The sequence below is a fragment of the Massilia sp. R2A-15 genome, from assembly GCF_030704305.1.
Lineage (GTDB): Bacteria > Pseudomonadota > Gammaproteobacteria > Burkholderiales > Burkholderiaceae_D > JAFCUW01.
Genome location: NZ_CP131935.1, coordinates 3,468,431 through 3,917,208, shown reverse-complemented (window position 1 = coordinate 3,917,208; position 448,778 = coordinate 3,468,431). Strand labels below are relative to the sequence as shown.

The following is a 448,778-nucleotide window of genomic DNA, read 5'->3' as shown; positions in this document are numbered from 1 at the left end:
GGGGCGCAAGCTGGCGAAGTATGCGGAAGAGGGCGACGACGTCAATGCGCTGCTCGACTTCCTCGAACAAAACAACTGGCTGTCGCAGGAACGCTTTTCCGAGTCGCTGATTCACCGGCGCGGAGCGCGCTACGGCAACAATCGCATCGTCGCCGAACTGCAGCAGCATGGCGTCAAGGGCGAAGCGCTGGCCGAGCTCAAGGCGGGGCTGGCCGACACCGAAGCGGCGCGCGCCGCCGAGGTCTGGCAGCGCAAGTTTGGCGAAGTGGCGACGGATGCGGCGGGGCGCGCGAAGCAGATGCGCTTTTTGCTCACGCGCGGCTTCTCGCAGTCGGCGGTGCGCAAGGCCATCAAGGGCAGCGACGACGAGTTCGAATAGCCGCCGAAGCGGGTGAGGTTGGAAGTCAGGTCCGTGGACCTGACCTCGGTTCTGTCGGTGCCGTTCGCAAGGCCGCGCGGTCGGCGAAACCGGGGTCTGGTCCCGCGGACCTGACCCCATCGTCGTCGTCGCCGCGCGCGAAAAAGCGGCGGCGGCATCTCTGCCGGGGCTGGTCTTTCGGGCTTGGACCCGTTGATTGGATAACGATTTCCCAGCAAGGCGCCTTTCGCCGTATGCGGCAACTTCGGTTGAGCGCGCATACTCCTCACCGGCGGAAGGCGCCGCGCTTTTTTTTTGCGCGCGAGCCCGGCGATTCGCCGCTCGATCCGGCGCTGCAACTACTTCCCACCTTTAAGCTGATGACGCTGTTCATCTCGAAGCCGCTGCCGCCTGGCTTGTCATCGCCGCCCACCCCCGCTTCGCAGCGGGCCGTCTCGGGATCGCCACCAACGGGGACAGGTCCGCAGGACCAGACTCCCGACTCCAGCGGCGCGCACACCGCATAACCTTAATCAAGAGGCAATAAAATCGCTCAATATCGGGCAAAATTCTATGTTGCAGTGCAACCGAGCGCAGTCTTGTGCTAAACTTTTGGGGTTTTAGCAGCGCCGCAAGAGCGGTTGTCTCCGTAGAAACTGCGGCGACGTGCATCAGCACACGGCTGCATCACTATTTACCGCCGCATCGCCGGCCCTGGTCTCTATGCCCTTGTCTCCACCTGTTCGCCGCGCTTTACGGCATACCCGCGCGATCCACGTTGACGCCTTTGCGCGCGAGGATGGCCTGTGGGATCTCGACGCGCGCATCAGCGACGTGAAGGTCAACGACATCCAGCTCGCCTCCGGCCTGCGCGAAGGCGGCGACCCGGTGCACGACCTGAACCTGCGCATCACGATCAACCGCGACCTGGTCATCGTCGATGCCGAAGCGGCCTCCGACAAGGTGCCGTATCCCGGTTATTGCGACACCATCGCGCCGGCCTACAAGAGCCTGGTCGGCCTGTCGCTGATGAACCATTTCCGGCTGCACCTGAAGGACCGCCTCGCTGGCGTGCTCGGCTGCACCCACCTGACCGAACTGGCGTTGGTGCTGCCGACCGCCGCCATCCAGGCCTATGCCAATGACGTCATCAAGACGCGCGACGGCGATGCGGTCGATGACTCCCCTGAACGTCCATTCCAGCTCGATCGCTGCCATGCGCTGCGCGTCGATGGTCCCGCCGTTGCCCGCTACTATCCGCGTTGGGCACTGAAAGTCGTCAATAGTTGATAGTAAATAGTTAGCAGTCGCAGTGCGCGTGCCAGTTGCGCGAACCAATCGTATTTCAACCGTAATTCTACAAACACAGTTTCTGAAGAAGGGAAGCCAGCATGAAGATCCATGAGTATCAAGGCAAGGAAATCCTCCGAAAGTTCGGGGTGACGGTACCGCGCGGCATTCCGTGCATGACCGTGGAAGAGGCCGTCAAAGCGGCTGAAACGCTGGGCGGACCGGTCTGGGTCGTCAAGGCGCAGATCCATGCTGGCGGCCGCGGTAAAGGCGGCGGCGTCAAGGTCGCCAAGTCGCTCGAGCAGGTCAAGGAATATGCCGACCAGATCATGGGCATGCAGCTGATCACCCACCAGACCGGCCCTGAAGGCCAGAAGGTCCGTCGCCTGCTGATCGAAGAAGGCGCCGACATCAAGCAGGAACTGTACGTGTCGATGGTCACTGACCGCGTTTCGCAGCGCGTCGTGCTGATGGCCTCGTCGGAAGGCGGCATGGACATCGAGGAAGTCGCTCACTCGCATCCTGAAAAAATCCACTCGATCGCGATCGATCCGGCCGTCGGCCTGACCGACGCCGAAGCGGACGACATCTCCGCCAAGATCGGCGTGCCGGCCGGCTCGATCGCCGATGCGCGCGTTCAGCTGCAGGGCCTGTACAAGGCTTACTGGGAAACCGATGCATCGCTGGCCGAAATCAACCCGCTGGTCATCACCGGTTCGGGCAAGGTCATCGCCCTCGACGCGAAGTTCAACTTCGACTCGAACGCGCTGTTCCGCCAGCCTGAAATCGTCGCCTTCCGCGACCTGGACGAAGAAGATCCGGCCGAAGTCGAAGCATCGAAATTCGACCTCGCCTACATTTCGCTCGACGGCAACATCGGCTGCCTGGTCAACGGCGCCGGCCTGGCCATGGCGACCATGGACACCATCAAGCTGTTCGGCGGCGAGCCTGCCAACTTCCTCGACGTGGGCGGCGGCGCGACGGCTGAAAAAGTCACCGAAGCGTTCAAGATCATGTTGAAGAACCCGGGCCTGAAAGCCATCCTGGTCAACATTTTCGGCGGCATCATGCGCTGCGACGTGATCGCAGAAGGCGTGATCACCGCATCGAAGGCCGTGCAGCTGCAAGTGCCGCTGGTTGTCCGCATGAAGGGCACCAACGAAGACATCGGCAAGAAGATGCTGGCCGACTCCGGCCTGCCGATCATCGCCGCCGATACGATGGAAGACGCAGCGAAAGCCGTTGTCGCCGCTGCCGCTGGTAAAGCCTAATTCGAAGGAAATAACATGTCGATCCTGATCAATAAAGATACAAAAGTCATCACCCAGGGGATTACCGGCAAGACCGGCCAGTTCCACACCCGTATGTGCCGCGACTACGCGAACGGCAAAGCCGCTTTCGTCGCCGGCGTGAACCCGAAGAAGGCCGGCGAAGACTTCGAAGGCATTCCTATCTACGCCAACGTGTCGGAAGCGAAAGCCGCCACCGGCGCGACCGTGTCGGTGATCTACGTGCCGCCAGCGGGCGCCGCCGCCGCGATCTGGGAAGCCGTCGAAGCCGACCTCGACCTGGCGATCTGCATCACCGAAGGCATTCCTGTGCGCGACATGATGGCGCTGAAGGACCGCATGGCCAAAGCCGGCTCGAAGACCCTGCTGCTGGGTCCTAACTGCCCAGGCCTGATCACCCCGGACGAAATCAAGATCGGCATCATGCCGGGCCACATCCACAAGAAGGGCCGCATCGGCGTCGTCTCGCGTTCGGGCACCCTGACCTATGAAGCAGTCGGCCAGCTGACCGCACTGGGCCTGGGCCAGTCGTCGGCAGTGGGCATCGGCGGCGACCCGATCAACGGTCTGAAGCACATCGACATCATGAAGATGTTCAACGAAGATCCGGATACCGACGCGGTCATCATGATCGGCGAAATCGGCGGTCCTGACGAAGCCAACGCTGCGTACTGGGTCAAGGAAAACATGAAGAAGCCGGTGGTTGGCTTCATCGCCGGCGTCACCGCGCCACCGGGCAAGCGAATGGGCCACGCCGGCGCGCTGATCTCGGGCGGCGCCGACACCGCGCAAGCGAAGCTGGATATCCTGGAAGAGTGCGGCATCAAAGCCACCAAGAATCCATCGGAAATGGCGCGTCTGCTGAAGGCCATGCTGTAAGGCTTTTGCTGCCGGGATAACTTGCCCGGCGCCAGACTAGGTAGAATATATGGGGAGCGGCGACGCTCCCCATGTGCGTTTACAGTCCAGGCGGAGGCCGGCAATGTCCAAACTGATCATATCGCGCAACAAAGAGGTGGTGCGGCAAGTCGAGCTGACCGAGCGCCGCATGACGATCGGCCGCCACCCGGACAACGACATCGTCATCGCCAACGGCGCCGTCAGTGCGCGCCATGTCGCCATCACCCGCCGCGGCGACCAGGCGGTGCTGGAAGACCTGGGCAGCAGCAACGGCACCTTCGTCAACGGCCAGCGCGTGGCGCAGGCGGTGCTGGCGCCGGGCGACCGGGCCGCCATCGCCACCTACGAGGTGCAATTCCTGGCGCAGGAGGCGCCGCCGGCGCCGGCGCCGCTCGGCTGCATCGAGATCCTCAATGGCGCCAGTGCCGGTAAAACCCTGTCGCTGCAAAAACCGCTGACGACGCTGGGCAGTCCCGGCGTGCTGGTGGTGGTGATCAGCCGCCATCCGGACGCCTACTATATAGCGCAGGTCCAGGGCGACGCGGTGGGCCGCGTCAACGCCGACGCCGTCACCGCCGTCCCGCGCGCGCTGCGTGATGGCGACGTGCTGGAACTGACCGGCACCCGGATGCGCTTCGCCGCCAAAAATTGCTGATCCGCGCCAAAACGACAATTTTCGGCGGGCAACTGACAAGAATTGTCAGTCGGATCGACAAAAAACGTCGGATCTACCCTAATTTCATATCGGAAAGATAATCAAAAGCATTGTTTTCGGGCTGGCACGGCTATTGCTTTATACCAAGTCAGTAGCACGACACACACAACAACCCACCCCGAAGGAGCTTTAAAATGAAATCGATGAAAATGGTCAAGAAGGCACAAGCTGGTTTCACCCTGATCGAATTGATGATCGTCGTGGCGATTATCGGTATCCTGGCGGCAGTGGCAATTCCTGCATACAGCGACTACACCGTCAAGGCCAAGATCGCCAACGCCCTGTCGTCGGCTGGTTCGCTGAAGACCGCAGTAGCCCTGTGCGGCCAGGAAAACGGCGATGTTGCCAACTGCAACACCGCAAACACCGCGGCTAACCTGCCAGCGTTCACCCCAACCAAGGAAGTCACCGGCGCAACCATCACCGGCGCTGGCGTAGTCACCCTGACCTTGGCTGACATCGGCAAGAACACCTCCGGCAAGACGATCATCATGACCCCGACCGTCGGCACCTCGGCAGTGACCTGGACCAACACCAGCTCGATGACCGCCACCGACAACTCGGCCGCCTACAACGCCATCATCAAGAACAACCCACCAGCAGCAGCTTCGGGTACCTAATACCGCAAGCCGTAGTATCAAAGCCGCCCTCGGGCGGCTTTTTTCCATTTCCGACCTGACAGGGTGAGACGATGCAACAGCGCGACAATGCCATTGATGGGATGCGGCCGAATTACTTGACGACGCAACAATTCCTGCCGCTGTCCGGAACGCTGCAGCTCTGCGCCGGGATTGGCGTCATCGCATTGTTCGCCGACGGGCATGACGAGCAGCGGCTCTGGCAGCTCGCCCTGTACGCCGTGCTCGCCGCCGGGGCCTTGTTGCGCGGCCTGCCTGGCCTGCTGAATGCGCCGGAGCAGCGCGGTCTGCGCTGGTCGCTCGCGGGATTCTTCGCCTGCGGCGCCGTCTCCGCGCTGTTTGCATTTTCGGCGCGCCACGCGCTGCTGGAGATGGCGATGCTGCTGATGCTGTTGCTCGCTTCGCTATTCATCGCCCAGGAAATCTCGCGCAACCGCACGGCCGGCCTGGCGCTGGTGCTGCAAACCTGCGCCATCGGCTGCGCTGCTTACGCTCTGAAAGTGGCGCTGCTGTACACCGCCGCCGTGAGCAACCACATCCAGCCGGGCGTGGAGATCTTCGCGCCGGGATTCAGCAACTACCGATTCCTCAATCACGCCCAGACGGTCGCGTTGCCGCTGCTGGTGTTGTTGTGCGTGCTGGTGAAATCGCGGATCGCCCGTTGCGGGGTCTTCGCCCTCACCGCGTTCTGGTGGGCGCTGCTGTTCCTCACCACCGGGCGCGGGACCATGATCGGGATCGCGGCCGGCTGCGTCGTGGCCCTGGTCCTGCGCCGCCGCCACGCGTACGGCTACTGCAAGGCGATGGTCGTGACCGCGTGCGGCGGACTGGCGATCTACGCGCTGCTGTTCGCCCTCCTGCCGATGGCGCTCGGGCTCGGTCCTGCCGGCCTGCTTGGCGCTGTGGCGCAGCGCACGGCCATCGACCCGACCTCGGCGCGATTGCCGCTGTGGACGCGCGCGCTGGAACTGATTGCCGCGCATCCTGTGCTCGGCGCCGGCCCGATGCATTTCGGCCATTACGCCATCGACATCCAGAACGGCGCGCATCCGCACAACTGGATCCTGCAGATCGGCGCCGAATGGGGCATACCGGGACTGCTGTTCCTGTGCGCCGCGATCGGCTACGCGCTGCGCTCGCTGCTGCGCACCGCGCCGCGCATTGCGGCCGGTGACGCCGGCAACCAACACATGCTGGCGGCCTGGATCGCCATCGGCGCGGCCATCCTGGTGGACGGCCTGGTCTCGGGCCTGCTCGTCATGCCGGTGAGCCAATTGTGGATCGCGCTGTATATCGGCTGCGCGGCCGGCTGGACGCTGTCGTTGCGGGGAAGCGGAAGTGGAGGGGAGCGGCGCCGCGCGAACCTTCTGCCGGGTGCGGTGCTGATGCTGCTGGCGGCGGCGGGAATCGCCATCGGCGTTGCGCCCGAGCTGCCGCAACGTGTGCGCAATGAGCCGCTGTCGGCCAGGGAGGCGGCGATGTACAACGGCTACGGCCACCCGCGCATCTGGCTGGCGGGATACTTCTGACGCTAGACGATTTTCTGGCGGTCGGCGATGAGCGCTTCGTAGGTCATGTTCTGCACCAGCATCTGGTGCGACGGATCGAGTTCGACGAACTGCACCCCGTAGGTGAACACCTCGAGCCGGTCGGACGAAGGCTGCAGCACATTGACGTTCCTGATGGTGGCGCGGGTGGATACGGCAACCTGCTTGTCGCCAGGGGCGGTCAGCGAAAACTGCAGCGTCACCATTTCATCGTTCGACGGCAGGCGGCGCGGCGATTCGATCAGCGCCCCGGTCACGCTCAGGTTTACCAGGAAGCAGTTGATCGGCGCCGAACCCATGCGCGACCCGGTCACCTGCGCCGGAATGTCCACCTTCACGCGCATCGCCGCGCGCAGGCTGGTGCCGTGGATCGAGGTGGGGAAGGTAATGTGCGCATACAGCAGCGGGCGGCCGAACACGCGCGCCACGGTGCAGTCGAACGAACAGACGGTCACGCCGGAAAACACCCTGATGGTCAGCTTTTCGCCCTCGGACAAGGCGATCGGCACCCCGTTGTCGGTGGGGATCTTGACGATCATGTACTCGTCCTTGACGTAGCCGATCAGCGTTGAAAAGTGCTGAACCGGCTTGATGCTGCGGTACGTCAGGAACTGAAGGCGCCCGCCGACCTGCAGGTTCATGGCCTCGAATTCAAGTTCCTGCGGCTTTTGCGTACCCTGCTCGTTGTCCATTGGTCCAAATAATCGTTATGATAGGGTCAATAGTATGCACTAAGCCGCATCCGGATGGCGCAGCGTTCGACTTTAGGATGCTAATGAAGGATTCCACATCCATTGCTGTGGCGTCATTTACCGGATCACAGTGATGGTTGGCGGTCTACCTTTTCTCGGCGGGAGTGGCGATTCGCCGGGCGGGTTGTGGTTGACGACAGTGATGACGGATTGCGTTTCTAACTGGTAAGGTACGCGGACGTTGGTTTTGAAGTCCCGCGTGTTGCGCGTGATGACGACAAGGCCTTCAACCTCGGCGGTCGCAATGATGATCGCGTCAGCCAGTGCAATCTTCGGCCCATTGCGGCGTCGGTCCGACATCAGCTGCGCTGCGATTTCCATGATTCTTTCGTTGATCGGAATGACTTTGAAGTCAAATCGCTTCATGAAAGCATCGAGTGTCGGCCGGTCTGCCGCATCGGCTCCGGCATACAGTTCCACCCAAGTGAGGCAGCTGATTGTCGGATCGTCCCAATGGGCCAACTCGTCCAGCGCCTCCTTGAAGCCTTTTGTCGCATCGATGAGGATATTGGTGTCGAAGATGACCTGAGCTGTCATTCTTCCCTCAGCTGGCGCTGATACTCGACGCCGTCCGCCGGAATGTCTGTGCGATCCTTCCAAATGCCTGCAATGAGTTTCAACGCGTCCATGCGGCGCGCGCGACGTCCCTCCACAGAGTCGGCATACACCGGCTCTTTGGTGATTGGATCAAGCTGGCGCTTTTCCTCGGTTCCGTGCAGCAGGGTTGTCATCACGCCCTCCCTTCGTCTGGTGCTCCAAGTTTAACGAAGTTTGTCTGCAGTGTCGCGGCGCATGTCAATTCCGGCGGCTAGTCGCAATGCAGCAACCGCAGCAGCTAACTATCGAGGTGCGCCGTCCAGTCGCCCGACTTGCCGCCGTGCTTCTCCAGCACCCGCACATTGGTCATCACCATCCCGCGGTCGACCGCCTTGCACATGTCGTAGATCGTCAGCAGGCCAACTTGCACCGAAGTGAGCGCTTCCATTTCCACGCCGGTCTTGCCGAAGGTTTCCACCTGCGCGCGGCAGTGGACGCTGCTGGCGCCCTGGTCCACCTCGAAGTCCACCGTCACCCGTGTCAGCGCCAGCGGATGGCACAGCGGGACCAGGTCGCTGGTGCGCTTGGCGGCCATGATGGCGGCAATCCGCGCGATGCCCAGCACGTCGCCTTTTTTCGCCGTGCCCGACACGATCAGCGCCAGCGTCTCCGGCTTCATGCGGATGGTGCCCGCCGCGACGGCCACGCGCTGGGTGTCGGCCTTGGCCCCGACGTCGACCATGTGGGCCTGGCCGGTGCTGTCGAAATGGGTCAGGCCGGAATCGTGGGTGGTTGCTTTGCTCATCGAAGGGGGAGGTGGTAACAAACTGTTTCGGTTGGCCGCGGCATGCTGCCGGCGCGGCAGTTGCGGGTATGATAGCACCGTGAAATCGAAAATCGATCCTCCATTCCAGCTTCTGCGCCCGCGCCGCCTGCTTGCGGCGGCCTGCATTTGCGCGATCGCCGCGCTGCCCGTGGCGCCGGCCGCCGCCCAGGCCTTGGGCAAACCGAACAACACCAGCCTGCCGCTGCTGGGCGACAGCGCGCGCGGCGACCTGTCGCCGGTGCTCGAGCGCAAGCTGGGCGAGGAGATCATGCACGAGATCCGGCGCGACCGCGATTTCCTCGACGACGATGTCATCCTCGAATACCTGAACAACTTCGGCAGCGGCCTGGTCGCGACCTATCCCGGCGCGCGCGGCGAAACCGGCGCCGATTTCTATTTCTTCGCCGTGCGCGATCCGATGCTCAATGCGTTCGCGCTGCCCGGCGGCTTCATCGCCGTGCACTCGGCGCTGCTGCTGGCGGCCCAGAACGAATCGGAACTGGCCTCGGTGCTGTCGCACGAGATCGGCCACGTCACCCAGCGCCACATCGCGCGCTCGATCGGCCAGCAGAAGCAGGACGCGCTGATGCCGCTGGCTTCGCTCATCCTCGCCGCGCTGGCCTCGAAAGCGGGGCCGGACGCGGCGATGGGCGTGCTGATGGGCGGACAGGGCCTGGCGATCCAGCGCCAGCTCAATTTCAGCCGCGACGCCGAGCGCGAGGCCGACCGCGTCGGCTTCCAGATCATGGGCGCATCGGGCTACGACGTGTCGGGCATGGTTGCGTTCTTCCAGCGCATGCAGGCGGCAACCAAGGTCTATTCGGACCTGACGCCGCCCTGGCTGATGAGCCATCCACTGACCTCCGAACGCATCTCGGACATCCAGGCGCGCATCCGCGAAACGCCGCGGCGCGCGCGCGTGGACGGCCTCGAATTTTTCCTGGTGCGCTCGCGCGCCCGCGTGCTGCAGGACGAATCCGCGCAGGGCCGGCGCGATGCGCAGATCGCGTTCGAGACCCAGTTGCAGCAGCAAAGCCGCCAGCAAAAGGCGGCGGCGCAGTACGGCCTGGCCTACCTTGCGCTCAAGCGCGGCGAACTGGCCAGGGCGGACGAATGGCTGGACAAGGCGCGCGCCACAATGAAGCCCCCCGCCGGCGCGGTATTGTCGGGCGGGCCGGCGCCGTCGGAGGCGCCGCAGATGTTCGCCGCGCTGGCGCTGGAAATCAAGCTGGCGCCGGGCCAGCCGGCAACGCAGGCGGCGCAGACGCTGAAGGAAGCCGAACAGGCGCACCAGCTGTTCCCGCTTTCGCGCGGCATCGCGCGCCAGTACGCGGACGCGATGATCGCCGCCGGCAAGCTCGAGCAGGCCGCCGTCTTTTTGCGCGAGCAGGTGCGGCTGTACCGCGAGGAGCCGAAACTGTACGACCTGCTCGCCAAGACCTACGCGGCGCAGGGCAAGCTGACCTTGCAGCACCTGGCGCTGGCCGAGTCGTACGTGCTGAGCGGCGCGGTGCCGGCGGCGGTCGACCAGCTGGGCATCGCGCGCAAGGCGCCCGACGCCTCGTTCTACGACCTGGCCATGATCGACGCGCGCGAACGCGAGCTGAGCGAACGTCAGCGCGAAGAGAAGAAGGAAAAGAAGGAACGCTAGCGGGAGCAGCTCGGCGCGCTCAGCCTAAGGACCGTCGTACCCGCGCAGGGGGAACGCATGCGTTTCCCCCATACTGAGCGCGCCGTCGAGGTGAAACATGCTCAGTATGGGTACCTGCCTGCGCAGGTACGACAGCTTATCTTCTTCAGCGCGGCATCAGCCGCGCCACACCGCCACCGCGCGCAGCCAGCCGCCGCCGTCGGCGCCGATGACCATCACGCGGTTCCCCATCGGAAGGATGTACGACGCGTACATCATGTCGCCAGGCACGCGCGCCAGCAGCTTGGGGACGCCCTGCGACAGCACGCCGCCGGACGAATCCGTGCGCAACACCGTGATCCAGTGCGAGTCGGCCGTGTCCGCCGCCCAGTAGCGGCCGTACTGATGGGCCGCGACGACCAGATCGCCGCCGGCGCCGCCCACCATCGTGTTGCCATCGGGCTGCTGAAGCCACGGCGCCTGGATTTTGGCGTTGGGCAGGGCGCCGCCCGCGGCCAGTTGCAGGCTGCCGTTATCGTTGAGCCGGGCTGCGCGCACACCGTCAACGTATCCCAGGCAGCTCATCGCCGCGCCCTGTTGCAACGAAACCATGCTGATGCCGGAGCACCAGTCGGCAGTGATCGGCAGCGTCGTGTCGGCCAGGAACGCGCCGCTGCTCATGTCGACGACCTGGACGCGGCGCGCGGCGCCGAAGCCGATGCTGGCGTACCAGGACACCAGCACCCGGTTATCGGTGACCGTGAGCTGTTCGATCGGCCTCATCAGGTTCGCATTCGGCGCGTCGGTGACGGTTTCGCTGGAATGGCCCTGCGGCTGGCCGGCGGCGTCGAAGCGGCGCAGCGCCAGTGCCTCGGTGGGGAAGGTCGCGGTGCCCGCCCGGCGCGACCAGCTCAGCCACAGACCGCTGGAATCGGCCGCGACGCGGTAGCTGCGCTGCCGGTCGGCCGGATCGCGCACGAGGACCGGCGCCGCCACGACCGTCCGGGCCGGCAGCGTGACGTGCTCCCCGGTGGCGTCGAGGCCGACCATCGAGATGGCGCCGTCGGTCAGCGCCAGCAGGCGCAGTTCGGCGCCGACGCGCAACAGGTGCGGCTCGGCTACTGCGCCGGCGCCGGGAAACAGCGCGGCGAGCTGGTATTTCGTCTGCACGCCCAGTACCGCGTGCGCGTCGAGGTTCGCCAGGTTGATGGCGCCGAGCGTGGCGGTTGGCGTCATGACGACCGCGTGGTCGTCGAAGCCGGCCGCATCGGTCGCCGCCAGCGGCATCGGGTAGCTCGTCGGGAAGCCGTCGACGATCTTCGTGCCGTCGTTCAGCGGCAGGTGCCCGAAGCCCTCGCTGACGCCGTCCCAGTTTTGCAGGTCTTCGGTCACGACGCGGTTCGGCTGGCTCGCATCCGCGCCGGGTTCCTCGAGGCGCGACTTGACGATGCCGATGCCGGCCACGTACCAGGTCTGCTGCACCGCCTCGTACAAGGGCCCGGGCGTGCCGGTCTTGCTGTTGGTGGCGCGCAGGCGCATGGTGGTGTCGACCCGCACCGCGCGCACCTGCGCCCGGTACGGCAGGTCGAGCACTTCCTCGCCCACGACGCGGGTGTACAGCGCCAGGTCGACGGCGTCGTTGACCTTGTCGCCGTCGAAGTCGGCGCCGCTGTCGGCGATGTGCTTGTCGATGCTGGTGTACTGGTCGTTGACCCGGACCGGCGAGCGCAGTTCGGTCACGTCGAAGTTCTGGGGCGCGCCTCCTGCTGCCAGCTGCAGCGTCTGGGTGTATTTGTAGGCGCCGCTTTCATAGCGCACCGGACCGCTGGTGTCGGGGCCGTCGTTGAACGGATTGCTGCCCTTTTCGAGCAGGCCGCCGGCAACGCTCGACTGCGTGACGCTGTTCGCGTAGGACGCGGTGTCCGCGGCAGTGGAGGCGGTACCGCGTTTCTGGTCGACGCCGTGATAGGTCCAGACGGCGCCGGCGCGCAGCACCCGCAGCGGCGCGGCATCGGCGTACAGGACGGCGCCGGCCGTGCCGGCCGCCGGCACCAGGCCGCTGGTGGCCGGTGGTGGCGGCGTGGGCGTGACCGGAGGGGCGGGAGCGGCAGTGGATCCGCCGCCGCCGCCGCAACCGCTCACCAGTGCCAAAGCCGCGAGCGCGGTGCCGGTCAGGAGTCGAGTGGTCTGCATTGCTGTCTTCCGTAAAAAATTGAATTGTCGATATCATTGCTCGACAAGCAATTTACACGGAAAGCAAATTTGCGGGAAGGAAATTTAAATTTCAGGGGGCGGGCGCGCGCGCAAAGCCGAAGCGCGCCGGTACGTCGGCGGCGCGAATGCGTTGTACCGGGACCACTTGTTTCAAAATAGGCAATCCAATTTCGCCTGGCGAACCATCGAGCCACGCCAAGAGCGCGTCGTCGCCGGCCGGTTCGCCATCGAGCAGCAGCGCGGCGAACAGCTGCGCCGCGTCGCGGTCGTCGAGCTGGGCGGTCTTGCCGTCGCCCTGCACGATCAGCGCGCCGGCCTCGGTCATGAAGGCGCGGTCCAGGCGGGCGAGCGCTTCGCCGGTGTGCAGCAGCAGGCCCTGCGCGGGATCGGTGCGGGCGATGAACGGCGCCGCTTCGAGATTGACGAACACCCGCTGCGGGCCATTCTGGAAAAACCAGCAGCCGCGCCCGTCGGCGCCGTAATTGCGGTTGATGAAGCCGATCAGCGCCTCGTGGGCCAGCTTGTCGCCCAGCTCGCCCCGCTGCTGGGCGCGCTCGTCGCGCATGCGCCAGGCGCCGCGCGCGTCGAGCGCCAGCCAGCCGTAGCAGTCCGGCACGTTGGGCCACTTGGCCATGGCCTGCCTGACGATGTCATCCATGCGCGGCTCCTTCGAGAAAAGTGATCAGGCGCCGCGGCAGCCAGTCCAGCCGCCCGGGCGGGCCGCCCGCGACGAAGCCGACGTGGCCGCCATGCTCGGGAAAATCGAGCCGGACGCTGGGCGCCGCGCTGGCCGGCAGGTAGATCCCGGGCAGGAACGGGTCGTTGCGCGCATTGAGCACCAGGGTCGGCACGGTGATGTCGTTGAGCACATGCTTGGCGCTGGCCCGGTTCCAGTAATCGTCGGTGTCGCGGTAGCCGTGCAGCGGCGCCGTCACCACGTTGTCGAAGGCGTACAGGTCGTCGGCGGCCAGCAGCGCATCGCGGTCGAACAGGCCGGGAAAATCCTTCAGCTTGGCCAGGCACTTTGGCTTCAGCGTGCGCAGGAACATACGCGTATAGACGCGGTTGAAGCCGGACGACAGCGCCTCGCCGCCGCGCGCCAGGTCGAGCGGCGCCGACACCGCGCAGGCCGCATCGACCAGTTCGGCCTGGTGCTGCGACTCGCCCAGCCAGCGCAGCAGCGCGTTGCCGCCCAGCGAGACGCCGACCGCGTACAGCCGGCCGGTAGTGCGCGCACGCAGGCGGCGCAGGATCCAGTCGATCTCGCCGGCGTCGCCGGAATGGTAGAAGCGCGGCGCGCGGTTGGCCTCGCCCGAGCAGCCGCGGAAATGCGGCACGGCGCCCGACCAGCCGCGCGATGCCACTTCGGCCATCATGGCGCGCGCGTAGTGGCTGTTCGACGAGCCTTCCAGCCCGTGGAACAGCACGACGAAGGGCTTGCCCGGCTTGCCGTCGACGAAATCGACATCGACGAAGTCGCCGTCCTGCGCGTCCCAGCGCTCGCGCCGGTAGGCCACCTTCGGCGTGGCGATCGCCAGCGCCGGATAGATGGTTTGCAGGTGGCCGCCGGGCAGCCAGGCTGGGGCAGGGTAGTTCATGCTATGCCCGCGTCAAGGTTCGCCGCTCAGTGCAGGCTGGTGGGAAGATGCGGTTCGCTCGGCACCGGGCCGGGCGCGACCGACACATGGTGCAGCACCATGCGCCAGCCCTGCGGCGTCTTCATGTAGGCGTTGGTCGCCACCAGGTGCGCCGGTTCGGCCGAGGCCGACGTCACCCCTTCGATCACGGTGTGCACCGCGCTCATCAGGTTGTGCGCCTGGTGCAGCATCGACGGCCGTATCTGCAGGCCGCCCTGTTCGAGGATCGCTTCCCACGACGCCTGGATGGCGGCGTGTCCGTGCAGGCGCGGGCCGCCCGGATGGATGCAGAAAATCTCGTCGTCGTCGGCCCACAGCGCCATCAGCGCCTCGACGTCGGCGCGGTTGAGGGCGTCGTAGAAGGCGGCTTCGACCTCCGCCGCGCTGCCGCCTTGCTGCCTTGCGCGTTTCATGGCGTTCCGATCAGTGGTGCGCCGCGACCGTGCCCGGCTTGAGGCGGTATTCAGTGCCGCAGTACGGGCACTTGGCCAGGCCGTCGTGGCCGAAATCGAGGAAGACGCGCGGATGGGACGACCACAGCGGCATTGCCGGGTTCGGGCAGTGTGCCGGCAGATCCTTGCCGTCGAGTTCTACCGCAGGCGTTTTGTTCTCGTTCATGTTCGATGTTCTCCGTGAGACGGCCCGTTGCGGCCAAAGCAAAACCACGATTTTAGCGGATTCAGCGGCTTGCCGAAATGATCGGTAAAATGACGGTCCTGGTTCCGCATGTCCTCCCACCTTTATTCTGTCGCCTCGATGCCCGCCCGTTTCCGCCTTTCCCCCCTGACCGTTCGCTGCCGCTGTAGCGCGAAAACCACATGAGCGCCCCCGCGCCCCAGGCTGCCGCGCAAGCCGTTGCGCAGTTCGACGAACACGATCCCGGGATCTGGCGCGAAGGGCTGCGCGATGGCTTGCCGACGCTGTTTGGCATCGGAGCCTGGGGCCTGGTGGTCGGCATTGCGATGATCAAGACCGGGCTGACGATTCCTCAGGCATTAGGTATGACCTTGCTGGTGTTCGCCGGTTCCGCGCAACTGGCGTCGTTGCCGCTGATCGTCGCGCACGCGCCGATCTGGGTGGTGTTCGCCACGGCGCTGACGGTGAACCTGCGCTTCGTGATTTTTTCCGCCCTGCTGGCGCCCCATTTTTCGCACCTGCCGTGGAAGCAGCGCTTCGGGCTCGGCTACATTTCCGGCGACATGACGGTGGCGCTGTTCCTGCAGCGCTTTCCCGATGAAGCGCCGGCGCCCGGCAAGCTGTCCTACCTGAAGGGCCTGATGTATCCGAACTGGCTGGCCTGGCAGGGCGGGTCGATCGCCGGCATCTTCCTGGGCAGCGTCGTCCCGCCGCAGTGGGGACTGGGCTTCGCCGGCACGCTGGCCATTCTGTGCATCACCATCCCGCTGGTGGCCAACAAGGCCGCGCTGTGCGGCGTGCTGGTGGCCGGTGCGGTCGCGGTGATCGCGTATGGCTTGCCGTACAAACTGGGCCTGCTGGCCGCCGTACTGGTTGGCATGCTGACCGCGATGGCGGTCGAGGAAACGCTGGAACGATTCAAGGGGAAGCCATGAGCGACTGGGAAATCTGGGCCGTGATCGGCGTGCTGACGGTGGCGACCGCCGCCACCCGCAGCTCGTTCTGGCTGGTCGGCCACCACATCACCATCCCGAAACGCGTGCAGGAAGTGCTGCGCTATGCGCCGGCGTGCGCGCTGGCGGCGATCATCGCGCCCGACCTGTTGCTGGGCAATGCGGGCCAGTTGCAGCTGACCGTGACCAACCCGAAGCTGCTGGCGGGCCTCGCGGCGGTGCTGTTCTACCTGGTGCGGCGGAACATGCTGCAGACGATCGTGTTCGGCATGGTGGTCTTTACCGGGCTTCGGCTGGCGCTGGCCTGAGACGCCGGGGCAGCGATTTGCCCCGCTTTGTTGTCCTGCATGCCGCGAGCGCCGCGTAGAATCGCGGCATGCCTACCCACCTGATCGATTCCACCGCAAGCGGCTTCGCTTCGTTCCGCGAGCGCCTGCAAGCCGAACTGGCCGCGCGCTGCGAACGCAATCCGCGCTACTCGCTGCGCGCCTTCGCCCGTTTCCTCGACCTCGACCACGCCAGCCTGTCGCAGCTGTTGCGCGGCAAGCGCAGCATGACCGAGTCGGCGATCCGGCGCCTGGGCGCGCGCATCGCGCTGTCCGCGCAGGAAATCGACCATTACATCGCGCTCGGCGCCGGCGACGCCAGCCGCCCCGAGATCCGCGCGCTGGCCGACGACGCGGCCCAGGTGCTCGGCCAGTGGCACGCCTTTGCCATCCTCGAACTGATCCGCCTGCGCGAATTCCGCCCCGACGTGCGCTGGATGGCGCGCGTGCTCGGCGTGCCGGCCGACGACATCGCCATCGCGCTGCAGCACCTGCTGCGCCTGGGCTTCCTGAAGATGGAATCGGCCGGCGTGTGGCGCGACATGACCGGCGGCGCGATCCATCGCCAGGAAGACTTCACCATGCTGGCGCTGGAGCGCATCGCCGCCCGCTCCAGCGAACTGCAACTGGCATCGGCCCGTAACGCGCCCGATTCGCGCCGGCTGCACGGCGCCGTGACGATTGCCGTCGCCGAGGCCCAGGTGCCGCGCCTGATGGCGCTGGTGTCGCGTTTTCTGGACGACGTGCGCGCCTGCGCCTCGGAACAGGGCGCCGACCAGCTTTACCACGTCGACGCGCACTGCATCGCGCTGTCGGCCACCGAATCACCCACCCAAGAAGAAAGGCACTAAATGTCCAATCCCGTCATGCGCTGGCAGATCATCAGCCCCGAATCCGACCAGCTGGCCGGCTTTTACACCAAGCTGTTCGGCTGGGAAGCGAGCCGCAACAACATGATGAATTATCAGATGATCGACACGGCCAGCGAGCGCGGCATCGACGGCGGCATCTGGCCGGCGCCGGCCGGCACGCCCAGCTTCGTACAGCTGTTCATCGAAGTCGACGACTGCGCCGCCTACGTCGCGTCGGCCGGCGCGCTGGGCGCCACGGTGCTGATGCCGCCGCAGGCGCTGCCGGACGGCGACGTGATGGCGATCCTGAAGGACCCGGCCGGCATGTCGTTCGGGATCATGCAGGCGGCCAAGGTCTGATGCTCGTCGTACCAGCGCAGGCTGGTACCCATGCTGAATATGCCTGAACACCGGGCACGCTCAGTATGGGTACCCGCCTTCGCGGGTACGACAACCTGCGGGATTTTCGCTTGTCGATCAGGTAAAATAGCGTTCTTTCTACTTCACCTGCGACGAAGCCATGCAAGAAGCCCTTCATTTCACCCGGCTGCAAGACTTGATCGACCAACAGGCGCTGCGCGGCAAGCGCGTGTTCATCCGCGCCGACCTGAACGTGCCGCAGGACGACGCCGGCAACATCACCGAAGACACCCGCATCCGCGCCTCCGTGCCGGCGATCCGCGCCGCGCTCGACGCCGGCGCCGCCGTCATGGTGACCTCGCACCTGGGCCGCCCGACGGAAGGCGCGTTCAAGCCGGAAGACTCGCTGGCGCCAGTCGCCGCGCGCCTGTCCGAGCTGCTGGGCCAGCCGGTGCAGCTGAAGCAGGACTGGGTCGACGGCGTCGATGTCGCGCCCGGCCAGGTCGTGCTGCTGGAGAACTGCCGCGTCAACAAGGGTGAAAAGAAGAACGACGACGCGCTAGCGCAGAAGATGGCGAAGCTGTGCGACGTCTACGTCAACGATGCCTTCGGCACCGCGCACCGCGCCGAGGCGACCACCCACGGCATCGCCAAATTCGCGCCGATCGCCTGCGCCGGCCCGCTGCTGGCGGCCGAACTCGATGCGCTGGGCAAGGCGCTGGGCGCACCAAAGCGTCCGCTGCTGGCCATCGTGGCCGGCTCGAAAGTGTCGTCCAAGCTGTCCATCCTCAAGGCCCTGGCCGACAAGGTCGATCACCTGGTCGTCGGCGGCGGCATCGCCAACACCTTCATGAAGGCGGTCGGCCTGAACATTGGCAAGTCGCTGGTCGAGGCCGAACTGGTGGGCGAGGCGAAGGCGATCATCGACATGATGGCCGCGCGCGGCGCGGTGGTGCCGATCCCGGTCGACGTGGTGTGCGCGAAGGAGTTTTCGCCGACCGCCGCCGCGACCATCAAGCTGGTCGCCGACGTGCAGGACGACGACATGATCCTCGACATCGGCCCGCAAACGGCGGCCATGCTGGCCGAACAAATCAAGGCGGCCGGCACCATCGTCTGGAACGGCCCGGTCGGCGTGTTCGAGTTCGACCAGTTCGGTGAAGGCACGAAGACGCTGGCGCTGGCCATCGCCGACTCGAAGGCCTTCTCGATCGCGGGCGGCGGCGACACCCTCGCAGCCATTGCAAAATACAACATTACCGATAGAATCGGGTATATCTCGACCGGCGGCGGCGCCTTCCTGGAATTCCTCGAAGGCAAGACCCTGCCGGCCGTGGAGATCCTGCTGCAACGCCGTTCGGCCTGACCGACCCTCCACTACACCTGAAGGCGCATCCTATGTTCCGTGGCACTAAGATCGTTGCAACCATTGGCCCCGCATCGTCCGATTTCGACATGCTGGTGAAGATGATCCGTGCCGGCGTCGACGTCGTGCGCCTGAATTTCTCGCATGGCACCGCCCAGGACCACATCGACCGCGCCGCGCTGGTGCGCCGCGCCGCCGCCGAATGCGGGCGCGAAGTGGCGATCATGGCCGACATGCAGGGTCCGAAGATCCGCGTCGGCAAGTTCGAAGACGGCAAGGTGATGCTGGAGGCGGGCGAAAAATTCATCCTCGACGCCAAGTGGGGCGACAACGGCGAGCTGGGCAACCTGGAGCGCGTCGGCCTCGACTACAAGGCGCTGCCGCGCGACGTGCGTCCCGGCGACAAGCTGCTGCTCAACGACGGCCTGATCGTGCTGATCGTCGAGCGCGTGCTGGGCCACGAGATCCACACCACGGTGCGGGTCGGCGGCGTGCTGTCGAACAACAAGGGCATCAACCGCAGCGGCGGCGGCCTGACCGCGCCGGCGCTGACCGCCAAGGACATGGAAGACATCAAGACGGCGATGGCGTTCCAGGCCGACTACCTGGCCGTGTCGTTCCCGAAAAGCGCGACCGACATGGAAATGGCGCGCCAGCTGGCCAACATCGCCGGCGAGCCGCACCACCACAAGCCGATGCTGATCGCCAAGATCGAGCGCGCCGAGGCGATTCCGGCGCTGCAGGAAATCCTCGACGCCTCCGACGGCATCATGGTCGCGCGCGGCGACCTGGCCGTCGAAGTGGGCAACGCGGCCGTGCCGGCGCTGCAAAAGCGCATGATCCGCATGGCGCGCGAATCGAACAAGCTGACCATCACCGCGACCCAGATGATGGAGTCGATGATCTTCAACGCCGTGCCGACGCGCGCCGAAGTGTCGGACGTCGCCAACGCCGTGCTCGACGGCACCGACGCCGTGATGACCTCGGCCGAAACGGCGTCGGGCAAGTATCCGATCGAGACGGTCGAGATGATGGCCGCGATCTGCGTCGAGGCCGAACAGTCCGAATATAACGTGCTGGACGGCGACTTCCTCAACGTCAAATTTACCCGCATCGACCAGTCGATCGCCTACGGCACCCTGTTTACCGCGCACCACCTGGGCGTGAAGGCGATCGCCGCGCTGACCGAGTCCGGCTCCACCGCGCTGTGGATGAGCCGGCACCGCGTCGACACGCCGATCTTCGCGCTCACGCCCTCTGTCAGCACCCAGCGCAAGGTGTCGCTGTACCGCAACGTGCACGCCTACCACCTGAGCCAGGAAGGCACCGCCAGCGAAGTGCTCAAGCAGGCCGAAGCCTTGATGGTCGCCAACCGCATCGTCGCCAAGGGTGACATGATCGTCTGCACCTGGGGCGACCCGATGGGGCAGGCTGGCGGCACCAACTCGCTCAAGATCGTGCGCGTCGGCGAATTCAGCTGATCAGACTAAACCGCTTTCTACTATTGTTTGGAGCTCTACCATGGCACTCGTATCCCTCCGTCAACTCCTCGACCACGCCGCCGAAAACGGCTACGGCCTGCCGGCGTTCAACGTCAACAACCTCGAACAGGTGCAGGCCATCATGGCCGCGGCCGACCAGACCGGCAGCCCGGTGATCATGCAGGCTTCGGCCGGCGCCCGCAAGTATGCCGGCGAAGCCTTCCTGCGCCACCTGATCGACGCGGCCGTCGAGTCCTATCCGCACATCCCGGTCGTGATGCACCAGGACCACGGCCAGTCGCCGGCGGTGTGCATGACCGCGATCCGCTCCGGCTTCACCTCGGTGATGATGGACGGCTCGCTGGAAGCGGACGGCAAGAGCGTGGCCAGCTACGAGTACAACGTCGAGACTTCGCGTGAAGTGGTCAAGTTCGCGCACTCGATCGGCGTGACCGTCGAAGCCGAACTGGGCGTGCTCGGTTCGCTCGAGACCATGAAGGGCGACAAGGAAGACGGCCACGGCGCCGAAGGCACGATGACGCGCGAGCAGCTGCTCACCGACGTCAACCAGGCCGCGGACTTCGTCGCGCGCACTCAGTGCGACGCGCTGGCGATCGCCATCGGCACCTCGCACGGCGCCTACAAGTTCACCCGCAAGCCGACCGGCGACATCCTGGCCATCGACCGCATCAAGGAAATCCACGCGCGCATCCCGAACACCCACCTGGTGATGCACGGTTCGTCGTCGGTGCCGCAGGAGCTGCTGGCGATCATCCGCGAATTCGGCGGCGACATGAAAGAGACCTACGGCGTGCCGGTCGAAGAGATCCAGGAAGGCATCCGCCACGGCGTCCGCAAGATCAACATCGACACCGACATCCGCCTGGCCATGACCGCCGCCGTGCGCAAGTACATGTTCGAGAACCCGTCGAAGTTCGACCCGCGCGACTTCCTCAAGCCGGCGCGCGAAGCGGCCATGGCGATCTGCAAGGCGCGCTTCGAGCAGTTCGGCTGCGCCGGCCAGGCAGCGAAGATCAAGCCGATCACGCTGGAGAAAATGGCGGAGCGTTACGCCAAGGGCGAGCTGGCCCAGATCGTCAAGTAAAATCGCAGTTTCGACCAGGCTGCGCCGCGGCCTGACTCTTCAGCCGGCGGCGCCGCCCGCCGGTCAAGTTTTTCCGGTAAATCCTCCTATGCACAGCCTCTACCAATCCACCATCGAGTCCCTGCCGCTGCTTGGCCGCGGAAAAGTGCGCGACAACTATGCGGTCGGCGACGACAAGATCCTGATCGTGACCACCGACCGCCTGTCGGCGTTCGACGTGGTCATGAACGAACCGATTCCCGGCAAGGGAATGGTGCTGAACCAGATGAGCGACTTCTGGTTCGACAAGCTCGCCGGCATCGTGCCGAACCACCTGACCGGCGTGGCGCCGGAGAGCGTGGTCGCGCCGTCGGAAGTGGAGCAGGTGCGCGGCCGCGCGGTCGTCGCCAAGCGCCTCGAGCCGATCATGGTCGAGGCGGTGGTGCGCGGCTACCTGATCGGCTCCGGCTGGAAGGACTACCAGGACACCGGCAGCGTGTGCGGCGTCAGCCTGCCGGCCGGCCTGCGCCAGGCCGACAAGCTGCCCGAGCCGATCTTCACGCCGGCCGCCAAGGCGGAACTTGGCGAGCATGACGAGAACATCAGCTTCGACGACATGGAGCGCCGCATCGGCACCGAGCTGGCCGCCACCATCCGCGACATCAGCATCAAGCTGTACAAGACGGCCGCCGAATACGCCGCCACCCGCGGCATCATCATCGCCGACACCAAGTTCGAATTCGGCCTCGACCAGCACGGCGTGCTGCACCTGATGGACGAAGTGCTGACCGCCGATTCGTCGCGCTTCTGGCCGGCCGACTCGTACCAGCCGGGCAGCTCGCCGCCGTCGTTCGACAAGCAGTTCGTGCGCGACTACCTGGAAACCCTCACCTGGGGCAAGACCGCGCCGGCGCCGGCGCTGCCGCAGGACGTGATCGACAAGACCCAGGCGAAGTACTTCGAGGCGATCGAACGGCTCACCGGCAAGAAACTGGAAGCCTGAGATGACGCAGCAAGCAAAAGTGCTGGTCGGCGTGGTGATGGGTTCTTCGTCCGACTGGGAAGTGATGCAGCATACGGTGGCGGTGCTCGAGCAGTTCGGCATTGCGCATGAGGCGCAAGTGATTTCGGCGCACCGCATGCCCGACGAGATGTTCGCGTATGCGGAAGCGGCGCGCGGTCGCGGCCTGCGCGCCATCATCGCCGGCGCCGGCGGCGCGGCCCACCTGCCGGGCATGATCGCCGCCAAGACCATCGTGCCGGTGCTGGGCGTGCCGGTGCCATCGAAATACCTGCGCGGCGAGGACTCGCTGCTGTCGATCGTGCAGATGCCCAAGGGCGTGCCGGTGGCCACCTTCGCCATCGGCGAGGCGGGCGCCGCCAACGCCGCGCTGACCGCGGTGGCGATGATCGCCGCCGGCGACGACGCGCTGGCTGCCAAACTGGAAGCCTTCCGTGCCGCGCAAACCGCGGCCGCGAAGGCCATGACCTTGCCGCCAGCATGAACAAGCCGACTCCTTTCCTGCCGTCGGCGACGCCATCGGCCTGGCTCGGCGTCATGGGCGGAGGCCAGCTCGGACGCATGTTCGTGCATGCCGCCCAGGCGATGGGCTACAAGGTCGCGGTGCTCGAACCTGCCGCCGATTGCCCGGCCGGCCACGCGGCCGAACGCCTGATCGAAGCCGGCTACGACGACGCCGCCGCGCTAACCGAACTGTCGGCGCTGTGCGTGGCCGTCACCACCGAATTCGAAAACGTGCCGGCCGCCAGCATGGCGCAGCTGGCCGAACACAGTTTCGTCGCGCCGTCGGCCGACTGCGTGTCGATCGCGCAGGACCGCATCGCCGAGAAGCGCTTCTTCGTCGATTGCGCCGGCGAGTCGGGCGTGATGCCTGCGCCGCACCAGGTCATCGCCTCGCATGCTGACATCGCGGCGATCCACGACAATCTGCTGCCGGGGATTCTGAAGACCGTGCGCATGGGCTACGACGGCAAGGGCCAGGTGCGCGTGTCCACCCGCGAGGACGTGCGCGCCGCGTTCGACGCGATGAACGGCGTGACCTGCCTGCTCGAGAAGATGCTGCCGCTGGCGTATGAAGTGTCGGTGCTGACCGCGCGCGGCGCCGACGGCGAATCGGTGGTCTATCCGATCGCCGAAAACGTCCACCGCGACGGCATCCTGTTTACCACCACCGTCCCCGGCCCGAACGTGCTGCCGATGCGCGCGCAGCAGGCGCAGGACGCCGCGCGCGCGATCGTCGCCAAGCTCGGCTACGTCGGCGTGCTGTGCATCGAGTTCTTCGTGCTCGACGACGGCTCGCTGGTGGTCAACGAGATGGCGCCGCGCCCGCACAACAGCGGCCATTACACGATGGACGCCTGCATCACCAGCCAGTTCGCGCAGCAGGTGAGGGCGATGGCGCGCCTGCCGCTGGGCGATGTGCGCCAGCATTCGCCGGCGGTGATGCTGAACATACTGGGTGACGCCTGGTTCGACGGCGATACCGTGCGCGAGCCGGCCTGGGACCAGGTGCTCGAGCTGCCGGGCGCCTGCCTGCACTTGTACGGCAAGGAAGAAGCGCGCCGCGGCCGCAAGATGGGCCACGTCACCTTCGTCGCGCCGACCCTCGCGCAAGCGCAGGAACAGCTGCGCGCCGCCTGCGCCATCCTCAATATCGCGCCATGAGCCTCGACCACACCGCCATCGACGCCGCCGCGCGCGCGCTCGAGCAGGGCGCGCTGGTCGCGTTCCCCACCGAGACCGTGTATGGCCTTGGCGCCGACGCCGAGAACCCGGCCGCCGTCGCCGCGATCTACGCGGCCAAGGGACGGCCGCAGGACCATCCGGTAATCGTGCACCTGGCGCCGGACGCCGATCTCGATTACTGGGCCGCCGACATTCCGTCCGAAGCGCGCCAGCTGGCTGCGGCGTTCTGGCCCGGCCCGCTGACCATGATCCTCAAGCGCGCCGCGCACATTCCCGACGCCGTCTCCGGCGGGCAGGAAACCGTGGGCCTGCGCTGCCCCTCGCATCCGGTGGCGATCGCGCTGCTGCAGGCGTTCAAGGCGGGCAAGGGCGGCGTCGCGGCGCCGTCGGCCAACAAGTTCGGCAACGTCAGCCCGACCACCGCGCAGCACGTTCGCGACGAATTCGGCGCCGACGGTTCGGTGGCGATGGTGCTCGACGGCGGCGCCAGCGAGGTCGGCATCGAGTCGACCATCGTGGACCTGTCGCGCCTGGCCACGCACGGCCCGGTGCTGCTGCGCCCCGGCCACATCAGCGCCGAGGCGATCGCCGCGGTGATCGACCGGCTGCCGGCGCCGCCCGACGTGGCCGCGCCGCGCGCGTCCGGCACGCTCGAATCGCACTACGCCCCGCACACGCCGGTGGCGATGCAGGACTCCGCCACATTGAAGGCCACGCTGGCGCGGCTGCAGCAGGCCGGCCGCAAGGTCGCGCTGATCCATTATTCCGACCTGCCCGAAGCGCACGCGCAGGTGCGCTTGCCAACCAGTCCGGACGGGTTCGCGCACGCGCTGTATGCGTCGCTGCGCGCGATGGACCATACCGGCGCCGACCTGATCCTGGTGGAAGCGCCGCCGCAGGGCGGCGCCTGGCTGGGCGTCAACGACCGCCTGCGCCGCGCCGCGCACGGCTCGGCTGGCATCGTCCACGGCCTGCTCAACCAGCAGCCGCCGGCCTGAGCTTTCCGGGGGCCGCGTTCGCCGGTCCCACCCCCTCCCAGCCTGCGCCGTCGCGCCCGCGCCGCGAATGTGTAACCTGGCAAGATTTTTTCTATACAAGTGTTTCGAAGACTGGCATATTAGTTGGGTTCCGAATAGCACGTACGTTCGATAACACCGATACGATTTTTATTCCAGGAGACACAATGCGTCAAAATAATATCGCGCTCGCCCTGCTCACGGCGGCCGTGCTGGCCGCGTGCGGCGGCAATGGCAGCACCGGGGGCGAGCAAAGCCTCAAGAACAAATTCGCGTCCCAGGTGACGTTCGGCGACAGCCTGTCCGATGTCGGCACCTACAAGGTCGGCACGGTGGCAGCGCTGGGCGGCGGCGAATTCGCCATCAACGGCAACCTGACATCGGTGAACCCCGCGCTGACGGGCAAGAACTGGACCGAACTGATGGCGGCCCAGCTCGGCCTGCCGGCGCCGTGCGCCGCCGTGACCGGCCTCGACGGCCAGGCGGCACAGGGCTTCGCGGTGCCGGTTGTCGCGCACGCTGGCTGCTTCAACTACGCCCAGGGCGGCTCCCGCGTGACCAACGCGGTCGGCCCCGGCAACAAGCTGACCGGCAGCGCGCTCGGCGCATTGACGATGCCAGTCGCCGTCCAGGTGCAGAACCACCTGAACGTCGCCGGCGGCAAGTTCAACGGCACCGAACTGGTGCTGATCATGGCTGGCGCCAATGACGTGTTCATGCAACTGGCTGGCCTGAAGGCAGGCGCCACCGCGGCCGGTAACGCGGCAGGCAACGCCAAGTTCGGCAGCACCCTGGTTGGCCTGCTGGCCGCCGGTGCGCCCAATCCGCAGACTGCGGCCCCGGCCATTGGCGCTGCGCTGCAGACCGAACTGGCCAATCCTGCGCACACCGACCAGTCTGTAGTGACGGCCGCGGTGACTGCGGCTGTCATGCAGGGAAATAACTCGGTCAAGGACCCCGCCGTGGCCGGCGCCATTGCGCAGCAGGCTAAGGACGCCGGCACTGCGGAGGGCACAAAAGTGGGCAACGACTACTTCGCCGCGCACGGGCCTGATCTGGTGGCCGCAATGACCACTGCCGCCACCGACCTCAATACGCTGGTGAAAACCAAGATCATCGGCAATGGCGCCAACTACGTCGTGGTCAACAACCTGCCGGACATCGGAACCACGCCGCTGGGCCGTAGCTTCGACGCCGGCACGCTGGCGCTGGTCAATTCGATGGTCAAGGCGTTCAACGACACCCTGGCGAGCGGCCTGGGCGCCGAGGCGAAGGTGGCGCTGGTCGACACGTTTGCCGCCAGCCACGACCAGGCGACCAATCCCGGCCCGTACGGCCTGACCAACGTGACCACGCCGGCCTGCGACCTGACGCCGGCGAAGAACCCGCTGGGTAACTCGCTCGGCTGCAACGGCTCGAACCTGATCGCGGGCGATGTCAGCCACTACGCCTTCGCCGACGACGTGCACCCGACCCCGTTCGTGCAGCTGCTGCTGGCGCGCTACGTGTCCAAGTACATGGTCCAGAAAGGCTGGATCTGACCGTATCGACGCCAACAGGCAGCCCTATCCCATTGAACCAGGAGACCTAATGAATCAACGTTTGAAAAGCGCAGTGACGCTGCTGGCAGCACTGTGCGCAATCAGCGCGGCGCCGGCCGCATCGGCCCAGAGCGCGGGACAATTCACCGCCAAGTTCGGCGCCGGCAGGATCACCCCGAAGGTCGAGAGCGGCGACGTCTCGGCGCCGGCGATGCCGGGCAGTAAAGTGGCGATCGCCAGCGACACCGAACCTGTCCTGATCTTCGCCTACGGCCTGACCGACAACATCTCGACTGAAGTAGCGCTGGGCCTGCCGTACAAGCACAAGCTGTACGGCGCAGGCTCGATCGCCGGCACCGGCCAGCTCGGCACGGTCGAGGCGCTGCCGCCGACTGTGTTCGTGCAGTATCGCTTCTTCGAGCCGGAGACGATGGTGCGTCCGTATGTCGGCCTGGGCCTGACCTACGCCTACTTCCAGAAGGCGACCGGTTCGGGCCAGCTGACCGCGATCCTCAACACCGGCGGCGCGCCGGCCACCTTCAAGATCGACGGCAAGGCCGCCGGCACCTTGCAGGCGGGCGTCGCGGTGAACCTGAACCCGAAATGGTTCGTCGACGCCACGGTGACGAAGACCTTCCTGAAGGTGAAGAACACCTATTCCACCGGTCAGACCCAGGACGTCAAGCTCGATCCGCTGGGCGTGATTCTCGCGGTCGGCTACAAGTTCTGAGCGCCGCAAGCGCACACCGCAAAACCCGCTTCGGCGGGTTTTTTTTGGGCGTAACGCAGGTTGCGCCGGCCGGTTGAATCCGCGACCCGACGCAGACAATTTACCCGGCGAAGCCGCTTGTCGCTTGAATGCGGCTCTTCAGGCGGGCCAGGTGGGCCACGTCGTCAATCCGCAGCATATAAAGACGCTCCGCGATGGCCTCCACCTCAAACTCACCGAAGCTGCGCAGTGAATCGATCTGTTTGGGGTTAAGGAAATTGATCGGGTAGATGTCCCGAATACGTCCTTCCGCCGCCAGATGGATTTTCCTGTTCCATTGACTCAGTTCGTTGGTCCCAATCTGAACGCTGCTTCCAAAAATTCCATTCTTGATGGGCGACTCGCTAAGTGGCTCGAGATTCCCAGGCAGTTCAGACACATACCCATAGTCGATGGGAATCACGTCCGCCATGGCACTGACAATTGCTTTGGCATCCGCTTGCACCTCAGTGGAAACAAACCAGAACAGGATCTCGACAAAGCTCGTGGGGTAGGGCGGCGATTCAAAGAACGACACATTGAAGCCGGCTTTGTGTTCGTCCCAACATGAATAGCCACTATAGGCGTCGTGTCCTTTGCGCTGCAGTTTGCTTTCAAACGCACGCAGCCCAATTGATTGCCCCTTCGCAATTCCGTATGGCCCATGAATATCAAAGGAGCTGGGCAAATCACCTATGGCTGCGCGCCACGCTTGCAGGAGCCCCTCGAGCAAAGCCGGACGAATAGCATGACTTCTCCCGCCCGTCCTTTCAAGCGAATTCAAACGGATCGTCGTGATTGGGGGGCGCTTCGCGAATAGTCCAAACATGGTCATGAGATTTGTATCAACGAGAGTTCGCTTGGGCCGAAAATGGACATGGGCGGAACTTTAGCTCATCTTTGGCGCAGAGGTGAGGTGCAGATTGAGGAGGTGCGCGCGCGGCCATCGATGCCGGCGCCAACTTCCTGGGGTTGCTAGTCGTATATCGGCTGATGTGCAAAGCGGCGCGCTGCACAGCGAGAGGACCTGGAACCGGTTATACTGCTGGCGCGCGCGGCTCAGCATGAGCCTCATCTGGATATCGATAGCCGCCGTTTCTGGCACGTCCATCCTCACGCCGACTCCGGCGGATCACGAAAAACCTGCCCGTGCCGATTTGCCTGGCCATGCTGGCGCTGGCGGATCGCCGCTAAGGGAGGGCGCCCGAACTGTATGTTCCGGACAACGCTTTGTCCCATTCCCGACAATAATAGTATTTTGGTCACGAAACTTATGTTACTTTGTAGCATTAATAATCATTAATCCCTCCATGCGCATACGCACGCGAGTCCGAAAGTACAAGAAGCCGCTGAAGGCGGCGCCGACTCCGCGCGTGATGCTCGGCGTCGGCGCGCTGCTGGGCGCGCTGATTGTATGGGTCGTGCACAGCGACGCGCCGGCCCAGCGCGGCGCGGTCGCAGCCGAAGACGTGGCCGTTGCGCGCCTGGCCGCCGGCGAATCCGCGGCGGCGGGGCAGCCGCAGCGGCTGGCGTATCGCTACTCTGTCATCCCCGGCGGCGTGCACAGCCGCTCCGAGCTGGCCGGCGCCGTGCTGCGCGATCCGGTGGTGGCCGCGCACTACGCCAAATTCGACGTGACGCAGGCGCGCGTGGTCAGGCTCGGCGCGCCGCAGTGGATGCATGTGTCCTACCGGGTGGGAGAGAAGATTTTTTGGACCAGCAAGAAGGTGATGCTGGCGGCGGGCGAAACGATCATCACCGACGGCAAGACCACGGCGCGTACGCGCTGCGGCAACCTGTTGTCGGCGGCGCCAGTGGCGCCAGTCATGATGGCCAACGAGCCGGCGCCCGAGGTGCTCGACACGATGTATGCGTCGGCCGATGGGCTCAGCGATGCGGCGGCGATCGTGCCGGTGGGCCAGGGGCCGGCGCCACGCCCATTGGACATGCCGCCGGTGCAGACGGCCGCGGTGTCGGGCAGGGTGGAAGCGCCGGCGCCGGCGGGCTTTACGCCGACGCTGGCGGCGCCGCCGGCGATCGACGCGGTGCGCTCGGCGCCGCCGACTGTGCTGCACGGCGAGATCGCGACGCCGCCGGCGCCGCCGCCAACGAATCCGCCTGCGCCGCAGGACCCGCAGCCGCCAACGAATCCTCCGGCGCCGCAGAACCCGCAGCCGCCATCGAATCCGCCAGCCTCACCGCCGCAGCAGGATCCACTGCCGCCATCCAATCCGCCAGCCTCACCGCCGCCGCGGGATCCGCCCGGCACGCCACCGGCGCCGCCGAAGAACGTGGTGCCGCCGCGCGTCCCGACGCCCGTGCCGGAGCCGGGAACGGCCAGCCTGATGGCCGGTGCGCTGGTCGCGATCTTCCTGCTGCGCCGAAAAAAAAGGGACCAGGCCGGTCGGACCTGATCCCAATTTTCTGGCCTGCAATAAGCAAAATGGGGTCAGGTCTGAGATGCACCGGTTTGGTGGACAGGTTAATTAGCAACACATGTGCTGCGCCTGGACCTGCGCCGGCGTTTTGTAGCCGAGCGATTGATGAAGTCGGATTGTATTGTAGTACACCTCAATATGATCTTTGACGGCGGCAACCGCGGCAGCGTGATCTTCATACACGAAGTGATGCGTCAACTCGTTCTTCAGGTTCGAGAAGAAGCTCTCCGCAACCGCGTTATCGTGACAGTTCCCTTTGCGGCTCATGCTCGCAATTGCGCCCTTCGACTCGAGGTAGTCGCGAAACTTCTTCGAGCCGTAAGGCGATCCCTGATCCGTGTGGCAAACGAGCCCTGGCGGCGGGCGATATCGCTCCATGGCCGCTTCGATCGTCTGCACGGCCAGGGCGGCGGTCTGGCTCGTTCCCATCGCCCAGCCAATGACAGCGTGCGTGGACAAATCCAGGAATATCGACAGATGGCTTATCCCCGTCCGCGTGGTGATTTGCGTCATGTCGCCCACCCACACGCGGTTTGGAACGGCGACCTTGAATTTCCGGTTCACCAGATTCGGGGCTGGCGGTTCTTTTTGTTGCGGTGGTGGTTTGCTTTGCAGTCGTTGGGTTCGAAGCGTCTGAATGCCGGCGCAACGTCGTAGACGTGCCACTCGATTTCGCCCGCATGGATTTTTTTCCGCGCGTAGCACCCGCCACATCTTGATGACGCCTGCAGCGCGCCGGTGTTCCGCGTCGATCTCGTGAAGCCTCGCAATCAAGGCGATGTCCGCGCTATCGCGCGGGCTCATAGGGCGACAGCGCGAGGCATGGTAGCCGCTTCGGCTTACGCCAAGTAAGCGGCACATCAGCCCGACCGGATACATCTCGGCATGCTCGCGAATGAAGGCGTACCTCAGCGCTATCGGCGCATGAAGTACGCCTCGGCTTTTTTTAGAATTTCGAGCTCCAGTGCCAGGCGAAGATTCTCCTTGCGAAGCCGAGTCAGCTCGTCTTCCTCGCCAGCTGGCGGGCGCCCAGGCGGTCGAAACGCCAAGTCCGGGCCGACCAAGTCGACCCGCTTCGCCCATTTATAAAGCTGATTTCGACGCACGCCGAGCTCTCGCGCCAGCGCCGCGGCGTTATCGCATTGCTTCAGACGTTCAACCGCTTGGAGCTTGAACTCCGGGCTAAAGACCTGGTTTTCAGATGATTTTACGAGTTTGGTATCCATGGAACGTATTGTCCCCTATTTGGATGTCCACCAAACTCGGTACATCTCAGGTCCGCAGGACCAGACCCCGATGCTGCAAACGTCGAGTCCCTAACCTCCGCTGTTACTGGAACGCCTGGATGCCGGTCTGGGCGCGGCCCAGGATCAGCGCGTGGATATCGTGCGTGCCTTCGTAGGTGTTGACAACCTCGAGGTTGACCATGTGGCGGATCACGCCGAACTCGTCGGAGATGCCGTTACCGCCCAGCATGTCGCGCGCGACGCGGGCGATGTCGAGCGACTTGCCGCACGAATTGCGCTTCATCATCGAGGTGATTTCCACGGCCGCGGTGCCTTCGTCCTTCATGCGGCCCAGGCGCAGGCAGCCCTGCAGGCCCAGCGTGATTTCGGTCTGCATGTCGGCCAGCTTCTTCTGCACCAGCTGGTTCGCCGCCAGCGGACGGCCGAACTGGGTGCGGTCCATCGTGTACTGGCGCGCGGTGTGCCAGCACGCTTCGGCCGCGCCCAGCGCACCCCAGGCGATGCCGTAGCGCGCCGAGTTCAGGCAGGTGAACGGGCCCTTCAGTCCGCGCACGTCCGGGAACGCGTTCTCTTCCGGGCAGAACACGTTGTCCATCACGATTTCGCCCGTCACCGAGGCGCGCAGCCCGAACTTGCCGTGGATCGCCGGCGCGGTCAAGCCGGCCATGCCTTTTTCCAGCACGAAGCCGCGGATCGCGCCTTCATCGTCCTTGGCCCACACCACGAACACGTCGGCCACCGGCGAATTGGTGATCCACATCTTCGAGCCGGTCAGCGCGTAGCCGCCGTCGACTTTGCGCGCGCGGGTGATCATCGAGCTCGGGTCGGAGCCGTGGTTCGGCTCGGTCAGGCCGAAGCAGCCGATCCATTCGCCCGAGGCCAGCTTCGGCAGGTATTTCTGGCGCTGCGCTTCGGTGCCGAACTCGTAGATCGGCACCATCACCAGCGAGGACTGCACGCTCATCATCGAGCGGTAGCCCGAATCGACGCGCTCGACTTCGCGCGCGATCAGGCCGTAGCAGACGTAGTTCATGCCCGCGCCGCCGTATTCGGCCGGGATGGTCGGTCCCAGCAGGCCCAGCTCGCCCATCTCGCGGAAGATCGAGGTGTCCATCTTCTCGTGGCGGAACGCTTCGAGGATGCGTGGCTGCAGCTTGTCCTGGCAGTACGCGGCGGCGGCGTCGCGCACCATGCGCTCGTCGTCGGTCAGCTGGCTGTTGAGCAGCAGCGGATCGTCCCAGTGGAATTGGGCCTTGCGCGGCGATTCGGGTTTGTTCATGGAGATTCCTGTCGGATTGGTCGATGAGGATGGCGCCAGCTTGTATAGCCAGCTTTGCCGCGGCGCTATTTTACCGGAACCGTGCTGCTGAAACGGCCGCCGTGGAAGATCAGCGAGGACTGCGGATGAAACGCGCATTCCTCGACTTCGCCCACGAAGATGACGTGGTCGCCTTCCGGATAGCGCGAGCGGTTGTGGCATTCGAACCAGGCCGAGACGCCTTTGAGGATCGGCTGGCCGGTGCGCGACAGCTCGTACTCGGTGTCGGCGAAGGGATTGTCGCTGCGGCGCGAAAAGCGCTCGGCCAGCGGGGCCTGGTCGGCGCCCAGCACGTTGATCACGTAATGCGAATTGCCGCTGAAGATGGGCAGGCTGTTGGCCGCGCCGCCCAGGCTCCACAGCACCAGCGGCGGATCGAGCGAGACGGAATTGAAGGAACTGGCGGTGAGGCCGCGAAAACTGCCGTCGGCCAGCCTGGTCGTGATGACCGTGACGCCGGTGGCAAATTGCGACAGCGCCTGGCGAAATTGCGCCGAGTCGAACTGGGGCGCGGCGGCGCGGGGAGAGCTAGTGTTCATTGGTGCCTTGTGGATTTGAGCCATTATGCCAAATTTGCCGCACCTGATGTTACTGGCGCATCGGCGGGACGTGCGCGCCCTGGCGCTTTGCGTTACAGTTATCGCTATGGAAAAATTATTGCCTGGGGTGTGAGATGACGAACCAAACCGAAGTGGCGATCCTCGGCGGCGGCTGTTTCTGGTGCCTCGAGGCGGTGTACCTGGAAGCGCGCGGCGTCGTCAAGGTCGAGTCCGGCTACATGGGCGGCCATGTGCCCGACCCCAGCTACGAGCAGGTGTGCGCCGGCACCACCGGCCACGCCGAAGTGGTGCGCCTCGAATTCGATCCGCAGCAGATCAGCTACCGCGACATTCTCGAGGTGTTCTTCACCATCCACGATCCGACCACCCTGAACCGCCAGGGTAACGACGTCGGCACCCAGTACCGCTCTGTGATCTTCACCACCTCGCCGGAGCAGCAGGAGACGGCGCGCCACGTGATGGCCGAGATGGCCAACGTGTGGGATGCGCCCATCGTCACCGAGCTGATGCCGCAGCAGACCTGGTACAAGGCCGAGGACTACCACCAGGATTACTTCCGCCAGCATCCGCTGCAAGGCTATTGCGCCTTCGTGGTGGCGCCCAAGGTGGCCAAGTTCCGCCATACCTTCGCCAACCGCCTGAAATGAACGAAGGCCGGGGTCTGGTCCCGCGGACCTGACCCCATGTGGGAATTCGTGTCGGCCCCGAAGAGTTGACGTGGCGCCGGCAACCCCGGGGTCGGGTCCGGCGGACCTGAGATGTACCGAGTTTGGTGGACATCCAAATAGGGGACAATACGTTCCATGGATACCAAACTCGTAAAATCATCTGAAAACCAGGTCTTTAGCCCGGAGTTCAAGCTCCAAGCGGTTGAACGTCTGAAGCAATGCGATAACGCCGCGGCGCTGGCGCGAGAGCTCGGCGTGCGTCGAAATCAGCTTTATAAATGGGCGAAGCGGGTCGACTTGGTCGGCCCGGACTTGGCGTTTCGACCGCCTGGGCGCCCGCCAGCTGGCGAGGAAGACGAGCTGACTCGGCTTCGCAAGGAGAATCTTCGCCTGGCACTGGAGCTCGAAATTCTAAAAAAAGCCGAGGCGTACTTCATGCGCCGATAGCGCTGAGGTACGCCTTCATTCGCGAGCATGCCGAGATGTATCCGGTCGGGCTGATGTGCCGCTTACTTGGCGTAAGCCGAAGCGGCTACCATGCCTCGCGCTGTCGCCCTATGAGCCCGCGCGATAGCGCGGACATCGCCTTGATTGCGAGGCTTCACGAGATCGACGCGGAACACCGGCGCGCTGCAGGCGTCATCAAGATGTGGCGGGTGCTACGCGCGGAAAAAAATCCATGCGGGCGAAATCGAGTGGCACGTCTACGACGTTGCGCCGGCATTCAGACGCTTCGAACCCAACGACTGCAAAGCAAACCAGCACCGCAACAAAAAGAACCGCCAGCCCCGAATCTGGTGAACCGGAAATTCAAGGTCGCCGTTCCAAACCGCGTGTGGGTGGGCGACATGACGCAAATCACCACGCGGACGGGGATAAGCCATCTGTCGATATTCCTGGATTTGTCCACGCACGCTGTCATTGGCTGGGCGATGGGAACGAGCCAGACCGCCGCCCTGGCCGTGCAGACGATCGAAGCGGCCATGGAGCGATATCGCCCGCCGCCAGGGCTCGTTTGCCACACGGATCAGGGATCGCCTTACGGCTCGAAGAAGTTTCGCGACTACCTCGAGTCGAAGGGCGCAATTGCGAGCATGAGCCGCAAAGGGAACTGTCACGATAACGCGGTTGCGGAGAGCTTCTTCTCGAACCTGAAGAACGAGTTGACGCATCACTTCGTGTATGAAGATCACGCTGCCGCGGTTGCCGCCGTCAAAGATCATATTGAGGTGTACTACAATACAATCCGACTTCATCAATCGCTCGGCTACAAAACGCCGGCGCAGGTCCAGGCGCAGCACATGTGTTGCTAATTAACCTGTCCACCAAACCGGTGCATCTCAGACCTGACCCCAGCCCTTGGGCTGCGGCGCGTGCCCGCTAAAAATGGGGGCGGGTCCGCAGGACCAGACCCCGAAATCACTGTTCTTTCCTTCGCCCAACATTTACAATCCTGTAACTTTCACAGGAGAAATAAATGTCTTTGAATAAATTCGCAGTCGCTGTCGCCCTGGCTTCCACTGTCGCCGGCGCCGCGCAGGCGCAGTCCTCCACCGCGTTCTCGCTCGACCTGGGCACCACGGGCATCGGCGGCTATCTGAGCCACCGCGTCGCCAGCAACGTCAGCGGCCGCGTCGGCCTGCATTACCTCAAGACCAGCTTCAGCGATACGGTCAATGCGATCGACTACGATATCGACCTGAAACTGCTGAACGTCGACCTGCTGGCCGACTGGTATCCGATCGCAGACAGCAGCTTCCATTTGACCGGCGGCGCCATCTACGACGGCAACGAGTTCCACTACCGTAACAGGCCGGTCAACAACGGCGTCATCACCATCAATGGTTCGCAGTACGCGGCGGCCCAGTTCGGCGTCCTGAACGGTGGCGTCGAGTTCCGCAAGCTGGCGCCCTACATCGGCATTGGCTGGGGCGACGCCCTGGCAGGCGCGCCGGGCTGGCACTTCACCAGCGACATCGGTGCGTTTTACCAGGGCCGCGGTTCTGTCACCCTGAGCAGCACCGGCTGCACCGGGTCGCCGCTGATGTGCCAGGCGCTGGCGCGCGACGTGGCGGCCGAACGCAGCCGCCTCGAAGACGATAACACCGCGCCGCGCTTCTTCCCGGTGCTGCGCGCCGGCGTGTCCTACCGCTTCTAACCGAGGCAGGGGGCTGGTCCTGCGGACCTGACCCCTTTTAAGTTGTGGCGATATCTAAGATGGGGTCAGGTCCGCAGGACCAGACCCCGATGCCGGATACATGTAGCGGCGCGACCACGGCATGGCCGACGGCTGCTGGCCGGCCTTGCCGCACACGATCTGGTACAGGCTGATCCAGTCGTTGTTGAAGGCGTAGCTGCAGCCGGCCAGGTACACATGCCAGATCCGGAACCGCTTCGGATCGGTCAGCTGCGCCACGCGTTCGGCGTTCGCCTCGAAATTGTCGGTCCACATCGCGCAGGTGCGGGCGTAATGGCGGCGCAGGTTTTCCACGTCGCGCACTTCCAGCCCGCCTTGCTGCATGCTGCGGATTACCGTGCCCAGGTGCGCCAGTTCGCCGTGCGGGAACACGTAGCGGTCGATGAATTCGCCGCCGCCGTATGGCGTGCCGCGGCTGTGGACGTCGGTGGTGGTGATCCCGTGGTTCATCACCACGCCGTCGGGCGCCAGCAGCGCGTTGACGCGCTCGAAGTACTCCTTCAGGTGGCCGATGCCGACATGCTCGAACATGCCGACGCTGGTGATGCGGTCGAACTGGCCGTCCACGTCGCGATAGTCCTGCAGGCGGATGTCGACCAGGTGCTGCAGGCCGGCCTGTTCGACCCGCTCGCGCGCGAGCCGCGCCTGGTTTTCCGACAGCGTGATGCCGACGCAGCGCGCGCCGAAACGCTCGGCCGCGCGGATCGCCAGCGCGCCCCAGCCGCAGCCGATGTCGAGCAGGCTCTGTCCCGGCTTCAGGTCGATCTTGGCCAGGATGTGGTCGATTTTTTTCAGCTGCGCGGTTGCCAGGTCCTCGTCGCCGTTTTCGAAATAGGCGCAGGAATACACCATCGCCGGGTCGAGCCAGGCGCCGTAGAATTCGTTGGACACGTCGTAGTGGTAGCGGATCGCTTCGGCGTCCTTCTCGCGCGTGTGGGTGCGGGTGAGGGCGCTGGCGGCGCGCGACAGGATGCCGTGCGGCTTGAGGCTGGCGCGCGCCAGGTCGTTGACGATGGCGATCATGTCGGCGGCGCGGCCGGTCACTTCGATCGCGCCCTCGACGTAGGCCGTGCCAAGGTTCAGCAGCGACGGCGAGATCAGGTAGCGCACCGCGGACGGGCGCGGCACCTTGATCGTCACGCGCGGCGGCTCCGACGAAAAATCGAGCTGCTGGCCGTTCCACAAGATGACGCGCAGTGGCAGCGCGAGCTGGCTGCGGATGTCCGCGCTCCAGTGGCTCAATCGAATCTGGTCAAACACGCTGCACCCCCATGGCTCGTTGGCGCAACACCGGTTGCGCGACCTACGGTTGCAACCGCTGATGTTTCCAGCTGCCGTCCGGCTGCAGCGTGTAGACAATGCGGTCGTGAAAACGTGAACGTCTGCCCTGCCAAAACTCGATCCGCTGCGGCGTCAGACGGAAGCCGCCCCAGTTGTCGGGACGGGGCGGGGCGTCGCCGGCCAGCTTGGCCACCGCATCGTAATGCTGCTCGAGCGCTTCGCGGTTCGCGATGGGCGCGCTTTGCGCCGACGCGATTGCGGCAAGCCGGCTTTTCAACGGCCTGCTGTTGAAGTACTTGTCGCTCTCCTCCGCCGACGTGCGCTCTACTATTCCTTCGATCCGAATCTGACGCTCGAGTTCGCTCCAGAAGAATAATAAAGCCGCGTGCGGATTTGCCGCGAGCTGGCGGCCCTTCTGGCTGTCGTAGTTGGTATACCACGTGAACCCGCGGCGGTCGAACTGTTTGATCAACACGATGCGCGAAGTCGGCTTGCCGTCGGCATCCACGGTCGCCACGCTCATCGCGTTCGGCTCGTTGACCTCGGCCGCCAGCGCCTGTTCGAACCAGCTGTTGAACTGGTCGAACGGGTCGGCCGCGACGTCCGCTTCGTTCAGCGTGTCCTGGCCGTAATCCTTGCGCAGGGCCGCGACGGCTTCGCCGGCCGCCGGCGCCGGCAGGATGCCGCGGCGCACCTGCATCGCCTCGCCCAGCTGCGCCATCTGCGCCGCGCTGAACAGGCGCTTGGCCATCGGCGCGATCTGCGTTTCCTCGCGTTCCATGTGATCGGCGTAGCGCTGCGCAAATTGCTCCACGGCGCTGGCGCTCAGGGCCTGGCCGCTGCCGTCTGCGATCGCGCTCAGCTCCTCGTGCAGCTGCTGCCACATCGCGTCCATCTCGTCGTGATCGCGCAGGATGCCCGGCACCAGTTCGGCCAAGGTGGCAGCGTCCTCGCCCTGCGCCACCGACTGCAGCATCGGCACCAGGTTCTCTTCTTCGTCGGCGTGGTGCAGGTGGGCGGCCTTGTCGAAGTACTTGATGACGGCCTGCGCGGCCTGCTGCGCCTGCTCGTCGGCGCCGTGGCGCGCCAAGTGGGGCAGCAGCTTCTGCATGGTGGCGAGCTGTTTGCGGATGCGGTCGTGGCAATGTTTCAACACGGCGATCGGCTGGTCGAATCCGGGCGCGGTGTCGGGCAGGGCGTTCATGTTCATTCGCTCTTTCGGGAAAATTTCTTCGTTGTCGAAGGGATATTTTAGAGCAGTCCGCACGGCAACGTCCGTTAAAATAGCCGGATGAAATCCATCAACAATTCCCTTCCTCTTCATCATAGCGAAGAAGTCGATTTCGCGCGCCGTTTCGGCGGGATTGCGCGGCTGTACGGACAGCCGGCGCTCGATCGCTTTACTGCCGCGCACGTGTGCGTGATCGGCGTGGGCGGCGTCGGCTCATGGATCGTCGAAGCGCTGGCGCGCAGCGCGATCGGCGCGCTGACCCTGATCGATCTCGACAACGTGGGCGAATCGAACATCAACCGCCAGATCCAGGCAATGTCGGACACCATCGGGCAGGCCAAGATCGACGCGCTGGCCGAGCGGATCGCGCAGATTAATCCGTATTGCAAGGTCACCCTGATCGAAGACTTCATCACGCCCGACAACCTCGACGCGATGCTGGGCGGGCGCGGCATCGACTATGTGGTGGACGCGATCGACAGCGCCAAGGCCAAGGCCGCGCTGATCGCGTATTGCCGCGACCACCAGCTGCCCCTGCTGACCAGCGGCGGCGCGGGCGGGCAGACCGATCCGACCAAAATTACCGTGCGCGATTTGGCGAAGACCGAGCAGGAGCCGCTGCTCAAGCGCGTGCGCAAGCTGTTGCGCAACCACTACGGCTTTCCGCGCGGCGAGAAAAACAAATTCAATGTGGACGCCGTGTTCTCGATGGAGCCGCTGCGCTATCCAGAGGGCGACGACAGCTGCTCGCTGGACGCCGACCAGCGCGGCATCACCGGTATCAACTGCGCCGGCTTCGGCTCGGGCGTGGTGGTGACGGCAAGCTTCGGCATGGTTGCGGCGGCCCATTTGTTACGCAAACTTGCCGACAGCGCAGTTCCCGTCGCACCGGGGTCAGACCAGCTGGTCTGACCCACAGTCGCAAAAGGCTGAAATCACGCCGGGGTCAGACCAGCTGGTCTGACCACTTGGTCTGACCCCGGTGCGGAAGTTTGTTGATATGATAGCGTTGCAGAATTATCCAGTTTCACCTTCTTTCGAAAGAGCACTCCCTATGATTCGTTCCGTACTGTTTGCCATGCTGTGCGCCGCCGCGTCGATCGCCAATGCCGCCGGCCAGGATACGTCGGCCCAGGCGTCGGCCAGCGCGTCCGCTGCTGCCGTCGCGCCGGCCGAGCCGGCCAACCCGCTGGTGAAGATCGACAACGTCGTCGGCACCGGCAAGGAAGCCACCGTCGGCAGCAACGTCGTCGTCCATTACACCGGCTGGTTCTACAAGCCGATGGCAGCCAAGCAGCGCGGCAAGAAATTCGATTCCTCGCTCGACGCCGGCCGCGAACCGCTGGTGTTCCAGCTCGGCGCCGGCCGCGTGATCAAGGGCTGGGACCAGGGCGTCGCCGGCATGAAGGTGGGCGGCAAGCGCACCCTGATCATTCCAAGCGAACTGGCCTACGGCAAGCGCGGCGTCGGCGGCGGCGCGATTCCGCCGGATTCCGACCTGATCTTCGACGTGGAACTGCTCGACGTTAAATAAACCTTCAACCACACCAGCGGGAGCCACAGCATGAGAATCGCAAACGATGTCACTGAACTGATCGGCAATACCCCGCTGGTGCGCATCCGCCGCCTGGCCCAGGGCGCGTCGGCCGAAATCCTGGCCAAGCTCGAGTTCCACAATCCCGCCCACAGCGTCAAGGACCGCATCGGCCTGGCGATGATCGAGGCGGCCGAGAAGGCCGGCCAGGTCGGCCCCGGCACCGTCATCGTCGAGCCGACCAGCGGCAACACCGGCATCGCGCTGGCGATGGTGTGCGCCGCGCGCGGCTACCGCTGCACCCTGGTCATGCCCGACACCATGAGCACCGAACGCCGTACCCTGCTGCGCGCGTACGGCGCCGAACTGGTGCTCACGCCCGGCGCCGAAGGCATGCTGGGCGCCATCCGCAAGGCCGAGGAACTGGTCGCGGCCAATCCCGGCTGGTTCATGCCGCAGCAATTCAACAACCCGGCCAATCCCGAGGTGCATCGCCGCACGACGGCCGAGGAGATCTGGCGCGATACCGCCGGCAAGGTCGATATCCTGGTGGCCGGCGTGGGCACCGGCGGCACCATCACCGGCGTCGGCGAAGTGATCAAGGCGCGCAAGCCAGGCTTCCAGGTCGTCGCGGTCGAGCCGGAAGCCTCGCCCGTGCTGTCGAAGGGCACCAAGGGCCCGCACCCGATCCAGGGCATCGGCGCCGGCTTTGTGCCGCAAGTGCTCAATACCCAGGTCTACGATGAAGTCATCACCGTGAAGAACGAGGATGCGTTCGCGACCGCGCGCGCGGCCGCGCGCGAGGAAGGCCTGCTGGTGGGGATCTCGTCGGGCGCGGCCTTGTGGGCGGCGATTCAGGTCGCGCGCCGTCCCGAGAACGCGGGCAAGATGATCGTCACGATCATTCCGTCGTTCGGCGAGCGCTATCTCAGTACCGCGCTGTACGCCAACCTGGCGTAGCAAAAATGGGGTCAGGTCCGCGGGACCAGACCCCGCTGTTCAACCGCCGCGGACCGAAGTCCGGGGTCTGGTCCTGCGGACCTGACCCCATCTTAGTGGTTCGATTCGGCGTGCAATGAGCAGCCGTGCGCGGTCGTCCCTTGCTCGATCTGCAGCGTGCTGTGGTGGATCGAAAACTTCTTCTCCAGCTGATCGGTGATGGCGTCGAGCTGCTCGTCACCCGGATAACCCGCCGGCATCACCAGGTGCGCCGTCAGCGCCGTCTCCGTCGTGCTCATTGCCCAGATATGCAAATCGTGGATCTCCGACACGCCCGGCAGCGCATCGAGGAATTCGCGCACCTTGTGCGGATCCACGTTGGCCGGCACCGCGGCGAGCACCATGCGTAGCGATTCGCGCAGCAGCGACCAGGTCGACAGCACGATCAGCACCACGATCACCAGGCTCACCGCCGGGTCGATCCAGGCCCATCCCGTGTAGGCGATCGCCACGCCCGATATCACCACGCCGAGCGAGATCGCGGCGTCGGCCGCCATGTGCTGGTAGGCCGCGCGCACATTGATGTCGTCCTTGCTGCCGGCCATGAACAGCCACGCCGAGACGCCGTTCACCGCGACCCCGACTAGCGCCACGATCGACACCGTCCATCCGGCCACCGGGGCCGGCGCGCTGAAGCGCTGCACCGCTTCCCAGCCGATCGCGCCGCACGCCACCATCAGCAGCAGCGCATTGCCCAGCGCCGCCAGGATCGACGAGCTGCGCAGGCCGTAGGTGAAGTGGCGGTCCGGCGCGCGCTGCGCCAGGACCGCCGCGCCCCACGCCAGCGCCAGTCCCAGCACGTCGGACAGGTTGTGGCCTGCGTCGGCCATCAGCGCGGTGGAATTGGCGATGAAGCCGTAGGTGAATTCGATCGCCACGAAGATCGTGTTGAGCGTGATCGCCAGCGCGAAGGCGCGGCGGTTGCCGTTCGGGTCCACGTGATGATGGTGGTGGCCGTGTCCATGGCCGTGGCCATGGTCGTGAGCGTGATCGTGCTTGTGGTCGTGCTTGTGATCGTGATCGTGATGCGCGTGGTGGTCGTGGTGATCTGTCATGGCTTCTGCATTTCGGCGCGGATGGCGTTGCGGGTTTTCGGATCGAGTTTCTGGACGATGCGCTCGAGCTTTTCGCCGTTGCGGATCGCGCTGGCCTGTTCTTCGGTCAGCTCCCGCGCCTGGATGATGGGCGCCGGCGGCGGCGCCGGCTTGAGGAAGAGCGCCTGGCCGAACAGCACCAGCAAGGCGCCCAGCAGCGCGGCGCCCGCGGCGATCGCAATTATGCGCTTTTCCGCATAATTTGGCCCCGGCGCCGATGCGGCGGCGCCGGCGGGACGCAGCAGCGCCGCCGTCTGGCGTGGCGCGAGGCCCCCTTCGTTCAGCTGCGCGGCGAGTTCGCGCGTGGCCTCGTCGAGCAGTGCGACGTGGCGCTCGACCGCTTCGGCCAGCACCGCTTCGTTGAGCGCGACGAGCGCAAACACCGGGTCGTCGACATCGATCTTGACGCCGGTCTTTTCGAATACCAGGGCGCGCAGTTTTTGCTGGTCCATCGCGCTTACCAGTTGACCATGTCGAGCTGCTCGAACAGGTCGCGGAACACGACCTTGATGCGCTGCTTTTCCATCACGTTGAACTTGTCGCTGGCGCGCACTTCCTCGACCGTCATGCGGGCGATGTTCATCTTCTTGATGTCGGCGCCGAAGGTGTCGGCGTTGCGCTGCGAGAGCACCACGCGCCCGACAACGCGCGCGGCGTTGTCGGCGTAGGTGTGCGAGTCGGTGAAGACCTTGCCGGTGGCCGACTGCAGCAGCCCGAAGTGCTCGTTCTCCCACAGCACCAGCGGCACGTTGGTGGACTTGGCGGTCGAGACGAATCCCATCGCGGTGTCGTGCAGCGTGTCGCCGCCGCCGACGATGGTGTGGATGTACACCTTGCGGCCCGATTCCTGCAGCAGGTCGAAGCAGTCGTTCTCCAGCAGGTAGCCCATTAGCGGCGAAAAGGTGTTGGCGCCGTTGTCGACCACGCAGTTGCCTTCTTCTTCCAGCAGGTCGATCATCAGGGCGTCGAAGCGCTTCGGGTCGATGTTGCGCGTGTCCGTCATGACCGGCACGTGCTTGACGTCCAGCGCCTTGTAGCGCGAGAAGGTGGCGTTCTCCTGGTCGGTGTCGTAGCAGCGCAGCGGCTTCGTATCCTTGGTCGCCAGCCATTGGGCCAGGATGGTCGACACCAGCGTCTTGCCGATGCCGCCTTTGCCCTGCAGGATGAAGTGAACCGTGTTGTGCATCGAATGCTCCAAATATGTGATCTCAGTGGCAGCGCGCGCTGCCGCGGTCGGGCCGCCATCCGGTCTCGCCGTTCGGCGCGGCGAGGAATTCCCAGTCGTAGCCGTCCGCGTTCAGCACCAGCTTGAGCACGCCCATGTGGTTGCTGTCCCGCGCCTCGCTGTTGGACCGCGTCCACAGGAACGGCGTCGGGAAGGCCCCGCCGGTGCCGGCGACGAACTGGCGGATGCCGCGCGCGTCGTCGCGCCTGCCGTCGGCGTCCTGCGGCGCGAAGCGTTCGTACAGGTGGTCGTGCCCGGATAGCACAATCTCCGCGCCGGCCTCGTACAGCGCCTGCCACGCGTCCTTCATGCGCGCGTCGTTGCCTTTCATTCCGGAACTATACAGCGGGTGGTGCCAGTATGCGAGCGTGCAGCGTGCGGGGTGCTTTGCCAGTTCCTCGCGCAGCCACGCCGTTTGCGCGCGATGAGCGGCCGGCGCCAGGTTGCTGTCGAGCGAATACAGCTGCCAGCCGCCCAGCTGCACGCGGTAGTAGCCGGGTCCGGCGATGGCGCCGAAATAGGCGAAATAGCCAGCCGCCCTCGGCGTCGCATATTCGTGGTTGCCGGGCGCGGGCAGGGTGCGGTCCTTGAATCTGCCCCAGGTCGGGCCGTAGCAGCTGGTGAATTCGGCGAGCGTCCCGTGCGGATAGGCCAGGTCGCCCAGCGCCAGCGCCCTGGCCTGCGGGTCGGTCTTCAAGCCCGCGCTGATGATGGCGGCGGTGGCCGCGGCGCCCGACCATCGGGGATCGGGATCGGCGCAGCGCGCTATGTCGCCGGCGGCATACACGGTGACCGCGGAGGCGGCCGGCGAGACCAGGCAGGCCGCGAGGACGGTCAGGAGGGCGCGCAAAGGACTTATTCGATGAAGCGCAGCAGCCCTTGCAGCGAATGGATCACCGTCTGCTCGCGTACCTTCTGGCGGTCGCCCTGGAACACCAGCCTTTCGGTATGGGTGTGATCGCCGCGCGACCAGGCGAAGCAGACCGTGCCGACCGGCTTGCCCGGCACCGCGCCGGTGGGGCCGGCGATGCCGGTGGTCGCCAGCGCGACGTGGGCGCTGCTGTTGCGCAGCGCGCCTTCGGCCATCGCCGCGGCGACCTCCTCGCTGACCGTGCCCAGTTGGGCGATCAGGGCCGGCGACACGTCCAGCAGTTCGGCCTTCGAGGTGTTCGAATAGGTGACGAAACCGCAGTCGAACCAGTCGCTCGAACCGGCGATTTCGGTGATCGCCTGCGACACGCCGCCGCCGGTGCAGGACTCGGCGGTACACAGCAGCAGTTTCTTCTCGTGAAGTGCGCGGCCGACTTTTGTGGCCAGATCAATAATTTCGTTCGTCACGTGAAGTTCCTTTCAACTCAAATCGGTACCCGTTTGTACTTTACCATGAGCGCGGCGCACACAGGCGGCCGGGAACCGCCAAAAATTGGGAGGGCCGGTCCGGTGAAATTAGGCGCTGCTTGCAAAATCGGGGGTCTGGTCCGGCGGACCTGACCCCATCTTTGATTTGGCCACAAGAGTCGGGTGCGATCGATATTCTCAAAATGGGGTCAGGTCCGCGGGAGCGACGGGGACGCCTACCCCCGACGCGTTACGCGGTGGTGAAGTGGTCGAAGCCACCGTCCGACAGCGTGTACGGCGCGCCGGCGCGATCGACCAGCCGCAGTCCGGGCGCCGCCTCAATGCTGCCCACCCGCGTGACGGCAACGCCGCAGCGCGCGCCCGCCGCTTCGATAGCGGCGCGCTGCTCCGGCGCCGCGGTGAAGCACAACTCGTAGTCGTCGCCGCCTGCCGCGCAAAAGCGCCGCCGCAGCGCGGGCTCCCGGGTCGCCAGCGCGGGGCCGGCGGGCAGGGCGTCGACGTCGAGGGTGGCGCCCACGTTCGAAGCTTTCAGGATGTGTCCGAGGTCGCCCGCCAGCCCGTCCGAAATGTCGAGCGCGGCGTGCGCCACGCCGGCCAGTGCGCGTCCCAGCGCGATGCGCGGCGTCGGCGCGTGCATGCGCGGTGCGGCCAGGGCCAGGGTCGCGGCGTCGAGCGGAAGCTCGTCGCGCAGGCCGGCCAGCGCCAGGCGCGCGTCGCCCAGCGTGCCGGAGACCCAGATATCGTCGCCGGCAAGCGCGGCATCGCGGCGCAGCGCCTGGCCGGGCGTTACCTCGCCGAAGATGGTGATGCACACCGTCAGCGGGCCCTTGGTGGTGTCGCCGCCAATCAGTTCGCAGTCGTATTCGTCGGCCAGTTCGAACAGGCCGCGCGAGAAGCCTTCGAGCCAGGCCGGATCGGCCTTCGGCAGCGCCAGCGCCAGCGTGAAGGCGACCGGCTTCGCGCCCATCGCGGCCAGGTCGGACAGGTTCACGGCCAGGCATTTGTGGCCCAGCGCGCGCGCGTCGGCGCCGGCGAAGAAGTGGCGGTTCTCGACCAGCATGTCGGACGAGATGGCGATTTGCGTGCCGGGCGTGGGAGTGAGCAGGGCGCAGTCGTCGCCGATGCCGAGGGTGGCGCGGGCGGGGCGCGAGCGGGTGAAGTACTGCTTGATCAGGTCGAATTCGGAGAGCATGCCCAATTCTACATGCGAAGATGTCGTACCTGCGAAGGCAGGTACCTATACTGACTAAGCAAACTATCGGCGCGTTCAGCATGGGTACCTGCCTTCGCAGGTACGACACGCTGTTACTTGTCCAGCTCCGCCAGCAAGGCCTGGCGCAGCGCCGGCGTATGCAGCGACAGCCCGAACCCGCGCATGATGCCTTCTTCGTCGACGAAGCGCGAGATGGTGCGCTCGCCGTCCTCCGCGTCGACCCAGCCGCCGCGGCTGCCCGCGGGCGGGGGCGCGAGCGCCAGTTTCAGGCTCGGCGTCTTGACGATCACCGCGTCGGCTTTGAGCGCAATCGGCGTGCGCGTGCCGGCCAGGGTGGCGCCTATCGCGCGCGCCGCCGTCAGCATCGGCGAGATATACGGCATCACCGCGCCGCCGTTGACGGTCGCGTACTCGGCGCAGTCGCCCAGCGCGTAAATGCCTTCCGCGCTGGTCTGGCCGTAGCCGTCGATGACGATGCCGCGCCGCGTCTCCAGCCCGGCCGCCTGGGCAAGCGCGATCGAGGGACGCAATCCCACCGCCGACAGCACCAGGTCCGCCTCGACGATGGAACCGTCGGCAAGTGACACGGCGAACGCGCCGTCGCGACGGTCCACGCTGGCCGCCGTGGTGCCCAGCTTGAGCGTAATGGGCAGCGCCGACCATGCCTGCGCCAGCGCGTCCGACAGCGCGGGCGCCGCCAGCGCCGCCAGCGGACGCGGATTCGGATCGATCAGCGTGACCTGGTGGCCGCCCGCGATCAGGTCGTCGGCGAATTCGCAGCCGATCAGGCCCGCGCCAAGGATGGCCACGCGCGCCGGCCGGCCAATGGCGGCGAGCCGCTCGCGCATCTGCGCGTAATCGTCGATGTGGTTCACCGACAGGATCTCGCCGGCCGCGTCGCCTTCGATCGGCAGCCGGATCGGCTGCGCGCCGAGCGCCAGCACCAGGTCGCGGTAGGCGATGCGCTGTCCGCCGGCCGTCTCGATGGTGCGCGCGGCGCTGTCGATACCCGTCACCTCGGTGCGCGTCATCACCTGCGCGTCGAGCTGCGCGGCCATCTGCTCGGCGCTTTGCGACACCAGCTGCGCCGCGCCTTTGCCCAGCGCGATGGCGTTCGACAGCATCGGCTTGGCGTACGACCCGCCGCCGTCGCCGGACACCAGCAGCAGCGGCGTGGTCTTGTCGATCTTACGGAACTCGCGCGCGACGCCGTAGGCGGCCATGCCGGCGCCGACGATCACCACCGGAAGCGGCGCCGCCATCTTAGATTTCCACCATCTCGAAGTCGGCCTTGGCCACGCCGCAGTCGGGGCAGGACCAGCCGGCCGGGATGTCGTCCCAGCGGGTCCCGGCGGCGATGCCTTCTTCCGGCAGGCCGACGCTTTCGTCATAGATGAAGCCGCACACGATGCACTGGTAAGTTTTCATTGGTCTCTTCCTTTTATGTCACGGTATGAGTTAATTGTAGCGAGTTTGTCAGGCGGTTGCCGTCAGCTGCTCGAGCGCCGCCTTGTAGTGGTTGGCGTGGCGCTCTTCCACCTTTGCCAGCGCGGCGAAGCGCTTGGCCGCGGTTTCCAGCGTGCGCCGGAACTGCTCGGCATGCACCTTCGATTCCTCGATCTGCTCGTCGTACTCGGCCACCGCGGCCAGGTTGCCTTCTTCCACGGCCAGGTGGCGGAACTTCGGATACATCTCGGTGTATTCATACGTCTCGCCCTCGATCGCGATTTCCAGCGCGCGCGCCGGGGTGATCTTGTCCTTAGGGTACAGCAGGTCGAGGTGGCCGAAGGCGTGCGCCACTTCCTGCTCGGCGGTCGCTTCGAACGCCTCGGCCACCTCGATCGCGCCGGCCGCGCGCGCCAGTTTCGCGAAGTAGCGGTACTTGATATGCGCCATCGACTCGCCGGCAAACGCGGCTTCGAGGTTTTCGATGGTGACGGATTTCATTGGGTTGCTCATGATGTTCTCCAAGGTTGGTCGGCTTGGGAACAATCTTACTTACACACCCATCATTAGTAAAATTGATCGTTTGCATCAATGCGATAGTTTTTCTTATTCATGGGCATTTTGATCACAAAAATGGGACTGGTAGAAATACGTAGCTTATTGAAAGAATCAGTCTGATAAAATCGACACTCCCCCGATTGGAAAACAGGAAGGCTGCACAGCATGGATTCGTCATCTGACAACAAAGAAGAACTGCGCCAACAACTGCGCGCAGCAGCGCTCGAATACCACCAGATTCCCCGCCCCGGCAAGATCAGCATCGCTCCTACCAAGCAGCTGACCAACCAGCGCGACCTGGCCCTGGCGTACACGCCGGGCGTGGCCGCGCCATGCGAAGAGATCGCGGCCGACCCGGCCAACTCATACAAGTACACCGCGCGCGGCAACCTGGTCGCGGTCATCACCAACGGCACCGCGGTGCTGGGACTTGGCAACATCGGCCCGCTGGCCGCCAAGCCGGTGATGGAAGGCAAAGGCGTGCTGTTCAAGAAGTTCGCCGGCATCGACGTCTTCGATATCGAAATCAACGAAAACGACCCGGACAAGCTGGTCGACATCATCGCCTCGCTCGAGCCGACTTTCGGCGGCATCAACCTGGAAGACATCAAGGCGCCGGAGTGCTTCACCATCGAGCGCAGGCTGCGCGAGAAGATGAAGATCCCCGTGTTCCACGACGACCAGCACGGCACCGCCATCATCGTCGGCGCCGCGATCATCAACGGCGTCAAGGTCTGCGGCAAGCAGCTCAAGGACTGCAAGATGGTGGTGTCGGGCGCCGGCGCCGCCGCGCTGGCCTGTCTCGAGCTGATGGTCGACCTGGGCTTCCCGATCGAGAACATCACCGTCACCGACCTGGCCGGCGTGGTCTACAAGGGCCGCACCGAGCTGATGGACCCGGACAAGGAGCGCTTCGCCCAAGACACGCCGCACCGCACCCTGGCCGACGTGATTCCCGGCGCCGACATCTTCCTCGGCCTGTCGGCCGGCGGCGTGCTGAAGCCGGCGATGGTCGCGGCGATGGCGAAGAACCCGCTGATCCTGGCGCTGGCCAATCCGCATCCGGAAATCCTGCCGGAAGAAGTCAAGCTGGTGCGCGACGACGTGGTCATGGCGACCGGCCGGTCGGACTATCCGAACCAGGTCAACAACGTGCTGTGCTTCCCGTACATCTTCCGCGGCGCCCTCGATTGCGGCGCCACCACCATCACGCGCGAGATGGAAATCGCGGTGGTGCACGCGATCGCCGACCTGGCCCACGCCGAGCAGTCCGACATCGTCGCCACCACCTACGGCATCAAGAACCTGGCCTTCGGTCCCGAGTACCTGATCCCGATGCCGTTTGACCCGCGCCTGTTGACCCACATCGCGCCGGCCGTGGCCAAGGCCGCCGCCGAATCGGGCGTGGCGACCCGTCCGATCGCCGACCTGCACGCCTACGCACTGAGCCTGCAGCAGTTCGTCTACCGCAGCGGCACCTTCATGAAGCCGCTGTTCCAGATGGCGAAGGAAGCGCAGGCCGAAGTCAAGCGCATCGTTTACGCCGAAGGCGAAGAAGAGCGCGTGCTGCGCGCCGTGCAGGTCGTGGTCGACGAGCGCCTGGCGCGCCCGATCCTGGTGGGTCGTCCGGCCGTGCTGGAAAAGCGCATCGAGAAATTCGGCCTGCGCCTGAAGCTGGGCGAGCACTTCGACGTGATCAACCCGGACCACGACGAGCGCTATCGCGATTACTGGCAGACCTACTACCAGATGGGCGAGCGCAAGGGCGTGACCCAGGAATGGGCCAAGCTGGAAATGCGCCGCCGCCACAGCCTGATCGGCGCGATGATGATCCACAAGGGCGACGCCGACGGCATGATCTGCGGCACCTTCGGCACCACCTGGCTGCACCTGCACTACATCGACCAGGTGCTGGGCAAGCGCGCCGGCGCCAACGTGTACGCGGCGATGAACATCCTGATCCTGCCGGAGCGCCAGCTGGCGATGGTCGACACCCACGTCAACGACAATCCGACCGCCGAACAGCTGGCCGAGATCACCGTGATGGCGGCCGACGAGCTGACCCGCTTCGGCATCCTGCCGCGCGCGGCGCTGCTGTCGCATTCGAACTACGGCTCGGCCAACACCGAGTCGGCGCAGAAGATGCGCGCCGCGCTGGCGCTGGTCCAGAAGATGGCTCCGAACCTGGAAGTGGACGGCGAGATGCATGGCGACGCCGCCCTGGATTCGAAGATCCGCAACGCGACGATGCCCAATTCGCCGCTCAAGGGCGACGCCAACCTGCTGGTGATGCCGGACATCGACTCGGCCAACATCGCCTACAACCTGCTCAAGACCGCCGCCGGCAGCGGCGTCGCGATCGGGCCGGTGCTGCTGGGCTGCGCCAAGCCGGTGCACATCCTGACGCCGTCGGCCACCGTGCGCCGGATCGTCAACATGACCGCGCTGTGCGTGGTCGACGCCATCTCCCAGCGCTAAGCGGCGCTACTCCGGCCGGGACAATGCAACTCGGCCGGAGTTCATTTTTTATTCCGTAACAATCGGTAAAGTCTGCGCCGCGCGCGTTCGCTTTAAGGGGATAATGTGTAAAAGGCCATTGTTCTTTTGGCATGTAGCACAGTATCCCACTCCTGCTTCTTTGGCGTCCTGTCACTTTCGATACGTAAATGACTATGCAACCAAGAAAAAAAGCGCTGATTACCGGTATCACGGGCCAGGACGGCGCCTATCTCGCCGCGCTGTTACTGGACAAGGGATATGAAGTGACGGGCACGTTCCGTCGTTCGAGTTCCGTCAATTTCTGGCGCATCGACGAGCTGGGAATTACCCGCCACCCCAACCTGAACCTGGTCGAGTACGACCTGACCGATCTGTCGTCGGGCATCCGGCTGATCGAATCGTGCGATCCGGACGAGGTCTACAACCTGGCCGCGCAAAGTTTCGTCGGCGTGTCGTTCGAGCAGCCCGTCGCGACGGCCAGCATTACCGGCCTGGGCGCCCTCAACCTGCTCGAGGCGATCCGCATCGCCAAGCGCAGCGCGCGCTTCTACCAGGCCTCGACCTCCGAAATGTTCGGCAAGGTGCAGGCCATCCCCCAGGTCGAAGACACCCCGTTCTACCCGCGCAGCCCGTACGGCGTGGCCAAGCTTTACGCCCACTGGATGACGGTCAACTACCGCGAGGCTTACGGCATCTTCGGCTGTTCGGGCATCCTGTTCAACCACGAGTCGCCGCTGCGCGGGCGCGAGTTCGTCACCCGCAAGATCACCGACTCGGTCGCGAAGATCCAGCTGGGCAAGCTCGATGTGCTGGAACTGGGCAACCTCGGCGCCAGGCGCGACTGGGGCTACGCCAGGGAATACGTCGAGGGCATGTGGCGCATCCTGCAGGCCGGCCAGCCCGACACCTTCGTGCTGGCCACCAACCGCACCGAAACCGTGCGCGACTTCGTCACGATGGCGTTCAAGGCGGCAGGCGTGGGCATCGAGTGGAGCGGCAGCGGCGAAAACGAAACCGGCCATTGCAGCCGCAGCGGCAAGCTGCTGGTGCGCGTGAGCCCGAAGTTCTATCGCCCGGCCGAAGTCGAACTGCTGATCGGCGACGCCAGCAAGGCCAAAAAAGTGCTGGGCTGGGCGCCGCAAACCACGCTCGAGCAGCTGTGCGCCATGATGGTCGAGGCCGACATGCGCCGCAATGCCCTCGGCTTCTCGTTCTGACATGCAGGGCCTGGTGACCGAACCGTACGCGGCGCCGGTGCGCGAGGGCGAGGGCAAGCGGGCGCTGGTCACCGGCCTGCGCGGCTTTACCGGCCACTACCTGGCGCGCGAACTGGCCGAAGCCGGTTACCGCGTGTTCGGCACCGTGCTGCCGGGCCAGCAAAGCGCTGCCGACATGTTCGAAGTGGACCTGTGCGACCGCGCCGCCGTGGCCGCCGTGGCCGAACAGGTGCAGCCGGACGTGGTGGTGCACCTGGCCGCCATTTCCTTCGTCGGCCACGCCGACGCGGCGCAGATGTACCAGGTGAACGTGGCAGGCACGCGCAACCTGCTCGAAGCGCTGGCCGGCCTGCGCCGGCGGCCGTCGGCGGTGCTGCTGGCGTCGTCGGCCAACATTTACGGCAACGCCCGCGTCGCGCGCATCGACGAGGGCGTCGAGCCGGCGCCGGCCAACGACTACGCGGTCTCGAAGCTGGCGATGGAATACATGGCGCGCCTGTGGATGGACCGCCTGCCGGTCATCATCGCGCGGCCCTTCAACTACAGCGGCCGCGGCCAGGCCGAGCACTTCCTGCTGCCGAAGATCGTCGCCCATTTCCGCCGCCGCGCGCCGCGCATCGAACTGGGCAACCTGGCCATCGCGCGCGATTTTTCCGACGTGCGCACGGTCGCCCAGGCCTACCGCCGCCTGCTGGCCGCCAGCCCGGCTGGCGAGGCCTTCAACATCTGCTCCGGGCGCTCGCACTCGATCGCCGACGTGATCGACACGCTTGGCGACATGGCCGGTTATCGCATCGAGGTGGACGTCAACCCGGCCTTCGTGCGCGCCAACGACGTGCTGCGGCTCGAAGGCAGCAACGACAAGCTGGCCAGCGTGATCGGCGCGCTCGAGCCGATCCCGCTGGCCGAAACGCTGCGCTGGATGTACCAGGCGTGAGCCGCTTGCGCGTCGGTCTCGGCGCCACCATGCTCGAACCGGCGCGCAACGGCGGCCGGCTCGACGGCATCGGCGTCTATACCGACGCCCTGCTGCGCTTCCTGCCCGCGGCCGGCTGCGAGGTCACTCCGTATTCGTATCCGCGTCCGGGCGCGGCCGGCAAAGGCATCCAGGTTGGCCAGGCGCTGCCGCAGTCGTTTGAGGCGGCGACCCTGCGCGACCTGCTCACGCCGCGGGCGCATCGTGTCCACATGCCGGCAGATATCTTCCACACCACCGACTACCGCATCGTGCGCATGGACTGCCCGCAGGTGGCGACCCTGCACGACGCGCTGCCGATCAGCCATCCCGAATGGTGCAACCCGCGCCTGCGCGGCATGAAGAACTGGCTGCAGCGCAAGGCGGCGTGCAAGGCCGACCATGTGATCGCGCTGTCGCATTTCGCCATCGACGAGCTGGTGTCCTGCTTCGGCATCGACCCGCGGCGCGTATCGGTGGTGCCGTGCGGCGTCGACGACGGCTGGATGGAGGAGCCCGATGCCGGCGCCGTCGCCACCACCTTGCGCGAGCACGGGCTGCGCGCCGGCTACTACCTGTCAGTCGGCACGCTGCAGCCGCGCAAGAACGTCGACCGCGTGCTCGACGCCTGGCTGGAGCTGCCGGCCGCGCTGCGCGCCGAGCGCCAGTTGGTGATCGTCGGCGCGCCCGGCTGGCGCTGCGAGACGTTGGTGCGGCGGCTGCAGGCGGCGGCGCAGAACGGCGAGAACGTCGTCTGGCTCAATGCGCTGACCGATGGCGCCGCGCTGCGCCGGGTGTACGCCGGCGCCGGCGTGTTCGTGTTCCCGTCGCTGTACGAAGGCTTCGGCATCCCGGTGGCCGAGGCGATGGCGGCCGGCGTGCCGGTGATCGCGTCCAATTCCAGCTCGCTGCCGGAAGTCAGCTGCGGCGCGGCGCTCGAGGTCGATCCGCTCGACACCGGCGCGATCCTTGATGCGATGCTGGCGCTGGCGCGCGACGATGCGCTGCGCGACCGCTGCATCGCCGCCGGGCGCGCGCGCGCCGCCAGCCTGACCTGGCGCGAAACCGCGCGCCTGACCGCCGCCGTCTACCACCAGGTGCTGTCGCGCTAGGCGGCGCCGCCAGAACCCGATTACACTGAGGTATGCGCATCCTCCACTTCTACAAAGACTACTTCCCCGATTCGATGGGCGGGGTGGAACAGGTGATCCGCCAGCTGTGCGTGGGCACCGGGCGGCTGGGCGTGCGCAACGAAGTGCTGACCCTGACCGCCGGCGACGACCTGCGCCCCTTCGAATTCGAAGGCCACACCGTGCGCCGGCTGCACCGCGACGTGAATATCGCGTCGAACGGCATGTCGTGGGCCGCGTTCGGAGAGCTCAGGCGCCGCGCCGCCGAGTGCGACGTCGTGCATTACCACTTTCCGTGGCCGTTCATGGACCTGGCGCATTTCGCCGCCCGCATCGACAAGCCGACCCTGGTGACCTACCACTCCGACATCGTGCGCCAGAAAATGCTGCTGCGGCTGTACCGGCCGCTCAAGCGCAAGTTCCTGCAAAGCGTCGACGCCATCGTCGCCACCTCGCCGAACTACCTGGCCTCGTCGGCGGTGCTGCACCGCTACCGCGACAAGACGCGCACCATCACGTATGGCCTCGACAAAAGCATCTACCCGCAGCCGGACCAGGCGCGGCTCGACAAATGGCGCGCGCTGGCAGGCCCCAGGTTCTTCCTGTTCGTCGGCGTGCTGCGCTACTACAAGGGCCTGCACATCCTGCTCGACGCGGTGGCCAGGCGCGAGTATCCAGTCGTGATCGTCGGCGCCGGGCCGATCGAGCAGGAGCTCAAGGCGCATGCCGCACGGCTCGGCCTGAAACACGTGATGTTCGTCGGCGCGGTGGACGAAGCCGACAAGGTCGCGCTGCTGGCGCTGTGCTACGCGGTGGCCTTTCCGTCGCACCTGCGCTCGGAAGCGTTCGGCATCTCGCTGCTGGAAGGGGCGATGTACGGCAAGCCGATGATCTCGAGCGAAATCGGCACCGGCACCACCTACATCAACATCCACGGCGAGACCGGCCTGGTGGTGCCGCCGAGCGACCCGCAGGCCCTGGGCGAGGCGATGCGCACCTTGTGGGACAACCCCGCTCTGGCGCAGGAGATGGGGCGGCGCGCCGAAGCGCGCTACGAGGCGCTGTTTACGGCCGAGCGCATGGCGCGCAACTACTACGCGCTGTACCAGGAGCTGGCCGCGCGCTGAATGTTGGCTGCGATGCGCGATGCTGGTATGCTGGCTGCGAAGCGCCGGGCGATCCTGCCCGGCTGCGCGTTGAGGGTAGTGGTATGGGGTTCAGAAACGCTGCGCTGGCAGTACTGTTGGCGGTGGCCGCGAGCATGGCGCATGGAGCGACGCAGCCGGTGCGGCTGCACCTGATCACCGAGGCGTCGGCGCCGATCAGCATGATGGAGGGCCGGCGCGTGATCGGCAGCGGCACCGAAAAAGTGGCCGAGATCATGGCGCGCACCGGCACCGACTACACGCTGGAACTGCTGCCGTGGAAGCGCGGCTACACCTTCGCGCTTCAGCGTCCCGATACCTGCCTGTTCTCCACCACCCGCACCGCGGAGCGCGAAAACCTGTTCAAGTGGATCGGCCCGACCGACGAAGCGGAATGGATTCTCCTCGGCCGCGCCGACCGCCACTACGACCTGCGCACCCTCGACGATGCCCGCGGGCTGCGCATCGGCACCTACAACGGCGACGCGCGTGACGAGTACCTGCGCGCGCGCGGATTCCAGGTCGATCCGGCGCCGAACGACATGATCAATCCGCGCAAGCTGCTGATGGACCGCATCGACGTGTGGGCGGCCAGCTTCAAGCGCGGCACCACGGTGCTCAAGCGGCACGGTTGGGGCGACAAGATTGTCCCGGTGCTGTCGTTCAACCGGGTTGGCGTGTATCTCGCCTGCAATCCCGCAGTACCGACGGAACTGGTCGACCGCATGAACGTCGCGGTCGAGGCGATGGTGCGCGATGGCACCATGAAACGGATCGACCGCAAGTACGAGAAATGGGTGGACGACCTGCAGGCCAAGCGATGAGCGGCATCGATGCGGCGGCGACGCGCGCGTATCCCATTTTACTTTTGGATGCAAGCCCTCCGTTCGTGCGCAGGCTCAAGGAATCATTACAGAAATGTAATTAATATAGGAAAGAGCCGGATGCTGATGCATGCGCACACGGGCCAGCTCAGTCGTCCATTCCCATCCCAGCATGCCGCAAGTGAACTCCAACAGGCGAGGCCAAACCCATGTGTGGTATCAGCGGGATCATTCACAAAAGCGGTACCCCCGTCGCCCATGTCGATATCGAGCTGATGAATGATCTGGCCGCCCACCGCGGGCCGGACGGGCACGGATTGTTCTTCGATAAGAGCCTTGCGCTCGGACACCGGCGACTGGCGATCCTCGACGTTTCCGAGGCAGGCCACCAGCCGATGTTGTATGGCGACCGGTATGTCCTCACGTTCAACGGCGAAATATACAACTACCTGGAACTGAGGGAGCAGCTGTCCCAGGACGGGTTTGAATTCGCATCGAAAACCGATACCGAAGTCATTCTCGCGGCCTACGACAAATGGGGCGCCGATTGCGTCAGCCGGTTCAACGGCATATGGGCGTTCGCCTTGTACGATAAACAGAAAGCGGAGATTTTTTGCAGCCGCGACCGCTTCGGCGTGAAGCCTTTCTATTACGCCGATACGCCGGAAAAATTCGTCTTCGGCTCGGAAATCAAGCAAGTCTTAAGCGGCGGAAACGTCCCGCCTGTGGCCAACATGATTGCCGTGCGCGATTTCCTGGTGGAGGGCTATCACGACCATACCTGCGAGACCTTCTTCCAGGGTGTGCACAGCCTGCCGGCCGGTCACAACCTGGTCTACTCCGTCACCTCGAACCGCTTTGAGCAAACGTGCTACTACTCGCTCGACGCTCGCGCCGGCTTGTCCGACCTGGGCGAGCATGCCGCCACCTCCTTGTTCTTCTCCGACCTCAAGCGCGCCGTCGATTATCAGCTGCGCTCCGACGTCAAGGTGGGCGTGAGCCTCAGCGGAGGTCTCGACAGCTCCACGCTGGCCGGCCTGTCCGCGCGAATCTACAACACCGGCCCGCTCGGCAAGATGCAAGCGATCCATGCGAAATCGTCCGAGAACCACATGGATGAAAGCGCCTACGCGCGCGAGGTGGCGGCGCGCGCCGATATCGAGCTATCGGTGATCGAGCCGACCGCGCAGGAATTCATCGAAGCAATTGATGAAGTGGTCTATCTGCAGGAGGAGCCGTTCACCTCGCCGTCGATTTTCATGCAGTATTTCCTGTTCCAGAAAGCCAAGCGGATTGGCTGCAAGGTGATGCTCGATGGGCAGGGATGCGACGAAATCCTGCTCGGCTACGAGCGCTACTATTCCGCCCACCTGCATTCGATGCCCGCGCTGCAGGCGGCGCGGGAAATTTTTTCCATCGAGAATAATTCGAGGCTGACCTTTCGCGCGATCGTGGCGAATTTCGCCTATTTTTCGGTGTCGCGCATCAGGATCTGGAGTCTGCAGCGAAAGTTCCGCTTCCTCAAGAAGCAATACACCGAAAAGTTCCCGAACATCGCCAAGGCGACCAAAGGGAGCCGCAACATCCGCGCCATGCAAAAAATGGAAATCGAGTCCTTCCAGCTGCCGCACCTGCTGCGCTACGTCGACCGCAATTCGATGCGCCATTCGATCGAGGCGCGCGTGCCCTTTCTCGATCACGACCTGGTGGAGACTTGCTACGGCATCAGCAACAAGCTGAAGATCAAGGACGGCTGGACCAAGCACATCCTGAGGGTGGCTATGCAGGGCCTGGTGGCGCCCAATATTTTGTGGAGGAAAAATAAATTTGGCTTCGAAGCGCCCGATGCCTCATGGATCAGTGAAGTGAGCGGCACGATGGAGTCGGCGGTCAGGCAGTCGCCGCTGCTGGAGAAGATGTGCCAGCGAGGGGTCGATGTCAAAAAAATCGATCCAGCAACCTTCTGGAAGCTATACAGCATCGCAAAATGGGAGACGGCGTATTCGGTGCAGTCCTGAACTCGCGCAGCCAATCATTTTCTCCACGGTCGGGTCGGCCCCATGCCTCATTGCGTGTCAGTTGGCTGCTATCAATCCTGTGTATAGAGCAGGCTGGATTGTTGAAAGACAATGGCGGTCGCGGACGCGGATTTGCGCATGCGTCCGCATGGTAAGACGATCAATCGTGCGCATTTCGAAGGAATAACTGTGAGCGCTCGCATAGTGGGAACGGTAACGGCGTCGCGCTGGGGGGCGTCAACGGTAGTGCTGGCATTCGCCCTCGCGGGAATATTCGGGAATGCGTCAGCGGCGATGGATGGCGGGCTCTATCTCGCGGACGAAACTGTGTGCAATCGTCCAACGCCCGCTGAAATGCGATGGCTCGATGCCCCGGCGTGGTCGAATTTCGTTGAATTCATCCGCGTCTGCAAAGTTACCCGCGCGAAGAACGCCGCGCCAGCCGTGCTGCTTTTCTCGGTGTGGGCCGACGAGCTCTACGCGAAAACACCGGCAGGCTCGGCAACGGTGGCGATGCCCAGGCCGATGCTCTTTTCGCCGACGGGCAGAAAATTGGGCGAGCTGCCAGCCAATTTCCCCGCTGATCCGCCATCGGAACTGCAGATCGCTTTTCGCGAGTGGCGCGGCGGGATGCCGCAGGAGATCGCGCTTTGCATCCGGACGCCGACGGCGTCCGGCGACCAAGCCCTGCCGTCCCTCAAGTACTCGGCCAATCTCCGGCAATATCGCCAACTGAGCGTTCTCCCTTCGACACCCATAGGAGACTGTCATGCCCGATAACGCGGGACAATTGCTCAAGATCGCCTGCGACAACGCATACGACCAATATACACACTCGTGCAGCCATGCGGTGTGGTCCGTCATGCGGGCGTGTGGACAGCCGAATGAGGACTACCGCACCGCCAACGCGCTTATCGACCATATGACGGCCAAATGGTCTGAAGTAACCCTGAGCGACGGTCATGCGCTCGCAATGGAAGGCAGTGTCGTCGTGGCCGGGCTGAAGGGAACGGAACATGGCCACGTCATCGTGGTCTATCCGGCGGCAACAATCGAAAGCGGCGGCTATCAGTTTCTATACAAAAAGAAGAACACGATGATGACCATGCGCTCGCACGGGAAGTATCCGCCCTGCATGTCCACGTCGATCGGTCCCTGGCCCGGGGCCATGAGCAAAGGCGACAAAACGGTATGGGATCCGTGGGGAGACGACAATATTTTCGAAAAAGTGAAGTTCTGGACATTGAAGAAATAACAGTACCAGAATGCAAAAAAGCCCCGGTGCAGTTGTATTGACAGGGGCCTGAATGCAGATTTGCGCGTGAGTTGCTGGTGCCCAGAGCCGGAATCGAATAAAAATCCGTAACGGGCGTCGTTGCTGGTTTTGGGTAGATATTGAACAAAAAAATACCGTCTCGTATACCGTCGAAAACTCATGTATACCGGGTTCGGTTCCCCATGACCTTGGCAACTATTCCTTAGTGAATTGCTTCCGACGCCCGGCGACCAGTTTTGCCACGCTTTCTGATGTGATCCGGCTCGACCTTGTGCTGATTAGAACCAACTCCAATTCTCCTCTTCCAATCATACGATAGACCGTCGCATGAGAAACTTCAAGCATGGTCATTACGCTTGAAATGCGAAACAGCACCGGCGCGGGCGCGTTCGTTACCGCCTCGTTTAATCTCACTGCAGCTCCCCGATTATTTGCGAAGTTGCTATTTTTGCATGATGAGAGCAGCTCGCTGTTGAGATAGCACACTGCGCTCTGCTTTGCCTGCGAAGGATCAATGTTCGCCGGCGTGGGCAGGCTTTCGCGAGTTTCGAAGTGGCGAGACGAGGAACGCGCCGTCTCGTGGCAGCGCAACCTAACGATGGCCCTGGACGTTTTTTGCTGGGTCGCGGGTGAGGTAGCAGGCCATGATGTCAGGTGATTGCGTGAAAAAGCCACCCGCCTTATCTTGAGGGAAGCTCGCCTCCGTGGGATAGCCCACGACCTGCCATCCGATATCTGAGTCCTTGGAATCATCGTGAGAGAGGGACAAAACTTCAAAGCGGCACGAAGACGACCCGCGTGTGAACCGGTAGGTTCGGCGCACGGATCCGCCGGCGTTTTCCTGCTCGATCAGGTTTGCCGGAAGCGCCGGGCATTGGCTGAAGGTGGTTAGCCAGGACACGGTCTTGGGTTGCACAGAAAGCGTGCCGTAGCATGCTCGCCCGGTGCCAAGGAAGCGACCGGTAAAGGGCGTGCTAGCCTGGGCTCCCACACTGAGCGCGATGCTGATGGCCGCCGCTGCGGCTCTCACGCGGCGCATTTGCGCTCCGGGAGTGCGGCCGATCGCATCACCGCGAGACAGTATTCGAGCTTTCTTGCATAGTCGGGATCGCCGATGTTGTACCGACTCGCAATGGTCGAAGGAGGCGCCATACTCCACCTCACAATAATTTTTTGGACTGCAGCTTTGCGATACTTGAGCGTCTGCCCTGCGTGAAGCGTGTGGATGCCGGCGTTGAGGCTCTTGATAGTATCAATGGTAGTTGAATTCGCCCGCGCAATGCGGTCAATGCTGTCTCCCGCTTTGACAGCCACCTCATACGTTTTCTTGTCGCGTTCATAAGGCACGGTTGCGATCGCGTAGGTTGCCAGCCGCATCAGTAGATAGCCAACTCCAGCACAGATATTCATGCGAGGCGTGCTGGCGACCGTCGCGATGGTCAGCTTGTCCTTGTATTCATCAGGAATGATGAGCGTGCCGCCTTCCTTGTCGGACAGCAGGGCGCGCAAGCCGGGATCACCGGGATTTCCGATCTGGATAGGGTTACTGCGCCATGCCCTGTTTCTCAGGCCCACCGGACTCTGTCCAGACCATAGCTTTAATGAGACGCCAATCAAGTTGGATGAAGCCGGCGGTGCCGAGCAGGTGCCGATTGTACTGGGCGACGATGAGTTGAATGTCGCAGTCGTATCCGTTCCATCTCGAATCCTCGCGAGCGCCGTCGATCGTATCCTGCCACAGTTCATATCCGGTCTTTGCCCTTGTCGTCGCGAGAGATCCTTGGTGAGCTGTCATTGTTCGCCTCTCGGGCTCATCGAGCCGTTAGTTGTGGGTTTTTAGCTGATGACGCGCTTAAAGGCGCGATGGTTTATGTTAGACATTGCGTGCTATCGCAATTTGCCCATACGCAATGACGGATCAGGCGCCGGTCCTGTTGGAGGCAAGCCGAAAAAAGTGTGATCTACCGGCGGAGGCGATTCGAGCCGAGCGAAGGCGAGGAAGCCCGTGAGGGCGCACCCCCGCGTATCACGGTGCTCCCCAAGAGCGCCGTCCACTGGCGATGCACGGACGGGTTCTGGTCTTCGTTTGGCCGTTGATTCAATTTGCGCTTGATTCTGCGTGCGGTGCGGGAGAAAGGACAGCTTGGCAAGACCAGATTGCATCTGATCTTTCCTGCCTGTTGAACCCGGCTTCGTGTTCAGGGCGTCTTCGGCTTTTCTGATCAGTGGTGCCGATGGAGCAAGTTGTCGCCTGCGGTAACTTTGCCGTTGTGGAATTGCTAACGCCGCTTGACGCAGCTCATCGGCAGCCGGTGCAGTCCGATTACAGTGGTGGTCGACGAGTCGCTGGTTAGGAGCAAGCCATGTTTTCGCTTCGCTCAAACGGCTTGCCCTGCGGGGCCGAGCTCGCTTCGCTCGTCACACCCCCAACTCCAACAACGTCCAGGTCCGCATCATGCCGCCCGATATCAGCACGCGAAAATCTGCCGGCGGCCGCCCCCGGGGCGATCCGGCAGCCGTGCGCAACGCCACGATCGGTGTGCGCGTCTCGGCCGGCGAGTACGCGACACTGCGTGCGAAGGCGGCGCAGATGCACATGACGCCGGCGCAGTGGCTGCGCGAAGCGGCCCTGGCGCGGCGTTTGCCATCGCCGCCGGTGGCTGCGATCAATCGCGAGCAGTACGCAGAACTCGCGCGCCTGGCGGCGAACCTGAACCAGCTGACGCGGCTCGCCAACGAAGGCGGGCGGGTGAAGGTCGCCGATGCGCTGCTGAGGCGGATGACAATCGAGGCGAAGCGGCTTCGCCTGGCGTTACTTGGTATCGGCGAGGCTGGCGAAGATCGCTAAGGCTATTAAGGGCAGGGGCTTTCGCGGCGCGCTCGAATACGACTTGAACAAGGAGAAGGGGAGTCTGATCGACACCAATATGGAGGGTGCCGATCCACGCGAGCTGGCTAAGGAATTTGGAGAGATCCGCAAGCTGCGGCCGAAGCTAGGCAAGGCGGTGCTGCACGTGTCGCTGTCGGCCGCACCTGGCGAACACTTGACCGATGCGCAGTGGACCGAGATAGGCCAGCGCTACCTGCATGGCATGGGGCTCGACGACAACCAATACCTGATCACGCGGCACGACGACATGGAGCACGAGCATGTGCATCTCTTGGTCAATCGCATCCGGTTCGACGGCGATGTCACCAGCGACAGTCATGACTATCGGCGCCACGAAGTCCTCATGCGCGCTATCGAACGCGATTATCAACTGGAGCCGGTGCATCCATCGATGGAATCCGTGCGCCGCGCAGCGACGAAGGGCGAGATCGAACAGGGCTTGAGGACGGGGATGCCGTCGACGCGCCAACGCCTGCAGCAGCTATGCTAGGGCGCTATTCCGGCGAGCCGCTGGCCCAGATCGACGGCGACGAAATCACCGCGCGCCGCACCGCCGCGGCGTCGGCGCTGGCGGCGCGTATTCTTGCGCCGGACGACGCCGCGACGCTGCTGGTGGTCGGCAGCGGCCGCGTGGCGCGCCTGCTGCCCGAGGCGTATCGCGCGGTGCGGCCGATCCGCGAGGTGATCGTCTGGAGCCGCAATCCCGAGGCCGCGCGGCGGATGGCGTCGGAACTGGCGGAGCAGGGCTTTGCCGCGCGCGCGTGCGCCGACCTGGAAGCGGCGGCGCGGCAGGCCGACATCGTCAGCTGCGCGACGCTGGCGACCGAGCCGGTGATGCGCGGCGAATGGCTGCGCGCGGGCAGCCACCTCGACCTGATCGGCGGTTTCACCCCGCAGATGCGCGAAGCCGACGACGCCTGCTTCGCCGGCGCGCGCCTGTTCGTCGATACCCCGGAAGCGCTGCAGAAGTCGGGCGACTTGCTCGGGCCGATGGCGCGCGGCGTGTTCGCACCAGGCGACCTCGCGGGCACGCTCGAATCGCTGTGCCGCGGCCAGGCCGTCGGACGCTGCGACGATGGTGAGCGCACCGTCTTCAAATCGGTGGGCACGGCCCTCGAAGACCTCGCCGCAGCGATGCTGGTGGCAAATCGTCTACTTTAAGCCCGCGCCGGCGCCTTTTTCGGCGCCTTCCTTGTGTTATTCACCATGCAATCAACGCAAACGTTGTTTTGCCTTGAGTTATCTTTCCTAAATTCAAGTTAAGCGCGTTACCGCACGTTGCGTGTTGCTCCGCACCACCCATACTGGCCTGGCTGGTCCGATTGCGTACGCATCGGCCACCGTTTTTCGGTCCGCAGGATGATCCCATCCGGCCCTGGCCAGGAAAAATAGCATCCACAAAAGGAAACACCCTCCATGAACGCTCTCAAGCGCTATTCCCGAACCCTGCTGTGCACGGTCGGACTCATCGTCACAACGCTCGTCGCCGGTTGCGGCGGCGGTGACCAGGGCCGCGACCCTATCCTCGGCCTGCCGGCCGCCACGCTCGTCAGCGTCGCCGTTACGCCAGCCACCGCGTCGGTCGCCATCGGCGCCACCCAGCAGTTCGTTGCCACCGCATCGTATTCGGATGGCTCGTCGCGTGACGTCAGCACCAGCTCGGCCTGGACGTCGGCTGCGCCTGCAGTCGCCACCGTCAATGCCGCCAACGGCCTTGCCACCGGCGTCAGCGCCGGCACCTCGGCGATCAGCGCTGCCTTCGCCGGCAAGAGCGCTTCAGCCACGCTGACCGTGCTGCCAGCGACGCTGCGTTCGATCGTGCTGCTGCCTGCCAACCCGTCGGTCAACATCGGCGCTTCGCAGCGCTTCACCGTCATGGGTACGTTCAGCGACAACACCACGCGCGACGTCACCGCTGCATCGACCTTCACGTCGGCCACCGCCGGCGTCGGCACGATCAACGCGACAACCGGCGTAGCGCTGGGCGTGAGCGCCGGCACTTCGCTGATCACCGCGACCTCCGGCACGCAGACTGCGAGCACCACGCTGACGGTCAATCCGGTCACGCTGTTGTCGATCTCGGTTGCTCCGCAAGCGCCGACGCTGCTGATTGGCGCGACGCGCCAGCTGGCCGTCACCGCCAACTACTCGAACTCCACCTCCGCTGACGTGACGGCGCTGTCGACCTTTGTGTCGGCGACTCCGGCCAAAGTGACCGTGAACGGCTCCGGCCTGCTGACCGGCGTCGCCGCCGGCGCCTCGGTGATCACCGCCACCTTCGGCACCCAGACCGCACAGACCACCGCCACCGTCAGCGCCGCGACCCTGTCGACCATCGCAGTCACGCCAGCCACCGCCACCGTGGCAATCGCCGGCACGCAGCAGTTCGTCGCCATCGGCACCTACTCGGATAACTCGACCGCCATCATCACCAACAGCGTGGTCTGGACCTCGTCCAACATCCTGGTCGGTACCGTCCTGAATACCGGCGTCGCTACCGGCGTCGCTCCAGGCAACACCACCATCACCGCCACGCAGGGCGCCAAGTCTGGCACCGCTGTGCTGACCGTGACCGCCGCTGCAATCCCACCTGTCGTGCTGAATCCGGTTCCACTGGGCCGCGCAACCAACTTCGGCGTGTTGGCCGGTACGTCGATCACCAACAATTCGGGTGGCTCGACCTTGGTGAAGGGCGACGTTGGTTCGCCGTCGCAGACCGTCGATCCGCGCGTGGACACTGGCTTTTTCAACTACAAGTCGGGCGCGATCCTCGACGGCGCGCTGGCTGACCTGGATGTTGCCATCACCAACGCGAACGCCCGTCCGTGCGACGTCACGTTCGCCGGCAACATCGACCTGGGCGGCACTTCGCTGGCGCCTAATGTCTACTGCTACTCCGGCACGATCAGCGTCACCGGCACCTTGACCCTGAACGGTCCTGGCGTCTACATCATCCGTACGCCGCTGACGCTCGACACCACCGCCAATTCGATCGTCAGGTTGATCAACGGTGCCACCGCGGACAACGTGTTCTGGGTGCCGGTCGGCGCCACCACGCTGGGCGCCAACAGCGCCTTCCAGGGTTCGATCCTGGCCCGTGCGGCCGCGATCACCGCGGGCGACAACGCCACGCTGCTGAACGGCCGTGCGCTGAGCGGCGCCGCGGTCACCCTGAGCAACAACCTGATCACCAAGTAATCCCACCGAAAGCGATACGACATCATGAAATCAGCTAAGAAAATCGGCGCCCTGAGCGCCATCGCATTCGCGGTGCTGGCCAGCCAGGCCGCGTGGGCGGGCGAAGACACCTTCATCAACCCGGACTGGGCCAATCACGCTTACTACATCGGCGCAGGCATCGGCCAGTCGCGCGTCAACATCGACGACCAGCGCCTGAAAGCCAGCTTGACCGCCAACGGCGCCACGCTGGGCAGCTTTACCACCGACGAGCGTTCGACCGGCGGCAAGCTGTTCGCCGGTAAGCAGCTGAACCAGTACTTCGCGGTGGAATTGGCCTACTTCGACCTGGGCAAGTTCGGTTTCAACTCGACCACCTCGGGCGGCGGCGTATTGAACGGGAACGTCGGCTTCCGCGGCGGCTCGCTGGATCTGATCGCGCAGCTGCCGCTGTCGCAGCGCATTTCGGTGTTCGCCCGCGGCGGCATGAATTACGCCGCGGCGAAAGCCCACTTCACGGGCAATCGCCTGTTCGCGGCGACCAATCCGGAGCCGCGCGAGCGCAAGCTCAATGCCAAGGCCGGCCTGGGCCTGGAATTCAAGTTCAGCGAAGCGCTGGCGATGCGCGCCGAAGTCGAGCGTTATCGCGTGAACGATGCGGTGGGCAATCGCGGCGACGTCGACCTGGCGTCGGTCAGCCTGGTCTACAAGCTGGGCCGCCCGGTCGCGAGCAAGGTAGTCTACGCCGCGCCGCCGGTGGTTGAAGCGATGCCGGCGCCGCAAGCCGCGCCGACTCCGCCGCCACCGCCGCCAGCACCGACGCCTGTGTCGGAAAAGGTCTCGTTCGCCGCCGAGTCGCTGTTCGACTTCGACAAGGCGATCGTCAAGCCGGAAGGCAAAGCCGGTCTGGACGACCTGCTGCGCAAGCTGGAAGGCATGAACACCGAAGCGATGATCACGGTCGGCCATACCGACTCGATCGGCAGCGCCGAGTACAACCAGAAGCTGTCGCTGCGCCGCGCCGAAGCGGTCAAGTCCTACTTGGTGTCGAAAGGCGTCGACGCGTCGCGCATCTTCGTTGAAGGCAAGGGCGAAGCCCAGCCAGTGGCCGACAACAAGACCGCCGCCGGCCGCGCCAAGAACCGCCGCGTGACCGTGGAAGTGGTCGGCACCCGCACCGTCAAGTAACACCGCGAGCAATCGCCGAAAGCCGTCCGGTGCAAGCCGGGCGGTTTTTTTTCGTCGAACGGAAAGGCGTAGACTCGAAAACGAGTGTACATGTCTAGTGCTCTCGCTGGCGACCGAGCCGGTGATCCGCGGCGAATGGTTGCGCGCGGCAGCCATCTGGACCTGATCGGCAACTTCACGCCGCAGACGCGCGAAGCGGATGACGACTGCTCCGCCGGCGCGCAGCTGTTCGTCGATACGCCGAAAGCGCTACAGAAGTCGGGCGACCTGCTCGGGCCGATGGCGCGCGGCGTGTTTGCAGTCGCTGATACCGGCGGCACGCTTGAGGCGCTGTGCCGCGGCCAAGCTGTGGGCCGGCGCTACGGCGGCCAACGAACGGTATTCAAGTCGGTGGGAATTGCGCTCGAAGACTTGGCGGCGACAATGCTTGTGATGGAGGGGGGCCGCACTGCCCGGGCGACCTTTTTTCGCCGGAGGAAATCGGGGAGACTTGTTTTGATGGCATGCCATTAGTTGGCCGATGAAGTCTCTGGAGAAAACCGTGTCCGATTTAAATGTATCGACATCCTCGTCCTTCCCGCTACAAATCCACGCCGCGCCAAAGGCATTGGGTTTGGGCGCCTCGCAAATTGCCACAATCGCAAAATCGATCGCCGATCAGTTAGGCTTTAAACCGGGCGATGATCTTGTCGCGCTGGTGCAAAAATTGGGGGGGGCGGATCAGCCACGTAGATATGTGGAGCACGGGCTCTTCTGATTCCGGCTCCATTGAAGTCCGGGCAATACTTTCGAAATTCGGCTTTCGATTGCCACAGGTCCGTTGAGGGATCGGTTCACTATCGCCCATGAGTTTGGCCACTTCGTCTTGCACTATTTGTATCGCAAGCAGGTGCTCCAGGAGCCCATCGGCGAACTCGTGGCTCAACGTTACGGAACAAACCAGGCAGAGAAAGAGGCCAATTGGTTTGCGGCCGCATTCTTAATGCCTGAAGCGGAATTTCGGTTCGAACACCAAAAATGTGCAGGCGACCATTCCGAACTTTCTCGAATCTTTCTGGTTTCTACTGCGGCTTCTCGCGTGCGCGCTCAGTCACTCGGACTTGAGCCACGCTGATGACTGAAGAAGAAAAGCTGGAAGCTGTAAAGAATCTTCCTCCATCCTACAAGCCGCATCTGCGGCTTTTTCTTAGCGCAGATATTGTTGGTCGACCGCCTTTAAACAGAGTGCTGGGCCGAGTTCTGGCGGACAAAAGGCACTGGCGAATATCCTCGATGGTTCTCGATCGTACTAGCGTTTGATCAGCAAGCTGAGCAGACATTTGCTGCCAAGTGGTTGGCAATGACCAAATTGCACACGGGTGCGGCCGCTGGGCACGATATCTCTGGGAGGCGCCTGAACTGTGGAAGACAATTGGCGACGAGGTGCTATTCACGAAACGCATCGACCATCCGGTGCAAGCAGGGGTTTGTCTCGGGGTATGGATTCAGACTCTGGGTGAACTGAGGGAGAAGTTGCGAGTTCACAAATTGGATGTTAAGGCTACAGCATGGCTCGCCGATTTTCCTGTTCGCAATAACGAGATTATTCTGCAGAAAAATGCGGTGCATGCGCTCGACGTCGATGAAGATCAGCATTACATATTTTCCAACCAGGCAGCGTTAGATGCCTTCTACAATAAGCATCCTGACGACCGCCGGCCGAAATTCTTCGTGATTTCATCGGACCTTCAATCGATACAGGTTTTAGACTGGGTGGATTCGCTTCTGATCGCAAATTAGTGATGTCTGTCGAATTGGCATACGTAATCGCGGCGGAGCAAGTTCGCGCCAGTGAACGTAGACAAATATATAACCTCGGAACGTTCGTGCTGCCTGATTTTATGTTCAAGTATGAGGGGCGCCATTCGTTGAAAGGCGTCTTAGGGGGAGTTCCTTATCCAATCATCTGGGTGGATCTCGCCCCAGAAGACCCGGTTTTTAGGGCAGAAGATAACGTTCTTCGCACGCCCGCGCCGACCGCAGCAGAAGTGTTGGCGTTAACTAAAGCCTTCATAGATTCCCAGTCATTCCTTTCGCCACCATATATTGAAGGGTGTGTATTCAGCGAATATTCGTCACTGTCAGCGACGGACTCAGCTCTGCTGCTTGATCGATACGAAAGCATTAACACTGTCCGGGAATCGTTGGTTATTGAGAAGGATGTGGAAGCCGCGCAAGGACCCAATGAACCTACAGGAAGCGTTTCTGTAATTCAGCTGGATTTCGGCCAAGTTGTGACTCCCGCCGAAACCGATCCCCAGTAAGTTCAAAAGGGTCAGCTCTGCCATTCAGACGCGAGTTCAGCATTCAATTCCTGGAAAAGCCTCTTTGATTTCATTAGGCCCCGTTTTTGAACGGTGAACGTGCTCAGCACTCGATGGACGCAAGCTCGCGGCGGAACCCAGAAGGGCGTCAGGTGCGCAGAGCTAGACCCCGGCTTTGCGGCACCGAAAGACGTAAAAAAGGCCATTGGCTCCCGAGGAGAATGGCCTTTTTGCTTTGATTTGCGCGCGAGTTGCTGGTGCCCAGAGCCGGAATCGAACCGGCACGCCGCGAAGCGGCAGATTTTGAGTCTGCTGTGTCTACCAGTTCCACCATCCGGGCAGCATTACAGCGCAAGCCCCGCATTATAGACGACAGATGGGCAGAAAACGAGTTTTTTGTGCGCTTCAGGCCGTTTCGACCCGTCGATCCTAGTGCCGGGAATCATCGTTCAGGCGTATCATCTGCACTCCCTGAGCACTCCCGCCGTCCAGCACGGCGGCAAGCACGATGAAGAACAAGAAGATCCGCGAAATTATCCTCGGCAAACCGCTCGACCCGATGAAGAGCGAGACCCGCCATTCGATGGTGCTGGTCGCGTTCCTGGCCTGGGTCGGCCTCGGCGCAGACGGCCTGTCCTCGTCCGCCTACGGCCCCGAAGAGACCTTTCGCGCGCTCGGCGCCCACACCCACCTCGGCCTGTACATGGCGATCGCCACGGCCGTCACCGTCTTCATCATCGCGCTGGCCTACAACCAGGTGATCGAGCTGTTCCCGACCGGCGGCGGCGGCTACCGGGTCGCCACCAAGCTGGTCGGACCCTACATGGGCCTGACCTCGGGCTGCGCGCTGGTACTCGACTACGTGCTGACGATCGCGATCTCGATCGCGTCCGGCGTCGATGCGCTGGCCTCGTTCCTGCCGCTCGGCTTCCAGCCGTACAAGCTGTGGGCCGAAGCCTTCTTCATCGGGCTGCTGATCGTGATGAACCTGCGCGGGCTGAAGGAAGCGATCCAGATCCTGCTGCCGATCTTCCTCGGCTTCGTCGCCACCCACCTGGTGCTGATCGTGTACGGCATCGTGGTGCATTCCTCGCACCTGCCAGGACTGGTGCCGGCGACGATGGCGGAAACCGGCGAGCTGGCGAAGAGCATGGGCTGGACCGGCGTGGCCGGCATGCTGCTGCTGGCCTACTCGCAAGGCGGCGGCACCTACACCGGCCTGGAAGCGGTGTCGAACAACGTCAACTTGCTGGCCGAACCGCGCGTCCGTACCGGCAAGATCACGATGATGTACATGGCGCTGTCGCTGGCGTTCACCGCGGCCGGCATCATCCTGCTCTACCTGCTGTGGGACGCGCGTCCGGTGGAAGGCGAAACGCTCAACGCGTCGACCTTCAAGGCCATCATCGCCAGCGCGGGACTGGGCGGCCAGACCTTGAACCAGGCCTTGCTGGTGATCGTGCTGGCGTTCGAGGCGGGCCTATTGTTCGTCGCGGCCAATACGGGCTTTCTCGGCGGCCCGTCGGTGCTGTCGAACATGGCGGCCGACTCGTGGCTGCCGCACAAATTCCGCTACCTGTCTACCCGCCTGGTCACCGAGAACGGCATCCTGGTACTGGGGATCGCGGCGCTGGCGATCCTGTTCTGGACCGGCGGTAAAGTGCAGCTGCTGGTGGTGCTGTACTCGATCTCGGTATTCCTCACCTTCGCCATTTCCCTGTTCGGCCTGTGCCTGTACTGGTGGCAGAGCCGCAAGCAGCACGGCTTGCGCTGGATCCGGCGCTTCCTGCTGTCGATGCTCGGCTTCGTCATCTGCGCCGGCATCCTGGTGATACTGCTGATCGAGCGGTTCGCGGAAGGCGGCTGGGCGACGGTGGCGATCATCGCGGCGATGGCGGCCCTGTGCGTCTACATCCGCAACCACTACCGCGAAACCAAGCAGGCGATCCATTCGGTCGACGAGGTGTTCGCGAACCAGCCGTTCGGTCCCGGCACCGAGGCGGTGGAGCCCGAGCCCGAGGCGCAGACCGCGGTGTTCATCGTCGGCTCGTCGCGCGGCGGCGGCTTGCACGCCTTGCTGTGGGTGTTGCGCATGTTCCCGGGCCACTTCAAGAACTTCATCTTCGTGAACGCGCGCACGGTCGATTCGCATGCCTACGGCGGCGAAGGGGCGCTCGAAAAAATGCGGGAAGAGGCGGCCGACACGCTGGAGTTTTTCGTCGATTTCTGCCACAGCCATGGCATGGCGTCGGCCTCGTATATCGGTTTCGGCACGGATGCGGTCGATGAGGTGACCAAGATGTGCGAGGAGATCAACCGCAGCTTCCCGAACTCGATTTTCTTCACCAGCAAGCTCATTTTCGCGCAGGACAACTGGTTCACGCGCGTGCTGCACAACCAGGCGGCGCTGGCGGTGCAGCGCCGCCTGCACCTCGAGGGCCTGCAGATGGTGATCCTGCCGATGAAGGTATAAGCTCAGGCGGCCAGCTTCTGCTGCAGCATTCGCAGCGTCGCGAACGGGCCGCCGATCAGAATCGCGTGCTCGTGGACGGTGATGGCGATCGCATTGCCCTGCATGTGAAACAGCGTCGGCTTGCGGCAGTAGATGCGGGTGCACTCGGCCGGCGATTCGGCCGGCGTGTAGCCCATCGCAAGGATGGTCTCGTCGAGCGTCTTGATGAAGTGATGCGCGTGGAAGCGGGTGAACACTTCGAACTTGGCCGGCAGCGCGGCGAACACCGGCACCATGCCGCCCAACAGCACCGGCACCAGGATGTAGCCGACCGGCGCGCTCGGGTCGTACGCGATGAACAGCGCGGCGATCAGGGTCAGGCCGACCGCCAGCGTGAGCGCCAGCGACAGTGTCTCGCGCCACGACTGTACCGGGCCCAGCGCACGGTAGGACTCGTTGGACCTGACGACCTGCGACAGCGATACGCTTTTCATGATGTGCTCCTGAAAGGGAACCGGTTAGCCAGCCTTCATTCTCGACGCCAAGCCCGATAATGAATTGATATTTCTCAAGCCGCAGGACGGTGCCGGCCCCAACCGGAGCCCGGCGCAGTGCGTTTATGCAATCGGGGTAAATCCAGCGCTGGCGCGGGCCGCGGCAACTGCGTATGCTGGCGATCCCATCCTTTTTCGAACCGGAACCATGAACAAGACCCGCATCTTCCTCGGCTACCTCGGCGGCGCGATCCTCGTGCTGAGCAGCGTGGCGCATACGCTGATGGGATGGCCGGGCATCCGCGCCGAATTGGCCAGGTCGGCGGCGTCGCCCGACCTAGTGCAAGGCATGCAAATGGCGTGGTACTTCGGGGGCATGGCGATGCTGGTGTTTGGCGCGATCGTGATCGCGCTGTTCCGCGCGGCGCAACTGGGGCGCCCGCTGCCGCCGCTGGTGGTGCCGGCGATCGGCGCCGGCTACCTGGCGTTCGGCCTGTTCGAGCTGGTGGCGACGGGCTACCAGCCGTTCACCGCCATCTTCATCGTGCCGGGGCTGCTGCTGCTGGCGGCGTCGGCACGCCGCTGACGCGCCGGTACAGCCGGAAGCGCTCGCGGCGGTCGATCGCGCGCCGGCCTTCCCACAGCAGCGACCATTGCTTGCCGCGGAACGCCGGCTGGATTTCGCGGTCGTCCTTCAGGTCCACGCTGTCTTGCAGCAGCAGCAGGTTGCACTGGGTGACGCCGGCGCCGGCGAACGCCAGCGGGCCGTAATAGGCGAACGAGGCGCGCTGCGCCGGGCCGACATTGGTGGCGATGCAGTCGCTGCCTTCCGGCACGTGGGCTACGATCTGCTGCGCGACGGCGCGGTAGCTCTTGCCGAAATTGAGCTGCGGCAGCAGCAGCGTCATCAACAGCACCCAGAACAGGATCAGGCCGCCCGAGGATAGCACCACCGCGCGCCACAGCACGGCCGGCTGGCGCGAGATGCGCCAGTGCACCAGCACGAACCAGCCGATGGTGGCGGCGGCGGCGACCAGGAAGGACAGCAGGCCGAACTCGGCGTGGAAGCCCGGCAGCAGGCGTGCGGCGTTCTTGGCCAGCTGGTGCGGCCAGCCGGTCAGCGTGGCGATCCACCACAGCCAGGTCACGGCGGCGATCATGGTCAGCACCATCACGGAGAACCAGTCGATCGCGTTGATGGCGCCGCGCTTCATCGCCGGCAGGCCGAAGGCGGCCATGATGGCCAGCGGCGGCAAGAGTTTCAGCAGGTCGCCGTTTTCCGGCGACGGATCGAACAGGATCAGCAGCGTGAGGGCGCCGACGAACGACAGCGGCAGCACGATGTGCAGCAGGTGGCGCTGGCGCCGCCAGGCGTAGATCGCCCACAGCGCAAACGGCCACGCCGGCCAGAAGAACCAGATGCCCACCTTGAAGAAGGCCTTGAGCGAGTCCCACGACGGCAGCCCGATCTGGCTGAAGTTCCAGGCCATCCAGGATTCGACCGGCGACAGGTTCAGCGGATGCAGCACGGCCGACGGCACGATCCAGATCAGCGTGATCAAGAGCGCCACCAGCACGGCCGTGGCCAGGTCGCGCAGCGTGCGCGCCATGGGCATGTCGAGAAAATGGGTGCACAGCGCCAGCGCCAGCGTCAGCGTGACGGGCGACAGCCAGCCGCGCGTCAGCGTCAGCGTGCCAAGCGCCACGCCGATCAGCACGGCATTGCGCGGGCCGGGCGCCTCCACGTAGCGCACGGCGCGGTAGAGGAAATAGGCCAGCAGTGAGCCTTGCAGGGTGACGGCCAGGGTTTCGTGGCTATGCAACAACAGGCCGAGGCAGCCGAGGTAGATCAGGGTGGCGGTGTCGGCCAGGGTGCGGCCGTAGTCGTTCGGTTCGGGCTGGCCGCCGAAGGCCAGGCGCAGCGGCTGGGCGTCGGCGCGCCGGCCCAGGTGGAAGGCGGTGTACCAGACCGACAGCGCGCCGGTGACGAAGATGCCGATGGTCGATACGCGAGCGGCCATCACGTCGCCCAGCAGCCAGCCGAACAGCTTGATGCACAGGGCGCCGAGCCAGAATGCCAGCGGGCCTTCTTCGGCCGCGGGCAGACCGGCGATATTGGGCATGAGCCAGTCGTTGATGCCGCCGTGCGCCATGGTCCACATGATGCCGAAGCTGGCGGCGTCGTCCTTCCATGGATCGCGCCCGATCAGGCCTGGCAGGATGTACAGCAGGCCGAGGCCGAAGATGGCCCAGCGTGGCAAGGCGAGGGTGGCGGCGGCGGGGAGGCGGACTGGCTTCATCGATAACATTGGTAGCGGGCACAGCCCTTAATTTGCTTAGTGCGTAGTATCCGCGAAAAAAAAGCAGCCGTAGCTGCTTTTTTCACGTGCTGCGGAAAACTTAGCCGTTGGCGACTGCAGTCTTCGAACCGACAGCGCCGAATTTCTGGCGGAATTTCTCGACGCGGCCAGCGGTGTCGACGATCTTGTGCTTGCCGGTGTAGAACGGGTGCGATTCAGCCGACACCTCGATCTTGACCAGTGGGTACTCCTGACCTTCGTGGGTGATTTTCTCACGGGTCTGGATGGTCGAACGGGAGATGAATTTGAAGTCGCACGAAACGTCGTGGAACACAACATCGCGGTAATCTGGGTGGATATCTTTACGCATGGTCTTGCCTCTTGAGTGTTGGTAGCCAAACTGCACTTCGTCGGTCGTCTTGCCTCTTGACCCGATTGCCGATCACTTGCCAGGGGTTAGTTACTGCAACCGGCGATTATAAGCCAGTTGGAGGATTGAGGCAATCCGAACCGTCCAGCAAGCTGCCAAATCAGATTTTGGTTAGCACCGCGGCAATAACTCCCGCGAAACCGATCAGGAGGCTGACCGCAACTCCCACCATCCAGTGGGTCATCGTAGTGAATGATTTATGCATGTCGACTTCGAGCTTCGAAATACGCGCATCAAGCTGGGAGCGCAACTCGATAAGGTCGGACTTTGTCGCGATCGTTGGCAAAATTACATCGAAACGTGTTTCGAGGATGATCAATCGCCTATCCATCTTATGATAGTAGGCAGGCGGCTCGCTGTTTGCAAGCTCAGGCTCTGGAACATCGGAAGGTGCGCTCATGGCAGCGATAGTTGGTCGGAATACTCGACTGTCGCATGAGCTATCGATTCCACCCTGACCTGCGCCTATCGTGCGCCCGGAACTAAAAAGGGACGCCGAAGCGTCCCTTTGTCGATGCTTTCGGTGGCCTTAGCCGCCGCGGCGCATCAGGTCGAAGAACTCCACATTGTTCTTCGTTGCCTTCATCTTGTCGAGGATGAACTCCATCGCTTCGATCTCGTCCATCGAGTACAGCAGCTTGCGCAGGATCCAGATCTTCTGCAGCTGGTCCGGCTTGATCAGCAGCTCTTCGCGGCGGGTGCCCGACTTGTTCAGGTTGATCGCCGGGTAGACGCGCTTCTCGGCCAGGCGGCGCTCGAGGTGCACTTCCATGTTGCCGGTGCCCTTGAATTCTTCAAAGATCACGTCGTCCATGCGCGAGCCGGTTTCGATCAGCGCGGTGGCGATGATGGTCAGCGAGCCGCCTTCTTCGATGTTACGCGCCGCGCCGAAGAACCGCTTCGGACGCTGCAGCGCGTTGGCGTCGACGCCGCCGGTCAGCACCTTGCCCGAAGCCGGGATCACGGTGTTGTAGGCGCGCGCCAGGCGGGTGATCGAGTCGAGCAGGATCACGACGTCCTTCTTCATTTCGACCAGGCGCTTGGCCTTTTCCATCACCATCTCGGCGACCTGCACGTGGCGGGTGGCCGGCTCGTCGAAGGTCGAGGCGACGACTTCGCCGCGCACCGAGCGCTGCATCTCCGTCACTTCTTCCGGACGCTCGTCGATCAGCAGCACGATCAGGGTGCAGTCAGGATGGTTCGCGGTGATCGCGTGCGCCATGTGCTGCAGGATGACCGATTTGCCCGACTTTGGCGACGCCACCAGCAGGCCGCGCTGGCCTTTGCCGATCGGCGCGATCAGGTCGATGATGCGGCCGGTGATGTTCTCCTGGCCCATCATCTCGCGCTCGAGGCGCAGCGGCTCGTTCGGGTGCAGCGGCGTCAGGTTCTCAAACAGGATGCGGTGCTTCGACGCTTCGGGCGATTCGCCATTGACCTTGTCGACCTTGACCAGCGCGAAATAGCGTTCGCCGTCCTTCGGCGTGCGCACTTCGCCTTCGATCGAGTCGCCGGTGTGCAGGTTGAAGCGGCGGATCTGCGACGGCGAGATGTAGATGTCGTCGGTCGAGGCCATGTAGGACGCGTCGGGCGAGCGCAGGAAGCCGAAGCCGTCCGGCAGCACCTCGAGGGCGCCGTCGCCGAAAATTTGTTCGCCCGACTTGGCGCGCTTCTTCAGGATCGCAAACATCAGTTCCTGTTTGCGCAAGCGGGCCGCGTTGTCGATGTCGAGGCCAATGGCCATCTCGAGAAGTGCCGAGACGTGCATTGCCTTCAGTTCAGATAAGTGCATGAGTTGAGTCCCGTGACGGGAATTAAAGGTAGGGGAGGGAGTTACGTGGGTTAATCAAGGGGGAAGGAGTCAAACGAGGGCTGGTTCTCTTCCCGGCCGGATCAGGCGGCTAGCGCGGGCGCGCTGCCGCCGGCATCATATCAGATGTTGCTGTCGATGAAGGAAGTCAGCTGGCCCTTGGCCATGGCGCCCACCTTCTGCGCGGCTGCAACGCCGTTCTTGAACAGGATCAGCGTCGGGATGCCGCGGATGCCGAACTTGGCCGGCACGGCCTGGTTGGCGTCGACGTCCATCTTGGCGACCAGGATCTTGCCGTCGTATTCCTTGGCCACTTCCTCGAGGATCGGGCCGATCGCCTTGCACGGACCGCACCACTCGGCCCAGAAATCGACCAGTACCGGGCGCTCGGACTTGAGCACGTCGGCCTCGAAAGATGCATCGCTGATGTGTTTGATATTTTCGCTCATATTCTTTCCTCAACAGAGGGTGGGGTCAAATTACGCCTTGGCTTGCCCGGTCCGATCGCGGACTTGATGACGGCATGCCAGCCAGCTTCCTGTTCTTGCAACACTTATGGTGGCGACGGAGTGCGCAAATTCAATAAGTGGGGAGTGACAAGGGGGCGTCAGGCGGGGAATTAGACGAAATAATAACCTATTTTCCCAAAAAGGGGCGTCGCTTTGCATGAAAAGTTAAGTATTGTGCAAGCGTCCTTGCGCGGCGCCGATCCTGGGCCGGGTTGCGGGAACCTTATCCGACGCTGCCGGTGTATTGATACAGCGCGCCGGGATGCCACATCGTGACCACCGAGGCGACCCGGCCCATCGAGGTGGTGCGGCGCTTGAGCACCAGGCAGCTGCCGTGCGGCGCGATCGCCAGCATCTCGGCCACCTCGCGCGGCGCGGCCAGCGCCTCGATGCTGTAGGTGGCGCCCTGCAGCGGCGCGGCCTCCATCAGGTGCTCGTTGGGCGTGATGGCGGCGAAGTCCTGCTCCAGGTAGCGCGGTGCGCAGGCCGGGTTGACCCAGCGGTCCTCGACCTGGATCGGCACGGCGTTCTCGAAATGGACGATCACCGAATGGAACAGCGCGCTGCCCGGCGCCAGCTCGAACTGGTGCGCCAGCGCCTCGCTCGCCCGGGACTGCTCCAGCAGGCGCAGGCTGCTGGCGTGGACATGGCCGCGCGCGCGGATCTCGTCGGCGATGCTCTTGATCTCGACCAGCGTGGCCTGGTATTTTTTCGGCGCGACGAAGGTGCCCGAGCCCTGGCGGCGCGTAAGCACCTGTTCGGCGGTGAGCTCGCGCACGGCGCGGTTGACGGTCATGCGCGAGACCCCGAACTGGCGCACCAGCGCCTGCTCCGACGGGACCACTTCGCCTTCCTTCCAGCGCCCGGCGGCGATCTCGCCGGTGAGGTAGTCTTTGATACGCTGGAAAATGGGCGTGCTCTCTTGCGCGATCTGGTCTTCCAAACTACTCTCCGAAGGACGGTCCCAAAATTCGATTCTAGCACTTGAATTCAAAAGCAAGACCCGGGGTGACTTGATCGGCCGCCGGGCGCAGCATGATGGTTCAGGCACGAACCAACAGAGGCAACACGATGACAGCATCACACTACACGAGCGACGCGGCGCGCTGGGACGCGGTCCAGCGGCGCGACGCGCAGGCCGACGGCCAGTTCTGGTATTCGGTCAGCAGCACCGGCGTCTACTGCCGGCCTTCCTGCGGCGCGCGGCCGGCGCTGCGCAAGAACGTCGCCTTCCACGACAGCTGCGCCAGCGCCGAGCAGGCGGGCTTCCGGCCCTGCCTGCGCTGCAAGCCGGACCAGCCGCCGCTGGCCGAGCGGCACGCGCAGGCGGTGGCCGCGGCGTGCCGCCTGATCGATGCGAGCGAAGACGCGCCGGACCTCGACAGCCTGGCGCAGGCCTGCGGCATGAGCCGCTTCCACTTCCACCGCATCTTCAAGGCGCACACAGGGATCACGCCGAAAGCCTACGCGGCGGCGCGGCGCGCGCGGCGCATGCAGCAGGAGGTGGCCGCGGCGCCGAGCGTCACCGACGCCATCTACGCGGCCGGCTTCAACTCGAGCGGGCGCTTCTACGCAGCCACCGACGCGGTGCTCGGCATGAGCCCGAAGGCGTTCCGCGCCGGCGGCAGCGGCGCCTCGATCCGGTTCGCCATCGGCGCCTGCTCGCTGGGCGCGATCCTCGTCGCCGCTACCGGCAAGGGCATCTGCGCGATCCTGATCGGCGACGACCCCGATGCGCTGGCGCGCGACCTGCAGGACCGCTTCCCGCGCGCCGAACTGCGCGGCGCCGAGGCCGATTTCGAACAGACTGTGGCCAAGGTGGTCGGCTTCGTCGAGCATCCGGCGATCGGCCTCGACCTGCCGCTCGACGTGCGCGGCACCGCGTTCCAGCAGCGCGTGTGGCAGGCGCTGCGCGCGATACCGGCCGGCGAAACGGTCAGCTACGCCGAGCTGGCCGAGCGCGTCGGCATCGCACAGGGCGCGCGCGCGATCGCCGGCGCCTGCGCGGCCAATCCGGTCGCGGTGGCGATTCCGTGCCACCGCGTGGTGCGGCAGGATGGATCGATCTCCGGCTACCGCTGGGGCGTCGAGCGCAAGGCCGCGCTGCTCAAGCGCGAGAGCGGCGCGTGAGGCTCGACTGGGAGCGCATCGCCGCGGAACTCGATGAACACGGATGCGCGGTGGCGCCGGGATTGCTGACGCCCGCGCAATGCGCTGCCTACGCGGCGAGCTATGCATCGCCGGACCTGTTTCGCAGCCGGGTGGTGATGGAGCGCCACGGTTTCGGGCGCGGCGAGTATCGATATTTTGCATATCCGCTGCCGGACGGGCTGGCGCAGCTGCGGCGCGAGCTGTATCCGCCGCTTGCCGTCATCGCCAACCGCTGGCACCAGGCGCTCGACATCGAAACGCGGTTCCCTGCGCAGCATGACGAATTCATCGTGCGCTGTCATGCGGCCGGCCAGCTGCGCCCAACGCCGCTGCTGCTGCAGTACCGCGAGGGCGACTACAACTGCCTGCACCAGGACCTGTATGGAGAGCACGTGTTCCCGCTGCAGGTGGCGGTGCTGCTGTCGCGGCCCGGCGAAGACTTCAGCGGCGGCGAATTCGTGCTGACCGAGCAGCGGCCGCGGATGCAGTCGCGCGTCGAAGCGGTGCCGCTGCAGCAGGGCGACGCCGTGATCTTCCCGGTCAACCTGCGGCCGGTGAACGGTGCGCGCGGACCGTACCGCGTCGCGATGCGGCATGGCGTGAGCCGGCTGCGCTCCGGTCTGCGCCACACCCTCGGCATCATCTTCCACGACGCGACGTAGGCTGGCAACGGGTCTGACCCCGCGGGTCAGACCCAGGTTTGCTGCCGAGCAAATTGGGGGCGGACCCGCTTTTTATAAGGCTTTTTATATTTCTGCCCGACTTTTAAACAGGTCTGACCCCATTGTTTAAAGGGTCTGACCCCGCGGCTCAGGCCCGGGTTCAGCTACACTCACGAGATAAAATTCTTCCGGAGATTTGTAGATGCGCCTGTCCACGCTGTTCGCCCTCGCTTCCCTCGGCGCCTTGTCCGCCGCCCACGCCGATACCGTCATCGACCGCGCCAACGGCTACACACTTAACAGCAAGGGAGAACTGGTGCACTTCGTCTCGCTCGCCTTCGACGACAAGGGCAAGATCATCGCCCTCGGCGGCGCGCCGGAAGTGGCGGCCAAGGCGCCCAAAGCACGCCACATCGACATGCAGGGCAAGACCGTGCTGCCGGGCCTGATCGACGCCCATGGCCACGTGTTCAGTCTGGGCGACATGCTGACCCAGCTCGACCTCTCGGGCACGACTTCGCTCGCGGACGCGCTGAAGGCGGCGGCCGCCTACGCCAGGGCCAATCCGAGCCAGGCATGGCTGCGCGGGCGCGGCTGGAACCAGGAGATCTGGAAGCTGGGACGATTCCCGACTGCGGCGGAGCTCGATGGCGCCGTGGCCGACCGCCCGATGTGGCTCGCGCGCGTCGACGGCCACGCCGGCTGGGCCAACAGCCGCGCGCTGCAACTGGCCGGCATCACCAAATCGACGCCGGACCCCGCCGGCGGCAAGATCATGCGCGACGCCAGCGGCAACGCCACCGGCGTCCTGGTCGACGCGGCCAAGGACCTGGTCGAGAAAGTGCTGCCGAAGCAGGGCGAGGCGGAAGCGCGCATTGCGCTCGACCGTTCGCTGGCGGAGATCGCGCGGGTCGGCCTGACCAGCGTGCACGACGCCGGCATCGAAGTCGGCAACGACGCGCTGTTCCGCGACTACGCCGACCACGGCAAGCTCACGGCCCGCATCTACGCCATGATCGGCGGCACCGAGCGCGATTTCGACCAGCTCTCCAAAAAAGGTCCGCTGAAAAGCTACGCCGACGACATGTACGCGCTGCGCGCGGTGAAACTGTATTCCGACGGCGCGCTGGGCAGCCGCGGCGCGGCGATGCTGGAGCCGTACAGCGACGAGAAAACCTCGCACGGCCTGCTGTTCCACACCGACGCCGACCTGCGCGCGATGATGCAGAAGGCGATGAAGAAGGGCTACCAGGTCAACGTTCACGCCATCGGCGACGCGGGCAACCATCAGGTGCTGGAGGGCTTCGAGCAGCTGGTGCCGAAGACCGCGACGTCCGGCCTGCGCCACCGCATCGAGCACGCGCAAGTGGTGGCGCTTGCCGACATCCCGCGCTTCCGCGACATCGGCATCATCCCGTCGATGCAGCCGACCCACGCGACGTCCGACATGAACATGGCCGAACAGCGCGTCGGCGCCGAGCGGATCAAGGGCGCCTACGCCTGGCGCACCTTCCTCAAGCAGGGCTCGCACATCGCCTGCGGTTCCGACTTCCCGGTCGAGGCGCCCAATCCGTTCTACGGCATCCACGCCGCCGTCACCCGCCAGGATGCGAAGAACCAGCCGGCCGCCGGCTGGCACGCCGACCAGGCGATGAACGTGCGCGAGGCGTTCCGCTGCTTCACGCTCGACGCGGCCTACGCCGCCCACCAGGAAAACGTGGTCGGCTCGCTGGAAGCGGGCAAGTGGGCCGATTTCATCGTCGTCGACCGCGACCTGTTCACCATCCCGGCGTCCGACATCCGCAAGACGGTGGTGCTGCAAACCTGGGTCGCCGGGCGCCAGGTTTACCCGAAGAAGTGATAGGTAAGCGGGGTGGAGGCGCCGAAAAAGGTTGACTGGCTTGTATAGACAACCTAGACTTTCAGCTAACTTCACCCACCCCAGGAGCTGTCATGAGCACCGACGCCGATCCCCGCTTCGATTCCACCCGCGTGATCCACGCGCCACGCGGCACTGAACTGTCCTGCAAAAGCTGGCTGACCGAGGCGGCCTACCGGATGCTGCAAAATAACCTGGACCCGGCGGTCGCGGAAAACCCGCAGCACCTGGTGGTCTACGGCGGCATCGGCCGCGCCGCGCGCAACTGGGCCTGCTTCGACCAGATCCTCGCCTCGCTGCGCACCCTGGAAGACGACCAGACCTTGCTGATCCAGTCGGGCAAGCCGGTGGGCGTATTCCAGACCCACACCGACGCGCCGCGCGTGCTGATCGCCAATTCGAACCTGGTGCCGAAGTGGGCCACCTGGGAGCATTTCAATGAACTGGACCGCAAGGGCCTGTTCATGTACGGGCAGATGACGGCCGGCAGCTGGATCTACATCGGCACCCAGGGCATCGTGCAGGGCACCTACGAGACCTTCGCCGAAGCCGGGCGCCAGCATTTCGGCGGCGACTGGGGCGGGCGCTGGATCCTTACCGCGGGCCTGGGCGGCATGGGCGGCGCGCAGCCGCTGGCGGCCAGCTTCGCCGGCGCGGTGTCGCTCAACATCGAATGCCAGCAAAGCTCCATCGACTTCCGCCTGCGCACCGGCTACCTGGACAAGCAGGCAGCGAACATCGACGAAGCGATCGCGCTGGTCAAGCAGCACACCGCAAACCGCGAGGCGGTGTCGATCGGATTGCTCGGCAATGCGGCCGAGGTGCTGCCGGAACTGGTGCGCCGCGCCAAAGCCGGCGGCATCGTGCCCGACCTGGTCACCGACCAGACCTCGGCGCATGACCTGATCAACGGCTACCTGCCGATAGGCTGGAGCGTGGCCGAATGGAAGGCGGCGCAGCAGGACGCCAGCCAGCACGCGCGCCTGCGCGACGCCGCCGCCGCGTCGTGCGCGCAGCACGTGCAAGCGATCCTCGACTTCCACGCGATGGGCGTCAAGGCAGTCGACTACGGCAACAACATCCGCCAGGTCGCGTTCGACCAGGGCGTGGCCGATGCCTTCGCGTTCCCCGGCTTCGTGCCGGCCTACATCCGGCCGCAGTTCTGCGAAGGCCGCGGTCCGTTCCGCTGGGTGGCGCTGTCGGGCGACCCGGAAGACATCTACAAGACCGACGCCAAGATCAAGGAGCTTTTCCCGGAGCAGAAACAGGTGCATCATTGGCTCGACATGGCGCGCGAACGGATCGCGTTCCAGGGCCTGCCGGCGCGCATCTGCTGGCTGGGGCTGGGCGAACGGCACATCGCCGGCCTGGCGTTCAACGAGATGGTGCGCAAGGGCGAATTGAAGGCGCCGATCGTGATCGGCCGCGACCACCTCGATACCGGCTCGGTCGCCAGTCCCAATCGCGAAACGGAAAGCATGCGCGACGGGACCGACGCGGTGTCCGACTGGCCGCTGCTGAACGCGATGCTCAACACCGCCGGCGGCGCGACCTGGGTGTCGCTGCACCACGGCGGCGGCGTGGGCATGGGCTACTCGCAGCACGCCGGCATGGTGATCGTCGCCGACGGCACCGAAGCGGCGGCGAAGCGCCTGGCGCGCGTGCTGGTCAACGACAGCGGCTCGGGCGTGATGCGCCACGCCGATGCCGGCTACGATACCGCAATCGCCTGCGCCGAGCGCAATGGCCTCGATTTACCGATGATTAAAAAATGATGACGAATTCTATGTGGACCCTGACTCCCGGCGCGATGACGCTGACCGATTTGCGCAACGTGTGGGAGCGTCCGGCGCCGATCAAGCTGGCGGACAGCGCCTGGCCGGCCATCGAAGCCTCCGCCGCATCCGTGCGCGCGATCGTCGCGAAGGGCGACGCGGCCTACGGCATCAACACCGGCTTCGGCATCCTGGCCAAGTCGCGCATTCCCGACGACCAGCTCGAACAGCTGCAGCGCAACCTGATCCTGTCGCATTCGGTGGGCACCGGCGAACTGCTGTCGGACGCCGTCGTGCGCCTGGTCATGCTGATGAAGATCGGCAGCCTGGCGCGCGGCTTCTCCGGCGTGCGCCCGGTGATCGTCGAAACGCTGGTCGCGCTGTACAACGCGGGCATCATGCCGGCGATTCCGGCCAAGGGCTCGGTCGGCGCGTCGGGTGACCTGGCGCCGCTGGCGCACATGACGCTGGCGATGCTCGGCGTCGGCCAGGTGCGCGTCAACGGCGAACTGGCCGACGCGGCCGAAGCGCTGTCCGGGGCCGGCATCGCGCCGGTCGTGCTGGCGGCGAAAGAGGGCCTGGCGCTGATCAACGGCACCCAGGTATCGACCGCGCTGGCGCTGCACGGCCTGTTCATGGCCGAGCGCCTGCTGGAGGCGGCGATCGTCGCCGGCGCCCTGTCGCTGGATGCCGCCAAGGGCAGCGACGCGCCGTTCGACGCGCGCGTGCACGAGGTGCGCGGCCAGCCCGGCCAGATCGCCACCGCCAGGATCTATCGCGAGCTGGTGGCCGGCAGCGCAATCCGCGCCTCGCACCTGGTCGGCGACGAGCGTGTGCAGGACCCGTACAGCCTGCGCTGCCAGCCGCAGGTGATGGGCGCCGTCATGGACATCATCGGCAACGCCGGCCGCACCCTGCTGATCGAAGCGAACGCCGTGACCGACAATCCGCTGATCTTCGGCGGCGAGATCATCTCGGGCGGGAACTTCCACGCCGAGCCGGTCGCCTTCGCGGCCGACACGCTGGCGCTGGCGATCGCCGAAATCGGCGGCCTGGCCGAGCGCCGCATCGCGCTGCTGATCGACGCCACCTTGTCCGGCCTGCCGCCGTTCCTGGTGCGCGAGCCGGGCGTCAATTCCGGCTTCATGATCGCCCACGTCACCGCGGCAGCGCTGGCGTCGGAGAACAAGTCGCTGGCGCATCCGGCCAGCGTCGACAGCCTGCCGACCTCGGCCAACCAGGAAGACCACGTCAGCATGGCCACCTTCGCGGCGCGCCGGCTTGACGATATGGCGCACAATACAGCTGTCATCATCGGCATTGAACTGCTGGCCGCGGCGCAGGGCATCGACTTCCACCGCCCGCTGGCCAGTTCCGGCCACCTCGAGCACGTGCATGAGCAGCTGCGCCGCCAGGTGCCGTTCTTCGAGGCCGACCGCTTCTTCGCGCCCGACATCGAAGCGGCCAAGCAGATGGTGATCAAGGGGACGCTGAGCGCGTCGTGCAAGGAGCTGTTCACGGCGCTTCACCAATAAGGAAGGAGAGGCGATGGATTTCGAGTTCAAGGCCGGCAGTCTTCCGATCCTCGTGTCGATGCCGCACGCCGGCGCCGATATCCCGGACGACATCGCAGCGCAGCTCGCGCCCTGCGCGCTGGAGCGGGCCGACACCGACTGGCACCTGCCGGAGCTGTACGGCTTCCTCGGCGAGATGGGCGCCTCGACCATTGCCGCGCGCTGGTCGCGCTACGTCATCGACCTGAACCGCCCGCCGGAAGACACCAACCTGTATCCCGGCATGGACACCACCGGCCTGTGCCCGGTCGATACCTTCGGCCGCGAGCGCCTGTACCTGCCGGGACGCGCGCCGTCCGAAACTGAAATCGCGCGCCGGCTCGAATCCTACTGGCGGCCCTACCATCGGCAGCTGCGCGCCGAACTCGATCGCCTGCTGGCGCTGCACGGCAGGGTGGTGCTGTGGGACGCCCATTCGATCGCATCGAGGGTGCCGCGCTTTTTCGAAGGCCGGCTGCCTGACCTGAACTTCGGCACGGCCAGCGGCGCCTCGTGCGCTCCCGCGCTGACCGAAGCCGTCATCGCGCAGGTACCCAAGAGGTTCAGCGTCGCCGTCAATGGCCGCTTCAAGGGCGGCTATATCACGCGCAATTACGGCCAGCCCGCATCGAACATCCATGCTATCCAGCTCGAGATGTGCCAGTGCCTGTACATGGATGAGAGCGCGCCGTTCGCGTACCGGCGCGATCTCGCCAGCGAAGTGCAGCCCGCGCTGCGCGACATGATCGCGGCCGCTGCCGATTGGGTGCGGCCATGAGCGGCTGGCTGTTCGCCCGCCGGGCGCTGCTGCCCCAGGGATGGGCGGCTGACGTCCTGATCGAATGGGACGACGCCGGCGTGCTGACCGCAGTGACGCCCGGGTCGTCGGGGTCAGGTCCGCAGGACCAGACCCCGCGGACCGTGGAGCTGGTCTTGCCCGGCATGGTGAACCTGCATTCGCACGCCTTCCAGCGCGCGTTGGGCGGGCTGACCGAAACCGCCGGCGACAATCCGGACAGCTTCTGGACCTGGCGCGAACTGATGTACCGCTTCGCGCGCAACATCACGCCGGAGCAGATCGAAGCGATCGCGGCGCAGCTGTTTTCCGAATGCCTGCGGCACGGCTACACGTCGGTGTGCGAGTTTCATTACGTGCAGCGTGCGCCGGACGGCTCGCTCTATGCGCGGCCGGCGGAAACGGCCGAACGCGTTGCGGCGGCGTCGCGGGCGGCCGGCATCGGCCTGACCATGCTGCCGGTGCTGTACAGTTACGCAGGCTTCGGCGAACTGGCGCTGGGCAGCGACCAGCAGCGCTTTCGCACCGATCCCGACCAGGTGCTGCGCATCGTCGAAGCGCTCGAACCGCTGCGCGGCGGCCAGTTCGAAGTGGGCGCGGCGCCCCATTCGCTGCGGGCGGCCTCGGTCAGCCAGATCCTCGAACTGACGCAGGCGCTGCCGGCCGGCCGCCCGCTCCATATCCACATCGCCGAACAGCAGGCCGAAGTGCTCGGCTGCCTCGAATTTTCCGGCATGCGCCCGCTTCGCTACCTGTCCGAGCACATCGCGCTCGACGCGCGCTGGTGCCTGGTGCACGCCACCCATATCGACGCCGATGAAGTCGACCGCATCGCCGACAGCGGCGCCGTCGCCGGCCTGTGTCCGACCACTGAAGCGAACCTGGGCGACGGCATCTTCCCGCTGGAGCAGTTCATCCACGCGGGCGGACGATTCGGCATCGGCAGCGACAGTCACGTGTCGCAAAGCCCGGTCGAAGAGCTGCGCTGGCTGGAGTACGGCCAGCGCCTGCAGCACCAGCGGCGCAACGTCGCGGTCTCGCACACGCAACGCCGGGTCGCCGAATTCCTCTGGCAGGGCGCCTTGCAGGGCGGCGCGCAGGCCAGCGGCCGGCCGGTAGGCGCGCTGGCGGCTGGGCTGCGCGCCGACCTGCTGGTGCTCGACAGCGAGCATCCGAATCTGGACGGCGCGGCAAGCGACGATGTGATGGGCGCCTTCATCTTCGCCGGGAACGACAACCTGGTGCGCGATGTGCTGGCGGGCGGACGCTGGGTAGTGCAGGGCGGGCGGCACGTCGACCAGGACGCCATCGCGCGGCGCTATAAACAGGCCCTTGCCGAACTGCGGGAGTTCCGCTCATGACCATGCTCATTCCGTTTGCCAGCCTTGCGCCGGTGCCGTGGAAGAACGGCGGCGGCAGCACGACCGAGATCACGGTCGAACCGCCGGAATCGCAGTTCCACGATTTCGACTGGCGCATCAGCCTTGCGACGGTGTCGCAGGACGGCCCGTTCTCGCTGTTTCCCGGCATTGATCGCACGCTTGCGCTGGTCGAAGGACCCGGCCTGCTGCTCGACATCGACGAGTGCCGCCGCTTCGTGCTGGGCGACGAGGACACGGTGATCGAGTTCGCCGGCGAGGCCGCGGTGCAGGCGACCCTGAACGGCGGACCGACCATCGACTTCAATGTGATGACACGGCGAGCAAGCTGCCATCACAAATTCGGACGCCGGCGCCTTGAGGGCCGCTCGGTGTTCGCGCCGCGGGGCGACCGCACGGTACTCTTCCTGGCTGAAGGCGAGAGCCTGTCGGTCAGCAGCGACGACGAGCGCATTGGCCTGGTGCGCTTCGACGCCATCGTATTCGACACCGAAACCGTCTGGACGCTCGAAGCGACCGAGGCCACCATCTTCATCGTCGACATCTTCCTCGGATCCGGCAAGCCATGACGGCGGGCGCCACCGTCTTCACTAACCTGCACCTGGCCACGATGGCCGACGGCTACGGCGAGCTGCGCGACGGCGCGGTGCGCGTCGAAGAGGGCCGCATCGTGTGGGTCGGCCCGCGCGCACAGGCGCCCATGGAGGGCGCGACCATCGTCGACGGCGGCGGCTGCTGGCTCACGCCCGGCCTGATCGACTGCCACACGCACATCGTCCATGCCGGCAACCGCAGCGGCGAATTCGAGGCGCGCCTGAACGGGGCCAGCTACGAGGACATCGCGCGCGCCGGCGGCGGCATCATGTCCACCGTGCGCGCCACCCGCGCCGCGTCGGAGCAGGAGCTGATCGATCAAAGCCTGCCGCGCGTGGCCAGCCTGCTGGCCGAAGGCGTCACCACAATCGAAGTCAAATCCGGCTATGGGCTCGACCTCGACACGGAAGCGAAGATGCTGCGCGCCGCGCGGCGCATCGGCGGTGTGGTGCCGGTCGATGTCGCGACGACCTTCCTCGGCGCCCACGCGCTGCCGCCGGAGTATGTCGGGCGGGCGGACGACTACATCGACGCGGTGTGCGAGCAGATGCTGCCGCAACTGGCGGCGCAGGGGCTGGTGGACGCGGTCGACGCCTTCTGCGAGCGCATCGGCTTCTCCAACGCCCAGACCGAGCGCGTGTTCGAGGCCGCGCGCAAGCTCGGCCTGCCGGTCAAGCTGCACGCCGAGCAGCTGTCGGACCAGCGCGGCGCGCAGCTGGTGGCGCGCTTCGGCGGCCTGTCGGCCGACCATCTGGAACACCTGAGCGAAGAGGGCGTGGCGGCGATGGCGGCGGCCGGCACCGTGGCGGTCCTGCTGCCCGGCGCCTACTACTTCCTGCGCGACACCACGCCGCCGCCGGTGGCGCAGCTGCGCGCGGCCGGCGTGCCGATGGCGGTGGCGACGGACTGCAATCCCGGGACCTCGCCGCTGACATCGATCCTGCTCGCGATGAACATGGCCTGCACCCTGTGGCGCCTGACACCGCAAGAAGCGCTGGCCGGCTGCACGGTCAACGCGGCGCGCGCGCTGGGCCGCCAGGCCGACATCGGCACCATTGAAGTGGGCAAGCGCGCCGACTTCGCGCTGTGGGACATCGCGCGTCCGGCCGACCTGTCGTATGCGATGGGCTTCAATCCCTGCCGCGGCGTCGTCAATGCGGGCGTGTTGCGCGCGCCGGTGGTAAGCTGGCGCGATTGACAACACCCTGGAGAGTGCGTGCGCACCAGACTTGACGCGGTCCGCCGCTGGCTAGCGGTTCTGATGATTGCGGCCTGCGCCAGCGCCTCTGCCGGCGAGGGTGCGCTTCGCGTCGGCTCGAAGCGCTTCACCGAATCGTACATTCTCGGCGAAGTGCTGACGCAGACCGCTGCCGCGCACGGCAAGGCTGAACACCGCCAGGGCCTGGGCAACACCGCCATCGTCCTCGCCGCGCTGCAGGGCGGCAGCATCGACGTCTATCCCGAATATCTCGGCACCATCGACCTCGAGATCCTCAAGAACGACAAGCCGACGTCGCTTGCGCAGATTCGCGCGGCGCTCGCGAAGATGGGGCTTGGAGTTGGCGTGCCACTCGGCTTCAACAACACCTACGCGCTGGCCGTGCGCGGGGACAGCAAGTTGGCCGCTCTGTCTTCGCTGGCGCAGCATCCCGAACTGAAGCTGGGGCTGTCGCACGAATTCATCGGGCGCGCCGATGGCTGGCCGGGGCTGGCCACGCGGTATGGCTTGCCGCAGCAGCCGCGCGGGCTCGATCACGGCATTGCGTACGAAGCGCTGGCGCAGCGCCAGGTGGACGTGATCGACATCTACTCGACCGACGCGAAAATTCGCCAGTACGGGCTGCGCGTGCTGGACGACGACCTGCACTACTTTCCGCGTTACGACGCCGTGCTGCTGTACCGGCTCGACGCGCCGAAGCGATTTCCGGAGGCGTGGCGCGCGATCGAACAGCTGGAAGGGCGCATCTCGCCCGCCAACATGATCGCCATGAACGCCGCGGTGGAACTGGAGGGCCAGAGTTTCGCGAAGGTCGCGTCGAACTGGCTGGCGGGCGGACAGGCCAAGACAGGACCGCGCAGCGCGCTGATGGCCAGGATGTTCGACGCGAACCTGTGGAAGCTCACGCGCGAGCACATCACGCTGGTGCTGTTGTCGGTGACGCTGGCCTGCCTGGGCGGCATCCCGCTCGGCGTGCTGGCCGCTTTCGTTCCGCGCCTGCGCCAGCCGGTGCTGGCGTTCACCGGCGTGCTGCAGACGGTGCCGTCGCTGGCGCTGCTGGCGATGCTGATCCCTTTGCTCGGGATGATCGGCACGGTGCCGGCGCTGGTGGCGCTGTTCGTGTATGCGCTGTTGCCGATCGTGCGCAACACCTGCACCGGTTTGCTGCAGGTGCCGCCCGGTTTGCGGATGGCCGCGCTGGCGCTGGGGATGGAGCGGCGCGATCGCCTGGTGAACGTGGACTTGCCGCTGGCGCTGCCCGTGATTTTGGCGGGCGTGAAGACGGCGGCGGTGATGAGCGTGGGCACGGCTACGATCGCCGCCTTCATCGGCGCGGGTGGTTACGGCGAGCGGATCACGATCGGCCTGGCGCTTAACGACAACGACATGCTGCTGGCCGGCGCGATTCCCGCGGCGGTGCTGGCCCTGCTGACGCAAGGCGCATTCGAGACTGTCGAATGGCTGTTGGCGCGACGCCGAACTGCCCTGCGATAACATCGTAAATTCTGTGAATTCTGGGTCAGACCAAGCAGTCAGACCAACTGGTCTGACCCCGGTGCAGAACAATTGATTCGCATCAACCCGAAATTTTCCAGCCGGATAATTATGGAAGCAACGGTTGCACAGATTCGCTGTTCCGCGTATCCGAGTCTCCCCTCCCATCCTAGACAAATGGGTTTAACCCACGGTGATCCTCCCCGTGGGTTTTTTATTTCCGGGAATTGAAGGTCAGCGTGCGTTGCTGGCCAGCTGGGTCAGCGCATCGCCGGTCACGCGGCAGATGCGCCAGTCGGGCATCACGTCGGCGCCCACGCCCTTGTAGAACTGGATCGCCGGCTCGTTCCAGTCCAGGACCGACCATTCGAAACGGCCGCAGCCGCGCTCGACGGCAATCTGGGCCAGCTTGACCAGCATCTGGCGGCCGAAGCCCTTGCCGCGGTGGACTTGTTTGACGTACAGGTCTTCCAGGTACAGGCCCTTGCGCGTGAGGAAGGTCGAGAAATTGTGGAAGAACAGCGCGAAGCACACCACTTCGTCACCCTCGACGCCGACGATCGCCTCGCACGTCGGACGCGCGCCGAACAGGCCATCGTGCAGCAACGCTTCGGTCGCCACCACCATGTGTTCGAGTTTTTCGAAGACCGCCAGTTCGACGATCATGGCGTGGATGTGGGCAACGTCGGACGGCTGGGCCGGACGCACGGAGAAAGCAGGGGATACAGTCATGGAGTCTCTAAAACAGGAGTGGAGGAAACACGGGATACAGGGCGCGGCGCCGGAGCGCGAACCGCCCAGGCGACGCTGGCCAGGCACAGTACCATGCCCAGCCATTCAAGCGGGCCGGGCCGGTATTGTTCGAGCCGGATCGACAGCAGCACCGAAATGACCGGCGTGACGACGCCGATGTACACGGCCTTTTGCGAGCCGATCCGGTTGATCAGGGTGAAGTAGGCCATGAAGGCGATCACCGAGCCGAAAATCGACAGGTAGAACAAGCCGAACCAGTAACGGGGCGCGGCCGGCGCCGTCAGCGACTGCCCCGTCAGCGCGATCCACGCCAGCACCAGCGCGGTGCCCCAGAACATCGACCAGGCCATGGTCAGCAGCAGGTTCGACGATTGCTCGCGCACCTTGCCGACGATCACGCTGCCGGCCGAACTGGAAATGGTCGCCACCAGCGCCAGCGCCAGGCCCAGCAGGAAGTGGCCGCTGCCCCCGAACTGGAGGTCGTGCCAGGCGGCGCCGATCGAACGGGAAAACAGCAGCGCGACGCCGGCGGTCGCGACGGCGCCGGCCGACCAGGTGCGCGCGCCGATCGGGGCGCCGAAAAGGAGGCGCGCGCAGATCGGCGTCCAGAACACCATCAGCGCGAACAGCACCGCCACCAGCGCGGAGACCAGGTACTGCTCTGAGCCGTAGGTGCACACATACGACAGGCCGAAGCTGAGGAAGCCTTGCAGCATCACCCAGCGCTGGGCGCGCCACGGCAGGCGCAGGCGGTCGCCGCGCATCAGGCACCAGGCGAACAGGGTGGCCGCGGCGATGCCGAATCGATACGCGACCGACGCCGCCGGCGCCACCTCGCCCAGTTGCAGCGTGATGGCCCAGAAGGTCGAGCCCCAGATCAGCGAGCAGATAGTAAACAGGAGGGGGGAGGACATCGCGGAAGTATACGGGCTTTCGAAGTTTCTTGTCAGCCATGGCGTCGAAACGACAGCCATCTGCGCCACGTTTGAGGCGCAACAAGGCGCCCCGTAAACTGCGCTGGGCGGCCATCCGGGCCGGTATCATGGATTCCAACTGCGCAGAGGCCCTCCCATGAAACCGTCGCTCCGACTTCGCATCCTTATCTTGCTGGGCTACGTCGTGTTGTGCACCGCGCTGGTCCTGGTCGAACAGGCCGACGGCCCCGCGCAGTCCGCGCAGGCGTCCGTGGAGGAGCCGGAATGAGCAGTGGCCGGATCAGTACGCCACGTGCAGCCGGCGGTACAGGAAGCTGAGTACGAACAGCGGGCCGATCAGCAGGAAGCGCAGGTCCTCCAGGAAGGACGGCTTCTTGCCTTCGATCTTGTGGCCGATGAACTGGCCCACCCAGGCCAGCACGAAGATGGCGATCGACAGCGGCAGCACGGTCGCCGGCGGCAGCGCGCGCAGCAGGCCGAGGATCAGCGCCGTCATGACCAGCATGCCGACGGCAAACGGGCGCGACAGCTTGAAGTAATACCACAGCGACGCCACGCTGACGGCCAGCGCCACCAGCGGATGGATCGCCCACAGGATGCCGAGCAGCGAAAACACGATCACCGGCACGCACACAATGTGGATCAGCTCGTTCGTGTGGTTCAGGTGGCTCTCGCCGTATTTGGCCAGCAGCGCATCGATGTCGCGCGCGTGTCCCGTCTCTGGCATGGTGCTCTCCGTTTGTTGTTGTGATGTTGGTCTTGCGGGACGATTCTACACCGGGCGATGCTGGCCGGATCTTTCCGCCAGCCGCCTTGTCGCAGCGTCCGGTAAAATCGATCGGATGACCGAGCCAATCCCGGATCCACTGTTGAGAAAGCGATGCTTCGATCCCGTCGTCGACGATCGAACCCGATTGCTCATCCTGGGCAGCCTGCCAGGCGAGAAGTCACTTGCCATTCAGCAGTACTACGGCAACCGCCAGAATCAATTCTGGATGTTGATGTCCGAAGTGATCGACGTGGAGCTGGTGCCGCTGGATTACGCTTCGCGCCTGCAGACATTGCTGCTGCACGGGGTCGGATTGTGGGACGTTGTGGCGGAAGCGCATCGTCCTGGAAGCCTCGACAGCGACATTCGGAACCGAGATGACAACGATCTGCTCGGGCTACTTGCGCGTTTTCCGGCAATTGATTCGATCGCATTCAATGGCGGGACAGCCTTCAGGCTCGGCGTTAGGGTGCTTGGTGAACACGGCTCGCGTTATCAACTGCTTGACCTTCCGTCCAGCAGCCCAGCCCACACAAAGCCGTATTTGGAAAAATTGGAGCGATGGGCAGCCTTACGCCAGATTGTAAAAGCGACTGGTCCATCCCGTTTCCTCAAATAGTCGATCAATAGGCGCCGAATCAAAGTGCGCGCCATTCCTGCAGCGCCACTCCTTCGGCTTCTACCTGACAGTTATAGACGGAAATGACACTGGCGTGCCTTACATTCCATTCGCAATCCTCTCCAGCATCCATCTCTCTGGATCTCTCAGTGCCGGTAGCATTGGCAGCGTGTCGGATGGCGTCGATCATGAATGTATCGGTGCTGATTCCCAACTTTTGAGCCGCATGAGCGACTCGCTCTTCGAGCTCATCGGGAAGTTCTAATGATGTGAAAGACATGATCTCGTTTTCTCCCTTGCCCGGTTATACACACTCTAGTGCCAACAGCAGTGCTCCGCAACCGCGATTCGTCAATCCGCCCGCGCCACGACTCGCACGACGGTCTCCAGGTAATCCTCGAACCCCATCCGCAGATACAGCTGATGCGCCGCCTCGTTCGTGCGCATCACGTGCAGGAACGGCGCTTCGCCGCGCGCCACCTGGCGGTGCACCAGCCTGGCCATCAGCTTGCGCGCCAGGCCGCGGCCCTGGTAGTCGGGATGGGTGCATACGCCGCTGATCTCGCGCAGGCCCGGCGCGTGCATCCGCTCGCCCGCCATTGCGATCAGCCGGTCGCCGTCGAAATAGCCAAAGTATTCGCCCAGCTCGATGGTGCGCGGACCGAACGGTCCCGGCTTGGTCAGCGTCGCCAGCGCCAGCGCCTGGTCCGCATGTTCCGGTCCCAGCGCGACCGCATCCGGCGCTTCGTCGGCGGTCGGCAGCGCCGCATTCCACACCATCCGGAACATCGTGGCCTCGGCGTCGATGCGCCAGCCTTCCGGCGCGGCGCCGGTCCAGCTGTCGCAGTAGAAGTGCTCGCCCTTCTCGCAGAACGGCGCCAGCGACGCGAAGTCGGGGTCCCCGGGATCGGCAAACGCCAGGATCGGCGAGAAGCCCTTGGCGTAGCGGCGCGCGCCGCCGAACCCGCTGGCAAACTGCGCATGCGGGCCGGTGAGGGTGTTCCAGAAAATATCGTCGAGAAGCCGGTTTCGTTCCATGTCGCGCCGCCAGGTGAAAACGCGATTGTAGTACGCGGCGCGAAGCTTAGTGGCTGAAGGCGTCCAGCAGCTGGTCGACCAGGTCGGTCACTTCGTCCTCGGCGAGGCCAAGGTAGGCGCAGGCGCGCGCGCCGCCCTTTTCCCACTCGAGCGACTGGACGTGGCCCTGATAGGCCTGCAGCGCGCGCTCGGCCAGCAGCGACAGCGCCACCAGCGAGCGCACCGCGTCGTCGCTGGCGCGATCGTCGATGACGCTGTAATCGTGGTGATGCAGGATTGCCCACGCGACGTTGGCCGACAGGCCCCAGTTGCGCGCCAGCAGGCAGCCGATCGCAGCGTGGTTGGTGCTGTGGCGCTCGTCCTCGATGTCGGTAAAGCGTCGCGCGTCGTCGGCGCAGGCGATGTCGAAGGTGACGCCGTAGCCGTCGAAGCGGTCCAGCAGCAGCGCCACGCCGGTGTCGCAGAACAGGCCGAAGGTATGGGCCACGTCGGGTGCGCCGATGCGCAGGCGCCGCGACAGGAACACCATCGCCTGCGCGCGCCGGGTCGACAGGTCCCAGAACGCCGCCAGCGACACGTTGCCCGAGACGATCGCCTGGCGCGCCAGCAGGCCGGCCATCAGCGCGGCGACCTGGTTGATGCCGAGGAAAGCGATGGCCTGGTCGACCGATTTGGCCTGGCGCTTGCCGCCGTAGAACGAGGAGTTGGCCAGCTTGAGCAGGGCGCCGGCCATGCCGACATCGCTGGCGATGGTGCGCCCGATCGCCGCCGGCGACGGCTCGTGCGAGGCCAGCTCGCGCTGCAGGTCGGCGAGCAGGCTGGGACGGGGCGGGATCCGGATCGACTTGATCAAGGCGTCGACCGGGTCGGCGTCCGGCTGCGCGAGTACTGCAAGGTTGTTCATGGATCAACTAACGATTTCATTGCTTTTGGGAACTAATCGACATGATAAACCAGCGCCGCGCGGGCCGCACTCGTTCCACGCAATCTGTGGCATTCCGAACTGAACAAGGTGGACGTCCGTTATAAAATTGCTATATGAATAAATCGATTGTGGCCGGCATCGACTTTCGCGCGCCCTCGCACGAGGTGGCGCGCCAGCTGATCGGCGTGCTGGTGCTGGTGGACGGCGTTGGCGGGCGCATCGTCGAAACCGAAGCCTACGACCGCGAGGATCCGGCCTCGCACAGTTATTCCGGGCCGACGGAGCGCAATCGCGCCATGTTCGGAGCGCCGGCGCACGCCTATGTGTACCGTTCTTACGGCATCCACTGGTGCCTCAATTTCGTCTGCCGCGAGGAGGGCCACGGCGCCGGGGTATTGATCCGCGCGCTCGAGCCGCTGGCGGGACTGGACGTGATGCGCGCGCGCCGCGGCCTCGATGACGCGCGCCTGCTGTGCTCCGGTCCCGGCAAGTTGTGCCAGGCGCTGGCGGTGACGCGCGAGCATAACGGCATGGCGCTGGCGCTGCCGCCGTTCGAGCTGGCGCCGGGCGCGGCGCCGGTGGAAGTGGTGGCCGGTCCGCGCATTGGCATCTCGAAGGCGAAGGAGACGCTGTGGCGCTTCGGGCTGGCCGGCTCGCGCTTCGTCAGCCGGCCGTTTTGAGTTTAGAGTGCAAATGGTGCGGCTCGCAGAAACGGGGTCTGGTCCTGCGGACCTGACCCCATTTTGATTTCGCCAGGCCCCAAAGAGCACAGTGTGTAATCGCGGTGTCGCCCGGGATTTGCAACATGGGGTCAGGTCCGCAGGACCAGACCCCGACGATGCGCGCGCTACTGATTCGGCTAGCCCTGCTTGCGGCCCGTCGGACGATGTCCGAGCGCCCTCGGCGGCGTCCCGCGCATGCCGCTGCCCGGCGCCCGCCGTTCCTGCGGATCGCGGAAGCTGTCGGGCTCCGGCTCCGGCTCCGGTTCCTGCATCGCCGTCTCGTCGCCATCGATCTTGAAGATCGACACCGCCTGCGCCAGGTTGATGGTCTGCTCGTGCAGGCTGGCCGCCGCCGCCGCGGCTTCTTCGACCAGCGCGGCGTTCTGCTGCGTCATGTCGTCCATCTGGCCCACCGCGTGATTGACCTCGGCGATGCCCTCGGCCTGCTCCGAGCTGGCCACGCTGATGCGCGCGATGATGTCGTTGACCTGCTGGACCGAGGCGACGATGTTGCCCATGCTGCTGCCGGCCTCGTTGACCGACGCGCTGCCGCCGTCGATGATCGCCACCGACGCCGCGATCAGCGCCTTGATCTCCTTGGCCGCCGCCGCCGAGCGCTGCGCCAGCGTGCGCACTTCCGACGCCACCACCGCGAAGCCGCGTCCCTGCTCGCCGGCGCGGGCCGCCTCGACCGCCGCGTTCAGCGCCAGGATATTGGTCTGGAACGAGATCCCGTCGATCACGCCGATGATCTCGACGATCTTGCGTGAACTGGCCTTGATCGACTCCATCGTCGTCACCGCGCGGTCGACCGCCTTGCCGCCGTTGGCCGCCAGCGTCGCCGCGGACGCCGCCAGTTCGGTCGCCAGCCGCGCGTTGTTGGCGTTGTCCTTGACCGCGATGGTCAAGGTCTCCATCGCGCTGGCGGTCTGTTCCAGCGAGCCGGCCTGCATCTCGGTGCGGGTCGACAGGTCCAGGTTGCCGGTGGCGATTTCCTGCGACGCCGTGTCGATCGAGCGCACCGACGACAGGATGCTGCGCAGGCTGTCGGTCAGGCGCGATATGGTGTGGTCCAGCGCGCGCGAAGTGGCGGCGATTTCGTCGCGCCCGTCGGTGCCGGCGCCGCCCACCAGGCGGCCCTCGGCCAGTTCGCCCACCACGTCGGCGATCGCCCGGATATCGCCCAGCATCGCGCGCCGCACCAGGAAGGTGGCCAGCATCGACAGGCCGATCGACAGCAGCACCAGCAGCGCCATCGTCATCACCAGCGTACGGAACTCGGACTTCGCCGCGGCGAACGCATGCTCGGAGAGCGCGCGCTCGAGCGCCGACAGTTGCCCCAGCTGGCTATTGAGCACGCCGAACTCCTTCTCGGCCTTGCTCATCGACGCGGTGGCGGTCGACTGGTCCACCTGCGCCAGCTCGATCGTCTGCTGCACGCTTTTGCGGTAGCCCACCAGCGCGGCGCCGGACGCGTCGATGATCTTGCGCTCGGCCGGATCGGCCACCGCCGCCATCGCCGCCAGCTGTGCGGCGATCGCCGTGTGCTTGCGGCCGATGTCGGCGGTCAGCGCATCGACCCGCGCCTTGGCGAAACTGCCGTTGATCCACGCCAGCAGCTGATAGATGTTGGCGTGGGCGTACTTGGCGTCGCCCGACACGTCGGCCGCCGCTTTCAAACGCGCCGCCCGCACCTGCACCAGGTTCTCCAGCGACGCGTTCTGGCGCACCATGCCGTAATAGGCGCTGCCGGCGGTGACGATCAGCAGGATCAGGACCAGTCCCGGGGCCAACAGCAACTTGGGACCAATGCGTAATTTTTTCAGCATGCCGACTCCTGCCAGTGATGATTCAAACGCCGCGGGACGCCGAGTCCCTATTTCTTGTAGATGCCCGCCTCGAGCGTCACGTCGCCGACCAGCTGGATGTAGGTGGTCTTGGCTTCGACCTTGCCGCTGGAAGGGTTCTTGAACTTGTAGTCGACCCAGCCTTTGCCCTTTTTCTTGGCCAGTTCGAGGATCTCGCGGCGGAACAGCTTGCCGTCGGCGTCGGGCACGTCCACCAGGTCCTTGCCGATCATCGCGGAGTTGACCGGATTGGCCAGGATCACGCCCTTGGCGTCGCGCATGGTCAGGTACAGCGCGCCCTGCACATAGTCCGGATCCTTGGCGTTGATGCGCTTGATCATTTCCTCCTTGCTGCTCGACTTCATGAACGCGGCGCCTTTCTCGACCATCGAGATGGCGTCCTTTTCGGAGGGCTCGGCAAAGGCGCAAGGGGCCCAGGCGAGGGCGGCGGTGAGTACGGCGCAAGTAAGCAGTTTCATATTTCCTCCGGGAAATTCGTTGACGGTATCTACTGTACCGCCCGCCCGGAAACGCCGTTTGCGCTTTCTCAAAAGCATGGCTCGCACACCGGTGATTGCGATGCCGCAACTTGCCCATTGGCATCCGAACCTATCATTCCCCTTCGGAAATGATTTATTCCGCGTGCATTCCCACCAGATGAGGACTCACATGGTCAAAATTGCGATAATCGGCCTCGGGCCGCGTGGCATTTCAGTGTTCGACCGCATCATCGCCTATGCGCGCAACGACGCCAGCGCGACGCCGCTCGAACTGTACCTGTTCGACAGCAAGGAGTTCGGCCCGGGCTGCCACACGACCGACCAGGCCGACCACTTGCTGGTCAACACGGTGGCCTGCCAGATGACCCAGTTTTCCGACGACACCGTGCGCGGCGCCGGCCCGCTGCTGTACGGCCCGTCGTTCGCCGACTGGCTCGCCAGCCGCAACAGCATGAGCGGCATCGGCCCCAAGGAGGAGATCGACCGCAACGGCTACTATTCGCGCGCGCTGTTCGGCGACTACCTGCGCTGGGGCTTCGAGTACCTGAAGAAGCTGGCGCCGCCGCACATGACGATCTTCCTGCATAACTACGCCGGCGTCGACGACCTCGAATGGAAAGGCGAGCGCTGGACCGTCTCGTACGACGGCTGCGGCTATCCCGCCGACTTCGTGTTCCTCACCACCGGTCACGCGCGCAAGGTCCTCTCCGAGCCGGAGCGCGCGCTGACCGCGAAAGTCGAGGCGGCGCGCAGCCGCAATGCGCGCCTGCAGCTGGTGCTCGAGCCTTACCCGATCCGCAATGCGGTGTCGAGCGTGACCGCCAGCGACACCATCGCCATCGAAGGCATGGGCCTGACCAGCTTCGACCTGATCTCGCAGCTGACGGCCGGCCGCGGCGGCAAGTTCGAATCCTGCGGCAAGATGGAGCCGGCGGCGCGCCTGCGCTACCGCCCGTCGGGCCAGGAACCGAAGATCCTGCTGTACTCGCGCTCCGGGCTGCCGCTGACGGCGCGCGCGGTTAATCAGAAGGGCGTGTTCGGCCAGTACAAGCCGAAGTTCCTCACCTTCGCCAAGGTAGAGCAGCTGCGCCGCGAGTCCGGCGGCGGCCAGCTCGATTTCGAAAAGCAGATCATCCCGCTGCTGTGGTGCGACATGCAGTTCGCCTACTACTTCGCCTACCTGCACCACAAGCGCGACAAGATCGCCGCACTCATGTTCAGCAACGAGTTCATGGCGTGCGAAAACGGCAAGGCGCGCCAGGCGCTGATCGACCGCCACATCGACCGCCGCGAGCAGCTGTCGTGGGAAAAGCTGGTCGACCCGATCCCGCCGCTGGCGCTCAAGAGCCGGCGCCAGTTCGACGACTGGCTGCGCGGGCACATGTGGCGCGACGTCGAGCACGCGCTGCGCGGAAACCTCGATAGCCCGGTCAAGTCGGCCTGCGACGTGCTGCGCGACGTGCGCGACGTGGTGCGCAGCGCGATCGACTTCGGCGGCCTGTACGAACACTCGCACCGCTGGGTGCTGTCCGAATTCCTGCCGATCATGAACCGCCTCGCGGTCGGCCCGCCGAAGGAACGCATCGCCCAGCTGCTGGCGCTGATGGACGCCGGCACCGTGCGCGCCGATTTCGGCCCGGGCGCGCACAGCACCCTCGACGAAGGCAATGGCTGCTTCGTGGTGCATAGTCACTGGCAGGGCGATCCCGTCACCGCCAATGTGCTGGTGCGCGGCCGCGCTTCGCTGCCCGGCCCGCTGGAGGACAAGTCGCCGCTGATGCGCAAGCTGGTGCAGCGCGGGATCGTGCGGCCCTTCACGAACGGCCAGTTCCACCCGGGCGGCATCACGGTCGACCGCAACATGAACGTGGTGGCGCAGGACGGCTCCTCGCAGACCACGCTTTGGGCGCTGGGCACCCTGGTCGAAGGCTGCAAGTTCTACACCTTCGTGCTGCCGCGCCCTGGCGCCAACTCCACCACCATGGTCGACGCCGGGCGTGCGGTCGGCCTGATGATGGACGCCATCGCCGAGCGCTGCGCCAAGCCCGTGCCCGCGCCCGTGTCCGCGCAGGAAGCGTTCGAACCGGTCGCGCTGCGCCTGGTGTCCGAACCCGAGCCCGAAATCGTCCATTGCAGCTCCGCCGCGATGGTCCAGAGCTGAGATGAAGCGCGCGATCCCGGCCGGGCTGTGCGGCATGGCGGCCACGCTGACCGGGGTCGGTATCGGCCGCTTCGCGTATGTCGCGATCTTGCCGCTGCTGGTGCAGCAGGCCTGGTTCAGCCGCACCGAGGCGGGCTGGCTGGGCGCCGCCAACCTCACCGGCTACTTTCTGGGCATCGGCATCGCCGCCTGGCTCGCCCGTTCGATGGCGGCCGGCCGCATGGTGCAGCTGGCGATGCTGCTGTGCGCCCTCAGCTTTTTCAGCTGCGCCTGGCGCGGCGGCGGCATCGCCTGGTTCCTCGGCTGGCGCACCGTCGCCGGCGCCTGCGGGGCCATCCTGATGGTGCAGGCGCCGGTGCTGATCCTGCCGCGCACGCCGGTCGAACGCCGCGGCCGCGTCAGCGGACTGATTTTCTCCGGCGTGGGCCTGGGCATCGTCGCCGCCGCCACCGTGGTGCCCGCGCTGCTGCACGAGGGACTGACCGCCACCTGGATGACGCTGGGCGCCATCTGTCTGCTGCTTACCGCCATCACTTGGGACTACTGGGGCAAGGCGCCTGAAGCGCCGCAACCGGCGTTTGCGCTGAACTGGCGCCTGCCCGCGCCGGTCACCTTGCTGCTCATCGCGTATGCGCTCAATGCGGTCGGCTACCTGCCGCACACGCTGTTCTGGGCCGACTACATCACGCGCGAGCTGCACCGCCCGCTGGCGCAGGCCGGCTTTTTCTGGGCCTGCTTCGGCGCCGGCGCGGCCTGCGGACCCTACCTGACCGGCGTCGTCGCCGACCGCATCGGCCTGTCGTCAACGCTGTTCATCGCGTTCGTCCTGAAAGCCGCCGGGGTCGCGCTGCCGTTGGTGGCCGATGGCGGGGCGGCGCTGCTGCTGTCGTCGGTGCTGGTCGGCTTTTTCTCGCCCGGCATCGTCGGCGCCGCATCGAGCTACGCGCTGGAGATCGGCGGCGCCGGCGAGCACCGGCGCAACTGGACCGCGATGAACTGCGGCTTTTCGCTGGCGCAGGCCGGCGCCGCCGCCATCATGGTGTCGGTCATGAGCACGCGCCAGTCGTACGCGCTGTTGTTTGTCGCGAGCAGCGCGGCGCTGGCCTTGTCGGCGCTTTGCATCGCCGCCATTGCGCTTCTGCGCGAACGGGTAAAATGCCAGCCTGGCATCCCTTCGAAAGCAGAATATGAAACTGGTCCGCTATGGCCGTCCCGGTAAAGAGAAACCTGGCCTGATCGATGAATTCGGCCGGCTGCGCAGCCTGGCCGGCATTGTCGACGACATCGGCCCGGCCCTCCTGTCGGACAAGGCCTTGCGCAAGCTGGCCAAGGTCGATCCCGACAGCCTGCCGCTGGTGCGCGGCGAACCGCGCTTCGGCGTGCCGCTGACCGGCGTGGGCAAGTTCATCGGCATCGGCCTCAATTACGCCGACCACGCCGCCGAAACCGGCATGGCAATCCCGAAAGAGCCGATCGTCTTCATGAAGGCCATCTCCAGCCTGTCCGGCGCCGACGACGACGTGGTGCTGCCGCCGGGCGCGAAGAAGGGCGACTGGGAAGTGGAGCTGGGCGTGGTGATCGGCACCCGCGCGCAGTACGTCAGCGAAGCCGATGCCCTGAACTACGTCGCCGGCTATTGCGTCGTCAACGACGTTTCCGAGCGCGGCTACCAGTTCGAAAGCTCGCAGTGGGACAAGGGCAAGGGCTGCGATACCTTCGGCCCCGTCGGGCCGTGGCTGGTCACGCGCGACGAAGTGTTCGACGTGCAGCGGCTCGACCTCTACCTGGAACTGAACGGCAAGCGGATGCAGACCGGCAGCACCGAGACGATGATCTTCACCGTCGCGCAGCTGGTCAGCTACCTGTCGCGCTTCATGACGCTCGAGCCGGGCGACATCATCGCCACCGGCACCCCGCCCGGCGTGGGCGTCGGCCGCAAGCCGCAGCGCTTCCTCAAGGCCGGCGACAAGCTGCGCCTCGGGATCGCCGGCCTGGGCGAACAGCAGCAGCTGGTCGTATCGAAGGCCGCGCGATGAAGGATCGCCTCGGGCCGCTCGGCGCGGACCAGATTACCGACGAGCAGCGCCGCGCGGCGCAGGTCATCATCGACGGGCCGCGCGGCGCGCTTTACGGCCCGTTCGTGCCGCTGCTGCGCAGTCCTGAGCTGATGGAGAATGCGCAGCGCATGGGAGAACACCTGCGCTACCGCAGCGCGATCGGCACCCGCCTGTCGGAGCTGGCGATCCTGGTTACCGCGCGTGAGTGGAACCAGAAGGTCGAGTGGGCGATCCACGCGCCGCTCGCGCAGCAGAATGGCATTGCGCGCGACGTCATCGACGCGATCGCCGAACGCCGCGCGCCGCCCGCGTTGCGCGACGACGAAGCGGCGGTCTACGCGTTTTGCACCGAGCTGCAGCAGCAGAAGCGCGTCACCGATGCGACTTACGCCGCGGCGCTGGCGCTGTTCGGCGAACACGGCGTGGTCGACCTGATGGGCATCAACGGCTACTACACCTTCCTGGCGATGGTGATGAACGCCGCGCAGACCGCAATGCCGCCGTCATCGGCGTGGATGCTTCCCGACTGATCGCAAGCCGGCGCCAGAAAAAATGGGGTCAGGTCCGTCGGACCTGACCCCGGTTTGGTCGCCGCCGCCTGCAAGGCTGTACGGGCGATGATTACTTAGGCCAGCGCTTCCTTGGCCGCTTCTTCCGGCGTCAGGCCGTCGGAGAACTGGTCGGTGAACCACTCGACCTGCTCCTCGATATGATCCTGCGCCTCCTTCTGCGTGGCGCCGCCGGCGACGAGGAACTTCTCCACCTCGATGCACCAGTTAATCAGTGCCATCGTCTCTTCGTCCAGCTCTTCTTTCTTTGCCATCTTGTTCCCCTTGATCGAATTTACGCCGCCAGGCCTTTGGCCAGCAGTTCGGCGACCAGCGTATTCATGTCGACCGCGCGTGCCTTCGCCTGCTCCTGCAACTGCTTGACCAGGTCGCTGTTCAGCTTGACGGCAAACGGCACCAGTCCCGCGGCCTGGTCGAGCTTGCGCTGCTCGCGGCGGTCGATCGCCACGGTGGCGCCGGCGTTGCCGAAGCCCGCGGCCGACGGGATCGTCATCTGGCCCATCAATTTTTTGGCGTCGCTCTTGGCCAGGTCGGTTTTTTTCATGTGATGCTTTCTGGGTGAGGCAGTTCGGGGATTTTACCCCGCTAGGAAATTTGCGGCGTTTGATAGATTGCTATCCCAAAAACCGTCATTCCCGCGCGGGCGGGAATCCATGCTGAGTAATTGAAGCACGCTCAGTCTGAATTCCCGCCTGCGCGGGAATGACGGTCTTGAGGATATTAGTGCTTAAGCCAGAACCTTCTTGAGCCAGGCGCCGATGTGGTCGACTTCTTCCTGGCACAGCGAGTGCTGCATCGGATAGTCGTGCCACTCGACCTGGTAGCCGATCGACTTGAGCAGGTCGCGCGACTGTTCCGCGCGCGCAATCGGGATCACGCCGTCGGCGCGGCCGTGCACCATGAAGATCGGCGTGTCGATCGACGCTTCGCTGCGCTCGGACGGCACCGTGGCCGACAGCGGCACGTAACCGGACAGGCACATCAGGCCCGCCAGTTTTTCCGGATGGCGCAAGCCGGTCTGCAGCGCCATCGCGCAGCCCTGCGAGAAGCCGGCCAGGATGATGCGGTCGGCCTTGATCCCGCGCGCCTTCTCGCGGTCGATCAGCGCCTCAACCTGCGCCTGCGAACGGCGCAAGCCGCCTTCGTCTTCGCGCCGGCCCAGGTCCGAGTGGACGATGTCGTACCAGGCACGCATCACGTAGCCGCCGTTGACCGTCACCGGCATCGTGTCCGCATGCGGAAACACGAAGCGGATGCCGGGCAGGCCGGCCAGGTCCAGCTCGCGCACCAGCGGCACGAAGTCGTTGCCGTCGGCGCCCAGGCCGTGCATCCAGATGATCGCGACGGTGGGATTCGGCGCGGTTTCGATTTCGATATTTTCGAGCAGCTTGGTCATGCGGTCTTCCATTCAGTTGGGTTGCGGACGCAGCGCCGTCTTCGGGCGCCACGCCTTGCACACGGCCGGATCGGTTTCCATGTACGGCCCGCCGATCAGGTCCACGCAATACGGCACGGCCGCGAAGATTCCGCCGACCAGCTGCTTGCCGTCGGCGTCCTTCAGGCCTTCCAGGGTTTCCTTGATGGCCTTCGGCTGGCCGGGCAGGTTCATCACCAGCGCCGCGTGGTCCGGTGTCTCGCGGATCACCGCCACCTGCCGCGACAGGATCGCGGTCGGCACGAACTGCAGGCTGATCTGGCGCATCTGTTCGCCGAAGCCCGGCATCTCCTTGGTGCCGATCGCCAGCGTCGCCTCGGGCGTGACGTCGCGCCGCGCCGGGCCGGTGCCGCCGGTGGTCAGGACCAGGTGGCAGCGCTGCGTGTCCACCAGATCGACCAGCGTGCGCTCGATCTCGGCGCGCTCGTCGGGGATCAGGCGCGTCTCGACGCGAAACGGCGTGGTCAACGCGGACTTGAGCCAGTCGGCCAGCGCCGGGATGCCCTTGTCTTCGTACACGCCGCCGCTGGCGCGGTCGGACACCGACACCAGTCCGATCACCAGTTCGGTGTTATTCGTCGTCGTGCTCATCGTCTTCCGCGTCGGTGTCGAGGTCCTCGTCGTCAGTCTTGGCCGCCTGGCCTTTCTTCGACAGGTCCTTGAGGATCTGGAAAATCTCGCGATAGGCTTTCGGCGGCTTGTTCTCGGCCTGCTCCTTGCGCGCGTTGCGGATCAGCGCGCGCAGGTGCTGCACGTCGAGTTCAGGATGCTCTTCCAGCAGCACGGTCAGCGCCTTGTCGTCGGCCAGCAGCTTGTCGCGGCGGCGCTCGAGCGCGTGCAGCGCCGCGGTGTCGGCCTTCGACATGCCTTTCCATCCTTCGATGGTGCGCTGGATGACGGCGATTTCCTCTTCGTCGAGGGTGCGCATCTTCTTGCCGACGAACTGCATCTGGCGCCGGCGGCCTTCGTGATTGGTGATGGTCTGGCACATCAGGATCGCCTCCATCACGTCCTCCGGCATCGGCACGCGCTTGACGCGGTCGCGCGGCGCGTTGACCAGTTCCTCGCCCAGCTTCTGGACTTCGAGGCTCTGGCGCTTGGCCTCGGACTTGGATGGACGCTCGTACTCTTGTTCGAATTCGGAGGATTGGAACCCGCAGGCACCGCGGTTTGGATTTGGCATGATATGGATCCAGACGGCGCACGGCCGACCGGTAAAAACAGTAAACGACTGCTATCATAACTGTTTTAGCGCCCAAACGAAGAAAACACCCCATGAGCGAATCCGTCTTTATCCATACCCAGGACCAGCTGAAACAGCTCGCCGCCGACGTTTTGGCGTTCGCGCGCGAAAAGGGCGGCACCGATGCCGCGGTTGAAATCAGCGAAGGCAGCGGGCTGGCGGTGACGGTTCGACGGGGGAAGATCGAGACGATCGAGCAAAACAAGGACAAGGGCATGGGAGTGACGGTCTATATCGGCCAGAAGCGCGGTAATGCCAGCACCTCGGACTTCTCGCCGGCGGCGCTGCGCGCCACGGTCGACGCGGCCTACAACATCGCGCGCTTCACCGCCGAAGACGACTGCGCCGGCCTGGCCGACGCCGACCTGCTTGAAATGGCTCCGCGCGACCTGCGCCTGTGCTACCCGTGGCTGATTTCGACCGAGGAAGCGGTGGCGCTGGCGCAGCGTGCCGAAGGCGCCGCGTTCGATGTCGATCCGCGCATCACCAACAGCGAAGGCGGCAGCGTGCACGTGCAGCAGTCGCACTTCGTGTCGGCCAATTCGCGCGGCTTCTCGGGCGGCTATCCGTTCTCGCGCCACACCCTGTCGGTGGCGCCGATCGCCGGCAAGGGCGCCAAGATGCAGCGCGACGACTGGTACACCTCGGTGCGCGACGCGTCCAAGATGGCATCGCCCGAAGCGGTGGGCCGCTACGCCGCCGAGCGCGCGCTGGCGCGCCTGAACGCGCGCAAGCTCGACACCCGCACCTGCCCGGTGCTGTTCGAGGCGCCGCTGGCCGCCGGCCTGCTCGGCGCCTTCGTCCAGGCCACCTCGGGCGGCGCGCTGTACCGCAAGTCCACCTTCCTGCTCGACTCGCTGGGACAGTCGGTGTTCCCGAAGCACATACAGATTCTCGAAGACCCGCACCTGATCGGCGGCGTCGGCTCGGCCCCGTTCGACGAGGAAGGCGTGCGCACGGTGCGCCGCAACGTCGTCAAGGATGGCGTGGTGCAGGGTTACTTCCTGTCGACCTACTCGGCGCGCAAGCTGGGCATGCAAACCACGGGCAACGCGGGCGGCTCGCACAACCTGTCGATGACGTCTACTGAAACGAAGCGCGCCGACGATTTCGCCGGCATGCTGCGCAAGATGGGCCGCGGCCTGCTGGTGACGGAGCTGATGGGGCAGGGCACCAACTACGTCACCGGCGACTACTCGCGCGGCGCGTCCGGCTTCTGGGTCGAGAACGGCGTAATCCAGTATCCGGTCGAGGAGATCACCATCGCCGGCAACATGAAGGACATGTTCCGCCAGATCGTCGGCATCGGCAACGACGTCCTCATCCGCGGCAACAAGTCGACCGGCTCGATCCTGATCGAAAACATGGTGGTGGCGGGCAGCTGACCCCGCCTGTCGTTCCAGCGGAGGCTGGAACCCATACTGAGCCGGAGTTCATCTTCAGCATGGATTCCTGCCTGCGCAGGAATGACTGCGAAACGGTTAGCGGTGAATAAATTTTTCCATTGCAAGGTTTCCATCGCGCTAATACACTAGCCCCGGGCATATTCCGCGATAAAAACCAACAGGAGACAATGCAATGGAACGTCGTTCCTTCCTCAAGAAAGCGGCCGTCAGCGCCGGCGTGGCCGGTGCAGCAGTTGCGCCGACCCTGGCGCAGGCGGCAGACCTGCCGACCATCAAATGGCGCCTCGCCAGCAGCTTCCCGAAAAACCTCGACACCATCTTCGGCGCCTCCGAGCTCTTCACCAAGCGCGTCTCCGAGCTGACCGGCGGTAAATTCCAGATCCGCGCCTTCGCCGCCGGCGAAATCGTCCCCGCGCTCGAAGTGATGGACGCGGTCCGCTCCGGTACCGTCGAAATGGGCCACACCGCCTCCTACTACTACGTCGGCAAGGACCCCGCGTTCGCGTTCGACTGCGCCGTGCCGTTCGGCCTGACCTCGCGCCAGCAGACCGCGTGGTTCGAATTCGGCGGCGGCAAGCAGCTGATGCGCGAGTTCTTCAAGGACTACAACATCATCAACTTCATGGGCGGGAACACCGGCACCCAGATGGGCGGTTGGTTCCGCAAGGAGATCAAGACCGTCGCCGACCTGAAGGGCCTGAAGATGCGCATTAGCGGCCTGGCCGGCAAGACGATGGCGCGCATGGGCGTGGTGACGCAGCAGCTGGGCGCCGCCGACATCTATCCGTCGCTGGAAAAGGGCACGATCGACGCGGCCGAGTGGGTCGGTCCGTACGACGACGAAAAGATCGGCATCTACAAAGTGGCTCCGTTCTACTACGCGCCGGGCTGGTGGGAAGCCGGTCCGCAGCTGTCGTTCTACATCGGCCTGAAGGAATGGGAGAAGCTGCCGAAGGAGTACCAGGCCGCGGTCGAGACGGCGACGTACGAAGCGCACGTCTACATGCAGGCCGACTACGACGCCAAGAATCCGGCCGCGCTGGCGCGCCTGATCAAGAACGGCGCCAAGGTCCGCTTCTTCTCGAAAGAGATGATGGACGCCGGCTACAAGGCGGCGACCGAAATGATGGACGAAGAGGCTGCGAAGAACGCCAAGTTCAAGAAGATCTACGAGCCGTGGAAGGTGTTCCGCCGCGAGCAGAACACCTGGGCGTCGGTCGCTGAGGCCAGCATGCAGAACTACCTGATCAACGCGACCCGCGGCAAGTAAGGTAGCGGGGTCTGGTCCTGCGGGACGATGGGGACGCCTGGTCCCCATCTTGTATTTACGACCGACAGAAAATGGGGGCAGATCCGCAGGACCAGACCCCGTATGCGCACTTCGCGACACAAATGCGGCATTCCGTCGCATTTCCCCCATTCCCCGCGCTTGTTCTGCGATGATAGCGGCCGTGGTCAATATCGGCCATTCCGCCCATTCAAAACAGATCAAGATCAATGCACAAGCAATCCCTCTGCCTGCGCCTGCTGCTCGCGGCGCCGGCCATTTTCGGCGCGTTCGCAGCACACGCCGCTGGCCAGCAAGACAGCACCATCAAGGCGCCCGCTGACAAGCCGGCCGCCCCGATCCAGAAAGTCGAAATCAAGGGCGCCGCGGCATCGTACGACGCGCGCCGCAACGACACCGCCACCAAGATCGTCGTCTCGCAGGAGGACATCCTGCGCAACGGCGACACCACCATCGGCGAAGTGCTCAAGCGCCTGCCGGGCGTGACGGTAGGCGGCGTGCAGGGCCGCGGCGGCGACATCCGCATGCGCGGCCTCGGCAGTGGCTATACCTCGATCCTCCTCAACGGCGAGCCTGCCCCGGCCGGCTTCTCGCTCGATTCGCTCTCGCCCGACATGATCGAGCGGATCGAGATCATGCGCGCCGCCACCGCCGAATACAGCACCCAGGCGATCGCCGGCGCCATCAACATCGTCCTGAAGCGCGCGATCGTCACGGCGCAGCGCGAGATCAAGGCCGGCTTCCAGGAAGAGCACGGCCACTACGGCACCAACATCAACTACCAGCTGGCTGACAAGAAGGGACCGTTGTCGTATGCGATCGGCGGCGCCGTCACCTACGCGAAGTTCGAGCGGCCTTCCGAAGTCGTCACCGAACGTTACGATCCGGCCGGCCCCCTGAACACGCTGCGCCGCGCGGACGAACGAAGCAGCGGGCACTTCGAAGCGTTCAACGTTTCGCCGCGCGTGAACTGGACGCTGGGTCCCGGCGACGTGATTACCTCGCAAAGCTTCATCAACATCAATCGCTTCACCGGTGATAATTCCGAACACGTGAACACGCTGGTCGGCTCGGCGCCGCCGTACAGCGCCACCCGCGTGCTGATCAAGTCGGATTCGGAGCTGGTGCGCAGCGATCTAAGCTGGACGCGCAAGCTGGCCGAGGGCGCGAAGCTCGACGCCAAGGCCGGCGTCAACTACAACCACCGGGATACGCGTGCGCCTTCGTTCAACTACAACGAGAAGGACGAATTGCTGATCGAGCGCCTGATCACGTCCGGCGTTGTCGACAAGGGCTTCACCGCCAGCGGCAAATATTCGACGCCGATCTTCGAGGGACACGCCCTGGCGGCCGGCTGGGACGGCGCCTACAACAAGCGCAACGAAGACCGCATCCAGCGCGAGAGCTCGACCAAAGTGAAGGCCGACAATCTCGACCAGGTATTCGAGGCGAACGTGCGCCGGCTGGCGTTGTTTGCGCAGGACGAGTGGACGGTCACGCCGCGCTGGTCGGTGTATTTCGGCTTGCGCTGGGAAGGCATCGAAACGCGCAGCGAGGGCGACGGCTACGCGGCGATCGACAACAAGTCGAGCGTGTGGAGTCCGCTGTTTCAGACCCTGTGGAAGATCCCCGGCTCCAAGAGCGACCAGTTGCGACTTGGCCTGACGCGCACCTACAAGGCGCCCGCGGTCAACAATCTGATCCCGCGCCGTTTCGCCTCCAACAACAACAGCGAGATCTCGCCTGACTTCCAGGGGAATCCGGCGCTCAGGCCCGAGCTGGCCTGGGGCCTCGACCTGGCGTACGAGCATTACCTGGAAGGCGGCGGCCTGCTGACGGCCAGCACCTATGTGCGTCGCATCGAGGACGCCATTCATAACAAGACCGATCCGGTGCCGGTCAACGGCAAGTACATATCGATGCCCGTCAACGACGGCATCGCCAACACGCATGGCATCGAACTCGAGGCCAAGCTGCCGGTGCGTTCGATGTGGAAGACGGCGCCGAACATCGACTTCCGGGCCAACGTATCGCGCAACTGGTCGCGCCTGGAATCGGTAGCGGGGCCGAACAACCGCATCGATTCGCAGACGCCGTTCAGCGGCACCGTCGGCGCCGACTGGAAGCTCGACAAGCTGCCGCTGACGCTGGGCAGCAGCTACAGCTTCCAGAACGGCGGGCCGGTGCGCATCGCGAAATACCAGTACGCCTACTCGGTGCCGAAGCGCTCGCTCGACATGTACGGGCTTTGGAAGTTCAATCCGAAGAACCAGCTGCGGGTCTCGGTGGCGAACGCGCTGCATCAGCAAAATGTGCAGCAGTCGATCTTTGACGATTCGGAGCAGGGCCGGCGCAGCGAAACGACGATCACTCCGACCTACGTCGTGGTGCGCGCGCTGATGGAAATGAAGTTCTAAGAGGGGTCGGTGTCAGGTCCGTGGGACCTGACACCGAAGTTGAAACGGTAGACGCATATAGCAGGCGTCGGCGCCAAAACCGGGGTCAGGTCCAGCGGACCTGACCCCGTTTTTATTTAAGCCGGCGAATCGCGTGCAGAATCGGCTGCAGCACCGCCGCGCCAAGCCGCGCGCTGCGCGCGCCGTCCCAGCCGGTATGCGCATCCGGATCGTTGGCGTTGTCCTTGAACGGCAGTTCCAGCGTCAGCGACAGGCAGCCGAATGCGTGGGTGATATGCGGCGAACCCATGGTCAGCACTTCGTCGGTGTACGGCGCCGGCGGATAGCCGTGCACGTCCTGGAAGTCCGGGCTGGCGATCTTGAAGTCGTCCGAGAACTGCTTCTGCGCCGCGGCCTGCTCGGCGCTGAAGTTCGGCAGCGCTTCGCTGCCCGCCACGAACACGTACGGCAGGCCCTCGTCGCCATGCACGTCGAGGAACAGGTCGCAGCCGGTTTCCTTCATCTTCTGCTTGACCAGGAATACCTCGGGGCTGCGCTCCATCGACGGCGTGTTCCACTCGCGGTTCAGGTTCGCGCCGGCCGCGTTGGTGCGCAGGTTGCCGCGCACCGAGCCGTCCGGGTTCATGTTCGGCACCACGTAGAACACGGCTTCCTTGAGCAGCTGGCGGCCGAACGCATCGGCCGGGTCGAGCAGCGCATCGAGCATGCCTTCGACCAGCCACTCGGCCATCGTCTCGCCCGGATGCTGGCGCGCGATCACCCATACCTTTTTCGCCGCCGCCGGGTCGCCGATCACCAGCAGGTTCATGTCGCGGCCTTCGACCGTGCTGCCCAGGTCGAGCATGCGAACGTGCTCGGACATCTGCGCGCGGTCCAGCAGCTCGAGATGGCGTTCCCACGAATACGGCTCGAAGTAGGCGTAGTAGACACTGTCCATGCCCGGCGTGTGCTCGATCGTCATGACCTCGCCGTCGAAGCTGGTCGGCACGCGGAACCAGTTCACGCGGTCGTAGCTGGCCATCGCCTGGTAGTCGTTCCAGCCGTCCGGATACGCGGTCTTGCCGGCGTTCAGGAAGCGCATCGTGCATGCCTCGCCCTGCGCGCCCTGCAGGCGGAAGTAGAACCACTGGGTGATATTGGCGTGCGAATCCTTGCGGATGTTCAGGTCGATGGCGCCCGCGCTCTTGGCGCTGACGACATCGATAGCGCCGGCGTCGAACTGGCAGCTGATCTTGATAGACATGGTAAGTCCCGTGGATGGAAGAAGCGTGAACCCAGCATGATACTAGATGCCGCCGGGCCGCGCCGCTTGTGCTATGTCAAATAGCCAATGCTGGCGTTTTGCTACCGTTGATTTTCGGGCGCGCGCGGGGCGGGGCCGGCAAGTTCGTGGAGATCGTAATGAGCGCCATCTGTTTTTCGTATGCCGAGGTCACCAGCATCAGCCGGCTCGGTTTCTGGCTGCAGTTCGGCGACGAGGAACTGTACCTGGCGTTCGCCGAATTCCCGCGCTTCGAGCACGCCACGGTGGCCCAGATTACCCATGTGATTTGCGCCAGCGGCAGCCGGGTGTACTGGCCCGCGCTCGACCTCGACCTGTCGCTGGAGGCGATCCGCAGCCCGATGGTGCGCGAATACGGGCGCGCCAACCACGACTGCTGAAGCTGTCGTTCCTGCGAAGGCAGGAACCCATGCTGAATCTGCTCAATCGACGGCGCATGCTCAGCATGGGTGCCTGCCTTCGCAGGCACGACAGACCAATGCTGGCAAACGGACGCTGCCGCAGGCGTGCTGCACGAAATCGCAAACTATTTCATAATCGGCGCGCCGGCCTGGCCTTCCCGGGCGGCCAGACGTGGAGTAGTGCTATGCGCCGGAGACCGCCGTCAACCGACATCGAGCTGGACATGCTCCAGCGCGAGTCGTTCCACTATTTCATGCAGGAGGCCAATCCGTCGAACGGCCTTGTGGTCGACAAGTGCGCGTCCGGCTGGCCCGCCAGTATCGCCGCCGTGGGCCTGGCGCTGGCCGCGTATCCCGTCGGCGTCGAGCGTGGCTTCATCACCCGCGCCGCCGCCATCGAGCGCGTGCTGGCGACGCTGCGCTTTTTTTGGAACAGCCCGCACGGCCCCGAGCCCGACGCCACCGGCTACCGCGGCTTCTACTACCACTTCCTTGACATGCAGACCGGCAGGCGCGCGTGGCAGTGCGAGCTGTCGACCATCGATTCGACCTTCCTGCTGGCGGGCGCGCTGGCCGCGGCCAGCTACTTCGGCGGCGCCGGCGATGAAGCGGAGATCCGCGAGCTGGCCGAAGCGCTTTACCTGCGCGCCGACTGGGCGTGGGCGCAGGTCGACGGCGGCGCCGTCGCGCTCGGATGGACGCCGGAGACCGGCTTCTTGCCGTATCGCTGGCAGGGCTACGACGAGGCGATGCTGCTCTACATCCTGGGACTGGGCTCGCCGACGCACCCGCTGTCGGCCGACAGCTACCAGGACAGGGTGGCGGCTTATTCGTGGCAGCACCGCTACGGCCACGAGTATCTCTACTGCGGCTCGCTGTTCACCCACCAGCTGTCGCACATCTGGATCGACTTTCGCGGCATCCAGGACGCCTACATGCGCGGCAAGGGCATCGACTACTTCGAAAACAGCCGGCGCGCCACGTACGTGCAGCGCGAGTACGCGATCGATAATCCGCTCGGCTTCGCCGGCTACTGCTCCTGCTGCTGGGGCATCACGGCCAGCGACGGGCCGGGCCCGGCCATCCTCGACATCGACGGCAGGAAGCGCGAATTCTACGATTACGTCGCGCGCGGCGCGCCCCACGGCCCGGATGACGGCACCGTCGCGCCGTGGGTGGCGGTGGCCTCGCTGCCGTTCGCGCCGGAGATCGTGCTGCCGGCGATCGACCACCTGGTGCACGAACTGGACCTCAAAGCCGGCCATGCGTACGGCTTCAAATCGACCTTCAACGCGACCTTCCCGCGCAATTGCGCCAACCCGCACGGCTGGCTCTCGCCCTGGCACTACGGGATCAACGAAGGACCCGTCGTGCTGATGGTCGAGAACTTCCGCAGCGAGCTGCCGTGGAAGCTGATGCGCGACTGCCCGTATCTCCTGGCCGGCCTGCGGCGCGCCGGGTTCACCGGCGGCTGGCTGGACCGCCGTTAATGGCTCGCCGTCGTGATGGCCCCGATGCCGGTTTCGGAGCGCGCTTCCTGGGCCTCGTAGCCAGCCCGGTCGATGCGCGCGCGCTCGCTGTTGTCGAGGATCGAGAACAGCCAGATCCCGACGAAGCCTGCGGTCATCGAAAACAGCGCCGGCGACTGATAGGGAAAGATGGCCGCCTTGTTGTGGAACACATCGACCCACACCGACTTCGACACGATGGTCAGCCCGACCGCGGTGAACAGCCCGAGAAAGCCGCCGATGGTCGCGCCGCGCGTGGTGCAGTTCTTCCACAGCACCGACATGAACAGCACCGGGAAGTTGGCCGACGCCGCGATCGCGAACGCCAGCGACACCATGTAGGCGATGTTCTGCTTTTCGAACACGATGCCCAGCACCACCGCCACGATGCCCAGCGCCACCGTGGTCAGGCGAGAGACGCGCAGCTCGTTGACGCTGGTGGCCTTGCCCTTCTTGAAGACGGTGGCGTACAGGTCGTGCGACACGGCCGAGGCGCCCGACAGCGTGAGGCCGGCCACCACCGCCAGGATGGTGGCGAAGGCGACCGCCGACATGAAGCCCAGGAACACATTCCCGCCCACCGCGTTGGCAAGGTGGATCGCCGCCATGTTATTACCGCCTAACAGCTTGCCGGTCGCATCCATGAACGATTTATTGGTACCCACCAGCACGATCGCGCCGAAGCCGATGATGAAGGTCAGGATGTAGAAGTAGGCGATCCAGGTGGTGGCCCAGAACACCGACTTGCGCGCTTCCTTCGCGCTTGGCACGGTGAAGAAGCGCATCAGGATGTGCGGCAGGCCGGCCGTGCCGAACATCAGCGCCATGCCGAACGAGATGGCCGATATCGGATCGGTGATGAAGTTCCCCGGCCCCATGATCGTCTGCTTCTTCGGGTGAACCTCGACCGCCTTGGCGAACAGCGCCTCCGGGCTGAAATGGAATTGCGCCATGACCGCCAGCGCCATGAAGGTGGCGCCGGAGAGCAGCAGGCCGGCCTTGATGATCTGCACCCAGGTAGTGGCCGTCATGCCGCCGAACAGCACGTACACCATCATCAGGCTGCCGACGATGACCACCGCGATCCAGTACTGCAGCCCGAACAGCAGCTTGATCAGCTGGCCGGCGCCGACCATCTGCGCGATCAGGTAGAACGCGACGACCACCAGCGTGCCGGACGCCGCGAAGGCGCGCACCGGCGTCTGCGCGAAGCGGTAGGCGGCGACGTCGGCGAAGGTGAAGCGCCCGAGGTTGCGCAGGCGTTCGGCCATCAGGAAGGTGATAACGGGCCAGCCGACCAGGAAGCCGATCGAATAAATCAGGCCGTCGTAACCGTTCAGGAAAACGGCCGACGATATGCCGAGAAAGGACGCGGCCGACATGTAGTCACCGGCGATCGCCAGGCCGTTCTGGAAGCCCGTGATGCCGCCGCCCGCGGTGTAGAAGTCGGCGGCCGACTTGGTTCGCTTGGCCGCCCACTTGGTGATGAACAGGGTGAACACGACGAAGCCGCCGAACATGGCGATGGCGGTCCAGTTCCTGGGCTGCTGCTCGGTCTGGCCGATCACGTCGGCGGCGCCGGCGAGGCCTGCCGCGGCCATCGACAGCAGGGCGGCGGCGGATCGGACGAAGCGGCGTGCGACGTGCGGTTTCATAGCACCTCCCTGCGGATGGTTTCGGTCAGGTCATCGAACTGCTTGTTGGCGCGCCACACGTAAATGCCGGTCAGGACGACGGTGAACACGATGACGAACAGGCCGACGGGAATGCCCCAGGTCAGCACGCCGTCGCCGACTCTTTTGGCCAGCAGCTCCTTGTCGAACGCGATCAGCAGGATGAAGCCGTAGTACACGATCAGCATCAGCGCGGTGAGCGTCCAGCCGAACCAGGTTCGAATCCGCACCAGCTTCTGGTAACTCGGGTTCGCAACGATTTTCTGTACGAGGTCGTCGTGCATGGCGGGACTCCGGTTGCGCGTTCCATATCATATTGACCGCGCGCCGGCCCATCAGTTCCCGCGGCAGGAAAACTAGCTTGCGCCCAATCAAGCCCGCCACCAGGGTCTGACCCGAAGTGCGGGGCAGACCCAGAACCGTCAGTCGAGTCCGCCGAAGCGCTGGAAGAAGGCGGCGTCCGCCAGCGGCGCATCCGGATCCTCGCGCCGCATCGCCGCCACCACGTGTTCTTCCGCCGCGCCGCAGATCGCCCGGTACAGCGTGCGCGCCAGCTCGTAGGCGCGCGCGCCCGGCCACGGATCGGGCAGCAGCTCCACCGGCAGCATCGGGTCGTGCAGCTGCACGCGCCGGTACGCGTGGATCAGCAGGGTGCGGATCACGAACGCCTGCTCCGGCGGCAGCCCCGAATCCTTCAACGCCAGCAGCGGCTCGAACTGGTCGATGAACTGCTGGTAGCCGGCGATCACTTCCGACAGGTCCCAGCCTTCGCCCACCAGTTCCGGCAGCGGCCGGCCCGGCACCTGCGGCAGCGCCCGCGCGCTGCACACAAACAGCTTGCCCTCGGCGCCCAGGCGCACCAGCATGTCGCGCAGCGCCTCGGCGTCGCCGGCCGGATGGCCGAACACGCCGGGCGACATCTGCGCGTAGCCTTCCCACAGCAGCTCCTTGCGCAGCGCCGCGCGCAGCGGCGCCTCGATCGCGCCGCCGGCCGACAGCAGCAGCGTCCATTGGCCGTCCCAGTGCACTTCCAGCGGCGCGTAGATGCGGCGGTTGGCGCGCTCGAAGCGCGGAAGCGCCTGCGGCAGGATTGAGTACGAACTGCGGCGGCGGTCGCGGTTGGCCACCAGCCAGCCGTCCTGCGCCAGCCGCGACACGCTGGTGCGCAGCAGCCGGTCGTTGACGCCGAACGGCGCCAGCAGCTCGATCAGGCTGCCCAGCCACACCGTGCCGCCGTGGGGCGCGACGGCGTCGCCGAAAATCGTCATCACCAGCGACTTCGAGCGCGGCGGATCGCTGGCCAGGAAGTGGGCGATCCATTCGGTGCTGGTCAGTTGTTTCATAGCGGGAGATTGTCCATTTGGCAGGCTTTGCCGCAGTTTACTTTAGTGGCGGTTCGGCGCAGGATTAATTTTCAGACATGGGTTAATGACCACAGGATACAGAAAAAAAATATGACACAAAATTTTTGTGTACTTCTGTTTTTTTGTATCGTATTATGGATTTTCAGATTCAGCAAACGGAGAGTGAGATGTACGCACAACTGGTTGAAACCGGGCTCAAGAAAGTCCAGTCGATCGCCGACATGGGCGAAGAGGAGCGCGCATTCCAGGCGCGCATCGACGCCGGCGTGAAGATCGAGGCGAAGGACTGGATGCCCGACGCCTACCGCAAGACCCTGGTGCGCCAGATTTCGCAGCACGCGCACTCGGAAATCGTCGGCCAGCTGCCCGAAGGGAACTGGGTCACGCGCGCGCCGACCCTGAAGCGCAAGTCGATCCTGCTGGCCAAGATCCAGGACGAAGCGGGCCACGGCCTGTACTTGTATAGCGCCGCCGAGACGCTGGGCGTGTCGCGCGACGAGCTGATCGCCGCCCTCCACTCGGGCAAGGCCAAGTATTCGAGCATCTTCAATTACCCGACCCTGTCGTGGGCCGACATGGGCGCCATCGGCTGGCTGGTCGACGGCTCGGCCATCATCAACCAGATCCCGCTGTGCCGCTGCTCCTACGGTCCGTACGCGCGCGCCATGATCCGCGTCTGCAAGGAAGAATCGTTCCACGCGCGCCAGGGCTACGACATCATGATGAGCCTCGCCAAGGGCACGCCGGAACAGAAGGCGATGGCGCAGGATGCGCTCAACCGCTGGTGGTGGCCGTCGCTGATGATGTTCGGCCCGTCGGACGCCGAGTCGGTCAACAGCGCGCAGTCGGCGCAGTGGCGCATCAAGCTGTTCTCGAACGACGAACTGCGCCAGCGCATGGTCGACCAGACCGTCCCGCAAGCCGAATTTCTGGGCCTGACGATCCCCGATCCCGACCTGAAATTCAACGCCGAAACCGGCCACTACGAATTCGGCGAGATCGACTGGAGCGAGTTCCACAACGTCCTCAAAGGGAACGGCCCGTGCAACAAGGGGCGCCTCAAGACCCGCGTCACCGCATGGGAAGACGGCGCCTGGTTCCGCGAGGCGCTGGTCGCCCACGCAGAGAAAAAAGCGGCGTCGCGCGCCGCGGCATAACTACATAACGGAGCAAGCAATGAGCAAAGAATGGCCCCTGTGGGAAGTATTCATCCGCAGCCAGCATGGCCTGGCGCACAAGCATGTCGGTAGCCTGCACGCGCCCGACGCCGAAATGGCGGTCAATAACGCCCGCGACGTCTACACCCGCCGCAACGAAGGCGTGTCGATCTGGGTGGTGCGCGCCACCGACATCGTCGCTTCCAGCCCGTCCGACAAGGGCGCGCTGTTCGAGCCGGCCAACAGCAAGGTGTATCGCCACCCGACCTTTTTCCCAATGCCTGAAGAAGTGAAAAACCTGTGAATACCGCCGCCGACAAGATTGCGCAGGACAAGATCGATTACTTGCTGCGCCAGGGCGATAACGCTCTGATACTGTCGCAGCAGCTCTCCAAACTGTGCGGCAAAGGCCCAGCGCTGGAAGAGGACATGGCGCTGACCAACGTCGCGCTCGACCTGCTGGGCCAGACCCGCATGTGGTACGCCTACGCCGCCGAACTCGAAGGCCGCGGCCGCAGCGAGGACGACCTCGCGTTCCTGCGCGACGCGCCGGAGCTGCGCTGCTGCCTGCTGGTCGAGCAGCCGAACGGGAACTACGCCGACACCATGATGCGCCAGTTCTTCTTCGATACCTGGCACTACTTCCTGATGCTGGCGCTGACCAAATCGACTGACGCGCGCGTGGCCGAAATCGCCGAGAAGTCGATCAAGGAAGTGACCTATCACCTGCGCCGCAGCGGCGACCTGATCGTGCGCCTCGGCGACGGCACGCCAGAAAGCCACGCCAAGACGCAAGCGGCGGCCAACCAGCTGTGGGCCTACACCGGCGAGATGTTCATCTACGACGCGGTGGACCTCGCGATGGTGGCGGAGGGTGTCGCACCCGCCGCGGAAACGCTGCGCGCCCACTTCATCGAGCACGTGTCCGAGATCTTCGCCGAAGCCACCCTGACCATGCCGCCCGCCGACGCCTGGATGCACCGCGGCGGCAAGAAGGGCGTGCACAGCGAGCACCTCGGCTACATCCTGGCCGAGATGCAGTTCCTGCAGCGCGCCTATCCCGGGGCGGAGTGGTAATGAACCCGCAGGCCGTCAGCACCGCCCAGGTCTGGGACTGGCTGGGCCAGGTCAACGATCCCGAGATCCCGGTGATCTCGGTGGTCGATCTGGGAATCGTGCGCAACGTCGAGTGGCAGGGCGACGAATGCGTCGTCACCATCACCCCGACGTACTCCGGCTGCCCGGCGATGCAGGTGATCGCCGAAGCCGTGACCGAGGCGCTGCAGCAGCATGGCGTGACGAACGTGCGGCTGGTGAACCAGCTGTCGCCGGCGTGGACCACGGACTGGATGAGCGACGCGGGCAAGGTCGCCCTGAAAGGCTACGGCATCGCGCCGCCGGCGCAGCAGGTGATCGACATCAGCGGCCTGCACACCGGCGTCAAGCGCGGCGCCCTGCAGCCGAAGCTGACCGTGACCTGCCCGAACTGCGGTTCGACGCACACGGAGCTGACCAGCCAGTTCGGATCGACGCCGTGCAAGGCCCTGTACAAGTGCCTCGACTGCCGCGAGCCCTTCGATTATTTCAAGTGCCACTAAGGCCAATCATGAGCAAATTCTATCCATTGTCGGTCGCCGCGGTTCACAACGAAACGCGCGACACCATCGCCGTCACCTTCAACGTTCCGCCCGAGCTGAAGGAAAGCTTCCACTACCAGCAGGGCCAGCACCTGACCCTGCGCGCCCTGATCAACGACGAAGACGTGCGCCGCTCGTACTCGATCTGCTCCGCGGTCCACGACAGCCTGCTGCGCGTGGCGATCAAGCGCACCCAGGGCGGCCTGTTCTCCACCTGGGCCAACGACACGCTGAAACCCGGCGCCACCATCGAAGTGATGCCGCCGATGGGCCACTTCAACGTGCCGCTCAACGCCGAGCAGTCGCGCAACTACGTCGCCTTTGCGGCCGGCAGCGGCATCACGCCTATCCTGTCGATCATCAAGACCACGCTGGCGACCGAGCCGCACAGCCGCTTCACCCTGTTCTACGGTAACCGCGCCTCGTCCACGGTGATCTTCAAGGAGGAACTGACCGACTTGAAGGACATCTACATGGACCGCCTGCAGCTGGCCTACGTGATGAGCCGCGAGCAGCAGGACATCGAACTGTTCAACGGCCGGATCACCAAGGAAAAGACGGAGCAGCTGCTCAAGCACTGGATCCGCGTCGAGGACATCGACGTCGCCTTCATCTGCGGCCCCGAGGACATGATGCTGGGCGTCTCGGCCGCGCTGCAGGAAGCCGGCATGCCCAAGCACGACATCAAGGTCGAGCTGTTCGCCGCCAGCATTCCGAAGCACCAGCACAAGCCGCGCTCGATCGCCGCCGACGTGCCGCACGAGACCCAGGTCACCGTCATCATGGACGGCAACCACACCAGCTTCACGATGGACAAGGACAAGGAATCGATCCTCGACGCGGGCCTTCGCGCCGGCATCGACATGCGCTACTCGTGCAAGGGCGGCGTCTGCTCGACCTGCCGCTGCAAGCTCCTCGAGGGCAAGGTGGATATGGACGTGAACTACGCGCTGGAAGACTACGAAATCGCACGCGGCTTCGTGCTGTCGTGCCAGAGCTTCCCGGTGACCGACAAAGTGGTGGTCGACTTCGACCAGGCAGAATAAGAATACGGAGACTGCATGAACAACTACGAGAACATCCTGTTCCAGATCGAGAACGGCATCGCCAAGCTGACGCTGAACCGTCCCGACAAACTCAATAGCTTCACCCAGGCGATGCACCTCGAAGTGCGCCACGCGTTGGCGCTGACGGCGACCGATCCGACCGTGCGCGTGCTGGTGCTGACCGGCGCCGGCCGGGGTTTTTGCGCCGGCCAGGACCTGGGCGACCGCGCCGTCGAACCGGGCCAGCAAGGCGTGGACCTCGGCGCCTCGGTCGAGCAGTACTACGCGCCGCTGGTGCTGTCGCTCAAGGCGCTGCCGATGCCGGTGATCTGCGCGGTCAACGGCGTGGCCGCCGGCGCCGGCGCCAACCTGGCGCTGGCCTGCGACATCGTGCTGGCCGCAAAATCCGCGAACTTCATCGAAGCGTTCTGCAAGCTGGGCCTGATCCCCGACACCGGCGGCACCTGGCATTTGCCGCGCCTGATCGGCCACGCGCGGGCCACCGGCCTTGCCATGCTGGGCGATAAGCTGCCCGCCGAAACCGCGGAGCAGTGGGGCCTGATCTGGAAGTGCATCCCGGACGCCGCGCTGATGGACGAGGCGATGGCGATGGCCGAGCACTTCGCGTCGGCGCCGACCAAGGGCCTGGCATTCACCAAGAAGGCGCTGCAGGCCAGCTACGCCAACACCCTGCCCGAGCAGCTGAAGCTGGAAGGCGAGATGATGCGCGAGCTGGGCTACAGCCACGATTACAAGGAAGGCGTCGCCGCGTTCATCGCGAAACGCCCGGCCCACTTCAAGGGAGAATGAGCAATGGCGCTTGACAAGGGCAGTGTGGTCGCCGTCATCGGCAGCGGTGCAATGGGATCGGGCATTGCGCAAATCGCAGCGGCCGCCGGACATCCGGTGATCCTGTTCGATACGCGTGAAAGCGCCGCCGACAAGGCGATCGCCGATATCGGCAAGGTGTTCGGCAAGCTGGTGGAAAAGGGCCGCATGACCGGCGCCGACGCGGACGCCGCCAACGGCCGGCTGCAAGTGGCGGCCAGCCTGGAAGACGTGCGCGACGCCGCCATCGTCGTCGAAGCCATCGTCGAAGACCTCGACGTCAAGCGCAAGCTGTTCGCCGAACTGGAAACCATCGTCGGCGACGACTGCATCCTCGCCACCAACACCTCGGCGATCTCGGTCACGGCGATCGCCGCGCCGTTGCGCCGTCCGCAGCGCCTGGTCGGCATGCACTTCTTCAATCCGGTTCCGCTGATGGCGCTGGTCGAAGTGGTCAGCGGCCTGGCCACCGAGCAGTCGGTCGCAGATACCGTGTTCGCCACCGCCGCTGCATGGGGCAAGAACCCGGTGCACGCCAAGTCCACGCCCGGATTCATCGTCAACCGCGTTGCCCGCCCGTTCTACGCCGAGGCGCTGCGCCTGGTGTCGGAGCAGGCCGCCGAGCCGGCCACGATCGACGCCATCATGCGCGAATCCGGCGGCTTTCGCATGGGTCCCTTCGAGCTGATGGACCTGATCGGCCACGACGTCAATTTTTCCGTCACCAAAACAGTTCACCAGGCTTATTTCGGCGACCCGCGCTTCACGCCGTCGGTGCTGCAGCAGGAGCTGGTCAACGCCGGCTTCCTGGGCCGCAAATCCGGCCGCGGCTTCTACCGCTACGGCGAGGACGCCAGCGTGCAGACGGCGCAGACCGAGCCGGCGATGGCCAGGCCCGACTCCGTCAGCGTCAGCATCGAGCCTGGCGTGCTGCATCCGGTCACCGACCCGATGGAACAGCGCCTCAAGGCGGCCGGTTTCAACGTCACGCACCGCAAGCCACTGCCGGGCGCGGGCGAGCATGAGGCGCCGGCCTTCCACTGCAACGGCGCCGCCGTGTTCCTGACCGACGGCCGCAGCGCGACCGAGCGCGCCAAAGCCAACAAGCATCCGGATACCGTGCTGTACGACCTGGTGCTCGACTTCGCCGGCGCCAAGCGCATCGCGCTGGCGCGCGCCGACCAGTGCAGCGACAACGCCTGGAACGCCGTGGTCGGCCTGTTCCAGGCGGCCGGCTTCGCGGTCACCCGCATCGACGACGTGCCCGGCATGGTGGTCATGCGCACCGTCGCGATGCTGGCCAACGAAGCGGCCGACGCCGTGAACCAAGGCGTATGCAGCGCCGCCGCGGTGGACACCGCCATGCAGAAGGGCGTGAATTATCCACGCGGCCCGCTGGCCTGGACCGACGCGATCGGCGTCGAACAGGTCGTCACCGTCCTGTCGAACCTCGCCGCCGGCTATGGCGAAGACCGCTACCGCGTCTCGCCGCTGCTGCGCCGCAAACTCGCCGGCGCGCCGGCAGGAGCACGCTTTCATGCATAAAGATCCCCAGGCACTGGCCGAACTGGCCGGCAAGACCATGTTCGAGCGCGACCCCGCCAGCCAGGCGCTGGGCATGCTGCTGGCCGAAATCCGGCCCGGCTACGCGCGCATGACGATGCCGGTGCGGCGCGACATGCTGAATGGCCACCAGACCTGCCACGGCGGCTATATCTTCCTGCTGGCCGACAGCGCGTTCGCTTTTGCCTGCAATTCGCACAACCACAACACGGTGGGTGCAGGCTGCACGATCGATTACCTGGCGCCGGGCCGCGAAGGCGACCTGTTGACCGCCGAGGCGACCGAGCAGGCCCTGTCCGGCAAGACCGGCGTCTATGACATAAGAGTGCACAACCAGGAAGGGCGCACCATCGCGCTGTTCCGCGGGAAGTCGCACCGGGTCGCGGGGATGGTCGCAGAAGTCTGATTTTCAGTTTCGAAACGAGGGAGAGACAACCATGGTTCAACGCACACCCGCTCCAGGCGACCTGGAGCCGATCGAACGCGCCAGCCGCGACGAATTGCAGGCGCTTCAGTTGGAGCGCATGAAGGCCACGCTCAAGCGCGCCTACGACAACGTGCCGCACTACCGGGCCGCGTTCGACGCCAAGGGTGTCCACCCCGACGACCTCAAGTCGCTGGCGGACCTGGCGAAATTCCCGTTCACCGACAAGAAGACGCTGCGCGACAACTACCCGTTCGGCCTGTTCGCGGTGCCACGCGAGGAAGTGGTGCGCATCCACGCCTCGAGCGGCACCACCGGCAAGGCCACCGTGGTTGGCTACACCCAGAACGACATCGACACCTGGGCCAACGTGGTGGCGCGCTCGATCCGCGCCGCCGGCGGGCGCAAGGGCGACATGGTCCATATCGCCTACGGCTACGGCCTGTTCACTGGTGGACTGGGCGCGCACTACGGCGCCGAGCGCCTGGGCTGCACGGTCATCCCGATGTCGGGCGGCCAGACCGAGAAGCAGGTGCAGCTGATCTGCGACTTCAAGCCGGACATCATCATGGTGACGCCGTCTTACATGCTCAACGTCATCGAGGAATTCTCGCGCCAGGGCATGGATGCGGCCGACTCCTCGCTCAAGGTCGGCATCTTCGGCGCCGAGCCGTGGACCGACGCGATGCGCGGCGAGATCGAAGCGCGCGCCGGCATCGACGCGGTCGATATCTACGGACTGTCCGAAGTGATGGGGCCGGGCGTTGCCAGCGAATGCATCGAATCGAAGGACGGCCCGGTGATCTGGGAAGACCATTTCTACCCCGAGATCATCGATCCCGAAACCGGCGAGGTGCTGCCGGACGGCGAAGAGGGCGAACTGGTATTCACCTCGCTGACCAAGGAAGCGCTGCCGATCATCCGCTACCGCACCCGCGACCTCACGCGCCTGCTGGCACCGACCTCGCGCTCGATGCGCCGCATGGGCAAGATCACCGGCCGCTCGGACGACATGCTGATCATCCGCGGCGTGAACGTGTTCCCGACTCAGATCGAAGAACTGATCCTCAAGATGCCGGCGCTGGCGCCGCATTACCAGCTCGTCGTCTCCCGCGACGGCCACCTCGACACGCTGGAGGTGCTCGGCGAAATGCGCGACGCGACCATGACACAGGAATCGGTGACTGTGCTGTGCCGCGACCTCGAACACCAGATCAAGACCTTCGTGGGCGTGTCCACACGCGTGACGCTGATGCCTTCCGAAGGCATCGAGCGCACCATGACGGGCAAGGCCCGCCGCGTGATCGACAAACGCCCGAAATCGTAACTAACAGGAGTAGCCAGTGACCCAAATTAACGACGCGTTCATCTGCGACGCCATCCGCACCCCGATCGGCCGCTTCGGCGGCGCCCTTTCCACCGTGCGCGCCGACGACCTGGCGGCGCTGCCGATTGCCGCCCTGATGGCGCGCAATCCCGGCGTGGACTGGTCGATGGTCGACGACGTCTACTACGGCTGCGCCAACCAGGCCGGCGAAGACAACCGCAACGTCGCCCACATGGCGAGCCTGCTGGCCGGCATTCCGGTCGACGTCCCGGGCAGCACCATCAACCGCCTGTGCGGATCGAGCCTGGACGCGGTCGGCATTGCCGCGCGCGCCATCAAGTCCGGCGAAGCGAACCTGATCATCGCCGGCGGCGTCGAGAGCATGACGCGCGCGCCTTTCGTCATGGGCAAGGCCGACAGCGCGTTCTCGCGCGCCGCAAAGATCGAAGACACCACCATCGGCTGGCGCTTCGTCAATCCGCTGATGAAGGCGAAGTACGGCATCGACTCGATGCCCGAGACGGCGGAGAACGTCGCGCGCGAATTCAACGTCAGCCGCGCCGACCAGGACGCCTTCGCGATCCGCAGCCAGCAGCGCTGGGCCGCGGCGCACGCCGCCGGCTTCTTCAAGGACGAAATCGTGCCGGTGTCGATCCCGCAGAAGAAGGGTGACGCGCGCCTGTTCGACACCGACGAGCATCCGCGTCCCGACACCACCATCGAGATGCTGGCCAAGCTGAAGGGCGTGGTCACGCCGGACGGCAGCGTCACCGCCGGCAATGCGTCGGGTGTCAACGACGGCGCATGCGCGGTCCTGATCGCGTCAGGCAGCGCCGTGGAGCGCTTCGGCCTGACGCCGCGCGCCCGCATCGTCGGCATGGCGACCGCCGGCCTGGCGCCGCGCATCATGGGCTTCGGCCCGTCGCCGGCGTCGAAGAAGGTGCTGGCGATGGCCGGCCTGACCATCGATCAAATGGACGTCATCGAACTCAATGAGGCATTCGCCGCGCAGGGACTGGCGGTGACGCGCGATCTCGGCCTGGCCGACGACGACGCCCGCGTCAACCCGAACGGCGGCGCGATCGCGATCGGCCACCCGCTCGGCGCGTCCGGCGCGCGCCTGGTCACCACCGCGGTGAACCAGCTGCACCGCACCGGCGGGCGCTATGCGCTGTGCACCATGTGCATCGGCGTTGGCCAGGGCATCGCCATGATCATCGAACGCGTTTAAAAAAAACATAACCACCCCGAGGAGACACAGATGTTCAAGACGATGCTCAAGAAGTCCGTTCTGTTTGCAGCCATGGCGGTCGCCGCCGCCGGCGCATCGGCCGCCGATCCAATCAAGATCGGTTCGGTGCTGTCGGTATCCGGCCCGGCCGCCTTCCTCGGGGACCCGGAACTCAAAACGCTGCAGCTGTATATCGAGAAGATCAACGCCGAAGGCGGCGTCCTCGGTCGCAAGCTGGAACTGGTGCACTACGACGACGGCAGCGACGCGGCCAAGGCCAACAGCTTCACCAAGCGCCTGATCGAATCCGACAAGGTCGACGTCCTGATCGGCGGCACCACCACCGGCGCGACGATGGCGATGGCGCCGCTGGTCGAGAAAGCCAGCCTGCCGTTCATTTCGCTGGCCGGCGCCGTGGTGGTGATCGACCCGGTCAAGAAATGGGTGTTCAAGACGCCGCACACCGACCGCATGGCGGCAGAGAAGGTGTTCGAGGACATGAAGAAGCGCGGCATCAGCAAGGTCGGCCTGCTGTCCGAGACCAGCGGCTTCGGCGCCTCGGGCCGCAAGGAGACCCAGGCCGTCGCCGCCAAGTACGGCATCACGCTGGTGGCCGACGAGACCTACGGCCCGAAAGACACCGACATCACCGCCCAGCTAACCCGCATCAAGGGCACGCCCGGCGTGCAGGCCGTGTTCGTGTTCGGCCTTGGCCAGGGTCCTGCGGTCGTGACCAAGAATTACGGCCAGCTGGGCATGACCGCGGTGCCGATGTACCAGTCGCACGGCGTCGCATCCGACGAGTACCTGAAATTGTCGGGCAAGGCCGCGGAAGGCGTGCGCCTGCCGACGCCGGCGCTGCTGATCGCCAATTCGCTCGCCGCCGGCGATGCGCAGAAGGCCGTCGTGACCGGCTACGACAGGGCCTACAAGGACAAGTACAAGGTCGATCCTTCGACCTTCGGCGGCTACGCGCTCGACGCGCTGAACCTGTCGGTCGACGCGATCAAGCGCGCCGGCGGCCCCGACCACGAGAAGGTGCGCGCGGCGCTGGAAAGTACCAAGGGCTTCGTGGGCACCACCGGCGTATTCAATATGTCGCCGACCAACCACATGGGCCTGGACCTGTCCGCGTTCCGCATGGTCGAGGTCAAGAACGGCGACTGGGTTCAGCTCAAATAAGGCGTCACCATGCTCGCTCAATTCCTCCAGTTCCTGTACTCGGGAATGACGGTCGGCTCCGCGTATGCACTCGCGGCGCTGGGCTTCACGATCATTTACAACACCAGCGGTGTGATCAACTTCGCCCAGGGTGAGTTCATCATGGTGGGCGGCATGCTGGCCGCCGTCATGGCCGGCGCAGGCGTTCCGCTGCCGCTGGCGATCATCGGCGCCGTCATTGCCACCGCCATCGTCGGCCTCGTGATGGAAAAGGCGGTGATCGAGCCCGCGCAGAACGCGCAGGTCGTCACGCTGATCATCATCACCATCGGCGCGTCGCTGACGATCCGCGGGCTGGTGCAGATCTGGCTGGGAAAGGGCACGCATTCGCTGGCGCCGTTTTCGGGCGATACGCCAATCATGCTGTTCGGCGCCAGCCTGCTGCCGCAAAGCCTGTGGGTGCTGGGCGTCACGCTCGCCATCGTCGGCGCGCTGGCCTGGTTCTTCGGCCGCACCCTGCTCGGCAAGGCCATGCTGGCGACCTCGCACAACAAGCTGGCGGCGCAGCTGGTCGGCATCAACACGCGCCGCGTGCTGCTCATGTCCTTCGGCCTGTCGGCGCTGCTCGGCGCGCTGGGCGGCATCCTGGTCGCGCCGATCACCTACACCTCGTACGACGCCGGCATCATGCTGGGGCTGAAGGGCTTCGTCGCCGCGGTGCTGGGTGGACTTGGCGGCGGCGTCGGCGCGGTTGCCGGCGGCCTGATTCTCGGCATCGCGGAGGCGATGACGGCCGGGTACATCTCGTCCTCGTACAAGGACGCGGTGCCGTTCGTGCTGATCCTGCTGATCCTGTTCTTCATGCCGCGCGGCCTGTTCGGCGCCAGGATCTCGGAGCGCGTATGAAGCTGCTTCAATCCCGGTACAGCGGGCTGCTGATCCTGGCGGTGGTGCTGGCGGCGCTGCCGCTGGTGCTGCCGAACAGCTTTTATGTGGACGTGGCGATCCGTATCGCGCTCAACGCCATCGTGGTCATCGCGCTGAATCTTCTGATGGGCTATACCGGCCAGATCAGCCTTGGCCACGCCGGCTTCTATGGCCTTGGCGCCTACGCTTCGGCCGGCCTGACGACGCACTTCAACTGGCCGCCGCTGGCCGCGCTGGCCGCCGGCGCCGTCGCGACCGGCGTGCTCGCCTGGGTGCTGGCGCGCCCGGTGCTGAAACTGAAGGGCCACACGCTGGCGATGGCGACGCTGGGCCTGGGCATCATCATCTCCATCGTCATCAACAACGAGCAGCAGTGGACCGGCGGCCCTGACGGCATGGCGGTGTCGTCGTTCACGCTGGGCAGCCTCGCCGTCGCCGGCGAAACCGCCTGGTACGCGGTGGCCGCGGTATTGCTCCTGTTGATGACGTGGCTGGCGCTGAACCTGATCGATTCGCCGGTCGGCCGCGCGCTGCAGGCGATCCACGGCTCCGAAATCGCCGCGCGCGTCGCCGGTGTCGACACGACCAAATTCAAGGTGCGCGTATTCGTGCTGTCGGCGGTCGTCGCCAGCATCGCAGGCTCGATCAGCGCGCACTACATCGGCTTCATCACGCCCGGCATGGCCGGCTTTTTCCATTCCATCGAGCTGGTGACGATGGTGGTGGTGGGCGGCATGGCGTCGGTGTTCGGCTCGATCATCGGCGCCGCCCTGTTGACCATCCTGCCGCAACTGCTGCAGGCCTTCGAAGGCTGGGAAGTGGTGGTGTTCGGCGTGATCCTGATGACGACCATGATCTTTCTGCCGCGCGGCCTGGTGCCAAGCGTCGCGCAGCGCCTGCGCGCAAGGAGAGGGTGATGCTGTCGATCGAACACCTCAGCAAGAGTTTCGGCGGCGTGCACGCGGTGCAGGACGTCAGCTTCAACGTCCGCGAAGGCGCGATCCACTCCGTGATTGGCCCGAACGGCGCCGGCAAGACCACGCTGTTCAACCTGGTCAGCGGCATCTACACGCCGACCACCGGCAAGGTCATGTTCAACGGCGAGAACGTCGCCGGCATGGCGCCGGATGCGCTGGCGCGGCGCGGCTTGAGCCGCACATTCCAGAACCTCCAGGTGTGCATGAACATGAGCGCAATCGACAACGTCATGGTCGGCTCGCACCTGCGCCTGAACCAGAACCTGTTCGCGTCGATGCTGCGCCTGCCGGCCGTGCGCCGCAAAGACGCCGAGTGCCGTGACGAAGCCGCGCGCCTGATGGAATTCGTCGGCGTGGGCAAATACCTCGGCGCCGACGCGACCCAAATGCCGTACGGCGCGCTCAAGCGCCTCGAAATCGCGCGCGCTCTGGCGGCGGCCCCGAAGATCCTGCTGCTCGACGAGCCGGCGGCGGGCCTGAACCACACCGAGACCGGCGAGATCGAGGACCTGATCCGCAAGGTCGCGCAGTCTGGCGTGACGGTGCTGCTGGTGGAGCACGACATGAAGCTGGTGATGAACCTGTCGGACCACATCCTGGTCCTCGATTACGGCAAGACGCTGGCCGAGGGAACCGCCGCCGAAGTGCGCGCCAACCCCGACGTCATCGCCGCCTATCTTGGCGCGCCGGCGTAAAGGAATGACCATGCGAGACTTTTCCGGCGCTACGCCGGTACTGCAAATACAGGGGCTGCACAGCCGCTACGGCCCGATCGAAGCGCTGCACGGCATCGACATCGAAGTGCGCCAGGGCCAGCTGGTGGCGCTGGTCGGCGCCAACGGCGCCGGCAAGACCACGCTGCTGCGCGCGATATCGGGCGTGCAGCCGGTCAGCGCCGGTGCGATCCGCTTCGAAGGCGCCGACGTCACGCGCATGAGCGCCGACGCCCGCGTGCGCGCGGGGATCTGCCAGGTGCCGGAAGGACGCCAGGTGTTCGGCCCGATGTCGGTGGAAGACAACCTGCGCCTCGGCGCCTACACCCGGCCCAAAGGCGAACTGGCCGCGGACCTGGAGCGCGTGTTCGGCTTGTTCCCGGTGCTGAAGGAAAAGCGCGCGCTGACGGCCGGCATGCTGTCTGGCGGCCAGCAGCAGATGCTGGCGATGGCGCGCGCGCTGATGGGGCATCCGAAGCTGCTGCTACTCGACGAGCCGAGCATGGGCCTGGCGCCGCTGCTGATCCGCGAGATCTTCCGCATCGTCGAGGAGCTGCGCGACGCCGGCATCACGATCTTCCTGGTCGAACAGAACGCGCACGCCGCATTGGCGATCGCGGACATCGGCTACGTCATCGAGACCGGCGCCATCGTGCTGTCCGGTCCCGGTCCCGAACTGCTGGACAACGAGCAGGTGCAAAGCGCCTACCTCGGCATGTAAACCAATCGAGAATTTTATGGTCAAAGTATATGAGATCAACGGCGTCACCCCGGTAGTCCACCCGTCGGCGTACGTGCATCCGAGCGCGGTGCTGATCGGCGACGTGATCGTCGGCCCGCGCTGCTACATCGGCCCGCTGGCGTCGATGCGCGGCGACTTCGGCCGGCTGATCCTGGAAGAGGGCGCCAACCTGCAGGACTGCTGCGTGATGCATGGCTTCCCCGGCGACGACACGGTGGTGGAAGTCGATGGCCACATCGGGCACGGCGCCGTGCTGCACGGCTGCCGCATCAAGCGCAACGCGATGGTCGGCATGAACGCCGTTGTGATGGACCAGGCGGTGGTGGGGGAGGACTCGATCATCGCCGCGATGAGCTTCATCAAGGCCGGCATGGTGATCCCGCCGCGCAGCATGGTGATGGGATCGCCCGCCAAGGTGGTGCGCCAGCTGGAAGACAAGGAAATCGCGTGGAAAAGTTTCGGCACGAAGCAGTACCACGAACTCGCGGTGAGATCGATGCAGACCATGCGCGAAGTCGAATCGAAGGACGAAGTGGAACCGGACCGCAAGCGGATCGAGTTCGGCTTCGATATGCATAAGACCAAAGACCAATAAAACGGGGATGACCACCTCAGTGTCGTACCTGCGAAGGCAGGTACCCATGCTGAGCGTGTAGAAGAGTGGAAGCGAATTCAGTATAGGTACCTGCCTTCGCAGGTACGACGATCTAGAAAACTACGGAGAGAATATGAGCAACGTATCAACCCTGCAAAGCCTGATCGGTGGCCGCTGGCTCGGCGCCGAGCCGCACATGCCGCTGCACAGCGCCATCAACAGCAGCCTGATTTACCACACCCACGCCGAGAAGATCGACTTCGAGGAAGCGGTGGTCTACGCCCGCCGCACCGGCGTGCCGGCCCTGATGCAGATGGACTTCCAGACACGCGCGCAAACGCTCAAGGCCCTGGCGCTGTACCTGATGGAGCGCAAGGAAGAGCTGTACGCGATCTCGAACCACACCGGCGCCACCCGTCCGGACAGCTGGGTGGACGTCGAAGGCGGCATCGGCACCCTGTTCGCGTTCGCCAGCATGGGCAGCCGCGAGCTGCCGTCGTCGAACGTGCTGCACGAAGGCCCGGCCATGGCGCTGGGCAAGCGCGGCGGCTTCGCCGGCACCCACATCCTGGTGCCGCGCGGCGGCCTGGCGGTGCACATCAACGCCTTCAACTTCCCGATCTGGGGCCTGCTCGAAAAATTCGCGCCCAGCTTCCTGGCCGCGATGCCGTGCATCGGCAAGCCAGCCACCGCCACCAGCTACCTGACCGAGGCGGTCGTGCGCATGATGCACGAGTCGCGCCTGCTGCCTGACGGCGCCATCCAGCTGGTCATCGGCAGCACCGGCGACCTGCTCGATCGCCTGAACGGCGCCGACGTCGTCACCTTCACCGGTTCGGCCGACACCGCGATGAAGCTGCGCTCGAACAAGAACATCCTGTCCAACTCGATCCCGTTCACCGCCGAAGCGGACTCGCTGAACTGCGCGATCCTCGGCCCGGACGTGACGCCCGACGACGCTGAGTTCGACCTGTTCGTCAAGGAAGTGGCGCGCGAGATGACCGGCAAGGCCGGCCAGAAATGTACCGCGATCCGCCGCATCATCGTGCCGGAAACTCAGGTCGACGCGGTCGCCGAGCGCCTGCGCGAACGCCTGTCGAAGATCGTCGTCGGCGATCCGAAGCTGGAGAACGTGCGCATGGGCGCGCTGGCCTCGAAAGACCAACAGCGCGACGTCGCCGAACGCGTCGCCATGCTCGCCAAGGGCAACGAGATCGTGTACGGCGCCGGCGACGGCTTCGCGCCCCTCGGCGAAGGCGCATCCGAAGGCGCGTTCTTCTCGCCGACCCTGCTGCTGTGCCGGAACGCGATGGACAACGACGCGGTCCACGACGTCGAGGCGTTCGGCCCGGTCAGCACGATGATGACGTATTCCGGCATCGACGAGGCGATCGAACTGGCAAAGCGCGGCAAGGGCAGCCTGGTGTCGACCCTGTGCACCAAAGATCCGATGGTGGCCGCGCGCGCGGTGCCGGGCCTGGCCGCGTACCACGGCCGCGTGCTGGTGCTGGACCGCGAGGCGGCGGTCGATTCGACCGGCCACGGCTCACCGCTGCCGCAGCTCAAGCACGGCGGCCCGGGTCGCGCGGGCGGCGGCGAAGAGCTGGGCGGCGTGCGCGCCGTGCGCCACTTCCTGCAGCGCGCCGCGCTCCAGGGCTCGCCGACAATGCTGGCAGCGGTCACCGGCGAATATGTGCGCGGCGCCGCGGTGCAGGAAAGCGACCTGCACCCGTTCCGCAAATACTTCGAAGACCTGAAGATGGGCGACTCGCTGCTGACGCACCGCCGCACCGTGACCGAAGCGGACATCGTGTCCTTCGGCGGCATTTCGGGCGATTTCTTCTACATGCACTTCGACGAGATCGCCGCGAAGGATTCGCAGTTCGGCAAGCGCATCGCGCACGGCTACTTCGTGCTGTCGGCGGCGGCCGGCCTGTTCGTCTCGCCGGCGCCGGGTCCGGTGCTGGCCAACTACGGCCTCGACAACCTGCGCTTCATCACGCCGGTGGCGATCGGCGACACCATCCGCGCGCGCCTGACCTGCAAGCGCAAGGTGGACCGCAACCGCACCGACGAGCGCGGCGTGGGGCAGGGCGTGGTGGCTTGGGACGTCCAGGTCACCAACCAGAATGACGAGCTGGTGGCCAGCTACGACATTCTTACCCTGGTGATGAAGAAGAACTGACGGGCACGGGGTCTGGTCCCGCGGACCCGACCCCATCTTCCTTTTGCGCGGCGTCTTCCTGAAGCTTTTTCTCTTCCGATATCTCCAGCGCGATGCCGGCGGCAGCTTCCGCCGGCATGCCGTCCGTGCGCCGCAAATATTCCTCTTCACCGATCACGTCGTCCGCTTCGATCTCGTCGTCCTTTGCCTGCGCCGTCTCGCCCGGCATTTCCACTTTCAGCTCGTCGATCAGCATCAGCAGCGTCGCGGCGACCGGCAATGCCAGCAGCGCGCCCGCGATACCATATAGCGTGCCGCCGGCAATCAGCGCGAACAGCACGATGGACGATGGCAGCCGCAGCGCGCGGCCATACACGATCGGGATCAGCACCCGGCTTTCGAATTCCTCGTAGCAGAGCAGCAGGACAAACACCACGGTGGCGGCAAAGCTGCTGGTGGCCAGCGCCGCCAGCACCGCCGGGATCATGGTCAGGAAGATGCCGATGAAGGGCAGCACGTCGGCGATGCCGCCGAACGCCGCGATCGCGACCGCATTGGGCACGCCGCACGCGGTCAGCAGGACGAACAGGAAGATCGCCATCATCGCGCAGGTGATGACCTGGCCGCGCACGTAGCCGCCGACGATGGTCTCCAAATTGAGCAGGATGCGCGACAGCTTGATGTGGTGCGCGCGCGGGATGGCCGCGTACAGCGCGCCGCGCAGGCGGTCGCGGTCGATCATGATGTACAGCGCGAGGAAGAACGCGCCGGCGCCGTAGGCAACGATCTCGAACAGGTCTTTCGACAGCGCCATCGCTTCGGCGCTGTACGATTTGAACAGCGCCGCATATTTCAGGCTGCGCAGGCTCTCGGCCAGCGATCCGGTCAGCGGATACGACGACAGGAACTTGACCAGTTGCGCGCGCAGTTTGGGCTCCTGCTGAACCAGGCTTGCCACCTGTTCGACCAGCGCCGGAACGGTGAACACTCCCAGCAGGCCGAGGACGACCAGCATTGCCGCGAACACCACGCCGATCGCGACATTGCGGTTGATCTTGCGGCGCTCCAGCGCTTCGACCGTGGGATTGAGGGTCCCGACCAGCATCAGCGCCGCGATCAGCACCAGGATGACCGGGACCAGCCGGGTGAGCAGGGCCACCGCCACCACCATCGCGACGATGGTGAAGAGGGTTTTCGGCGCCAGCTCGATGCGAAGCGTGCGCCTGCCGACTTCGGAATCGGTCTTGTTCGTGGATGGGTCGATCATTGCGGCGGCCTTAAATGTGGGATTGTAAGGACAGCATCCACCGTTTTCCCGGCTGCATCTGTGCGCTACCGCTCCAAGGGACGCACCGTCTATACTGGCAGGATGTCCCTGACCATCTCCAGAATCCTCCACGCCGGCTATTTGTTCGAGTGCGGCGGCACGCGCATCGCGTTCGATCCGATCTTCGAAAATCCGTTCAGCCGCAACTGCCACGCCTTCCCGGAGGTGCGCTTCGACCTGGAGCAGGTGCGCAAGCTGGACCTGGCCGCGGTGTTCATCTCCCACTTCCACGACGACCACTGCTCGCTGGAGAGCCTCGACCTGCTGGACCGCGCAACGCCAATCTACCTGTACTGCCAGTTCGACGAACTGTTCGCGATGATCCGCGAGCTCGGTTTCGAGCAGGTGCATCCGCTGCGCACCGACGAGGCGGTGGCGGTCGGGCCATTCACGGTTACGCCGCGCGAGGCCCTCGACGCGGAGGTCGATTCGATGTACCAAATCGAGGCCGCGGGCGTGAAGGTGCTCAACGTGGTGGACTCCTGGATTGCGCCGCCGGCGCTCGCCGGGCTGGCGCGCGCAGCGCCCTGGGACATGGTCCTGTGGCCGTTCCAGACCATGCGCGAGATCGAGGTCATCGCGCCGATGCGCGCCGACCATTCGGCGCCCGAAGTGCCGCAGGAGTGGATCGATCAGCTCCGGGTGCTGGCGCCGCGCTATGTGGTGCCGAGCTCCTGCCAGTTTGTGCAGGAGCCGTGGTCCTGGTACAACCACGCGATGTTCCCGATCAGCTATCGCCAGTTCACCGCCGCGGTCGAATCCGCGCTGCCGGCGACGCGGGTGGTCCGGCTCGATCCATCGGTGTCGTTCGTGCTTTCCGCCGATGCGCTGACCGCCGCGGCGCCATTGAGCTGGGTGCTGCCGGTGGGCGACCAGGATGTCGATTACGGCTACCGGCCCGACGCCGCGCCGCCGCCGACTGCCGACATCGCGCGCCGGTTCGAGCCGCTCACCGATGCGCAAACGGCATTGGTGATGGATTACTGCCGAACGGGCCTGCCGGACAAGTACCGGACGATGGAACTGCCGGAGGACAGCTACTTCAAGAAGCCGCGGCACTGGCGGCTGGCGGTGTACGACCACACGGGCGCCGTGGCGCATTTCGACTATCGCGTGGAGGGCGACGCCATCGAGCCGGTCGAGGATGGGGCCATCACCTGGCTGACCGAGGTATCGGTGGCGAAGATCTACGCCGCGCTGGCACTGGGCGAGTCGCTGACGTCGATGTACGTGCGCATCAACGACACCGCGTTCGATGCGACGACGGAAGAAGAGATCGCGGACGCGGACGTGGTTGACGATCCGCTGATCCGTTGCCTGTTCAACGACGCCTTCGGCGCCTACCAGGCCGCGCAGCTGCGGCGCCTGAAATCAGCGGCGCAGCTGCCGCGCGATGTCCAGTAGCGCATCGCGGGACTGATCGTCCACGCGAGGGATGCTCAGTTCGTAAAGCATGCCGCCGGCGTACCACATCAGGCGCGTGATGGATTTCTTCTCGCTGCCTTGCTGGCTCAAAATCATCCCGGGCGCGCCGTTGATGTCCGCATTGATCATCTCCTTGGTGAATGTTGCTCCGCCACCGGGCGTGGCCAGATCCGTCTCATCCAGCAGCACGCGTTCGAGTTGCGGATGACTGAATAGGCGCGAGAGCCCGCTCCAGGAATTGTTGTTGTAGACGCCATGTGTGACGGCACCTAACAATGGCTGCCCGCCCAACGTTGTTGCATCGAGATTCGATGGCGTAAAGGTCGTCGAGGGGTGCGCTTTGTTGCGCGCGCGGTGCTCGGCTTCGATCACGGCAAAGTCAGCGACTTCATGTTCGCTGGCCGGGATCACCTTGTGCTCGTTCATGTATCGAACCTTGGCCCGTATCTTCTCCTTCATCGACTCCGGCAAATTCTGTTCGTCGATCGATTTTACGGAAAAACCCTTCGGCATCCACGGCATCGGGGGAAGAGGGTCTGCGGCCAGCACCGGCCCGGCAGTCCAGGCAAGAACGAACAACGCCAGTGTGGAGAGAGCGCGCATTTTCATATTTGCGATTACCAATCGAGAGAAATCAGCGACGAATCCAGCCACGCTGGATGGGATTTGACAGCACCAGCCGGTACAGCTTTTCCACGCCTTCGAGCACGCGCGGCCCAAAGAGAATCCAAACGGGCCCGATCAGCGCGCACACCGCCGCGACGACGGCAACTGCGCCGACCATATCGAGAGGGTAGTGCACGCCGAGGTAGATGCGCGCCCAGGCCACCCACGATCCCAGGAACAGCACGGTCCAGCCGAGCGCCGAGCGGACGGACGCGAACAGCAGTGTGACGCCCATCGCCGCGAACACGGTCGCATGGTCGCTCGGGAAGGACGAGTCGTCCGCATGGGGGATGAAGGTGTGTCCCAGGCCGATGGCGAAGGGCCGCGGATGCGGAAACGCCAGCGCGAGCAGCTGGTTGACGCCCAGCGCAATCAGCGCCACCGCGCAAATCTTCAGGGCGGTGTCGCGCTGCTGCCTGCCGCCCCAGCACCACAGCGCCACCAGGATCAGCGGGATGACGAAAATCAGGTCGTTCGCCACGGCCTCGGCGAATTTCAGCTTCCACGCCGCAGCCGAGGGATCGGCGTTCCAGCTCAGGAAAAGGGAGCGGTTGATGGATTCGAGGATCATGGTTCAATGCCCGGCGTGCGCGCCAGCCAGTGCGCGACGTTGAGAAGGAACTGCGCGTTCTGGTCGGCGTCCGGCGCGTTCATGCCGAAAGGCCGCGCCTGCGGGCCGGCCAGCTGCGCGGTGAACATGCCGGCTTCGCCGAACACCGCGACGCGGCCTTTTCCGGCCGTGAGCAGGGCGCCCTGGGACCACCCTGCAAGCGGCACGCGCCGCGTGGACGCATCGAACCTGAATGGCGCTTTTGCCAGCAGCGACACGTATCCCGGTGCGAACGTCATCACCGGGATCGCGCCGGCGGGCGGCTTGAACGCCGACCCGGTGAAGCTGATCACGTGGCTGATGCGTTCCGACGCATTGCGGCCTTCCGTGACGGCGCTGTGCGCGAGCCCGTGCTCGAGCGTGAAGTCGATCGGCCCGACGTCGGTCTCGGAGCGGCCTGCGAAGCCGTTGGAAAATTCGACGCCGAATGCGCGGGCGAGCGTCGTGGCGGCTCCGGCAAAGGGCATGTGGTCGGCGATCAGCAGCAGCGATCCGCCGTTGTCCACCCACTCGCGCAGCGCTGCGATTTCGGCCTCGGTGAATGCGGCGGGATTCGGCAGGCGCCAGTCGCGCTGGTTGACTTGATTGAGCGCGTTGGCGATGACCAGTACGTCGATCCCGGCCAGCGATTGCGCGGACAGAGCGGCGCCGGATCCGCCGACGCGGAAACCATCGCGGCGCAGCAGCTCTGCAAAGGGCTGGTAGCGGCCGTCGGCAGTATGGAAGTTATAGTGGCCCGAATCGATTGCAATGCGCGGACCGGCGTCCTCCCGGTAGGCCGGCGCCGTCAGCGGCGGACGGTAGGAAAGGTCCGCAACCTGCTGCGCTTGCGCGCCGGCGCCAAATATGGCCAGCAGGACGGCGCCCGCCAAACGGAGCCGCGTCATTTCGCGCCCGCCGCCAGCGCCGGCAGCGGCGTGGCGATCACGATCTGCAGGCTCTGTTCGGCCGTGAAGCCCTTCTTGCGCAGCGCGTCGAACAGGTTTTTCTTGAAGCTGGCCAGCCGCTCGGCGGTTTCCGGACGCTCGGCCACTTTGAGCTGCGCGGCGATCTGCGTCTCGATGCTGCGCTCGAGCGTCGCGTCGGTCACTTGCAGCATCTCGCCGGGACTGGGACGCGATGGCGTTTGCGCGAAGGCGGCGCCGCAGACGGCGATCAGAAGGGCTGGCAGGTACGGGCGGCGCATGGTTTCTCCGTTGGGGGCGATGTCGCAATCTATCAGCGGGCGACCCGGCTGTCCATTACAGCAAGCCCATGTTGCGCGAGCCGGACTGGCGCGCTCTGCTAGAATCCCCCGGTTTTTCAGACCAAGGAATTGCACGTGATTGAAATTGTGCCCGAGAAGGTGCGGCTGGCAGCCAATGTGGCTTGCCCGGGATGCCGCGACGGCGAAGCGGTGGGCTTCGAGTTCGAGTATGCCTACCAGCCCATCGTCGATTTCTCCGGCCGCGCCATCTACGCCCATGAAGCGCTGGTGCGCGGCCCGCGTGGCGAATCGGCGGCCAGCGTGCTCGCCCAGGTGACGCCCGAGAACCTCTACCGGTTCGACCAGGCCTGCCGCGTCAAGGCGGTGGCCGGCGCGGCGCGCCTGGGCATGCGCGAACTGTTGTCGATTAATTTTCTGCCGAATGCCGTGTACCGGCCGGAAGTGTGCATCCGCAGCACCTTCGAGGCGGCGCGCGTGCACGGCTTCCCGATCGAGCGGATTATTTTCGAAGTCACCGAGGGCGAGCGGGTACAAGACCGCGCCCACCTGGTGAACATCTTCCGCGAATACCGCCGCTTCGGCTTCCAGACCGCGATCGACGACTTCGGCGCCGGCTACGCGGGCTTGAACCTGCTGGCGGAATACCAGCCCGACGTGATCAAGATCGACATGGACCTGGTGCGCAATATCGACACCAGCGCGCCGCGCCAGGCCATCGTGCGCGCCATCACCGCGATGTGCGCCGAGCTGGGAATCCGGGTGCTGGCCGAAGGTATCGAAACCCGCGCCGAACGCGATTTCCTCGCGGACGCCGGCATCAACCTGATGCAGGGCTACTTCTTTTGCAAGCCGGTGTTCCAGGGACTCGGGCAGATCGCTCCGGACGCCTGGGAATAGGGCGCTGCGCGGATACGTCTTGTAACGTCGCTTACCTGAGCGCGGTAGATTCGCGGCGAGCAAGCTGGTCTACTAGAGGCGTTGGTGCAGCAAAGCGGATGTCCTCCGTTCCCACATTGCAAAGGAATCCTATGAACACGAAATCTGTTATCTCGGGCCTGATGGCCGTGTGCATGATGGCAAGTGCTCCCGCTTTCGCCCAACGCTACGATCACGGCGGCGACCGCTACGACCAGGCGCAGCGCGGCAACGATTACAACCGCTACCAGGATCGCGGCCAAAACGAGCGCCGCGACTGGAACGCGCGCGGCGAGCGGCACGACCGCAACGACAGCTACGGCCGCAACGACAGCTATGGCCGCAGCGACTATGGCCAGTCGTACCATGCGTATGGCGACGGCTACCGCCAGGAGATGCGCCGCGGCGGGTATGTACGCAGCGAGTACCGCGGCGACCGTTACGTGGTCAGCGACTGGCGCAGCCGCCGCCTGAGCGCGCCGCCGCGCGGCTATCAATGGGTGCAGGCCGATGACAACTACGTGCTGGCGGCCATCGCCACCGGCCTCATCGCCCAGGTCCTGTTGAATAACTAAGCGGCCGCCGCGCTTCGGGGTCTGGTCCAGCGGACCTGACCCCATCTTGAATATTCTTGACGACGCAAAAACGGGTCAGGTCCGCGGGACCAGACCCATTTCCCCATTCGGGCTCAGTGCCGCACGATCGGGATCGCCAGCGCGCGCCGCATGTCCATCTCCCGCTGATAGTTGCGCATCTGCGCCGCGCGCTCTTCCTGCGCCTGTTCGTACTTGGCGCGCCGGGTCGCCGACTCCTGCTGGCGCTCGGCGAACTGGCGGCGCCGGTCGGCCTGGTACTCCGCTGCTTGTTCCTGCTCGCGGATGCGCTGGCCCTCGTAACGGGCCAGCTCAACCTCGCGCGAACGGATAGCGTCGGCGCGGCTTTTCTCCGACAGCTTTGCCTGTTCGAGCCTGGCTTCTTCCGCCTGCGCCACCAGCGCGGCCGCGTCGGCGGCGTTCTTCGCTTTTGCCGCCTCGAGCGCGACCCGTTCGATTTCCAGCTTTTTCGAATTGTGGTTGGTGTACGCCAGCCCGGCGACCAGCGCCAGCACGATCAGGCCGATCGCCGGCCAACGGTTGCGCGGCGCTTCGATAACCTGGATCGTGGCCTGTTCCCTGACCTTGAGCTGTGCGTCATACGCGTCGCGTCGCGCCGGCGACGACAGGATCGCGTAGGCCTCCTTGATCTCCCTGGCGCGGATCATATCCTGCTCGGCGTGCGCGTCGCCGCCGCACAGGTTTTCCAGCGCAGTGCGATAACCCTGCTCGATCTGCGTGGCATTGCTCAGGCGGTTCAGGCCCAGCACGTCGTACAGCGTTCCCATCCTGCAGCCCTTTAGAAATTGTTAGTTTCAAAATATAGCATGAAGGAAACTAATTACTCAGGAGAATCTTTTCATCGTTGTTTGCACGACACTGTTGCATCAGTGGTCAGCTTCCAGCGGCCGTGCCGGCGCGACAGTTTGGCCGGGCAGGCGCCATCGGCTCCCGCCAGCTGCACCGTACTGGCGTCGACCCAGCGCACGAAGCCGTACAGGCGATGGTCCGACGGCTCGGAGCGGAATCGCTCGCGCAATTCGCCACGTTCCACTTCCCACACAAAGACGCCATTGGTGCCGCCAAATTCGACCGGGTTGGCGCTGACGATGTACTTGCGATCGGGCGACGCATGCGGCTCGGCGTAGACCTCGACGCGCTGGCCGCTGGCGCGCGAAATCCAGAAGCGCGTGGCCGATTCGTAGGCTTGTGCGGCGACATCAAAGAACTGGCGGTCGGGCGACATGCCCATCAGGTGGTAGTGCAGGCAGTCTTCCGGGCCGGCGCAGCTGGGGACCGAGTTCAGCCGTGCTACGCTTTTAGTAGCAAGCGTCAAAAGCAGCGCGTTGCCGTCGCGCCGGGCGATCGGCGCGTTGGCGCTCAAGGCCTGTTGTTCGATGCGCGCCTGGGCGGCGAGGTCGGGATCGGCCTGCGCGCCGGCGGCAACCAGGAAGGAAAACATCATCAGCGAAACACGCATTGCTCGGTTCCGTCTAAAAAAGAAAAGGGTCTGACCCGCGGGGGCAGACCCAGGCTTACTTCTGCTCCGGGTCGTAGGTCGGCGTCTGCATGTCCGGCTGCGGCACGTCGATTTTCAGCTCCAGCTGTTCCTTCATGTCGGTCTTCTTCTCGATCGACACCAGGCGCGGGAAGGCGATGATCAGCGCCACCATCGCGACCTGGATCAGCACGAACGGAATCGCGCCCCAGTAGATGTCGGTTGTCTTGACTTCCTTCGGCGCCACCGAGCGCAGGTAGAACAGCGCGAAGCCGAACGGCGGGTGCATGAACGAGGTCTGCATGTTCACGCCGAGCAGCACGCCGAACCAGATCAGGTCGATGCCCAGCTTGTCGGCCACCGGCCCGACCAGCGGCACCAGGATGAACGCGAGCTCGAAGAAGTCGAGGAAGAACGCGAGCAGGAAGAACATGATGTTCACCACCACCAGGAAGCCGGTGGAGCCGCCCGGAAGGCTGGTGAGCAGATGCTCCACCCACAGGTCGCCGCTCACGCCGCGAAACACCAGCGAGAACACGGTCGAGCCGACCAGGATGAAGATCACGAAGGCCGACAGCCGGGTGGTGGACATCATGGCCTGGCGCACCAGGCCCCAGTTCAGGCGCCCGTTGGCCGTGGCCAGGATCAGCGCGCCGGCCGCGCCCATGCCGCCGCCCTCGGTCGGCGTGGCCAGGCCGACGAAGATGGTGCCCAGCACCAGGAAGATCAGCGCCAGAGGCGGGATCAGCACGAAGACGATTTTTTCGGCCATGCGCGAGAGCAGGCCGATTTTCAGGTGGCGGTTGGCCAGCGCGAACACGAAGGCGGCCGCGGTGGCCACGCCCGCCGAGAAGATGCCCAGTTCATCGGCCGCCAGGTTCGGGTGGCGCGCGCCATACCAGCTGGCGAAGCCGTAGCCGATCGCCACCGTGCAGACGGTCAGCGCCAGCAGCGAACGCACGCCGCTATCGCCGTTCGGCTCCTTCAGGTTGCGCGCCTCCGGCGGCAGCGCCGGCACGTGCGACGGCTTGAAGATCGACAGCGCCAGCACGTAGCCGGCATACATCACGGTCAGCAGCAGGCCGGGCACGAAAGCGGCGCGGTACATGTCGCCGACCGAGCGGCCCAATTGGTCGGCCATCACGATCAGCACCAGCGACGGCGGGATGATCTGCGCCAGCGTGCCCGATGCGGCGATCACGCCGGAGGCCAGGCGCTTGTCGTAACCGTAGCGCAGCATCACCGGCAGCGAGATCAGGCCCATCGAAATGACCGATGCGGCTACCACGCCGGTCGTCGCCGCCAGCAGCGCGCCCACGAAGATCACCGCGTAGGCCACGCCGCCGCGGATCGGTCCGAACAGCTGGCCGATGGTGTCGAGCAGGTCCTCGGCCATACCGGATCGTTCGAGGATCAGGCCCATGAAGGTGAAGAAGGGGATCGCCAGCAGGGTGTCGTTGGCCATGATGCCGAAGATCCGGTTCGGCAGCGCCTGCAGCAGTTCGGGCTTGAGCAGTCCCAGCTCGATGCCGACAAATCCGAAGAACAGGCCGTTCGCGGCCAGGGAAAACGCCACCGGAAAACCCGACAGCAGGAAGATGACCAGCGTCCCGAACATGATGGGCGCCAGGTTGGCGATGATGAATTGTTCCATGTGTCCCCAGGTTTACTATTCTTATTTTTTAAGGGGTCTGGTCCTGCGGACCTGACCCCATTTTGATTTCGCCACAAATACACCGGTGTAATCTCGGTTTCGTCGATATCCTCAACATGGGGTCAGGTCCGCAGGACCAGACCCCCGGCCGCCGCTACAGCTGGTTGGCTGATTTGATGGCTTCGATTTCCTGTTCCGGCGTGGTGACCTGCTTGGCGAATTCGTGGCCGTCGATGCGCCCGGCCAGGAAGGCGATGCGCTTGATGATTTCGGAGATCCCCTGCAGCATCAGCAGCGCGAAGCCGACCGGCACCAGCAGCTTGACGGGCCAGACGATCAGGCCTCCCGCGCTCGACGACATCTCGCCGCTGCTAAAAGAGTAGCGCGCGAACGGGATACCGTAATAGAGGATCAGCAGGCACACCGGCAGCAGGAACAGCAGGTAGCCGACCAGGTCGATCCAGACCTGGGTGCGCTTCGAGAAGTGGCTGGTGACGACGTCGATGCGCACGTGCTCGTCGCGTTTGAGGGTGTTGGCGCTGGCCAGCATGAACACGGCGGCGAACAGGTACCACTGGATTTCGAGCCAGCTGTTGGAGCTCATTTTGAAGATGTAGCGCACCAGCGCATTGGCGGCGCAGATGATCACCGCGGCGAGCAGCGCCCAACTCACGGCGCCTGCGATCTTTTCGTTGAATTTGTCGATGGCGCGCGAGAGGGACATGAACATCGGCGTCTTCCTTATTGACCCAGCTGGCCGCGGATGCGGGCGATCGCCGCGCGCACCTGGTTCGGCGCGGTGCCGCCGACGTGGTCGCGGGCGGCGACCGAGCCTTCCAGCGTCAGCACGGCGAACACGTCGTCGCCGATCAGCGCGGAGAATTCGCGCAGGCGCTCGATCGGCATCTCCGACAGGTCGCATTTGGCGTCGTCGCAGGCGCGCACGGCGCGCGCCACGGCTTCGTGGGCGTCGCGGAACGGCAGGCCTTTCTTGACCAAATAGTCGGCCAGGTCGGTCGCCGTGGCGTAGCCCTGCAGCGCGGCGGCGCGCATCGCGTCCGGCTTGACGGTTATTCCGCCGGCCATGTCGGCGAAGATGCGCAGCGTGTCGGTCACGGTGTCGACGGTGTCGAACAGCGGCTCCTTGTCTTCCTGGTTGTCCTTGTTGTAGGCCAGCGGCTGGCCTTTCATCAGGGTCAGGAGGCCGGTCAGGTGGCCATACACGCGGCCGGTCTTGCCGCGCGCCAGTTCCGGCACGTCCGGGTTTTTCTTTTGCGGCATGATCGACGAACCGGTGCAGAAGCGGTCGGCGATGTCGATGAAGCCGACCCGTGGGCTCATCCAGATGATCATCTCTTCCGACATGCGCGACACGTGCATCATCACAAGCGCGGCAGCCGCGCAGAATTCGATGGCGAAGTCGCGGTCCGAAACAGCGTCCAGCGAGTTGTGGCAGACGTCGTCGAAGCCCAGCGTTTTCGCCACGCGCAGGCGGTCGATCGGGAAGGTGGTGCCGGCCAGCGCGGCGGCGCCCAGCGGCAGGCGGTTCACGCGCTTCCTCGCATCCTGCATGCGCTCGACGTCGCGGCCGAACATCTCGACGTAGGCCAGCATGTGATGGCCGAAAGTGATCGGCTGCGCCACCTGCATGTGGGTGAAGCCGGGCAGGATGGTGTCGGCGTGCTTGTCGGCGACGTCGAGCAGGGCGCCGCGCAGCGACTGCAGCAGCAGCACGATGTCGTCGATCGCGGCGCGCACGTACAGGCGAATGTCGGTCGCGACCTGGTCGTTGCGCGAGCGGCCGGTGTGCAGGCGCTTGCCGGCGTCGCCCACCAGTTCGGTCAGGCGCTTCTCGATGTTCAGGTGGACGTCTTCGAGGTCGAGCAGCCACTCGAAGCTGCCGCCCTCGATCTCGCCCTTGATCTGGGCCATGCCGCGCTCGATCTCGGCGCGGTCGGCCGCGCTGATGATGCCCTGCGCTGCCAGCATCTCGGCGTGCGCGAGCGAGCCTTCGATGTCGAACATGGCCAGGCGCTTGTCGAAGAAGACCGAGGCGGTGTAGCGTTTGACGAGGTCGGAGACCGGTTCGGAGAAGCGCGCCGACCAGGCTTCGGCCTTCTTGGAGAATTGTTCGTTCATGATATGGGGCCTTGTTTGATTTACCTGATTATAAACAAGGTAAGGGCGGGGGCGTGACTTTCGGCCCGAAATGCCCGATCATGCGGCCACCATACCAATAACAGGAGATATGCATGAAACCTTCGGTACCGGCAGCACTGATCATTGCCTTGGCGCTGGGCGCCTTCACCGCGCCCGCAGCGATCGCGCAGGACGCGAAACCTGCGCCGGCGGCGCTGACGCCGGCCGCCCAGCCGGCCGATGTCGGCTCGCCCGACGCCATCCTCGCCGCGCTGTACGACGTGATCTCGGGCCCGGCGGGCAAGCCGCGCGACTGGAACCGCCTGCGTTCGCTGTTCGCGCCGCAGGGCAAGCTGGTGGCGGTGGGCACGCGGCCGGACGGCAGCACCCCGGCGGTGACGCTGACGGTGGACGACTACATCGGCCGCGTCACCAAGCCGTTCAACGACGCCGGTTTCTACGAGACAGAGCTGGCGCGCACGACCGAGAGCTTCGGGCCGATCATGCATGTGTTTTCCACCTACGAATCGCGCCATGCGCCGGGCGACGCCAAGCCGTTCCAGCGCGGCATCAACAGCATCCAGCTGTACAACGACGGCCAGCGCTGGTGGGTTGCGAGCCTGGTGTGGCGCGCCGAAAGCGACAAGAACCCGCTGCCGGAGAAATACCTTAAACGCTGATGGAGGGAGGGGTCTGGTCCTGCGGAGCGACGGGGACGCCGAGTCCCATCTTCACGCGGTAAAAAATCAAAATAGGGTCAGGTCCGCAGGACCAGACCCCCCACTTCGGAAAGTCTGTAGAATTGGCTTTTTTACAGGATATCCCCATGTCCAGCCTACAGATCAGTACCGACCGGGCGGAGCTCGACGTTCCGCTGATTTACCGATTTCTCAGTGAGCAATCGACCTGGGCCGTCGGCATCTCCCGCGCCGTCGTCGACCGCGCGATCGAAAACTCCCTGTGCTTCGGCGGCTACGTCGACGGCCGCCAGGTCGCCTTCGCGCGCGTGGTCACCGACTTCGCCACCTTCGGCAACCTGGTGGACGTGTTCGTGATCCCCGAATACCGGGGCCGCGGCTACGCCAGCGAGGTGATGAAGGCGGTGATGAACCACCCGAGCCTGAAAGGCCTGCGCCGCTTCACCCTAGCCACCAGCACCGCCAGCGGCCTGTTCGAGAAGTTCGGCTTCGCGCCGCCGCAGCGCCCGGAAACGCTGATGGAACGCTACTTCCCGAACATCTACCTTTCCTGACTCACTGCCAGTTCATCAGGACGGGCGGGACCAGCAGGGCCAGCGCCAGCGCCAGGTAAAGCAGCTGCAGCGGCACCATCCAGCGCGCCCAGGTCAGCCAGGGAATCCGCGCCAGCGCCAGCACGCCGACGGTGACGCCCGAGGTCGGGAGCATCGGGGTATTCAGTTCGCCCAGTTGGAACGCCAGGATCGCGGTCTGGCGCGTCACGCCCACCAGGTCGGCCAGCGGCGCCATGATCGGCATGGTCAGCGCGGCCTGGCCGGTGCCGGAGTGGATGAAGAAGTTGATCACCGACTGGATGACGTACATCTTCTGCGCCGCGATGATGGGAGAGGACGACTGCATCAGCGGCAGCAGGCCGTGCAGCATGGTGTCGATGATGTGGGCGTCGCGCGCCAGGATCACGGTGCCGCGCGCCAGCGCGATCACCAGCCCGGTCGTCACCAGGTCGCGGGCGCCCTGGATGAAGGCGGCCACGAACTGGTCGGCGTCGAGCCGGCCGACGATGCCGATGGCGATCGCCATCACCAGGAACAGCGCGCCGATCTCCTCGATGGACCAGTGATACTGCACCACGCCGAACACCATGACGCCAAGCGCGCCGACGAACAGCGCCAGCACCGCGCCATGGGTGGGCGTCATGCCGGCCAGCGCGTCGATGTCCGGCACCAGCTCATTGCGCTTCTCCAGGTCCAGCGCGTAGGTCGGGCTCTTCGTCGGGTCGCGCTTGATGCGCGCCGCGTACCACATCATGAAGACGATGGTGAGCAGGGTGGCCGCGGCCCAGGCGATTATCCGGTAGCCCATGCCCGAAAGCACCTCCACGCCAGCAATGCCCTGCGCGACGCCGACGTTGAAGGGATTCAGGAAAGCGGCGCCGAAGCCGACCTGCGAGCCGACAAAAGGAATCGACACGCCGACCACCGAGTCGTAGCCCAGCGCCAGCGCCAGCGGCACGAAGATCAGGATGAAGGGAATCGCTTCCTCGGCCATGCCGAAAGTGGCGCCGCCCAGCGAGAACAAGGTGATGAAGACCGGGATCAGCGCCACGCGCACGGCGGGCGAGCGGGCATGGGCGCGCGCGACCGAGCGGATCATCGAGTCGACCGCCTCGGTTTTCTGCAGCACCGAGAAGGCGCCGCCGACGATCAGCACGAAGCCGATGATCAGCGCCGCATCGACGAAGCCCTTGATCGGCGCCATCATCAGCGCCACCAGGCCCTGAGGCTTGCTGGCGATGTAGTGGAAGGTGCCCGGCTCGACCAGCGCGCGGCCGTCGACCATGTGCGTGTCGTACTGGCCGCCGGGGACGAACCACGAAGCCAGCGCGATCATCGCCAGGATGGCGAACAGCAGGACGAAGGTGTTGGGAAGGCGCAGGTGCTTCCTCATTGCGACAGCAGCTTTCCGGCGCGGAAAGCCTTGGCGCCGGCTATCTTCCCGACCGCCATGCCGCGCAACAGGTGGCGGTGCGCGGTGCGCGCGAAGAACACCCCCGGCACGGTCGGCGCCAGCTTCGTCACCTTGCCGCTGACCGGGTCGATCAGGTCGGCGATCGGCTCGCCCGCCGCGACCCTGTCGCCCAGCTGCTTGAGGAATACCAGCACGCCGGCGTGCGGGGCGTTGACCGGCTCGACGCCTTCGAGCGGAGTCGGCTCGCAGATCGGCGCGGGCAGCGTTTCCAGCGGCACGTCGATCACGCCGCTGTGGCCGAGGAATTGCAGCAGCGCGTGCGAGTCGCGCTGCGCCAGCTCGTAGCTGACGTCCATCTCGCCGCGCAGTTCGACGGTGGTGGACAGGCAGGCCATCGGGATCGGCGTCTTCGGCCCGAAGTGCGCCGCCAGGTCCCACCACAGGCGGCTGCAGGCTTCATCGAACGGCTCCTCGCCCGCCTCGAGCGCCAGCAGCACCGCGTGCGCGCCCATCAGCGCCGACAGCGGCGCCACCGCGTCGGCCAGCGGCGTGCCGGTATAGATATGGACGACGGCTTCGTTATCGCAGTGCAGGTCGAGCACGATGTCGGCGTCGATCGCCATGCCGAGCAGGATTTTCTTCAGCGCTTCGGCGTCGGTGGCCGGCTCCCAGCTGGCCACCGAGGCGCGCGCATGCTCGCGCAGCAGCGCGACGTTGGCGCCGGCGTCCGGCCCCAGCTTGCCTTCGAGCGAGACCTTCAGGTCTTCGGCCACGTGCTTGTAGGCGCGGTTGAAGTTGGTCCCGGTGGACAGGTCGAAGCGGCCGAACGGGGCGCCGTGGATCGCTTGCGCCAGCCCGAGAGGATTGGCGGCCGGCACCAGCACGATCTCGCCGAGGATCTTGTCCTGCGCCTCGAGCGCGGCCAGTTCCGTGCGCAAAAATTGCGACACCAGCATCCCCGGCACCTCGTCGGCGTGCAGCGCGGCCTGGATATAAACCTTCTTGCCCTGGCCCGGCTTGCCGAAATGGAAGCTGGACAGTTGGTAATTGCCGCCGCTCTCGGGGCGCGATATTTGATGTCGATGTGCTTGCATGGTGTGCGCGGTAACAGATGACGAAGGCACAGTGTGGCATAACTATTAGCGTAACGACAAGCCGATACGAATCCCGGGCCGGGCCTCCACGGCTGAGCCCACGTCGTTTGCGCACCGGCAAGCCGCCGCAGGCATGGATAGGTATGCTGGATACGATCAGCCTTGCGCCGTGTTTTTTTGATAACGAGTATGATTGGTTAAGGCTATGACCCGACTAACACGGATGTCCGTGGCCGCAGCGCCAGCCGGCGTGCGCACCCTGCGCAGCGGCCATGCGCCGTGCGACGCCGTCGGGTGAGCGAACTGCTCACCCTTTTTTTTGGAAGGAAGCATCATGTTGACGATCTTGGTCCGCGCCGCGCTGCTGGCCAGCCTGGCGTTCGGCGGGTTCGCGCAGGCGGGCGATCCGGTGGCGCCGAAAGGCTCGCTGGTGATCGTCGGCGGCGCGCTGCGCCCGGATAATGGCGCGGTATGGAGCCGCATCGTCGGACTGGCCGGCGGCGAGGGCGCGCGCATCGCCGTGTTCGCATCGGCCTCGGCCAACCCGGAGGCGGCGGCCAAGTTCAACATGGCGATGCTCAACGCGTATGGCGCCGACGCCTTCTTCATCCCGGTCGCGGTGAAGCTGGCCGGCACCGACTACCTGGCGGCGGCCGACGACCCGGAACTGGCGGCGGCGGTGCGCAAGGCCGGTGGCGCCTACTTCGCCGGCGGCGACCAGGGCCGCATCACGCGCGCGCTGCGCCGTCCCGACGGCAGCAACTCGCTGGTGCTCGACGCGCTGTGGGAGATGTACCGCAACGGCGGCGTCATTGCCGGATCGAGCGCCGGCGCGGCGATCATGAGCAGCACCATGTTCGACGAGCCGAAGACCGTGCTGGCGACGCTCAAGCAGGGCGTGGCCGAGGGCCATGAAATCGCACCGGGCCTGGGCTTCATCGGCGACGACGTGTTCGTCGACCAGCACCTGCTGGTGCGCGGGCGCTTCGCGCGCATGCTGCCGGCGATGCTCAAGAAAGGCTACAAGCTGGGCCTCGGCATTGACGAGAACACCGCGATGGTGGTCGGGCCGACGCGCGAGGTCGAGATCATCGGCTACAAGGGCGCGCTCGTGATCGACCTGCACAGCGCCAGCACCGAGCCGGGCGCCTTCAACCTGACCAACGCCAAGGTCAGCTACCTCGACACCGGCGACCGCTTCAACATCGCCAGCGGCGAGTTCACGCCGTCGCCCGACAAGCGCGCCGGCAAGCTCGATCCGGCCAAGCCGTATTACCGCGAGCCGCTGTTCAACGCGGACATCCTGGGCAATGCGACGGTGGTGGACCTGATGGGCAAGCTGATCGACAGCGATCAGCCCGAGGCGATCGGCCTGACCCTCGGCAGTCCGCGCAGCGTGCAGCCCGACCTCGGCTTCGAATTTCGCTTCAGCCGCGCGCGCGACAGCGTGGGATATACGTCCGACCTGACCGAGAACGTCTCGGTGTACAACGTGCGACTCGACATCCGGCCGATCCAGATCCGGCTGCCGCTGTACCAGTACAAGAACGAGCGGCCTGGCTACGCCGAGGTGCGCGGGCAGGAATAGAAGGAGGGTGTCTGGTCCTGCGGACCTGACACCTTTTTAGTTTTACAATGCTGCTCTACCTTAATCCGCGAGGAGCAGCATGTCCCTGATTCGATTCCTGGCCGGCGCGCTGGCGCTGGCCGTCACCACGGCCGTCCACGCCCAGGCCCCGGCCACCATCCGCGTCGACTACCTCCATACCGGCAATGCGCTGTCCGACAGCTATGCGATCGAACGCGTGCTGGTCGAGCCGCTGCCTTGGCCCGGCGACCTCGCGCAGAACATCGACACCACCAACCGCGGCAACAACAAGGTCGAAGTGGTGGACGCCCAGACCGGCGACCTGCTGTACTCGCGCGGCTTCTCGACCATCTTCGGCGAGTGGCGCAGCACCGAGGAGGCCAACAAGTCCAGCCGCGGCTTCCACGAGTCGGTGCGCTTCCCGGATCAGGGCAAGCCGGTGCGCGTGCGCATCCTCAAGCGCGATGAACGCAACCAGTTTTCCGTGGTGTGGAGCGCCGACGTCGATCCGAAGGCGCCGGATGTCGTGCGCAAGCAGGCGCCGGCGCCGGCGCAGCCGATCCCGATCCGGGTCAGCGGTCCGTCGCCGCAAAAGGTCGACCTGCTGGTGCTGGGCGACGGCTACACCGCGGCCGACATGAAGAAGTTCGAGGCCGACGCGCGCCGCCTGGCCGACCACCTGTTCCAGGTCTCGCCGTTCCGCGAGCGCGCCAATGACTTCAACGTGTGGGCGATGGCGGTGCCGACGCCGGAGTCCGGCGTGACGCGGCCCTCGACCGGCGTGCACCATGCGTCGGCGCTGGGCACCCGCTACGACATCTTCGGCAGCGAGCGCTATGTGCTCACGCTCGACAACCGCGCGCTGCGCGACATCGCCCAGTACGCGCCGTACGAGTTTATCGAAATCCTGGTCAACAACGACACCTACGGCGGCGGCGGCATCTTCGGCCAGTTCAGCACCGCGGCGGCCAGCAACGACTGGGCCAACTACCTGTTCGTGCACGAATTCGGCCATCATTTCGCCGGCCTGGCCGACGAGTACTACACCTCGCCGGTGGCGTACCAGTCGAGCGGCGCGCGAATGGAACCGTGGGAGCCGAATGCGACCGCGCTGCGCGACCCGGCGAAGCTGAAATGGAAGAAGTTCGTCAAGGCGGGCACCCCGCTGCCGACGCCGTGGCCGAAAGCCGAGTACGAGGAGTACTCGCGCGCCTACCAGGCCCGCCGCGCGGCGCTGCGCAAGGAGAATCGTCCGGAATCGGCAATGAGCGCGCTGTTCCGCGAGGACCTGGAACACACCCGGGCGCTGTTCTCGAAGGCGCCGCACCAGCACCAGGTGGGCGCGTTCGAGGGGGCCAATTACGAGGCGAAGGGCTACTACCGTCCGGAGATGCAGTGCATCATGTTCGACAGAAGTGAAACTTTCTGTAACGTGTGCCAGGACGCGATCAGCACGATAATCGACCTCTACGCCCGGGCGCCGGGGCGAAAGTAGCCGATATGTGGGGGTGGCGGAGCGGAATGTTTGTGTCAACCGGAGCGTTAGGCGGGCCGTTGAGTGCATAACAGCAGGACTTGATTGTGTACGGTAGCGTACAGATCCCGTTGTTATAACGTCATATTCTGTCATCGTTCCTGAACGAAAGTTTTGGACGAGAAATGAAAGAAGACGCCGGACTGACGCCTGCGAAGGCCTGGCCCACAACGTCCCAGATGCTCCCCCACTTATCACTAAAGGATTTTCACCATGAATAAAGTACTCGCTGCCCTGATCGCCGGTCTGTTCGCTACTTCGGTGTACGCCCAGGCTCCTGCCACCGCGCCAGCCACTCCTGCCGTGGTCAAGGCGGATGCGAAGGCCGACAAGAAGGTTGTGAAGGCCGAAGCCACTGAAGCCAAGGATGTCGCGAAAGCCGACGAAAAAGCCCAGAAGGCAGCTGTGAAAGCTGAAACGAAGAAAGCCAAGGCTCACGCCAAGGCACAGAAGAAGCACGCCGAGGCAGCCGCCGACGTCGCCAAGGCAGCACCGGACGACAAGATGAAAGCCGAAGCCAAGGCCGAAGAGAAGACTGCCAAGGCCGACATGAAGGCCGAGAAGACCATGGCCAAAGCCGACGCAAAAGCCGAGAAGGCTGCTGTCGAAGCGAAGAAGGAAAAGACCATCGCTCACTCGAAGGCCACCGAAAAGAAAGTTGAAGCGGCTGCCGACGCGAAGAAAGCCGAAGCCAAGTAATCCGGGCTTCGCGGTAAAACAAAAAGGACAGCGCGAGCTGTCCTTTTTGTTTGGGGTCTGGTCCTGCGGACCTGACCCCGGTGTTGGTGCCGCACTCCGATTCGACGAAATGCTTGCTGTCGCGGCAACCCCCGGGTCAGGTCCGGCGGACCTGCCCCCTGACATCAGACGAACATCCCGCCCGACGCTTCGATGCGCTGAGCATTGATCCAGCCGCTGTTCTCACCGAGCAGGCTGGCGATCGCGCCGCCGATATCGTCCGGCAGTCCGACCCTTCCCAGCGCGGTTTGCGACGCCACGAATCCATTGAGCTGGGCGTTGTCGCGCACCGCGCCGCCGCCGAAATCGGTTTCGATGGCGCCCGGCGCGATCGCGTTGACGGCGATGCCGCGCGCGCCCAGCTCCTTCGCCATGTACTTGGTCAGCACTTCGACCGCGCCTTTCATCGACGCGTAGACCGCATAGCCAGGCAGCGCGAAGCGGGTCAGGCCAGTGGACACGTTGACGATGCGCCCGCCGTCGGCGATCAGCGGCAGCAGTTGCTGGGTCAGGAAGAACACGCCCTTGAAGTGGATGTTGAACAGCTGGTCGAACTGCGCTTCGGTGGTCTCGGCGAAGGGTGCATGGATACCGATGCCGGCGTTATTGACCAGGAAATCGAAGCGGTCGCGCTGCCACTTTGCCGCCATCAGCTGCTGCAGCTGTTGCGCGAACGCGGCAAACGAGCCGACGTCGCCGGTGTCGAGGCGCAGGGCCGCGGCACGCGCGCCGCCGGCCTCGATTTCGGTGACCACCGCATGCGCGGCTGCCTCGTTGCTGTGATATGTGAGAATGACGTCGACGCCTTGCTGCGCCAGCTTCAGTGCCGCGCTTTTGCCCAGGCCGCGGCTGCCGCCCGTGATGATTGCCAGTTTGCTTGCCATGATCGGTTTCCCCTTGGTTTGACTGCGATGGGGCCAGTTTATTGTGGATACCGGGTGAAACAAAGGTGCAATCCGCGATTACACTGTTCGTTCTACGTGAACAGTATTGGAGGCAGCATGAATCGCCTGGAAACGATGCAGATCTTTGTGCGGGTGGCGGAGCTGGCCAGCTTTACGCAGGCCGCCGACAGCCTGGGCATGTCGAAGGCGGCGGTATCGACCGCGGTTCGCCAGCTCGAGGCGGCGCTCGGCACGCGCTTGCTGCAGCGGACCACGCGCAAGGTGCACATGACGCCGGACGGCCTCACGTTTTACGAGCGGAGCAAGCACATGCTCGATGAGATGGAAGAACTCGAGACGCTGTTCCGCCAGGGCGCCGCGGAGCTGAGCGGACGCCTGCGGGTCGATATGCCGGTCGCCATGGCGCGCAATATCGTGATCCCGCAGCTGCCGGCCTTCCTCAAGGACCACCCGCGCCTGCAGGTCGAGCTCTCGAGCACCGACCGGCGGGTCGACGTGGTGAAGGAGGGATTCGACTGCATCATCCGGGTCGGCCGGCTGGACGACTCGTCGCTGATCGCCCGGCCGCTCGGGTTTTTCGGCCTGATTAACTGCGCCAGTCCCGACTACCTGGCGCGCTTCGGCACGCCGCGCAGTCCCGCCGGCCTGGCGTCGCACCGGCTGGTCGATTACGCGCCGGCGCTGGCCGGCCGGGCGGCCCGTTTCGATTACATCGAGGGCGGCGAGGAACACAGCGTCGAGGTTCCCGCGTCGATCGCAGTCAACAACAGCGACGCCTACCAGGCCGCCTGCCTGGCGGGGCTGGGCATCATCCAGGCGCCGCTGGTGGGGCTAGGGGAGCTGCTCGCGCAGGGGAAGCTTGTGTCAATCCTGGATGACTACCGCGCGCCGCCGATGCCGGTGACGCTGCTGTACCCGAACCGGCGCCACGTCGCCATGCGCGCGCAGCGCTTCATGAAGTGGATCGCCGAGATCATGGCGCCGCATGTGGATGGGGATCGGGGTCTGGTTCTGTAGCGGGAAAATGGGGACTCGGCGTCCCCGTCGCTCCGCGGGACCAGACCCCGTCCGGGCGCTTACGCCGCGTCGGAATCGGTGGTGCGCATCGCCAGCGTGACCGCCTTCACCTTCTGCACCAGCGGCTTGCCCTTGAGCGCGCGCTTGCCGAAGTGCGGCTCCAGGCCGGACGCGAACAGCTCCACCACGCGCGGCTTGGCGCCGGCCCAGGTGCCGATCACGTTCACGCCCTTCTGCGTAATCGGCTGGACCGCCAGCAGCGTCTCCTTCGGCTCGAGGTGCATCAGGATCACGCCCTTGCCGCCGTTGGTGAGCACCTTCATCTCGTCCATGCCGAACACCAGCACGCGCCCCTTCTCGGACAGGCAGGCGATCGCGCCGGCTTTTTCGGCGACCACGCGCGGCGGCAGCAGCGTCGCGCCGTCGAGGGTGAAGAAGGACTTGCCGCCCTTGAGCCGGCTGACCATGTCGCCGGCCTTGGTCAGGAAGCCGTAGCCGGCCGACGAGGCCAGCACCAGCTGGGTGTTCGCGCTGCCTGCGAAGTAGTGCAGGATGCGCGCCCCGCCCGACAGGTCGATCAGCGTTGTGACAGGCACGCCGTCGCCGCGCGCGCCCGGCAGCGCCGACACCGGCACCGAGTACACCTTGCCATTGTCGCCGAAGGCCAATAGCGTATCGACGGTGCGGCATTCGAACGCGCCGTACATCGCGTCGCCCGCCTTGAAGGTGAACTGGGCGGCGTCGTGGCCGATGCCGGTACGCGCACGCACCCAGCCTTTTTCCGACACGATCACGGTGACCGGCTCGTCGATGACCTTCTGCTCGGCCACAGCGCGCTGCGCTTCCTCGATCACGGTGCGGCGCTTGTCGCCGAACTGCTTGGCGTCGGCCTCGATCTCGCGGATGATCACGCGCTTCATGGTCGATGGGTTGTCGAGGATGTCCTGCAGCGTGGCTTTTTCCTTGCGCAGATCGGCCAGCTCCTGCTGGATCTTGATGGTTTCCAGGCGCGCCAGCTGGCGCAGGCGGATCTCGAGGATGTCCTCGGCCTGGCGGTCCGACAGGCGGAACTCGGCGATCAGCGCCGCTTTCGGCTCGTCCGAATTGCGGATGATGTGGATCACCTTGTCGATGTTCAGCAGGACCGCCTCGCGGCCTTCCAGGATGTGGATGCGGTCGTCCACCTTCGACATGCGGAACTCGGTGCGGCGCCGCACCGTGACGAAGCGGAACTCGATCCACTCCTGCAGGATATCGGTCAGGCCCTTCTGGCGCGGGCGGCCGTCGCCGCCGATCATCACCAGGTTGATCGAGTTCGACGACTCGAGCGAGGTGTGCGCCAGCAGCATGAGCATGAACTCGCCCTGGTCCTGGTTCTTCGACTTCGGCTCGAACACCAGGCGCACCGGCGCCTCGCGGCCCGATTCGTCGCGGATCGTGTCGAGCGAACCGAGGATGGTCTGCTTGAGCGTGGTCTGCTCCGGCGACAGCGCCTTCTTGCCCAGCTTGATCTTCGGGTTGGTCAGCTCTTCGATCTCTTCGAGCACCTTCTGCGACGACACGCCCGGCGGCAGTTCGGTGACCACCGCCTGCCACTGGCCGCGCGCCAGTTCCTCGATCTTCCAGCGCGCGCGCACCTTCATGCTGCCGCGGCCGGACGCGTACATCTCGGCGATCTGCGAGGCCGGCGTGATGATCTGGCCGCCGCCCGGGAAGTCCGGGCCAGGCACGATCGCCATCAGCTCGGCGTGGCTGATCTTCGGATTGCGGATCATGGCGACGGCGGCCTGCGCCACTTCGCCCAGGTTGTGCGACGGGATCTCGGTGGCCAGGCCGACCGCGATGCCCGAGGCGCCGTTCAGCAGCACCATCGGCAGGCGCGCCGGCAGCGTCTTCGGCTCGGTGGTGGAGCCATCGTAGTTCGGCTGGAAGTCCACCGTGCCCTGGTCGATCTCGTCCATCAGGATGCGCGCGATCGGCGTCAGGCGCGCCTCGGTGTAGCGCATCGCCGCGGCGCCGTCGCCGTCGCGCGAGCCGAAATTGCCCTGGCCGTCGATCAGGGGATAGCGCAGCGAGAAGTCCTGGGCCATGCGCACCAGGGCGTCGTACACCGACTGGTCGCCGTGCGGGTGGAGTTTGCCGAGCACGTCGCCGACCACGGCGGCCGACTTGCGCGGCTTGGCGGTCGGGCCCAGGCCCAGTTCATTCATCGCAAACAGGATGCGGCGCTGGACCGGCTTCTGGCCGTCGGTGACGTCGGGCAGCGCGCGGCCCTTGACCACCGAGACGGCGTAATCGAGATAGGCGCGCTCGGCGAAGGTCGACAGCGTCAGCGACTCGCCGTCGTCTTCCGGCGGCGGTGGCGGCGGCGGAGGTGGTTCGGTCGGCGGAGGAGGTGGCGCGATGTCGTCCGCTGGCGCTTCTGGGGCGTCGAAAAGAGTGGATTGTGTAGACATGGTTATTTCAAATTCAGTTCGGGAGAAAACCAGGCTCTGACCCCGCGGGGTCAGACCCCAGACCCATCAGATATCGGCTTCGGCTTCGTTGCCGTGTTCTTCGATCCAGGCGCGGCGGGCGGCCGCTTCGCCTTTCCCCATCAGCATATTGAAGCGCGCCGACGAATCGGCCTGGCTGAAGTAGCCCAGCGTGACCGGCAGCAGGCGGCGCGTATCCGGATTCATCGTGGTCTCCCACAGCTGCTCGGCGTTCATCTCGCCCAGGCCCTTGAAGCGCGAGATGCCCCAGGCGCCTTCCTTCACGCCATCCTTGCGCAGCTTGTCTTCGATCGCCACCAGTTCGCCCGCGTCGAGCGCGTACAGCTTCTGGATCGGCTTCTTGCCGCGCGCCGGCGCATCGACACGGAACAGCGGCGGGCGCGCGATGCAGATGTGGCCGTGCGCGAACAGCGCCGGGAAGTGCTTGAAGAAGAGGGTGAGCAGCAGCACCTGGATGTGCGAGCCGTCCACGTCCGCATCGGACAGGATACAGATTTTCCCGTAGCGCAGGCCCGACAGGTCCGGCGTGTCGCCGTAGCTGTGCGGGTCGACGCCGATCGCCACCGCGATGTCGTGGATCTCGTTGTTGGCGAACAGGCGGTCGCGGTCGGTCTCCCACGAATTGAGCACCTTGCCGCGCAGCGGCAGGATGGCCTGGAATTCCTTGTCGCGGCCCATCTTGGCCGAACCGCCCGCCGAGTCGCCCTCGACCAGGAAGATCTCGTTGCGCGAGATGTCCGACGATTCGCAGTCGGTCAGCTTGCCCGGCAGGACGGCCACGCCCGACGACTTCTTCTTCTCGACTTTCTGCAGGGAGCGCAGGCGCGACTGGGCCTGCTTGATCACCAGCTCGGCCAGCTTCTTGCCGTATTCGACGTGGTGGTTCAGCCACACTTCGAGCGGCGGCTTGGCGAAGGTCGAAACCAGCCGCACCGCGTCGCGCGAATTGAGGCGCTCCTTGATCTGGCCCTGGAACTGCGGGTCGAGCACCTTGGCCGACAACACGAACGACACGCGCGCGAACACGTCTTCCGGCAGCAGCTTGACGCCCTTGGGCAGCAGCGAGTGCATCTCGACGAAGTTCTTCACCGCGCCATACAGGCCGTCGCGCAGGCCCGACTCGTGGGTGCCGCCGTTCGGCGTCGGGATCAGGTTGACGTAGGACTCGCGCACCACGGCGCCTTCCTCGGTCCACGCCACCACCCAGGCCGCGCCTTCGCCTTCGGCAAAGCCGTCCGACTCGCCGTTGGCGAACTGCGCGCCTTCGAACAGCGGGATCAGGGTTTCGCCGTTCGAGGTCTGGGCCAGCATCTCGTTGAGGTAGCCGCGCAGGCCTTCATCGTACTTCCAGGTCTGGACGTCGCCGGTCTTCGCATTCGTCAGCGTGACGGTCACGCCCGGTAGCAGCACCGCCTTCGAGCGCAGCAGGCGTTGCAACTCGACCTTCGAGATCTCCGGCGAGTCGAAGTACTTCGGGTCCGGCCAGGCGGTGACGCGGGTGCCGCTCTTCTTGCCGTCGCGCGGGGCGGGGCGCGAGTTGAGCGGCTCGACCACGTCGCCGTTTTCGAACACCAGGTGGTGCAGGCCGTTGCCGTCGGGTTCCTTGCGCCACACCGTGATCTCCAGGCGCTTCGACAGCGCGTTGGTGACCGACACGCCGACGCCGTGCAGGCCGCCCGAGAACGCGTAGGCGCCGCCCGAGCCCTTGTCGAACTTGCCGCCGGCGTGCAGGCGGGTGAAGACGATCTCGACCGTCGGCACCCCTTCTTCGGGATGCAGGCCGACCGGGATGCCGCGGCCGTCGTCCTCGACCGTGATCGAGCCGTCCGTGTTCACCGTCACCGCGATGTGGTTGCAGTGGCCGCCGAGCGCCTCGTCGGAGGCGTTGTCGATCACTTCCTGGATGATGTGCAGGGGATTTTCGGTCCGGGTGTACATGCCCGGGCGCTGTTTGACGGGCTCGAGTCCCTTGAGGACCCGGATGGAGGCTTCGCTATAGTCGGATGCAGGTTTTTTGGTTGCCATACTTGGTCAAACTTGTAATTTGAATTGGGAAATGCCTGCGCATTCTATCGTGTCTGCGCGGTAACTGGATAAAAACACAGTCTTTTCCCGGCGATATTCTACGCAATTGTCGGGCGTGTTTACAATCGACCGCCACGAAATGCAGAAAATAGTTAGGATCGCGTTGCGGTCGGTTTGACGCGGAACGACCTTGTACCAGAGTGATTGTGCTTGCCAGCCGGCGCAATTATGACTAGATTCAAAGCGAGGCAGCGCCACATGGCCGCTGGCCCGCCTTCGGCGTGTCGACATGCATTCTTCTAAATTTCCGTTCGCAGTGCGCCTGATCGGTTTCGAGGCGCCAGAATGCGCCGAGATCAGCGCGGCGCTGGCGCAGGCGCCGCCGCCCGGGCCGTCGTATTTCTGCCTGCTCGAGGACAGCCTGCAGGAGCCCGACCTCTACATCGTCAATGGCGACCACCTTCCGGCCCTGGCCGCGCTGTCCGGCGCCAACCCCACCGACATCACGCCGGCCCTGCTGATCGGCTCCCCGGCTCCCGCTTTCCCCTTTCCGCAGCTGCCGCGTCCGCTGGACGGGACGCGCATGCACCAGCTGCTCGCCGGCCTGGTGCACAAGCGCGCGCAGGCGCTGGCCCAGCTGACCGCGCGCGGTCTGTCGCCGGTGGTGATCGAGCGGCGCCGCAAGCCGCGGCTGGACATCGACCTGACCGATCCGGCCCAGCATGAGCAGAAGCGCAAGGAGCCGCCGTCGGGCGCCATCCTGATCGTCGACAAGGGCGGCGCCTTCCGCGACCACGTGGCCAAGGTGTTCGGGCCGCGCCGCTGGCCGGTCGAGTGGACCGACAGCGCCGGCGCCGCGCTGCGGCTGTGCGACGAGACGGCGGTGTCGGTCCTGATGATCAACACCTCGACGCCGCAGGTCGATCCGTACCGGCTGTGCGCCGACGTCAAGGGGCTGCCGGCGGCGGCGCGCACGGCGGTGGTGTTCCTGGTCGGGCGCAGTTTTAACTACGACGCGCCGCGCGCGCGCGCGGTCGGCGTGCGCGGGCTGCTCGACAAGCCGGTGGCCGACCGGCATTTGTACTCGGCGATCAAGAAGCTGATGTCGCTGCCTTGACACATGGGGCCGACCCGCGGGTCAGACCCGTTCCACCACCACGGGGCGCCAATGACAGAACCAGAACAACCGCCGGGCCGCTTGCCGGACCGGCGCGAACCCGGCGACCTGCCGCGCTGGCAGCGTCGCGGCGACACGCCGCTGGCGCTGGCCGGGCGCGTGCTGTCGTCGCGGTTTCGCGCGCTGCGCGACCGCTTCAGCCGCGACTTCATGCGGCGCACCCTGCGCATCGGCGTGTCGGCGCGGATTTTTCATCCCGAGCCGGGCTCCACCGGGCTGCGCTCGAAGAACCTGCAGTACCTGGAAGAGTCGATTGCCCAATGGGTGATGTCGCGCGACGTGCTGGTGTTCATGGTCCCGACGGTCAACACCAACGGGCTGCTCCATCCGAGCAACATCACCTTGCGCCACTACGCTCGCCACCTCGACGGGCTGGTGCTGCAGGGCGGCGCCGACGTGTCGCCGCAGACCTATTCGGAAGTCGCCACGCGCCCGGAGTGGGGTGGCGACCGCGCGCGCGACCTGTACGAACTCGAGCTGCTGCATGAATTCGTCGATGCCGGCAAGCCGGTGCTGGGGATCTGCCGCGGCTGCCAGCTGATCAACGTGGCATTCGGCGGCACCTTGTACCAGGACGTGGTGACCAACATTCCGGAGGCGCTGGCGCACGTGAACGACGAATACGACGCGCACAAGCATGCGATCGTGTTCGCGCCGGGATCCACGCTCGGCCGCCTGTTTCCGGACCAGCGGCGGCCGGTCGTCAATTCGATCCACCACCAGGCGGTCAAGGACCTCGGGCGCGATATCGCGATCGAGGCGATGTCGGATCCGGATGGCGTGATCGAGGCGATCCGCTACCAGCGCGCCGACTTCGTCATGGGGCTGCAGTGGCATCCCGAGTTCCACCGCGCCGGCGGGCGCGAACTGCTCGATTGCACGCCGATCCTCGACGAGTTCCTGCGCGCCGCGCGCGAGACGCGATTTTGAATTGGGGTCAGGTCCGCAGGACCAGACCCCGCCTGCGCTGGCCCGGGGTCTGGTCCTGCGGACCTGACCCCATCTTCATTCAGCCGCGGAAAACGCGGATCGCCTCGTCCACCACACCTTCGCATCCGCCGTGCCGCCCGAATTGCTGGCGCAGGAAGTTGGCGTCGCTGGCGCCGTTGGCCACGTCGCGCAAGTGGGCGAGGGCGGAAGACCCGCCCAGCGACTCCGCGTGCGGCTCCATCGCCTCGAGCGTTTGCAGGATGTCCTCGCGCAGCGCCACCGTCTGGTAAGTCTTCGGATGCGTCACGGCGCCGTCGAGCCCGAAGCGGCAGGCCTGGAAGCGGTTGTAGTTATAGACCAGGTAGTCGTCCTCGCACGGCGCGGCTTCGCGCCGCTCCAGCAGGTGCCGGCACAGCGCCTGCAAGTATCCCGCCAGCGCAGCCGCCCGTTCCACCGTCAGCGGCGTGTCGCATACGCGCAGCTCGATGGTGCCGTACTCGGGCTTGGGCCGGATGTCCCAGTAAAAGTCCTTCATGCTCCTGATGATGCCGGTCGCTTCCATCTTGGCGTAATAGACGTTGGCGAAGTCGTCCCAGCGCAGGCAGAACGGCGCCCGCCCGCTCATCGGAAACGCAAACACGGAATTGAGCCGCGCCGATTCGAACAGGGTGTCGCGCCCCTGCACGAACGGCGACGACGCCGACAGCGCGATGAAGTGCGGCACGTAGCGCGACAGCGAATGGAGCAGGAACAGCGCGTCGTCGCCCGAGCTGCAGCCGATGTGCACGTGCTGGCCGAAGATGGTGAACTGCTTGGCCAGGTAGCCATACAGCACCGACAGCTCCTGGAAGCGCTGCTTCGGATAGATCTTCTGCTCGGACCAATGCTGGAACGGGTGCGTGCCGCCGCCGCAGATGCCGATATTGAGCTTGTCGGCCGCCGCCACCAGCGTGTCGCGGATCGCGCGCAGTTCGGCCAGCAGCGGCTTGTGGTGGGTCTGCACGCTCGAATTAATCTCGATCATGCTCTCGGTGATCTCCGGCGTGACGTTGCCGGGGAAGGGCTTCTGCGCCAGCAGGTGCAGTAGGTCCGGACTGGCCGGCGTCAGGTCGAAGTCGGACAGGCTGACCAGCTGCAGTTCGAGTTCGACGCCGAAGGTCAGCGCATTCGATTTGGCGAACGGTTCAAGCGCCATGCTGACCCTCCGGAGTTTCGCGCGCCCACACCAGGGCGCGCTGCAGGATGACCGGCGCGCCAAGTTCAAGCAGCAGGCTGACCGCCGCCATCGCCTGCGCGGCCGCCGGCAGCGCCACGCCGCTCACGCGCGCGTGTTCGAGCACGAGGATGATGAAGATCGACAGCGGCGCCAGTCCCAGCCCGGTCAGCGCGCCTTTGCGCCACGAGATGCCGGACAGCGGCGAGAACAGCGCCACGCCCGCGGTCTTGGTCACCAGGCGCACCGCCACCATCGCCAGCGACGGAACGAGGCCGGCGGTGACGATGCGCCAGTCGAGCATGGAGGCGCAATACACGTACAGCAGCACGGTGAGCAGGTCGCCAAGGGCGCCGAAGCTGCGCTGAGCCTGGCCGTAGGCGACGCGGCGGTGGCGCGCGGTCAGGCCGAAGGCCAGCGCGGCGACGACCGGGGAAAGGCGGAAGGTGTAGGTCACCGAGACGAGCAGGATCACCGACAGCGCGAAAGCGACCGTGGCGTCCTGCGCCAGGTTGCCGAGCGCGCGCAGCAGGGCGGAGACGGCGACGCCGGCAAAGGCGCCGGCCAGGCCCGAGACTACCAGCGAGCGGAAGCTGAGCCACGCGGCTTCGCCCAGGTCTTCGGTGCTGCGGAACATCCAGTAGCCGACCACCAGGTTAAAGGCGAAGACGGCCAGCACGCAGTTCACCGCGGCCAGGTGCATCACGCGCTCGGTCACCTGCCCGGAGGCGCGCTGCTCGTTGACGACGCGCACCACCGTAGCCGGCGAGGTGGCCATCGCCAGGGCCGCGAGCATCAGCGCGGTGGTCGGCTCGGTGCCGAAGGCCAGGGCGATCCATCGCACTCCGGCGAAGGTGGCGCCCGCTTCGACCAGGCTGGCCACGCCAAGCCACGGATTGGTGCGGAACCAGCGCAGGTTGATGCGGTAGCCCAGTTCGAACAGCATCAGGCCGAAGGCGATATCGGCCGCCACCAGCGCGGCGCCGCCGTTCGGCACGGGCAGGATGCCGACCTGGCCACTGGCCAGCGCGAAGCCGACCAGGCCGTAGAAGGTGACGCGCGGCAGGCCGGTGAAGTGCTGGCCGAATTCGCCGGCCAGCCAGGCCAGAGCGATGGCTACTGGCCAGGCGAGGCTGGTCAGGATCGACAGCAGGTCGGGCATGGGGTGTCCTGTGCGAGTCGGTGATGGCCGATTCTACAAGACGGTGGAGGAGGACGTGGCACGTTACCAGAACGCCAACGTATCGAATGTCGTGCCTGCGAAGGCAGGCACCCATGCTGAATATGATGCGCCGAGTCGCAGGCTCAGCATGGGGGAAACGCATGCGTTTCCGCCTGCGCTGGTGCGACGGTCTTACTTGCTCAGCAGGCGCATGCCCCGCTCGAGGCCGTCGATGGTCAAGGGGAACATGCGGTTGTTCATGATCTGCTTGATGACCGAGATCGACTGCCTGTACTGCCACACGCCCTCCGGCTCCGGATTGAGCCAGATGAATTTCGGGAAGGCGTTGCAGAAGCGCGCCAGCCACTCGGCGCCGGCTTCCTCGTTGTTGTACTCGACCGACCCGCCCGGCGCCAGCACCTCGTACGGGCTCATGGTCGCGTCGCCGACGAAAATCAGCTTGGTGTCCGGCGGGTACTTGCGCAGGATATCCCAGGTCGGGAAGCGCTCGGCGTTGCGGCGCCGGTTGTTCTTCCACAGGTAGTCATAGACGCAGTTGTGGAAGTAGAAGAACTCCATGTTCTTGAATTCCGTCTTCGCCGCCGAGAACAGCTCCTCGGTGCGCTCGATATGGTCGTCCATGCTGCCGCCCACGTCGAGAAGCATCAGCACCTTGATCTTGTTCTTGCGCTCGGGCTGCATCTTGATGTCGAGCCAGCCGGCATTGCTTGCGGTGGCGCGGATGGTCGCGTCCAGCGCCAGTTCTTCCTCGGCGCCTTCGCGCGCGAACTTGCGCAGCCGCCGCAGCGCGACCTTGATGTTGCGCGTGCCCAGTTCGCGCTCGGCGTCGTAGTCCTTGTAGGCGCGCTGCTCCCACACCTTGACCGCGGTGCGGTTGCGCCCGGCGCCGCCGATTCGGATGCCTTCCGGGTTGGTGCCGCCATTGCCGAACGGCGAAGTGCCGCCGGTGCCGATCCATTTGCCGCCGCCTTCGTGGCGCTCCTTCTGCTCCTTCAGCAACTGGTTGAGCCGGTCCATCAGCTTGTCGTAGCCGAATTTCTCCAGCGCGGCCCTTTGCTCGGGCGTCAGCTCGCGCTCCATGCGCTTGAGCAGCCAGTCGAGCGGGATCGCGCTGTTGGCTTCGAAGGCGCCGTTCATGCCCTTGAAGTACTGTGCGAACGCGCGGTCGAATTTGTCGAAGTGGGCCTCGTCCTTGACCAGCGCGAGGCGCGAAAGGAAGTAGAACTCGTCGAGCGACTGCCCGGCGAGGTCCTTTTCCATCGCTTCGAGCAAGGTCAGGAACTCCTTGATCGTGACCGGGATCTTGGCGTCCTTCAGCGTGAAGAAGAAATCGATCAGCATGATGTGCCGTGCTTCTGCAGTCGGTAGGCCAGCTGGGCGCGCACTTCCGGCCACTCGCCGCGCACGATGCTGTACATGACGGTGTCGCGCACGGTGCCGTCGCGGCGCGGATGGTGGTGGCGGATCACGCCGTCCTTCTTCGCCCCGAGCCGCTCGATCGCCGCCTGCGAGGCGTAGTTGAAGTTATCGGTGCGCAGGCCGACCACCGCGCAGCCGAGCGTGTCGAAGGCGTGCGCCAGCAGCAGCATCTTGCAGGTGCTGTTGACGTGGCTGCGCTGGCGGCTTTTCGCATACCAGGTCCAGCCGATTTCGACCCGGTCCACGGCCGGCACGATGTCGTGGTAGCTGGTAGTGCCGATGACGGTGTCGCCTTCGAGCACGGCGAACGCGCGCCGGCCCGGCATGTCGAGCGCCGCGCCGATGTAGGCCTCCACCTGGTCCGGCTCGGGCACCGAGGTCACGCGCAGCTTCCACAGTTCGCCGTCGCGGGCGGCGGCGCGCAGGCCGTCGGCGTGATGCGGCGCCAGCGGTTCGAGCCGCACGCCGTTCGCTTCGAGGGTGACGGGATCGACCTGGATCATGGCGTCAGCGGTTGGTGCGCGACATGTAGACCAGGCGCTCGAACAGGTGCACGTCCTGCTCATTCTTGAGCAGCGCGCCGTGCAGCGGCGGCACCACTGCCTTGGTGTCCTTGCTGCGCAGCGCTTCCGGGCCGATGTCTTCGGCCAGCAGCAATTTCAGCCAGTCGAGGAATTCCGAGGTCGACGGCTTCTTCTTCAGGCCGGGCACGTCGCGCACTTCGTAGAAGCTTTGCAGCGCCTGCGCCAGCAGGTCCTGCTTCAGGCTCGGATAGTGGACCTTGACGATCGCCTCCATCGTGTCCTTGTCCGGGAATTTGATGTAGTGGAAGAAGCAGCGGCGGAGAAAAGCGTCCGGCAGCTCCTTCTCGTTGTTGGAGGTGATGATCACCAGCGGCCGGTGTTTGGCGACGACCATCTCGCGCGTCTCGTAGACGTAGAACTCCATGCGATCGAGTTCGCGCAGCAGGTCGTTGGGGAACTCGATGTCGGCCTTGTCGATTTCGTCGATCAGCAGCACCACCGGCTCGGGGGCGGTGAAGGCCTGCCACAGCACGCCCTTGACGATGTAGTTGTGGATGTCGCGCACGCGCTCGTCGCCCAGCTGCGAGTCGCGCAGGCGCGAGACGGCGTCGTATTCGTACAGGCCCTGCTGCGCCTTGGTGGTGGACTTGATGTGCCACTGCATCAGCGGCATGCCCAGCGCGTCGGCCACTTCCTCGGCCAGCATGGTCTTGCCGGTGCCCGGTTCGCCCTTGATCAGCAGGGGGCGCTGCAGGGTCAGGGCGGCGTTGACCGCCAGTTTCAGGTCGCTGGTGGCGACATAGGTGTCGGTGCCTTCGAAACGCGGCGGCGGTGAATGATGAGCGTGCATGGAGTCGGTGCCGAAAATGATGGAAATTGGATCGAGTATAAGCCAAGCGGCGATTGTGGACTGCCTGACGGTCTTCAGTTAGAATCGCGTGCTGGTAGACTAAATTGTAACTTTTGCGCTAGCACCCGATTACTCTTTACCTTTGCAACCTATGAAAAAAATCTTCGCACTTCTCGTGCTCGCCGGCGTTGCTCATGTCGCCGCCGCGGCAGACATCGTCGGAAATCCCAAGGCTGCAGCTGCCAAGGTAGAAATGTGTATCGGCTGCCACGGCATCCCTGAATACAAGGCCTCGTTCCCGGAAGTGTATCGGGTGCCGATGATCGGCGGCCAGTCGGCCAAGTACATCGAGAGTGCGCTCAACGCGTACAAGAAGGGCGAGCGCAAGCATCCGTCCATGCGCGGCATCGCCGCCGGCCTGTCCGACCAGGACATCGCCGACGTCGCTGCGTACTATTCGCAGACCACGCATAAATAAGGACACGCCCATGAAAAAAATGATTATTGCGCTGGCTGCGGCCGTGGTCTCGTTCAACGCTGCCGCGGGCGGCAACATCGCCAGCGGCGAAGCTCTGGTCAAGAAGTACAGCTGCGCGGCCTGCCACGGCGCGGACTTCAACAAGCCGGTCGATCCAAGCTATCCGAAGCTGGCTGGCCAGCATCCCGACTACCTCGCGCACGCGCTGACCGCTTACAAGCGCGGCGACGGCGCCAACGGCCGCAGCAACCCGATCATGGGCGGCCAAGTCAAGCCACTGTCGAACAAGGACATCGTCGATATCGCCGCCTACCTGGGCAGCCTGCCGTCCACGCTGGCGACTGGCCACCGCTGATTCGCCGACGCTGAAATACAAAGGGGGTCAGGTCCGATGGACCTGACCCCGTTTTTGTATGTGGCGTCTAATATGGCCGGACGGCGTCCAGGCCGCGGTCCAACTTCGGGGTCAGGCCCGGCGGACCTGACCCCAAAACTTTACCGCGCCGCGCGCTTGCGCACGCATTCGACGTACGCCTCGGCGTCCGGCGGCACGCCGTTGCGCTGCGAATTCCAGATCATCTCGCCCAGGCACTCCATGATCTGGTGGTGCGCGTCGTGCTGGCCGAGGCGGGCGGTAAGCGCATTGATGGCGTCGCGAATGCCGCGCGGCTGGTCCACCGACGCCTGTTCGGAAATCGACAGGTGCATCGACAGGTGCAGAAAAGGGTTGGTCTGGCCGCCTTCGACCGAGTAGTCGCGCGCCAGCGCCGCGTCGGCGTCACTCAGCGTGTCGGCGTATTCGGGATGCAGTGCAATCCAGTCGCCGGCGATTCCCTCCATCGGGCTGAGGATCTCGCCGGCCCGCTGCTTGCGGAAGGTTTCGCAGAAAAAGCGGCGGACGTCGTCGGAGGAGGGTGCGAACATGGGAAAAGGCGGTCAAGGCATGGCAGGACCGCCATTGTAGCAAGTGCTCAGATGTTCGGCGCGGGGCGGCCGCATTCGGCGCGCCAGGCATCGGCCAGCGTTTTGGCTTTGTCCTTGTCGCCCTGCGCACCCGCCAGTTCGGATACCAGGAGTTTTGCGTCGCAGGTGAAGAACCTGGTGTTCGCCTGCTTCTTGCCGGCCAGCGCGACCAGCTGGGCGGCGTCGATGCGGCCGAGATAAAAATCGGCTACCGGCGCCGGCCAGTTGCGCTGCTTGTCGTCCGCGAAGTGCGCCGCGAGGTCGCGCGCCGCCCCGGCGCTGTCGCCGCCCTGCAGCTGCGCCAGGAACAGGAACAGCGCGGCGCGGTGCTCGTCGGGATGCTTGCTGAGCACATTGCGGAACAGCGCGGCCGATTCGGCCGATTTCCCGGAATGCAGCATCCACGTGCCAACCTGGTATGCAGCGCGCGGATGGCCCTGGTGCGCCGCCTTGTCCATCCAGACCGCTGCTGCCGCCGCGTCATGCGCCGCGCCGCTGCCCGCCAGGTACTTGGTGGCGAGCGCGTACTGCGCGTTCGGATTACCCTGGTCGGCCTCTTTCTGCAGCCAAGGCTCGATCGCCACCGAGTCGCGCGAGAAGATGTCGCCGCCGAGGTAGGAAATGTAGAGGCGCCGCTGGTCCATCGCGAACAGCACCCGGTGCGAGCGCAGGAAATCGACGCCCAGCAGCAAGTCGGCGTCCTGGCGGCCGGTGTTCGGATCGGCGGAAATGTTCAGTTCGGCGTCGCGGATGACTTCGCCGCCGATCGACAGGGTCTTGAACACGGTGCGCCACTGCGCCAGCGTTTCGGAACCGATGCCGCTCGCGCCGGGTACCTTGACGACGCCGGCCGAGTCGGTATTCACCCCCGCCTTGCGCGCGCCGCCGATGAACACGAAGCTCCTGGAGGCGCCGCTGTCGATGATGGCGTTGAGTTTGACGCCGTTCAGTTCCACCGTGAAGGTCGGATTGCGGCTTTCGAAGAAGGTGCCGGTGAACGGCACCTCGACCGCGTCGCCCCAGTACGCGAGGTAGCTGTCGCCGCTGCAGTTGGTCGGACGGAAGAAGCGCACAGCCTTTTCGGCGAGCGAAATCTCCACGTCGGCCTGGAACAGGAAATCGGCGCCGACGAGGGCGTCGAACTCCGGCGTCATGCCCGTTTCGCCGATCACTTCGAAGTAGCGTTTGCCGGTATGGGTCGGCCCCACCTGAAAATCGTCGACGCGGGCGCTGTAGAGGCGGGTTTCGCCGCCGACGCCCTTGACGATATTGCCGGTGGCGCGCTGGCGCAGATCCAGCCGCTCGGCGAGCTGGTTGGTCAGCCAGGTCTTGTTCGATCCCGTATCGACCATCATCGGCGCGGGCTTGCCGTTGATGAAGCCGTCGACGGCAGGATGGAACCATTCGCCAAGATAGCGCAGCGGCAGCTGGCCGATCTGGACGTATTGGCAGGCGGCCTTGTCGGCGGCGAAGGTGTTGGAGGAAAGGAGGGCGGAGAGGGCAAGCGCCAGGGCGCCGCGCAGGAATGATGTAGGCATGCAAGATTCTAACGCAAGGATTTGCGTAAAAATCAAGGTTGCCACAAAAAAAGATAGCGCCGGGGTCTGGTCCTGCGGACCTGACCCCATCTTGTGGCGTGTGCACAGCGAATGGGGGCAGGTCCGCAGGACCAGACCCCTGAGCCGCGCTATTCCTTGTGCGGCGCCAGCACCAGTTGCGACTCCGCCGTGCGCGCCGGTTCGGCCGGCGCCGGCTGGCGTGGCGCGTGCGGCTGGCGCAGGTAGCGCGCGGTATGGCGCCGCTCGTGCGTGTGCCCGCCGTTGGCCGGCCAGGTCAGGAAGCGCGACAGTTCCTGCAGGGCGCGCTGGTACACGTCCCGCTTGAACTCGATCACCACGTCCAGCGGCACCCAGTAGTCGTGCCAGCGCCAGGCGTCGAACTCGGGATGGTCGGTCAGGCGCAGGTTGACGTCGTTGTCGCGCGCGACCATGCGCAGCAGGAACCAGATCTGCTTCTGCCCACGGTAATGCCCGCGGATTTCACGCTTGATGAAATGATCGGGCACCTCATAGCGCAGCCAGTCGCGGGTGCGCCCCACGATCTTGACGTGCTCCTGGCGCAAGCCGATTTCTTCCTCGAGCTCGCGGTACATCGCTTGTTCCGGCGTCTCTCCATACTTGATGCCCCCTTGCGGGAACTGCCACGAGTGCTCGCGCACCCGTTTCCCCCACCACACCTCGTTCTGGGCGTTCAGCAGGATGATGCCGACGTTGGGCCGAAACCCTTCACGGTCGAGCATGATTCACCTCGAAACTTTCTGCCAGCGCGTGCTTCTTCTGTTTTTACCTACAAATCCGACAGGCAGCGCCCGGTCCCGCCTGGTTTTCGACGCGCGAAAACGGCGGGAGCCGGAGAATCGGACCCATTTGTACAAAGATTGGACGCATCGGCCAGCTAATCCTTTAAAATTAGGTTGATTATAACTCTCTCTTTTTAAAAAGAATTCATCGATATGCGCGCCTCCCGATTTTTTATTTCAACTCTAAAAGAAGCGCCGTCCGACGCCGAGATCGTCAGCCACCAGTTGATGATGCGCGCGGGCATGATCAAGCGCCTCGGATCCGGCATCTATACCTATATGCCGACGGGCCTGCGGGTGATCCGCAAGGTCGAAGCGATCATTCGCGATGAGATGAACAAGGCCGGCGCCATCGAGCTCCTGATGCCGCTGGTGCAGCCGGCCGAGCTGTGGCAGGAAACCGGCCGCTGGGACAAGATGGGCCCGGAGCTGATGCGCGTGAAGGACCGCCACGGCCGCGACTACGCGATCCAGCCGACGTCCGAGGAAGTCATCACCGACGTGGTGCGCACCGAGATCAAGTCCTACCGCCAGCTGCCGCTGAACTTCTATCACATCCAGACCAAGTTCCGCGACGAGCGCCGTCCGCGTTTCGGCCTGATGCGCGGGCGCGAGTTCACCATGAAGGACGCCTACTCGTTCGACCGCGACCTGGCCGGCATGCAGGCCTCCTACAAGGTCATGTTCGACGCCTACACCAAGATCTTCCAGCGCTTCGGCCTGAAGTTCCGCGCGGTGGCGGCCGACAACGGCGCCATCGGCGGCACCGGCTCGCATGAATTCCACGTCATCGCCAGCACCGGCGAAGACGCCATCGTCTATTGTCCAACCTCGGACTACGCGGCCAACATGGAAGCGGCCGAAGCGATGCCGCTGGCCGCCAGCCGTCCCGCCGCGGCGCAGGCGCTGACCAAGACCTCGACCCCGGACACCGTCAAGTGCGAGCAGGTCGCCAAGCTGCTGAACCTGGACCTGGCGCAGACCGTCAAGACCATCGCACTGACCGTGGAGAAGGAAGTCGACGGCAAGCAGGTCAAGGAAAACTGGATGCTGCTGCTGCGCGGCGACCACGAACTGAACGAAGTCAAGGTGGCCAAGGTGCCAGGCCTGGCGGCGCACCGCTTCGCCACTGAAGCCGAGATCCTCGAGTGCTACGGCACCATACCCGGCTACCTGGGGCCGATCGGCTGCAAGCAGCCTGTGAAGGTGGTGGCCGACCGCACGGTCGCCAACATGGCGGACTTCGTCTGCGGCGCCAATGAAGAAGGCTTCCACTACACCGGCGCCAACTGGGGCCGCGACGTGGCCGAGCCGATCGTGGCCGACCTGCGCAACGTGATCGAAGGCGACGCCTCGCCGGACGGCCAGGGCGTGCTGGCGATCGAGCGCGGCATCGAAGTGGGCCACGTGTTCCAGCTGGGCACCGCGTACTCGGAAAGCATGAAAGCCACCTTCCTCGACGAGAACGGCAAGCCGGCGCCGCTGCAGATGGGCTGCTACGGCATCGGCGTGACCCGCATCCTGGGCGCGGCGATCGAACAGAACTTCGACGACAAGGGCATCATCTGGCCGACCGCCATTGCGCCGTTCGAGCTGGTGCTGTGCCCGATGGGCATGGACCGCAGCGAGATGGTCAAGGCCGAGGTCGAGAAGCTGTACGCCGAACTGCAGGCGGCCGGCGTGGACGTGATCGTCGACGACCGCGGCCTGCGTCCGGGCGCCATGTTCGCCGACTGGGAACTGATCGGCGTGCCGCACCGCATCGTGATCGGCGAGCGCGGCCTGAAGGAAGGCAACCTCGAGTACCAGGGCCGCCGCGACGCGGAAGCGACCGCGGTGCCGGTGGCCGGCATGGTCGAGTTCATCAAGGGCAAGCTGGCCCAGTGAAACCTGCCGTGACATGGCTGGCGCGCGGGCTGCTCGCGGCCGGCCTGGCTTGCTGCGCGATTGCGCATGCGGGCAACCAGAAGGAAGAAGCGCTGGCCGACTCGGTGCGGCTGGCGCTGGCTAACGCGATCAAGGATGCGCGTCCGCCGCAGCCGGTGTTTCGCGACGAGGCCGCGAGACAGCGCTACCAGCAGTGGCTGGCGGTGATGTCCGAGCGGCTCAAGCGCAAGCTGCCGGATGCCCAGTCGCGCACCGAGTTCCTCGAGACCGCCTGGTACGAGGCAACCCGGGCCGGGCTCGATCCGGGACTGGTGCTGGGGCTGATCCAGGTCGAGTCGGCGTACCGCAAGTACGCGGTGTCGATGGTCGGCGCGCGCGGCTACATGCAGGTGATGCCGTTCTGGACCAACGTGATCGGCGACAGCGACCGCAAAAAGCTGTTCCACATGCAGACCAACCTGCGCTACGGCTGCGCGATCCTGCGGATGTACATCGACATGGAAGCGGGCAGCCTGTACCTGGCGCTGGGGCGCTACAACGGCAGCCGCGGGCGGCCGGAGTACCCGAACGCGGTGCTTTCGGCGTGGAAAAATTGGCAGATGTGATGACTGTGACAATACTTGGTTCTGACCTCGCGGGGTCAGACCCTTTTTAATCGAGCGCGCCTGATTGCACTCAAGACGCTCGATCTCCAACCGGCTATGGTTGAGAGCGATGCCTACCGTAGTGACATTACTCGGATTTCGCCTCGTGATCTATCCTGGTGATCACCCGCCGGCGCACGTCCACGTGATCGGCAAAGGCGTCGAAGCCGTCTTCAAGTTGAATTGCCCGAACGGTCCGTCTATATTGAGGAATCAATACAGGTTTCCGGGCAAAGAGCTGGTGCGAATTTCACCCGAGATCGATACGCGCATATTGCAACTTTGTGAAGTGTGGAGGTCCGTCAATGGGAATTTCTGATGCCGAGTATGAAGCGGCGACGCGGCGGGGCGAATTGATGAAAGCTACGTGGCCAGCGGCTATCGCCGTGCGATACGATGCAGTCGCACGTCGTGTTGTCATCTCGTTGTCCTCCGGAATTGACGTATCGTTCCCTCCCTGCAATGCACAGGGATTGGAGAACGCGGGTCCGGACGATCTGGCCACCGCCGAAATCAGTCCCTCTGGCTTCGGAATCCATTTTCCGCGTGTCGACGCGGATATCTACATTCCTAACCTGTTGCAAGGTCGAATGGGGTCGGAGCGCTGGATGCAGGCGAGGGAGCTGGAGAAGAAATGAGGCAAGATGGCCTCTGAGCGCTTGATGTTATGGACAAGTTATTAATTAACGCTGGTCGCCGCATAAAAACAAAAGCCCCGGTTTTGAAACCGGGGCTTTTTCCATTTCAGCCGTTTCGGCCTGGATGTTCTTATTTCAGGTGATCCGAAATGAGCTTGGTCATTTCGAACATCGAAACCTGGGCCTTGCCGCCGAATACGGCTTTCAGCTTGTCGTCGGCATTGATCATGCGACGGTTTGCAGCATCTTGCAGGTCGAGCTTCTTGATATAGTCCCAGACCTTTTTGGTCACTTCGGTGCGTGGCAGCGGAGTGGCGCCAACCACTGCGGCCAGCGTCGTCGATGGGGTCATCGCCTTCATGAAGGCGGCGTTTGGCTTGCGTGGTGCTGCTGGCTTCTTTGCTGCAGCGGCTTTTGGCGCTGCTTTTGCTGGAGCTGCTGCTTTCTTCGCCGCCGGCTTTGCCGCTGGCTTGGCTGCTGCCTTCTTTGCTGGAGCTGCTGCTGGGGTTTTTTTGGCTGTTGCCATCTTCGAGCCTCCTAAACGAACACAATGGGAAATTGCGCAATTGATCGCACGGCTTATATTGGTGGGCTTTTACTGTTGTTGCAAGTCTTTTTCGATTTTTTTCGTGCGGAAACTAACGAAAAACCCCGTTATGTCGCTCCCCGGGCGCTTGCCCGGCGAATTTGAATAGAAAAACCGGCTGCGACGAGCGTTTCGCCGGCCGGTTTTCTAATGCGTGAAAAGAACCCTGACGCGTGCCTGAGTCCTGGGCCTAGCGTTCGGCCAGGTGTTCGTAGACGAACGATTTGAGCGTCAGCAGCACGGCTTCGTCGGCCGCCTGTTCGTCGAATTCGATGCCGTAACGCATTTGCTGCGACAGCCGGCCCTTGATGCTGCGGATGATGCACGGCATGGTGACCAGGCGCGCCTTGTCGCTCAGGCGCAGGCGGAAGGCGATCTTGATGCGGGTGCCGGGCTCGCCGAGGACAAAGCCGGTCGCCGCCGCGCAGCCGGTACCCGACAGGTTGGTGATGATGCCCGGGACGGAGTAATTGTCGTCCGTCGTGATCGACACGGGAAGCTTGGCATCGACGCGCAGCGACTGGCGGAACGACTTGGTGACCGCATCGGTCGGATAGCGCAGGAACAGGTGCCCGCTCGGCAGCGGGGCGTAGCGCATCACGGTGGTCTTGAACATGCACAGGCTGCGCCCGAAGATGACCTGCACCGTGAGCGGCAGCCCTTCGAAATTGTTCCAGGTCTGCGCCGTTCCCAGGCCCAGGGCCGGCGCCGAAACGATCACCGACTGCTGCGGAATGCGGCCGTAGAACTCGACGTGGACCTTGCGCGGCTCGAAGTCGCTGGGCAGCTTGAAGGTGAGGATGACGCCCTCGGCGTTGTGCTTGAGATATTTGAGCGGATCGGCGGGCTGGGCCGCCTCGGCCGCTTCGGCAGGCGGGCCGGACGCTTCGATGATGCCGATGCCGTGATCGGCGGAGTTGGCGGCGCGCACCGGCAGGGCGAGCATCAGGCGCTGGCGCACCACCTCGTCGCCGACCATGAAGCCGGCCGGCGCCAGCAACTCGCCCGAGCGAAGGTAGATCGACCAGGGCAGCGCGGCCCCGATTGTCAATTCGCTGTTAGAGATCTGAACGAATTGGCGCTTTGACATGATTTTGCGATATAAGTTGGACGTTCCGGCCACCTGTCGGCGCCGAAAAAGTTACAAGAATATATCGCTTTTCTGTCGGTATTGCCACCGCTAAAGCAGAGTTGTTGCGTCCCGGATTCAGCGCCGGGCCGCATGCCGCTAGCGCAGGCCCGGCATCATGCCCTTCATGCCGCGCATCATCTTCATCATGCCGCCGCCCTTGAACTTTTTCATCATCGTGTTCATCTGTTCGTACTGCGCCAGCATGCGGTTCACTTCCTGCACCTGGACGCCAGCGCCGGCGGCGATGCGGCGCTTGCGGGTGGCCTTGATCAGCTCCGGCTTGGCGCGCTCCTGCGGCGTCATCGAGTCGATGATGCCGACCATGCGCCGCACCTGCTTGTCGGCCTGGTCCATGTTGGCGCCGCCGGCGGCCTGCTGGAACTGGGCCGGCAGCTTGTCGAGCAGGCTGGCCATGCCGCCCATCTTCTTCATCTGGCCCAGCTGCGCCTTGAAGTCGTTCATGTCGAACTTGCCGCCGACCTTGATCTTGTTGGCCAGGTCGGCCGCCGCCTTGCTGTCGACGCCCTTGCGCGCTTCTTCCACCAGCGCCAGGATGTCGCCCATGCCCAGGATGCGGTTGGCCATGCGCTGGGCGTCGAACGTCTCGAGACCGTCGAGCTTCTCGGACACGCCGGCGAACTTGATCGGCTTGCCGGTGATGTGGCGCACCGAAAGCGCCGCGCCTCCGCGCGAGTCGCCGTCGAGCTTGGTGAGCACGATGCCGGTCAGCGGCAGCGCGTCGTTGAAGGCCTTGGCGGTGTTGATCGCATCCTGGCCGAGCATCGCGTCGACCACGAACAGGGTCTCGATCGGCTTGACCGCCGCGTGTACTGCGGAAATTTCCTGCATCATCGCTTCGTCGATGCCAAGGCGGCCGGCGGTGTCGATGATCAGGACGTCGTGGTAGTGCTTCTTCGCCCAGTCGAGCGCGGCGCGGGCGATGTCAACCGGCTTGTCGGTGGAGGAGGTGGGGAAGAAGTCGGCGCCGACCTGCTTGGTCACCGATTCGAGCTGGGCGATCGCGGCGGGACGGTAGACGTCGGCCGACACGGTCAGCACTTTCTTCTTTTTCTCTTCGCGCAGGTACTTGGCGAGCTTGCCGACGGTGGTGGTCTTACCCACACCCTGCAGGCCGGCCATCAGGATGATCGCCGGCGGCTGCTGGGCAAAGCTCAGCTGCGACGCCTCGGGGCCGAGGTCGGCGCCCATCAGCGCGCCCAGTTCCCGCTGCACCACGCCGACCAGGGCCTGGCCCGGGGAAAGCGAGGCGAGCACTTCCTCGCCGAGCGCCTTTTCCTTGACCTTGCCGATGAATTCGCGCACCGCCGGCAGCGCCACGTCGGCTTCGAGCAGGGCCAGCCGCACTTCGCGCAGCATCTCGGCGGTATTGGCTTCGGTCAGGCGAGCCTCACCGCGCATGGTCTTGACGACCTTGGCAAGGCGTTGGGTTAAGTTATCTAGCATGTGGCGAACCTGGTGAATGGTGTGGCCCGGTCGGGCGGTTTGTCGTGCATTTTACCTCATCGCGGCGCGCCCGCAGGCCGGATGCTGCTACCATCAGGGCGTGGAAATTGCACCCAAGCATTTATGCCGATGATCCTTCTGCTATTGCTTTCCTTGCTGTGTCTGCCGGCCGGCGCGGCGACCGTGCGCATGGCGTTCGGCGACAACTTGCCGCCCTATATATTAGTGGCGAGCAAATCGGGCATCGAGGTCGACATCGTGCGCGAGGCGCTGGCCTGGCGCGGCCATGTGCTGCAGCCGGTGTTCATGCCGATGGGACGGGTGCCGGTTTCTTTCCTGGCGCGCAAGGCCGATGCGATCATGATCGACGTCGGCCAGGACATGGCCGCGGCCGGCGGTGTCTACGGCGACCCGCCCGTCATCTACCACAACTATATGTATACGCTGGCGACGCGCCGGCTGTCGATCCGCACCCCGTCGGACCTGCGCAAGCGCTGGGTGATGTCCTTCGTCGGCGCCTCCAGCCGCTACCCCGAGTGGTTCGGCAAGCTCGACCGCAACGAGCACTACGTCGAGCGCAACAACCAGGAATCCCAGCCCCAGCTGCTGGCGATGGGCCGCTACGACGTGGTGGTCAGCGACCGCACCATCTTCACCTACTACGCGCGCCAGCACGAGCGCCGCGATCCGCATTTTCGCATGCCGCCGGTGGACGAACACGCGCGGCCCAAAGCCAATCCGCGCGACTACCGGCCGGTGTTTCGCGACGCCCGCGTGCGCGACGACTTCAACGCCGGCCTTGCCTGGCTGCGCAAGAGCGGGCGCTACGACGCGATCTACGCGCGCTACCTGAACGGCGAATAGCCCGCTTGTCGTCCCCGCGGAGGCAGGGACCCATTCCGAGCCAGCTCAGCATAGGTTCCTGGCCGGGGGGCGCCGAGCCCAGGAACGACAATCTCAAAATGTCTGTCTCGAAATGCAACAGCTTGCTATGATCTAGGCAAACAATTCTTGATCAGCAACTACATAACGGAGACAGGCATGACAGGCAAAATGATCTGCAAGACCATCGCCATCGCGGCAATGCTGGTGGCGGGGGGCGCCCAGGCGCAGGAAGTAGTCCGGCTCGGCAACCTGAAGTTCGCTCATTACGGCGCGGTGTCGTACATGAAGGAAATCGCGCCCAAGTGCGGCATCAGGATTGACGAAAAGATTTTCGCCAAGGGCCTCGACGCGATGCAGGCGGTGATCGCCGGCGAGCTCGACGTCGCCACCACCGCCTCCGAGGCCGCCATCTCCGGCCGCGCCAGCGGGGCGCCGATCTTCGTCGTGGCCGGCTTCGCAAAGGGCGGCGCGCGCCTGGTCGCCCGTCCCGAGCTGAACATCAAGTCGGTCAAGGACCTGAAAGGCAAGAAAGTCGGCGTCACCCGTGGCGCGATCCAGGAAGTGCTGCTGATGGCCGAGCTGCAAAAGCACGGCCTGACCGCCGACAGCGCGCCCGGCAAGGACGTGCAGCTGATCTACCTGTCGTATCCCGACCTGAACGCCGCGCTGCTGGGCAAGAACATCGACGCCATGATGCAGTCCGAGCCGCAGTCCTCGCAGGCGATCAACAAGAATTTCGGCGCCGAAGTGATCAAGCCCTACGACACGCCGATCGGCGAGCCGGTGCGCACGATGGTCATGACTGAGAAGTTCTACAAGGAAAAGCGTCCGGTGGCCGAGAAGTTTATGCGCTGCTTCGTCGAAGCGACCAAGATGTTCATCGACAACAAGGCGCTGGCCGAGAAGTATGTGCGCGAGACCGTATTCAAGGGCCAGATCACCACCGACGACTTCAACGACGCGATGGGCAACGCCGCGTACACCTATGACGTCACGCCCGAGCACATTCAGGTCACCACCGACATCATGCTGAAAACCGGCGTGGGCAAGATGGCAAAGCCGCCGGTCGCGACAGAATGGGTCAAGACCGACCTGCTCAGCGCGGCCAAGAAAAGCCTGAACGTCAAGTAACGGGACGCGCCGATGACGAAAGGGAAATTGCGGGGAATCGGGATCGGGCTGGTGGTGCCTGCCCTGATCATCGCGCTGTGGCAGGCGGTGGCGATGCTGGGCTGGGTCAATCCCCAGGTGCTGCCGTCACCGCTCGCGGTGGTCGAAAAGTGGATCGCCTACCTGCTGCCGGTGCAGCCGTACACCGAGGGCAGCCGGCTGGCGTGGATGTTTTCCGGTGAGCTGATCATCGATTCGATCGGCAGCATGTACCGGGTGCTGGTGGGATTTTTCATCGGCGCCGGGCTGGCGCTGCCGATCGGCCTGGCGATGGGAGCGAGCCCGCGCGTGTATGCGTGGTTCAACCCGTTGTTCCAGCTGCTGCGGCCGATCCCGCCGATCGCGTACATCCCGCTGTCGATCCTGTGGTTCGGCCTGGGCAACCCGCCGGCCGTGTTCCTGATCGTGCTTGGCGCCTTCTTCCCGGTGCTGATGAACACCATCGCCGGCGTGCGCCAGGTCGACAGCATCTACCTGCGCGCCGCGCGCAACCTGGGCGCCAGCCAGCGCACCATGTTCCTGCGCGTGATCCTGCCGGCGGCCGTGCCGTACATTTTGGCTGGCGTGCGGATCGGCATCGGCACCGCCTTCATCGTCGTCATCGTCTCCGAGATGATCGCCGTGAACAACGGCCTGGGCTTCCGCATCCTGGAGGCGCGCGAGTACTTCTGGTCCGACAAGATCATCGCCGGCATGATCACCATCGGCCTGTGGGGCCTGGCGATCGACGTCGGCATGAACCGCCTGAACAACCATTTGCTGCGCTGGCACCGCGGCCTGGAAAACTAAATGAGCGACTCCCACATCGTTATTTCCGGCGTCAACAAGATCTTCCAGACCGGCGAGCGCGAACTGGTCGCGCTCAAGGACATCAACCTCGAGATCCCGCGCGGACAGTTCACCTGCCTGCTGGGGCCATCGGGCTGCGGCAAGTCGACCCTGCTCAACGCGGTGGCCGGCTTCTCGCTGCCCACCACCGGCACCATCACCGCCGACGGCAAGCCGGTCACCGAGCCGGGGCCGGACCGCGGCATGGTGTTCCAGGAGTACGCGCTGTTCCCCTGGATGACGGTGGAGGACAACGTCGGCTTCGGGCTCGAGATCAAGGGCGTGAACCGGACCGAGATTCGCCAGCGCGTCGACGGCCTGCTGGCGATGCTGTCGCTGTCGGACTTCCGCGCGCGCTTTCCGAAGGACCTGTCGGGCGGCATGCGCCAGCGCGTGGCGATCGCCCGGGTGCTGGCGCTGGACTCGCCGATCATGCTGATGGACGAGCCGTTCGGCGCGCTCGACGCGCTCACCCGGCGCAACCTGCAGGACGAGCTGCTGCGCATCTGGGCCGAGCTGAAAAAGACCATCCTGTTCGTCACGCACAGCATCGAGGAAGCCATCTACCTGGCCGACCGGATTGTCGTGATGACCTACCGGCCCGGCACGGTCAAGCGCGACATCATCGTCGAGCTGCCGCGCGAGCGCGATCCGGCTTCGCCCGAGTTCAATGCCCTCAAGCGCGAGCTGGGGCAACTGGTAATGGAAGAGCAGCAGCGCCATCATCACGACGAGCTGCGCATGGCGGCGGTGGATTAATTTTCAAGCATGTCGTACCTGCGCAGGCAGGTACCCATACTGAGCGGGCAAAGAGTGGCGGCCGATTCAGCATGGGTACCTGCCTTCGCAGGTACGACACCCAGTGAGTTCCGATGGTGTAAACTTCGAGTCATGCAGACTTCTCTCTTTTTCGTCGCCGCGCTTGCCTACGCCATCTGCGCCTTTTTGCCGATCCGGCAAGGCGCGCTGATCTCGGCCGTCACCGCCGGCGCCTGGCTGCTTCACGGCGCCGCGCTGTGGACCGACATGCGCGCGCCCGGCGGCCTGCGCGTGGGCTTCGCCATCATGCTGTCGGCCGCGCTGTGGGTCTCGGTCGCCGCCTACTGGCTGGAAAACCGTAACTTCGCGCTCGACGGCCTGCGCCGCCTGGTCATGCCGTGCGCCGCCGCGGCCGCCGCGCTGCCCGCCGTCTTCCCCGGCAGCGTGTTCCAGCTGCAGGGCCAGTCGCCCGCCTTCGGGTGGCACATCGCGGTCGCCATCCTGGCCTACAGCACCCTGACCATCGCCGCCTTCCACGCCGTGCTGATGGCGCTGCAGGAGTCGCGCCTGCACACGCGCGCGCCCGCCGCCGGCTGGCTTGGCGGCGCCCTCGACCAGCTGCCGGCCCTGCTGACGATGGAAAAACTGCTGTTCCGCCTGATCGGCATCGGCTTCGTGCTGCTCAGCCTTACCGTCCTGTCGGGCATCGTGTTCTCCGAACAGCTGTTCGGCGCCGCGCTGAAGTGGGACCACAAGACCATCTTCGCGCTGCTGTCGTGGATCCTGTTCGCCGCGCTGCTGGCGGGACGCAAATGGAAAGGCTGGCGCGGCAAGACCGCGCTGCGCTTCACGCTGGCCGGCTTCGCCACGCTGGTGCTGGCCTACGTCGGCAGCCGCTTCGTGCTCGAAGTCGTGCTGCACCGGGCGGTCGCATGAGCCGCCTGCTGTTCTGGCTCGCGCTGGCGGTGCTGGTGGTGTTCGCCATCCGCAGCAAGCTGCGCGCATCGGGCCTGAAGCCGCCGCGCGATAGTCGCGCCGACTACATTCCGCGCGAGGGCGCCAGCGAGCCGATGGCCTGCTGCGCCCATTGCGGCGTCTACTTCCCGGCTTCCGAAGCGGTGCACGCCGACGGCCGCGACTACTGCAGCCCGGCCCACGTCCGCCTGCCGTCGAAGTAGCGCGATGATCCGCGGTCAAGCGCTGTCGCCCGAATCGCGCGAAACCTACTGGCGCTCGCTCCAAACGCTCAACGCCACCCGCGTCGTCATCGCGACGGTGCTGCTGCTGTATGTCATTTTCGACAGCAAGGGCCCGCGCGACTGGCACCTGTACGCCCAGACCTGCATGGCCTACCTGGTCGGCGCGCTGCTGTTCGGGCTTCTGACCGTGTATTGGCGGCGCCGTTACCTGTACCAGCTGGGCGCCCAGCTCGCGCTCGACCTGGTCGTCATCTCGCTGCTGTACGCCGGCGCCGGCGGCATGCGCAGCGGCCTGTCGATCCTGTACCTGTTCCCGCTGGCCGGCGCGGCGATCCTCGCGCCGCTGGTGATGGCGCTGTTCGCCGCGTCGCTGGTGACCCTGTTCCTGATCGGCGGCAGCCTGTGGGATACGCTGCTGCTCGACGCCGACGCGCCGCTGCTGCAGTCGGGCGTGTATGGCGCGGCGTTCTTCGCCGCGGTGCTGCTGCTTAGCCGCCTGGCCGAAAAGCTGATCGGCCAGGAGGAGCTGGCCGCGCGGCGCGGCGCCGACCTGAAGATCCAGCAGGCGATCAACCGCATCGTGATGGCCGACGTCGGCGACGGCATCCTGGTGGTCGGCGGGGACGGCGAAGTATTCACCAGCAATCCGGCCGCGCAGCGCATGCTGGCGCTGGCCGGCGAGGGCGCCGACTTCCGGCTGTCGGCGGTGGCGCCGCTGGCCCCGGTGTTCGACGCCTTCGAAACCTGGCGCGCGCTGCCGGCGGGCGAGGGCAGCGGCGCCTTCGTCACCGTCAAGCCCGGCCAGGATGGCGGCGCCCTGCACGGCGCGCGGCCGGACTTGGGCGCCCACCTGCAGCTGCGTTTCGCGCGCGTGGACACCAAGGACCGGGCCGCCGAGCGCTTCGTCATCTTCCTGCAGGACGTCACCGCGATCGAAAACCAGGCGCAGCAACTGAAGCTGGCGTCGATGGGGCGCCTGACCGCCAGCATCGCGCACGAGGTGAGAAATCCCTTGTCGGCGATCGGCCACGCCACGTCGCTGCTGGCCGAGGACCTGACCGAGCCGTCGCACGCGCGCCTGCTGAAGATCGTCGGCGACAACGTGGCGCGGGTGAACCGCATGGTCGAGGACATCCTGCAGCTGTCGCGCAAGGTGCAGCCGCACAACGAGCCGCTGGCGCTGGACGCCTTTCTGGCCGAGATCGGCGCCGAATTCCAGGAGACCCACGCGCTGGCAGCCGACATGATCGCCGTGCGCGGCGCCGGCCAGGCGCCGGTGCGCTTCGATCCGCTGCACCTGCGCGAGGTGGTGGTGAACCTCTTGACCAACGCGATCCGCTACGCCAGCGGCACGCCGGGATCGATCCGCCTGTCGGTGGTCGGCGACGCGTCGGGCCGGCAGGAGCTGCACGTGCAGGACGACGGCCCCGGCATCACGCCGGAAGTGCGCGCCCACCTGTTCGAGCCGTTCTACACTACCTCGAGCAAGGGCACCGGCCTGGGCCTGTACCTGGCGCGCGAGCTGTGCCTGAACAACGGCGCCATGCTCGATTATGAATACCGCATCGATTCCGGCACCTACGGCCTGCGCAAGCCGACCGGCCGGTTCGTCATCACGTTCGCGCAGCAGCACTCCCTGTAACGGAAAGGCATCGCCATGACTTCACCCCGCATCCTGGTCGTCGACGACGAAGCCGACCTGCGCGAACTGCTCGACATCACCCTGGTGAAGATGGGCCTGGACGTCGACAGCGCGGAGAACCTGCGCGAGGCGCGCGCGCTGTTCGCCGCCAACGACTACGCGCTGGTGCTGACCGACATGCGCCTGCCCGACGGCCTGGGCCTGGAGCTGGTGCGCGAAGTGGCGGCCAGCGGCAAGGGCACGCCGATCGCCGTCGTCACCGCCTACGGCAGCGCCGACAACGCGGTGGTCGCGCTCAAAGCCGGCGCTTTCGACTACGTCTCCAAGCCGGTGGTGCTGGACGACCTGCGCGTGATGGTGCGCTCGGCGCTGCGCCTGGCGCCGGCAGCCGGCCAGGCCGCACCAGGCGCCGCCGCGCCCAGCCGCCTCATCGGCGACTCGCCGGCGATGCAGGGCCTGCGCGCGCAGATCGGCCGGCTGGCGCGCTCGATGGCGCCGATCGCCATTTCCGGCGAGTCGGGCAGCGGCAAGGAACTGGCGGCGCGCGAGATCCACGCCCAAAGCTCGCGCGCGGCGCGGCCCTTCATCGCGGTCAACTGCGGCGCGATTCCCGAGCAGTTGATGGAAGCGGAGTTTTTCGGCTACCGCAAGGGAGCCTTCACCGGCGCGGCCGACGAGCGCGACGGCTTCTTCCAGGCGGCCAACGGCGGCACCCTGATGCTCGACGAGGTGGCCGACCTGCCGCTGGCGATGCAGGTCAAGCTGCTGCGCGCGATCCAGGAGCGGCGCGTGCGCAAGATCGGCGCCACGGCGGAGGAGCCGGTGGACGTGCGCATCATCAGCGCCACCCACAAGGACCTGGCCAGGTGCGTCGAGCGCGGCGAGTTCCGCCAGGACTTGTTCTACCGCCTGAACGTGATCGAGCTGACCCTGCCTCCGCTGCGCGAACGGCTCGGCGACCTGGCCGTGCTCACCGACGGCATCCTGGCGCGGCTGGCCGGACCGGGGCAGAAGGCGGTGCTCGGCCCCGGCGTGCTCGACGCCCTGTGCGCCTACTCCTTCCCCGGCAACGTGCGCGAACTGGAAAACGTGCTTGAACGCGCGCTGGCGTTCGCCAACGACGGCGTGATCGAGGTGGGCGACCTGTCGCTGAAAAGCGCGCGCGTGGCCGAAGCCGCGCCGGCGCCGCCGCCCGTGCCAACGCCTGCCGCGGCGCCGGAGCCGGCCGCCGCGGCAGGCGATTTGCCGAGCGACCTGCCGGGCTACCTGGCCCAGGTCGAGCGCGACATCATCCTGCGCGCGCTGATCCAGACCCAGTTCAACCGCACCCAGGCCGCGCAGCTGCTCGGCATCAGCTTCCGCCAGCTGCGCTACCAGATGCAGAAGCTCGACATCCAGGAGCCGGAACAATGAAGATCGGCGCCGATGGCTGGTGCGCGCAGGCGGCGCGCTACGAGTCGCCCAATTTCGACGCGCGCCCGGCCGGCGCCGAAGTCGAGCTGCTGGTGCTGCACAATATCAGCCTGCCGGCCGGGAAGTTCGGCGGCCCGCACATTGCCGACCTGTTTACCAACCGCGTGGACTTCAACGCGCATCCCTCGTTCGCCGACCTGCGCGGCCTGGAGGTGTCGGCCCATTTCCTGGTGCGCCGCGACGGCCGGGTGATCCAGTTCGTGTCCTGCAACGACCGCGCCTGGCACGCCGGGGTGTCGCAGTTCGACGGCCGCGAGAAGTGCAACGACTTTTCGGTCGGCGTCGAGATCGAAGGCTCGGATTTTGTTGCATTTTCGCCAGCGCAATATGAATCGGTGGCCGCGCTGACCCTCGCGCTGCTCGAACGCTATCCGCTGGCGGCCATCCAGGGGCATGAGCACGTCGCGCCGGGGCGCAAGACCGACCCGGGACCGTTTTTCGACTGGGAAATGTTCACCAATACTCTCGCGCGGACGGCGCAAAAACTGCCTGAAAAAGAAGCAATGTTAGTGGCCGCTCACCGGCCAATCGGCATCCTTTCCGCACTGAAAAATGTCAAGTGGCCGAACCCGAAATTAAACGAAATATTTAGTGTCTAATGCTGTTGGAAAGTTATTGCGTGGCCGTCGGGCAGGCACTACAATTAGTCCCATCTCAACACTCATGACTAGATATAGTGGTGTCGACGGACTCAACCACGACACAGTTTCACCACCGCCGGCAACAGCGAGGCGGTGTCGAATCAGAGTAATCCACCCATGTTAGACGTCGTTTGCCAACAGGCTGCAACGGTTGGCGGGGTATTTTTCGCTTTTTTATTTTGTTGACGGACCGCTGACCGAGCGGACTACTTGATAACAATGGCAGCAGCACGACTGCAATGCCAACCCTGGGGAGCCTCAATGCACACATCACAAGACACTTCTACTAATCTGCACGTCACCCCAGGTTCGACGGCGCCCGCGGCCGACGCCAGCGCGGCCGACATCGCGGCGCGCGGCGACTATCGCATCATCCGCCGCAACGGCGCCGTGGTCGCCTTCGAGCCGACCAAGATCGCCATCGCGATGACCAAGGCCTTCCTCGCCGTCAACGGCGGGCAGGGCGCGGCATCGGCGCGCATCCGCGAACTGGTCGAGCAACTGACCGCGAACGTGGTCGCCGCCCTGGTGCGCCACCATCCGACCGGCGGCACCTTCCATATCGAAGATGTGCAGGATCAGGTAGAACTGGCTTTGATGCGCTCGGGCGAGCATGACGTCGCCCGCGGCTACGTGCTGTACCGCGCCAAGCACATGGAAGAGCGCCGCGCCGCCAAGGAAGCCGCCGGCGGCAAGGCCGAACTGGCCGCACCGCAGATCCACGTGCTGGAAAACGGCGAGCGCCGTCCGCTGGACATGAACCAGGTCCGCGACCTGATCAACGCCGCCTGCGTCGGCCTGGAAAAGCACGTCGATGCCGACGCCATCCTGGCCGAGACGGTCAAGAACCTGTACGACGGCGTGCCGGTCGAAGAGCTGCACAAGTCCGCCATCCTGGCCGCCCGCGCGCTGATGGAAAAGGATCCTGCCTACTCGCAGGTGACCGCGCGCATCCTGCTGCACACGATCCGCAAGGAAGTCTTCGGCAAGGACGTGCCGCAGGCGAAGGCCGCAGCCGCCTACATCGACTACTTCCCGCAATACATCGCCAAGGGCATCGAAAACGAGCTGCTCGATCCGGTGCTGGCATCGTACGACCTGGCCAAGCTGGCCAAGGCGCTCGTCGCCGACCGCGATCTGCAATTTGGCTACATCGGCCTGCAGACCCTGTACGACCGCTACTTCCTGCACGTGCGCGACGTGCGCATCGAAATGCCGCAGGCGTTCTACATGCGCGTCGCGATGGGCCTGTCGCTGCGTGAAGAAAACCGCGAAGCGCGCGCCATCGAGTTCTACCACCTGCTGTCGTCGTTCGACTTCATGAGCTCGACCCCGACCCTGTTCAACTCGGGCACCCTGCGCTCGCAGCTGTCGTCGTGCTACCTGACCACCGTCTCGGACGACCTGGAAGGCATCTACGACGCGATCAAGGAAAACGCGCTGCTGGCCAAGTTCGCCGGCGGCCTGGGTAACGACTGGACCCCGGTGCGTGCGCTCGGCGCCCACATCAAGGGCACCAACGGCAAGTCGCAAGGCGTCGTGCCGTTCCTCAAAGTGGTCAACGACACCGCGGTTGCGGTCAACCAGGGCGGCAAGCGCAAGGGCGCGGTCTGCGCCTACCTGGAAACCTGGCACATGGACATCGAGGAATTCCTCGACCTGCGCAAGAACACCGGCGACGACCGCCGCCGCACCCACGACATGAACACCGCCAACTGGATTCCGGACATGTTCATGAAGCGCGTGATGGAAAAGGGCGACTGGACCCTGTTCTCGCCGTCCGAGACGCCGGACCTGCACGACAAGGTCGGCAAGGCGTTCGAGCAGGCTTACCTGGGCTACGAAGCCAAGGCTGCCGCCGGCGAAATGCGCGTCTTCAAGAAGGTCGCCGCGCTCGACCTGTGGCGCAAGATGCTGTCGATGCTGTTCGAAACCGGCCACCCATGGATCACGTTCAAGGATCCGTGCAACATCCGTTCGCCGCAGCAGCACGTCGGCGTGGTCCACAGCTCGAACCTGTGCACCGAGATCACCCTGAACACCAACGCCGATGAAATCGCCGTCTGCAACCTCGGCTCGGTCAACCTGCCTGCCCACATGAAAGAGGGCAAGCTGGACCACGTCAAGCTGCAGAAGACCGTGCGCACCGCAATGCGCATGCTCGACAACGTCATCGACATCAACTACTACGCCGTCGAAAAAGCGCGCAACGCCAACATGCGCCACCGTCCAGTCGGCATGGGCGTGATGGGCTTCCAGGACTGCCTGCACATGATGCGCGTGCCGTTCGCCTCGAACGAAGCGGTGCAGTTTGCCGACACCTCGATGGAAGCGGTCTGCTACTACGCTTACCTGGCATCGACCGAGCTGGCAGAAGAGCGCGGCCGCTACCAGTCGTACGAAGGTTCGCTGTGGGATCGCGGCATTTTGCCGCAGGATTCGGTGAAGTTGCTGGCAGAAGAGCGCGGCGGCTACCTGGAAGTGGACGATTCGTCGGCGATGGACTGGACCCCGGTGCGCGAGCGTATCAAGCAGTTCGGCATGCGTAACTCGAACTGCGTGGCGATCGCCCCGACCGCGACCATTTCGAACATCATCGGCGTGTCGGCCTGCATCGAGCCGACCTTCCAGAACCTGTATGTGAAATCGAACCTGTCGGGCGAATTCACCGAAATCAACGCCTACCTGGTGCGCGACCTGAAGGCGCGCGACCTGTGGGACGAAGTGATGATCGCCGACCTGAAGTACTTCGACGGCTCGCTGGCCAAGATCGACCGCATTCCTCAAGACCTGCGCGACATCTACGCCACCGCGTTCGAAGTGTCGCCAAGCTGGCTGGTGGAAGCCGCATCGCGCCGCCAGAAGTGGATCGACCAGGCCCAGTCGCTGAACATCTACATGGCCGGCGCTTCGGGCAAGAAGCTCGACGAGACCTACAAGCTGGCCTGGCTGCGCGGCCTGAAGACGACCTACTACCTGCGTACCATCGCGGCGACGCACATGGAGAAGTCGACTTCCCGTACCGGCGCGCTGAACGCGGTGGCGGTGGACGGCGGCATGTCGGCCAGCGCGGCGGCTGCGGCGGCCCCGGTGGCGGCGGCTCCGGCGGCGGTGGAAGACGGCGCGGCCTGCTACCTGCGTCCTGGCGACGACGGTTTCGAGGAATGCGAAGCCTGCCAGTAAACAACACGGTCTGATCGTCGGTCCTGCCACTGGCAGGACCCACCTCCTGCGAAGGCAGGAGCCTATACTGAATATATTCAGCATGGATTCCCGCCTCCGCGGGAATGACGGTTTTTAGTACAACACATATATACAAGGAAGAATCGATTATGTTGTCATGGGACGAAGACACCAACCAGGCGCCACGCGTGCCGCCGGGCGCCGCTGAAGCGCCGGCTGCTGCCGAGGCGGTCGCCAAGCGCGTCAACGCGGACGACAAGCGCATCATCAACGGCAAGACCGACGTCAACCAGCTGGTGCCGTTCAAGTACAAGTGGGCCTGGGACAAATACCTGGCCGGCTGCGCCAACCACTGGATGCCGCAGGAAGTAAACATGCAGCGCGACATCGAGCTGTGGAAGAACCCGAACGGCCTGACCGAAGACGAGCGCCGTCTGGTCAAGCGCAACCTCGGCTTCTTCGTGACCGCCGACTCGCTGGCCGCCAACAACATCGTGCTGGGCACCTACCGCCACATCACGGCGCCGGAATGCCGCCAGTACCTGCTGCGCCAGGCGTTCGAAGAGGCGATCCACACCCACGCCTACCAGTACATCGTCGAGTCGCTCGGCCTGGACGAGTCGGAGATCTTCAACGCCTACAACGAGATCAAGTCGATCCGTGACAAGGACGAGTTCCTGATCCCGTTCATCAATACGCTGACCGATCCAGAGTTCAAGACCGGCACCGTCGAATCCGACCAGACCCTGCTCAAGTCGCTGATCGTGTTCGCCTGCCTGATGGAAGGCCTGTTCTTCTACGTCGGCTTCACCCAGATCCTGGCGCTGGGCCGCCAGAACAAGATGATGGGCGCGGCCGAGCAGTACCAGTACATCCTGCGCGACGAATCGATGCACTGCAATTTTGGCATCGACCTGATCAACACGATCAAGATGGAAAACCCGCTGCTGTGGACGCCGGCCTTCCGCGAAGAGATCAAGGCCCTGTTCCTGAAGGCGGTCGACCTCGAGTACGCGTACGCCGAAGACACCATGCCGCGCGGCGTGCTGGGCCTGAACGCGTCGATGTTCAAGGGCTACCTGCGCTTCATCGCGAATCGCCGCTCGGTGCAGATCGGCCTCGAGCCGCTGTTCCCGCAGGAAGAAAATCCGTTCCCGTGGATGAGCGAGATGATCGACATGAAGAAGGAGCGCAACTTCTTCGAGACGCGCGTGACCGAGTACCAGACCGGCGGCGCGCTGAACTGGGAGTAAATATCCCGCCGCCAGACTTCGGTTTGGCACGACACGAAAAAGCCCGGCGAACTCCGCCGGGTTTTTTTTATGGGTCTGCGCCGCGCGAATGTCCGGGGTCTGGTCCTGCGGAGCGACGGGGACGCCGAGTCCCCATTTTTTTTCAGCGACAGCGAAGCAGCGCGCGCAGAAAAAAACGCCGCGATGATCGCGACGACGAAATCGCGTTGCTGCGACACGACGAAATCATCGCGACGCGCGCGCGTCGTCGAAACGCGATGAACTCACTGCTCGCGCAACACCGCTCTTTGCCGCCGGCGATTCGATCACAACCGGCTCAGCCGCCAATCTGCGGCGAGCGAAATCAACGCCACTTCGCATAGCGCCCTTAGGTACGGTCGATATGCGAAGCGATGGTCTGCGACAGCAGAGCGTTTGCATCCGCATGCAAGCGCAGCGCCACGCTATCGCATCGCGCATTTCCATCGCTTCGAGCACGCGCGCGACGCGTGTTCGCGCACGCGCGACGCGCAAACTGCGGCGCGCATCACGCATCGCGCGCAAACGATTTTAAAAAAGCTCGCGAAATAGTGAGTGCGCCAGTTGCGCACTAGTAAGGTTTTCGTGTACTTTACGAGATTGAAATTGTCGAAATGAGAATGCGCGGATTTTTCGAGCGAGCTTCGACAAAAAAACAGATCAAAATAGGACGTTGATTCACACAGATATGCACCTGACCTCACCGCAAAAACTGAGCCGCGCTGCCTGATCCCGATCAGGCATGGCGGCTTTTTCGTTTCGTGGTTGGTGCAAACAAGATGTGGACTGCGACCTGGTAGTACCGATTTCTGTCGCCGCATTGAACGCGGCGACGACGGCTGAAGTGCTGCAATCGTGAGGAGTTGCAGCAGTTCAGCTGGTGCCGAATTCATTAGCATAAACAAGCCACGCGGTTTGTGCCGATGAATAATTCGCTCGACCAATACGGGTCGGACGGGTTTAAACCTTGTAGCGTATTTTTTTCATCGCAGATGAAGGAGAACTCAAATGGCAACAGCCGCAAAGAAACCAGCAGCAAAGAAACCGGCCGCGAAAGCCGCCGCCAAGCCAGCAGCGAAAGCTGCAGCTAAACCAGCAGCAGCGAAGAAAACCGCAGCAGCCAAGCCGGCCGCCAAGCCAGCCGCTAAAAAAGCAGCCGCCAAGCCAGCAGCAAAGCCAGCAGTGAAGAAAGCTGCAGCCAAGCCAGCAGCGAAGAAGGCCGCTCCAAAAGCAGCAGCAAAGCCAGTCGCGAAAAAAGCCGCAGCCAAGCCAGCAGCAAAGAAAGCCGCTCCAAAGGCAGCAGCAAAGCCAGTAGCGAAAAAAGCAGCAGCCAAGCCAGCAGCGAAAAAAGCCGCTCCAAAGGCAGCAGCAAAGAAAGCCGCTCCTAAAAAAGCAGCAGCCAAGCCAGTAGCGAAAAAAGCCGCAGCCAAGCCAGCAGCGAAGAAAGCCGCTCCAAAAGCAGCAGCCAAGAAAGCCGCTCCTAAGAAAGCCGCAGCCAAGCCAGCAGCCAAAAAAGCCGCAGCCAAGCCAGCAGCGAAGAAAGTAGCGACCAAAGCCGCAGCCAAGCCAGCGGCCAAGAAGGCAGCGGCCAAGCCGGCAGCGAAGAAGGCCGCTCCAAAAGCAGCCGCAAAGAAACCAGCAGCAAAGAAACCAGCAGCAACTAAAGCAGCGGCCAAGCCAGCAGCAAAGAAGGTGGCGGCTAAGCCAGCAGCAAAAAAGTCCGTTAAGGCGGCGGCCAAGCCAGCAGCAGCGCCAGCTTCTGCAGCAGCACCTGCACCAGCAGCCAAGCCAGTAGCGAAAAAAGCTGCTGCGCCGAAGAAGCCTGCAGCGCCTAAAGCGCCAGCAACGCCGAAGCCGGCCGCAGCGCCAGCTGCTGCGCCAGCGGCAGCACCTGCAGCCGCAGCGCCAGCACCAGCTCCTGCTCCGGCAGCGAAGACCGTGTTGTCGCCAGCAGCAGCATGGCCGTTCCCGACCAGCAGCCGTCCTTAATAGGCAGCCGGGCCTGGATCAGGCAGAATACCGCTGTGTGACTTCGTATCACACAGCGGTTTTTTATTTTAAGGAGTCGTTGTGCTCAGTATTCTCCAGTTGATCGTGGATGCCGCCGCCACCGTGCTTGGCGGCGTATTGCTGCTGCGTTTCTGGATGCAGGCGATTCGCGTACGGCCACCGGCCTCGGTGGCGCAATTTACCTTTACCCTTTCCGACTGGCTGGTGCGCCCCTTGCGCCGGCTGGTGCCCGGCGTCGGCGGCTACGACTGGGCCAGCCTGATCGGCGCCTTCCTGGTGGTGATGCTGGCGACCTCGGTGCTCTTCCTGGCCGGCTACAACGGCCAGACCGTGTTCCTGATGGCGCTGTACCGCTTCCTGAACTGGATCCTGTATGGTTTCATGGCCTTGCTGGTGATCGAGGCGATCTTCAGCTGGGTCAACCCGCACGCGCCGCTCGCGCCGCTGGTGCGCGCGCTGAATGATCCGCTGCTGCGTCCCCTGCGCCGGGTCGTGCCGCTGCTCGGCGGCCTGGACCTGTCGCTGCTGGTGGCGCTGATCCTCTTGCAGATCGCCCAGCTCCTGCTGCGCATGGCGTTCGGGTTCTGATGACCCGCGCCTGGTGTTCCGCACTGCCGGGCGGCGTGCGGATCGCCGTCCAGATTACCCCCAACGCGAAGAAGACCGAAGTGGTCGGCGTGCTCGATGACGCCCTCAAGCTGAAGCTGCAGGCGCAGCCGATCGAAGGGAAGGCGAATGAGGCGCTGGTGAAGTGGCTGGCCGCGGCATTGTCGGTGCCGAGGAGCGCGGTGGTCATTACCCACGGGCTGACCAGCAAACGCAAACTGGTCGAGGTGATGTCTTCCACGCTGTCGGTGGCGGATGTCGTGCGGGTGCTGGCGCCCGCCGCGGACTAAAAAATGGGGTCAGGTCCGCAGGACCAGACCCCGATGCTGCTGACGCCAGCTTTTCAGAAGCGGTAGCCGAACTCTTTTTCGAAGCGGTCGGCGATCTCCGCCGCCGTAAACACATGGTTCTGGCCGCCCTGCGACGCGATCTTGATCGATCCGAGCAGGCTCGCGAGCCGGCCCGTCGTCGGCCAGTCAAAGCCGTTGGCGATGCCGTACAGGAGGCCGGCGCGATAGGCGTCGCCGCAGCCGGTCGGGTCCACTACCGCCGCCGCCTTCACGCTCGGGATGTCGAAGCGCTGGCCGCCCGCGTAGATCTCCGAGCCTTTTTCGCCGCGCGTGACGATCAACGCATCGAGTTTGGCGGCGATATCGGCCAGCGTCAGCCCGGTGCGGTCCATCAGCATCTCGAATTCGTAGTCGTTGGCCGCCACGTAGCTGGCCTTGTTGATGAAGTCGATCAGCTCTTCGCCGCTGAACATCGGCAGCTGCTGGCCCGGGTCGAACATGAACGGCACCCTCTGCGCCGCGCAGTCGGTGGCGTGCTTGAGCATGCCGTCGCGGCCGTCCGGGGCGATGATGGCCACCCGCAGCTCGCCGTGGTCGGCCACGTTGTTCTCGTGCGCGAACTGCATCGCGCCCGGATGGAAGGCGTTGATCTGGTTGTTGTCCAGGTCCGCCGTGACGAAGCACTGGGCCGTGTAGGCATGGCCGATCTTGCGGATCGCGCGCGTGGCGATGCCCAGCTGCTCGAAGCGCTCCATGTACTCGCCGCCGTCCTGGCCGATGGTCGCCATGATCAGCGGGTCGCCGCCCAGCATCTTGAGGTTGTAGGCGATGTTCGCCGAGCAGCCGCCGAACTCGGTGCGCAGGGTCGGCACCAGGAACGAGACGTTCACCTTGTGCAGCTGGTCGGCCATCAGCGCGTCGGAAAAGCGGCCGTGGTACTGCATGATCTTGTCGAAAGCGAGCGATCCGCAGATCAGGGTGGTCTTGTTCATGTGTGGGGCCTATGGATAGAAGATGGCGATATGGTAGCCGGAAGCCTTGACCTGGGTCAGTTCGAAAAACACTTTCACCGGCTGCTCGGAGCGCGGCGCGAAGCCCTTGGCGGCGATGGCCGGCGGCAGGTAGTTGACAGGGGCGATCACGCGCCGCACCAGCGCCTTGTCGTTGGCGTCGGTGAGCGTCAGCTCGAGATGCGGCCACGCCTGCGCCAGGCCGCTCTGGTTGCGCAGCAGGGTGACGTAGGAAAAGGTGGTGGCGTTCACCGGTTGCAGTTCGCCCGTTTCGACGCTTAGCTCGTCGATCTGCGCCGGCAGTTCGACCTTGCAGCCGAAGACGGCGCAGGCGGTGGTCAGCATCGGCCTGGTTTGCGGGTAGCGCGCCGCCAGCACGTTGCGGAAAGTCGTCACGCCCTGAGCGGCCAGCGCCAGCAGCAGCAGCGCCGAGCCGGCGGCCATGATCATGCCGCGGGTGCGGCCGGTTTCTTCGCGCAGGCGGCTGCGCCGGACAAACTCGGGCTCCTCGACCGCGAACTCGGCATCGGGAACGACCGGTTCGGGCGAAAATACGATGGGCTCCGGCGGCTTGCGCTTGGCGTTGTGGCGGCGCACCGATTTGGCGATGGCCACCTCGGCATCGGGGACGGCGGCGGGCAGCGGCGCGGCGGCGGCCGAGGCGCGCATCAGCAGTTGTGCCGGCGGCGGCGCGGGCGGCTCGGTCTCCAGATGCGGGGGCGCGTCGTCCGGCGGGGGCAGGGCGGTGAGTTCCTCGTCGACTGGCAACGATGAAGATGGGGTCAGGTCCGCGGGACCAGACCCCGATACTGTTGGCGCCGTCGGCTCCGGCTCCGGTTCCGGCTTCACCGGCTCCGGCACGATCCCGAACGGATCGAAGGTGGTGTCGAAGTCGAGCGTGTAGACAGGTTCTTCGGCTTCCGCGGCCTCCTTGGCGTCGATCGCGGCGATTTCGGCATCGAACGCGTCGCTCGCCGATGGCGCGGGAGCCGGCAGAACTTCAGCGGGGGGAGGGGGCGGCGCGGGAACGGCGTCGAGGTCGACCAGCGCGGCGTTGCCGTCGAAGACTTCGCCGCAGGCGCCGCAGCGCACTATGCCCCCACGTAACTTCAACTGGTCCGAGGCGACCCGGAAAGTCGTGTTGCAGTGAGGGCAAATAGTGGCGAGCGCCATGCCTTTGCTACGCGCGGGCAGGTGGAACGGTATCGCTGCCAAGGACGCCGTGCAGCGCCACCCAGCCTTCGTGCTCCGCCCATACGCCCAGCTTGATGAACGGCGCGTAGGCGGCGATCACTTCGTCGGCCTGGCGCGCCAGCACGCCCGACAGGGTGAGCGAGCCGCCCGGGGCGATGCGGCCGGAAAGCATCGGCGCCATCAGTTTCAGCGGGTTGGTCAGGATGTTGGCGACCACCGCGTCGAACTTGCCGGTCGCGTGCTGCGCCTTGGGCGACTGGGCGAAATCGTCCGGCAGGTAGAAGTCGATCTCGACATGGTTGCGCGCGGCGTTCTCGCGCGCCGACTCGATCGCCTGCGGATCGATATCGACGCCGGCCACGTCGCCCGCGCCCATCTTCTTGGCGACCATCGCCAGGATGCCGGAACCGCAGCCGTAGTCGAGGACCGTCTGGCCCGGCTTCGGATGCGCTTCGAGCCACTCCATGCACAGGCGGGTGGTCGGATGGCTGCCGGTGCCGAACGCCAGGCCCGGATCGAGTTCGAGGATCAGCGCCTGCGGATCGGGCGCCTCGTGCCAGCTCGGCACGACCCAGATGTTCTTGCCGATGTGGATAGGCGCGAACTGCGACTGCGTCAGGCGCACCCAGTCCTCGTCAGCCACGTCGCGCGTGGTGAACGCGGGCGCCGCGGCCAGGCCGATGCTGGCGGCCGCTTCGGCCACGATCGCGGCCTGGTCGGCATCGACATCGGTCAGCGCGACCACACGGCTGTGGTCCCACGCCGCTTCGGCCGGCTCCATGCCAGGTTCGCCGAACAGCGGCTTTTCCTGGTCGGTGCCTTCGTCCGCGTCTTCCACCGAAACCGACAGCGCGCCCGCTTCCATCAAGGCGTCGGATAACGCCTCGGCATGGTCGCGCGCGATTTCGATGACTACTTCGGTCCAGCTCATTGCTCTGCCTTGTCTTCCGGCTTGCCGCTCAGCGAAGGCACTTTCGGCAGGTCCGGCTTGTTGGCCAGCTTCTGCTCGAGGTAGTGGATGTTGGTGCCGCCTTCGATGAAGCGCGCATCGACCATCAGTTCGCGGTGCAGCGGGATGTTGGTCATGATACCTTCGACCACCATTTCCGACAGCGCGATCTGCATGCGGCGGATCGCCTGCTCGCGCGTGGCGCCGTAAGCGATGACCTTGCCGATCATCGAATCGTAGTGCGGCGGCACGTAATAGCCGGCGTAGGCATGCGAATCGACGCGCACGCCAGGACCGCCCGGCACGTGCCAGCCGGTGATGCGGCCAGGCGACGGGGTGAACTTGAACGGGTCTTCGGCGTTGATGCGGCACTCGACCGCGTGGCCCGACAGCATGATGTCGCGCTGGCGGAAACGCAGCTTCTCGCCGCAGGCAATGCGGATCTGCTCCTGCACGATGTCGATGCCGGTGATCATCTCGGTGACCGGGTGTTCGACCTGCACGCGCGTGTTCATCTCGATGAAGTAGAACTCGCCGTTCTCGTACAGGAACTCGAAGGTGCCCGCGCCGCGGTAGCCGATCTTGCGGCACGCTTCGGCGCAGCGGTCGCCGATCTTCTCGATCAGTTTGCGCGGGATGCCCGGCGCCGGCGCTTCCTCGATCACTTTCTGGTGGCGGCGCTGCATCGAGCAGTCGCGCTCGCCCAGCCAGACCGCGTTCTTGTGCTCGTCGGCGAGGATCTGGATCTCCACGTGGCGCGGATTTTCCAGGTACTTCTCCATGTACACTTCCGGATTGCCGAAGGCGGTGCCCGCTTCGGTCTTGGTCATTGCGACCGCGTTCAGCAGGGCCGCTTCGGTATGCACCACGCGCATGCCGCGACCGCCGCCGCCGCCGGCCGCCTTGATGATGACCGGATAGCCGACACGGCGCGCGGTCTGCACGATCTCTTTCGGGTCGTCCGGCAGCGCGCCGTCCGAGCCTGGCACGCAAGGCACGCCGGCCTTGATCATGGCCTGCTTGGCCGAGACCTTGTCGCCCATCAGGCGGATCGAGTCCGAGCGCGGGCCGATGAAGACGAAGCCCGATTTTTCCACGCGTTCGGCGAAGTCGGCGTTCTCCGACAGGAAGCCGTAGCCTGGGTGAATCGCTTCGGCGTCGGTCACTTCGGCGGCGCTGATAATGGCCGGCATGTTCAGGTACGACAGCGTCGATTGCGCGGGGCCGATGCAGACCGATTCGTCGGCCAGCTTCACGTATTTCGCGTCCTTGTCCGCTTCGGAGTGAACGACAACCGTCTTGATGCCCATTTCGCGGCAAGCGCGCTGGATCCGCAGCGCGATTTCACCACGATTGGCGATGAGAATTTTTTCAAACATGGTAGGTTCGGTGTTTCTGTGAGGTCCGGCCGAAGCCGGGAACTGCATGGTGAATCAGGAGCGCCGCGGCCCGCGCCGGGGCCGCAGGGGCTGCTTAGCCGATCACGAACAATGGTTGACCGAATTCGACCGGCTGGCCGTTTTCAACCAGGATCTTGGTCACGACGCCGGACACTTCCGAGTCGATTTCGTTGAGCAGCTTCATCGCTTCGATGATGCACAGGGTGTCGCCTTCCTTGATGGTGGCGCCAACTTCGACGAACGCCGGCGAACCTGGCGCGGACGAACGGTAGAAGGTGCCGACCATCGGCGACTTGACGATGTGGCCGGTTGGCTCGGCGGCAACGGCGGCCACTGGCGCGGCGGCCGGGGCAGGTGCGTGGGCCGGTGCGGCGTACTGCTGGGGCATGCCCTGCGATGGCATCATCATCATCTGGCCTTGCGGCATGGCCGACGTTTTGACGATGCGAACCTTGCTTTCGCCTTCAGTCACTTCGAGTTCGGCGATATCCGATTCGGCGACCAGGTCGATCAAGGTCTTGAGCTTTCGTAGATCCATGTGAAACCCCTTGGAATTATTGTGGTTGTAAAGGTAAGCGGCGCGCCTGGGTAAAGCGTGCCGCCAAAATTGCGTGAAGTTGACGAAGATTAACGCTTTTTGAGCGCGAAGTCGATGGCATACCGATATCCGTCCGTGCCGAGTCCGCAGATCGTGCCGGCCGCGATGGCGGAGAGGAACGAATGGTGGCGGAACGGTTCGCGCTGATGAATGTTCGATATGTGTACTTCCACGAACGGTATCTCAACTGCGGCGAACGCGTCGCGCAATGCGACACTGGTATGGGTCAGCCCGCCGGGATTGATGATGATCGCGCCGACGCCTTCGGTCTTGGCGGCGTGGATGCGGTCGATCAGGGCGCCTTCGTGATTGCTTTGGAAGCAAGCGAGGCTCGCGCCGGCCGCTTCCGCCTGCGTTTTGGCCGCGCGTTCGACGTCCGCGAGAGTCTCGCTGCCGTACACCGCGGGTTCCCGCGTGCCGAGCAAATTCAAATTAGGGCCATTCAGCAGCAGCAGCTTGTTTACCATGTTCGGCGGTATCGAATGACGCGAAAGTCTGGCATTTTGCCGCCAACATCGGGGAATGGCAAGCGATAAAATTGCTCGCGCAAGTAATAGAACGACCGTTCGCACCACGATGCCGTCGTCTTCGCCACTGGCGGAGACGACTTCCTGCGGAGGCAGGAACCCATGCTGAGCTAGCCGTATGGAGAAAGCAAACTCGGCATGGGTACCTGCCTTCGCAGGTACGACACCCTATATTAGAGCTTGGCCAGGTCGGCCTTCAGTTCCTTGAACTTGATCTGCCCCAGGTAGGTCTTCTTGACCTTCCCGTCGGCCCCGATCAGCACCGTGTACGGCAAGCCGCCGGCCTTGTTGCCGAACTCGCGCGCCAGGTCGGTGCCGGTCATGCCCGCCACGTACAGCGGATACGTGACTTTCACCTTGGCGGCGAACTGCGCGATGTTGGTCGGCGTATCGATGCCGATGCCGATCACCCCGATGTTCTTCGGCGCGATCTCGCTGGCCAGCTCGGCCAGTTCCGGCATCTCCTTGACGCAGGGCGCGCACCACGGCGCCCAGAAATTGACGATCAGCGCCTTGCCTTTATACATCGACAATGCCTGCGCCTTGCCGGCCGAATCGTTCATCGACTGCGCGAACAGCGCGCTGACCGCGCCGGCAGCGGCGGGCGCCGGGGCCGGCGCGTTCTTCATGCCGACGGCGGCGCCGGCCACGGCGCAGGTGAGGGCGACGGCAATAATGACCAAGTTTTTCTTATTCATGGAGTTCCGGTTTCTGGAGTGGAGGCGAGCAGCCCGCGCACCGCGTCGATGTCGGCGCGGTGAGGGCTGCCGTCGGCGCGCGGCTTGAGGGCGCCGCGCAGGTCGTTCATTTCATACAGTTCGGCGTGCACCTGCTGCTTGCGCCAGTGGAAGCTGACGGTTTCCACGGGATCGTGGCGGCCGCCCTTGAAATGCGGCGTTTCGGAGATGTCTATATTAACGTCGCGATCGAGCAGGAACATGATGACGTCCTTGGCGCTGTCGGCGAACAATTGCAGGTGGATGTCGTCGTGCTCGCCGGCGGTGCCGTTTAGCACTGCGCCGGTCAGGTAAGGACGGAACTGTTCCAGCTGTTCCATTACCTGCAGCGCCAGTTCGCGCAAGCGGTGCAGCTGCGCCGGCTGCGTGTCGCCCTGGAACAGTGCCTGGTATCTGCGCACTTCGTCTTCGATTTCGAGGTTATCGGGCAGCAGGTTCGGCCGCGGCTGGTCGTCGCCGAGCACCTGGCGCGCGGCCTTGCGCTTGGCGGCGTCGTAATCGGCGCCGTCCTGGGCAATCATGCGTGCCGCGCGCGCGGCGATTTCCGCGCGCAGCAGAGTGGGATCGTTGTTCTGAGTGGCCATCATGGGCGAGATGATACTCTGGAACGGAAAACCCCGGCGGGTCGGGTAAAATCGCGTATTCGACAATTTAACCAGTGCGTACAAGCATCGCTCGGCGCCGCCCACGACCATCATGCATATTCATATTCTCGGCATCTGCGGTACCTTCATGGGCGGCCTGGCCGTCCTCGCCAAGGAGGCCGGCCACCGCGTGACGGGCTGCGACGCCAACGTCTATCCGCCGATGAGCACCCAACTCGAAGCCCAGGGCATCGAGCTGATCCAGGGCTTCGGGCCGGAGCAGGTCAACCTGAACCCGGACCTGTACGTGGTCGGCAACGTCGTCTCGCGCGGCAACCCGCTGGTCGAGGAAATCCTCAACCGTTCGCTGCCGTACATGTCCGGCCCGCAGTGGATCGGCGAGCACATCCTGCGCAACAAGTGGGTGCTGGCCGTGGCCGGCACGCATGGCAAGACCACCACCTCGGCGATGCTGGCCTGGATACTGGAAGACGCCGGCTACTCGCCCGGCTTCCTGATCGGCGGCGTGCCGATGAACTTCGGCATCTCCGCGCGCTTGCAGGGCGCCGCCGAGTCCGACTTCTTCGTCATCGAGGCCGACGAGTACGACACCGCCTTCTTCGACAAGCGCAGCAAGTTCGTCCACTACCACGCCAAGACCGCGGTGATGAACAACCTCGAATATGATCACGCCGACATCTTCCCCGACATCGGCGCCATCGAAACCCAATTCCACCACCTGGTGCGCACCGTGCCGGGCGTGGGCCGCCTGGTCGTCAACGGCGACGAGGCCTCGCTGGCGCGCGTGATGAAGCGCGGCTGCTGGAGCGAGCACGAAAGCTTCGGCGCCGGCGAGCACGTCAACTGGTCCATGGTCGAGCACCAGGGCGGCGACTTCGACGTCGTATTCAACGGCGAGACCGTCGGCACCGTCAACTGGAGCCTGACCGGGCGCCACAACCGCTCCAACGCGCTGGCCGCGATCGCCGCGGCGCGCCACGTCGGCGTGCCGGTCGCGCAGGCGGCCGAATCGCTGGCGCGCTTCGAGAGCGTCAAGCGGCGCATGGAAGTGCGCGGCGTCGTCAACGGCATCACCGTCTACGACGACTTCGCCCACCATCCGACCGCGATCGCCACCACCGTCGGCGGCCTGCGCCAGAAGATTGGCGGCGAGGGCCGCATCCTGGCCGTGCTCGAGCCGCGCTCGAACACCATGAAGCTGGGCGCGATGAAGGATGCGCTGCCGGGCAGCCTGAAGGACGCCGACCTGGTGTTCGGCTTCGGCAGCCAGCAGGCGCTGGGCTGGAGCCTGGCCGACGCGCTGCGCCCGCTCGGTACGATCGCGCACAGCTTCGACCAGATCGACTTCCTGGTGCAGGCGGTGTCGCAGGCCGCCAAGCCGGGCGACCATATCCTCGTGATGAGCAACGGCGGCTTCGGCGGCGTGCACCAGAAGCTGCTCGAGGCGCTGGCAAAATGATTCTGTATTTGCACGGGTTCCGCTCGTCGCCGGCGTCGTTCAAGGCGCGCGTGGTGGCCAGCAAGATGGCGGACCTCGGCCGCGCCGGTGAGCTGGTGTGCCCGCAGCTTCCCGCCTCGCCGAAAGAAGCGATGGCGCTGGCCGTCGCGCTGGTCGGCGACACGCCGGCGGGCGAACTGGCGATCGTCGGCTCCTCGCTGGGCGGTTTCTACGCGACCTGGCTGGCCGAGCGCTTCGGCTGCCGCGCCGTGCTGCTGAACCCCGCGATCGAACCGCTGAAGGACCTCGACCAGCACGTCGGCGTCACCACCGCCTGGCACTCGGACGAGCCGTTCGAGTTCAAGCGCGAGTACATCGACGAACTGCGCGAGCTGGCTGTCGAACAAATCACGCGCCCGGAACGCTATTTCCTGATCGCCGCCACCGGCGACGAAGTGCTCGACTACCGCGACATGGTGCGCCACTACGCCGGCGCGCGCCAGGTCGTCATCGACGGCAGCAACCATGCGATCACCGAATTTGCCGATTACGTCGACGACGTGCTGGCCTTCTGCCTGCCGGAAGCGGCGCAGTGAGGCCAGGCTCGCTGCGCCAGGCGCGCTGGCACCGTCACGTCAACGCGGTTGCGCCCACCGATGCGATGCGCGCCTGGCTGACCGAAGGCGGTTCGCTGACGGCGCGCCTGATGCGCCACAGTGCCGCCTTCCGCGTGCAGAAGCTGCATCAGCGCAGCGCCCTGTGCCTCTCCGACGAGGCGCAGAAGATCGGCATGGCGCGTCCCGGCCGGGTGTGGGAGCGCGAAGTGCTGCTGCGCTGCGACGGCGAGCCGGTGGTGTTCGCCCATACCGTCGTGCCCCTGTCGGCCAGCGCGAGCGACTGGCCGCTGTTTGGCCACCTGGGCGAACGCTCGCTGGGCAGCACGCTGTTTTACGATCCGCTGGTGCGGCGCGGCGAGCTGGAATTTGCCCGCCTGCGCGCCGGCCACCCGCTGGTGCAGCGCGCCCATGCCGCGCTCGGCGGCGCCGAGGACACCATTTACTATGCGCGCCGCTGCCTGTACCGGCGCCATCAAGGCACCCTGCTGGTCACCGAGGTATTCTTGCCTTCAGTCATCAACCTGATTGCCGCCCCAACATTAAAGAACGTGAAGTGAACAATGAATCTATTTTTTGAAGAATCCGGCGATTTCAAGGTCGGCACCGTGCTGTCGCAGGCGGGCGAGGCGTATCAGGTTGAAATGCCAAGCGGCAAGCGCACCAAGGTCAAGGTCAAGGACGTGCTGCTGCAGTACGAAAAGCCGGCGCCGGCCGAACTGCTGGAGCAGGCCAAGGCGATCGCCGCCGAGGTGGACCTGGAATTTTTGTGGGAAGTCGCGGGCCAGGAAGAGTTCGGCTTTGCCGACCTGGCGGCCGAATACGTCGGCCACGCGCCGCAGCCGGCCGAATCCGCCGGCCTGATCCTGGCGCTGCACAACGCGCCGATCTACTTCTATAAAAAGGGACGCGGACGCTACAAGGCCGCGCCCGAGCAGTCGCTGCGCGCCGCGCAAGCCGGCATCGAAAAGAAAAAGCAGCAGGCCGTGATCCAGGCCGGCTATGTCGAGGAACTGAAGGCAGGGCGCCTGCCGGCGGCGATGCAGCCGATCGTGCAGCAGCTGCTGTTTAAGCCCGACAAGAACACCATCGAATACAAGGCGATGGAAGCGGCGTGCGAAGAACTGCACACCACGCCGCAGCGCCTGATGCTGGAAACCGGCGGCATCGCGTCGCCGAAAGACCTGCACATGACGCGCTTCCTGTTCGAGAATTTCCCGCGCGGCGCCGGCTTCCCGAGCGTGCCGGTGCCGGCCACGCCGGGCGGCTTGCCGGCCGCCGATGTCGCCGCGTTCTCGATCGACGACGTCACCACCACCGAAATCGACGACGCCTTCTCGGTGACGACACTTGCCGACGGCAAGGTCAAGGTCGGCATCCACATCGCCGCGCCGGGACTGGGCATCCGTCCGGACGACGCGGTCGACAAGATGGCGCGCGGTCGCATGTCCACCGTGTATATGCCGGGCGACAAAATCACCATGCTGCCGGACGAAGTGGTCGAGGCCTTCACGCTGGCCGAGGGCAAGACCTGCCCGGCGCTGTCGCTGTACGCCACGCTCGATCCGTCCGACTGGTCAGTGCTGGCTACCGAAACGCGCGCCGAGATGGTGCCGATCAAGAGCAACCTGCGCCACAATAATCTCGACGACCTGGTCAACGAGGAGACTTTGGCCAGCGGCGAGGGCGACTACCCCCACAAGGCCGAGATGATGCAGCTGTGGCAGTGGGCGCTCAAGCTCGAAGCCGGCCGCATGAAAAAGCGCGAAGAGTTCGGCCTCAAGCCCGAGCAGAACAACCGCGTCGACTACAACTTCTACGTGGACGACGACGTGGTGTCGGTGGTCAAGCGCAAGCGCGGCGCGCCGCTCGACAAGATCGTCGCCGAGCTGATGATCTTCGCGAACAGCACCTGGGGCAAGCTGCTGCACGACAGCGGCGTGCCGGGGATCTACCGTTCGCAAGGCACCGGCGGCGGCGCGGGCTGGGCGGCCAAGCTGCAGGTGCGCATGGTCACGCACGCGGCGCCGCACCAGGGCCTGGGCGTGGACCAGTACGCGTGGAGCACCTCGCCGTTGCGCCGCTACACCGACCTGGTCAACCAGTGGCAGATCCTGGCCTGCGCCGAGCATGGCGTGACCGCGCCGCTGGTGGCGCCGTTCAAGCAGCGCGACGCCAGCCTGTTTGCGATCGTGTCGGCGTTCGACGCGGCGTATTCGGCCTACAACGACCATCAGCAGAACATGGAACGCTACTGGTGCCTGCGCTGGCTGGGCCAGGAAGACGCGCGCCAGGTCGAAGCGGTCGTGCTCAAGGACGAAGTGCTGCGCCTGACCGACATCCCGCTGGTGATCCGCCTGCCGGGCATGCCGCAGGTGGCGCGCGGCGCCCAGGTCAAGCTCGACATCCTGCGCTGGGACGAGGTCGACCTGTCGATCGAGGCGCGCCTGCTGGAAGTGCAGCAGACGGAAGCGGTCGAACTGGGCGACGACGAGGAAGACACGGGCGAAGCCGCCGCGACCGAAGCGGTCGAAGCAGAAGGCGCGGTCGCCGTCGTGGACGCGGGGTCTGGTCCTGCGGACCTGACCCCATCTTCGGAAGCCGACGCAGCATAAAAAAATGGGGGTGGAGCAGGGGTTTAGCGAAGCGAAGCTTCGCACCTGCGGAACGGTCGAGCCTTGCAAGGCTCGACTCCTTCCAGGCCAAAAGACCAGACCCCGGCCTTCCGATGCGGTAGAATCATTTCATTCTGTACGTCAATAGTTCCGAAGCTGGTCACGCGTGAAGTCTCTCATAGAAAACCGCACCATGATGATCGCCATCGCCTTCTCGGTGGTGGCGCATGCAGCCCTGCTGGCGGTGCGCTTCGTCGCGCCCGACGCCTTCAAGATCCAGCCGGCTGACCCCGGCCTCGAAGTCATCCTGGTCAACGCCAAGCACGCCAAGCGTCCGCTGAAGGCCGACGCGCTGGCCCAGGCCAACCTCGACGGCGGCGGCCAGGCCGATGCCGGCCGCTCGAAGTCGCCCTTGCCGGACATGCGCAAGACCGAGGACGGCGACAGCCTGAAGGCGATGCAGCGCAAGATCGCCGAGTACGAGGCGCAGCAGCAGAACCTGCTGACCCGCGCGCGCGCATCGAACTACAAGGCGCCGCCCGTCACGGAAAAGGACAAGCCCGACCCGACCCGCACCGGTAACGACCTGCTCGAGACGAGCAAGGCGATCGCGCGCCAGACCGCCGAGATCAGCACGACGATCGAGGAACAGAATAAGCGCCCGAAGAAAACCTACATCACGCCGAGCACCCAGGAAGTCGGCTACGCGATGTACTACAAGGCGATGCAAAAGCGCGTCGAGGAAATGGGTACGCTCAATTTCCCGCAGGTGAACGGCCGCAAGCTGTACGGCGAGCTGGTGCTGTACATCCCGATTTTCCAGGACGGCACCATCTACGTGAAGGATGGCGGCGTGCGCATCGAAAAAAGCTCCGGCAACGCGGACCTCGACAAGGCGGCGATCGCCATCGTGCGGCGCGCCGCCCCATTCGGCAAATTCCCGCCTAATATGTTGTCATCGGACCGCGACGACCTGTGGGTCATCATCACCCGGTTCAAATTCACTCGCGAGGAAACCATGAAGGCGATGCCGGGAGGCGGGCAGTGAGCGACCGCTATGTTGTGATCGGGAATCCGGTGGCGCACAGCAAGTCGCCGGCCATCCATGCCGCCTTCGCCGCCCAGACCGGGCAGCAGCTGGAATACGAACGCTGCCTGGCGCCGCTCGACGCCTTCGCCGCCACGGTGCAGGGGCTTATCGCCGCCGGCTGCAAGGGGGCCAACGTGACCGTGCCGTTCAAGCTCGACGCCGCCGCGCTGGCCGACACCCTGTCCGACCGCGCCCACGCGGCCGGCGCCGTCAACACCCTCAGCTTCACGCCACAAGGCATCGCCGGCGACAACACCGACGGCGCGGGCCTGGTCAACGATATCCTGAACAACGCCGGCGTGGCCATCGCCGCCAAGCGCGTGCTGCTGGTCGGCGCCGGCGGTGCGGCGCGCGGCGTGATCCTGCCGCTGCTGCAGCAAGGCCCGCGCGAACTGGTCATCGCCAATCGCACCTTTGCCACGGCCGAGGCATTGGCCGTGCGCTTCGGCGGCGTCACGGCCGCCTGCGAGTTCGCGGCGCTGGCCGGCCAGTTCGACATCGTCATCAACGCCACCTCGGCCAGCCTGGCCGGGGACATCCCGCCGGTGCCGGCCGCCGTGTTTGGCCCCGGCACGCTGGCGCTCGACATGATGTACGCCAGCGCGCCGACGCCTTTCATGCAGTTCGCGGCGGGCCACGGCGCCACCGTGCGCGACGGGCTCGGCATGCTGGTCGAGCAGGCCGCCGAAGCCTTCTTCATCTGGCGCGGCGTGCGTCCTGAAACCGCCGCGGTCCTGGCCTCGCTCCGTATGCCGGCATGACCCGGGCGCGCAAGGGCGGCCGGCGCTGGCTCAAGTGGATCATCCTCGGCCCGCTGCTGGCCGTGTTCCTGCTGCAGCTGTATTTCTTCCTGCAGATCTGCTGGTGGACCCGCTTCAATCCGTCCATGACCAGCTTCATGAGCGCGCAGCTGTCCGAACTGCGCCAGGCCAATCCGAAAGCCACGCTGGAGCAGAAGTGGGTGCCCTACGCGGCCATTTCGCCTAACCTGAAGCGCGCCGTGATCGCCTCCGAGGACGCCAACTTTGCCGAGCACCTGGGCGTCGACTGGGCCGCGCTGGAGAAAGCCTACGCGCGCAACAACACCCGCCGCAAGGTCGTCGGCGGCGGCTCGACCATCACCCAGCAGCTGGCCAAGAACCTGTTCCTGTCCGGCTCGCGCAGCTACGTTCGCAAGGGCCAGGAGATGGTCATCGCCTTCATGCTCGAATCCGTGATGAGCAAGGAGCGCATCCTCGAGATCTACCTGAACGTGGTCGAATTCGGGCGCGGCGTGTTCGGCGCCGAAGCGGCCGCGCGCCATTATTTCCGCGTGCCGGCGGCGAGCCTGAGCGCGGCGCAAGCGGCCAAACTCGCCGTGATGCTGCCCAATCCGCGCTTCTACGACCGCCACCGCGACACCAATTACCTGGCGCGGCGTACCAGCATCATCGTCAATCGCATGAATTCCGCCGAACTGCCATGACAAACCTGAAACGCCAGCGCGGTGCGCTGAACCTGGTCTGGGTCGCCATCATTTCGGCCGGCGTGGCCGCCGCCGCGATGGCCGCACTGTGGTCGATGCGGCACGACCGCAACCTGTTTGCCGAAGGCGTCGACAGGCTGGCCAGGTCGGCGCCGGCGCTGCCGAAGCAGGCGGACGCGCCGCTGCGAAAGTGCAGGATCGACGGAAAAACAGTCGTCTCGAACACCGACTGCAAGGACGGCAACAAGACCAGCCGCACCATCGACATCGTGTCCACCAGCGGCGTCGAGGCGCCCAAAGTGCCGGTAGCGGCGCCGCTAGAACGGACCTCGGACCCGGCGCTCGACAAAATCATCGAAAAACAGACTCGCTAGAGCGAAAGTGATGACGATTGTGTGTCCTTGCGGGTACACTTGCGCTGTTTCGTATCCGGCCGAGAATTTCGCATGATCAACGTATTTGTCCTACAAAATGGCCGGCTCAACCAGGTTCCGATCGACACCCGTGAAGATCTGGAAAATGTCGAGCCCGTCTGGGTTGACCTGACCGACCCGACCGACGACGAGCGGTCCTGGGTCAAGGCGATCTATGGCGTGATCTTGCCGGGCGAAGACGAAGTCAAGGACATCGAAGCGTCCGCGCGCTACTACGAAGCGGAAAACGGCGACCTGCACTTGCGCACCGACTTCCTGCTGGAAGAGGACGACGGCCCGTCGCGCATCGTCACGGTCGCGTTCATCCTGGCGCGCAAGATGCTGTTCTCGGTGCACACCGACGATTTGCCGGTGTTCCGCCTCGTGCGCATGCGCGCGCGCTCGCGGCCCGGCTCGATCGCCGACTACATGGACGTGCTGCTCGACCTCTACGCGACCGACGCCGAGTACTCGGCGGACGCGCTCGAAGGCATCTACCAGAACCTGGAAGAAGTGTCGGGGCGCGTGCTGCAGGAAGAATTCACCGACCAGGACGCGGCGGCGGCGCTGAACGCGATCGCGCACGAGGAAGACTTGAACGGCCGGATCCGCCGCAACATGATGGACACGCGGCGCGCGGTCAGCTTCCTGATGCGCGGGCGCCTGCTCAATGCCGAGCAGTTCGAGGAAGCGCGCCAGATCCTGCGCGACATCGAATCGCTGGACGGCCACACCTCCTTCCTGTTCGACAAGATCAACTTCCTGATGGACGCCACGGTCGGCTTCATCAACATCAACCAGAACAAGATCATCAAGATCTTCTCGGTGGCGTCGGTGGCCTTCCTGCCGCCGACCCTGATCGCCAGCATCTACGGCATGAACTTCAAGTGGCTGCCGGAGCTGGAGTGGCAGCTCGGCTACCCGTTCGCGATCCTGCTGATGATCACCAGCGCGATCGCCCCGTTCTGGTACTTCCGCCGCCGCGGCTGGCTGAAGTAAGAAGTACGCAGCATCGGGGACTGGTCCCGCGGACCTGACCCCTTCTTCTTACGCCGCCATGCGCGCCCCGCCATCGACATCGAGCACCGCGCCGGTCGTGAAGCCGTTACCGATCATATAAACGATCGCCTGCGCGACATCTTCGGACGTCCCGGTGCGGCCGACCGGCAGCGACGCGGCCGCCGCATCGAACATGCCCGCTTTCGCCGGCGCCGGCAAGCCGTCGTAGGCTGGCGTATCGACCAGTCCCGGCGACACCACGTTGACCCGCAACGGCGCCAGTTCCTTCGCCAGCGTCTGCGCCATCTGGGTAATCGCGCCATTCACGGCGGCCAGGCCTGCGGTGCCCGGCATCGCGGTGCGCGAGGCTGCCCCGGTGAGCATCACCACCGAGCCGTCGCGCCGCAGATGCGGCAACGCCGCCTGCAAGGACTGCCAGTAGCCGATCAGTTTCCCTTCGAGGGCGGCGCGCAGCGCGCTGGCTGGTGTGCTGGCGAACGGCCCCCATGCCGGATTGGCGGAAGCGGCCAGCACCAGGTGGTCGATGCGGCCGACGCGCTCGAACAGGGCGGCCAGCGATGCCGGATCGCTGAAGTCGGCGACGTAGCCGGCAGCGCGTCCTTCGATCGATGCCAGCGCGGCGTCGAGGTGCGCCTGTGAGCGGCCCGCGAGCATGACTTCGGCGCCGAGTTGGCCCAGGCTGCGCGCGGCGGCCAGGCCCATGCCGCTGGTGCCGCCGATGATCAGGATGCGTTGTTGTGGGTAATTCATGTCTGTTCTCCGGATAGGGTGGTGATGGGTTCATTCTAGCGCGCCGAAGATATCCATGAAATGGATTATGATTATGCTTGGCATAAGCATTTTGGATGGCTCAATGGACCTGCACCGCATCGACCTCAATTTGCTGGTATCGCTCGACGTGCTGCTCGCCGAGCGCAACGTGACCCATGCCGCGCGCCGCCTGGCGCTGTCGCAGCCGGCGCTGTCGGCCCAGCTCAGGCAGCTGCGCGACCTGTTTCGCGATCCGCTGCTGCTGCCGGCCTCGCGCGGCATGACACCGACTGCGCGCGCGCTGGAATTGCAGGCGCCGCTGCGCGACATGCTCGCCGCGCTCGGCGGCCTGGTGGCCGAGCGCCAGCCTTTCGACCCGGCCACCGCGCGCGACACCTTCCGCATCGCCACCACCGACTCGATGCAGGCGGTGCTGTGCGTGCCGCTGATCGCGCGCCTGCGCGTGCTGGCGCCGGGCGTGCGGGTGGCGCTGTTCGGCGCCGACGTCGCGCGCCTGGCCGAACAGATGGCCAGCGGCGAAATCGACCTGGCGCTGCTGACGCCGCAGGGCATGCCGGCGGCGCTGAAGACGCGCGCGCTGTTCGACGAAACCTTCCTGTGCGTGCTGCGGCGCGGCCATCCGGCAGCGGACACTGCGCTGGACCTGGACACCTTCTGCAGCCTCGATCACGCGCTCGTGTCGACCGCCGGCGGCGGCTTTGTCGGCGTGGTCGACGACGTGCTCGCGCGGCTGGGGCGCAGCCGTCGCGTGGTGGTATCGCTGCCGAGCTTCCTGGTGGCCCCGGCGCTGGTGGCCGACAGCGACGTGATCTGCACCGTGCCGGCGCGGCTGGCGCGGCGCTGGAGCGCGAGCCTGGCAGTGATGGCGCCGCCGTGCGAAGTCGGCGAATTTTCGATGCGCATGGGCTGGCACCCGCGCGCCCACAGCGATCCGGCGCAGCGCTGGTTGCGCGACCAGGTCGCGGCAGTTGCCGCCGCGTAGCCGCATGCATACTTAAGGTTTATTTAGCATTTGCTTCATGAAGTTTTAAGAACGCGAACCGGCCCATCTCCCTATTCTGTATCTACGCAACCGGCCCACTTTCAGGAGCCTGGCGATACACCAACAGGGAGTGAAGCAATGAACCAGTTCCAACCCGTCTCGCAGCAGCGCCTCGACATCTACCGTCCGATCCACAAGGCACTGCGCTCCTTCATCTGCGACACCATGCTGCGCGTGGGCAGCCTCGACTGCGCCGACGCGCAGGAGACGGCGCAGGCGCGCGCGATGGCCACCTTCTACATCGGCCACATGCGCCACGAGGATGAATTCGTCCACCCGGCGATGGAAGCGCACGGCCCCGGCTCGGCCGATGCCATCGAAGCCGAGCACGGCCACCACGAAGCGGCCTGCCACAAGATCATCGCGCTGGCCACCCAGGCCGAGCAGGCGATTGGCGCCGGGCGCGAGGTGCTGGTGCACCAGCTGTATCAGCACATCGCCCTGTTCCTCGGCGAAACGCTCGAGCACATGCACGTCGAGGAGACCGACCACAACGCCGTGCTGTGGAAGCACTACAGCGACGCCCAGATCCTTGCGATCGACCATGCAATAGTCGCCTCGCTGGGCGAGGAGGAGAAGGGCCTGGCCATGCGCTGGATGCTGCCGGCCTTGTCGCCGTCGGAGCGCGTGCAACTGTTGCAGGGCATGCAGGCCGCGGTGCCGCCGCAGGTATTCGCCGGCATGTGCGCGTTCTTCGAAACCTTGCTGGCACCGGCCGACTGGCGCAAGCTGGCAGCTGCGCTGGAGATCGACGAGCGCCTCGCGGCGTAACAAGGCTTGTCGTTCCTGCGGAGGCAGGTACCCTTGCTGAGCGGGAGGAGCCTGTGCGCATATTCAGGACTGGCGCAAGCTGGCAGCTGCGCTGGAGATCGACGAACGTCTCGCGGCGTAACAAAGGTTGTCGTACCTTATACGCTGTGGAACACGTTATGATTTCTGAGGACGCTTGGAAAACGAAGGGCATGTAGGCTGAGTCGTACCCGAGGCTTCGAGCCTGTTGACGCAGATAAGCCGCATGTCCTTCCCTTTATCGCAGAGTGCGAACAGTATCTGAGGCTGCGAGCCTGTGTTCTTAAGGATGCACGAGATAAAGTCCTAGCGAAATCACCAGCGGATGGGGGAGGCTGCCATGGAAGTAGTCGGAATCGATATCGCAAAGCGTAAATTTGACTTGGCTTGGCTGTCGGGAAAAACGGGCAAGATTCGTAACAAGGCATTTGAAAATTCGCCCGTTGGCTTTCAGGCGCTTTGCGATTGGCTCGTCGAGCAGGGTATTTCGGCGAATGAGTGTCGCGTGGTGATGGAAGCGACCAGCCAGTATTACGAAGCTCTGGCGCATGCCATGTTTGACGCTGGATATTTGGTCAGCGTCGTCAATCCTTTGCAAATTAAAGCTTTTGGCCAATCTGAGATGCGCAGACAAAAGACTGACCGAGCTGATGCCGAGTTGATCGCCCGATTTGGCGAGCAATCCAAGAAGTTGGTCCTCTGGGAGCCTCCCGCGACGGAAGTGCGGGAGTTGCAGCGCCTCATCGCGCGCCTGGAAGCGGTTCAAGGCATGCATGTGCAGGAGCAGAATCGGCGTCACGAAGCGGCGGGCCAAGCGTTGGAATCGGTCGATCGCATATTGCTGACTTTGAAGGAAGAGGAAGCATTATTGACGCAAAAAATCCGCGATCATATCGACCGCCACCCCGGACTGCGGAATCAACAGGAACTCCTACGCAGTATTCCCGGGGTGGGGGAACGGGTTAGCAGTTATTTTCTTGCGTGGCTTCCTGTAGACCGCTTTGATAATATCCGCCAGATGGTGGCGTTCGTAGGACTATCACCGGAACATAATCAGTCCGGCGATTCGGTGCACGGCAAATCACACTTGTGCAAGCTAGGACATGGACGACTACGCAAAATATTGTACTGCCCGGCGATGACCGCGATTCGGTTCAATCCAGCTGCCCAAGCGCTCTACGCGCGACTTCGAGCTGCAGGCAAAGGGGGTAAAGTCGCGTTGGTCGCAGTCATGCGCAAGCTGATCCATTGGATGATGGCGGTACTGAAGAGTAACGCACGCTTCGATCCAAAAATGGCGCTTGCAAAAAATTAGGGACCACAGTATCTGCGGAGGCAGGTACCCATGCTGAGCGAGCAGAACCTGTAATGCGTATTCAGTATAGGTACCTGCCTTCGCAGGTACGACAGACTTAGGGATCGGCCAGCCGCAGCGGCCGGGCGAGACACAGCTTGAAGCGCCCGCGCCCGGTCTTTTCGATGCGCACGCAGGCCGACCGGTCGGCCAGCCGCCGGCTCAGGAGCAGCAGCCGTGCATCGAGGTTGTCGCTGATGTCCGGCAGCCGGATGCGCGGATCGAGCCGCAGCTCACGATTGGAAAACTCGGTGCGTCCCTTCTCCACGCAATCATGCACCAGCACCGAGAAGATCGACCCGGCCACGCCCTTGATCAGATAGTCGTCGTCGAGGAACACGCTGTCGTTTTCGGGATAATGGCGCACCGCGACCGGTTCGCCGGCAGGCTGCGCGGGTGCGCTGTCGGCGGCCGGCGCATCCTCGACTGCGTCGGCCTGCACCAGCCGGATCGCCAACGCCAGTTGCGCCGCCAGCGCCACTAGCGCGTCTTCATCGTCATACGAGAAGCGCAGGTCGTGCGGACTCTCGACATACAGCACCCCGACCAGCCGCGCGCCGGCGATCATCGGCACGGCCATCTGGCTGCGCGACTCGGCCAGTCCCGGCAGCGGAATCGCAAGCTCCAGCGCGCCCGGCCCGCCGGCAGCGCTGTCGCGGATCGCCCGCCCGTACGCATATTCCGAAGTCATGTGGCTGATGCGGATCGGGGTGCGCTCGCGCGCGGCCACGCCGATCACGCCGTCGCCCAGCGCGATCTCGGAGCCGACCCCGGAATCGGCGTAGCCGCGGCTGGCCAGCGTGTACAGGCGTTGGCCGGCGTCGTCATAGAGCAGCGCCATCGCGTGGCCGATGTCGAATTCGGTGGCGAGGCAATCCAGCGCGGCGCCCAGCAGCTGCCCCAGGTCGCCGGCCGGGCGGATCCGGTCCGATGCGCTGCGTAGCGCCGACAGCAGATTGCGGCGCGGCGGCGGCGCCGGCAGCGTGCGGCCTGGCACCTGTTCGAGCGCGTTCACGCGGAACACGTCGGCGCCGCGCAGCTGGAACACGTGGCTCATGCCGACGTGCGATGCGATGCCGGCCAGCTTTGCCTTCATGCTCTCGAACAGCGGGCCGCTGGTTTCGGTGCGCAGGAATTGCAGCCGCAGCCGGTATTGCGCCGCCGTGAACGGATCGATCACGGTCAGCAGCGCATGAGGATTGACGAGCAGGTTCTGGCGCGTCTTGTTGAAGAACTGGTAAGTCAGCGCGACATGCTCGCTGTCGACGTACTGGACCTGGCTCAGGTAGGAGATGTTGGGCGTGCCATCGAGATCCGCGGTCGCCATCGTGCCCGGGATGACGCCCTCGAAGCAGGCGCGGATCGCATCGATCTTGAGCGTCATGACTGCGCCTGCAATGTTTGCCCGGCTTGCGGCCCGGGCGTCTGCGAAAATGCTGCGTCGGGCGTGAAGCTGAGCACGACGATGTCGTCTTGCGGGATGTCGAAGATGGTGTCGATCAGGTGTGCCGGATGGCCGAGCGCCGAGGTTTCGGCGACGAAGGCTTCGCGGTAGCGCGCCGCCACCCGCAGGTCGTCGGCGTCGGCCGCGACGCAAACGGCATCGCGGCCTTTCAACTGCAGCGTGCGGTGCGTCGATGGCCTGCTGAAGACCACGGCCAGTGCGCCGCTGCGGCCCACGTCGGCAAGCAATTGCGCGGCCTGCGTCTTCGATACCAGCACGCGCACGTTGAGCCGGTCGTCCGAGATGCGGCAGCCGAGAGCGCGCGCGGCGCTGGGCAACTTGTCTTCACCACAGGACGCGGCATGCAGCGAGATCCCGCTTTGCATGAACGCAGCGTGATCGCAATCGAACAGGGGCGCGGTAGTCATCAAGGGCTCGAGGCAGGGGAGTTATCACAATGATACTCCTGCCGAAAAGCCGTGGGCGGTTTTGGGTATGACGGGGACGCCTAGTCCCGCGGGGTCAGACCCTGGTTTACATGGTCGCGAACATCGCCACGACAGCCACCAGCATCACGGCCACCCCCAGCCAGCCGATGATGGTGTGGCGCCGCGACAGCGTGAACTTGCCCATCAGCTTCTTGTTATGGGCCAGCATCATCATCACCGCCATGATCGGCACCGCGATGACGCCGTTGATCTGGGCCGACAGCACCAGCGCCTTGATCGGGTCGATCGGCGCGAAATTGAGCAGCATGCCGCCGATCGTCGCCAGCGCGATGATGCCGTAGAACTCCTGCGCTTCGACGGCCTTCAGGTCCAGCCCATTGGCCCAGCGGAAGCTCTCGGTCACCGCGTAGGCGGCCGACCCGGCCAGCACCGGCACTGCCAGCATGCCGGTGCCGATGATCCCCAGCGCGAACATGAAGAACGCGAACTCGCCGGCCACCGGCCGCAGCGCTTCGGCCGCCTGCGCCGACGTCTGGATCGTGGTGATTCCGTGTGCGCCCAGCGTGACCGCGGTGGTGAGGATGATGAAGTAGGCGACCAGGTTGGAAAATCCCATGCCCACGAAGGTGTCGACCTTGATGCGACCCAGCTGGATCGGCGCGTCCTTCGGCTGGCGCCGTAGCGACTGCGCGTTCTCGTCGGCGCGGATCTCCTCGACTTCCTGCGAGGCCTGCCAGAAGAACAGGTAGGGCGAAATCGTGGTGCCGAAGATGGCCACGATCAGCGCCACCGAATCCCTGGTAAAGGTGAAGTCGGGCCAGACGGTCTTGTGCAGCACGTCGAGCCACGGCAGCTTCACCGCGAACACGATGCCGACGTAGGCCAGCAGTCCGAGCGTCAGCCACTTCAGGTAACGCACGTAGGTGCTGTATGGCAGCCACACCTGCAGCGACAGGCACAGGATGCCGAAGCCGAGCGAATACATATGGGCCGAGCCGATGCCGGTGACCAGCCGCGCCGCCTCGCCCATCGCGGCGATGTCCGCGGCGATGTTGATCACGTTCGCCACCAGCAGCAGGATTACGATCGCGTACAGCAGCCACGGCGAATACGCGCGCCGGATATTGGCTGCCAGCCCGCGCCCGGTGACGCGGCCGATGCGGGCCGACACCAGCTGGATGCCGACCATGAACGGATAGGTGAGGACCAGGGTCCACAGGGTGTTGAAACCGAATTGGGCGCCGGCCTGCGAATAGGTTGCGATGCCGGACGGGTCGTCGTCGGCCGCTCCCGTGATGAGGCCGGGGCCGAGGGCTTTGAGGGTGGCGTTGTCTTTGAGTCGGCGGATGAAGTGCATGAATGGCTCGCGCGCATGCGGCGCGGCCATCCCGGGGAAGGGTGGTTAGCGCGCCGGCTGCATCAAAATTTGTATGGGAATGTTCATTTCGGGGCGGAGTGTATCACGTCAGCCACCGGCAAAGGTGGCTGCAACGTTACAGTTTAAGTTTCGCCTCAGGCGATTTTGGCGAACACCTTGCGCGCCGCCGCGACGGACGCCTCGATGACCGCGTCGTCATGCTGGGCCGAGACGAAGCCCGCCTCGAACGCGGCCGGCGCGAAGTACACGCCTTCGTCCAGCATGCCGTGGAAGAAGGCGTTGAAGCGCGTCTTATCGCCCGCCATCATCTCGCTGTAGCTGGTCGGCACCGCAGCCGAGAAGTACATGCCGAACATGCCACCCACCGAATCGGCGCAGAAGGTCACGCCCGCTTCCCTGGCCGCGGCGGTGAGGCCCTCGACCAGCTTGTTTGCCTGCGCGCCGAGCTTCTCGTAGAAGCCAGGTTCCTGCACCAGCGCCAGCGTGGCCATGCCGGCCGCCACCGCCACCGGGTTGCCCGACAGGGTGCCGGCCTGGTACACCGCGCCGATCGGCGCCATGTTGTGCATCAGCTGCGCGCTGCCGCCGAACGCCGCCACCGGCATGCCGCCGCCGATCACCTTGCCCAGCGCGGTCAGGTCCGGCGTGATGCCGTACAGTTCCTGGGCGCCGCCCAGGCCGACGCGGAAGCCGCACATCACTTCGTCGAAAATCAGGATCGCGCCGTGCTTGGTGCACAGCGTGCGCATCGCGCCGAGGAATTCCGGCGTGGCGCGGATCAGGTTCATGTTGCCGGCCACCGGCTCAACGATCACGCAGGCGATGGTGTCGCCCATCGACTCGAACGCGTCTTCCAGCTGCGCCACGTTGTTATAGTCCAGCACCAGGGTGTGCTTGACGAAGTCCTCCGGCACGCCGGCCGACGTCGGGTTGCCGAAGGTGAGCAGGCCGCTGCCCGCCTTCACCAGCAGCGAGTCGGCGTGGCCGTGGTAGCAGCCTTCGAACTTGACGATCTTGTCGCGTCCCGTGGCGCCGCGCGCCAGGCGCAGCGCGCTCATGGTCGCCTCGGTGCCGGACGACACCAGCCGCACCTGCTCGATCGACGGCACCAGCTTGCAGATTTCCTCGGCCATCTCGATTTCGCCCTGGGTCGGCGCGCCGAACGACAGGCCGCGCGCGGCCGCGTCCTGCACCGCTTTCACCACTTGCGGGTGGGCGTGGCCGACGATGGCCGGGCCCCACGAGCCGATGTAGTCGATGTAGCGCTTGCCGTCGGCGTCCCAGAAGTACGGGCCTTCGGCGCGCGTGATGAAGCGCGGCGTGCCGCCGACCGAGCGGAAGGCGCGCACCGGCGAGTTGACGCCGCCCGGGGTGGTGAGCTGGGCGCGCGCGAACAGGATGTCGTTTTGGGAGGTGGAGTCAGTTGTCATGATGGGAGAAAGCGTGAAGGAATGGGTCAGGCGGCGCCAGGCGCGGCCCGGAAAAATTTGTTCGGCACCAGCTTGCCCATGCCGAAGCGCTGCGCGCCGGCCAGCGCGCCGTGGGTGAATTCCTGCGCCGCGCGCGCCGCCGCCTGCGGCTCGAGCCCGCGCGCCAGGTAGGCCGCCAGCGCGGCCGACATGGTGCTGCCGGCGCCCAGGAACGGGCCGGCCAGGTGCGGCCAGCTGGCGCTGTCGATGGCGCCGGTCTCGTCGAACAGCGTGTTCGAGATGGTCGCGTCCTCGCCCTTGCCGGAGGCGCCGGTGCCGGTGACGAGCACCATTTCGCAGCCGATGCCGGTCAGTTCGGCCACGTCGGCGGCCAGCATGTCGCCAGAGCCGCCTTCGCGCCAGGTCTCGGCCATGCGCGCAATCTCCACCTGCGAGGCGAGCATGACGCGCGCCTGCGGCGCCAGGATCTGGCGGATCGCCATCAGCATGTCGTCGTCGGCCAGGCCGGAATCGGGAAGGCTGGACAGGAAGGGATCGAGCACCAGCGGCACGTCCGGATAGTCGGAGACGATTTCGGCGATCGCCGAAGCCTGCTCGACCGACAGCAGGGCGCCGACCTTGATTGCGGCCACCGGCATGTCTTCGAGCAGCACGCGCGCCTGGTCGACCACCCAGTCGGCGTCGATCTCGTCGCTGTCCTCGATCCGCGCGGTGTCGCCGATCAGCATGCCGGTCAATACCGACAGCCCGTGGCAGCCGAGCGCGGCAAAAGTGGCCAGGTCGGCCTGGATGCCGGTGGCGCCGACCGGGTCGGAAACGCCGAACGTCAATATGAGGGGAGTTGTTTGGTTTTGCACGGCCGGTGGATTAAGATACCTGATTCGGCATTTTACTAGATGGAAGGATTCACAACGTGAGTAGCAATGAAACAACGCAGGCGCCGTTTCAAACCTGGATGTGCCTGATCTGCGGATGGGTGTACGACGAAGCGGCCGGCTTGCCGGACGAAGGCATCGCACCCGGCACCCGCTGGGCCGACGTGCCGATGAACTGGACGTGCCCGGAGTGCGGCGCCCGCAAGGACGACTTCGAGATGACCGTGATCTAACGGAACAGAAATAAGAGTTGACGTCGTAGTTGATTCACTGCAACATTTAACGCACAAAAGACTTGCCGTATGGTATCGTGCTCTTTCATGCTGAAGTGAACTGACTATGACGAACTCGCAGCAACCCACCGGTTTGAAGATCATGGTGATCGACGACAGCAGCACGATCCGCCGCTCCGCCGAGATCTTCCTGACCCAGGCCGGCTACCAGGTCGTGCTGGCCGACGACGGCTTCGACGCCCTCGCCAAGATCAACGACCACCACCCGGCGTTGGTATTTTGCGACATCCTCATGCCGCGCCTCGACGGCTACCAGACTTGCGCACTCATTAAGAAGAGCGCCCGCTTCCATGCCACGCCGGTGCTCATGCTCTCGTCCAAGGACGGCCTGTTCGACCGCGCGCGCGGCGCCATGGTCGGTTCCTCGGCCTACCTTACCAAACCATTCAGCAAAGACAGCTTGCTGGCGGCCGTGCGCGAACATACCGCCGGCCTGACCTGATTACCTATCCGCAGGAGCGCCTCGTGGCCATTCAAAACATCCTTATCGTCGACGACTCCCCGACCGAGCGCTATTACCTGACCGATATCCTGGTCAAGAACGGCTTTAACGTCACCACTGCCGAAAACGGCGAAGAAGCGCTGGCCCGCATCAAGGCCCAGAAGCCCGAACTGATCCTGATGGACGTCGTCATGCCCGGCGCGAACGGCTTCCAGGTGACCCGCTCGATCGCCCGCGACCCCGACCTGGCCAACGTCCCGATCATCATCTGCAGCAGCAAGAACCAGGAAACCGACCGCATCTGGGGCCTGCGCCAGGGCGCGCGCGGCTACCTGGTCAAGCCGGTCGATCCGCAGGCGCTGCTCGACAAGATCGCCGCGCTGGCCGCGGCAGTCTGACATGAGCCACAGCGACGCCGACGTGCACGCCCCGGCCAGGGCCGGCGCTGCCGAACGCCGCACCCGGCTGCGCCAGTACCAGGTGCAGCTGCTCGAACGCATGCAGGCAGCGCGCGCCAATACCGGCGCCGCCGTCAACCAGCTCGGCGTGCAGATCGGCGCCGCCCGCTACCTGCTCGACCTGACCCAGGCCGGCGAGATCGTGCCGGTGCCGCCGCTGACCGCGGTGCCGCTGACGCAGCCGTGGTACCTGGGCCTGGCCAACATCCGCGGCAACCTGGTCGGCGCGATCGACCTGGCCCGCTACCTGGGCCTGGGCGACACCGCAACGGGCGCCGACAGCCGCATCGTCACTTTCGCCGGCGCGCTGGGATTCAACTGCGGCCTGCTGGTGTCGCGCGTGTACGGCCTGCGCCACGCGGGCGGCATGCAAGCGTCGGACGGGCGCCTGCGCGACGCCGACGGCAACGAATGGACCGCGCTGGACCTGGCGGCGCTGGTCGCCGACGAGCGTTTTTTGCACGTCGGCCTGTAAACCAATCATCGAAAAAATGGTCTTACCTTCATAGGGACTGGAGCTGCAATGGGATTCGCCTCGAAACTGTCAATGGGTTTTTCGCCAAAGGCCAAGCCGGAACACGAGGTCGCGCTGACTTCGCCCGATACCCAGTACGGCGCCAAGCCGGCGCCCCGCCTCGAGGCGGTGCCCGACAGCGCCGAGGCGCCGGGCGACGAAGCGGCCAGCCCCCTGAGCCTGGGCGGCATCATGCGCCGCAAGCGCGCGGCCGCCACGCCAGCGGAAGAAGCGCAGGAACTGCAGCTGCCCTTCATCGGCCACCTGTCGCTGGCGCGCCAGCTGCGCATCCTGCTGGTCACCTTCGTCATCGGCATCCTGCTCACCATCGTGGCGCTGTGGCAGAACTCCGCCTCCAACGTGATCGCCTCGGCCCAGACCCAGATCGCTTCCGATGCGCTGATGCACTCGCAGCGGGTCGGTAAGGCGGCGCCGAACGCCATTCAGGGCAGCCCGGAAGCGTTCACCCAGCTCGACGAAAGCCGCATCGAGCTGACCCGCGACCTGAACCTGCTGGCGCACGGCGGCGAATTCGCCGGCCACCGCATCCCGTCGCCGTCGATCGGCATGGCCAGGACCCTGGCGGCCGCGCGCGCCAAATGGGTAGCCTCCGACAACGCCGCCGGCACCATCCTGAAAATGAAGACCGAGCTGACCGGCTTCAAGGCCACCCTGAAGCAGCTCGATGACCTGTCGCCGCAGCTGCTCGGGATGACCGACGAACTGCTGACGCAGAAAACGGCGCGCGGCGGCAGCCCGCGCGAACTGGCCGCGATCGGCCGCATGATGATGCTGACTCAGCGCCTGTCGCGTAGCGCCAGCGAATTCCTCACCTCCGGCGGCATCCGTGCCGACACCGCGTTCCAGCTGGGCCGCGACACCGGCATCGTGCGCTCCACCATCGATGGCTTCCTGAACGGCAGCGATGCACTGGGCCTGGGCGCGGTGCGCGATCCCGAAATGCGCGACAAGCTGGTGCAGATCAAGGCCAGGTTCGACGTCTACCAGAAGCTGGTGTCCTCGATCCTTGACAACCTGCCGCGCTTCACCGCGGCGAAGGGCGCCGAGCAGTCGATCTTTTTCGAGAACGAAGGCATCCGCAAGCTGCTGTCGGACGTGCAGTCCACCTACCGCAACAACCAGGACTCGACCGACTCGTGGTTCTGGCTGATGGTGATCTCGTCGATCTTCACGCTCGCCGTGGCCGGCAGTATCAGCCGCGTGATGCTGCAGGATTCGCGCAACCGCACCCGCGGCGCCGACAGCCGCCGCGCCGAAGCCGAAGCGCTGCGCCTCCTGTCGCAAGCGAAGGAAGAAGAAGCCAAGGCCACCAACGACCAGAACCAGGCCGCGATTTTGCGCCTGATGAACGAACTGCAGGAAGTGGCGGACGGCGACCTCACCGTGCACGCCACCGTGTCCGAGGACATCACCGGCGCGATCGCCGACTCGGTCAACTACACCGTGGAAGAATTGCGCGGGCTGGTCGAGCGCGTGACCAACACGGCCGAGCAGGTGACGTCGCAGTCGACCCACGCACAGAACATCTCGACCGAGCTGCTGTCGGCAACGCAGCAGCAGTCGCGCGAGATCCAGGACGCGTCGGCCACCGTTCTCAAGATGGCGAGCGAAATTACCGACGTGTCGAAGTCGGCCAACGAGTCGGCCGAAGTGGCGCGCCAGTCGGTGGCGGCGGCGCACCAGGGTTCGACCGCGGTGGAAAACGCCATCAAGGGCATGCACGAGATTCGCGAGCAGATCCAGGAAACCTCCAAGCGCATCAAGCGGCTGGGCGAATCGTCGCAGGAGATCGGCGAGATCACCGAGCTCATTTCCGACATTACCGAGCAGACCAACGTGCTGGCGCTGAACGCGGCGATCCAGGCCGCGTCGGCCGGCGAGGCGGGACGCGGCTTCTCCGTCGTGGCCGAAGAGGTGCAGCGGCTGGCGGAACGCTCGGCCGAAGCGGCCAAGCAGATCGGCGCACTGGTGCGCACCATTCAGACCGACACCCACGACGCCGTGGCCGCAATGGAAAAATCGACCCAGGGCGTGGTCGAGGGAGCGCGCCTGTCGGACGCCGCCGGCGCCGCGCTGAACGACATCTCGGGCGTGTCGAACCGCCTCGCGGAGCTGATCCAGGGCATCTCGTTCGCCACCGGCCTGCAGGCGACGTCGGCCAACGGCGTGGCGCACAACATCCAGCATATCCTGTCGGTCACCGAGCATACCCAAGACGGCACGATGCAGACCGCCGAATCGATTCGCCAGCTCTCGACGCTGGCGCAGGAACTGAAAAACTCGGTATCGCGCTTCCGCGTCGCCGCCTAAGGACTGCCCGACATGACTGATTTTTCGCACGCGCCGCAATTCGATACGGGGCCGCTGTCCTGGGTGATCGGCGAGATCCGCGATGCGCTGGGCCGCTCGCGCACCGCGCTCGACGAAGCGAAAGAGCGCGGCGCCGACGCCCGCGCCACCTCGCTGCAGCATGCGAAGACCCATTTGCACCAGGCCCACGGCGCGCTGCAGATGGTCGACGTCGAAGGCGTCGGCCTGATGACCCAGGCGTGCGAGCAGGCGCTCGAGCGCATGCGCGACGGCAGCCTTGAATGCAACGACGTCAACTGCGCCGCGGTGGCCGACGGCTACCAGGCCGTCATCGAATATCTCGACGAACTGCTGGCCGGCGCCGCGCCCCAGCCGGCGCGCCTGTTTCCGTACTACCGCGCGCTGCAGGAAGCGCTGGGCGCCCAGCGCATCCATCCGTCCGACCTGCTGTTCGTCGACCTGTCGGTCAAGGTCAACCTGCCGCCGCACGCGGCGCCTGCCGCGCCCGATTACGCGGCCTGCCGCGCGCGTTTCGAAAAAGCCCTGCTGCCGTTCCTGAAAAGCGCCGAGCCCGAAGCGCAGCGCAGCAACGCGCTGGCGCTGCAGGAAGCGATCGCGCTGGTCGAAGACGCGCAGCAGGACGCGCCCGCGCGCACCTTCTGGATGGCGATGCGCTGCTTCGCCGAGCTGGTCGCCAGCGGCCAGCTTGCCAGCGACCTGTATGTCAAGCAGCTGTTCGGCCTGATCAACCTGCAGATCCGCCGCCTGTCGCAAGGGCAGGGCAGCCTGCCCGAAGCGATGCTGCGCGACGCGCTGTTCTTCATCGCCGCCGCCAGCGCACCGAGCGCCGACGCGCAGCTGCTGCGCCGCGCTTACGGACTGGCCGGCGTGGTGCCGCCCGATTACGACAGCCGCCGCTACGGCCGCATCGATCCGCAGGCCCTGAAAACCGCGAAGGATGCGCTGGCCCAGACCAAGTCCGGCTGGGACCGCATTTCCAGTGAATCCGACGTCAAGCTGGAAGACGGCTTCAACCAGGCGCTGGCGACGCTGGCCGGCGCCAGCGAACAACTGGGCGCCCCGGCGCTGGCGCAGCTGCTGCGCGAGCTGGGACGCGCCGCCAGCGACTCGATCGCCTCTGGGCGCAGCGACCAGTTCAGCATGGAGATGGCCACCGCGATGCTGTTCGTCGAGCATGGCCTCGACCAGGTGCGCCAGCTGCCGGCCGATTTCGAAGAGCACGCCGAAGTCGTCGGTGCGCGCCTGCTGGCGCTGGCCGCCGGCGAAACGCCGCCGGAAGCGCCGCAGTGGCAGGGCGACCTGTCGCGCCAGATCCAGCAGGGCCAGACCGTGGCCGTGCTAGCCGGCGAAATGAAGACCGGCCTGCGCCAGGTGGAAAAGGCGCTCGACGACTACTACGCCGATGCGGCAAAGCGCCCGGCGCTGGCCGACATCGACCCGGTGCTGTACCAGCTGCAGGGCGCGCTGGCGATCCTCGACCAGAACCAGGCAATGCGCGCGGCCCAGCACGTGAAGGCCGCGGTTCGAGCGCTCGCCTCGGGCGAGGGCTCGCCGGAAGCGCAGGCCGAGTCGCTGCAGAACATCGCGCAGAACGTCGGCGCGCTCGGCTTCTTCATCGACATGCTGGGCCAGAATTTCGACGCCGCCAAAAACCGTTTCCGCTTCGACGAGCCTGAGGCCATGTTCCGCGAGGTGCCGTTCGAGAAAGCCGTCGCCGGCGACACGCCGTTCGATGTCGAGCCGGCCCCGGTCGCCGCGGAACCTGAACCCCAGCCGGCGCCGGTCGAAGTTGCCGCGCCTGTGGTCCAGGAAGAGGACGCGGTCGAAGCCGAACTGCTCGAGATCTTCATTTCGGAAGCGCAGGAAGTGCTGGCCTTCGTGGCCGAGACGCTGCCATCGGCCATGGCCGAGCCGTCGAACCAGGAAACGCTGACCAAACTGCGCCGCTCCTTCCACACCCTCAAGGGCAGCGGCCGCATGGTCGGCCTGACCCGCTTCGCCGATGGCGGCGCCGCCGTCGAGCGCGTGATGAATGCGTGGCTATCCGACTCGCGCGACGCGACGCCCGACCTGCTGGCGCTGCTGGACTACGCCGCGAAGGACATGGCGGCCTGGGTCGACGAACTGGCCGCGACGGGCGCCTCGGCGCGCAGCAGCGCCGCGCTGGTCGACGCCGCCGCCGTGGTGCAGGAGGGTGGCGCGTTCACGCCGGGCGCCGTCGCGCTGCCTGGCGCCGAAGCAGCGCCTGAACAGCAGGAAGAGCCGGAAGTCATCGACATGGCCATGCCGTTCGAGTTTGACGAGCCGGAAACCGAGCCGGAACCGGAGCCGGAACCGGAACCCGCGCCGGTCGCGGCATCGGGCGGCCAGGTCATCGAATTCCCTGGGGCCACCGCGCCGCGCGCCGCGCCCCCCGAAGACAACATGCGCCGTTTCGGCGACCTTGAAATCCCGCTGCCGCTGTATAACATCTACCTCGCCGAGACCGACGAGTTGATGCGCGTGTTGACCCAGGACTTCGGCGAATGGCGCCACGAGCCGTTCCGCGCGGTTTCCGATGCCGCGCTGAAGGCCTCGCATACGCTGGCCGGCACGTCCGCCACCGTCGGCTTCAAGGCGCTGCGCGAAGTCGCGCACGGCCTCGAAATGGCATTGCTGGCGCTGGCCGATCCGTCGCCGCAACTGGCCGACACGCAGCGCGACCTGCTCGACGAGGCGCTCGAGTGCGCGCGCCAGATGCTGCGCCGGTTCGCCCAGGGCGAGCTCGCGCCGGCCCAGCCGGAACTGGTGCAGCGGCTGGCGGAACTGCGCGACACCCTCATCGCGAACCTGCCTGAAGCCGCGCCGGTCGCCGAGGACGAAGCGCCGCGCGCCGACCCCGCCATCGAAGCGATCGACCACATGCACGGCGACGGCTTCGACGACAGCTTCGACGAACCGATGCTGCTGCAGGCCGCGCCCGACGCGGAACTGCTGCTGCCGGAAGCCGGGCTCGAGCCGGAACTGATATCCGTTCCCGAGGCGTTTGCTGCCCTGCCCGAGCCGGTGGCCGAAGCCGTGGCGGCGCCAATGGAAACGGTGTATCGCGACGACCTCGATCCCGACCTGCTGCCGGTATTTCTCGAAGAAGCGGCCGATCTGTTCCCTGCGCTCGGCGACGGCCTGCGCAAGTGGCAGCAGAACCCGGCCGACGTGGCGCCGGCGCAGAACCTGCTGCGCACGCTGCACACCGTCAAGGGCAGCGCGCGGATGGCGGGCGCGATGCGCCTCGGCCAGCACACCCACGAGATCGAAACGCAGATCGAAAACATGGTGCACGCCGGGACCACGACCCCGGCCGCCTTCGACGAACTGCTGGCCAACTACGACCACGCGCTGCTGCTGCTCGAGCAACTGCAGCAGCCGGCCGCGCCCGCGCTTGCGGCGCCGGGCGATGCTACGCATTCCGTAGCGCCGGAACTGGCGCCGGTCGCGCCGGCCCGCACCGCGCTGGTGCGCGTGCGCGCCGACATCCTCGACCGCCTGGTCAACCAGGCCGGCGAAGTATCGATCACGCGCTCGAAGCTGGAAAACCAGGTCGGTTCGCTCAAGACCTCGCTGTCGGACTTCTCGGAGAACCTCGCTCGCCTGTCGCGCCAGCTGCGCGAAGTCGAAATGCAGGCCGAATCGCAGATCGCCTCGCGCATGTCGATCTCCAGCGAGCGCGAATTCGACCCGCTCGAATTCGACCGCTTCACCCGCCTGCAGGAACTGACGCGGATGATGGCCGAAAGCGTCAACGACGTCGCCTCCTTCCACGAGAGCCTGTCGCGCACGGTGGACGCCGCGAGCGCCGACTTGGTGCAGCAGTCGCGTCTGACGCGCGACCTGCAGCGCGACCTGATGCGGGTACGGATGGTGCCGTTCTCCAGCCTGTCCGAACGCCTGTTCCGGATTGCGCGCCAGAGCGCGAAAGAACTCGACAAGCGCGTCAACCTCGACATCCGCGGCAGCGCGGTCGAAATCGACCGCAGCGTGCTGGAACAGATGGCGGCGCCGTTCGAACACCTGCTGCGCAACGCGATCGTGCACGGCATCGAATCGCGCGAGCGGCGCGGCGCTGCCGGCAAGGCCGAAACCGGCGAGCTGCTGGTGCAGGCCAGCCAGCAGGGTAACGAAGTGGTCATTCAATTCAGCGACGACGGCGCGGGCCTCGACCTGGCCAGGATCCGCGCCAAGGCGCGCAGCGCGGGCCTGCTGGCCGAAGGCGCCGAGATCAGCGACCACGAAGCGGCCGACCTGATTTTCGAGCCGGGCTTTTCGACCGCCGATTCGCTGACCGAACTGGCCGGTCGCGGCGTCGGCATGGACGTGGTGCGCTCGGAGGCGCAGGCGCTGGGCGGCCGGGTCGAGATCGAATCGACGCCGGGCCAGGGTGCGCGTTTCACCATCCACCTGCCGCTGACGCTGGCGGTCACGCAGGTCGTGCTGACGGCGAGCGCCGGCAAGACCTACGCGCTGCCGTCGATCCTGGTAGAGCAGGTGCTGCAGATGAAGGAAGCGGCGCTGGCCGAGGCGCAGGCCGCCGGCTTCGTTCAGTTCCAGGGACAGAAAGTGGCGCTGCACTACCTGCCGTCGCTGCTGGGCGACCGTGAAGCCCGGCCGCTGGCGCAGCGTTCGATGCCGGTCATGATCCTCAAGAGCGGTGCGGACCGGCTGGCGGTGCAGGTTGACGACGTGCTGGGCAACCGCGAGGTCGTCATCAAGAACATCGGCCCGCAGCTGTCGCGCATGATCGGCATTGCCGGCGCCACCGTGCTCGGTTCCGGCGAGATCGTCCTGATCCTCAACCCGGTGGCCTTGTCGCTTCACGCCGCGCATCATCCCGGCGTGCTGGGAGCGGAACCGGCCGCGCCAGGCGTGGAGCCGGCCGGCCGCGATGCGGTGATCATGGTGGTGGACGATTCGCTCACCGTGCGCCGCGTCACCCAGCGCCTGCTCGAACGCGAAGGCTACAGGGTAATCCTGGCCAAGGACGGCGTCGATGCGCTCGAGCACCTGCAGGAGACGATTCCCGACCTGATGCTAGTCGATATCGAGATGCCGCGCATGGACGGCTTCGACCTGACGCGCAACATCCGCGGCAACGACAGCACGCACGCGGTGCCGATCATCATGATCACCTCGCGCACCGCGGACAAGCACCGCAACTACGCGCTCGACCTGGGCGTGAACGCCTACTTCGGCAAGCCCTTCCAGGAAGACATGCTGCTGGCGGCGATCGCAGGCCTGCTCAAGCGCGAAATGCCGGCTTAAGGTCCAAGATGGAGTCAGGTTCGCAGGACCAGACCCCGCTGCAGCCGGCGCCGCGTCACGAAGTCGGGGTCTGGTCCTGCGGACCTGACCCCGCTGCAGCTGGCGCCGCGTCACGAAGTCGGGGTCTGGTCCTGCGGACCTGACCCCATTTTTTTCACTACCGCATACCTTTCCAGCGTCTTCGCGCGTGCCTCGGCATGATCGACGATCGCCGGCACGTGCGCGCCGGGCAAATGGATTTCCTTGTCGTCCAGGTCCTTCAGCTGCGGCAGCCAGTGCCGGATAAATTCACCGCGCCGGTCGAACTTCTCCGACTGCGTGACCGGATTGAAGATGCGGAACCACGGCTGCGCGTCGCAGCCCGACGACGCGGCCCATTGCCAGCCGCCGTTGTTCGACGCCAGCTCGTAGTCGTTCAGGTGCAGCGCGAAATAGCGCTCGCCCCAGCGCCAGTCGATGCCCAGATCCTTTACCAGAAAGCTGGCGGCGACCATACGCAGGCGGTTGTGCATGAACCCCGTGCGGTTGATCTGCGCCATCGCCGCGTCCACCAGCGGATAGCCGGTGCGTCCTTCGCACCAGGCGGCAAACGCTTCCTCGGCGCCCGGGCCGGACTCCCATTCGATCGCGTCGAAGGCCGGCTTGAACGCGCGCTCCACCACATGCGGATAGCGGAACAGGATCATCGCGTAGAACTCGCGCCATATCAGTTCCGACAGCCACACCGGGGCGCCGGCGCCGCCCGCGCCGCTGGCCATCACCTGGTTCACCGTGCGCACCAGGTGGCGGATCGACGTGGTCCCGAAGCGCAGGTGCACCGACAGGCCGGACGTGCCGTTCACCGCCGGGTAGTTGCGCGCCTCGCCGTAGTCCGCGATGCGGGCGATGAATCCTTCGAATTGCGCCGCCGCGCCTGACATCCCCGGCTGCATGCCGGCTGCCGCCAGGTCGGCCTGCGCAAAGCCGATGTCGGAGAGCGTGGGCAGCGCCGACTCGCCGGGCGCCAGCCGCGCCGCATGCGGCTCGACCGGCCACGGGGCCAGGCACAGCGGCTCGGCCGCCATGCGCTTGAGCCACGCGTTCTTGTAGGGAGTGAAGACGGAGTAGGGCTGGCCGGCGAGCGTCAGCACCTCGTCCTTCTCGAAGATGACCTGGTCCTTGAAGCTGCAGAACTGGCGCCCGTCCGCGGCCAGCGCGGCGGCAACGGCCGCGTCGCGCGCGATCGCCTGCGGCTCGTAGTCGCCGTTGGCGAACACCGCATCGACCCCGAGTTCGGCGGCCAGCCGCACAATCTCGTCCTGCGCAATAGCGTGGCGCACGATCAGGTGGCCGCCCAGCTGGCGCAATTCGGCCTCCAGTTCGGCCAGGCTGGCATGGATGAAGGAAAAGCGGCGGTCATGGCGTGGCAGCGGATCGAGAATCGCCTTGTCGTAGATGAACGCGCAATACACCAGGTTCGACGAAATTAGCGCCTGATGCAGTGCAGCATGGTCGAACGCCCGCAGATCGCGCCGGAACCAGACCATTGATTTGTGGAATTTCATTTCTCGTGTGCAAGGTCAAAGGAGGAGGGAGTTTTAATCGCTACGATGGCATTGACCGGCGCGATACAGCGCTTCAAATGGCCACAGGCGCAAATCAGTGTAAACTATTGAAAAGTCCGAACTTGTAATCCGGATACTAGCAGGCAATACAGAAAGCAAGCCGGGAGAAAGTGACGCGTATGAAGAAGAGCAAGGTTGACCAAACGCTATCGATGCCGGGGCTGCCACGCGATCATGACGGCGAACTGGGCAGCACCATCGCGCCTTCTTCTTCCGCTTTCAACCTGGCCAACCACTTCCTGATCGCCATGCCGTCGATGCAGGATCCCGTTTTCGGCGGCACCGTCGTCTACATCTGCGAGCACAACGACAACGGCGTGCTCGGCGTCGTCATCAACAAGCCGACCGACATGACGATGGAGATCCTGTTCGAGCGGATCGACCTGAAACTGTCCGACGGCCTGCGCACCACCGTCGTCAACGAGCCGATCATGTTCGGCGGCCCGGTGCAGGACGACCGCGGCTTCGTGCTGCACACGCCCGGCGCGCGCTACTCGTCCTCGCTGACCGTCACCGACGAAGTCGCGTTCACCACCTCGATCGACGTGCTTGAGGCGGTCGCCGCCGGCGACGGCCCGCAGCGCATGCTGGTGTCGATCGGCTACTCGGGCTGGAGCCCGGGCCAGCTGGAAGAGGAGATCGGCCGCAACGGCTGGCTGACGGTGGGCGCCGACGCCCACGTGCTGTTCGACCTGCCGGTCGAGGAGCGCTATACCGCCGCCATCAAACTGCTCGGCATCGATCCGATGATGCTCGCGCTCGAGGCCGGCCACGCCTGATGGTGGAAATCGTTTTCGGCTTCGACTTCGGCATCAAGCGTATCGGCATCGCCATGGGGAACACCCTGACCGGGCAGGCGCAGCCGCTGTCCGTCGTCAAGGCGATCGACAACGCCACCCGCTTCGCCCAGATCGGCGCGCTGGTCGCCGAATGGAAGCCGGCGCGCCTGGTGGTGGGCGAACCGCGCCATCCGGACGGCGCCGAGCACGAGATGACGCTGCGCTGCCGGCGCTTCGCCAACCAGCTGCACGGCCGCTTCAACCTGCCGGTGGAACTGGTCGACGAGCGCTATTCCTCGGCCGTGATCCAGGCGAAGCGCGGCGAAGTCATCGACGCGAAAGCCGCCGCAATCATTTTGCAACAATACTTTGACGACCATGCCAACAACTACTAAAGCATTCGACGCCGAGGCGCTGTATCGCGACCTGCTCGGACAGGTGAAGGCCGGCCTGTCCGGCGTGGCCGACGTGGCCATCGTCGGCATCCATTCGGGCGGCGCCTGGCTGGCCGAGCGGCTGGCCGCGGACCTGGGCCTGCAGGCGCGCCTCGGCTTCATCGACGTTTCGTTCTACCGCGACGACTACGCGAAGAAGGGCCTGCACCCGGATGTCAAGCCGACCCAGATCGGCTTCAACGTCGATCGCGCCACCATCATGCTGGTCGACGACGTGCTGTTCACCGGGCGCACCACGCGCGCGGCGATCAACGTGCTGTTCGACTACGGGCGCCCGGCGCGCATCATGCTCGCGGCGCTGGCCGACCGCGGCGGACGCGAACTGCCGGTGGCGGCCGATTTCGTCGCCGCCCACGTGCCGCTTGAGCCGCAGCAGTCGCTGGCGCTGCAGCGCGCCGCCGACGGAACTCTTTCGCTCACCATTGAAGACGACCATGCTTAATCCGCAACTGAACAAACACGGCGAACTGCAGCACCTGCTCACCATCGAAGGATTGCCCAAGGCGATCGTCAACCACATCCTCGACACCGCTTCGTCCTTCGTCGGCATCTCCGACCGCGAGGTCAAGAAGGTGCCCCTGATGCGCGGCAAGAGCGTATTCAATCTGTTCTTCGAAAACTCGACCCGCACCCGCACCACCTTCGAGATTGCGTCGAAGCGCCTGTCGGCCGACGTGATCAACCTGAACATCTCGGCCTCCTCGGCCAGCAAGGGCGAGTCGCTGCTCGACACCATCGACAACCTGGCGGCGATGCACGCCGATATGTTCGTGGTGCGCCACGCGCAGTCGGGCGCGCCCTACCTGATCGCCAAGCACCTGATCGACACGAAGCAGAGCCACGTCCACGTGGTCAACGCCGGCGACGGCCGCCACGCGCACCCGACCCAGGGCCTGCTCGACATGTACACGATTCGCCACTACAAGAAGGACTTCACCAACCTGACGGTGGCGATCGTCGGCGACATCCTGCACAGCCGGGTGGCGCGCTCGGACATCCACGCCCTGACCACGCTGGGCGTGCCGGAAGTGCGCGCGATCGGCCCGCACACCCTGCTGCCGGGCGGCCTCGATCAGATGGGCGTGCGCGTGTTTACCGACATGGACGAAGGCCTGAAGGGCGTCGACGTGATCATCATGCTGCGCCTGCAGAGCGAGCGCATGAGCGGCGCGCTGCTGCCCTCGGCGCAGGAGTACTTCAAGAGCTACGGCCTGACGCCCGAGCGCCTGGCGCTGGCCAAGCCGGACGCGATCGTGATGCACCCGGGGCCGATGAACCGCGGCGTCGAAATCGATTCGGCGGTGGCCGACGGCGCGCAGGCGGTGATCCTGCCGCAGGTGACCTTCGGCATCGCGGTGCGGATGGCGGTAATGAGCATTTTGGCGGGAACCCACGGATGAAACTGCATATCAAGAACGGGCGGCTGATCGACCCGGCAAATAAAATCGACGCAAAGCGCGACCTGTTTATCGACGACGGCAAAGTGGCCGCCGTCGGCGACGCGCCGGCCGGCTTCATTGCCGACCACACGATCGACGCCGCCGGCCTGGTGGTGGCGCCCGGCCTGGTGGACCTGTCGGCGCGCCTGCGCGAGCCCGGCTACGAATACAAGGCCACCCTGGAGTCCGAAATGCAGGCGGCGATGCAGGGCGGCGTGACCTCCCTGGTGTGCCCGCCCGACACCGATCCGGTGCTGGACGAACCGGGCCTTGTCGAAATGCTCAAGCACCGCGCGCGCGGCCTGAACCAGGCCCACGTGCATCCGCTGGGCGCGCTGACGATGGGCCTGAAGGGCCAGGCGCTGACCGAGATGGCCGAACTGACGGAGGCCGGCTGCATCGGCTTCGCGCAGGCCGAGGAGCCGATCGAGGACACCACGGTGCTGCTGCGCGCGCTGCAGTATGCCAAGACCTTCAACTACACCGTCTGGCTGCGCCCGCAGGACGCGCACATCGGCCGCGGCGGCATCGCCCACAGCGGTCCGCTGGCCTCGCGCCTGGGCCTGGCCGGCGTGCCGGTGATGTCCGAGACGATCGCGCTGCACACCATCTTCGAACTGGTGCGGGCCACCGGCGCGCGCGTGCACCTGTGCCGCATGTCGTCCGCCGCCGGCCTCGAACTGGTGCGCGCGGCCAAGAAGGAAGGGCTGCCCGTCACCTGCGACGTCGGCGTGCACCACATCCACATGACCGACGCCGACATCGGCTTCTTCGATTCGAACGCGCGCGTGACGCCGCCGTTTCGCAGCCAGCGCGACCGCGACGCGATCCGCGCGGGCCTGGCCGACGGGCTGATCGACGCGGTCTGCTCGGACCACACGCCGGTGGACGACGACGAGAAACTGCTGCCGTTCGGCGAAGCCTCGCCCGGCGCCACCGGGCTGGAACTGCTGCTGTCGCTGACGCTGAAGTGGGCCGACGACCATGGCGGCGCGCTGCCGCTGGCGCTGTCCAAGGTAACCTGCGACGCCGCGCGGGTAGCGGGCCTGGCGGCCGGCCGGCTCGACGTGGGCGCCTTGGCGGACGTGGTGCTGTTCGATCCGGCGGCGCGCTGGAAGGTCGAGCGCCAGGCGCTGGCCAGCCAGGGCAAGCACACGCCGTTCGCCGGCTACGAGCTGGCAGGGCAGGTGATGGCCACCATCGTGGCCGGCCAGGTGGCGTGGGAGCGCAAGCTGCGCTGATGCTTGAGGAGTCAAGTGGGCGTCGCACAAAGGCCCGTTGACCTTTAGACCGTCATACCCGCGCAGGCGGGTATCCATGCCGAGCATGCAGTCGTGGAAAAGCGCGCTCACTATGGGTACCTGCCTTCGCAGGTACGACGGCGCAAATTCCAACCCCGACCGCAAAAACACCACAGTCGCAGGCGCCGCGCGGCTGTTTTGGTCGCGCGGCGCCGCGCATGACGGTAAAATCCTGCTGCTGCGCAGCGCGATGACTGCACCAGCCGTCATCCATTGGTGTCATTTGAATATCCAGTCCGCCTTCCGCCTGTTCCGCGTCTTCCTCCATTTGTTCCAGGGCCTCACCATCTGCGCGCTGGTGTTTCCGTTCGCCGGCGCCGTGCGCCGCGACGCGCAGATCCGTCGCTGGTCGCGCCGCCTGCTGGCCATCTGCGGCGTGACCGTCGAGCAGCAGGGCGAAGCGCTCGAGCACGCGCTGGTGGTCGCCAACCATGTCTCCTGGCTCGACATCTTCGTCATCAATTCGCTGCAGCCATGCCGCTTCGTCGCCAAGGCCGAGATCCGTTCGTGGCCGGTGCTGGGATGGCTGGTCGCGCAGGCCGGCACGGTGTTCATCGCGCGCGGCAGCCGGCGCGACCTGCGCCACACCTTCAAGGGCATCGTCACCAGCCTGCAGCAGGGCGAGCGGGTGGCGTTCTTCCCGGAGGGGACCACCGCGGCGCAGGGCGGGATCCTGCCGTTCCACGCCAACCTGTTCGAAGCGGCGATCGACGCCAAGGTGATGGTGCAGCCGTACGCAATCGCGTACGTCGATGACGCCGGCGGGCTGCATCCGACGGTGGACTTCACCGGCGACATGAGCTTCGCCGCCAGCATGATGGCGATCCTTTCGGGGCCGCCCATTTGCGCGCGGCTGGAATGCCTGGCGCCGCTCGACGCGCGCGGCGCGCACCGGCGCGAGCTTGCCGACAGTGCGCAGCAGGCGGTGGCGCGGGCGCTGGCGCGCTAGCCTTTCTCTTTGCCGGCGTGCTGCTGGTACTCGGGGCAATCGACCTGCAGCAGCGCGCGGTTCTCCAGGCAGACGGCGGAGAGCTTCCCGCCCCACACGCAGCCGCTGTCGAGCCCAATCACGTCATCGCGCAGCAGCAGCCCGAGCGCGGACCAGTGGCCGAACACCACCGTGACGTCCAACGTGCGTCGGCCCGGCAGCTCGAACCACGGCAGCAGGCCCGAGCCTTCCGGCGCGCCCGCATTCTCCTTGTGGCCGAACACCATCACGCCGTCGGGCGTGCAAAAACGCATGCGCGTGAATGCGTTGACGATGCAGCGCCAGCGCGCCACGCCCGCCAGGCTGTCGTCCCAGCGGTCCGGCTGGTTGCCGTACATCTGGCCGAGGAAGTCGCGCCAGTCCGGGCCGCGCAGCACGGCCTGCACTTCCGCCGCCAGCGCCATCGCCTGGCCGGCCGTCCACTGCGGCAGCACGCCGGCATGGAACAGCAGGTGCTGGCCGGCCATCACCGCCAGCGGACGGCGCCGCAGCCAGTCCATCAGCGCATCGCGGTCGGGCGCGGCGAGGATCTCGTCGAAGGTGTCCGACTTCGACGCCTTCTGCGCGCCGCAGGCCACCGCCAGCAGGTGCAGGTCGTGATTGCCGAGCACCGCCTCGATGCGTCCTCCGCTGCTTTCGCACAGCGCCGCAACCTTGCGCAGCGCGTCGAGCGAGGCGGGGCCGCGGTTGACCAGGTCGCCGACGAACACGATCGCGCAGTCGCCGCCGGCGTCGAGAGCGATCCGGTCGAGCAGGAGCTGGGCTTCGTGCATGCAACCTTGCAGGTCGCCGATGGCATAGGTTTTCATGGGGCGGCGAATTAATGACGGTGGGGCGCAAGTTTCACATAGAATTGGGTTTTCGTCACATGCACGATCAGCAATGCGCGGAAAGCTCGGCCGCGTTTTACTCTACAAGGTCAATCCCATGAAAGTCACTCCGACCGCAATCCCCGAAGTGCTGGTGCTGGATCCCCAGGTGTACGGCGACCAGCGCGGCTTCTTCTTCGAAAGCTTCAATGCGCGCCGGTTCGAGGAAATCACCGGCCAGCGCGTCAATTTCGTTCAGGACAATCACTCGAAATCGGCCAGGGGCGTATTGCGCGGACTGCACTACCAGATCAGCCAGCCGCAGGGGAAACTGGTGCGCGTTACCGCCGGAACGGTGTTCGACGTGGTGCTCGACCTGCGCGCGGCGTCGCCGTTTTTCGGGCGCTGGGTCGGCGTCGAGCTGTCGGCCGAAAACCGGCGCCAGATCTGGGTTCCGCCCGGTTTCGCGCACGGCTTCGTCGTCACCAGCGACAGCGCCGAATGCCAGTACAAGAGCACCGATTACTGGGCGCCCGAATACGAACGCTCGATCCTGTGGAGCGATCCGGCGCTGGCGATCGACTGGCCGCTGACGGGCGAGCCGATCGTGTCGGCCAAGGACAGCCGTGGAACGCTGCTGGCGGACGCCGAAGTATTCTCGTAAAGAATGCGCCGCATTGGCGCCCGACGTGGAAATGGCGGACGCGCCTGCGTGCGCCACCGATAAAACCGAAACGGGTTTCCGAATAAGGGCGGCGCAATGACGCACCCCGCAATGCCGCGCGGCGCATGCCGGATTTTATAGAAAAATAAATGTTTTCTTTTCTCGTCAGCTTCTTTTTTTCGGCCCTGTTGACCCTGTTCGTGATCAAGCAGGTGCGTTTGCATGGGCGTGCGCTCGATTCGGATTTCGCCGCGGTACAGAAAGTCCACGCGCATAAGGTGGCGCGAATTGGCGGTATTCCAATTTTTATAGCGGTTTTGTGCGGCGCCGCCATTTCGATCTGGCGGGTAACGGCGCTGGCGAATCCGCTGTTATCCCTGCTGCTGTGTTCCTCAATCGCCTTTATGGGTGGAATAGCGGAAGACTATACCGGCAAAGTGAGTGCGGCCCGGCGCCTGCTATTAACCATGGCGGCGGCGCTGCTGGCGTATTACCTGATAGACGCCAGGCTCGACCGTATCGATATTCCTTTCGGCTCCTGGCAGCTGCGCCACGCCTGGCTGATATTGCCGCTGACGGTGCTGGCGGTGGCGGGAATTGCAAATGCCGTCAATATCATCGACGGGTTTAACGGACTGGCCAGCGTGGTCACCATTTGCATGCTGATGTCGCTCGCCTATGTCGCGGCGCAGGTGGGCGATGTTTTCGTGGTGGTCACCGCGCTGATCGTGGCCGGCGCCACCGCCGGTTTCCTGATCTGGAATTATCCGGTCGGACTGATATTCCTCGGCGACGGCGGCGCCTACTTCCTCGGCTTCGTGCTGGGCGAGCTGGCGCTGCTGCTGGTGGTGCGCAATCCGCAGGTATCGACGTGGTACGCGGTATTGCTGCTGATTTATCCGGCATTCGAAACGGTATTTTCCGCTTATCGCCGCATGTTTGTGCGCGGCACCTCGCCCGCGATGCCCGACGGTATTCACCTGCATAGCCTGATTTTCCGGCGCGTGGTGCAATGGGCGGTGGGCCGGAAGGAAGGGCGCGCGCTGGTGCGGCGAAACGCCCTGACCTCGCCTTATTTATGGATGCTATCGCTGATGGCGGTAATTCCGGCCACGGTATTCTGGCGACATACCGAAGTCCTGATAGCGTTCTGTTTATTGTTTATCGTCACCTACGTATGGCTGTATGCGCGTATTGTTCGATTCAAGTCGCCGCGCTGGCTCATTTGGAGCAAGAAGGACTAGCATTTAAATGTGGTTGTAGTATATTGCGACAATTGGTGAGATTTTTGCTAATGGCGTTTAAACCCAACTCTTAAGGAACGATGATGGATCTGTCAAATATGTCGGTCGGCGATTTGCGTAATCTGCAAGACCAGATCAAGCAGGAAATGAAAAAGCGCGAGCACCAGGAAGTGGCCAAAGCGCGCGAGCAGATCCTGGCAATCGCCCAAAGCGTCGGCGTACCATTGAAGGACCTGATCGGCGCCGGCGTGCGCGCCAAGACCGGAACCGTCGCGGTGCGTTTCCGCCATCCGGATAATGCGTCGCAACAATGGACCGGCCGCGGCCGCCAGCCTAAATGGGTCAAGGAATGGGTCGAAGGCGGCAAATCGATCGACAAGCTGCGCGTGTGATTCTCCCGGAAAACCGGTATTTCCGGTTTTCCGCCCGATAGCGGCGAGATCCGCGGGTGCGCATTTCCCAAGCACCCCGCTTGCCGCTACAATACCCCCCACATTCCCGTCGCCGCCGCTCCTTTCTCCAGGATGGTGCGCGCAATTCCCCGATCCGGCCCGTTTCGCGCAAGGTAAATAATTCATGGTGGCGCTTTCAACATCGATATTCAAGGCGTACGACATTCGCGGCGTGATCGGCAAGACCCTCGACGCCGGCGTGGCGCGCCAGGTCGGCCAGGCGTTCGGCCGGGCCGTGCTGGCGAAGGGCGAGCGCAAGGTGGTGATCGGGCGCGACGGCCGCCTGTCCGGGCCGGAACTGGCCGGCGCGCTGGTGCAGGGCCTGCAGGCGGCCGGCGTCGACGTAACCGACCTGGGCGTGGTGGCGACCCCGATGCTCTACTTCGCCACCAGTGTGACCGGCGCGACCTCCGGCGTCATGGTCACGGGCAGCCACAACCCGCCCGACTACAACGGTTTCAAGATGGTGCTGGCCGGGGAAGCGATCCACGGCGAGACCATCACCGCGCTGTACCGCGACATCGCCGTCCATGACGGCCAGGTGGCGGCGCGGCAGGGCGGCTACGCCACCCATGACATCCGCGACGCGTACCTCGCCCGCATCATCGGCGACGTGAAGATCGCGCGCCCGATCAAGATCGCGGTCGACTGCGGCAACGGCGTGGCCGGCGCCTTCGCCGGCGACCTGTTTCGCGCCATGGGCTGCGAAGTGATCGAACTGTTCTGCGAGGTCGACGGCCGCTTCCCCAACCACCACCCGGATCCGGCCCATCCCGAGAACCTGCGGGACCTGATCGAATGCCTGCGCTCCGGCGACGCGGAATTCGGCATCGCCTTCGACGGCGACGGCGACCGTCTCGGCGTTGTCGCCAAGGACGGCCAGATCATCTATCCGGACCGCCAGCTGATGCTGTTCGCGGCGGACGTGCTGACCCGCCATCCGGGCGCGCAGATCCTGTACGACGTCAAATGCACGCGCCACCTGGCGCCGTGGATCGCCAGCCACGGCGGCGAGCCGCTGATGTGCCAGACCGGCCACTCGCTGATCAAGGCCAGGCTGCGCGAAACCGGCGCCCCGCTGGGCGGCGAAATGAGCGGCCATATCTTCTTCTCCGACCGCTGGTACGGTTTCGACGACGGCCTGTATGCCGGCGCGCGCCTGCTCGAGCTGCTGACCCGCGTGGCCGACCCTTCGGCGCTGCTCAACGCGCTGCCGCAGTCGGACAGCACGCCGGAGCTGCACCTGCAACTGGCCGAAGGCGAGAATGTCGCCCTGATCGACCAGTTGCGCCGCGACCCGTTCGCCGGCAGCGAGCGCATCATCACGATCGACGGCCTGCGCGTCGAGTACGCCGACGGCTTCGGCCTGGCGCGCTCGTCGAACACCACGCCGGTGGTGGCGATGCGCTTCGAGGCCGAGACCCCGGCCGCGCTGGCGCGCATCCAGGCCCAATTCCAGCGCGCGATCCTGGCCGTCCGGCCGGACGCGAAGCTTCCATTCTGATGCAAGGCCGCTCTTGAAGATCCTGCTGGTACGCGTGTCGTCGCTGGGCGATGTCCTGCACAATCTGCCCATGGTGGCCGATATCCTGCGCCGCCATCCCGGCGCGACGATCGACTGGGTGGTGGAAGAGGGCTACGTCAGCCTCGTGCGCCTCAATCCCCACGTCCGCAACATCATTCCGTTCGCGCTGCGGCGCTGGCGCAAGAGCCTTGGCTCGAAAGCGACGCGCGCCGAAATCGCCGCCTTCTTCCGCGCCCTGCGCGCCGAACGCTACGACTACGTGTTCGACACCCAGGGGCTGCTGAAGACCGGCGTGATCATGGGCGCCGCGCGGCTGGCGCCGGGCGGGCGCAAGGTCGGCCTGGCCAACGGCAGCGAAGGCTCCGGCTACGAGGGCATCTCGCGCATCTTCCACACCGACAGCATCGCGCTCGACCCGCGCACCCACGCGGTGGCGCGCGGGCGCCTGGTGGCCGGCGCGGCGCTCGGCTATGGGGTCGATACACCGCCCGACTTCGGACTGCCGGGCCCCGACCAGTCGCAGCGCCCGCACTGGATGCCGGAGGCGCCGTACGCGGTGTTCTTCCACGGCACCGCGCGCGCCGCCAAGAAATGGCCGGCCGCGAACTGGATCGCCACCGGCCGCGCGCTGGCGCCGATGCCGGTGCTGCTGGCGTGGGGCTCGGAAGACGAAAAGCGCGAGGCCGAACTGATCGCCGACGGCATGCCGAACGCGATCGTGCTGCCGAAGCTGTCGATGATGGAAGCGGTGACGCTGGCGCGTAATGCGGCGCTGGCGATCGGCGTCGACACCGGCCTGACGCACATCGCCGCGGCCTTCCTGCGCCCGACCATCGAGCTGTATTGCGACTCGCCGAAGTGGAAGACCGAAGGCAACTGGTCGCCGCGCATCATCAACCTGGGCGACAAGGGGCAACCGCCGTCGGTGGACGACGTGGCCAGCGCCTGCGCGCGCCTGATCGGCGCCGCATGAACCGTTCGACGTATTCGCTGCTGTGGCGCCTGGCGCTGCCGCTGGTGCTGGGACGCCTGTGGTGGCGCGGCCTGCGCGAGCCCGGCTACCGCAAACACCTGGGCGAGCGGCTGGGCCACTACGGCGACCAGGGCGCCGGCTGGCATACCATCTGGATCCACGCGGTGTCGGTGGGCGAGACGCGCGCCGCCGAGCCGCTGGTGGACGCGCTGATGGCGGCCTATCCCGAAAGCCGCATCCTGATGACCCACATGACGCCGACCGGCCGCGCCACTGGCGCCGCGCTGTTCGCGCGCCACGGCATCCGTTTCCAGCAGTCCTACCTGCCGTACGACCTGGCGCCGATGGTGTTGCGCTTCATGCGCCACTTCACGCCGCGCATCTGCATCCTGATGGAGACCGAGGTGTGGCCGAACCTGATCGCAGTGTGCGCGAAGCGCGGCGTGCCGGTCGCCCTGGTCAACGCGCGCCTGTCGGAGCGCTCGCTGCGGCGCGCCGGCCGCTTCGGCAAGCTGATGACCGACGCGGCGCGCGCGATCACGCTGGTCGCCGCGCAGACCGAGGACGATGCGCGCCGTGTGCGTTCGCTCGGCGTGCCGAACGTCGAAGTCACCGGCAGCATCAAGTTCGACGTGGTGGTGCCGCCCGCCGCGGTGGACGCCGGCGCTGCGCTGCGCGGGCGTATCGGTGCGCGGCCGGTGCTGCTGTGCGCCAGCACGCGCGACGGCGAGGAGGCGCTGATCCTCGACGCTTTCCTGCGCATGGATGCGCGCCCGGCCGGCATGCTGCTGCTGATCGTGCCGCGCCACCCGCAGCGCTTCGACGACGTGGCGAAGATGGCCCAGGCGCGCGGCTTGGCGCTGGCGCGCCGCTCCGGGGACGGCTCGGTGGATGCGGACGTCCAGGTGATGCTGGGCGACTCGATGGGCGAGATGTTCGCCTATTTCGCCGCCAGCGACTGCGCCTTCATCGGTGGCAGCCTGCTGCCGCTGGGCGGCCAGAACCTGATCGAGGCCTGCGCGCTGGGCAAGCCGGTGCTGATCGGCGAGCACACGTTCAATTTCGCCCAGATCAGCGACGAGGCGGTGGAGGCGGGCGCCGCCCGGCGCGTGCGCGATGCCGGCGACATGCTGCTGCAGGCGTCAACGCTGCTGGATGACGGCGCCGCGCGCGCCGCGATGGGCCAGCGCGCCGCGGCGTTCGCCAACCGCCATCGCGGCGCGACGGCGCGCACGGTTGAACTGTTGCGACGTCATATTTACTAATTTGATACCATGTGTTTTTTCAGGTCCGATCCTTCCGGACAGACGGGGTTCGCATGTTGTGGTTCAATCATCCGAAGCCGGTCGGCAGCCGCAAGCCGGTAGCCGTCCTGGTAAAGCAGCACATCGATCCGCCGACGACGCACTCGATCAACGCCTCGCCTCCCGCTATACCCACCTTGCATAAAATCGATGAAGAACAGCTGGAGCCGCTGGAGTTCTCGGTGCGTTACTGCTTGTCGGAATACGTCAGCTTCATGTGGCATCACGGGCGCAACCTGATCCGCCGGCGCCGCATCCGCGCCCCGACGAGCTGGTACATGCTGGTCAAGAGCACCTGGTCGGCCGCCTTCCATTTCGTGATGCAGGGCCGTTCGCGCCACACCTACGCATTCACCATCGACCGCCACGGCATCGTGCGTACGGGTCCTGGGGGAGTAACGCTGATCGGATGGGAAGATGTGTCGGCGATTCGCAGCTACGCGCGCGGGCGCCTGATGGTGCTGCGGCGCGGCACCTTGCCGATCCCCGAGCGCTGCCTCGACCGCGCGCAGTCGGACCACCTCGGCGCGTATGCGGCCTGGGTAAAGGCGGCGCAGTAGGGGCTGGTCAGTCCGGGAAGATGACCGGCAGTTCCTGCGAACGCTTGCGCAGCGCCGCCTTGGCGCCGTCATAGTCCGGATACACCGATTCGACCGCGGCCCAGAAGCGTGCGCTGTGGTTCATTTCCAACAGGTGCGCCAGTTCGTGCGCCACCACGTAATCGATCAGCGGCAGTGCATAGTGGATCAGGCGCCAGTTCAGGCGGATGCTGCCTTCCACCGAGCAGGAGCCCCAGCGCGTGCCGGCCGACGACAGCGTCATCGACGTATAGGTCACTCCCAGCCGCGCCGCATACAGGTCGAGCCGCTCGGCAAACACCCGCTTCGCTTCGTCCTGCAGCCAGATCCGCACGCGCTGCTGCAGCTGCCACTCCGACAGGCCCGGCGCCACGCCGACGCACAACTCGCGCGCTTCCTCATTGAAGCGGCAATGGCTGCGCGCGGCCGGTTCCAGGCGCAGCACGATCTCGGCGCCCATGAACGGCAGCTCGGCGCCGTCGACCCATTGCACCGGCGGCTTTTGCTGGCGCAGCGCGCGCCGTTCGCCGCGTTCCTGCAGCTTGGTCAGGATCCAGCGCTGCTTGGCGCGGATGGCGTTGTCGATTTCGGCCAGGGTGACGCGCCGGGGCGCGGTCACGCGCAGGCCGTCGTCGTCGATCATGAATCCGATCGAGCGGCGCGATGACCGGCGCAACGAGTAGTCGATGGTTTGGGAGCCGAGCAGGATGCGGCGCAGCGGCGGCGCGTCCGGAGCGCGGGGCGGGGTGGGAAGGGTGATGCGCGGAGGCGCCGGCGGCGCCTTGAACAGCGCGCGCGGCGGGGAAGGCGGCGCGGAAGGCTCAAGCGCCGCGAAGAAATCCTGCGCGAACAGCTCGAGCTGGCCGTCGATGCCCGGCGACTTCATGTCCTGCTTCGGCGCATTGGCCCGGATTAAGTCGCCGACCCCGCTCAGCCAGCGCTGTAGGCGTGGGGCGAAATGACGCGCATTTCTGACTCTATCCAATTTTCTACCTCTTGCATCATGCTGTCGGGAGTGTGATTGTCCGGCGCAATCGGCTTGCCGATCGAGACGGTGATCACACCGGGACGTTTCAGGAACGAGTTCTTGGGCCAGCATTCACCTGAATTATGCGCGATCGGGACCACCACCGCACCTGTTTCCACCGCCAGCCGGGTGCCGCCGCTCTTGTATTTTCCGGCCTGCCCCACCGGGATGCGCGTCCCTTCGGGGAACATGATAATCCATTGGCCGTCGGCCAGCCGACGCTTGCCCTGGGCGACCACTTGCTTGAACGCGTTCTTGCCCTGGCTGCGGTCGATCGGGATCATGCGCAGCAGCGCCATGCCCCAGCCGAAGAAGGGAATATACAAAATCTCCTTCTTGAAGACGTACACCAGGGGGCGGGTGAGGCTGGGCAGCAGGAAGATCGTCTCCCATGCCGACTGGTGCTTCGACAGCACGATGGCCGGCGCGTCCGGCAGGTTCTCGTAGCCCTTGAAGCGGTAGTGGATGCCGCAAATGACTTTGGCGCACCAGATGACGAACACGTTCCAGCGCGAGGTCACCCAGTAGCGCTTGTTGTAAGGCAGCGGCGCGGCCAGCAGGCAGACGCAGACCCAGATCACGGTGGCGACCACCATGACGACGGTGAACAGCAGGGAACGCAGGAACAGGCCGAGATTACGCAAAATCAGTCTCCGGGTGGGCTATCAGTTTGGTGCGGGAAGCGGGTTTTTGAGCAGCGTATTGACCATCGCCGCGAGGTCCGGAAACACCTCGGTGCCAGGCGGCAGGCCGCCGGTCTCGAAGGTTTTCTGGCCCTTGCCGGTCAAGACCAGGTAGGGCGTGCAGCCGCACTTGAAGCCCGATTGCAGGTCGCGCAGCGAGTCGCCCACCGTCGGCACGCCGCGCAGGCTGATCTTGAAACGCTTGGCGATCTCCTCGAACATGCCCGACTTCGGCTTGCGGCAGTCGCAGTTGTCGATCGCCGCGTGCGGGCAGAAGAAGATCGCATCGATCGTCGCGCCCACCGTCTGCGCACTGGCGTGCAGCTTCTGGTGGATCGAATTGAGGATGTTCATGTCGAACAGTTCGCGCGCGATGCCCGACTGGTTCGACGCGATCACCACGCGATAGCCGGCCTGGTTCAGGCGCGCGATCGCTTCGAGCGAGCCAGGAATGGGAATCCACTCGGCCGGCGACTTGATGAAGTCCGGCGAGTCGTGGTTGATGACGCCGTCGCGGTCCAGGATGATCAGTTTCATGGCGTGTGGGCTCCGTTAAACCGCCAGCTTCGAAATGTCGGCCACCCGGTTCATCATGCCGTGCAGCTGGGACAGCAGCGCCAGGCGGTTGTTGCGCAGCGCCGGGTCTTCGGCATTGACCATCACGTCGTTGAAGAAGCCGTCCACGTCGTCGCGCAGCTGCGACAGCGTTTTCAGGGTGCCGGTGAAGTCGCCGCGCGCGAACGCCGCATCGACTTCCGGACGCACGCGCGCCACGCTGGCGGCGAGCTTCTTCTCGGCGTCTTCCTGGAGCAGGCTCTCGTTGACGGTGCCGATGGCGCCTTCGGCCTTCTTCAGGATGTTGGTGATGCGCTTGTTGGCCGCGGCCAGCGAGGCGCTTTCGGGCATCTCGGCGAAGGCCTTGACGGCTTCCAGGCGCTGCACGATGTCATCCAGGCGGTCCGGGTCCTGCGCCAGCACCGCTTCGACCTCGTTGGCCGAGAAGCCGCGCTCGCGCAGGATGCCGCGCAGGCGGTCGATGATGAAGCCCTTCACGTCAGCCGATGGATCCTTGAACTCCTTGCGGTAGTCGAACACCGATGCGGCGTCGGCCAGCAGCTCGCTGATCGACAGCGGCAGCCGCTTTTCCAGCATCATGCGCAGCACGCCCAGGGCGTGGCGGCGCAGCGCGAACGGGTCCTTGTCGCCGGTCGGCGCCAGGCCGATCGACCAGATGCCGACCAGGGTTTCGAGCTTGTCGGCCAGCGCCACGGCGGTGCCGGTGGCGGTCGAAGGCAGCGCGTCTCCGGCGAAGCGCGGCTGGTAGTGCTCGGACGCGGCCAGCGCGACTTCCTCGTGCTCGCCGTCGTGGCGCGCGTAGTAGGCGCCCATGATGCCTTGCAGCTCGGGGAATTCGCCGACCATGTCGGTCAGCAGGTCGGCCTTGGCCAGCATCGCGCCGCGCTCGGCCAGCAGCATGTCGTAGCCGAGGCGCTTGGCAATGGCGCCGGCCAGGCGGGTGACGCGCTCGGTGCGCTCGGCCTGGGTTCCCAGCTTGTTGTGGTAGACCACGTTGGCCAGCAGCGGCAGGCGCGATTCGAGCGACTTCTTCTTGTCCTGCTCGAAGAAGAACTTGGCGTCGGACAGGCGCGGGCGCACCACGCGCTCGTTGCCGCCGACGATGGCCTCGGGCGTGTCGGTGGCGATGTTCGAGACGATCAGGAAGCGCGAGCGCAGCTTGCCGGCCGTGTCGGTCAGCGCAAAATACTTCTGGTTGGTCTGCATGGTCAGGATCAGGCATTCCTGCGGCACGGCCAGGAACTCGTCTTCGAAGCGGCATTCGTAGACCACCGGCCATTCGACCAGCGCGGCCACCTCGTCGAGCAGCGACTCTGGCATCAGCACCTGGTCGGCGCCGGCTTTTTCCAGCAGCGCGGCGCGGATCGCGTCCTTGCGCTGCGCGGTGTTGGCGATGACCTTGCCTTCGTTTTCCAGCATGCCGGCGTAGTTGACCGGGTGCGAAATCGAGATCGGCTGGCCGTTCGACAGGAAGCGGTGGCCCAGCGTGGTGCGGCCGGCCGCCAGGCCCAGTGCGGTCAGGGGCACGATCTGTTCGCCGTGCAGCGCGATCAGCGAATGGGCCGGGCGCACGAACTGCACGGTGGCGCCGTCGGGACGCTGATAGGACATCAGTTTCGGGATCGGCAGCTTGCCCAGCGCCTCATCGAGCGCGGCCTGCAGGCCGGTCGCCAGCGCGCTGCCTGCGGCGGTGTAGGTGTAGAAGAAGCTCTCGGCCTTGCCGTCGGCGGCGCGCTCGAGCTGCGCCACGGTGACGTCGGCGCGGCCCATCGCGGCCAGCTTCTTGGCCAGCGGCGCGGTCGGATTGCCGTCGGCGTCCAGCGCCACCGACACCGGCAGCACTTTTTCGCGGATCGATTTGTCGGGCGAGGCGGCGCGCACGTTGGTGATGGAAACGGCCAGGCGGCGCGGCGTGGCGAAGGCGGTGGCGACGCTTCCGGCGTCGAGGAAGTCGCGCGATTTGAGGCCCTGCTCGATGCCGGCGGCGAAAGCGCCGCCCAGTTTGACGAGCGCCTTCGGCGGCAGTTCTTCGGTCAGCAGTTCGACGAGTAATGTCTGGTTCATGGTTCTGTTCTTATATGTCGGTGGCTCAGGCGGTTTCCTGCGAGGCGCGCGGCGCCATCGGGAATCCCAGCTTTTCGCGCGAGTCGTAGTAGGCCTGCGCGACCAGGCGCGACAGGGTGCGCACGCGGCCGATGTAGGCGGCGCGTTCGGTCACCGAGATGGCGCCGCGCGCATCGAGCATGTTGAAGCTGTGCGAGGCCTTCATGATCTGCTCGTAGGCCGGCAGCGTCAGCGCCAGTTCGATCAGGCGCTTCGCTTCCGATTCGTGGTTCGCGAATTGCGCGAACAGCAGCTCGGTGTTGGCGTGCTCGAAGTTGTAGGTGGACTGCTCGACTTCATTCTGGTGATAGACGTCGCCGTAGGACAGCGTCTTCTTGACCGGTTCGCCGGCCGCCCCCTTTTCTTCCCACTCGGTCCACACCAGGTCGTACACGTTCTCGACGCCCTGCAGGTACATCGCCAGGCGCTCGATGCCGTAGGTGATCTCGCCCAGCACCGGCTTGCAATCGAGGCCGCCGACCTGCTGGAAGTAGGTGAACTGGGTCACTTCCATCCCGTTCAGCCACACTTCCCAGCCCAGGCCCCAGGCGCCAAGGGTCGGGCTTTCCCAGTCGTCCTCGACGAAGCGCACGTCATTTTGTTTGAGGTCCAGGCCCAGCGCTTCCAGCGATCCGAGGTACAGGTCGAGGATGTTTTCCGGCGCCGGCTTGAGCACCACCTGGTACTGGTAGTAGTGCTGCAGGCGGTTCGGATTCTCGCCGTAGCGGCCATCCTTCGGGCGGCGCGACGGCTGCACGTAGGCGGCGCGCCAGTGCTCCGGGCCGATCGCGCGCAGGAAGGTGCCGGTGTGGAAAGTGCCGGCGCCGACTTCCATGTCGTAAGGCTGGAGCAGGGCGCAACCTTGCTTGTCCCAGTAGGTTTGCAAGGTCAGGATAATTTGTTGGAATGTGAGCATCGTGGCGTGGAGCCGCGCGCGAAGGCGCGAGCAGTAGGTGAATTTGCTAAACGACCAATTTTAGCGGGTTTTGCGGGACGGCTGGGAACGGAAATGGCAAAACATCACGGCGCCGCCGCTTTCCGGAACGTCCGTCCGGAAAACCACGCCGCCGCGAGCGCCAGCGCGCCCAGCGCCAGGAATAAATAATTGCCGAAGCGAATGTACGGGGTCATGCCTTCCATGCCCTGCACGCGCGCCGACAGCACGCCGCGCTGGTAGGGCGGCAGCACGGCCAGCACCTTGCCGCGCGCATCGATCACGGCGGTGGCGCCGCTGTTGGTCGCGCGCAGCATCGGGCGCCCGGTCTCCATCGAGCGCATGCGCGAAATCTGCAGGTGCTGCGGAATCGCCACCGACTCGCCGTACCAGGCCAGGTTCGAGGAGTTGAGCAGGATCGTGGCCGGCTGAGGCGACGATCGCAGTTGATCGGCGATCTCCTCGCCGAACGCGTCTTCGTAGCACACGTTCGGCAGCACGCGCTGGTCCTTGACGGCGAACGGCGCCTGCACGGCCGGTCCGCTGGTGAAGTCGCCCAGCGGGATCTGCATCATCTGCACGAACCAGTGGAAGCCTTGCGGGACGAATTCGCCGAACGGCACCAGGTGGTGCTTGTCGAAGCGGTAGGCCTGGCCGTCGGCGCCGATTCCCGCCACGCTGTTGGAGAAATGGCTCGGGCTGTCCATCAGCGGGATCCCGTACAGCAGGCTGCTGCCGGTGTCGCGCGCGAACTTCGCCAGGCCCGGCAGGTAGTCGGGCGGCAGCTGCTGCGGGAACAGCACGACCGCCGTTTCCGGCGTGGCGATCAGGTCGGCCGGCGCGGCGGTGATCATGTCGCGGTACAGGTCGAGCGCCTTCCGAATGTAGGGCGCCTCGAATTTCTCGCCCTGCGGCACGTTGCCCTGCAACAGGCGCACCGTCAGCAGGCCGCCGTGCGGGCGGGTCCACTCGATCTGTTTCAGGCCGAAGCCGGCCGCCATGATCGCGGCGAGCAGGCCGATGGCCGGCCAGCGTCCGCGCTGGGTCAGCATCGCCAGGCAGCCGGAACACAGCGCGACCAGCACGCCGATGCCGTACACGCCGACGATCGGCGCATAGCCCGACAGCGGGCTGTTATGGTGGGCGTAGCCGGACGAAGCCCACGGGAAGCCGGTAAACACCCAGCCGCGCATCCATTCGGACAGGCCCCAGGTCACCGGCAGCACCAGCAGCAGGAAGCTGGCCACCGGCAGCGACCAGCGGCGCCGCAGCCAGGCCGCGCAGGCCATCGCGAACGAGGCGAACAATCCCATGTAGGCGCCCAGCAGCAGGATGGCGAGGGCGGCCAGCGGCGCGGCCAGGCCGCCGAAGCGGTTCATCGCGATGTACAGCCAGTGCATGCCGGCCACCGACCAGCCCAGGCCGAAGGCCCAGCCGATCCAGCCGGCGCGGCGCACCGAGGTGTCCATGCCCACTTGGTAGAACACGAAGGCGAGAAGGGGAAACTGCAGCGGCCAGGAGCCGAACGGGGCGAAGGTGAACAGCGACAGGCCGCCGGCGATGGCCGCGAACAGCATCGGCCAGGCGGTGCCGCGCGGCGTGGCGCCGGCGTAGGTCGGGGCTGCGCGAGGACGGCGCAGCATCAGTCGTGTTCGTCCTCGGCCAGCGGCAGGCGCTCGACCAGCAGCACGTGGATCTGGCGCGCGTCGGCGCGCAGCACTTCGAAGCGCAGGTTGTCGATGTCGAACGATTCACCCTTGTGCGGCATGCGGCCAAGGTGATTGGCGACCAGGCCGCCGATGGTGTCGACGTCTTCGTCCACCAGCGACGAACCGAGTTCCTCGTTGAACTGATCGAGTTCGGTCAGCGCCTTGACGCGCCAGCGCGGACCATGGTGGCCTTCCTTGATCGACAGGACGTTGTCTTCTTCCTCGTCGAAGTCGTATTCGTCCTCGATGTCGCCGACGATCTGCTCCAGCACGTCCTCAATGGTGATCAGGCCGGCCACGCCGCTGTATTCGTCCACCACGATGGCCATGTGGTTATGGTTGGCGCGGAAGTCGCGCAGCAGCACGTTCAGGCGTTTCGATTCGGGGATGAAGATGGCGGGGCGCAGCATGTCGCGCACGTCGAACGATTCTTCGGCGTAGTAGCGCAGCAGGTCCTTGGCCAGCAGGATGCCGACGACCTTGTCGCGCTCGCCCTCGATGGCGGGGAAGCGCGAGTGGGCCGTGGCCAGCACGCTGGGCATCCATTCTTCTATCGGCTTGCCGATGTCGATGACGTCCATCTGCGAGCGCGGGACCATGATGTCGCGCGCGGACAGGTCCGACACCTGGAACACGCCCTCGATCATCGACAGCGCGTCGGCGTCGATCAGGTTGCGCTCGTGTGCGTCGTGCAGCACTTCGAGCAGCTCGTCGCGATTTTCGGGCTCGGGGGAGATCAGTGCGGTCAGTCGTTCAAACAGTGACCGGTGGGGTTTGGCGTCCGTGCGGACGTCCGTAGGGTGCTCTGGCATAGTTGGCGTGAGCCGTTGTTGCGATTGGCGTAGGATACACTAAAACGGCAAATGCCTGATTTTTGAGCAGGTGCGCCGCCGCGGACCAAGGTCCGGGGTCAGGTCCGGCGGAACTGACACGGGGTTGTCGCCACCGTCAGCGCTGCAACGATGCCCGAGCCGGTGAAAACAGCTCGCTCCAGCGGTTGGCGCGGCCGAGGATCTGGTCGGTCACCAGGATCGCCCCCGCCGTGCAGTAGGTCATGCCATTGCCCGAGTCGCCGGTGATGATGTAGACGTTGGCCTGGCCGGCCGGGTAGTGGCCGAGCATGGCGATGCCGTCGTGCGGCTCCATGACGCGGCCCGACCACCGGTATTCGACCTGGCCGGCGGCAGGAAAGCGGGCACGCGCCCACGCTTCGATTTCGGCGTAGCGGCGCTGCGGATCGATGCCGTCGCCGCTGGCGTGATCCTGCCCGCCGACGACCAGCAGTTCGTGCGCGGCGCCCGGCGCCGCCGCGGCCAGGCGGACGTAATAGTACGGATTGCCGCTGTCCCACAGCAGCGCGCGCGGCAAGGCGTCCTTCGGCACGCGCAGGCCGATCACGTAGCTCTGGTACGCCTGCTGGCGCTCGCGCGGCGCAAAGCGCGGGTCGAACGGCGTGTTGGTGGCGATGACGACCGCGCCGGCATGGACGTCGCCGTGGGCGGTGCCGACCGACTGCCCGGTGGCGCCGCTTTCGATCGACAGCGCGCGCGTGCCGCCGTGGATGCGCCCACCCAGGCTGACGATGGCGCGCGCCAGCCCGGCCAGGTATTTCAGCGGATGGAACTGGGCCTGGCGGGCGAAGCGCAGGCACGGGCCGGTGTCGAACGGCAGGCCGGGCACCCGTTCGAGGCGGCGCACGTCGATGCCCAGGCGCGAGGTGACGCGGTATTCGGATTCGAGCGTGGCGTCCCATTTGCCGTGCGGGTTGAACAGGTAGCCGTCGAGGCGCTCGAACTCGCAGTCGATCTGCTCGGCGCGCACGATCGACTCGACGCAGTCGGTGGCGCGGCGGTAGCTGTCGGCCAGCAGGGCCGTATTGCCAGTGCCGAGCGTGCGTTCGAGCCGGGCGAAGCGTTCGTCGGGCGGGAACATGTGCGCGGCGCTGCGCCCGGTTTCGCCGGTGCCCACGCCGGCGCTGTCGATCACGACGACCGATTTACCCTCGCGCAGCAGCATGTAGGCGGTGGTCAGGCCGGCGATGCCGGCGCCGATCACGCAGACATCGGCGCGGGCGGCGCCGTCAAGCGGCGCAAAGCCTGGGATGCTGGCCGTGTCCAGCCACAGCGAGCTCGGTTCTTGTGTTGTTTGCATAAGCACGCTCCTGTCTTCTGGTTCTTGTTTTATGAAGAGCCATTGGACCGGATTGGGGGCGTGCGCTACGGTGCGTTTACGTACATATGAGACGTAACTGAGTGCAACAAATGTGACGGGAATTCGGAAGATGGGGTCAGGTCCGCGGGACCAGACCCCGGCGCGCTAGTCGGCGTACGGGTCGGGGAAACCCAGCGACTCGAGGATGTCGCGCTCGAACTGCTCCATTTCGTCCGCTTCCTCGTCGTGCTCGTGGTCGTAGCCCTGCGCGTGCAGCACGCCGTGGACCACCAGGTGGGCGGCGTGCTCCTCGACCGTCTTTTTCTGCTCGGCCGCCTCGCGTTCGAGCACGTCGGTGCACAGGATGATGTCGGCGCGGGTCGGCTCGTCCTCGCCGATTTCCTCCCCTTCGTTATAGGCGAAGGTCAGCACGTTGGTGGCGTAGTCCTTGGCGCGGTAGTCGCGGTTCAGCGCGCGGCCTTCGTCGGCGTCGACGAAGCGCAAGGTCAGTTCGGCCGGCCCGAGCAGGGCGGCCTGCACCCAGCGCCGCAGCTTGGCGCGCGTGACGGTGGCTTCGAGCCGGGCGTCGGGGTACTGGACCGACAGCGAGAGTTTATTTTTTTCGGACATTGCGGGCAGCCGGTTTGGGCAGCGCGACCAGTTCCTGGATCGAGGCCGCGGATTCATAGGCGTCGACGATGCGCGCGACGAGCGGATGGCGCACCACGTCGGCGCTGGAGAACTGGGTGAAGGCGATGCCGCGCACGTCCTTGAGCACGTGGACGGCGTCGATCAGGCCGCTCTGCTGGGTCCTGTGCAGATCCACCTGGGTGACGTCGCCGGTGATCACGGCCTTGCTGCCGAAACCGATCCGGGTCAGGAACATCTTCATCTGTTCGACCGTGGTGTTCTGCGCTTCGTCGAGGATGACGAAGGCGTGATTCAGCGTGCGCCCGCGCATGTAGGCCAGCGGAGCGATCTCGATCACCTGTTTCTCGAACATCTTCTGGGTGCGGTCGAAGCCGAGCAGGTCGTACAGCGCATCGTACAGCGGGCGCAGGTAGGGATCGACCTTGGAGGCCATGTCGCCGGGCAGGAAGCCGAGCCGCTCGCCCGCTTCGACGGCGGGGCGGGTGAGGACGATGCGCTTGACCGCGTCGCGCTCGAGCGCATCGACCGCGCAGGCGACGGCCAGGTAGGTCTTGCCGGTTCCGGCCGGCCCCACGCCGAACGCGATGTCGTGTTCGAGGATGGCGCGCAGGTAGGCGATCTGGTGCGGGGTGCGCCCGCGCAGGTCGGATCGGCGGGTTTTCAGCACCGGCGTGGTGTGCTCGCTCAGGTCCGGATGTTCGGGATCGGGGTCCGGGCTGGTCAGGGCCGGCGTCAGGCCGGAGCGCTGCTCCACCAGCGCGAGCTGGACTTCCTCGATCGGCACGATCTTGTTGGCCACCGCGTAGAAGCGCTCGAGGATCTCGACGGCGCGGTCGGCGTTGCTGCCGCTGACGATGAATTTCTCGCCGCGGCGGAAGATGGTGACGTCGAGCGCGGCCGAAATCTGGCGCAGGTTCTCGTCGAGCGGCCCGCACAGGTGCGCCAGGCGGGTGTTATCGAGCGGCTCGGGAATGAAGTACGAGGGCTGGATCGGGGTCTTGGTTTTCAACTGGCTTTCGCGATCATGTCGGCGCTGGCGACCAATTCGCCGCGCAAGGTGTAGTTAAAGCTTTCGGTGATGCGCACGTCGGCCATCTTGCCCACCAGGGCTTCGAACTGCGCGCCGGCGGCGAAGTTGACCACGCGGTTGTTCTCGGTGCGGCCCTGCAGCTCGCCGGCGTCTTTTTTGGACGCGCCTTCGACCAGGATGCGCTGCACGGTGCCGACCATCGCCGCCGAAAATTTGCGGGTGTTGGCGTCGATCGCGGCCTGCAGGCGCTGAAGGCGCGCCAGCTTGACCTCGTGCGGCGTGTCGTCGGCCAGGTTCGCGGCCGGCGTGCCGGGGCGCTTGCTGAAGATGAAGCTGTAGCTGGTGTCGAAGCCGACATCGTCGATCAGCTTCATCATCGCCTCGAAGTCGGCGTCGGTCTCGCCGGGGAAGCCGACGATGAAGTCCGACGAGATCGACATGTTCGGGCGCACCGCGCGGATGCGCCGGATGATGGACTTGTATTCGAGCGCGGTGTAGCCGCGCTTCATGGCGCCCAGCACCCTGTCGGCGCCATGCTGGGCCGGCAGGTAGAGGTGGTCGACCAGCTGCGGGATCTTGGCGTAGGCGTCGATCAGGCGCTGGGTGAATTCCTTCGGGTGGCTGGTGACGAAGCGGATCCGTTCGACGCCGGGAATTTCGGCCACGTATTCGAGCAGCAGGGCGAAGTCGGCCATCTCGCCGCCTTCCATCTCGCCGCGGAAGGCATTGACGTTCTGGCCGAGCAGGGTGATCTCGCGCACGCCCTGCGCGGCCAGGCCGGCCACCTCGGCCAGCACGTCGTCGAAGCGGCGCGACACTTCCTCGCCGCGGGTGTAGGGCACCACGCAGTAGCTGCAGTACTTGCTGCAGCCTTCCATGATCGATACGAAGGCCGAGGCGCCTTCGGTGCGGGCCGGCGGCAGGTGGTCGAATTTTTCGATTTCGGGGAAGCTGATGTCGACCTGGGAGGCGCCGCTGGCGCGCCGCTCGCGCATCATCTGCGGCAGGCGGTGCAGGGTCTGCGGGCCGAACACCATGTCCACGTACGGCGCGCGCTTGACGATCGCCTCGCCCTCCTGCGAGGCGACGCAGCCGCCCACGCCGATCAGCAGGCCCGGCTTGTCGCGCTTGAGTTCACGCAGGCGCCCGAGGTCGGAAAACACTTTTTCCTGGGCCTTCTCGCGCACCGAGCAGGTATTCAGGAGGATTACGTCGGCGTCCTCCGGCGTGTCGGTGCGTACGAGGCCGTCCGAGGCGCCGAGCACGTCGGCCATCTTGTCCGAGTCGTACTCGTTCATCTGGCAGCCGAAGGTCTTGATGAATACTTTTTTCTGCATGGAGGGGTTTTCTGATCTGTGCTGACGCTATGACAACGCGGCTTGTCAGTTTACCGCAAATCGCGGGCGCGGGACGAACGCCAGCGCATGGCGTTTTCGCTAACGTTTAGAAACACTATTTACAGGAACTTCATGAGTTCGAGAAATAAAGTGGTGCAAACTTAAATTAAGGATATTGATTTAAGTAAATGATATTAGCCATTTCCGGGCGTAAATATTAACCCCTGTTTGATAGCGCCCGAGTTATTTCCTGTTGTAAATCAATGAGTTCCACAGGGATGCTGAAGCGCAAACTGAATAGAAGAAATCTCTTGCGTGCGCCACAAATTATTTCCCTGTGGTGAAATGACGATGTGACAAGTTTTCCGCACGATAGCTTGATTTCAAACAAGGTGAACGTTGCTCAGGTCGGATGTACTGATGGCGTATGAGTCTGATAATTTGTTTGTTTTACAAGTTCGGCGGGGAGCGAGTAGCGCGATGCGCAATCGGCCCGGGGAAGGCGTCTGTCGTGACAGGCTTTCACCGTTTTCCGGGAACTTACGTAGACGAAAGATAGTCTTAAACAATGTTCGTAGCAGAAATTATTTCAACCACACATACGAGGTAGATCATGGCACACCATGCGCTGGCATCACAGGAAAGCTACAACCCGAATCACCTGCTCGATATTCTGCTCGGCAAGATGCAGCTGAAGAACGACGCTGCACTGTCGCGCATGCTTGAGGTGGCCCCGCCGGTCATCAGCAAGATCCGTCACCATCGCCTGCCGGTCGGCGCCTCGCTGCTGATCCGCATGCATGAAGTGACCGGCATGAGCATCCGCGACCTGCGCGACCTGATGGGCGATCGCAGGACCAAGTATCGCCTGTCCGACGCCCAGGGCCGTCCAAAGGCGGAAGACAAGCCTGCGGCCGCAGAGCCTGCGAGCACCACCGGCAACTATGCCCATTGATGCCGTGGGCATGGCGGCCAGCGCCGCCATGCCTTCGGTTCGCTGCCCGGCGCCGTAGCGGCACCGGGCACGCTGCCCTGGTCAAGCCATCAGGACGGCGGAAATTTCCTCGAACTGCAGTTCGGTTTCGCGGAACACATGCAGGTAGGCTTCCTCGTTGAGGCCAAGGGCATTCCACGCGACCGCCGACACGGGCGGCACCAGGTCGTCTTCCTCGCCCGCGATGTCGAGCGCATGGACGATCGCGTTGGCCACATGGATGATGGTGGCCAAAAATCCCGCGCCCGGCGCCTCCGGATCGTGGTGCTGGCCGATCGCCTGCTTCATCGTGTCCGAAAAATTCCAGTGCCCGGCCAGCGCGACCCCCGCCGCGACATGGTCCACGCCCAGCACCGCGCGTTCCGCATCGAGCAGTTCGCAGTCCCGCTCCGCGCGCCAGGCGATCGCCTCGGCATAGCGCTCCGGATAGGTACTGACCAGCACCAGGCGTCCGATGTCGTGCAGCAGTCCGGCCGTGAAGGCGTAATCCGGGTTGAAGCGCATGCGCCGCGCCAGCACGCGCGCGCAGGCGGCGGTGCCGATCGAATGGCGCCAGAATGCCTTGTCGTTGAAGCCGGCGCACTGGCCCTGGGCGAAACAGCCGGTCACGGCCGCGGCGGTGATCAGGTTGCGCGTGGTCTGGAAGCCGAGGAAGGTCAGGGCCTGCTGGATCGTGGTGACCTTCACCTGCAGGCCGTAAGCCGACGAGTTGGCCAGGCGCAGCGTCTTGGCCGTCAGCGCCTGGTCGTGCGACACCTTTTTCGCCAGCACCGAGATATCGACGTCTTCCTGGTCGATCGCGGAGAGCAGCTCCATCACCACCGCGGGCAGCGAGGGCAGGTCCTCCAGGCGCGCGACCACGTCGTCGAGGGCAAGCAGGCTCATGGCGCTATCTCCCGGCCCAGGCGGTAGTCTTCGATGTAACGGTGCAGGATGCCGGTGGCCCAGTCGTCGTTGTCGTCGATGTCGTTATTGCGGAACAGGCGGCCGAGGCGGGCCTCGATGGCGGCCTGATCGGGCGCCGCGGCGGCGCCAGCGTCATCGCTGCGTACCGGCAGCATCTCGACGCCGTGGCGCGGCAACAGCGCAATGATGGCCTCCGTCAGCACCGCGCCCTGCGGCAGCAGCACCTGGCCGCGCTGGTCGAGCAACACATCGGAAAGCACCATGCCCGGCCTGACTTCGGCCAGCGGCAGGTGCTGATAAGCTGAACTCATTGATCCTCCATGGCAGTGATGCAATTTTACCATCGTCCTTCGGGCGGCAGCGAAAGTTTGCGGCCCCGCCTGCTCGCTTGCCAAGCGGCACGCCATCCCTTACATTGGACTACCCCGCGCCTTCCCGGAACGATCGCATGTTCAGTATTCAAAGCCGGCTGCAACTGTTGTTCGTGCTGATCGTCACGCTGGTGCTGACCATCTCCGGCACCTACGCCCAGTATTCGCTCGGCAAGGAACTGGAGGCGAGCTACCAGCGGCTGCGCGACGGTGTGCTGACGCGCCTGCAGATCAGCCTGCCGTCGGCGCTGTGGGACCTCGACAAGGCCAAGGTCGACACCATCCTCGACGCCGAAATGCTGCCGCCGGAAGTGGTGTCGATCCGGGTCTACGACAGCGCCGTCGGCCTGTTCGCCGGCAAGCAGCGCGGCGCCAGCGGCGCGGTGGTGCCGGCCGGCGGCAGCGCGCCGCAGGGCACGCCGGTCGAGGCCGGCCTCGAGTTTCGCGACGCCAGCTCGTCCGGCACGAGCATCCGCCCGGTGCCGGTTGGTAAGGTCGTGGTGACCTTCAGCCGCGCCCAGATCGACGCCGCGCTGGCCTCCGAACTCACGCGCCGGGTGGTCGAGGTGCTGCTGCTCGACGTTATCCTGGTCGTCGCCCTGTCGCTTTCGCTGCGCGTGGTGTTCCGGCCGCTGCAGGGCTTGCGCGACGGCCTGTTCGAACTGGCCACGCGCGGCGGCGGCGAAGTCGGGGAGCTGCCGGAAGACCGGCGCGACGAACTGGGCGAGGTGATCCGCGGCTTCAACCAGATCCAGCGCCGCCTGAAGTCCACCATCGTGCGCATCCGAGAAGCCGAGGACGCTGCCCGCACCTCGGCGCGCCAGACCGCGCAGGCGCTGGCCGACCTGCGCCAGACCCAGGAGTCGCTGCTGCAGGCCGAGCGCCTGGCCTCGCTGGGCGGGCTGGTGGCCGGCGTCGCCCACGAAATCAATACGCCGGTGGGCATCGCGCTCACCAGCGCCTCGGTGCTCAAGGACGCCACCGACCAGATGCAGGCGGCCGTGGCCGGCGAAGGGCTGAAGAAATCGGTGGTGCTGCGCTACCTCGACACCGCGGCCGAAAGCGCGCGCCTGATCATGAACAACGCCCACCGGGCGGCGCACCTGATCCACAGCTTCAAGCAGATCGCGGTGGACCAGACCAGCGAGGCGCGGCGCCGCTTCGCCCTGATGGAGTACGTCGAGGAAATCGTCACCAGCCTGCAGCCGAAGCTCAAGACCATCCGCATCGACATGAAGCTCGACGGCCCGTCCGACATCATGCTCGACAGCTACCCCGGCGCCTTTGCCCAGGTGATCACCAACCTGGTGCTCAATTGCGCCGAGCACGCCTTCGGCGCCGACCAGGAGGGGCGCATCGAGATCAGCGCGCGCCAGCTCGGCGAGACGGTCGAGATCGCGCTGGCCGACAACGGCAGGGGCATCGCGCCGGACGCGCTCGACCGCATTTTCGAGCCCTTCTTCACCACCCGGCGCGGGCAGGGCGGCACCGGCCTGGGCCTGAACATCGTCTACAACCTGGTGGCCAAGCAATTCGGCGGCACGATCACGGCGCGCAGCACGCCCGGCCTGGGCACCGAATTTACCCTGCGCATTCCGCGCGTGGCGCCGCAGGCTGTCCCGGCCGAGTAGTTCGCACCGCTTGCGTGCGGCCAAGCGAGGCCGGCGGTTTTGTTATATTCTCGCCATCTCCATTGACCCCTTGTGCGCGCCGCAATCGCGCCCATTTTCTTGCAAAGGAACCCCATGAAACTGTACTTCGCTCCTGGCGCCTGCTCCCTTTCGCCGCACATCGCCCTGCAGGAATCCGGTCTCCCGTACACCACGGAAAAGGTCGACCTGCGCAGCAAGAAAACCGCCAGCGGCGCCGATTACCTCGAGGTCAATCCGCGCGGCTATGTGCCGGCCCTGCAGCTCGACAACGGCCAGGTGCTGACCGAAGGTCCCGCGATCGTCCAGTACATCGCCCATCAGGCCAAGGACAAGCAGCTCGTGCCGGCCTTCGGCAGTGACGACCACTACCACCTGCTCGAGCGCCTCAACTTCATCAGCGCCGAAATTCACAAGGGATTCACGCCGCTGTTCAACCCGGCCTCGACCGACGAGGCCAAGGAACAGGCGCGCGCCAACCTGACCAAGCGCTTCGGCCAGGCCGAGAAGTTGCTCAATGGGCACGACTACCTGGTCGGCGACAAGTTCAGCGTCGCGGACGGCTACCTGTTTACCATCCTCAACTGGACCAAGAAGGTCGGGCCGGACCTCGCCGACATGCCGAACCTGCAAGCCTTCCACGCCCGCATCGGCGCGCGTCCCGCAGTCCAGCAGGCGATGCGCGACGAGGGCTTGCTCGGTTGAGCGCGCGCGGCGGTCCCGGCATCGCGCTGCTGCGCGGAATCAACGTCGGCCGCGCCAAGCGCATCGCGATGGCCGACCTGCGCGCCTTGTTCGAGGAGCTGGGGTTCACGGACGTGCGCACCGTGCTCAACAGCGGCAACGTCGTCTTCGGCGGCGGCAAGTTCGCGCCGGGCAAGGCCGCGGCGGCGATCGAGGCGGCGCTGGTGCAGCGCCTGGGCGTCGCCTCGCGCGTCACGGTGCTCGGCGCCGCCGAGCTGCAGGCGGTGGTCGACGGCAATCCGCTGCTCGGCCAGGCCACCGACCATGCGCGGCTGGTGGCGTTCATCCTGGCCGGCGCCGATCAGCGCAAGCTGCTCGAACCGCTGGCGCGCCAGGACTGGGCGCCGGGCGCGCTGGCGATCGGCGAGCGCGCCGCCTATGTCTGGTGTCCGACCGGCGTGCTCGACAGCGCCGCGGCCGCCGCGGTGTCCGGGGCGCTGGGCGACGCCACCACGTCGCGCAACTGGAATACCTTGCGCAAATTGCGGGAGCTGTGCGCGCCCGCGCCTTGATCGCTTCCAGACCCCGTCCTCGGTAATTGCGCTTTTATCCACGGCAATGGCATTTTTATGCCCGAGGTAAACCAGAACCTCAAATCGAATTACAATGGGAGCTTATTGTCCGCAGCGTTCGCTCATCCATTACTTCGCTTATATAGAACAACTGCAACAGTATGATTCTAAAGATAATTTTCATTTGTACAATTATCTGAATTTCAAATACGGATTGTTCGTTTTTATCAGAACGATCATCTAATTAGCAGCCCATCACTAATTGAATTACCGCAATGTTCACATTTGTTGCGCTACACGAAGTTTTACACTAATTTATTTGCACCCGCGTTTTTTTTGAAGGTATAGTCACCATATCGGTATTGCCTTCAAGCATCAAAATGATGGCAAAACGGTCATGAAATGGCCGTAGTGGCATTCAATGCCCCTGCCAGCCGCCGCGCCACGACTTCGCCGGCAATCCAAGACTGCTTGTACCTGCGCCACGCGCACCATTTGTCCAAAGAGTAACCATGCCATATCTTGCCAAATTACAGATCGCCTTCAAGAACGTGTACGTGCGCCTCGCCGCCGTGCTGCTGATTGCCTCGCTCGTCTGGCTGGCGGTCGTGCGCGCCGACGTCGCCCAGGACCCGAGCCCGGTCGTCCAGTCGCAGAACATTTCGGAGATCACCGAACTGGCCGCGCGCAAGGACCAGCTCGACTACCTGCTGGTGGCCAAGCCGCTGTCGGAGTCGCCGCGATACATCTTCAAGTTCAAGGGCGCCAGCGAACTGCACGTGGTCAAAGTGCCGTCCACCTCGCACCTGAGCCTGGAGCGCGAAGTGCTGCTCAAGAACGCCATTCCCTATTCGATCGCCAAGGAAGACTACCTGGCCTCGCACAAGGCCGTGCTGCTCGACGAAGGCGAAAACAGCGCCACCGCCGAGGCGACCGCTTTTCTGAAGCGCCACGCGCTCGACATCCTGGTGATCTGTTTCATCATCTACGCCCTCAAGTTCGGCATTCCGGGCATGGGCATGAACGCGTCCGTCATTTCGCCCGACAAGCTCAAGGGCAGCATGGACGACCTGATCGGCATGGAAGACATCAAGCAGGAAGTGCTGCACCTGGAAGACATGATCCGCAACCGCGCCGAGTACAAGTCGCACAACATCGACAAGCCGTTCAACGTGATGCTGACCGGCCCCGCCGGCACCGGCAAGACCAAGCTGGTCGGCTACCTGGCCAAGAAGCTCAATGTGCCGCTGATCCAGGCGTCGGGCTCGGCGCTGGAATCGGGTTTCGTCGGCGGCGGCTCGAAGGCGCTCAATGCGCTGTACCGCAAGGCCTGCGCCAAGGGCAGCTGCATCATCTTCCTCGATGAGGCGCAGACCCTGTTCATGCCGCGCGGCCGCGGCGAGAAGAAGTGGGAAGACGACACCGCCAACACGCTGCTTGGCCTGCTCGATGGCGTCAAGAGCGACAAGGGCGCCGGCGTGATCTGGGTGGTGGCATCGAACTTCGATGATGCCTCGTCCGAGATGGACGAAGCGATGCTGCGCCGTTTCTCGGTGAAGATCAACTTCCGCCTGCCGAACAAGACCGAGCGCAGCGAACTGCTCAAGAGCTTCCTGTCGCGTAAAAAAGATGGCCTGGTCGACTGGAGCGACCTCGATCTGAACCAGGTGGCCGAGATGACGGCGAACCTCAGCCCGGCGCTGCTGGAGACGGTGGTCGAGCGCGCGAGCATGATCTCGATCCAGGAAAAGACGATCATCAACACCGACCTGATGTTCCGCGCTTTCGAGCGCGCCACGCTGGGCCTGACCGACCGCGCCACCACGGCCGAAAAGCACAAGCAGCGCGAGCGCGTGGCGCTGCACGAGCTGGGCCACTTCTTCATGCAGATCGATCCGTATCTGCGCCAGGGCATGTCGCTGGAAGAAGTGAAGGAGAAATCGCACCTGCTCAAGATCAGCACCGAGTCGGTGTCGAAGATCGGCGCGCTCGGCTACGTGCTGCAGTCGGGCGACGACGTGTCGCTGCGCACGCTCGAAGAACTCGAGCAGGACGTGATCCAGCTGTACGGCGGCGTCGCGGCCGAAGAACTGTTCTACGGCGCGCGCGGCATTTCGGTCGGCAGCCAGAACGACATCGAGAAGGCCACCAAGATGCTCAACCTGATGGTGAATCGCCTGTCGATGTACTCGCGCTCGAAGATCGACTACACGCAGCTGGGCCAGGACCAGCACGGCGAGCATTCGGTACGCCAGGTCGAAGAGAAGTCCGATGAGCTGTACAGCTACACGCTGGGCGCGATCCGCGATTACAAGGCCGTGATCGAATCGATCAAGGACACGCTGCTGGACCAGTACGTGCTGTCGAAGGACGCCGTGTTCGCGCTGCTCGAAGAGCGCCACGACATGCTGATGGCGCACCTGTCCGGCCCGCGTGGCGCCAGCCTGAAACTGTGCGGCGACGGCGCCGCGGTGTAAGCCAGCGTCGGCTAACAAAATGGGGTCAGGTTCGCAGAACCTGACCCCTTCTTCGTTTACGGCGCCGCAGTAGAATCGGCGGCGGCGACAAATCCGGGGGCAGGTCCGCCGGACCTGACCCCAGCTCTTGGTCCGCGGGCGTGACACCATTTTTCGCTTACCGCGCCATCCCGCGTTTCATCGATTCGCCTTCACCGAGCGCTTGACGGAATCGTCGGCGCCGTGGCGCATGTCATCGATCTTCCAGCATCCGGATTCCTTGCGCAGGATGATGTGCGTTGTGCGCTGTTCGACCGGCTGATGTGGTTCAACCGAAAACCGGAATGCGTACACAACCTCCGCATGATTGCCGTCGCGTTTGGCCAACGCGAATGTCATGGGAGGTCGCGCTTCGCCTTCCTGCGAATTAGTCCAGAGGTCCCCTTCGCAAATGGCGCAAGGTTCATCCCGTTGGGTGGCGCGCGCCGCATCGCGCCGGATCGATTCGAGAAAGTCAGAGGCGAGAAATCGACTGGCGTCGGGCGCGTTTAGGCCCGGCCGATTTTTCCATACCCAGCGGGTTACCGCCGTCGGCGATTCGCCGACACACTCTTGGCCCGAAGACGCGACAGCGCGACCAGTCGCTAACAACATGCTTATGGCCAACAGCAGCACAAATGCTCGGGGCTTACTCAACCACATAATAGTTTCGACCATCGTTGACCTCGCGCGGCGCTAGTCTGAAATTGATTGTTCGTTCATGTACTGGTTGACCTACCCATTGATCCAAGACTTGAATACCAATCGGGCTTTGGCCAAGGTAGATCGCAACATGGGAAGTTCCGTTCACCTTGTTCCCGTAACGCCCATTTTCGTCGAACGTTGCTATGGCGGTCCCGACTGCAATAGTATTGTCACCTTGTACCTGCTTGCCCTTACGCCAGACTCCAGTATGCGGCATCAACGCAGCCGCCCGCGCATAGGCGACGCAGTGGCCGTTTCCCACAGCGGTCTTGTTGAATTTTCGAGGATCCATTGCGACATAAGGCACGATAGCTCTCCGGAAGGTTGAGGCGGAATGTCGCGTCGAAAACATGCCGTGCGACTTCGCTAGCCTATTGGAAAAGCTGCCCAATCGAAATGATCCGTCGCAATGAGCCACGTGGAGGCTGATCCTGCAGACCTGACCCCATTTTCTTGTTCAGTGCTGGCCCGCCAGGATCGGCTTGACCGCCTGCGTATCGGCTTTCAGTGCGAAGTAAGTCCAGACGGCGCCAAGGACTTCGATCACTCCAAACAGAATCAGTGTCGGGCTGACGAGGTCCATGACTGCAAAGATGGTGAAGGCCACGAACGTAAGCAGGCGTGTGTACACCGACGCTTCGAGAAAGGCCTTGTTTTCGTGACTGGCGGCGACCCAGGAATACACGCCCAGCATGAACGCGAGCACGCCGACGACGTGAATCCACACCTCGGACGTGACTGGCATCCGAAACATCGACAACAAGAAGTTCGGCGCGACCACCAGCATGGCGCCGACGACGAACAGGTAGGAGGCGAAGACCTTGGCACTGAATGCAGAACTGGACATGTGTCCCTTTTTGTTTTGAAAAGTGGGGGAGCTAGGGCGCCGTGGCCAGCATCAGCAGCACCTTGCGCACCGACGCGCGCACCGCCAGGAATTCGTCGCGGCGCGCGTGCTTGTCCAGCCGGAACAGCATCAACCCTTCGACCTGCGCCACCATCAGGATCGCGCGCTGCATGGTCTCGTCGTCGGAAATGGCGGGATTGAGCGGGCGGATCAGGTTGAAGATCGCCTTGCGCTCGCGCGCCAGCATGCGCGCCATCAGCGCCGACGCAAACGCATTCCTCGACGCCAGCGCCCAGATCTCGAAGAAGATCGCGTGCGTCACCGGATCGGTAATCTCTTCCAGGAACATGTCGATCGTCGACAGGAACTGTTCGGCGCGCGTCGCACTGACCATCTCGGCCGAGATGCTGTCCATCTTCGCCTGGAACACATCCATCGTGTACAGCAGCAGCGCTTCGAGCAGCACGTCCTTGCTCTGGTAGTAGTGCTGGACGTTCGACAGGCTGATGCCCACTTCGGCCGCCACGCGCCGCATCGACAGGCCGGCGTAGCCGTCGGCCGCCAGCAGCGCGCGCGCCGCCTGCAATATCTCGTGCGCGCGGCCCAGCCCCTTTTCGGTGGTGACCGAAGTCTTGGCTTTCGGGACGCTGGCGAGAGTCGATGGCATGATGTGATTATCGCATGGGCTATGCGGAATAGTACGACTGACCTATAATTGACCGACAACCTTCGAGGAGCGGGAATGAGGAAAGTATTCGTCACCGGCGTGGGCATGATCCCGTTCGCCAAGCCGGGCGCCAGCGCGCCGTACGACCAGATGGGCGCCCTGGCCGCGCGCCAGGCATTGGATGACGCCGGCGTCGCCTACGAGGACATCGAGCAGGCTTACGCCGGCTACGTCTACGGCGACTCGACCAGCGGCCAGAAGGCGCTGTACCAGGTCGGCATGACCGGCATCCCGATCGTCAACGTCAACAACAACTGCTCGACCGGCTCGACCGCGCTGTTCCTGGCGCGCCAGGCCATTGCCAGCGGCGCCGCGGAGTGCGTGCTGGTGCTCGGCTTCGAGCAGATGAGCCCGGGCGCGCTCGCCTCGGTGTTCGCCGACCGTCCCAGCCCCTTCGATCCGTTCGACGCCGTCACCGACAAGCTGGTCGGCATGCCGGAGATCCCGCTGGCGCTGCGCTACTTCGGCGGCGCCGGCCTGGCGCACATGGAAAAGTACGGCACGCCGCTGTCCGCGTTCGCCAAGATCCGCGCCAAGGCCAGCCGCCACGCCGTGAACAATCCGCTGGCGCTGTTCCGCAAGGAGGTCACCACCCAGGACGTGCTGGACGCGCCAATGATCTGGCCCGGCGTGATGACGCGCCTGATGGCCTGCGCGCCAACTTGCGGCGCCGCCGCCGCGGTGCTGGTGTCGGAAGACTTCGCGCGCAAGCGTGGCCTGAAAACCGACGTCTACATCGCCGCCCAGGCCATGACCACCGACCGCCCCAGCACCTTCGAATCGGACGACATGATGCGCGTGGTCGGCTACGACATGAGCCGCGAGGCGGCGGCCAGGGTGTATGCCGAAGCGGGCGTCGGCCCGGAAGACCTCGACGTCGTCGAGCTGCACGACTGCTTCGCCCACAACGAGTTGATCACCTACGAGGCGCTGGGCCTGTGCCCGGAAGGCGGCGCCGACAAGTTCATCAGCGAGGGCGACAACACCTACGGCGGCAAGGTGGTGACCAATCCGTCCGGCGGTCTGCTGTCGAAAGGCCACCCGCTCGGCGCCACCGGCCTGGCGCAGTGCTACGAACTGACCCACCAGCTGCGCGGCACCGCGCAGGCGCGCCAGGTCGACGGCGCCCGCGTCGCGCTGCAGCACAACCTGGGCCTGGGCGGCGCCTGCGTCGTGACGATGTACCGGGCCGCATGATGGACCTCACCTCACCCTGGATGACGCCGGAGCTCGATGGCTTTCGCGACGCCGTGCGCCGTTTCGTGGACAGCGAAATCGTCCCGCACGCAGAACGGTTTCGCAAGCAGCAGCACGTGGACCGCGACCTGTGGCGCAAGGGCGGCGAGATGGGCATCCTGCTGGCCGACATCCCTGATGAATACGGCGGCTCGGGCGGCAGCTTCGCGCACCAGTGCGTGGTGTTCGAGGAGCTGGCCCACGCCGGCGACATGGCGTTCGGCATCCACGTGCATGCGATCGTCGCCCACTACATCCTGAACCAGGGTACCGAAGCGCAGAAGCGCCAGTACCTGCCGCGGCTGGCGACCGGCGAGATGGTCGGCGCGATCGCGATGTCCGAACCGGGCGCCGGCTCCGACCTGAAAGGCATCCGCACCACCGCCGTCGCGGGGCAGGACGGCTACCGCGTCAACGGCTCGAAGACCTTCATCTCCAACGGCTACCTGGCCGACCTGATCCTGGTCGTGGTCAAGACCGACCCCGCTGCCGGCGCGCGCGGCGTGTCGCTGCTGCTGCTCGAAACGAAGGACAACCCGGGATTCCGGGTCGGCCGCATCCTCGAAAAGGTCGGGCAAAAAGGCCAGGACACTTGCGAGCTGTTCTTTGACGACGCTCACGTGGCGCCCGACAATGTGCTCGGCGGCGTGGAAGGGCAGGGCTTCGCGCAGCTGATGACCGAGCTGCCGTACGAGCGCACCATCCTCGGCGTGTCCGGCGTGGCCGCGATCGAGCGCGCGCTGCGCCTGACGATAGAGCACACGCGCGAACGCAAGGCCTTCGGCCAGGCGCTGATCGACATGCAGAACACCCGCTTCGTGCTGGCCGAGATCAAGACCGAGGCGACCATCGCGCGCATCTTCATCGACCGCTGCATCGAAGACATGATCGCCGGCCGAATGGATGCGGTGCAGGCGTCGATGGCCAAATACTGGATCTCCGACCTGCAGTGCAAGGTGATCGACCAGTGCGTGCAGCTGTTCGGCGGCTATGGCTACATGCTCGAATACCCGATCGCCCAGATGTATGTGGACGCGCGCGTGCAGCGCATTTACGGCGGCGCCAACGAGATCATGAAAGAGATCATCGCCCGTTCACTGTAAAAGGAGCAGCAGATGGCTGGACCGCTGGCAGGAGTACGCGTGGTTGAAATGGTGGGCCTCGGGCCGTGCCCGTTCGCCGCCATGATGTTGGCCGACATGGGCGCGGAAGTGATCCGCATCGACCGGAAGAGTGCGTCCGGCGCCCACAACCCCTTCCCCATGCTGGGCACGAAGTTCGACGTGATGGCGCGCGGACGCCGCTCGCTGGCGCTGGACCTCAAGAACCCGCAGGCGAAGGAAGTGGTGCTGGCGCTGCTGGGCAAGGCCGACGTGGTGCTGGAAGGATTCCGGCCCGGCGTGATGGAGCGGCTCGGCTTCGGCCCCGACGCTTGCCACGCGCGCAACCCGAAGCTGGTGTACGGCCGCGTGACCGGCTGGGGCCAGCACGGTCCGCTCGCGCAGGCCGCCGGCCATGACCTCAACTACATCGCGCTGACCGGCATGCTGCACGCGATGGGCCGCGCCGATACGCCGCCCGCGCCGCCGCTGAACCTGGTGGGCGACTTCGGCGGCGGCGGCATGATGCTGGCGTTCGGCGTGGTGTGCGCCGTGCTGGAGGCGCGCGGCTCCGGCAAGGGGCAGGTGGTGGACGCGGCAATGACCGACGGCGCCGCGCTGCTCGGCGCGATGATGTACGGGATGCGCGCGTTCGGCGACTGGAACGGGGCGCGCGAATCCAACCTGCTCGATGGCGGCGCGCCGTTCTACGACAGCTACGCCTGCGCCGACGGCAAATTCATCACCATCGCATCGCTCGAGCCGCAGTTCTACGCCTTGCTGCTCGAGCTGACCGGCGCCGAAGCGGCCCCGCAGATGGACCACGCGGCATGGCCGGAAATGAAACGCCGTTTCGAACTTCTGTTCCGCGGCCGCACGCGCGACGACTGGTGCGCGCTGCTCGAAGGGACCGACGTCTGCTTCGCGCCGGTGCTGGACATGGAGGAGGCGCCGGCGCATCCGCACAACCGTGCCCGCGGCAGCTTCGTCGACGTTGACGGCGTCGTGCAGCCGGCGCCGGCCCCGCGCTTTTCGCGCACGGCGCCGCGGGTCGAGGGCGCGGCGTCGAAGCCGGGCGCCGACAGCGCCGCCATCCTTGCCGACTGGGGCTGGCCGGCCGACTCGATCGCGGCGCTGCGGGACGCGCACGTGATCTGATGCGTCCGAGTCGCGGCGGTAGTAAGATGGCAAGACCGAACTGCCGAGGAGTCGCGATGGAACACCTGCTGCGTCCCGCCGATGTGACGATGGAAGCCGAGTCCCTGCCGGGCCGCGACCTGTTCGTGGTCGCCAAGTGCATGGTGCCGACCGACGCGTACCTGTTGCAAGGCTGCCTCGCGGCCGGCGGCGTGCCGGCGGTGGTGGCCGACGCCAACCACGTGCAGGCCGATCTGCTGATCGCGCCGGCGCTGGGCGGCGTGCGCATCCTCGCGCCCGCGTGCTACCTGGCGCAAGCCGAAGAAATCATCGCCGCCTACGAGCGCGGCGAATATGCGCTGGACGACAACGCCGACGTCGGAGATCCGATTTGAGCGGCGCCGCCCGCACCGACAAGCAGGACGAGCTGCGCGCGTCCAAGCGCCTGGCCCTGATGTTCTTTCTGGGGGCCGGCGCCTTGTTCGTCGCGACGCTGTTCCTGCGGCCGGTGTGGTGGGTCGATCTGGTCAAGGCGTTTTCCGAGGCGGCGATGGTGGGCGCGCTGGCCGACTGGTTCGCCGTCGTCGCCCTGTTCAAGCGCGTGCCCATCCCGCTGGTGTCGCGCCACACCGAGATCATCCCCAAGAACAAGGACAAGATCGCCGACAACCTGGCGGTCTTCGTGCGCGAGAAATTCCTCGATACCGAATCGATCGTCGCCCTGATCCGGCGCCACGATCCCGCGCAGATGATCTCCGGCTGGCTGCTCAAGCCCGAGAATTCGCGCCAGCTGGGCGACTACCTCGTCAGGCTGGCGGCCGGGGTACTCGACTTCATCGAGGACGCGCCGGTGCAGAAATTCATCAGCAAGGCAGTGCATGGTCTGATCGGCAGCGTGGACCTGTCGCAGTCGGCCGGCGTGATCCTCGAATCGATGACGCAGAACGGACGCCACCAGCAGCTGCTCGACGAAGGCATCAACCAGCTGGCGAACCTGCTGCACAACGAGGACACGCAGGCGTTCATCGCCCAGGGCATCGTGGACTGGCTGAAGGAAGAATATGCGATGTTCGAGAAGGTGATCCCGAAGGAGGCTATCGGCCGCAAGGGCGCCGACATCGCGGTGCGGCTGGCCGCCGGCATCCTCGCGCGCATCGACGCCGATCGCGAGCATCCGATCCGCAAGAACTTCGACCAGTTCACGCACGACTTTGTCGAGCGCCTGAAGCACGACCCGCAGTTCCAGCAGAAGGGAGAAGAGATCAAGCAGTACCTGATCGGCGACGAGACGCTCAATACCTACCTGAAGTCGCTGTGGGACGACCTGAAGGCGTGGCTCAAAAAGGACCTGCACAGCGACGACTCGGTGCTGCACAAGCGCGTGGTGGCGACCGGCGCATGGGTCGGCAAGACGCTGGCGGAGGACGCGCGCCTGCGCCAGTCGCTCAACGAGCACCTCGAATCGGCGGCGCGCAGCGGGGCGCCGGAGTTTGCGCAGTTCCTCACCAGGCACATCTCCGACACGGTGAAGAACTGGGACAGCCGCGAGATGTCGGAGCAGATCGAGCTCAATATCGGCAAGGACCTGCAGTTCATCCGGATAAACGGCACCATCGTGGGCGGGCTGATCGGCGTGGTGCTGTATGTACTGTCGCACGTGCCGTCCTGGCTGGGCGTGGTCATGTAAATACGCACAGTGTTACAAAGCGTGCGTATGTGCGGCCTGGTTTCCGATACTATCCTGAATATGTTGCCCAACTATAATAGTTAGCGCATTCGGGAGGCGGTTTGAGGGCAGGGGTCACAGCGCGAATTACATTGTCCACGAAGGTGTGGAGAGCGTTCGTCTGCGTGCTGGTGGTGCTCACTTCCATCCTGATGGTCAGCGAATTCAGCTACGCCATCAAGCCCTTGCTGATCGACGGCCAGCAGGGCAGCCTGGGCATGACCCTGGTCGACCCGATCGGCGCCACCGCCCAGGGGCAGGGCACGTATCGCCTGCGCGTCAGCTCGGCGGAACCCGGCTTGCCAATGGCGACGGCAGGCGCGCATCCGGGCGACTTTATCGAATTCGATGACTACGAGAATCGCTGGCGCAAGTTCATGCCGGGCGAGCGCGTGGACCTGACGCTGTATCAGGGCGGCCAGGCGCGCCGGCTGTCGCTGGTGGCGGTGCCGGTCGCAATCACCGTGGGCGACTATTTCGACTACGGCGGGCGCTTTTTGCTGGCCCTTCCCGCGCTGCTGTTTGCGGTGATGATCGCGTTCAGGCAGGACGGCCGCTCGTATCGCGCACTGTCGACCACCTTCATCACCCTCAGCCTGATCTATTTTTACAACTTCAATTATTCGCCGGCCGGCGCCACGCTCAGGCTGAGCAAATTCGCCAACATCGCCAGCTACGCGATCATCTGGTACGGCTGCGTGGTGTTCGCGCTGCTGTTCCAGCCTTACCCGGCCAGCACGGCACGCATCTGGCTGCGGCGGGTGTTCCCGTGGTACCGGGGGCTGGCGTATCTGACGACGGCGTATTCGATCGGCTTTGCGCTGGGCCGCGAGACGCCGTGGCTGTGGCTGGGCACGCTGCTGGTGGTGATCCTGGGCCTGGTGATGATGTTCGTCAGCCTGGTCGATGGCTGGCGCCATACCACCGGCGAGGTGCGCCAGCGCCATCTGTGGCTGCTGTGGGCGTTCGCGGTCGGCGTGGTGCCGGGATTCCTGAACATGGTGCCCGCGCTCGACGCCAAGGTGCAGGACGACTTGCGCGTGACGGTGATGATTTACTTCGTCGGCCAATTGCTGATGTTCGGCGGCCTGGCGTACGCCGTATTGCGCTACCGCGTGTTCGATTTCGACTTCGCGGCCAGCCGCGCGCTGGTGTTTGCGGTCGCCAGCCTGCTGCTGCTGTGCGTGTTCGGCATGATCGAATGGATCTATTCGACCGTGCTGCCTGGCGACGGCGGGGTGCGGCGCGCGGTCGAAAAGAGCAGCCTGGTGGTCGATGCGATCGTGGTGGCGATCGTGTCGTTCGCGATGCGCAAGGTGCATCGGCGGTTGGAGGTGTGGGTGCAGCGGTTCCTGTTTGGTAGCTGGCAGGTGGCCAGGGATGGTTCGACGCTGAGGCCTGCGCATTCGGAGGACGACAATTCCCTTGCCGCCGGCGGCTGGGCGCCACCGTTATCAGCAGATTGCGACGCCGGCTCCTTGAGCGCGGCGCCGGTCAAGAGCTGATCAGATATCCCGCTTCCCGCAAGGGAGCTTGATGATTATCCGGTTCCTTCCGCATCGGCGTGGCGCATCTGGCCTAGCAGCACCTTCGTCATCACGCCGAGCACGATGATGCCAAGTCCGAGCACGGCCCAGAGGACCATTTGGCGTCCTTGCGCGGCGACGCCTGCCAGGTCCGCGGTGCCAGGGGCGGACTGGGCGACGCCTTGCTGCCTGACCGGCCCGGCGACCGCCACTTCCAACGCCGCCAGCTCCGGCGCGGAGAACGCTGGCGCGACTCTTGCAATGTCCAGTTGAGCCCGGGGCGCGCCGAGCCGCCCGACGGCGAGGGTGTAGGGGCCCTCGCCGTTGCCGAGGAATACCATCGTTGCCGGTTGCCAGGACAGCCGCAATGATGGCGGCGAAGCCATTGCCGCTTGCGGACGCAGCACCCATTCGCCAGCATGCGCTCCGTGCAGTTCGAGTTCTCCGGAGCTGCGCGTGCGGCCTGCTTGCGTTATCCGGTAGAACGTCGCGTTGAACGATGGCGCGAACTGCCAGGCTTTTGGCTGTCCCTTTTTGATTGCAGGCAGCTCGACGTAGTGTCCCATGACCGCAGGCACAACCACGTTCGGCTGCAAAAACTCCAGAGCGAGCGACCGGACCGGCAGCGCTATCGCCGACGGGTAAGCCAGGTCGCCGGCGAATTTCCCCGGCGAGGGCGCGATGACCACGGTGTCGAGCGGCGCCGCCACTGCGGTTTGCGATCGGAATTCGGCCTCGATGGCAGAAAATGCCACTGGAGTTCCTTCGCGCCAGCTCAGGCGCGCATAGCGGAACGCGCGCGGCTCGAACTCGATCCGGTCGTTGGCGAGGGACTTGGTGTCGGCGTTCGTCAGCCAGTTGACGAGTGAATCGCCCAGGCTGTCCCACTGCTTGAGGTCGTCGCTCACCTCCAGTTCGATGCGCGCGGAGTAGTTCGACAATTCCTTCGGTAGCGTCAGGCGAAGCGCCGACACGGGCGCGGCCGGCGCGCCGGCGCTGCCGGGACCACGCATGTCCAGTACCAGGGCCGACAACTGGCTGCTTGCGGGGACGTTGCCGCTGACGCGCGTGTTAACCGACACCAGCGATCCGTCGGCGGCACTACGGATCTCGAGCGCAGCGTTGGCGGGGCCGGCGCGGCGCTCCGCCGTAAGCGGAAAAATCGTCACAGGCACGGTCCGCACGCTGACATTTTCCTGCGCTTGAGGTGTCGTCAGCGCGAACGGAATGCTGGCGCCGCGCCGGTCAAACAGCCGCAGGTCGTTCAACTCGGCGGAGCGCGCATTGAGGTACACGTCCTTCGGCAGGCGAAGCTGTGCCAGGCCGTCCTTGCCGCTGACAGTGACTTGCATGACGTGCGTGTACAGGTGCGCGCCGTCGGGCTGGGCGACGGCGGCGACCCGTGAACCCGGCGCCAGCAGTCCCAAAGCGAGCAGCCATATCGGGCGAAATGGGGGCATTGTGATCCTCCTGATCGATGGTGCGGTCAAACGGGAACCGGCGTGGGATCGGCCGGCCGCGACGGATAAGGGGCCAGGTAGCCGATGGCCACCATGAGCGCGCCGACGCCGACGAAGGAGACGATGCGCGCCATGCTGCCCACGTTGGCGAGGTCGGCGAGGAACAGTTTCGTCACCACCACACCGAGCAGTGCCGCGCCCAGCATCCACAGGCGCGGGCGCGGGGTCAGCGAGCGCGCGCGCCGCATCAGGATCAGCGAAGTGATGCACCAGGTCAGCGACAGCATCGCCTGCACGAACTGCGAGGCGGCCAGGGCGCCGAACGCGTAGTCGATGTCGAGGTAGCGCGCCGCAGTGCGCAGCAGCATCAGGTTGAACCAGCCATAGGCGGCGAATCCGGCCGCGCGCGGCAAACCATCGATCAGCCTCGGCCCGGCTGACGGCGCGCCGGGGAACCCGGTGCGAAGCATGCGGTAGCACAGGACCGCCTGGATCGCGGCAAAGCCCGTCGTCAGGTCGAGCGGATTGAGGATCGGCAGATAGGGCAGCGGCGCCATCGTGCCGTCCTGGCGAAGGTTCCATACCAATGCCAGTAGCAGTGCCCAGCCGGTCCCCAGGGGAATCAGCACGATGCGATGCCAGCGGGCCAGCGGCTGCACCGGCCAGACGTCGCGGCGGCTGCGGCCGGTCAGCCAGCTGAGTACTCCCATCATCAGCCAGGCGGGCAAATAATGGAGCCAGCTGCCGCTGACCTGCCAGCCGGCGCTCGCCAGCACCACGGTCTGGTCGGGGGCGAGCCCATAAAGCCAGTTGCCGACCAACTCGGCCCCGACATGCCATATCATTGCCCAGGGTCCGGCGATGCGCACAAGATGCAGCAATTTCATTGCGGGCCTGGAGAGGTTCCACGCGCGCGCCTGCCAGAAGTGGAGCAAGTACTCGCTAGCGAGCCAGAGCGCCAGGAACGCGGTCCAACGATATGGGCCGGGGAAGCGATCAATTGTCATCCAGTACAGGATGGTGGCGGTCTGCACCAGCAGGGCCAGCCAGCAAGGCGTGCTTAGCCAGCGGAGCTGCGGCCACGCCAGGCGTGCCGACAGCCGGGCGAACAGGATCGACGTCAGGGCGACGGCGATCTGATAGTCGGCCCCGCGCGACGGCAACCACGCAAAGTCGCTGGCCCAGTCCGCCGCTATCTGCAGGATGGGCCCGAAGCACCACCAGCCTGCCCATCCCATCAACAGGTACGAAGCCGTGCGATAGCGGGGGGCATCGAGCAGATAAAAGCGGCGGCTGGAAACGAGCGCGCCGGCCATGATCATCGCCGCTCCCGCAAAGGCGTGATACCGTCCGCCGTCGAGCGACATCTCGGAGCCCATCAGGAGCAGCAGCGACAGGCCTCCGGCCAACTGCGCGACGACGGCGAAGGCGCGTGCGACCAGCCACTGCATGTAGGCCGCGATCACATACAGGACCAGCGCACAAACCATTGCGCTAACCACCAGCAGATTGGGCGCGTGCGAAGCGAGCGCGTTGAACCGCAAGAAGATTTCGCCCCATGCGCCACCGAGCAGCCATAGCGCGGCGAAACCGAGGAACACGTTGGAGGTGATCGTAAATCGGCTGGCGCGTTCGCCGCCGCCGGTGCCGGCCTCGCGGAAGTTGATCGCCATCGCGAATGCGGCGGCCGTCAGCAGGAGGAAGCCCAGCCAGATATTCGCCTGGGCCGCCTGCGCCGGATCCAGTTGCGCCATCGCGCCGAGAAACGCGAGCCAGGCACCGGCCTGCACCAGCAGCCCGAACGACCAGGTCAGCACATTTTTCTGGCGCAATCCGATCCATACCAGCGCGGCCCCTTCGATCGCCCAGGCGCCCGATGTCCAGCGCTGGTCCAGCGCAAACGGCAGGGCCAGCGTGCCGAACACGACGCCCATGGCGAGGAAGGATTCGACCAGCAGGCGCAGATTCGACCCGCGCCGGCGCCACAGCAGCAGCGCCAGGCCAGTGTAGAACAGCCCGAGCGCGAGCGCGGCGATCGCCAGGCCGAAGCGCATGTGCTGAACCAGTCCGAATTGCAGCCCGAAGCCGAGGATCGGCGTGCCGAACACCAGGGTGGCGTCGACATAGTGCTTCAGTCGCGGCGCCTGTCGATCGGCGTACGCCACGGCGATGCCGACATAGAAACAGACGAAAAGGGTCAAAAATACTTGCGCGCTCAAGTAATTTTCCGGCTCATATTTCAGCACGCCCCACGCGGTACCAACCACGAAGGTAAACGCGAACCCGAGCAGGTTCAGCGAACGCCATGACTTCTTGAGTGCGATCGCAAGAATGCCGGCGTTGAGCACAGCGTAGTAGGAGAACAGGCCGATATGGCTGCCTTGGCCGGTGGACGTCAACACGGGAGCCGCGAAACCGCCGACGATGCCGAACACGGCCAGCCAGATCGCATCTTGAAGCACCGCCAGCATGCAGGTGAACGCGGTGAGGGTAAACAACATGCCGAACGCGAGGCCCGACGGAAGCAGGTGGAACCGCGCGAAGGCGGCGAAGGTGGTCAGCATCAGGATGCCCAGCGCGGCGCCCTGGACCGGCAAGCCGATGCCGCGCCGCGCGGTACGGATGCGCCAGCCCCACGTCAGCAGCCCAATGTCGGCCAGTACGACGCCGGCGAAGCGCAGTTCGATGGGCACGGTGAAGCGTTCGGCGGCGTACTTGAGCAGGAAGCTGATACCGATGAACAGGATCATCAGGCCGAACTTGGCCACCAGGTTGCCGGTGAAGAGCCATTTTTTGGTGGCCAGCAGCCAGGCTGGCGTGGCCGGTGCCAGCACGGGTTCGGGCGGCGGCGGCGGGGGCTCAGGAGCGACCTCGTGCAACCCGGAAACGGCAGGCGGGAGCGTTTCCGGGACTGCCGATGGCTCCTCCGTCGGGGGCGGCGCGGTGGCCGCCTCGGCCTGCTGGGGCGCCGGCACGATCACCTGGGGCGCAGCGACGACCGCGTCCTGCGCGGCCGGCGCGGCGGCTGGCGACGCTTCGAGCAATGTAATTCGTACCCTTAACTTTTCCTGCTCGTGTTCGAGTACATCGACCAGGCGGGCCAGCGCGTCGTTTCGACGCTCGCTTTCCCGTTTCGCCCGGCCGAGATCGATGAATAGGTAAAGTAACGCCCCAAAGATCAGGAATACCATCGCGCCTCCGCACTCCGCCGGGGAGATATATCCGTGCGGCAAATTTCGCCGAGCTGTCAGATATATCGCTTCAGGCGGAAGGCGGTCTTGCGCGATCGCATCAAACCCTTTCAGGCAATCGCTGCGCTACAAGGACCGTTGACGCGACGCCAATAGCGCGCCGGCAAACAGCGCCAGCGCTGAAAATATCAGTCCTCGCTGCAGGCCCCCGGGACCGTCGGCGATCCATCCGATTACCGATGGACCGATGATCTGGCCCAGCGCAAACACGGTCGTGAACGCGCTGATCCCCGAGGACCAGGCGTGCTGGGGCAGATTGTGGCGCACCAGTGCGGTGGTGGAGGCAACCACCGATAGAAAGATCGCGCCGAACATCAACCCGGACGCGAACACGAGTGGTGGCGCGGCGGTCAGCGCCGGCAAAATAGTCGCCACGCCAAGCAAGCCATTCAGGATCGCCATCGACTGGCCGCCCTTGAACCGGTCCAGCATGCGTGCCCAAATTCGCGACGATGCCACGACGGCCAATCCGAGCACCGAGTAGAACAAGGTGATCGTGCCGGCGCCCATGCCTTGTTCCTTCAGCAGGGCGATCACGAACGTCATGTAGCCGATATAGCCGACGCCGAACATCAGATATCCGCCTAGCCCGAACGCAAAAGGCCTGAAGCGGAAGTGTCCGTGCGCGCCAGGGGCCACGGGGGCGCCGTCGATGTGGCGCGACGGCAGCGCCATCGCCAGCGTCGCCAACAGGCACACGGCGCCAAGCCCTACCCAGGCCCATTGCCAGGCATGCGCCGCGCCGTGGGCATTGGCGGCGGCGAGCGCGAACGGCACCAGCAAGGCCGACAGCACGATACCGAGGCCCGTGCCGCCGTAATAGATGCCGATCAGCAGGCCGGCCCGCTCCGGATGCAGCGAACTCAGGCGCGCCGCGAGTACGCCGCCGGAAATGAAAATGAAGGCGCTGGCAATGCCGGCCAGCAGGCGCTGCAGGATCAGCAGGTTGGCATCGACGACCAGGCCCGACAGCATCATGAACCCGCCCGCCAGCACCGCGCCGCCGACCAGGGCGCGCTGCGCGCCGAAGCGCCGCATGAGAGCAGGCGTGATGAGGGCGCCGACAAAGTAGCCGAGTGCGTTGCCGGTATTCATCGAGCCCGACAGCAGGTAGCTCCAGCCCAGATCGGCGCGCATGGGCGGCAACAGCAGCGCATACGAAAAGCGCGTCAGCCCCAGCGAAATCGCCGCCCCCAGCGACAAGGCGAGCGCGGTCAGAAAAGGCCGGCGCACCGCCAGCGTTTGCGGGGTGGGTTCGGTGTCCGGTGCAGACTTCCAGGTGTGCTTCATAGCATTGTGCTGAGGTGATTCCACTCTCGGTCAAATGGTGCGGCTGCCCCAAAAACACCAACGATGGCAGCTGTGACGCCACAAAAAAGGTGAACGATCTCCGTTCAAATCCGGATTCGGGAATATCAATCGAACCGCGAAAACTATTAGTAAAAAATATATATTAAAAAATAATCAATGTGCTAGGATTGGGTGCAGTTAAAATTTTATTAATATAACATATTCAAAGGAATTAACATGTCAGTTATGGGCGCAGTCCGACTTTTGAACAAGTTTTCGATTCCAATTAATATCACTGTCTCCAACAGCGATGGCACATACAATTGCTGCGATTTACCGCGACCGGGGATACGGTCGGCTACTTGGGAATCGGGGAAAGTACGGTGCTCAATTTCACAAAAACGCAAGGTCACGGGTGCGATGGCAGAGAAGGGTTTTTCACACTTCTGATCAACAGCATGATGAGTGTCGCGATTTCCTTTGATTCGGACGCTTCGCTGCAAAATCCAACGCCAAATGGATGCAACGCTGGCTTGTCGTCCGACAACATCATAACCCTGTCTGCTTAACACGGGTTTTGAGAAGCGTGCGGCCCACGGCGAGATTGGGCGTCGATTTGAATTTGTCCAGGGAGTGCTGCCGCTTTAAGAGACATGTGTGAGTACGAATGTCAATTTGTGAAATGGAATCCGTGAAGGGCGCGCCCGGAATGGATTCCTTTTCTGCGTTGTCGGTGCTATTTAATTAGACAAATGCCGATATTAAAAATAGTCGGATGTTTTTTATTCTTGCCCAGATCTTCAAAGGCGGCGCAGGCCCGGGCTGATCAGATATCCAGCTTCCCGCATGACACGGAAATGACCATTTTGTTGCCGAATACTTTCGCGCTGGTTTGTTCGTCGAGATTGAATGACATGCCTTCCAGCCAGTCGAGAAAGGGCTGGCGTGCGGCGACCGCGGTGTCGAGCTGTTGGACCTTGTTGTTGGCGAACGGACGGTAATACGTGAGGCGAACGTCGAATGGGCAATCCATCGTGTTGAAATCGAAATAGGCTGGGCGCGCCAAATCTTTGGCCGAGCCGAGCACCTCCTTGAGGCCGCCGTCGCGCAGCAGCGTGCGTGCGCCGCCGCTCAGGACAAATTTGTACGCGATCATCACGTCGACCGGCTGGCCCTGCAGGCACGGCAGGCGCAATTCTTCCGCGTAGTTCGTGATCGAGTGGCGCAGTGACCGGTGGTTGGGGCCGCCGGCGAATTCCACTGCGGGAGCCTGGTCCGGTGCGGAGAAATGCAGTTTCACGATGAAGTTACCTTCTTCTCCGTTGCGCAACGCATCGCTGGGATAGCGAGGCTTCGAATTCGGGACCGGGTGGCGCATGCACCTGTACGCCGCGGCACGTTGAATATCGGCGAGGTCGCGCGTGGGCGACGCCATCACCCTGTCGCCCTGGTCTGGATCGAACACATACTTCTGCACCAGGATCACCGGCCCGTCTGCCTCCTGCATGCATGGCACGCGGAATTGCCTGACGTGGCTTTCGACGGCGTCATTGAGCTCGCTCCACATCGCGCGATCGAGCAGTTTCACGCGCGGCTTGTCGCCCGGAGCGCGAAATTCCAGCTGCACCCGGACAGTGCCGCCTTCCTTGCGGTTGAGCGAATTCTCGGGATAGTCGGGTTTGAGTGACGCGCCACCGGGAATGGTGAGGCAGGCGAGGGCCGGCGAAGTCGCCAGCGCCATATCGTTCTGGGCCGAGGCGGGCGTCGCAAAGCACAGCAGCATCGTGATGGCGGCGAGCAGGCGAGGCAGGATCAAGCGGGTCGAATGGAGCATGGTAGGCGCCTTGTTATAACGATACAGGAGCTTACACGCGAACGACGGGGCAAAATCCTCGCTTTGTAACACGGCGGCAGGCTCGGAAAAAAAGGCGCGCTCCCGGGAGGCGCGCAGCTCCTTTACTGGGCGGTGGCAAACGCTCGGCCTTGCTTTCGTTCGCCCCTTTTCGCTAACGAGAACCAGCGACAGTTTTGCACGCGCCGAAATCGAGCGTCGAGCTTGTCTCTGCATGGCAGGCCTGAACTTCTTGTTTTCTGCCTCTAGACTTCCTCGACCGCGCCGCGAATACCCGGACTCGTCGCCGCGCCGAAATTCAGTACTGAGCTTGTGTCTGAATGGCAGTCCTGCCCCTTATGGTGCGCATTGCGGGTCGAATGCATGCGGTATTACAAATGCTTTCGATTGAAACATTTCTTCCCTTTCGCGTGCGCTCCTCAGCAAGTAGCCTATCGGATTAGGCCATAGCCAGCCCAGCTTGGAGGTGAGCGCGGGCGCCGTTGCGCGCCGCGCTCTCGGATCGCGCCTGTGCGACAGGCGCGGCGAAGACGCGACCTGCCCCGCGAAAGCGCGCGCTTGGCCGAGCACAATTCCATCAAAAGGAGTCTCCCTTGTCCGACCTAAAACATGTCCAACCCGAGACGGTGATCAAAGTAATCGGCATCGGCGGTGCCGGCGGCAATGCCGTCAACCATATGGCGACCTCCGGACTGTCCAACATCGAATTCATCTGCGCTAATACTGATGCGCAGGCGCTATCGAATACCCGCGCCGAAAAGCGGATCCAACTCGGCGAGAGCGGCCTTGGCGCCGGCAGCGACCCGATTGTCGGTCGCGAAAACGCGATTCGCGAACGCGCCGCCATCGCCGACGCGCTCCAGGGCGCGCACATGGTATTCCTCACCGCCGGCATGGGCGGCGGCACCGGCACGGGCGCCGCTCCCATCGTCGCGGAAGTGGCGCGCGAATTGAGCATCCTGACCGTTGGCGTGGTGTCGAAGCCTTTCGAATTCGAAGGGGCGCGGCGCATGCGCGTCGCCGAAGAGGGCATCGCGATGCTGGCGAAATGCGTCGATTCGCTGGTCATCGTGCTCAACAGCCGCCTGGAGGAAGTGCTGGGGGACGACATCACACAGAAGCAGGCATTCGCCGCCGCCGACGAAGTCTTGAGCAAGGCAGTTTCCGGCATCGCCGAAATCATTACCCTGCCAGGCATGGTCAACGTCGACTTCGAGGACGTGCGCACGGTGATGCGCCAGACCGGCACGGCAATGATGGGCTCCGCCCAGCATTCTGGCGACGAGCGCGCCGTCAAGGCGGCCGAGGAGGCGATCTCCTGCCCGCTGCTCGATGGTTCGAACCTGCACGCCGCGCGCGGCCTGCTGGTCAACATCGCCGCATCCGAAGAAACGCTGAAGCTGCGCGAAACCAAGCAGGTGATGAATGTGATCTGCGCGCAGACCGGGGACGACGCTATCATCAAATTCGGCGCGGTGTTCGACGATACGCTGGGCGACGCCATGCGGGTGACGGTGGTGGCCACCGGCTTGAACCGGCCTGTCGACGCCGCGGCCGGCGCGGAGCAATCACCGACGTCGAGCTCGGTGCCGGCCGGAGGCTATGGTCCGGGAACGCCAAATCAGGTTCGCGGCGGGGGAATGCGGGAGGCGCCGCCACAATCGATGCTGCGCCAGACCGCCTTCCAAGCGGCGGTCCATGCCGCGTCGGCCCAGCAGGCGCTAAGGGCGGGGCTGGCGCCGCGCCAGCCTGCCTCGAACACAAGCGCGGATGCGCAGCGGGTGCTTAGCCGGAAATGAGGAGAAAGGCGCAAAGGGGGGTGTCGATGATGCCTCCCGGTGGCCGCAAACCCACGGGGCAAGGGCGCGTTTGAACTGGATGCCCTGCTTAATCGCAGTCAAACAAAAAGCCCGCAGTCTCGGTAGAGAAGTGCGGGCTCTTTGATGAATCTTGGTGGTGATAGGTGGACTTGAACCACCGACCCCAGCATTATGAATGCTGTGCTCTAACCAACTGAGCTATATCACCGAACAGGCCAGAACTATACCGGCTTGCTGGAGACCTGTCAAGGAATCGGCAAAAATTATGTGCTCAATTCTTTCGCGCGGCGAGCTGGGCCAGTAATTTCTGCGCGGGGTCGCCGGCAAGACAATCGATGACCACGCGCTCGGGCATCGAGCGCAACCACGTCAGTTGGCGCTTGGCCAGCTGGCGCGTGGCGATGATGCCGGTCTCGCGCAGCGCCGCACGGTCGATTTTGCCATCGAGATAATCCCAAGTCTGCCGGTAGCCGACGCAACGCATCGACGGCAGGTTGGGATGCAGGTCGCCGCGTGCGCGCAGCCTTGCCACTTCGGCCACGATGCCGCTGTCGTCGCTGGCGCCCAGCATCTGGTCGAAGCGGGTTGCGATGCGCGCGTGCAGCACCGCGCGGTCGGACGGCTCGAGCGCGAACGACTGCAGCTCGAACGGCAGATCGAGCTTCCCGCGGCCCGACAGCAGTTCCGACATCGGCCGGCCGCTCAGTTCGAAAATTTCGAGCGCGCGGTTGATGCGCTGCGCGTCGTTCGGCGCCAGCCGCGCGGCGGTGACCGGATCGCATGCGCGCAGCTTCTCGTGCATGCCGGGCCAGCCGATGCGCGCGGCTTCGGCTTCGATCGCGGCGCGCACCTGCGGATCGGCGGTCGGCAGGTCGTCCAGACCCTCGGTCAGTCCCTTAAAGTACATCATCGTGCCGCCGACCAGCAGCGGCAGCTTGCCGCGCGCGCTGATCTCGGCCGCCAGGCGCAGCGTATCGGTGCGAAATTGCGCCACCGAATACGCGTCGGTCGGCTCGATGATGTCGATCAGGTGATGCGGCACGCTGGCCAGTTCCTCCGCGCTCGGCTTGGCGGTGCCGATGTCCATCTCGCGATACACCAGCGCCGAGTCGACCGAGATGATCTCGCTGGGGATTTCGCGCGCGATCGCCAGCGCCGCGGCGGTCTTGCCGGACGCGGTGGGCCCCATGATGGCGACGACGAGCGGCGTCACGGCGTCACCTCCACGTGCCTGGCGCCCAGCAGGCGAACCGAGGCGAAGATGCTGGCGCCAAGCGCGCACTCGGTCAGCGCGAGCGGATACAGCGTGCCGTCGAAGGTGGCGCCGACCACCGAGCCGACGATGAAGGCGACCGCCATCGCCAGCGCGCCCATCAAGCCGGCGGCGGTGCCGGCCTGCTGCGGGAACGGCGTGACCGAGCCCGATTGCGCGACTGGGAAGTTGACGCCGTGCGCGCACATGGTCATGAACATCGCGATCACGACCAGCGACCAGTGCACCGCGCCCAGCGTCAACGCGGCGAGGAAGAGCGCGCCGGCGCCGAGCGACGCGGCGCTGCCGATGCGCTGGGTCGCGGCCTGGCCAAAGCGCGGCAGCAGGCGCCGGCAGATGATGGTGCCCGTCAGGTAGCCGGAGACGCCGAACGCGAAGCAGTAGCCGAACCATGCCGTCGGCACGTGCAGCACGCGGATCAGCACCAGCGAGGAGCCGGAGATGAAGGCGAAAATCGATCCGTACGACAGGGCGCCCGGCAGCGCGTTCGCCCAGAACTCGCGGGCGCCGAGCACCAGCTTGAAGTTGTCGATCAGGCCCGCCAGTTCGGTCGCGCGCGGATTCTTGTGGACGTTGGTCTCGGGCAGACGCAGGAACACCGCGGCCAGCAGGATCACGCCGAGGATCGAGTGCGCGACAAACGCGGCGCGCCAGCCGAATGTCACCTGCAGGTAGGAGCCGAGGATGGGGCCGAGCAGCGGCGCCAGCGACAGCCAGCTCGACGCGCGCGCGATCACTCGGGCGCTGTCGGCTGGCGCGTAGGCGTCGCGCACGATGGCGCGGGCGATGATGATGGCCGAGCAGCAGCCCAGCGACTGCAGGAAGCGCGCGACGATCAGCAGATCGATGCCGGGCGCCGCGGCGCACAGCAGGCTGGCGAGCACGTACAGCGCGAGGCCGATCAGCAGGACAGGGCGGCGGCCGTAGCGATCCGACAGCGGGCCGATGATCAGCTGCGCGCCGCCGAAGCCGAAGACGAACATCGACAGCGTCAGCTGCACGGTGGACGCGGGCACGCCGAACACGGTCGCCAGGCTTGGCAGCGACGCCAGGTACAGGTCGGTCGACAGCGGCTGCAGCATCAGGAAGCCGATGATCAGCAACAGGACCGGCGCGTGCGCGTAGGCCGCGATCGGGTGAATGGTGTCGCTCCTGGTAGCCATCACTGGCCGCGCAGGAAAAGCTTGTCGAGCGCGGAGATCTCGAGCTGCACCCAGGTCGGGCGGCCGTGGTTGCACTGGTCGGCGCGCTCGGTGCTCTCCATCTGGCGCAGCAGCGCGTTCATCTCCGGCACCGACAGGATGCGGTTGGCGCGCACCGCGGTGTGGCAGGCGAGGGTGCCGAGCAGCTCGTTGCGGCGCTCGATCAGCACGCGCGAGCCGCCGTATTCGCGCACGTCGCGCAGCACGTCGCGCGCCAGCGTCTGCGCGTCGGCGTTCTTCAACAGCGTCGGCACCGAACGCACGGCCAGCGTGGTCGGCGACAGCGCGGCGATGTCGAAGCCGAGCGCCTTCAGCGTGTCCTGGTTCTCTTGCGCGGTGCTCACTTCGACGGCATCGGCAAAGAAGGTCACCGGGATCAGCAGCGACTGCACCTGCATTTCCTGGCCGTCGACCTGGGCGTCGAGCGCGTTCTTCAGCTGCTCGTACAGGATGCGTTCGTGCGCCGCGTGCATATCGACCAGCACCATGCCCTTGGCGTTCTGCGCCAGGATGTAGATGCCGTGCAGCTGCGCCAGTGCGAAGCCAAGCGGATACTCGTCGTTGGACATCGTCCGCGCGGATGGCGTGAATGGCGTGACTGGCGCGCTGGTGGCGCTGCTGTCGGACGCGAACAGCGCGCCATAGCTGGCGGTATTCTGCGCGACGCCGGGCGTGTCGTAGCGGCTGCCGGGAGCGTAGGGCGATGGCGAGAACGTGGCTGACAGCTGCGTGCCGAACGATTGCTGTTCGTGCTCGCGGCGCCAGGTGGACGTGCCGCCGCCGACGTCGCCGGCCGGCAGCGGCGCCGGCACCGAGCCGTAGGCGGTGGCCGAGGTCTGCGACAGCGCGCGCTGCACCGCGTGGAACACGAACTGGTGCACCGCGCGGCTGTCGCGGAAGCGCACTTCGATTTTCGACGGGTGCACGTTGACGTCCACCAGCGCCGGGTCGAGGTCGAGGCCGAGCACGTACGACGGGAAGCGGTCGCCGTGCAGCACGTCCTGGTAGGCGGCGCGCACCGCGTGCACCAGCAGCTTGTCGCGCACGAAGCGCCCGTTCACGTAGAAGAACTGGCCGTCGGCGCGGGCCTTCGAGGCGGTCGGCAGGCCGGCGAAGCCGTGCAGTCGCAGCGGGCCGGCCGTCTCGTCGATCGGGAGGCGCGCTTCGGCGAACTCGCTGCCGAGGATGTGCGCGCTGCGCTTGGCCATTTCGCTCACGTTCCACTGGTCGATGGTGCGGCCATTGTGGTACAGGCTGAACGCGACGTCGGGACGGGCCAGCGCGATACGGCGCACCACTTCGGCGCAGTGGCCGTACTCGGTCTGTTCGGACTTGAGGAACTTGCGGCGCGCCGGCGTGTTGAAGTACAGGTCCTGCACGTCGATCGTCGTGCCCAGCGGGCCGGACGAAGGCGCGACCGTGCCCAGGTGCGAACCGACCAGTTCCCAGGCGTGCGGGGCGTCGGCGGTGCGCGTGGTCACCGACACGGCGGCGACGGACGCGATCGACGCCAGCGCCTCGCCGCGAAAGCCGAGGGTGGCGACATTCTCAAGGTCGGTCAGCGACGCGATTTTCGACGTGGCGTGGCGCGACAGGGCGAGGGGCAGCTGGTCGGGCGGGATGCCGCGGCCGTTGTCGGTGATCGCAATGCGCTTGACGCCGCCTTCCTCGAGGCGCACGGTGATCTGGGTGGCGCCGGCGTCGAGCGCATTTTCCAGCAGCTCCTTCACCACTGCCGATGGGCGTTCGACCACCTCGCCGGCGGCGATTTGGGAGATGAGCTGGTCGGGGAGGGCCTGGATCGGGCGGTGGGCGGGCAGGGGAGCGTTCATGGCCGCGATTATATCCTGCGGCCCCCGCCCGGGTGTCGTACCTGCGGAGGCAGGTACCCATACTGAGCACGCCGAAGAGTGAACGCAAATTCAGCATGGGTACCTGCCTGCGCAGGTACGATGCGTCGAGTTATTTGACCTCGCGCACCGGAATCGGGGCGTTGCACAGGTCGATGTAGCCCGCCGCGACCTTGGTCCACGGCCCGCCGCGGTTGCGCTGCGCTTCGACCGCTTTCTCGTACGTCGCGGTCTCGGTGCGCATCACTTCGAACTTGCTGCGCTCGGCCTCCGGGACGTCGGCCGCCATCTTCACCGAGGCGATCGGCACATTCATCTCGGGCTTGTCGTAAAACCCCATCGGCCCCGGCCCGCGCGCGATCGTCGACAGCAGCGGCATGCCGGAGATCACCCGCCCCACCACGGTGATGTTGCGGTCCAGGTGGCGCGGCCCGTGCCCGATCACCACGTACAGCGACGAGCCGCTGCCGCTGTCGGCGCCCGTATCGCGCCCCACGCCGACCATGCCGTAGCAATGCGTCAGCCATGCGCGCCCGCTTTTCGGGTCGCGCGCCGACGGGAAGCCGTTCGAATGCCCCACCTGCGGCGCATAGCCGTCGCGGTCCGGCATGCGCACGAAGGCCGTGTCGTTCTTCATCGGGATCGTGAATTCGCCCTTCAGGGTCGGCTTCGCGCTTTTCATCGGGCGCGGATTTTTCTCGTCCGGGTCGCCCCACTGCACCACCCAGTTGTCCTGCGAGCGGATCACGGCCAGCCCGTCGAAGTAGTGCTCGCGCACCAGCGTGCGGATGTTGTCGACGTGCGCCGGCGCGAACACCGGCGCCATCTCGATCACCACGCGCCCGGCCGGCAGCTCCATGTACATCGTGTTGGCCGGGTCGAGCGGGCGCCAGTCGGACGGCTTGGACGCCTTGATCACGTCGGCCAGCGTGGGCTTCGGCGCCAGTTCGGCCGCGCCCGCGCCCGCCATCGCCGCCGCCAGCGCGCCCGCGCACATCGCCATCTTGTGATTTCGACTGAAACCTTGCATTGCTGATCTCCCGAAAGTGGTGTGCGCGAATTGTAATACCGGAAACTTGCGGCGGCGTAAAAAAATGCGGCCGAGGGCCATGGCCATGGGTCAATACGCCGGCGCAGATGATATGATGCGGCGCTACCTTTTAGGAAATCTATGGATCTGATGCAATTTTTCGACATGATTCTCCATGTCGATAAAACCCTGGGATTGCTGCTGTCCCAGTATGGTGTCTATATTTACGCGGTCTTGTTTGCGATTGTGTTCTGCGAAACCGGCCTCGTGGTGCTGTTCTTCTTTCCTGGGGATACCCTGCTGTTCATCGCCGGCGCCTTCTGCGCCACGGGCGAGATGAATTACCTGATTCTGCTGGTGCTGCTGATTACCGCCGCCGTCACCGGCAATACGCTCAATTACTGGATCGGCGAGGCCATCGGCCAACGTGTGTTCACCCACGATTACCGCTGGCTCAACAAGGAGGCGCTGCACCGCACCCACAACTTCTTCGAAAAGCACGGCGGCAAGACCATCATCCTGGCGCGCTTCGTGCCGGTGGTGCGCACCTTCGCGCCCTTCGTCGCCGGCGTGTCCGACATGACGCACGCCCGTTTTCAGCTCTATAACTTCACCGGCGCCGCGCTGTGGGTGGTCTCGCTGGTCACCGGCGGCTACTTCTTCGGCAACCTGCCGTGGGTGCGCGACCACCTGACCGCGATCGTGCTGGTCGGCGTGGGCGCCGCGGTCGTGCCGCTGGCGCTGGGCGGCCTGTGGAAATTCAGCCGCAAGATATTGAAGCGATAATCCGCGAAGATTTTCTCGCCTCGCGGCGCCCGCATGGCTCAAGTTTTGGGCCGGCGGCGCCGATATCCAGACTGTACTGCCACTTTCTGGAATCCCATGCGTAAGTTCATCACCCTTGTCGCTTGCAGCTTTGCCTTCGCTTCGGCGAGCGCCAGCGACGCCCCTGCGGCCGCCAAACCGGCGCCGGAAGCGGCCAAGCCCGCGCCGGTGACGATCAAGCCGACGGCCGGCGCGCCCATGTCGGCGGCCGCCGCCCAGCGCATCAAGGAAGAAGAAGCCGAAGTCGAACTGTCGCAGAAAATCGCCGCGCGCCTGGCCGTGATGCGCGCCAACCAGGCCGCGCGCGCCGCTGCAGCCGCCAAGGCGAAGAAAGCGGCCGAGGTCCGCGCGAAGGAACCGGTGGTGCTGGCGTCGGCGGCGATGCAGCCCAAGCCGCTGCAAAGCAGCCACTGGTCGTATGAGGGCGAAACCGGCCCGGCCAACTGGGGCAAGATCAACGCCGACTGGGCCAAGTGCGGCACCGGCACGCGCCAGTCGCCGATCGACCTGCGCGACGGCATAAAGGTCGATCTCGAGCAGATCGCCTTCGACTATCGTCCTTCCGGCTTCAACGTGGTCGACAACGGCCACACGGTGCAGGTGGCGGTCGGCCTTGGCAATTACATCACGGTGCAGAACCGCACCTATGAACTGGTGCAGTTCCACTTCCACCGTCCGTCCGAAGAGCGCATCAACGGCCGCGGCACGGAGATGGTGGTGCACCTGGTGCACAAGGACGCCGAAGGCCACCTGGCCATTATCGCCGTGCTGCTTGAACGCGGCGCCGCCAATCCGATGATCCAGACCGTGTGGAACAACCTGCCGCTGGAGAAGCACGATACGGTCACGCCGGCGGTGACGCTCGACGTCAGCGAGATCCTGCCGCAGAAGCGCGAGTACTTCACGTTCATGGGCTCACTGACCACGCCGCCCTGCACGGAAGGCGTGCTGTGGCTGGTGATGAAGACGCCGATGCCGGCCTCGCCGGCGCAGATGGCGCTGTTTTCGCGCCTGTATCCGCTCAATGCGCGTCCGACCCAGCCGGGCGGGGGGCGCGTGATCAAGGAATCGAACTAAGAGGCAAGATGGGGTCAGGTCCGCAGGACCAGACCCCGATGACGTCGGCGCCGCGTCACGAAGCCGGGGTCTGGTCCTGCGGACCTGACCCCATCTGGCTTGAGACCCCGTAGTGGCCGCGCCACTGGGCGCCGCCCGCAAGCGTCACCGGCTCGATGCAGGCCGGCTCGATGCAGACGAAGCGCTGGTATTCGTCGTCCTCAAGGTCCGGCATCGCCGCCGCATTCGCCGCGCCCGGATTCCACACCACCGCATCGGTGAACCCATCCTGATCCAGTTCGACCTTGCGCGACCCGGCGTGCAAGGTCACTTGCCCCTTCACCCCGTAGAAAATCTCGTCGAGCGTGTCGCCGATCGCCAGCGGGCCGGCCTGCAGTCCGTCGATCCTGACCGCGCCGATTGAATCGACCAGGTGATAGGTGTGCAGCGCGCACGAAAACGCGAACGCATCGGCGCCGCGGTTGTCCACTTCCAGCGCCATCGCCAGCTTGTTTGCGCCAACCGTCACGCGCAGGCGCAGCCGGAAATCGTGCGGCCAGGCCGCGGCGCGTTCCGGCGCCAGGTCGTTCGGCGCCAGCTCGAATTCGGCAAACGACGTATCGCCGTCGGCGCCGTGCTCGCCCAGCGCCCACGTGGACACGCGCGCGAAGCCGTGGCGCATGCCCGAACCGCGCTCGTTAAACTGCGGGAAGATGACGGGCACGCCGCCGCGGATCGCGCGGCTGCCATCGAGCGCCGACTTCGCGCTGCAGAAAATCCGTTCCTGGCCGTCGGCGCCCTTCCACGACACGAGGTGGGCGCCATACAGCGTGACGACGGCTTGCGCGCCGTCGGCGGCGGTGATCCGGACAGCCGGAAGCTGGCCGAACGTGGCCGGGGTAATGGCGTTCATGCGGAGCTCCTCAAGTCATGCGGCTCTTGGCCAGCGGGGGATTCTTGGCGAAGTAGCGGCGGATTCCCTTGGTGATCGCGTCGGCAATCTGGTCCTGGTAGCCGTTGTCCTTCAGCTTCGCTTCTTCCTCGGGATTGGAGATGAACGCGGTCTCGATCAGGATCGACGGGATGTCGGGCGCCTTCAGCACGGCGAAGCCGGCCTGTTCGACCGCGCCGCGATGCAGTCTGGCGATGCCGCCGATCTCGCCCAGCACCGCCTTGCCCAGCTTGAGGCTGTCGCTGATCTGGGCGGTGGTCGACAGGTCGAGCAGCACGCTGGCGAGCTGCTTGTCGTGGGTGCCGAGGTTCACGCCGCCGATCGCATCGGCCAGGTTTTCCTTGTTGGCCAGCCAGCGCGCGGCGGTGGAGCTGGCGCCTTTTTCGGACAGCACGAACACCGACGATCCGCGCGCGCTCGGTTCGACGAATGCGTCCGCGTGCAGCGACACGAACAGGTCGGCCTGCACCTTGCGCGCTTTTTCCACGCGCATGCCGAGCGGGACGAAGAAGTCGGCGTCGCGCGTGAGCATCACGCGCATGTTCGGCAGTTCCTCCAGCTTGAACTTGAGGCGCTTGGCGATCGACAGCACGATGTCCTTCTCGCGCGTACCCGAGGCGCCCAGCGCTCCGGGATCCTCGCCGCCGTGGCCCGGGTCGAGCGCGATGGTGATCAGGCGCGTGACTTTCGGCTCCGCCTTCGCAGCCGGCTCCTTCGGCTTGACGACGGCCATGGCCGGCATCTCGGATTCCTGCTTTGCGAGCGGGTCGGGCGGCAGCGCCGGCACCGCGGGCGTGCCGACCGGCGCTTCGGGGTCACGCGGCCATTCGCCCTTTTCGATCATCACCGCGATCGGATCGACCGGCGCCACCGGGTACAGGTCGAAAATCAGGCGGTGCTTGTAGGCGCCCACCGGCGCCAGCGTAAATACCTGCGGCTTGATTTCTTCCTTCAGGTCGAACACCAGGCGCACCACGTTCGGGAGGTTCTGGCCAACCCGCACCCGCTCGATGTACGGGTCGTTCGACTGGATCTTGGCGACCAGGCTTTTGAGCGTCGGGTTCAGCGTCAGCCCTTCGATGTCGACCACCAGCCGTTGTGGGTTGGGGACGACGAAGTGGGTGGCCTTCAGGGCGCTGTCGTTTTCCAGCGTGACGCGGGTGTAGTCGGGAGCCGGCCACACGCGCACGGCGAGGATCTGCGCGGCCATCGCCTTCATCGGGGCGAGCACCGACAGCAGCAGCGTGCCGCCGGCCTTGAGCACGGTGCGGCGCTTGATGGCAGCGCCGGTCACAGGTTCGGTGCGAAAGTGAGGCGGTCGAGGCATAGCAAACCCAGTTGAGACAACGGTTGCAATTCTACCTCACGGCCTCGGCCGGAAACACGCAGGAATACATTGACGTCGGGTGGCGGCAACACCGGCTCGCCTTTTTCCGGCCATTCGACGATGCAGATGTTCTCCTGATTGAAGTCTTCGCGAAAGCCGGCGTCGAGAAATTCCTCGGGACTGGACATGCGGTACAGGTCGAAGTGGATCACCTGCACCGGCCGGCCGGCGAGCATGACCTGGTAGGGCTCGGACAAGGTGTAGGTCGGGCTCTTGACCTTGCCCACGTGGCCGGCCGCGTGCAGCAGCGCGCGCGTGAGGGCGGTCTTGCCGGCACCAAGGTCGCCGTGCAGGTAGATCACCAGGCCCGGGGCGAGGGTGCGCGCCAGCGCGGCGCCCAGCGCGGCGGTCGCGTCTTCGTCGGGCAAGTAGGCTGTAAAGTGCTGCATCGAATAAAATGGTGTGTTGATCGTTGACGGCGCCGCGCGCCGCATTTTTCTTGTCCAGTATGACTCCACCCCCACTCGACCTTCCCGAACTCGCGCGCGCCATCAAGCAATGGGGCGTGGAGCTTGGATTCGCCGACCTGCGCATCACCGACATCGACCTCGCGCACGCGGAGCCGGGCCTGCAGGCGTGGCTGGCCGCGGGGCACCACGGCGAGATGGATTATATGGCAAGCCACGGCATGAAGCGCGCCCGCCCGGACGAGCTGGTGCCCGGCACCGTGCGCGTGATCAGCGCGCGCATGGATTACCTGCCGGCCGCCACGCCCGACGACTGGCGCGAGCGCGAGACCGCGCGCCTGGCCGATCCGAACGCCGCGGTGGTGTCGATGTACGCGCGCGGCCGCGATTATCACAAGGTGCTGCGCGCGCGATTGCAGCAGCTGGCCGCGCGCATCGAGGCGGCGGCGGGGCCGTTCGGCTATCGCGTGTTTACCGATTCGGCGCCGGTGATGGAGCTGCCGCTGGCCGAAAAAGCAGGCCTGGGCTGGCGCGGCAAGCACACGCTGATGCTCAGTCGCGAGGCCGGCTCGATGTTCTTCCTCGGCGAGATCCTGGTCGACCTGCCGCTGCCCATCGACGCGCCGGCCTCAAGCCACTGCGGCCAGTGCCGCGCGTGCATCGACGTTTGCCCGACCCAGGCCATCCTCGGGCCGGGCCGGCTGGACGCGCGGCGCTGCATCTCCTACCTGACCATCGAACTGAAAAGCAGCATTCCGGCCGACCTGCGGCCGCTGATCGGCAACCGCATCTACGGCTGCGACGACTGCCAGACGGTCTGCCCGTGGAACAAGTTCGCCCAGCGCGCCACGATCCCCGACTTCGACCAGCGCAACGGGCTGGGCGACGCATCGTTGGTGGAGCTGTTCGGCTGGAGCGAGGAAGAATTCGACCGGCGCATGGAGGGCAGCCCGATCCGCCGCATCGGCCACGAGCGCTGGCTGCGCAACCTGGCCGTCGGGCTGGGCAACGCGGCCGAGCGGCTCAAGGGCGATGCGGCGATCGTCGCGGCGCTGCGCGCTCGCGCCGATCATCCGTCGGCGATGGTGCGCGAGCATGTCGAATGGGCGCTGGCGCGGCACGCCTGATCCGCCCGTCGTTCCTGCGAAGGCAGGAACCCATGCTGAATTCGAACTGCTGCGGACTTGCGCGCTCAGCATAGGCTCCTGCCTCCGCAGGAGCGACAGGCGCTCTCTTACAGCCGCTTGAGGCGCAGCGCCGACCAGTCGGCGTCCACCGATATGATGGCCACCGCGGTGATGCCGTGCTGCTGGGCCGTTGCGTTGATCGTGTCGCGGTTGATGTCGGTCGCTTTCGGTGCGCTCTGCTTGAGGTAGGCGATCCACAGCGAGCCCTTGTCGCCCAGACGCTCCTTGGCCTGCGGCAGGTACTGGTCGAGCTCTTTCTGGTTCAGCGCGAACATCACCACCACGTCGGCCGGGCCGCCGCTCTCGTCGATCAGCTGGGCCGGCAACTGGGCCACCATGCCGGGATGGGCGGCGCCATTGAGCACCGCGATCGACTTGGCGTTTTTCAGGAACATCTTGTCTGCAACAGTCTTTTCGTTCATCGGATTTCCCTCAGCTCGATTAGTGGAAACATTCGTTTTATTCTACAAGCTAACGCCGCAGAGCACGTTTGCCGGCGCGTGCCGTGTGCGAGCCGGTAGTACCGTTGGTATCGTGACACAGTCCTTTTGACGAACTCGTAGCCGCTGCGATTCCGTTGTGCAAGAATCATTACCAGTTAGCTCATCAGGAGTTCGCCATGCCATCCCTTGTTCGAGTGTTTTTAAGCGCACTGGTTCTGTTTAGCGTAAACGCAACGGCCCAGGATCGTCCCGACGATCCGCTCCGGCCCCTGACGACATGTCCGTTCGGAAAAGACTTGCGGGCGGACAGCGTCTCGCGCTGGAGCGCGGGAAACTCGCGGATGGTGCAGACGGCCAGCGGCCCGATGAGCGTGTCGGTGGCCGACGGCTACCGCATGCTGCTGGCGTATCCGGGCACCGCGCCGTTCGTCAACCTGAAGCTCGAGCGCTCGCAGCCCGGCAAGCTGGCCGCGGACCGCACCGCAATCCTGGCCCAGATGACCAGCTTCGCCGCCACGCCGGGCGCGAAGGTGGCGCCGTTCAAGGTCATCGAGCGCAACGGCGTCGAGATCATGGCGCTCAACAATTTGGAGCTCAGTCCCGGCGTGATCAGCGTCTATACCCTGATCTCGGAAAAAACCAATGTGATCGCCACCGCCTACCTGCTGAACCAGAAACCGGAGGAACGCAAGTTCCAGACCTTCGAGCAGTACCAGGCGCTGCGCGACGATTTCATTTACGCGCTGGCCGTTTGCATGGCGGAGCGCTGATTGCGCCGCCAGCTTGCGCTCGCCACGCTGCTGCTGCTGATGCAGGCCGCGTCGGCCACGCAGCTGGCCGAGCTGGCGAAGCGCGAAGCGGGCAAGGCCGACAAGGCGCTGCGCGACGAGGACAAGCAGCAGCGCAAGGACGAGAAGGACGACACGGCCGGGAAGCGCGCCGCAACCTTCGGCCTGGCGGGGGAGAGCGCGCAGCAGAAGATGCAGCGATTGTTCGACGAAGCGCACGCCGCGGCGCCGAACAAGTGGTACCAGGCGGCCAAGGTCGAGGACATCACGCCGCCGGGAGACGACGCGCGCAAGATCTACAAGATCACCGGGATGCTGGGCAGTTACTGCGTGCGTTACGCCGACAAGAATCGCGCCGACCAGGGCAAGGCCAATCCCGGCGAGCCGCTGATCGGCGCCTGCCCGCACATGTTCAAGGGACTTTAGTGGTGGTAGCGGTATTCCTGCGTCAGGCCGCCGTAGCCATATGACGCGGCGCGCACGTCCTCGATGTGGATGTAGCTCTCTTCGTGCAGGTCGCCGAGTATGCGCGCAAAGCCGTCGAACGCCGCGCGGATGTACTGCGCCTTCTCGGCCTTGGTGTTGGTCTCGTCGGTGATCTTGATGTCGAAGTAGAAGCTGCTGCGGCCTTGTTCGCTGAGCGGCGCGCCGCCCACGATCCAGCAGTCGGGCGCGATGAAGTCGATCGCAATGGCGGTGACGCGCCGGTCCTTTTTCAGGATGCGCGTCGTCACGTCGAGCAGCATGTCGGATATCGCGGCCACCAGCTGTGGCGATTTGGCGGCGCTGACCTTGACGTTCAGGATGGGCATGTGGTTCTCCTCGATTTAGTTAGTTATGCAATTATTTGCATAAAAAATTTTCACTCCAGGCCGGCGCGAACCTGCCGGACCTTTGCGACCGTGTCGTCGAACTGCGGGGCGCCGAGCGCTTTCTTGAGCCGGCGCGTGACGGCGCCACTCGCGGCGTTGAGGCCGTCCTTGAGCGCGAGCGCCGCTTCTGTGGGATGGATCGCGAATTCGCGGCCATCGGATTCGGTGTTGCGGCGCTCGATCAAGCCGAGCTTTTGCAAGCCGTCGAGGCTGCGCGTCGCGGTCGGGCGGGAGATCGCCATTTCCAGTGCCAGCTGGCTTTGCAGCAGCGCCGGCTTTTCCAGCACCACGCGCAGCATGAACGCTTGCGAGGGCGTCAGGCCGAAAGGCTGGAATGCGCGCGTCCATTCGCGCTCCAGGGTGCGGGCGAGGGCGGTGGTGTTGAAATAGAGGCAGTGGTCAAACATGGGCCCACGATACGCCGATTTAGTTCGCTATGCAACTAAAATGGGGTCAGGTCCGCAGGACCAGACCCCGATGTACTTATTTCAGCAGGCCTGCCAGCTCCACGGCGGTCTTGACCTGCATCTTGTCGAAGATATGCGCGCGGTGCACTTCCACCGTGCGCATGCTGATGCCAAGTTCGTCGGCCACCACTTTGTTGAGCTTGCCGGCCAGGATCAGGTCGAGCACTTCGCGCTCGCGCGCCGACAGCGACGCCAGCCGCGACTGGACTGCGGCGCCCACGCCGGCCTGGCGCGATTGCGCCAGCGCTTCCTGCACCCGGTCCATCAGCTGGTTGTCGTTGAAGGGCTTCTCGAAAAAGTCGAAGGCGCCGCGCTTGAGGGTGTCCACCGCCATCGGCACGTCGCCGTGCCCGGTCAGGAAGATCACCGGCAACCGCCCGGTCAGACCGCGCGCGCTCAGCTGGTCGAACACCGCGACGCCGTTCATGTCGGGCATGCGCACGTCGAGCAGCACGCAGTCGCCGCCGGCGTCGAAACGCGCGCCGGCCTGGTCGAGAAAAGCCTGCGCGCTGGCGTAGCCGCACGCGGAAATTCCGCGCGACTGGGCCAGCCACGCGAGCGAGTCGCGAATCACGTCCTCGTCGTCGACGATGTGAAGCATTGCCTGTCTCCGTCCCTATTATTGTGTGCCGATTTTAGCTCAAGCCTGGCTGGGCAAGGAAAACCGGAAAATGGTGCCGCCGCCGGGGTTGTCGGCGTGGGTCAGGGTGCCGCCGTGAAATTCGATCGCCGTGCGGCAGATCGACAGGCCCATGCCCATGCCTTCGGCCTTGGTCGAGAAGAAGGGCGAGAACAGGCGCTCTGCCACTTCGGGCGCGATGCCGTGTCCCTGGTCGATCACCGACACCATCACCTGGCCCGCCTCGTGCGCCGCCACTATGCGCAGGACGCGCCGCTCCGGCACGATGTCCTGCATTGCTTCGATCGCGTTGCGCGTCAGGTTCAGCAGCACCTGCTCGAGCATCATGCGGTCGGCGCTGACGGCCGGCAGGTCCGCCGGGATCGCGGTCTGGATCGCGACGAAGTGCTTGTTGGCCTGCAGCTCGATCAGCGTGCGGATCCCCTCGACCAGCGCGGCGATGTCGACCGGCTGGCGCTCCGGCTCGCGCTTCTTGACGAATTCGTGCACGCTGCGGATGATCTGGCCGGCGCGGCGCGCCTGCACGCTGGCCTGTTCCAGCGCCGGTTTGAGCACCGCCGGGTCGAGCGCGGCGCCGGTGTCGGACGAGCGCCCGAGCATGTTCAGCGCGCCAGTGGTGTAGCTCGAAATGGCGGCCAGCGGCTGGTTCAGCTCATGCGCCAGCATTGACGAGATCTCGCCCATTGTCGCCAGGCGCGCGCTCGCGTGCAGTTTTTCCTGCTGCTGGCGCGCCAGTTCCTCGGCGTTCTTGCGGTCGGAGATGTCGAGGATCGATCCCATCCAGCCGGTCTGGCGGCCTTCGCTGTCGACCAGCGGCGCCTCGAAGATCAGCACCGGCACGCGCACGCCGTCGGAGCGCTGGAAGATGGTCTCGAACTGCGGCGTCACGTTCCCCGCCAGCACCGAGGCGAAGCGCTGCTGGTAGTCGGCCATCGCCTCGGGCGCCCAGTAGGCCATCGGCGGCGCCTTGCCCACCAGTTCCTCCGGCGGCAAGCCGACGATCTGGCAGAACGCCGGATTGACGTAGGTGACGCGCCCTTCGAGGTCGCGCGCGCGCAGGCCCGTCACCAGCGAGTTTTCCATCGCGGTGCGAAACGCCATCTGCTGACGCAGCGCGCCTTCCGCGGCGAGCCGGCGCGCGATGTGGCGCCACAGCGCGGCCAGGCTCGCCAGCAGGCCGAGCGCCAGCGCGATGACCGAGCCGACAAGCAAATTGGGCAGCAGGCGCGGCGGACCCTTGACGCTGTCGGTGGCCAGGAACATGGTCGCGCCGGGCAGGTCGAGCGCGCGCTTGTGGGTGTACACGCCGCGCCCCGGCCCCGCGGCTGCGCGCGTGGCCAGGTTCCTGTCGTCGCGATCGACCAGCGAGATGGCGTTGTCCTGCGCGAACCACCAGGGCACGGTTTCGTCGAGCAGCAGCTTGAGGTCGTAGGTGGCGGTCAGGGTGCCTGCGAAGCGGCCGTTGCGGTACAGGGGCAGGTGGTAGTCGACCAGGGAAGCGCGGCCCGACGCGGCTGCGTAGGCATCGCTGTAGCGCGCCTTGCGGGTGTCGCGCGCCAGCTCCCAGGCGTTGCGCGACGTGGCCGAAAGCGCGCCGGCCGCCACGTCGGCGCCGCGCTCGGCCAGCGTGCCGGCCTGCGCATCGAGCCAGCGCACCGCGCGCAGTTCGTGGCCATTGTTGAGCAGCTGGGCGAAGCGCGCCTGCAGCTTGTCCGCCGGCGGCTGCGCGGCCAGCTCGTTGCCCAGCGACGCCAGTGCGTCCTCGCTGCGGCTCAGCTCGAAGCGCACCGCCTGCTCGACCCACAGGGTGTCGGCGATCAGCTGCTCCTGGCGCTCATTGCTTTCCATTTCGCGCGCCTGCCACGGCAGCCAGATCAGCACGGCGACGAACAGCAGCACCAGCACGGCGGGGAGGAGGAAGCGCAGTGGCCAGCGCAGATGGTGCGGCGCAGCATGCACGAACGGAATTTTCATGGCATAAAAGTGTTACATTTATTGCCGAGTTGCTATTGTGGTTTTCCACAATAGCGATGCCGGATGAACCCGCTCAGACTGGGAAAATAGTTTTAATAATAATAGATTTGCCATCAACGAGGAGACAAAGCATGAAATTCAAGTCACTGGTCGTCGCCCTGGCCGCCGCCGTCAGCATGAGCGCGTTCGCGCAAGCGCCGATCGTCATCAAGTTCAGCCATGTGGTCGCGACCGACACGCCGAAAGGCCAGGCCGCCGAGCGCTTCAAGGAGCTGGCCGAGAAGAACACCAAGGGCCGGGTCAAGGTGGAGGTGTATCCGAACAGCCAGCTGTACAAGGACAAGGAAGAGATGGAGGCGCTGCAGCTCGGCGCCGTGCAGATGCTGGCGCCGTCGCTGGCCAAGTTCGGCCCGCTGGGCGTGAAGGAATTCGAAGCGTTCGACCTGCCGTACATCTTCCCGACCAAGCAGGCGCTGTACAACGTGACCGAAGGCCCGATCGGCAAGGGCCTGCTGGCCAAGCTCGAACCGAAGGGCATCACCGGCCTGGCCTACTGGGACAACGGATTCAAGGTGATGTCGGCCAACAAGCCGCTGCACACGCCGGCCGACTTCAAGGGCCTGAAGATGCGCATCCAGTCATCCAAAGTGCTCGACGCCCAGATGCGCGCGCTCGGCGCCAATCCGCAGGTGCTGGCCTTCTCCGAGGTGTACCAGGCGCTGCAGACCGGCGTGGTGGACGGCACCGAGAACCCGCCATCGAACATGTACACCCAGAAGATGCATGAGGTGCAAAAGCACGTGACGCTGTCGAACCACGGCTACCTGGGCTACGCGGTAATCGTCAACAAGAAGTTCTGGGACGGGCTGCCGGCCGACATCCGCGGCCAGCTGGAAAAAGCCATGGCCGACGCCACTACGTTCGAGAAAGCCATCGCCCAGCGCGACAACGACATGGCCCTCGACGCCATCAAGAAGGCCGGCAAGACGACGATCTACACGCCGACGCCAGCCGAGCAGGCGGCGTTCCGCAAGGTCCTGCTGCCGGTGCACAAGGAGATGGAAGGCCGCATCGGCAAGGACTTGATCACCGCCATTACGAAAGAAGCGGCCAAGTAAGGCGGGCCGTAGCACCGGGCGGGTAACACCGTCAGGTTAAGAACCAGCGGCGCGCGCGTCATCGGGGTCAGGTCCCGCGGACCTGACCCCATTTTAGGAATGCGGGGCGAAATGACAATGGGGACTCGGCGTCCCCGTAGTTCCGCGGGAGCAGACCCCGTTTCTGCGCGCCGCGCCAGTCTTCACCTTCACCTCACGGCAGTAGGGCGGCCGGGGCGCTTGTTCGCCGTTTTCGGCATCCGCATTCAACATTCTTAAGACCACGGAGACGTGTCATGTTTCTGAAAATTCTCGATCACCTCGAAGAGTGGGTGATCGCCTTTCTGATGGGCGGCGCCACGCTGATCATCTTCCTGTCGGTCCTGCACCGCTACGGCACCGGCTTGCCGATCCCCTACGTCCAGGACTTCCTGCTGTCGCTGCATTTCGAATGGGCGCAGGAACTGGCGATCATCATGTTCGTGTGGATGGCAAAATTCGGCGCGGCCTATGGCGTGCGCATGGGCGTGCACGTCGGCGTCGATGTGCTGGTGCGGCGCCTGCCCACCGCCTGGCGGCGCAACACGACGCTGGTGGCGCTGCTGTGCGGGATGCTGTTTACCGGCATCATCGGCTCGCTCGGCCTGCGCTTCATCTGGGAAAACGGCATGCACTACGCGTTCTTCTCGCGGCTGGGCATGAATGTCGACGGCGTGCCGGAAGGGCCGACCACGCCGGACCTTGAGTGGCCGACCTGGTTCGTCTATTCGGTGGTGCCGCTCGGCTCCTACCTAATGTGCTTCCGCTTCATCCAGGTGACCTGGATCTTCCTGCGCACCGGCGAACTGCCGCACCAGGACGAAGCGCACGTGGAGGGCCTGGACGATGAGGACGACGAGATGTTCGCCGCGCTCGAACCGGTCACGCCGCTCAGCGCAGGAGGTGCACGATGAGCGCCGCCATTCCTGTTGACGAAAGCCAGGTCTGGTCGAAGAAGAAGGCCGGCATCTGGCTGGGCGCGATCGGCCTGATCCTGCTGGCCGTGTGCATCGCCGGCGGCAAGGTCGGCATCGTGTTCGCGCTGCTGATCCTGCTGATGCTGACCGGCATTCCGGTGTCGATCGCGCTGGGCCTGACGGTGCTGATGTTCCTGTACCTGCTGACCCATGTGCCGGTCGAGGCGGTCGCGCTCAAGCTGTTCTCCGGCATTGAGAAGTTCGAGATCATGGCGATCCCGCTGTTCATCCTGGCCGGTAACTTCCTTACGCACGGCGGCGTGGCCAAGCGCATGATCGGCTTCGCCACCAGCATGATCGGCCACTGGTACGGCGGGCTGGCGCTGGCCGGCATCATCGCCTGCGCCATGTTCGCGCTGGTGTGCGGCTCGTCCGTGGCGACGGTGGTGGCGATCGGCTCGATCATCCTGCCGGCCATGGTCAAGCAGGGCTATCCGAAGGCGTTCGGCGCCGGCGTCATCATCACCGCCGGCTCGCTCGGCATCCTGATGCTGCCGTCGATCCCGAAAGTGATCTACGCGATCTCGACCAACACCTCGATCGGCGCGCTGTTCCTGGCGGGCCTGTTCCCCGGCATCCTGCTGACGGTGATGCTGTGCACCACGACGTGGGTGCTGGCGAAGAAGAACAACTACCCGCGCATGCGCAAGTCCACCTGGGCCCAGCGCTGGGTGGCCTTCCGCAAGAGCGTGTGGGGCCTGATGCTGGTGGTGATCATCATCGGCGGCATCACCTACGGCATCTTCACGCCGACCGAAGCGGCGGCGATGAGCGCCGTGTACGCCTTCCTCATTTCGGTGTTCGTGTACAAGGACTTGCCGATGAAGAAGGTGCCGGCCGTGCTCAAGCGTTCGGCCAGCCTGAGCGCGATGCTGCTCTACATCATCACCAATGCCGTGCTGTTCTCGTTCCTGATGGCGCACGAGAACATCCCGCAGGCGATGGCGGACTGGATCCTGGCCAAGGACCTGGGCCAGGCCGGCTTCCTGTTCTTCACCAACATCCTGCTGCTATTGGCCGGCAACGTGATGGAGCCGTCGTCGATCATCCTGGTGATGGCGCCGATCCTGCATCCGGCCGCGATCCGTCTTGGCATCGATTCTGTGCACTTCGGCATCATGATCGACGCCAACATGGAAGTGGGCCTGTGCCATCCGCCGGTCGGCCTGAACCTGTACGTGGCCAGCGGCATTTCGAAGATGAGCATCTCGGAGCTGACCGTGGCGGTGCTGCCGTGGCTGCTGACCATGCTGGTGTTTCTGGTGATCGTCACCTATTGGCCGGGCTTGTCCTTGTGGCTGCCAAGGGCGATGGGATTGATGTAGCAATCCGCGTGGAAAGGCAAGTAAATTTATTTCAACAGGCGTGCAAAAAAAACCACGCCGCCCAAATGCAGATGCGTTATGATTGGCACCGTTCCAGCGCCCCACAATGGTGCGGCGCCGGTCAAAGAATCGAAGGTTTGGGGAGTAGTGATAAAAACACGGTAGTCCATACCGCAGAAATATCGAGGAGACACACGTTTTACAGAATGCCGTTGGCACTGACCAAACGGCCGGAAACGTGAACGAACTTAAAACGCACCTTCGGGTGCGTTTTTTTTCGCCTGCGGCATGCGCTACACTATGCGTCATGCAAACCATCACTCCCGCCCAGCAGGGCAGCTACATCTTCAGCGCCATCGTGCATGCACCATTTGGCGCCATCGGCATCCGCACCGATGCAGGGCAGGTCCGTGAACTGGTCTACCTGCCGCCCCATTTCAGTGAGAAGGACGCCACCGACGCGACGGCGGACGCCGCCGCGCAGCAGGTGCGGCGCTATCTCGCCGATCCGGACTTCACGTTCAGCCTGCCCTTGTGCGAGGCCGGCAGCGCGTTCCAGCAGCGCGTTTGGGCGGCGATTTCCAGCATCCCGCGCGGCAGCGTGCGCACCTACGGCCAGGTCGCCAAGCACATCGGCTCGGCGCCGCGCGCGGTCGGCCAGGCCTGCGGCGCCAACTGGTTCCCGCTGGTGATCCCATGCCATCGCGTGACGGCGGCCGGCGGCCTGGGCGGCTTCTCGAACCACGACGACGAAAACGGTTTCCACCTGAGCGTCAAGCGCTGGCTGCTCACCCACGAAGGCGCCGCCTTGTCCGGCACCCCATGGCAGCAGCAGTCGATCTGGGCGTGACGGAACCGTCGGCCGCCAATCTGGCGCTGATCGACGAATTCATCGACAACCTGTGGCTCGAGCAGGGCCTGGCCAAGAACTCGCTCGAAGCTTACCGGCGCGACATGCGCCTGTTCGCGCGCTGGCTGGCAGTGCGCCGGCCCCATTGCGCGACCCTGCACCAGGTCGAGGGGCATGACCTGGCCGCCTATTTCGCCGAGCGCCACGACCAGACCAAGCCGAGTTCGGCCAACCGCCGCCTGTCGGTGCTCAAGCGCTTCTACCAGCTGGCGCTGCGCCAGAAGCAGATCGCCACCGACCCCTGCCTGCAGATGGCGTCGGCGAAGCAGCCGGACCGCTTCGTCCACACGCTGACCGAGGCGCAGGTCGAGTCGCTGCTGGCCGCGCCGGACGTGGGCACGCCGCTGGGACTGCGCGAACGAACCATGCTCGAACTGATGTACGCGAGCGGGCTGCGGGTGTCGGAACTGGTGGCGCTGAAGATGGTGGAGTTGAGCCTGAACGACGGCGTGCTGCGCGTGACCGGCAAGGGCAGCAAGACGCGCCTGGTGCCGTTCGGCCAGGAAGCGCGGCGCTGGATCGAGCGGTACCTGCTCGATGCGCGCGGCGTGATCCTCGACGGCCAGGTGGACGACGCGCTGTTCGTCACCGCGCGCGGCGGGCCGATGACGCGCCAGATGTTCTGGGTGCTGATCAAGAAGCACGCGGCGCGCGCCGGCATCCAGGGGCCGCTGTCGCCGCACACCTTGCGCCACGCCTTCGCCACGCACCTGCTGAACCACGGCGCCGACCTGCGCGTGGTCCAACTTTTGTTGGGCCACTCGGACATTTCTACAACCCAGATCTACACCCATGTAGCGCGCGAACGCCTGAAAAGCTTGCACGCCGAGCACCATCCACGTGGTTAATTCAAATGCTGTTTGCATAACTGCGTCATAATGCGGGTTAGGGCATTCCGACAATACAAGAGGTGATCATGGCTAAGACGAATTTTTCGTACGAGAAACGTCAACGGGAATTAGAGAAGAAGAAGAAAGCGGAAGAGAAGGCCAGGCGCAAGGCGGAGGCGAAAGCCAATCCCGGCATGGCTGTCCATCCTGACGACGTGGATGATGCCGTTGAAACGGATACCGATATCGAACGGGCCTCGCCGCAAGAGGAAAGCCCGATTTAAGGCAGAAACAAGAATGGGGTCAGGTTCGCAGAATCGGACCCCATCTTTTTTGGCTTGTCGTTCCTGCCACTGGCAGAAACGACTTCCTGCGGAGCCAGGAACCCATACTCAACACGTACTGCCGCGGCTCATGCTCAGCATGGGTTCCTGCCTCCGCAGGAACGACGGCGGTTACGCGACTTCGGCCAGTTCCTCGGCCGCTTCCTCGTGCTTCTCTTCCCCGCGCTTGAACCAGCGCGTCGCGCGCTTGCCCAGGTTGTCGAGGTAGGAGTAGGCTACCGGCACCACCACCAGCGTCAGCAAGGTCGAGGTAATCACACCGCCGATCACCGCGCGTCCCATCGGCGCCTGCAGTTCGCCGCCGTCGCCCAGCCCGATCGCCATCGGCAGCATGCCGAAGATCATCGCCAGCGTCGTCATCAGGATCGGCCGCAACCGCACCTGGCCCGCTTCCAGAATCGCCGCAAACTGCGGCTTGCCTTCGCGCTGGCCGTGGTTGGTGAAGTCCACCAGCAGGATCGCGTTCTTGGTCACCAGGCCCATCAGCATGACGATGCCGATCACCGAGAAGATGTTCAGCGTGCTGCCCGTCACCAGCAGCGCCACCAGCACGCCGATCATCGACAGCGGCAGCGACATCATGATCGCCACCGGCTGCAGGAAGCTGCCGAACTGGGAGGCCAGCACCAGGTAGATGAAGATGATCGCGATCGCCACCGCGGCGAGGAAGCCGGACATGGTCTCGGCCATCTGCTCCGCGTCGCCGCCGACGTCGAAGCGCACGCCATCGGGCAAGGCAATCGAGTTCATCGCCTTCTTGATGTCGCTGTGGACGTCGCCGTTCGGACGGCCTTCGATGCCGCCGTACACCGCGACGCGGCGTTCCAGCGCCTGGCGCTTGAGCACCTGCGGGCTGGTCGAAGGCACGAACTCGACCACCTGGCGCAACGGCACCATCACCGGATTGCCCTGCGCGTCGCGCTTGCTCGACGCCACCGACAGCTCGGCCAGGTCGGCGATCTTCTGGCGGCCCGTCTTCGGCAGCTGCACGTTGACGTCGTAGTTCTGGCCGTCCGGCGCCAGCCAGCGGCTGATCTGGTCGCCGGCGACGAAGGGACGCAGCGCGGTGCCGATCTGCTGCACCGACAGGCCCAGGTCGCTGGCCAGCTCGTTGTTGATCTTCACAATGGTGGCCGGATTGGCGCCTTCCTGGCTGTATTCGATGTCAGCGACGCCCTTGATGGCGCGCATCTTGTCCATCAGCTTGTGCGCCACCGCATCGAGCTTTGATTCGTCCTGCCCCAGGATCGCGATGAAGATCGGGCGGTTGCCGACCGACATGGTGATGCCGGCAATCGACTGCAGCCGTGCGCGGATCAGTTTTTCCAGTTCCTTCTGCGAGCGGCGCTTGACCTTGTGCACGTCGGTCAGCTTCACGCTCATCATTGCCGCGTTGCGCCCGTCGTAGGTGCCGGCGGTGGTCGAGATGCTGTCGATCTCCTTGTCGAAATCCTTCAGCGCGGCGGTCAGCTGGTCGACTTTCTGCGACGTGTACTCGAGGCTCGAGCCGACCGGCGTCTTGAAGCGCAGCTGGATGTAGCCGCGGTCGATCTCGGGCATCATCTCGCCGCCGACGAAGGGCACCAGGGCCAGGCTGCCGACGAACAGCGCGAGCGCGGTCGCCAGGGTGGCTTTGCGCCAGCGCAGCGCAAGCCCCAGCACCTTGCCGTACCAGACGTGCACGCGGTCGATGCCGTGCTCGATTTTCTCCATCATGCGGCCGAGCCACGGTACATACTTGAAGCGGTTCTTGACCGGATCGGGCCACACCGACGAGAGCATCGGGTCGAGCGTGAAGCTGACAAACAGCGACACCAGCACCGCAACCGCGACGGTGATGCCGAACTGCAGGAAGAAGCGGCCGATCAGTCCTTTCATGAAGGCGATCGGCACGAACACGGCGACGATCGCAAACGTGGTGGCCATGACTGCCAGGCCGATTTCGTTGGTGCCGTCGTAAGCGGCGCGCAAGTGGCTCTTGCCCATTGCCAGGTGGCGCACGATGTTTTCGCGCACCACGATGGCGTCGTCGATCAGCAGGCCGATGCACAGCGACAGCGCCATCAGGGTCAGGAAGTTGAGCGTGAAGCCGAAGTACTTCATCGCGATGAAGCTGGCCATCACCGAGATCGGCAGAGTCAGGCCGGTGATGATGGTGCTGCGCCACGAGTGCAGGAACAGGAACACGATCAGCATCGTCAGCAGTGCGCCTTCGATGATGGTTTCCTTGACGTTGTCGAGCTGGCTTTTCACCTGGTCGGCCTGGTTTTCCATGACCTTGAGCTTGATGTCGCTGCCCAGTTCCTTCTGCAGCTGCGCGATGACCTTGGTGAGGCCATTGCCGACGTCGACCGTGTTGGCGCCTTGCACCTTGGTCACTTCGAGCGAGATGGCGCGGGCGCCGTTGACGCGCGAGATCGACGTTTCTTCCTGCTCGCCGTCAACGATCGTGGCGACTTGATCGAGGTAGACCGGGCCGCTGGCGCGGCGCGCGACGATGATGCGGTTGAAGTCGCGGGCGCTCTTCATCTTGCCTTCGATGCGCACCAGGCGCTCGGCGGCGCCGTAGCTGATGTTACCGGCCGGGAGATTGGCGTTGGTGGTCTGGATCGCGCGCAGCACTTCGTCCACGCCGATGTTCTGGCTCAGCAGCTGCTCGGGTTTCAGGTTGACCAGGATCTGGCGGTTGGTCTTGCCGTTGACGCGCACCTGGCCGACGCCGGCCACGCCCTGCAGGCGCTTGGTGATGACTTGTTCGGTCAGGGTCGACAGCTCGCGCAGACTGCGCGTGTCCGACATCAGGGTCAGCTCAACGATCGGCTGCGAATTGTCGCCCTCGGCGCGGACGATGAACGGCTCCTTCGCCTCCTTCGGAAAGCTCGGGCGCACGCGCGCGATGTTGTCGCGCACTTCCTGCATCGCCTTGTCCATGCTGGTCGACATCTGGAACTCGAGCTGGATGCCGGCGCGGCCTTCCCATGAGTTGCTGCGGATCGACTTGATGCCGCTGACGGTGTTGATCGCGTCTTCCATCGGCCGCGTGATGTCGTTCTCGACCTGCTCGGGCGAGGCGCCCGGATATTGCACCTCGACCCAGGCGAACGGGATTTCCACGTCCGGCATGCTTTCGAGCGAGAGGTTCTTGTACGAGAACAGGCCGAGCACCATCAGGCCCACCATCACCATGGTGGCGAACACCGGGTTCTGAATACTGGTTTTAGTGATCCACATGGCTTAACCCTTGGCAGGAATGGTGGCCGCGGCGACCGGCGCAACGCCGACGCGCACCTTGCTGCCAGGCTTGACGCCGTCGAGCTTGGCGACGATCACGCTGGCGCCCTGGGCCAGGCCGCTGGTGACCTGCGCCATGCCTTCATCCTCGTTGCGCATGCCCACCGTGACGGGCTGCGCCAGCACCTTGTTGCCTTCGATCTTGTAGACCACCTGCTGACCCTTGTCGGTGCGCAGCGCGGACAGCGGCACCAGCGGCGACGCGGCCGACTTGTCGGTGGTGATGCTGCCTTTGGCGAACATGCCGCCGCGCAGGGCGGCGTCGCTGTTGTCGACGGCCACGTACACCACCATCGAGCGCGAACCGGCTTCGGCGGTCGGGCTGATGCGGGCGACCTTGCCGGCGAAATCGCGCTGCGCGAAGCCGTCGACCTTGAAGCGCACTTCCTGGCCGACCTTGATGCGCGGCACTTCCGACGCCGGCACCTGCGCGTCGAGCGTCAGCTGGCGCAGGTTGACGATGGTGAACGCCGGCATGTCCGGCGCCAGCTTCTCGCCGGCCTGCACGTGGCGCTTGCTGACAACGCCTGCCATCGGCGCGCGAATGACGGTGTCGGCCAGCGCGATGCGCGCCAGGTCCAGCTGCGCCTTGGCGGCGTTCAGCGACGCTTGCGCCAGCTCCACGCTGTTTTGTGTCGTGTCGTAGGAATTCTGTGAAATGTAGTTCTGCTTGAGCAAAGCCTGGCTGTTGGCGTTGTTCTTTTTCGCCAGCGACAGGCGCGCAGCGGCTTCGTCGTACGCGGCCTGCTGCTGCGCCACGCGGGCGCGCTGGTCGGCCGCGTCGAGGCGCGCGATGACCTGGCCGGCGGCAACGTTCATGCCTTCCTGCACCGACGTTTCCAGCACCACGCCCGAGACCTTCGACTTGACCGTGGCCTGGTCCACCGGCGCGAGCGAGCCCGACAGCGGCAGGTTCACGCGCAGTTCGCGCGCTTCGACCTGGGCCACGTCGGCTTTCGACAATTCATACACGTCGACTTTCGGCTCGCCTTTTTCATTGCCGGCCTGGGCCGTCTTCGCGGGCGCGGCGCCGGCCTTCGACTTCTGCATGTAGGCCCAGCCGCCGCCGGCGAGCAACACGATCAGCAGGGCGGCAACCGGTTTTTTCCAGCGGCGCGGGCGGGTGGTGGGCTGGGCTTGCGCCAACGGCAGGGTTTCGATTTTCATGGCGTGGTTCTTCGCTGGTGGAGTTGTTGTTCGAGCGTTGGGGAATCGGGGGCGCTTGTGCTCCGCCTTGTCGATGAGGTGGAGCCCCTCGCGCATGTTGACACTATAGAAAATCATCGGTGGCTCTGCCATCGGAATGCGACAGGTGGCGTTTTCGACGCGCTGAAATGCAGAAAACCCCGATGAAGTGCTGAATTTCTTGAATGGAATTGACATGCATATGGAGCGAAGGAAACGGGCCTGCGCATTGCGCACGCGGCGGCGACAAACCGGTGTCACGTCCCGCCGAACTGAGCCATGACTTCCGGTCAGCGTTTGCGCACGCACAAGTGGTAAATAACATGCCTGTTCCAGAATGGAACGCGGACAACACAAGGGGCGTTCAGTGGACGACGAAATGCACGCGCCGGCGCGGGACGGCGCTCCCGGCGGCGGGGACTGCGCAACGCTCGACCTGCTGTTCCGCTTCGTCGCCGCGGTCGAAAGCTCGCCCAACTTCGCCGACCGGCTGCGCGCCCGCACCAGCTTTCGCACGCTGTTCGAGCGCTCGACCGACGCCATTGTGATGTTGCGCGGCCGCGAGATCATCGACGCCAACCCGGCCGCGCTGTCGATGTTCGACTGCGCCAGCCGCGACGACATGGTGGGCCGCAGCCTGCTCGACTTCTCGCCGCCCGAGCAGCATCCCGGCGAGGAGTCCGACCAGCGCAGCGCGGAGCTGGCGGCGCGCGCCTTCGACGACGGCAACCAGCGCTTCGAATGGCAGTACCGCACCGGCGGCGGCCAGCCGTTCTGGGCCGAAGTGGTGCTGACCTCGGTGGCGATCGACCATGACCGCCTGGCCTACGCGGTGATCCGCGACATCTCCCAGCGCAAGTCGAGCGAGCGCTCGCTGACGATGGCCGCGCAGGTGTTCGAGAACTGCCGCGACGCGATCCTGATCCTCGACGCCGCCACCTGCGTGGTGGCGGTCAACCAGGCCTATTCCGACATCAGCGGCTTTGCGCCGGCCGCGGTGATCGGGCGCCATGTGCCCAGCCTGCGCGCGGGCGTGCACGAGCCGGCCTTCTACCAGCACATCTGGGACTACGTGGCCGACCACGATCACTGGGAAGGCGAGATGTTCGCCGCGCGCGCCAACGGCGAGGTGTACCCGGTGCGGGTGGCGCTGACGGCGATCCGCAACGGCGCCGGCGCCATCACCAGCTACATGGCGATCCTGTCCGACATCACCGGGCGCAAGCAGGTCGAGGAGCACACGCGCCACCTGGCCGAGCACGACTTCCTGACCGACCTGCCGAACCGCGTACTGTTCCTCGACCGCCTGCAGCAGGCGATTGCCACCGCGCGGCGCCAGCACACCAAGGCGGCCGTGATGTTCCTCGACCTCGACCGCTTCAAGCAAATCAACGACACCCATGGCCACCAGACGGGCGACCTGGTGCTCAAGGAAGTGGCGGGGCGGCTGGTGCGCTGCGTGCGCGGGGTCGACACCGTGAGCCGCCAGGGCGGCGACGAATTCGTCGTGATCCTGGCCGACATCCGCGGCGCCGAGCAGGCCGCGCACGTGGCCGGCAGCGTAATGCACGCGGTGTCGCAGCCGATGGCCGTCGGCGAGCACGAGGTCACGCTGTCGGTCTCGATCGGCATCAGCATCTGCCCGTGCGACGGCGACGACGTCGACACCCTGATCAAGCACGCCGACGTGGCGATGTACCACGCCAAGCAGAACGGCCGCAACGCCTACCAGTTCTTCAGCCCAGAGATGAACGCCGAAGTGGTCGAACGGGTGGAGATGGAAAACCAGCTGCGCCACGCGCTCGAGCACGGCGAGTTCGTGCTCGAATACCAGCCCGAGATCGACATCGCCAGCGGCCTGACCACCGGCGTCGAGGCGCTGATCCGCTGGCGCCATCCCGAGCGCGGCCTGCTCGCGCCCGACCAGTTCCTGCCGATCGCCGAAGCGTCAGGCCTGATCGTGCCGATCGGCGAGTGGGTGCTGCACCAGGCCTGCGCGCGGGCGCGCGCGTGGCGCGACCAGGGCTATCCGGTGGCGGTGGCGGTGAACCTGTCGAACGTGCAGTTCATCCACCACAAGCTGCTGGAATACGTCGATGGCGCGCTGGCCGCCTCCGGGCTCGATCCGCGCTTCCTCGACCTGGAAGTCACCGAGGGCATGATCATGAATGGCGACAGCGCCACCATCGCCACGGTGGAGGCATTGAGCCGGCGCGGCGTGCAGCTGACGGTGGACGACTTCGGCACCGGCTGTTCGAGCCTGTCGACCTTGCGGCGCTACCGGCTCTCGCGCCTCAAGATCGACCGCTCGTTCATCGGCGACATCACGCGCGAGCCCGACGACGCGGCGATCGTCCCGGCCATCATCGCGGTGGCGCGCAGCCTGAAGCTGCGGGTGGTGGCAGAGGGCGTCGAGACGGAAGAACAGCTGCGCTTCCTGCAGCTGCACGGCTGCGACGAATACCAGGGCTTCTACGCGAGCATGGCCAGCAGCGACCCGGACCTCACGCGCCTGCGTCCATGAGGCGGTCGCCCACGTCGAACAGGCGGATGCGCGCCAGCACCTGGCCGTGATCGGACGCCTCCGGCAATCCCAGCACCAGGTGGTCGTTCAGATAGGTCACGTCGACCACTTCGCCGATCGCGTTCGGCAGCGCAGGGTTGAATTCCTCCGACACCAGGATATGGTCGATGGTCGTGTACTGGCCGTCGTGCATGCTGGAGAAGCCGACGTGGCGCGCGCAGTCGCCGCTGCGCTGCAGCTGGCAGGCGTCGAACAGGCGCTCGCCAAGCGGGGCACCGGCGCCGATCACGATGCCGGTGGTGACCGCGTCGGCGACGTCGTTGAAGTCGCCCAGCACGACGCGCGGACGGCGCCGTTCGTGCGCCAGGTTGCTGAGCAGGACGCGCAGCGCCACCGCCTCGGTGCCGCGCCGGATCAGGGAGCGCAGGCAGGCCAGCGCATACAGTTGCGCGTCCTCGCTGCTGTCGCCGGTGCGGTAGTCGGGCCGCTTCGATTTCAGGTGTACCACCACCACGTCGATCGTCACGTCGGGCGAGGCGATCACCTGGGCGTGCACGACCGGGCGCGCGAAGCGGGCGGCGTCGCGGCTGCCGGCGGGCATGGCGACGCCGTCGGGGAAGTGCGGATATTCGACGCCGGCGCAGGCCAGCGGCAGGCGCGATACCAGCGCCACGCTCGGTGTCAGGCGCTCGGCGTTCGGGTCGGGATCGAAGCCGACGTGGATGGCGTCGCGATACTTGCGGGTGCGCGACAGGGCCAGCTTCAGCGCCGACTGCGAAAAGATCTCCTGGAAGCCGATCACGTCGGCGTCGAGCAAGTCGATCTGGCGCGCGGTCCAGTTGATTTTCGCCTCGAATTCTTCCTCGGTGTGCGGCACGAGGTTGTCGTACAGCTTCGCGCCGGCCGGGGCCAGGTTGAGGAGGTTGAAGGTGGCAAAGCGAATTTCCTGCTGCATAATACGAAGCTCCACAATTTACGAACAGCGTATCACGCATGGCCAGGAAAGAGCACATCTCAGAAACGCCCGCGACCCAGTTCCTGCGCAAGCAGCAGGTCGCGTTCAGCGAGCATCCCTACGCCTACGAGGAGAAGGGCGGCACCGCGGTATCGGCGCGCGAGCTTGGCGTCGATGAACACGCGGTCGTGAAGACCCTGGTCATGGAGGATGAGTTCGCCAAGCCCCTGATCGTGCTGATGCATGGCGACTGCAAGGTATCGACCAAGGAACTGGCGCGCCAGGTCGGCTGCAAGAAGATCGAGCCGTGCAAGCCGGAAGTGGCCAACCGCCACACGGGCTTCCTCGTTGGCGGCACCAGCCCGTTCGGCACGCGGAAAACAATGCCGGTGTATGTCGAAAAAACGATCCTCGATTTGCCGCTCATTTACATCAACGGCGGCCGGCGCGGTTACCTGATCGGCATATCGCCGCAGGAGCTGCCGCGCCTGCTGGAGGCGCGCGCGGTCGAGGTGGCCCTGAGCTGAGGACGGGCGGGCGCCGGCGCTGCTAGTTGTCGGTGAAGTCGAAACCAATTTGCAAGGCGACCCACGGCTTGCGATTGTTCCTGAACTTCACGACGTTGTCGCTGCTGACGGAGTCGACACCGACGAACACGCCCAGCTTGAACGGCCTGAGGCCCTGCGCCTTGCTGATGTCCCACATCACCCCGCCAGCAATGGAATAGGCCATCAGGTCTGGAGTGCTGATGATCTTGTCCTGTGCGTCGCGTACCTCGCCCTTGACACTGCCGATGGTGGCAGCGACCGCGAACGTGTGAGCCGATCCTGGGGTTCCCAGGCGCCAGCCCACATATGGCCCGATTCCGACGCCTGACCCGAAGCTCTTGTCGCCTGCATAGTATTTGTAGGGAATCGCGAGCGCGCCATAGGTATAGCCTGTGCGCCTGGCGCCGAACTCGATCAGGTCGCTGGCTTTTACTTCTCGCGCGATATGAAGGCTGTCGCTTTCATTGTAGACAGTCAACATCCTGTCATCCTTGCCCAAGGGTTTCTGCGACAACACCTTCAAACTTTGACCATTGCTGCCCCCCAGGCGAAACGGATTTGCTCCGTCGGGCATCGCGACGATCTTGAAGTGGTCACCCACATAGTCGCCGCTGGCGCTGGTCTCTGGTTTTGTGTCGAAGATACACTTGTCTCCTTTGAGTGTATTCATTCCCCCGGCCACGGCGCGGCAGTACGGTGCTGGCGCCGGCCCTGCCAGCTTGCATTCGGGATCCATCTTGCCATTTACCGCGTCGCATTGATCTCGTGTGTATCTGGCGACCGCGGGATCGACTTCGCATTTGCCGGCGTTGTGGAGGTAACCCGACGCGCACCGCGGGGCACTCAGGTCGTATTGCTCGGCCTTTGCGGGCGTTGCAAGGAGCACCAGGACCAGGCTCAATGGGATGAAGACGATCATTTTCGAACGCGCGTGCATGGCTGCTCCTGGTGAGGGGAATCGATGGGCCTTCGGCTTGCGGCGACGGGCAAAATGTGTCAAAAATGCCAATCTCCATTTTGCGCCATGACTTTTATGTCAGGTAACTTATTGTGCGGTCGTTAGCGACGGAATGTCGCCTCGATCTCAACTGTCATAGGGAGAGCTTGTGCGCGATGGGCGAGAATGGGATTGTTGTAAATATGGAACGCCGGCCTTCGCCGCGGCCGATTTCGCGGGGCTGCGAGGATGGTGTATATTCACGAGCCCGGCACCTGAGGCCGGGACCGATAACAATAGAGAGAAACAATGAACACCCTGATTTTTGTGATTGCCGCCTACCTGATCGGCTCGATTTCGTTCGCGGTGGTGATGAGCCGCGTGTTCGGCCTGTCCGATCCGCGCACCTACGGCTCGAAAAATCCCGGCGCCACCAACGTGCTGCGCAGCGGAAACAAGAAGGCCGCGATCGCTACCCTGATCGGCGACGCGCTCAAGGGCTGGTTCGCGGTGTGGCTGGCGCAGCTGCTGGCCGACCGCTATGAGGTGAGCGAAGCGGGCATCGCCATGGTCGCGCTGGCGGTGTTCATCGGCCACCTGTGGCCGGTGTTCTTCCGCTTCGTCGGCGGCAAGGGCGTGGCGACGGCGCTGGGCGTGCTGTTCGGCCTCAATCCGTGGCTGGGCGTGGCGACGTTGGTGACCTGGCTGGTGATCGCGTACGCGTTCCGCTATTCCTCGCTGGCGGCGCTGATCGCCGCGCTGTTCGCGCCGTTCTACTATGGCCTGCTGTTCGGCGTGGACGAGAAGCTGTTTGCGGTGGTCGTCATGAGCGCGATGCTGATGTGGCGCCATAGCAAGAACATTTCGAACCTGATCGCCGGCAAGGAAAGCAAGATCGGCGGCAGCAAAACGGCTGCGGCGACGCCGAAGAAGAAGTGAAAATGGGGTCAGGTCCGCAGGACCAGACCCCGGTGCTGCCGAAAGCCGGGGACTGGTCCTGCGGACCTGAGATGTACCGAGTTTGGTGGACATCCAAATAGGGGACAATACGTTCCATGGATACCAAACTCGTAAAATCATCTGAAAACCAGGTCTTTAGCCCGGAGTTCAAGCTCCAAGCGGTTGAACGTCTGAAGCAATGCGATAACGCCGCGGCGCTGGCGCGAGAGCTCGGCGTGCGTCGAAATCAGCTTTATAAATGGGCGAAGCGGGTCGACTTGGTCGGCCCGGACTTGGCGTTTCGACCGCCTGGGCGCCCGCCAGCTGGCGAGGAAGACGAGCTGACTCGGCTTCGCAAGGAGAATCTTCGCCTGGCACTGGAGCTCGAAATTCTAAAAAAAGCCGAGGCGTACTTCATGCGCCGATAGCGCTGAGGTACGCCTTCATTCGCGAGCATGCCGAGATGTATCCGGTCGGGCTGATGTGCCGCTTACTTGGCGTAAGCCGAAGCGGCTACCATGCCTCGCGCTGTCGCCCTATGAGCCCGCGCGATAGCGCGGACATCGCCTTGATTGCGAGGCTTCACGAGATCGACGCGGAACACCGGCGCGCTGCAGGCGTCATCAAGATGTGGCGGGTGCTACGCGCGGAAAAAAATCCATGCGGGCGAAATCGAGTGGCACGTCTACGACGTTGCGCCGGCATTCAGACGCTTCGAACCCAACGACTGCAAAGCAAACCAGCACCGCAACAAAAAGAACCGCCAGCCCCGAATCTGGTGAACCGGAAATTCAAGGTCGCCGTTCCAAACCGCGTGTGGGTGGGCGACATGACGCAAATCACCACGCGGACGGGGATAAGCCATCTGTCGATATTCCTGGATTTGTCCACGCACGCTGTCATTGGCTGGGCGATGGGAACGAGCCAGACCGCCGCCCTGGCCGTGCAGACGATCGAAGCGGCCATGGAGCGATATCGCCCGCCGCCAGGGCTCGTTTGCCACACGGATCAGGGATCGCCTTACGGCTCGAAGAAGTTTCGCGACTACCTCGAGTCGAAGGGCGCAATTGCGAGCATGAGCCGCAAAGGGAACTGTCACGATAACGCGGTTGCGGAGAGCTTCTTCTCGAACCTGAAGAACGAGTTGACGCATCACTTCGTGTATGAAGATCACGCTGCCGCGGTTGCCGCCGTCAAAGATCATATTGAGGTGTACTACAATACAATCCGACTTCATCAATCGCTCGGCTACAAAACGCCGGCGCAGGTCCAGGCGCAGCACATGTGTTGCTAATTAACCTGTCCACCAAACCGGTGCATCTCAGACCTGTCCCCATCTTGAATTTCCTCGTTCCGCTCCCATATACGCCCCTTATCTACTGAAGGGATGGATCATGAGCAAGGAAATGAGGATTGATTTTGTGTCGGACGTGTCGTGCCCCTGGTGCGTCATCGGCCTCAAGGCGCTCGAGCAGGCGCTGGACAATGTCGGCGACGTGGTCGACGCGCAAATCCATTTCCAGCCCTTCGAGCTCAATCCGAACATGGCGCCGGAAGGCCAGGACATCGGCGAGCACCTGGCCCAGAAATACGGCGCCAGCCCCGAGCAGCGCGCCCAGACCAGCGAAATGATCCGCGCCCGCGGCGAGCAGCTCGGCTTCGAGTTTGGCTCGCGCGACCGCATCTACAACACCTTCGACGCGCACCGCCTGCTGCACTGGGCCGAGGCGCAGGGCAAGCAGCGCGACCTGAAGATGGCGCTGTTCTCGGCCTACTTCACCGCAGGCGAGAACCCCGGTTCGCACGAGGTGCTGGTACGCCTGGCCGAACAGGTCGGCCTCGACCCGGTCGAAGCGTCGCGCATCCTGGCGACCGATACCTTCGCCGACGAAGTGCGCGAGGCCGAGCAGTTCTTCCAGCGCGCCGGCATCAATTCGGTCCCGGCCATCATCATCAACCAGAAGCACCTGATCTCCGGTGGCCAGCCGCCCGAAGTGTTCGAGCGCGCACTGCGCGACATCGCCGCCCAGTCCTGAGCGTAGCGAGCGCGCTTTTGGTGCGCCGCACAACATCGGTGCCTGAAAAGCGCGCCATTGCCTGACATTCCCTCGTTGCAAAGCTGGCACGCCAATTGCTGATGCATTGGTAACACCAGCCGATGACAACGAGGGAACGATGACCAACAACACCAATACCAGCCGCATCCGCCGCACCATCCTCAAGGCGGGGGGCGCCACGCTCACTGGCCTGGCCAGCGGCGGCGTCTGGGCAGCCGGCTCGGACAAGCCCGAAAAAGAAGAAGTGAAGATCGGCTTCATTCCGCTGACCGATTGCGCGTCGGTGGTGATGGCATCGGTGCTCGGCTTCGACAAGAAGTACGGCATCCGGATCGTCCCCAGCAAGGAGTCTTCCTGGGCCAGCGTGCGCGACAAGCTGGTCAACGGCGAGCTCGACGCGGCCCACGTGCTGTACGGCCTGGTGTACGGCGTCCAGATGGGCATCGGCGGCCCGAAGAAGGACATGGCCGTGCTGATGAACCTGAACCAGAACGGACAGGCCATCACGCTGGCGAAAAAGGTGGCCGACAAGGGCGGCGTGGACGGCCCGTCGCTGGCCAGGCTGATGCAGGCCGACAAGCGCGAATATTCTTTTGCCCAGACCTTCCCGACCGGCACCCACGCGATGTGGCTGTACTACTGGCTGGCGACCTACGGCATCAACCCGATGAAGGACGCCAAGGTGATCACCGTGCCGCCGCCGCAGATGGTGGCCAATATGCGGGTCGGGAACATGGACGGCTTCTGCGTGGGCGAGCCGTGGAACCACCGCGCCATCGTCGATTCCGTCGGCGTCACCGCGGCCACCACCCAGGACATCTGGCGCGATCATCCCGAAAAGACGCTGGGCACCACGGCCGACTGGGTCAAGGCGCATCCGAACACGGCGCGCGCGCTGGTCGCCGCAATCCTCGACGCCAGCAAGTGGATCGACGCCTCGCTGTCGAACAAGACCAAGATGGCCGAGACCATCGCCGACAAGTCGTACGTGAACACGTCGGTCGACGTGATCAACCAGCGCATCCTCGGGCGCTACCAGAACGGCATGGGCAAGACCTGGGACGACCCGAACCACATGAAGTTCTACAACGACGGCGCGGTCAACTTCCCCTACCTGTCGGACGGGATGTGGTTCATGACCCAGCACAAGCGCTGGGGACTGCTCAAGGGCGAGCCGGACTATCTGGCCACCGCCACCGCGGTCAACCAGGTCGCGCTGTACAAGGAGGCGGCCGCGCTGGCCAAGGTGAGCGTGCCGAAGTCGCCGATGCGCAGCGCGAAGCTGATCGACGGCCTAGTCTGGGACGGCAAGAACCCCAAGGCCTACGCCGACTCATTCAAGATCAAGGCCTGAGGAGAATCGCATGAGCGCAGTACTCGAATCGGTTGCGGCCCCGTTAGTGGCCGCTGCGACTGGCAAGCCGCGGCGCAGCCAGCGCCTGGCGAACCAGGGTGTGCGCATCGGCGGGCGTCCGCGCAGCCGCGCCTTCTTGCTGGCGGTGCTGCCGCCTGTGCTGGGGCTCGCATTGCTGGTGCTGGTGTGGCAGATCATCTCGGTGAAGAACAGCACCTTCCCGTCGCCGGCAGTGACGTGGGCGGAGGCGGTAAAGCTGTTCTCCGACCCGTTCTACAGCAGGGGCCCGAACGACCAGGGCATCGGCTGGAACATCATCGCCTCGCTCAAGCGCGTGGCGATCGGCTTCGGCCTGGCCGCCGCTGTGGGCATCCCGCTTGGCTTCATGGTGGGGCGCTTCAGGTTTTTGGCGGGGATGTTCAATCCTATCGTCAGCCTGCTCAAGCCAGTGTCGCCGCTGGCCTGGCTGCCAATCGGCCTGCTGGTGTTCAAGGCGGCGCATCCGGCGGCGATCTGGGCTATCTTCATTTGCTCGATCTGGCCGATGATCATCAACACCGCGGCCGGCGTGCAGCGCGTGCCGCAGGACTACCTGAACGTGGCGCGTGTGCTGAACCTGTCGGAGTGGAAGGTGTTCACCAAAATCCTGCTGCCATCGGTGCTGCCGCACATGCTGACCGGGGTGCGCCTGGCGATCGGCACCGCGTGGCTGGTGATCGTCGCGGCCGAGATGCTGACGGGCGGCGTGGGCATCGGCTTTTGGGTCTGGGACGAGTGGAACAACCTGAACGTCCCGCACATCATCATCGCGATTGTCGTCATCGGCGTGGTCGGGCTGGTGCTGGAGCAGGCGCTGGTGGCGCTGGCGAAGTCGTTCACTTACGAAGAAGCGAAGGCCTGACATGAGAGCGCAAAAATTCATCGAGGTGCAGCACGCGGAGATGCGCTTCGAAACGAAGCAGGGCAGCTTCCACGCGCTGGCCGACATCAATCTGACGGTGGAGCAGGGCGAGTTCGTCACGCTGATCGGGCACTCGGGCTGCGGCAAGAGCACCTTGCTGAACCTGATCGCGGGATTGACCACCGCCACCGAGGGCGCCCTGATTTGCAACGGCCGCGAGATCGCCGGCCCGTCGCCGGAACGTGGCGTGGTATTCCAGAACCATTCGCTGCTGCCGTGGCTGACCTGCTTCGAGAACGTGTACCTGGCGGTGGAGCGGGTGTTCGGGGCGAAGGAGTCCACGTCGCAGCTGCGCGCGCGCACGCTCGACGCGCTGGCGCTGGTCGGCCTGGTGGCGGCGGCGAGCAAGCGGCCGAACGAGATCTCGGGCGGGATGAAGCAGCGTGTGGGGATCGCGCGGGCGCTGTCGATGGAGCCGAAGGTGCTGCTGATGGACGAGCCGTTCGGCGCGCTCGATGCGCTCACGCGCGCGCACCTGCAGGACGAGCTGCTGCGCATCGTCGCGCAGACCGGATCGACGGTTGTGATGGTGACGCACGACGTGGATGAGGCGGTGCTGCTGTCGGACCGCATCGTGATGATGACGAACGGGCCGGGGGCGACCATCGGCGACATCGTGAAGGTGCGCCTGGCCCGGCCGCGCGACCGGGTGGCGCTGGCGCATGACCCGCTGTACATCGAGTATCGGACGCGGGTGCTGGAGTTCTTGTATCACCGGCAGGCGAGGCCGGTGAGGCAAGCGGCGTAGCGGCTTTGGCCTGCGGCGGCGACAAAGGCGGGGTCAGGTCCGGCGGACCTGACCCCATTTTTTAGGCCGCGGCTGCAATCAAAATGGGGACTCGGCGTCCCCGTCGCTCCGGCGGACCTGACCCCAGACTTTGGGCCGCGGCTCGGAATCAGGTGAGATCGAGCACGATCGGCTGGTGGTCCGACGCCGCCGTCTCCGACATCACTTCCATCGACGTGACGCGCGGCGCCAGGTCGTCGGTGACAAAAAAGTAGTCGTAGGTGTCGGGCTTCTCGGGCCAGTCGAAGCCGTGCAGGCCGGCCGTCGGCGCGTGCTTGGCATTCGGGTGCGTGGCGCTCCACGCATCGATCAGCGGCAGCGAGGCGCCTTCGCCCGGCGCCAGCATGTCCTGGTATTCGGGCGAGCCGGGCGTCATGTTGAAGTCGCCGCAGAAGATCGCCGACCCGGGCCGGAAGCCCAGCTGGAACGGCGCATCGAGGGTCGGGTCGGGCTGGAAGATCTTCGCGCGTTCGCACGCTTCCCAGTGCAGGTACTTGAGTTGGCGTACCTGCGCGGCGCGCTGCAGCTGCGAATAGTATTCGAGGTGGGTGGTCAGCACGCGCAATTTGCCGGCGGGTGCGTCGAGCACCGTTTCGATCAGGCCGCGCGGCATGCCGGCCGGGCTGGACGGATCGGGCGGCCAAGGCAGCAGGTGGCGGTGCACCTGGGTCATGCGGTACTTGGACAGCAGCAGGTTGCCGAACTGGCGCGGCAGGTTGTTCTGGTAAAGCTCACTGGTGGGCTCGATGACCGAGTGGTAGCCGCCGAAGGCGCCGGCCAGTTGGCGGAACTGGTTGGCGCTGGCGCTGCCGGCAAGCTCGGGATGGTTCGACGCGACTTCCTGCAGGCAGATGATGTCGGCGTTCAGCTTGCGCAGCACGTCGATGATCGCGTGAATCCGGATGCGGCCATCCTTGCCGCATCCCCAGTGAATATTCCAACTTACAACCCGCATCGCGCGCACCTCCGGAAGACCTTAACCGTAAGATCTTGCCATTTTTTGGCGGGCGACGAGAACACCGTAGGATATCGTTACACTTTGTAAGTGTTTGATTGGAAAGACAAGTTCGCAACACAACGCGTGTCGGGGTCTGGTCCTTCGGACCTGACCCCATTTTGCACCGACCAGCGAAGATGGGGTCAGGTCCGCAGGACCAGACCCCGATACTCACACGTCGCGGATTTCGTCGAGCGCCCAGCGCGGCCGGACGTTGAACGAGTAGTCCTTCTTCGCCGCGTCCGGATTGATCTGCAGGCGCATGGCGCCGGCGAACGCGATCATCGCGCCGTTATCGGTGCAGAACTCCAGCTCTGGGTAGAACACCTTGAATTTCTTCTTTGCCGCCGCCGCATTGAGCGAGGCGCGCAGTTGCGAGTTGGCGCCGACGCCGCCGGCGATCACCAGGCGCTTCAAGCCCGTGTGCCTGATCGCGCTGACGCACTTTGCCGTCAGCACGTCGACGATCGCGTCCACAAAGCCGCGCGCGATATCGGCCTTGTCCTGCTCGCAGATGTTGGCGATGACTTTCTCTTCGTGGTTCTTCACCACCGTCAGCACCGCCGTCTTCAGGCCGGAGAAGCTGAAGTTGAAGTCTTTCGAGTGCAGCATCGGGCGCGGCAGCTTGTAGGCATTCGGGTCGCCGAATTCGGCCAGCCGCGAGATCGCCGGGCCGCCCGGATAGCCCAGGCCCAGCAGCTTGGCCGATTTGTCGAATGCTTCGCCGGCCGCGTCGTCGAGCGTTTCGCCAAGCAGCGTGTACTGGCCGACGCCGTCGACGCGCATCAGCTGCGTGTGCCCGCCCGAGACCAGCAGCGCGATGAAGGGGAAGGCCGGCGGCTCGGACGCGAGCAGCGGCGATAGCAGGTGGCCTTCGAGGTGGTGCACGCCGATCACCGGCTTGTCGGTGGCCAGGCCTAGCGCGCAGGCGATCGAGGAGCCGACCAGCAGCGCTCCGGCCAGGCCCGGGCCTTGGGTGTAGGCGATCGCGTCGATGTCGGACAGCTTCATGCCGGCGCCGGCCAGCGTGTGCTCGAGCAGCGGGATGGCGCGGCGGATGTGGTCGCGCGAGGCCAGCTCGGGCACCACGCCGCCGTATTCTTCGTGCATCGCCACCTGCGAGTGGAGCGCGTGGGACAGCAGGCCGCGTTGCGTGTCGTACAACGCAAGGCCGGTTTCATCGCAGGAGGATTCGACGCCGAGAACAATCATGGGAGGTGCGGACAGATGGGGAATCCGTCATTGTAAAGCATGGAATGTCGTACCCGCGCAGGCGGGTACCCGTACTGAGCATGCTGCGGAGGTAAAAGCGGCTCAGTATGGGTACCTGCCTTCGCAGGTACGACAGCATCAGAAGGTTACGGCCGCTGGAGCAGTTCGGCGTGCGCGGCGCGCAGCATCGCTTCGGTCGATTCCCAGTCGATGCAGCCGTCCGTCACCGAGCAGCCGTACTTCAGCTGCGACAGGTCGGCCGGGATCTTCTGGTTCCCGCCGACGATGTTCGATTCAATCATCACGCCCACCAGCGACTTGTTCCCGTGGCGGATCTGTTGCACCACGTCGGACATCACCAGCGGCTGCAACTCGGGCTTCTTGTAGCTGTTGGCGTGCGAGCAGTCGACGACCAGGTTGGCGGGCAGGCCGGCCTTGGCCAGCGCCTGCTCGGCAATCGCGACCGACACCGAATCGTAGTTCGGCCGGCCGTCGCCGCCGCGCAGCACCACGTGGCCGTAGGCGTTGCCGCTGGTGCGCACGATCGATACGTTGCCTTCGCCGTTGATGCCGAGGAAGGAGTGCGGATGCGCCGACGACAGGATGGCGTTGACGGCGATGCTGATGTCGCCGTCGGTGCCGTTCTTGAAGCCGACCGGCGTGGACAGGCCCGACGACATCTCGCGGTGGGTCTGCGATTCGGTGGTGCGCGCGCCGATCGCGGTCCAGGCGATCAGGTCGCCCAGGTATTGCGGCGAGATCGGGTCGAGCGCCTCGGTGGCGGTGGGCAGGCCCAGTTCGCACACGTCGAGCAGAAACTGGCGCGCCTTCTCCATGCCGACGTTGACGCGGAACGAGTCGTCCATGTCCGGATCGTTGATGTAGCCTTTCCAGCCGGTGGTGGTGCGCGGCTTTTCGAAGTACACGCGCATCACCAGCAGCATGGTGTCGGCGACGTCCGCCTGCAGCTTTTTCAGGCGCGCTGCGTAATCGAGGCCGGCTACCGGGTCGTGGATCGAGCACGGGCCGACCACCACGAACAGGCGCTTGTCCTTGCGGTCGATGATGTTGCGCAGCGCTTCGCGGCCCTGCATGACCGTGGCGCGCGCCTTGTCGGTCAGCGGAAGCTTGCGGTGCAGCTCGAGCGGCGAAGGCATGCGCGCGAACGAGCTGACGTTGGTATTTTCGATATTGTCGGTGATGCTCATGATCCTGCTTTTCTGCTTGATTTCGGTTGCAAGCAGTGTAGCGTCATTTCCCGGCTGTTGCAGAAGGTGAGCTAAAACCGGGGTCTGACCCGCGGGTCAGACCCCGATCTGCCAGCGCCGCAGGCAATTACAGCGTCTCCGGCTCGCTGCCGTCCGGCGACGTTGCCGCCAGCGAATCGACATCCTTCGCGTCCCCATCCTCGGAACTGGCCGCGACCACGCCGCTGACCAGCAGGTAGAAGGCGTCCAACTGCGCTTCGGGCGGAGGCGGCGGCAGCGATATCTCGCCGCCTCCGCTGCAGCCCGCCAGCAGCACGGCGATGATCAAGCTGAGTCTTTTCATGATGCTCTCCTTTACTGTTGCGGCGCCCCCGGCAGCGGCGTCCTCAGGTAGGGGAAGGTGGCGTCGAACGAGCTCTGGTCGAGGAAGGCGCCGTCGGTGAAGCGGATCGCGCCGGCAGGCGCATCGGCCGCCACGCAGCCGATGTTGAGCGTGCACAGCTTGCCCATCACCACGCGCAGGGAGATGTCGACGATGTCGTCGCCCGGCCGCCGCCCGTTCGGAAAGCCGGCGTTGTCGCCGCCGATCACCCCGAGCCGCTGCTGCGCGCCCGCCGCGGTCGGCTCGATCGAGGTATTTAGCCGCAGCATTTCGCTTGGCGTGACGTTTTTCGGCTGATTGAGGCCCTGGATACCGGTGAGGAAAGTGGCCACCAGGTCGTTGCGCGGGAAGTTGGTGGGCGCCTTCGCCCCCGCCGATCCGAACAGGATTTCGACCAGCGCCGGCAGGGTCGGGTTGGTGACGTAGTCGGCGAACTGGGCGTCGTTCTGCGGCTTGCTGGAGTTGAAGCGGTCCTTGTCCTTCAGGCCGATGACGACTTCGTTTACCAGCGGCATGCCAAGGCGCGACACCTGCACCCACGCGCCGCCTTCAAGCGAGGCGTCGTTGTTCGAGCGCGGGAAGGGGTTGAGCAGGCGGCCCTGGCGCAGGCTGGCGGTGGTCCAGCCGCCGATCACCGGGTCGGCGGAGGTCGCCAGGCATTCGGTCGGCACTTCCATTTCAATTGAGGTGACGTTCTTGTCGGCCAGGTCGTCCTTGGCCGCTTTTTCGGCGTTCGGATCGAACTCGACCGCCGGGGCCTTGATGTTAATGAGGTCGAACGTTTCGCCGAGGTTGACGGCGAACGGGTCCTTGCGCTGGCCGACGAACAGGCGCCCCGGCGTCGCGCAGCCGGGAATGTTGATGTTGTAGATGTGCTTGGCGGCGTAGCCCGCGTAGTCTGGAATCGACTTGTTGCCGATGTTGTCGATCGGCTTGTCGAAGGTGGATCCGCCGCCGTCGGCATTGGTGACGGCCGCGCGCGTGCCCTTGCGGCGGTCGCCGCGCACCACGGTGACGGTGTAGGTTTCGCGCACGTTGATGCCGGCCGGACTGACGCTGTCGATCGGGCCGCCGTTGTTCACCAGCGGGATCGACACCTGCTTGCCGCCGACGGTGAATTTGGCGTCCTTGTTGGTGTACTTGAAGCGGAACTGGAAGGTCAGGTCTTCCTTGGCGTCGCCGTTGTTGTCGAAGTGGATTTCATACAGCGCCTCCGGGTCCATCGCGAAGAAGTTCGGGCCGCCATACACGTCCTGCAGCGGCACGTAGTTGGCGATCACGGTGGTGTAGGCGCCGCGCCCCGGGGCGAAGCTGCGGAACAGGTAGAAGTCGGTGGCGTCGACTTTCGGCGCGCGCGTGATGAAGGGCGCTTCGCGGTGGCTCGACGCCATCGCATGCGGCGCCAGGCCGAGCGCGAGCAGGTTGCCGACAAACAGTGCACCGATGCATGCCCGTCGTCTGATCTGATTCATGTTGGTCTCCTCAAGTTGGGTGGGGCGTATCTCCTTTGATTCCGTTTTTGCCAAAAGATTTGCGCGTCTCGGTGTAAGCTTGGGCCTATGATTACATCGCAAGAAAATATCGCCGCCGCCCGCTTCATCAAGGAAATCGGCCGCGGCCGGAAAGGCGCGCGCAGCATGACGCGCGAGGACGCGAAGATGCTGTACGGCGCCATGCTCGACGGCCGGGTGTCCGACCTGGAGCTGGGCGCGATCGTGCTGGCGATGCGGATCAAGGGCGAGTCGGTCGAGGAGATCGCCGGCTTTCTCGACGCGGCGGAGGAATCGTTCGAGCTGCTGCCGGCGCCGCCTGGCGGCTACGCGCCGGTGCTGATCCCCAGCTATAACGGCGCGCGCAAAATGGCCAACCTGACGCCGCTGCTGGCGATGCTGCTGGCGCGCGAAGGCGTGCCGGTGCTGGTGCATGGCGTCACGCGCGATCCGGGGCGCGTCACCACCGCGGAAATCATGCAGGCGATGGGATTGCCGCTGGCCGCCAGCCTGGCCGATGTGCAGGGCGCGCAGGCGCAGGGCCAGCCGGCGTTCATGCCGATCGAGACGCTGGCGCCGAAGATGGCGCAGCTGCTGTCGCTGCGCCGCATCCTCGGGGTGCGCAATTCGACCCACACGCTGGTCAAGATCCTGCAGCCCTACCAGGGGCCGGCGCTGCGGCTGGTGTCCTACACGCACCCGGAATACCTGGAAATGCTGGGCGAGTATTTCTCCGACGCGGCACCGCACGCGCGGGGCGACGCCTTCCTGATGCGCGGCACCGAGGGCGAGACGGTAGCCAACGCCAACCGCGCCAATCAAATCGACTGGTTTCATGCGGGGAATCGCACCATTTTGGTGCAAAAAGACGCGCCAACGGACGAAATGGCGCAGATGCCGCCCGAACGCGATGCGGCCACCACGGCCGCCTGGATCGCGCGCGCCCTGCGCGGGGAGGCGCCGGTGCCGCCATCGATTCTCGAGCAAGTGGCACAGTGTTTGCTAGTTTCAAAGGCACTAAAGGCGAACACGGGCGGCGATCATGGAGAGCACGACAGGTAAGGTGTGGCTGGTGGGCGCGGGACCGGGCGATCCGGAATTGCTGACCCTGAAAGCGGTGCGCGCGATCGCCGGCGCCGACGTGCTGCTGGTGGACGACCTGGTCAATCCGGCGATCCTCGACCATGCGCGTGCTGCGGCGCGCGTTGTCCACGTCGGCAAGCGCGGCGGCTGCAAGTCCACGCCGCAGGAATTCATCGAACGCCTGATGGTGGCCGAAGCGAATGCGGGCAAGCACGTGGTGCGGCTCAAGGGCGGCGACCCGTTCGTGTTCGGGCGTGGCGGCGAGGAGAGGGCGACGCTGGTGGCGGCGGGCGTGCAGGTGGAAGTGGTCAACGGCATCAGCAGCGGGCTGGCGGCGCCGTCGGCGATCGGCGTGCCGCTGACGCACCGCGACTGGAGTTCGGGCGCGATCTTTGTTACCGGGCATGAGCGGCAGGATGAGGCCGGCGCCGCGCGCACGCCGGACTGGGCGCTGCTGGCGCAGACCGGGCTGACGCTGGTGATTTATATGGGCGTGGCGCGCTGCCGGCAGATCCAGGCGGCGCTGCTGGCGGGCGGCAAGGCGGCGTCGACGCCGGTGGCGGTGATTCAGTCGGCGACCGGGGACGGGCAGGCGCATCTGCTCACGACGCTGGGCGAGCTGGCTGCCGACCTGGCGCTGTCGGGGCTGGGGAGTCCGAGCATCATCGTCGTCGGGGATGTGGTCCGGTGCGCCGATGTTCAATCTCAGTATGGGCTCCAGCCTTCGCTGGAGCGACGGTCTTCAGGTTGTCGCTCCAGCGAAGGCTGGAGCCTATGCTGAGCGTGCTTTAGCCATCGAAATCCGCCTCGCGGTTTACAATGCCGGTTTAGTTCTAAGCGGAATCGGCAGCAACCATGGCAAAACAATATGATGTAGCAGTGATCGGCGCCGGCGCCGCCGGCATGATGTGCGCGGCAGTCGCCGCCAGCAACGGCAAGCGCGTGGTGCTGATCGACCACGCCGCCAAGCTGGCCGAGAAAATCCGCATCTCCGGCGGCGGCCGCTGCAACTTCACCAACATCAACGCCGGCCCCGCCAACTTCCTGTCCGCCAATCCGCACTTCGCGAAAAGCGCCTTGTCGCGCTACACGCCGCAGGACTTCCTTGCGCTCGTCAAGAAGCACCGCATCGCTTTTCACGAGAAGCACCGCGGCCAGCTGTTCTGCAACGACTCGGCCGAGCAGATCATCGAGATGCTCAAGACCGAGTGCGCCGACGGCAACGTGACCTGGCGCATGCCGACTAACGTCGAATCGCTGGAAAAAATGGAAGACGGCTTCCTGCTCGCCACCGACACTGGCGACATCCTGGCCGACGCCGTGGTGATCGCCACCGGTGGACTGTCGATCCCGAAGATCGGCGCCACCGATTTCGGCTACCGCATCGCCGAACAGTTCGGGCTGGCGGTGGTCGAGCCGCGTCCCGGCCTGGTGCCGCTGACGTTCGACGGCCCGGCCTGGGAGGCGTTCGCGCCGCTGGCCGGCATTGCGCTGGAAGTGGAAGTGGAAACCGGCTCGGGCAAGGGCAAGGGAGCGATCAAGGGCAAGTTCCGCGAAGACCTGCTGTTCACCCACCGCGGCCTGTCCGGCCCGGCGATCCTGCAAATTTCCAGCTACTGGCAGCCGGGCACGCCGATCGTGCTGAACCTGCTGCCGGACGTGGACGTCGCCGCGGAACTCATCGAAGGCAAGGGCACTCTAAAAAAACAGATGGGCAACCTGATGTCGCAGTGGTTGCCGGCGCGCCTGGCCGAAAGCCTGCTGGCGGCGTGCGATATCGCGCTGGATGCGCGCCTGGCCGACATGCAGGACGCCAAGCTGCGCAAGCTGGGCGACGCGGTCAACCGCTGGGCGATCGTGCCGACCGGCTCGGAAGGCTATCGCAAGGCCGAGGTGACCCTGGGCGGCATCGACACGCGCGAACTGTCGCAGCAAACGATGATGGCGAACAAGGTGCCGGGCCTGTATTTCATCGGCGAAGCGGTCGACGTGACGGGCTGGCTGGGCGGCTACAACTTCCAGTGGGCGTGGGCCTCGGCGCAGGCGGCGGGACTGGCGCTGGCATAGGGCGGCGGTGTGGCGAACTCGAAACAGGACAGTGAAAAGCTTCCATTGCTCGGCAAACGATGCTAGAATCTCGTTCTTCCCCTAACATCTAACGGTTTGATTTTTACATGACCACTATTCGCCTTAAAGAAAACGAGCCGTTTGAAGTCGCAATGCGTCGCTTCAAGCGCACCATTGAAAAAACTGGTCTGCTGACCGAACTGCGCGCACGCGAGTTCTACGAAAAGCCAACGGCTGAGCGCAAGCGCAAGCTGGCAGCTGCCGTGAAGCGTCACTACAAGCGCATCCGCAGCCAGCAACTGCCAAAGAAATTATTCTAAGATTGCTAGTCCAGTGATCCGCGACGGCAAGTCTGTCCGGATGATGGCCTGATGCATCGCAGACCCGCTCCGGTTCTACCGCAGCGGGTTTTGCCTTTTATACCTACCGAAAAGAGGACGCCATGGGCTTGAAAGACCAAATCACCGAAGACATGAAAACGGCGATGCGCGCGAAAGACGCGGGCAAGCTGGGCACGATCCGCCTGATCATCGCCGAACTCAAGCGCAAGGAAGTCGACGAGCGCATCGAAGTGACCGACGAGCAGGCGCTGGCGATCGTCGAAAAGATGATCAAGCAGCGCAAGGACTCGATCAGCCAGTTCGAAGCGGGCGGCCGGACCGACCTGGCCGACATCGAAAAGGCCGAGCTGGCCGTGCTGGCAGCCTACATGCCGGCCGGCTTGTCGGAAGCGGAAATTAACGCGGCCGTGGCCGATGCGGTGGCCGCTTCGGGCGCCGCCGGTCCCCAGGACATGGGCAAGGTGATGGCCATCATCAAGCCGAAGATGCCGAAGGGCACCGACATGGGCCTGGTGTCGAGCCTGATCAAGAAGGCGCTGTCGGCCGCATAAGGGTCGCCTGAAAATGGGGTCAGGTCCGCCGGACCTGGCCCCGGTGTTGTCGCCGCCGCGTAAGTTGTTGCAAATCAATTTGATGAGCGGCTGGCGGTATAGTCTGACTTTAGACAAAGACTGACCATCTGACGTGATTCCACAAACATTCATCACCGATTTGCTCAACCGTGTCGACATCGTCGACGTGGTCGGCCGCTACGTCCAGCTGAAAAAGGGCGGCGCCAACTTCATGGGCCTGTGCCCGTTCCACAACGAAAAGTCCCCCAGTTTCACGGTCAGCCCGACCAAGCAGTTCTATCACTGCTTCGGCTGCGGCGCGCACGGCACCTCGATCGGCTTCATGATCGAGTATTCGGGCATGGGCTTCATCGATGCGGTGAAGGACCTGGCCCAGGGCGTCGGCATGGTGGTGCCGGACAACGACGACAAGATCCCGCCGGCCCAGCGCGCGGCCGCCGCGGCGCAGTCGCTGGCGCTGACCGACGCGATGACCCAGGCCTGCGATTTCTACCGCGCCCAGCTGCGCGGCGCCGACAACGCCATCGCCTATTTGAAGAACCGCGGCCTGACCGGCGAAGTGGCGGCGCGCTTCGGCATGGGCTACGCGCCGTCCGGCTGGGACAGCCTGAAAGCCGTGTTCCCCGACTACGACGCGCTGGCGCTGGTGGAGTCCGGCCTGGTGATCGACCGCGTGGACGAGGACGGCGGCAACAAGAAGCGCTACGACCGTTTCCGCGAACGCATCATGTTCCCGATCCGCAACACCAAAGGCCAGGTGATCGGCTTCGGCGGCCGCGTGCTCGACCAGGGCGAGCCGAAATACCTGAACTCGCCGGAAACGCCGCTATTCCAGAAGGGCTTCGAGCTGTACGGCCTGTTCGAGGCGCGCCAGGCGATCCGCGACGCCGGCTACGTGCTGGTGACGGAAGGCTATATGGACGTGGTCGCACTGGCCCAGCTCGGCTTCCCGCAAGCGGTCGCGACGCTCGGCACCGCCTGCACCACGACTCACGTGCAGAAACTGTTGCGCCAAACCGACACCGTGATCTTCAGTTTCGACGGCGACCGGGCCGGCCGAAAGGCGGCCCGCCGCGCGCTCGAAGCCTGCCTGCCGCAAGTGACCGACAACAAGACCATCAAGTTCCTGTTCCTGCCGCAAGAGCACGACCCGGACAGCTTCGTGCGCGAGCGCGGCTTCGAAGCGTTCGAGCAGGAAATCCACGAAGCGATGCCCTTGTCGCAATTCCTGATTCGCGAAGCGTCGGGCGACCACGATCTGTCGACGCCGGAAGGGCGTGCGCGTGCCCAGTTCGACGCCAAGCCGCTGCTGCAGGCGATGACGCCGTCGTCGCTGCGACTCCAGATCGTGCGCGGGCTGGCCAGCATCACCCAGTCAACCCCGGCGGAAATCGAAGCGTTATTTGAACTGGCAAAGCCGGTGTCGGTGGCCAAGCGGGCGCCGCCGAAGCAGGGGCGGCCGCAGCCGGTGGGGCTGGAGCTGCAGATCCTGCGCATCCTGGTGGCGCATCCGCCGCTGTGCCTGGAGCTGGACGAGTCGGCGCTGCAATGCTTCGATCACTTCGGCGCCGAATCGGCCGAGCGGCTGCGCCAGCTGGTGGCGGCCGGCCAGGCACTGGGGCCGGGCGGCGGCTTCGCGGCCTTGTCGCAGCATCTGCATGAAACGAGCGTGGAGTACGACAGCCTGATCGCCGAGATTGCCTCGGAACCGGAATCGGACTTCGACGCGGTGAAGCAATTCCTGGCCGCTACGGTGCGCCAGATCAAGATGGAGGCGTTAAAACAGGAATTGAACCAGTTGTTTTCTTCCGGTCTGACCTCAGATCAGATGGGGGTGCGGTACCGCGAAATTACGGCGATGCAGGATCAGTTGGCGCGCGAAGATGCGGCCGACAAGACACCGCGCTGAAGTGTTAAAGTTGCTACAGTTCAAGGGTTGCCGGTCACTGGAAAAAGTTGGGGTGCGTGCTATAATAAAACGATAAGTATTGTGTCTTAGGAAGCGATTTCTATCGTCCGCAAGACGGCAAGCTTGTCAGACTTTAGGCTCTTGATCGGCGCGCGAGCGAGGCGCCGGCGGCAGGGCCAGCTATGGTGGCAGACGACAGTCTGCCGACGCCACAGGTCAACGCCCCCAACCGTCGGTGCTTCAGTGGAATGCCATTGAACATGGCGGCGCCGGTCGTGCCTGCAGGTGATGTAAAGGTGTAAGAGTGCAGTAGTGCCAGGTTGGCCTGCGAGGGCTGGCCGGGAGACGTAGGCCCGGAAGGGCGGCAACAAACTTTATCTCAATCCATCGTAAAGCTAGTCGTTGTGACATCGAAAGCGCCTGTGCCAACCAAGAAACCCGAACCCAAATTGGCTGAAAAGCCAGCGAAAACGTCCGCCAAGGCGGATAAAGCGCAAGACAAGGCCGAAGCTCGTGTCGTGAGCACCACGCCTGTCGTCAGCCAGACTACCGACGCCGCCGCGCTGGCCGCGATCGACACGTCCGGTTACGTCCTGCCGTCGGTCAAGGTGCCTGGCCGGCGCGGGCGCAAGCCGAAGGAATTCCAGCCTGAAAACGACGAAGTCGCCGCGCTCAATGCGGTCGAACGCGCCGAACTGAAGGCGGTCGACAAGGCCAAGGCCAAGGACCGCAAGGCCAAGGAAAAGGCGCTGCTGAAAGACGCCTTCTCGTCGGACACCGAGGCGTCCGAGGAAGAGCTCGAGAAGCGCCGCAACAAGCTCAAGACGCTGATCAAGTTCGGCAAGGAGCGCGGCTTCCTGACCTACGCCGAGATCAACGACCATCTGCCCGAGAACATCGTCGATCCGGAAGCAATTGAAGGCATCATCGGCACCTTCAACGACATGGGCATCGCCGTGTACGAACACGCGCCCGATGCCGAATCGCTGCTGCTGACCGACAACGTGGCCACCGTCACCAGTGACGACGAGGCTGAAGCGGCCGCCGAAGCGGCGCTGTCGACGGTCGACTCCGACTTCGGCCGCACCACCGATCCGGTGCGCATGTACATGCGCGAGATGGGCTCGGTCGAGCTGCTCACGCGCGAAGGCGAGATCGAAATCGCCAAGCGCATCGAAGACGGACTGAAGGATATGATCCAGGCGATTTCGGCCTGCCCGGTGACGATTGCCGAGATCATTTCGGCGGCGATCCGCATCCAGAACGACGAGACCAAGATCGACGAGATCGTCGACGGCATGGTCGACGAGAACGAAGGCGTGGCTGCGCCGGCGCCGGCGCCTGCCGCGTCCGATGACGACGAGGAAGAAGAAGACGCCGACGAAGAGGAAGCCGAGGAAGAAGAAGAGACCAGCGCCGGCGGCGCGGCGGGCTTCTCGGCCGAGCAGCTCGAAGCGCTGAAGGCGGCCGCGATGGAGAAGTTCGAAACCATCTCGGTGCAGTTCGACAAGATGCGCAAGGCCTTCGAAAAGGACGGCTACAACTCGAAAGCCTACGTCAAGGCGCAGGAAACTATTTCCAACGAGCTGCTGGGCATCCGCTTCACGGCAAAAGTCGTCGAGAAGCTGTGCGATACCCTGCGCGGCCAGGTGGACGAAGTGCGCCACATCGAAAAGCAGATCCTCGACGTTGCGGTGAACAAGTGCGGCATGCCGCGCGCCCACTTCATCAAGGTCTTCCCGGGCAACGAAACCAACCTCGAATGGGTGGACGGCGAAGTCAACGCGGGGCATGCGTACAGCGCCATCCTCGGCCGCAACATCCCGACCATCAAGGAACTGCAGCAGCGGCTGATCGACCTGCAGGCGCGCGTGGTGCTGCCGCTGCCGGACCTGCGCAACATCAACCGCCAGATGGCGGCCGGCGAAATGAAGGCGCGCAAGGCCAAGCGCGAAATGACCGAGGCCAACCTGCGCCTGGTGATTTCGATCGCCAAGAAATACACCAACCGCGGCCTGCAATTCCTCGACCTGATCCAGGAAGGCAACATCGGCCTGATGAAGGCGGTGGACAAGTTCGAATATCGCCGCGGCTACAAGTTCTCGACCTATGCGACGTGGTGGATCCGCCAGGCGATCACGCGTTCGATCGCCGACCAGGCGCGCACCATCCGCATTCCGGTGCACATGATCGAGACGATCAACAAGATGAACCGGATCTCGCGCCAGATCCTGCAGGAAACCGGCGCCGAGCCGGATCCGGCGACGCTCGCGATCAAGATGGAAATGCCGGAAGACAAAATCCGGAAGATCATGAAGATCGCGAAAGAGCCGATCTCGATGGAAACGCCGATTGGCGACGATGACGATTCCCACCTGGGCGACTTCATCGAAGACAACAACACGCTGGCGCCGTCGGATGCCGCCTTGCACGCGTCGATGCGCGGCGTGGTCAAGGATGTGCTCGATTCGCTGACGCCGCGCGAGGCCAAGGTGCTGCGCATGCGCTTCGGCATCGAAATGTCGACCGACCATACGCTGGAAGAAGTGGGCAAACAGTTCGACGTGACGCGCGAGCGGATTCGCCAGATCGAGGCGAAAGCGCTGCGCAAGCTGCGTCACCCGTCGCGTTCCGACAAGCTGAAGAGCTTCCTCGAAGGAAACTAAGGCTTGACGGGCTGAGGTCAAAAGCAATATCCTCTCGCCACTTCGTTCCGGCGCTGTCCGGACGGTGGCGAGTTCTCAGCAACTCCCGCCGCACCGATTTAGGGCCTCTAGCTCATGCTTGGTTAGAGCAGCGGACTCATAATCCGTTGGTGCCGTGTTCGACTCACGGGAGGCCCACCAATCAAATTCAAGAGTTAACGTGATAATCGCTTCTGGCTTTTTCTCAATGCCGAAAAGCCGTGTAGGTGCCATTTAGGCATTTCTTTCTCTCGTCCCTTCCCGTTGTAGCAAGCAGCTTGAGATGACGCGACAACTACGTTGATACACTCCGTTTTGAGCCTCTAAGACTTGTCGTATGACAATACGATCTACGCAATTTGGAGCGTCTATATTCTGTAGACAAGGCCAGTGGCTGATGGAGTCGGGGTTGGTTCCGATAGTGGGTGACAAGCTTAGCCGTATGCGGCCCTTGCGATGAGTCTGGGCGCCGACTTCGCAAATTTCAAATGTGGCTAGCATCGTTAGGGAAAAGCTTTGTCTGGCTGCTTGACATCAAGTGCTCGATGTTTCTCGGTGGTAACGTGAGTGCTCATTCAACTGATGGAGGCACTCATGACCGCCAAACTTGAAGCGGACTCTGAACCCGGGCCGAATGTCCAGATGTCGATGAGTCCCGACGCTCGCGCTCGGATGCAAGCGACGGAGAAGGCTGTCTACCGCTACTACAATGACATGGGCAAGAATAAAGGGCATTGCACTTGGGGCGCTGGGATTCTTGCTCACAAAGGGGTTTGTTCAGCGGACGAACTTAAACGAAAAGTTAGCGCGCCGATGGTCGATCAGGAGTTCGGCCGACGGGTTGGAGACGCTGAACGCGTCGTGCGTCGGAACACTAAAGTAACACTGAATCAAGCGCAATTTGATGCGCTTGTTAGCCTTACCTATAACGCCGGCCCTACCGGCGCCCGCGGTACTTTCGGCTACGTGAATCAACGGGATTTTGTCGGTGCGGCCGATAATATTTCGCAGATGACCAAAGTCTCGGTAATCGAGAAAGGAAAGAAAAAATACGTCATCGCGCTTGGGCTCATACATCGCCGCGCAGAGGAGAGTGCGCCATTCCGAGTCACGCCAACCATAGCTCCGAACAAATAGGAGGCGTTATGCCGTTTCTGCGTTGCTTCATCTCATTCCAGCCCGTGCATGCTTGCGCCCTCGTCGCCGCTATTGCACTTTCATCGTGGCCGGGATTCCCAGTGCATGCCGCCGGGGATGGACGTAGCGTTATCGGGCAATGGAAGTTCACTGCTGCCCTCGATGGGGCGGAAATCACTTCGCTGGATGAGCGTGAGGCCGATCAGCTTGTGGGGCATGTTTTCACAGTAGCTACAGATAAGGTTCAGTTTGGCAGCCAAGTGTGCTTGCCACCTGACTTCCAGGAAAAGCGGGTGGAGCCGCGTCTATATCTGCGCGAGCAGGCGCACGCAAGCGCGTCACGTCTGGGATTGCCCAATCCGGTGTCCGTGGTCGATTTAGGGTGCACTGTTGTTTTCGTCAAAAATCCGAACCGCCTGGTCATTTTTTGGAAAGGCTGGTTCTTCGACGCACGACGCCTTCGTTAATGAGGGAGGCGCCCGTGCGGCGCCAGCATGGTGCACGCCATCCCGACACGGATATCCACATCGCGCGAGGGCACGCCGCCATCGGAGTTCAAGGCCTTGCGCGGCAGTGTCCTCGTCCGCCGTTTCCTCGAGAGATCTTGAGAAGGCGGTTTTCATAGTAATCGGAAACATCCAGCGACCTGTCAGGCCCGAACACAAAACCCGTGCCCGGTGAAGGACCAATATTGAAGCCGATCCGATCACGGTGGCTTTTCCTTGCTTATTAAACCGAAGCAGTTCGCGTCCGCTGAGGACATACAGATCCTTGCCGAATCCATCACCTCTTGGGCTGTGCGGGAGCCAGGGTCAGTGCCGACATTGCGACACCACGTCATGCGTCGAACGTTTGTCGGCGTGTTCATAGATTAAGCGTGATAACGCATAGTACGGCATCTATGAACCGTTGGTTCATGCTTGGATGTTCATAGTGGTTTTTCAGGGCCGTTCGCGGCAGGCACCTCGCCCGCCATTCCCTCGGGAGATCTTGAGGACGCGGTTTTCGTAGTAATCGGACACATACAGCGCCTTGTCGGGACCGAATACAAAACCGGTGCCCGATGAAGGACCAATGTTGAAGCCCGATCCGATCACGGTCGCTTTTCCTTTCTTGTTAAAACGAAGCAGTTCGCGTCCGCTCAGGACATATAACGCCTTACCAAAGCCGTCACCTCCTCGACCGAAGGCGAGATACGTATCCAGGCCGGCCAAGCCACTGGCGAACGCGCTGTCCGCCAAAGACCCGTCCGCGTTGTAGATCCTGATTGTGCCGTCGCCGAGCGCAACGAAGATCCGGTTGTCGTCATCGATGGCGATGCTGCCCGGACGGCTTGGAGTCGCAAACAGCACCGTCGGTGGGCTTCCCTGGCTCACCAGCACCTGGGGCGCATCGTCGGAGAAAACCAGGCGCCTCGACTCGTCGAATTTCATGTCGTCGACATCGGCAAAACCGGAATTGAAAATGACCCGCGACGTCTGGTCCTGAAAGATCGCGGCGAGGATGCCGCCGCCTCCCACCAGCACCGCATTCCGGACACCGCTGATCACGCCGGCAGCGTCGACCAGCACCGCGTCGGGATCGACCATCGGCGGACCGAATTCTGTCACCGGGCTGCCGCCGGGCGCGATCCTGTGGATCCGGTCCCCGCCTTGTCGTCCCGCGTACAGCGCGCCGTCCCGCCCGAACGACAGTTTCATCGGTTCGTCGACATTCGAATAGACGGCAATGTTGAACCCGGCGCAGACGGTCGGCAGTGCGCGCGCCGGAGGGGTAGGTTGTACGGGGCCTTGCGCAGCCAGCGGCGTTGCCTGGGCATCGCTCGGACCGGCGGTGTAGGCGGTCGCCGCCGCGTGCGCGGCGCCAGCAAAATAGAGCAACAGGGCTGGAAGTACGGGCGAGAGCAGGTGGCGCATGATAGTCCTCGAACGGTGTGGCAAAAGCAAAGCTCGCGTGTCATCGACGCGGCAGCGGAATGCGTAGTTCTTAGACCTCCGAGCAGCGACCGCGTTCATCGCTTTTCCTTGGCCTTCACCGCGAAATTGCCGGTCTTCCGATCCATCGTCGGTCATCTTTCCCATCTACTTCGCCAGCGCGTTCATGATGTTGAACGCATCCCGAATTAACGGGTCTGAGTTAACTGGCGCTACAGGATGTTCAACACCCCTTGCCCGCCTTTCGACAACGTTTGTTGCAGACAAAGAGGGATATGATGAAATCTCATGCGGCAAGGCTCTTGGTGTCACTCCTGTGTGTCAGTGGGCTTCTGTTCGGTTGCGCAAGCGTCCGGCCTTACCGCACGGACCTGGCTGAACCCGGATCCGTCAGCTGCCCTGCGGATCTGGCAGCGACGTTGAAGCAGTGTTCCCACATCACGCCTGAAACAGCGCCGGGCTACGAGCTGCACTTCGTGGAGTTCGATGACCAGGGCTGGGCGGTTACCATCCCGGCAAAGGCCGGAGCCGCGCCCGGCGACAAGCCGCCAAGTCAAATCGACCATCTGATGAAACGCTTGGACAAATTGCTGGGCGATGACGAGTATCTGAATATCATCCTGTACGTCCACGGCTGGAAGCACGACGCGAAAGACGATGACGAGGACGTCAAGCGCTTCCGGCGAATCCTGGCTTCCGCTAACACTCTGGAGTCAAGCAAGAGCAGGAAGCCTCGCAAAGTGGTCGGTATCTACGTGGGGTGGCGCGGCAAGTCCTGGGACCTGCCCAACGCATTAATTAATATGAGCTTCTGGTCCCGCAAGTCGGCGGCGCTTCGCGTCTCCCACGGCGCCGTGCAGGAACTGTTTTCGCGCCTGCGAACCGTCCAGAGCCACTACAACAGCAACATCGATAGCCCCGACTGTGCCGCGCCGCGGGAAGGCCGGATCACGACGAGCGGCTGCCGGGTTCGGATGCTGATGATCGGGCACAGCTTTGGCGCATGGATCTTGTATTCCGCGATCTCCGGTCCGTTGATCTCAACGCTGAACGCCGAAAAGGACCTCGATAACGGCCCATTACCGGGCGGCGCAGGTGCGGCGGACAATCCAGGCGCGCACAGGAAGGCGGAAGCGAACCGGCGGCCCGCGGACATGATTGTGCTGATCAACCCGGCCTTTGAAGCGGTCCGATACCAGCCCCTGCATCAGGCTGCCATCAACTACAAGAGCAAGGTGGTGCAGCCGCCTCTGCTCGTCACAATCACTTCCTCGGCCGACGCCGCGACGCGGCTTGCGTTTCCTGCGGGGCGCTTTATCAACAGCATTTTTGAAAAACCTGTGACTTCGGAGGAGCAGTCCGAGGCGATGAAACGAACCCATGGCCATATCGACCTGTATCAGACGCACCAACTCGTCGCACGCGATAACAACGCCTGTCCTGGCTGGCAGGCGCCGGGGCCGCTAAGTTCTTCGAACAGCGAAGCGATGTTGACGAATAAGGAGATCGAGGCCTTGAATTCGGCCAGGTTTTTTCAGCAAAACACGGACGCGACCGGATTACTGAAGGCGAATTGGATGCGCGAATTTTGCGGCGGAGTGACCCTGTCGCAGATGAAGCCATCGCTGCCTAACCATAACCGCGACCCGAACTCGCTGGTGTGGAATATCCATACTGATGCCTCGCTGATTACATCGCACTCGGACATCATGGGGGAAAAATTTCTGGAATTCGTGCGCCAGCTGTATGACGATACGGAGTTGCGGTGGTAACGCGAAGGGCTCGCCGATTGCGTGAACCTTGCGCGGCAGTCGTGCGAGGCCGATGCGGCGCCCGACTGATAGCGGCTCAGATTGCCCGCGACAGCGTCCCTTGCTGGTCCAGCGAGTAGCGCTCCAGGTCGTTGGCCAGGAACAGCTTGCCGGCGTATGCGCTGCGCGCTTCAGCCGCGATATCGGACATCGACAGTTTGCCCTTCTCTTCCTGATAGCGCGGACTGAAATGGGTGAGCACGAGATTGCGGACCTTCGTGTCGTTCGCAAACTGTGCCACGCTTTTCGCCGAGCTGTGCTGGGGACCCGGGCCCATCTTGACCAGTATCTCTTCGGTGTAGGTCGCCTCGTGGATCAGCACGTCCGCGTTCGCTGCCTCTGCCGCGAGCAGCTCCGGCCTATCGTTATCGCCGCCAACGATTATCTTGCGTGGCGGGCGAGGCGGAAGAAGATAGTCACTGGCATGGAAAATCCTGCCGTCATCCATCGCAACGTCATCGCCTTGCTGAAGCCGGCCCCACGCAGGACCGGGCGGTATGCCATCGGCTTTCAGCCTGGCCGCATCGAGCTTTCGTTCGATGAGCTTTTCTTCAAAGCTGTAGGCATATGAAGGAACGCGGTGCGACAGCGCAGTGAAGCGCACGTCGAAGTCTGGCAGCAGCGCGAACCCGGGCGCATCGGCCACATCGATAAACTCAACCAAATAGGGAAGCTGAAGCTGGGTGGTGTTCATCACTCCCTGGATGAAGTCCCACACCGGCGCGGGTCCGACGATGAACAAGTGTTCTGTCCTGTTGAGCATGCCGGCGCTGGCCAGCAGCCCGGGCAGCCCGTAACAGTGGTCGCCGTGGATGTGCGTGATGAAAATCGCCCGCAAATTCCTGAGCGACAAGCTGGTGTGCAGGATCCTGTGCTGGGTGCCTTCGCCGCAATCGATCAGGTACCAATATCCCACAGCGAAGGAACGCAGCGCCAGCCCGGATACGTTGCGGGTTCTGGTCGGTGTGCCCGATGAGGTACCGAGGAATTGAATTTCCATGGCGGGTCCGGAATTCATGCGGGAGTTTATTATCGACGAAGAGCCAAGAAATTGTCTCGAATCCGGGCGCCGGGTTTGCGCGCGGAGCGGAGTTACCTGTTCGATTGGGCCGCGAAAGCGGGTGCTCTGCGTGCTAGACTTTGGCGGAAGCGAATGGGTTCCCAACCACTCGTTGACGCGCGAACCGAACGTCTCGCTCGGTGAACGCGCCGGAAATTTACACCCTGAGTTTGCCCTGTAATTCGTCGCACCAGGAGGCACCAACCATGAAATTCTCAAGCCAGTCACGGCCAATTAGCGATCTGGAAACTCACGCTGCGGAGATCGTCAGGGACATCACGCACAGCCGGCAACCGCTGTTAATGACCGAGAACGGCGAAGCGAAGCTGGTCGTTATGGATCTGCGCTCATACGAGGAGCAACAGGAAGCAATCGCGCTGTTGAAAATTCTGGCGATGGGGAATCGCGAAATCGAGAAAGGAAAATTCCGTTCTGCAGAAGATGTGTTTGCCGAGCTGGATGAGGAAGATTCTCAGTGAAATCGCAGGTGGTTTTGCTCGAATCAGCGGAGCAGGATCTCAAGGACTTGAAGAGCTATATCGTCAAACAATTTGGAAGAAAGGCGTGGCTGGTCAGCTACCGTGGGATCAAGGATACCGTTCGCGCTTTACAATCTTTTCCCCTCGCCGGCAGCATTCCTGAGGAAATCAGCGACTTTAATTTAACGCAGTTTCGCCAGGTTTTGTCGGGCAGAAATCAAATTATCTACGAGACGCGACAAGGTACGATTTTCGTTCACATTATTTGCGACACGCGAAAAGACCTACGCGCACTTCTCATACGGCGATCAAAAAGAGCGCCCTGATTCTCCTCATTTGTGCCCAGCGCTCGAACTCGGCCGACCAAAGCGACGCAAATTTCCCCCTGTCGCGGTTGCATGGACGGTCTGGCGTGGCTATTCTGGAATTGACATTGAACTAAGGGGAGAGAATCGTGAACGTAAAATTCGCTGCGCTGGCCACCACGTGTTTGCTGGCAACTGGCTGCGCCATGAACGGCCCGATTAATCCTCCGCAATCGCCAAACGACAGTTCGCCCGTGGCAGGCGCGACCACCAGCGGCTCGTCCGCGGCGGGCACGCAGCAGGCGGCAGGATCAGAAGGCAGAACGCGCGCCGAAGTGTATGCCGAAGCCGTGGAGACGGTTAAACACTACAAGTCGACCCAGTCGGAAGAGCGCGACTACTTCAATCCGTTTGCGCACTGAAGGAGCCGAGGACCGCCGATGGCCGGCGGGTTCGCATGACCAGCCCCCTCGGCAGCGGCTACTCGCGCACCGGCAGCGCCTTGCGCGCGTAGAACGTGGCGACGGCGTCGATTTCTTCCGCGGTCATCGCGTTGGCCACGTTGCGCATCTGTAGCTGGCCATCGTTGCGGCGCTCGCCCTTCTTGAACAACTGCAGCTGCTGGACCAGGTAATCCTTGGGCATGCCTTCCAGCCAGGGTGCGCCCAGCTTCTGGTCGACGCCGCCATGGCACGAGATACACGGCGCGATATTGCGCATCGGAGCGCCGACGCGCACCAGCGCGGGCAGCGACTCGTCGTACATGGTTGGCGCCGTGCGCGCCTTCGGCAAACTGGCGTAATACGCCGCCAGGTCTTTGATGTTCTCGTCGGACAGGTTCTTCGACAGCGCAGCCATGATGGGGCTGCCTCGCTTGCCGCTCTTGTAGTCGGCAAGCTGCTTCATGATGACCTCGGGGTATTGCCCCGCAAGGTTGGGCGCGTCCGACCGGCTCATCCCTTTCATCCCGTGGCACATGGTGCAGTTCAATGCCAGCGTGGCGCCGCGGCCCACTGCGGCGGTCGATGCCGTTCTGGTCATCTCGGGCAGCAGGATGACATTGCTCGCCACCGCCGGCGCGCCGCGCTGGCTATCCTTGGCGCCCCAGCTGCTCGGCACCCCGGCGGCGCGGCAGATGCTGTCCCACACGCCGCCGGCGCTGAAGTCCTGGTGCGCCGACGGCAGCCAGCCGAATCCGACGGCCATCGCGGCAAGGGTCAGCGCCGCCAAACCTCCGATACATATCCGGGCCAGCATCATCGCGCTCCGATCGGTATGACAGGCACGTAGGCCTGCGGCGTCATCGCCAGTTGGACGATCGGGTAGCCGTAGTTGACCACAGTGAGCGCGATCATCATGCCCACCCACAGTCCGAGGCCGTTGAGCACGGCCGGCGGATTCGTGTTGGGATGCACCGCCACGCTGAACACGGCGGCCGGCACTGCGCCCGATTGCCGCCTGGCGCTGGCCAGGATGTACAGGAACAGCGCTGCGGAAATCACCAGCAGCAGGCCGCCGATGGCCGACATCGTGACCGTGATGGCCTGCGACGCCAGCGCCGGGTGCGTGTAGTCGTAATAGGCCATGCGTCGCGGCGCGCCCAGCAGGCCGACCAGGTGCCACGGCATGGTCAGCACCATCATGCCGACGAACCACAAGGTCAGCTGTGTGCGAATGAGGCTGGGCGACAGCGGCGCGCAATTGCGCAACTGCGGCCACAGCGCATACGCCACCATGAAGTACATGATGACGATCGCGCCGCCAAAGATCAGGTGGAAGTGGCCGGTGACCCACTGGGTGTTGTGGATGGATTCGTTGAGCTGGTAGCTCATGTTGATCAGGCCGCCCGCGCCGCCGAAGCCGAGCATGATGAAGGCGAACGTCACCGCCAGCATCATCGGGTTGGACCACGGCAGCGCCTTGACCCAGCCAAACAGCCCGGTGCCGCCGCGCAGGCGCCCGACGATCTCCGCCGACGCGACGATGGTAAATACCGTCAGCAGCGTGGGGATCGACACCATCGCCGTCATCACCGCGTGTACGAACTTGAAGCCGGCGCCCACCTGCGGGTCGGCGAACAGGTGGTGTATGCCGATCGGCATGGAGAACACGAGGAACAGCGCGAAGGCGACGCGGCCCATGGTGTCGCTGTACAGGCGCCCGCCGATGGCGCCGGGGAACAAGGTGTAGAACGCGATGTAGGCGGGCACCAGCCAGAAGTAGACGATCGCATGCAGCGTCCACGAGAACAGCACGCGCGCCAGGCCGGCGTTGATGGTGTCGGTGAGGCCGAGCGACGCCGGCATGATCAGAATCAGGATCTCCGACGCGGCGCCCACCGAGGTCCAGGCCCACAGGTAGGCGCCGGCCACGTTGCCGTACATGGCCAGCGGCACGGTCGCCCCTGGATTATCCTTTTTCCACGCGCGCAGGTTGATCGACATGAGCGCCACCCAGATCCACGACCCAACCACCACCAGCACGACGCCGATGTAGTACAGCGGGCTGGCGAGCATCGGCGGATAGAAGGTGTAGAGCACCGACGCCTTGCCGACCGCCGTCGTCAGCGCGGCGATGAGCGTGCCGGCGATGACGAGCCAGAACCCGGCCCAGGCCCAGCGCATGCCGATCAGGGGCCGCTTCAGCGCCAGTTCCACGATCGCGTAGCCGAAGCCCATCGCGAGCAGCGTCGGCAGCACGTAGGCCATCACGGTGCCGTGGGCGGTGACGGAACGGTAGTAATGCTCGGGGTTGTTGATCCACGCATGCAGCGGGCTGCGGATGTACATCTGCCATTCGCCCAGCACGATGGCGGCGAAGAACGCGATGAACGCGACCCAGAAGTGCGCCAGGACCAGTTTTCTAGCGAGGTACACAGCTCAGCCTTTCTGACGCCTTCGCTTTCGCGAGAAACTCGTCTGCGGGTATCACCTGGACGCGCGCCCACATCGCTTCGTGCCCGGTGCCGCAATACTCGTGGCACGGCATCAGCTGCTCTCCCACCCTGGGAAAGCTGGTGGTGAAGGTGGACACGAATCCCGGGATCAGCATGGTGTTGGCGTTGGTGCGGCCCACCACGAAGCCGTGGATGGCGTCGGTGCTGGTGCCGCGGAAGGTGACGGGCATGCCGGCCGGCACCAGCAGGCACTGCGGCGTGAACGAATACTGCTGCGCGATCAGGCGCACGACGACCTTGCCGTCCTTGTCCACCATCGAGCCCAGATTGTTCTCGACGAATTCGCCCTGGATGTGCAGCGTCTTCACGTCCACAGTTTCAACGCGCGACGGCGGCATCGCGGCCCAGTGCAGGCCTGTGAAGATCATCATGGCCAGCAAGGACGCGATGATCGCGATGACGATGATGGCCCAGCGCCGCTCGGCGGCGTTGGCGACTGCCTCGGATGCGTGATGCGCTGTCATTGGACGGCGCCCCGCGGCAGGTACACGAGCACGTAGAACAGGTAGAACATCGCGACCACGATGGCCGTTGCCACGCCGGCGACGGCAAAGGCGCCCGCCGGCCCCTTGGCCACGATGTCGTCGATCTTTCGTTCGAGTTCGGCTGATTCGTCGTCGTCGGGAGTGTTCATGGTGGCGCCTATTCCGGTAGCAGCTTGCGAAGGTCGTTGGCCTGGGCGGCGGCCACTGGCGTGCCATTGTTGCCCCAGGCGACGCGGATGTAGGTCACGACCGCCGCGACCTCGTTATCGTTCAACAGGTGCGAGAACGGCGGCATGCCATGCGGCCGCGGGTTCTTCCTGGTCCCCGGCGGATAGCCGCCGTTGAGCACCATGCGGATCGAGTTGACGGGCGACTCCATGGTGATGGACTGGTTGCCGGCCAGCGGCGGATACGACGGCGCCTGCCCGCGGCCCTCGGCGCCATGGCATACGGCGCACTGCGCCACATACACCTTGCGGCCCGATTCCATCACTTCGGGACTGACCATGCGCGCCTGGCTGGATGGCGGCGGCGCCGTGTCCTTCTGCGGCAGGGCCTTGAGATAGACCGCCATCGCCTTGGCGTCGTCGTCGCTCAGGTACTGCAGGCTGTTGTAGACCACTTCGGCCATCGGGCCGTACACGGTGCCGCGGTGCGACACGCCCACCTGCAGCAGGTCGGCGATGTCTTCGATCTTCCAGTCGCCCAGGCCCGCCTCGCGGTTCGACGTGAGCGAGGGCGCGTACCAGTTCTGGTTGGGGATCATGCCGCCCTCGAAGGCTTTCGATTCGCTCGAGCCGCCCAGCGCATTGACGGCCGTGTGGCACATGGCGCAATGCCCAAGCCCCTTGACCAAGTAGGCGCCGCGATTCCACTCGGCGCTCTGGCCCGGCGTCGGCTGGAACTCGCCTTCCTTGAAGTACAGCGTGCGCCATCCGATCAGCAGCTCGCGGTTATTGAAGGGGAAGCGCAGCTCGTGCTCGCGGTTCTTCTGCTTGACCGGCGCGATCGACATCAGGTAGGCGTAGATGGCGTCGGTGTCGCTGCGCGTGACCTGGCTGTACGAGGCGAACGGCATCGCCGGGTACAGCAGGGTGCCGTTCTTCGATATGCCGGTGTGCATCATGCGATAGAAGTCGTCGGCGGTCCAGCTGCCGATGCCGGTGTCGTCGTCGGGGGTGATGTTGGGCACGTACAGATTGCCGAACGGCGTAGCCATCGCCCTGCCGCCGGCGAACATCGCGCCGTTGGGAACGGTGTGGCAGGCCACGCAGTCGCCGGCGCGCGCCAGGTACTCGCCGCGATTGATGATCTGCGTGGTCGCTGAGACCGGGGCATGCCTTGCGCTGTCGGGCAGGGCGCCGGGGCGCAGGAAGTACAGCGCGGCCGCCACCAGCGCGGCGAGGATCGCAAGCACGAGAACGATGCTGGTACGTTTGCGCATGGGCGTCACCGCTGGCTGCCGCAGGCGAGCGGCATGCGAACCAGATTGGACGGCTCAGGCGCGGCGTTGGCCGAGGGCGTTTGCTGCGCCAGCCAGGCGGCCACGGACGATATGTCGGTATCGGTCAGGCGCGTGGCGATGCGTTTCATGCAGTCAGGGTCGGCGGCGCGGCGCTCGCCCACGCGCCAGCGCGTGAGCTGGCCGACGATGTAGGCGGGGCGCAGGCCGGCCAGGCCGGGAATGCCGGGCTCCATGCCGCTCAGGCTCTTGCCGTGGCAGGCGATGCAGGCGGGGATGCCCTTGGCGGGGTCGCCCGCCGTGGCCAGCGCCTGGCCGCGCTTCATCAGGGCCGGGTCGGGCGCGGCGCCTGGCTGAACATTGAAGGGCGGGCGCTGGGCGGCGAAGTGCTCGGCAATCTCCTTCAGGTAGGCGTCGGGCAGGTAGGCGACCAGGTAATTCATCGGCGGATAGCTGCGCGTGCCATCGCGGAAGGCGGTCAGCTGATTATGGAGGTAGCTGGCGGGCTTGCCGGCGATGCGGGGGAAGTAGCCGTCCGCGGTGCCCTGTCCCTTCTGTCCGTGGCAGGTGACGCATCCCTGGACGCGGGCTTCGATGGAGTCGAGTTTCTGGAAGGCGGGAACGGCGTCGGGACTGACTGGCCTGGTCTGGGCGGAGGCAACGCCGTGAACAAGCAATGCGCACAGGACGAGCAGCCCGAGTCGTTCAAGGACGAATGCGCACCGAGTCATCAAACCCACCTTTCAGCCTTGGCTTTCCAGCGATCGAAGAAATCGTTTTCACCGTTCAGTGGCTAGATTAGCATGATTACTTCTGGCTGAACGAATCGTGCGCGAATTGTGTGTGTACTATTCCGCCGCAGCGAAAATGGGGGCAGGCCCGCGGGACCTGACCCCATCCTGGCTTAGCGTCCCGGCAGCGGATACGTCGCCGGGCTGACGTTGCCGTCCTTGTCCACCGCCTGCACGCCGAAGAACACGTTGTCCTTCGACAGCGGCATGGTCACCGAGGTGACCTTGCCGACGAACTGGCTACCCTGCCACTGCGCCGCCGTGGTGTCGCGCCACACGACGCGGTAGCCGGCCAAGTCCGGCTCGGTGTTCGCGGTCCACGCCAGGTCGGTGTGGTTATCCAGCTTGGCGGTCAAAATCTTCACGCCCTGCGGCGAGGCCGGCGCCAGCGCCAGCGACGCCAGCGACGCCGCGTTCACGCGCGCCACCTGAGCGATGTAATCCGGATCGACGAACTCCGGCAGGTCGCCGATCTGCAGCGCGCCTTCCTTGCGCACGTTCTGGTGCTGGTGGTTGAAGTTCTCGGCCGGCTCGGTGAAGCGCAGCGCCGCGAAGCCGCGGTCGAGGAAGGGCGCATGGTCGCCGCCGCGCAGGTAGCGGTCGCGCCGGTTCACGATGGTCACCTTGAAGTTGGGGACGTAGCGCTCGCCGACTTCCTTGACGTGGCGCGCCAGCTGGCGCGGCGTCGAATCGTTTTCGCCGCCGGTCTGAATCAGGGTGCGCAGGTGGTCCGGCATCTCCTTCAGGGCGGGGATGCCTTCGGCGAACAGGCGCACCTGGCCGTTGTCGCGCTTGCCCTCTTCGTTGTACGAGCTGCCGATGATGTCGTTGGTGAACATGCCGGCGATGTTGAGCTTTTTCTGCTTCGCCTTCTCGGCGTAGTCGGCCGATCCGTACAGGCCCTGTTCTTCGGCCGCCACGGTCATGAACACCAGGGTCGCGTCGAACTTGTAGCGCGCCATCACGCACGCCAATTCCATCACCGCGGCGGTGCCGGACGCGTCGTCGTTGGCGCCCGGCGCGTTGTTCACGGCGTCGGCGTCGTCGCTGTTGCGCGAGTCGTAGTGGCCGCTGACGACGTACATGCGGTCGCGCGATTCTGCCTGCGTGCCGGGCAGGGTGGCCACGACGTTGACGATCTCGGTCGGGCGCGACAGGCGCCGGTCGACCGGGTGCAGGTGGCCGTCGAACGCGACCTGCAGCTTGCCGGCGCCGCAGCGTTCCAGCTCGCCCTTGATCCAGCGCCGCGCCGCGCCAATGCCGCGCGTGTCGGAGACGGTGTCGGACATCGTGTGGCGCGTGCCGAAGCCGACCAATTTGTCGATGTAGCCCTGGATGCGCTGCGGCGAGATCTCGCGCACCATGGCGTCGATCTGCGCCTGGTGGGCGGAGGTGTTCGGTTCGGCGGCGGATGCGAGGCCGGCGCCGGCCATCAATACAGCGATCAGGGCTTTCTGTGGAACGTTCATTGAGCTTCCTTGAAATTAACTGTTGGCAAGTGTACCCTGCCGTAAGCCTGTTTTCCATATGGAGCATTCATGCAGACGCCTTCTCCTGAAGCGCTGGTTCGTCCGGAGGTCGGCGCACGCCGGCTGCTGATAGGCGTGGCGCAGGGCGGGCTGCTGTACTGGCTGTATCGCGCGGCGCAGGATCATGTGTGGCCTGCGACCGTGCCGATGCTGTTTATCCCGCTGGTGCTGGTGTGCGTGTTTGCGCCTGTGCTGCTCAATTCGAGCCTGGGTAACATGGCCGGCCGGCGCGCCGCGCAGTGGACCGGCCTGGCGTCGGCCATCATCGCGGCGCTTGGCGTCTACGATGCCTGGCGCGCGGTCCCCGGCGTGGGCCAGGCGACGCCGATGATCTCGCCGTCGCATCTGCTATGCGTGTTCCTGGCCGCGGGCTTCTTCATCGCGCACTCGCTGGTGATGGCCGGATCGGGCGAACGGCGCCGCCTCGCGTCCTATTCAGCCTACTTCGAAACGGCGTGGAAGCTGGGCGTGCAGCTGGCCTTCAGCGGCTTCTTCGTCGGCCTGGTGTGGGCGGTGCTGAACATGGGCGCGGAACTGTTCGCGCTGGTGCACCTCGACTTCCTCAAGGAGCTGCTGCGCAAGTCCTGGTTCAATATTCCCGTCGTCACGTCCGCGTTCAGCTGCGCGATGCACATCACCGACGTGCGCCCGGCCATCGTGCGCGGCATCCGGACCTTGCTGCTGGTGCTGATGTCGTGGATCCTGCCGGTCGCGGTGCTGATCGTCGGAGGCTTCCTCGCCAGCCTGCTGTTCACCGGCCTGGCGCCGCTGTGGGCCACGCGCCATGCCGCCGCCGTGCTGCTCGGCGCGGCCGCGCTGCTGGTGGTACTGATTAACGCGGCCTGGCAGAACGGCGCGGCGCTGGCCACCACCGCACTGCCGATCCGATTGAGCGCGCGCCTCGCGGCCCTGCTGCTGGCGCCGATCGTGCTGATCGCGATCTGGGCGCTGACCCTGCGCGTGGCCGATTACGGCTGGACCAACGACCGAATCATCGCCGCGGCGTGCGAACTGGTCGCGGCCTGCTATGCGGCGGGATACGCGCAGGCAGCGCTGCGCAAGGGCTGGCTCGAGCGCATCGGCGCGGTGAACATCATCACCGCATTTGTGGTGCTCGCGGTGCTGCTGGCGCTGTTCTCTCCGATCGCCGATCCGGCGCGGCTGTCGATCAACAATCAGCTCGCGCGGCTTTCGTCGTCGGGCAAGGTCGCGACGGACAAATTCGATTTCTCCTACTTGCGCTTCGAGGGCGCGCGCTACGGCAAGGAGGCGCTGGCGCGGCTGACGCAAAGCAGCGACCTGGCGGTGCGCGCCGGCGTTGACAAGGCGCTGGCGATGAGTGTGCCGGCGTTGCGCTATCCGGTAGCAGCGGCCGAGGCGCGGCCCGACCTCGCGGCCAACATCACGGTGTGGCCGAAGGGGGCCAGCCTGCCGCCATCCTTCATGGCGATGGAATGGCGCACATTGAACTCGCTGGTGCCGGCGCCCGCCTGCCTGGTGCGGGCGGGCGCCAGGTGCGACGCGTTCCTGGTCGATGTGACGGATGACGGGAAACCGGAGGTGCTGGTGGTGGGAGCCGAAAGCGGCGGCGGCGCGGTCATCGCAGGCGATGCCGGCACCGGAAACTGGGCCATCCTGGACCGGATGCCGGCCAGGTTTGCCGGCTGCGTTTGGTATCGCGAGCGCCTGATCGCGGGGCAGATTCGCACCGTCGCGCCGCCGCGCAAGGTGCTGGAAATCGGCGGGCAGCGCATCCGCAGCATACCGGTGGACGAGAGCGTGCCGGCAGCAACCTGTCCTAACTGAGATGGGGGCAGCAGGACCAGGCCCACGCTGATTCGTGCGCGCCCCAAAACTGGCGATTCGAATAGTATCGGGCTGACATCAACGACCAGCCCAATTCATGAAAAACGACCAGCCATCGGCAGTTTCGCCGGTGCCCAACAGCGAGCCGACCGCAGCGGCCAAATCGGCCGGCCTGCGCTACGTCACCGACAGCATGCGCGGCATCGCGCGCGAAGCGAAGGGCGACGGCTTCCGCTACATCGACAAGGACGGCCAGCCCATCGACGATGAGGCCACGCTGGCGCGCATCAAGTCGCTGGCGATTCCGCCGGCGTGGACCGAGGTGTGGATCTGCCCGATCGCCAACGGCCACCTGCAGGCCACCGGCCGCGACGCGCGCAAGCGCAAGCAGTACCGCTATCATCCGAAGTGGCGCAGCGTGCGCGACGAGGTGAAGTACGAGCGCATGCTCAGCTTCGGCAAGGCGCTGCCGCAGATCCGCGCCGCGGTGGACGATGCGCTCAAGCTGCCCGGCCTGCCGCGCGAGAAGGTGCTGGCCACCATCGTGCGCCTGCTGGAAGTGACGATGATGCGGATCGGGAACGAGGAGTACGCCCGCACCAACAAGTCGTTCGGCCTGACCACGCTGCGTTCGCGCCACGTGAAGGTGGACGGCAAGGAGGTCGAGTTCCGCTTCCGCGGCAAGAGCGGCGTGTTCCACACCATCAAACTGGAGGACCGGCGCCTGGCGAAGATCATCGCGCGCACGCGCGAGCTGCCGGGCCAGGAATTGTTCCAGTACCTCGACGACGATGGCGAGCAGCACAGCGTCGATTCGGCCGACGTCAACGAGTACCTGCGTTCGATCACCGGCGAGGACTACACTGCCAAGGACTTCCGCACCTGGTCCGGCACGGTGCTGGCCGCGCTGGCGCTGCAGGAATTCGAGAAGTTCGATTCGGAGGCGCAGGCCAAGAAGAACATCGTGCAGGCGATCGAATCGGTGGCGCAAAAGCTGGGCAACACGCCGACCATCTGCCGCAAGTGCTACGTGCATCCGGCCGTCCTCGACGCTTACCTCGACGGCACCATCCTCGACGCGCTGCGCGAGCGCGCCACGCGCCAGCTGGTCGATGGCTTGCACACGCTGTCGCCGGAAGAGGCGGCGGTGCTGGCGCTGCTGCAGAAGCGCTTGCAGTAGTGCTGAAAATGGGGTCAGGTCCGCCGGACCAGACCCCGGTATTCCGGCGCCGCCGCGCCATCTAATTTGCTGCCAAAACATACACAATTCATGGCGCGATTGCGCTATCCTGATCGTCCGCTCACTTTTCGACCAGGAGAATAACCATGGCAACAACCGTCAAGCCAATCCCTGAAGGAATGCACACCATCACCCCGCACCTGATCTGCGCCGGCGCGGCCGAGGCGATCGAGTTCTACAAAAAGGCGTTCAATGCCGTCGAAGGCGGCCGCATGCTCGGCCCGGACGGCAAGATCATGCACGCACAGATGAAGATCGGCGATTCGCACATCATGCTGGTGGACGAGTTTCCGCAGTGGGGCGGCAAGGGGCCGAAGATGCTGGGCGGCTCGCCGGTCGCGATCCACATGTACGTCACCGATGCCGACGCGATCTTCAAGCAGGCCGTCGACGCCGGCGCCACCGTCAAGATGCCGATCGCCGACATGTTCTGGGGCGACCGCTACGGCGTCGTGATCGACCCGTTCGGCCACCAGTGGTCGATCGCCACCCACATCAAGGACATGTCGCCGGAAGAGATGGCGAAGGCGGGCAAGGAAGCGATGAGCGGCCAAAACTGCGAGTAGCCAGCAGGAAAGGCGCGGGTTTATTCAGGCCCGCGTCTTGACGCATCTGGTTGACTCCCGTCCGTTCGCGGACGATGATGGAGAGATGAATACCGATCGTAATGGACTTGCTAAAGAGCACGACCTGGCGACTGTCCGGTCGGATGTAGCCGCGATCAAGGCCACGCTCGCGGTACATTCGGCTCAACTTTCCTCGCTGGAGCACGAAGTGACCAAGGTGGCAGGCAGCGTCGCCGCACTCACGTCAAAATTCGAAGTATTAGAAGACGATGTCACGACATTGAAAATCGACGTTGCGGTTATCAAGTCAAACTACGTCACGAAGGCCGACCTCGCAAACCTGGCGGCTCGGATCGCACATCTGGAAGTATCGCTGCCGAAATGGTTTATTTCGACCTGGCTCGCGATGGCGGGAACCACCTTCGCCATCGTCAAGTTCGTCCACTAGCCCCGGCTACCTCGCCGCATTCTCCGCCTGCGCCTTGGCCACCAGCACATCGAGCACCGTGATCACCGCTTTGTTGGCTGCCTCCACCGTCTGATCCACCGACCGGCTGCCCGCCTGTGCCGGCGACGTCACGTAGCGCCCATTGACCACCAGCGAAGGTGAGCCGTCCAGGCGATAGTCGCTGATCGTGCGCGGCAGGCGCTTCATCGCCGTCATCACGCCGAACGAATTCCACGTCTCCAGGAACTGGTTCCGGTCGATGCCGTTCTTGCCCACCCAGTCGATGATCGCATCATCCTTCGCCAGGCGGATGTGCTCCACGTGCACAGCATGCTCGATCCTCGGGAACATCGCTTCACCCTTGCCCATCGCCTCGAGCGTGAGGAACAGGTGCGCCTCGGGATCGGCGGCGCCGGTGTACGGCACGTGCACGCGCCGGAACGAAATCGCGTTGCCCTGCTTTTTTACCCACGCAGCCAGTTCCGGCTCGAGCTGATGGCAGTACGGGCAGTGGTACATGAAGAACTCCAGCACTTCGACCTTGCCGGCCGGCGCCTTGACGTCCTGCTTTTGCGGCAGCGTGACAAATTCGGCGCCGTTGCGCGGATCGTTGGGCGAGGCGAAAGCAATGGTGGACACGAGGCCGATCGCGGCCAGGGCGAGGCGCAGCACGAGCATGAAAATTTCCTTTGGGATAAATTGACGATGGCGGCGAGGGTAATTCAATTTTGACCCGGTGACAAATTATGCGAGATTTTGCATAATTTGATGAGGCCGCCTGCCTTCGGATTTACTGCCGGCAACAGCCCCTGAGGTACAATGAGCGCCACCGTTTTTGAACCTGTCCGATTCCCGCCCCCGGCTTCCATGTTCCCCGAAATGCAATTCCTGCTGCGCGATTGATGGAGAGCCTGCGCCGCCATCCGGTCGCCTGGCCGCTGTGGACCGCCATCGCGCTGGCGCTGCTGTGGGCCGCGTTCGCGCCGTTTGCCTACGCCACGCGCGAGCAGCTGTTCGAGATCCCGAAAGGCACCCACGCGCGACGAATGGCCGGCGACCCGGTCGATATCCTGCCGAAGGTGGTAACACTTACGCTGGGCGTGCAGGACGTGCTCCTGCTGCGCAACAGCGACACCGTGCCGCAGCTGTTCGGCCCCGTTCTGCTCAAGCCGGGCCAGGACTTCCGGCTGCCGTTCGAACAGGCGTCCGACTACCAGATCGCCTGCACCGCCCACGCCGGCGGGCAAATGACGGTGTCGGTGGTACCGACGCCGGACCCCGGCATCGACCGCCTGCGCTGGCGCTTGGCCGCGCTGGTCCACGCGATCCGCTATCTGGAAAAGACAGTAGGCTGACGCGGAAAAAACCGAGCCGGGGCGGCAGCGGAAAACCCGGTCTCGCGTGCGCCGAAACGTAACGCGATTTGTCATGATGTATGCATGACGCATATTCCGATCCCGTTGTTTCCGCTGGGTACAGTGCTGTACCCGGAGGGCGTGTTGCCGCTGCAAATCTTCGAAGTGCGCTACCTCGACATGATCCACAAATGCATCGCCGAGGGCATGCCGTTCGGCGTGGTCATGCTGATCGAAGGACGCGAAGTGCGCACGCCGGCGTCGATCGAGAAATTCTCCGACGGCGGAACGCTCGCCAGCGTTGCCGCCAGCCACGCGCCGTCGCCCGGCCTGATCCAGGTGGTGTGCCGGGGCGGCGCGCGGTTCAAGGTGGTGTCGTCGCAGCGGCGCCCCAACGGCCTGTGGGTGGGCCAGGTGGAATTGGTGGCGGCGGATCTGCGGGTGAAGATTCCGTCGGAGCTGCGCGGCGCCGCCGATGCGCTCGAGCGCGTGCTCGAATCGTTGAATGACGTCCCGGAGGAGCGCTGGCCGGTGAAGCGCCCGTTCCGCTTCGACGACTGCGGCTGGGTGGCGAACCGCTGGTGCGAGCTGCTGCCGCTGCCCTTGTCGCAGAAGCACGGCATGCTCATGCTGGACAATCCCCTGATCCGCCTCGAACTGATGCACGACCTGCTCGACGAGCACGGCCTGATTACTTCCTAGCGCGTCGTTCCTGCGCAGGCAGGAACCCATGCTGAATTCGCTTTTTACCTCACGGCTCGCTCAGCATGGGAACCTGCCTTCGCAGGTTCGACAGTCCATCGATTAGCGCGAACCGCCCGCCTGCGCGTCGGCGCCGCCGCTGGCCGAACCGCTGGCGCTGGCATTGGCCGCCGGCAGGCTGACCGAGCGCGCAGCCTGCATCGACTGCTGCGCCGCGCCGCGTGCCGCGCCCGCGCTGCCGGCCGCCGCGCCGCGTGCATTGGCCGCGGTGCCCTGTGCGTAAGCGCGCGTCATGTCGGCATGCGAGCTGGCCGCCGCGCCGGCCGGCTGCGCCGCGTCGCGCGCCGAACCTGCGATGGCGCGGGCGCCGCTGCCGATGCCGCTCGGCGCGGTCAGCCCGCCCGACACGTTGGCGCCGCCGTCACCCGATGCGGAGCCGCTCGCGTGCGAGCCGCCACCCAGCGCGCCGCCCAAACCGCCCGAGCCGCTGCCGCCGGCCTGGCCTTGCGTCGATGGCGCAGCGGGCGGCGCGGCGCGGCCCAGCAGCGAACCTTCCGCGCTGCCGCTGCCTTGCGCGCTGCCGGATGCGTTGGCCGAACGGGTGACGTTGCGCGCGCTTTCGAGCGAACCGCGGCTGGCCATCGAGCCCATCGTATTCATCTGCATCATCGAGCCCATCGAGCCGCCGCCCAGCGAACCTGCGCCGCCGAGCATGCCGCCGACGCCGCCGCGTCCGCCGAGCAGTTGAGCATGCGCCGAGGCGGCCACGCCGAGGGAAATAACGAGAGCGATGTGGGAAACGATTTGTTTGGTTTTCATGGTGGATCTCCTCAGTTTGGCGCGGCTCATTCCGCTGCCGTTACTGGGATAACGAGCGGGCTCTGCAAATTAATCCGCGTGATCCGAAGAGAGTTGTATCAAATCGTTACCGCAGGCTCGATGGATCGATGCGGAACGCCGTGCCGACGATGCCATAGCCGGTCTCGTTGCTGACGGTGCTGCCGTCCGGGCGCAATGCCTGCTTTGCCAAGGCCGCCACCGCCTGCGCGGCGCGCGCCTTGTCCGGCGCGGCCAGCGATTCGGCCAGCAGGGCGGCGACCAGCGGCGCGGCGAACGATGTGCCGCGCACCGCGCGATACGCAGGCGACCCCGGCGCCGCGCTGACCATGTTGTTGCCCGGCGCGGCGAACATCACCTGCGGGCCGCGCGCCGCTTCGGGCAGCGGGCGGTTGTTGCGGTCCACCGCGCTCACGCCCACCACGCCGGGATAGCTGGCCGGGTACAGCGGCGGCGCGGCGGGACCGTCGTTGCCGACGGCGGCGACGATCAGGTGGCCGCGCTGCTGCATCGCGCCGACGACGCGCTCGAGCGCCTGGTTGGCCGGTCCCACCAGGCTCAGGTTGATCACGCCGACCTGCTGTTTCGCCAGCCACGCCAGCGCGCCGGCGATCTGGTCGGCCGAGCCGCCGGTGGGGCTGTCGCAATAGATATCGGCCGCGAACAGGCTGGCCTGCGGCGCGACGCCGTGAAAGCGCGCCGAGCGGCCGACCATCAGCGCGGCGACCGCGGTGCCGTGGGCGCTGGGGTGGGCGGCGCCGCCGCAGCCCCAGCGCGCGATGCGGGCGCCGCCGAACACGTCGTGGGAAGTTTCGACGCCGCTGTCCACGAGGCCCACACGTACCGATGGGGTCAGGTCCGCCGGACCTGGAAGGAGTCGAGCCTTGCAGGGCTCGACCGTTCCGCAGGAGCGAAGCTTCGCTTCACTAAACCCCAGCTCCACCCCCGCCTTTGTCGCCGCCGCATGCAGCATCGGGGTCTGGTCCTGCGGACCTGGCCCCGTCTTTGTCGCCGGCGCATGCAGCATCGGGGTCTGGTCCTGCGGACCTGACCCCATCTTGAGCGGCTCAGCCGAACTGCCTGTATAGATATGATTGAAGTCGTACACCCCGTCCGGGTCGAGCGCGCGCAGCCGCGCCAGCACCGCCGCCGTATCGGCGCGGTCCGGCACGCGCAGCACGACGGTGCGCAGCGCATCGTCGCCCGAATCGCGCACAACGCGCAGTCCTTCGGCCGCGGCCCCCGCCAGCGCGGCCGGGCTGGGCGACCAGGCGAAAATCTCGTGGCGCACCGCCGGCTCGCCGCGCGGATCGGCTTCCAGTACGTCGCGATGGCGGCGCAGCAGCCGCCCGACCTCTTCCAGGCGCAGGGCGCGCACATCGGGCAACTCGCGCAGCGGCGCGGTCAGGCGGTCGCTGTCGAGGCCGCCTATGCGCGGCAGCTGCGGCAGGCCGACCGACGGCAGCCGAAGCTGCGCCTGCGCGCCGGCGGAGGCCGCGGCGAGAGCAAGCACTAACAAATAACGCCACCGGCGCCGGCGCAAATGGGTGTGGGTTGGCTTCATGGGCGGATGATAAACTAGTTGTTCGGAACACCTGACTCAATAAACGTTTGGCTGCGGGATTAAAATCCCTGTGTCCGGCGTTTACTTCATATCCATGACACATCAAGCCGTCCCCCTGCATGCCGAAATCGCCAAATTGCTGCCGCGCCTGCGCCGATTCGCGCGCACCATCGTGTGGAACCGCGAGGATGCCGACGACCTGGTCCAGGCCGCGGTCGAGCGCGCGCTGGGACGGTCGGAGCAGTGGCAGCCCGGCACGCGCCTGGACAGCTGGATGTTCCGCATCATGAAGAACGCCTGGGTGGACGAGGTGCGCAGCCGGATCCGGCGCGACCGCGTGATGGCGCCCGAGGAAGCGGGCGAGCACGTGGGCGACGAATCGGCCGAAGCGCAGCAGCAGCGCATGGCGATCGAAAAGGCGATGGCCATGCTGTCGGACGACCATCGCGTCGTCATCGGGCTGGTGCTGGTGGAAGGGCTGCCGTACAAGGAGGCGGCGGAAGTGCTGGACATACCGATGGGAACCCTGACCAGCCGGCTGGTGCGCGCGCGCGAAGCGCTGCAGGGCTTCCTGTCCGATCAAGCGAGGACCGTATCATGAGATTTACCGATGAAACCCTGATGGCTTACGCCGACGGTGAGCTGGACGAAGCCACCCGGGCCCAGGTCGAGCGGGCGATCCGCGCCGACCCGGTGCTGGCGGCGAAGGTGCGCCAGCACATCGCGCTGCGCCAGGACGTGTTCCGCGCGTTCGCCCGCACGCTCGACGAGCCGGTGCCGCGGCGGCTGCGCCAGGTGGCCAGCGCGCCGAAGGTGATCCAGCTCGACAGCGTGCGCGCCGCGCGCAAGCAGGCGGTCGAGGCCAGGCGCGGCTGGTCGTGGCCGGAGTGGGGCGCGATCGCGGCGACGCTGGTGGTGGGCGTGATGGGCGGCGTGTTGGGGCTGAAGGGCGTGCAGAGCGAGACGACGTTCGCGCAGGCCGGCGCCAACGGCGCCCTGCGCGCGCACGGCAAGCTCGATGCGGCGCTGACCACGCAACTGGCCAGCGCCGGGGCGCCGCCGGGCGGGGTCAAGATCGGCGTCAGTTTCGTCGGCCGCGACGGCCAGTACTGCCGCACCTTCGACATGGGATCGGCGGCGGGGCTGGCGTGCCGCGCCGGCGGCGGCTGGAGCATTCCGGTGCTGGTGGAAGGGCCGGGCGGCGCGCAGGGCGAGTACCGGCAGGCCGGCAGCGCGATGCCGCCGGCGGTGCTCGAAGCGGTGGACGCGCGCGCGGTCGGGCCGTCGCTCGATGCGAAGGCCGAACAGGCGGCCGCGCAGCAGGGCTGGGCGCGCTAAAGTGGCAGCTCGGGGTCTGGTCCTGCGGACCTGACCCCATCTTATTTGTTATCGTGGTTCGCTGAAGATGGGGACTCGGAGTCCCCATCGTTCCGCGACCAGCCCCCCACCGATCTGCTTTACATCCCGCTTCGCATGGCTTCCAGCGCAGGCAATGCGGTCTGCTCCGCCGCCGGCAGCATGGCCCGGTTGCGCCCGGCCAGCTTGGCGCGGTACAGCGCCTGGTCGGCACGGCGCACCAGCATGCCCGACGCGTTGTCTTCAATCGGCACCAGCGCCGCCACCCCGATGCTGATGGTCACCACGCCATACGGCGATTGCGCATGCGGCAGCGCGCGCCGTTCGAGCTCGCGGCAGATCTCCTGCGCCAGCGCCAGCGCTTCGTCCGCATCGGTCGCCGGCGCCAGCAGCGCAAACTCTTCGCCGCCGTAGCGCGCCGCGAGGTCGCCGGTGCGCCGCGCGAACTGTTCGATCACGCCGGCCACCGCGCGCAGGCATTCGTCGCCGGCCTGGTGGCCGTAAAAATCGTTGTAGCTCTTGAAGTGGTCGACGTCGAGCATCGCCAGCGCCAGCGGGTGGCCGTTGCGCATCGCCCGGCGCCATTCGGCCGCCAGCGCCTCGTCGAAGCCGCGCCGGTTGGTGATGCCGGTCAGGCCGTCGGTTGACGACAGCGTGGCCAGCTTGGCGTTGGACTCCTCCAGTTCGCCGGTGCGCGCCGCGACCAGCGCCTGCAGCTGCTTCTGGCGCCGCGTCAGGCTGCGCACGCGGGCCCGGTACGCCATCGCCAGCAGGCCGGTCGCCACGACCGCCATCAGCGCGCGGAACCACCACGCCTGCCAGAACGGCGGCAGGATGCGGATCGTCACGCTAGCCGGCTGCCCGCTCCACAGCCCCTGCTCGTTGGCCGCCTTCACCTCGAACACATAGGTGCCCGGATCGAGGTTGGTATAGGTCGCCGTGCGGTGATTGGCGTCGGTGACGACCCAGTCGCGGTCGAAGCCGGTCAGCCGGTGCGCGTAGGCGTTGCGCGACGGGTCGGTGTAGTGCAGCGCCGAGAACTCGAGCGAGAACACCGATTCGCGCACCGACAAGGTCACCTCGGTGGGCGCCGTCACGGTGCCGGACAGCTCGACGCCGGGGCGCCTGGCCTGGCCGGCGAGCGAGCGGTTGAACACGCTGATGTCGGTGATCGCCACGTGCGGCGCCACCGACAGGCTGCGCACCTGCTCCGGATGCACGCCGGTCATGCCCTTGACGCCGCCGAAGTACAGCACGCCATCGGCGCCAGCCGCCGCCGAGCCGATCGCGAACCCTTCGGTCAGGCCGTCGGAGGTGCTGAAGCGGCTGGCCGCGCCGGTGGCCGGGTCCATCCGCAGCAGCCCGCCCGCGGTGGACAGCCACAGCATGCCGGCGCGGTCGCTGCGCATCGCCAGGATCTTCACGGTGCCCACGCTGTCCTTGCCGGCGTAGCCGCGAAAGCTGATCGCGCCATCGGCGCCAGTGAGTACCTGGGAGAGGCCCTTGGCCGTGCCGGCCCACAGGCGCCCCTGCGGATCCTGGTACAGGCTCGATACGTTGTCGTCGGCCAGCGAGGCCGCGTTGGCCGGGTCGCTGCGGAAATGGCGGAACTTGCCGATGGCGGGGTCGAGCAAATCGAGCCCACCGCCGCTGAAGTCCGAGCCCATCCACACCCGCCCCAGCCTGTCTTCGACGATGCAGGTGGTGCCGTTGACGCTGCGGCTGCCCGGATCGGCCGGATCTGCGGCAAAGGTGACCGAGGCGCCGCTGGCCGGATCGAAGCGGATCACGTGCAGGCCGGTGCCCAGCCACAGCTTGCCGCCGGCCCCCGGCGCGATGACGTTGATGAAGTTATTGGCCACCCCGCCGCCGAAGCGGAAGCTGGCGAAGGGGGCGTCCGGCCGGTCCAGCCGGTTCAGGCCCGCCGAGGTGCCGACCCACAAGGCGCCGCCGGGCTGCTGGTACATGCTGTAGACGACGTCGTTGGACAGGCCGCCGGCGCGTTTCGGCTCGCCGCGCCAGCTCTTGATGACGGCGCCGTTGGCCGGGTCGAACAGCGAGAAGCCGGTATTGCTACCCAGCCAGAGGCGTCCGTCAGGCGCGGCCTCGATGTTCTGCACCGAGTTGTTGGGCAGGGTGTTGTCGGCGGCGGCGTCGAACGGGATGAAGCGCTGGAAGCCGTGGCTGGCCAGGTTCACCAGGCTGATGCCGTCGGTGAAGGAGGCGACCCACAGCATGCCGCCGCGGTCCTGCATCACGGCGCGGATGTGGTCCGACTGCAGGCTGTGCGGATCGTTGGCGCGGTGGACATAGCGCACCGGCTTGTCGCTGCCCTTGTCCCAGCGCAGCAGGCCGGCGGCCAGCGTGCCGGCCCATACGGCGCCGCGGCTGTCGCCGTACAGCGCATGGACGCGCACCGGCGGCGAGTCGACGCGCTTGCGCGCCTGCCACGGCTGGGCGGTGTCCCAGGCGACAACGCCGGTTTCGGTGCCGATCCACAGCGTGCGGTCGGCGCCGTAGTACAGCGATCGCACGATGTTCAGCTTGTCGTCGGGCGCCTCGGGCGAATCGACGCGCAAGTGACGGAACTGGCTTGCGCCGGGCGCCAGGTAATCGAGCCCGCCCGGCCAGGTCCCGGCCCAAAGTCCGCCGGCCGCATCGAGCGCGAGGGCGTTGACGTCGTTGCTGCCCAAACTGGCTGGGTCTTTGGCGTCGTGGGCATAGCGCCGCACCTTGCCGCTGGCGCTGTCGACGTGCAGCAGGCCGCCCCAGGTGGCCACCCACATGCCGTCGGCCCCGTCGCCGGCGATGGCCTTGACGATCCGCTGGCTCGACGGCCCGGCCGGCAGCGCCGGTGCGATGAACTCGCCGCTGGCCGGATCGAAGCGCGCCAGCCCGCCCTGGGTGCCGGCCCAGATTCGGCCCGCCTTGTCCTCGAACAGCGCGGAGACGCGGTCGTTCGGCAGGCTGCGCGGATTGCGCGGGTCGTGGGTGTATTTCACGGCCTGGTAGCCGTTGTAGCGGTACAGCCCGCCGCTATGGGTGCCGATCCAGACGAAGCCCTGGCGGTCCTGCAGCATCGACAGGATCGACAGGTCGTCGGCGTCGAGCGAGGCCAGGCGCCTGAAGCGCAGGTCCGAGGTCGGCGTGGCCATCGCGGTGGCGGCGAACAGGAGGCAGACGGCAAGCAGGCGCAGCGAGCGAAAAAGCAGGGGGAGCATCAGGAATCCATCGACACGGCGGCGCCGCGCAGCTTGTTGAGAGTTGCAATGAGAGCAACAGCACTGTGCCGCTTGTGATGTCTCATGTCAACATTTTATGCGGCGTGATTTTGCCGATGTTGCAACAGAGCTACGAGCGCAGCGGCGCCGGGCCCCGTCCGGGTCGGGCCCCTCCATATACAGTGGCGTCAAATTAGGGTATCGTGTAGGGCCTGTAAAAGTATCGTCGCCAGCCGCGTGCCCGCGCTTGCCGTGCCGTCCGCGAACGCGGCGCAGCCTCCTTTTCCATCCCGAGCCGCCTGCCGGCGCGGCGCTGCCGGCGATCCCGCAGGCCGGACTATTTGAATTTATTGAAGAAAGCGGGCGCCCGGTGCGCCAACCAACCTGATGCCTGAAATCGACGTAACCGCTCCAACCGACGCCGCGCCCGAAGTGCGCTTCGACCAATTCGGCCTGTCGCCGCTGATCCTGCGCGCGCTGACCGACCAGGGCTACACCAAGCCGACCCCGATCCAGGCGCAGGCCATTCCTGTCGTGCTGCAGGGCCGCGACGTGATGGGCGCCGCGCAGACCGGCACCGGCAAGACCGCCGGCTTCTCGCTGCCGATCATCCAGCTGCTGATGGCGCACGCGAACACCAGCATGTCGCCGGCGCGCCACCCGGTGCGCGCGCTGGTGCTCACGCCCACGCGCGAACTGGCGGTGCAGGTGGCGGAGAACGTCAAGGCCTACGCCCAGCACACGCCGCTGCGTTCGACCGTGGTGTTCGGCGGCATGGACATGAAGCCGCAGACCGTGATCCTGCGCGGCGGCGTCGAGATCGTCATCGCCACTCCGGGCCGCCTGCTCGATCACGTCGAGCAGAAAAACGTCTCGCTCGGCCAGGTGCAGATGCTGGTGATGGACGAAGCGGACCGCATGCTCGACATGGGCTTCCTGCCCGACCTGCAGCGCATCATCAACATGCTGCCGAAGCAGCGCCAGAACCTGATGTTCTCGGCCACCTTCTCGCCCGAGATCAAGAAGCTGGCCAACAGCTTCCTGAACGACCCGGTGACGATCGAAGTAGCGCGCAGCAACGCCACCGCCGACAAGGTGACCCAGGTGGTCTACAAGGTGCCCGAGTCGAACAAAGTCGAAGCGGTCGAATTCCTGATCCGCCAGCGCGAGCTGAAGCAGATCCTGGTCTTCTCGAACACCAAGATCGGCGCCTCGCGCCTGGCGCGCCACCTCGAGCAGGCCGGCAACAAGGCGACCGCGATCCATGGCGACAAGACGCAGCAGGAGCGCATGGCCGCCCTCGATTCGTTCAAGAAGGGCGAGATCGACGTGCTGGTCGCCACCGACGTCGCCGCGCGCGGCCTCGACATCTCTGACCTGCCGTGCGTGATCAACTACGACCTGCCGTACAACGCCGAAGACTATGTGCACCGCATCGGCCGCACCGGCCGCGCGGGCGCCTCCGGCGACGCCATCTCGGTGTACTCGGACAAGGACGAGCGCCTGCTGGTGGATATCGAAAAGCTGATCAAGCAGACCATCACGCGGGGCGAACTGGCCGGCTTTGCGCCGTCGTCGTCGTCGTCGTCGTTCCCGGCGCGTTCGCGCGACGCGGCGCCTTCGGAACGGCGCAGCCGCCGTCCCGAAGGCGAGACCGGCCCGCGCCTGGGCGAACGTCCGCCGCGCAGCAGTGCCGCGCCGGCGCCGCGCCGCGAGAAGGTCGATCCCTGGTTCCTCAAGCCGTACGAGCCGGCCACGCCAGCCGTGCCTACCATCTCCAAGCCAGTCTCGCCGTCGATCAAGCCGGGCAAGCAGAAGATTGCAGCCTTGCTGGGCGGCGGACCGAAGCAGTAAGCAAGGGCGGGGTCTGGTCCTGCGGACCTGACCCCATTTTCGCCGGTGCCAGCGAAGTCTTGTAATGACGGGATCAACCCGGCACGCCCTGGCCGCTGCGGCTCGGGGCGAACCGCCTGCGCAGCGTGCGCTGCACGGGAATTTCGAAACCGTGGTGGCTGGCCATCGACAGCGCGAGTAGCGTTGCGAAGAACAGAAGCAGGCACCACGGCGAGTAGAAGACATCCTGCGCGATCGCCAGTTTCGCGGTGAGCGTTGCGGCGGCCAGCTGCAGCGGGAAGTGAAGCAGGTAGGACGAATACGAAATATCCCCCAGCCACGACCAGCGCCGCCCCAGGCCCTGGTGGCGCGACTCGAGCAGCGCCAGTGCCAGCACCGTCATCGGGAACACGATGACGCTGAACGTCTCGAAGCGGCCCGACCACACCGCGAACACCCAGGCCACCGGCGTGCATGCGAGCAGCCAGGCGCCGCCGCTTTTGACAGCGCGGGTGTAGGCCGAAAACGCGATCCCGCCCAGGAAAAAGAACATCATGCCGGCGCCGATCGGCCCATTCCATTTCTGCAGCAGCCAGCCCGCCAGCACCGCGGCGGCCATTGCGCCGGTGTGCCGGCCCGCCCGCCGGCAGAACAGGAAGAAGGCGCCGTACATCAGCACTTCGACCGAGACCGACCAGATCGGCGCGTTGAACGAAAATCCCTTCTCCATTCCCCACGCCGAGATGAATCCCAGGTTCAGCAGGAAGTGATACGCGTCGTTGGCGGGGTAGACGAAATAATGGCCGGTCAGCCCGAGGTACAGCGGCTGGAGCGCGGCAACGACCAGCAGGGTCGCCAGGTGCAGCGGATACAGGCGCGACATGCGCAGCACCGCGAACCGCCCGAACGAGATGCCGCCGCGCGCCACCGGGTCGGCGTACAGCCAGAAGAAGATGAACCCCGACAGGCAGAAGAACAGCTGCACCGCGGTGTGGCCGTGCCGGTAGAAGAACGCGAACAGGTCGAACAGCGGCTGGCGCTCGATGGCAAACGCGGCGCCGCGCGGATTGAGCGGCGCGAAGAAGTGCTGCCAGTGCCACAGCACCACGCTGAGGGCGGCGACGCCGCGCAGCGCGTCGAGCGCATGGAAGCGGCCCGGCGTCGTCACGGCGCGCTCAGTCGACCGACTTCGAGGTGACTTTGTAATCGACATGGACGATGCCCCACAGGTCGCGCGGGATCGAGCTGTCGGGGAACCTGACGGTGAAGCGGCTGCCGCCAGGGCAGTAATCGACGACGCTGTCGACCAGGGTCTGGCCGTGGTTCTTCGGATTGTCGAACAGGGTCGCAATGCCGGCGGTGACGCCGTATTCGCCGGGACACAAGGGGTTGGTGAACGAGAACTCCATCATCTGCGGCACGTTGAGCGCCGCGTTCGACGCGAAATGCCCGGAGAACATCGGGTTGAAATGCAGGATCTGGCGCCCGGCGTCGTCGGTGATGCCGACGTTGAGCACGGCCTGTGGCGGCGGTTCGCGCTTGACCCGGAAGAACACGCGGATGCGCACCAGTTCGTCGATGCCGACCGAATCGGTGTCGGCGCCGGCCGCGTCGATGATGCTGATGTCCTCGACCAGGATCTCGCCGCTGCCGGTGCGCAGCGGCGCCACGCGCTCGGCGAAGGCCTGCTGGCGGGCCTGGTCGGGCGCGCCGTCGTGCGCCGGTTCGACCTGCGCCGCGGCGTCGTCCGGCGCCGGTGCGGCGGCTTCGTCCAGCCCGGCGCGTACCAGGCGGCGGAAGATCTCGCTCTGGTAGGCGCCGCCGACATGGCTCGACGCGCCGGCCAGCCGCACCCGGCCCTTGTCCAGCCACAGGCCCTGGTTGCACAGCGAGCGGATCGCGTCGGCCGAATGGGTCACGTAGATGAAGGAGGTGCCCTGGTCGAGCATGGACCGGATCTTGTGCAGGCACTTGTTCTGGAAGTAGGCGTCGCCCACGCTCAGCGCTTCATCGACGATCAGGATGTCGGGCTGCACGTACACCGCGCAGGCGAAGCCCAGGCGCACCGCCATGCCGCTGCTGTAGGTCTTGACCGGATGGTCGATCGCGTCGCGCAGTTCGCTGAACCTGACGATCTCGGGCAGCGCTAGGTCGATCTCGTCCTTGTGCATCCCGTGCAGCATGCAGAACTGGCGGATGTTTTCCTTGCCGGGCAACTCGGGATTGAAACCGGCGCCCAGTTCCAGCAGGGCCGACACGCGCCCGTCCACCCGGGCCTGGCCCGCAGTGGGGGTGAGCACGCCGGCCAGCACCTTGAGCAGGGTGCTCTTGCCGCTGCCGTTTTCGCCGACGATGCCGAGCCGTCCGCCGCGCTCGAGCGTGAACGACACGTCGTCGAGCGCGCGGGTTTCGCGCGCATACTGCTTGCGCCCGCCCGACAGCAGTTCGAGCAGGCGGTGGCGCGGCGAGGAATAGGTATGGTAGATTTTGCTGACGTTGGCCAGTTCGATGACGGGAGTGTCGAGTTGATCGCGCATGGGGCTCCCGGATGTCAGATCACGTCGGCAAAGCCGGGCTGCAGCTTGCGGAACAGGGCCAGTCCCAGCGCCAGCACGGCCGCCGCCACCAGCGCCATCGCGCCGAGCGCATGCCACGACATTGCGGCGCCGCCGAACACGGCGTGGCGCGACAGGTCGACCAGGTAGAAGAACGGGTTGTAGTCCATGATGATGTTGCGGATCCACAGCGCGCCGTGATCCTCCACCAGTGTCGCCGGATAGAGGATGGGGGTGAGCCAGAACAGGATGGTGACGCCGACCGGCACTGCCTGCGCCAGGTCCGGCACGTACACCGCCAGCGCGGCGACGACGTAGGCGATGCCCAGCGTGAGCGCCAGCGCGATCAGCCAGATCGGCAGATAGGCCCAGGCCGTGGGCGCCAGCGGCACCTGCAGGTAGATCATCAAGCCGGCGGTGAGCATCAGGATGATCGCCTGGCTAAGCAGCGCCGACGCGAAGGGAATCAGCGGCAGCACCCACACCGGGAACGCGATCTTGTTGATCAGGTAGGCGTATTCGCGCAGGATGCCGGGGCTGCGCCCGACCACCTCGGAGAACACCGTCCACAGCGAGAACGGCACGAAGTAGAACAGCGCGAACGGCACGTTGCCGTAGCGCTCGCCCATGCGCCCGGTCATCAGGATCGAAAACACGATCACGTTGATCAAGGAGTACAGCAGCGGCACCCCGACATTCCACGCCACCCCCGCGTACGAACTGGCGTAGCGGTTCTTCAGGTCGCGCCTGGCCAGCATCCAGGTCAGTCCCAGGCCGTTCCGAAATCCTTGGTTGGTGTTGTTTCGCATAGGGGAGCGGTCAGTGCATGAAATGCCGGATGAAATTGAGGAAGCGCCGGCGCGTGCGTTCGGGCGAGAAGGTGGCCACGTAGGCGCGCGCCTGCGCGGCGTACTCGCCGTATTCGCTGTCGCGCCAGGCCGGCGACGTCACCAGCGCGGCAGCGTCGGCAATCGCCGCGGCCAGCGCCGCGACGTCGCCGGTCGGCACCAGCTGGCCCAGGCCGCCCGTGATGGCCGGCAGGTTGGAGTTGTCGTAGCTGATCACCTTGCAGCCGCTGGCGAGCGCCTCCAGCACCGGCACGCAAAATCCCTCGTGCCAGGTGGGCAGCACGAACAGGTCGGCGTCGCGCAGGAGGCTCGCCTTCAGTTCTTCCGGCGCGCTGCCGTGGATGGTCACGCTGACCTGCGCGCCGTGCGCTTGGTGCAGCTGCTCGATCGCCTTGCCGATTTCGTCGAGCAGCAGCGGATCGGAAAACATCAGGTTGCCGACCATGTCGAGCGCGATGCTGCGGCCGGGCGTCGCGCGCAGCACCTGGTCGAGCGCGGCCACCAGTTCGCCGGCGCCTTTCGATTTGACGAAGCGGCCGACGAAGGCGATGCGCACCACGCCGTCGCGCGCGCTGGGCTTGGCCTGCGGCGGCTCCTGGTGCGAATGCAGCGCCAGCGGCATCACTGTCGCGGGCGTGTCGATGCCGGCCGCGCGCATCACGTCGAGGTTGGTCTGGCTGTCGCACACCACGTGGTCGGCGAACATCAGGTTGGCCAGCTGCTTGAACGACAGGTCGGCCGTTTCGTGATGGCTGGGGGCGACGAATTCCTTCGGCGTGATGTTGTGGAACACCACCAGCCGCCTGGCGTTCACGGGGCACACCGTGAGCGCGTCGAACAGCGGGTAGTGAACGCCGAAGTGGAACACCACCAGGTCGCTCGAGCGGAAATGGGTATCGAACACCAGCGCGCGCACGTCGTCGACCTTGGTGAACGGCAGCTGCGGCTGGTCGCAGGCGTAGGCGAACAGGCGCACCCGGTGCGACGCGGACAGCCATTCGATTTCATCGCGGATCGAGTTGGAGATCGCATCGTGCTGCATGCAGATCCCGTGCACGTACGAGATGTTCACGCGTGGGCCGCCTCGAAGTTCTGGCGCGCCATCGCGTACAGCCCGACCGACGCGCCGGCCATCCGTTCGGAGGTGAATTTTTCGGCGAAGATGCGGCGGCCGGCGGCGCCCATTTCGGCCCTCAATGGCGCCGACGCGGCCAGCTTCAGGATGGCGGCGGCCAGCGCGTCGCTGTCGGCCGGCGCCACCAGCAGGCCGTTGACGCCGTCTTCGATTATTTCGGGCATACCGCCAACGTCGCAGCCGATCACCGGCTTGCCTTCGCGCATCGCCTCCAGGAAGACCAGGCCGAACGATTCGAAGCGGCTCGGCGCGACGAAGATGTCGCAGGCGGCGTAGGCGGCCACCAGTTCCTGCTGCCCGGCGCGGCCACCGAAATGGACCCGGCCGCGGGACGCCTTGCCCGCCTCGCTGTTCAGGAAGGCTTCCTTGTAGCTTGCCTTGCCGCCCGGGACCGGCAGGCTGTCGTCGCCGACGATGCGGAAATCGACCTGCGGATTTTCGGCCAGCACGCGCGGGATCGCCGCCAGCAGGGTGTCGATGCCCTTGCGCGGCTCGAGCCGGCCGACGAACAGCACCGTCACGCGCCCCGAGGCAGGGGCCGGCGCCGGCGCCGCGGCTGCGGGCGGCATGCCGAGCGGCGCGACGCGCACCGCGTCCTCCCTGAAACGGAAGCCGTACCCTTCTTCGATGTCGCGCCGGATCGCCGCGCTGATCGAGCGCACCCCGCTCGATTCGAGCATCAGCTGCTTCTCCATCGCCAGCACCGGCGCGGCGAAACGCTTCATCCACTGCTTGTCGGCGTGACGGTCCGGATGCGACTGGAGCCAGAAGTGCAGCGTCGTCTGCAGGCTCGTCACCAGCGGCCAGCGGCCGTCGAACAGGAAGGCGGCGCCTTCGCAATCCCACACCGGCGCCTCGACCACGTCAATCTTGCGGTGGGTGGCGATGCGCCTGGCTTCCTCGAACGCCACGGCCGACCAGTTCCACAGCTGCTGCGGCAGCGCGGCGTCGATCGCCGCCTGCGAGCGCGGCACCTCGCGCACCACCATCCGGTGCACCCATACGCCGTTCTCGAAATCGACCCGGTTCACGTCCGGGCTTTGCGTGATGACGCAAACGATGTGTCCATCGCGCGCCAGGGCCTCGGCCAGGTCCTTGTTGAAGGTGGCGATGCCGCCGCCGTGGTTCGGCGGGAAGTCGCGCGACACCAGCACGATCGCCTTCGCGTCCGGATTGGCGATCGGCGTGAACGGCTTGAAGTGGCCGGCGTAGCGCGCCAGCTTGGCCGCATCGATCATGGCGCCGGGCAGCACGCCTTCGAAGCCGCGCCGCAGGCCCACCTCCAGCGCGCGATCGAGGTCGCTGTTGAACTGCGCCACGTCCGCTTCGGACAGCAGCTTTTCGCCGGCCGCCCAGTTCACTTCCTGGCGCTGGCCTTCGACGAAGTTATGGTGCTCCTGCAGCACCCGCGCCAGCGGATGGAACTCGCGCGCGTGCTTGAGCGTGAAGTAGATCTTGTTCTTGATGATCGGATAGCGGTTGCGCGGCACCTTGTTTTCGCCGCGAATATTGCTGGGCGCGTACTTGTGATGGACATAGGCGCACGGCAGCTGCGCGATCAGGTAGCCGGCGTCGACCACGCGCAGGCAGACGTCGGTCTCGTCGAGGAAGTACTCGTATTCCTCGTCGAAGCCGCCCACTTCGAGCAGCGCCGAGCGGCGGAACGACGAATTGCAGCCCAGCAGATGCGGAAAGCGCCCGCTTTTCGGGAACGACAGGTGCGGCGTCGGGCCGGCCATGCCCACGTCGGCGTTGCCGAAGCGGTCCACCACGCAGTACTTGTACTGGAAATCGTAGCCGGTGTGATTGAACACCAGGCCGCCGGCCGCGCCCACCATCGGGTCGGCGTAAGCCTGCGCCAGTTGTTCCAGCCACTCCGGTTCGGGGATGGCGTCGTCGTCGATGAAGGCCACGATGTCGCCCTGCGCCATGCAGATGCCGATATTGCGCGACACCGACAGGTTGGCCAGCGCGCATTTACCGGCGCGCACCTGGCCGGACCAGGCCGCGATTACGTCGTCCGAGTGGTCGGTCGAGGGGCCGTTCACCACCACCACTTCGAACTGGCCGGAATACTTCAGCCAGCGCAGGCTGTCGAGCGTCTGCTGCAGTTCGGGGCCGCGGTTGAGGGTGTTGATGACGATCGAGATGGTCGGTGACGGCGCCTTCATGCTGCCTGCTCCATGGCCTGCAGGGCCGGCTTGCGGGCCGCGATTTCAAATTCGTAGCAGCGCCCGTTCCGGCGCCCGCTGGCCAGCACCTGCACGTCAACGAAGCCGGCTTCGCGCAGGTAGTCGCTCATCGACGCCGGGGTGAACATATTGAAGTGGAAGTCGCCGTCGTAGTCCTGGCCGCCGTACAGCACTTCGCGCAGCGAGGCGTAGGGGTAGGTGCCGTTGGCGTATTCGCGCAGCATCGCCTCGGCATCGGGCACCACCGCGGCGAAGCGGCCGCCGTGTTTCAACAGGCCGAAGTAGTACGGCAGCAGGGCGCGCCGCAGCTGCTCCTGGGGGAAGTGTTCGAGCAGGTGGGCGGAAAATATTTCGCTCAGTTCGCCCTGGGCAAACGGCAGCTGGTCGACTTCGGCGACGATGTCCACGCCGGGCAGGGCGCGCCGGTCCACGTTCAGGTAGCCGTCGAGCGCAATGTGGCCGCAGCCGAGGTTCAGCCGCAAGCCGTCGTTGCGCGCCGCCGCGACCTTTTCCGGCGCCAGGATTTCACCGGCCGTTTCGAGCTGAGCGGCGCCGGCGTCCGGCGCGGTGGCGCCGTAGCGCATTTCGAACATCAGCTCGCGGCGCACGAATTCGACCCGGCCAAGCAGGAATTCGACGGCGTTCACCGCGCCGTCGAGGCGCGCGTTCAGCGCATCGATCCGCGCGCTGGTGCCGGCCTCCGCGCCATCGAGCCGCTGCGCGAAGGCCTGCTCGACGCGCTGCAGTTCGGCGCGGCCGTCGGCCAGGTCGCGCCCGAGGCGGCGCAGCGCCACCGGCACCGACTTGACCAGGTTGTCGCGGTCGTTGTCGCTGGCCAGCTGGCGGTGGTTCAGCGCCGACACCGTTTGCAGCAGCGTGGGAAGCTGCTCGGTTTCGAAGTGGGAGGGACGTCCATCGGCCATGAAGCTGGCGTCGGACAAGCCGTTGCGCGCCAGGTATTCGGCGCGAAATTCAGGCAGCCGGATCACCGCGACGCCGATGCGGATCAGGCGCCCGATGCCGGGCCAGCCGGCCATGGTCCGGACGATTTTTCGAAGTCTTGCTTTCATCGCTTTCATCGATCAGCCATTTCTGTGCAAACATTGTTACAAAAAAAGCAGGCGCGGCCGCGGCTCATCCCCGGCGGGCGGGGGCGGCCCGGAACTTCCGGCCAGCGCGGCGACGCAATGTACCAGCGCGCACCCGATCGCCACCCGTGGCCTCGAATCATAACGCGCAATCGTCGAGGCCGACACAAGCGCCATCGAAAAGGTGTAACAGTGTCGCGGGTCGCTGCGCGAACAAGCGTGGTGCGTGCGGCGATTCCCCGCGTCCTTCGCCGACCTCAATAGACCTGCCGCCGTCAATTTCGTTCCGTCACTCCGCTTGATGCGGCTCCAAGCCTGGACTCGCCGTGCCAACATGATCGTCCCTCGCTTGCAGCTACTTCCTCAGCAAGCGCTGGATCTGCCGCCAGGCATGAGGATGCCGAGCAGCGCGGCGCCATGCTGCTCCCACGTCATCCACGGCATGCGCTCCGGCCGCACATGCCCGCCCGCGGCGTACGCGGCCAGCCAGGCGTGGATCGCGTCGGCCAGCGCGTGCTGGCCGTCGGCATCGCTGAAATAGCTGGCGTGCTCGCCAGCGACCTCGCGAAACACCGCCAGGTCGCGCGCCAGGATCGGCACGCCGTGGCGCGCCGCTTCGATCAGCGGCAGGCCGAATCCCTCGCCTTCGCTCGGCGCCAGCAGGCATGCGCTGTGCCGGTACAGGGCGTGCAGCTGGTCGTCGCCGGCGCCCTTCAGCCACAGCAGCCGTTTGCCCAGCTGCGCGTGGCCCTGCAGCCGCTCGACGATCTGCGGAATGGTGCGCCGTTCGGCGCGCGCCAGCGGGGCCCAGCCTTCGCCGCCGACGATCACCAGGTTGGCCTCGACGCCGCCGGCCCACAGTTGCTCGAAGGCCGCCAGCGCCTGCAAATGGCCCTTGCGCGGTTCGATGGTGCCGACCATCAGGAAGGTGGGCGCGGCGCCGAAGCGAGCGGGCAGCGCCGGCGCGGCCGGCGGCGCGGGCGCGCCATCGAGATCGGCGCCCAGGTGCAGCGAGGTCACGCGGGGATGCGGCGCCGGCAGGGCCTGCGCCGCCATCCAGTCGCGCAGTTCGCGGCCGACCGCAGCGGAGATGCAGATCAGGCGGTCGGCGTTCGCGGCGACGCTGCGCAGCCAGTCGGCATGCACCCGGTCGGCGCCGGCGGGGAAGAAGTCGGGGCGCAGAACCGGCAGCAGGTCGTACACCTGGAAGCTGATTTCGACGCCGCGTTCCCGCCATTCGGCGTACAGCCCTTCGCGCGCCGCCCCGGTCACCGCGCCGGGCGCGTAATCGGCGCCGTAGAAGAGGTCGCCCGGCGCGATGTCGACCGCCGCGTCGCCCGCGGCGCCGGCATCGATGCCGAGCAGGGCGCAGGTGTACTGGCGCGCGTAGCGGTACTGCCAGCGCCCGCCCTGCGCGCACAGGCGCACCGGCTCGACGCGCAGACCGGCCAGCGGCCGGCGCAGGAGTTCGAGCAGCTGGGCGCGCACCACGCGCTCGATGCCGGTGCGCAGGTCGTGCCGCGCGATATTGGTGACGTCCACCAGCAACTGGCGCTGCGCCAGCCGGTCCGGCAGGCGCGCCATGCACGCGGCCAGCTGCTGCATCGCCGCCTTGCCGGCCGTGGCGCCGGGGACCCTGGCCAGTCGTTCCGCCAGCGCGCGGCGGCCGGTGCGCGCGGTGCGCCACGCCTGTTCCAGCACGCCGGCGTACAGTTGCGCGCAATGGGCCGGGGCGTGGCTGGTGCGGATCAGCGCACGCGCGTTCTCGCCGAGGAGCGCGCGCAACGGGGCGTCGTGGCGCAGCCGCTCCAGCGCCGCGGCCAAATCGGCCGGCGCAAATTCCTCGTCCAGTTTCAGGATCGCGGTGTCGGGCAGCTCCGTCATCGAGCCGCTGGCGTTGACGATGGTGGGCAGGCCGTAGTTCATGCAGTCGAGTACCGCCGCCGAGGTCTCGCCGCGCGAGGCGGTGCGCAGCTGAACCCCGGCGTCGGCCGCCTGCAGGTAGCGGTGATAGTCGGCGTCATCGGTCCAGCCGGCGATCCGGATGCGCGGGCCGGCGGCGCGGATGGCGTCGGCGATTCCGGCTCCGTAGGCGCCGCCGTGGTTGGCGCCGACCAGCACCAGTTCGCAGGCCGGATCGGCATGCAGCGACGACGCGATCCATGCCTCCACCAGGCGGGCTGTCAGCTTGGTCGGTGCGATGAATCCGAAACTGCACACGACGAAGGCGTCCTGCCGGATTCCCAGTGCGGCGCGCGCGGCGGCGCGATCGGTTTGGGCGGGGGCGCTGCGCGGCAGCGGCGCCACATGCCAGTTGCCGGTGGCGCCGGCGCCGTACCATTCTTCGGCGAGCTCGCGCGCATGCGCGGAGTGGACAATCACTTCAGTGGCGTTGTCGAGCACCGCGAGGTTGCAGGGATAGCTGTCCTGGGCCTGCTCGAGGTCGGCGCTAGTGGCGGCGCGCAGCGCAGGGTAGCCGTGCGAATGGTACAGCGCCTCGGTCCAGGCGCCGGGCAGCGCGCTGCTCACCTGCTCGTACGCCAGCACGCGGCTGAGGAAGAAATCGTGCAGGACCACCACGCCGGGGTGCGCTTCCAGCAGCGGGAACATGTAGCCGTGGAACGGGCTGTTGCCGAACTGGTAGAGGATCTGGTCGAACAGATGCGCGTTGTGCAGGAACCATTCGGCGGAGTGGCGGGGCAGCGCGGCCAGCGCGGCGGGCAGGCTCACTTCATCCTGCTGCACCACCAGATCGATCTCGAAGTGCGCAAGCAGTTCGGGCAGCAGTTGCACCGCGTAGTCGGCGATGCCGCTGCGCTGCGGCGGCAGCGGCGAGACGAACGCCAGCCGGCGCCGCGCCGCCGCGCCGTGCGCTGCGGGCGCGCGCGCATGATGCGCTTCCAGCGCGCGCAGGCTGCGCTGTGCGGTGGCATCCCAGGAAAAGCGCCGCGACTGCACGCGGCCGTGGGCGCGCAGCCGTTCGCGCAGGTCCGGGTCCTGCAGCACGCGGGCGATGCTGGCGGCGATCGCGGCCGGCGAGGATGCATCGAACAGCGCCTCGGCGCATCCGATCACTTCCGGGATGCTGCTGTTGTCGGCGCCGATCACCGGCGCGCCGCAAGCCATCGCCTCCAGCGCGGGCAGCCCGAATCCCTCGTGCAGCGAGGGGAACACGAACAGCGCGGCGGTGCGGTACAGGTCGATCAGCGTCGCATCGCCGACGTGGCCGGTGAGGATCAGGTCGCCGGCGGCCAGCCCGCTTCGCGCGGCGTGCGCGCGCAAGTCGCGCTGGCGCGCCGCGTCGATTCCGCTGGCGATCAGCAGTTGGTGGCTCTGGCGCAAGGCCGCCGGCAGCAGGCCGAATGCGCTGATCAGTCCTTCGATGTTCTTGCGGGCGTCGGTGCCGCCCGGCGCGTACATGACGATCTCGCGGGTGATGCCCAACGTGCGCCGCAGCGATTCGCTGGCGTGAGGACCTGGCTGGAACGCGGCATCAGCGGCGGTCAAGATGGCGACCACGCTTGCCGGATCGAGTCCGAGCGCCTGCACCGCCTCGTCGCGGGCATGGTTCGATATCGCCAGCAGCAGACCGGCGCGGCGCAGCGACGCGATCTTGCGCGCGTAGTACTGCTCCTGCGTCGCGGTACCAAGATAGGCATCCGGATTCAGGAACGGAATCAGGTCGTAGAGCACCACGGCGGTGCCGGCGCCCTCGGTGAATTCGCCGACCGAGGTGACTGCGTCGTCGACATAGCCTTCGAACAGGCTGGTGACCAGGACGGCGTCCGGCTGCAGCCGGGCGATGAAGCTTTCGCGCAGCAATTCGGCGCTGCGGCTGCGCACCGAGTTGTCGGCCGCCAGTTCCGCGACCGGCAGCGGCACATCGAATACCCGCATGCGCTCGCGAGGAACCAGGCCTTCGAATGCGCGTTGCAAGGCGGCCAACCCATCGAAGCCGCCGTTCATGACCAGCCAGATGTCGTGCTCACCGGCGTTGCGCGCAATCGCCTGCGCCAGCGCCAGCGAGTATCGCCCGATGCCGCGCAAGCGACTGGCCGACTGGGCTCCCTGCAGGTCGATGACGATGCGCATTACGGGGCGCGCTTGTCGAATGCGCGCTGCAGTTCGCGCATCATGCGCTGGGTGCGTGGCGACAGGTCGCTGTCAGCCTGCGGGCCGGCCGGAGGTTTCGCGTGCGGCGCCAGCGCCGCGCGGTACATCATGCCTTGCAGGCGTCCTTGCAGCGTGGGGAAGCGCCCCAGCATGCGGCGCGCGATGTACTTCAATTGCGGCCGGCGCAGCACCGCCCGCGCCAGCCGCACGGCGGACCGGGTCAGGGAGTGTTTGAATCGGGCGGTCGACATGGAAGCAATCCGAGAGGTGACGGGCGATTCCGGCATTTTCCCATAATCGGGCTAACGCGCCGAGACCGTGCACAGCTGGTAGGCCCAGCGGGTGCGGCCGATGAAAGCAGGGTGCGACCGGCAGCTGGACTGGTCGAGGACGAAGCCGTACCTTGCGAGCAGGTCGCGGGCCTTGCCGAGCGTTTCGCGGTTGGCCTCCTGCGCCCTGCGGCGATCGGCCTCGCTTCGCGGCTGGGCCGGGTCGGCGCGGTCGGCTTGCAGCATCACGTACAGTGGGCCGCGCCGGCTTGCCACCATCGCGCGTACCCGGTCCTGGTAGGCCTGCGACTCGGGAAAGCCGGAGCCGAGCGAGACGAACGCCAGGGATTTCGGGAACAGCGTCACCAGCCAGCCCATGGGCGGATCGCCGTGCACGGTGAACACCAGGCTTTCCTGCGGCTGGGGGAAGGCTGGCACCTCGGCGGAAAACGCGGCGCGGGCCCAGGAGGCGTGGCCCCATGACGCATGCGGCAGCCCGGCGATTGTGGCCGCCACCAGCGCCGCCGCGCCGATCCGGGCCGCCAGCGGTGGCGGCGCAAGGCGGTGCAACACCAGCCACAGCGCCAGCGGCGCGATGAGTTCGAGCGGTATCAGGTAGCGGTAGATGCCGAACAGGTTCAGCCAGCCCAGGTAGGCGAGGGCGAAGAATGCCAGCAGCATGCGCTGGAGCGGCGCCGCTTCATCCGCCACTGCTGCCGGGCGCCTGAACAGGAACGTGAGCGCCAGCAGCGCGAACGCCGCATACAGCGCCGGCCAAAGCAGCAGCGTCAGTTTCAGCTCGCCGACGCGTTTGGAGTCGAGCGCGAAGATGAACGGCCACAGGAATTTTTCGGCCAGGCCTCGGGGCAGCCAGCCGGTGTCGCCGATGCCGATCGGCGCCGCCAGCGGACCGTGGAAGCGATCGTTAAATTGTGGGAACAGCGGATTGCCGAACACCGTCCACATCTTCCAGTACCAGTGGCCGGCGCTGGCGGCAATGCCGGCGAGGACGCCGACACCAAAGACGAATGCCGCGCGCAGCCGCGGCCACGCGTTGCCCGGCAAAGCGAACAGCGCCAGGCACAGGGCGAGGGCGTAGGTGGCGTTGGTCAGCTTCAGCCCCGCGCCAAGGCCCATGACGATGCCGGCGCCGATGGCGGGCGCCGCGCCGCCGCCGCCGCCGCGCGCGAGCCGGTGGAAGTTCGACAGCACCAGCAGCACGGCGCCGAGCACCAGCAGCGACGTGGTGTTGTCGCCCATGCTGTTGCCTAGCTGTGTCAGGAAGCCGGCGCCGAGCGTGCCGGCCAGCGCGAGCAGCAGCGGCAGGCGATAGCCCTTGTGCGGCAGCGCGTAGCGCGCGATGGCCGCGGCCAGCACGAAATTGAGGCCGTGAAGGCAGCCCATGACGAAGCCGGCGACGGGGCCCGGCAGCGCGTGCGTCAGGCCGTAGTACAGCAGGTCCAGCGTCGGGTTGAAATAGCTTTGCCATTGCGCGGGCGCGAGGTCGAACCCGATTTTCCCGTTCAGCAGCGCGAACGGGTTATAGAGGTGGTAGTTCTTCAGATCCCAGTTGTCGTCCTGGCCCAGGCGCAGCGACATCAGTCCGAAGACCAGCGGCATGGCCACCATCGCGAAGCGCCATGCCGATGCCTGGTCGAGGCGCCGCCACGCGGCGCCGATGAAGGAGAGGAAGCGCTGCCTGAACGTCATCGGGACCGGAATATAAAGTATTTGGCGTTGACGAAATTGACCGTCATCCCGGCGAGCGAACCTGCGGCGACCGCGGCCAGCGGCAGCAGCGGAACGTCGCGGATCGTCAGGATGAGGGCGCTGTAGACGCCGTAATTGACCGCGCCGCCCAGCAGCATCGCGGCCAGGTAATTCCACCACTCGCGCCACGCGGAGATGCCGGGTTTGCTACTGAATGTGTAGCGCCGGTTGAATTGCCATGTCACTGCGACGGCGCACAGGAACGACACGGCGCGGCCGGCGAACGGACCCATGCCCAGCGCGAGCGCCAGGTACAGGGCGGCGACGTCGGTGATCAACCCGAGCACGCCGGCCACCGCGAAGCGCGCCACTTCGACGCGCGTGTCAGCCACGGTGCGACGGTCCGGGGATCGAAAGATAGGCGAAGCGCTTCTGCTCGACGCGCCCCTTGGTGACCGTATCGAGGATCAGCCCGCAGGACAGCAGGATCACGCCGAACAGTACCAGCGACGCGCACAGGATCGCAGTCGGCTGGCGCGGCACCAGGCCGGTCGCCAGGTAGGTCTGGATCACTGGGACCGACAGCGCGATGGCGAGCAGGGTGCAGGCGAAGAAGCCGATCGAGAAGAACAGCAGCGGGCGCTCGGTCTTGAACAGGCGCAGGATCATCATCATGATGCGCATGCCGTCGCGGTAGGTGTCGAGTTTGCTGACCGATCCTTCCGGGCGCGACTTGTACACGGTGGCCACTTCGGCGACCGGCATGCGCAGTTCGAGCGCGTGCACGGTCAGCTCGGTCTCCGTTTCGAAGCCGGAGGAGTGGGCTGCGAAGGACTTGACGTAGCGCCGCGAGAACACGCGGTAGCCGGACAGCATGTCGGAGAAGCTGCGGCCGAACAGCATGGCGACGCAGCCGGTGAGCATGCGGTTGCCGAAGCGGTGGCCGAAGCGGTACGCGGCCTGTTCGCTCGACACGCGCGAGCCGACCAGCATGTCGAGCCCTTCGTCGACCAGGCGTTGCGCGAGCTGCGGAGCGACGCTGGCGTCGTAGGTGTCGTCGCCATCGACCATGATGTAGATGTCGGCTTCGACGTCGGCGAACATGCGCCGGATGACGTTGCCTTTGCCTTGCAGAGGCACCCGGCGCACGGTGGCGCCGGCTTCGCTGGCAATGCGCACGGTGTCGTCGGTCGAGTTGTTGTCGAAGACGTGGACTTCGGCTTGCGGCAGGCAGGCGTTGAAGTCGCGCACGATGGCGCCGATTGTCAGGGCTTCGTTGAAGCAGGGGACCAGGATGGCAATGCGCTGGCCGGCGAGGCAGCTCACTGGATCGATTTGCCGATGCAACGCTTGGTCGAAGGTGACTGGCATGTTCCTGGAGGGGGAATTTGTGCAGCGGCCATTATAGCCGTGTCACTACCAGTCACTTCCGATTCCCCGGCTCCGGGAGGTTTTAAGCCGGTTCGGCTTCCGGCTTGCAGTGCGGGCACGACTCGCCGTACACGTAGTTGGGCGAGAGCTGCTGGCGCGGCGTCACCACGGCGCGGCAGGCGAAGCACTGCACCGTCACGCTCGGCTCGAGCTTCGGATTCAGGGCGGTGCGGTAGTCGAACACGAAGCAGTCGCCGGTGTAGTGCTCGCCGCCGACGTCCTCGAAATATTTCAGGATGCCGCCTTCGAGCTGGTACACGCTGTCGTAACCGATATTCTGCATGTGGATCGCCGCCTTCTCGCAGCGGATGCCGCCGGTGCAGAAGGTGACGACGGTCTTGTCGGCCAGCGCATCCTTGTTCGCGGCGATCACTTCCGGGAACTCGGTGAATTTTTCGATGCGGTAGTCGATCGTGTTGTTGAAGGTGCCGACGTCGACCTCGAACGCGTTGCGGGTGTCGACCATCACGACCGGCTTGCCGTTGTCGTCGTGGCCCTGGTCGAGCCAGCGCTTGAGCGTGGCCGGCGCCACGGACGGCGCGCGGCCCAGCTCCGGTTTGATGAGCGGCATGCGCATCGTGATGATCTCTTTCTTGATCTTCACCAGCATGCGCTTGTGCGACTGCTCCTCGGAATAGCTTTCCTTCACCTCCAGGTCGGAGAAACGCGCGTCGCTGCGCACCCATGCGAGGAACTGGTCGATCTGCGCGCGCGGGCCGGACAGGAACATGTTGATGCCTTCTGGCGTCAGCAGGATCGTGCCTTTCAGGCCAAGCTCCTTGCAGATCTCCTGGTACTGCGGGCGCATCTCTTCGATGTTGTCGAAGGTGATGAATTTGTAGGCGGCGATATTAACGTGCGCCATGGCGGCGGCGCTGGCCTGCGCCGCGGCGAGGTCGGTGGTGGCTTGCATGATTGCTAACTGAAGATTTCGGGCGAAGCCGCTATTATAAACCGCGCCGTTGCCGGCGTCAGCGATGCGGCGGGGTCTGGTCCTGCGGACCTGACCCCATTCGCTGTGTGCACAACGAAAAAAAGACAGGGCGAACCCTGTCTTTTTGATCACGCGGCGGCCGATTACTTGGCGGCTGGCGTAGCTGGCGTTGCAGGCGTCGCTGCCGCAACTTCAGCTTTTGCCTTGGCCTTGACTGCCTTGTGCTTTGCTTTGGTCTTGGCGGCTTTGGCGTCGGCCTTGACTTCGGCGGCATCCGCCTTCACTTCTGCTGCAGCGACTTTCGCATCGGCTTTGGCTTCGGTCTTGGCGACTTTGGCGTCGGCTTTGACTTCGGTCTTGGCGACTTTTGCGTCGGCCTTGACTTCAGCGGCGGCGACTTTGGCGTCAGCCTTGACCGCAGCGGCTGGCTTCACTTCGGTCTTGGCGGCTGGCGCTGGCGCCTGGGCGAAAGCGGCGGTAGCGAACAGAGCGACGGTCAGAGCGGCGAGTACGTTTTTCATGGTGTGTCCCTTGTGTAGTTGTGAATAAATCGGTGCTGCTGAGCTATTAACGAGGCGGCCAAAATGCCCGTTGACGATACTTACAACTTCTTACAGTTGGGCAATTACGACGGTCGGGCAGATGCCGGAGGCGGGATCGGCCGGGCGGGGTAAAATAGCGCCTCTTCGCACAGCAGGTGATTAGCAAATGAGCATGGATGTCATGGAACTTGGTACTGAAACGGTGGCTGCCCCGGCAAAACCGGCGGCTCCGGCATTTGTCCACCTGCGCGTGCACTCGGAATACTCGATCGTCGACGGCCTGGTGCGCATCGACGACATCATCGGCGCCGCCGCCAAGGACAAGCAGCCGGCGCTGGCGATCACCGACCTGGCCAACCTGTTCGGCATGGTCAAGTTCTACAAGTCGGCGCGCGGCAAGGGCATCAAGCCGGTGATCGGCGTCGACGCCTGGATCAGCAACGACGACAACCGCGACCGGCCTTCGCGCCTGCTGCTGCTGGCGAAAAACCACATGGGCTACCTGCAGCTGTGCGACCTGCTGTCGCGCGCCTGGCTGACCAACCAGAACAAGGGCCGCGCCGAGATCCGCCCCGAATGGCTCGAAGCGCTGGCCACCAGCGAATCGACGCTGCATCCCGGGCAGTCGCAGGCCAACGGCCTGATCGTGCTGTCGGGCGCCCACTTCGGCGACGTCGGCCAGGCGATCGAAAACGGCAACCTGGATCTGGCCGAACGCTGCGCCCGGCGCTGGGCCTCGGTATTCCCGGGCCACTTCTATATAGAGGTGCAGCGCGCCGGCCAGCCGAACCAGGAGCCGCAGGTGCGCCATTCGGTCGCGCTGGCGGCCAAGCTTGGCCTGCCGGTCGTGGCCACCCATCCGATCCAGTTCCTGTCGCAGGAAGAGTTCATCGCGCACGAGGCGCGCACCTGTATCGCGGAAGGCGAGATGCTCGCCAACGGCAAGCGCGTCAAGCGCTTCAACGAAGAGATGCGCTTCAAGAGCCAGGCCGAGATGGCCGAACTGTTCGCCGACATGCCGGCCGCGCTGGCCAACTCGGTTGAAATCGCCAAGCGCTGCAACGTCGTGCTCACGCTGGGCAAGCCGCAGCTGCCGAACTTCCCGACGCCGCCGGGCATGACGATCGACGAATTCCTGGTGTCCGAATCGAAGGCCGGCCTGGAACAGCGCCTGGTCCAGCTGTATCCGGACGAAGCCAAGCGCGAGGCCGAGCGCCCGCGCTACGAGGCGCGCCTGAAGTTCGAGACCGACACCATCTGCAACATGAAATTCCCCGGTTACTTCCTGATCGTGGCGGAGTTCATCAAGTGGGCCAAGGAAAACGGCGTTCCGGTCGGACCGGGCCGGGGTTCGGGCGCCGGCTCGCTGGTGGCGTACTCGCTGCTGATCACTGACCTCGATCCGCTGCAGTACAACCTGCTGTTCGAGCGCTTCCTCAACCCTGAACGCGTCTCGATGCCCGACTTCGACATCGACTTCTGCCAGGAAGGGCGCGACCGCGTCATCCAGCACGTGAAGGACCTGTACGGCAAGGAGGCGGTCTCGCAGATCGCCACCTTCGGTACGATGGCCGCGAAGGGCGCGATCCGCGACGTCGGCCGCGTGCTCGATTTCGGCTACAACTTCTGCGACGGCATCTCCAAGCTGATCCCGTTCAAGCCGGGCAAGCCCGTCACCATCGCCGACGCCATCGCCGAGGAACCAATGCTGGCCGAGCGGCTCGAGAACGAGGACGAGGTCAAGCAGCTGCTCGACCTGGCGCAGCAGGTCGAAGGCATCGCCCGCAACATCGGCATGCACGCCGGTGGCGTCCTGATCGCGCCGGGCAAGCTGACCGATTTCTGCCCGCTGTACACCCAGGGCGGCGACTCGGGCGTGGTGTCGCAGTACGACAAGGACGACGTCGAAGCCGTCGGCCTGGTCAAGTTTGACTTCCTGGGCCTGACCACGCTGACCATCCTCGACCGCGCGGTGCGCTACATCAAGCAGCTCGACCCGGCCAACGCCGACTTCGACCTGGCCAAGCTGCCGCTCAACGACCGCGCATCGTACGACCTGCTGACCAAGGCCAAGACGGTCGCGATCTTCCAGCTCGAGTCGCGCGGCATGCAGGGCATGCTGAAAGACGCGCGGCCCGACCGCTTCGAGGACATCATCGCGCTGGTGGCGCTGTACCGCCCGGGCCCGATGGACCTGATTCCCGATTTCTGCAAGCGCAAGCACGGCGAAAAGTTCGACTATCCCGATCCGCGCACCGAAGTGATTCTGGCCGAGACCTACGGCATCATGGTCTACCAGGAGCAGGTGATGCAGATGGCGCAGATCGTCGGCGGATACTCGCTGGGCGGCGCCGACATGCTGCGCCGCGCGATGGGTAAGAAGAAGGCCGAGGAGATGGCGGAGCACCGCGAGATCTTCCGCGCCGGCGCCGCCAAGGATGGCCTGTCCGCCGAGAAGGCCGACGAGATCTTCGACTTGATGGAGAAGTTCGCGGGCTACGGCTTCAACAAGTCGCACGCGGCTGCGTACGCGCTGCTGTCGTACCACACGGCCTACCTGAAGGCGCACCACACCGCGGCCTTCATGGCGGCCAACTTGTCGCTGGCGATGGACGACACCGACAAGATCAAGATCCTGGTCGAAGACGCGATCGACGTCTGCAACCTGACCTTGCTGCCGCCCGATATCAACCATTCCGACTACCGTTTCACGCCGGAAGGCGAAGCGCCGTCGGTGACCGGCAAGCGCGTCACCAACATCCGCTACGGCCTGGGCGCCGTCAAGGGATCGGGCCAGTCGGCGATCGAGGCGATCATCGCGGCGCGCACCAGCGGCGGCAAGTTCACCGACCTGTTCGACTTCTGCAAGCGGGTCGACCGCAAGCAGATCAACCGCCGCACGATCGAGTCCCTGATCCGCGCCGGTGCGATGGACTGCTTCGGCGTGGACCGCGCGATCCTGCTGGCGTCGGTCGCGTTCGCGGTGGAGTGCGCCGACCAGGCGCAGGCGTCGGCTAACCAGGTCAGCCTGTTTGGCGGCGACGACAGCGACCTGGTGGCCCCGCCCGACTACGTCAAGGCCACGCCGTGGACCGACAAGCAGAAGCTGTCCGAGGAAAAAATCGCGCTCGGCTTCTACCTGTCCGGGCACATGTTCGACACGTATGCGACCGAAGTGCGGCGTTTTGCGCGCACCAAGCTCAAGGACCTCGATCCGTCGCGCGAGGCGCGCATGCTGTGCGGCGTGATCACCGGCGTGCGCAGCCAGATGACGCAGCGCGGCCGCATCCTGATCGTCTCGCTCGACGACAAGACGGCGGTGGTCGAGGTGACGGTGTACAGCGAACTGTTCGAAGCGAACAAGAACATCTTCAAGGAAGACGACTTCCTGCTGGTGGTGGGCAAGGTGTCGGAAGACCGCTTCAACGGAGGCCTGCGCATCACCGCGGAGAAGGTGTTCGACATCGCGATGTCGCGCATCCAGTACGGCAACCGCCTGTCGATGTCGATGGCCTGCACGGTCAGTCCCGCCAAGGTGGCGGAAGTGCTGCAGCCGCACCGCAATCCGGACGGCCTGCCGGTCGCGATGCGCGTGGAGCCGCAAGGCGTTCCATGCCTGGTGCAGCTGAGCGACGACTGGCGGGTGGCGCCGTCGGACGCCTTGCAGCTGGCGCTGGAGCGCGTGCTGGGCGCGAAAGAAGTCGCCGTCGAATACTGACCGGAGTCGGGGGTCTGGTCCTGCGGACCTGACCCCATTTGGATTAAATTACTGGTGCTCGCGCAGCCCTTTCGCCGCCTGCGTCGTCCGATCCATCTCCCGCTCCAGCACAACCTTCTTGTTGCTGCTCGCCTGGTCCCGCTGCGCCTCGCGGTGCCAAAGATGGAACACCTCCGTCGCGAACGCCCCGTCTTTGCGCATCACGCCCGCATTGAACAGCCGCACTACCATATCGGCATCCTCGTGCCCCCAGCCCTTGAAGCTTTCGTCAAAGCCGTTCACCAGCTCCAGGTCCGAGCGCCAGATCGCCATGTTGCAGCCCTTGATGCGGCGATAGCTAAAGCGTCGCTTCTCGCGCCCGACGTCCGGCAGCTTCACGATCAGCTGCAAGGCCTTGTTCAAATGCCCGGCCGCGCGCAGGCGAATCTTGTCCGCAAACCGCAGCGACTGCAGCGCGATATGCCGCTCCAGCACCTGCCTGGTGTAAGCCTCGTCGAGCAGGATCCGGCTTCCCGTCACCATGAACCCGCGCCGCGCCAGCTTGCGGTGCTGCTCGATGAAGTCCCGCTGCGGCACGCAATCGCCATCGAGAATGAGGATGTATTCTCCCTGCGCCGCCTCGATGCCGCGGTTGCGCGCCCCCGCCAGACGGAAGCCGATGTCCTCCTGCCACACATGCCGCAGCGGCACCGGCGAGCGGGCCGCCAGGCGCGCGATGCAATCGCGCGTGACCTCGGTCGAGCCGTCATCGGCGACGATGATCTCGAAATTCCGGTCGCTCTGCGTGAAGCAGCCCTCGAGTACCGCCTCCAGCGCGTCGGGCCGGTTGTAGGTCGTGACGATCAGCGTGATCAGTCCATCGGTCATTGCTTCACTCCACGGCGCCGAAGCGCGCCAACATACAAACATCCCGCCAGCAGCAGGAACCAGTGCGCCTCGGTGGTATCCCACAGCAGGCTGTTGAACGACGACGTCACCACGTACACCACCCACAGCAGCGCGAGGCTGTCGCTCTCGAAATTGCGCGCCCCGAGTGCGGCGCCGCCGATCGTTCCGAGCATGGCGAAATAGACCAGCGATCCAAGCAGCCCAAGCTGCACCGCCACGAGAAGGAATTCGCTGTGCGGCTGGTGCCGCGCGGTTGCCATCTCGTGGCCGGCCGGCCAGTTGCGCTGCGCGGTGGGCGCATAAGCCTCTGCAAACCCGCCGGTGCCGACCCCCAGCAGCGGGTGGGCGGCAACCACGTCCAGTCCCACGCTGAGGAAGCTCACGCGCAGGCCGTTCGGCGATTGCACGCGGTGGTTCTGGATCTCGTTGACCATGTCGTCGGTGCGCGACCTGACGTTGGACGATGCGAGATAGAAGCCGAGGAACAGCGCGCCGATCGCCATCACGCCGGCGACCGTGCGCAGCGGCGTGATGCGCGTGCGGATCAGGAACAGCGCGACCATGCCGATGAACAGGGCGACATAGCCGGTCCGGCCCTGGCCGAGGAAAATGGTCGGCACCGCAAACAGCACGCCGCCGGCGATCCACAGTGCGCGGGCGCGCCAGGCCGTCTTGTAGCTGGCGGCCAGGAGGCTGAGGCAGGCGGCAAACCCCAGCAGGATGCCGATCGTGATGTGGTTCCTGAAGACGTAAGCGTCGCGCGCGTCGGTGCTGACCTTCCACCAGCCCAGGCGCGACTCCGGCATCATGCCGAATTTGACCAGGTAGCAGGATACGGCGAGCACCGCGGCGCCGCCGAGGAACCAGCGCAGCGCGCGCGGCGCCAGGCCGGGATCGCGCCAGCTCATGGCAATCGCCATCGGCAGGATCAGCAGCCGCGAGTATTTTTTCAACGCAGTCGCCAGGTCGGCGCGCGGCGCGATCGACCAGCTTGCGCCAATGATGAACAGTGCCAGCAGCGCGAGCGCCAGCAGCGCCGGCGGCGAGCGCAGTACGCGGCGCAGGGAAGGGCTGGTGCACAGCGCTACGATGAAGCCGATGTAGCCGAAGCCGACGAACAGGTTGGTCAGCGCGGTGGAGAACGACACCGAAAACAGCGCAAGCAGGATCAGGTAGCGGACAATGTTTTCGGCCCGCGTCAGCGGAACTGGTGGTGCGATTGTCATGTGCAAGCGGCGAACGCTCCAGTGAATATTGTCCGTTATTCTACCGTACGGGGCCGCGCCGCCAGGGGCCTCCGCTGGCGTACGGTTTCGTGCGAAAATGCCGGGCTGGCGCGGGTATTCGGAGCGCCGCCCCGAACACGAAAGACGAATCGATGGAAAAACGTAGCATTGCCAGGCGCCTGGTTGCGGTGGTCTGGCCTTATCGCACCCGCGCCCTGCTGTCGCTGCTGGCCATGGCCGGCACCGCCGCGACCCAGCCGATGCTGGGCAAGGCGCTCGAACTCCTGCTCGACAAGGGATTCGGCGCGAACAAGATGTCGTTCAGCCTGTGGCTGGTGCCGCTGGTGCTGCTGTCGATCTTCATCCTGCGCGGCGTGTTCACGTTTTCCACGGCCTACCTGAACAACTGGGTCATGAGCCGCGTGCTCAACGACCTTCGCGGCATGGTGTTCGAGCGCGTGCTGCGCTTGCCCGTCGCGAGCTTTCAGCACGAATCGACCGGCAAGATCATCAACACCGTGATCGGCGACGTGCGCCAGGTGGTCGACATGATCAACTCCGTGTTCCTGGCCTTCGTGCGCGACACGATGGTGGTGGCCGGCCTGCTGATCGCGCTGCTGTTCCTGAACTGGAAGCTGACCCTGGTGGCGCTGGTGGTCGTGCCGGCCACCGCCGTCATCGTGCGCACCACCACCGGGCGCCTGCGCAAGCTCAATCGCGACAACCAGCGCGTGACCATCGAGATGACCCAGGTGGTCGAGGAAGCGGCGCGCGGACACCAGGTCATCCGCGTGTTTTCCGGCGAACGCTACGAGAGCAAGCGCTTCGAGCAGCGCAGCGACGCCCTGCGCGGCTTTTCGCAGCGCATGACGGTGGCCCACGCCGCCACCGTGCCAATCACCCAGATCGCCACCGCGCTGGCGGTGTCGGTGGTGATCGTGCTGGCGATCCGTTCCGACATGAGCGTCGGCGAATTCACCAACTTCATCACCATGATGCTGATGCTGCTGCAGCCGCTCAAGGCGCTGGTGGAAGTGAACGGCCCGATGCAGCGCGGGATGATCGCCGCCGAAACCGTGTACGCAATGATCGACGCGCCGGCGGAGCACGATACCGGCACCACAGTGCTGGGCCGCGCGAAGGGCCACCTGAAGTTCGAGAACGTGTCGTTCCGCTATCCCGGGAGCGTTCCGCTGGCGCTGTCGAACGTGTCGCTCGAGATCCTGCCTGGACAGACGGTGGCGCTGGTCGGCATTTCGGGCGGCGGCAAATCCACGTTCGTCAACCTGGTCACGCGCTTCTATTCGCCCGAATCGGGCCGCATCGTGCTTGACGGCGTGCCGTACGAGGACATCAAGCTCACCAGCCTGCGCGCGCAACTGGCGATGGTCAGCCAGAACGTAGTGCTGTTCGACGATACGCTGGGCGCCAACATCGCGTATGGCGCCGAGCAGGTCGATGGCGCGCGCCTGGCCGCTGCCATCAAGGCCGCGCACCTGAGCGACGTGGTCGCCGCGCTGCCCGATGGCGTGGACACGATGATCGGCGAGAATGGCATGCGCCTGTCGGGCGGGCAGCGCCAGCGCGTGGCCATCGCGCGCGCCATCTACAAGGACGCGCCGATCCTCATTCTCGATGAGGCGACGTCCGCGCTGGACAACGAATCGGAACGCGCGGTGCAGGCCGCGCTCGACACGCTGATGCAAGGCCGCACCACGCTGGTGATCGCGCACCGCCTGTCGACGGTGGAGCGCGCCGACCGCATCGTCGTGATGGAGCAGGGCCGCATCATCGAGTCCGGCCGCCATGACGAACTGCTGGCCGCCGGCGGCATGTACGCGAACCTCTACAGGCTGCAGTTCTCGGAGGCTGCGTGAACCGCCGCACCCTGGTGATTTCGCCGAACTGGATCGGCGACGCGGTGATGGCGCAGCCGCTGCTGCAGCGGCTGAAGCAGAAGCATCCCGACCGCGCGATCGACGTGCTGGCGCCGCCGTCGGTGTCGCCGGTGTGGCGCGCGATGGCCGAAGTCGATACCGTGCTTGAAACCCCGTTCCGGCACGGCGCGCTGCAATTGAAGGAACGCTGGCGCTACGCGCGCGAGCTGCGCCAGCGCGGATATGCCGACGCATACGTGCTGCCCAATACCCTCAAGTACGCGCTGATTCCCTGGCTGGCCGGGATTCCCGAGCGCGTCGGCTACAAGGGCGAGATGCGCTACGGCCTGCTCAACGTGATGCATCACGACGACACGCCGCCGCGCCCGATGGTGCCGTTCTACGCCGCGCTGGCGCAGGATCCTTCGATGGCGCTGACGCCTGCGCCGCGGCCGCGCATGGGAGCCAGCAGCGAGGAAATTGCGGCGGTGTGCGCGAAGACCGGCATCGCTCTGGATCGCCCGCTGGTGGTTTTTGCGCCGGGCGCCGAATTCGGCGCGGCGAAGCGATGGCCGGCGGCGCATTTCGCGCAGCTTGCAAGACAGATCTTCGCGCACGATCCGACGGCGCAAATTGCGCTGCTTGGTTCACCGAAAGACAGGGAAGCGTGCGACGAAGTGATCGCCGGCAGCGGCAAGGAAGGCATGTTCAACCTGGCTGGCGCCACCAGGCTGGGCGAAGCGATTGCACTGATCGCGCGCGCCGACGCGGTGGTGGCCAACGACTCGGGGCTGCTGCACATCGCCTCGGCGCTGAACCGCCCGGTGGTGGCGCTGTACGGGCCGACCGATCCGGATCACGCGCCGCCGTTTTCGGATATGGCCAAATCGATTTCACTACGCCTGGCATGCTCGCCGTGCAAACAGCGCGAGTGCCCGCTGGGCCATCACGACTGCATGAATAAAATGGACGCCGGGATGGTGTGGGCGGAACTTCGGCCGATGATCAAGGTCTGACCAATGGTCAGACCCGCAAACGTCGTACCTGCGAAGGAAGGTACCCATGCTGAATTTCCTTCCCCTCAGATGCACGCTCAGTATGGGTACCTGCCTTCGCGGGTACGACGAGCTAGCTGTCGTTATCGAGCGAAGTAAAGCTCGTGCAAGTGCTCCAGGTCGACTTCCGCCGCGGCCTTCGACATCACCACTTTCCCGCTCTGCATCAGGTACACATGGTCCGCGACGCCCACCGCGCGCTGGGTATTCTGCTCGACCAGGATGATCGTCCGCTTGCCATCCTTCAGCCGCGCCAGGATCTCGAACAGCTCGTTGACCACCAGCGGCGCCAGTCCCAGCGAGGGCTCGTCGATGATCAGCAGCTTTGGATCCGACATCAGCCCGCGCCCCATCGCCAGCATCTGCGCCTCGCCGCCGGACAGCGAGCCGGCCAGCTGCTTGCGCCGTTCGCGCAGACGCGGAAACATCGTGAACGCTTCCTCCAGCCGCGTGGCCAGATGCGAACGCTGCGCCTTCGGGAACGCGCCCATGATCAGGTTCTCCTCGACGCTCATGTCGCGAAACACCATGCGGCCTTCCGGGATCATCGCCACGCCCAGGTCCGCCATGTCCCACGTGCGTGTGCCCGTCAGCGATCTGCCGTCGATGGCGATCTCGCCTTGCGTCACCGGCACCAGCCCCATGACCGCGCGCAGCAGCGTGGTCTTGCCGGCGCCGTTCGGTCCGATGATGGTGGTCAGCTGGCCGCTCGCCGCCGACAGCGACACATCCCACAGCACATTGATCGCGCCATACCCGGCGCGCACCTGCTTCAGTTCAAGCATCCGCCGCTCCCGTGTAGCTTTTGATGACGGCCGGATCGCGGAATACCGCGTCGGGCGTGCCGTCCGCGATCAGCTGGCCGAAATTGAGCACCGCCACGCGAGGACACAGCGCGGAGATGATTTCGATATCGTGTTCGATCATCACGATGCCGACGCCGAATTTGGCGTGCAGGTCGCGCAGCATACCCATGAAGCGCCGCTTGCCGGTGGTCTCCAGGCCGGCCAGCACCTCGTCGAGCAGCAGCAGTTTCGGATCGGTCGCGAGCGCCTTCGCCACTTCCAGCGCCTTCAGCTCGGTCAGCGCCAGTTCGCTCGCCGCGTCGCGGCCGGCCTTGTCCTGCAAGCTGGTGAAGTCGAGGATCTCGTCGATTTTCTTCTGGTCGACGCGGCCGGTGCCGAAGCGCTGCGCCACCAGCAGGTTCTCGCGTACCGTCAATTCGTGCATTGGCTGCGGCACCTGGAAGGTGCGGCCGATGCCGAGCCGCGCGCGGCGGTACATTGGCGCGCGCATCACGTCGCGGTCGAAGAAGCGAATTCCCCCGGCAGTCGGCTGGACCAAGCCCGAGATCGCGTTGAACAGCGTGGTCTTGCCGGCGCCGTTCGAGCCGACCAGGCCGATCACGTCATGGCTGCCGATCTTCAGGGTGACGTCGTTGACGGCGGTCAGGCCGCCGAAGCGCACCGATACGTTGTCGAGTTCAAGCATGGGGCGCCGCCTGCTTCTTCTTCAACAAGGACATCAGGCCCGAAGGGCTGAACACGATCATCAGTACCAGCAGCACGCCGAGCACCAGCTGGTGCCCCGTCGGCATCAGCGTCTTGAAGACCAGCTGGTCGGCGAGATAGACGACCAGCGCGCCGATCACCGGGCCCGAGATGGTGCGGTAGCCGCCGAAAATGGCCGCGACGATCGGCAGCGTGACCCACAGCGCGTTGAACGCGTAGTCGGGTTCCAGGAAGTTGATGTAGTGCGCGTTGACCGCGCCGAACACGCCGGCCATGAACGCGGAGACCATCAGCATCCCCGCCTTGAGCACGGTGCTGTTGACGCCGACGACGCGTGTCGCGTCCTCGCTGTCATGCATGGCGCGCAAGGCGATGCCGTAGTAGCTGGCGCGGATGCGGTGGTAAGCCAGCGCGAACACGAGGATGAGCGTTACCGCGACCAGGTAGGAAGCCATCTTGTTGTTCATGCCGAACAGTTCGGGGAAGCCGGGGATGCCGGATACGCCGCCCGAGCCGCCCGTCACGGAGCTCCATTCGGTCGCGAGAATGCGGAAGATGTGGGCGTACGCGAGGATCGCCAGCGCAAAGTAGGGGCCGCGCAGGCGCAGCACCGGCATCATCACGATCGACGCGAGCACCGCGCCAATGCCGCCGAGCGGCACCGCCATCAACACCGGAACCCCGTGTTTGGCCGAGAGGATGGCCGACACGTACGCGCCGATGCCGACGAAGGCCGAATGGCCGAAGCTGACCATTCCGCCCAGGTTGCCGAGCAGCGCCCACGACAGCGCGACACCGCCGATCACCAGCGCGGCGACCAGCATACTCATATAGTAGTTGTTGGCGCCGACCGCCAGCGGCACGACGGCGTAGGCGAACATCAGGATCGCGAGGATTTTTGCGTATTTCATCCGCGCCTCCGGGCGGCGCCGAACAGGCCGTTGGGCATCACCAGCAGCACCAGCAGGAACAGCGTCATGCCGGCCAGTTCCTGCAGCGCCGAGCTGGCGAGGGTGACGGTGAGCGCTTCGGCCACGCCAAGCAGCACCGCGCCGAGCAGTACGCCGGGAATCGAACCGACGCCGGCCAGCACGGTGATGATGAAGGCCTTGACGGTCAGCGCGCCGCCGTAGGCCGGCTGGATCACGCCGTAGCTGAATAGCGCCACGCCGGCAAACGAAGCCAGCACGCCGGCGACGATGAATGACACCAGCTCGGTGCGGCCCGGATCGACGCCCATCAGCTTCGCGGCATCGCGATTGCTGGACACGGCGCGCACCGCGCGGCCGTACCAGCTTTTCGACAGCCACCACCACAGCGCTGCCATCAGCACGATGCTGACGACGAAGAAAATCAGCTCGCTGCGCATCGAGAACAGAGGCCCGACGACGAACGCTTCCTGCAGCCAGGTCGAGCTGGTGGAGCGCACGTCGGCGTGCCACACCAGCAGAATCACGTTGGTCAGGATGACGCCGATGCCGTAGGTGAGGATCAGCGAGTTGATCTCGCGGTCCTTTTTGATGCGACTGACGATGAGATAAACCGATACCGCGGCGATGCACACCACCACCAGCGCAACCGGGATGGCGAGCACCGGGCCCCAGCCCAGGCCCGACTCCACCGCGTACGCGATGTAGGCGGCAAGCAGCACCAGTTCGCCGTGCGCGAGGTTGATCACCTTCATGGTGCCGAATACCAGCGCCAGGCCGAGGGCGATGAGGGCGTATGAGCCACCCTGCAGCAAGCCCGAATACAGCGCCTGCAGTATCAGTTCAGTCATGTCGGCTTACCAGGGCGTGGCAGGGTAGGCGATCTTGCCGGTGGCGCTTTCCTTCGGCCAGACGATGACGATCTTCTTGTCCTGGTGCTGGCCCATGCGGTGCACGAAGTTCGGATTGTCGCCGTTGGCGCCGAACTGCACGCGGCCGATCAGCGTCTCCTTGTCGGTCTTGCGCAGTTCGTCGGCGACGCCGCCTTTTTTCAGCGTGCCCTTGTCGGCCGCGCGCGCGATCGCTTCGAACAGCAGCATCGACTGCACGTAGCCGAACTGGCCGAGATAGTCAGGCTCCTTCTTGTACAGCGTCTTGTACGCGTCGGCGAACGCCTTGCCGTCGGCGGTCTTGAATTCGGCCGGGAAGGGCAGCAGCGCGGTGCCGAACACGTGCGGCATCAGGTCGGGGAAGTCGGCCGCCATCTTCGGCGTCGCCAGCGACCACACGCCGACCATCGCCTTGACCGACGGCTTGAGCACGCGCGCAGCGCGCAGGATGCCGACGTAATCGTTCTCGTAGCCGACCATCGCGATGACTTCGGACTTGTCCTGCAGCTTGACCTTGTTGATGATCGGCTTGAAGTCGGTGATGGCCGGATCGAACGAGTGCATTGCCACTTTCACGCCTTTGGCGGCCAGCGCCTTTTCGACATCCTTGGCCAGGCCCGAGGTGGCGTCCTTGGTCGAATACACGATCGACACCGACTTCGCGTTCACGTCCTGCAGCAGGCCGACCAGCGCCTTTTCGTAGCCGGCCGAGTTATTGATGCGGAAAAAATTCTTGCGGCCGGCGGCGACCAGGCTGTCGTCGACGCCGCCGGAGGTGATGTAGACCAGGCCAAGCTTGTTGGCCGCGTCCGAGGCGGGCGAGATGTTGTTGCTGCCGTAGCCGCCGGTGATGGCGACCACGCCGTCGCTGGCCAGCTTTTCGACTGCGGCGATGGCCTTGGCCGGCGCCGACTCGTCGTCGATGGTGATGACCTTGATCGTGTGCTTGCCGTTGGTCTTGTTGAAGACCTCCTGCGCCACCATGATCCCTTCCTGCATACCTGCGCCCACCCGCGCGAGCGAACCGGTGAGCGGCAGCTCCGCGCCGACCTTGATCTCCTCGGCGTTTGCTGCGCCGATGCAGGCCGCCGAAACCAGCGCTGCCAGTGCCAACCGCTTGAAAGTCGTCTTCATCTACTTGTCTCCTTTTGTCAGTTTTTTGTGTGGCGATTCCTGCGCCAGTGTTTTCAACCGGCCCTTCAAAATTTTTCCTGTTGCGGCCGCCGGCAGCGCTTTCATGATCACGATCTCGGACGGGCACTTGTACGGCGACAGGCGCTGCGCCAGGAAGTCGCGCAGTTCCTGCTCGGTCGGCGCCTGGCCTGGCGCCGTTTCGACGAAGGCCACCACTTCCTCGTTGCCGCCGGCGAGCGCGCGCCCGACCACCGCCGACTGCGCGACGCCAGGATGCGCGTTCAGCGCCGTCTCCACTTCCAGCGGATAGACGTTGAAGCCGGAGCGGATGATCAGCTCCTTGGTGCGGCCGACGATGAACAGCGCGCCGTCCGGGTCCTGGCGCGCCATGTCGCCGGTATTGAGCCAGCCACCCGGGCGCATCGCCGCCGCGGTCAGCGCTGCTTCACGATAGTACCCCTTCATCACGTTGGGTCCGCGGACCCACAGTTCGCCCGCTTCGCCGGCTGGCACGTCGGCGCCGCCCGCATCGACGATGCGTACCTCGACGCCTGGAATGACGGCGCCCACCGAGGTGTCGGCACGCGGCGCATCGAGGCGGGTCTGGCTGATGGTCGGCGAGCTTTCCGTCATGCCGTAGCCGTTGTGCAGCGGCAGGGCGAACACGCTTTCGACCTGCGCCTTCAGCACCGGGTCGAGTGGCGAGCCGCCGGCGTAGAGGAAGCGCAGCTGCGACGCCAGCGGCTTGTCCGCCAGCTCGAGCAGCCGCGCGTACATCGCCGGCACGCCCTGCAGGATGGTGAGCCTGTCGTCGCCGATCGCGCGCAGCATGGCCTGCGCCGAGAAGCGCGGCGCGAGGTACAGGCAGGCGCCCGCATACAGCGTGCCGAACATGACCGACGCCAGGCCGTAGACGTGCGAAATCGGCAGCACGCCATACGCGCGGTCCTGCGGCGTCAGGCCGCGCAAGGTGCTCGATACGGCGGCGATGAACAGCAGGTTGCGGTGCGTGAGCATCACGCCCTTCGGACTGCCGGTGGTGCCGGTGGTGTAGATCAGCGCCGCGACCTGTTCGTTGCCGGCATCGACCGGCTCAGGGAGGCACGCTTCGTTCAGCGGCCCGGCCATGACGTCGCCATGCGCCACCGCGCCCTCGCGCGCGGCGTGCTGCTGCGCCTCGGGCGACGCGGCCACCGTGAACAGCACGCGCCGCGCGCCGCTATGCTCGCGGATGTTGGCGATTTCGGCGGCGGAAAGCCGCGCGTTGACATTGACGATCCACGCATCGAGTTCCGCGGCGGCGAAGATCAGCGCGACCTGCGCGACGCAGTTCTCGCCGACGACCATCACCCGGTCGCCGCCGCGCACGCCGAGCTGGCGCAACAGGGCGACGCGCGCATCGACTTCACCCGCCAGTTGCGCATAGGTCCAGGTGCGGCCGCCTTCGTTCAGCGCCGGCGCATCCGGCGCGCGCGCTGCGCCGGCGCGCACGATCGCGCTGATGCGGTCGGGCAGGGCGGCGAGCAGCGCGGCGATGTCCATTACTTCTGCGCCGCCTTGATCATGTTGCGGGCGATGACGATCTGCTGGATCTGCGAGGTGCCCTCGTAAATGCGGAACAGGCGCACGTCGCGATAGAAGCGTTCGGCCGCGTATTCGGAGATGTAGCCGGCGCCGCCATGGATCTGCACCGAGCGGTCGGCCACGCGGCCGCACATCTCGGAGGCGAACAGCTTGCAGCACGAAGCCTCGGTCGAGACATCGTCGCCGTTGTCGCGGCGGCGCGCGGCGTCGATCACCATGCTGCGCGCGGCGTAGATTTCGGCCTTGCTGTCGGCCAGCATCGCCTGGATCAGCTGGAATTCGGCGATCGGCTGGCCGAACTGCTGGCGCTCCATCGCGTAGCGCAGCGCGTCGTCGAGCATTCGTTCGGCCGCGCCGACGCAGACCGCGGCGATGTGCAGGCGGCCCTTGTCGAGCACCTTCATCGCCGTCTTGAAGCCGACGCCCTCCTTGCCGCCGATGACGTTCGCCGCCGGCACGCGGCAGTTTTCGAACACCACGTCGCAGGTGTGGGCGCCGCGCTGGCCCATCTTCTTGTCGATCTTGCCGAGCGTGAGGCCGGGCGTGTCCTTCTCGACGATGAAGGCCGAAATGGCGCCGGCACCGCGCTTGGCCGGGTCGGTGCGCGCCATCACGGTGAAGATGCTGGCCTCGGGCGCGTTGGTGATGTAGCGCTTGGTGCCGTTGAGGATGTAGAAGTCGCCGTCGCGCACCGCGGAGGTGCGCAGCGAGGCCGCGTCCGAACCCGATCCCGGCTCGGTCAGCGCGAACGAGCCGATGATTTCGCCGGCGGCCAGCTTCGGCAGATAGTGCTGCTTTTGTTCCGGCGTGCCGTCGATGACGATGCCCTGCGAGCCGATGCCGTTGTTGGTGCCGATCAGCGAGCGGAAGGCCGGCGACGTCTTCGCGATCTCGAACGCCACGCGCACTTCTTCTTCCATGGTCAGCTGCAGGCCGCCGTACTGCTCGGGGATCGACAGGCCGAACAGCCCGAGCTCGCGCATCTGGGCGACGATGGCGGGCGGGATCTCGTCGGTCTCGGCGACCAGGTTCTCGTTCGGCACCAGCACCTCGCGCACGAAGCGGGAGATGGAGTCGAGCAGGATGTTGAGGGTTTCTTCGTCACGGATCATGGAGTGTGCGCGTCAGTCGCGGCCTAAATTGGTTTCGATGTCTTTCACCAGCTTCACCAGGCGCGGGCCAAGGTCGCCGACCAGCTTTTCACGCGACAGCAGGAAGGCCGGGCCGCCGCAGTTGAAGGCCATGACCTGTTCGCCGTCGGCGCCAAAGGCCGGCACCCCGACCGCGTGCACGTCGGTCTGCCATTCGCCGGCGGAGATGCAAAAGCCGAAGTCCTGGTAATCCTTGTAGGCCTGTTCGACGCCGGCCTTGATCTTCGGCCAGCGTTCCGGATCGTGCTGGCGTACGTGGTCCAGCAGGTAGTCGCGTTCGGCCTGGGGCAGGATGCATAGCAGCGCCTTGCCCATCGCGGTGGTGGCGATCGGGATGCGCGAGCCGACGTCGAGCTTCAAGGTCACGTTCGCGCTGCTGCGGCAGGTTTCGATGTAGACCATGCTGAGGCGGTCGCGCGTGCCGAGCGACACCGAGGCCTGCGCGTATTCGGCCAGTTCCTCCATCGGACCGCGCGCCATCTTGCGCACGTCGAAGTTGGACAGCATGCGGTAGCCGAGTGCCAGCACGCCGGCGCCGAGCTGGTATTTGCCGAGGGATTCGGAGTAGGCCAGGTAGCCCAGTTTGGTGAGCGTGTAGGTCAGGCGCGAGATGGTCGGCTTGGGGATCGCGGTGCGCCTGGCCAGTTCGGCGTTGGCCAGGTACTGCTCGCCGGGGCGGAAGCAGCGCAGCACTTCCAGTCCGCGCGCCAGGGCGTTGACGAACTGGCGGTCAGTTCCCTCGTCGTCGAATACTTCGATTTCCGCGTCCATCGCCAGTCCTGTTCAAGATGTCCTTGAAGTGTGAGCGCCGTTTATTCGTCTGTCAACCGTTTTTCGAAACGCCGGTTCGCACAGCGAAATACCGGGTCAGACCCCGGCTGGATGAATCGCAGAGCTAACCGCGGTCAATTTTACGCCAGCGCCGCTCCCCGGCGCCCGAACGGCTATGGCACAATCATGGCATGACGCCTTTACCCTTTTCACAACGTCCGCTGCTGTCCCAGGCGAGCGCCAGCCTCACCCACGATGTCGAAGTGGTCGACGAGCGCGGCCGCCGCTCCACCATCGCGATTCCCGCCGAGCGCCCGCTGACGGTGTACGTCGACAAGCGCGAACTGGTCACGCTGATGACGCTGGGCGGCGCGCCCGAGGCGCTCACGCTGGGATATTTGCGCAACCAGCGGCTGGTGAATTCGATCGACGAGATCGAGTCGGTTCAGGTCGACTGGTCGGTGGACGCGGTGGCGGTGGTCACCCGCAACGGCATCGCCGACGTCGAGCAGCGTACCTCGAAGAAGGTCGTCACCACCGGCTGCGGCCAGGGCTCGGTGTTCGGCGGCCTGATGGACGAAATCGAGAAGATCTCGCTGCCGCCCGACGCGCGCCTGCGCCAGTCGGTCGTGTACCGGATTGTCGACACCATCCGCACCCAGAACTCGATCTACAAGCAGGCCGGCTCGGTGCATGGCTGCGCGCTGTTCTCCAACACCGGCGAGCTGCTGTACTTCTTCGAGGACGTGGGCCGCCACAACGCGGTCGACGCCATCGCCGGCCGCATGTGGCTCGATGGCGTGGCCGGCGGCGACAAGGTGTTCTACACCACCGGCCGGCTCACTTCCGAGATGGTGATGAAGGGCGCGCAGATGGGCATCCCGTTCCTGCTGTCGCGCTCCGGCACCACGCAGATGGGGCACATGGTGGCGCAGCGGGTCGGCATGTCGCTGATGTCGCGCTGCTCCGGCAAGCACTTCCTGCTGCTGACCGGCCAGGACCGGCTGGAATTCGAGCCGCACCTGCTCGAACCCGCGGTGCGCCAGGCCTGATGCCTTTGCTCGACGCGATTAGCGGCGCCTTCGCCCTGTTCCTGTCCGGCGACTCGGCGCTGTGGCGCATCATCTGGATCTCCCTCAAGACCAGCCTGATCGGCCTGGCGCTGGCGACACCGATCGCCGTGGCGCTGGGCTATGCGATTGCGGCGCACCGCTTCCGCGGCCGCCGTGTGGCGATCTGGCTGGCGCAGGCGGCGCTGTCGCTGCCGACGGTGCTGATCGGCCTCCTGCTGTACCTGATGCTGTCGCGCGCGGGACCGCTCGGCGGGCTGCACTGGCTGTTTTCGCAGCCCGGCGTGATTGCCGGCCAGTTCGTCATCGCCATGCCGGTGCTGGTGGCGTTCACGCTCGCGGCGGTGCAGGCGGCCGATCCGCGCTACGCCGAAACCGCGATCGCGCACGGAGCCGCCGGCTGGCGCGTGATGACGACGGTGCTGTACGAGGTGCGCTTCGGCGTGATGGCGGCAATCATCAGCGGCTTCGGGCGCGTGATTTCCGAAGTCGGCTGCGCGCTGATGGTCGGCGGGAACATCGCCGGCGAAACGCGCACCATCACCACCGCCATCGCGCTGGAAACCAGCAAGGGCGAGTTCGCGCAGGGCATTGCGCTCGGCATGGTGCTGGTGGCGATCGCGCTGCTGATGAACGGCGCGCTGATGCTGCTGCAGGGCGACGCCCACATGGCGCGAGGCCACGTGTGAGCGCGCTGCTGGCCATCGAGCACCTGCGCAAGCGCTTCGGCGAGCGCCAGCTGTTCGATATCGACCGTTTCGTCCTCGACGCCTCATGCGCGTATGTTCTGACCGGCGTGAACGGGGCCGGCAAGAGCACCTTGCTGCGCATCCTGGCCGGGCTCGAACACGCCGACGCCGGATCGCTGACCTTCGACGGCAAGCCGATGGCGCTCGATCCGTATCCGGCCGCGATGCGCGCCGCCATCGGCTACGTGCACCAGCATCCGATCATGTTTTCCACCAGCGTCGCGCACAATATCGGCTACGGGCTGCTGGCGCGCGGTATGCCGAAAACTCAGGTGCAGATGGAAGTAACGCGGGCGATGGAGTGGGCCGGCGTGGCGCACTTGCAGGACAGCGATCCGGCCAGCCTGTCGGGCGGCGAGAAGCAGCGCGTGGCGCTGGCGCGCGCCAAGGTGCTCAAACCGCGCCTTCTGCTGCTCGACGAGCCGACCGCAAACCTCGACGGCGCCGCGCGCGAGCAGGTGATCGCGCTGATCCCGACCTTGACCGCGGCCGGCGCCAGCGTGGTGATGGCCTGCCACGATCCCGACCTGATCGGCCTGCCGGGCGTGCAGCGCCTGAAACTGCGCGATGGACGAATCGAACACAAATAACCAGGAGAAGCCATGCAACGCCGCACCCTCTTAGCATTGATGATCGCCGCATCGTTTGCCGGCGGCGCCGCCTCCGCCGCCGACGTGATCCGCATGTCGACCACCACCAGCACCGAGAACTCGGGTTTGCTGGGCTGGCTGCTGCCGGCGTTCGAAGCGAAGACGGGCGCCAAGGTCAACGTCATTTCCGTCGGCACCGGCAAGGCGCTGGAGCTGGCCAGGAACGGCGACGTGGACGTGACGCTGGTGCATGCGCGGCCGATGGAAGACAAGTTCGTCGCCGACGGCTACGGCGTCGATCGCCGCGACGTGATGTACAACGACTTCGTGGTGGCGGGGCCGGTGGCCGATCCGGCCCACATTCGCGGCGGGAAGGACGTGCTGGCCGCGTTCCGCAAGATCCATGCGAGCGGAGCGAAGTTCATTTCGCGCGGCGACAACTCCGGCACCGACATCATGGAGAAGAACTACTGGAAGGCCGCCGGCGTCCAGCCGTCGGGAACCAGTTATATCTCCGCGGGCCTGGGCATGGGCGAAGTGCTGAACATGGCCGCCGAGCTGCAGGCGTACACGCTGACCGACCGCGCGACTTACGGCGCGTACAAGGCCAAGACGGGGCTGGAGATCGTGGTCGAGGGCGACAAGTCGATGTTCAACCCGTACGGGATCATCGCGGTCAATCCGGCAAAGCACAAGGACGTCAACTACAAGGGCGCGAAGCTGCTGATCGACTGGATCACGTCGAGCGAAGGGCAGGCGCGCATCGCGGCGTTCAAGCCGTCCGGGCAGCAGCTGTTCTACCCTTCGGCGGCGCGCTGACCATGAAGGTGATCGTTTTCGGCGCCACCGGCATGGTCGGGCAGGGCGTGCTGCGCGAGTGCCTGGCCGCGTCCGACGTGGAGCAGGTGGTGACGGTCGGCCGCACGCCGACTGGCCAGCAGCATCCCAAGCTGCGCGAGCTGGTGCACGCCGAGATGTGGGACTACGCGAATGTGGAGGAGGAGCTGGCGGGCTTCGACGCCTGCTTCTTCTGCATCGGCGTCACCTCGTCGGGCATGGCGGAAAAACAGTACACGCACATGACGTACGACCTGACGCTGGCGGCGGCGACCATGCTGGCGCGGCGTAATCCGCAGATGGTGTTCGTGTACGTGTCGGGCGCCGGCGCCGACAGCAGCGAGACCAGCCGCACGATGTGGGAGCGGGTGCGCGGCAGGACCGAGAACGCGCTGCTCAAGCTGCCGTTCCGCGGCGTGTACATTTTCAGGCCGGGGATGATCCAGCCGATGTTCGGCGTGAAGTCGAAAACAAGCTCGTACCGGTGGTTCTACACGCTGACCAAGCCGCTGCTGCCGCTGCTGCGGGCGATGCTGCCGGATCAGATCCTGAGCACGCCGCAGATGGGACAGGCCATGCTGAACGCGGTGCGGCATGGCGCGCCGAAGCGCGTGCTCGAAGCCGCGGACATCAATGCCTTGAGCAAGCCGGCTTAGTTGTATTCGACCGTGACGGACACTTCGCCGGCATAGTTCCCGACGGGCTGATTCGGCGCGACGTTCAAGGTGCCGCCGATGTGGATGGATTGCGTACCCGCGCTGAGCGTGCCTCCGGCGACGGTGCCGGAGGTTGCGTTTGCCGCGGTGAGGTCGCTGAACGTCGTCAGCGTCATCGACTCGGAACCCGCGGTGCGCGACAGGGCGGCGCTGGCGGCGTGCCGGATGCTGAAGGTCGCGCCATGGCTTCCGGTGACGAGGAATATTGCGGCGCTCGGGGCGCCAGCGTCCGCCGATGGAACGATGCCGCTGGCGGTGCGCACACCGCTGGTGCTGACGGTGACGGTGCCGCCAGGCCCGGCGGCGAACCTACCGAATGACAGGTCGGCAGACTTCGTCACCGCGATCGGCTCGAGCACCGTGCAGCTCGCGCTTGCGGTGCCGACAGCGGCGAGAGTACGGTCGCTGGCGATCAAGGCGAGCGCAATCAACGCAATCTTGAAGCAGGCCAGGTTGGCGGCAGGTCGGGCGTCCATCAGCGGCGCGGTTCGTTAAAAGTTAATGCAATAACAATGCGCTGCTTTTCCGACACTGTATTGATATTTGTATAATCTTGGGCGAGTGAAGTGAAAAGGGGCCAGGTCCGCAGGGCCAGACCCCATGTTTCAACTAGCGCTTCAGGTACTTCAGCGCCGCCTCGGCGGCCGGTCCCGACGATGCCGGGTTCTGGCCAGTGATCAGGTTTCCGTCGCTGACCACGTGCGGCGCCCAATCGGCGCCCTTGCTGTATTTTCCGCCGTTCGCCTTGAGCATGTCCTCAACCAGGAATGGTACCACGTCGGTCAACTGTACCGCGGCCTCTTCGGTATTGGTGAAGCCCGTGACCTGCCTGCCGTCGACGATCGATTTGGTATTTTTGAAGATCCCCGGCGCGTGGCACACCGCCGTCACCAGCTTGCCGGCACCGTGCATGGACTCGATCAGCTTGATGGAATCCTTGTCCTCGGCGAGGTCCCACAGCGGACCGTGGCCGCCGGGGTAGAACACGGTGTCGAAATCCTCGGCGGACACGGTCGACAGCTTGACCGTGTTCGCCAACGCTTTCTGCGCCTCGGCGTCGGCCTTGAAGCGGCGCGTGTCGTCGCTTTGCGCGTCGGGTTCGTCACTCTTCGGATCGAGCGGCGGCTGGCCGCCTTTGGGCGACGCCAGCGTAATCTTTGCGCCGGCGTCCTTGAAGACGTAGTAGGGCGCGGCGAATTCTTCCAGCCAGAAGCCGGTCTTCTTGCCCGTGTCGCCCAGTTTGTCGTGCGAGGTTAGTACCATCAGGACGTTCATTGCATCTCCGTTTCAGCTTGCGAAAAAAATAAAGCTTACTCCGATTCCGCCGAACTTCGCGCACGACTCCCGGCGCGCGACTACATCAAAATGACGTCGTACTGCTCCTGGTGATAGGCGTTCTCCACCTGCAGCGAGATGCGCTTGCCGATGAAGTCGCCCAGCATCGCCAGGTGCTGCGACTCTTCCTCCAGGAACAGGTCCACCACTTCCTGCGATGCCAGGATGCGGAACTCGCGCGGGTTGAACTGCTTCGCCTCGCGCAGCAGCTCGCGCAGGATCTCGTAGCAGATGGTGCGGCTGGTCTTGACCTGGCCCTTGCCGGCGCACGCGGGGCAGGGCTCGCACAGGATATGCGCCAGCGACTCGCGCGTGCGCTTTCTCGTCATCTCCACCAGCCCCAGCGCCGAGAAGCCGCTGACCGACACCTTGGTGCGGTCGCGCGACAGCGTCTTTTTCAGCTCGGCCAGCACCGCGTTGCGATGCTCGTTGTTGTCCATGTCGATGAAGTCGAGGATGATGATGCCGCCCAGGTTGCGCAGCCGCAGCTGGCGCGCGATCGCGTGCGCCGCTTCCAGGTTGGTCTTGAAGATGGTGTCGGCGAAGTTGCGCCCGCCGACAAAGCCGCCGGTGTTCACGTCGATGGTGGTCATCGCCTCGGTCTGGTCGACGATCAGGTAGCCGCCGGACTTGAGGTCCACGCGCCGGCCCAGCGCGCGCAGGATTTCTTCCTCGACGCCGTACAAATCGAACAGCGGCCGCTCGCCGGTGTAGTGCTGCAGGCGCGGCAGCTCGGTCGGCGTGTAGGCCTTGGCGAAATCGACCAGGTTGACATAGTTCTCACGCGAGTCCACCTGGATGCTCGCCGTCTCGTCATGCACGAAGTCGCGCAGTACGCGCTGGGCCAGGTTCAGATCCTGGTACAGCAGGCTGGTGGCCGGCCGCGTGCGCGCGCCAAGGCAGATCGCGCTCCAGGTCTTGCGCAGGTAGTCCACGTCGGCCTGCAGGTCGGCGTCGGTCGCTTCCTCGGCCATCGTGCGCACGATGTAGCCGCCTTTTTCTTCCGGCGGCAGCAGGCTTTGCAGGCGGCTGCGCAGCAGGTCGCGGTCGGACTCCTTTTCGATCTTCTGCGAGATGCCGATGTGGCTGTCCTGCGGCAGGTACACCAGCATGCGGCCGGCGATCGAGATCTGCGTGGACAGGCGCGCGCCCTTGGTGCCGATCGGGTCCTTGATCACCTGCACCGTCAGCACCTGGCCGTCGAACAGGATCTTCTCGATGGCGGTGGGGGCGACGGCGGGGCCGTCGTGCGGGCGCGCTTCCCAGATGTCGGCGACGTGCAGGAAGGCGGCGCGTTCGAGGCCGATGTCGATGAACGCCGACTGCATCCCCGGCAGCACGCGCACGACTTTGCCAAGGTAGACGTTGCCGGCCAGGCCGCGCGTGAGCGTGCGCTCGATGTGCAGTTCCTGCACGGCTCCCTGCAGGACCAGCGCGACGCGCGTCTCCTGGGGCGTAATGTTGATGAGGATGTCTTCGTTCATAGCGCGATGATACACGCGCCGGTCCCCAAAGTGGGGCATTGCAGTTGCGCGTCGTACCTGCGAAGGCAGGTACCCATGCTGAGTGAAACCAGAGGGAAAGCGTATTCAGTATAGGTACCTGCCTGCGCAGGTACGACAACCGGTTGGCGTTACGGCAGCGGCACGCCGGCTTGGCGCAGCAGCTTGGCCGTTTCGTACAGCGGCAGGCCCATGATGCCCGAGTGGCTGCCTTCGATATGCTCGACGAACAGCGCGGCCAGTCCCTGGATGCCGTAGCCGCCGGCCTTGTCGTACGGCTCGGCGCTGGCGCAGTAGGCCTTGATCGACGCCGCGCTCAGGGTCGCAAAGCGCACCTGCGACACCTGGGTAAACTGTTCGGCCATGTTGGTGTGATGGACCGCGACCGACGTCAGCACCTGGTGGGTGCGGCCGGACAGGCGCTCGAGCATGCGCGCCGCTTCGTCCGGGTCGGCCGGCTTGCCGAGGATCTCGCCGTCGATGGTGACGGTGGTATCGGCCGCCAGCACAGGGCGCGGCGGCATGCGGCGCATCTGCACAACATTGAACGCGAACGCCGCCTTCTCGCCGGCGACACGCGCGACATACACGGCCGGCGACTCGCCGGGCAGCTCGATTTCGGAGACGTCGGGACCGCCGCGCGAGGCGTCGTTGCGCAGCATGAGCAGTTCGAACTCGACGCCGATCTGGCGCAGCAGTTCACGGCGACGCGGGCTCTTGGAAGCCAGGTAGATTTTGTTATCGAGCAGTTTCATCGAAAAGGAACGTGGATTGATCAGACGCGGTGATAGGGGTGGTTCTGCGTGATCGACCACGCCCTATACAGCTGCTCTGCCAGCATAACACGCACCATGCCGTGCGGGAGCGTCATGCTGGATATGCGGATCAGTCCTTCCGCCTTCGCCTTCAGTTCGGGATCGAGGCCGTCGGCCCCGCCGATCAGGAAGGCGGTGTCGCGCCCATCCTGCTGCCAGGCCATCAGCTGCTGCGACAGGCCGACGCTGGTGAGGTCCTTGCCGCGTTCATCGAGGGCGATGATGCGCACGCTCTTCGGAAGGACCGCCTCGATGCGCTCGCGCTCGAGCGCCATCGCGGTGGCGGCGGTCTTGCTGCCGGAGCGCTCGACCGGCTTGATTTCCTTGAGCACGATGCGCAGCTCGGGCGGCATGCGCTTGGTGTACTCGGAAAAGCCGGTCTCGATCCAGGCCGGCATCTTGTGGCCGACCGCAGCGATAATGAGCTGCATTCGCGCTTACTCTGCCTCGACCTTCTTGGCCACGCGCTTGATGACCTTCTTTTCCGGCACGGCGTCGGCGGCCGGCTTGGCCTTGGCGACGCGCTTCGGCGGCTGCTCCTTGAGCGCCTTGACGGCGGCCACTTCGGTCTTGGTCGGCGCGACCTTGACGGTCTTGCCGACGGCCTTGGTGGCGGCGGCCTTCTTCGCTGCCGGCTTGGCGGCGGCGGTCTTCTTCGCGGCGGCCTTCTTGGCGGCGGCAGGCTTGGCTTCCTTGATCGGCTTGACTTCCGGCGCGTCCTGGGTCGACGCCAGGTGCTTCGACTTGACCTTGGACTCGGAGGCTTCGGCCGAAGCCGGGGTGGACTTGCGCTTGGCGGCGCCCAGCTTGACCGGCTTGTCGCCCCAGATTTCTTCCAGGCGGTAGTACTGGCGGATCGCCGGCTGCATGATGTGGACGATCATGTCGCCCAGGTCGACCAGCACCCATTCGCCGGTGTCTTCGCCCTCGATGCCGATCACGTCGCCGCCGGCATCCTTGACTTTATCGCGCACCGACGCGGCAAGCGCCTTGGTCTGGCGGTTCGAGGTACCCGAGACGACGGCGATGCGGTCGAAAAGGCTGGTCAGGTGCACGGTGTCGAACACGGCGATTTCCTGGCCCTTGACGTCCTCGAGAGCGTCCACGACCAGGGCTTGCAGTTTTTTGATATCCATTAGATTTTGTATAGATTATGTTGTTGAATGTAGTCTAGCACTACCGGCGAGATAAGCGAGTTTGCCTGTTCTCCCCGTTGCAATGCAGCACGGACCTGGGTGGCTGAGACGTCCACGGCCAGCGTCTCGGCCAGGAAAACCCTGCCGGACGGTGTGGTACGAAGCTGTTCCAGGCTCCCCTGGCGTACCATGAATTCTTGTGCGACGGCCGGCGGCAAGGCCGCCTGGTCCAGCGCGTAACCCGGGCGCGCGCCCACGCCGATGTGGGCGTAGTCGAACAGCGCGCGCCAGTCGCGCCACGTATCCAGTTGCTGCAGCTGGTCGGCGCCCATCAGGAAGACGATCGACGCATCCGGCCCCAGTTCCGCGCGCACGTGGCGCAGCGTGTCGATGGTGTAGGTCGCCGTGGTGCGTTCGATCTCCTGGCGGTCGATGACGATTTCGAGGCCGGCCTCGCGAAACGCCAGTTCGACCATCGCGACGCGGTCGGCGGCGCTGGTCTTCAAACCGTTTTTCTGCCACGGGTTCCCGGCCGGGATCACGCGCAGCTGGTTTGGGTGGAGCAGTGAATCAAACAGGGCTGCAAGCGCAACGTGGCCGTGATGGACCGGGTCGAAACTGCCTCCCAGCAGTGCGACGCAGAAGGTCACGTCGCGAGCCAGTCTTTATGGACCAGGAAGTCGGTGGCCAGCGCAGCCTCCGGGCTGCCTGGCGCCGGATGCCAGTCGTAGCGCCACTTCACGATCGGCGGCATCGACATCAGGATCGCCTCGGTGCGTCCTCCCGACTGCAGGCCGAACAGCGTGCCGCGGTCCCACACCAGGTTGAACTCGACGTAGCGGCCGCGCCGGTAGGCCTGGAAGTCGCGTTCGCGCTCGCCGTACGGCGTGTCCTTGCGGCGCTGGAGGATCGGCAGGTAGGCGTCGAGGAAGGCGTCGCCGACGCTTTGCGTCATCGCGTAGCTCCGGTCGAAGCCGGCCTCGTTGAAGTCGTCGAAGAAGATGCCGCCGACGCCGCGTGGTTCCTTGCGGTGCTTCAGGTAGAAGTACTCGTCGCACCACTTCTTGAAGCGCGCGTGCAGGTCGTCGCCGAAGGGCGCGAGCGCGTCGTGGCAGACCTGGTGGAAGTGGCGCGCGTCTTCGGCGAAGCCGTAGTAGGGCGTCAGGTCCATGCCGCCGCCGAACCACCACACCGGGTCCTTGCCTTCGGCGGTCGCTTCGAAAAAGCGCACGTTCATGTGGACGGTCGGCGCGTACGGATTGCGCGGATGGAGCACCAGCGACACGCCCATCGCTTCCCAGGCGCGGCCAGCCAGTTCGGGGCGCGCGTGCACCGCCGACGGGGGCAGGCTGGCGCCGGTCACGTGCGAGAAGTTACAGCCGCCGCGTTCGAACACGTTGCCTTCCTCGATCAGGCGCGAGATGCCGCCGCCGCCTTCGGGGCGCTGCCACTCGTCGCGCGCGAACGGCTTGCCGTCAACGCTTTCGAGGGCGGAGACAATGCGGTTCTGCAGGTCGAGCAGCCAGGCCTTGACGGCTTGAGGGGAGGGGGCGGACATCGGGGGCGTGGTCGGGGAATAAAAAAGTGAGGACGAATTGTACACTACTGCAAAAACGCGGCCGGGGTCTGGTCCTGCGGACCTGACCCCTTTTTCCCTGTAGTTCAAGATGGGGTCAGGTCCGCAGGACCAGACCCCCTAATCAATTAGTCAGTGCTTCAGCCCGCGCCAGCCGATATCGCGGCGGAACTGCGCGCCGTTGAAGTGGATCTTGTCAACCGTTTCATACGCCTGCTTCTGCGCCATCTTGACGCTGTCGCCCAGACCCACCACGCACAGCACGCGCCCGCCCGAGGTCTGCAGGGTGCCGCCCGCGATCGTAGTCCCGGCATGGAAGGTCACGCATTCTGCCGTCTCGGCTGGAATGCCGTCGATGACGTCGCCCTTGCGCGGGCTGTCCGGATAGCCGGCCGCCGCCATCACCACGCCGACCGCCGTGCGCCGGTCCCAGTCCAGCTCCACCGCGTCGAGCGTGCCGTTGACAGCGTGCTCCATCACGTTGACCAGGTCGCTCTTCAGGCGCGCCATGATCGGCTGCGTCTCCGGGTCGCCCATGCGGCAGTTGAATTCCAGCGTCTTCGGATTGCCGGCCGCGTCGATCATCAGGCCCGCATAGAGAAAGCCGGTGAAGGTGATGCCGTCCCTGGCCATGCCGGCGATGGTCGGGTTGATGATCTCGCGCATGACGCGCGCGTGCATCGCCGGCGTGACGATCGGCGCCGGCGAATAGGCGCCCATGCCGCCCGTGTTCGGGCCTTCGTCGTGGTCCTTCAGGCGCTTGTGATCCTGGCTGGTGGCCAGCGGCAGCACGTTCTTCCCGTCGCACATGACGATGAAGCTCGCTTCCTCGCCGGCCAAAAATTCTTCGACCACGATGCGCGCGCCGGCGTCGCCCAGCTTGTTATCGGTCAGCATATCCTCAGCCGCGGCATGCGCCTCTTCCAGCGTCATCGCGACGACCACGCCTTTGCCGGCTGCCAGGCCGTCGGCCTTGATGACGATCGGCGCGCCCTTCAGCTTGATGTAGGCGTGCGCTTCGTTCACGTCGGTGAAGGTGAGGGAGTCGGCGGTCGGAATGCCGTGGCGCTTCATGAAGCTCTTGGCGAAATCCTTCGAGCTTTCCAGCTGCGCCGCTTCCTTGGTGGGGCCGAAGATCTTCAGGCCGCGCCCGCGGAACAGGTTGACGATGCCGGCGGCCAGCGGCACTTCGGGACCGACCACGGTCAGCCCGATATGCTCGGCCTGGGCAAAGTCGGCCAGCGCGGCCGGATCGGTGATGTCGACATTGACCAGACGGACGTCGCGCGCGGTGCCGCCGTTGCCCGGTGCGACATACACCATCTGGATGCGGTCCGATTGGGCCAGTTTCCAGGCCAGTGCGTGTTCGCGGCCGCCAGAGCCGACTACCAGGATTTTCATAAGAGCCTTACTTAATCTTCGATCAGGGCGTTGGTATAGACTTCCTGCACGTCGTCGAGGTTCTCGAGCGCGTCGAGGATCTTCTGCATCTTGATCGCGTCTTCGCCGGTGAACACGGTCTCGGTGGCCGGCTTCATGATGATCTCGGCCACTTCGGCCTTGAAGCCTGCTTTTTCCAGCGCGTCCTTCACGCCGGCGAAGGAGAACGGATCGCACAGCACTTCGAAGCCGCCTTCCTCGTCCTGGATCACGTCGTCGGCGCCGGCTTCGAGGGCAGCTTCCATCAGCTTGTCCTCGTCCACGCCGGGTGCGAACATCAGCTGGCCGCAGTGCTTGAACATGAATGCGACCGAGCCTTCGGTGCCCATGTTGCCGCCATGTTTGTTGAAGGCGTGGCGAACTTCGGCCACGGTGCGCACGCGGTTGTCGGTCATGCAGTCGACGATGATGGCGGCGCCGCCGATGCCGTAGCCCTCGTAGCGCACCTCTTCGTAGTTGACACCTTCCAGGCTGCCCGAGCCGCGCTGGATCGCGCGCGTCACGTTCTCCTTCGGCATGTTGGCGTCGGCGGCCTTGTCCACGGCCAGGCGCAGGCGCGGATTGGCGTCCACGTCGGCGCCGCCCATGCGTGCGGCGACCGTGATTTCCTTGATCAGGCGCGTCCAGATCTTGCCGCGCTTGGCGTCGGTGGCGGCCTTTTTATGCTTGATGTTGGCCCATTTGCTGTGTCCAGCCATGTCGAATGTTCCTAAGATGGTGTGCTTGAGTGGCCAACATTTTAGCATAGGGAGGGGCGGCGAAATCCGGCCGCTATCCTCGAAACCGTCGTTCCTGCGAAGGCAGGAACCCATACTGAGTGTGCGTCAGCCGCTGACATTCGAGCCCGAGGCGGCTCTGATTCAGCATGGGTTCCTGCCTGCGCAGGAACGACAAGCGGTCAGCGGCGAATTGTGAATCACTCTACAATTGGCCGATGACTCATACCGCAGCAATCCATCCCGATCGTTCCGCGCTTATCGGCGGCCTGGCCATCGCCATCGGTGGCGCCGTGCTGTTTTCCACCAAGGCGGTCGTCGCCAAGCTGCTGTACCGCTATCACATCGACGCCGTCACCCTGATCGCCTTCCGCATGCTGTTCTCGCTGCCGGTGTTCGCCGCGGTGGCGGTCTGGAAGATGCGCGCCGGCCCACCGCTTTCCGTGGCCGACCGCTGGCGCCTGGTCGGCCTGGGCCTGATCGGCTACTACCTCTCCAGCTATCTCGACTTCCTCGGCCTGCAGTACATCTCGGTCGGCCTCGAACGCCTGATCCTGTTCCTGACGCCGACCTTCGTGCTGCTGATGACGTCCGTGCTCTTCAAGCGCCACATCGGCCGCATCGAGTGGATCGCGCTGGCGCTGTCCTATTGCGGCATCGTGCTGGTGTTCGTGCACGACCTGACCGGCGGCGCCGGCAGCACGGCGATCGGCTCGCTGCTGGTGCTCGGATCCGCCGCCTGCTACGCGGTCTACCTGCTGTTCACCGGCGAGATGGTCAAGCGCATCGGATCGCTGCGCCTGGTGGCGTACGCGATGTGCGTCTCCTCCGCCGCCTGCATCGCCCAGTTCTTCCTCCTGCGGCCGGCCAGCCTGCTGATCCAGCCCGCACCGGTGTACTGGCTTTCGCTGGTAAATGGGATATTCTGTACGATCTTCCCGGTGTTCATGACGATGATCGCGGTGCAGCGCATCGGCGCGGCCACCGCATCGCAGGCCGGCATGATCGGGCCGGTGTCGACCCTGTTCCTCGGCGCGCTGATCCTGGGCGAGCCGGTCACCGCGATCCAGCTGGCCGGCACGGCGCTGGTCATCGGCGGTATTTATATGCTGTCCCAGAAAAAAACATCATGAAACCACGCATCGCATTAATCGCGCACGACAAGAAGAAGGACGACATGGTGGCGCTGGCCGCCCAGTACCTCGACTTCCTGCGCGGCTGCACCCTGATGGCCACCGGCACCACCGGCGGGCGCCTGGCCAACGAGCTGGGGCTGACGGTCGAGCGCAAGCACTCCGGCCCGTACGGCGGCGACCTGCAGATCGGCGCCGAACTGGTGGAGGGGCGGCTCGACGCCATCATCTTCCTGCGCGACCCGATGACGCCGCAGCCGCACGAACCGGACATCAACGCGCTGGTGCGCGCCTGCGACGTGCACAACGTCGCCTGCGCGACCAACCTCTCGACGGCGCACCTGGTGCTGACCCAACTGAAGGCAGCTTCCCGCAAATAAGACACGGAGAACGAGAATGAGCAAAGCAATCCGCATGACCCGCACCGGCGGCCCCGAAGTGATGGAATACGTCGACGTCGAAGTGGGCGAGCCGGGGCCGGGCGAAGCGCGCGTGCGCCACGAGGCGATCGGCGTCAACTTCATCGACGTGTACTTCCGCACCGGCCTGTATCCGCAGACAATGCCGTCCGGCCTGGGCATGGAAGGCGCCGGCGTGGTCGAGGCGATCGGCGAGGGCGTGACCGAAGTGAAGGTGGGCGACCGCGTGGCCTACGCCGGCCGGCCGCTGGGAAGTTATGCGCAATCTCGCATAATGCCGGCGGCGATTTTGCTGCGCCTGCCCGACGGGATCGATTTCGAGACCGGCGCGGCGATGATGCTCAAGGGGCTGACGGTGCAGTACCTGCTGAACCGCACCTACAAGGTCAAGGCCGGCGACACCATCCTGTTCCATGCGGCGGCGGGCGGAGTGGGGCTGATCGCCTGCCAGTGGGCGAAGGCGATCGGCGCAAATTTGATCGGCACGGTGGGATCGAGCGAGAAAGCGGCGCTGGCCACCGCGGCGGGCGCGGCGCACGTCATCAACTACAACACCGAGAATTTCGTCGAGCGGGTCAAGGAGATCACCAATGGCGAGAAGGTGCCGGTGGTGTACGACTCGATCGGCAAGGACACCTTCTTCGGATCGCTGGACTGCCTGCGGCCGCTGGGAATGATGGTCAGCTTCGGCAATGCGACGGGGCCGGTGCCGCCGTTTTCGCTCTCCGAGCTGGCGTCGCGCGGCTCGCTGTTCGTCACGCGGCCGGCGCTGTTTTCGTATGCGGCCAAGCGGCCGGACCTGGAAGCGATGGCGGCGGACCTGTTCCAGATGGTCGAAAGCGGGAAGGTGACGATCGATATCCGGCAGCGCTACAAGCTGGCCGATGCGGCGCAGGCCCATATCGAGCTGGAAGCGCGCAAGACGACCGGGTCGTCGATTTTGCTGCCTTAGATGCAAATGGGGTCTGGTCCTGCGGACCTGACCCCGGCCCGCGACGGCCGCCGATCGGGGTCTGGTCCTGCGGACCTGACCCCATGTTGGATCAGCCGTTCTGCTTCACCAGCTCGATCCGCCGCGCGCCGCCATTCGGCCCGGGGAATCCCTCGAACGCGCTTTGCACCAGCGCCGGCATCATCGCCGGCGTCGATGCCTCGCCGCTGTTGTTATGCACGGTCACGTCGAACAGCGGTTTGCCATCCCTGGCCGAGCGGATCGCCACCTGCAAGTCGCGCTGATAGACATGGCGCTCCACCACTTCATAGCGCGGCACGCCCCAGAACGGATCGTAGAACCCGCCACCCCAGTAGCCGCGCCGGTGGTACGGCCCGTACCCGAAGCGGCCCGGATAGAAGAAGGGATCGACCGCCTGCACCACCCGTACCGGCACGTCGGTGGTGGTGTAGCGCATCGCCACCTGCAGCGCCGCGGCGCCGGACGACTCCTGGAAGCCCAGCTTCGACAGCTGCGCGCGCACCAGGTTCTGGTAGCTGCGGTATTCCAGCGTATCGCCCTGCGGCGGCGGCGCGTCGAACACATAGGTCTTCTCGGCCATCTGCGCCGGCCATTCGTGGAAGGTGGTGACGTCGCTGCGGATGGTGGTGGCACAGCCGCCGAGCAGCAGCACAAGTGCGGCAGCAGCTGTCAATACAATGCGTTTCATCGAGGTCTCCAAGAACATCGTTTTTTCCCTATTTGAGTGTATGCGGCGCGCTGTTGAAAGGCAAAAGATTTACAGAATGTTACCGCACAAGACACAGTGATACATGCAGCGGCCGGAGCGGGCCAGTGGCGGTATTGGTAAAATAGACTTTCGTCCACTTGTCCTCCCCGGTTCCCCATGCGCACAGACAATCCCCACACCATCTACCGGAACGATTACACGCCGCCAGCCTACCTGGTCGATACGGTGGAACTCGGCTTCGACCTCGACCCGGCCCGCACCATCGTCGCCAACCGCATGACGATGCGGCGCAATCCCGACAGCCTGGATCGCAGCGGCATCGAGCTGTACGGCGAAAACATCGAGCTGGTCGCGCTGCGCATGAACGGCAAGACGCTGGGGAAGCGCGATTACCGCCTTGAGAACAACGTGCTGCGCATCGCCGGCGCGCCGGAAAACGTCACGCTGGAAATCGAGACCACCTGCGCGCCCGAGAAGAACACCACGCTCAACGGCCTGTACACCTCGAACGGCAGCTTCTACACGCAGTGCGAGGCCGAGGGCTTCCGCGCCATCACCTATTTCCCGGACCGCCCTGACGTGATGGCCGTGTACACCGTGATGCTGCGCGCCGACAAGAGCAAGTACCCGGTGCTGCTCTCGAACGGCAACCTGGTCGAGGAGGGCGTGCTGCCGGACGGCCGCCACTACGCCAAGTGGGAAGACCCATTCCGCAAGCCGTCCTACCTGTTCGCGCTGGTCGCGGCGCGGCTGGTGTGCCAGGAAGAGATCTTCCGCCTGAAGGATGGCCGCGACGCGCTGCTGCAGGTGTGGGTGGAAGACGGTAACCTCGACAAGACCGACTACGCGATGCAGTCGCTGAAGAACAGCATCCGCTGGGACGAGGAGCGCTTCGGCCTGGAGCTGGACCTGGACCGCTTCATGATCGTCGCGGTGGGCGACTTCAACATGGGCGCGATGGAAAACAAGGGCCTGAACATCTTCAACACCAAGTACGTGCTGGCCAACCCGCGCGTGGCGACGGACGTGGACTTCGCCGGCATCGAGGCGGTGGTGGGCCACGAGTACTTTCACAACTGGACCGGCAACCGCGTGACGTGCCGCGACTGGTTCCAGCTGTCGCTCAAGGAAGGCCTGACCGTGTTCCGCGACCAGGAGTTTTCGGCCGACATGATCGGCACCGCCAGCGGCCGCGCCGTCACCCGCATCGACCAGGTGCGCACGCTGCGCCAGGCCCAGTTTCCGGAAGACGCCGGCCCGATGGCGCACCCGGTGCGGCCCGACTCCTTCGTCGAGATCAACAACTTCTACACCGTCACCGTGTACGAAAAGGGCGCCGAAGTGGTGCGCATGTACCAGACCCTGATCGGCCGCGAGGCCTTCCGCAAGGGCATGGACCTGTACTTCGAGCGGCACGACGGCCAAGCCGTGACCTGCGACGACTTCCGCGCCGCGATGTCCGACGCCAGCGGGCGCGACCTGTCGTTGTTCGAGCGCTGGTACAGCCAGGCCGGCACGCCGGTGGTCAAGGCCGAAACGCACTACGACGCCGCCGCCAAGACCTATTCCATCACGCTGACCCAAAGCTGCCCGTCCACTCCCGGCCAGCCGAAGAAGCTGCCGTTCCATATTCCGGTCGCTGTCGGCCTGCTGGGCGCGGACGGTCGCGACATGCAGCTGGGCCAGGGCGACTTGAACGGATCGACCGCCGTGCTGGAACTGACCGAGGAATCGCAGACCTTCAGCTTCACCGGCGTGAACGAGGAGCCGACGCCGTCGATCCTGCGCGACTTCTCCGCGCCGGTGGTGCTGGAATACGCCTACACCGACGAGCAGCTGCTGCACCTGTTCAGCCATGACAGCGACCCGGTCAACCGCTGGGAAGCCGGCCAGCGGCTGGCGATGGAGCGCCTGCTCAAGCTGGCCGACGCGGTGCTCGAAGGCGTGCCGCCGCAGCTCGACGCCACCTTCATCGACGCGATGCGCAAGATCCTGACCGACGAGACGCTCGATCCGGCGTTCCGCGAGCAGGCCTTGTTGCTGCCGTCGGAGACCATGATCGCCGAGCAGATGCGCGAAGTGAATCCGCACGCGATCCACACCGCACGCCAGTTCATGCGCGCGGCGATCGGCGACGCGCTGCGCGCCGACCTGTTCCGCCAGTACCACGCCAACCTCACGCCGGGCGAGTACAGCCCGGATGCGCTGTCGGCCGGCCGCCGCGGCCTGAAGAACCTGGCACTGGCCTACCTGGCCGCCGCGCCCGATGCGACCAGCGTCAAGCTCGCGCAGGACCAGTTCAACGAGGCCGGCAACATGACCGACCGCGTCGCCGCGCTGGGTGCGCTGATCCACGCGCAGGCGGACGGCGCCACGGCGGCGCTGCACGCGTTCTACCAGGAGTTCGAGCACGAAGCGCTGGTGATCGACAAGTGGTTCGCCATGCAGGCGGCCGCGCCGGACACCGACGTGGAAGCAGTGCGCGAGCTGATGAAGCACCGCGCTTTCACGCTGAAGAATCCGAACCGCGCGCGCAGCCTGATCTTCAATTTCTGCTCCGGCAATCCGGCGCAATTCCACGCGTTCGATGGCAGTGGCTACGCGTTCTGGGCCGAGCAGGTGATCGCGCTCGACGCGCTGAACCCGCAGGTGGCGAGCCGCCTGGCGCGTTCGATGGACCGCTGGCGCCGCTACGCCCCGGCGCTGCAGACGCACATGAAGAAGGCGCTGCAGAAGGTCGCGAGCGTGAAGAAGCTGTCGAACGACGTGCGCGAAGTGGTCAGCAAGGCCCTCGCCAACTAAAAACATGGGGTCAGGTCCGCCGGACCTGACCCCGCCCTTGAACACGCCATCACCATCTACCCAAGAAAAGGAAGTCCATGAAACGCGTCAGCCTCACGCAGCACCTGGTTGAAGAACAACGCTCCAACAACACCATTCCGGCCGAACTGCGCCTGCTGATCGAAGTGGTCGCGCGCGCCTGCAAGACCATCAGCCACTCGGTGGGCAAGGGCGCCCTGGGCGACATCCTGGGCAGCGCCGACACCGAAAACATCCAGGGCGAAGTGCAGAAGAAGCTCGACGTGATCTCCAACGAAATCCTGCTCGAGGCGAACGAGTGGGGCGGCCACCTGGCGGCGATGGCGTCGGAAGAGATGGAATCGATCCACCCGATCCCGAACCGCTACCCAATGGGCGAATACATGCTGCTGTTCGACCCGCTGGACGGCTCGTCGAACATCGACGTCAACGTCTCGATCGGCACCATCTTCTCGGTTCTCAAGGCGCCGGACGGCATGGGCACGCCGACCGAAGCGGACTTCATGCAGGCCGGCAGCAAGCAGGTCGCCGCCGGCTACGCGGTGTACGGCCCGCAGACGATGCTGGTGCTGACCACCGGCCACGGCGTCAACTGCTTCACGCTCGACCGCGAGATGGGATCGTGGGTGCTGACCCAGCGCGACATGAAGATCCCGGCCGACACCAAGGAGTTCGCGATCAACATGTCGAACCAGCGCCACTGGCACGCGCCGGTGCAGCGCTACGTGGGTGAGCTGCTGGACGGGAAGACGGGTCCGCGCCAGAAGGACTTCAACATGCGCTGGATCGCCTCGATGGTGGCCGACGTGCACCGCATCCTGAACCGCGGCGGCATCTTCATGTACCCGGCCGACACGCGCGACACCTCGGTGCCGGGCAAGCTGCGCCTGATGTACGAAGCCAATCCGATGGCGATGATCGTCGAGCAGGCGGGCGGCGCGGCGACCGACGGGCGCCAGCGCATCCTCGACATCGAGCCGCACAAGCTGCACCAGCGCGTGCCGGTGTTCCTTGGCTCGAAAAACGAAGTCGAGCAAGTCACGCGCTACCACGCGGAGTAACCGAAGTGGGGTCTGGTCCCGCGGACCTGACCTCGTTTTTGGCGCAACCGGTTGCATAAAGCATGCCTTTATTGCATCCAATTCGGACAAACTTGAATTCGCACTAGCAAGATCAGGCCAAACCTTGCTAGAATACGCGTCGTCGCCGCTTTAGCTCAGTTGGTAGAGCAGTTCATTCGTAATGAAAAGGTCGCCAGTTCGATTCCGGCAAGCGGCACCAGAACACCGTAGCATCTGGTTCAGAACGCTACAAAAAGACCCGCATTCTCCCAGGAGGCTGCGGGTTTTTTATTGGGCCAGCGGCGGCCGGCCGGCCAGGAGCGCTTCGATCGCGCGGTCATCGAGATGGAAGATGGTTGGCGGGATGCGATCCATCACCAAGGTACGCCAGCCGAGATACATCCCATACGCCCAGTCCTTGCGTTGCAGCCCTGGCGCGCCATCGCGTTTGGCCGATTCCTCCATCAGCAGTTTGATTGCGTGATATGTGCTGGACGTGAGCTCGCGGTATGAAAAATGGACGCTTTGGGCCCGGGATCGCATGATCGCCTCGTATCGTGACTGAACGCCCGACAATGTTGGTGCCCGGTGTTTGAGGCCACCGGACTAGCCTGCCGCCATAAAACGAACGCGCATGAAAAATGTAGCAGTCCGTCCCGCCACATCGCTGATCGATCCTAAATCGGCCACCCTTGCAATTGGCTGGAAATCGTCCGTCCCGCATCGCGGTCAAATTTTATGGGGCGCCAGGCAGATCGTGCCGCTCGCCGGGCTCGGCAAGCCTGATCGCTAGCTGTGCGCGGGCCCGCCACAGCCGCGAACGCACCGTGTTCACCGGAATGGCCTCTGCCTCGGCAATCGCGGTGTAGCTCAGGTCCTCGATCAGCCTCAGAAATAACACTGAGCGCAGTTGTTCCGGCATCGACTCGAGCGCGCGCTCTATCGCCTGGAGTAACTCCTTTTCTTCAAGAAATTGCAGCGGAGACGCGCTGGCCGCCTCTGTTTGCTCGACCATGGCAGCTTCGCTGGCCTCGGAGTCGAGGGGCACCGACGTGCACAGCCGCCGCTTTTTCAGCGCCGCGCGGACCGCGACGTTGAACCCGATACGGTAGAGCCACGTGAAGAAGGTCGATTCGCCTCGGAAGGTGGACAGTCCGCGAAAGGCCTGGAGGAAGGTCTCCTGGGTCAGGTCGGCGGCTTCTTCGCGATCCTCGGTGAAGCAGGAAATCATGCGGAAGATACGCTTTTGGTGGGTGGCCACCAGTTCGCCGAACAGATCGGTGTCGCCTTTAATGACTTTGCGGATCAGGCTCATTTCATTTTCTTGCGTGTTCATTATCCGATCTCCAGAAAATTTCGCTTTTTTTTAGCTTAGCGATAAAACTTTACATTCCGGGAATTTGGCGACGATAGCTGAGCCTGATTAATGAGTTGGCCGCAGGGATTGACTGGAATCGCATCTGTGGGGAAATGTTTATCGCCCTTGACGGCAAAAGGCGAAATTATTGTTCAAAAGATTGATTTATGCGAGCAATGTTATTTCCGAAATTAAACACTAATGTCCCCGAGCAAAGATTTGATGCTCGATAGGGTGGGGAGGGGCAGGGAGCGCGGTCCGTTTGAGGAATGTCAAGGCCTATGTGTGGATGCAACATTGACCCATCAAATTTGACCACAATCTATTTTTTTATCCGCAGCGCATATGCAGATTGGGTTAATCTTAGTCGTGGGTGTTAAACACCGACAAATCGACGGGGCGTTGTCCTACAAAGGTTGCAATGGATAAATGTTCCGGAGACGTGCTGCAAAGAAAATGTTTCTTGTAGTAATTCATCGCCGCAGCTCCCCCCATTGCGGAGGAACGCCCGGCAGTGGTGAGCGTATTGCAGTGATTTAAAGCGCGATCTGTATTTTGAATTACTTATCGGTGGGGCGGGTAACATGAATCGACCAATACCTTTCCATTTGGCGCCGGCGGCAGGCAATTTAATGACGGCGGCACTATATAGAAACGCGATGCAATCGGTCGGCGTCCCGATTTTGATTTTCGATGGGTATGGAACGATAATATGGTGCAATCGCGAATTCACAATTGGTACGGGTTATCAATGCACCGATTTGGTGCACAAAAACATTTCTGACCTGATTGAATTCGGTGGTGCATCGTCGGCAGCGCTTCAGGGCGCGCCAGGGCGGTCGCCGCTGGCGTTGCCCGACGGACCGGGTGCGCCGGCCACGGTCAGGCGCGCGAACCGCTCGACGTTCACCGCGCAAGCCGTGGTGCGCGCGATGGAATCGGACGATGCCACGCCATTCTTTGTCTGCGTCCTGCATGACGCGACGACTTCGGAGCGGTCCCTGCAATGGGAACGCGAGCGCAGCCGCACCGACGAACTGACTGGCGCGTACTGCCGGTCGTTTCTGGTCGAATCGCTGCGCCAGGCGATCGCGGCGACCCGCGACACTGGCCTGGTCGTCGCGGTCCTGTTCATCGACCTCGACGGTTTCAAGGAGGTCAACGATGTGCACGGTCACGGCGCCGGCGACGATCTGCTGCGCGCCGTCACCGCGCGCCTGCGCAGCGGTACCCGCGCCAGCGACATGGTCGGGCGCTACGGCGGCGACGAATTCGTCGTCATGTTGCCGGCGCTGGCATCGAGGCAACTCGCCTACGACCTCGGCCGGCATCTCGTTAACCAGCTTGCGCAGCCATTTTCCCTTGGAAGGGTGACCTTGAGAATCGGCGCCAGCATCGGGGTGGCGTTCTTTCCCGACCACGGCAATGACGTCCGTACGATCATGATGCGGGCCGACGAGGCCATGTATCGAGGAAAGCGAGGGGGAGGCGGCACCGTAGCAATAGCCCAGAGTTTGTGTTCTCTGGTCTCCAGGCGAGCCCGGTCCACACCTGTTCAGATCGCCGGTTTCGGCGCCCAGGCGTGACCGTCGGTTCTCCGCGTTTTTTTATCGGAGCATCTTCATCATGTTCAACCGTGAACCGATTGGCATACCGCTATCTAGAAGTGCAGTACCACCCGCGGCGCAGATGCCGTCGCGACCAGTCGCCGGCGCGCTCGACGATCCCATGACCCATTCGCGACGTTCCGGGTTCAGCCGGCGCGCCCAGGACGCCGCCGGGCTGCGGCTACGGCATCGGGAGCGCGAGCAGATCGCCCATCAGGTCCACGACGACCTTGGTGGCATCGCCACTGCCTTGAAAGCCTGCGTGGAGGTGGCCTTGATGCGGCAAAAGCAGGGTGAGCCTGTGCCTGTCGAACTGCTGGCTGATGCCGCCACGCTGGCGTCGGCTTGTTTTGCGGCGATCCGGCGCATTGGATGCGATTTGCGTCCCACCTTGCTCGAGCAGCTGGGATTTTGGCCCGGAATCGCCTTCCAGCTGAGGTGCCTGGCCAGCCGCAGCGGCGTCCTGACTGCGCTGTACGTCGATGCCCGGCTTGAGCAGATGGCTTTTACCGAGGAATGTGAGCGCGTGCTTTTCCGCGTCATCAGCGAAGCGATCACCAACGCGGGAAAACATGCGCGTGCCTCCCGGCTGACCGTCAAGCTGTTCGAGAACTATGGCTTCCTGATTGCGCGCATCGAGGACAACGGCATCGGTGACGAAGACAATCCCGATCGCGACGCCGCCGGGGCGGCGGCACAGGAAGGCGGCGGGCGCGGGCTGCGCGGCATGCACGAGCTGGCCAACGCCATTGGCGGTTACCTCCTGATCGAACGGGCGCCAGACCAGGGATGCGCTGTGTGCCTTGCCATCCCGATCGGACATTGCTATGCCGGCTGACGCGATCAACTTGCTGCTGGTGGACGACCACCCGCTTTCGCTTGCCGGGGCGCGCTGCGTGGCGCAGGCCGCGGGGATGCATGTCGCCGCGGAAGCGAGTAACGGCGCCGAAGCGATGAAAGCGCTCGCTTCCCATCGAATCGAAATCGCGGTCCTCGACATCGGCTTGCCGGACGAAAGCGGGCTGGCTGTGCTGGCCAGGATCAGGCGGCTGCATCCCGCCGCCAGGGTGCTCATGCTCAGCACGCATGCGGAAGAGATCTTCGCGATCCGGGCGCTGCGCTGCGGCGCCCATGGTTACCTGACCAAGGGCGCGTCGGCCGAGGTGTTTGTGAGCGCGCTGCGGACCATCGCCAGGGGTGGCCGCCACTTCAGTGCCGAGCTGAGCGACCGCTTGCTGCGCGAGGTGTATGGCGGCGCGACGCGCCACCATGACAAGCTGGCTCCGCGGGAGTTCGAAGTCATGATGAAGCTCGTCGGCGGCGAATCCAACGGCGCTATTGCCGAGCAGCTGCACCTCAGCCCGAAAACCATTTCCACGCACCGGATGCGGATATTTCAAAAGCTGGGTGTGGGAAGCATCGCCGAACTGACCCGCCTCGCCATCGAAGAAGGACTCGTCGACCGCGTTGTTCACATCCAGCCCGACGGTTTGCCGGAAAGGAGGACAAGACGATGAACGCCATCCCCCGAGATCGCCAAGAAGCTGCCGGTGTACCGGGTTGCGGCGCGGCGGCGGACAATCGATGCGCCCTTTGCGGCGGCCGCGAGGCTTGCCTGCCCAGCCTGTTTCACAGCGACGACAATGCCGCGTTCGAGCGCATGGTCGCCGGCAAGCGGCGCATTGAACGCCATGCCAGCTTGTTTCGCGCGAATGACAAATTCGATACCTTCTACATTGTCCGTGTCGGGCAATTCAAGGAATTCGTCCTCGATCCGGCCAGCGTGCAGCGCGTGGTGCGGTTTTACATGCCGGGCGACATTGTGGGCTTCGATGGGGTCGCGACCGGCGTGCATAGTTCGCGGGTGATGGCGCTGGAGGACAGCGAAGTGTGCGAGGTGCCGTACGCGCAGGTCAGGAAAGCCATGCACGACCATCCCCGTTTCCTCGATCGCTTTCTCGCCGCCATGAGCGCGACGCTGCTCGATCAACACCAGCACACGCGCTTATTGACGCTGCCGTCGCTCGACGGCAGGTTTGCCTGCTTTCTGCTGTATTTAAGCGCCAACTATGCGCGGATGGGCTATTCCGATACCGCGTTTCGACTGGCCATGTCGCGCAGCGATATCGGCAGCTACCTCGGCACGACCGTCGAAACGGTCAGCCGGCTGATCGCCCGTTTCAATGCGCAGCACGCGGTGCGGATTGAGCGACGGATGGTCCAGATTCTGGATCGCGCGAAACTGATCGCGATGATAGACAACACCGCGGCGGACCGCTGTCCCGTGCCGGCGCCGACGGAAGATCGGCAGCCGGAGATGCCGGTTCACTGACCAGATCGTGCGGCGCTCACGCCGCGTTTCAACGCGGACGGATGCGCAATTTCGTCGAATCGCTAGCCTTAGTTAACGCTTCATAACTTGGCAGATTAATTTCGTCTACGAGGCCGGCTTCGTATTCTTCGCGAACACCGCCAAGAATATTGTCGTATTGCTCGATGCATTCCTGAATCTCGCATTGATTTTCGATTTCCTCGTCGCTGGCATCGTCAGCGTCAATAGCTTGCAAATCGCGCAATTCGTGCTTCATTTCCACAATTTTGCTGGACAATAAAGAAATAAAGACCGCTAGATCTTTTTCGCTTATATTCGGCATGATAATTCCTCTATTCCTCTATTCCTTAAAGCAGAGAGCAGGACGGCTTGGCTCAATTGATCTCGCAATTGCAGAGCGTGCCATATTGTCGAGCGCGCCCTCATACGCGGTTTTCGTCATGGCATTTCGGCAACGTATTGAATAATGCGTGTGATCCTGCCCAGTTTGTTCTACGTCCAAGCCAGCAGGAATTTCCGTTCCATCGGGCAGCAAAAAATAGAACCAGAGCGCATAGCCGAAATTGCCGGCCACGTAACTCAATGAGACGCCTTCGCTGGCGCCGATGAATTTTCTGCCATCCGCTGGATTGACATCTTCGATCCCTCTGACCCATGTAACCGTACTCTTGGCGAAGGTCGTCACACCCGGCGCGACCTCGGTCGGTGTCAGCCAGTCGTCCACGGTACCTATGCCCGAAAAGGCCGCGATGTCGCGGCCTGAGTCGAAGCGAGACGCGCGTATCGTTCAGGTTTTGGCTGGCGCCGGCGTATCGGATTCCGCCGCCCTGGCTGGCGCCGCCACCCGCTTCAACATGACCTGGCACGCGCGCGGCTGTTTGCCCTTCACCAGCAAGTCGCCCTTGCCCAGGTAATTGACCGCCCCTTCGCGCATTTCGCCGCTAAAGCGGTACTGCCAGACGCTGCCCGGCGTTTTCTGGCTGTAGCCCGTTCCGCTCAGGGCGAGGACATCGGCGCGCACTTTCCCGGTCAGCATCTCCATCACCTCGCCGGAGGCACGCCGCATCGTCGCGGTGTCGCCGTGCATTTCCATCTTCACCCGGTAGCTGTATGCCTTTGCCTGGGAGCCGTCGCTGTCGTCGCGGGCCACGCAATTAAGCACGCCTTCCCACTGCTCGGCAGGCGTGCTGTCGGCCAGGTGAGCCGGCGCTTCGACTGGCGCAGGGAGGGGCACGGCAACGGGCACAGGTTCGCTCGCGGGGCGCGGCCGCTGGTGTCCGGCCACCTGGGTGTTCAAATCGCGCACCTCGCGGTGACCGGAACTTGCGACAGGGAAGGGCAACTGGATCGCCTCGCCCATCCTGACGGTGATCATGGTCGGATAGTCGTAGGCCGCGCCGGAGCTGGCGTCCACCGCGGCGCCGATGATGCCGCCGACCAGGATGTTCCCCATCGCCATGCCCTTGGTGCTCGATTTGACGGTGGCGCTGCCGCTCGGCAACGACGGCTTCTCGCACGTGACGGCCAGGTCGGCATAGGCCCGATGGATGGTGACCGTGCCCGGCGTGGTCACGTAGAACTTGCCCTTATCGTTGCTGAGTTCGCATTTTGCGCCGTCCACGATCTGGCCGGCCATGCGCGTGTTGACGGAGACGACCTGGTTGGTGCCGTCGACAATCGACGCGCAGCCGGTCAGGCCGACGCCGGACACGACCAGGGCCAGCGCACAAAACAACCTCCGCAAGAAAAACAGTTCCATCCTTTTCTCCGATTCTCGTTATTGGTTTATTGAAGGTAAAAGCAAGGACTGGTCACTTGCACAACAATAATATTGCATATTTGAAATTATGTCTGCAAATGTGCTGCCTCGAAGCCATCGCTTGACAGGACCTTGGCCGCCCAGACGCTCGCCGGCAACATTGTCCAAGTAACATAAGTTACGAAAAAAACGCGGCGTGCGTTGGAGCAACTCGCGCATTTCGTCTAAACTACGCACTTATTTTTCCGGCGTCCAGAACGACTCTTGTTGAACCGACCATTCAACGCGCTGCCTCGAACGCACAGCTCGTTCGTCCCAAAGGCGCACGCCGGCCTGGCCCTCCTGGGGCCGCTTCACCGAGCATTGCTTTATTTCGACATCCAATGACTATTGACCAGCCAACCGTTACCCAGCCCGCGCCAGGCGGCGCGATCCGCACACTCCGCCGCCGCGCCCCGGTGATCGCGCTGTCGCTGGTCTCGGTCCTGAGCGCGGGCGTGGTGCTGGCGCAGGTGCTGCAGCAGCCCAAGCCGGTGCACACCGCCTCGGTGGACGCCGCGCGGCCGGCCGCGCCGGTCAAGCTCGACACCGTCACCGTCCAGCGCGGCGAGATCCAGCAGACCGTGGAGGCCGCCGGCAAGCTGCAGCTGTATAAATTCGTCGACGTCAGCCCGCAGATCGGCGGCCAGGTCAAGGACGTGCTGGTGCAGATCGGCGACACCGTCAAGGCCGGCGCCCTGGTGGTGGAGATCACCCCGACCGTGCAGCCGGCCAAGGTCGAGAGCAACCGCGCCCAGATGGCGCGCCTGCAGGCCGAATTGTCCGACCAGCGCGCGCAGCTCGACTTCGCCGAACTGCAGTTCAAGCGCCAGACCCAGTTGAAGGCGCAGAACGCGACCCGCGAAGACGCCTTCGAGTCGAGCCGCATGGGCGTGTCGTCGGCCAGCGCGCGCGTCGATTCGATCAACGCGCAGATCCGCCAGGTTGAAGCGAACCTGAAGATCGACGAGGACAGCCGCCAGCACGCGCAGGTGCTGGCGCCGATCGCCGGCACCGTCGTCGCCATCAACGCGCATCCGGGCCAGAACGTCGGACCGGGCCAGCCCGCGGCGCCGCTGCTGCGCATCGCCGACCAGACCAAGATGACCGTGCAGGCCCGCGTCGCCGAAATCGACGTGACGCGCCTGCGCCGCGGCATGACCGCCACCTTCACCACGCCAGGCTATCCGGGCCAGCACTGGACCGGCAAGCTGCGCCAGGTGATGCCGATTCCGGCCGACGGCACGGGCGAGCAGGGCAAGGAGACCTTCTACAACGTGCTGTTCGAGGTGAACAACCCGGACCAGCAGCTGATGAGCGGGATGAGCGCGCAAGTGCAGTTCATCGTCTCGCAGTCGCAGGATGCGCTGCTGCTGCCGGTGCGCGCGCTGGGCGCGGCCGACGCCGACGGCATGTACGCGGCGAACGTGATCGACGCCGACCGCAAGGTCAGCCCGCGCAAGCTGAAGATCGGCCTGCGCAACAAGCAGAACGTGCAAGTGCTCTCCGGCCTGTCCGCCGGCGAGCAGGTCCTGGTCGGCAAGCTGCCGGCGCCGGCGCCGGCGCCGGTTGTGCAGCCGGCCAAGGCGCCGTCCGCGTGATGGCGCGCCCGATGAAGCTGACGGCGCTGGCGCTGGTGTGCGCCACCCTGGCCGCCTGCGCGCACAAGGCGCCCGTCGCCGAGGCGCCGCCGGCGGTCGACATGCCGGCCGGCTGGTCGCAGGGCGGCACGGCCGGCGAGCCGGAGCGCGTGGACGCCGACTGGTGGAAGCGCTTCGGCAGCGACGAGCTGACCGCGCTGGTGGCCGAAGGGCAGGCCGGCAATCTCGGGATGGCCGCGGCGCGCGCGCGCGTGAAGCAGGCGGAGGCCCAGGCGCGCATCGCCGGCGTGCAGCTACTGCCGACCGTCGATTTTTCCACCGGCGCGAACCGCGACCTGCCGATCGGCGCCGGTTCGGCCAGCACCTCGGCCAACGCCTGGATGCAGACCGCGTACGAAGTCGATTTCTGGGGCCGCAACGAAGCGAGCGTCACGTCGGCCGACGCCTCGCTCAAGGCCAACCGCTACGACCGCCAGACCGTCGCGCTGACGACCACCAGCTCGATCGTGTCGATGTACCTGCAGGTGCTGTCGCTGAACGACCGCCTCGACATCGCGCGCGAACACGTCACCAACGCCGAGAAGGTGCTGGTGCTGGTCGAAGCGCAGAAGAAGGCCGGCTCGGCTTCGCCGCTGGACCTGGCGCGCCAGCGCTCGGCGGTCGCGGGGCTGAAGTCCGCCATCCCCGATCTGATGCAGCAGGCGCGCGAGGCCCGGTCGGCACTGGCGATCCTGCTCGGGAAGTCGCCGCAGACCTTCAAGATAGAAAAGCACGGCCTCGACACGGTGTCGTTGCCGGACGTGACGCCGGGCCTGCCGTCGGACCTGCTGACGCGCCGTCCCGACATCCGCCGCGCCGAAGCCGTGCTGGAAGCGGCCAACGCCGACCTGGCGGTGGCGCGCGCCTCGCTGTTCCCGCGCATTCGCCTGACCGGCGCGGCCGGCGCGCAAAGCAACGCGCTGCTGGCGCTGTTCAACGGGCCGGCCCTGCTGGCCAACGTGGGCGCCTCGCTGGTGACGCCGATCTTCGACGGCGGGCGCCTGAAAAGCCAGCGTGACCTGGCCGCCGCGCGCAAGCAGGAGATGGTGCAGGTGTACCGCTCCACCGTGGTGGCGGCGCTGTCGGAAGTGGACATCGTGCTCGGCCAGATCCGCACGCTCGACGAGCAGCGCAAGCTCAAGCAGACCGAGATGGAGCAGGCGCGCCTGGCGTACGACCTGTCGCAGATCCGCTACCGCGCCGGCGCCGAGGAACTGATGACGGTGCTCGACACGCAGCGCGCGATGTCGGACGTGCAGAACGACCTGGGGCAGCTGAAGCTCAAGCGCCTGCAGGCCACCGTGACGCTCTTCAAGGCCCTGGGCGGCGGCTGGCACGATGAAACGGCAGCGAAAGATCCGGCAGGCTGACGTGTTCTTCGCGGCGGCGGGGCGGGATCTGCCCCCGCCTGGTCAGCGGCCTGCGTGGCCGATTTCGATAATGAAGCAGCTGTCGGTGTGCTCGTTCGCGGCGGCGCAGTCCGGGCTGGCCGCGCGAACGGCGCCCGCGGCATCCATCGTCCAGCGGTCGACGAACCAGACGCCATCGGGCTCCTTGTGAAGGATGTAGGCCTTGCTGTTTTCCAGCGACGGTTCGGCCGCGCGCGCCGCCAGCGGCGCCGCGAACTCGAACTCCCGCCACTCGTCGCGCTCCTGGTCCACTGTGATTTCCGTTGACTGGTCGCCCGCCAGCACGCGGCGGCCAGGGAACCCCGCGCGCACGCCGAATCGATCTGCCGCATCGTGCTGCATGCCGGCGGTAAGCCGTGCGTAGATCAGCGCCATCTGCGTATCCCTGGTTGACAAAAATGACTCACGATTATTGCTCCGCGGATCTGCGCCGCGGTTTGCGTAATGTCAAACATCAACGCAATCCCATCCATGCGGATCGCGGTGACGTGCTGCTGCGATGTGTCCTTGTCCAAGCGGCTTCCTTGACGGTGGGTGCGAGTTCAGCGGGGCAGATTGTCGATGCCTAATTGCAATTTCAGCGCTTGGTATTTTAGTAACTAAGCGTGGCTATGTCTACAAAGCAATTATTACAATAGCGAAATTACCAGCCGCCATCGCGTCCCCGCGCCGGCGTTTCCAGCAAGAATCGCGATTTTCCCCACATTTTCGCCTCTGTTAGGCACCGCACAGTGTCAACCTTGCAATACCTTTACCTTTTGTACTCGGCGCAGAATCTCGTGTCGAAACACGCATGATGCAGCGCAGTCCATGCTCGCGCCGCCGTTTGACCGGCGCGGGATCAGGGAAGAATGAATGGTGAAGATCGTTTCACGCCGGGCAGCTTAAAAAATTTTCTACAAGGGATACATCATGGATAACCAAAAATCGAACGAAGGCAGCGGACGCGACCTGGGCCGCGAAGGCGCAGGCAGCAGCATGGGCAAGGACATGGGCGCGTCGCGCAGCACGGGCGGCAGCGCGGGCGCTTCCGGCGCATCGGGTGCGGCGAGCGCGGCCAGCGGCATGATCGACAAGGCCAAGGACATGGCGAAGGACCTGTCGAAAGACGTGCAGTCGGGCGCCGCGGACGTCCACAAGTCGATCGACAAGGCAGCCGACGCGGCCCAGCCGATCGTCGACCGACTGGCCACGTCGGCGCATGCCGGCGTCGACAAGCTGTCCGGCGCGCTGGCCGGGGCGACCCAGGGCATGGACGCGAAATCGCGCCAGCTCGCTGACGCCGCCAAGAACTTTGCCGAGACTGGCCGCGGCTACGTGCGCAGCAGCCCGGCCACCTCGGTGCTGGTTGCGCTGGGCGCCGGCTACATCCTGTCGAAGATCCTGGGCGGCCGCCGCTAAGCAGGGCCGGCCGGATCTTCACGCCGCGGCCGGCCAGCGCCGGCCGGCGGCGTGTTCGTGCGCGTAAAAACTAACAAGAAAAAGGACAAATCATGCAAACTCAATCTGCAGGTTCGGAGATCTACGGACGCGACCTCGACATCGACGCCGCCGAGTCGGCGCGATCGGGCGTCTCCTGGGGCGCGATCTTCGCGGGGGCGGCCGCCGCGGCGGCGCTCTCGCTGGTGTTGTTCATCCTCGGTTCGGGCCTCGGCCTGGCGGCGATCTCGCCCTGGTCGTACAACAGCGCGACGGCGATCGGCGTGTCGACCATCCTCTGGATTTCGTTCACTCAGCTGGCCGCCGCGGCGGTCGGCGGCTACATGGCAGGGCGCCTGCGCACCAAGTGGGCCGGGCTGCATACCGATGAAGTCTATTTCCGCGACACCGCGCACGGAATGCTGGCCTGGGCAGTGGCGACCATCCTGGCGGGGCTGCTCGCCAGCGGCGCGCTGAAAAGCGCGGCGAGCGGGGCGATCGACGCCGGCGCCGGCGTAGCCAAGGCGACGGCGGCGGTGGGCGCTGGCGCCGCGGCCGGCGCGGCCAAAGAGGCTTCCAGCGAAGGCGCGCTCAATCCGGTCGACTACTTCTCGGATATGCTGCTGCGCACCGACAAGCCGGCCGACGCCACGGGCGCCAATGTGCGCGCCGAAGTGGTCCGCATTTTCGCCACCGGCCTGCAGGCCGGCAGCCTGGCCACCGACGACCGCACCTACCTGGCCCAGGTGGTGGCGGCGCGCACCGGCCTGTCGCAGGCCGATGCGGAGAAGCGCGTCGACGAAGTCTACGGCAAGGTCAGCACCGCCGCCGCCAACGCCAAGGCGAAAGCGAAGGAAGCGGCCGATACCGCGCGCAAGGCCACGGCCGGCGCCGCGCTGTGGATGACCGTGGCGCTGCTGCTCGGCGCCTTCGTCGCCAGCGTGGCGGCGACCTTCGGCGGCAAGCTGCGCGACAACGCCATCGCGCTGTCGCCGCGTACCCGATAACCGACCACTAAAAGGAGAACTCCATGCGCTCGATCCTGTTATGGATGATTGGTGTACCGATTCCGATCATCATCCTCATTGCCATGTTCGCTCACTGATCGTTCCAGGTGGGGGCGGGTCGCCTGACTCGGCCCCCTTTTTTTCTTCCGCTGTAAAAACCACACTCGCCCGGCCATCCACGCAATTATTTGAGAGAATTGCCTCATAGACATTTAATTGAATGTTGAATGTGGGTATCCTTAATTGCAATAGGCACTCGCACTTCCCGTTTCGCCAGCCTCGACCCTGCTGCCGCCAGACTCGCCTGTCAGCGACCCACATCGTTCGCCCGCTTCGCGTTTATCCCTTACCGACCTTCGTTCCTGCCCGCCCATGCGGCGGCCGGCGCGCGCATCGTCATTCAACGAGAATTCGAACATGTTTAAGAACCTGAGCATCAAAACGCGGCTGATCTTCGTGATCGCCCTGCTGAGTCTTGCGTCGCTCGCCATCGGACTGGCCGGCCTGCGCGACCTGAACGCCACCAACGAGGCGCTCAAGACCGTCTACAACGACCGGCTGGTCGCGCTCGGGCAGCTGAGCGAGGTGCTGTCGCTGATCCAGCAGAACCAGAACGCGCTGTCGAAGGCGGCCAGCGGCCAGCCGGACCAGTTGCCGGCTGCAATCGACGATGTCGAAAAGCGCATCGGGGTGATCTCGGCCAAGTGGGGCGAGTACATGGCCACTTACCTGACGCCGCGCGAGAAGGAACTGGCGGCGACGTTTGCCGCGAGCCGAAAGACCTTCGTCGACACCGGATTGAAGCCGATCCTCGCCGCGTTCCGCGCCGGAGACCTGCCGGCCGCCGTCGCGCTGGTGCATGGCCCGCTGGGGGCGGCCTTCGTTCCGCTGCAAGACAACATGCACGCGCTGGTCAGGCTGCAGCTCGAAGTGGGTCAGGCCGAGTACCAGGCGGCCATCGCGCGCTATGAAACCGCCAAGCTGGTGGCCATCGGCCTGATCGCACTGAGCATCGCGTGCGGCATCGCGATCGGCGCCTGGCTGGTGGCTGGCATTGCGCGTTCGCTGGGGCAGGCGCTGCGCATCGCCAACAGTGTCGCCGCGGGCAACCTGACCGAGCGCATCGACATCGCGTCGAACGACGAAATCGGCCAGTTGCTGCACGCGCTGCAGAAGATGAACGACGGCCTGGTGGAGATCGTCGCCGAAGTGCGCAGCGGGACCGACATGATCGCCACCGCGTCGGGCCAGATCGCGGCCGGCAACCAGGACCTGTCGAGCCGCACCGAGCAGCAGGCCAGCTCGCTCGAGGAAACCGCCGCCTCGATGGAAGAACTGACGTCCACCGTCCGGCAGAACGCCGACAACGCGCGCCAGGCCAACGCGCTGGCCGAATCGGCGTCCGGCGTGGCGTCGAAGGGCGGCAGCGTGATCGGCCAGGTGGTCGACACGATGGGCGAGATCAACGACTCGGCCAGGAAGATCGTCGACATCATCGGCGTCATCGACGGCATCGCGTTCCAGACCAACATCCTCGCCCTGAACGCCGCGGTGGAAGCGGCGCGCGCCGGCGAACAGGGCCGCGGCTTCGCGGTGGTCGCCACCGAAGTGCGCAACCTGGCGCAACGCTCGGCCGCCGCCGCGAAAGAGATCAAGGCACTGATCGGCAACTCGGTCGAGCGCGTGGACGCCGGCAGCAAGCTTGTCAACGAAGCCGGCGCGACGATGCACGACATCGTCGAGAGCGTGCGTCGCGTGACCGACATCATGGGCGAGATATCGGCAGCCAGCCAGGAGCAGACCGCAGGCATCGACCAGATCAACCAGGCCGTCGCGCAGATGGACCAGGTCACGCAGCAGAACGCGGCGCTGGTGGAGGAGGCGTCGGCCGCATCGGAAGCGATGCAGGACCAGGCGGCCAAGCTGGCGCTGGTGGTCAGCGTGTTCAAGCTCGATAAGGTGGCGGCGCCGCGGCCGCCGATGCGCCAGGTGCCGGCGACGGCGCGCAGCATCGAGACTGCGCGCTTCGCACCGGCGCCAAAGCCGCGCGCTGCCGTGGGCGACGACTGGGAACAGTTCTAGGCGCTTAGCGGGCCGCCTGCAGCACGAAGCTCTGCTTGCGGCAGGTGTTTTCCGAGCGCCGCACTTCGCTGGCCCCGCAGCTGGCCGAGGCGCCGCGCTTGTCGTAGCAGACGTGGATCTCGCTGAGGAATCTGCCGCCGGCGCCGCAGAACGGCAGCACCGCGTTCTCGGCCAGGCGCGGGTTCGCCGCGCGGAAAGCCTGCACGAATTCGCCGTAGCTGGTGCGTACCGGCGCCGAAGGCCGTTGGAACGGCGCGGGGATCGCCAGCTGGTCGCGCAGCCGCGCCGACATCTCGAAGTACGCCGCCGGATTCAGGCCCGAGCAGGTGCCATGCTTGCTCCATTCGTGGCCGATCATGTTCGGCGACGGGTACAGCGACGCATATTTGTCGCGATCGCGCGGCGACAGGCGCTCGGTGGAGCACTCTTGCGGATAGCCCTTTTCATATTGCGGCCACAGGCCGTGCAGCACGAAGCCAGCCTGGCGTCCCGGCGCGCACTGGTTCGGATCGTCGTGTGTGGCGCAGAAGGCCGGCGACCAGCTCATCGCCACGGCGTAGTAATCGAACCGCCCCGGCTCTCCGGCATCGCGGCCATGGCGGTATTGTTCGGCGCTGGCGCCTGCGGCGGCGCACAGCAGGGCGCCCATCAGCATGATTCTCTTGACCGGCATGGATGGCTCCTTGAAATTGTCTCGGGGAAAGGTCTTGCGCGTTACATTTTATAACGAGATCTCGTGCGCTCTTTGCCGTGGCAAGCGTTAATCGGGTATGCAGGTACGAAACGCGATTTTGGTTCGCTGACGTACAGAAAGCTCTGTCGGATAGGTGCACCATATTGGTGCATTTTCGACAGAGCGTCCCCATTTTCCAGCGAGGTCCTATGAACCAGCACATCCCCTTCAAGCGCATCGCGCTCGCCGGCCTCGGCGCCGTCCTGATGAGCGCCGGCGCCAGCGCCTTGGCCGATCCTCCGTCGCGCGTGGCGCGGCTGGCGTATGTCAGCGGCCCGGTCAGCTTTGCGCCGGCCGGCGACAACGTGTGGGAGAACGCCGCCCTCAACCGGCCGCTGATTCCGGGCGACCGCCTGTGGGTCGAGCCGGGCGCGCGCGACGAAATCCAGCTCGGTGGCGCCGCGCTGCGCATGTCCGGCGGCACCCTCGTCACCTTGCTCGGTAACGACGACCGCGCGACCCAGCTGCAGCTGTCGCAGGGACGCCTGAATATCCATGTGCGGCGCCTGCGGCCGAACGACGTGTTCGAAATCGACACGCCGAACCTGGCGCTGTCGATCCGCGAGCCGGGCGATTACCGCGTTGAAGTGGACCCAAACGGCGACGCGACGATGGTGGCGGTGCGGCGCGGCCAGGCCGAAGCCTACGGCGACGGCAACGCCTATCGGCTCGCCGCCGGGCAGGCCTACAGCTTCGGCGGCACCGACCTGCGCGATGCGCGCTACGCCCGGCCGCTTGCCGACGAATTCGACCGCTGGTCCGATTCGCGCGACCGCCGCATCGAGCAGGCGCGCTCGGTGCGCTATGTGTCGCAGGACCTGGTCGGCTACGAAGACCTCGACGACCAGGGCACCTGGCGCGTGGTGCCCGATTACGGCAACGTCTGGATGCCGGCGCATGTGGGCCGCGACTGGGCGCCGTATCGCGACGGCCACTGGTCGTACGTGCAGCCGTGGGGCTGGACCTGGATCGACGACGCGCCGTGGGGCTATGCGGTCTCGCACTACGGCCGCTGGGCGCGCTTCAACGACGGCTGGGGATGGGTGCCGGGGCCGCGCGCGGCAAGCCCGGTGTACGCGCCGGCGCTCGTCGCCTTCGTCAATATCGGATCGGGATCGTACGCGCCGCGCGAGCGGCCGGTCGCCTGGTTCCCGCTGGCGCCGCGCGAGGTCTACCGCCCGTCGTACCGCGCCAGCCCGAACTACATCACCAACATCAACATCACCAACACGGTGGTGGACCGCCGCCACATTTCGCGTGACGACCGGCGCGTCGAGTATGCCAACCGCCGCGCGGTGACGGCAGTGCCGGCCAACGCGTTCGCGCAGGCGCAGCCGGTGTCGCGTTCGGCGATGGCGCTGCCGGCGGCTGCGCTGGCCGCCGCCGCGATCGCGCACAATGCGCCGGTGGCGCCGGAACGCGAACGCGGGCATCGCGGCCAAGGCAACCAGCCGCCGCAAGCGGTGATGCAGCGCCAGGCGCTTGCGCGCAACGCGCCGCCGCGGGCCGCCTTCCAGGCGCCGATGCCGCAGCAGCAGGCGCCGCAGGCGGCTTTCGCGCCGGCGCCTCGCGTCTTGCCGCAGGACCGGCGCGGCGCGCGCCAGTTCGGACAGTTGCCGCCGCAGGGCAGCGCGCCGGTGGTTCAGCAGCCGCTCCCGCCGCAGGTTCAGGCCATCGAGCGCGATGCGCGCCGCGATCATGGACAACGCGATGCCGAGCAGCGGGGCCGCGCGCAGCAGCAGGAACAGCAGGCCGCGATCCAGCAACAGGCCCGCGAGCAGGAGCAGCGCGGACGCATGCAGCAACAGGAGCAGCAGGCGCGGATGCAGCAGCAAGCGCGCGAGCAGGAGCAGCGCGGACGCATGCAGCAACAGGAGCAGCAGGCGCGGATGCAGCAGCAGGCCCGCGAGCAGGACGAACGAGTCCGCGCGCAACAGCAGGAGCAGCAGGCTCGCGAGCGCCAGCAGCGAAGCCACGCGCAGGAGCAGGATCAGCAAGCGCGGATGCAGCAGCAAGCTCGCGAACAGGAGCAACGCGGGCGCGCGCAACAACATCAGGAACAGCTGGCTCGCGAGCAGGAACAGCGGGGCCGCGCGCAGCAGCAGGAGCAGCAGGCGCGAATGCAGCAGCAAGCGCGTGAACAGGAACAGCGCGGACGCGCGCAGCAACAGGCGCGCGAACAGGAGCAGCAGGCGCGAATGCAGCAGCAAGCCCGCGAGCAGGAACAGCGGGGCCGGGCGCAGCAACAGCAAGAGCAGCAGGCGCGGATGCAGCAGCAAGCGCATGAGCAGGAACAGCGCGGACGCGCGCAGCAGCAGGCGCGCGAACAGGAGCAGCAGGCGCGGATGCAGCAGCAGGCTCGCGAACAGGAGCAGCAGGCCCGGGCGCGCCAGGCGCGCGAGCAGGAACAGCAGGCCCGCGCGCAGCAGCAAGCCCACGCACAGGAGCAGGCGCGCGCACAGCAGCAGGCGCACGCCCAGGAGCAAGCGCGGGCGCAGGAGCAGGGTCGGATGCAGGCCCTGGCCGCGCAGGCTGCCGCGCGGGCGCAAGCGGAACAGGCAAGGGCGCAGGCGCACCAGGCGCCAGCGGCGGCCGCTGCATCGGCGCCGCCGGAGAAGGAGCGCGGTCACGGCCGTGGCCGCGACAAGCAAGACGACAAGGAACAGCAGAACCGGTAGACGGTTAGGCGGCTGTCGCGCCATCGGGGTCAGGTTCCGCGGACCTGACCCCATCCTGGACATCTCGACGGGACCAAGGTTACACCGGTCTTTTTGATGCCGAAGAACCTTGGTCGATAATTTGTAGTGAGATCAAAATGGGGTCAGGTCCGCAGGACCAGACCCCGATTCTGCGCGCCGCGCGTCCTTACTTCATCAAGTCCGGCACAGGAACCGGCGCCGGCGCCACCGGCTTCTGGCGCCGCATCCGGTGCATCCCGCGCCTGATCAGGTGCTCCAGGTCGTCGATGTAGGTGAACACCGCCGGCACCACCAGAAGGCTGAGCAGCGTTGATGTCATCAGCCCGCCGATCACCGCAATCGCCATCGGCGAACGGAAGCTCGGGTCGGCGCCCCAGCCAAGCGCCAGCGGCATCATGCCGGCGCCCATCGCGATGGTGGTCATGATGATCGGCCGGCTGCGCTTGTGGCAGGCGTCCACCAGCGCGTCGAAGCGGTTCTTGCCCGCCTCGCGCGCGAGGATCGCGTAGTCCACCAGCAGGATCGAGTTCTTGGTCACGATCCCCATCAGCATGATCAGGCCGATCATCGACGGCATCGACAGCGCCCGCCCGGTGACCAGCAGCGCCACGAACGCGCCGCCGATCGACAGCGGCAGCGCCGCCAGGATCGTCACCGGCTGCATGAAGTCATGGAACAGCAGCACCAGCACGCCATAGATGCACAGCACGCCGATCGCCATCGCGATGCCGAAGCTGGCGAACAGGTTCTCCATTTCCTGCGCGTCGCCCAAGTCCGCAAGCTCCACCGACGCCGGCAGCCCCTTCACGGCCGGCAGTTGGCGCGCTTCCTCATTGACTTCCCCGAGCGAGCGGTTCGACAGTTCGACGTCGAGCCGGACGTTGCGGCTGCGGTTGAGGCGGTCGATCTGCGCCGGGCCGCTTTCCATCGTGATTTCGGCCACATTCGCCAGCATCACCGGCCCGTTCTTGCCGGGCACGGTCAGGCGGCCGATCGCATCGAGATCGGCGCGCACGGTGTTGGGCAGCTTGACCCGGATCGGTACCTGGCGCTCCGACAGATTCAGCTTGGTGAGCGCGACATCGTAGTCGCCGGCCGTCGCCACGCGCACGGTCTCGCCGATCGATTCGGCGGTCACGCCGAGGTCCGCGGCCTTGGCAAAGTCGGGCCGGACGATGATCTCGGGGCGCACCAGCGATGCGGTCGAACTGACGTTGCCGATGCCCTTGAGGGTGCGCAGATCGCGCTCGACCGCGCGCGCCGCCGCGTTGAGCGCGACCGGATCGTCGCTGCGCAGCACCAGCTCCATCTTCACGCCGGTGTCGGGGGGGCCGACGTTGAACTTCGCGCCCGGCACCTGGTCGAGCTTCGCGCGAATCTGGCGCTCGATGTCGTTGAGCGACTCCTTGCGGTCGGTGCGATGCACGGTGGTCAGCGTCAGGATCGCGCGCCGCGCTTCGGCCGCGGCGCCCGGAGCGAACGCATCGCCGCTGGAGCCGCCGCCAATCGAGCTGAAGACTCCCTTGATGCCCTTGACCTGCATCGCGGCCACGCGCGCCTGTTCTGCGACGGCCCGCGTTTCCGCCAGCGTGGAGCCTGGCGGCAGCTCGATGTTGATCTGGGTCTGCGACCGGTCGGCCGGCGGCACGAAGCCTGTCGGCAGCAGCCCTGCCAGCGCGATCGAGGAGACGAAGAAGACGATCGAGGCGATCGCCGTGATCCGGCGATGGGTCAGGCACCAGCGCATCGCGCGCATGTAGCGCGTCATGATCCAGCCGTCATGTTCGTCGCGGTGCGCGACCGGCTTGAGGATGTACGCGGCCATCATCGGCGTCAGCAGGCGCGCCACCAGCAGCGATGCGAGGATCGCCAGCACCGCGGTCCAGCCGAACTGCTTGAAGAATTTGCCGGGAATACCGCCCATGAACGCGGTCGGCAGGAACACGGCCACCAGCGCGAACGTGGTGGCGATGACGGCCATGCCGATTTCGTCGGCCGCTTCCAGCGCGGCCTGCATCGGCGTCTTCCCCATGCGCAGGTGACGCGAAATATTTTCGATCTCCACGATCGCATCGTCCACCAGCACGCCGACCACCAGCGCGAGCGAGAGCAGGGTGACGGTGTTGAGCGTGTAGCCGAACAGGTATTGGCCGAGGAAGGCCGGAAGCACCGACAGCGGCAGCGCGGCCGCGGCGACCAGCGTCGCGCGCCAGTCGCGCAGGAACCACCACACCACCAGCACCGCCAGCAGCGCGCCTTCGTACAGCAGCTCCATCGATCCGGTGAAGTTTTCCTGTACCGGCAAGGCGTTGTCGATCACTTCCTTGAGCACGATGTTGGCGTGCGTCTTGCGCAGCTCGGCGACGGCCTCGCGGGCGCCTTCGGCGACGTCGATCTCGCTGGCGCCCTTGGTGCGGAACACCTCGAAGCCGACCACCTTCCTGCCGTCCTGCTCGGCCAGCGAACGCGGTTCCGCGACGGTGTCGGTCACGTTGGCGATCTGGTCGAGGCGCACGCGGCGTCCGTCGGCCAGCGGAATGTCCAGCGCCGCCAGTTCGGCCGCGGTCTTGACGGTGGCGATGGTGCGCACCGACTGCTCGGCGCCGCTGATGTCGCCACGCCCGCCCGGCGACTCGCGCTGCACGCTGCGCAGCTGGCGCGACACATCGATCGCCGACACCTTCAGCGCCGCCATGCGCGCGTCGTCCAGTTCGACGCGCACCTCGCGCGTGACGCCGCCGACCCGCTTCACCGCGCCCAGGCCTGGCACGCTGAGCAGACGCTTGGTCACCACGTTGTCGACGAACCAGCTGACCTCCTGGTCGTCCAGCGGGGTGCCGCCGCTGGCCGGGGCAGGGGTGGCAATGAAGGTCATCACCACGCGTCCCGCGGTGGACGCCTTGGTCACCGTCGGGTCGCGCATCTCGGCCGGCATGTCGGCCTTGACCCGCGCCACTGCGTCGCGCACGTCGTTGACCGCTTCGGCGATATCCTTCTCCAGGATGAATTCGACCGTGACCGTGGCCACGCCATCAAGCACGCTGGTGTAGATGTTCTTGACGCCCTGCAGGCTGGCGACCGAGTCCTCGATCTTGCGCGCGACCTCGGTTTCCAGCTGCGCCGGCGCGGCGCCGTCGAGCGTCGCGGCGACAGTCACGATCGGCAGTTCGATGTCGGGGAAGTCCTGCACCCTGTTGGCCTTGTACGCCAGGATGCCGGCCAGCGACAGCAGGATGAACAGCATGATCGCCGGTACCGGGCTCTTGATCGATAGTGCGGAAAAATTCATGGCGATTCCTTATTTGGCCGCGACCGCCGCCGGCGCTGCCGCGGGCACGTTGCGTACCAGGTCGCCGTCGTTGAGGAAGCCGGCGCCGGAGACCACCACCTGCTCCTCCGGCTTCAGGCCTTTGATCACTTCGATGCGGTCGGACAGGCGGCGCCCGGTCTGCACCTTGAGCTGGCTGACGCGCTGATCGGCGTTCAGACGGAACACGTAGCTGAAGCCGTCGCGCACAACCACCGCCTGCTGCGGCACGGTCATCGCGTCCGACGTGCCCAGCTCAAACTGGCCGCTGGCGAACATGCCGGCCTTGAACGGGGAGTTCGCCGAGAGCGACGGCGGCAGGTCGACATACACCAGCGCCGAGCGGGTTTGCGGATCGATGGTCGGCGCGATCATGCGCACCGTGCCGGTCAGTTCGGCGCCGCTGGCTGCCTTGACCACGGCCCTGGTGCCCGGCTTGATGCGCGCCAGGTCGGCCGCGATCACTTCGGCGCGCCACTCGAGGCGGCCCTGGCGGATCATGCGGAACAGTTCCGTGCCCACGCCGACCACCGAGCCGACGGTGGCGCTGCGCGCCGAGATCACGCCGCTGTCCGGCGCCACCACCTGCGTGTATTTCAGGCGCAGCTGCTGCGCCGCCAGCGTGGCCTGCGACGCGGCGATGCGCGCATTCGCGGTCTGCTCGGCCGTCATGTACTGGCTGATCTGCTGCGCCGACAGCGCGCCCGAGGTCTGCAAGGTGCGGGCGCGCGCCGCATTGGCGCTCGCTTCGGCGGCGTTGGCGCGCGTTTCCTGCAGCGCCGCGCGCGCCTGCGCCACGTCGGCGTTCACGCTGTCCGCCGAGAACACCGCCAGTACCTGGCCCTTTTTGACGATGTCGCCGACATTCACGCGCACTTCGTTGAGGCGAAAGCCGCCGGTTTCGCTGCCGATGATCGCCTCCTGCCACGCCGCCACGTTGCCGTTGGCGGAGAGCTTGACCGGCAGGTTGGCGGCCGATGGACGTGTGGTGGTGACGGTCAGCGAGGGCTTGGGCGGCGCGGGCTTCTTGTCGTCGGCGGCGGCGGGGGAGACCAGCACGGTCGCGGCGGCGCAGGCGGCCAGAACGCCGAAGACGAGGGCGGAAGCGGGATTGAGCAGCAGATTTTTCATGTTCTGGGATTCCGTATTCAAGCGATTCATTGGGCGGCGGCGAAGTTGGCGGCGGGCGTCCAGCCGCCGCCGGCGGCGCGGTAAAGCGCGATCCAGGCGGCGTTGCGCTCGCGCTGCAGGGTCACGACGGCGTTTTCGGCGGCGAGCCGGGTGCGCCGCGCGTCTTCCAGCTGCAGCAGGCTGGCCAGCCCGTTCTTGTACAGGTCTTCGGTCGCGCGGAACGAATAGCGGTAGCCGTCCATCGCCACCTGCGCGTCGTCGCTGCGCTGCGCGGTGCTGCGCAGATTGACCAGCGCCTCTTCGACTTCGCGCACCGCCTGGCGCGCCACCGCGCGGTAGCTGACGACGGCGTTGTTGTAGCGCGCGCGGGCGGCGTCCACGTTGGCGCTGCGCCGGCCGGCGTCGAACACCGGCACGGTCAGCGCCAGCGGGCCGATGGTCCAGGTATCGAGCTTCGTGTTTTCGCCGCCGCTGCGGAAGTTGGCGACGCCCACCGCGCCCTGCAGCGACAGGCGCGGATAGCGGTCTGCCTGGGCGCTGCCCACCTCCGCGCTCGCAGCGGCTACTTCGCGTTCGGCGTTGAACACGTCGGGACGCTGCGCCAGCGTCTGCGCCGGCAGCGCGCTGATCTCGATCGACGCGGCCGCAACGGCGGTCGCGCCGGCGATCTTCCGGCGCAGGTCCGGCTCGGGGAGTGCGGTCAGCATCACCAGCGCCTTGACGTCGAGGTCGCACTGGGCGCGCTGGGCGGTCGCGCGGCTGCGGCCTTCGGCGGCGCTGGCGCGTGCCAGCGCCGCGGTCGCCGGCGACTGGAAACCGGCGTCGGTGGTCAGCTGCGTCAGGCGCGAGGTGTCGTCGCGCGATGCCGCGTCCTGTTCGGCCACCGCCAGTAGCTGTTCGCAGGCGCGCAATGCGTAATACTGGTTCGCGGTTTCGGCGGCCACCGACACGCGCGCTTCGTGCCAGCCCGCCTGCGCGCCGGCCAGCCGTTCCCCGGCGGCGCGGCGCTCGGCCCGGCGCGCGCCGAACAAGTCGATTTCCCACGCGGCCTGGAATGCGGCCTGCGAGGTGGTTCCGGTCGGGACCGCGCTTTGCTGGTTCGAGCGGCTGATGCTGGCCGCCGCATCCACCGACGGCAGCAGCGCCGCGCCGGCCGCCACGCGCTGGGCGCGCGCCTGCATGATGCGCGATCGCGCGCTCGACACCGTGGGGCTGGCCGCCTGTGCCGCATCGATCAGCTGCGCCAGCAACGGGTCGCCCTGCTGCCGCCACCAGCTGGCCAGGTCGGTCAGGCTGCCGTTGTGCGCGGGCGCCGCTTCCCAGCTGGCCGGCGCCAGCGGATCGACCTTCGGCGCCGGCGGGGACAGGGCGCAGGCGCACAGCGCGAGCGGCGCGGCGGCGGTCGTCAATATGCGGGCTATCTTCATGCTTTGTTCTTTCGTGGCTGTGATTGTTTCGGCGCCGCCGCGGCCTCCATGCGGGCTTTCTCCGCGTGGACCATCGCCTCGGCGTAAGCGACCAGACGCGCGGTCCAGGTGTCGATCGCGGCGCCGTCGGCCAGCAGCTGCGGCGTGAGCTGCTCGACGACGTCGCGCGAGATCATCAGGTGGATGGCCATTCCAACCACCGCGAACGCGAGCCGCGCCACGTCGTCGGCCGGCGCGGCGCTGCCCAGATGGCGCCCCAGCACCTGCACCAGGCCGGCGTGCGCGGGACGGATGCCGTTGTCGATCTCGTCGAGCCACAGGCCGGTCGGCTCGAGCATCTCGCGGAACCACAGGCGCATCGACAGGCGCTGCAGGTCGCCCTGCTTGAGCTGCCCGAGCAGCATCGCGTAGAACGCCTCGAGCGATTCGCGCAGCGACGCGGCGGGGTCGGTGAACGCCGCGACGTCCTTGCGCGGGCAGGGCGCCAGTTCGCGGAAAGCGGCGCGGTACAGGCCGGCCTTGTCGCCGAAGTAGTAGCTGATCGACGCAACGTTGGTGCCTGCGGCGAGCGCGATCTCGCGGGTTGAGGTAGGGGCGAATCCCTGCTCGGCGAACAGGCGCTGCGCGGCCAGCAGCAGGCGTTCGCGCGACTGGGCGCCGTCCGAGCGGGTCTTGCGGGTGTCGTCGTTGATGTTGTCGCCTGAATATTCCATTGTCAAATTACACCACAATTGTCAATCGGCCGATATAAGTAAAACGCTTGATTGAACTTGCTGTTACATCTGCTTACAATTGAAACACAGCAAGCTTCATCTACGGGGGCAGTTGGGATATAAATATGAACACGGCACACTTCGATGTCGGCTCGAGACTACAATGAAAACACAACGACTATCCCTCTTCCTCTTCAGCGCCCTGGTATGGGCCGCGGCGCCGGCCGGCGCCCAGACGCTCACCCCCGACCAGCAGGCGGTCCATGTCCTGAACCGCCTCGCGTTCGGCCCGAAACCGGGCGACATCGAACGCGTCAGGCAGATCGGCGTCGAGCGCTACATCGACGAACAGCTGCACCCCGAAACCATCCCCATGCCCGCCGCGCTGACCGAGCGCCTCGCTTCGCTGGCCGCCGTCAACCGCAAGGCCGGCGACGTGGTCGATCAATTCGTCGACCTGCAAAAGCAGGTGCGCGTCGAGGACGAGGGCGCGAAGCAGAAGCGCCGCCTCGCGCTGACGGCGATCGCGATGGAGACGGCCGAGGCGCGCTTGCTGCGCGCGATCGACAGCCCGCGCCAGCTCGAAGAGGTGATGGTCGATTTCTGGTACAACCACTTCAACGTCTTCTCCGGCAAGGGCATCGACCGCGCGCTGGTCGCCAGCTACGAGCGCGATGCGATCCGGCCTTACGTGCTTGGCTCCTTCCGCGACATGCTGGGCGCGACCGCCAAGCATCCGGCGATGCTGTACTACCTCGACAACAACCTGTCGACCGTGGCCGGCTACACCCCGGGCAGGGTGCGCGCCGCGCTGGCGCTGACGCCGAAGGGCAAGGCCAGCGGCCTGAATGAGAACTTCGCGCGCGAGATCATGGAGCTGCACACGCTGGGCGTGGACGGCGGCTACACGCAGAAGGATGTCACCGAACTGGCGCGCATGCTGACCGGCTGGGGCTACGACCAGCGCACGCTCATGCTGAGCAACCAGACCTTCCGCTTCGACCTCGCGCGCCACGACAAGGGCGTCAAGCACTGGCTGGGCCGCGAAGTGAAAAGCGAGGGACTGGCCGAGGGCGAAATGGCGCTCGACGTGCTGGCGATGCATCCGTCCACCGCGCACCACATCAGCTACAAGCTGGCGCAGTACTTCGTGCAGGATGAACCGCCGCCGGCGCTGGTCGAACGCATGGCGCGCATGTACATGGCGTCAAAGGGCGACATCCGCTCGGTGCTGCGCACGCTGTTTTCGAGCCAGCAGTTCATGGCGCCGGAAGCGGTGGGCGCCAAGTTCAAGACGCCTTACCAGTTCGTGATTTCCGCGGCCCGCGCCAGCGGCGCGCCGGTGACCAACATCCAGCCGCTGCTCGGTACCATGACCCAGCTGGGCATGCCGCTGTACGGCTGCCTGACGCCGGACGGCTACAAGAACACCCAGGAAGCGTGGCTCAATCCCGACGCGCTGACGCGCCGCATCACGTTCGCGACCGCGCTCGCCGGCGGCAAGCTGCCGCTGTCGAAGACGCCGGCGATGTCGGCGCCCGCCGCGCCGGAACTCGATGCGACGCAGCTGCAGGCCACCCTGGGCGGCGCCATTTCGAGCCGCACCCTGAGCACCGTTGCCGGCAATGCGGAGCCTTTGCGCGCCGCCATGCTGCTCGGCAGCCCCGACTTCATGCAACACTAAAGCGGACGACAAGAACATGAAACGCAGAGACTTCCTCAATTCGATGGCGCTGGGCGCGAGCCTGGTGCTGCCTGTCGGCCGCAGCGCGTGGGCCGCCACCGGCGAAAATCCAACCAAGAAAAAACTGATCGTCGTGATGCTGCGCGGCGCGGTCGACGGCCTGAACGTGGTGGCGCCGGTCGCCGACGAAAACTACCTGCGCCTGCGCCCGACCATCGGCCTGTCCGCACCCGGCATGGAAGGCGGCGCGCTGGACCTGGACGGCTACTTCGGCATGCATCCCGCGCTGGCCACGCTGCAGCCCTTGTGGCAGGAAAAGAAGCTCGCCTTCGTCCATGCCAGCGGCTCGCCAGACAGCACCCGTTCGCACTTCGACGCGCAGGACTACATGGAGTCGGCCACGCCGGGCCGCAAGAACACGCCGGACGGCTGGATGAACCGCCTGGTCACGGCGCTGCCCGGAACCTCGACGCCGAGCCGCGCGCTGGCGATCGGGCCGCTCATGCCGCGCATCCTGTCGGGCGCGTCGGCGGCGGTCAACCTGCCGAACGTGATCGCCGCCACCAAGGCCAACATCCTCGACCGCCCGGCCATCGGCGCGGCGTTCGACCAGATGTATGCGAGCCACGAGCGCTTCGGCCGCGCCTACCAGGACGGCAAGAACGCGCACAAGGAAGTGATGGAAGCGGCGGCAGCCGGCGAGATGAATCCGGCCGACGGCGGCGCGCCGCTGCCGAACGGCTTCCCGGACGACGCCGCGCGCCTGGCCGCGCTGATGCGCAACGATCCGAAAATCCAGCTCGCCTTCATCGCGCTGGGCGGCTGGGACACCCACGCCAACCAGGGCGCCGGCAAGGGCCAGCTGGCCAGCCGCCTAGCGCCGCTGGGACATGGCCTGGCCGTGCTGGCGCAGCGCCTGGGGCCGATGTTCGATGACACGACGGTGATCGTGATGTCCGAATTCGGCCGCACCGCGCGGGAAAACGGCAACGGCGGCACCGACCACGGTCACGGCAACGTGATGTGGGTGATGGGCGGCGGCGTCAACGGCGGCAAGGTGTACGGCGACTGGCAGGGCGTGGGCGACGCAGCGCTGAACGAAGGGCGCGACCTGCCAGTGACGACCGATTTCCGCTCGGTGCTGGCGCAGGTCGCCGAACGCCACATGCGCCTGAACGACCGCCAGCTGGCGCAGATATTCCCCAACATGCCGCAGCGCCAGGCAGGATTCCAGCTGATGAAAGCATAGTAGTTTTACGGTATTGCAGCGCACCATAAAGCGGACTATATTGGACCTGTCTCCTCCAATTTCCCGCAAATTGGATTACCGCCCGCACCGCAAGGTCGCGGGCGTTTTTTTTGATGCCGGGTCAGCCTGCCTGTCTTTCGCGCAGCACCAGCGTGAAGGTGCTGCCGACCCCGAACTCGCTCGACAGCTGCAGGCTTCCGCCCAGCAGGTTGGCCAGGTTCTGGCATAAGTACAAACCCAGTCCCGCCCCTTCCGCGTGCCTGGTGGATGTCGAATCGAGCTGCGAAAACGCCTGGAACAGCTTGGCCTGATCCTCGGCCCGGATGCCCGCGCCGCTGTCGGTCACACTCACTTCGGTAACGACTTCGCCGGCGATGCTGCGCTGCGTCAGGGCGACCCGGATCGCACCGTGCTCGGTGAACTTGATCGCATTGTTGACCAGGTTGATCACGATCTGGGCCAGCGCGCGCCGGTCGCTGGTGACCACGACCGGTTCGGGCGGCAGGTCGACCGTGAGCGCCAGTCCCTTTTGCGCCGCCAGCGGCCGCAGCGAATCGGCCGTTTCGGTAATCAGCGCCTGGCACTGCACCGGCGCCAGCGCCAGCGTGACTTTGCCGGCCTCGATCTTCGCGACGTCGAGGATGTCGTTGATCAGCGAGAGCAGGTGGCGCGCGCTGGTGCGGATCGTGTTCAGCTGGCGGTCCTGGTCGTCGGTGAGCGGACCGGGGAGCTTCATCAGCAGCGTGCCGGTGAACCCGATGATCGCATTGAGCGGCGTGCGCAGCTCGTGCGACATGTTGGCGATGAACGCCGATTTCATGCGGCTCGCCTCGGCCAGCTCGATGTTCTTGCGCGCGATCTCCTGGTTGTGCGCCTCCAGTTCGGCGGCATGCTGCGACAGCCGCATGTTCAGCTCGATGACCTGGCGTTCGCGCGCCTGCAGCTCGCTGTTGACCTGCACCGCCTGTTCGTAGGTCGAGATCAACAGGTCGAGCATCTGCTGGCGGCTGGCGTTGATGATGTGCTTCTGCTCGCCCAGATAGACTCCGATACCCGCTTCCGGCCCCGCATCCTGGCGCAGGCGCTGGTTAAGCAGCACCTGGCTGACGCGGTTCAGCAGGTACTCTTCGGAGTAGGGCTTTCGGATGAAGTTGTCGGCGCCGGACTCGATGCCGCGGATGATGTCCTTCGGGTCGTTGAGCGCGGTGACGAGGATGACGGGAATGTCGCGCAGCGCGGCATCTGCCTTGAGCGCACGGCACAATGCGTAGCCGTCCATTTCGGGCATGATGATGTCCGAGACGATCAGCTGCGGCTTGCGCTCGCGGATCTGGTCGAGGGCCTTCTGGCCGTTGGCAGCGACCCGCACGCGATAGCCGGCCGACGCGACCAGCCGGCGCAGGCGTTCGGCCTGGGTCGGGCTGTCCTCGACGATGAGGATTTCATGGTCTTGCGCCTGCAGTTCCCGTTCGTGTTCCACGTTTCGCCTCCTGGTTCGAGGCCTGAACTATACCGGATCCGGCGGCGCGTCCTCGCCCTGGAAAGCGCCGGCGCGCCAGGTCAGCACCAGCGTGTCGCGGTAGCCGTTCTCGCCGGTCGGCTGGATCGGCGTGGACTCGTGGATCACTGCGGCGTCGTCGAGCATCAGCAGCGTCCAGGGCTCGAGCATCGTGAAGCGCTTGCCGCCAGGGCCGGCCGCTTCGAAGATACGCGTTTCGCCGCCCTTGATGTTGTGGCGCCCGACCAGCAGCACGGCGACGAAATCGACGCCGTCCCGGTGCGCTCCCTCCGGCGTCGGCCGCCCGATGCCTTCGAGCGTGTCGATGCGGAACTGGTGCGCTTCGACGTGCCACGGCTGCGCGCCTTTGACCGCGGAGCAGGCCTGCCCGAGCGCATGCAGCAGCTTGCTCCACGCCGGCTGCGCGATGGTCGCCGGCTCGATCGGCTCGAACAGCCGGTGCATGCCGCCGTGAAGGGCGTTGTATTCGATCGGCTGCCAGTGCGCGCGATGCGGCGTCTGCGCCAACGCGGCGCCGTCGTCGATGAAGCAGGAGTGGCGGCGGCGCCGGTAGCGGCCGCCGTCCTTGAGGTAGTTGTCCGGCGCGAGGTAGTCCCAGGCGGGGACCAGCGCATTCAGGTCGCCGATGCTGCAGCCGGCGAGGGCGGCGACATCAAGGGGGCGCAGCAGCGCGTAGCCGGCCGTGCGCAGGTCGTGCGCCAGCTCGGATGGATCGGTAAAGGGAAGGGCGGGAGTCGTCATCGCCGATAGCGTAGCATTTTTGACTCACCTGCGTGCGGCCCTTACCAGTTCCTGATCAGCGTGACGCGCGCCGAGCGCGACTCGATCGGGTGGAAGTGGATGTCCGTGACCGCCGCCGTTTCGTTCTTCAGGCGCGACGCGTACAGGTAGTCGATCGCCGAATCGCGCCGGTTGGCCAGGTTGAAGCCTTCCAGTTCGACCTTCATGGACTTGCTGATGCGGTAGGCGATGCGGCCGTTGATGGTCATGCTTGGTTTGGACCGCACGCTGTTGTCTTCGATGAGCGGACGCGGGCCGAAATAGCGCAGCCGCAGCGCGCCCGACCAGGCGCCCAGCTGGTCCACGGTCAGCGCGATCTGGCCGACGCCTTCGACCGCGCCCGGTATGCGGTCGCCTTCCGGCGCAAAGTCGCGCGAACGGGCGCGCGCGAACGCCGCATCGACGTCGATGGTCAGCCACTTCAGCGGCTTGTAGTAATTCGAAATCTCGATGCCGTTGCGCCGGCTGGGGCGGCCCGCTTCTGTCGTGCCGGCGTCGCCAACAAAAGTAAGCTCGGAATCGAAGTCGAGGCGATACAGCGACAGCGACGTTTGCAGGCCCGGCACGATCTCGGTGCGCACGCCAGCCTCCATTCCGCGCGAACGCACCAGGCCCGCGACCTGCGCCACGGTGCCGCGCGCGTCGTTGCTGTGAAAGCCGTTGCCGAAATTGACGTAAAAGTCGGTCTGCTTCCACGGCCCGAACGCCAGGTTCAACGATGGACTGAGCAGGCTGTCGTTCGCAGTGCCCGAATTGGCGGCCAGATCGCCGCGCACCTTGAAGCGGTAAGCGTCCCCGCGCACGCCGGCGGTGGTGCGCAACCAGTCGTTCCAGCGCGTGTGGTTTTCGACATACACGCCAAGGCTGGTTTCGGTCACGTGGTCTTCCCGCGTGGCGGACAGGCGCTCGCGTGCCTTCGTGTGGTACAAGCCGTTGAAGATATTATCGTTTTGCAGCTGGAAGCCGACGGTGAAGTCGGACACCCGCCCGCCCGGGTGCGCGTGCCACGTATGGCTCGCGTTCACGCCGCTGGTGACGCGCCGGTCCGGCTGGCTGAACTGGTCGCCGTTGACGGGATCGTCGAGGAAGTAGGTGAAGTTCGAATACAGGTCCAGCTGGTTGCGGATCATGTAGACGCTCACCTTGGAGGCCGAGTCGGACCCGGTGCGGCGCCACACGCCCGACAGGCTGTAGCGGTGCGCGTTGCCGCCGTCGGTCGGGTCGATCGCATCGAAGCGGTCCAGGGCGCCGGCGTCCACCGCGCGCAACGGCACCTGGTCGGTCGCATTCCACTTGCCGCTGTAGGCCATCGCGGTCACCGAGAAGCCGTTGTTGGCGTAGCCTTCGCTGTAGCGCAGCACCCCGTTGACCTTCTGGTAGTCGTCGGGATGGACGAACGGTCCGTCGTTGTGCAGCAGCTCGAGCGCGTACAGCACGCTGCCCTTGCCTGCGTCGGGTGATCCGGCCAGCATGGTGCGCGCATAGCCGTTCTGGCCGATGGTGGCGCTGGCCACGTTTTGCGTCAGCCGGTTGGAATACGTCATCGCGGCGCTGCCGGCGGAGGCGAAATCGCCTTCCTGCGCCGAGTACGGCCCCTTCCTGTAATCGAGCCGCGCGGCCAGTTCGGGGATCACGAAATTGAGGTCGGTCCAGCCCTGGCCGTGCGCGTGGCTGCGCTGGTTGACCGGCATGTCATCCACGGTGGTGCGCAGGTCGGTGCCGTGATCGAGGTTGAAGCCGCGCAGGTAGAACTGGTTGGCCTTGCCTTCGCCGCTATGCTGGCTCACGATCAGCCCGGGCGTCGCTTCGAGCAGTTCGCCGGGCCGGTACACGGTGCGCGCCTCGAGCTGCTTCTGGCTGACGGTGCCGGCGTTGGCCGAATCGGCGATGCCCAGCTGGCTCGCGCGCGAACCCTGCACCAGGATGCGCTGCAGGACATCGTCGTCGGCGTGGCAGGAAGCGTGCATCAGCAGCGCCGCAAGCGCGCAAGGGAGTGGGCGTAGTCTCGTTGGCATGGCGGGATCTTCAGTGCGCCGGCTGGTCAGTCTTCTGCCGGTCGAACGACAACGACCTGATCTTGCCGCCCTCGCTGACGTTGACTGTGTTCGCTTGCGCAGCGATGAAGTCGATCAGCACCTCGTCGTGAATCAGCGCCGCCTTCGACAGCGGCGAGTTTTCGACTTCCTGGTAGATTTCGACGGTTTCCGCGCCGGCCTTCAGGCCGACCCAGTGCAGCGGCAGGCGGCGCTTGTCGGCGCCCTCGATCCAGAACCGCTTCTCGACATATTTACGCAGCACCGCCTCGTCCTCGGGCTGCGTCAGGTCGAACTGGCGCTGGTACAGGTTCTGCAGCAGCGCCGCGATGTCGTCCGCCTGGTAGGTGTGCACCACCTCCGTGCTGCCGGTCTTCTGGTTGAACGAGATGTCGGTGATGCCGAAATGGTACTGGTGCGCCTGTGCCGCCGCGCAGCACAGGGTCAGCGCGGCGACGCACAGCTTCAGGATGCGTATCACTTCCCGTCCTTCTTGATTGGCTTGAGCTGCACCTTCATGTCCTTCATCAGGTCATTGGTCCCGCGTTCGGACTTGAATAGCTCCACGCGCGACGGCGTAATCTTGCGCGGCCACGCGTTGTTGCTCACGTCCGTGTCGGCGGTTTCCCAGTACGGATCCTGCACCAGGCCGACCATCGGTTCGTCGGTGACGATCAGCTTGGTGACCTTCTTCGAATTGTAGCGCCATACTTCAGCCGGGATCCGCTCGATATACTTCTTGCCGCTCTTGAGTTCAATCTCCAGCACCAGCGGCGTCACCAGCCCGCCGAGGTTGGAGAAGTCGACCAGGTACAGGTGTTTGCCCTGCGCGAGCAGCGCCTTTTCCCACGGCTCCAGCGTTTCCATCGTCTCGTTGTACTTGTTGCGGTCCTTGTTCGTGACCGTGAAGTCGTCGTGATCGTTGTAGAAGTCCTTCAGCTCGGGATGCGCTTCGACGCGACGCGCCAGCGTGCCCTTGTTGCGCTGGTCGGTCAGCGACACCGGCTCGGCATCATGCTGCGCCTTCTTCCAGGCTTTTTCGACTTCCGGATTCTTGCTGCTCACGCCGTACTCGGTGATGCCGTCGACGCTGACGTCGACCGAATCGGTGGTGTAGAACCACCCGCGCCAGAACCAGTCAAGGTCGGTGCCCGACGCGTCTTCCATCGTGCGGAAGAAGTCCGACGGGGTAGGGCGCTTGAACTTCCAGCGCTGCGCGTATTCGCGGAAGGCGAAGTCGAACAGCTCGCGGCCCAACACCGTTTCGCGCAGGATGTTCAGCGCCGTGGCCGGCTTGGCGTAGGCGTTGTTGCCGCGCTGGATAACCGATTCCGAGTTGGTCATGATCGGCACCTGGTTCTTGCTGCGCATGTAGTCGACGATGTTGCGCGGCTCGCCGCGCGAACGCGGAAAATTCTCTTCCCAGGCCTGCTCGGCGAGGAACTGCGCAAAGGTGTTGATGCCTTCGTCCATCCAGGTCCACTGGCGCTCGTCCGAGTTGACGATCATCGGGAAGTAATTGTGGCCGACCTCGTGGATGATCACGCCGATCAGGCCATACTTGGTCGCCTTCGAATAAGTGATCTCGCCGGTCTTCTTGTCCTTGGTCGGACGCGGGCCGTTAAACGAAATCATCGGGTACTCCATGCCTCCCACCGGCCCGTTGACGGAAATTGCGGTCGGGTAGGGATAGTCGAACGAGTACTTGTTGTACTGGTCGATGGTGTGGATCACCGCCTGGGTCGAGAACTTCTCCCACAGCGGATTGCCTTCCTTCGGATAGAACGACATCGCCATCACGTCGGTGCCGCCCTTCTTGTAGCCCTGCGCGTCCCAGATGAACTTGCGGCTGGTGGCGAACGCGAAGTCGCGCACGTTCTTCGCCTTGAAGTGCCAGGTTTTGGTGGCGCTGCTGCGCGATTTTTCCGCCGCCTCGGCTTCGGCCTGGGTGACGATGACGACGGGTTTGGTGGCAGTGCGCGCCTGGCGCAGGCGCTCGCGCTGGGCCGCGGTCAGCACGGCGTCGGGATTCTGCAGCTCGCCCGTGCTGGCGACGATGTGGTCGGCCGGGACGGTCAGCTCGACGTCGTAGTCGCCGAATTCGAGCGTGAACTCGCCGTCGCCCAGGTACTGCTTGTTCTGCCAGCCGGCCGCGTCGTAGTAGGCCGCCATGCGGGGGAACCACTGCGCGATCTCGAACAGGTCGTTCTTGTCAGCGTCGTCGAAGCGCTCGTAGCCGCTGCGTCGGCCCAGCACGTTCAGTTCCGGCACCTTGAAGTTCCAGGCCATGCTGAACGCGAAAGTCGCGCCAGGCTTCATCGGCTGTGGCAGGTCGATCCGCATCATCGTCTTGTTGATGACGTAGTGAAGCGGCTGGCCGCCAGGGCCTGTGAGCGCCGTGATGTTGAAGCCGCCGTCGAAGGTGCGGCTCTCCAGGTTGAAGCGCATCGCCTCGAATTTCATGCCGTCCGTTTCGCTCTTCGCGGCCCATGCCTCGCGCGACGGCACGGTGGCGGCCATGCGGTTGTCCGAATCGGCGCGGAACATGTTCTGGTCCAGCTGCACCCACAGATACGACAGCGTGTCCGGCGAATTGTTATGGTAGGTGACCGTGCCGGCGCCGGAAATCGCGCGGTTCTTTTCGTCGAGCGTGGCGCGCAGCTTGTAGTCGGCGCGCTGCTGCCAGTAGGCGTGGCCGGGCGCGCCTGAGGCGGTGCGCATGCTGCCTGGCGTCGGCAGCAGCTCGTCGAGCTGGCGGAACTTGTCGTCGAACTGCTCCGCGGCGACGGCGGACAGCGAGAGCAGGAGGGCGGCAACGGCGAGGGGAAGGCGTTTGATATTCATGGGAAGTGGCTGGTGCTGGAATGAGTACCGGCAGCGGAGCGAAATTCATCGCGCGGCTGCCGGCTGGCTTACTGCTGTTTCAGGGACTTAATCCTCTTTCGGCTTGTCGGCCTTGTCTTTCGAGTCCTTGGTTTTCAACGGCGTCTTGAAGTCCTTCATCAGGTCATTCGTGCCGCGTTCGGACTTGAACAGCTCCACGCGCGACGGCGTGATCTTGCGCGGCCACGAATTGTTGCTGACATCCGTATCGGCGGTTTCCCAGTACGGATCCTGGGTCAGGCCGACCATCGGCTCGTCGGTGACGATCAGCTTGGTCGCCTTCTTCGAGTTGTAGCGCCACACTTCGGCAGGAATGCGCTCAATATACTTCTTTCCGCTCTTGAGTTCGATCTCGAGCACCAGCGGCGTCACCAGTCCGCCGAGGTTGGAGAAATCCACCAGGTACAGGTGCTTGCCCTGCGCGAGCAGCGCCTTTTCCCACGGCTCCAGCGTTTCCATCGTCTCGTTGTACTTGTTGCGGTCCTTGTTGGTGACCGTGAAGTCGTCGTGATCGTTGTAGAAGTCCTTCAGCTCGGGATGCGTATCGACGCGGCGCGCCAGCGTGCCC

430 protein-coding genes, 4 tRNA genes and 1 pseudogene (2 of these 435 running past the window's edge) are annotated in these 448,778 nt (G+C 65.2%); 231 read left to right on the top strand and 204 right to left on the bottom strand.

The window, feature by feature from the left end:
- The 7 genes from recX to Q4S45_RS18000 form a co-directional block, all read left to right on the top strand.
- Nucleotides 1-379 carry the 3' portion of a recombination regulator RecX gene (gene recX, locus Q4S45_RS18030; RefSeq protein ID WP_305506641.1) on the top strand. It extends 77 nt beyond the left edge of the window, so the window shows 379 of its 456 coding nt (coding positions 78-456); its start codon lies beyond the left edge, outside the window; it ends in the stop codon at nt 377-379.
- Between the two features lie 702 nt (nt 380-1,081).
- Complete coding sequence (locus Q4S45_RS18025; RefSeq protein ID WP_305506639.1) at nt 1,082-1,648, top strand: DUF2889 domain-containing protein; 567 nt, start codon at nt 1,082-1,084, stop codon at nt 1,646-1,648.
- A gap of 101 nt (nt 1,649-1,749) precedes the next feature.
- Nucleotides 1,750-2,919: an ADP-forming succinate--CoA ligase subunit beta gene (gene sucC, locus Q4S45_RS18020; protein ID WP_305506637.1), complete on the top strand. Its 1,170-nt coding sequence runs from the start codon at nt 1,750-1,752 to the stop codon at nt 2,917-2,919.
- Nucleotides 2,920-2,934: 15 nt separating this feature from the next.
- A complete protein-coding gene (sucD, locus tag Q4S45_RS18015; RefSeq protein ID WP_305506635.1) occupies nt 2,935-3,816 on the top strand; it encodes a succinate--CoA ligase subunit alpha in 882 nt (293 codons plus the stop codon).
- Between the two features lie 103 nt (nt 3,817-3,919).
- A complete protein-coding gene (locus tag Q4S45_RS18010; protein WP_305506633.1) occupies nt 3,920-4,492 on the top strand; it encodes an FHA domain-containing protein in 573 nt (190 codons plus the stop codon).
- A 203-nt stretch (nt 4,493-4,695) separates the two neighbouring features.
- Nucleotides 4,696-5,172: a pilin gene (locus tag Q4S45_RS18005; RefSeq protein WP_374046115.1), complete on the top strand. Its 477-nt coding sequence runs from the start codon at nt 4,696-4,698 to the stop codon at nt 5,170-5,172.
- A gap of 116 nt (nt 5,173-5,288) precedes the next feature.
- Nucleotides 5,289-6,719, top strand: a complete 1,431-nt coding sequence (locus Q4S45_RS18000; RefSeq protein WP_305506629.1) for an O-antigen ligase — start codon at nt 5,289-5,291, stop codon at nt 6,717-6,719.
- Nucleotides 6,720-6,721: 2 nt separating this feature from the next.
- Here Q4S45_RS18000 and Q4S45_RS17995 read toward each other — a convergent pair whose 3' ends face one another.
- The 4 genes from Q4S45_RS17995 to moaC form a co-directional block, all read right to left on the bottom strand.
- Nucleotides 6,722-7,429 carry a flagellar brake protein gene (locus Q4S45_RS17995; RefSeq protein ID WP_305506627.1) on the bottom strand — a complete coding sequence of 236 codons (708 nt, stop codon included), beginning with the start codon at nt 7,427-7,429 and terminating at the stop codon, nt 6,722-6,724.
- A gap of 117 nt (nt 7,430-7,546) precedes the next feature.
- Nucleotides 7,547-8,026 (bottom strand): PIN domain-containing protein, encoded by a 480-nt coding sequence (locus Q4S45_RS17990; RefSeq protein WP_305506625.1) that lies wholly within the window; start codon nt 8,024-8,026, stop codon nt 7,547-7,549.
- Entirely contained in the window at nt 8,023-8,220 is a 198-nt protein-coding gene (locus tag Q4S45_RS17985; RefSeq protein WP_305506623.1) for a hypothetical protein, read from the bottom strand. The genes Q4S45_RS17990 and Q4S45_RS17985 overlap by 4 nt, the downstream gene beginning before the upstream one ends.
- A 104-nt stretch (nt 8,221-8,324) precedes the next feature.
- Complete coding sequence (gene moaC / locus Q4S45_RS17980; protein WP_305506621.1) at nt 8,325-8,831, bottom strand: cyclic pyranopterin monophosphate synthase MoaC; 507 nt, start codon at nt 8,829-8,831, stop codon at nt 8,325-8,327.
- Between the two features lie 79 nt (nt 8,832-8,910).
- Between moaC and Q4S45_RS17975 the strand changes: the two genes are divergently transcribed.
- On the top strand, nt 8,911-10,503 hold the full coding sequence (locus Q4S45_RS17975) for a M48 family metalloprotease (RefSeq protein WP_374046052.1): 1,593 nt from the start codon (nt 8,911-8,913) through the stop codon (nt 10,501-10,503).
- 156 nt (nt 10,504-10,659) lie between these two features.
- On the opposite strand, the gene Q4S45_RS17970 is transcribed toward Q4S45_RS17975, so the two are convergent.
- The 5 genes from Q4S45_RS17970 to Q4S45_RS17950 all read right to left on the bottom strand — a co-directional run bounded on the left by Q4S45_RS17970 (nt 10,660) and on the right by Q4S45_RS17950 (nt 14,951).
- The gene (locus tag Q4S45_RS17970; protein ID WP_305506619.1) at nt 10,660-12,675 is read right to left on the bottom strand and encodes a hypothetical protein; all 2,016 of its coding nucleotides are present in this window, start codon (nt 12,673-12,675) and stop codon (nt 10,660-10,662) included.
- Between the two features lie 91 nt (nt 12,676-12,766).
- Nucleotides 12,767-13,354: a DUF2946 family protein gene (locus Q4S45_RS17965; RefSeq protein ID WP_305506617.1), complete on the bottom strand. Its 588-nt coding sequence runs from the start codon at nt 13,352-13,354 to the stop codon at nt 12,767-12,769.
- Entirely contained in the window at nt 13,347-14,294 is a 948-nt protein-coding gene (locus Q4S45_RS17960) for a YheT family hydrolase (protein WP_305506615.1), read from the bottom strand. Before Q4S45_RS17960 ends, Q4S45_RS17965 begins: the two co-directional genes overlap by 8 nt.
- Nucleotides 14,295-14,320: 26 nt before the next feature.
- Entirely contained in the window at nt 14,321-14,746 is a 426-nt protein-coding gene (locus Q4S45_RS17955; RefSeq protein WP_305506613.1) for a nuclear transport factor 2 family protein, read from the bottom strand.
- Nucleotides 14,747-14,756: 10 nt separating this feature from the next.
- The gene (locus Q4S45_RS17950) at nt 14,757-14,951 is read right to left on the bottom strand and encodes a zinc-finger domain-containing protein (protein WP_305506611.1); all 195 of its coding nucleotides are present in this window, start codon (nt 14,949-14,951) and stop codon (nt 14,757-14,759) included.
- Nucleotides 14,952-15,151: 200 nt separating this feature from the next.
- Between Q4S45_RS17950 and Q4S45_RS17945 the strand changes: the two genes are divergently transcribed.
- From Q4S45_RS17945 to Q4S45_RS17885, 13 genes are all read left to right on the top strand, one after another.
- Complete coding sequence (locus Q4S45_RS17945) at nt 15,152-15,904, top strand: AzlC family ABC transporter permease (RefSeq protein WP_305506608.1); 753 nt, start codon at nt 15,152-15,154, stop codon at nt 15,902-15,904.
- Nucleotides 15,901-16,230 carry an AzlD domain-containing protein gene (locus Q4S45_RS17940; protein WP_305506606.1) on the top strand — a complete coding sequence of 110 codons (330 nt, stop codon included), beginning with the start codon at nt 15,901-15,903 and terminating at the stop codon, nt 16,228-16,230. Before Q4S45_RS17945 ends, Q4S45_RS17940 begins: the two co-directional genes overlap by 4 nt.
- A gap of 68 nt (nt 16,231-16,298) precedes the next feature.
- The gene (locus tag Q4S45_RS17935) at nt 16,299-17,099 is read left to right on the top strand and encodes a DUF4423 domain-containing protein (protein ID WP_305506604.1); all 801 of its coding nucleotides are present in this window, start codon (nt 16,299-16,301) and stop codon (nt 17,097-17,099) included.
- Nucleotides 17,100-17,459: a VOC family protein gene (locus tag Q4S45_RS17930; RefSeq protein ID WP_305506602.1), complete on the top strand. Its 360-nt coding sequence runs from the start codon at nt 17,100-17,102 to the stop codon at nt 17,457-17,459.
- A gap of 160 nt (nt 17,460-17,619) precedes the next feature.
- Nucleotides 17,620-18,825 carry a phosphoglycerate kinase gene (locus Q4S45_RS17925; RefSeq protein WP_305506600.1) on the top strand — a complete coding sequence of 402 codons (1,206 nt, stop codon included), beginning with the start codon at nt 17,620-17,622 and terminating at the stop codon, nt 18,823-18,825.
- A gap of 32 nt (nt 18,826-18,857) precedes the next feature.
- Nucleotides 18,858-20,306 carry a pyruvate kinase gene (pyk, locus tag Q4S45_RS17920; protein ID WP_305506599.1) on the top strand — a complete coding sequence of 483 codons (1,449 nt, stop codon included), beginning with the start codon at nt 18,858-18,860 and terminating at the stop codon, nt 20,304-20,306.
- 40 nt (nt 20,307-20,346) lie between these two features.
- Entirely contained in the window at nt 20,347-21,411 is a 1,065-nt protein-coding gene (gene fba / locus Q4S45_RS17915; protein WP_305506597.1) for a class II fructose-bisphosphate aldolase, read from the top strand.
- 88 nt (nt 21,412-21,499) lie between these two features.
- Entirely contained in the window at nt 21,500-22,393 is an 894-nt protein-coding gene (locus tag Q4S45_RS17910; protein ID WP_305506595.1) for a phosphoribosylaminoimidazolesuccinocarboxamide synthase, read from the top strand.
- Between the two features lies 1 nt (nt 22,394).
- A complete protein-coding gene (gene purE / locus Q4S45_RS17905) occupies nt 22,395-22,895 on the top strand; it encodes a 5-(carboxyamino)imidazole ribonucleotide mutase (RefSeq protein WP_305506593.1) in 501 nt (166 codons plus the stop codon).
- Nucleotides 22,892-24,076: a 5-(carboxyamino)imidazole ribonucleotide synthase gene (locus tag Q4S45_RS17900; RefSeq protein WP_305506592.1), complete on the top strand. Its 1,185-nt coding sequence runs from the start codon at nt 22,892-22,894 to the stop codon at nt 24,074-24,076. Before purE ends, Q4S45_RS17900 begins: the two co-directional genes overlap by 4 nt.
- Entirely contained in the window at nt 24,073-25,095 is a 1,023-nt protein-coding gene (locus tag Q4S45_RS17895) for an L-threonylcarbamoyladenylate synthase (protein WP_305506590.1), read from the top strand. The genes Q4S45_RS17900 and Q4S45_RS17895 overlap by 4 nt, the downstream gene beginning before the upstream one ends.
- Nucleotides 25,096-25,280: 185 nt before the next feature.
- Nucleotides 25,281-26,654, top strand: coding sequence for an SGNH/GDSL hydrolase family protein (locus Q4S45_RS17890; protein WP_305506588.1), 1,374 nt, complete (start codon nt 25,281-25,283; stop codon nt 26,652-26,654).
- A gap of 49 nt (nt 26,655-26,703) precedes the next feature.
- Nucleotides 26,704-27,384, top strand: coding sequence for an OmpW family protein (locus Q4S45_RS17885; RefSeq protein WP_305506586.1), 681 nt, complete (start codon nt 26,704-26,706; stop codon nt 27,382-27,384).
- 100 nt (nt 27,385-27,484) lie between these two features.
- Here the strand turns inward: Q4S45_RS17885 and Q4S45_RS17880 are convergent, their stop codons facing one another.
- The gene (locus Q4S45_RS17880; protein WP_305506584.1) at nt 27,485-28,237 is read right to left on the bottom strand and encodes a hypothetical protein; all 753 of its coding nucleotides are present in this window, start codon (nt 28,235-28,237) and stop codon (nt 27,485-27,487) included.
- A 475-nt stretch (nt 28,238-28,712) separates the two neighbouring features.
- Between Q4S45_RS17880 and Q4S45_RS17875 the strand changes: the two genes are divergently transcribed.
- Nucleotides 28,713-29,816, top strand: a complete 1,104-nt coding sequence (locus Q4S45_RS17875; RefSeq protein WP_305506582.1) for a PEP-CTERM sorting domain-containing protein — start codon at nt 28,713-28,715, stop codon at nt 29,814-29,816.
- A 72-nt stretch (nt 29,817-29,888) separates the two neighbouring features.
- Here the strand turns inward: Q4S45_RS17875 and Q4S45_RS17870 are convergent, their stop codons facing one another.
- The 4 genes from Q4S45_RS17870 to Q4S45_RS17855 form a co-directional block, all read right to left on the bottom strand.
- Nucleotides 29,889-30,737, bottom strand: a complete 849-nt coding sequence (locus tag Q4S45_RS17870; protein WP_305512144.1) for an IS3 family transposase — start codon at nt 30,735-30,737, stop codon at nt 29,889-29,891.
- Between the two features lie 17 nt (nt 30,738-30,754).
- Nucleotides 30,755-31,066 (bottom strand): transposase, encoded by a 312-nt coding sequence (locus tag Q4S45_RS17865; protein WP_305505222.1) that lies wholly within the window; start codon nt 31,064-31,066, stop codon nt 30,755-30,757.
- 103 nt (nt 31,067-31,169) lie between these two features.
- Complete coding sequence (locus Q4S45_RS17860) at nt 31,170-32,366, bottom strand: acyl-CoA dehydrogenase (protein ID WP_305506581.1); 1,197 nt, start codon at nt 32,364-32,366, stop codon at nt 31,170-31,172.
- A 65-nt stretch (nt 32,367-32,431) separates the two neighbouring features.
- Entirely contained in the window at nt 32,432-32,944 is a 513-nt protein-coding gene (locus Q4S45_RS17855) for a flavin reductase family protein (protein WP_305506580.1), read from the bottom strand.
- Between the two features lie 134 nt (nt 32,945-33,078).
- Here Q4S45_RS17855 and msrA point away from each other — a divergent pair, with 134 nt between their 5' ends.
- From msrA to Q4S45_RS17835, 4 genes are all read left to right on the top strand, one after another.
- Entirely contained in the window at nt 33,079-33,612 is a 534-nt protein-coding gene (gene msrA / locus Q4S45_RS17850) for a peptide-methionine (S)-S-oxide reductase MsrA (RefSeq protein ID WP_305506579.1), read from the top strand.
- Nucleotides 33,613-33,768: 156 nt separating this feature from the next.
- The gene (locus Q4S45_RS17845; protein ID WP_305505222.1) at nt 33,769-34,080 is read left to right on the top strand and encodes a transposase; all 312 of its coding nucleotides are present in this window, start codon (nt 33,769-33,771) and stop codon (nt 34,078-34,080) included.
- Nucleotides 34,077-34,946, top strand: a complete 870-nt coding sequence (locus Q4S45_RS17840) for an IS3 family transposase (protein WP_305512093.1) — start codon at nt 34,077-34,079, stop codon at nt 34,944-34,946. Before Q4S45_RS17845 ends, Q4S45_RS17840 begins: the two co-directional genes overlap by 4 nt.
- Nucleotides 34,947-35,110: 164 nt before the next feature.
- A complete protein-coding gene (locus tag Q4S45_RS17835) occupies nt 35,111-35,791 on the top strand; it encodes a hypothetical protein (protein ID WP_305506577.1) in 681 nt (226 codons plus the stop codon).
- 54 nt (nt 35,792-35,845) lie between these two features.
- On the opposite strand, the gene Q4S45_RS17830 is transcribed toward Q4S45_RS17835, so the two are convergent.
- A complete protein-coding gene (locus Q4S45_RS17830) occupies nt 35,846-37,090 on the bottom strand; it encodes a cyclopropane-fatty-acyl-phospholipid synthase family protein (RefSeq protein ID WP_305506575.1) in 1,245 nt (414 codons plus the stop codon).
- 43 nt (nt 37,091-37,133) lie between these two features.
- Entirely contained in the window at nt 37,134-38,321 is a 1,188-nt protein-coding gene (pdxH, locus tag Q4S45_RS17825; RefSeq protein ID WP_305506573.1) for a pyridoxamine 5'-phosphate oxidase, read from the bottom strand.
- Between the two features lie 81 nt (nt 38,322-38,402).
- Here pdxH and tcdA point away from each other — a divergent pair, with 81 nt between their 5' ends.
- From tcdA to cysK, 3 genes are all read left to right on the top strand, one after another.
- Complete coding sequence (gene tcdA, locus Q4S45_RS17820) at nt 38,403-39,254, top strand: tRNA cyclic N6-threonylcarbamoyladenosine(37) synthase TcdA (protein WP_305506571.1); 852 nt, start codon at nt 38,403-38,405, stop codon at nt 39,252-39,254.
- A gap of 142 nt (nt 39,255-39,396) precedes the next feature.
- Nucleotides 39,397-39,876, top strand: a complete 480-nt coding sequence (locus tag Q4S45_RS17815; protein ID WP_305506569.1) for an FKBP-type peptidyl-prolyl cis-trans isomerase — start codon at nt 39,397-39,399, stop codon at nt 39,874-39,876.
- 30 nt (nt 39,877-39,906) lie between these two features.
- Nucleotides 39,907-40,836 (top strand): cysteine synthase A, encoded by a 930-nt coding sequence (cysK, locus tag Q4S45_RS17810; RefSeq protein WP_305506567.1) that lies wholly within the window; start codon nt 39,907-39,909, stop codon nt 40,834-40,836.
- A 92-nt stretch (nt 40,837-40,928) separates the two neighbouring features.
- Here the strand turns inward: cysK and Q4S45_RS17805 are convergent, their stop codons facing one another.
- The 9 genes from Q4S45_RS17805 to Q4S45_RS17765 all read right to left on the bottom strand — a co-directional run bounded on the left by Q4S45_RS17805 (nt 40,929) and on the right by Q4S45_RS17765 (nt 47,725).
- A complete protein-coding gene (locus tag Q4S45_RS17805; protein ID WP_305506565.1) occupies nt 40,929-41,930 on the bottom strand; it encodes a cation diffusion facilitator family transporter in 1,002 nt (333 codons plus the stop codon).
- Nucleotides 41,927-42,421 (bottom strand): hypothetical protein, encoded by a 495-nt coding sequence (locus Q4S45_RS17800; RefSeq protein ID WP_305506563.1) that lies wholly within the window; start codon nt 42,419-42,421, stop codon nt 41,927-41,929. The genes Q4S45_RS17805 and Q4S45_RS17800 overlap by 4 nt, the downstream gene beginning before the upstream one ends.
- A gap of 5 nt (nt 42,422-42,426) precedes the next feature.
- Nucleotides 42,427-43,155 (bottom strand): hypothetical protein, encoded by a 729-nt coding sequence (locus Q4S45_RS17795; protein WP_305506562.1) that lies wholly within the window; start codon nt 43,153-43,155, stop codon nt 42,427-42,429.
- A 22-nt stretch (nt 43,156-43,177) separates the two neighbouring features.
- Nucleotides 43,178-44,044 (bottom strand): metallophosphoesterase, encoded by an 867-nt coding sequence (locus tag Q4S45_RS17790; protein ID WP_305506560.1) that lies wholly within the window; start codon nt 44,042-44,044, stop codon nt 43,178-43,180.
- A 5-nt stretch (nt 44,045-44,049) separates the two neighbouring features.
- Nucleotides 44,050-44,532 carry a CinA family protein gene (locus Q4S45_RS17785; protein WP_305506558.1) on the bottom strand — a complete coding sequence of 161 codons (483 nt, stop codon included), beginning with the start codon at nt 44,530-44,532 and terminating at the stop codon, nt 44,050-44,052.
- A gap of 250 nt (nt 44,533-44,782) precedes the next feature.
- A complete protein-coding gene (gene thiL, locus Q4S45_RS17780) occupies nt 44,783-45,745 on the bottom strand; it encodes a thiamine-phosphate kinase (protein WP_305506556.1) in 963 nt (320 codons plus the stop codon).
- Nucleotides 45,746-45,858: 113 nt separating this feature from the next.
- Nucleotides 45,859-47,028, bottom strand: coding sequence for an NAD(P)/FAD-dependent oxidoreductase (locus Q4S45_RS17775; RefSeq protein WP_305506554.1), 1,170 nt, complete (start codon nt 47,026-47,028; stop codon nt 45,859-45,861).
- Between the two features lies 1 nt (nt 47,029).
- The gene (locus Q4S45_RS17770) at nt 47,030-47,194 is read right to left on the bottom strand and encodes a rubredoxin (RefSeq protein ID WP_305506552.1); all 165 of its coding nucleotides are present in this window, start codon (nt 47,192-47,194) and stop codon (nt 47,030-47,032) included.
- Between the two features lie 48 nt (nt 47,195-47,242).
- Nucleotides 47,243-47,725 (bottom strand): rubrerythrin family protein, encoded by a 483-nt coding sequence (locus Q4S45_RS17765; RefSeq protein WP_305506550.1) that lies wholly within the window; start codon nt 47,723-47,725, stop codon nt 47,243-47,245.
- A 210-nt stretch (nt 47,726-47,935) separates the two neighbouring features.
- Here Q4S45_RS17765 and Q4S45_RS17760 point away from each other — a divergent pair, with 210 nt between their 5' ends.
- The 9 genes from Q4S45_RS17760 (at nt 47,936) to Q4S45_RS17720 (ending at nt 58,813) form a co-directional block, all read left to right on the top strand.
- A complete protein-coding gene (locus Q4S45_RS17760; protein ID WP_305506549.1) occupies nt 47,936-50,248 on the top strand; it encodes an NADP-dependent malic enzyme in 2,313 nt (770 codons plus the stop codon).
- Between the two features lie 194 nt (nt 50,249-50,442).
- Nucleotides 50,443-51,486: a GDP-mannose 4,6-dehydratase gene (gmd, locus tag Q4S45_RS17755; protein WP_305506547.1), complete on the top strand. Its 1,044-nt coding sequence runs from the start codon at nt 50,443-50,445 to the stop codon at nt 51,484-51,486.
- Nucleotide 51,487: 1 nt separating this feature from the next.
- Nucleotides 51,488-52,423 (top strand): NAD-dependent epimerase/dehydratase family protein, encoded by a 936-nt coding sequence (locus Q4S45_RS17750; protein ID WP_374046114.1) that lies wholly within the window; start codon nt 51,488-51,490, stop codon nt 52,421-52,423.
- The gene (locus tag Q4S45_RS17745) at nt 52,420-53,553 is read left to right on the top strand and encodes a glycosyltransferase family 1 protein (protein WP_308633154.1); all 1,134 of its coding nucleotides are present in this window, start codon (nt 52,420-52,422) and stop codon (nt 53,551-53,553) included. Before Q4S45_RS17750 ends, Q4S45_RS17745 begins: the two co-directional genes overlap by 4 nt.
- A 32-nt stretch (nt 53,554-53,585) precedes the next feature.
- Nucleotides 53,586-54,698, top strand: coding sequence for a glycosyltransferase family 4 protein (locus Q4S45_RS17740; RefSeq protein ID WP_305506543.1), 1,113 nt, complete (start codon nt 53,586-53,588; stop codon nt 54,696-54,698).
- An 83-nt stretch (nt 54,699-54,781) separates the two neighbouring features.
- Nucleotides 54,782-55,540 (top strand): ABC transporter substrate-binding protein, encoded by a 759-nt coding sequence (locus Q4S45_RS17735; RefSeq protein WP_305506541.1) that lies wholly within the window; start codon nt 54,782-54,784, stop codon nt 55,538-55,540.
- A 209-nt stretch (nt 55,541-55,749) separates the two neighbouring features.
- Nucleotides 55,750-57,558: an asparagine synthase (glutamine-hydrolyzing) gene (asnB, locus tag Q4S45_RS17730; protein ID WP_305506539.1), complete on the top strand. Its 1,809-nt coding sequence runs from the start codon at nt 55,750-55,752 to the stop codon at nt 57,556-57,558.
- Between the two features lie 246 nt (nt 57,559-57,804).
- A complete protein-coding gene (locus tag Q4S45_RS17725) occupies nt 57,805-58,338 on the top strand; it encodes a hypothetical protein (RefSeq protein ID WP_305506537.1) in 534 nt (177 codons plus the stop codon).
- Nucleotides 58,328-58,813 (top strand): hypothetical protein, encoded by a 486-nt coding sequence (locus Q4S45_RS17720; RefSeq protein WP_305506535.1) that lies wholly within the window; start codon nt 58,328-58,330, stop codon nt 58,811-58,813. The genes Q4S45_RS17725 and Q4S45_RS17720 overlap by 11 nt, the downstream gene beginning before the upstream one ends.
- A gap of 613 nt (nt 58,814-59,426) precedes the next feature.
- On the opposite strand, the gene Q4S45_RS17715 is transcribed toward Q4S45_RS17720, so the two are convergent.
- The 3 genes from Q4S45_RS17715 to Q4S45_RS17705 are packed head-to-tail and all read right to left on the bottom strand — an operon-like array spanning nt 59,427 to nt 60,629.
- Nucleotides 59,427-59,873 (bottom strand): hypothetical protein, encoded by a 447-nt coding sequence (locus tag Q4S45_RS17715; protein WP_305506533.1) that lies wholly within the window; start codon nt 59,871-59,873, stop codon nt 59,427-59,429.
- Nucleotides 59,861-60,343: a LysM domain-containing protein gene (locus Q4S45_RS17710; protein ID WP_305506531.1), complete on the bottom strand. Its 483-nt coding sequence runs from the start codon at nt 60,341-60,343 to the stop codon at nt 59,861-59,863. The genes Q4S45_RS17715 and Q4S45_RS17710 overlap by 13 nt, the downstream gene beginning before the upstream one ends.
- Before the next feature lie 34 nt (nt 60,344-60,377).
- Nucleotides 60,378-60,629, bottom strand: coding sequence for a hypothetical protein (locus tag Q4S45_RS17705; RefSeq protein ID WP_305506529.1), 252 nt, complete (start codon nt 60,627-60,629; stop codon nt 60,378-60,380).
- A 660-nt stretch (nt 60,630-61,289) separates the two neighbouring features.
- Between Q4S45_RS17705 and mobC the strand changes: the two genes are divergently transcribed.
- From mobC to Q4S45_RS17655, 10 genes and pseudogenes are all read left to right on the top strand, one after another.
- The gene (mobC, locus tag Q4S45_RS17700; RefSeq protein ID WP_305506526.1) at nt 61,290-61,682 is read left to right on the top strand and encodes a plasmid mobilization relaxosome protein MobC; all 393 of its coding nucleotides are present in this window, start codon (nt 61,290-61,292) and stop codon (nt 61,680-61,682) included.
- A 43-nt stretch (nt 61,683-61,725) separates the two neighbouring features.
- Nucleotides 61,726-62,214, top strand: a complete 489-nt coding sequence (locus Q4S45_RS17695) for a relaxase/mobilization nuclease domain-containing protein (RefSeq protein WP_305506524.1) — start codon at nt 61,726-61,728, stop codon at nt 62,212-62,214.
- A gap of 8 nt (nt 62,215-62,222) precedes the next feature.
- Nucleotides 62,223-62,885 (top strand): annotated as a pseudogene (locus tag Q4S45_RS17690) (ornithine cyclodeaminase family protein); the annotation flags it as partial.
- A 255-nt stretch (nt 62,886-63,140) separates the two neighbouring features.
- On the top strand, nt 63,141-64,922 hold the full coding sequence (locus Q4S45_RS17685; RefSeq protein ID WP_305506523.1) for an Ig-like domain-containing protein: 1,782 nt from the start codon (nt 63,141-63,143) through the stop codon (nt 64,920-64,922).
- Nucleotides 64,923-64,946: 24 nt separating this feature from the next.
- Nucleotides 64,947-66,089 (top strand): OmpA family protein, encoded by a 1,143-nt coding sequence (locus Q4S45_RS23245; protein WP_374046051.1) that lies wholly within the window; start codon nt 64,947-64,949, stop codon nt 66,087-66,089.
- 90 nt (nt 66,090-66,179) lie between these two features.
- On the top strand, nt 66,180-66,602 hold the full coding sequence (locus Q4S45_RS17670) for a hypothetical protein (RefSeq protein WP_308633153.1): 423 nt from the start codon (nt 66,180-66,182) through the stop codon (nt 66,600-66,602).
- A gap of 28 nt (nt 66,603-66,630) precedes the next feature.
- Nucleotides 66,631-66,846 carry a hypothetical protein gene (locus tag Q4S45_RS17665; RefSeq protein ID WP_305506521.1) on the top strand — a complete coding sequence of 72 codons (216 nt, stop codon included), beginning with the start codon at nt 66,631-66,633 and terminating at the stop codon, nt 66,844-66,846.
- A 63-nt stretch (nt 66,847-66,909) separates the two neighbouring features.
- On the top strand, nt 66,910-67,203 hold the full coding sequence (locus tag Q4S45_RS23240) for an ImmA/IrrE family metallo-endopeptidase (protein ID WP_374046050.1): 294 nt from the start codon (nt 66,910-66,912) through the stop codon (nt 67,201-67,203).
- 215 nt (nt 67,204-67,418) lie between these two features.
- On the top strand, nt 67,419-67,868 hold the full coding sequence (locus Q4S45_RS17660) for a hypothetical protein (protein WP_305506519.1): 450 nt from the start codon (nt 67,419-67,421) through the stop codon (nt 67,866-67,868).
- A 2-nt stretch (nt 67,869-67,870) separates the two neighbouring features.
- Nucleotides 67,871-68,392, top strand: a complete 522-nt coding sequence (locus Q4S45_RS17655) for a hypothetical protein (RefSeq protein ID WP_305506517.1) — start codon at nt 67,871-67,873, stop codon at nt 68,390-68,392.
- Nucleotides 68,393-68,647: 255 nt separating this feature from the next.
- On the opposite strand, the gene Q4S45_RS17650 is transcribed toward Q4S45_RS17655, so the two are convergent.
- A tRNA-Leu gene (locus Q4S45_RS17650) sits at nt 68,648-68,732 on the bottom strand.
- Nucleotides 68,733-68,900: 168 nt separating this feature from the next.
- On the opposite strand from Q4S45_RS17650, the gene Q4S45_RS17645 reads away from it, so the two are divergent.
- On the top strand, nt 68,901-70,865 hold the full coding sequence (locus tag Q4S45_RS17645) for an APC family permease (RefSeq protein WP_305506515.1): 1,965 nt from the start codon (nt 68,901-68,903) through the stop codon (nt 70,863-70,865).
- 2 nt (nt 70,866-70,867) lie between these two features.
- On the opposite strand, the gene Q4S45_RS17640 is transcribed toward Q4S45_RS17645, so the two are convergent.
- A complete protein-coding gene (locus tag Q4S45_RS17640) occupies nt 70,868-71,338 on the bottom strand; it encodes a hypothetical protein (RefSeq protein ID WP_305506514.1) in 471 nt (156 codons plus the stop codon).
- 208 nt (nt 71,339-71,546) lie between these two features.
- Between Q4S45_RS17640 and Q4S45_RS17635 the strand changes: the two genes are divergently transcribed.
- Entirely contained in the window at nt 71,547-71,924 is a 378-nt protein-coding gene (locus tag Q4S45_RS17635) for a hypothetical protein (RefSeq protein WP_305506513.1), read from the top strand.
- Here Q4S45_RS17635 and Q4S45_RS17630 read toward each other — a convergent pair.
- The 6 genes from Q4S45_RS17630 to hutC form a co-directional block, all read right to left on the bottom strand.
- Nucleotides 71,878-73,638: a glycosyltransferase family 39 protein gene (locus tag Q4S45_RS17630; RefSeq protein ID WP_305506511.1), complete on the bottom strand. Its 1,761-nt coding sequence runs from the start codon at nt 73,636-73,638 to the stop codon at nt 71,878-71,880. The two genes, Q4S45_RS17635 and Q4S45_RS17630, sit on opposite strands and share 47 nt — an antisense overlap.
- A 100-nt stretch (nt 73,639-73,738) precedes the next feature.
- Nucleotides 73,739-74,008: a type B 50S ribosomal protein L31 gene (locus tag Q4S45_RS17625; protein ID WP_305506509.1), complete on the bottom strand. Its 270-nt coding sequence runs from the start codon at nt 74,006-74,008 to the stop codon at nt 73,739-73,741.
- 160 nt (nt 74,009-74,168) lie between these two features.
- The gene (locus tag Q4S45_RS17620) at nt 74,169-74,468 is read right to left on the bottom strand and encodes a hypothetical protein (RefSeq protein WP_305506507.1); all 300 of its coding nucleotides are present in this window, start codon (nt 74,466-74,468) and stop codon (nt 74,169-74,171) included.
- Nucleotides 74,469-74,597: 129 nt separating this feature from the next.
- Entirely contained in the window at nt 74,598-75,860 is a 1,263-nt protein-coding gene (rho, locus tag Q4S45_RS17615) for a transcription termination factor Rho (RefSeq protein WP_305506505.1), read from the bottom strand.
- A gap of 140 nt (nt 75,861-76,000) precedes the next feature.
- On the bottom strand, nt 76,001-76,327 hold the full coding sequence (gene trxA / locus Q4S45_RS17610; protein WP_305506503.1) for a thioredoxin TrxA: 327 nt from the start codon (nt 76,325-76,327) through the stop codon (nt 76,001-76,003).
- Nucleotides 76,328-76,610: 283 nt separating this feature from the next.
- Nucleotides 76,611-77,330: a histidine utilization repressor gene (hutC, locus tag Q4S45_RS17605; protein WP_305506501.1), complete on the bottom strand. Its 720-nt coding sequence runs from the start codon at nt 77,328-77,330 to the stop codon at nt 76,611-76,613.
- Between the two features lie 128 nt (nt 77,331-77,458).
- On the opposite strand from hutC, the gene ada reads away from it, so the two are divergent.
- The 10 genes from ada to Q4S45_RS17555 all read left to right on the top strand — a co-directional run bounded on the left by ada (nt 77,459) and on the right by Q4S45_RS17555 (nt 89,889).
- Nucleotides 77,459-78,517 carry a bifunctional DNA-binding transcriptional regulator/O6-methylguanine-DNA methyltransferase Ada gene (gene ada, locus Q4S45_RS17600; protein ID WP_305506499.1) on the top strand — a complete coding sequence of 353 codons (1,059 nt, stop codon included), beginning with the start codon at nt 77,459-77,461 and terminating at the stop codon, nt 78,515-78,517.
- Complete coding sequence (locus Q4S45_RS17595) at nt 78,466-79,200, top strand: 2OG-Fe(II) oxygenase (RefSeq protein ID WP_305512142.1); 735 nt, start codon at nt 78,466-78,468, stop codon at nt 79,198-79,200. The genes ada and Q4S45_RS17595 overlap by 52 nt, the downstream gene beginning before the upstream one ends.
- A gap of 202 nt (nt 79,201-79,402) precedes the next feature.
- Nucleotides 79,403-81,061, top strand: coding sequence for an amidohydrolase (locus Q4S45_RS17590; RefSeq protein ID WP_305506497.1), 1,659 nt, complete (start codon nt 79,403-79,405; stop codon nt 81,059-81,061).
- Between the two features lie 92 nt (nt 81,062-81,153).
- Nucleotides 81,154-82,854, top strand: a complete 1,701-nt coding sequence (gene hutU, locus Q4S45_RS17585; RefSeq protein WP_305506496.1) for a urocanate hydratase — start codon at nt 81,154-81,156, stop codon at nt 82,852-82,854.
- Nucleotides 82,851-84,389: a histidine ammonia-lyase gene (hutH, locus tag Q4S45_RS17580; RefSeq protein WP_305506494.1), complete on the top strand. Its 1,539-nt coding sequence runs from the start codon at nt 82,851-82,853 to the stop codon at nt 84,387-84,389. The genes hutU and hutH overlap by 4 nt, the downstream gene beginning before the upstream one ends.
- 13 nt (nt 84,390-84,402) lie before the next feature.
- Nucleotides 84,403-85,185, top strand: a complete 783-nt coding sequence (hutG, locus tag Q4S45_RS17575) for an N-formylglutamate deformylase (RefSeq protein WP_305506492.1) — start codon at nt 84,403-84,405, stop codon at nt 85,183-85,185.
- Entirely contained in the window at nt 85,182-86,564 is a 1,383-nt protein-coding gene (locus tag Q4S45_RS17570) for a formimidoylglutamate deiminase (RefSeq protein WP_305506490.1), read from the top strand. The genes hutG and Q4S45_RS17570 overlap by 4 nt, the downstream gene beginning before the upstream one ends.
- Nucleotides 86,561-87,151, top strand: coding sequence for a HutD family protein (locus Q4S45_RS17565; RefSeq protein ID WP_305506488.1), 591 nt, complete (start codon nt 86,561-86,563; stop codon nt 87,149-87,151). The genes Q4S45_RS17570 and Q4S45_RS17565 overlap by 4 nt, the downstream gene beginning before the upstream one ends.
- Nucleotides 87,148-88,374, top strand: a complete 1,227-nt coding sequence (hutI, locus tag Q4S45_RS17560; RefSeq protein ID WP_305506486.1) for an imidazolonepropionase — start codon at nt 87,148-87,150, stop codon at nt 88,372-88,374. The genes Q4S45_RS17565 and hutI overlap by 4 nt, the downstream gene beginning before the upstream one ends.
- A gap of 63 nt (nt 88,375-88,437) precedes the next feature.
- A complete protein-coding gene (locus tag Q4S45_RS17555) occupies nt 88,438-89,889 on the top strand; it encodes a glycine betaine ABC transporter substrate-binding protein (RefSeq protein ID WP_305512141.1) in 1,452 nt (483 codons plus the stop codon).
- Between the two features lie 234 nt (nt 89,890-90,123).
- Here the strand turns inward: Q4S45_RS17555 and Q4S45_RS17550 are convergent, their stop codons facing one another.
- Both Q4S45_RS17550 and Q4S45_RS17545 read right to left on the bottom strand, forming a co-directional pair.
- Nucleotides 90,124-90,621: a GNAT family N-acetyltransferase gene (locus Q4S45_RS17550; RefSeq protein ID WP_305506484.1), complete on the bottom strand. Its 498-nt coding sequence runs from the start codon at nt 90,619-90,621 to the stop codon at nt 90,124-90,126.
- Complete coding sequence (locus Q4S45_RS17545) at nt 90,618-91,556, bottom strand: DMT family transporter (RefSeq protein WP_305506482.1); 939 nt, start codon at nt 91,554-91,556, stop codon at nt 90,618-90,620. Before Q4S45_RS17545 ends, Q4S45_RS17550 begins: the two co-directional genes overlap by 4 nt.
- 157 nt (nt 91,557-91,713) lie before the next feature.
- On the opposite strand from Q4S45_RS17545, the gene Q4S45_RS17540 reads away from it, so the two are divergent.
- Nucleotides 91,714-91,845 carry a hypothetical protein gene (locus Q4S45_RS17540; protein WP_305506480.1) on the top strand — a complete coding sequence of 44 codons (132 nt, stop codon included), beginning with the start codon at nt 91,714-91,716 and terminating at the stop codon, nt 91,843-91,845.
- Nucleotides 91,846-91,857: 12 nt separating this feature from the next.
- Here the strand turns inward: Q4S45_RS17540 and Q4S45_RS17535 are convergent, their stop codons facing one another.
- Nucleotides 91,858-92,304, bottom strand: coding sequence for a DUF962 domain-containing protein (locus tag Q4S45_RS17535; RefSeq protein WP_305506478.1), 447 nt, complete (start codon nt 92,302-92,304; stop codon nt 91,858-91,860).
- Between the two features lie 115 nt (nt 92,305-92,419).
- Here Q4S45_RS17535 and Q4S45_RS17530 point away from each other — a divergent pair, with 115 nt between their 5' ends.
- Nucleotides 92,420-92,965, top strand: a complete 546-nt coding sequence (locus Q4S45_RS17530; RefSeq protein ID WP_374046049.1) for a DNA-deoxyinosine glycosylase — start codon at nt 92,420-92,422, stop codon at nt 92,963-92,965.
- A gap of 19 nt (nt 92,966-92,984) precedes the next feature.
- On the opposite strand, the gene Q4S45_RS17525 is transcribed toward Q4S45_RS17530, so the two are convergent.
- The 3 genes from Q4S45_RS17525 to Q4S45_RS17515 form a co-directional block, all read right to left on the bottom strand.
- Nucleotides 92,985-93,245, bottom strand: a complete 261-nt coding sequence (locus Q4S45_RS17525; protein WP_305506476.1) for a hypothetical protein — start codon at nt 93,243-93,245, stop codon at nt 92,985-92,987.
- A 71-nt stretch (nt 93,246-93,316) separates the two neighbouring features.
- Nucleotides 93,317-94,003 (bottom strand): GNAT family N-acetyltransferase, encoded by a 687-nt coding sequence (locus tag Q4S45_RS17520; RefSeq protein WP_305506474.1) that lies wholly within the window; start codon nt 94,001-94,003, stop codon nt 93,317-93,319.
- A 46-nt stretch (nt 94,004-94,049) separates the two neighbouring features.
- Complete coding sequence (locus Q4S45_RS17515) at nt 94,050-94,907, bottom strand: HDOD domain-containing protein (protein WP_305506472.1); 858 nt, start codon at nt 94,905-94,907, stop codon at nt 94,050-94,052.
- Nucleotides 94,908-95,041: 134 nt separating this feature from the next.
- On the opposite strand from Q4S45_RS17515, the gene Q4S45_RS17510 reads away from it, so the two are divergent.
- Nucleotides 95,042-95,608, top strand: coding sequence for a DNA-3-methyladenine glycosylase (locus Q4S45_RS17510; protein WP_305506470.1), 567 nt, complete (start codon nt 95,042-95,044; stop codon nt 95,606-95,608).
- A gap of 179 nt (nt 95,609-95,787) precedes the next feature.
- Here the strand turns inward: Q4S45_RS17510 and Q4S45_RS17505 are convergent, their stop codons facing one another.
- Entirely contained in the window at nt 95,788-97,479 is a 1,692-nt protein-coding gene (locus Q4S45_RS17505) for a methyl-accepting chemotaxis protein (RefSeq protein WP_305506468.1), read from the bottom strand.
- Nucleotides 97,480-97,526: 47 nt separating this feature from the next.
- A complete protein-coding gene (locus Q4S45_RS17500; RefSeq protein ID WP_305506466.1) occupies nt 97,527-97,976 on the bottom strand; it encodes a cache domain-containing protein in 450 nt (149 codons plus the stop codon).
- 190 nt (nt 97,977-98,166) lie between these two features.
- On the opposite strand from Q4S45_RS17500, the gene Q4S45_RS17495 reads away from it, so the two are divergent.
- Genes Q4S45_RS17495 through Q4S45_RS17480 form a run of 4 tightly spaced genes read left to right on the top strand, consistent with a single transcriptional unit; the run spans nt 98,167 to nt 102,745 of the window.
- A complete protein-coding gene (locus tag Q4S45_RS17495) occupies nt 98,167-100,158 on the top strand; it encodes an FAD/NAD(P)-binding protein (RefSeq protein WP_305506464.1) in 1,992 nt (663 codons plus the stop codon).
- A 1-nt stretch (nt 100,159) separates the two neighbouring features.
- Nucleotides 100,160-101,377 (top strand): YbfB/YjiJ family MFS transporter, encoded by a 1,218-nt coding sequence (locus Q4S45_RS17490; protein ID WP_305506462.1) that lies wholly within the window; start codon nt 100,160-100,162, stop codon nt 101,375-101,377.
- Nucleotides 101,346-102,194, top strand: coding sequence for a fumarylacetoacetate hydrolase family protein (locus Q4S45_RS17485; protein WP_305506460.1), 849 nt, complete (start codon nt 101,346-101,348; stop codon nt 102,192-102,194). Before Q4S45_RS17490 ends, Q4S45_RS17485 begins: the two co-directional genes overlap by 32 nt.
- Nucleotides 102,191-102,745, top strand: a complete 555-nt coding sequence (locus Q4S45_RS17480; protein ID WP_305506458.1) for a carboxymuconolactone decarboxylase family protein — start codon at nt 102,191-102,193, stop codon at nt 102,743-102,745. The genes Q4S45_RS17485 and Q4S45_RS17480 overlap by 4 nt, the downstream gene beginning before the upstream one ends.
- Nucleotides 102,746-102,840: 95 nt before the next feature.
- Here Q4S45_RS17480 and Q4S45_RS17475 read toward each other — a convergent pair whose 3' ends face one another.
- The 5 genes from Q4S45_RS17475 to yjgA form a co-directional block, all read right to left on the bottom strand.
- A complete protein-coding gene (locus Q4S45_RS17475; RefSeq protein WP_305506456.1) occupies nt 102,841-103,038 on the bottom strand; it encodes a hypothetical protein in 198 nt (65 codons plus the stop codon).
- 20 nt (nt 103,039-103,058) lie between these two features.
- Nucleotides 103,059-103,328 carry a hypothetical protein gene (locus Q4S45_RS17470; RefSeq protein WP_305506454.1) on the bottom strand — a complete coding sequence of 90 codons (270 nt, stop codon included), beginning with the start codon at nt 103,326-103,328 and terminating at the stop codon, nt 103,059-103,061.
- 183 nt (nt 103,329-103,511) lie between these two features.
- Nucleotides 103,512-104,180: an alpha/beta hydrolase gene (locus Q4S45_RS17465; protein ID WP_305506452.1), complete on the bottom strand. Its 669-nt coding sequence runs from the start codon at nt 104,178-104,180 to the stop codon at nt 103,512-103,514.
- 12 nt (nt 104,181-104,192) lie between these two features.
- Nucleotides 104,193-104,810, bottom strand: a complete 618-nt coding sequence (mog, locus tag Q4S45_RS17460) for a molybdopterin adenylyltransferase (RefSeq protein WP_305506450.1) — start codon at nt 104,808-104,810, stop codon at nt 104,193-104,195.
- On the bottom strand, nt 104,791-105,402 hold the full coding sequence (gene yjgA, locus Q4S45_RS17455) for a ribosome biogenesis factor YjgA (protein WP_305506448.1): 612 nt from the start codon (nt 105,400-105,402) through the stop codon (nt 104,791-104,793). Before yjgA ends, mog begins: the two co-directional genes overlap by 20 nt.
- Nucleotides 105,403-105,494: 92 nt before the next feature.
- Between yjgA and pmbA the strand changes: the two genes are divergently transcribed.
- The 3 genes from pmbA to Q4S45_RS17440 all read left to right on the top strand — a co-directional run bounded on the left by pmbA (nt 105,495) and on the right by Q4S45_RS17440 (nt 110,573).
- Nucleotides 105,495-106,847 (top strand): metalloprotease PmbA, encoded by a 1,353-nt coding sequence (gene pmbA, locus Q4S45_RS17450; protein ID WP_305506446.1) that lies wholly within the window; start codon nt 105,495-105,497, stop codon nt 106,845-106,847.
- A 193-nt stretch (nt 106,848-107,040) separates the two neighbouring features.
- Entirely contained in the window at nt 107,041-108,138 is a 1,098-nt protein-coding gene (locus Q4S45_RS17445) for a TRAP transporter substrate-binding protein (RefSeq protein WP_305506444.1), read from the top strand.
- A 227-nt stretch (nt 108,139-108,365) separates the two neighbouring features.
- Nucleotides 108,366-110,573: a TonB-dependent siderophore receptor gene (locus Q4S45_RS17440; protein WP_305506443.1), complete on the top strand. Its 2,208-nt coding sequence runs from the start codon at nt 108,366-108,368 to the stop codon at nt 110,571-110,573.
- 112 nt (nt 110,574-110,685) lie between these two features.
- Here the strand turns inward: Q4S45_RS17440 and Q4S45_RS17435 are convergent, their stop codons facing one another.
- Complete coding sequence (locus tag Q4S45_RS17435; protein ID WP_305506441.1) at nt 110,686-111,816, bottom strand: M14-type cytosolic carboxypeptidase; 1,131 nt, start codon at nt 111,814-111,816, stop codon at nt 110,686-110,688.
- A 158-nt stretch (nt 111,817-111,974) separates the two neighbouring features.
- Here Q4S45_RS17435 and Q4S45_RS17430 point away from each other — a divergent pair, with 158 nt between their 5' ends.
- Both Q4S45_RS17430 and Q4S45_RS17425 read left to right on the top strand, forming a co-directional pair.
- A complete protein-coding gene (locus Q4S45_RS17430) occupies nt 111,975-112,235 on the top strand; it encodes a DUF2442 domain-containing protein (RefSeq protein ID WP_305506439.1) in 261 nt (86 codons plus the stop codon).
- 206 nt (nt 112,236-112,441) lie between these two features.
- On the top strand, nt 112,442-113,746 hold the full coding sequence (locus Q4S45_RS17425; protein ID WP_305506437.1) for a glucoamylase family protein: 1,305 nt from the start codon (nt 112,442-112,444) through the stop codon (nt 113,744-113,746).
- Here Q4S45_RS17425 and Q4S45_RS17420 read toward each other — a convergent pair.
- The 3 genes from Q4S45_RS17420 to paaX form a co-directional block, all read right to left on the bottom strand.
- Entirely contained in the window at nt 113,743-115,419 is a 1,677-nt protein-coding gene (locus Q4S45_RS17420; protein WP_305506435.1) for a cation acetate symporter, read from the bottom strand. The genes Q4S45_RS17425 and Q4S45_RS17420 overlap by 4 nt on opposite strands.
- Complete coding sequence (locus Q4S45_RS17415; protein ID WP_305506433.1) at nt 115,416-115,721, bottom strand: DUF485 domain-containing protein; 306 nt, start codon at nt 115,719-115,721, stop codon at nt 115,416-115,418. Before Q4S45_RS17415 ends, Q4S45_RS17420 begins: the two co-directional genes overlap by 4 nt.
- Before the next feature lie 138 nt (nt 115,722-115,859).
- Nucleotides 115,860-116,780 (bottom strand): phenylacetic acid degradation operon negative regulatory protein PaaX, encoded by a 921-nt coding sequence (gene paaX, locus Q4S45_RS17410; protein ID WP_305506431.1) that lies wholly within the window; start codon nt 116,778-116,780, stop codon nt 115,860-115,862.
- Nucleotides 116,781-116,968: 188 nt separating this feature from the next.
- Here paaX and paaA point away from each other — a divergent pair, with 188 nt between their 5' ends.
- The 17 genes from paaA to paaZ all read left to right on the top strand — a co-directional run bounded on the left by paaA (nt 116,969) and on the right by paaZ (nt 133,314).
- Complete coding sequence (gene paaA, locus Q4S45_RS17405) at nt 116,969-117,958, top strand: 1,2-phenylacetyl-CoA epoxidase subunit PaaA (RefSeq protein WP_305506429.1); 990 nt, start codon at nt 116,969-116,971, stop codon at nt 117,956-117,958.
- 19 nt (nt 117,959-117,977) lie between these two features.
- Nucleotides 117,978-118,262 (top strand): 1,2-phenylacetyl-CoA epoxidase subunit PaaB, encoded by a 285-nt coding sequence (paaB, locus tag Q4S45_RS17400; RefSeq protein WP_305506427.1) that lies wholly within the window; start codon nt 117,978-117,980, stop codon nt 118,260-118,262.
- Nucleotides 118,259-119,035: a 1,2-phenylacetyl-CoA epoxidase subunit PaaC gene (gene paaC / locus Q4S45_RS17395; protein WP_305506425.1), complete on the top strand. Its 777-nt coding sequence runs from the start codon at nt 118,259-118,261 to the stop codon at nt 119,033-119,035. Before paaB ends, paaC begins: the two co-directional genes overlap by 4 nt.
- Nucleotides 119,035-119,556 (top strand): 1,2-phenylacetyl-CoA epoxidase subunit PaaD, encoded by a 522-nt coding sequence (gene paaD / locus Q4S45_RS17390; RefSeq protein ID WP_305506423.1) that lies wholly within the window; start codon nt 119,035-119,037, stop codon nt 119,554-119,556. The genes paaC and paaD overlap by 1 nt, the downstream gene beginning before the upstream one ends.
- A gap of 8 nt (nt 119,557-119,564) precedes the next feature.
- Nucleotides 119,565-120,641 carry a 1,2-phenylacetyl-CoA epoxidase subunit PaaE gene (gene paaE, locus Q4S45_RS17385; RefSeq protein WP_305506421.1) on the top strand — a complete coding sequence of 359 codons (1,077 nt, stop codon included), beginning with the start codon at nt 119,565-119,567 and terminating at the stop codon, nt 120,639-120,641.
- Nucleotides 120,642-120,656: 15 nt separating this feature from the next.
- Complete coding sequence (paaG, locus tag Q4S45_RS17380) at nt 120,657-121,451, top strand: 2-(1,2-epoxy-1,2-dihydrophenyl)acetyl-CoA isomerase PaaG (protein ID WP_305506419.1); 795 nt, start codon at nt 120,657-120,659, stop codon at nt 121,449-121,451.
- A 3-nt stretch (nt 121,452-121,454) separates the two neighbouring features.
- Entirely contained in the window at nt 121,455-123,014 is a 1,560-nt protein-coding gene (gene paaH, locus Q4S45_RS17375; protein WP_305506417.1) for a 3-hydroxyacyl-CoA dehydrogenase PaaH, read from the top strand.
- Entirely contained in the window at nt 123,007-123,438 is a 432-nt protein-coding gene (gene paaI / locus Q4S45_RS17370; protein WP_305506415.1) for a hydroxyphenylacetyl-CoA thioesterase PaaI, read from the top strand. Before paaH ends, paaI begins: the two co-directional genes overlap by 8 nt.
- Before the next feature lie 31 nt (nt 123,439-123,469).
- The gene (gene paaK, locus Q4S45_RS17365) at nt 123,470-124,783 is read left to right on the top strand and encodes a phenylacetate--CoA ligase PaaK (protein ID WP_305506413.1); all 1,314 of its coding nucleotides are present in this window, start codon (nt 123,470-123,472) and stop codon (nt 124,781-124,783) included.
- A 25-nt stretch (nt 124,784-124,808) separates the two neighbouring features.
- Nucleotides 124,809-126,014: a 3-oxoadipyl-CoA thiolase gene (gene pcaF / locus Q4S45_RS17360; protein WP_305512139.1), complete on the top strand. Its 1,206-nt coding sequence runs from the start codon at nt 124,809-124,811 to the stop codon at nt 126,012-126,014.
- Between the two features lie 30 nt (nt 126,015-126,044).
- Nucleotides 126,045-127,196, top strand: a complete 1,152-nt coding sequence (locus Q4S45_RS17355; protein WP_305506411.1) for an ABC transporter substrate-binding protein — start codon at nt 126,045-126,047, stop codon at nt 127,194-127,196.
- Between the two features lie 9 nt (nt 127,197-127,205).
- The gene (locus Q4S45_RS17350; protein WP_305506409.1) at nt 127,206-128,081 is read left to right on the top strand and encodes a branched-chain amino acid ABC transporter permease; all 876 of its coding nucleotides are present in this window, start codon (nt 127,206-127,208) and stop codon (nt 128,079-128,081) included.
- The gene (locus Q4S45_RS17345; protein WP_305506407.1) at nt 128,078-129,019 is read left to right on the top strand and encodes a branched-chain amino acid ABC transporter permease; all 942 of its coding nucleotides are present in this window, start codon (nt 128,078-128,080) and stop codon (nt 129,017-129,019) included. Before Q4S45_RS17350 ends, Q4S45_RS17345 begins: the two co-directional genes overlap by 4 nt.
- On the top strand, nt 129,019-129,774 hold the full coding sequence (locus Q4S45_RS17340; RefSeq protein ID WP_305506405.1) for an ABC transporter ATP-binding protein: 756 nt from the start codon (nt 129,019-129,021) through the stop codon (nt 129,772-129,774). Before Q4S45_RS17345 ends, Q4S45_RS17340 begins: the two co-directional genes overlap by 1 nt.
- 10 nt (nt 129,775-129,784) lie before the next feature.
- Nucleotides 129,785-130,513, top strand: coding sequence for an ABC transporter ATP-binding protein (locus Q4S45_RS17335; RefSeq protein WP_305506403.1), 729 nt, complete (start codon nt 129,785-129,787; stop codon nt 130,511-130,513).
- 16 nt (nt 130,514-130,529) lie between these two features.
- Nucleotides 130,530-131,129 carry a phenylacetic acid degradation protein PaaY gene (gene paaY, locus Q4S45_RS17330; protein WP_305506401.1) on the top strand — a complete coding sequence of 200 codons (600 nt, stop codon included), beginning with the start codon at nt 130,530-130,532 and terminating at the stop codon, nt 131,127-131,129.
- Nucleotides 131,130-131,262: 133 nt separating this feature from the next.
- Complete coding sequence (paaZ, locus tag Q4S45_RS17325) at nt 131,263-133,314, top strand: phenylacetic acid degradation bifunctional protein PaaZ (protein ID WP_305506399.1); 2,052 nt, start codon at nt 131,263-131,265, stop codon at nt 133,312-133,314.
- Here the strand turns inward: paaZ and Q4S45_RS17320 are convergent.
- Nucleotides 133,289-134,560, bottom strand: coding sequence for an AI-2E family transporter (locus Q4S45_RS17320; protein WP_305506397.1), 1,272 nt, complete (start codon nt 134,558-134,560; stop codon nt 133,289-133,291). The two genes, paaZ and Q4S45_RS17320, sit on opposite strands and share 26 nt — an antisense overlap.
- A gap of 102 nt (nt 134,561-134,662) precedes the next feature.
- Between Q4S45_RS17320 and Q4S45_RS17315 the strand changes: the two genes are divergently transcribed.
- Nucleotides 134,663-136,024, top strand: coding sequence for an MBL fold metallo-hydrolase (locus Q4S45_RS17315; RefSeq protein ID WP_305506395.1), 1,362 nt, complete (start codon nt 134,663-134,665; stop codon nt 136,022-136,024).
- Here Q4S45_RS17315 and Q4S45_RS17310 read toward each other — a convergent pair.
- Genes Q4S45_RS17310 through Q4S45_RS17295 form a run of 4 tightly spaced genes read right to left on the bottom strand, consistent with a single transcriptional unit; the run spans nt 135,992 to nt 138,507 of the window.
- Nucleotides 135,992-136,654, bottom strand: coding sequence for a hypothetical protein (locus tag Q4S45_RS17310; protein WP_305506393.1), 663 nt, complete (start codon nt 136,652-136,654; stop codon nt 135,992-135,994). The two genes, Q4S45_RS17315 and Q4S45_RS17310, sit on opposite strands and share 33 nt — an antisense overlap.
- Nucleotides 136,655-136,679: 25 nt before the next feature.
- Entirely contained in the window at nt 136,680-137,282 is a 603-nt protein-coding gene (locus Q4S45_RS17305; protein ID WP_305506391.1) for a phosphatase PAP2 family protein, read from the bottom strand.
- Complete coding sequence (locus Q4S45_RS17300; protein WP_305506389.1) at nt 137,279-138,208, bottom strand: hypothetical protein; 930 nt, start codon at nt 138,206-138,208, stop codon at nt 137,279-137,281. Before Q4S45_RS17300 ends, Q4S45_RS17305 begins: the two co-directional genes overlap by 4 nt.
- Nucleotides 138,205-138,507 carry a hypothetical protein gene (locus tag Q4S45_RS17295; RefSeq protein WP_305506387.1) on the bottom strand — a complete coding sequence of 101 codons (303 nt, stop codon included), beginning with the start codon at nt 138,505-138,507 and terminating at the stop codon, nt 138,205-138,207. Before Q4S45_RS17295 ends, Q4S45_RS17300 begins: the two co-directional genes overlap by 4 nt.
- Nucleotides 138,508-138,642: 135 nt before the next feature.
- Here Q4S45_RS17295 and Q4S45_RS17290 point away from each other — a divergent pair, with 135 nt between their 5' ends.
- Together Q4S45_RS17290 and Q4S45_RS17285 are read left to right on the top strand one after the other, a co-directional pair.
- On the top strand, nt 138,643-139,425 hold the full coding sequence (locus Q4S45_RS17290) for an EAL domain-containing protein (protein WP_374046048.1): 783 nt from the start codon (nt 138,643-138,645) through the stop codon (nt 139,423-139,425).
- Between the two features lie 131 nt (nt 139,426-139,556).
- Nucleotides 139,557-140,018: an RcnB family protein gene (locus Q4S45_RS17285; protein ID WP_305506385.1), complete on the top strand. Its 462-nt coding sequence runs from the start codon at nt 139,557-139,559 to the stop codon at nt 140,016-140,018.
- Nucleotides 140,019-140,131: 113 nt separating this feature from the next.
- Here the strand turns inward: Q4S45_RS17285 and Q4S45_RS17280 are convergent, their stop codons facing one another.
- The 5 genes from Q4S45_RS17280 to argH all read right to left on the bottom strand — a co-directional run bounded on the left by Q4S45_RS17280 (nt 140,132) and on the right by argH (nt 145,327).
- Nucleotides 140,132-140,824 carry a DnaJ domain-containing protein gene (locus Q4S45_RS17280; RefSeq protein WP_305506383.1) on the bottom strand — a complete coding sequence of 231 codons (693 nt, stop codon included), beginning with the start codon at nt 140,822-140,824 and terminating at the stop codon, nt 140,132-140,134.
- Between the two features lie 71 nt (nt 140,825-140,895).
- On the bottom strand, nt 140,896-141,516 hold the full coding sequence (locus Q4S45_RS17275; RefSeq protein WP_305506381.1) for a hypothetical protein: 621 nt from the start codon (nt 141,514-141,516) through the stop codon (nt 140,896-140,898).
- A 55-nt stretch (nt 141,517-141,571) separates the two neighbouring features.
- Complete coding sequence (locus Q4S45_RS17270) at nt 141,572-143,188, bottom strand: TRAP transporter large permease subunit (protein ID WP_305506379.1); 1,617 nt, start codon at nt 143,186-143,188, stop codon at nt 141,572-141,574.
- 154 nt (nt 143,189-143,342) lie between these two features.
- Nucleotides 143,343-143,912: a TRAP transporter small permease subunit gene (locus tag Q4S45_RS17265; RefSeq protein ID WP_374046113.1), complete on the bottom strand. Its 570-nt coding sequence runs from the start codon at nt 143,910-143,912 to the stop codon at nt 143,343-143,345.
- A gap of 17 nt (nt 143,913-143,929) precedes the next feature.
- The gene (gene argH, locus Q4S45_RS17260; protein ID WP_305506375.1) at nt 143,930-145,327 is read right to left on the bottom strand and encodes an argininosuccinate lyase; all 1,398 of its coding nucleotides are present in this window, start codon (nt 145,325-145,327) and stop codon (nt 143,930-143,932) included.
- 113 nt (nt 145,328-145,440) lie between these two features.
- Here argH and Q4S45_RS17255 point away from each other — a divergent pair, with 113 nt between their 5' ends.
- Together Q4S45_RS17255 and Q4S45_RS17250 are read left to right on the top strand one after the other, a co-directional pair.
- Entirely contained in the window at nt 145,441-146,007 is a 567-nt protein-coding gene (locus Q4S45_RS17255; protein WP_305506373.1) for a hypothetical protein, read from the top strand.
- A 146-nt stretch (nt 146,008-146,153) separates the two neighbouring features.
- Nucleotides 146,154-146,579, top strand: coding sequence for a GNAT family N-acetyltransferase (locus Q4S45_RS17250; protein WP_305506371.1), 426 nt, complete (start codon nt 146,154-146,156; stop codon nt 146,577-146,579).
- A gap of 1 nt (nt 146,580) precedes the next feature.
- Here Q4S45_RS17250 and Q4S45_RS17245 read toward each other — a convergent pair whose 3' ends face one another.
- On the bottom strand, nt 146,581-147,972 hold the full coding sequence (locus Q4S45_RS17245; protein WP_305506369.1) for a YfcC family protein: 1,392 nt from the start codon (nt 147,970-147,972) through the stop codon (nt 146,581-146,583).
- Entirely contained in the window at nt 147,969-149,087 is a 1,119-nt protein-coding gene (locus Q4S45_RS17240; protein ID WP_305506367.1) for a succinylglutamate desuccinylase/aspartoacylase family protein, read from the bottom strand. The genes Q4S45_RS17245 and Q4S45_RS17240 overlap by 4 nt, the downstream gene beginning before the upstream one ends.
- Before the next feature lie 334 nt (nt 149,088-149,421).
- On the opposite strand from Q4S45_RS17240, the gene Q4S45_RS17235 reads away from it, so the two are divergent.
- From Q4S45_RS17235 to Q4S45_RS17225, 3 genes are all read left to right on the top strand, one after another.
- Nucleotides 149,422-150,675 (top strand): cyanophycinase, encoded by a 1,254-nt coding sequence (locus Q4S45_RS17235; RefSeq protein WP_305506365.1) that lies wholly within the window; start codon nt 149,422-149,424, stop codon nt 150,673-150,675.
- Nucleotides 150,676-150,754: 79 nt separating this feature from the next.
- Nucleotides 150,755-152,170 carry an IgA Peptidase M64 gene (locus Q4S45_RS17230; protein ID WP_305506363.1) on the top strand — a complete coding sequence of 472 codons (1,416 nt, stop codon included), beginning with the start codon at nt 150,755-150,757 and terminating at the stop codon, nt 152,168-152,170.
- A gap of 252 nt (nt 152,171-152,422) precedes the next feature.
- Complete coding sequence (locus Q4S45_RS17225) at nt 152,423-152,908, top strand: hypothetical protein (RefSeq protein ID WP_305506361.1); 486 nt, start codon at nt 152,423-152,425, stop codon at nt 152,906-152,908.
- A 164-nt stretch (nt 152,909-153,072) separates the two neighbouring features.
- On the opposite strand, the gene Q4S45_RS17220 is transcribed toward Q4S45_RS17225, so the two are convergent.
- Entirely contained in the window at nt 153,073-153,831 is a 759-nt protein-coding gene (locus Q4S45_RS17220; protein WP_305506359.1) for an SDR family oxidoreductase, read from the bottom strand.
- Nucleotides 153,832-153,948: 117 nt separating this feature from the next.
- Here Q4S45_RS17220 and Q4S45_RS17215 point away from each other — a divergent pair, with 117 nt between their 5' ends.
- Nucleotides 153,949-154,869 (top strand): LysR family transcriptional regulator, encoded by a 921-nt coding sequence (locus tag Q4S45_RS17215; protein WP_305506357.1) that lies wholly within the window; start codon nt 153,949-153,951, stop codon nt 154,867-154,869.
- A gap of 59 nt (nt 154,870-154,928) precedes the next feature.
- On the opposite strand, the gene parC is transcribed toward Q4S45_RS17215, so the two are convergent.
- Together parC and Q4S45_RS17205 are read right to left on the bottom strand one after the other, a co-directional pair.
- Entirely contained in the window at nt 154,929-157,325 is a 2,397-nt protein-coding gene (gene parC / locus Q4S45_RS17210) for a DNA topoisomerase IV subunit A (protein ID WP_305506355.1), read from the bottom strand.
- A 66-nt stretch (nt 157,326-157,391) separates the two neighbouring features.
- Nucleotides 157,392-159,389, bottom strand: a complete 1,998-nt coding sequence (locus Q4S45_RS17205) for a DNA topoisomerase IV subunit B (protein ID WP_305506354.1) — start codon at nt 159,387-159,389, stop codon at nt 157,392-157,394.
- A 289-nt stretch (nt 159,390-159,678) separates the two neighbouring features.
- Between Q4S45_RS17205 and Q4S45_RS17200 the strand changes: the two genes are divergently transcribed.
- Nucleotides 159,679-160,506 carry a two-component system response regulator gene (locus Q4S45_RS17200; RefSeq protein WP_305506353.1) on the top strand — a complete coding sequence of 276 codons (828 nt, stop codon included), beginning with the start codon at nt 159,679-159,681 and terminating at the stop codon, nt 160,504-160,506.
- Between the two features lie 51 nt (nt 160,507-160,557).
- Complete coding sequence (locus Q4S45_RS17195) at nt 160,558-161,496, top strand: gamma-glutamyl-gamma-aminobutyrate hydrolase family protein (RefSeq protein WP_305506351.1); 939 nt, start codon at nt 160,558-160,560, stop codon at nt 161,494-161,496.
- Between the two features lie 79 nt (nt 161,497-161,575).
- Here Q4S45_RS17195 and Q4S45_RS17190 read toward each other — a convergent pair whose 3' ends face one another.
- The 5 genes from Q4S45_RS17190 to Q4S45_RS17170 form a co-directional block, all read right to left on the bottom strand.
- Complete coding sequence (locus tag Q4S45_RS17190; protein ID WP_305506349.1) at nt 161,576-162,691, bottom strand: YbdK family carboxylate-amine ligase; 1,116 nt, start codon at nt 162,689-162,691, stop codon at nt 161,576-161,578.
- On the bottom strand, nt 162,681-163,871 hold the full coding sequence (locus Q4S45_RS17185; RefSeq protein ID WP_305506347.1) for a cation:proton antiporter: 1,191 nt from the start codon (nt 163,869-163,871) through the stop codon (nt 162,681-162,683). The genes Q4S45_RS17190 and Q4S45_RS17185 overlap by 11 nt, the downstream gene beginning before the upstream one ends.
- A gap of 192 nt (nt 163,872-164,063) precedes the next feature.
- A complete protein-coding gene (locus tag Q4S45_RS17180; protein WP_305506345.1) occupies nt 164,064-165,233 on the bottom strand; it encodes a VWA domain-containing protein in 1,170 nt (389 codons plus the stop codon).
- The gene (locus tag Q4S45_RS17175; protein ID WP_305506343.1) at nt 165,227-165,814 is read right to left on the bottom strand and encodes a GNAT family N-acetyltransferase; all 588 of its coding nucleotides are present in this window, start codon (nt 165,812-165,814) and stop codon (nt 165,227-165,229) included. Before Q4S45_RS17175 ends, Q4S45_RS17180 begins: the two co-directional genes overlap by 7 nt.
- 4 nt (nt 165,815-165,818) lie before the next feature.
- Nucleotides 165,819-166,685: a MoxR family ATPase gene (locus Q4S45_RS17170; RefSeq protein WP_305506336.1), complete on the bottom strand. Its 867-nt coding sequence runs from the start codon at nt 166,683-166,685 to the stop codon at nt 165,819-165,821.
- 151 nt (nt 166,686-166,836) lie between these two features.
- On the opposite strand from Q4S45_RS17170, the gene Q4S45_RS17165 reads away from it, so the two are divergent.
- The gene (locus tag Q4S45_RS17165) at nt 166,837-167,163 is read left to right on the top strand and encodes a cytochrome c (RefSeq protein WP_305506334.1); all 327 of its coding nucleotides are present in this window, start codon (nt 166,837-166,839) and stop codon (nt 167,161-167,163) included.
- Between the two features lie 10 nt (nt 167,164-167,173).
- Nucleotides 167,174-167,518, top strand: coding sequence for a cytochrome c (locus Q4S45_RS17160; RefSeq protein WP_305506332.1), 345 nt, complete (start codon nt 167,174-167,176; stop codon nt 167,516-167,518).
- 140 nt (nt 167,519-167,658) lie between these two features.
- On the opposite strand, the gene Q4S45_RS17155 is transcribed toward Q4S45_RS17160, so the two are convergent.
- From Q4S45_RS17155 to Q4S45_RS17145, 3 genes are all read right to left on the bottom strand, one after another.
- Nucleotides 167,659-168,087, bottom strand: a complete 429-nt coding sequence (locus Q4S45_RS17155; RefSeq protein ID WP_305506329.1) for a DUF1841 family protein — start codon at nt 168,085-168,087, stop codon at nt 167,659-167,661.
- A 47-nt stretch (nt 168,088-168,134) separates the two neighbouring features.
- Nucleotides 168,135-169,664, bottom strand: coding sequence for an aspartyl protease family protein (locus Q4S45_RS17150; RefSeq protein WP_305506327.1), 1,530 nt, complete (start codon nt 169,662-169,664; stop codon nt 168,135-168,137).
- A gap of 149 nt (nt 169,665-169,813) precedes the next feature.
- Nucleotides 169,814-170,425, bottom strand: coding sequence for an RNA pyrophosphohydrolase (locus Q4S45_RS17145; RefSeq protein ID WP_305506325.1), 612 nt, complete (start codon nt 170,423-170,425; stop codon nt 169,814-169,816).
- 213 nt (nt 170,426-170,638) lie between these two features.
- Here Q4S45_RS17145 and Q4S45_RS17140 point away from each other — a divergent pair, with 213 nt between their 5' ends.
- The 4 genes from Q4S45_RS17140 to Q4S45_RS17130 all read left to right on the top strand — a co-directional run bounded on the left by Q4S45_RS17140 (nt 170,639) and on the right by Q4S45_RS17130 (nt 173,654).
- Nucleotides 170,639-172,372 (top strand): proline--tRNA ligase, encoded by a 1,734-nt coding sequence (locus Q4S45_RS17140; protein WP_305506323.1) that lies wholly within the window; start codon nt 170,639-170,641, stop codon nt 172,370-172,372.
- 29 nt (nt 172,373-172,401) lie between these two features.
- Nucleotides 172,402-172,977 (top strand): lytic transglycosylase domain-containing protein, encoded by a 576-nt coding sequence (locus tag Q4S45_RS17135; RefSeq protein ID WP_305512137.1) that lies wholly within the window; start codon nt 172,402-172,404, stop codon nt 172,975-172,977.
- A gap of 109 nt (nt 172,978-173,086) precedes the next feature.
- Complete coding sequence (locus tag Q4S45_RS23235; RefSeq protein WP_374046047.1) at nt 173,087-173,335, top strand: DUF4160 domain-containing protein; 249 nt, start codon at nt 173,087-173,089, stop codon at nt 173,333-173,335.
- Nucleotides 173,322-173,654: a DUF2442 domain-containing protein gene (locus Q4S45_RS17130; protein WP_305506321.1), complete on the top strand. Its 333-nt coding sequence runs from the start codon at nt 173,322-173,324 to the stop codon at nt 173,652-173,654. Before Q4S45_RS23235 ends, Q4S45_RS17130 begins: the two co-directional genes overlap by 14 nt.
- A gap of 130 nt (nt 173,655-173,784) precedes the next feature.
- Here Q4S45_RS17130 and Q4S45_RS17125 read toward each other — a convergent pair whose 3' ends face one another.
- From Q4S45_RS17125 to ffh, 3 genes are all read right to left on the bottom strand, one after another.
- A complete protein-coding gene (locus tag Q4S45_RS17125; protein WP_305506319.1) occupies nt 173,785-174,180 on the bottom strand; it encodes an SWIB/MDM2 domain-containing protein in 396 nt (131 codons plus the stop codon).
- A gap of 250 nt (nt 174,181-174,430) precedes the next feature.
- On the bottom strand, nt 174,431-175,330 hold the full coding sequence (locus Q4S45_RS17120) for a PilZ domain-containing protein (RefSeq protein ID WP_305506317.1): 900 nt from the start codon (nt 175,328-175,330) through the stop codon (nt 174,431-174,433).
- A gap of 138 nt (nt 175,331-175,468) precedes the next feature.
- A complete protein-coding gene (gene ffh, locus Q4S45_RS17115) occupies nt 175,469-176,836 on the bottom strand; it encodes a signal recognition particle protein (RefSeq protein WP_305506315.1) in 1,368 nt (455 codons plus the stop codon).
- Nucleotides 176,837-176,965: 129 nt separating this feature from the next.
- Here ffh and Q4S45_RS17110 point away from each other — a divergent pair, with 129 nt between their 5' ends.
- The 11 genes from Q4S45_RS17110 (at nt 176,966) to Q4S45_RS17060 (ending at nt 189,869) form a co-directional block, all read left to right on the top strand.
- Entirely contained in the window at nt 176,966-177,700 is a 735-nt protein-coding gene (locus Q4S45_RS17110; protein ID WP_305506313.1) for an ABC transporter substrate-binding protein, read from the top strand.
- 177 nt (nt 177,701-177,877) lie between these two features.
- Nucleotides 177,878-178,852 (top strand): ABC transporter substrate-binding protein, encoded by a 975-nt coding sequence (locus Q4S45_RS17105; RefSeq protein WP_305506311.1) that lies wholly within the window; start codon nt 177,878-177,880, stop codon nt 178,850-178,852.
- 12 nt (nt 178,853-178,864) lie between these two features.
- The gene (locus Q4S45_RS17100) at nt 178,865-179,680 is read left to right on the top strand and encodes an ABC transporter permease (protein WP_305506309.1); all 816 of its coding nucleotides are present in this window, start codon (nt 178,865-178,867) and stop codon (nt 179,678-179,680) included.
- Nucleotides 179,681-180,478, top strand: a complete 798-nt coding sequence (locus tag Q4S45_RS17095; protein WP_305506307.1) for an ABC transporter ATP-binding protein — start codon at nt 179,681-179,683, stop codon at nt 180,476-180,478. It abuts the gene before it with no gap.
- Nucleotides 180,479-180,610: 132 nt separating this feature from the next.
- Nucleotides 180,611-181,414 carry an inner membrane protein YpjD gene (locus Q4S45_RS17090; RefSeq protein ID WP_305506305.1) on the top strand — a complete coding sequence of 268 codons (804 nt, stop codon included), beginning with the start codon at nt 180,611-180,613 and terminating at the stop codon, nt 181,412-181,414.
- A complete protein-coding gene (locus Q4S45_RS17085) occupies nt 181,411-181,656 on the top strand; it encodes a PP0621 family protein (protein WP_305506303.1) in 246 nt (81 codons plus the stop codon). Before Q4S45_RS17090 ends, Q4S45_RS17085 begins: the two co-directional genes overlap by 4 nt.
- Before the next feature lie 4 nt (nt 181,657-181,660).
- Complete coding sequence (locus Q4S45_RS17080; protein ID WP_305506301.1) at nt 181,661-183,319, top strand: PAS domain-containing sensor histidine kinase; 1,659 nt, start codon at nt 181,661-181,663, stop codon at nt 183,317-183,319.
- A gap of 15 nt (nt 183,320-183,334) precedes the next feature.
- Entirely contained in the window at nt 183,335-184,732 is a 1,398-nt protein-coding gene (locus tag Q4S45_RS17075) for a sigma-54 dependent transcriptional regulator (protein ID WP_305506299.1), read from the top strand.
- Nucleotides 184,729-185,391: a 1,6-anhydro-N-acetylmuramyl-L-alanine amidase AmpD gene (gene ampD, locus Q4S45_RS17070; protein ID WP_305506297.1), complete on the top strand. Its 663-nt coding sequence runs from the start codon at nt 184,729-184,731 to the stop codon at nt 185,389-185,391. Before Q4S45_RS17075 ends, ampD begins: the two co-directional genes overlap by 4 nt.
- 303 nt (nt 185,392-185,694) lie before the next feature.
- A complete protein-coding gene (locus tag Q4S45_RS17065) occupies nt 185,695-188,616 on the top strand; it encodes a ribonucleoside-diphosphate reductase subunit alpha (protein ID WP_305506295.1) in 2,922 nt (973 codons plus the stop codon).
- Nucleotides 188,617-188,765: 149 nt separating this feature from the next.
- Nucleotides 188,766-189,869 (top strand): ribonucleotide-diphosphate reductase subunit beta, encoded by a 1,104-nt coding sequence (locus tag Q4S45_RS17060; protein ID WP_305506293.1) that lies wholly within the window; start codon nt 188,766-188,768, stop codon nt 189,867-189,869.
- Between the two features lie 1,022 nt (nt 189,870-190,891).
- Here the strand turns inward: Q4S45_RS17060 and Q4S45_RS23230 are convergent.
- Both Q4S45_RS23230 and Q4S45_RS23225 read right to left on the bottom strand, forming a co-directional pair.
- On the bottom strand, nt 190,892-191,626 hold the full coding sequence (locus Q4S45_RS23230) for a hypothetical protein (protein WP_374046046.1): 735 nt from the start codon (nt 191,624-191,626) through the stop codon (nt 190,892-190,894).
- Between the two features lie 92 nt (nt 191,627-191,718).
- Nucleotides 191,719-191,928, bottom strand: coding sequence for a hypothetical protein (locus Q4S45_RS23225; protein WP_374046045.1), 210 nt, complete (start codon nt 191,926-191,928; stop codon nt 191,719-191,721).
- Between the two features lie 47 nt (nt 191,929-191,975).
- Between Q4S45_RS23225 and Q4S45_RS17050 the strand changes: the two genes are divergently transcribed.
- Complete coding sequence (locus Q4S45_RS17050) at nt 191,976-192,485, top strand: YggT family protein (RefSeq protein ID WP_305512136.1); 510 nt, start codon at nt 191,976-191,978, stop codon at nt 192,483-192,485.
- Nucleotides 192,485-192,793 (top strand): DUF167 domain-containing protein, encoded by a 309-nt coding sequence (locus Q4S45_RS17045; RefSeq protein WP_305506289.1) that lies wholly within the window; start codon nt 192,485-192,487, stop codon nt 192,791-192,793. Before Q4S45_RS17050 ends, Q4S45_RS17045 begins: the two co-directional genes overlap by 1 nt.
- 53 nt (nt 192,794-192,846) lie before the next feature.
- Here the strand turns inward: Q4S45_RS17045 and Q4S45_RS17040 are convergent, their stop codons facing one another.
- From Q4S45_RS17040 to Q4S45_RS17005, 8 genes are all read right to left on the bottom strand, one after another.
- On the bottom strand, nt 192,847-193,785 hold the full coding sequence (locus Q4S45_RS17040) for a carbohydrate kinase family protein (protein WP_305506287.1): 939 nt from the start codon (nt 193,783-193,785) through the stop codon (nt 192,847-192,849).
- A 9-nt stretch (nt 193,786-193,794) separates the two neighbouring features.
- Nucleotides 193,795-194,976 (bottom strand): zinc-ribbon and DUF3426 domain-containing protein, encoded by a 1,182-nt coding sequence (locus Q4S45_RS17035; protein ID WP_305506285.1) that lies wholly within the window; start codon nt 194,974-194,976, stop codon nt 193,795-193,797.
- A 7-nt stretch (nt 194,977-194,983) separates the two neighbouring features.
- Nucleotides 194,984-195,928 (bottom strand): 50S ribosomal protein L11 methyltransferase, encoded by a 945-nt coding sequence (gene prmA / locus Q4S45_RS17030; protein WP_305506283.1) that lies wholly within the window; start codon nt 195,926-195,928, stop codon nt 194,984-194,986.
- Complete coding sequence (accC, locus tag Q4S45_RS17025) at nt 195,925-197,325, bottom strand: acetyl-CoA carboxylase biotin carboxylase subunit (protein ID WP_305506281.1); 1,401 nt, start codon at nt 197,323-197,325, stop codon at nt 195,925-195,927. Before accC ends, prmA begins: the two co-directional genes overlap by 4 nt.
- Before the next feature lie 94 nt (nt 197,326-197,419).
- Nucleotides 197,420-197,884 carry an acetyl-CoA carboxylase biotin carboxyl carrier protein gene (accB, locus tag Q4S45_RS17020; RefSeq protein ID WP_305506280.1) on the bottom strand — a complete coding sequence of 155 codons (465 nt, stop codon included), beginning with the start codon at nt 197,882-197,884 and terminating at the stop codon, nt 197,420-197,422.
- An 89-nt stretch (nt 197,885-197,973) separates the two neighbouring features.
- Nucleotides 197,974-198,411 (bottom strand): type II 3-dehydroquinate dehydratase, encoded by a 438-nt coding sequence (gene aroQ / locus Q4S45_RS17015; protein WP_305506278.1) that lies wholly within the window; start codon nt 198,409-198,411, stop codon nt 197,974-197,976.
- 233 nt (nt 198,412-198,644) lie between these two features.
- On the bottom strand, nt 198,645-199,169 hold the full coding sequence (locus tag Q4S45_RS17010) for a TlpA disulfide reductase family protein (RefSeq protein WP_305506276.1): 525 nt from the start codon (nt 199,167-199,169) through the stop codon (nt 198,645-198,647).
- Nucleotides 199,166-199,795 carry a hypothetical protein gene (locus tag Q4S45_RS17005; protein WP_305506274.1) on the bottom strand — a complete coding sequence of 210 codons (630 nt, stop codon included), beginning with the start codon at nt 199,793-199,795 and terminating at the stop codon, nt 199,166-199,168. Before Q4S45_RS17005 ends, Q4S45_RS17010 begins: the two co-directional genes overlap by 4 nt.
- Nucleotides 199,796-199,940: 145 nt before the next feature.
- On the opposite strand from Q4S45_RS17005, the gene mpl reads away from it, so the two are divergent.
- The 9 genes from mpl to corA all read left to right on the top strand — a co-directional run bounded on the left by mpl (nt 199,941) and on the right by corA (nt 208,447).
- Nucleotides 199,941-201,272, top strand: a complete 1,332-nt coding sequence (gene mpl, locus Q4S45_RS17000) for a UDP-N-acetylmuramate:L-alanyl-gamma-D-glutamyl-meso-diaminopimelate ligase (RefSeq protein ID WP_305512135.1) — start codon at nt 199,941-199,943, stop codon at nt 201,270-201,272.
- Nucleotides 201,269-201,847, top strand: coding sequence for a YqiA/YcfP family alpha/beta fold hydrolase (locus Q4S45_RS16995; RefSeq protein WP_305506273.1), 579 nt, complete (start codon nt 201,269-201,271; stop codon nt 201,845-201,847). The genes mpl and Q4S45_RS16995 overlap by 4 nt, the downstream gene beginning before the upstream one ends.
- Nucleotides 201,844-202,425 carry a chorismate lyase gene (locus tag Q4S45_RS16990; RefSeq protein WP_305506271.1) on the top strand — a complete coding sequence of 194 codons (582 nt, stop codon included), beginning with the start codon at nt 201,844-201,846 and terminating at the stop codon, nt 202,423-202,425. Before Q4S45_RS16995 ends, Q4S45_RS16990 begins: the two co-directional genes overlap by 4 nt.
- 3 nt (nt 202,426-202,428) lie before the next feature.
- Nucleotides 202,429-204,480 (top strand): ribonuclease catalytic domain-containing protein, encoded by a 2,052-nt coding sequence (locus tag Q4S45_RS16985; protein ID WP_305506269.1) that lies wholly within the window; start codon nt 202,429-202,431, stop codon nt 204,478-204,480.
- Nucleotides 204,481-204,676: 196 nt separating this feature from the next.
- Nucleotides 204,677-205,528 (top strand): TonB family protein, encoded by an 852-nt coding sequence (locus Q4S45_RS16980; protein WP_305512134.1) that lies wholly within the window; start codon nt 204,677-204,679, stop codon nt 205,526-205,528.
- Nucleotides 205,525-206,331: a shikimate dehydrogenase gene (gene aroE, locus Q4S45_RS16975; protein ID WP_305506267.1), complete on the top strand. Its 807-nt coding sequence runs from the start codon at nt 205,525-205,527 to the stop codon at nt 206,329-206,331. The genes Q4S45_RS16980 and aroE overlap by 4 nt, the downstream gene beginning before the upstream one ends.
- Nucleotides 206,328-207,035, top strand: a complete 708-nt coding sequence (mtgA, locus tag Q4S45_RS16970) for a monofunctional biosynthetic peptidoglycan transglycosylase (protein WP_305506265.1) — start codon at nt 206,328-206,330, stop codon at nt 207,033-207,035. The genes aroE and mtgA overlap by 4 nt, the downstream gene beginning before the upstream one ends.
- Entirely contained in the window at nt 207,032-207,409 is a 378-nt protein-coding gene (locus tag Q4S45_RS16965; RefSeq protein WP_305506263.1) for a DUF4124 domain-containing protein, read from the top strand. The genes mtgA and Q4S45_RS16965 overlap by 4 nt, the downstream gene beginning before the upstream one ends.
- 72 nt (nt 207,410-207,481) lie before the next feature.
- Entirely contained in the window at nt 207,482-208,447 is a 966-nt protein-coding gene (corA, locus tag Q4S45_RS16960; RefSeq protein WP_305506261.1) for a magnesium/cobalt transporter CorA, read from the top strand.
- A 48-nt stretch (nt 208,448-208,495) separates the two neighbouring features.
- On the opposite strand, the gene Q4S45_RS16955 is transcribed toward corA, so the two are convergent.
- Nucleotides 208,496-209,218, bottom strand: coding sequence for an SDR family oxidoreductase (locus Q4S45_RS16955; RefSeq protein WP_305506258.1), 723 nt, complete (start codon nt 209,216-209,218; stop codon nt 208,496-208,498).
- Between the two features lie 103 nt (nt 209,219-209,321).
- On the opposite strand from Q4S45_RS16955, the gene Q4S45_RS16950 reads away from it, so the two are divergent.
- The 3 genes from Q4S45_RS16950 to Q4S45_RS16940 all read left to right on the top strand — a co-directional run bounded on the left by Q4S45_RS16950 (nt 209,322) and on the right by Q4S45_RS16940 (nt 212,385).
- Complete coding sequence (locus tag Q4S45_RS16950) at nt 209,322-210,221, top strand: LysR family transcriptional regulator (protein ID WP_305506256.1); 900 nt, start codon at nt 209,322-209,324, stop codon at nt 210,219-210,221.
- Nucleotides 210,222-210,359: 138 nt separating this feature from the next.
- The gene (locus Q4S45_RS16945) at nt 210,360-211,052 is read left to right on the top strand and encodes a hypothetical protein (RefSeq protein ID WP_305506254.1); all 693 of its coding nucleotides are present in this window, start codon (nt 210,360-210,362) and stop codon (nt 211,050-211,052) included.
- 358 nt (nt 211,053-211,410) lie between these two features.
- Nucleotides 211,411-212,385, top strand: a complete 975-nt coding sequence (locus Q4S45_RS16940; RefSeq protein ID WP_305505521.1) for an IS110 family transposase — start codon at nt 211,411-211,413, stop codon at nt 212,383-212,385.
- Nucleotides 212,386-212,482: 97 nt separating this feature from the next.
- Here Q4S45_RS16940 and Q4S45_RS16935 read toward each other — a convergent pair whose 3' ends face one another.
- The 5 genes from Q4S45_RS16935 to Q4S45_RS16915 form a co-directional block, all read right to left on the bottom strand.
- Nucleotides 212,483-213,808 (bottom strand): GAF domain-containing protein, encoded by a 1,326-nt coding sequence (locus Q4S45_RS16935; protein WP_305506252.1) that lies wholly within the window; start codon nt 213,806-213,808, stop codon nt 212,483-212,485.
- A complete protein-coding gene (locus tag Q4S45_RS16930; RefSeq protein ID WP_305506251.1) occupies nt 213,805-214,296 on the bottom strand; it encodes a hypothetical protein in 492 nt (163 codons plus the stop codon). Before Q4S45_RS16930 ends, Q4S45_RS16935 begins: the two co-directional genes overlap by 4 nt.
- Before the next feature lie 106 nt (nt 214,297-214,402).
- On the bottom strand, nt 214,403-215,674 hold the full coding sequence (locus tag Q4S45_RS16925; protein WP_305506249.1) for an NRAMP family divalent metal transporter: 1,272 nt from the start codon (nt 215,672-215,674) through the stop codon (nt 214,403-214,405).
- A 155-nt stretch (nt 215,675-215,829) separates the two neighbouring features.
- The gene (hemL, locus tag Q4S45_RS16920; protein WP_305506247.1) at nt 215,830-217,125 is read right to left on the bottom strand and encodes a glutamate-1-semialdehyde 2,1-aminomutase; all 1,296 of its coding nucleotides are present in this window, start codon (nt 217,123-217,125) and stop codon (nt 215,830-215,832) included.
- A 26-nt stretch (nt 217,126-217,151) separates the two neighbouring features.
- The gene (locus Q4S45_RS16915; protein ID WP_305506246.1) at nt 217,152-217,982 is read right to left on the bottom strand and encodes a hydroxymethylpyrimidine/phosphomethylpyrimidine kinase; all 831 of its coding nucleotides are present in this window, start codon (nt 217,980-217,982) and stop codon (nt 217,152-217,154) included.
- Between the two features lie 98 nt (nt 217,983-218,080).
- Here Q4S45_RS16915 and Q4S45_RS16910 point away from each other — a divergent pair, with 98 nt between their 5' ends.
- The 6 genes from Q4S45_RS16910 (at nt 218,081) to Q4S45_RS16885 (ending at nt 227,354) form a co-directional block, all read left to right on the top strand.
- Nucleotides 218,081-218,233 (top strand): rubredoxin, encoded by a 153-nt coding sequence (locus tag Q4S45_RS16910; protein WP_167074514.1) that lies wholly within the window; start codon nt 218,081-218,083, stop codon nt 218,231-218,233.
- Between the two features lie 106 nt (nt 218,234-218,339).
- Nucleotides 218,340-218,735 carry a PleD family two-component system response regulator gene (locus Q4S45_RS16905; protein ID WP_305506245.1) on the top strand — a complete coding sequence of 132 codons (396 nt, stop codon included), beginning with the start codon at nt 218,340-218,342 and terminating at the stop codon, nt 218,733-218,735.
- Nucleotides 218,736-218,758: 23 nt separating this feature from the next.
- The gene (locus tag Q4S45_RS16900) at nt 218,759-219,133 is read left to right on the top strand and encodes a PleD family two-component system response regulator (RefSeq protein ID WP_305506243.1); all 375 of its coding nucleotides are present in this window, start codon (nt 218,759-218,761) and stop codon (nt 219,131-219,133) included.
- A 1-nt stretch (nt 219,134) separates the two neighbouring features.
- Nucleotides 219,135-219,668: a chemotaxis protein CheW gene (locus Q4S45_RS16895; RefSeq protein ID WP_305506241.1), complete on the top strand. Its 534-nt coding sequence runs from the start codon at nt 219,135-219,137 to the stop codon at nt 219,666-219,668.
- A 72-nt stretch (nt 219,669-219,740) separates the two neighbouring features.
- Nucleotides 219,741-222,038: a methyl-accepting chemotaxis protein gene (locus Q4S45_RS16890; protein WP_305506239.1), complete on the top strand. Its 2,298-nt coding sequence runs from the start codon at nt 219,741-219,743 to the stop codon at nt 222,036-222,038.
- Between the two features lie 12 nt (nt 222,039-222,050).
- On the top strand, nt 222,051-227,354 hold the full coding sequence (locus Q4S45_RS16885; protein ID WP_305506237.1) for an Hpt domain-containing protein: 5,304 nt from the start codon (nt 222,051-222,053) through the stop codon (nt 227,352-227,354).
- Between the two features lie 110 nt (nt 227,355-227,464).
- Here the strand turns inward: Q4S45_RS16885 and Q4S45_RS16880 are convergent, their stop codons facing one another.
- Complete coding sequence (locus Q4S45_RS16880) at nt 227,465-228,898, bottom strand: deoxyribodipyrimidine photo-lyase (protein WP_305506235.1); 1,434 nt, start codon at nt 228,896-228,898, stop codon at nt 227,465-227,467.
- Nucleotides 228,899-229,077: 179 nt separating this feature from the next.
- Here Q4S45_RS16880 and Q4S45_RS16875 point away from each other — a divergent pair, with 179 nt between their 5' ends.
- From Q4S45_RS16875 to Q4S45_RS16850, 6 genes are all read left to right on the top strand, one after another.
- Nucleotides 229,078-229,737, top strand: a complete 660-nt coding sequence (locus tag Q4S45_RS16875) for a YqgE/AlgH family protein (RefSeq protein WP_305506233.1) — start codon at nt 229,078-229,080, stop codon at nt 229,735-229,737.
- On the top strand, nt 229,737-230,132 hold the full coding sequence (gene ruvX / locus Q4S45_RS16870) for a Holliday junction resolvase RuvX (RefSeq protein ID WP_305506231.1): 396 nt from the start codon (nt 229,737-229,739) through the stop codon (nt 230,130-230,132). The genes Q4S45_RS16875 and ruvX overlap by 1 nt, the downstream gene beginning before the upstream one ends.
- The gene (gene pyrR, locus Q4S45_RS16865) at nt 230,116-230,634 is read left to right on the top strand and encodes a bifunctional pyr operon transcriptional regulator/uracil phosphoribosyltransferase PyrR (RefSeq protein ID WP_305506229.1); all 519 of its coding nucleotides are present in this window, start codon (nt 230,116-230,118) and stop codon (nt 230,632-230,634) included. The genes ruvX and pyrR overlap by 17 nt, the downstream gene beginning before the upstream one ends.
- Nucleotides 230,627-231,592 (top strand): aspartate carbamoyltransferase catalytic subunit, encoded by a 966-nt coding sequence (locus Q4S45_RS16860; protein WP_305506227.1) that lies wholly within the window; start codon nt 230,627-230,629, stop codon nt 231,590-231,592. Before pyrR ends, Q4S45_RS16860 begins: the two co-directional genes overlap by 8 nt.
- The gene (locus Q4S45_RS16855; RefSeq protein WP_305506225.1) at nt 231,589-232,872 is read left to right on the top strand and encodes a dihydroorotase; all 1,284 of its coding nucleotides are present in this window, start codon (nt 231,589-231,591) and stop codon (nt 232,870-232,872) included. Before Q4S45_RS16860 ends, Q4S45_RS16855 begins: the two co-directional genes overlap by 4 nt.
- Before the next feature lie 283 nt (nt 232,873-233,155).
- Nucleotides 233,156-233,881: a 1-acyl-sn-glycerol-3-phosphate acyltransferase gene (locus Q4S45_RS16850; RefSeq protein WP_305506223.1), complete on the top strand. Its 726-nt coding sequence runs from the start codon at nt 233,156-233,158 to the stop codon at nt 233,879-233,881.
- On the opposite strand, the gene Q4S45_RS16845 is transcribed toward Q4S45_RS16850, so the two are convergent.
- Nucleotides 233,878-234,729: a symmetrical bis(5'-nucleosyl)-tetraphosphatase gene (locus Q4S45_RS16845; RefSeq protein ID WP_305506221.1), complete on the bottom strand. Its 852-nt coding sequence runs from the start codon at nt 234,727-234,729 to the stop codon at nt 233,878-233,880. The genes Q4S45_RS16850 and Q4S45_RS16845 overlap by 4 nt on opposite strands.
- Nucleotides 234,730-234,847: 118 nt before the next feature.
- Between Q4S45_RS16845 and rfbC the strand changes: the two genes are divergently transcribed.
- The 7 genes from rfbC (at nt 234,848) to Q4S45_RS16810 (ending at nt 241,451) form a co-directional block, all read left to right on the top strand.
- A complete protein-coding gene (rfbC, locus tag Q4S45_RS16840) occupies nt 234,848-235,393 on the top strand; it encodes a dTDP-4-dehydrorhamnose 3,5-epimerase (protein WP_305506219.1) in 546 nt (181 codons plus the stop codon).
- 149 nt (nt 235,394-235,542) lie between these two features.
- A complete protein-coding gene (locus tag Q4S45_RS16835) occupies nt 235,543-236,637 on the top strand; it encodes a glycosyltransferase (RefSeq protein WP_305506217.1) in 1,095 nt (364 codons plus the stop codon).
- A gap of 83 nt (nt 236,638-236,720) precedes the next feature.
- Nucleotides 236,721-237,029 carry an H-NS histone family protein gene (locus tag Q4S45_RS16830; protein ID WP_305512133.1) on the top strand — a complete coding sequence of 103 codons (309 nt, stop codon included), beginning with the start codon at nt 236,721-236,723 and terminating at the stop codon, nt 237,027-237,029.
- 184 nt (nt 237,030-237,213) lie between these two features.
- Nucleotides 237,214-238,593: a phosphomannomutase/phosphoglucomutase gene (locus tag Q4S45_RS16825; protein ID WP_305506215.1), complete on the top strand. Its 1,380-nt coding sequence runs from the start codon at nt 237,214-237,216 to the stop codon at nt 238,591-238,593.
- A gap of 13 nt (nt 238,594-238,606) precedes the next feature.
- A complete protein-coding gene (gene waaC / locus Q4S45_RS16820) occupies nt 238,607-239,587 on the top strand; it encodes a lipopolysaccharide heptosyltransferase I (protein ID WP_305506213.1) in 981 nt (326 codons plus the stop codon).
- Nucleotides 239,584-240,852 carry a lipid IV(A) 3-deoxy-D-manno-octulosonic acid transferase gene (waaA, locus tag Q4S45_RS16815; RefSeq protein ID WP_305506211.1) on the top strand — a complete coding sequence of 423 codons (1,269 nt, stop codon included), beginning with the start codon at nt 239,584-239,586 and terminating at the stop codon, nt 240,850-240,852. Before waaC ends, waaA begins: the two co-directional genes overlap by 4 nt.
- Nucleotides 240,853-240,905: 53 nt before the next feature.
- The gene (locus tag Q4S45_RS16810) at nt 240,906-241,451 is read left to right on the top strand and encodes a YcxB family protein (RefSeq protein ID WP_305506209.1); all 546 of its coding nucleotides are present in this window, start codon (nt 240,906-240,908) and stop codon (nt 241,449-241,451) included.
- Nucleotides 241,452-241,458: 7 nt separating this feature from the next.
- On the opposite strand, the gene Q4S45_RS16805 is transcribed toward Q4S45_RS16810, so the two are convergent.
- The 11 genes from Q4S45_RS16805 to miaB all read right to left on the bottom strand — a co-directional run bounded on the left by Q4S45_RS16805 (nt 241,459) and on the right by miaB (nt 253,670).
- Nucleotides 241,459-242,355, bottom strand: a complete 897-nt coding sequence (locus Q4S45_RS16805) for a M48 family metallopeptidase (protein WP_305506207.1) — start codon at nt 242,353-242,355, stop codon at nt 241,459-241,461.
- Nucleotides 242,356-242,399: 44 nt separating this feature from the next.
- The gene (locus Q4S45_RS16800; RefSeq protein WP_305506205.1) at nt 242,400-243,140 is read right to left on the bottom strand and encodes a 1-acyl-sn-glycerol-3-phosphate acyltransferase; all 741 of its coding nucleotides are present in this window, start codon (nt 243,138-243,140) and stop codon (nt 242,400-242,402) included.
- A 21-nt stretch (nt 243,141-243,161) separates the two neighbouring features.
- Nucleotides 243,162-243,716: a D-glycero-beta-D-manno-heptose 1,7-bisphosphate 7-phosphatase gene (gmhB, locus tag Q4S45_RS16795; RefSeq protein WP_305506203.1), complete on the bottom strand. Its 555-nt coding sequence runs from the start codon at nt 243,714-243,716 to the stop codon at nt 243,162-243,164.
- Nucleotides 243,717-243,731: 15 nt separating this feature from the next.
- Nucleotides 243,732-245,819, bottom strand: a complete 2,088-nt coding sequence (gene glyS / locus Q4S45_RS16790; RefSeq protein WP_305506202.1) for a glycine--tRNA ligase subunit beta — start codon at nt 245,817-245,819, stop codon at nt 243,732-243,734.
- A gap of 25 nt (nt 245,820-245,844) precedes the next feature.
- Nucleotides 245,845-246,774, bottom strand: coding sequence for a glycine--tRNA ligase subunit alpha (gene glyQ, locus Q4S45_RS16785; protein WP_305506200.1), 930 nt, complete (start codon nt 246,772-246,774; stop codon nt 245,845-245,847).
- A gap of 104 nt (nt 246,775-246,878) precedes the next feature.
- Nucleotides 246,879-248,435, bottom strand: a complete 1,557-nt coding sequence (gene lnt / locus Q4S45_RS16780) for an apolipoprotein N-acyltransferase (RefSeq protein ID WP_305506198.1) — start codon at nt 248,433-248,435, stop codon at nt 246,879-246,881.
- Nucleotides 248,435-249,313 carry an HlyC/CorC family transporter gene (locus tag Q4S45_RS16775; RefSeq protein WP_305506196.1) on the bottom strand — a complete coding sequence of 293 codons (879 nt, stop codon included), beginning with the start codon at nt 249,311-249,313 and terminating at the stop codon, nt 248,435-248,437. Before Q4S45_RS16775 ends, lnt begins: the two co-directional genes overlap by 1 nt.
- Before the next feature lie 136 nt (nt 249,314-249,449).
- On the bottom strand, nt 249,450-250,652 hold the full coding sequence (locus Q4S45_RS16770) for an FAD-binding oxidoreductase (RefSeq protein ID WP_305506195.1): 1,203 nt from the start codon (nt 250,650-250,652) through the stop codon (nt 249,450-249,452).
- A 165-nt stretch (nt 250,653-250,817) separates the two neighbouring features.
- Nucleotides 250,818-251,282 (bottom strand): rRNA maturation RNase YbeY, encoded by a 465-nt coding sequence (ybeY, locus tag Q4S45_RS16765; RefSeq protein ID WP_305506194.1) that lies wholly within the window; start codon nt 251,280-251,282, stop codon nt 250,818-250,820.
- On the bottom strand, nt 251,266-252,312 hold the full coding sequence (locus tag Q4S45_RS16760) for a PhoH family protein (protein WP_305506192.1): 1,047 nt from the start codon (nt 252,310-252,312) through the stop codon (nt 251,266-251,268). Before Q4S45_RS16760 ends, ybeY begins: the two co-directional genes overlap by 17 nt.
- Complete coding sequence (gene miaB, locus Q4S45_RS16755; RefSeq protein WP_305506190.1) at nt 252,309-253,670, bottom strand: tRNA (N6-isopentenyl adenosine(37)-C2)-methylthiotransferase MiaB; 1,362 nt, start codon at nt 253,668-253,670, stop codon at nt 252,309-252,311. The genes Q4S45_RS16760 and miaB overlap by 4 nt, the downstream gene beginning before the upstream one ends.
- Before the next feature lie 613 nt (nt 253,671-254,283).
- Here miaB and Q4S45_RS16750 point away from each other — a divergent pair.
- Nucleotides 254,284-254,625, top strand: a complete 342-nt coding sequence (locus tag Q4S45_RS16750) for a hypothetical protein (protein WP_305506188.1) — start codon at nt 254,284-254,286, stop codon at nt 254,623-254,625.
- 81 nt (nt 254,626-254,706) lie between these two features.
- On the opposite strand, the gene Q4S45_RS16745 is transcribed toward Q4S45_RS16750, so the two are convergent.
- Complete coding sequence (locus Q4S45_RS16745) at nt 254,707-255,549, bottom strand: HDOD domain-containing protein (protein ID WP_305506186.1); 843 nt, start codon at nt 255,547-255,549, stop codon at nt 254,707-254,709.
- A complete protein-coding gene (locus Q4S45_RS16740; RefSeq protein WP_305506184.1) occupies nt 255,546-255,881 on the bottom strand; it encodes a hypothetical protein in 336 nt (111 codons plus the stop codon). The genes Q4S45_RS16745 and Q4S45_RS16740 overlap by 4 nt, the downstream gene beginning before the upstream one ends.
- 137 nt (nt 255,882-256,018) lie before the next feature.
- Between Q4S45_RS16740 and Q4S45_RS16735 the strand changes: the two genes are divergently transcribed.
- The 4 genes from Q4S45_RS16735 (at nt 256,019) to Q4S45_RS16720 (ending at nt 261,323) form a co-directional block, all read left to right on the top strand.
- A complete protein-coding gene (locus Q4S45_RS16735; RefSeq protein ID WP_305506182.1) occupies nt 256,019-257,572 on the top strand; it encodes a sensor histidine kinase in 1,554 nt (517 codons plus the stop codon).
- 114 nt (nt 257,573-257,686) lie between these two features.
- Nucleotides 257,687-258,295 carry a glutathione transferase GstA gene (gene gstA, locus Q4S45_RS16730; RefSeq protein ID WP_305506180.1) on the top strand — a complete coding sequence of 203 codons (609 nt, stop codon included), beginning with the start codon at nt 257,687-257,689 and terminating at the stop codon, nt 258,293-258,295.
- Entirely contained in the window at nt 258,292-258,846 is a 555-nt protein-coding gene (locus Q4S45_RS16725; protein ID WP_305506178.1) for a DUF1697 domain-containing protein, read from the top strand. Before gstA ends, Q4S45_RS16725 begins: the two co-directional genes overlap by 4 nt.
- A gap of 512 nt (nt 258,847-259,358) precedes the next feature.
- The gene (locus Q4S45_RS16720; RefSeq protein WP_305506176.1) at nt 259,359-261,323 is read left to right on the top strand and encodes an AAA family ATPase; all 1,965 of its coding nucleotides are present in this window, start codon (nt 259,359-259,361) and stop codon (nt 261,321-261,323) included.
- A gap of 177 nt (nt 261,324-261,500) precedes the next feature.
- Here Q4S45_RS16720 and Q4S45_RS16715 read toward each other — a convergent pair whose 3' ends face one another.
- The 4 genes from Q4S45_RS16715 to Q4S45_RS16700 all read right to left on the bottom strand — a co-directional run bounded on the left by Q4S45_RS16715 (nt 261,501) and on the right by Q4S45_RS16700 (nt 263,560).
- Complete coding sequence (locus Q4S45_RS16715; RefSeq protein ID WP_305506174.1) at nt 261,501-261,977, bottom strand: hypothetical protein; 477 nt, start codon at nt 261,975-261,977, stop codon at nt 261,501-261,503.
- A gap of 13 nt (nt 261,978-261,990) precedes the next feature.
- Complete coding sequence (locus Q4S45_RS16710; RefSeq protein ID WP_305506172.1) at nt 261,991-262,353, bottom strand: BPSL0067 family protein; 363 nt, start codon at nt 262,351-262,353, stop codon at nt 261,991-261,993.
- A gap of 150 nt (nt 262,354-262,503) precedes the next feature.
- Complete coding sequence (locus Q4S45_RS16705; RefSeq protein WP_305506170.1) at nt 262,504-262,893, bottom strand: hypothetical protein; 390 nt, start codon at nt 262,891-262,893, stop codon at nt 262,504-262,506.
- 31 nt (nt 262,894-262,924) lie between these two features.
- On the bottom strand, nt 262,925-263,560 hold the full coding sequence (locus Q4S45_RS16700) for a TetR/AcrR family transcriptional regulator (RefSeq protein WP_305506168.1): 636 nt from the start codon (nt 263,558-263,560) through the stop codon (nt 262,925-262,927).
- A 75-nt stretch (nt 263,561-263,635) separates the two neighbouring features.
- On the opposite strand from Q4S45_RS16700, the gene Q4S45_RS16695 reads away from it, so the two are divergent.
- From Q4S45_RS16695 to Q4S45_RS16670, 6 genes are all read left to right on the top strand, one after another.
- A complete protein-coding gene (locus Q4S45_RS16695; RefSeq protein ID WP_305506166.1) occupies nt 263,636-264,817 on the top strand; it encodes a lipid-transfer protein in 1,182 nt (393 codons plus the stop codon).
- Nucleotides 264,814-265,959, top strand: coding sequence for an acyl-CoA dehydrogenase family protein (locus Q4S45_RS16690; RefSeq protein WP_374046044.1), 1,146 nt, complete (start codon nt 264,814-264,816; stop codon nt 265,957-265,959). The genes Q4S45_RS16695 and Q4S45_RS16690 overlap by 4 nt, the downstream gene beginning before the upstream one ends.
- Nucleotides 265,960-265,971: 12 nt before the next feature.
- On the top strand, nt 265,972-267,114 hold the full coding sequence (locus Q4S45_RS16685) for a CaiB/BaiF CoA-transferase family protein (RefSeq protein ID WP_305506164.1): 1,143 nt from the start codon (nt 265,972-265,974) through the stop codon (nt 267,112-267,114).
- Nucleotides 267,115-267,170: 56 nt separating this feature from the next.
- Nucleotides 267,171-267,488: a hypothetical protein gene (locus Q4S45_RS16680; protein WP_305506162.1), complete on the top strand. Its 318-nt coding sequence runs from the start codon at nt 267,171-267,173 to the stop codon at nt 267,486-267,488.
- A gap of 59 nt (nt 267,489-267,547) precedes the next feature.
- Complete coding sequence (locus Q4S45_RS16675; RefSeq protein ID WP_305512131.1) at nt 267,548-268,780, top strand: DUF445 domain-containing protein; 1,233 nt, start codon at nt 267,548-267,550, stop codon at nt 268,778-268,780.
- Between the two features lie 131 nt (nt 268,781-268,911).
- Entirely contained in the window at nt 268,912-270,324 is a 1,413-nt protein-coding gene (locus tag Q4S45_RS16670; RefSeq protein ID WP_305506160.1) for a hypothetical protein, read from the top strand.
- A 35-nt stretch (nt 270,325-270,359) separates the two neighbouring features.
- Here the strand turns inward: Q4S45_RS16670 and Q4S45_RS16665 are convergent, their stop codons facing one another.
- The 4 genes from Q4S45_RS16665 to Q4S45_RS16650 form a co-directional block, all read right to left on the bottom strand.
- Nucleotides 270,360-271,805 (bottom strand): DUF3999 family protein, encoded by a 1,446-nt coding sequence (locus Q4S45_RS16665; protein ID WP_305506159.1) that lies wholly within the window; start codon nt 271,803-271,805, stop codon nt 270,360-270,362.
- A gap of 26 nt (nt 271,806-271,831) precedes the next feature.
- A complete protein-coding gene (locus Q4S45_RS16660; protein ID WP_305506157.1) occupies nt 271,832-274,996 on the bottom strand; it encodes a DUF2339 domain-containing protein in 3,165 nt (1,054 codons plus the stop codon).
- 126 nt (nt 274,997-275,122) lie between these two features.
- Nucleotides 275,123-276,346: a YbfB/YjiJ family MFS transporter gene (locus Q4S45_RS16655; RefSeq protein WP_305506155.1), complete on the bottom strand. Its 1,224-nt coding sequence runs from the start codon at nt 276,344-276,346 to the stop codon at nt 275,123-275,125.
- Between the two features lie 826 nt (nt 276,347-277,172).
- The gene (locus Q4S45_RS16650) at nt 277,173-278,180 is read right to left on the bottom strand and encodes a hypothetical protein (protein WP_305506152.1); all 1,008 of its coding nucleotides are present in this window, start codon (nt 278,178-278,180) and stop codon (nt 277,173-277,175) included.
- A gap of 611 nt (nt 278,181-278,791) precedes the next feature.
- Here Q4S45_RS16650 and ftsZ point away from each other — a divergent pair.
- Nucleotides 278,792-279,997, top strand: coding sequence for a cell division protein FtsZ (gene ftsZ / locus Q4S45_RS16645; RefSeq protein WP_305512130.1), 1,206 nt, complete (start codon nt 278,792-278,794; stop codon nt 279,995-279,997).
- Between the two features lie 152 nt (nt 279,998-280,149).
- Here the strand turns inward: ftsZ and Q4S45_RS16640 are convergent.
- The 5 genes from Q4S45_RS16640 to Q4S45_RS16620 form a co-directional block, all read right to left on the bottom strand.
- Nucleotides 280,150-280,226 (bottom strand) — tRNA-Met (locus Q4S45_RS16640).
- Nucleotides 280,227-280,289: 63 nt separating this feature from the next.
- Complete coding sequence (miaA, locus tag Q4S45_RS16635) at nt 280,290-281,207, bottom strand: tRNA (adenosine(37)-N6)-dimethylallyltransferase MiaA (protein ID WP_305512129.1); 918 nt, start codon at nt 281,205-281,207, stop codon at nt 280,290-280,292.
- Between the two features lie 20 nt (nt 281,208-281,227).
- Nucleotides 281,228-282,454: a multidrug effflux MFS transporter gene (locus Q4S45_RS16630; protein ID WP_305506146.1), complete on the bottom strand. Its 1,227-nt coding sequence runs from the start codon at nt 282,452-282,454 to the stop codon at nt 281,228-281,230.
- Entirely contained in the window at nt 282,454-284,325 is a 1,872-nt protein-coding gene (mutL, locus tag Q4S45_RS16625) for a DNA mismatch repair endonuclease MutL (RefSeq protein WP_305506144.1), read from the bottom strand. Before mutL ends, Q4S45_RS16630 begins: the two co-directional genes overlap by 1 nt.
- A 130-nt stretch (nt 284,326-284,455) precedes the next feature.
- Nucleotides 284,456-285,373 carry a peptidylprolyl isomerase gene (locus tag Q4S45_RS16620; protein WP_305506142.1) on the bottom strand — a complete coding sequence of 306 codons (918 nt, stop codon included), beginning with the start codon at nt 285,371-285,373 and terminating at the stop codon, nt 284,456-284,458.
- A 141-nt stretch (nt 285,374-285,514) separates the two neighbouring features.
- Here Q4S45_RS16620 and Q4S45_RS16615 point away from each other — a divergent pair, with 141 nt between their 5' ends.
- Nucleotides 285,515-286,159 carry a VTT domain-containing protein gene (locus tag Q4S45_RS16615; protein ID WP_305506140.1) on the top strand — a complete coding sequence of 215 codons (645 nt, stop codon included), beginning with the start codon at nt 285,515-285,517 and terminating at the stop codon, nt 286,157-286,159.
- A gap of 96 nt (nt 286,160-286,255) precedes the next feature.
- Entirely contained in the window at nt 286,256-287,275 is a 1,020-nt protein-coding gene (locus Q4S45_RS16610) for a carbonic anhydrase (protein ID WP_305506139.1), read from the top strand.
- Between the two features lie 55 nt (nt 287,276-287,330).
- Here Q4S45_RS16610 and Q4S45_RS16605 read toward each other — a convergent pair whose 3' ends face one another.
- Genes Q4S45_RS16605 through tsaE form a run of 3 tightly spaced genes read right to left on the bottom strand, consistent with a single transcriptional unit; the run spans nt 287,331 to nt 289,982 of the window.
- Nucleotides 287,331-288,167: a D-hexose-6-phosphate mutarotase gene (locus Q4S45_RS16605; protein WP_305506137.1), complete on the bottom strand. Its 837-nt coding sequence runs from the start codon at nt 288,165-288,167 to the stop codon at nt 287,331-287,333.
- A gap of 10 nt (nt 288,168-288,177) precedes the next feature.
- Nucleotides 288,178-289,533 (bottom strand): N-acetylmuramoyl-L-alanine amidase, encoded by a 1,356-nt coding sequence (locus Q4S45_RS16600; RefSeq protein ID WP_305506135.1) that lies wholly within the window; start codon nt 289,531-289,533, stop codon nt 288,178-288,180.
- Nucleotides 289,497-289,982, bottom strand: coding sequence for a tRNA (adenosine(37)-N6)-threonylcarbamoyltransferase complex ATPase subunit type 1 TsaE (gene tsaE, locus Q4S45_RS16595; RefSeq protein ID WP_305506133.1), 486 nt, complete (start codon nt 289,980-289,982; stop codon nt 289,497-289,499). Before tsaE ends, Q4S45_RS16600 begins: the two co-directional genes overlap by 37 nt.
- A 59-nt stretch (nt 289,983-290,041) precedes the next feature.
- Here tsaE and queG point away from each other — a divergent pair, with 59 nt between their 5' ends.
- A complete protein-coding gene (gene queG / locus Q4S45_RS16590; RefSeq protein ID WP_305506131.1) occupies nt 290,042-291,127 on the top strand; it encodes a tRNA epoxyqueuosine(34) reductase QueG in 1,086 nt (361 codons plus the stop codon).
- Nucleotides 291,128-291,234: 107 nt separating this feature from the next.
- On the opposite strand, the gene Q4S45_RS16585 is transcribed toward queG, so the two are convergent.
- Nucleotides 291,235-291,609 carry a DUF3052 family protein gene (locus tag Q4S45_RS16585; RefSeq protein WP_305506129.1) on the bottom strand — a complete coding sequence of 125 codons (375 nt, stop codon included), beginning with the start codon at nt 291,607-291,609 and terminating at the stop codon, nt 291,235-291,237.
- 362 nt (nt 291,610-291,971) lie between these two features.
- On the opposite strand from Q4S45_RS16585, the gene Q4S45_RS16580 reads away from it, so the two are divergent.
- A complete protein-coding gene (locus Q4S45_RS16580) occupies nt 291,972-292,400 on the top strand; it encodes a hypothetical protein (protein WP_305506127.1) in 429 nt (142 codons plus the stop codon).
- The gene (locus Q4S45_RS16575) at nt 292,401-292,844 is read left to right on the top strand and encodes a hypothetical protein (RefSeq protein ID WP_305506125.1); all 444 of its coding nucleotides are present in this window, start codon (nt 292,401-292,403) and stop codon (nt 292,842-292,844) included.
- Here Q4S45_RS16575 and Q4S45_RS16570 read toward each other — a convergent pair.
- The 4 genes from Q4S45_RS16570 to Q4S45_RS16555 form a co-directional block, all read right to left on the bottom strand.
- Nucleotides 292,841-293,230, bottom strand: a complete 390-nt coding sequence (locus Q4S45_RS16570; protein ID WP_305506122.1) for a 4-oxalocrotonate tautomerase family protein — start codon at nt 293,228-293,230, stop codon at nt 292,841-292,843. The two genes, Q4S45_RS16575 and Q4S45_RS16570, sit on opposite strands and share 4 nt — an antisense overlap.
- Before the next feature lie 50 nt (nt 293,231-293,280).
- Nucleotides 293,281-293,697, bottom strand: coding sequence for a MarR family winged helix-turn-helix transcriptional regulator (locus Q4S45_RS16565; protein ID WP_305506120.1), 417 nt, complete (start codon nt 293,695-293,697; stop codon nt 293,281-293,283).
- Between the two features lie 76 nt (nt 293,698-293,773).
- Complete coding sequence (locus tag Q4S45_RS16560; RefSeq protein ID WP_305506118.1) at nt 293,774-294,358, bottom strand: response regulator transcription factor; 585 nt, start codon at nt 294,356-294,358, stop codon at nt 293,774-293,776.
- A 39-nt stretch (nt 294,359-294,397) separates the two neighbouring features.
- A complete protein-coding gene (locus Q4S45_RS16555) occupies nt 294,398-296,371 on the bottom strand; it encodes an ATP-binding protein (RefSeq protein ID WP_305506116.1) in 1,974 nt (657 codons plus the stop codon).
- A 131-nt stretch (nt 296,372-296,502) separates the two neighbouring features.
- On the opposite strand from Q4S45_RS16555, the gene Q4S45_RS16550 reads away from it, so the two are divergent.
- From Q4S45_RS16550 to Q4S45_RS16525, 6 genes are all read left to right on the top strand, one after another.
- On the top strand, nt 296,503-297,489 hold the full coding sequence (locus Q4S45_RS16550) for a TRAP transporter substrate-binding protein (protein ID WP_305506114.1): 987 nt from the start codon (nt 296,503-296,505) through the stop codon (nt 297,487-297,489).
- Nucleotides 297,490-297,770: 281 nt separating this feature from the next.
- Nucleotides 297,771-298,421, top strand: a complete 651-nt coding sequence (locus Q4S45_RS16545) for a TRAP transporter small permease (protein WP_305512128.1) — start codon at nt 297,771-297,773, stop codon at nt 298,419-298,421.
- Between the two features lie 143 nt (nt 298,422-298,564).
- Nucleotides 298,565-299,809, top strand: a complete 1,245-nt coding sequence (locus Q4S45_RS16540; RefSeq protein WP_305512127.1) for a TRAP transporter large permease — start codon at nt 298,565-298,567, stop codon at nt 299,807-299,809.
- A 307-nt stretch (nt 299,810-300,116) separates the two neighbouring features.
- Nucleotides 300,117-300,659: a methylated-DNA--[protein]-cysteine S-methyltransferase gene (locus Q4S45_RS16535; RefSeq protein WP_305506112.1), complete on the top strand. Its 543-nt coding sequence runs from the start codon at nt 300,117-300,119 to the stop codon at nt 300,657-300,659.
- Complete coding sequence (gene xerD, locus Q4S45_RS16530) at nt 300,632-301,567, top strand: site-specific tyrosine recombinase XerD (RefSeq protein WP_305506110.1); 936 nt, start codon at nt 300,632-300,634, stop codon at nt 301,565-301,567. Before Q4S45_RS16535 ends, xerD begins: the two co-directional genes overlap by 28 nt.
- 68 nt (nt 301,568-301,635) lie before the next feature.
- A complete protein-coding gene (locus Q4S45_RS16525; RefSeq protein WP_305506108.1) occupies nt 301,636-301,833 on the top strand; it encodes a hypothetical protein in 198 nt (65 codons plus the stop codon).
- A gap of 171 nt (nt 301,834-302,004) precedes the next feature.
- Here the strand turns inward: Q4S45_RS16525 and Q4S45_RS16520 are convergent, their stop codons facing one another.
- Both Q4S45_RS16520 and Q4S45_RS16515 read right to left on the bottom strand, forming a co-directional pair.
- Entirely contained in the window at nt 302,005-305,124 is a 3,120-nt protein-coding gene (locus Q4S45_RS16520; RefSeq protein WP_305506106.1) for an efflux RND transporter permease subunit, read from the bottom strand.
- 3 nt (nt 305,125-305,127) lie between these two features.
- Nucleotides 305,128-306,351, bottom strand: coding sequence for an efflux RND transporter periplasmic adaptor subunit (locus Q4S45_RS16515; RefSeq protein WP_305506104.1), 1,224 nt, complete (start codon nt 306,349-306,351; stop codon nt 305,128-305,130).
- Between the two features lie 385 nt (nt 306,352-306,736).
- On the opposite strand from Q4S45_RS16515, the gene Q4S45_RS16510 reads away from it, so the two are divergent.
- Complete coding sequence (locus Q4S45_RS16510; protein WP_305506102.1) at nt 306,737-308,893, top strand: bifunctional diguanylate cyclase/phosphodiesterase; 2,157 nt, start codon at nt 306,737-306,739, stop codon at nt 308,891-308,893.
- Here Q4S45_RS16510 and Q4S45_RS16505 read toward each other — a convergent pair.
- Nucleotides 308,874-309,848 (bottom strand): endonuclease/exonuclease/phosphatase family protein, encoded by a 975-nt coding sequence (locus Q4S45_RS16505; protein WP_305506100.1) that lies wholly within the window; start codon nt 309,846-309,848, stop codon nt 308,874-308,876. The two genes, Q4S45_RS16510 and Q4S45_RS16505, sit on opposite strands and share 20 nt — an antisense overlap.
- Nucleotides 309,849-309,886: 38 nt before the next feature.
- Between Q4S45_RS16505 and ybaK the strand changes: the two genes are divergently transcribed.
- Nucleotides 309,887-310,375 (top strand): Cys-tRNA(Pro) deacylase, encoded by a 489-nt coding sequence (gene ybaK, locus Q4S45_RS16500; RefSeq protein WP_305506098.1) that lies wholly within the window; start codon nt 309,887-309,889, stop codon nt 310,373-310,375.
- Nucleotides 310,376-310,397: 22 nt separating this feature from the next.
- Here the strand turns inward: ybaK and Q4S45_RS16495 are convergent, their stop codons facing one another.
- On the bottom strand, nt 310,398-311,333 hold the full coding sequence (locus tag Q4S45_RS16495; RefSeq protein ID WP_305506096.1) for a hypothetical protein: 936 nt from the start codon (nt 311,331-311,333) through the stop codon (nt 310,398-310,400).
- A 309-nt stretch (nt 311,334-311,642) separates the two neighbouring features.
- On the opposite strand from Q4S45_RS16495, the gene plsY reads away from it, so the two are divergent.
- The 7 genes from plsY to Q4S45_RS16460 all read left to right on the top strand — a co-directional run bounded on the left by plsY (nt 311,643) and on the right by Q4S45_RS16460 (nt 317,392).
- On the top strand, nt 311,643-312,272 hold the full coding sequence (gene plsY / locus Q4S45_RS16490; RefSeq protein WP_305506094.1) for a glycerol-3-phosphate 1-O-acyltransferase PlsY: 630 nt from the start codon (nt 311,643-311,645) through the stop codon (nt 312,270-312,272).
- 116 nt (nt 312,273-312,388) lie between these two features.
- Nucleotides 312,389-312,700, top strand: a complete 312-nt coding sequence (locus Q4S45_RS16485) for a transposase (RefSeq protein ID WP_305505222.1) — start codon at nt 312,389-312,391, stop codon at nt 312,698-312,700.
- Nucleotides 312,697-313,566: an IS3 family transposase gene (locus tag Q4S45_RS16480; protein WP_305512093.1), complete on the top strand. Its 870-nt coding sequence runs from the start codon at nt 312,697-312,699 to the stop codon at nt 313,564-313,566. Before Q4S45_RS16485 ends, Q4S45_RS16480 begins: the two co-directional genes overlap by 4 nt.
- A gap of 100 nt (nt 313,567-313,666) precedes the next feature.
- Nucleotides 313,667-314,308: a DsbA family oxidoreductase gene (locus Q4S45_RS16475; RefSeq protein ID WP_305506092.1), complete on the top strand. Its 642-nt coding sequence runs from the start codon at nt 313,667-313,669 to the stop codon at nt 314,306-314,308.
- 139 nt (nt 314,309-314,447) lie between these two features.
- On the top strand, nt 314,448-315,683 hold the full coding sequence (locus Q4S45_RS16470) for a CmpA/NrtA family ABC transporter substrate-binding protein (RefSeq protein ID WP_305506090.1): 1,236 nt from the start codon (nt 314,448-314,450) through the stop codon (nt 315,681-315,683).
- 10 nt (nt 315,684-315,693) lie between these two features.
- Entirely contained in the window at nt 315,694-316,584 is an 891-nt protein-coding gene (gene ntrB, locus Q4S45_RS16465) for a nitrate ABC transporter permease (protein ID WP_305506088.1), read from the top strand.
- A gap of 1 nt (nt 316,585) precedes the next feature.
- Entirely contained in the window at nt 316,586-317,392 is an 807-nt protein-coding gene (locus tag Q4S45_RS16460) for an ABC transporter ATP-binding protein (protein ID WP_305506086.1), read from the top strand.
- A gap of 148 nt (nt 317,393-317,540) precedes the next feature.
- Here the strand turns inward: Q4S45_RS16460 and Q4S45_RS16455 are convergent, their stop codons facing one another.
- The 5 genes from Q4S45_RS16455 to Q4S45_RS16435 all read right to left on the bottom strand — a co-directional run bounded on the left by Q4S45_RS16455 (nt 317,541) and on the right by Q4S45_RS16435 (nt 322,702).
- A complete protein-coding gene (locus tag Q4S45_RS16455) occupies nt 317,541-318,386 on the bottom strand; it encodes an endonuclease/exonuclease/phosphatase family protein (protein WP_305506084.1) in 846 nt (281 codons plus the stop codon).
- A 213-nt stretch (nt 318,387-318,599) separates the two neighbouring features.
- The gene (gene tsaD / locus Q4S45_RS16450; RefSeq protein WP_305506082.1) at nt 318,600-319,640 is read right to left on the bottom strand and encodes a tRNA (adenosine(37)-N6)-threonylcarbamoyltransferase complex transferase subunit TsaD; all 1,041 of its coding nucleotides are present in this window, start codon (nt 319,638-319,640) and stop codon (nt 318,600-318,602) included.
- A 146-nt stretch (nt 319,641-319,786) separates the two neighbouring features.
- Complete coding sequence (locus tag Q4S45_RS16445) at nt 319,787-320,848, bottom strand: 3-deoxy-7-phosphoheptulonate synthase (protein ID WP_305506080.1); 1,062 nt, start codon at nt 320,846-320,848, stop codon at nt 319,787-319,789.
- 127 nt (nt 320,849-320,975) lie between these two features.
- On the bottom strand, nt 320,976-321,191 hold the full coding sequence (locus Q4S45_RS16440) for a hypothetical protein (RefSeq protein ID WP_305506078.1): 216 nt from the start codon (nt 321,189-321,191) through the stop codon (nt 320,976-320,978).
- An 11-nt stretch (nt 321,192-321,202) separates the two neighbouring features.
- Nucleotides 321,203-322,702 (bottom strand): DUF4331 domain-containing protein, encoded by a 1,500-nt coding sequence (locus tag Q4S45_RS16435; protein ID WP_305506076.1) that lies wholly within the window; start codon nt 322,700-322,702, stop codon nt 321,203-321,205.
- A gap of 87 nt (nt 322,703-322,789) precedes the next feature.
- On the opposite strand from Q4S45_RS16435, the gene ybiB reads away from it, so the two are divergent.
- From ybiB to Q4S45_RS16385, 10 genes are all read left to right on the top strand, one after another.
- A complete protein-coding gene (gene ybiB / locus Q4S45_RS16430) occupies nt 322,790-323,782 on the top strand; it encodes a DNA-binding protein YbiB (RefSeq protein WP_305506075.1) in 993 nt (330 codons plus the stop codon).
- A complete protein-coding gene (gene cobA, locus Q4S45_RS16425; protein ID WP_305506073.1) occupies nt 323,763-324,584 on the top strand; it encodes a uroporphyrinogen-III C-methyltransferase in 822 nt (273 codons plus the stop codon). Before ybiB ends, cobA begins: the two co-directional genes overlap by 20 nt.
- 74 nt (nt 324,585-324,658) lie before the next feature.
- Nucleotides 324,659-325,870 (top strand): NAD(P)/FAD-dependent oxidoreductase, encoded by a 1,212-nt coding sequence (locus tag Q4S45_RS16420; protein ID WP_305506071.1) that lies wholly within the window; start codon nt 324,659-324,661, stop codon nt 325,868-325,870.
- Between the two features lie 107 nt (nt 325,871-325,977).
- Entirely contained in the window at nt 325,978-326,190 is a 213-nt protein-coding gene (gene rpsU / locus Q4S45_RS16415; protein WP_008451879.1) for a 30S ribosomal protein S21, read from the top strand.
- 122 nt (nt 326,191-326,312) lie between these two features.
- On the top strand, nt 326,313-326,762 hold the full coding sequence (locus tag Q4S45_RS16410; protein WP_305506051.1) for a GatB/YqeY domain-containing protein: 450 nt from the start codon (nt 326,313-326,315) through the stop codon (nt 326,760-326,762).
- A gap of 133 nt (nt 326,763-326,895) precedes the next feature.
- Complete coding sequence (dnaG, locus tag Q4S45_RS16405) at nt 326,896-328,692, top strand: DNA primase (protein ID WP_305506049.1); 1,797 nt, start codon at nt 326,896-326,898, stop codon at nt 328,690-328,692.
- 422 nt (nt 328,693-329,114) lie between these two features.
- A complete protein-coding gene (rpoD, locus tag Q4S45_RS16400) occupies nt 329,115-331,358 on the top strand; it encodes an RNA polymerase sigma factor RpoD (RefSeq protein WP_305506047.1) in 2,244 nt (747 codons plus the stop codon).
- A 101-nt stretch (nt 331,359-331,459) separates the two neighbouring features.
- A tRNA-Ile gene (locus tag Q4S45_RS16395) sits at nt 331,460-331,538 on the top strand.
- Nucleotides 331,539-331,970: 432 nt separating this feature from the next.
- On the top strand, nt 331,971-332,513 hold the full coding sequence (locus Q4S45_RS16390; RefSeq protein ID WP_305506045.1) for a lysozyme: 543 nt from the start codon (nt 331,971-331,973) through the stop codon (nt 332,511-332,513).
- Between the two features lie 8 nt (nt 332,514-332,521).
- The gene (locus Q4S45_RS16385) at nt 332,522-332,980 is read left to right on the top strand and encodes a hypothetical protein (protein WP_305506043.1); all 459 of its coding nucleotides are present in this window, start codon (nt 332,522-332,524) and stop codon (nt 332,978-332,980) included.
- 474 nt (nt 332,981-333,454) lie between these two features.
- Here Q4S45_RS16385 and Q4S45_RS16380 read toward each other — a convergent pair whose 3' ends face one another.
- Entirely contained in the window at nt 333,455-334,594 is a 1,140-nt protein-coding gene (locus Q4S45_RS16380; RefSeq protein ID WP_305506041.1) for a hypothetical protein, read from the bottom strand.
- Between the two features lie 128 nt (nt 334,595-334,722).
- On the opposite strand from Q4S45_RS16380, the gene Q4S45_RS16375 reads away from it, so the two are divergent.
- On the top strand, nt 334,723-336,219 hold the full coding sequence (locus Q4S45_RS16375) for a hypothetical protein (protein WP_305506039.1): 1,497 nt from the start codon (nt 334,723-334,725) through the stop codon (nt 336,217-336,219).
- A gap of 76 nt (nt 336,220-336,295) precedes the next feature.
- Here the strand turns inward: Q4S45_RS16375 and Q4S45_RS16370 are convergent, their stop codons facing one another.
- Complete coding sequence (locus tag Q4S45_RS16370; protein WP_305506037.1) at nt 336,296-337,258, bottom strand: ribonuclease Z; 963 nt, start codon at nt 337,256-337,258, stop codon at nt 336,296-336,298.
- 266 nt (nt 337,259-337,524) lie between these two features.
- Between Q4S45_RS16370 and Q4S45_RS16365 the strand changes: the two genes are divergently transcribed.
- The 3 genes from Q4S45_RS16365 to Q4S45_RS16355 all read left to right on the top strand — a co-directional run bounded on the left by Q4S45_RS16365 (nt 337,525) and on the right by Q4S45_RS16355 (nt 338,524).
- Nucleotides 337,525-337,797, top strand: a complete 273-nt coding sequence (locus tag Q4S45_RS16365; protein WP_305506035.1) for a type II toxin-antitoxin system Phd/YefM family antitoxin — start codon at nt 337,525-337,527, stop codon at nt 337,795-337,797.
- On the top strand, nt 337,794-338,123 hold the full coding sequence (locus Q4S45_RS16360) for a type II toxin-antitoxin system RelE/ParE family toxin (protein WP_305506033.1): 330 nt from the start codon (nt 337,794-337,796) through the stop codon (nt 338,121-338,123). Before Q4S45_RS16365 ends, Q4S45_RS16360 begins: the two co-directional genes overlap by 4 nt.
- A 128-nt stretch (nt 338,124-338,251) precedes the next feature.
- Nucleotides 338,252-338,524 (top strand): hypothetical protein, encoded by a 273-nt coding sequence (locus tag Q4S45_RS16355; protein ID WP_305506031.1) that lies wholly within the window; start codon nt 338,252-338,254, stop codon nt 338,522-338,524.
- A gap of 58 nt (nt 338,525-338,582) precedes the next feature.
- Here the strand turns inward: Q4S45_RS16355 and Q4S45_RS16350 are convergent, their stop codons facing one another.
- The 7 genes from Q4S45_RS16350 to Q4S45_RS16320 all read right to left on the bottom strand — a co-directional run bounded on the left by Q4S45_RS16350 (nt 338,583) and on the right by Q4S45_RS16320 (nt 345,265).
- Entirely contained in the window at nt 338,583-339,332 is a 750-nt protein-coding gene (locus tag Q4S45_RS16350; protein ID WP_305506029.1) for a cytochrome c, read from the bottom strand.
- Nucleotides 339,333-339,358: 26 nt separating this feature from the next.
- Nucleotides 339,359-340,978: a b(o/a)3-type cytochrome-c oxidase subunit 1 gene (locus Q4S45_RS16345; RefSeq protein WP_305506027.1), complete on the bottom strand. Its 1,620-nt coding sequence runs from the start codon at nt 340,976-340,978 to the stop codon at nt 339,359-339,361.
- Nucleotides 340,965-341,522, bottom strand: coding sequence for a cytochrome C oxidase subunit II (locus Q4S45_RS16340; protein ID WP_305506025.1), 558 nt, complete (start codon nt 341,520-341,522; stop codon nt 340,965-340,967). The genes Q4S45_RS16345 and Q4S45_RS16340 overlap by 14 nt, the downstream gene beginning before the upstream one ends.
- The gene (locus Q4S45_RS16335) at nt 341,519-341,692 is read right to left on the bottom strand and encodes a hypothetical protein (RefSeq protein WP_305506023.1); all 174 of its coding nucleotides are present in this window, start codon (nt 341,690-341,692) and stop codon (nt 341,519-341,521) included. The genes Q4S45_RS16340 and Q4S45_RS16335 overlap by 4 nt, the downstream gene beginning before the upstream one ends.
- Before the next feature lie 8 nt (nt 341,693-341,700).
- Nucleotides 341,701-342,987, bottom strand: a complete 1,287-nt coding sequence (locus Q4S45_RS16330) for a cytochrome c (protein WP_305506021.1) — start codon at nt 342,985-342,987, stop codon at nt 341,701-341,703.
- Between the two features lie 5 nt (nt 342,988-342,992).
- A complete protein-coding gene (locus Q4S45_RS16325; protein WP_305506019.1) occupies nt 342,993-343,736 on the bottom strand; it encodes a c-type cytochrome in 744 nt (247 codons plus the stop codon).
- A 173-nt stretch (nt 343,737-343,909) separates the two neighbouring features.
- A complete protein-coding gene (locus Q4S45_RS16320; protein WP_305506017.1) occupies nt 343,910-345,265 on the bottom strand; it encodes a M28 family peptidase in 1,356 nt (451 codons plus the stop codon).
- A gap of 69 nt (nt 345,266-345,334) precedes the next feature.
- On the opposite strand from Q4S45_RS16320, the gene Q4S45_RS16315 reads away from it, so the two are divergent.
- The 4 genes from Q4S45_RS16315 to Q4S45_RS16300 all read left to right on the top strand — a co-directional run bounded on the left by Q4S45_RS16315 (nt 345,335) and on the right by Q4S45_RS16300 (nt 349,385).
- Entirely contained in the window at nt 345,335-347,131 is a 1,797-nt protein-coding gene (locus tag Q4S45_RS16315) for a DUF4153 domain-containing protein (RefSeq protein WP_305506015.1), read from the top strand.
- A gap of 97 nt (nt 347,132-347,228) precedes the next feature.
- Nucleotides 347,229-348,311: a DNA topoisomerase IB gene (locus Q4S45_RS16310; RefSeq protein WP_305506009.1), complete on the top strand. Its 1,083-nt coding sequence runs from the start codon at nt 347,229-347,231 to the stop codon at nt 348,309-348,311.
- Nucleotides 348,312-348,457: 146 nt separating this feature from the next.
- On the top strand, nt 348,458-348,937 hold the full coding sequence (locus tag Q4S45_RS16305; RefSeq protein WP_305506006.1) for a VOC family protein: 480 nt from the start codon (nt 348,458-348,460) through the stop codon (nt 348,935-348,937).
- An 85-nt stretch (nt 348,938-349,022) separates the two neighbouring features.
- Nucleotides 349,023-349,385, top strand: coding sequence for a hypothetical protein (locus tag Q4S45_RS16300; protein ID WP_305506003.1), 363 nt, complete (start codon nt 349,023-349,025; stop codon nt 349,383-349,385).
- 6 nt (nt 349,386-349,391) lie between these two features.
- On the opposite strand, the gene Q4S45_RS16295 is transcribed toward Q4S45_RS16300, so the two are convergent.
- A complete protein-coding gene (locus Q4S45_RS16295) occupies nt 349,392-350,063 on the bottom strand; it encodes a thiol:disulfide interchange protein DsbA/DsbL (protein ID WP_305506001.1) in 672 nt (223 codons plus the stop codon).
- Between the two features lie 224 nt (nt 350,064-350,287).
- Here Q4S45_RS16295 and Q4S45_RS16290 point away from each other — a divergent pair, with 224 nt between their 5' ends.
- Both Q4S45_RS16290 and Q4S45_RS16285 read left to right on the top strand, forming a co-directional pair.
- Nucleotides 350,288-350,740 (top strand): hypothetical protein, encoded by a 453-nt coding sequence (locus Q4S45_RS16290; RefSeq protein WP_305505999.1) that lies wholly within the window; start codon nt 350,288-350,290, stop codon nt 350,738-350,740.
- Between the two features lie 84 nt (nt 350,741-350,824).
- Complete coding sequence (locus Q4S45_RS16285; RefSeq protein ID WP_305505997.1) at nt 350,825-351,442, top strand: LON peptidase substrate-binding domain-containing protein; 618 nt, start codon at nt 350,825-350,827, stop codon at nt 351,440-351,442.
- Nucleotides 351,443-351,544: 102 nt separating this feature from the next.
- Here Q4S45_RS16285 and Q4S45_RS16280 read toward each other — a convergent pair whose 3' ends face one another.
- Entirely contained in the window at nt 351,545-352,261 is a 717-nt protein-coding gene (locus Q4S45_RS16280) for a hypothetical protein (protein ID WP_305505995.1), read from the bottom strand.
- Nucleotides 352,262-352,367: 106 nt separating this feature from the next.
- Complete coding sequence (locus tag Q4S45_RS16275) at nt 352,368-353,792, bottom strand: S8 family serine peptidase (protein ID WP_305512126.1); 1,425 nt, start codon at nt 353,790-353,792, stop codon at nt 352,368-352,370.
- Nucleotides 353,793-353,937: 145 nt separating this feature from the next.
- Here Q4S45_RS16275 and Q4S45_RS16270 point away from each other — a divergent pair, with 145 nt between their 5' ends.
- Both Q4S45_RS16270 and Q4S45_RS16265 read left to right on the top strand, forming a co-directional pair.
- Nucleotides 353,938-354,444 carry an RNA polymerase sigma factor gene (locus tag Q4S45_RS16270; protein ID WP_305505994.1) on the top strand — a complete coding sequence of 169 codons (507 nt, stop codon included), beginning with the start codon at nt 353,938-353,940 and terminating at the stop codon, nt 354,442-354,444.
- Entirely contained in the window at nt 354,441-355,181 is a 741-nt protein-coding gene (locus Q4S45_RS16265) for an anti-sigma factor (protein ID WP_305505992.1), read from the top strand. Before Q4S45_RS16270 ends, Q4S45_RS16265 begins: the two co-directional genes overlap by 4 nt.
- A 119-nt stretch (nt 355,182-355,300) precedes the next feature.
- On the opposite strand, the gene Q4S45_RS16260 is transcribed toward Q4S45_RS16265, so the two are convergent.
- Nucleotides 355,301-358,420, bottom strand: coding sequence for a two-component regulator propeller domain-containing protein (locus Q4S45_RS16260; protein ID WP_305505990.1), 3,120 nt, complete (start codon nt 358,418-358,420; stop codon nt 355,301-355,303).
- Nucleotides 358,421-358,807: 387 nt separating this feature from the next.
- Here Q4S45_RS16260 and Q4S45_RS16255 point away from each other — a divergent pair, with 387 nt between their 5' ends.
- Entirely contained in the window at nt 358,808-360,274 is a 1,467-nt protein-coding gene (locus Q4S45_RS16255; RefSeq protein ID WP_305505988.1) for a DEAD/DEAH box helicase, read from the top strand.
- Nucleotides 360,275-360,347: 73 nt separating this feature from the next.
- On the opposite strand, the gene Q4S45_RS16250 is transcribed toward Q4S45_RS16255, so the two are convergent.
- The 13 genes from Q4S45_RS16250 to Q4S45_RS16190 form a co-directional block, all read right to left on the bottom strand.
- Complete coding sequence (locus tag Q4S45_RS16250; RefSeq protein ID WP_305505987.1) at nt 360,348-361,421, bottom strand: acyltransferase; 1,074 nt, start codon at nt 361,419-361,421, stop codon at nt 360,348-360,350.
- A 7-nt stretch (nt 361,422-361,428) separates the two neighbouring features.
- Nucleotides 361,429-362,790, bottom strand: a complete 1,362-nt coding sequence (locus Q4S45_RS16245; protein WP_305505985.1) for an ABC transporter ATP-binding protein — start codon at nt 362,788-362,790, stop codon at nt 361,429-361,431.
- 14 nt (nt 362,791-362,804) lie between these two features.
- On the bottom strand, nt 362,805-363,617 hold the full coding sequence (locus Q4S45_RS16240; RefSeq protein ID WP_305505983.1) for an ABC transporter permease: 813 nt from the start codon (nt 363,615-363,617) through the stop codon (nt 362,805-362,807).
- Between the two features lie 10 nt (nt 363,618-363,627).
- Nucleotides 363,628-364,728 carry a glycosyltransferase family 4 protein gene (locus tag Q4S45_RS16235; RefSeq protein ID WP_305505982.1) on the bottom strand — a complete coding sequence of 367 codons (1,101 nt, stop codon included), beginning with the start codon at nt 364,726-364,728 and terminating at the stop codon, nt 363,628-363,630.
- On the bottom strand, nt 364,725-366,962 hold the full coding sequence (locus Q4S45_RS16230) for a glycosyltransferase (protein ID WP_305505980.1): 2,238 nt from the start codon (nt 366,960-366,962) through the stop codon (nt 364,725-364,727). The genes Q4S45_RS16235 and Q4S45_RS16230 overlap by 4 nt, the downstream gene beginning before the upstream one ends.
- Nucleotides 366,959-368,053: a hypothetical protein gene (locus tag Q4S45_RS16225; protein ID WP_305505978.1), complete on the bottom strand. Its 1,095-nt coding sequence runs from the start codon at nt 368,051-368,053 to the stop codon at nt 366,959-366,961. The genes Q4S45_RS16230 and Q4S45_RS16225 overlap by 4 nt, the downstream gene beginning before the upstream one ends.
- A 381-nt stretch (nt 368,054-368,434) precedes the next feature.
- Nucleotides 368,435-372,163 carry a glycosyltransferase gene (locus Q4S45_RS16220; protein ID WP_305505976.1) on the bottom strand — a complete coding sequence of 1,243 codons (3,729 nt, stop codon included), beginning with the start codon at nt 372,161-372,163 and terminating at the stop codon, nt 368,435-368,437.
- Entirely contained in the window at nt 372,163-372,435 is a 273-nt protein-coding gene (locus tag Q4S45_RS16215; protein ID WP_305505974.1) for a hypothetical protein, read from the bottom strand. Before Q4S45_RS16215 ends, Q4S45_RS16220 begins: the two co-directional genes overlap by 1 nt.
- Nucleotides 372,436-372,486: 51 nt before the next feature.
- On the bottom strand, nt 372,487-374,163 hold the full coding sequence (locus Q4S45_RS16210) for a hypothetical protein (protein ID WP_305505972.1): 1,677 nt from the start codon (nt 374,161-374,163) through the stop codon (nt 372,487-372,489).
- Nucleotides 374,160-374,555: a GtrA family protein gene (locus Q4S45_RS16205; protein ID WP_305505970.1), complete on the bottom strand. Its 396-nt coding sequence runs from the start codon at nt 374,553-374,555 to the stop codon at nt 374,160-374,162. The genes Q4S45_RS16210 and Q4S45_RS16205 overlap by 4 nt, the downstream gene beginning before the upstream one ends.
- Nucleotides 374,548-375,489: a glycosyltransferase family 2 protein gene (locus tag Q4S45_RS16200; protein ID WP_305505968.1), complete on the bottom strand. Its 942-nt coding sequence runs from the start codon at nt 375,487-375,489 to the stop codon at nt 374,548-374,550. Before Q4S45_RS16200 ends, Q4S45_RS16205 begins: the two co-directional genes overlap by 8 nt.
- Nucleotides 375,490-375,616: 127 nt before the next feature.
- The gene (locus Q4S45_RS16195; RefSeq protein WP_305505966.1) at nt 375,617-376,507 is read right to left on the bottom strand and encodes a sulfurtransferase; all 891 of its coding nucleotides are present in this window, start codon (nt 376,505-376,507) and stop codon (nt 375,617-375,619) included.
- Nucleotides 376,508-376,671: 164 nt separating this feature from the next.
- On the bottom strand, nt 376,672-377,049 hold the full coding sequence (locus Q4S45_RS16190) for a hypothetical protein (protein ID WP_305505964.1): 378 nt from the start codon (nt 377,047-377,049) through the stop codon (nt 376,672-376,674).
- 202 nt (nt 377,050-377,251) lie between these two features.
- Between Q4S45_RS16190 and dnaE the strand changes: the two genes are divergently transcribed.
- Nucleotides 377,252-380,788, top strand: coding sequence for a DNA polymerase III subunit alpha (gene dnaE / locus Q4S45_RS16185; protein WP_305505962.1), 3,537 nt, complete (start codon nt 377,252-377,254; stop codon nt 380,786-380,788).
- A 48-nt stretch (nt 380,789-380,836) separates the two neighbouring features.
- On the opposite strand, the gene Q4S45_RS16180 is transcribed toward dnaE, so the two are convergent.
- Both Q4S45_RS16180 and Q4S45_RS16175 read right to left on the bottom strand, forming a co-directional pair.
- Nucleotides 380,837-381,655 carry a glycosyltransferase family 2 protein gene (locus tag Q4S45_RS16180; protein WP_305505960.1) on the bottom strand — a complete coding sequence of 273 codons (819 nt, stop codon included), beginning with the start codon at nt 381,653-381,655 and terminating at the stop codon, nt 380,837-380,839.
- The gene (locus Q4S45_RS16175) at nt 381,652-382,902 is read right to left on the bottom strand and encodes an O-antigen ligase (protein ID WP_305505958.1); all 1,251 of its coding nucleotides are present in this window, start codon (nt 382,900-382,902) and stop codon (nt 381,652-381,654) included. Before Q4S45_RS16175 ends, Q4S45_RS16180 begins: the two co-directional genes overlap by 4 nt.
- Nucleotides 382,903-383,054: 152 nt before the next feature.
- On the opposite strand from Q4S45_RS16175, the gene msbA reads away from it, so the two are divergent.
- Nucleotides 383,055-384,779: a lipid A export permease/ATP-binding protein MsbA gene (gene msbA / locus Q4S45_RS16170; RefSeq protein WP_305505956.1), complete on the top strand. Its 1,725-nt coding sequence runs from the start codon at nt 383,055-383,057 to the stop codon at nt 384,777-384,779.
- Nucleotides 384,780-384,826: 47 nt separating this feature from the next.
- Nucleotides 384,827-385,795, top strand: coding sequence for a lipopolysaccharide heptosyltransferase II (gene waaF / locus Q4S45_RS16165; protein ID WP_305512125.1), 969 nt, complete (start codon nt 384,827-384,829; stop codon nt 385,793-385,795).
- Nucleotides 385,796-385,917: 122 nt separating this feature from the next.
- On the opposite strand, the gene Q4S45_RS16160 is transcribed toward waaF, so the two are convergent.
- Genes Q4S45_RS16160 through Q4S45_RS16125 form a run of 8 tightly spaced genes read right to left on the bottom strand, consistent with a single transcriptional unit; the run spans nt 385,918 to nt 393,804 of the window.
- The gene (locus Q4S45_RS16160) at nt 385,918-386,619 is read right to left on the bottom strand and encodes an ABC transporter ATP-binding protein (RefSeq protein ID WP_305505954.1); all 702 of its coding nucleotides are present in this window, start codon (nt 386,617-386,619) and stop codon (nt 385,918-385,920) included.
- Nucleotides 386,612-387,325: an ABC transporter ATP-binding protein gene (locus Q4S45_RS16155; protein WP_305505951.1), complete on the bottom strand. Its 714-nt coding sequence runs from the start codon at nt 387,323-387,325 to the stop codon at nt 386,612-386,614. Before Q4S45_RS16155 ends, Q4S45_RS16160 begins: the two co-directional genes overlap by 8 nt.
- Nucleotides 387,318-388,256: a branched-chain amino acid ABC transporter permease gene (locus Q4S45_RS16150; protein ID WP_305505949.1), complete on the bottom strand. Its 939-nt coding sequence runs from the start codon at nt 388,254-388,256 to the stop codon at nt 387,318-387,320. The genes Q4S45_RS16155 and Q4S45_RS16150 overlap by 8 nt, the downstream gene beginning before the upstream one ends.
- Nucleotides 388,253-389,125 (bottom strand): branched-chain amino acid ABC transporter permease, encoded by an 873-nt coding sequence (locus Q4S45_RS16145; protein ID WP_305505947.1) that lies wholly within the window; start codon nt 389,123-389,125, stop codon nt 388,253-388,255. Before Q4S45_RS16145 ends, Q4S45_RS16150 begins: the two co-directional genes overlap by 4 nt.
- Nucleotides 389,126-389,131: 6 nt before the next feature.
- Nucleotides 389,132-390,298: an ABC transporter substrate-binding protein gene (locus Q4S45_RS16140; RefSeq protein WP_305505945.1), complete on the bottom strand. Its 1,167-nt coding sequence runs from the start codon at nt 390,296-390,298 to the stop codon at nt 389,132-389,134.
- Nucleotides 390,299-391,840: a class I adenylate-forming enzyme family protein gene (locus Q4S45_RS16135; RefSeq protein WP_305505943.1), complete on the bottom strand. Its 1,542-nt coding sequence runs from the start codon at nt 391,838-391,840 to the stop codon at nt 390,299-390,301.
- Nucleotides 391,840-392,994, bottom strand: coding sequence for an acyl-CoA dehydrogenase family protein (locus Q4S45_RS16130; RefSeq protein ID WP_305505941.1), 1,155 nt, complete (start codon nt 392,992-392,994; stop codon nt 391,840-391,842). The genes Q4S45_RS16135 and Q4S45_RS16130 overlap by 1 nt, the downstream gene beginning before the upstream one ends.
- 12 nt (nt 392,995-393,006) lie before the next feature.
- Entirely contained in the window at nt 393,007-393,804 is a 798-nt protein-coding gene (locus Q4S45_RS16125) for an IclR family transcriptional regulator (RefSeq protein WP_305505939.1), read from the bottom strand.
- Nucleotides 393,805-393,995: 191 nt separating this feature from the next.
- Between Q4S45_RS16125 and Q4S45_RS16120 the strand changes: the two genes are divergently transcribed.
- Genes Q4S45_RS16120 through Q4S45_RS16100 form a run of 5 tightly spaced genes read left to right on the top strand, consistent with a single transcriptional unit; the run spans nt 393,996 to nt 397,706 of the window.
- The gene (locus tag Q4S45_RS16120) at nt 393,996-394,856 is read left to right on the top strand and encodes a formate dehydrogenase accessory sulfurtransferase FdhD (RefSeq protein WP_305505937.1); all 861 of its coding nucleotides are present in this window, start codon (nt 393,996-393,998) and stop codon (nt 394,854-394,856) included.
- Nucleotides 394,856-395,563, top strand: a complete 708-nt coding sequence (locus tag Q4S45_RS16115) for an ABC transporter permease (RefSeq protein ID WP_305505935.1) — start codon at nt 394,856-394,858, stop codon at nt 395,561-395,563. The genes Q4S45_RS16120 and Q4S45_RS16115 overlap by 1 nt, the downstream gene beginning before the upstream one ends.
- Nucleotides 395,560-396,213, top strand: a complete 654-nt coding sequence (locus Q4S45_RS16110) for an energy-coupling factor ABC transporter ATP-binding protein (protein WP_305505933.1) — start codon at nt 395,560-395,562, stop codon at nt 396,211-396,213. The genes Q4S45_RS16115 and Q4S45_RS16110 overlap by 4 nt, the downstream gene beginning before the upstream one ends.
- Nucleotides 396,214-396,252: 39 nt before the next feature.
- Complete coding sequence (locus Q4S45_RS16105) at nt 396,253-397,032, top strand: substrate-binding domain-containing protein (protein ID WP_374046112.1); 780 nt, start codon at nt 396,253-396,255, stop codon at nt 397,030-397,032.
- A 2-nt stretch (nt 397,033-397,034) separates the two neighbouring features.
- Entirely contained in the window at nt 397,035-397,706 is a 672-nt protein-coding gene (locus Q4S45_RS16100) for an NAD(P)H-binding protein (RefSeq protein ID WP_305505929.1), read from the top strand.
- Here the strand turns inward: Q4S45_RS16100 and Q4S45_RS16095 are convergent.
- From Q4S45_RS16095 to Q4S45_RS16050, 10 genes are all read right to left on the bottom strand, one after another.
- The gene (locus tag Q4S45_RS16095) at nt 397,703-398,242 is read right to left on the bottom strand and encodes a DUF4402 domain-containing protein (RefSeq protein ID WP_305505927.1); all 540 of its coding nucleotides are present in this window, start codon (nt 398,240-398,242) and stop codon (nt 397,703-397,705) included. The genes Q4S45_RS16100 and Q4S45_RS16095 overlap by 4 nt on opposite strands.
- A gap of 133 nt (nt 398,243-398,375) precedes the next feature.
- Nucleotides 398,376-399,041, bottom strand: a complete 666-nt coding sequence (locus Q4S45_RS16090; protein ID WP_305505925.1) for a type 1 glutamine amidotransferase domain-containing protein — start codon at nt 399,039-399,041, stop codon at nt 398,376-398,378.
- Nucleotides 399,042-399,121: 80 nt separating this feature from the next.
- Nucleotides 399,122-400,585: a ribonuclease G gene (gene rng / locus Q4S45_RS16085; RefSeq protein WP_305505923.1), complete on the bottom strand. Its 1,464-nt coding sequence runs from the start codon at nt 400,583-400,585 to the stop codon at nt 399,122-399,124.
- A gap of 149 nt (nt 400,586-400,734) precedes the next feature.
- Nucleotides 400,735-401,358, bottom strand: coding sequence for a nucleoside triphosphate pyrophosphatase (locus Q4S45_RS16080; protein ID WP_305505921.1), 624 nt, complete (start codon nt 401,356-401,358; stop codon nt 400,735-400,737).
- 20 nt (nt 401,359-401,378) lie between these two features.
- Nucleotides 401,379-401,849, bottom strand: coding sequence for a 23S rRNA (pseudouridine(1915)-N(3))-methyltransferase RlmH (gene rlmH / locus Q4S45_RS16075; RefSeq protein ID WP_305505919.1), 471 nt, complete (start codon nt 401,847-401,849; stop codon nt 401,379-401,381).
- A gap of 6 nt (nt 401,850-401,855) precedes the next feature.
- The gene (gene rsfS, locus Q4S45_RS16070) at nt 401,856-402,554 is read right to left on the bottom strand and encodes a ribosome silencing factor (protein ID WP_305505917.1); all 699 of its coding nucleotides are present in this window, start codon (nt 402,552-402,554) and stop codon (nt 401,856-401,858) included.
- Entirely contained in the window at nt 402,554-403,204 is a 651-nt protein-coding gene (locus tag Q4S45_RS16065; RefSeq protein ID WP_305505915.1) for a nicotinate-nucleotide adenylyltransferase, read from the bottom strand. The genes rsfS and Q4S45_RS16065 overlap by 1 nt, the downstream gene beginning before the upstream one ends.
- The gene (gene hemF, locus Q4S45_RS16060; protein WP_305505913.1) at nt 403,201-404,112 is read right to left on the bottom strand and encodes an oxygen-dependent coproporphyrinogen oxidase; all 912 of its coding nucleotides are present in this window, start codon (nt 404,110-404,112) and stop codon (nt 403,201-403,203) included. Before hemF ends, Q4S45_RS16065 begins: the two co-directional genes overlap by 4 nt.
- Before the next feature lie 150 nt (nt 404,113-404,262).
- Nucleotides 404,263-405,531, bottom strand: coding sequence for a phosphoribosylamine--glycine ligase (gene purD / locus Q4S45_RS16055; protein WP_305505911.1), 1,269 nt, complete (start codon nt 405,529-405,531; stop codon nt 404,263-404,265).
- A gap of 11 nt (nt 405,532-405,542) precedes the next feature.
- A complete protein-coding gene (locus Q4S45_RS16050) occupies nt 405,543-406,268 on the bottom strand; it encodes a YebC/PmpR family DNA-binding transcriptional regulator (protein ID WP_305505909.1) in 726 nt (241 codons plus the stop codon).
- A 236-nt stretch (nt 406,269-406,504) separates the two neighbouring features.
- Between Q4S45_RS16050 and Q4S45_RS16045 the strand changes: the two genes are divergently transcribed.
- Genes Q4S45_RS16045 through Q4S45_RS16035 form a run of 3 tightly spaced genes read left to right on the top strand, consistent with a single transcriptional unit; the run spans nt 406,505 to nt 408,790 of the window.
- On the top strand, nt 406,505-407,419 hold the full coding sequence (locus Q4S45_RS16045; protein ID WP_305505907.1) for a DMT family transporter: 915 nt from the start codon (nt 406,505-406,507) through the stop codon (nt 407,417-407,419).
- Nucleotides 407,416-407,799, top strand: coding sequence for a methylglyoxal synthase (locus Q4S45_RS16040; protein WP_305505905.1), 384 nt, complete (start codon nt 407,416-407,418; stop codon nt 407,797-407,799). Before Q4S45_RS16045 ends, Q4S45_RS16040 begins: the two co-directional genes overlap by 4 nt.
- Nucleotides 407,800-407,815: 16 nt before the next feature.
- A complete protein-coding gene (locus tag Q4S45_RS16035; protein ID WP_305505903.1) occupies nt 407,816-408,790 on the top strand; it encodes a quinone oxidoreductase in 975 nt (324 codons plus the stop codon).
- 91 nt (nt 408,791-408,881) lie between these two features.
- On the opposite strand, the gene Q4S45_RS16030 is transcribed toward Q4S45_RS16035, so the two are convergent.
- Nucleotides 408,882-409,499 carry a DUF4136 domain-containing protein gene (locus tag Q4S45_RS16030; RefSeq protein WP_305505901.1) on the bottom strand — a complete coding sequence of 206 codons (618 nt, stop codon included), beginning with the start codon at nt 409,497-409,499 and terminating at the stop codon, nt 408,882-408,884.
- A 177-nt stretch (nt 409,500-409,676) separates the two neighbouring features.
- On the opposite strand from Q4S45_RS16030, the gene pepN reads away from it, so the two are divergent.
- The 3 genes from pepN (at nt 409,677) to Q4S45_RS16015 (ending at nt 413,621) form a co-directional block, all read left to right on the top strand.
- Nucleotides 409,677-412,322 carry an aminopeptidase N gene (gene pepN / locus Q4S45_RS16025; RefSeq protein WP_305505899.1) on the top strand — a complete coding sequence of 882 codons (2,646 nt, stop codon included), beginning with the start codon at nt 409,677-409,679 and terminating at the stop codon, nt 412,320-412,322.
- 77 nt (nt 412,323-412,399) lie between these two features.
- Entirely contained in the window at nt 412,400-413,401 is a 1,002-nt protein-coding gene (locus tag Q4S45_RS16020) for a class 1 fructose-bisphosphatase (protein ID WP_305505897.1), read from the top strand.
- Between the two features lie 144 nt (nt 413,402-413,545).
- Nucleotides 413,546-413,621: transfer RNA gene (locus tag Q4S45_RS16015), tRNA-Thr, on the top strand.
- A gap of 68 nt (nt 413,622-413,689) precedes the next feature.
- On the opposite strand, the gene Q4S45_RS16010 is transcribed toward Q4S45_RS16015, so the two are convergent.
- Together Q4S45_RS16010 and Q4S45_RS16005 are read right to left on the bottom strand one after the other, a co-directional pair.
- A complete protein-coding gene (locus tag Q4S45_RS16010; RefSeq protein WP_305505891.1) occupies nt 413,690-413,866 on the bottom strand; it encodes a hypothetical protein in 177 nt (58 codons plus the stop codon).
- 271 nt (nt 413,867-414,137) lie between these two features.
- Nucleotides 414,138-414,737, bottom strand: coding sequence for an RNA polymerase sigma factor (locus Q4S45_RS16005; RefSeq protein ID WP_305505889.1), 600 nt, complete (start codon nt 414,735-414,737; stop codon nt 414,138-414,140).
- 680 nt (nt 414,738-415,417) lie between these two features.
- On the opposite strand from Q4S45_RS16005, the gene Q4S45_RS16000 reads away from it, so the two are divergent.
- Genes Q4S45_RS16000 through Q4S45_RS15985 form a run of 4 tightly spaced genes read left to right on the top strand, consistent with a single transcriptional unit; the run spans nt 415,418 to nt 418,697 of the window.
- A complete protein-coding gene (locus Q4S45_RS16000; RefSeq protein WP_305505887.1) occupies nt 415,418-416,344 on the top strand; it encodes a sensor domain-containing diguanylate cyclase in 927 nt (308 codons plus the stop codon).
- Between the two features lie 40 nt (nt 416,345-416,384).
- Nucleotides 416,385-417,203 carry a sensor histidine kinase gene (locus Q4S45_RS15995; RefSeq protein WP_305505885.1) on the top strand — a complete coding sequence of 273 codons (819 nt, stop codon included), beginning with the start codon at nt 416,385-416,387 and terminating at the stop codon, nt 417,201-417,203.
- Complete coding sequence (locus Q4S45_RS15990) at nt 417,193-417,882, top strand: response regulator transcription factor (RefSeq protein WP_305505883.1); 690 nt, start codon at nt 417,193-417,195, stop codon at nt 417,880-417,882. The genes Q4S45_RS15995 and Q4S45_RS15990 overlap by 11 nt, the downstream gene beginning before the upstream one ends.
- Nucleotides 417,879-418,697, top strand: coding sequence for a Crp/Fnr family transcriptional regulator (locus Q4S45_RS15985; RefSeq protein ID WP_305505881.1), 819 nt, complete (start codon nt 417,879-417,881; stop codon nt 418,695-418,697). Before Q4S45_RS15990 ends, Q4S45_RS15985 begins: the two co-directional genes overlap by 4 nt.
- Before the next feature lie 28 nt (nt 418,698-418,725).
- On the opposite strand, the gene Q4S45_RS15980 is transcribed toward Q4S45_RS15985, so the two are convergent.
- From Q4S45_RS15980 to Q4S45_RS15970, 3 genes are all read right to left on the bottom strand, one after another.
- A complete protein-coding gene (locus tag Q4S45_RS15980; protein ID WP_305505879.1) occupies nt 418,726-419,019 on the bottom strand; it encodes a hypothetical protein in 294 nt (97 codons plus the stop codon).
- A gap of 18 nt (nt 419,020-419,037) precedes the next feature.
- Nucleotides 419,038-419,421, bottom strand: coding sequence for a hypothetical protein (locus tag Q4S45_RS15975; RefSeq protein ID WP_305505877.1), 384 nt, complete (start codon nt 419,419-419,421; stop codon nt 419,038-419,040).
- Between the two features lie 63 nt (nt 419,422-419,484).
- Nucleotides 419,485-420,456: a hypothetical protein gene (locus Q4S45_RS15970; protein ID WP_305505875.1), complete on the bottom strand. Its 972-nt coding sequence runs from the start codon at nt 420,454-420,456 to the stop codon at nt 419,485-419,487.
- A 383-nt stretch (nt 420,457-420,839) separates the two neighbouring features.
- Between Q4S45_RS15970 and Q4S45_RS15965 the strand changes: the two genes are divergently transcribed.
- Complete coding sequence (locus Q4S45_RS15965; RefSeq protein ID WP_305505873.1) at nt 420,840-422,096, top strand: efflux RND transporter periplasmic adaptor subunit; 1,257 nt, start codon at nt 420,840-420,842, stop codon at nt 422,094-422,096.
- On the top strand, nt 422,096-423,505 hold the full coding sequence (locus Q4S45_RS15960) for an efflux transporter outer membrane subunit (protein WP_305512124.1): 1,410 nt from the start codon (nt 422,096-422,098) through the stop codon (nt 423,503-423,505). The genes Q4S45_RS15965 and Q4S45_RS15960 overlap by 1 nt, the downstream gene beginning before the upstream one ends.
- 42 nt (nt 423,506-423,547) lie before the next feature.
- On the opposite strand, the gene Q4S45_RS15955 is transcribed toward Q4S45_RS15960, so the two are convergent.
- Entirely contained in the window at nt 423,548-423,919 is a 372-nt protein-coding gene (locus Q4S45_RS15955) for a hypothetical protein (protein WP_305505871.1), read from the bottom strand.
- 537 nt (nt 423,920-424,456) lie between these two features.
- Here Q4S45_RS15955 and Q4S45_RS15950 point away from each other — a divergent pair.
- From Q4S45_RS15950 to Q4S45_RS15940, 3 genes are all read left to right on the top strand, one after another.
- Nucleotides 424,457-424,945: a hypothetical protein gene (locus Q4S45_RS15950; protein ID WP_305505869.1), complete on the top strand. Its 489-nt coding sequence runs from the start codon at nt 424,457-424,459 to the stop codon at nt 424,943-424,945.
- Nucleotides 424,946-425,037: 92 nt separating this feature from the next.
- A complete protein-coding gene (locus Q4S45_RS15945) occupies nt 425,038-425,970 on the top strand; it encodes a hypothetical protein (protein ID WP_305505867.1) in 933 nt (310 codons plus the stop codon).
- Nucleotides 425,971-426,387: 417 nt separating this feature from the next.
- A complete protein-coding gene (locus tag Q4S45_RS15940) occupies nt 426,388-428,052 on the top strand; it encodes a methyl-accepting chemotaxis protein (protein WP_305505865.1) in 1,665 nt (554 codons plus the stop codon).
- 4 nt (nt 428,053-428,056) lie between these two features.
- Here the strand turns inward: Q4S45_RS15940 and Q4S45_RS15935 are convergent, their stop codons facing one another.
- Nucleotides 428,057-428,725: a ribonuclease T2 gene (locus tag Q4S45_RS15935; protein ID WP_305505863.1), complete on the bottom strand. Its 669-nt coding sequence runs from the start codon at nt 428,723-428,725 to the stop codon at nt 428,057-428,059.
- Nucleotides 428,726-428,934: 209 nt separating this feature from the next.
- Between Q4S45_RS15935 and Q4S45_RS15930 the strand changes: the two genes are divergently transcribed.
- Nucleotides 428,935-431,463, top strand: a complete 2,529-nt coding sequence (locus tag Q4S45_RS15930) for a DUF6600 domain-containing protein (protein WP_305505861.1) — start codon at nt 428,935-428,937, stop codon at nt 431,461-431,463.
- 187 nt (nt 431,464-431,650) lie between these two features.
- On the opposite strand, the gene Q4S45_RS15925 is transcribed toward Q4S45_RS15930, so the two are convergent.
- From Q4S45_RS15925 to Q4S45_RS15910, 4 genes are read right to left on the bottom strand one after another with little or no spacing between them, the layout of a single operon-like run.
- Nucleotides 431,651-434,773 (bottom strand): efflux RND transporter permease subunit, encoded by a 3,123-nt coding sequence (locus Q4S45_RS15925; protein WP_305505859.1) that lies wholly within the window; start codon nt 434,771-434,773, stop codon nt 431,651-431,653.
- A 9-nt stretch (nt 434,774-434,782) separates the two neighbouring features.
- Entirely contained in the window at nt 434,783-435,922 is a 1,140-nt protein-coding gene (locus Q4S45_RS15920) for an efflux RND transporter periplasmic adaptor subunit (protein WP_305505857.1), read from the bottom strand.
- A gap of 26 nt (nt 435,923-435,948) precedes the next feature.
- Nucleotides 435,949-437,349: an efflux transporter outer membrane subunit gene (locus tag Q4S45_RS15915; protein ID WP_305505855.1), complete on the bottom strand. Its 1,401-nt coding sequence runs from the start codon at nt 437,347-437,349 to the stop codon at nt 435,949-435,951.
- A complete protein-coding gene (locus tag Q4S45_RS15910) occupies nt 437,346-438,062 on the bottom strand; it encodes a CerR family C-terminal domain-containing protein (RefSeq protein WP_305505854.1) in 717 nt (238 codons plus the stop codon). Before Q4S45_RS15910 ends, Q4S45_RS15915 begins: the two co-directional genes overlap by 4 nt.
- 163 nt (nt 438,063-438,225) lie before the next feature.
- Here Q4S45_RS15910 and Q4S45_RS15905 point away from each other — a divergent pair, with 163 nt between their 5' ends.
- The gene (locus Q4S45_RS15905) at nt 438,226-439,746 is read left to right on the top strand and encodes a DUF1800 domain-containing protein (RefSeq protein WP_305505852.1); all 1,521 of its coding nucleotides are present in this window, start codon (nt 438,226-438,228) and stop codon (nt 439,744-439,746) included.
- Nucleotides 439,747-439,762: 16 nt separating this feature from the next.
- Nucleotides 439,763-440,995: a DUF1501 domain-containing protein gene (locus Q4S45_RS15900; protein WP_305505850.1), complete on the top strand. Its 1,233-nt coding sequence runs from the start codon at nt 439,763-439,765 to the stop codon at nt 440,993-440,995.
- Between the two features lie 121 nt (nt 440,996-441,116).
- On the opposite strand, the gene Q4S45_RS15895 is transcribed toward Q4S45_RS15900, so the two are convergent.
- The 6 genes from Q4S45_RS15895 to Q4S45_RS15870 form a co-directional block, all read right to left on the bottom strand.
- Nucleotides 441,117-442,475, bottom strand: coding sequence for a hybrid sensor histidine kinase/response regulator (locus Q4S45_RS15895; protein ID WP_305505848.1), 1,359 nt, complete (start codon nt 442,473-442,475; stop codon nt 441,117-441,119).
- A gap of 27 nt (nt 442,476-442,502) precedes the next feature.
- Complete coding sequence (locus Q4S45_RS15890; RefSeq protein WP_305505846.1) at nt 442,503-443,255, bottom strand: 2OG-Fe dioxygenase family protein; 753 nt, start codon at nt 443,253-443,255, stop codon at nt 442,503-442,505.
- A gap of 41 nt (nt 443,256-443,296) precedes the next feature.
- Complete coding sequence (locus Q4S45_RS15885; RefSeq protein WP_374046043.1) at nt 443,297-445,309, bottom strand: TonB-dependent receptor; 2,013 nt, start codon at nt 445,307-445,309, stop codon at nt 443,297-443,299.
- Nucleotides 445,310-445,319: 10 nt separating this feature from the next.
- Entirely contained in the window at nt 445,320-445,808 is a 489-nt protein-coding gene (locus Q4S45_RS15880) for a DUF6702 family protein (RefSeq protein ID WP_305505844.1), read from the bottom strand.
- Entirely contained in the window at nt 445,805-448,171 is a 2,367-nt protein-coding gene (locus tag Q4S45_RS15875) for a M1 family metallopeptidase (protein ID WP_305505842.1), read from the bottom strand. Before Q4S45_RS15875 ends, Q4S45_RS15880 begins: the two co-directional genes overlap by 4 nt.
- An 87-nt stretch (nt 448,172-448,258) precedes the next feature.
- On the bottom strand, nt 448,259-448,778 hold the end of the coding sequence (locus Q4S45_RS15870; protein WP_305505840.1) for a M1 family metallopeptidase. It continues 1,814 nt past the right edge of the window; the window shows 520 of its 2,334 coding nt (coding positions 1,815-2,334); the start codon falls outside the window, past its right edge; the stop codon is at nt 448,259-448,261.

What these genes read in the sequence shown, in the direction of transcription:
- ntrB (WP_305506088.1), top strand. Translation starts at nt 315,694, where the DNA reads ATGAGCGCAGTACTCGAATCGGTTGCGGCCCCGTTAGTGGCCGCTGCG.
- Q4S45_RS16805 (WP_305506207.1), bottom strand. Translation starts at nt 242,355, where the DNA reads ATGAAGTCGCCGGGCATCGACGGCCAGCTCGAGCTGTTCGCGCAGGAT.
- Q4S45_RS17985 (WP_305506623.1), bottom strand. Translation starts at nt 8,220, where the DNA reads ATGACAACCCTGCTGCACGGAACCGAGGAAAAGCGCCAGCTTGATCCA.
- Q4S45_RS17995 (WP_305506627.1), bottom strand. Translation starts at nt 7,429, where the DNA reads ATGGACAACGAGCAGGGTACGCAAAAGCCGCAGGAACTTGAATTCGAG.
- Q4S45_RS17645 (WP_305506515.1), top strand. Translation starts at nt 68,901, where the DNA reads ATGAAGAACAAGAAGATCCGCGAAATTATCCTCGGCAAACCGCTCGAC.
- Q4S45_RS17270 (WP_305506379.1), bottom strand. Translation starts at nt 143,188, where the DNA reads ATGGAACAATTCATCATCGCCAACCTGGCGCCCATCATGTTCGGGACG.
- Q4S45_RS15990 (WP_305505883.1), top strand. Translation starts at nt 417,193, where the DNA reads ATGCCGGCTGACGCGATCAACTTGCTGCTGGTGGACGACCACCCGCTT.
- Q4S45_RS17275 (WP_305506381.1), bottom strand. Translation starts at nt 141,516, where the DNA reads ATGCGTGTTTCGCTGATGATGTTTTCCTTCCTGGTTGCCGCCGGCGCG.
- Q4S45_RS16340 (WP_305506025.1), bottom strand. Translation starts at nt 341,522, where the DNA reads ATGACAGCGCATCACGCATCCGAGGCAGTCGCCAACGCCGCCGAGCGG.
- Q4S45_RS16655 (WP_305506155.1), bottom strand. Translation starts at nt 276,346, where the DNA reads ATGAAGCACACCTGGAAGTCTGCACCGGACACCGAACCCACCCCGCAA.
- Q4S45_RS16035 (WP_305505903.1), top strand. Translation starts at nt 407,816, where the DNA reads ATGAGCAAAGCAATCCGCATGACCCGCACCGGCGGCCCCGAAGTGATG.
- Q4S45_RS16890 (WP_305506239.1), top strand. Translation starts at nt 219,741, where the DNA reads ATGGGTTTTTCGCCAAAGGCCAAGCCGGAACACGAGGTCGCGCTGACT.
- Q4S45_RS16875 (WP_305506233.1), top strand. Translation starts at nt 229,078, where the DNA reads ATGAAGAAGAGCAAGGTTGACCAAACGCTATCGATGCCGGGGCTGCCA.
- gmd (WP_305506547.1), top strand. Translation starts at nt 50,443, where the DNA reads ATGCAACCAAGAAAAAAAGCGCTGATTACCGGTATCACGGGCCAGGAC.
- ruvX (WP_305506231.1), top strand. Translation starts at nt 229,737, where the DNA reads ATGGTGGAAATCGTTTTCGGCTTCGACTTCGGCATCAAGCGTATCGGC.
- Q4S45_RS17305 (WP_305506391.1), bottom strand. Translation starts at nt 137,282, where the DNA reads ATGATCCTCGAATCCATCAACCGCTCCCTTTTCCTGAGCTGGAACGCC.
- Q4S45_RS16980 (WP_305512134.1), top strand. Translation starts at nt 204,677, where the DNA reads ATGATCGCCATCGCCTTCTCGGTGGTGGCGCATGCAGCCCTGCTGGCG.
- Q4S45_RS17060 (WP_305506293.1), top strand. Translation starts at nt 188,766, where the DNA reads ATGTTGTCATGGGACGAAGACACCAACCAGGCGCCACGCGTGCCGCCG.
- Q4S45_RS17900 (WP_305506592.1), top strand. Translation starts at nt 22,892, where the DNA reads ATGAACAAGCCGACTCCTTTCCTGCCGTCGGCGACGCCATCGGCCTGG.
- Q4S45_RS16000 (WP_305505887.1), top strand. Translation starts at nt 415,418, where the DNA reads ATGCAATCGGTCGGCGTCCCGATTTTGATTTTCGATGGGTATGGAACG.
- Q4S45_RS15950 (WP_305505869.1), top strand. Translation starts at nt 424,457, where the DNA reads ATGGATAACCAAAAATCGAACGAAGGCAGCGGACGCGACCTGGGCCGC.
- Q4S45_RS17110 (WP_305506313.1), top strand. Translation starts at nt 176,966, where the DNA reads ATGATCCTTCTGCTATTGCTTTCCTTGCTGTGTCTGCCGGCCGGCGCG.
- mutL (WP_305506144.1), bottom strand. Translation starts at nt 284,325, where the DNA reads ATGAACGCTCCCCTGCCCGCCCACCGCCCGATCCAGGCCCTCCCCGAC.
- Q4S45_RS17200 (WP_305506353.1), top strand. Translation starts at nt 159,679, where the DNA reads ATGCATTCTTCTAAATTTCCGTTCGCAGTGCGCCTGATCGGTTTCGAG.
- prmA (WP_305506283.1), bottom strand. Translation starts at nt 195,928, where the DNA reads ATGAGCTGGACCGAAGTAGTCATCGAAATCGCGCGCGACCATGCCGAG.
- Q4S45_RS16160 (WP_305505954.1), bottom strand. Translation starts at nt 386,619, where the DNA reads ATGCTTGAACTGAAGCAGGTGCGCGCCGGGTATGGCGCGATCAATGTG.
- Q4S45_RS17565 (WP_305506488.1), top strand. Translation starts at nt 86,561, where the DNA reads ATGACCATGCTCATTCCGTTTGCCAGCCTTGCGCCGGTGCCGTGGAAG.
- sucC (WP_305506637.1), top strand. Translation starts at nt 1,750, where the DNA reads ATGAAGATCCATGAGTATCAAGGCAAGGAAATCCTCCGAAAGTTCGGG.
- ybaK (WP_305506098.1), top strand. Translation starts at nt 309,887, where the DNA reads ATGGCCAGGAAAGAGCACATCTCAGAAACGCCCGCGACCCAGTTCCTG.
- ampD (WP_305506297.1), top strand. Translation starts at nt 184,729, where the DNA reads ATGAAGATCGGCGCCGATGGCTGGTGCGCGCAGGCGGCGCGCTACGAG.
- Q4S45_RS18005 (WP_374046115.1), top strand. Translation starts at nt 4,696, where the DNA reads ATGAAAATGGTCAAGAAGGCACAAGCTGGTTTCACCCTGATCGAATTG.
- Q4S45_RS17550 (WP_305506484.1), bottom strand. Translation starts at nt 90,621, where the DNA reads ATGACTGTATCCCCTGCTTTCTCCGTGCGTCCGGCCCAGCCGTCCGAC.
- Q4S45_RS16135 (WP_305505943.1), bottom strand. Translation starts at nt 391,840, where the DNA reads ATGGACATCGCCGCGCTGCTCGCCGCCCTGCCCGACCGCATCAGCGCG.
- Q4S45_RS17865 (WP_305505222.1), bottom strand. Translation starts at nt 31,066, where the DNA reads ATGGATACCAAACTCGTAAAATCATCTGAAAACCAGGTCTTTAGCCCG.
- Q4S45_RS16225 (WP_305505978.1), bottom strand. Translation starts at nt 368,053, where the DNA reads ATGAAAGCAAGACTTCGAAAAATCGTCCGGACCATGGCCGGCTGGCCC.
- Q4S45_RS16985 (WP_305506269.1), top strand. Translation starts at nt 202,429, where the DNA reads ATGAATCTATTTTTTGAAGAATCCGGCGATTTCAAGGTCGGCACCGTG.
- Q4S45_RS16945 (WP_305506254.1), top strand. Translation starts at nt 210,360, where the DNA reads ATGAACCAGTTCCAACCCGTCTCGCAGCAGCGCCTCGACATCTACCGT.
- Q4S45_RS17430 (WP_305506439.1), top strand. Translation starts at nt 111,975, where the DNA reads ATGAGCGCCATCTGTTTTTCGTATGCCGAGGTCACCAGCATCAGCCGG.
- Q4S45_RS17240 (WP_305506367.1), bottom strand. Translation starts at nt 149,087, where the DNA reads ATGCAAGCACATCGACATCAAATATCGCGCCCCGAGAGCGGCGGCAAT.
- Q4S45_RS17475 (WP_305506456.1), bottom strand. Translation starts at nt 103,038, where the DNA reads ATGGCAAAGAAAGAAGAGCTGGACGAAGAGACGATGGCACTGATTAAC.
- Q4S45_RS15925 (WP_305505859.1), bottom strand. Translation starts at nt 434,773, where the DNA reads ATGAATTTTTCCGCACTATCGATCAAGAGCCCGGTACCGGCGATCATG.
- Q4S45_RS17520 (WP_305506474.1), bottom strand. Translation starts at nt 94,003, where the DNA reads ATGGAACGAAACCGGCTTCTCGACGATATTTTCTGGAACACCCTCACC.
- Q4S45_RS16255 (WP_305505988.1), top strand. Translation starts at nt 358,808, where the DNA reads ATGCCTGAAATCGACGTAACCGCTCCAACCGACGCCGCGCCCGAAGTG.
- Q4S45_RS17155 (WP_305506329.1), bottom strand. Translation starts at nt 168,087, where the DNA reads ATGTTCGCACCCTCCTCCGACGACGTCCGCCGCTTTTTCTGCGAAACC.
- Q4S45_RS23245 (WP_374046051.1), top strand. Translation starts at nt 64,947, where the DNA reads ATGAAATCAGCTAAGAAAATCGGCGCCCTGAGCGCCATCGCATTCGCG.
- Q4S45_RS17960 (WP_305506615.1), bottom strand. Translation starts at nt 14,294, where the DNA reads ATGAACTACCCTGCCCCAGCCTGGCTGCCCGGCGGCCACCTGCAAACC.
- Q4S45_RS17180 (WP_305506345.1), bottom strand. Translation starts at nt 165,233, where the DNA reads ATGCTGATCGATTTCTTCTTCACGCTGAAGGACGCCAAGATCCCGGTC.
- Q4S45_RS17295 (WP_305506387.1), bottom strand. Translation starts at nt 138,507, where the DNA reads ATGCGCCGCCCGTACCTGCCAGCCCTTCTGATCGCCGTCTGCGGCGCC.
- tsaE (WP_305506133.1), bottom strand. Translation starts at nt 289,982, where the DNA reads ATGCAGCACTTTACAGCCTACTTGCCCGACGAAGACGCGACCGCCGCG.
- mtgA (WP_305506265.1), top strand. Translation starts at nt 206,328, where the DNA reads ATGACCCGGGCGCGCAAGGGCGGCCGGCGCTGGCTCAAGTGGATCATC.
- Q4S45_RS16700 (WP_305506168.1), bottom strand. Translation starts at nt 263,560, where the DNA reads ATGCCATCGACTCTCGCCAGCGTCCCGAAAGCCAAGACTTCGGTCACC.
- waaF (WP_305512125.1), top strand. Translation starts at nt 384,827, where the DNA reads ATGGCGCAGCCGCTGCTGCAGCGGCTGAAGCAGAAGCATCCCGACCGC.
- Q4S45_RS16230 (WP_305505980.1), bottom strand. Translation starts at nt 366,962, where the DNA reads ATGAAGGCGCCGTCACCGACCATCTCGATCGTCATCAACACCCTCAAC.
- corA (WP_305506261.1), top strand. Translation starts at nt 207,482, where the DNA reads ATGATCAACGTATTTGTCCTACAAAATGGCCGGCTCAACCAGGTTCCG.
- Q4S45_RS15945 (WP_305505867.1), top strand. Translation starts at nt 425,038, where the DNA reads ATGCAAACTCAATCTGCAGGTTCGGAGATCTACGGACGCGACCTCGAC.
- Q4S45_RS16265 (WP_305505992.1), top strand. Translation starts at nt 354,441, where the DNA reads ATGAGATTTACCGATGAAACCCTGATGGCTTACGCCGACGGTGAGCTG.
- Q4S45_RS17100 (WP_305506309.1), top strand. Translation starts at nt 178,865, where the DNA reads ATGACGAAAGGGAAATTGCGGGGAATCGGGATCGGGCTGGTGGTGCCT.
- Q4S45_RS16605 (WP_305506137.1), bottom strand. Translation starts at nt 288,167, where the DNA reads ATGAACGCCATTACCCCGGCCACGTTCGGCCAGCTTCCGGCTGTCCGG.
- Q4S45_RS16145 (WP_305505947.1), bottom strand. Translation starts at nt 389,125, where the DNA reads ATGACTGAACTGATACTGCAGGCGCTGTATTCGGGCTTGCTGCAGGGT.
- Q4S45_RS17095 (WP_305506307.1), top strand. Translation starts at nt 179,681, where the DNA reads ATGAGCGACTCCCACATCGTTATTTCCGGCGTCAACAAGATCTTCCAG.
- Q4S45_RS16555 (WP_305506116.1), bottom strand. Translation starts at nt 296,371, where the DNA reads ATGAAAATTCCGTTCGTGCATGCTGCGCCGCACCATCTGCGCTGGCCA.
- Q4S45_RS17130 (WP_305506321.1), top strand. Translation starts at nt 173,322, where the DNA reads ATGGGAATTTCTGATGCCGAGTATGAAGCGGCGACGCGGCGGGGCGAA.
- Q4S45_RS15960 (WP_305512124.1), top strand. Translation starts at nt 422,096, where the DNA reads ATGGCGCGCCCGATGAAGCTGACGGCGCTGGCGCTGGTGTGCGCCACC.
- Q4S45_RS16210 (WP_305505972.1), bottom strand. Translation starts at nt 374,163, where the DNA reads ATGACGTTCAGGCAGCGCTTCCTCTCCTTCATCGGCGCCGCGTGGCGG.
- Q4S45_RS17235 (WP_305506365.1), top strand. Translation starts at nt 149,422, where the DNA reads ATGTTGACGATCTTGGTCCGCGCCGCGCTGCTGGCCAGCCTGGCGTTC.
- Q4S45_RS17065 (WP_305506295.1), top strand. Translation starts at nt 185,695, where the DNA reads ATGCACACATCACAAGACACTTCTACTAATCTGCACGTCACCCCAGGT.
- Q4S45_RS17925 (WP_305506600.1), top strand. Translation starts at nt 17,620, where the DNA reads ATGCAAGAAGCCCTTCATTTCACCCGGCTGCAAGACTTGATCGACCAA.
- queG (WP_305506131.1), top strand. Translation starts at nt 290,042, where the DNA reads ATGACTCCACCCCCACTCGACCTTCCCGAACTCGCGCGCGCCATCAAG.
- Q4S45_RS16685 (WP_305506164.1), top strand. Translation starts at nt 265,972, where the DNA reads ATGGCTGGACCGCTGGCAGGAGTACGCGTGGTTGAAATGGTGGGCCTC.
- dnaE (WP_305505962.1), top strand. Translation starts at nt 377,252, where the DNA reads ATGGAACTTGGTACTGAAACGGTGGCTGCCCCGGCAAAACCGGCGGCT.
- Q4S45_RS16385 (WP_305506043.1), top strand. Translation starts at nt 332,522, where the DNA reads ATGCCGTTTCTGCGTTGCTTCATCTCATTCCAGCCCGTGCATGCTTGC.
- Q4S45_RS17945 (WP_305506608.1), top strand. Translation starts at nt 15,152, where the DNA reads ATGAGCGCCCCCGCGCCCCAGGCTGCCGCGCAAGCCGTTGCGCAGTTC.
- Q4S45_RS16095 (WP_305505927.1), bottom strand. Translation starts at nt 398,242, where the DNA reads ATGGACGCCCGACCTGCCGCCAACCTGGCCTGCTTCAAGATTGCGTTG.
- Q4S45_RS17335 (WP_305506403.1), top strand. Translation starts at nt 129,785, where the DNA reads ATGCGAGACTTTTCCGGCGCTACGCCGGTACTGCAAATACAGGGGCTG.
- Q4S45_RS16375 (WP_305506039.1), top strand. Translation starts at nt 334,723, where the DNA reads ATGATGAAATCTCATGCGGCAAGGCTCTTGGTGTCACTCCTGTGTGTC.
- Q4S45_RS16620 (WP_305506142.1), bottom strand. Translation starts at nt 285,373, where the DNA reads ATGCAAGGTTTCAGTCGAAATCACAAGATGGCGATGTGCGCGGGCGCG.
- Q4S45_RS17315 (WP_305506395.1), top strand. Translation starts at nt 134,663, where the DNA reads ATGTCCCTGACCATCTCCAGAATCCTCCACGCCGGCTATTTGTTCGAG.
- Q4S45_RS17955 (WP_305506613.1), bottom strand. Translation starts at nt 14,746, where the DNA reads ATGAAACGCGCAAGGCAGCAAGGCGGCAGCGCGGCGGAGGTCGAAGCC.
- Q4S45_RS17280 (WP_305506383.1), bottom strand. Translation starts at nt 140,824, where the DNA reads ATGGGAACGCTGTACGACGTGCTGGGCCTGAACCGCCTGAGCAATGCC.
- Q4S45_RS16365 (WP_305506035.1), top strand. Translation starts at nt 337,525, where the DNA reads ATGAAATTCTCAAGCCAGTCACGGCCAATTAGCGATCTGGAAACTCAC.
- ybeY (WP_305506194.1), bottom strand. Translation starts at nt 251,282, where the DNA reads ATGTCCGAAAAAAATAAACTCTCGCTGTCGGTCCAGTACCCCGACGCC.
- hutG (WP_305506492.1), top strand. Translation starts at nt 84,403, where the DNA reads ATGGATTTCGAGTTCAAGGCCGGCAGTCTTCCGATCCTCGTGTCGATG.
- Q4S45_RS16325 (WP_305506019.1), bottom strand. Translation starts at nt 343,736, where the DNA reads ATGACTCGGTGCGCATTCGTCCTTGAACGACTCGGGCTGCTCGTCCTG.
- Q4S45_RS16535 (WP_305506112.1), top strand. Translation starts at nt 300,117, where the DNA reads ATGCAAACCATCACTCCCGCCCAGCAGGGCAGCTACATCTTCAGCGCC.
- Q4S45_RS16650 (WP_305506152.1), bottom strand. Translation starts at nt 278,180, where the DNA reads ATGCTCCATTCGACCCGCTTGATCCTGCCTCGCCTGCTCGCCGCCATC.
- Q4S45_RS16910 (WP_167074514.1), top strand. Translation starts at nt 218,081, where the DNA reads ATGTGCCTGATCTGCGGATGGGTGTACGACGAAGCGGCCGGCTTGCCG.
- Q4S45_RS17635 (WP_305506513.1), top strand. Translation starts at nt 71,547, where the DNA reads ATGAACAAGACCCGCATCTTCCTCGGCTACCTCGGCGGCGCGATCCTC.
- Q4S45_RS16260 (WP_305505990.1), bottom strand. Translation starts at nt 358,420, where the DNA reads ATGCTCCCCCTGCTTTTTCGCTCGCTGCGCCTGCTTGCCGTCTGCCTC.
- cobA (WP_305506073.1), top strand. Translation starts at nt 323,763, where the DNA reads ATGGAGAGCACGACAGGTAAGGTGTGGCTGGTGGGCGCGGGACCGGGC.
- rng (WP_305505923.1), bottom strand. Translation starts at nt 400,585, where the DNA reads ATGAACGAAGACATCCTCATCAACATTACGCCCCAGGAGACGCGCGTC.
- paaD (WP_305506423.1), top strand. Translation starts at nt 119,035, where the DNA reads ATGAACCCGCAGGCCGTCAGCACCGCCCAGGTCTGGGACTGGCTGGGC.
- paaB (WP_305506427.1), top strand. Translation starts at nt 117,978, where the DNA reads ATGAGCAAAGAATGGCCCCTGTGGGAAGTATTCATCCGCAGCCAGCAT.
- lnt (WP_305506198.1), bottom strand. Translation starts at nt 248,435, where the DNA reads ATGCTGCGCCGTCCTCGCGCAGCCCCGACCTACGCCGGCGCCACGCCG.
- Q4S45_RS16175 (WP_305505958.1), bottom strand. Translation starts at nt 382,902, where the DNA reads ATGACAATCGCACCACCAGTTCCGCTGACGCGGGCCGAAAACATTGTC.
- Q4S45_RS16470 (WP_305506090.1), top strand. Translation starts at nt 314,448, where the DNA reads ATGACCAACAACACCAATACCAGCCGCATCCGCCGCACCATCCTCAAG.
- Q4S45_RS16825 (WP_305506215.1), top strand. Translation starts at nt 237,214, where the DNA reads ATGGTGGCGCTTTCAACATCGATATTCAAGGCGTACGACATTCGCGGC.
- Q4S45_RS16050 (WP_305505909.1), bottom strand. Translation starts at nt 406,268, where the DNA reads ATGGCTGGACACAGCAAATGGGCCAACATCAAGCATAAAAAGGCCGCC.
- Q4S45_RS16750 (WP_305506188.1), top strand. Translation starts at nt 254,284, where the DNA reads ATGGCACACCATGCGCTGGCATCACAGGAAAGCTACAACCCGAATCAC.
- Q4S45_RS17685 (WP_305506523.1), top strand. Translation starts at nt 63,141, where the DNA reads ATGAACGCTCTCAAGCGCTATTCCCGAACCCTGCTGTGCACGGTCGGA.
- Q4S45_RS17300 (WP_305506389.1), bottom strand. Translation starts at nt 138,208, where the DNA reads ATGACGCGGCTCCGTTTGGCGGGCGCCGTCCTGCTGGCCATATTTGGC.
- glyS (WP_305506202.1), bottom strand. Translation starts at nt 245,819, where the DNA reads ATGAACCAGACATTACTCGTCGAACTGCTGACCGAAGAACTGCCGCCG.
- Q4S45_RS17525 (WP_305506476.1), bottom strand. Translation starts at nt 93,245, where the DNA reads ATGTCTTTCACATCATTAGAACTTCCCGATGAGCTCGAAGAGCGAGTC.
- Q4S45_RS16245 (WP_305505985.1), bottom strand. Translation starts at nt 362,790, where the DNA reads ATGCGCGATCAACTCGACACTCCCGTCATCGAACTGGCCAACGTCAGC.
- Q4S45_RS18025 (WP_305506639.1), top strand. Translation starts at nt 1,082, where the DNA reads ATGCCCTTGTCTCCACCTGTTCGCCGCGCTTTACGGCATACCCGCGCG.
- Q4S45_RS17350 (WP_305506409.1), top strand. Translation starts at nt 127,206, where the DNA reads ATGCTCGCTCAATTCCTCCAGTTCCTGTACTCGGGAATGACGGTCGGC.
- Q4S45_RS15955 (WP_305505871.1), bottom strand. Translation starts at nt 423,919, where the DNA reads ATGGCGCTGATCTACGCACGGCTTACCGCCGGCATGCAGCACGATGCG.
- Q4S45_RS16835 (WP_305506217.1), top strand. Translation starts at nt 235,543, where the DNA reads ATGTTTTCTTTTCTCGTCAGCTTCTTTTTTTCGGCCCTGTTGACCCTG.
- miaA (WP_305512129.1), bottom strand. Translation starts at nt 281,207, where the DNA reads ATGGGGCCCACCGCGTCCGGCAAGACCGCCGCGGCGCTGGCGATCGCG.
- Q4S45_RS17620 (WP_305506507.1), bottom strand. Translation starts at nt 74,468, where the DNA reads ATGAGCGCACCTTCCGATGTTCCAGAGCCTGAGCTTGCAAACAGCGAG.
- Q4S45_RS17265 (WP_374046113.1), bottom strand. Translation starts at nt 143,912, where the DNA reads ATGTCCCTCTCGCGCGCCATCGACAAATTCAACGAAAAGATCGCAGGC.
- Q4S45_RS16740 (WP_305506184.1), bottom strand. Translation starts at nt 255,881, where the DNA reads ATGAGTTCAGCTTATCAGCACCTGCCGCTGGCCGAAGTCAGGCCGGGC.
- Q4S45_RS17970 (WP_305506619.1), bottom strand. Translation starts at nt 12,675, where the DNA reads ATGCAGACCACTCGACTCCTGACCGGCACCGCGCTCGCGGCTTTGGCA.
- Q4S45_RS17415 (WP_305506433.1), bottom strand. Translation starts at nt 115,721, where the DNA reads ATGCACGACGACCTCGTACAGAAAATCGTTGCGAACCCGAGTTACCAG.
- Q4S45_RS16195 (WP_305505966.1), bottom strand. Translation starts at nt 376,507, where the DNA reads ATGCAAGCCACCACCGACCTCGCCGCGGCGCAGGCCAGCGCCGCCGCC.
- Q4S45_RS16705 (WP_305506170.1), bottom strand. Translation starts at nt 262,893, where the DNA reads ATGTCCAGTTCTGCATTCAGTGCCAAGGTCTTCGCCTCCTACCTGTTC.
- Q4S45_RS17495 (WP_305506464.1), top strand. Translation starts at nt 98,167, where the DNA reads ATGGTCAAAATTGCGATAATCGGCCTCGGGCCGCGTGGCATTTCAGTG.
- xerD (WP_305506110.1), top strand. Translation starts at nt 300,632, where the DNA reads ATGGCAGCAGCAGTCGATCTGGGCGTGACGGAACCGTCGGCCGCCAAT.
- Q4S45_RS17175 (WP_305506343.1), bottom strand. Translation starts at nt 165,814, where the DNA reads ATGATCCAGGTCGATCCCGTCACCCTCGAAGCGAACGGCGTGCGGCTC.
- Q4S45_RS16845 (WP_305506221.1), bottom strand. Translation starts at nt 234,729, where the DNA reads ATGAAAACCTATGCCATCGGCGACCTGCAAGGTTGCATGCACGAAGCC.
- Q4S45_RS16150 (WP_305505949.1), bottom strand. Translation starts at nt 388,256, where the DNA reads ATGAAATACGCAAAAATCCTCGCGATCCTGATGTTCGCCTACGCCGTC.
- Q4S45_RS17720 (WP_305506535.1), top strand. Translation starts at nt 58,328, where the DNA reads ATGCCCGATAACGCGGGACAATTGCTCAAGATCGCCTGCGACAACGCA.
- rho (WP_305506505.1), bottom strand. Translation starts at nt 75,860, where the DNA reads ATGCACTTATCTGAACTGAAGGCAATGCACGTCTCGGCACTTCTCGAG.
- Q4S45_RS17855 (WP_305506580.1), bottom strand. Translation starts at nt 32,944, where the DNA reads ATGAACACTAGCTCTCCCCGCGCCGCCGCGCCCCAGTTCGACTCGGCG.
- Q4S45_RS16040 (WP_305505905.1), top strand. Translation starts at nt 407,416, where the DNA reads ATGAAACCACGCATCGCATTAATCGCGCACGACAAGAAGAAGGACGAC.
- Q4S45_RS16335 (WP_305506023.1), bottom strand. Translation starts at nt 341,692, where the DNA reads ATGAACACTCCCGACGACGACGAATCAGCCGAACTCGAACGAAAGATC.
- Q4S45_RS16810 (WP_305506209.1), top strand. Translation starts at nt 240,906, where the DNA reads ATGTTGTGGTTCAATCATCCGAAGCCGGTCGGCAGCCGCAAGCCGGTA.
- Q4S45_RS17310 (WP_305506393.1), bottom strand. Translation starts at nt 136,654, where the DNA reads ATGAAAATGCGCGCTCTCTCCACACTGGCGTTGTTCGTTCTTGCCTGG.
- Q4S45_RS15905 (WP_305505852.1), top strand. Translation starts at nt 438,226, where the DNA reads ATGAAAACACAACGACTATCCCTCTTCCTCTTCAGCGCCCTGGTATGG.
- Q4S45_RS17445 (WP_305506444.1), top strand. Translation starts at nt 107,041, where the DNA reads ATGGAACGTCGTTCCTTCCTCAAGAAAGCGGCCGTCAGCGCCGGCGTG.
- rlmH (WP_305505919.1), bottom strand. Translation starts at nt 401,849, where the DNA reads ATGCAGCTCATTATCGCTGCGGTCGGCCACAAGATGCCGGCCTGGATC.
- pyrR (WP_305506229.1), top strand. Translation starts at nt 230,116, where the DNA reads ATGCCAACAACTACTAAAGCATTCGACGCCGAGGCGCTGTATCGCGAC.
- Q4S45_RS17505 (WP_305506468.1), bottom strand. Translation starts at nt 97,479, where the DNA reads ATGCTGAAAAAATTACGCATTGGTCCCAAGTTGCTGTTGGCCCCGGGA.
- Q4S45_RS17185 (WP_305506347.1), bottom strand. Translation starts at nt 163,871, where the DNA reads ATGCCCGACCTGCTGTCGATCCTGACCAGCCTCGCCTGGCCAGTAGCC.
- Q4S45_RS17215 (WP_305506357.1), top strand. Translation starts at nt 153,949, where the DNA reads ATGAATCGCCTGGAAACGATGCAGATCTTTGTGCGGGTGGCGGAGCTG.
- Q4S45_RS16130 (WP_305505941.1), bottom strand. Translation starts at nt 392,994, where the DNA reads ATGATCCGTGACGAAGAAACCCTCAACATCCTGCTCGACTCCATCTCC.
- Q4S45_RS17510 (WP_305506470.1), top strand. Translation starts at nt 95,042, where the DNA reads ATGAATAAATCGATTGTGGCCGGCATCGACTTTCGCGCGCCCTCGCAC.
- Q4S45_RS17010 (WP_305506276.1), bottom strand. Translation starts at nt 199,169, where the DNA reads ATGAATAAGAAAAACTTGGTCATTATTGCCGTCGCCCTCACCTGCGCC.
- gmhB (WP_305506203.1), bottom strand. Translation starts at nt 243,716, where the DNA reads ATGAAACTGATCATCCTGGACCGCGACGGCGTCATCAACCACGACTCG.
- Q4S45_RS17250 (WP_305506371.1), top strand. Translation starts at nt 146,154, where the DNA reads ATGTCCAGCCTACAGATCAGTACCGACCGGGCGGAGCTCGACGTTCCG.
- Q4S45_RS16690 (WP_374046044.1), top strand. Translation starts at nt 264,814, where the DNA reads ATGATGGACCTCACCTCACCCTGGATGACGCCGGAGCTCGATGGCTTT.
- Q4S45_RS16560 (WP_305506118.1), bottom strand. Translation starts at nt 294,358, where the DNA reads ATGCTTCACATCGTCGACGACGAGGACGTGATTCGCGACTCGCTCGCG.
- hemL (WP_305506247.1), bottom strand. Translation starts at nt 217,125, where the DNA reads ATGACAACTGACTCCACCTCCCAAAACGACATCCTGTTCGCGCGCGCC.
- Q4S45_RS16525 (WP_305506108.1), top strand. Translation starts at nt 301,636, where the DNA reads ATGGCTAAGACGAATTTTTCGTACGAGAAACGTCAACGGGAATTAGAG.
- Q4S45_RS17490 (WP_305506462.1), top strand. Translation starts at nt 100,160, where the DNA reads ATGAAGCGCGCGATCCCGGCCGGGCTGTGCGGCATGGCGGCCACGCTG.
- Q4S45_RS17540 (WP_305506480.1), top strand. Translation starts at nt 91,714, where the DNA reads ATGAAACCGTCGCTCCGACTTCGCATCCTTATCTTGCTGGGCTACGTC.
- Q4S45_RS15970 (WP_305505875.1), bottom strand. Translation starts at nt 420,456, where the DNA reads ATGGAACTGTTTTTCTTGCGGAGGTTGTTTTGTGCGCTGGCCCTGGTC.
- paaX (WP_305506431.1), bottom strand. Translation starts at nt 116,780, where the DNA reads ATGAAACAACTGACCAGCACCGAATGGATCGCCCACTTCCTGGCCAGC.
- Q4S45_RS17640 (WP_305506514.1), bottom strand. Translation starts at nt 71,338, where the DNA reads ATGAAAAGCGTATCGCTGTCGCAGGTCGTCAGGTCCAACGAGTCCTAC.
- Q4S45_RS17485 (WP_305506460.1), top strand. Translation starts at nt 101,346, where the DNA reads ATGAAACTGGTCCGCTATGGCCGTCCCGGTAAAGAGAAACCTGGCCTG.
- Q4S45_RS16290 (WP_305505999.1), top strand. Translation starts at nt 350,288, where the DNA reads ATGGAGAGCCTGCGCCGCCATCCGGTCGCCTGGCCGCTGTGGACCGCC.
- Q4S45_RS16830 (WP_305512133.1), top strand. Translation starts at nt 236,721, where the DNA reads ATGGATCTGTCAAATATGTCGGTCGGCGATTTGCGTAATCTGCAAGAC.
- msrA (WP_305506579.1), top strand. Translation starts at nt 33,079, where the DNA reads ATGACGAACCAAACCGAAGTGGCGATCCTCGGCGGCGGCTGTTTCTGG.
- Q4S45_RS17555 (WP_305512141.1), top strand. Translation starts at nt 88,438, where the DNA reads ATGATTGCGGCCTGCGCCAGCGCCTCTGCCGGCGAGGGTGCGCTTCGC.
- moaC (WP_305506621.1), bottom strand. Translation starts at nt 8,831, where the DNA reads ATGAGCAAAGCAACCACCCACGATTCCGGCCTGACCCATTTCGACAGC.
- Q4S45_RS17125 (WP_305506319.1), bottom strand. Translation starts at nt 174,180, where the DNA reads ATGGCAACAGCCAAAAAAACCCCAGCAGCAGCTCCAGCAAAGAAGGCA.
- Q4S45_RS17800 (WP_305506563.1), bottom strand. Translation starts at nt 42,421, where the DNA reads ATGGACCAGCAAAAACTGCGCGCCCTGGTATTCGAAAAGACCGGCGTC.
- Q4S45_RS17885 (WP_305506586.1), top strand. Translation starts at nt 26,704, where the DNA reads ATGAATCAACGTTTGAAAAGCGCAGTGACGCTGCTGGCAGCACTGTGC.
- Q4S45_RS17965 (WP_305506617.1), bottom strand. Translation starts at nt 13,354, where the DNA reads ATGGATGACATCGTCAGGCAGGCCATGGCCAAGTGGCCCAACGTGCCG.
- argH (WP_305506375.1), bottom strand. Translation starts at nt 145,327, where the DNA reads ATGAACGAACAATTCTCCAAGAAGGCCGAAGCCTGGTCGGCGCGCTTC.
- glyQ (WP_305506200.1), bottom strand. Translation starts at nt 246,774, where the DNA reads ATGCTCACATTCCAACAAATTATCCTGACCTTGCAAACCTACTGGGAC.
- mobC (WP_305506526.1), top strand. Translation starts at nt 61,290, where the DNA reads ATGCCGCCCGATATCAGCACGCGAAAATCTGCCGGCGGCCGCCCCCGG.
- Q4S45_RS17355 (WP_305506411.1), top strand. Translation starts at nt 126,045, where the DNA reads ATGTTCAAGACGATGCTCAAGAAGTCCGTTCTGTTTGCAGCCATGGCG.
- cysK (WP_305506567.1), top strand. Translation starts at nt 39,907, where the DNA reads ATGAGAATCGCAAACGATGTCACTGAACTGATCGGCAATACCCCGCTG.
- Q4S45_RS16615 (WP_305506140.1), top strand. Translation starts at nt 285,515, where the DNA reads ATGGATCTGATGCAATTTTTCGACATGATTCTCCATGTCGATAAAACC.
- Q4S45_RS17630 (WP_305506511.1), bottom strand. Translation starts at nt 73,638, where the DNA reads ATGAAGCCAGTCCGCCTCCCCGCCGCCGCCACCCTCGCCTTGCCACGC.
- Q4S45_RS15900 (WP_305505850.1), top strand. Translation starts at nt 439,763, where the DNA reads ATGAAACGCAGAGACTTCCTCAATTCGATGGCGCTGGGCGCGAGCCTG.
- Q4S45_RS17735 (WP_305506541.1), top strand. Translation starts at nt 54,782, where the DNA reads ATGGGGTTCAGAAACGCTGCGCTGGCAGTACTGTTGGCGGTGGCCGCG.
- Q4S45_RS16565 (WP_305506120.1), bottom strand. Translation starts at nt 293,697, where the DNA reads ATGTTTGACCACTGCCTCTATTTCAACACCACCGCCCTCGCCCGCACC.
- Q4S45_RS16005 (WP_305505889.1), bottom strand. Translation starts at nt 414,737, where the DNA reads ATGAACACGCAAGAAAATGAAATGAGCCTGATCCGCAAAGTCATTAAA.
- Q4S45_RS17345 (WP_305506407.1), top strand. Translation starts at nt 128,078, where the DNA reads ATGAAGCTGCTTCAATCCCGGTACAGCGGGCTGCTGATCCTGGCGGTG.
- Q4S45_RS16735 (WP_305506182.1), top strand. Translation starts at nt 256,019, where the DNA reads ATGTTCAGTATTCAAAGCCGGCTGCAACTGTTGTTCGTGCTGATCGTC.
- Q4S45_RS17045 (WP_305506289.1), top strand. Translation starts at nt 192,485, where the DNA reads ATGACCCGCGCCTGGTGTTCCGCACTGCCGGGCGGCGTGCGGATCGCC.
- asnB (WP_305506539.1), top strand. Translation starts at nt 55,750, where the DNA reads ATGTGTGGTATCAGCGGGATCATTCACAAAAGCGGTACCCCCGTCGCC.
- Q4S45_RS17750 (WP_374046114.1), top strand. Translation starts at nt 51,488, where the DNA reads ATGCAGGGCCTGGTGACCGAACCGTACGCGGCGCCGGTGCGCGAGGGC.
- Q4S45_RS17705 (WP_305506529.1), bottom strand. Translation starts at nt 60,629, where the DNA reads ATGACAGCTCACCAAGGATCTCTCGCGACGACAAGGGCAAAGACCGGA.
- Q4S45_RS17625 (WP_305506509.1), bottom strand. Translation starts at nt 74,008, where the DNA reads ATGCGTAAAGATATCCACCCAGATTACCGCGATGTTGTGTTCCACGAC.
- ybiB (WP_305506075.1), top strand. Translation starts at nt 322,790, where the DNA reads ATGATTACATCGCAAGAAAATATCGCCGCCGCCCGCTTCATCAAGGAA.
- Q4S45_RS16445 (WP_305506080.1), bottom strand. Translation starts at nt 320,848, where the DNA reads ATGAGCATCACCGACAATATCGAAAATACCAACGTCAGCTCGTTCGCG.
- sucD (WP_305506635.1), top strand. Translation starts at nt 2,935, where the DNA reads ATGTCGATCCTGATCAATAAAGATACAAAAGTCATCACCCAGGGGATT.
- Q4S45_RS17140 (WP_305506323.1), top strand. Translation starts at nt 170,639, where the DNA reads ATGCGCGCCTCCCGATTTTTTATTTCAACTCTAAAAGAAGCGCCGTCC.
- Q4S45_RS16860 (WP_305506227.1), top strand. Translation starts at nt 230,627, where the DNA reads ATGCTTAATCCGCAACTGAACAAACACGGCGAACTGCAGCACCTGCTC.
- purE (WP_305506593.1), top strand. Translation starts at nt 22,395, where the DNA reads ATGACGCAGCAAGCAAAAGTGCTGGTCGGCGTGGTGATGGGTTCTTCG.
- Q4S45_RS17090 (WP_305506305.1), top strand. Translation starts at nt 180,611, where the DNA reads ATGCAGACTTCTCTCTTTTTCGTCGCCGCGCTTGCCTACGCCATCTGC.
- Q4S45_RS16455 (WP_305506084.1), bottom strand. Translation starts at nt 318,386, where the DNA reads ATGCGGGTTGTAAGTTGGAATATTCACTGGGGATGCGGCAAGGATGGC.
- Q4S45_RS16505 (WP_305506100.1), bottom strand. Translation starts at nt 309,848, where the DNA reads ATGCAGCAGGAAATTCGCTTTGCCACCTTCAACCTCCTCAACCTGGCC.
- hutU (WP_305506496.1), top strand. Translation starts at nt 81,154, where the DNA reads ATGAGCACCGACGCCGATCCCCGCTTCGATTCCACCCGCGTGATCCAC.
- Q4S45_RS16695 (WP_305506166.1), top strand. Translation starts at nt 263,636, where the DNA reads ATGAGGAAAGTATTCGTCACCGGCGTGGGCATGATCCCGTTCGCCAAG.
- gstA (WP_305506180.1), top strand. Translation starts at nt 257,687, where the DNA reads ATGAAACTGTACTTCGCTCCTGGCGCCTGCTCCCTTTCGCCGCACATC.
- Q4S45_RS17570 (WP_305506490.1), top strand. Translation starts at nt 85,182, where the DNA reads ATGAGCGGCTGGCTGTTCGCCCGCCGGGCGCTGCTGCCCCAGGGATGG.
- Q4S45_RS16305 (WP_305506006.1), top strand. Translation starts at nt 348,458, where the DNA reads ATGGCAACAACCGTCAAGCCAATCCCTGAAGGAATGCACACCATCACC.
- Q4S45_RS16155 (WP_305505951.1), bottom strand. Translation starts at nt 387,325, where the DNA reads ATGCTTGAACTCGACAACGTATCGGTGCGCTTCGGCGGCCTGACCGCC.
- paaY (WP_305506401.1), top strand. Translation starts at nt 130,530, where the DNA reads ATGGTCAAAGTATATGAGATCAACGGCGTCACCCCGGTAGTCCACCCG.
- Q4S45_RS16855 (WP_305506225.1), top strand. Translation starts at nt 231,589, where the DNA reads ATGAAACTGCATATCAAGAACGGGCGGCTGATCGACCCGGCAAATAAA.
- Q4S45_RS16745 (WP_305506186.1), bottom strand. Translation starts at nt 255,549, where the DNA reads ATGAGCCTGCTTGCCCTCGACGACGTGGTCGCGCGCCTGGAGGACCTG.
- Q4S45_RS23235 (WP_374046047.1), top strand. Translation starts at nt 173,087, where the DNA reads ATGCCTACCGTAGTGACATTACTCGGATTTCGCCTCGTGATCTATCCT.
- Q4S45_RS16940 (WP_305505521.1), top strand. Translation starts at nt 211,411, where the DNA reads ATGGAAGTAGTCGGAATCGATATCGCAAAGCGTAAATTTGACTTGGCT.
- ada (WP_305506499.1), top strand. Translation starts at nt 77,459, where the DNA reads ATGACAGCATCACACTACACGAGCGACGCGGCGCGCTGGGACGCGGTC.
- Q4S45_RS15940 (WP_305505865.1), top strand. Translation starts at nt 426,388, where the DNA reads ATGTTTAAGAACCTGAGCATCAAAACGCGGCTGATCTTCGTGATCGCC.
- Q4S45_RS16585 (WP_305506129.1), bottom strand. Translation starts at nt 291,609, where the DNA reads ATGAACGAAAAGACTGTTGCAGACAAGATGTTCCTGAAAAACGCCAAG.
- hutH (WP_305506494.1), top strand. Translation starts at nt 82,851, where the DNA reads ATGATGACGAATTCTATGTGGACCCTGACTCCCGGCGCGATGACGCTG.
- Q4S45_RS16105 (WP_374046112.1), top strand. Translation starts at nt 396,253, where the DNA reads ATGATCGCCGCATCGTTTGCCGGCGGCGCCGCCTCCGCCGCCGACGTG.
- Q4S45_RS17225 (WP_305506361.1), top strand. Translation starts at nt 152,423, where the DNA reads ATGAATAAAGTACTCGCTGCCCTGATCGCCGGTCTGTTCGCTACTTCG.
- Q4S45_RS17435 (WP_305506441.1), bottom strand. Translation starts at nt 111,816, where the DNA reads ATGTCTATCAAGATCAGCTGCCAGTTCGACGCCGGCGCTATCGATGTC.
- accB (WP_305506280.1), bottom strand. Translation starts at nt 197,884, where the DNA reads ATGGATCTACGAAAGCTCAAGACCTTGATCGACCTGGTCGCCGAATCG.
- Q4S45_RS17255 (WP_305506373.1), top strand. Translation starts at nt 145,441, where the DNA reads ATGAAACCTTCGGTACCGGCAGCACTGATCATTGCCTTGGCGCTGGGC.
- Q4S45_RS16550 (WP_305506114.1), top strand. Translation starts at nt 296,503, where the DNA reads ATGAAATTCAAGTCACTGGTCGTCGCCCTGGCCGCCGCCGTCAGCATG.
- Q4S45_RS16240 (WP_305505983.1), bottom strand. Translation starts at nt 363,617, where the DNA reads ATGCGAAACAACACCAACCAAGGATTTCGGAACGGCCTGGGACTGACC.
- Q4S45_RS16460 (WP_305506086.1), top strand. Translation starts at nt 316,586, where the DNA reads ATGAGAGCGCAAAAATTCATCGAGGTGCAGCACGCGGAGATGCGCTTC.
- Q4S45_RS17935 (WP_305506604.1), top strand. Translation starts at nt 16,299, where the DNA reads ATGCCTACCCACCTGATCGATTCCACCGCAAGCGGCTTCGCTTCGTTC.
- Q4S45_RS17340 (WP_305506405.1), top strand. Translation starts at nt 129,019, where the DNA reads ATGCTGTCGATCGAACACCTCAGCAAGAGTTTCGGCGGCGTGCACGCG.
- Q4S45_RS17165 (WP_305506334.1), top strand. Translation starts at nt 166,837, where the DNA reads ATGAAAAAAATCTTCGCACTTCTCGTGCTCGCCGGCGTTGCTCATGTC.
- Q4S45_RS17035 (WP_305506285.1), bottom strand. Translation starts at nt 194,976, where the DNA reads ATGGCGCTCGCCACTATTTGCCCTCACTGCAACACGACTTTCCGGGTC.
- Q4S45_RS17860 (WP_305506581.1), bottom strand. Translation starts at nt 32,366, where the DNA reads ATGAACAAACCCGAATCGCCGCGCAAGGCCCAATTCCACTGGGACGAT.
- Q4S45_RS16775 (WP_305506196.1), bottom strand. Translation starts at nt 249,313, where the DNA reads ATGCCAGAGCACCCTACGGACGTCCGCACGGACGCCAAACCCCACCGG.
- Q4S45_RS16515 (WP_305506104.1), bottom strand. Translation starts at nt 306,351, where the DNA reads ATGAAAATCGAAACCCTGCCGTTGGCGCAAGCCCAGCCCACCACCCGC.
- Q4S45_RS17590 (WP_305506497.1), top strand. Translation starts at nt 79,403, where the DNA reads ATGCGCCTGTCCACGCTGTTCGCCCTCGCTTCCCTCGGCGCCTTGTCC.
- paaH (WP_305506417.1), top strand. Translation starts at nt 121,455, where the DNA reads ATGGCGCTTGACAAGGGCAGTGTGGTCGCCGTCATCGGCAGCGGTGCA.
- Q4S45_RS16295 (WP_305506001.1), bottom strand. Translation starts at nt 350,063, where the DNA reads ATGCTCGTGCTGCGCCTCGCCCTGGCCGCGATCGGCCTCGTGTCCACC.
- Q4S45_RS17040 (WP_305506287.1), bottom strand. Translation starts at nt 193,785, where the DNA reads ATGAACAAGACCACCCTGATCTGCGGATCGCTCGCTTTCGACAAGATC.
- Q4S45_RS16885 (WP_305506237.1), top strand. Translation starts at nt 222,051, where the DNA reads ATGACTGATTTTTCGCACGCGCCGCAATTCGATACGGGGCCGCTGTCC.
- Q4S45_RS17190 (WP_305506349.1), bottom strand. Translation starts at nt 162,691, where the DNA reads ATGGCGCTTGAACCGTTCGCCAAATCGAATGCGCTGACCTTCGGCGTC.
- Q4S45_RS17470 (WP_305506454.1), bottom strand. Translation starts at nt 103,328, where the DNA reads ATGAAAAAAACCGACCTGGCCAAGAGCGACGCCAAAAAATTGATGGGC.
- miaB (WP_305506190.1), bottom strand. Translation starts at nt 253,670, where the DNA reads ATGCAGAAAAAAGTATTCATCAAGACCTTCGGCTGCCAGATGAACGAG.
- Q4S45_RS16475 (WP_305506092.1), top strand. Translation starts at nt 313,667, where the DNA reads ATGAGCAAGGAAATGAGGATTGATTTTGTGTCGGACGTGTCGTGCCCC.
- Q4S45_RS15985 (WP_305505881.1), top strand. Translation starts at nt 417,879, where the DNA reads ATGAACGCCATCCCCCGAGATCGCCAAGAAGCTGCCGGTGTACCGGGT.
- yjgA (WP_305506448.1), bottom strand. Translation starts at nt 105,402, where the DNA reads ATGCCAAATCCAAACCGCGGTGCCTGCGGGTTCCAATCCTCCGAATTC.
- rsfS (WP_305505917.1), bottom strand. Translation starts at nt 402,554, where the DNA reads ATGGATATCAAAAAACTGCAAGCCCTGGTCGTGGACGCTCTCGAGGAC.
- rpsU (WP_008451879.1), top strand. Translation starts at nt 325,978, where the DNA reads ATGACCACTATTCGCCTTAAAGAAAACGAGCCGTTTGAAGTCGCAATG.
- Q4S45_RS16935 (WP_305506252.1), bottom strand. Translation starts at nt 213,808, where the DNA reads ATGACGCTCAAGATCGATGCGATCCGCGCCTGCTTCGAGGGCGTCATC.
- Q4S45_RS15885 (WP_374046043.1), bottom strand. Translation starts at nt 445,309, where the DNA reads ATGCCAACGAGACTACGCCCACTCCCTTGCGCGCTTGCGGCGCTGCTG.
- Q4S45_RS16600 (WP_305506135.1), bottom strand. Translation starts at nt 289,533, where the DNA reads ATGCCTCGACCGCCTCACTTTCGCACCGAACCTGTGACCGGCGCTGCC.
- Q4S45_RS16030 (WP_305505901.1), bottom strand. Translation starts at nt 409,499, where the DNA reads ATGAAACGCATTGTATTGACAGCTGCTGCCGCACTTGTGCTGCTGCTC.
- paaE (WP_305506421.1), top strand. Translation starts at nt 119,565, where the DNA reads ATGAGCAAATTCTATCCATTGTCGGTCGCCGCGGTTCACAACGAAACG.
- Q4S45_RS16300 (WP_305506003.1), top strand. Translation starts at nt 349,023, where the DNA reads ATGAATACCGATCGTAATGGACTTGCTAAAGAGCACGACCTGGCGACT.
- Q4S45_RS17815 (WP_305506569.1), top strand. Translation starts at nt 39,397, where the DNA reads ATGATTCGTTCCGTACTGTTTGCCATGCTGTGCGCCGCCGCGTCGATC.
- Q4S45_RS16280 (WP_305505995.1), bottom strand. Translation starts at nt 352,261, where the DNA reads ATGAAAACCAAACAAATCGTTTCCCACATCGCTCTCGTTATTTCCCTC.
- Q4S45_RS16930 (WP_305506251.1), bottom strand. Translation starts at nt 214,296, where the DNA reads ATGACTACCGCGCCCCTGTTCGATTGCGATCACGCTGCGTTCATGCAA.
- Q4S45_RS15935 (WP_305505863.1), bottom strand. Translation starts at nt 428,725, where the DNA reads ATGCCGGTCAAGAGAATCATGCTGATGGGCGCCCTGCTGTGCGCCGCC.
- Q4S45_RS16995 (WP_305506273.1), top strand. Translation starts at nt 201,269, where the DNA reads ATGATTCTGTATTTGCACGGGTTCCGCTCGTCGCCGGCGTCGTTCAAG.
- hemF (WP_305505913.1), bottom strand. Translation starts at nt 404,112, where the DNA reads ATGTCCGCCCCCTCCCCTCAAGCCGTCAAGGCCTGGCTGCTCGACCTG.
- Q4S45_RS16285 (WP_305505997.1), top strand. Translation starts at nt 350,825, where the DNA reads ATGACGCATATTCCGATCCCGTTGTTTCCGCTGGGTACAGTGCTGTAC.
- Q4S45_RS17205 (WP_305506354.1), bottom strand. Translation starts at nt 159,389, where the DNA reads ATGGCAACCAAAAAACCTGCATCCGACTATAGCGAAGCCTCCATCCGG.
- Q4S45_RS16440 (WP_305506078.1), bottom strand. Translation starts at nt 321,191, where the DNA reads ATGAAAAGACTCAGCTTGATCATCGCCGTGCTGCTGGCGGGCTGCAGC.
- Q4S45_RS17530 (WP_374046049.1), top strand. Translation starts at nt 92,420, where the DNA reads ATGACCGAGCCAATCCCGGATCCACTGTTGAGAAAGCGATGCTTCGAT.
- Q4S45_RS17440 (WP_305506443.1), top strand. Translation starts at nt 108,366, where the DNA reads ATGCACAAGCAATCCCTCTGCCTGCGCCTGCTGCTCGCGGCGCCGGCC.
- Q4S45_RS17465 (WP_305506452.1), bottom strand. Translation starts at nt 104,180, where the DNA reads ATGACCAAGCTGCTCGAAAATATCGAAATCGAAACCGCGCCGAATCCC.
- Q4S45_RS16660 (WP_305506157.1), bottom strand. Translation starts at nt 274,996, where the DNA reads ATGGTATTCCTGATCTTTGGGGCGTTACTTTACCTATTCATCGATCTC.
- msbA (WP_305505956.1), top strand. Translation starts at nt 383,055, where the DNA reads ATGGAAAAACGTAGCATTGCCAGGCGCCTGGTTGCGGTGGTCTGGCCT.
- Q4S45_RS17425 (WP_305506437.1), top strand. Translation starts at nt 112,442, where the DNA reads ATGCGCCGGAGACCGCCGTCAACCGACATCGAGCTGGACATGCTCCAG.
- Q4S45_RS16390 (WP_305506045.1), top strand. Translation starts at nt 331,971, where the DNA reads ATGACCGCCAAACTTGAAGCGGACTCTGAACCCGGGCCGAATGTCCAG.
- Q4S45_RS17170 (WP_305506336.1), bottom strand. Translation starts at nt 166,685, where the DNA reads ATGCACGCTCATCATTCACCGCCGCCGCGTTTCGAAGGCACCGACACC.
- Q4S45_RS18010 (WP_305506633.1), top strand. Translation starts at nt 3,920, where the DNA reads ATGTCCAAACTGATCATATCGCGCAACAAAGAGGTGGTGCGGCAAGTC.
- waaA (WP_305506211.1), top strand. Translation starts at nt 239,584, where the DNA reads ATGAACCGTTCGACGTATTCGCTGCTGTGGCGCCTGGCGCTGCCGCTG.
- Q4S45_RS16380 (WP_305506041.1), bottom strand. Translation starts at nt 334,594, where the DNA reads ATGGGAAAGATGACCGACGATGGATCGGAAGACCGGCAATTTCGCGGT.
- Q4S45_RS15930 (WP_305505861.1), top strand. Translation starts at nt 428,935, where the DNA reads ATGAACCAGCACATCCCCTTCAAGCGCATCGCGCTCGCCGGCCTCGGC.
- Q4S45_RS16090 (WP_305505925.1), bottom strand. Translation starts at nt 399,041, where the DNA reads ATGAACGTCCTGATGGTACTAACCTCGCACGACAAACTGGGCGACACG.
- Q4S45_RS17500 (WP_305506466.1), bottom strand. Translation starts at nt 97,976, where the DNA reads ATGAAACTGCTTACTTGCGCCGTACTCACCGCCGCCCTCGCCTGGGCC.
- Q4S45_RS16310 (WP_305506009.1), top strand. Translation starts at nt 347,229, where the DNA reads ATGAAAAACGACCAGCCATCGGCAGTTTCGCCGGTGCCCAACAGCGAG.
- Q4S45_RS17845 (WP_305505222.1), top strand. Translation starts at nt 33,769, where the DNA reads ATGGATACCAAACTCGTAAAATCATCTGAAAACCAGGTCTTTAGCCCG.
- tcdA (WP_305506571.1), top strand. Translation starts at nt 38,403, where the DNA reads ATGAAATCCATCAACAATTCCCTTCCTCTTCATCATAGCGAAGAAGTC.
- Q4S45_RS16180 (WP_305505960.1), bottom strand. Translation starts at nt 381,655, where the DNA reads ATGACCGATGGACTGATCACGCTGATCGTCACGACCTACAACCGGCCC.
- tsaD (WP_305506082.1), bottom strand. Translation starts at nt 319,640, where the DNA reads ATGATTGTTCTCGGCGTCGAATCCTCCTGCGATGAAACCGGCCTTGCG.
- Q4S45_RS17075 (WP_305506299.1), top strand. Translation starts at nt 183,335, where the DNA reads ATGACTTCACCCCGCATCCTGGTCGTCGACGACGAAGCCGACCTGCGC.
- Q4S45_RS17080 (WP_305506301.1), top strand. Translation starts at nt 181,661, where the DNA reads ATGATCCGCGGTCAAGCGCTGTCGCCCGAATCGCGCGAAACCTACTGG.
- Q4S45_RS16020 (WP_305505897.1), top strand. Translation starts at nt 412,400, where the DNA reads ATGAAACGCGTCAGCCTCACGCAGCACCTGGTTGAAGAACAACGCTCC.
- Q4S45_RS17120 (WP_305506317.1), bottom strand. Translation starts at nt 175,330, where the DNA reads ATGTCAAAGCGCCAATTCGTTCAGATCTCTAACAGCGAATTGACAATC.
- Q4S45_RS16925 (WP_305506249.1), bottom strand. Translation starts at nt 215,674, where the DNA reads ATGCACTTCATCCGCCGACTCAAAGACAACGCCACCCTCAAAGCCCTC.
- Q4S45_RS17545 (WP_305506482.1), bottom strand. Translation starts at nt 91,556, where the DNA reads ATGTCCTCCCCCCTCCTGTTTACTATCTGCTCGCTGATCTGGGGCTCG.
- Q4S45_RS17895 (WP_305506590.1), top strand. Translation starts at nt 24,073, where the DNA reads ATGAGCCTCGACCACACCGCCATCGACGCCGCCGCGCGCGCGCTCGAG.
- Q4S45_RS16215 (WP_305505974.1), bottom strand. Translation starts at nt 372,435, where the DNA reads ATGTCGACCGCCCGATTCAAACACTCCCTGACCCGGTCCGCCGTGCGG.
- Q4S45_RS17890 (WP_305506588.1), top strand. Translation starts at nt 25,281, where the DNA reads ATGCGTCAAAATAATATCGCGCTCGCCCTGCTCACGGCGGCCGTGCTG.
- Q4S45_RS16410 (WP_305506051.1), top strand. Translation starts at nt 326,313, where the DNA reads ATGGGCTTGAAAGACCAAATCACCGAAGACATGAAAACGGCGATGCGC.
- pmbA (WP_305506446.1), top strand. Translation starts at nt 105,495, where the DNA reads ATGAGCGAATCCGTCTTTATCCATACCCAGGACCAGCTGAAACAGCTC.
- rfbC (WP_305506219.1), top strand. Translation starts at nt 234,848, where the DNA reads ATGAAAGTCACTCCGACCGCAATCCCCGAAGTGCTGGTGCTGGATCCC.
- Q4S45_RS17715 (WP_305506533.1), bottom strand. Translation starts at nt 59,873, where the DNA reads ATGCGCCGCGTGAGAGCCGCAGCGGCGGCCATCAGCATCGCGCTCAGT.
- Q4S45_RS16680 (WP_305506162.1), top strand. Translation starts at nt 267,171, where the DNA reads ATGGAACACCTGCTGCGTCCCGCCGATGTGACGATGGAAGCCGAGTCC.
- Q4S45_RS16495 (WP_305506096.1), bottom strand. Translation starts at nt 311,333, where the DNA reads ATGCACGCGCGTTCGAAAATGATCGTCTTCATCCCATTGAGCCTGGTC.
- Q4S45_RS16965 (WP_305506263.1), top strand. Translation starts at nt 207,032, where the DNA reads ATGACAAACCTGAAACGCCAGCGCGGTGCGCTGAACCTGGTCTGGGTC.
- Q4S45_RS17480 (WP_305506458.1), top strand. Translation starts at nt 102,191, where the DNA reads ATGAAGGATCGCCTCGGGCCGCTCGGCGCGGACCAGATTACCGACGAG.
- Q4S45_RS17085 (WP_305506303.1), top strand. Translation starts at nt 181,411, where the DNA reads ATGAGCCGCCTGCTGTTCTGGCTCGCGCTGGCGGTGCTGGTGGTGTTC.
- Q4S45_RS16665 (WP_305506159.1), bottom strand. Translation starts at nt 271,805, where the DNA reads ATGCCCCCATTTCGCCCGATATGGCTGCTCGCTTTGGGACTGCTGGCG.
- Q4S45_RS17285 (WP_305506385.1), top strand. Translation starts at nt 139,557, where the DNA reads ATGAACACGAAATCTGTTATCTCGGGCCTGATGGCCGTGTGCATGATG.
- Q4S45_RS16370 (WP_305506037.1), bottom strand. Translation starts at nt 337,258, where the DNA reads ATGGAAATTCAATTCCTCGGTACCTCATCGGGCACACCGACCAGAACC.
- Q4S45_RS17230 (WP_305506363.1), top strand. Translation starts at nt 150,755, where the DNA reads ATGTCCCTGATTCGATTCCTGGCCGGCGCGCTGGCGCTGGCCGTCACC.
- Q4S45_RS16895 (WP_305506241.1), top strand. Translation starts at nt 219,135, where the DNA reads ATGAGCCACAGCGACGCCGACGTGCACGCCCCGGCCAGGGCCGGCGCT.
- Q4S45_RS17760 (WP_305506549.1), top strand. Translation starts at nt 47,936, where the DNA reads ATGGATTCGTCATCTGACAACAAAGAAGAACTGCGCCAACAACTGCGC.
- Q4S45_RS17910 (WP_305506595.1), top strand. Translation starts at nt 21,500, where the DNA reads ATGCACAGCCTCTACCAATCCACCATCGAGTCCCTGCCGCTGCTTGGC.
- Q4S45_RS16320 (WP_305506017.1), bottom strand. Translation starts at nt 345,265, where the DNA reads ATGAACGTTCCACAGAAAGCCCTGATCGCTGTATTGATGGCCGGCGCC.
- trxA (WP_305506503.1), bottom strand. Translation starts at nt 76,327, where the DNA reads ATGAGCGAAAATATCAAACACATCAGCGATGCATCTTTCGAGGCCGAC.
- Q4S45_RS16570 (WP_305506122.1), bottom strand. Translation starts at nt 293,230, where the DNA reads ATGCCCATCCTGAACGTCAAGGTCAGCGCCGCCAAATCGCCACAGCTG.
- paaG (WP_305506419.1), top strand. Translation starts at nt 120,657, where the DNA reads ATGAACAACTACGAGAACATCCTGTTCCAGATCGAGAACGGCATCGCC.
- Q4S45_RS17535 (WP_305506478.1), bottom strand. Translation starts at nt 92,304, where the DNA reads ATGCCAGAGACGGGACACGCGCGCGACATCGATGCGCTGCTGGCCAAA.
- Q4S45_RS17765 (WP_305506550.1), bottom strand. Translation starts at nt 47,725, where the DNA reads ATGAGCAACCCAATGAAATCCGTCACCATCGAAAACCTCGAAGCCGCG.
- Q4S45_RS17515 (WP_305506472.1), bottom strand. Translation starts at nt 94,907, where the DNA reads ATGAACAACCTTGCAGTACTCGCGCAGCCGGACGCCGACCCGGTCGAC.
- mpl (WP_305512135.1), top strand. Translation starts at nt 199,941, where the DNA reads ATGGGCGGCCTGGCCGTCCTCGCCAAGGAGGCCGGCCACCGCGTGACG.
- Q4S45_RS16045 (WP_305505907.1), top strand. Translation starts at nt 406,505, where the DNA reads ATGACTCATACCGCAGCAATCCATCCCGATCGTTCCGCGCTTATCGGC.
- Q4S45_RS16955 (WP_305506258.1), bottom strand. Translation starts at nt 209,218, where the DNA reads ATGAATTACCCACAACAACGCATCCTGATCATCGGCGGCACCAGCGGC.
- Q4S45_RS17740 (WP_305506543.1), top strand. Translation starts at nt 53,586, where the DNA reads ATGCGCATCCTCCACTTCTACAAAGACTACTTCCCCGATTCGATGGGC.
- Q4S45_RS16115 (WP_305505935.1), top strand. Translation starts at nt 394,856, where the DNA reads ATGCCTTTGCTCGACGCGATTAGCGGCGCCTTCGCCCTGTTCCTGTCC.
- paaA (WP_305506429.1), top strand. Translation starts at nt 116,969, where the DNA reads ATGTACGCACAACTGGTTGAAACCGGGCTCAAGAAAGTCCAGTCGATC.
- Q4S45_RS15915 (WP_305505855.1), bottom strand. Translation starts at nt 437,349, where the DNA reads ATGAAGATAGCCCGCATATTGACGACCGCCGCCGCGCCGCTCGCGCTG.
- Q4S45_RS17875 (WP_305506582.1), top strand. Translation starts at nt 28,713, where the DNA reads ATGCGCATACGCACGCGAGTCCGAAAGTACAAGAAGCCGCTGAAGGCG.
- ffh (WP_305506315.1), bottom strand. Translation starts at nt 176,836, where the DNA reads ATGCTAGATAACTTAACCCAACGCCTTGCCAAGGTCGTCAAGACCATG.
- Q4S45_RS17775 (WP_305506554.1), bottom strand. Translation starts at nt 47,028, where the DNA reads ATGGCGGCGCCGCTTCCGGTGGTGATCGTCGGCGCCGGCATGGCCGCC.
- Q4S45_RS16420 (WP_305506071.1), top strand. Translation starts at nt 324,659, where the DNA reads ATGGCAAAACAATATGATGTAGCAGTGATCGGCGCCGGCGCCGCCGGC.
- Q4S45_RS16630 (WP_305506146.1), bottom strand. Translation starts at nt 282,454, where the DNA reads ATGGCTACCAGGAGCGACACCATTCACCCGATCGCGGCCTACGCGCAC.
- accC (WP_305506281.1), bottom strand. Translation starts at nt 197,325, where the DNA reads ATGTTTGAAAAAATTCTCATCGCCAATCGTGGTGAAATCGCGCTGCGG.
- Q4S45_RS17940 (WP_305506606.1), top strand. Translation starts at nt 15,901, where the DNA reads ATGAGCGACTGGGAAATCTGGGCCGTGATCGGCGTGCTGACGGTGGCG.
- Q4S45_RS16330 (WP_305506021.1), bottom strand. Translation starts at nt 342,987, where the DNA reads ATGCGCAAACGTACCAGCATCGTTCTCGTGCTTGCGATCCTCGCCGCG.
- Q4S45_RS17950 (WP_305506611.1), bottom strand. Translation starts at nt 14,951, where the DNA reads ATGAACGAGAACAAAACGCCTGCGGTAGAACTCGACGGCAAGGATCTG.
- Q4S45_RS16950 (WP_305506256.1), top strand. Translation starts at nt 209,322, where the DNA reads ATGGACCTGCACCGCATCGACCTCAATTTGCTGGTATCGCTCGACGTG.
- Q4S45_RS15910 (WP_305505854.1), bottom strand. Translation starts at nt 438,062, where the DNA reads ATGGAATATTCAGGCGACAACATCAACGACGACACCCGCAAGACCCGC.
- pdxH (WP_305506573.1), bottom strand. Translation starts at nt 38,321, where the DNA reads ATGAACATGAACGCCCTGCCCGACACCGCGCCCGGATTCGACCAGCCG.
- Q4S45_RS17245 (WP_305506369.1), bottom strand. Translation starts at nt 147,972, where the DNA reads ATGAGGAAGCACCTGCGCCTTCCCAACACCTTCGTCCTGCTGTTCGCC.
- Q4S45_RS17420 (WP_305506435.1), bottom strand. Translation starts at nt 115,419, where the DNA reads ATGAAACCGCACGTCGCACGCCGCTTCGTCCGATCCGCCGCCGCCCTG.
- Q4S45_RS17320 (WP_305506397.1), bottom strand. Translation starts at nt 134,560, where the DNA reads ATGATCGACCCATCCACGAACAAGACCGATTCCGAAGTCGGCAGGCGC.
- Q4S45_RS16125 (WP_305505939.1), bottom strand. Translation starts at nt 393,804, where the DNA reads ATGGACGCGGAAATCGAAGTATTCGACGACGAGGGAACTGACCGCCAG.
- Q4S45_RS16435 (WP_305506076.1), bottom strand. Translation starts at nt 322,702, where the DNA reads ATGAATCAGATCAGACGACGGGCATGCATCGGTGCACTGTTTGTCGGC.
- Q4S45_RS15920 (WP_305505857.1), bottom strand. Translation starts at nt 435,922, where the DNA reads ATGAAAAATCTGCTGCTCAATCCCGCTTCCGCCCTCGTCTTCGGCGTT.
- Q4S45_RS16520 (WP_305506106.1), bottom strand. Translation starts at nt 305,124, where the DNA reads ATGTGGATCACTAAAACCAGTATTCAGAACCCGGTGTTCGCCACCATG.
- Q4S45_RS17105 (WP_305506311.1), top strand. Translation starts at nt 177,878, where the DNA reads ATGACAGGCAAAATGATCTGCAAGACCATCGCCATCGCGGCAATGCTG.
- paaZ (WP_305506399.1), top strand. Translation starts at nt 131,263, where the DNA reads ATGAGCAACGTATCAACCCTGCAAAGCCTGATCGGTGGCCGCTGGCTC.
- Q4S45_RS17795 (WP_305506562.1), bottom strand. Translation starts at nt 43,155, where the DNA reads ATGCACAACACGGTTCACTTCATCCTGCAGGGCAAAGGCGGCATCGGC.
- Q4S45_RS16610 (WP_305506139.1), top strand. Translation starts at nt 286,256, where the DNA reads ATGCGTAAGTTCATCACCCTTGTCGCTTGCAGCTTTGCCTTCGCTTCG.
- Q4S45_RS15980 (WP_305505879.1), bottom strand. Translation starts at nt 419,019, where the DNA reads ATGCCGAATATAAGCGAAAAAGATCTAGCGGTCTTTATTTCTTTATTG.
- pyk (WP_305506599.1), top strand. Translation starts at nt 18,858, where the DNA reads ATGTTCCGTGGCACTAAGATCGTTGCAACCATTGGCCCCGCATCGTCC.
- Q4S45_RS16140 (WP_305505945.1), bottom strand. Translation starts at nt 390,298, where the DNA reads ATGAAGACGACTTTCAAGCGGTTGGCACTGGCAGCGCTGGTTTCGGCG.
- Q4S45_RS16770 (WP_305506195.1), bottom strand. Translation starts at nt 250,652, where the DNA reads ATGCAAACAACACAAGAACCGAGCTCGCTGTGGCTGGACACGGCCAGC.
- purD (WP_305505911.1), bottom strand. Translation starts at nt 405,531, where the DNA reads ATGAAAATCCTGGTAGTCGGCTCTGGCGGCCGCGAACACGCACTGGCC.
- Q4S45_RS16315 (WP_305506015.1), top strand. Translation starts at nt 345,335, where the DNA reads ATGCAGACGCCTTCTCCTGAAGCGCTGGTTCGTCCGGAGGTCGGCGCA.
- Q4S45_RS16080 (WP_305505921.1), bottom strand. Translation starts at nt 401,358, where the DNA reads ATGAAACTGCTCGATAACAAAATCTACCTGGCTTCCAAGAGCCCGCGT.
- Q4S45_RS17835 (WP_305506577.1), top strand. Translation starts at nt 35,111, where the DNA reads ATGTCTTTGAATAAATTCGCAGTCGCTGTCGCCCTGGCTTCCACTGTC.
- Q4S45_RS17990 (WP_305506625.1), bottom strand. Translation starts at nt 8,026, where the DNA reads ATGACAGCTCAGGTCATCTTCGACACCAATATCCTCATCGATGCGACA.
- Q4S45_RS16905 (WP_305506245.1), top strand. Translation starts at nt 218,340, where the DNA reads ATGACGAACTCGCAGCAACCCACCGGTTTGAAGATCATGGTGATCGAC.
- hutI (WP_305506486.1), top strand. Translation starts at nt 87,148, where the DNA reads ATGACGGCGGGCGCCACCGTCTTCACTAACCTGCACCTGGCCACGATG.
- pepN (WP_305505899.1), top strand. Translation starts at nt 409,677, where the DNA reads ATGCGCACAGACAATCCCCACACCATCTACCGGAACGATTACACGCCG.
- Q4S45_RS17195 (WP_305506351.1), top strand. Translation starts at nt 160,558, where the DNA reads ATGACAGAACCAGAACAACCGCCGGGCCGCTTGCCGGACCGGCGCGAA.
- Q4S45_RS17220 (WP_305506359.1), bottom strand. Translation starts at nt 153,831, where the DNA reads ATGGCAAGCAAACTGGCAATCATCACGGGCGGCAGCCGCGGCCTGGGC.
- Q4S45_RS16190 (WP_305505964.1), bottom strand. Translation starts at nt 377,049, where the DNA reads ATGAAAAACGTACTCGCCGCTCTGACCGTCGCTCTGTTCGCTACCGCC.
- parC (WP_305506355.1), bottom strand. Translation starts at nt 157,325, where the DNA reads ATGTCTACACAATCCACTCTTTTCGACGCCCCAGAAGCGCCAGCGGAC.
- thiL (WP_305506556.1), bottom strand. Translation starts at nt 45,745, where the DNA reads ATGCTCTCCGAATTCGACCTGATCAAGCAGTACTTCACCCGCTCGCGC.
- Q4S45_RS16540 (WP_305512127.1), top strand. Translation starts at nt 298,565, where the DNA reads ATGCTGACCGGCATTCCGGTGTCGATCGCGCTGGGCCTGACGGTGCTG.
- Q4S45_RS15875 (WP_305505842.1), bottom strand. Translation starts at nt 448,171, where the DNA reads ATGAATATCAAACGCCTTCCCCTCGCCGTTGCCGCCCTCCTGCTCTCG.
- paaI (WP_305506415.1), top strand. Translation starts at nt 123,007, where the DNA reads ATGCATAAAGATCCCCAGGCACTGGCCGAACTGGCCGGCAAGACCATG.
- Q4S45_RS17160 (WP_305506332.1), top strand. Translation starts at nt 167,174, where the DNA reads ATGAAAAAAATGATTATTGCGCTGGCTGCGGCCGTGGTCTCGTTCAAC.
- Q4S45_RS16270 (WP_305505994.1), top strand. Translation starts at nt 353,938, where the DNA reads ATGACACATCAAGCCGTCCCCCTGCATGCCGAAATCGCCAAATTGCTG.
- Q4S45_RS16675 (WP_305512131.1), top strand. Translation starts at nt 267,548, where the DNA reads ATGTTCTTTCTGGGGGCCGGCGCCTTGTTCGTCGCGACGCTGTTCCTG.
- aroQ (WP_305506278.1), bottom strand. Translation starts at nt 198,411, where the DNA reads ATGGTAAACAAGCTGCTGCTGCTGAATGGCCCTAATTTGAATTTGCTC.
- Q4S45_RS15890 (WP_305505846.1), bottom strand. Translation starts at nt 443,255, where the DNA reads ATGACGACTCCCGCCCTTCCCTTTACCGATCCATCCGAGCTGGCGCAC.
- Q4S45_RS17005 (WP_305506274.1), bottom strand. Translation starts at nt 199,795, where the DNA reads ATGATGGCCACTCAGAACAACGATCCCACTCTGCTGCGCGCGGAAATC.
- Q4S45_RS17655 (WP_305506517.1), top strand. Translation starts at nt 67,871, where the DNA reads ATGTCTGTCGAATTGGCATACGTAATCGCGGCGGAGCAAGTTCGCGCC.
- Q4S45_RS17805 (WP_305506565.1), bottom strand. Translation starts at nt 41,930, where the DNA reads ATGACAGATCACCACGACCACCACGCGCATCACGATCACGATCACAAG.
- Q4S45_RS15965 (WP_305505873.1), top strand. Translation starts at nt 420,840, where the DNA reads ATGACTATTGACCAGCCAACCGTTACCCAGCCCGCGCCAGGCGGCGCG.
- Q4S45_RS16100 (WP_305505929.1), top strand. Translation starts at nt 397,035, where the DNA reads ATGAAGGTGATCGTTTTCGGCGCCACCGGCATGGTCGGGCAGGGCGTG.
- Q4S45_RS16580 (WP_305506127.1), top strand. Translation starts at nt 291,972, where the DNA reads ATGGTGCAGACGGCCAGCGGCCCGATGAGCGTGTCGGTGGCCGACGGC.
- Q4S45_RS16880 (WP_305506235.1), bottom strand. Translation starts at nt 228,898, where the DNA reads ATGAAATTCCACAAATCAATGGTCTGGTTCCGGCGCGATCTGCGGGCG.
- Q4S45_RS17145 (WP_305506325.1), bottom strand. Translation starts at nt 170,425, where the DNA reads ATGCTCGACCGTGAAGGGTTTCGGCCCAACGTCGGCATCATCCTGCTG.
- Q4S45_RS16220 (WP_305505976.1), bottom strand. Translation starts at nt 372,163, where the DNA reads ATGCGCATCGTCATCGACCTGCAGGGAGCCCAGTCGGCCAGTCGCTTG.
- Q4S45_RS17670 (WP_308633153.1), top strand. Translation starts at nt 66,180, where the DNA reads ATGTCTAGTGCTCTCGCTGGCGACCGAGCCGGTGATCCGCGGCGAATG.
- Q4S45_RS17770 (WP_305506552.1), bottom strand. Translation starts at nt 47,194, where the DNA reads ATGAAAACTTACCAGTGCATCGTGTGCGGCTTCATCTATGACGAAAGC.
- Q4S45_RS16010 (WP_305505891.1), bottom strand. Translation starts at nt 413,866, where the DNA reads ATGGAGGAATCGGCCAAACGCGATGGCGCGCCAGGGCTGCAACGCAAG.
- Q4S45_RS17150 (WP_305506327.1), bottom strand. Translation starts at nt 169,664, where the DNA reads ATGCCTACATCATTCCTGCGCGGCGCCCTGGCGCTTGCCCTCTCCGCC.
- Q4S45_RS16485 (WP_305505222.1), top strand. Translation starts at nt 312,389, where the DNA reads ATGGATACCAAACTCGTAAAATCATCTGAAAACCAGGTCTTTAGCCCG.
- plsY (WP_305506094.1), top strand. Translation starts at nt 311,643, where the DNA reads ATGAACACCCTGATTTTTGTGATTGCCGCCTACCTGATCGGCTCGATT.
- Q4S45_RS16120 (WP_305505937.1), top strand. Translation starts at nt 393,996, where the DNA reads ATGACGCCTTTACCCTTTTCACAACGTCCGCTGCTGTCCCAGGCGAGC.
- Q4S45_RS17880 (WP_305506584.1), bottom strand. Translation starts at nt 28,237, where the DNA reads ATGACCATGTTTGGACTATTCGCGAAGCGCCCCCCAATCACGACGATC.
- fba (WP_305506597.1), top strand. Translation starts at nt 20,347, where the DNA reads ATGGCACTCGTATCCCTCCGTCAACTCCTCGACCACGCCGCCGAAAAC.
- Q4S45_RS17930 (WP_305506602.1), top strand. Translation starts at nt 17,100, where the DNA reads ATGTCCAATCCCGTCATGCGCTGGCAGATCATCAGCCCCGAATCCGAC.
- paaK (WP_305506413.1), top strand. Translation starts at nt 123,470, where the DNA reads ATGGTTCAACGCACACCCGCTCCAGGCGACCTGGAGCCGATCGAACGC.
- Q4S45_RS15995 (WP_305505885.1), top strand. Translation starts at nt 416,385, where the DNA reads ATGTTCAACCGTGAACCGATTGGCATACCGCTATCTAGAAGTGCAGTA.
- Q4S45_RS16720 (WP_305506176.1), top strand. Translation starts at nt 259,359, where the DNA reads ATGCCATATCTTGCCAAATTACAGATCGCCTTCAAGAACGTGTACGTG.
- mog (WP_305506450.1), bottom strand. Translation starts at nt 104,810, where the DNA reads ATGAGCACGACGACGAATAACACCGAACTGGTGATCGGACTGGTGTCG.